Origin of the sequence: Parvibaculum sp., from assembly GCF_039680535.1 — a bacterium.
GTDB lineage: Bacteria > Pseudomonadota > Alphaproteobacteria > Parvibaculales > Parvibaculaceae > Parvibaculum.
Genome location: NZ_JBDKSS010000005.1, coordinates 1 through 445770 on the forward strand (window position 1 = coordinate 1; position 445770 = coordinate 445770).

Genomic DNA, 445770 nt, shown 5'->3' on the forward strand with positions numbered 1-445770 from the left:
AACCGTCATCATCACGGGTGGTAAATATCAAGAAGTCCTGCAAGCGGATCGTCTGCGTGTATTGGCCATTGGAGTACTCGACGGCTACGGATTCCAAAAGGACATTAAGCTATCAGGCCTAAAGGAAGTGCTTGCTCTATGGGGACAAAAAGGCTGCCCCACGGATTAACGGTGAGCCATAATCCCATGGCGTGAGGACAGCGCGATACAATTGCTCACTTGGAAAGTGAGCAAAGATGGCTGAAGCAGTTTTAAGAGTAATCATCGACGGGTCCGGGGCACAGTCCGGATCGGTTCAAGTCGTCCGCAGCCTTGAAGAGATACGAGCAAAGGCAAAGCAGACTATCGATGACCTTGGCAAGGCCATGGGCTGCTGCCGGTTTCACGGACACGAAGATTAGGTGTCATGATGGAACCGGAGGTGGACTATGGGACGAAGGGTATTCAACCGCGAGTTCAAGCTTGAGGCGGTGAAGCTGGTGCAGGAACGGGGCGTGACAATTGCCCAGGCGGCCCGTGACCTTGATGTGCATGAGAACGTGCTTCGCAAATGGATCAGGGACGTGGCGGTCGATCCGGCGCATGCCTTTCCCGGCCGTGGCAGATGAAGCCCGAACAGCTGGAGATCGAGCGGCTTCGCCGCGAGGTCACGAAGCTCAAGGCGGAGCGCGACATCCTTGCCATAAAACTCACCGTCCAGGCTGCTTCCGGCATCATGAACGCATGGGCTTTTCTCCATTGCGGTATCACGGCACGCCGCAGATGACGGGCGCGTCCAACGCGAGACCCGGCGAGCACAATCGCGAAATTTACGGCGGCGTGCTGGGGCTCAGCGACAGCGAAATCGACGACCTGATGGCCGGCGGCATCATCTGACGTCGAGGCAAGCTGATCTTTCGCATCAACGCACCGGAGATTTCGCGGCTGCTTTCAGACCATCGACAGTATCCCACAAAAACATTATAATGTTTTAAAAGCTATGCGGATGATTAAACCATCCGAAGTCGGCCTCTCGTGTCGACAACCGGGGAAGAGCGTTTCAAGGAGAAACCATGACAGCTGCGTCAAGCCTGTCGTTCGAGGACGCCGCATCGAAGGGAATGATCGTCGCCTGGCACGCAGCCCAGACGCCGGATCGGCTCGCGATTTCATCCGAAAAAGGCAATCGCAGTTTTTCAGAGCTGAATGCGCAGGCCAACCGGCTGGTCAGGGTGTTGCGGGGCGCCGGCCTCCAATCCGGCGACGGTGTGGCGCTTCTTTGCATCAACCGTCCCGAATTCGTCGAGACTGTCATGGCCTGTCAACGTGCCGGCTTCCGGATGACCCCCGTCAACTGGCATCTCACGCCCGCGGAAGTCGCCTATATCGTGGACGATTGTGAGGCGAAGGCTTTGATCGCGGATATACGGCTTGCATCCTCCGCGACGCCGGCCGCCGCCACGGGCTCCGGTCTGCGCATCAAGCTCGCCGTGGGCGGACCGATCGAGGGTTTTACCTCCTACGACACGCTGGTCGCGCGCGAGTCCGGCGCGAATATCGACGATCCCGTCATCGGCAGCCAGATGCTCTATACATCGGGCACGACCGGTCATCCGAAGGGCGTCTACCGGGGCAGCGCGCCAGCGGCCTCATCGCTTTTCAGCAAGATGGTCGAGACGGCGCGGTTCAACAACGCCACGGACCTGGCGGTGGTGACGGGGCCGCTCTATCACGCTGCGCCGCTGTCCCTCAATCTCCTGCTTCCGCTCTCGGCCGGCGTCGGCACGATACTGATGGACAAGTGGGACGCGGAGGAAATGCTTCGGCTGGTCGATAGGCATCGCATCACGCATACACATGTCGTGCCGACCATGCTTCACCGCATTCTCCTTCTTCCGCCAGAGGTCCGGGCCAAATACGACATCTCGACGCTGAGGTGGATCCTCCACGGGGCGGCCCCCTGCCCCGTGCATGTGAAGCGGGAGACGATCGAGTGGCTCGGTCCGGTCGTCTTTGAATATTACGGCGCGACGGAAGGCGGCGGAGTCTTTGTCCATCCGGACGAATGGCTGGAAAAACCCGGTTCGGTGGGCAGGCCGACGGAGGGTGTCGTTCTGCAGATTCAGGACGAGAACGGCAAGGAGTTGCCGCGGGGCGAGATCGGCACCGTCTATTTCAAGGCGCCGGAAACCGGCCGGTTTGAGTATTTCAAGGCGCCGGAAAAAACCGCGAGCGTCTACCGGGGCGATTTCTTCACCATGGGCGACATGGGCTATGTCGACGAGGACGGATTCCTGTTCCTCACTGGCCGCAGCGCCGAGGTCATTATTTCCGGCGGCGTCAACATCTATCCCGCCGAGATCGACCAGGAGATCCTTCAGCACCCCTCGGTCAAGGACGTGGCCACGGTCGGCGTCCCCAACAAGGAATGGGGCGAAGAAGTGAAGGCGGTCGTTCAGCTCAATGAAGGTTACGAGCCGGGCGAGGCGCTGGCCAAGGACATACTCGATTTCGTGGCGACGCGGCTGGCGGCCTATAAACGCCCCCGATCCGTCGATTTCGCGGATGACCTGCCGCGGCTGACGACGGGCAAGATCGTGCGGCGGACGGTTCGCGACAGATACTGGCAAGGCGAAAAGAAAATATAATGGGACGGGGAGAAAGCTGATGGCTGGATTGTGCAAGGGCCGCGTCGTCATCGTGACGGGCGGTGCCAGAGGTATCGGGCGGGAACATTGCCTGGAATTCGCGCGTCAGGGTGCCAAGGTGGTGGTGAACGATCTCGGTGGAGAGCGGACAGGCGAAGGCCGGTCGAGCGAACCCGCCGAGGCGCTGGCGAAGGAAATCAGGGCCATGGGGGGCGAGGCGGTCGCCAATGGCGATGACGTGTCCGACTGGGACGGCGCCAAACGGATGATCGATCAGGCGATCTCGACCTTTGGCGGCCTCGACGTGCTCGTCAGCAATGCCGGCATTTTGCGCGACCGCATGCTGACCAACATGACGATCGACGAATGGGATGCGGTCATCAAGGTTCATCTGAGAGGCACGTTTTGCCCGGCCCACCATGCCGCGAACTACTGGCGGGCGCAGGTAAAGGCGGGCAAGACGGTCGACGCCCGCATCATCAACACAACCTCCGTTTCGGGCCTGCTGGGCAATCAGGGGCAATGCAACTATGGCGCGGCCAAAGCGGGCATTGCCGCTTTCACGATCACGTCGGCGATGGAGCTTGCGCGCTACGGCATCACCGTGAATGCGATCTCGCCGGGCGCGCTTACCCGGATGACGGAAGACCTCGGCTATGCCGTGGCGGTGCCCGAGGGTGAGTGGAACCCGCGCGATCCGGCCAACATTGCGCCTATCGTCGTCTGGCTCGGAAGCAGCGAGTCGAAAGACGTGACCGGCCAAGTCTTCGAATCCACGAGCGGGCGGCTGACAGTCTTCGAGCGCTGGCAGCGCGGGCCGGCCATTAACCCGAAGCGCCGTTTCGATCCGGCCGAGCTTGGTCCGATTGTCAAGGACCTCCTCAGCAAGACGAGACCGCCGGACGCGATCGGCGGCTGACGGGGATACCAGCGACCATATCGAACCGGGCCGCCAGGCCGAAGACAAACACCAGACAAGGATGAATGCCGACAATGGATTTTTCGTTCAGCGAGGAGCAGACGCTGCTGCGCAATTCGGTGCAGAGCCTGCTCGCCGACAAATATGACTTCGATACGCGCCGCAAGATCGTGAAGTCGGCTGAAGGCTGGTCGCCGGCCATGTGGAAGCAGTTCGCCGAACTCGGCCTTCTCGCCGCGCCGTTCGCCGAAGAGCTGGGCGGCCTTGGCGGCGGCCCCATCGAAACGATGATCCTGATGGAAGAGTTCGGCCGGCACCTCGTCGTCGAACCCTTCGTCGAAACGGTCGTGCTCGCCGGCGGCTTCCTCCGCGAAGGCGGCTCGAAGGCGCAACAGGATGCGCTTATCCCCGGCATCGTCGACGGTTCGACCGTCTGGGCCTTCGCCTATGCCGAGCCGCAGGGCCGCTACAACCTCGCCGACCTCGTCACCACGGCGAAGAAGGACGGCGCGGGCTACACGCTGAACGGCTACAAGGCCGTCGTACTCGGCGCGCCCTGGGCCTCGAAGCTCGTCGTCACCGCCCGCACGTCCGGCGGTCAGCGCGACCGCGACGGCGTCTCGGTCTTCACCGTCGACAAGTCGGCGGCGGGCGTCTCGACCCGCGACTACCCGACCGTCGACGGCCGCCGCGCCTCCGAAATCACCTTCGAGAACGTCAAGCTCGGCGCCGACGCACTGATCGGCGTGGAAGGCAAGGGGCTGCCGCTGGTCGAGAAGATCACCGATCAGGCGATTGCCGCGCTGTCGGCCGAAGCCGTCGGCTGCATGGGCGAGCTCAACAAGGCGACCGTGGAATACTGCAAGACGCGCAAGCAGTTCGGCGTGCCGATCGGCAAGTTCCAGGTGCTCCAGCACCGCATGGTCGACATGTTCATGGCTTACGAACAATCGGTCTCCATGACCTACATGGTCAACCTGAAGCTCTCCGAAAGCGACGCCGAGCGCGTCAAGGCCGCGGCCGGCGCCAAGGTGCAGATCGGCAAGGCGGGCCGCTTCGTCGGCCAGCAGTCCGTGCAGCTTCACGGCGGCATGGGCATGACCGACGAACTCAATGTCGGCCACTACTTCAAGCGGCTGACCATGATCGACACCCAGTTCGGCAACGTCGATCACCAGCTCAAACGCTATTCCCAGGCCGCCTGAGCCTGAAGGACGGCAGACTGACACAAAAAGGGCCGCATCCCGGATGCGGCCCTTCGCACGTCCGGATGATCCGTCAAAGTCCCAGAACGGCCTTTGCAATAACATTGCGCTGGATTTCGTTCGAACCGCCGTAAATCGAAGCGGCGCGACCGAAATTATAGGCACTTGTCACGCTCACCGCATAGCCGGGCCCGACGGGCGCTTCATTGGCGATTCCAATCAAATGTTCCCTCTGGAACGGCATGGCGTAGAAGGCGGCTGCTTCGACGGCAAGCTCCGACAACGCCTGCTGAACTTCGGTCCCGACAATCTTCAAGGTCGAGGAAGAGGGGCCCGCAGGGCGGCCCGCCACCTCCTCCGCGACGATCCTCAGATTGGTATATTCGAGACCCGTAAGCTTCACCTCGATTTCGGAGAGCCTCGTCATGAATGCCGGTTCGTCCGCCAGCGCCGCGCCATCGCCAAGCCTTTCCTGTCTCGCGATCTTTCTGAGTTGCGCGATCTTGCGCTTGGACTCAGGAACACCTGCAATGCCGGTGCGCTCATTGACGAGCAGGAACTTGGCGTAGGTCCAGCCCTTGTTTTCATCGCCGATGCGGTTCGTCACCGGCACCTTGACGTCAGTGAAAAAAACTTCGTTCAAGTGATGCAGGCCATCGATGGAAATGATGGGCTTCACCTCGATGCCGGGCGTCTTCATGTCGATCAGCAGGAACGAGATGCCTTCCTGCGGTTTAGCGGTCTCATCCGTTCGCACGAGACAGAATATCCAATCGGCTTCGTGGGCATAGGACGTCCAGATTTTCTGGCCGTTGACGATGTAATGGTCGCCCTGACGCACGGCCCTGGTCTTCAGCGAGGCGAGGTCCGATCCGGATCCCGGCTCCGAATAGCCCTGACACCACCAGACATCGCCGGTAAGAATGCCCGCCAGATGCTGCTTTTTCTGCGCTTCGTTGCCGAAGGTGTAGATCACCGGGCCGACCATCGACAGACCGAAAGGCGACAGACGCGGCGCGTTAGCGGCGGCCATCTCCTCGTTGAAAATATGCTTCTGCATCGGCGTCCATCCAGTGCCGCCATACTGCCTGGGCCAATTGACCGCTACCCAGCCTTTCTCGTGGAGGTCCTTCTGCCAGCGCCTGAGCGCACCGCGCTCGCCAGACGCGCCCACTGTGTCTCTCTCCGCGAGCTCCCTGGGCAGTTTTTCCGAAATGAACCGACGGACTTCCGCGCGGAAGGCTTCGTCCTCTTTCGTAAGCTCGATATCCATCTACTGACCTTTCGCGGCAACGATCCGGGTGTTTGTATTTTTCATTATAATGAATTTATCCGAGCGGGCAAAAGACCGAATTGTCCGCCGCTTTCAAAGACTCAGAATCGCCTTGGCGATGACGTCGTGTTGAATCTCATTCGATCCACCATAGATGCTCGCGGCGCGGCCATAGCCGTAATCCGCCCACACGTTCCGCGTATGGGCAGGGCCTATATCCCGCGCGTTGACGCCGCTAGGCAGGGCTCCTTGCCCGAATGGTTCGATATAATAGCCGACGGCTTCGACAGCGAGTTCGCCCAAAGCCTGCTGAACCTCGCTGCCGACGATCTTCAGCAGGGACGATTGCGGTCCAACCGCCTTTCCCGCCGCCGCATCGGCGAGAATCCGCAGATTCATGTATTCGAGACTGGTGAGCTTAACTTCTATCTCCGCGAGTTTGCGCTGGAACGCGGGATCGTCCATCAACGCCCCCCCATCCGCGTTCCGCTCCGCTCGTGCTATCGCCTTGATATGCGCAGCCTTCTTCTTGGACTCGGGGACGCCGCCGATACTCGTTCTCTCATGGACAAGCAGGTACTTGGCGTAGGTCCAACCCTTGTTTTCCTCGCCTATGAGATTTTGCACCGGCACCTTGACGTCGGTAAAAAACACTTCGTTGAGATGGTGCAGACCGGCGATCGAGATGATCGGACGCACTTCGATACCGGGTGTCCTCATGTCGATGAGCAGGAAGGAAATCCCTTCCTGCCGCTTGGCGCTCTGTTCGGTGCGCACCAGGCAGAAAATCCAGTCAGCCTCATGCGCATAGGACGTCCATATTTTCTGGCCGTTGACGACGTAATGATCGCCGTCGCGCACCGCCATCGTTTTAAGCGAGGCGAGATCGGAACCGGCGCCCGGTTCGGAATAGCCCTGGCACCACCAGACGTCTCCGGAAAGTATGCCCTGCAAGTGGCGGCTCTTCTGTTCGGCGTTGCCGAAGGTGTAGATCACCGGGCCGACCATGGTCAGCCCGAAGGGCATCAGACGCGGTGCATTGGCTCTGGCGATTTCCTCGTTGAAGATAAACCGCTGCGTCGCGTTCCATCCCGTGCCGCCATACTCCTCGGGCCAGGCAGGCGCCGCCCAGCCTTTCTCGTAAAGCGTCTTGTGCCAGCGCTTGACCACACTTTTGTCGGTCATCACACCCAGGGCCGGCGAATCCGCACATTCCGGCGGAAGATTCGCCGCGATAAATCCGCGAACCTCGTCGCGAAATGCCTCATCCTCCGGCGTGAAGTCAATATTCATGCATATCTTCCCATTGCCGGGCCGGTGGAAATATTCCCGCGCCGCTGTGAGTCGCGGCAACACTCATCGACAGCTGGATCCATGCTTCCCAATATCCAGGTCGCGATCTAGGCAGCCCAGCCCTGCAAGCGCGCGGCTTCAAGACGAACCAACTCCGGCCCGCCCAGCAACTGCCGGTCGAGCCCAATCCGCTTGAACCAGTAATGCAGGCCGAGCAGATCGGTGAAGCCCATGCCACCATGAACCTCGGTCGCGGTGCGTGCGACGAAGCGGCCCACTTCCGACAGGTGGCTCTTGGCATGACATGCCATGAGGCGCGCGTCGCCGGGCACTTCGTCCAGCGCATGGGCCGCATACCACACCAGCGAACGCGATGGTTCGAGAGCGGCCGCCATCTCGGCGCAGAGGTGCTTCACGGCCTGAAACGACCCGATCACGCGGCCGAACTGCTTGCGCTCTCCCGCATAAGCTACCGCCTTCTCGAGCATCATCTGACCCGCGCCGAGGGTGTCGGCGGCAAGCATGACCCTGCCGGCATCTATCATCCGCGCTACCGCGTCGGCGCTGGATCGGGGCAAGGGCTCGGCCGCAACCTGATCGAAGACAAGTTCGCCAACCGATCGGGTCCTGTCGATGGTGTTGAGCGCCCGCCGCGACAACCCCTTCGCGTCGGGCAAAACGAGATGAAGTCCATGGTCGCTGTCGGCCACGATGTAGAAATCGGCCTCAGCCCAGTCGATCACGAAGAGGGACTTGCCCGTGAGCGTTCCCTTCCGGGCTTTCACGCCGGCATCTTCACGGATGCCGATTTTTTCCGTGACGGCCACGCCTGCGACAATCTCGCCCGCGGCGATCTTCGGAAGCCACTTTTCCTGCTGGGCCTCGCTGCCCGCGAGCATCAGCGCGAGCGGCGCCATGACGGCGGTCCCGAGGAAGGGCAGCGGCGCCACATGCCGCCCGATCATCTCGTAAACGATCGCCGCGTCGAGAAATCCCAGACCCATGCCGCCAAAATCTTCCGGGATCAGCATTCCGGGGATGCCCAGCTCGCTGGCGCCCGCCCACAGGGACCGCTGAACGGTATGCGTGTCCCCGGCGGCAAGGCGCACCTTGTCGAGCGGCGCATTCTGTTCGAGAAAACGGCGGACGCTGTCCTGCAACAGGCGCTGCTCTTCCGACAATGCAAATTCCATCGGATGAATTCCTATTTTGCCAGCTTCGGTTCGCGCGGCATACCAAGCCCACGTTCCGAAATAATGTTTTTCTGAATCTGCGCCGTGCCGCCGCCGATGATGAGCCCAAGCTGAAACATGTACCCCCACTGCCACGAGCCATGACTGCGCAGATAGGGGCTGTCGTCGTAGAGAACGCCAAACTCTCCCATGACGTCGATCGCGAGCGCCGATATTTGATGGGTAAGTTCGCAGGATTGAAGCTTCACGATCAGGCGCGCCAAGCCGGGGTCCTCACCCCTGCTCGCGCAGGTCAACTGCCGGAGCCCATTGAACTTCATGGCGGCAAGTTCCGCCTGAAGCCGTACCAGGCGGTCCCGGAAAATCGGATTGTCGATGGCCCGCTGCCCGTCGACGGTCTCCTCGCGCATCAGATCGACAAGGGCCTGGAACCTTGTTTCCATGGCGGCCGGATCGCCCAGCATTCCGCGCTCGTATTTCAGTGTTGCGTTGGCGACGAGCCATCCCTGCCCGCGCTGGCCGACGATCTGCGTCTTCGGTACGCGCACATCCGTGAAGAAGACTTCATTGAATTCGGCATGGCCCGTCATGGTAGTGAGCGGACGGACTTCGATGCCCGGCGTCTTCATCGAGAAGATCAGATAGGAAATGCCTTCATGCTTCGGCTTGTCGGGCTCGGTGCGCACCAGACAGAAAATCATGTCCGCCTCGTGCGCGGTGCTGGTCCATATCTTCTGGCCGTTGATGACGAAATCGTCGCCATCTTCAGTCGCCTTGGTCTGAAGGCTGGCGAGGTCTGAACCTGAACCCGGCTCGGAATATCCCTGGCACCAGACCACCTCGCCGCGAAGCGTCGGCTTCACCCATTTTTTCTTTTGCTCCTCGGTGCCAAGTTCCAGAAGCGTCGGCACCAGCATGGAGATACCCTGGTTCTGCAACGCCGCAGGCACACGAGCGGCGGAAAATTCCTCCGCGATGATGCGCGATTCCAGAATGTCCGGCATGGCGCCATAGCCGCCGTAGTCTTTCGGAATCGTCCGCGCCGCATAGCCGTGCTGGATCAGCAGTTGCTGCCAGGAACAGGCTTCGGGAGACGGACGCCCGGCAGCGCCGAGACCCTTAGGTGCCTGATCCTTGTGTTTTGTCAGGAACGCCCTGACCTCTTCCCGGAAAGCCTCGTATTTGGGGCCGTATGCCAGATCCATTCCAGATCTCCGATGCGTCGATGGCGATTGGTTCTATTTTTATTTCACGGCAGGCTTGAAACACGGAAGCTTGAATCCGTCGCCGATGTCCTTGAAGACAAGGGCCACGGGCATGTCGAGTTTCACCGCCTCCGGGTCGCAGTCGAGCAAGCGCGTCGCCATGCGGACGCCTTCTTCCAATTCCACGACCGCGGCTATATAGGGCACGTCGCGCGCGAAAGCCGGATGAAAAGGCTGGTAGGTCACCGTCCAGGAAAAAATGCGACCGCGACCGCCGCTCGGCTTCCACTCGTAATTCGGCGAGCCACATTTTGCGCACATGTAACGCGGCAGAAACCGCCAGGTATCGCAATAGCTGCACTGCTGAAAACGCAGGACGCCGTCCTGGCAAAGCTTCCAGAATTCCGCGTCGACCGGATCGACGGTCGCGGGCTGAGGATATTTCGGTTGCTGAATTTCCATTTTTACCTCCTCAAAATCGCGAGGCTGCCGTCGCCCAGATCGCCCCATCCGGTCACGAGTCCGATTTCAGCGTCAGGAATTTGCCGCTTGCCTGCATCTCCGCGCAATTGGCGTGTCGCCTCAAGTACATGGTTGAGGCCCCACACATGCGCCTCGCTCAAAAGACCGCCATGCGTATTGAGCGGAAACTTGCCGCCGAGTTCGATCTGTCCATCCTTGACGAAATCGAGTGCGCCGCCCGGCTCAAAATAGCCCAGGGCTTCGAGCTGCAGTAGCACGACATAGGTGAAGCAGTCGTAAACCTGCAGAAAGTCCATGTCCTTCGGCGTCACACCGGCCATGGCGAAAGCGCGCGGCGCGGCATAGCTCAAACCGATCTTGAAGGGGTCCGGCCGCGACGGAATATCGTCGGCAGGATAAGGATGGCCCTCGGCCGCGCCGGAGATATAGACCGGCCTGTGAGGCAAGTCCTTCGCCCGCTCGGCGCTCGTCACCACGACGGCGCAGGCTCCATCCGTTTCGAGACAGCAATCGAATAAACGGAACGGGGAGGACACCATGCGCGACCGCATGTAGTCATCCATCGTCATCGGTTGGCCGCAGGTCAGGGCGCGGTCGTTGAGTTGGGCATGCTTGCGGCACGCCATTGCAATCCAACCCGTCGCCTCGGGGCCGACGTTGTAAAGTTTCGAGTGTCGCGTTGCGAGCCAGGCATACATCTGCACCGGCAACAGAACGCCATAGGGGAGATAGTAACCCCGGATGGTCGAGGTCAGCGTGTTCATATTCATCGGTCGGCTTGGTGGCACCCCCGCCTTGGGACGCAGCGCCGAGTAGCCGTTCCAGCCGAGCGTGACCAGCACGTTGTCGCAGACGCCGGAGGCCACGGCCATGGCGGCATTCTGCAACGCCGTGGTCGGGCTCGCGCCTCCCATATTGACCGTCGAGGCATATCGCAGCACATCGACGCCGAGGTTGGCGGCCAATTCCTCCGAGGTTGTATAGACGGGCGGCGGCACCATGCCGTCAATGTCCTTCGGCTTCAGCCCCGCATCCGCGATGGCCTGCCTCGCGGCATCGAGCATCATGGCCACGGCCGTCTGGTCCGATCCCTTTACATAACTGGTCTCGCCGATCCCGACGATCGCGGCCTTGTCGCTGAAATTCTTCACGAATCTGCCCTCATAACCTCTGTTCCCCGCACGCGGCTTTTTCGATGAGCGGCCGCCAGGCTTCCGTTAAAAAAACATTCTGTTGACAGATCAAGTCACCGGAATGAGACATGAATGGACGGATTCCTGTCCCTCGATCTGGCGCGCCAGCGTCTTGATCGCCAGTTCAGCTTCCTCAAGCTCGAAATTATGAGTATGCATGAGTTCAAGAGGATATTTGCGGCGCTCGATCATCTCGATCGCCTTCTTGTATCCCGACGACGTAACGCCGATTGCGCCTTTGATGGTGATTTCCTTCATGACGATAAGGTCGGAAACGAAGTCGGGGACAGGCTTAAATCCCTTGACGCCGGCAAGGACGACCGTTCCGCCCATACGGATACAATCCAGCGCATCACGGACCGGCTGAGTCGCGTAGGACGTGACCTCAACGATGACATCCGCGCCCTTTCCGTTTGTTAGCGCCCGCACGCGATCGACAACATTTTCGTTCTGCACATCGATGATGTGATCGGCACCAAGAGCGAGCGCCATCTGGAGCTTGTTTGAATCGGCCGCAAGTCCTGTAACTATGATCTTTCCCGCGCCGGCTTCACGCGCGGCAACGACGCTCGCAAGCCCGCGCTGTCCGGGCCCAAAAATCAAAACCGTATCGCCAACCTGCGTCTGCGGAATCTCCACCGCCCAGCGGAAGCCTGCGCCCAGCGGATTGAACATGACCGCCAGCTCCGCCGGAAGGTTCTTGTCCATCTTGTGAAGGATCGTGTTGGGCGCGAGATACATATATTGCGAATAGGCGCCCCAGAGACCCGGCGCCTCCGTGAGCGGAATATACGAGTAGATCTGGCGGCGGTCGCAGAGATGATAATGCCCGCCGACACAGGTGTCGCAGCAATGGCATGACAGCATCGTCTCGATGGCGACCCGGTCGCCGACATCGACACCCCAGCGCCTGGCAGCCTTGTCGCCGATCGCCTCGATGATTCCGAGAGGTTCGTGCCCCGGAATCACCGGCATCGGAGTCCGCAAGGCCCCTTCGTATTGTTCGTAATCGCTGCCGCAAATGCCGCAGGCTTCGATACGGAGGATGGCGCTGTCGTCGGCGATCTGGGGGATCGGCAAATCGCGGGCTTCGAGTTTACGCGGAGCCGTCTGCACCATCGCCATCGATTTTTTCGGCAGCATTTTCCACTCCCCGTTTCGTGTCGGCACCGACGATGTGTCGATAACACATATATATTTTTTTAATGCTTGTATGTGTTATACAGGCTCAAAAGCAAGATGCGAAGACCTAAACTTCCGGCTTCGCCAAATTTGGGGAGGATTAGAAATAATGGCCGACGAAACACCCAGGGTTCCCCTGCTGTCCGTGGCAGAAGCTGCAGCCGCGGCAGCGAAAGCCGGCATATCGGAACAAATGGCGCCACTCAGCGTCTTCCGGGTTTTGCTCCGACATCCCGATGTGGCGCACGAGCTTGCTTCGACGCTGACCACCCTGCTTTTCCAGGGCAACAAGCTCGATGCAAGACTGCGCGAACTCATCATCATGCGCATCGGCTGGAAAACGAAATCGCTCTATGAATGGACGCAGCATTGGCGGGTCGCCCGTATGCTGGACATTCCGGAAGCGGATCTGGTCGCGACGCGGGACTGGAAAAATGCCTCCTGCCTGTCCGACGCCGACCGCGCCATCCTCGCCGCGACCGACGAGACGCTCGACGGCGGCATGATTTCGGACGCCACTTGGGCCGCATGTGCGGCGCACCTGAAAACGGCCGAAGAACGTATCGAACTGGTTGTCGCCATCGGCAACTGGACGCTTTTCTCGCAACTGCTCAGGAGCCTAAAAATCCCGCTTGAGGATGGCGTCGTCGCCTGGCCACCGGATGGCAAGAAGCCTTGAGCAGACGAGAAATAACAATTCAAGAACAGGATCGAGACAATGAGCGGAAAAAAGACGATTTCAAAGGACCTAGTCGGCATGACGTTTCCGGCCGTCGACGTGGAGTGGTCTGACAAGGACACGATGCTCTATGCACTTGGCGTCGGTGCTCGTCCCGCCGACGGGCTTGATTTCATTTACGAAGGCCGGGGACCGAAAGTTTTGCCGACTTACGCCGTCATCCCCGGCGGGCGAGGGCTCGCCGGGCTGATGAGCGGCGTCGAGATGAAGTTGGAAATGCTGCTGCATGGCGAGCAATCCGTCGAGTTGCTGCGTCCCCTGCCCTCATCGGCCAAGATCAAGGTAACGGGACGCGTTTCCGAGGTTTGGGACAAAGGCAAGGCGGCCGTCATCGGGGTTGAGAGCACAGGCTCCGACGAGAAAGGACCACTCTTCAAAACTCATGCGACTCTATTTGTGCGCGGCGCCGGCGGATTCGGCGGAGAGCGCGGGCCGTCAGGCGTCGACGCGACGCCGCCGGCCCGGACGCCTGACGCCGTCGTCGAGGACGTGACGCGCCCCGAGCAAGGGGCGATCTACCGCCTCTCGGGTGACCGCAATCCGATCCACATCGATCCGGATTTCGCCAAGTTGGGCGGCTTTGAAAAGCCCTTTGTTCACGGGCTTTGCACATATGGCTTCGTCGGCCGCGCGGTCCTGAGCGAGCTTTGCGGCAACGATCCCGCCCGCTTCAAATCTCTCAGCGGGCGCTTTGCCGCTCAGGTCCATTTCGGCGACACCATAATAACGAAGATGTGGAAAGCGGGCGACGGCATCGCTATCGTGCAGGCCGAAACCCAAAACGGCAACGTCGTCCTGTCTCAGGCCAGGGCAACATACAAGTCCTGACGGACGGAAATTGGTCAAAGTGAAAAAAATATCAAACCACTTTGCTCATCTGCTTCAACCGCTCGATCTGGGGTTTACGACACTCAGAAATCGCGTGTTGATGGGATCGATGCACACCGGCCTCGAAGAGATGCCGGACGGCTTCGCGCGGCAGGCCAGGTTCTTCGCAACACGCGCCAAGGGTGGTGTCGGAATTCTTGTCACCGGCGGCATTTCACCGAACAGGGCGGGAAGGCTCGCAGAGCGCGCGTCGGTCATGACCGAAGACCTCGTTGAGGGTCATCGTGTGATTACACGCGCCGTCCACGACGAAGGTGGAAAGATCGTTCTCCAGCTCCTGCATGCTGGCCGCTACGGTCGGCACGCAGAACTGGTGGCGCCCTCCGCAGTCAGATCCCGCATCAACCCGCTTACGCCCCGCGCCCTGAGCGATGAGGAAATCCTTCAGACTATCGAGGATTTCGGCACCGCCGCGGCGCTCGCCCGCGAAGCCGGATACGACGGCGTTGAAATCATGGGTTCGGAGGGCTATTTTCTCAATCAGTTCACTGCGGCGCGTACAAATCAGCGCACAGACGAGTGGGGCGGCTCGGCTGAAAACCGGCGACGCTTGCCGGTTGAGGTCGTGAGGCATGTCCGCAAGCATTGCGGCTTGGACTTCATTGTCGTCTACCGGATATCCGTCCTCGATCTCGTCGAGGGGGGAAATTCTTGGCCGGACGTCGCCGCCCTTGCAAAAGATGTCGAGGGGGCCGGAGCGAACATCCTCAACACCGGCATAGGCTGGCATGAATCGCGTGTGCCGACGATCGCTCATATGGTGCCCCGCGGAGCTTTCACCTGGGCGATCAAGCGGCTCAAGGCGGAAGTCGCGATACCTGTGGTCGCTTCCAACCGGATCAATACGCCAGAGCAGGCGGAGCAACTGATTGCGGACGGACAGGCCGACATGGTTTCGCTCGCGCGTCCGCTATTGGCCGATCCCGATTTTGTCACGAAAACGGCATCAGGCGCATCGTCGAACATCAATACTTGCATCGGCTGCAATCAGGCCTGCCTCGACAATGCCTTCACCGGACGGCTGACAACCTGCATGGTCAATCCTGCGGCATGCCGGGAAGTCGAATTCAAGATCGTGCCAGCAGCCAGGGGAAAGCACATCGCGGTCCTTGGCGGCGGCCCGGCGGGTCTTGCCTGCGCTGTGACCGCAGCCAAACGCGGCCACAAGGTGGCGCTATTCGAAGCCGACATCGAAATCGGCGGTCAGTTCAATCTGGCGCGACGGATTCCCGGCAAGGAGGACTATGCCGAAACCATCCGCTATTTCAGGAACCGGCTCGACGAACTGGGCGTCGAGGTTCGGTGCGGCCGGCCGGCTTCGCTCGCCGATCTGGAGAGCGGAGGATTTGACGAAATCGTCGTCGCAACCGGCGTTCGCCCACGCCGTCTCGACATTCCGGGTGCGGATCACCCGTCTGTCCTGACCTATGTAGAGGCAATCACAAATCCCGCACACGTCGGCGCCGAGGTTGCCATTATCGGTGCCGGCGGCATCGGCTTCGACGTGGCGGCGCTCCTCTCGCACCCGCATGGCGCGCACGATCCGTCACAGCCCGACATCGAGAGATTTTCCTCCGAGTGGGGAATTGATTTGAGTTATACGCAACCGGGCGCATTGCTGGCCGCCAATCATCAATGGCCGTCTGTCCGCAAGGTTCATCTTCTCCAACGCAAGGCGCGCGACAGTTTCGGCGCTGGCCTGAGCAAGACGCGGGGATGGGCAAACTTCCTGGAGGTGATGTTCCGCGGCGTTACGATGACCGGCAATGTAACCTATCTGAAAATCGACGACGCCGGGCTCCACATCGAAGCAGGCGGCAAACCGCAGACGTTGAAAGTCGACACGATTGTCGTCTGTGCCGGGCAGGAATCGGCGGACGACGCGTTGTCGTTCGCACGATCCCTGGGCAAACCCGTTCATGCAATCGGCGGCGTCGACAAGCCGCAGCAACTTGATGCGGTCAGGGCGATCGAGGACGGCACGCGCCTCGCGCTCTCTCTTTGAGGAAACAAATGAAAAAACGAGGGCGTGGCAAGAGACCATATGAAATCAGAGTTGTCGCATGAACACTAACATCCTCAAATCCGAACTACCCTCGGCGACAACGGTAAAATCCGCGACCCGCGTTCTGGAGATTTTCGAGTATTTCGACGAAGTCAGACGCCCGGTGACGATTCAAGACGTGGCGCAGGCGCTGAGTTATCCTCATTCCAGCACCGCAGCTCTTTTGAAGAGCCTTGTCAGCCTCGGTTATCTGGAGCACGACGACCAGGGCAGGACTTTTTTTCCGAGCATCCGGATATCTCTGCTGGGCAACTGGGTGGAGGCCGAGGCGTTACCTATCCGGAATGTTCGGCGCCTTATGAGACGGCTTTCGGCCGATACGGGGTGCACGATCATCCTCGCCGCGCGTCTGGGAGACCATGCTCAATATATAAAGGTGATTCAAGGCACGTCGCCCATCCGCTTTCATGTCAAGCCAAGCACCAGGCGAATGCTCGCTTTTTCGACGATTGGCCGCGTTCTGCTCAGCGAACTTCCCTTACCCGAAGCGAGACGTTTGATTCAGGACGCCCTTGCCGCCATGCCGGAGCGACGAGCATCGACGCAGGAGATCGAAGACGAACTTCAAAGAATCAGAAAACGCGGCTTCGCGCTTTACAGCGATCTCGTGACTCCGGGGGCCACCATGCTGGCGATGCCCATTCCAACGGGCCCGTCCGGACGTCCGGTCGCCATCGGAATAGCCGCTCCCAAAGAGTATTTTCGCAGTCGCAAACAAACATTCACAGAGTTATTGAAAAACGCCATCGCCGAGCACATTTCACAAAACGGTCAAAGCCTTAAGGAGACCCTCGGCGACGTGGACCAGCTCGAAGGCGACGATGATATAGCGCCGTAATCATCCGAGCTTTGTATTCAGGAAGCCGGCCATCTCGTCGATCGCCGCCCGGCCTTCGCTCAAGACCGGCGCAAACCAGTGCCAGACATGAATCATGTTCGGCCAGACATGAAGATCGGCGGATACGCCGGCTTCTTTCAATCTATCGGCCAATAAATGGCTATCCGAGAGCAAAACCTCCGAACTGCCGACCTGAATCAGGAATGGCGGCAATCCCTTGAGATCGGCGTATACTGGCGATGCTAGAGGCATCCTGCGCGGGGTTGAAGTACCCAGATAGGCCGCCGTCCACAGCTCAAGATCGGCATGGCGCACCATCGGGTCCACATTCGCCTTCGCGCCGTAGGATGCGCCTTTATTTTCAAGATTGGCCCAAGGCGAAATACAAACGGCTGCGGCCGGAAGTCTGAGACCAGCATCGCGCGCCGCAAGAAGCGTAGCGACCGTCAGACCGCCACCAGCCGAATCTCCTGCCACGGCGAGCTTCGCCGGATCGACACCCGTCTCGATTAACCAGCGATAAGAAGCAAGTGCATCATCGACCGCAGCCGGAAATGGATGCTCTGGCGACCGCCTGTAGTCGATCAGCAGAACCCGGCCATTCAGGGCAAGAGCTATATGCGCCGCAAGATGGCGATGCGAGTCGAGAGAACCAAGCGCATAGCCCCCTCCATGCAGATAGAGCAAAACCCGCTTGCCGACGCCGACAGCCGGCGCCAGCCATTCGCCGGGAACCCCGCCGGCGGAAACCGGCGTGACCGTCACGCCTTCGGGAAGACCAAACGCTTTTCCGGCCTCGTCATACGAGGTACGAAAATCCTCAAGAGAACGAGCCTCCTCGGTCACAAGGCCCGTAAGCAGCTGACGAACGACAGCAAGTTCCTCAAGACTCATTTTTGCACGCCCTCCTCAGGCCGCCGCGCCATGTCGCAACAGACGGCCCGGCAAACGACCTTCGGCGCCCAACACATCGACGCCATTGCGCCGGACCAATGTCCCGTTGACGACGACGGCTGAAATGCCCGAAGCATCGGAAATCAGTCGGTCTTCGCCAGCAGGCAGGTCGTAGACTCTGCGAAGGGGACTTGCGCCAACCGTTTCGGCGTCGAAGATCAGGACATCGGCGGGCATTCCCACAGCGAGACGACCGCGATCCTTGATGCCGAACACCTCGGCGGGCCGCGATGTCAGCATCCGGACCGCCTCCTCCAGCGTCAAAACGCGCTTTTCACGGACCCATCTCCCGAGAAGATGCGTGGAAAAACAAGCATCGCAGAGTTGGCTCGCATGCGCGCCTGCGTCCGAGAGGCCGAGCACCGTGCAGGAATCGCGCAGCAACGTTGCCACTTCATCTTCGTCCGCGTTCGCGACCGGCAGGCGGAACCGCGTTTGCAGATCGCTTTGAATCGAGAGGTCCAACGCAAGATCAATCGAGTTGCATCCGAGTTCCGCTGCTACATCGCGCACCAGCCGTTCCCCGAACTCCGGCCGATCCGGACAATGAGCGATGACCGCCTTGTCCCACGCATTGAGCATCGGACCGCGCATCGCGTCCCGGAATCCCGCTCGGAAAGAGTTGTCGGCGTAAAGCCGCAGTTTTTCCGCGCGGTCGGCTTTGTTCACCGGCGCGAAGACCGGCATGCTCTGGAACAGAAACGGCTGATCGAATCGAAATTCAAAATTGAGCGGCCTGCAGGTGACCTGCGGAAATACCGCGTAACCAGCCGACTGAAGTTCGTTTGAACGCGCCAACTGCTCGGCCGCGGAGCCTACATTCAGCACCCCGCCGCCGCCCAGCAACGCCGTCCAACTGACATGGCGGCCGGAAACGCGGTTCAATTCCGCGAATTCGTCGAATGACAGTTCCTTGCCGACAGTCGCCTGTATCACGCCTTCGCCCGCGTCGCCCAGCGCCGATGCGATCTCCCGTATCTCGCTGAACTCCGCCAGCCGGCTTGGAACCGGTCTGCCCTCGTAGCCTACATGCGTCGGCGATTTCGAGGTCGCATAACCGAGTGCGCCCGCTTCGAGGCCCTCGCGCATCAGGTTTTTCATTTGCCTGACCTCCTCCGGCCGCGCCGCCCGTTCGGTGGATTCAGGCCCGAGGGCATAGAGGCGAAGCGGCGTATGCCCCAGAAGAACGGCCACGTTGATCAACGTACCCTTCTTTTCCACGACGTCGAGATATTCGGGAAACGTCTCGAACCCCCATTCATCGCCGAGACCGGCCTCAAGCGCCTTGACGCTCATGCCCTCGACATTCTCGAGCGTCCGCAGAATAAGGCTGCGGTGCTCCTTGCGCGTCGGTGCGATGCCGAAGCCGCAATTGCCCACCACGACCGTCGTCACACCGTGCCACGGCGAGATCGACAGCTTCCTGTCCCAAAGAAGTTGCGCATCGTAATGCGTATGGATGTCGACGATGCCGGGAGCAACCACCTGCCCCCGGGCGTCGATCGTCGTTCTCGCACCGGCGGGGGCGTGTCCCATAGCCACAACTTTGCCATCGCAAATACCGATGTCTCCGGCATAACCCGGGGAGCCGGTGCCGTCCACGATGAATCCGCCCACGATCTTCAGGTCGTAGTCCATGAAAACGCCCTTTCTATGAATCGCAAAACATCAAGCCAGTATGTCCGTATACGGAGCGTCAAACGGCAAGCTTGTAGAGTTCCGCGACGTTGTCGTGGCATATCCAGTTGCGTTCCTGCTCGCTCAGATTTTTCGTGTGCTCTTCGAGCATCGCTTGCGACCAGGGCCAGGTCGAATCCGAATGTGGGAAGTCGTTCGCCCACATCAGGCGGCGAACGTTGCACATATCCTTCATTCTGAAGGCAACCCAGTCGTCCTGGAACGTCACATAGATGTTGTCGTTGAAATATTCGCTCGGCATGCGCTTGAGCGGCGGTGCCTTCATCCAGTAGCGATGACGCTTGTAGGCATGGTCCATGCGATACATGTAGTGCGGAACCCAGCCCGCGTCGGCCTCGACGCAGACAACCTTGAGGTTGGGGAAGCGATCGAAGACACCGCCGAATATGAAGGTGCCCATCACGTCCTGGCAGCCACGAATGATCGACAGGAAGCCGTTTATACGCGGTCCCCGGACCTGACCCGAAAGACTGTCCGATTTACCGGTCAGGATGTGGAACGAGAGCGGCATGTCGCACTCGACAGCGGTCGCCCAGACCTTGTCGTATACAGTTGAATCATAATCCTCGACGGCGGGGTTTCCGGGCATCATCACGCCCTTGAACCCCATCTCCTTCGCATGCCTGATTTCCGCAACGCCATCTTCCGGCGATCGCATGGAAACCTGCGCAAGACCGTAAAGACGGTCAGGTGCCTCCGCGCAGTATTCCCGCAACCAGCGATTATAAGCGTCGAAGCAGGCCTTCTTGTAGTCGAAGTCGGGATGGTTGCAGATCACCATTCCGACCGTCGGATAGATGAACTCGGCCGCAACGCCGTCCTTCTCCTGGTCCGCGACGCGGAACTTGGCGTCCCAGCCGCTCTTCCACAGGTCTTCGAAGGCGACACCCTCTGTCGTGATCTCCGCCGGATCCTTACCGGCGGCGGCCACCAGCCCCATCGGAACTGGAGACCCCATACCATCGACGATGAAAGCGTCGCCGACCTTGTCGATCCGCTGGATGCGCGGCGCGCGATCGCGGAATTTGGGATCAATGTAATCAACATAGCAATGCGGAGGTTCGGTGATGTGCGAGTCCGCGGATATGGGCTTCTTGATCATCGGCTTTCTCCCAGCGTCGCATTTGGTTTCAAGGCTGCGACTTTTAATTTGATAATCCCTGATCAGAAATATTCGCTGGCCGCGCAACCCGAGTCTAGATAAATTTACATCCATGCGATCAAAAACACATATCTGTTATTCGGAGGAGACGCGAACATGACGATGGAACCGGCCCTGCTCAAAAAAATGGGCCATATCGCCCTTGTCACGCTCAACCGCCCAGAAGCGCGCAACTCGTTCAGTCCGGAGATGTTGGTCCGGCTTGCCGGTCATTGGGAAGAGGTGCGCGACGATGCGAATATCCGCGTCGCCATCGTCACCGGCGCCGGAGACAAGGCGTTTTGTTCGGGCGCGGATCTCGGGCAACTCATCCCGCTCATAAATGGCGCCCGTAAACCGCAAAACGAATGGGACCAGAAAATTCTGGACGATCCGAATATCCTGGCCAAAGGCTTGTTGCGCACATTCGACGTGACAAAGCCGGTCATCGCCGCGATCAACGGCTTTGCCGTCGCAGGCGGGATGGAGCTGGCACAAGGAACTGACATGCGTATCGCCGCGGATACCGCAAAGCTCGGTGTGCAGGAAGTCAAATGGGCGATTTTTCCGGGCGGCGGCTCAACGGTGCGCCTTCCGCGCCAGATACCTTATGCAAGGGCGATGGAACTGCTGCTCACCGGCGATCTGATCAGCGCGCAGGAAGCCTACGATCTGGGATTCCTGAATCGTGTCGTTCCCCAGAAGCAGGTGCTCGACGCGGCATTCGAACTCGCGGAGAAGATTGCCGCGAATGGGCCGATCGCCGTTCAGGCGATTCGCAAATCCGCCCGCGAATGTCTGGGACGCCCCGAGAGCGAGGCGATGGGTATGGAGTCGCGCTTCGCGGCACCCGTGTTCAAGACCGAGGATGCCCGCGAGGGGCCCAAGGCATTCATGGAGAAGCGCAAGCCGAACTATAAGGGCCGCTGAAACAAGAAACCGAAATCATTACGACAGGGAGACGTTCCGATGCAGTTCGGCATTCAGATGGTTTTTCAGAATTTCGACAGAGCCAACTCCGGCGTAACCGACGGCCAGGTCTATGACGAGGAGATCCGTCTCGGGCTTTTGGCGGAAGAACTCGGCTTCGACGCATTGTGGCCCGTCGAGCATCATTTCGCGGACTATTCGTTTTGTCCCGACAACACCCAGTTCCTGAGCTACATGGCGGCGCGCACCAAACGCATCAAGCTGGGCACCGGCGCCGTCATCCTTCCCTGGAATGTGCCCGTTCGGATCGCGGAAAAGGTCGTCCTGCTGGATCACCTTTGCCAGGGACGAACACTCTTCGGCATGGGTCGCGGCCTGGCGCGCAAGGAATATGCCGGCATGGGCGTGAACATGGACGAAGCGCGCCAACGCTTCGATGAAGCAAGCCCGATGATCATCGACGCTCTCGAGACCGGCTTCATCGAAGGAAGCGGCCCCTTCTATCCGCAGAAGCGGACCGAAATCCGTCCCAATCCGCGCGGCTCCTTCAAGGGGCGCATCTATCAGGTCGCCATGTCGCCGGAATCTGTTCTTCAGTGCGCGAAGGCTGGCGCGCGGATGGTGATCTTCGCTCAAAAGCCGTGGGAGGCCCAGGCCGAGGCCGTCAAGGAATACAGGGCAGCATACAAGACGCAGCATGGCGACGACGCACCGCCGATCATGATATGCGACTTCACCTATTGCGACACCGATCCTGCTCGCGCGAAGGAGTTGGGACAGAAATATGTGACCAACTATCTGCTTTCGGTACTCGATCACTATGAACTGGCCGGCGAGCATTTTAAAAACGCTAAGGGCTACGAGTCCTACGCCCAGGCCGTCGATGCCATTCGCGCGCTCGGCAAGGGTGGAATGGCCAAGACCTATCTTGATGTCACGGCCTGGGGGACGCCCCAGGAAATCGTCGAGAAGTTCGAATATCGCAAATCGCTTCTGGGCGAATTCGACATCAATCCCTGCTTCCTTTTCGGCGGCATGAGCTACGAGGAGGCAGCCGAAAGCATGCGTTCCTTCGCCAGACACGTCATACCGGTCCTAAGAAAAAGCAGCAAACGTAAGGTGGCTTGACGCAATTGTTTCCGGAAGTCGTCGCGCCGGGCGGTGGGTTGGTCCATGAATTCTGCGACGACCCGGCTTGTCGCCGATGCGCCGATGCATCGCTCCAGATCGAACGGGTGGCCCGCAAGACCGACCACACAAGAGACCAGGCCAAGGTAGACGTGTTCGAGATATCGAACACGTCTACGATCTCCTGCGCCGGCACTCGACGCTCGGGTACTTGAGCCCTATGGAATTCGAAAAGAAGATGCTGTCAGCTTAACTCGACGTCCACGAGACGGGCAGCAGGCCACACGGCCACCTTCAGGAGGCCGCCCTCCGGGAACTGGCGGGCCGACAATTTCCAGGTCAAACACACCTAAAACGTCAGATGCGTCCCGCTCCTTTCATGGCGGAAATGTAACCGAATGTCATGGCCGGGCCGATGGTCGCGCCGGGTCCGGGGTAGGAATTCCCCATGATGGACGCCGTGCTGTTTCCCGCCGCCCAAAGGCCCTCGATAACCTCACCCGACTGCGAGACCACCTGTCCGAACTTGTTGATAACAAGCCCGCCGCGCGTGCCGATGTCGCCGGGATAGAGCCGGATGGCGAAGAAGGGAGCTTTCGTCAACGGCGCCAGGTTCGGATTTTTGAAATAGGGATCGCCGTACATGCGGTCATGCGCACTGTCGCCCCTATGATAGTCCTCATCGACGCCGGTCTCGGCAAGCTTGTTGAATCGCTCCATCGACTTCGCGAGACGATCCGCCGGAACACCTATCTTCTCCGCAAGTTCCGCAAGGCCTGGCGCCGAGACCACGTCGCCGCTTTCGTTCCACCGCTTCGGCATGGGCTGGCGCGGCATGTTCGAGGCAATCATATAGTAATCCTTGTACGCCTTATCCAGGATAAGCCATACCGGCACGCAGGACGTGCCTGTCCCGTTATGCACCTCGTAAATCCTGGTGACCACGTCGCAATAGGGCGCCGCTTCGTTTACAAAGCGATCGCCCGAGGAATTCACGATCATCGATCCCGGCAGCGAGCGTTCGAGAACGCAAAAATGCGGGTTCTCGTTGGCGTTTACGTGACTCACCGGACCCCACCAGGCGTCGTCCATCAGATCGAGCCGGGCACCAATGCTCTCCCCGGCACGAATGGCGTCGCCCGTATCGCTTTCGGCGGCAAGCGACCATTTCGAGCTTGTGGGATGCGGCAGATAACGATCGCGCATTTCCTGATTGTGGGCGAAACCGCCGGCGGTCAGCGCCACGCCGCGCCGCGCCTTGTACCGAAGCGTCCTGCCGCCCTTCGACACCTCGGCGCCCACGACGCGACCGTTCTCCGTCACCAGCGACGTCAGGGCCGTATTCACTTCGAACGGAATGTTGGCACGCAATATGGAGTAAAAGAGCCGACCAGCGGTGCCCTGCCCCGCCGTCATTACTTTTCTTCCAAGCAGCCTGTTTGTGATCGTGTTGAAAGCCGCCTTCATGAACTTGCGTTTTCCGTCCCAATGACGGCGCATCCGGGCGACCGAAAACAACTCGAACAGCAGGAGGCCGGCGTAATGAGTGCCCGACAGAACCGGCGGGCGGAAATATTTCTGATTGGCGCCAAGCAAAGTTCCGTTGAAGGGAACGGCTTCCAGGGCGCGGCCTTCAGGGAAGCCGCCAGTCGCTTCAGGGTAATAGTCCGAATATCCCTTGCTCCAAACGAAGCGCGTTTCAGTGTGATCGCGCAGGAACTCGATCATCTGCGGACCGTACTTCACAAACGATTCCTGAACTTCCGAGGGCACGCGGTTGCCGACCGTGCTGGCCATGTAGCTCCTGGCCCGTTCCTCCGAGTCAGGTAACCCGCCTTCGCGCACCAGGTAATTGTTGGGAATCCAGACCACGCCACCCGATCGAGCCGTGCTGCCGCCCATATAAGGCGCTTTTTCGATCACCAGCGTGTCGAGGCCCAGATGATTGGCCGTCAGAGCCGACACCATTCCGGCGCCGCCGCCGCCCACGACCAGCCAGTCCACTTCCTTGTCCCAGCGAATGCCGGTTCCCGCTCCGTTGTCAGCCATATGCGTGCTCCCTAAATTTGTCCGACGCCCCGAAACCCTATGCCGCCCGCTGTTCGTTCACGCGGCGCTGCAAGCGGGCGACCCGCCACCTCCCGCTCTCCGGGGTGCATGTCTCAATCGTGCGCCTGCTCGTAAACCTGATACTCGATGCCGCCGGGGTAAACGCGTCCTTCGCCGACGCCCAGAACCCTGTTCAACCATTTGTATTTTTCGGCGCCCGTCTCGAAACGCAGCTGGCTCAAAAAATACGAGTCGCCGATTTTCGTTTCTCCGCCGCTGAGCGCCGCAGTAACGAACTTGTCGTTATATTCGAGAAAGCCCGTATAATGAACATAGATGTGTGCGCCGTCGTTCGTCTGCAGAACGATCCGCACGTCGATATGCCCCAAATTCTCGGAATCGATGACGATCCAGTCGGCGCCACTACTGCAAACGGTGCCCGTGAGGCGCTTGCCCTCGAACGCGCCCCCCGTAATGTTGGCGACAAGCCGCTTGCCATGCGTCGTGTCGCCGATGTCCAATGGCGAGGCGACAAGAACGTGAATTTTCATCAAAGGAACCAGCTTCATGTGCTTTTAATCCTTATACAGAATGATACAACCTATATTAGCGAGAAATTGCGCGACACTTTTCCTATCTGGCGCAGTCACCGGCCGTCCACGACTCAGGTAAAACTCATCGACAGATCGCCCAATCCCTGGTCGAAGCGGCACAAAACGTCGTCGCCGGCCTTAACGGGGATTGCCCGCACAAAGGACCCGGTAAGCACGACCTGCCCCGGCTCGAAAACAACGCCGAATTGGCCGAGCTTGTTCGCAAGCCAGGCGACGGACGTGACGGGATTGCCCAGAACCGCCGAGGCTTCGCCCTCGACTTCCAACTTGCCGTTCAACCTCAATTCGCCATGCACGCGCCGCACGTCGATCGCGTCGAGCCGTCTTGGATTGGCGCCCAGCACGACAGCGCCGCAGGCAGCCAGATCGGCCACGGTGTCGATTATGCCGAAACCGGGCTCCGGCATTACGCGGAAATCGACAATCTCAATCGCAGGGACAACAAAATCGGTCGCCCTGATGACGTCGACGGGCAGCACGCCCGGCCCCTTGAGCGCGTGCTTCATGACGAATGCGATTTCGATTTCGATCATCGGGCGGAAAAACCGGGAAGCATCGATCGGCGTCGCTTCAGGCAGGAACATGTCGTCGGTTATGGCGCTGAAATCCGGCTCCGAAGATCCGGCCATTTCCTGCATCGGTTTCGACGTGAGCCCTACCTTGTAGCCCTTCACCTTCGCGCCCGCGTCAACCTTGCGGCGGACGAACTCTTCCTGAACCAGATAGGAATCCTCGACGGTCAAGCCAGGATAGGTTCCGGTCAGCCGCCGGAGCGGCCTGCGTGTCTCGTAGACGTCGAAAAGCTCGTCAACGATTTTTGACCTTGTCGCACTATCCAGCATTTTTTGTTCCAGTTTTTTCTTTCACAGCCGTGAGGCTCGCCAAGCTCGCCGAAGAGAGCGCCGCAATGTCTGTCGTAACCGAGACCATCTGAAACCCCTGCGCGACGCGCAGCGGCGCGACGATTGCGTTCGACAGGACGGCTACCGCCTTGCCGTGCCGCCGGCAGGCAGCGACAATGGTTTTTATGGCATCGTCGAAAACAGGCTTTCCGTCATTGTCTCCCGGCGGCAGGCCAAGCGCGACCGAAAGGTCGAACGGCCCCACCAGGGCGGCATCGACCCCCGGCAAGCCGACGATTTCATCGACCTGATCGAGCGCGGAGCGCGTCTCGATCATCGGAATGACGGCAACACGGTCATTGGCCGTGAAGGCATAGCCCGCGCCGTCGCGCGTTCCGACACGCACAGGCCCGAAGCTGCGGCGCCCAACCGGCGGATAGCGGCAGGAGTCGACCAGACTCCTCGCATCGTCGGCCGTCTGAATCATCGGAGCGACGACGCCAAGGGCGCCCGCGTCCAGAACGCGGCCGATGATTCCCGGCTCGTTCCAGGGCACACGTACAATTGCTGGAAGTCCGCGAATGTCGGCGGCGCGGATCATATCAAGCGCCTGTCCGTAGTCCATGCAGCCATGCTGCATATCGACGAGTATCCAGTCGAAGCCAAGCGACGAAACGGCCTCGACTCCGAGCGCGCCGGGCATCATGCACCAGGCGCCGAATGTCACCTCTCCAGCCGCCCAACGCGATTTCAGAGACACGGCTTCCGCCATTTTCATATCCCTCAGAATTGCCCGAGAGCAACGCGACGAACTATCTCGGTATCCGTGGGCTCATGGCCGACCTTGTGAGCGGGTGCCGGGACCTCCTGCACCGTGTTGGTGACCTTGCCAACGCCCGTCACCTCGACCTCGACGACGTCGCCCGGGTTCATCGGCCGCGAATTCGCCGGCGTGCCGGTCAGCACGATGTCGCCCGGCAGGAAGGTGATGTGGCGGGAGAGATCGGCGAAGATGTAGTCGATCGGGAAGGTCATCTCGCTGACCGGCCCATCCTGCACCATCTTGCCGTTGATATAGGTGCGCACACGCTCTTTGCGGATGTCGACGCCCCTGACAATGCCGGGGCCGACCGGGCAGAAGCCGTCCTGCCCCTTCACGCGCAGCATGGAGCCCGCATCGGTGTCGCGGAAATCCTGCGCACCGACGTCGTTCGCCGGTGCGAAGCCCGCGAGATAGTCCCAGACATCTTCGCGCGCGACATTGCGCATCGGCTTGCCAACGATCGCCGCGATCTCGCCTTCATAATTGAGGTACTTGCAGTTCGCCGGCCGGTTGAGAAAGCCGCGATGGGAATTGAGCGTCGTCAGTGGCTTCTGGAAGTAGGTTGGCGTGACGAGCGGCGGCGCCTTGAACTCGACACGGCGGGAGTCGTAGTTCAGATGAATGCAGATGATCTTGGTCGGATCGCAAGGCGGCAGATAAATCGCCTCGGCATCTGGCACCAGACGCCCGTCGCCAAGCCGCAGCCTGTCGCCTTCCGGCCGCACCCATTTCGGCGTTCCCTCATGCAGGATGCGCCGCCACTCATCGCGCGGGCCATTCAACACAGACATTCATCCCTCCCACTCTTTTTTAAATTGAAATAGCCGGGGAGCCGATCCGACAGGCTCCCCGGCAATATCCGCCGCCCGTATATCGGGGGAAGCGGCGGACAATTATTCGGCGGCGACTTCCATGACGCCTTTCATGACACCCGCCACCGGCTGATGTCCGTAGGTGTCGCGCTGGTAATATTCGGACTGATGCGTGGCCGGCCGCGCGCCCCAGCCGATCTCGCACATCCAGCCCGACGGATTCAGGAAGTAGAAGGAATACATGTGATCGTTGGCATGGCGCCCGGGCGCAATCGTCACCGGAATGTCGTTTTGCTGTACGATTTCATAGGCGAGCCCGACGTCGTCGAAATTCTCGACCTCGAACATCATGTGGTTGATGCGCTTCTCGCCGGGCGGTCCGAAGGCGACCGTGTGGTCGCGGCTGTTGCAGTGAAGGAACATGAGGTCGAAAGGCCGCGGCAGACCCGGGAAGGGAATGCGGTATTCGATGCCGCCGCGCATGCCGAGGAGCTTGTAGAACTCATAGGTCTTTTCGAGGCCGACCGTCTCGCGCTGGATGAGATGGCCGAGCCCGCCGTCGCCCGTCTTGAAGCGGCCATGCATGCGCCGCCCGGGGTGGAAAGGCTTGTCGGCCTGGATTTGCGGCCCGTGGAATATCTCGATCGGAAAACCGCTCGCATCGTCGAGCTTCATGATCTCGAGCACACGCCGATCGTCGGCCTCGGCGGGCGTGCCGACCCGGACCTTCACGCCGGCGGCTTCGAGCTGCTTCTTCATCTCGCGGAACTCCTCGACGCCCGCGACGCGGAAGCCGAGGTAGTTGAGATCGTCCTTTCCGTCTTCCTCGAGGATCAGACGATGATGCCAGTAGTCCATGCGCAGGTAGCAGCGTCCCGCCTCGCCTTCGTCGGCGACCTCGAAGCCCAGAATGTCCGAAGCATATTTCTTCCACTGCTCGAGGCTTTTGACGCCGAGCCCCGCATAGCCGAGTTCCGTGATCTGAACCATAGCCGTTCCTCCCTCAGGCAAACGATCCTTTGCGGACCGATATGTTCTTTATGTCGGTATAGAAGTCGAAGCTCCAGGTTCCGCCTTCGCGGCCGATGCCTGAATCGCGGCTTCCGCCGAAGGGCGCCGCGAGATCGCGAACGAAGAAGCAGTTGACCCAGACGGTGCCCGCCACAACCCGCGAGGCGATCGCGGTCGCGCGCGCCTCGTTGCCGCTGAAAAGCGTCGCCGCCAGGCCGTATTTCGTGTTGTTGGCAAGTTCGATCACTTCGTCATCGTCGGAAAAACTCTGCCAGGTGAGCACCGGGCCGAAGACCTCGCGCTGGGCGATTTCGAGCGACGGATTGACGTTGGCGAATAGCGTCGGCTGGAAGTAAAGCTCGCCGAAATTCGCGCGGCTGCCGCCCCAGAGCGGCACGGCGCCGTCCGCCTTCGCCCGCTCGACGAAGCCGGCGACGCGTTCGAAATGCTCCTTGGTGATCAGCGGTCCGACGCGCGTGTCCTTGTCGCGCGGATCGCCGACGACCATGTGGCTCGCAGCCGTGCGCACCTTTTCCAGAAAGCCCGGCTCGATCGACTTTTCGACCATGATGCGCGTGCCGGCGAGGCAGACCTGACCCGCATTCATGTATTGCGCGGCGACTGTCTGAGCGGCGGCGTCGAGATCGGCATCGGCGCAAACGATGAAGGGCGACTTGCCGCCGAGCTCGGCGCTCATCGGCGTGATCGAGCGCGCCGCGGCCTGGCCGATGATTTTCGCCGTGTCGGTCGACCCGGTGAAGCTGATGCGGTCGACATCGGGATGATTGACGAGCGCATCGCCCGCCTCCTCGCCGATGCCCTGCACGACATTGAGAACGCCTGCCGGTACGCCCGCCGCATGGGCAATGTCGGCCATCAGCGAGCAGGTGAGCGGCGCCCATTCCGGCGGCTTGACGACGACGGTGTTGCCGGCGGCGAGCGCCGGGCCGACCTTCCAGGTCGTCAGCATCAAGGGTGCGTTCCAGGGCGTGATCAAGGCCGCGACGCCGGCCGGATCGTAACGCACATGATTGACGACTTCGGGCGAGTCGATCGAATGGCCCCGGAGCGTCAGCGCCCATTCGGCAAAGAATTCGATGTTCTGCGCGGCGCGGGGCACGACACGATGAACATTGCCGATGAGCAGCGAGCCATTGTCCATCGTCTCGACGGCGGCAAGCTCGTTCGCCCGTGCTCTGATACCTTCCGCAAAGCGCTTCAGGATCGGCAAACGGCCCTTCGGCCCGAGGGCCGCCCAGGCCGGAAACGCCTTGCGTGCGGCGGCGACCGCCTGATCGACTTCCACCTTGCCGCCCGCCGCGACGTCGGCGAGATGCGAGCCGTCGATCGGCGAGAGGTCCGCGAATTTTCGTGACGAGGTGACGCGCCGCCCGCCGATCCAGTGATCGGTCGAGATTTCGACGCCGGCGACCTTCGCAATATTTCCTGCCATCACACAGCCTCCGTGACGCGACTTCCGGCTTTTTTCCCGACTTCGATGTCTTCCGTCAGGAAGCGGTCCACCAACTCGTTGGCGCGCGTGCGGTCCCCAAACAGATGGGCCATCTGATAGTTGCGTGCCGAAGAACCGAGATAGAAGCGTTCGTACTGAAGATTCCGGCCGGCAAGGCCCGTGCCGACGAAATCCCAGGCGAGCCGGAAGACGCGGGCGCGCTGCTCGGCGCCCACGTCGCCGGCACCGCGCAGATAATGATCGATGAGCGGACGGAGACCGGCATCGTCGAGTTGAGCGCGGCTCGGCGCGGCGAAGACATTATGCGACCCGATGAGCTGGATGATTTCGCTGACCCGCGCCATCCATCGCGGCATCGACGCGCGAAGGGCGGAGAAGGGCTGGGCATCCGGCAGCCAGACGCCATTGCCATAGTCGGTAGCCCCGTCCTCGGCGGCCTTCAGGCAGGCGCGCGTCAATTCGGCATAGCTCCAGATTTCGCCGAGCATCTCCCATGTCTGCGGCTTGACGTCGTTGATCACCTCGGTCATCCGCGAGGCGAGACCCCAGGCGAATTCAAGTTTCGTCAGTGCCCGGACCGTCGTCTGCTGCATGACGTTCGGCCACCAGCTGCGCATCATGACCGAGTTGTAGACGGCAGTGTTGCAGTTGACGTGCAGACGGTCCCGGGGCACTTCGACATTGTCGAAGATCACGAAGGCATCCTGCTCGTCGAACCGGGTCGAGATCGGATGATCGAAAATATTTCTGCTTTCGGAAAATGAATCCCGACAGATGAATTTGAGACCGGGGGTGGACATCGGAATGCAGAAGGAGATCGCATACTCGTCGCAATCGGGCGGCAAGGGATGAGACGGATAAACCGCAATCTCGTCGGCGAAGGGGGCAAGCGTCGCGAGGATGCGCGCGCCGCGCACGACGATACCGTGCTCGGTTTCGCCGACCTTGCGAAGCGCCACATCGTTGCCGGGTTGCGGCGCGTCGCCCTGCGCCTTGTCGATGGTCGGATTGACGATCGTGTGGGTCAGCGAAATGTCGTTGCGGCGCAGATATTTCTGATAATTGACGAGGTTCTCCGCGCCTTCCTCGTTGCCGTTGACGGCCCATTCCTCGGAGCGGCCCGCGAAGCCCGCATAGGTCACGTTCATGTAGTCCGGCGTACGGCCCATCAGGCCCACCGAATAGGCGGCGATTTTCTCCAGCCCCGCGCGACGGCGCGCCAGATCCTGCCTCGAGCGGGGAATCATATGGCTGACATTGATCTTCTCGCCCGTCTCGGGATCCGGCATCAGGCAGGCCTCGGCCTCCTTGTGCTGGAGATCGTAGACAGCTGCGACACCGCGCGCCGCGCCCGCGAATGCGGGATCGCCGGCGACGTTCTCGATCTTGCGGTCGTCGACCCAAATCTCCCGGGGTTGCCTGAGGCCTTCCAAAAACTGCGCGCCCGTACGTGCCGGCATGGCTTCCTCCCTTTATACTTGTATTGACATCCGGCCGGATGTGGCATGGCCGGCACATCCGCCAGCAACCAGCCATATTTTATATACACTCATTTATGAGTAGCGTCATATGTTCCATGCGTTGTACAAACCTGTCAACCGGCAAAGTTTGCCGACGAATGGCGCATGAATGGTCAAGATACTTGCCGCGCCGCCGAATACTCTGGCAGAAAGGGCCCGGCAGCAGTTTGGCGCAGCCTTGCTACAATGAGGACATGCGATGGACACATCTTCGAAAATTGGCAAGCAAGCCGGTGCCAAATCCGCAAAGAGGGAACATCCGCAGACGGAGGGGCGAAGAGACCGCAACAAGCGGGAAAAGGTCGCGCGCATCACGGCGGCGGCCCGCACTCTGTTTCACGCCAAGGGTTATACGAAAACGACCACGCAGGAAGTGGCGGAAGCTGCCGATATCGGAGCTGGCACACTGTTTCTCTATGCGAAATCAAAGGAAGACCTCCTCATCCTGGTTTTCAAGGATGAAATGAGCCAGCTGATAGAGGAAGTGTATGGAACAATTCGGAAGAAGGCCCCGTTGCTCGAGCAAGCGGAGTCATTGTTCGATGGGTTTATTGAATATCACAGGCGCGATGTTGTCATTGCCCGCGCGCTAATTCGCGAACTCAGCTTCTCCGGCAACCCTGGGCGCCGGAAAGACGTGCTCACCATTCCAGAAGCGATTATCGAAAAGCTTGTCCATTTCGTCTCAGCGGCTCGGGCGCGCGGCGAAATTCGCGCCGATATCGATCCGGTCGAAGCAGCGCGATGCCTGTTTGCTATCTACTATCAGCAGTTGCAAACTTGGCTGGGGACGTATGTCAGCCACAGCGCCTTCAAGCAAAACATGCATGTACTTCTCAAATTCGTGATCGACGGAATGTCCGTAGGCGGCATACGCAAAATAGAACCCTCGCGAAATAAACGAGCGTCGCGGACCGGGAAAAGATGAGAACAGGCTCGTCGCACCGGACGCCGTTTACCCAGGAAAACCAGCACCGCCGAAGGCGAATGAGTTTAGCGGATTCAGCGTTCCAATTCGGAGGACCTCTCTCGACCCAAGGTGCAGTCGACGCCCGTCTTTCAAGGGGGGAGGATCGGGGGAGAAACCTCGAAACCCGCGCGCCGACTGCGACTAGTGCTGACCGTCAGGTATTCTCAACGTGAGACCGTCGAGATCGTCGGTCATAGTAATCTGACAAGCAAGGCGGCTATTTTCCGTCGAACCTTCGGCAAACTGCAACAGGTTGGCTTCCATGCCGCCGGGCTCGGCCATGCCGGTCCGGGCGATCCAAGCGGCATCGACATGCACATGGCAGGTCGCGCAGGCGCACTCGCCCCCGCAATCGCCGTCGATTCCCGGCACGCCGTTGTTGACCGCGGCATCCCTCGCGGTCGTGCCGTTCTTGACCGCGATGGGATATTCGGCGCCGTCCGGCTCGATGAAAATGACTGTGGGCATTTTTTTACTCTTGTCGATCATGCTGGATGAAACAGCGGCTGGAGCATTTCCGTGACGAAACGGGGGGCAACGCTTCATCGCGAAATAACGCGCCAGACCGGGCCCGGTCTAATGCGCGTGCAGCTTTACCGGTAAATGGGTGAACCCGTGAATGAAGTTGGACAGCGTCCTCTCGGGCGCGCCGACGACCTCCACCTTGCTGAAGCGCTTCAGGATTTCTTCCCAGATGATCCGCAGTTGCAGTTCCGCCACGCGGTTCCCCATGCAGCGATGCACGCCGAAACCGAAGGAAAGATGGTGACGGGAATTCGGGCGATCAATGATGAACTCGTCCGGACGGTCGATCACCTCTTCGTCCCGGTTTCCCGACATGTACCACATGACGACCTTGTCGCCCTTTCTGATCTTCTTGCCGCCGATTTCGGCGTCCATGAGCGCCGTCCGACGCATATGCGTCAGCGGCGTCTGCCAGCGGATGATCTCGGGGATCATTTTCGGGATGAGGCCCGGATCGGCCATGAGCTTGCGATATTCCGCCGGGTTCTGATTGAGTGCGAGCACCCCGCCGCTAATCGAATTGCGCGTGGTGTCGTTGCCGCCGACGATCAGGAGCATCAAGTTCCCGAGAAACTCAAGGAATGGCATGTCCCGCGTCGCCGGCGAGTGCGCCATCATCGAGATCAGATCGGACTTCGGAGACTCGTTGATGCGTTTGTCCCACAGATCCTTGAAATAGTACGCGCATTCGAGAAGTTCCTCGCGGCGCTGTTCCCAAGACGAGACCACACCTGTTTCGGGCGTGGCCGTTGCCACGTCCGACCAGCGGGTGAGCCTGCGCCGCTCCTCCCAGGGGAAATCGAACAACGTCGCCAGCGTCATCGTCGTCAGCTCGACGGACACCCTGTCGACCCAATCGATCTCTTCGCCGATGGGAAGCGAGTCAAGAATAAGCCCCGCGCGCTCGCGGATGATGGGCTCCAGCAGAACAAGATTGGACGGTGCAACCGCCGGACTGACCGCCTTGCGCTGCGCATCGTGCTTGGGCGGATCCATCGCAATGAACATCTCGAGTTCAAGTGCGCCCTCACCTGTTTGCATGTCCTGAATGGCGATGCCGCCTATCTTGGCTTCGGAGGAGAACGTCTGGTGGTTCACCTCGACCTGCATGATGTCGTTGAATTTTGTTACCGACCAGTAGGGGCCGTAGGCGCTCTCGGGGCAATAGTGGACGGGGTCTTCCCGCCGCAGCCGTGCGAAGTAGCTCCCGATCGTGTCGTTTTGAAAGAGCTTCGGATCGCTGACATCCATCCGAGACAGCGGGACCGTCGAAGCCGGATCGCGCACCAATGTGTCAGTCGTCATCTCTCTGTCCTCCCGGTCGGCGTCTGTGCGGCATCCACCCGTCACGGCGCATGCAATACCTTTATATTAATTCATTATAATAGATCATGGACAATTCGATGTCAAACGCTCTCCATCGCCGCTGCGGTTCCGTTAATCCAGGACGAATCCCTCATACCCCCTGGCCGCAGCGGTATTGCACTGGTCCATATAAATGGGCACGCCGGGGAAATTCAGAAGCTGCCGCGGCTTTCCCGGAATGTTGGCGCCCATGTACCAGGAATCGGCACGGGGAAAGAGCGTCATGTCGGCTATGGAGTTCAGGAGCTGTGTCCATCCCTCCTCGGCCTGAGTGGTCGCTTCCATCCGCCACCTGTCATTCTTGCGCATATGCTTGAGGCAATCGACAACCCATTCGCCCTGCAATTCGGCGCATGTCGGGCCGTTGCAGAATCCAGAGGGACTCTGTGGACCATAAAGAAAAAGCAAGTTCGGGAATCCCGACGTCGCGAAACCGAGATAAGTGCGCGCGCCTTCGGTCCATTTTTCCTTGAGCGTCACGCCGCCCGTCCCGCGTATATCGATCTGGGTCAACCCGCCGGTCACGGCATCGAACCCCGTCGCCAGGACAAGCATATCGAGCTCAACCAGCCCATCCGCCGTGCGCACGCCTTCGGGAACTATTTCCGCGATCGGCGTCTCGCGCACATCGACCAGGCTAACGTTGTCCTGATTGAACACTTCGTAATACCACTGCTCCAGCGAGGGGCGCTTGACGCCGAAGGGATGCGGCGGCTCCATCGGCGCGAGTTTGTCGGCCAATGCCGGATCCTTGATCCGGGCGCGGGTCTTGTCGCGCCAGAAATCGTACATGGTACGGTTTGCTTCCTCATTCGTCAGGATGTCGGCAAATCCACCGATCCAGTAGTGGAAGCCGCCTTTTTGCCAGAGCTTTTCATAAAGCGCGCGGCGCTCTTCCGGCGGCACTTCCAGCGCGGACCTTTCGTCCCTGAGAATGTCGAATCCGCCGAACGTCTCGCGCCGCATGCGGAATATCGCCGGATAATCGGCCTTCATCCGCTGTTGCGTCTCGACGTCGAGCTTGCGCTGCTGCATCGGCAGGGCGAGGATCGGCGTACGCTGGAACACCGTCAGATGCGCCGCGTCCTTGCTGGCTTCCTGCACCACCTGAACGCCGCTCGCTCCGGTTCCCACGACGCCAACCCGCTTGCCCGCGAAGCTAGCGCCTTCCTGCGGCCACAGCGCCGTGTGATGGCACTCACCGGCAAAGCTTTCAAGACCCTTGTAGTTCGGGATATAGGGTTTGGACGCAAAACCGGCGCAAAGGATGAAGAACCGGGCGCGCACGGTAGCGCCGTCGGTCGTGCTGATAACCCATTCATCGCGCGCCTCGTCGAATTCCGCCGCGCTGACGCGCGTGCTGAACCTTATGTCCCGGCTCAGGTCGAGTTTTTTGTCAACGTAATGGAAATAGCGGCGCAGCTCATCCCAGGCCGGAAATCTTTCGGTCCAGTTCCAGTCGCGCCATAATTCCTCGATCGAGAACTCGTAAATCGGGACATGGGAATCGACTCGCGCGCCGGGATAGCAGTTCCAATACCAGCAACCGCCCAGATCGGCACCAGCCTCGAACAGGCGAACCTTGAAGCCTTCCTGGCGCAAGCGGTGAAGCTGATAGATGCCGTTGAATCCCGCTCCAACAATGAGTGCATCCAATACTTCAGCGTCGTCACTTTCTTGCGTCTGGCCGGATTGTACCCAACTCATCGAGATCGCTTCCCTTCATATCCACAGCATGCCGCCTTGACCGGCTACATTCCCCCCGCCACAATGAGGCGAGGGTCGCTCCAGAATTCACCTTGTCGAAACCATAGTTCAGTCGCCGAGCAATCTTCCTCGCAGCGCCGGGACCAGAGCTGCGTTGCCTATGCGGGCCTTGGATCGCGAATGAGAACAGTCCCCTGCGCCGCACAACAGGCGCGGCCCTCGTTCGTCACATCGATGCGAACCACCGCAGTCGATTTTGTCATCGCGATCAGCTCGGCCACCGCTATCACCTTGCCCGAGGATACCGGCGCCAGCAGATTGAGCTTGAATTCCATCGTCGCCGCCCACTGTCCTTTCCGCATATGCGGATAGCAAACGCAGCCGAGAACATGGTCGCACATCGCAGCCAGCACCCCGCCATGCATATTTCCGATCGGCGTCAACAGCCGGTCTGAGACTTCCATCTCGGCAGTGAGCTTGCCCGGCTCGACATGTGTGATGCGAACCCCCAGAAACTCGGGCAACCCTTTCATTGAATTGCTGGCGTTTATGAAACCCTGTGCGATTTCCTGGTTGAACTCCGGCAGCTTTGCAACAATTGTCATCTCGTTTTCTCCGAAACCTTCAATGGTACCCAAGGCGCGCGCAGCCGAGCCTTACAGATAGATATTTGCCCTGCCCAGCGAGCTTTCGGCGCTTTTCACGAGATCGGCCATGACTTCCGCAGCCGGCCTCACCTTGTGAACGAGACCCATGCCCTGCCCCGCGAAACCGGGAGCAATATCTTTCCGCTTTACCGCCGCCGCCGCCGCCAGCACCGGCATCGCAACCATGGGCTGGAAGGGCATGGGCAGAGGCTCCAGACCTGCCTCGGCAAAAGCCTCGGACCATTTGTTGCGAATGATGCGGGCCGGCTTTCCGGTGACGGTCCGGGAAACAAGCGTATCGCCGTCACCCGACTCGACAATCGCTTCCTTCTGGAAATCCTCGATGCCGGCCTCATCGGTCGCGAGAAACGCCGTACCGATCCAGGCGCCTTCGGCGCCGAGCATCATTGCAGCTGCGATGCCGCGCCCGTCGGAAATGCCGCCCGCGCCGAGTACGGGAATGCGACCCGCAATCGCATCGACAACCTGCGGGATGAGCGCCATCGTTCCGATGGGTGAATTGTGCCCGCCCCCGTCATGGCCCTGCGCGACGATCAGATCGATGCCGGAATTGACCACCTGCAGGGCATGCTTCACCGCGCCGACGACCGCCATCACCTTGGTGCCGTTGGCGTGGAGCCGATCAAGCCAAGGCCCCGGATTGCCCAGACCCGCCGCATAGACAGGAACCCGCTCCTCAACCACAACTTCCATTTGCGCTTCGAAGAATTCTTTCGAAAACAGCGGTGCGGTCGATTTGGACGAACGGTGAGCTTCCTCGGATTCCCGCGCCCTGGATTTCAGCGGCGGTATGTTTTCCTTCTTCATGAAATCTTGCGCGAATTTCTGGTACTCAGGCAGCAAATCCATCGGAGACGGACCAGCCTTGCCCTTGTAGGCTTCCCTGCGCACCGAGGCTGGCAGCAGGGTGTCCACACCAAACGGCTTGTCCGTCAACGATCGTGTTTCACGAATCCATTCGCGCAACTGATCGGGAGAACAAGCAGCCGCGCCAAGCACACCGAGGCCACCCGCATTCGATACCGCCGCCGCAAGCCGTGGAACGCTCGCGCCACCCATACCGGCCAGCAAGATCGGGTATTTAATACCCAGAATATCACATACTCGGCTATGCAGAGTCATAGCTAACCTCCCATCAGGCGGCTTCATTGGCCGCGTTATTTATGATCATAAATTATCGATGTCCGGGGAGCGGCGCAAGTGTCGCAAAAACGACGTTGGCATCGCGAACACTCGCCTAGGATTTCCGTCGGGGAACCCGCGGCATGCTCAGGTCGTCAGCATCCTGCCAACGCACGATTTTGGACATGATTTCGGGATGACGAGCTTCCAGATACTTGTCGGATCGGCTTAGGAACCGGGACATTTCGGTGAAAGCGAGGTCTGGATTGCGATCTTCAATCGCCTTGAGAAGCCGCCCGTACGCCTTTATCTGATAGTCGCGCTCACCCTCCGTATAAGTTATGCCAACTTCCGATGCATTCGTGATGTTGTGAAGCGAACCGATCAAGAATCCGATCAAGGGATTGCCGGACGCCCAGGCAAGCAGGTCGTGAAAACGCCTGTTCTCCTCCGCATAGGAGTCACAAGAAACAGACAACGTCTTCAGTTTGGCCAATGACGTATTCAGCTTGTCGATATCCTCATCGGACGCGCGCTCTGCCGCAAGCGACGCCATGGTCGGGCCCATCGCTTGCCTCACTTCAATCAGCGAACGGAACGTTGTGCCGAGAAACTGGAGCAGCAACGCCATCGTGCTGGCAAAATCTTTCGGCCGCGGCTCCTGAACGATCGGCCCGCCGCCAGGACCGGGCCGCAGGAAAATGATGCCCTGCAATTCGAGAAACCTGAGCGCCTCTCGCAAGGTCGCGCGGGCCACTCCATACCGCACGAGCATTTCCTGTTCGGGCAGCAAGCGATCTCCGATCTCGGCGCCTTGCTGCTCGATGTCTTCGACGATCCGCCGCGCAACTGTGAGGGCACGCTTGCCGGACCCTTTCGGAAACCGGTTGGTTCGTGAAATGGACACGGGCGCTTTCATTTCAGATACCCACAATCTTCGTTTTCAAGGCCAATCGCCTCCAATCGAGGAACGGCTGGGAGAACCCGCCTACAACACCATCGTCCGCGTTTGCAACACGCCGTCAATTCATCATAATGGATCCTAACTTTAGTACACATACGAAACTATTGGAATAAAGCATATGACGTCCGCAAACCGGACCTTGTTCACCCTTGTCCAGAATCTCAAAATCGCGGCGGAGGCATTCGGTCCCGACCAGGGGCGTCCGGTTCTGCTCGCCCATGGCGGCGGGCAGACACGCCATGCATGGCAAGCCTGCGGTAAAATGTTGGGGGAAAACGGTTATTACGCCCTCGCCGTCGATTTGCGCGGGCACGGCGAAAGCGACTGGTCTCCGGACGGAGACTACAGAATGGAGCGTTTCGCGGAAGATCTCCTCGACATCGCGGACGGCTTCCGCGTGCCTCCCGTCCTGGTCGGCGCGTCTCTCGGCGGCATCGCGGGCATGATCGCGCAGGGAGAATATGCGAAGGCCGGACGGCGCGGATTTGCGGCGCTGATCCTCGTCGACATCACCCCTCAGATGAACATGGAGGGGGTTCAAAAAATTCTCGGATTCATGTCGGCGAATCTGGAAGAAGGCTTCGCCTCGCTTGAGGAAGCAGCCGATACGATCTCGCGCTACATGCCCGGCCGGACTCGCCCCAAAGACCTGAGCGGACTGGCGAAGAACCTTCGCCTCAAGGAAAACGGCCGCTACTACTGGCATTGGGACCCGCGTTTCATCACCGGCACGCAAAAGCCACAAGGCAGCCGCGAACCCGAGCGCCTCGAAATAGCGGCGCGTTCCCTGAAAATACCTACGCTCCTCGTCCGGGGCCGCGACAGCGACCTCGTGACGGTCGAAGCGGCGCGGCAATTCGCCGAAATTGTCCCTCATTCCGAGTTTGTCGATGTCGCAAATGCGGGCCATATGGTAGCGGGCGACAAGAACGACATATTTACAAGCGCCGTTCTGGATTTTCTGACGCGAATGGCACCCGCCGCGAGCACATCGTAGCCAGCCCAGGCGGGTTCATTCACGCTTGTGCGTCTTCGACAGATGAAGACGCATAAAAAAAAGATCGAGAAGAGGAAGGGAGAAAGCCTATGTCGAATCTGGTTCTTCGCAAGGACAGCGGGCGCATTTGCACGCTGACACTCAACCGTCCGGAAACCTTGAACGCACTCAATGTCCCTCTGTTCGAAGAATTGCGCGGGCATGTCGATACGCTTCGCGGACAGGTTCACGAGGTGGCATGCGTCATCATCACGGGCGCGGGCAAGGCTTTTTCAGCCGGCCACGATCTGAAGGACATCCAGAAAGGCGAGCGCCCGCCGGAGCCGCATTTCCAGGCGAAGACCATTCAGGCGCTAGCCGAACTGCCGCAACCGGTCGTCGCCTGCGTCCGCGGGCATTGCTACACCGGCGGACTCGAGCTTGCGCTCGCGGCCGACATCATCATCGCCGCGCGCTCCGCCAAGTTCGGCGACACGCACAGCAAGTGGGGGCTGAGCCCGCTCTGGGGCATGACGCAAAGACTGCCGCGTCGCGTCGGGCTGTCGAAGGCCAAGCAGATGATGTTTACTTCCGATATTTTCGCGGCGGAGGCGGCCGAGCGCATGGGACTGGTCGACATTTGTGTCGACGATGCCGAACTGGAACAGGCGACAAACGACCTTGCTCAGCGTATCGCCGCCAATTCGACCTACAGCAATCAGGTCAACAAAGGCCTGCTGGGCGCGACCGACGGCATGACCGTCCAGGCAGGGCTAGCCTACGAACTCGCGCACAGCCCCGGCGCCTGTTTTGACGCGCGCGAACGGGTCGCCTCATTCGGAAAAAAATGACGGTGGGCCACCCGCCGCGCCGCCAATGACCTTGTCGACGGGTGGAAGTTTTCATCCGTCTCCAGGTTCAGCCCGGGATTCTTACCGGCAAGGCCTCATAGCCCTTGATGAAGTTGGAAAAGACCCGCCTTGGTTCGCCAACCACTTCGATCGGCCTGTCGGGCCAGCGCTTCAGGATTTCTTCCCAGACGATGCGGAGTTGCATTTCCGCCAGCCGGTTGCCGACGCAGCGATGGATGCCGAAGCCGAAGGAGAGATGTTGACGCGGCCTTGGACGATCGATGATGAAGCGGTTCGGCTCGTCGATCGCCTCCTCGTCCCGGTTGCCGGAGACGTACCACATGACAACCCTGTCGCCCTTCTTGATCTGCTTGCCGGCCAACTCCGTATCTTGGAGCGCGGTGCGGCGCATATGGGTGAGCGGCGTCTGCCAACGGATGATTTCCGGGATCATGGTTTCGACGAGCGCCGGATTTTCGCGCAGCTTCCTGTATTGATCCGGGTTCTCGTGGAGCGCGAGCAGGCCGCCGGTGAGCGAATTGCGGGTCGTGTCGTTGCCGCCGACGATCAGCAGAATGACATTTCCCAAATACTCCATCGGACTCATATTCTTGGTGGACTCACCCTGGGCCAACATGGTGATGAGATCGCCGCCCGGTTCGGTTGCGTTGACACGCAGGTTCCACAACTCGGTGAAATAGGCGGCGCATTCGAGAAGCTCCGCTTCGCGGGCCGCCTCGCCTTCCGGTGTCTTGAAGGCTTCCTCCGAGGTTGCGACGTCAGACCAGCGGGTGAGTTTCCGGCGTTCTTCCCAAGGGAAGTCGAACAGGGTGGCGAGCATCTGCGTGGTCAGCTCGATCGACACGCGATCGACCCAGTTAAACGTCTCGTTGACCGGAAGCGAATCGAGAATCTTGCCGGCGCGCTCGCGGATCGTGCCTTCGAGTTTTGCTAGATTTCCGGGCGCGACAATCGGGCTCACCACCTTGCGCTGCGCGTCGTGCTTCGGGGGGTCCATTGCGATGAACATCGGAAGCTTCAGACCTGCGTTATTGTCACGAATCGTAATGCCGCCCTGCTCGACGTCGGACGAATAGATGCCATGGTTGGTCTCCACTTGCATGATGTCCTTGTACTTCGTCACGGACCAGAAAGGTCCATAGGCGCTTTCCGCACAATAATGCACGGGATCCTCGCGACGCAGCCGTTCGAAATACGGCCACATCCGATCGGACCTGAAGAGCTCCGGATCGCTGACATTGATTTTGTCGAGCGGAATGGCATATGGATCGTCCAGGGACCGGACGCGCTCGGCTACGTTCATGCTGCTCATGGTCTTATCCTCGTTTGTGGACGAATATTCACCGATGCAACCACTCCTATTCGGCGGCGATCGTCACGCGACCCCGCATGCCGCCGACACTTCCATTGACTTCCTGACGCTTCAAACGCGGTAAAACCTTTTCCGCGAAAAGTTTCATGTTTTCCGTGGCAAGTTCCTGCGGCATGCCGCCGTAGCTGAAAATGGAAATCAACCCGGCCGCATCGACGCGCTTCTGGTTCTCCATGATCTTCTCGTAGACCTGATCCGGTGTGCCCCAGATTTGAAGCTTCGCCAGAAAATCGACAAACTCGTCGACACCGTGCTTCTCGATGTTGTTGGCAAGAGCACCGTAGTACTCATAGCCCTTGATGTCCGCGAGCCCCTTGTTGTGAAATTCGTAATGGTTCAGGGCCGAACGGCTATATCCCCTGATGTATTTTTCGTACATCTCCTGAGCGATCGATGCATCCTCATGACAGGCGATGAAACTGGCGATGATCGGCTTGGGCGCCTCGGCCCCGTTTATCTCCCTGTAGATTTCCCGATAGTTGTTGAGTTCGGCGACCGTCGTTTCCCAAGGCTTCTGAGCGATGATCAGAATGCCAATGCCGAGCCGCGCCATGATGCGCGCCGACTCCGGGGAAACCGCCGCCGCATAGGTACGGCCCCGGAAACTCTGGAACGGAAACGGCCTGATGGCCGTTCGCGGTTGTTTATAGAACTGCCCGTTCGCCTCGATATAACCCGTTTCGAAAGCGTTCAAAATGGCCTCCGCATATTCGACGAAACGTTCTCGGGATTCGCCCATGTTGATGCGGAATCCCTCGAACTCGATCCGACCGAGGCCGCGGCCGACGCCCAGAATGGCGCGGCCTTTCGAAACATGGTCGAGCACCAGCACTTCTTCCGCGAGGCGGACGGGATCGTGCCAGGGCAGTACCATCACCATCGAGCCGAGACCGACTCTGTTGGTGCGACCAGCCATATAGGTGAGGAACTGCGCCACATTCGGGCACATGGTGTATTCGTCGAAATGGTGCTCGGCCGCCCATATGGAGTCGAAGCCGAGCGGTTCGGCCATGTCGGCCATCGCGATTTCATGGGCGTAGACCTCCTGGTCGGTATAACCGCCAGCGAGGTTCTGAAAGAACGTGCTCATGCCGACATGCATGGGAATCTCCTTTTTGTTCAATTCCGCTTCACGCGGCGTCGATCCCAAGCGTTTTCTTGATCGACCTGTGGAAATATGCAAGAGCCGGTTCGTTGGCGCCGAAAGTCACAAAATCTTGTGCGCCCGAGTGAAAATCGCGCTGGATATTTTCCGCCAGCGGAAAATCCTCCTGCTGCACCGTCGCCATCAGCAAGTCCATGTTTTTGGTCCAGTACTTTCTGGCCTTGTCGGTGACGGCGGGTTCGGGCGTATAGAGGGAGACGTGCATTTTCGATTCATCCACGCTGTCGCCCGGATAAACCCTCCACGTCTCCAGATGATCGCCCTGCATGATGAAGACCGTATTCGGAAAGAGCACGTATACGAGGGCGGAGTGGCGAATCAGATCCCACTCGCTTTCCGGTCTCTGGCGCAACGCATCGATCGTCTTGCGGGCGCCAATCATGCGCAGATTTCGCGCCATGCCGTCGAACGTGCCGAGGTTCGAGTGCAGGATCGGCGCGATCGTGTTCTTGTGCAGCGTGCTCAGATGGTAAGTTTCGAGAAACGTGTCGATCACGAGCTTCCAGTTGAGGCGGGCCCGGAGCACGCGCGTCTCGTAGTGGCTGTAGCACGCAAGACCGAACGCGGCGAGATCGTCCGCCATGCCCGCAAGGTGGCTGTCGATGTCGATCGACCCGCCGGGCGTCGGCATGACCCAGATCATGCCGTATTTCTCCACCACCGGCAGAGACCGCAAGCCGTTGCTCGTTTTGTCGACGCTCTCGAAGCCCTGCTCGAACGGTATCGACCTCAGCCTGCCGCTCCGGTCGTAGGTCCATGCGTGATAGGGACAACTGAACACGGCCCTGCCGCTGCCGCAGCCCGACGCGACGCGCGCGCCTCGGTGGCGGCAGACATTGATGAAAGCATTGACCTGCCCCGCTTCATCCCGCACCGCCAGGATCGGCACGCCTGAAAAATCGTCGGTTACATAGTCGCCGGGATTGGGCAATTCGCAACTCAACCCGATCAGAAGCGGCTCATCCCGGAACAGCACCTCCCGTTCTCGACTAGCCTGGTCCGGACTAGTGTAATCGCTGACATGATGATGATACACGGCTTCGCCCATCGCGGTCTCACCCGCGTCGAGATAGCCGAAAATCTTCTGCAGCTGTTCGACCTGGGCTTCGTGTTTCATGATCGCGCGTCTCCCGACGATGTCCACTTGATTATCCGTTAGCGGAATAATGGTTCCCGGCGCTCCCGGAACGCCGCCAGACCCTCCGAAACATTTTCGCTCATTAGCGCGTCCACGACCACGCTCCGTTCCATATCCAGACCTTCCTGGAGTGATCCATCGAGCCCGTTCCTGCAAAGCTGCTTCATGGCCGCAAGGCCTTCCGGGTTCTTTTTGGCGAGATCAGCGCAATAGGCTTCCGCGTCTCCGACAAGTGCGCCGTCGTCAACGACGTTGTTCACAAGCCCCCAAGCCAGCGCCTCATCCGCCTTGAGCCATCGACCGCTGAACATCAGATCAAGGGCACGCCGCGAACCGACGATGCGCGCGAGACGCTGCGTGCCCCCCCAACCCGGCACGAGACCGTAGCGAGCATGCTGGCATCCCACCTGCGCTGACTGACCAGCAAAAACCACGTCACATGCCATCATCAATTCAAGCCCGCCCGCAAGACACAGACCGTTCACCGCGGCAACAATCGGCAAAGGCGAGACTTCAAGACGGCGCAGGAGGAGATGACCGCCCGTGATAAAAGCGCCCAGCCGACCCCGCTCCTTGCGGGCGTCGAGCACCTCGTCGAGATCGGCGCCAGTGCAGAAATGCTTTCCACGCGCGAGCAACAGAACGGCACGAACCTTCCTGTCGCACTCGAACCGTGCGAGAGCCTCGTCGAGACCGGCCATGACGGCCGACGAGAGACAATTGAACTTGTCAGGCCTGTTGAGCGCCACGATTCCGATGCCGTCTCGTATCTCGGTCTGAACCGCGGCTTCCGTGGCGCTGGTCATGTAGCCTCCCTCACGCATAAGGCACGGCCACTCGACCGACTTTCTCGCGCGAAATGATCATCTTCTGGATTTGCTCGGTACCGTCGCCGATCTGCAGCCCCATCACATCGCGTAATCTCTGCTGATGGGGCAGATCAGTGCTGTAACCGCCATGTCCGTGCGTGAGCAGGCAACGGTGGATGACCTGGAAAGCCGTTTTGGGCGCCCACCATTTGCACATCGCGGCTTCGGCGGTGTGCGGCAAATCATTGTCGCGAAGCCAAAGCGTCTTGTAGCAAAGCAGACGAGCTGCCTCGAGCAACGTCTGAGCTTCGGCCAACGGTTCCGTGACGCCCTGATATTTAGCCAGCGGATTGCCGAAGGCTACGCGCTCGGTCACATATTTCCAGGTCTCTTCCAGCGACGCGAAGGCGGGAGCCAGACATTGCAGGCCGATCAGCGCACGGGAATAGTCGAACCCCTGCATCACCTGCCGGAAGCCCTCCCCCTTCGTGCCGACCATATGCCGCGCCGGCACCTTCACATTATCGAAGAATACCGAGCCGCGGCCAACAGCCTTCGAACCCACATCGTCGAAACTCGAACAGGTGATGCCCGGCGCGTCGAGCGGCGCCAGAAAGGCCGACACGCCGCCGGCGCCGGGATTGTTTTCATCCGTGCGCGCGAGCACAAGAATGTGATCGGCCTGTTCGGCCATCGAGATCGAGGTTTTCTCGCCCGACAGGACGTAGCCGTCGCCGTCGGCGCGCGCCTTCGTCTGCAGATGCGCCGCGTCGGAGCCGCCTCGCGGCTCCGTCAGACCGAGCGCGACGATCGCCTCGCCCGAGCAAATCCGCGGAACGATTTCATCGGCGACTTCAGGTCTTGCATGCGTGGCGACGATCGATCCCATCAAGGAGCCGAGGAGCTGCACATAACCGACGCTGATGTCACCGCGTGATATTTCCTCGATGATGATGCCGGTCGTGACGCTATCGAGTCCGGGAGCACCGAATTTTTCGGGCAAATCGGCGCCGATCAGGCCAAGCTCGCCCATATCCCGGACGAGCTGCCTGTCGATCGCCCCGGCGGTCTCGCGCGCCTTGTAGGCGGGCGCGAGCCGCTCGCGGGCAAACCGCCTTGCAGTGTCTCGAATGGCCTCCTGATCAGATGTATAAGAAAAGTCCAAGACGCCACCTATTTCATATGCTTGCGGAATTCCGGTTTGCGCTTTTCGTTGAGCGCATTGACGCCCTCTTTCGACTCCGCCGAGTTGTAATAGAGACGGAGTGCCTGCATACCAAGACCACCGATTCCTCGAATATGGTCGGTGTCGGCATTAAACGATTTCTTGGCGATTGCGATCGCCGTCGGACTGCGCTCGACGAGCTCGGCGCACCAGGCATCCACTTCCTCGTCCAGCTTGTCGTCGGGAACGACAGCATTGGCGAGACCCATCGCCAGCGCCTCGCGCGCCGGGTAACGTCGACACATGTACCAGATCTCGCGCGCTTTCTTCTCCCCGACCACGCGGGCGAGATAGGCGGTACCAAAGCCCGGATCGACGGATCCCATCTTGGGGCCCACTTGTCCGAAGACTGCGCTCTCGCCCGCAATCGTCATGTCACACAATGTCGCCAGCACATTGCCGCCGCCGATGGCATAACCACGCACCTTGGCGATCACTGGTTTCGGCACGTCGCGTATGATCGTGTGCAGTTCCTCGACCGGCATGCCGATGGTTCCGCGCGTCTCGCCGTCGCCATAGGCGCCATCGTGATCCGATTGATCGCCGCCAGTGCAAAAGGCCTTGTTGCCCGCCCCGGTCAATACAATCGCGCCGATTTCCTCATTCCAGCCCGCTCTCTGGAAAGCATCTATCAGTTCGACACAGGTGCGGGGGCGGAACGCGTTATAGACCTTCGGACGGTTGATCGTAATGGTCGCGACGCCTTTTTTTTCTTCGTAAAGAATGTCTTCGTAGTCCATGGAAATCCCCGTTAGCCGTGCATGGAGAGACCGCCCGAGACGCTGATCGTCTGGCCAGTGATGAAACTCGCATCGTCGCTCAGAAAAAACGCGACCATGCCCGGGTAATCGTCCGGTTGCGCCAACCGGCGCATCGGGATCGCCTTGGTGAGCGCCTCGGTCAGACGCCCGCCGCCAGACGCGTCCACGGATGCGAGCAGCGGCGTGTCCGTCGGACCCGGACAGATCGTGTTGAACGTGATGCCCTTCTTGGCAAATTCTCGCGCCATCGTTTTCATGAAGGCGATGACGCCGCCTTTGGCCGCGGAATAAACAGCCTCGCCAGACGAGCCGACACGGCCCGCATCCGATGAGATGCTGACAATCCGGCCGACACCTTGTTCCGCAAGCTTGCGTGCAACGACATGAGTGAGGTTAAGCGGCCCGTACAGATTGATGTCGATCACTTTTTTCCAGAAATCGGGTTCTGTCTGGATAAAGGGTCTTGCCTCGTCCCATCCGGCATTGTTCACCAGCCCATAGACCGGACCAGCAGCTTCTTCAAAGGCGTCGACTGCCCTCGCCACGGTCGCATAGTCGATGATATCGACCTTATAAGCCCAGGCTGCGCCGCCCTTTTTACGAATTGCTTCAGCGGTGGCCTCGGCGCCCTTCTCGTTCATGTCGAAGATGGCAACTTTGGCGCCCTCCTCGCCAAGCCTGAGCGCAATTGCTTTTCCGATACCGCTCGCGCCGCCGGTGACGATGACCGGTTTCAGATCGAGTCCTCGCATGTTTCCCTCCTCCGTCACCGCGACGCGTCAGACATAAGTTTATTATGTCATGGCAATGGCAGTGCATTTTTTCCAACACTAGTTCGTTCTCAAATGGGGTGCAATATGTTTCGAACGCATGTTAGATTTTAGACCATTGCCACCAAACAAGCCTTGATGGAGCATTCGTGACGACCGAGCAAAGTAAATCCGAAATAAGCCGCGCGAGAATACTGGACGCCGCCGCAAAGACGTTTCGTCAAAAAGGCTATGCGGCGACGACCTTGATCGAAATCGCCAGAGCCGCCGATATGCAGGCGGGAAGCCTCTACTACCATTTCGGTTCGAAGGACGAGCTCCTTGAAGAAGTTCTAGACATTGGCATGAGGCGGGTTCACGAAGCTGTCGAGGAAAGCCAAGAACACCTACCCCCAGGCTCATCGCACCGCGACCGAATTCGCGCTGCCGTCGAAGCGCATCTCACCACGCTGCTGAAACTTGACGACTATACATCCGCGAATATTCGCATCTTCGGACAGATCCCCGAAGACGTGCGGCGACGCCACATCAGACTGCGTGACGCCTACGCCGAACTCTGGCGGCGCATACTTGTCAAAGCTCAGAAGTCGAGGGCGCTACGCAGCGACATCGACCTTGGTCTCGTGCGCATGCTGCTCATGGGGGCGCTCAACTGGTCGGTCGAATGGTACCAGCCGGGCAGGACGTCCATACAGACGATGGCAGACCATATGTGTCTAATGCTGTTCAGCGGAATCGGAATAGACGAACCCGCGCGAAGCAGTGAAGACGAAACTGTTGCGTGACAGGAATTTTCGAGGAGCGACGCACATGGAAGTCCAAAACACCCATTTCGGTTTTTCCGATGATGAACTGAAGGCTCTGCCCTCGGTCTATCGCGCAGATCTCTTCTCCGGAAAAACGGTAGTGGTTTCCGGCGGCGGAAGCGGCTTCGGCAAGGCCATAGCCTGCCTCTTTGCGCGGCTGGGCGCAAACGTCGCTATATGTGGACGCAACGAAGAAAAGCTTGCCGCGACGGTCGCGCTTCTGGAAAGCATGGGTGCCCGCGTTTTCAGCGCCTCGCTAACCATACGGGATCCTGATCAGGTCAACCGCTTCATCGATGATGTCTGGAACAAGTTCGGCGCGCTCGACGTTCTCGTAAACAATGCCGGCGGCCAGTTTCCGCAAATGGCTCTCGACTTCAAGGTCAAGGGATGGAATGCCGTCATCGACACGAACCTCAACGGTTCCTGGTACATGATGCAAAGCGCCGCGCGGCAATGGGTCGAAAGAAAAAGCCCCGGTTCGATCGTGAATATCGTCGCCGACATCTGGCGCGGAATGCCCGGCATCGCGCACACCTGCGCGGCGCGCGCGGGCGTTATCTACCTCTCCAAATCGGTCGCGGTCGAATGGGCTCCCTATCGCATCCGCGTCAACTGCGTCGCGCCTGGCGTCTGTGAGACGAGCGGCTTCGTGCAATATCCTCCCGAAGGCCTGAAGACATATCCGGAATCGAACCCCATGCTGCGCGTTGGGGACGCTCATGATATAGCGGAGGCGGTCGCTTACCTCGCAGCGCCCAGCGGTAAATTCATCACCGGTGAAGTGCTTACAGTCGATGGCGGCGAACAGCTTTGGGGCGATCCGTGGCCTCCCGGACGACCGGATTATTTCCAGCCGAAGAGCACTTAAAGATTCCCAACAGGCTTGCCCAAGGGGGGGACGACGATGTTCAATCCAATTCTGCCCGACGAACGCGTGAAGGCAATGAATATCGGCGGTTTTTGGCCGGGCAAGCTCACCACCGACTATCTGGACCGCGGCATCGCTGAAGCGCCGGACAAGACAGCGATCGCCGATTTTAATTCAACGACAAACAAGGAAACCCGCCTCAACTATCGCGACTTCGGAAAGATCGTCGATCGCATCGGCATCGGCCTCGCGGAGCTCGGTGTGGGAAAAGGCGATGTCGTATCCTGCCAGCTGCCGAACTGGTGGCAGTTCACCGCGCTACATCTGGCTTGCGTGCGGATCGGCGCCGTGACCAATCCATTAATGCCGATTTTTCGCGAACGCGAACTGTCCTTCATGCTGGGCCTTGCGGAAAGCAAGGTGCTCGTCGTCCCGCGCGCTTTTCGCGGCTGCGATTACCCTGCCATGGTGGACAACATCCGGGCCAGCCTGCCGTGGCTAAAGCATGTGCTCGTCATCGGCGGCGATGGTGAAACCGGCTTTGAGAAAGTCCTTCTCGATACGCCATGGGAGCAGCGGCGCGACGCCGGCCGTCTCTTCGCGGCGCGACGGCCAGATCCCGACGACGTAACGCAATTGATGTATACGTCCGGTACGACCGGCGAGCCGAAAGGCGTCATGCATACGTCGAATACACTGCTCTCCAATATCCTCATCTGCGCCGAGCGCCTCGGGCTTGGCAGGGACGATGTGATGTTCATGGCATCGCCGATGGCGCACCAGACAGGCTTCATGTACGGATTGGTAATGCCCATTCTGGTCGGAGCGACCGCCATTCTGCAGGATGTGTGGGAGCCGAAGCGCGCCTCCGCGTCGATCGCCCGGGAAGGCATCACCTTCACCATGGCGTCCACGCCATTCCTGTCCGATTTGACCGAAACGGTAGCGGCGGACAAGAGCGACGTATCCCGTTTGCGCATCTTTCTGGTGGCTGGCGCTCCCATCCCCCGCGCGCTTGTCGAGCGGGCGCGACAAATCCTCGGGACGAATATCGTGTCGGCCTGGGGTATGACCGAGAATGGTCTGGTAACAACGACCTGCCTCGACGATCCGGACGACAAGGCGATCAATACCGACGGACGCGCGCTGCCCGGTATGGAAGTCCGGGTGGTCGACAGCAATAACAGGCCCCTGCCCGCCGGCGAAGAAGGCATGCTCATGGCGCGCAGCTGTTCGACTTTTGTCGGTTATCTCAAACGGCCGGACTGGTACAATCACGACGCGGAGGGCTGGTTCGATACAGGCGACCTCGCGCGCATCGACGGCGAGAGCTATATCCGGCTGACCGGACGCTCCAAGGACGTCATCATCCGCGGCGGTGAGAATATTCCCGTGGTCGAGATCGAGGGCCTGCTATTCCGTCACCCCGACATTCAGGATGTGGCGATTGTCGGCGTACCGGATGAACGGCTGGGCGAACGGGCATGTGCGTTCATCGTACCAAAACCCGGCCGCGATGTTGGCTTGCGCGACGTGGTCGCCTTCCTCGAAGGGCACAGGATGGCGAGACAGTATCTGCCGGAACGGGTGGAAATCGTCGGGGAACTGCCTCGAACACCGAGCGGCAAGGTGCAGAAGTTCAAACTGCGCGAGATCGCCGTCGTCTTGCCGGCCTGACATTCCACAGGCAGTCGATGGCGGACGGCCGGCAACAAGCGTGTGACGGACTGTTCGGAAAATTCCTGCCGACCCCACATCGCCGCCCGAAGAATGCAACCTGTTAAGCTGCGGGAATATGCTTATAATAAATCAACAGGGGGAGGTCGGCCAACCGGCATCCCATATGTTACGCATTCGCAGGCTTCTGGAAACACAATGGAGACACCATCATGAGTGAAATCTTGGTTGCCGCGCGAGACAAGGCGATTACAGATGCCTACGCGATCCCGCTTGAAGAGATCGACGTCAGCAATCCTGAACTCTTCAGGGCGAATGCGATCTGGCCGTATTTCGAGCGGCTGCGCCGCGAAGATCCGGTCCATTACTGCAAGGACAGCGAATACGGCCCGTTCTGGTCGGTGACAAAATACAAAGACATCATGCATGTCGACACCAACCACGGCATCTATTCGTCCGAAGCAACCCTGGGCGGCGTCGCCCTTCGCAATCAGGAAGAAGGTTTCTTCCTGCCCATGTTCATCATGATGGACCCACCGAAGCATGACGCGCAGCGCAAGGTCGTAAGCCCCATCGTCGCACCCGGCAATCTGGCAAAACTTGAAAGCACGATCCGAGAGCGCGCCGGCACGATTCTCGATTCGCTGCCGATCAACGAAACGTTTAACTGGGTGGACCGCGTGTCGATCGAGCTGACGACGCAGATGCTCGCCACTCTTTTCGATTTCCCTTGGGAAGAGCGCCGGAAGCTCACCCGCTGGTCGGATGTCGCCACCGCCGGCACCGCCTTCGGCGACGAGGAGACCGAGAAGGCCCGCAGGAATGAATTGCGCGATTGCGCCGCCTACTTCACAGAGTTGTGGAATCAGCGCGTCAACGCGACCGAGCCAGGCAACGATCTCATCACCATGCTGGCCCAGGGCGAAGCGACGAAAAACATGGGGCCGATGGAGTATCTGGGGAATATTCTTCTCCTGATCGTCGGCGGTAACGATACGACCCGCAACTCGATCACCGGCGGCTTGCTGGCACTGAACCGGAACCCGGATCAATACAAGAAGCTGCGGGACAACCCGGCGCTCGTCGAATCCATGGTCCCAGAAATCATCCGTTGGCAGACACCCTTGTCGCATATGCGTCGTACCGCGATTCAGGATACAGAGTTGGCCGGCAAGCAGATCAAGAAGGGCGACAAGGTCGTCATGTGGTACATATCTGGCAACCGGGACGAAGAGGCAATCGAAAGCGCCGACAGCTTCATCATCGACCGCAAGCGTCCCCGCCAGCACCTGTCCTTCGGCTTCGGCATCCATCGCTGCGTCGGTAACCGGCTGGCAGAAATGCAACTCCGCGTCGTCTGGGAGGAAATACTGAAACGGTGGCCGGACAAGCCGATTGAGGTTGTCGGCGAGCCCGAGAGGGTTTTTTCAAATCTGATCAATGGCTACTCGAGCATGCCGGTCAGAATTTCAGGCTGAAGCAAAACATCGGAACGCGTTTTCCGGCATCAGTCACAGGATTTCCCGGATGGGACCGTATCATCCCCGCGACCTGCAAGGAGAGGGCATGCGAAAGATAGGCCTCGGCATATGCTGGAACGACCTCACGGTCGGCGAGGAATTCCGCACCATCGGCCGGACGATCACCGAAACCGACCTGGTCAATTTCATCAACACGACGGGCATGGTGGAAGTACTCTTCACCGATGTCGAATATCTCAAGGCCCACGGCCCCATGAACGGCCGCGTGGTGCCCGGCGCGCTGGTCTATTGCATGGCCGAAGGTCTACTCGTCCAGTCGATGATGCAGGAGACGGGCCTCGCCTTTCTGCACATGGAGTTCAACGTCAAGGGACCTACCTTTGTCGGCGACACAATTCACGTAGAATGCGAAGTGCTTCAGGCGCGACCGACATCCAAGGGGCGCGGTCTGGTGCGCACGCGCAACCGGATCGTGACCCAGCGGAACGAAACGGTGATCGAATATACGCCATTGCGAATGATGGCCGGCCGTTCCGACGCCTCCCGAACATAAATTCCGGCGTCCGGCCCGTCAGCGTTCCTCGGGAAATCCCCGGCCTGCGGCGAGAGAGGCCGCCGTGCGCATGGCGCTCAGCATCATCGCCGGATCTGCGGTGCCCTTGCCGGCAATGTCATAGGCCGTTCCATGCGCGACCGTCACATGCAGGTAGGACGGCCCGAGGATGATGGCACAATTGCCGGAAAAGCCCCATGTCTTGACCGCGATGTGTCCCTGATCGTGATACATGGCGAGGACTATGTCGTAGCGGCCTTCGACGCATTGCCGGAACACGGAGTCGGGACTTACGGGCCCTTCGGCATCGATACCTTCAGCCCTCGCCCGCTCAACGCCGGGCGCGATGGCTTCGCGGTCTTCTTCTCCCATCGCGTGAGGGTTGAGGCCCGCGACGACAATCCGCGGGCGGGCGATCCCCCAGTTCCGCATCGCGCCGTCTATCTGGCGCAAGGCAAGCGCCACGAGATCGGGGCTGATGATTTCGCAAACCCGCCGGAGCGGAATATGGTCGGTCAGATGCGCGACGCGGAGCGGTCCCGTCAACAGGACAAGATAGCTTTCGCCCGGCGTCGGGCTGACGATGCCCGGCACCTTGCGGGCAAGTTTGAGGGAGCCGGAGCTGATGGGCCCCATGACGCCGGCCGCAATGGACCCGCCGGATGCGAGGGCGCTCATTTCGTCGAGCCACAGCGCCGATGCCTCCCCGCCGCGCACCGTATCCTCCGCGAGCGGCAGTTCGGACGCTTTCAAGGCGCCTGAATCGATAATGTCGACGATGGCAGGGTCATCGCTCAGGTCGTCGATCGATCGGACTATTCGCACGCTGCACGGCACGCGGGTGATTTCGATCGCGCGCTCCATTGCCGCCGCGCTGCCGATCAGGACGGGAATGGACAGTTCATGCACCTGGCCGGTCGCGAGGGCGCGGGCAATCACCTCGGGGCCGACGCCCGCCGGATCTCCGATCATCGTGCCGATAACGGGCCGCGCTTGCTTGCTGTTCATGTCCTGCCGTCCTCAGACGTTGTAGACATCGATCATCGTGTCGGCGAGGTCGTTCAGAACGACGGTCTTCTTCCGGGCGATGAGCCAGGTATCGCCGTGCTCCGCCAGATCGTAGTCCGCCCATCCGTAGTAGGCGAGGGTCCGATCCTCGCGCACCGACTGAACCGTCCAGGAGGTCCGCGCATGGACACCGCCTTCCCGCTCCTCGACGGATAGCAGCGTAAACATGTGGCAGGTCCGCATGAGCGGCATCGTCGCGGACGACCGCCGCGACCGGATTCGGTAGATGCGATCCTCCAGACCGGCTCGGCTTGGATAGTAGATCAGCGAGATTTCGCTTTGCGGATCGACCGTAAGTTCTCCGTCATCGTCCCATGCCGGCAACCAGTATTCGGCGTCCTCGCGATAAAGCGCCAGCCATTCATCCCATTTCCGCTCATCGAGGCAAAGCGCTTCCCCGCCAAGAAATCGCTGCACCGAAATCCAGCGCCGCTCGCCGCTCGTCATTCGGCGGCCTCCGAACGATCGCTTTCGCGCGTGAGGAGGGCTTCCACCCGCTCCTGCGCGGTCGCGCGTTTCATTCGCTCGATCCATTCCTTGTGCATGGTCACGAAAAGTCCTTCATCGGCGACATTGACGCTGCTCATGGTCGCGTCGATGTTGAGCCCCTTGCCAAATTTCCCCGACCCTTGAACGCCTCTCGTAGCCCCGCGCGACAAGTCGTTATAGCGACCACCATCGCGGCCATACGCGATCTGGCAATTGTTGAACTCCGTCAAATCGTCCGGCGTGGCCATGCCGCTGGCATTGAAGAAATCCTCATACTGGCGAATGCGCATCGCCCGCGCCCGCGCGCTTTCGCCGACCGGCGCGATGCAATATGTCGTGATTTCCGTTTCATCGACCGAGATCGGACGCACGATGCGGACTTGCGTGCTGACCTGATCCATCAGGAATACATTCGGAAACAAAAGAAGATTTCGCGTGGTTTCGGTCATCCAGCGGGAGCGCTCCTCGCCGAATTTCCGCTTGTACTGGTCGACAAACTCAAAATTGGGCCGGGAGGCAGAACTGGCCGACGCGTTCCAGATCAAAGCGTGTCCGTAATCGAATGAGAAAAAACCTCCCTGATCCGTCTTCATCCACGCGGATACGTTTGCGCTCTTGGTAGGGTTCGCGGAACCGCCCGTCATCCGGTTTGCGACGGTCAACAGGTAGTTGGAATGCACGGTCGGCACATGATATCCATCGAGACCGTTCTCGGTCTGCATCTTCCAGTTGCCGCGATAGGTATACCGCCCGACCCCTCGCACAATTTCGAGCTTCCCTTCCGGCGACTGGTCCACCATAAGGTCGATGAAGGTCTTCGCACCCGCAAGGTAATCGTCCAGCGGAGGCACGTCCGCCGAAAGGCTGGCGAAAATGAATCCCTTGTAGGATTCCAGGCGTCCGACTTCGTGGAGGCCCAGATCGCTCCGGTCGAAATGTTCCGGATACGCCCCATTTTCCTCGTCCGTGACATTTAGCAGCGCGCCATCGTTGCTGAATGTCCAGCCGTGAAACGGGCATGTGAATGTCGTTCGCCTGCCCCGTTTTTCCCGGCACAGCCGCGCGCCGCGATGCGTGCACGCATTTACGAAGCATTTCAATTCACGCGACCGGTTCCGGGTCAGAAGCACGGGTTGACGACCGATTGTCAGGGTCAGAAAGGCGCTTTCGTTGGCGAGCTGGCTTTCATGGGCGAGAAACACCCAGTTGCGTTCGAAGATGTGCTTCATCTCGAGATCGAACAATTCAGGATCGGTGAATATGGCGCGGTCGAGCATGAAGCGCCCGCTCGACGTGTCCTCGACAAGCCACGAATCGAGACCGTGGCGAATGCGATCGAATGAGTTGCTCACACCGGATGTACTCATAGCGCTTCCTTCCTCGCCGTTTGGCCGGCCACAAGACCGGCACGCGATTGTTTTCTCCGCTCCAGCGACAAACTTGCTTCGACCTTCAACGAACCCGGAGTCCGTCGCATCGCAATGCGTCACATGGTCGTGTAGCCTCCGTCGACGACAACCTCGGAGCCGGTCATGTAGGACGACTCGTCGGAGGCCAAAAACAGGACCGCATAGGAAACCTCGACGGGTTCGGCCGGCCGACCAATAAGCGTAGCGCTCAAGACCTGTTTGGCGACATCCGCATCGCCGAGAAGATCCTTTGTCATATTCGTGCGGATGATTCCGGGGTGTACGGAATTCACGCGAATCTTGAAAGGCGCATAATCCACAGCCGTCGATTTCGTCAGCAGGCGAACGGCGCCCTTCGATGCCTGATACGCCGCCGTGGCGGGCGCGCCGATCAGTCCGTAGATCGAGGAAATATTGACGATCGAACCGCCGCCGGCCGCCTTCATCGCGGGCAATATATATTTTGTGCCATAGAATACGCTTTTTACATTGACGTCGAGAACGCGCGCGAAGTCTTCATTCGAGGTGTCTTGCACAGCGGAAAAAACGAGAATACCGGCATTATTCACGAGGATGTCGACGCGTCCGAAAGTGGACATCGCCTCCTGTGAAATCCGTTCCCAATCCGAGACGCTCGACACGTCATGTTTGAAAAATCGCGCCTGCCCACCTTGATCGTTAATCTCCTCGACCACGGCGTTGCCGCCCTTCTCGTCCATGTCGGTCACGATCAGCGTTGCGCCTTCGCGCGCAAGCAGCAAGGCGTGGGAACGCCCCATGCCGTTGGCGCCGCCCGTCACAAAGGCGATTTTCCCGTCTACCCGTCCCATGCAGTCCTCCCGTTGCGGGTGCCGCGCCGACTCCGGCGCTGTCACTCAAATCGTCGTCTAGGCAATCCCAAGCTCGCGTTTCGCGAAATCGGTAACGCCCTTGTAGTCGGCCTTGCCGTTCGGCGCGCGAAGAGGCACGGCGCCAACCAGAATGCGCTTGGGCGTTTTGTAGCCGGCGAGGTGCGAGCGGACGTGCTTGCGCAAATCCTCTTCGTCAAACTTCGCGCCGGTCGCCAGCATGACGATGCCGGTGACCGCCTGACCCCATTTCTGATCGGGTACGCCGACGACAAGCGCATCCTCGACGGCGGGATGCGTCTTCAGAACTTCCTCGATCTCCTCCGGGTAGACCTTCTCGCCCGCCGTGTTGATGCAGACGCTGCCGCGTCCCAGCAATGTCAGGCTGCCGTCCTTTTCCACAACGCACCAATCGCCGGGAACGGAATAGCGGGCCCCGGCGATGGTCTTGAAGGTCTTGGCGGTCTTTTCCGTATCCTTGTAGTAGCCAACGGGAATCGGCCCCCCCAGGGCGATGATGCCCGGCTTGCCGCTGCCGGGTTCGACCGGCTGATCGTTTTCATCGAACACGCGGCACCGGCCGCCGATCTGGAACCTGGCGGTCTTGACCTCGCCGGCGCTCGTCATGATCGAACTGCCGAAACCGAGCCCCTCCGAAGCGCCGAAGGAATCCATCAGGATGACATTGGGTAAATGCCTGAGCAGGCCGCGCTTCACTTCCGTGCTCCACATAACGCCGGAAGAAACGATCGAGACGACGCTGGTCAGGTTGTATTTGTCGGGCGCCTCGTCGAGCGCCGCCAGCATCGGTCGGGCAAAAGCGTCGCCGACGATTGCCAGCGAATTGACACCACGGCGCGAAACCGCCGACCAGAGTTCATGCGCGTCGAGGGTCGGGCTCTCCAGCGTGACGATGCAGCCGCCGCTCATCATATTGCCTATAGCCGTAATGAAGCCGGTGCCGTGCATCAGCGGGCAGGCAGGCATCGTCTTGGGTCCCGGACCGGAAGTCTTGATAAATTCGACCAACGCGGGAAGTGTCTCCGGGATCGGACCCAGCGCTCGAAGCGTCGTAAGCTGAGCTTCGCGCATGTCGTCGTGGCGCCACATGACGCCTTTGGGCATGCCCGTCGTGCCACCTGTATAGATGAACAGTAAATCGTCCGGAGACCGCTCGATGCCGAGAGGCGCGCCATCTCCGCCGGTGACGATCTTTTCGTAATTTTCCGCGAAGGGCGCGGCGGATCCGTCTTCGTTCACCTCAATGAACGTGGCGACTTTCGTCAGCCGATCTTTCAGTTCGACGATGATGTCCCGGAACTCGGAACCGTAAACGACCGTTTGCGCGTCGGAATCATTAAAGATGTAGAAAACTTCGTCCGCCTTGTAGCGGTAGTTGATGTTGACGTGGACAAGACGGCTCTTGAAGCAGGCCGCCATGGTCTCGACATATTCGGGCCGGTTTCGCATATAGAACGCGACCTTGTCGCCGGGCCTGGCGCCGCGCGCGATCAGCGCGCGCCCGAGATTGTTGGACCTCCGTGTCGTTTCTTCCCATGTGATCACCCGATCGCCATGAATAAGGGCGGGCGCATCCTGCGGCAAAACCGCCGAGATACTGTCGAGGATGTCACCGAAATTCCACGCCATGTAATCCTCCCTGAAAAATCCGGTCCTTGGGGGTCGGCTTTCTTGCGATCAAGCCGTTCCGTCCTTAACCGTCGTTGTCTCAACCGAGCCGTCGCCGGACGTTCCGGCAGGAAGTCAACCCCCCGGAATGCCGGTCAACGAAGATTCCGCATCATGCGCACGTGAACACCGGCAACGCGTATCCATCGCCGGCCTCGGAGAATTTGACCCTGACTTTCTGTCCGATGCGAATCTTGTCGATTTCGCAATCGACGATATTCGTGAGCATCGAAACCCCTTCATCAAGCTTAACATAGGCGATGACATAAGGCGGCTTGGCTTGCCTCGTGACCGAATAGCTGTAGATCACGCCATTGCCTGATGCCTCGACGAACGCCGTGTCATCCGAGAAGCAATGCGGGCAAATAGTCCGCGGATAATGGTGCACCTTGCCGCAGGCGTCGCAAGCCCGGATCAGGAGTTGCCCCTTGGCAGCACCTTCCCAGTAGGGTTTGCTCTCGGAATTGACTACAAGGTTGATCTTGCTTTTCTGGTCGGTGCTCATGCGTCTTCACTCCCGAGGATAACGGTTGCGCTGCCCATACGCGATCCCAGAAGCCCGCCGGTTCCATGCGCCAGTGCAATATCGCAATTGCGAACCTGAACCTTCGGATGAGCCTCACCGCGAAGCTGGCGGACTGCTTCAAGAACTTTGGTCATGCCACCGCGATTGCCCGGGTGATTGTTGCACAATCCCCCGCCATCCGTGTTGAAGGGCAACTTGCCGACGCCGGAAATCAGATTGCCGTCCGAGACGAACTTCCCGCCCTCACCTTTTTTGCAAAAACCCAGATCTTCGAGCGTTTCCAGCACTGTAATGGTGAAGGAATCGTAGATAGAGGCGTATTTAATGTCGGTGGGCGTGACGCCGGCTTCAGCGAAAGCTTTGGGCCCGCTCCAACGCGCGCCGGAATAGGTTAGATCGACCTGGCCCGCCGCGAGATGCTTGGGCGCCTCACCGGCGCCGAGAACCTTGACGCGAGTACGCTTCAGCGACTTCGCCACTTCCGGGCTCACCATCACAACGCCGCCGCCGCCATCGGTGATGACGCAACAGTCGAGCCTGTGCAACGGATCGGCAATCATCGGTGAATTGACAACATCCTCCACGGTCACAACGTCGCGGAGCCTGGCATGTTCATTGTGCTGGGCGTGGTGGGATGCGGCGACCTTGATCCATGCGAGCTGCTCGCTGGTGGTGCCGTATTCGTACATATGCCGCATCGCACACATGGCGTACATATTTGTGACGTTGGGGCCATAAGGCATTTCGAACGGAAAGTCCGGCGCTTGCTGGTTGTAGTAACGGACGGGCTTGCCTTCTTTCGCATCGGCAACCGGCCGGCCTGCCAGCGTGATCAGCGCCACATTGCAATGCCCCGCGGCGATGGCCTGCGCGGCGTGACTGACATGGACGATGTAGGAAGACCCGCCGGTCTCCGTGCTGTCCATATGACGCACATTATTGAGGCCCATATATTCGATCATGTTGATCGGGCCCAACCCGGGCGCGTCGCCGGCGCAGAAATATGCGTCAACATCGTCCTTTGAAAGACCTGCGTCCGCCAGCGCGCCCTTCGCGATCTCGGCGTGAAGTTGCGGCAGCGTCTTGTCCAGCGCCGCGCGGCACGGATGCTCGTAAATGCCGACTATGTAGGATTTTCCGTTGATACCCATCCCTATTCCCTTATCATGATTTCCTTATTGCTTAGCGCATTCATGGGGGAAACGTCCAGCCCGTCCACGAAAGGCGGAAGCGGCGGTTACGACCGATCGGAAGAACAGATCGAGCGAGGGAGAAACGGATTGGGGACGGTGAAGATTGAAAACGCGGGCGGCGTCAGGACCGTCACGCTTGCACGCGCTGAAAAGCGCAATGCCCTTGACGGAGGAATGCTCGATGGCCTGACCGCCGCTTTTCGGCAGACACCGCCCGAGGAAGAACGCGTCACCGTTATTCGCGCCGAAGGCTCTGTGTTCTGTTCTGGCCTCGATTTGCGCGTGCGAGACGCAGGAACGCTCGGGGCGGTGTCCATCGAAACGATGCTGCACGCGATCGAGACCTATCCCTTGCCGGTGGTCGCGGTCGTTCAGGGCGATGCGATCGCCGGCGGCAATGAACTTGCGCTGCACTGCGATTTTGTCATCGCCAGCACGGACGCGCGATTTGGCATGTCGCTCGCCAAAATCGGCCTCGCTCCCACATGGTTCCTAGCGAAGAAAATTCTCGAAGTCGCCGGGCCGGTCGGTGCACGGGAAATGCTGTTGCTGGGCGACCTCCTGACCGCGCACCGGATGCACGAACTCGGGCTGATAGCCCGAATCGCGCCTGCCGCCGGACTGGAGGCGGAGGCCTCGAGGATCGTCTCCCGACTGGCCGCCAACGCGCCGCTGTCCTTACGGGCCATGAAGGCGGTGCTGGTGCGCGCCATGACTTTCCGCGACGGCATACCGCACGAGGATATAGACCGGCTTGTGCGCGCCGCGGGAGACAGTGCCGACGCGCGGGAGGGCATTGCCGCCCTCATCGAGCGCCGGACGGCGGTTTTCAAAGGCCAGTAAAAGGTGACAAAACCAATGTCTGTTCGAATGAAAAAAGCCTGGCAGGAGCTCACGGCCGCCAACGTCGCGGCGCTCGGCGGCGAGCTTGGCATCTACCAGATCGCCGACGAAAAAGAACATGTCCTCCGCATCGGTTTCGCTGGCGGGCGTTCCCTTTTCGGGTTGCGGGGTGAACTCCTCAAGGCGCTGGAAGAATATCGCGGCGGCCGCACCCTCTTCCGCGTCGAAATAAATTGCCAATACATGAGCCGTTACGAAGAACTTCTGATGGTTCATATGGCCGATCACGGATCGCTCCCGGCGGGAAACGCCTTCGAAGGCAACCGCAAAATCGGCCGGCTGAGCATCGGCTGAGATATCCGAAACGACGCGAGAAAGTACAAGGCCGCGAAGGCCGTACGACAGCAAGGGAAGGAAGATCATGGATTTTGCCATGACGGACGAGCAGCGGCTCATCGTCGAACAGGTACGGCGCTTCGTGCGCGAGGAAGTCGCTCCCCTTGAAGACAAGCTCGATCCCGACGAGAGCCGGCTCGGCCCCGACGATTACGCGCGCCTCGTCTCGAAGGTGAAGGACATGGGCCTGCACGGCCTCGGCGTTCCGCCCGAATATGGCGGCCCAGACATCGATACCGTCACCATGACGCTGATCGCGATCGAGATTTCGCAGCATCGCGCAGGCCTATATTCGCCCTGCTACGGAAGTTTCGGCGGCGCCGGGCTCGCCCACCTTTACGAGGCGAGCGAGGATCTGAAAAAGCGTTATCTCTATCCGACGCTGAATGGCGAGAAACACGGCTTTTTCGGACTGACCGAACCGTCCGGCGGCTCCGATCCGGCGCGCGCCATACAAACCCGGGCTGTCAAGGACGGCGATGACTGGGTCATCAACGGCGCGAAGATTTTCATCTCCGGCGCGGACAAGGCGGAATACGGCATCGTTTTCGCGCGGACCGATGCGGGCAAGGGCCGCAACGGCATTACCTGCTTCATCGTCGATACGGACACGCCCGGGTTTCACGTCCGCCGCGTCGTCCACACGCTTCGATCCGCCTATTATGCGACGGAGCTTCAGTTCGAGAACATGCGCGTGCCATCAGCGAATGTGCTGGGCGAGGTGAACAAGGGATTCGCAATCGCCAACGACCGGCTGAGCCGACAGCGCATTCCTTATGCGGCCAGTTGCATAGGCATCGCCATCAAGGCGCAAGCAATGTGCGTCGAGTACGCCAAACTGCGCGAGACTTTCGGGGCGCCTCTCGCCACACGGCAGGCCGTGCAATGGATGGTGGTGGATAACGAAATCGATATCCGCACCGCCAGGTGGGCAACGCTGGACGCCGCCTGCAAGGCGGATCGCGGCGAGCCCTTCCGCACCGAAGCCGCGATGGCAAAACTTCTCTCCACGGAAGGCGCCAGCCGCGTCGTCGATCGCGCCATCCAGATTCACGGCGGCTACGGCGTCACCAAGGATCTGCCGCTGGAGCGCTGGTACCGCGAGATGCGGATCCGGCGCATCGGCGAGGGGCCGAGCGAGGTGCAGCGCCTGGTCATGGCTCGCGATCTTTTCGGCGCATCGCTATGACGACGGCGGGTCTGGCCATGGACGACGATGAAGCGAGACCGCAGCCGCTGCAAGGAGTGAAGGTGATCGATCTGGGTCAGGTATATCAGGGTCCCTACGCCGCCTTCCTGATGGCGAAAGCCGGAGCCGATGTCATAAAGGTCGAGCCGCTCTGCGGCGAGCCGGTGCGAATACGCGAGGCGCTGGGCGGCGGAGCGTCGCTGCCGATGGCCATGCTCAATTCCAACAAGCGCGCCATCACGCTTAATCTGAAGAACCCGCGGGGATGTGAACTTCTCAAGGTTCTCGTCAGCCGCAGCGACGTCCTGATCGAAAATTACGCTCCGGGTGTCATGGACCGCCTGGGCGTGGGCGCGAAAACGCTGTTCGAGGTCAATCCGCGCCTCGTATACGCCTCGGCGACGGGCTACGGCCTGTCAGGGCCGGAGCAGGACAGCCTCGCCATGGACCTTACCATTCAGGCCGCATCAGGCATCATGAGCGTGACGGGCTTTCCGGACGGACCGCCTCTGAAAGCCGGCCCTGCGGTCGCCGATTTCATTTCCGGCACCCATCTTTACGGTGCGATCGTGACGGCGCTGTTCGAGCGCGAACGGACGGGACTCGGCCGTATGGTAGAGGTGGCGATGATCGAAACCATCTATCCGACGCTTGCCTCCAACCTCGGCATGATCCAGTCCGATCCAGGGCCGCCGCCGCCGCGCACCGGCAACCGGCATGGCGGCCTCGCGATCTCGCCCTACAACGTCTATCCCTGCAGGGACGGACACGTCGCGATCATTTGCCTGGTCGAAGCCCACTGGACGAACCTGCTCAAGGCCATGGGGCGCGGGGAACTGAAGGACGATCCGCGCTTCATCGACAACGCCGCTCGCGTCACGCACATGGATCAGACGGACGCCGTCGTCGAGGAATGGACGAAAAATCTAACGCGCGCCGAGATTTTCGAGGCGTCGCGGGCGTATCGCCTGCCCACCGCGCCGGTGCGCAATCTCGTCGAAGTGGCGAACAGCCCGCATATGCACGAGCGCGGCATGCTGCAATGGATCGACCACTACAGTCTGGGACGCATCGTGGTGCCGAACAGCCCCTTGCGGTATCACGGCACGCCGCAGATGATGGGCGCGTCCAACGCGAGGCTCGGCGAGCACAATCGCGAAATTTACGGCGGCGTGCTGGGGCTCAGCGACAGCGAAATCGACGCCCTGATGGCCGACGGCGTCATCTGACGTCGAGGCTGGGCCGATCTTCCCTGCTACTTGTCGAATATGGTTCGGACAAGGATCTTACAAGCTGGTCTGCTAGCCCAACCGCGCGGGTTGAGTCCGGCGTTGGTCGGCGACCTGATTCGTGCGACGGCACCAGACATAAGTTCGTTTCGCTTTCCCTCACGTGACACTGGAAACGTCCGCGGCTGGGACGGTCACCTTGTCAGCGAAGCTGGTGGGCTTAACGTCCCGGACGGTGAGTCCTATTGGGAAATCAAAACGAGTAAAGATGCCTGGGGAGAGGGGCTTTCGGACTTTCGTAAACGCTCGTCAAAGCCAAGCGAAGAAGAGCGGGCGGCGGCGACTTTTATCTTCGTATCGTCCAGGACGTGGGACACTTTCAACACCGATCGGAAAATCGAAGATTGGGTTAAGCTGTGCCGAGGTGAATATGCTTGGAAGAATGTGCTGTGCTTAGATGCCATCGCTCTCGATGGTTGGCTCGATAAGTGTCCCGCTGTTGCCGCGAATTTCGCCAGCTACACCCTTGGTCTCCAACCACAACGAGGCGCCCGGAGCACGGATGAATTTTGGGACGAGTTCAGGCACATGTTCAAACCACTTCTCATTGAAGAGGTCTTGCTCTGCGATCGGGAAAGGGAAGTCGCTCAACTTATCGAGGCGTTGCTGCGCCCGGACGGGTCCACCGCATTTATTTCGGACTCAGCGGAAGAGGTAATAGCGTTCGGTGTTGCCGCAATCCGAACCGCGAAGCCTGAAATACGAGCCTTCCTGGATGCCCGTACCATTATCGTCGACGACATGGATGCCGCACGGGCGCTAGGTGACGTGGACAAATTTGAGCCAGTAGCGCGCAGAAGCCAAGAACAACATGCCGAGGAAGGTCTCGGTATGAGTTCATCGTTCGCCTTGGCAATCAGATCCGTGTCGGTCCATCAAGCGACCAGGCGCTGTTCGTCGCTAACTTCCGGATTTGCGTTGCCCGCCGCTTTGCGGAGAAAGCGTGCGAGCGCCGCTTTCCGGGAAGCGCGGTCGAGCGCGTAGGCTGTCTGCTTGAATTCCTTCCCGTCCAGCAGGCCCTCGATGTAACCGGCGATCGTGTCCGCCGCCATGATGAGGGCGGTGTCGAGCGCGTGGATGTATTTGCTGGTGACGGACCCCTTGGCATGGCCGACCAAGGCCGCGATCGTCACCTCTGTGAAGCCGAGATCGTTGCCGACGCTCGCGAAGCTGTGCCGCAAAACGTGAGAGGTGACGTCTGAGAGCGGCGAGTCCTTGAAGATTTGCTCCCAGTGGTTGGGGAAACTGCCGAACGCGTTGTCGTCGCCGTAGCCAGGGAAGACATATGTGCCGGAGGCAGTTTTCCGACGCGCTTCGAGGAATTCGACGACGGGCAGTCCGATAGGCCGGACCGAGGTGCCCTCCTTGCTGTCGATCAGCCGCAGGCAGCTCCCATCGGTATCTGCTTCAGTCCACATGAGACCGATCATCTCGCTCCGGCGGCAGCCAGTCAGCGCGATCTGGCGAATGATCTCCACCGTCGTCGCGTACTTCTCGTCTTTCTCCGCTGCGCGCAGCATCTCGCCCAGCGTCCGGTACTCCGCTTCCGTGAGCCGGCGGGTGCGGACATTGTCCTTCGGCTTCCGCAGGCCGTGGGCCGGATTGGTGGTGATGATGCCAGCTTCGACCGCATAGGTGAGGATGCCGCCGAGGAGCCCGACGGTTCGCGTGGCCGTTCCGGCGCCGCCGCGGACGATCGCCTTGCCGCGCAACTTCTTCGTCTTGACGGCGACTCGCGTCTTGCCGGCCATGATGTCCTTCAGGACCTTGTTGATGTCGGCCTTGGTTAGGCCCTTCACGCGGCGCGTCCCGAGGAGCGGGATGATGTGCCGCTCGATGCGGCCGGTGTCCGTCCCCACGGTCGTCGGTTTCTTAGGCCGCCCGCCCTTTCCCAAGATGAGGCCTGCGTTCAGGTCATTGACGTAGAGCGTGCAGAGCTCCTTGACCGTGATGGCCTTGTGATCGAGCTGGCGCTCCTCGGCGGGGTTGTCGCCCTGGGCAACGCGGCCCAACTGGACCTTCGCCTCCTGTCGAGCGCTTTCGGCCGTCCAGACGCCATGCAAGCCGATGGTGTAGCGGCGTGAGCGGCCCAAGGCGCGGTATTGAAGGACGTAGCTGCGCTTGCCAGAAGCGAAGACGCGCAGGCCGAAACCTGGTAGCTCGTCATCCCAGATGACGTAGTCTTTCTCGCGGGACTCGGCAGCGTCGACGAGGCGCTTTGTGAGCTTAGCCATGGGAATTCTCCCGTCCAAACCCCCCATTCTCGCGTAAGCATCACGTAAGCAGCCGGACGCAAGTCGGAGCGTGTTCGAGGGTACGCCAGGCGAGCTAGAATTTCAAATTCTTTAGCAATTACAGTGGTATAGCGCATCGGAGCGAAACCCATCGAAAAGCGTCGAAGGGCAGGTTAAATTGCTCCGAAGGCAGAGGTCACAAGTTCGAATCTTGTCGGGTGCACCAACTCCCTCAAAACTCCCTCCTCCTTGCCAGACCGGCGATCCGGTCGGGCGCATTCGCTTGCGACGGTCCCGCGTTCTGGAGACGTCCGCGCTCCGGCTTCGGTCCTTCCGAAAATAGACCCAAAATCGGTGTCCATTTTCCGGCGGCTGCCTAAGGTTGGCAGACAGAGATCCGGCGTTCGAGCGATCGTCCGGCGCATGGCCCGAGAACAACAGGAAGCCTCGCCCGCAATGAAACTGCTTCTGCACATCGGTACCGCCAAGACGGGAACGACGACCACGCAGGAATGGCTCTCGAGAAACAGGCCAGCGCTGAAGAAGGCCGGCATCTGGTATCCGGAAACCGGCGGCGTCAACCATCAATGGCTCGCTATTCTGGCGATGGACCCGGACAAGCCGGATGACGGCTTCTATCGGCTCGGACTCACCGATCCCGGAAAGCACAAGTCGTTCGTCGAAAGGGTTTCCGAAGCCTTCGCACAGGAATACGCGGCAGCCTCAAGCGCAAATTTCGACACGGCCATCATCTCCAGCGAGCACCTCCAGCTCCGCCTCCCGAGCGACGAAATGGTCGAGCGGGTGGTACGCTTCCTCACCAGATTCTTCACATCCATCGAAGTCATCATCCATCTGCGTCCGCAGACCGACTACACGGTTTCCATCGCATCGACCGCTTCATTACTGGGAACAAAGGTTGATACGGCGTGGTTCGACGACGAAACGAAGGCCGAATCTCCCCTCGATTACAATCAGCTCGTCCGTCGTTGGGAAAGGGCATTCGGCGAAGGGAGCGTCCGGCTCGTTTCATACAAGCGCACGCCGTCCCTAGTGGAGATGCTGAGCGGGCGATTTGGAATCGACCGGACAGGCACGGCCAATATTCCAAACCTCAACACGGCCCTGAGCGTGGAACAGATCGCGCTGAACAACGCAATTCAGCTTCCGCAATTCAACGACGACCATGCGACCAACCAGAACAGAAACATTCCTTTCCTTCTGCTGCCCAAGGGCAACAGACTTTCCATCGGCCTGCCCCTCGCGCGAAAGATTCAGGATCGCTTCGATGCGTCGAACCGGCTGCTCGCCGAGCGGCGGGACGATATTGAAATGGACGACCTGACGCCGGACTGGTCCAAATACGACCGGCCCAGCAATCTGCATCTTCTCGATCAGGACTGCCTCTTCGGTGCAGAACTCGCTACGCTTGTACAGAGCTTCAACGGATATCTGCATCTGGAGCGCGCCATGGGCGCGATTTCCAAGACTCAGCTTGCAGCGACGCAGGGCAATGTCGAGCTGGCGCGCAGGCAGCTGACGACGGCGATCAAGGAAAGCGATGCCGCGATGCAGATAGAGAGTCTGCGATCTGACGCGGAGCGGATCAAATCGGCGGCTATCCAGACCGCGCAGTCGCTCCGGCTGTAGCGAATAACCAAACGGCTCGCATCAGAGTGAAGATAAGGCACGATGATCGCAGACAAGATTTATGAATGGGCCCGCGTTCAACCGGAAAAGACCGCCGTCATTCATAACGACGCGCCGTTCAGCTATGCTGCCTTCGCGCGATCCATCGAAACAACCCGGCTCTTTCTGGAGGGGCAAGACCTGCCCGCCGGCAGAACGGCTATCGTGCTTGTGCAAAGCCTGATCGATGCCTGGGTCAATGTCCTCGCCCTGCGCGCTCTGGGGCTCAACACAATCTGCGTCTCGTCGCTCGCGGTCGCCTCGATTCTGAATGTCAAGGACATCGCTTGCGTGGTGATCACACAGGCCGAACGCGCACGGCACAATCCGGATCGAAGCGCGACAAGAGGGGCGAAAGTCATCGTCGTTCCGGCACATCTTTATCGCGACGTCAATCAAGGCGCCATTCCCATACCGCGCTCTGCCGGCGCGCGGCCCGGAAATCACATTCTCTATACGTCGGGAACGACCGGCCTATACAAGAAGCTCGTGAGGCCCGGCTTCAATGAAGACGACCGGAATGCGCTGCGAGCGGAAGTCTATGCCTGCGGCAGGGACTCGGTTTTCTTTGCCGCCAATTTTCCGCTCTGGACGTCTGCGGGCTTCGACGTGCCCCTGTCTTCGTGGCATGCCGGCGGAACCGTGGTTCTCGCGCAGGGCGCCAGCCCCTCCCTGTCGTGGCTCAAGCATGACATCACCTGGACCATTCTGGTTCCGCAGATGCTGAAGGAATTCCTTCAGGCGGCTGACTCTGCCGGACAGCAAGCCCGACAATTCGACCTCGGCGTTGCGGGCGGCTTCCTTTCACTCGATCTGGCAGAAAGGGCCTCCCGCCTCATTTCCCCAAACATCTCCATCAGATACGGCGCTACCGAATATTCCTGGCTGATGCAGTCGCAATTCAACGACGAGGGCGACTTGTACTGGCTCGCGCCAATCCGTCCGGGGATGTTCCAGATCGTCAATTCGGATGGAACCGAATGCCCCATGGGGCAGGAAGGCGAGCTTCGCGTTCGGCTGGCGAATGTCGACGTTTCGTCATATCTCGACGATGACGAAACGACCGCAGCGGCCTTCCGCGATGGCTATTTCTATCCCGGCGACCTGGCCACGCGGCGCGAAGACGGGCGCATACGCATCCTCGGGCGTACGGCGGACGTGTTGAACGTCCTCGGCATAAAGGTCGCAGTCGCTCCGCTTGAAGCAAATGTGCAGAAGGTGCTCGGGGTCAATTCAGCCTGTCTCTTTTCCGGGCTGAACAACCGGGGGCAGGAAGAGCTCGTTATTGCGCTTGAAGCCGAAAGTGCGCCCTCCAGTGCCGAAATGGAGCAGGTTGCCCGAAGCTTTCCACAGTTCGAACATATCCGCTTTGAAGTTCTTGAGAAGTTTCCACGCACCGAAGCGGGTATGCAGAAGATCAAGCGGAGCGAATTGAGGAAACTCCTGTTCGGCGGCCCCGATCATTCCCGGTGAGCTCCCTGCCGCATCGATAGTTCGGCCTTGATTTCGGCATTGATGCCATTGCGACACCGGACCCCTTCAAAAACGGAACAGTTCAGCATTGTCTTCCCCGATGCCCGGGCGGACCGTGTCTGCAAGATCGTGCGATCCGTTCCGGGAACATTTCGGCTTGCCGCCGCTTGCCCGGGGTGCGTGGAAGGGCGCGTTCATGGTGAACATCGACGGGCGTTTATCTCGCAAGCGACCGGCCGACGGCAGGGCGATCACTCCGGCATTGCTCTCCGACGGACTGATGATTCTCGATGGCTTCTGGATCGTTCTGTCGGCACTTGCGACGAAGTTCGTTCTTTATTTTGAGTTGGCCACTAGCGACGCTCCCTCCACACGTCATCTCGCGGTAGCGCTGATTACGAGCGCCCTGACGCTGATTATTTTCCGTAGACGACGGCTCTATGAGATCGACGAGATCGTCGAGCCAACGGGACGCATCCGCGAGGTGCTTCAGGGATTCATTTCCGCCGTTGCTCTCACGCTGGCCCTGGGCTTTCTCCTCAAGGTGTCGGACAGTTTCTCCCGCATCTGGCTGGTCACCTGGGTGAGCATCTGCGGCCTTGGCCTGCTTCTTATCCATTCACTCTCAGCGGGGCTGCTCAACCGGATAGATTCGCGCGGCATGTTGGCCCGGCGGATCGTTATCTACGGCGTGAGCGGGCGAACCGTGGAATTGCTGAGGCGCCTGTCGCTCGCGCCCAGCAAATATTCGGTCCTCGGCATCTTTGACGATGTCTCGCCCGGGAATGCCCCATGCGCCGTAAATGGAGGCCTTGAGGATCTGGTCAGGCTCTGCCGGTCGCAGCCGGTCGACGAGATCATTCTGTCGCTATCGACCCTGGAGGAGGAGAGGTTTAAAGCGGTACTGGAAAGGCTCAGCGAGCTACCAATAGCCGTGCGCTTCTGTCCACCGTTTTCCAATATTGCCGAATATGCAAAAGGCTTCGTCAGACATCAGGGCATTACGTTGATCGAGGTCTTCGACCCGCCCCTCCGGGCTTGGGATCTGGTCATCAAGCGGACCGAGGATATCGTCATAGGTGCCTTGGCGCTCATTCTGTTTTCCATCCCCCTGTCGCTGGCCGCGATCGCCATCAAGCTCGAAAGCAGGGGGCCGGCCTTCTTCCGGCAGGAGCGTCAGGGATTTAACGGCCAGCGGATTCGAGTCTGGAAACTTCGGACCATGAAGGTCGTGGAGACGGGAGCATCCATCGTCCAGGCCACCAAGTACGATCCACGCATAACGCGGGTCGGAAAATTTCTGCGCAAGACCAGCCTCGATGAACTGCCTCAGCTTCTGAACGTCCTCCGGGGGGAAATGTCGCTGGTCGGCCCCCGGCCCTATGCGATCAACCATGATGAGGCCTTCAAGGATCACCTTCCGTCCTTCATCAAACGCTACAAGATCAAGCCGGGCATGACCGGCTGGGCACAGGTCAACGGATTGCGCGGCGAGATTTCCTCCGAAGGGGACCTGCGGACCCGGCTCGAATACGACCTCTTCTATCTGGAGCACTGGTCCATCTGGTTCGACCTGAAGGTCCTCGGGCTCACTCCCCTCTATGGCTTCGTCAACCGCAACGCCTATTGAAGCCACCCGTTCCGGCCCCATGCGCGCCGGTCCCGGCCCCGCGGAAGCGCAATATCCAATAATGTGAAGATGATGACGGCGGCGACTTCCGCCGGCCCGCGAGCCCTGCCCGGATGCGATGCAGACGGGCCACACCAGGGCCGCGTCATCTGGCTGTCACATAACTTGAACCCAACCGTCACACCGGCCTGTTACTCCCGTCCGCAGGGGGCGTTCGTGGGCACCGCTCGCGGCTCGCAATCCTGCACAGAACTCACTCAACAACACGGAGACGTCGAATGACGTTGAGAAACATTCTGCTCGCAGGCACCGCGCTTGGTGCTGCAGCATTGCTCGCGGGCCCGGCCATGGCAGGTTCGGCCGCCGCGACGCAAAACGACATCAACACCATGAAGCAGCAGATCATGGATCTGCAGCAGCGTCTCGACGATCTCCAGATCCAGTCGGGTAACGAGATCAAAGAGATCAAAGAGAAGCAGGACGCCGTTCAGATCGATTTCAAGGATGGCAAGCCGACCTTCCGCACAGGCGACGGCCTCTTCACCATGTCGATCCGCGGTCGCGCGCATCTCGACACCGCTGTCTACGACCAGTCCGACAGCCAATCGCCGCAGCTGAGCTCGGGCGCCAACTTCCGCCGCGCTGAACTCGGCGTCGAAGGCACCTTCATGCGCGACTGGGGCTACAAGCTCAACATGCAGTGGGGCGATTCGGGCAAGGAACGCGCCTCGACGATCAAAGACGCCTACCTCACCTATGGCGGCATCGACGGCATCACGCTCATGGCCGGTGCCATCCAGACGCCGATGTCCCTCGACGACGTGACTTCCTCGAACGACATCACTTTCATCGAGCGCGCCACGGCTTCGAATCTTGCCACCTCGCTCGGCGCAGGCGACGGCCGCATCTCCTTCGGCGGCCGCGGCAACACCGAGAACTTCCAGGCTTCGCTCTTCTATACGATGGATTCGGTCGGCACGAGCGCCAACACGTCCAACGAAGGTTCGGCCGTCGTCGGCCGCGCGGCCTTCCGCTTCAAGCCGATGGACAAGACGAACGTGCATATCGGCGCCTCGGGCACCTACAAGTTCGATCCGAACGGCTCGGTGACGTTCTCCGATCGTCCGGAACTTCGTGTTGATCCGACGTCGATCATTTCGACCGGCTCGCTCGGCAGCTCGATCAGTGGCCAGGGCGCCCAGTCCGCCTATGCCGTCGGCCCGGAATTCGCGGCGAGCTACGGCCCGGTCCGCGCGCAGGCCGAATACTACAAATATAAGGTGGATCGCGGCGGCACGCAGAGCGACCCGGACTTCGATGCCTGGTATGTGCAGGCGTCCTGGGTGCTCACCGGCGAAGAGTACAAGTACTCGATGGAAGAAGCGGCCTACAAGGGCGTGAAGCCGGCGAGCCCCTTCACCTTCGGCGGCGGCATCGGCGCCTGGGAAGTCGCGGCCCGCTACAGCGTCGCCGACCTCAACTACAATGTCGGCTCCGGCACTGCCACCTCGGCCAATATCCGCGGCGGCGAGCAGAAGATCCTGACGCTCGGCCTCAACTGGTACCCCATCAACAACGTCCGCATGATGTTCGAGTATCTGGACGTGAATATCGACAAGATGGCGTCGAACGGCGGCAACGCGGACGAATCGCATAACGCTTTCGCGTCGCGCATCCAGTTCGCTTTCTGATCGATCCTCGCAGATCTTCAGAGCAGGAACCCCGGAGCTTCGGCTCCGGGGTTTTTCTTTTGCGCGCCGCCGGGCGCCGGGAGCTTCGGCTCCGGGTTTTTCCTCTTGCGGGTACGGGCCTTCATCCATCGGGAGGCTATGGTCATGAAGCTGCCGGACTATCCGCAACAAACCCCATCACCCCTGACCTGATCCGGGGTCCATCCGTGCCGTGCCGCAGAAAGGATGGATGTCGGATCAGGTCCGGCATGACGATTGTGGGGATGCGGGATGTCAGCTTGCCAGAGCCGCAGGGGCTCGCGCAAAAAAGGCCCCGCCGTTTCCGGCGAGGCCAAGTACGCTGCTGTTTCTGCGAGGAGTAATGCAGCGGGGGTACAGGAGTGGAGGGAACTAGCCGAAGCGGCCGGTCACATATTCCTCGGTGCGCTTGGAGCGCGGATTGGTGAAGACCTCTTTCGTCGCGCCATATTCAATCAGGCGTCCGAGATACATGAAGGCGGTATTGTCGGAGACGCGGGCCGCCTGCTGCATGTTGTGCGTCACGATCACGATCGTGTAGGTCGACTTCAGTTCCTCGATGAGCTGTTCGATGCGCATCGTCGCGATCGGGTCGAGCGCCGAGCAGGGCTCGTCCATCAGCAGCACATCCGGATTGCCGGCGATGGCGCGGGCAATGCAGAGACGCTGCTGTTGGCCGCCGGAGAGGCCCAGAGCGCTGTCGTTCAGGCGGTTCTTCACCTCGTCCCAGAGCGCCGCGCCCTTGAGCGCCGACTCGCAGGCCTCGGCGAGAAGCTTCTTGTTTGTCACACCGTCCACCTTCAGCGGATAGGTGACATTCTCGGCGATCGACATCGGGAAGGGATTGGGCTTCTGGAAGACCATGCCCATACGCTTGCGAAGCGCGATGACGTCGACCTGCGGCCCGAAAAGCGGCTCATCGGTGAGGCGCACGTCGCCCTGAACCCGCAGATGGTCGATCAGGTCGTTCATGCGGTTGAGCGAACGCAGCAGCGTGGACTTGCCGCAGCCGGACGGCCCGATCAGCGCCGTCACCATGCCCTTCTGAATCTCCATTGAGATGTTGTGAAGGGCCTGCGACTGGCCGTACCAGAGATTGAAATTGCGGATCGAAATCTCGACGCCGCCCGGGCTTTCGACCGGATGATAGACCGTCGGATCGTAACCATCGGCGGACGCGGCGGACGGGTCCTGGATTGCCGTTGCAACTGACATGGGCTGTCCTCTGTTCAGAACTTGTCGCCGGCGAACTTGCGCTTCAGCCGATTGCGAACGTTGATCGAGAAAGTATTGAGCGCGAGCACCAGCGCCATCAGCACAAGCGCGGTCACGAAGACCATGGAGCGGCCAGCTTCGGAATTGCGCGACTGGAAGCCCACGTCATAGATGTGGAAGCCCAGATGCATGAAGCTGCGCTCGAGATGGATGAAGGGGAACGCGCCATCGAGCGGTAGCTCCGGCGCCAGCTTCACCACACCGACGATCATCAGCGGCGCCACCTCGCCCGCGCCGCGCGCCATGGCGAGGATAAGGCCCGTCATGATGCCTGGCATTGCGCGGGGCAGGACGATCCATTTGATCGTCTGCCACTTCGAGGCGCCGCAAGCGAGCGAACCCTCGCGCATCGAGCGCGGCACGGCAGCAAGCGCCTCCTCCGTCGAAACGATGACGACGGGAACGGTGAGAAGCGCCATGGTGAGTGAGGCCCAGAGCAGGCCTCCGGTGCCGAAGGTCGGGCTCGGCAGGCGCTCGGGGAAAAACAGATGGTCGATCGAGCCACCCAGCACATAGGCGAAGAAGCCGAGGCCGAAAACGCCGTAGACGATCGAGGGAACGCCGGCGAGGTTGTTCACGCAGATGCGCACCAGCGCGACGATGCGGCCCTGCTTTGCATATTCGCGCAGATAAAGAGCCGCGATGACACCGAAGGGCGCGACGAGAACGCTCATCACCACCGTCATGACGAAGGTGCCGAAGATCGCCGGCCAGACGCCGCCTTCGGTATTCGCCTCGCGCGGCTCGGTCGAGAGAAATTCCCACCAGCGGGAGATATAGACGCCGACCTTCTGCGCCAGCGAAAGGTCGTTCGGCGCGTAGTAGCGCACGAAATTGCCGAGGGGGAAATCCTTCGTCTGACCGCCGATTTCGGCGCCCGTCACCGTGATCGCCTCTTCCTTCTCGCGGACGGCGAGCACCTTCGCGCTCAGCGTCTCGAACTGTCCGTTGAGACGCTGTGTTTCCTCGGCGGCATGGACTTCGGCGGCCTTCATTTCGGGCGAACCGGTGCCGTAGTCGATTTCGGCGCGGCGCACGGACAGACGCAGATCGTTGATTTCGCGATTGACTTCGCCGAGCTCGTCTTTCTCGATCGCGATGCGCTCGGCGCGAAGAGTGCGGGCCTTCCGATGCGCGGCGTCGATCGCGGCGAGATCCGGATTGGAGTGCGCTTTGCCGTCGATGGTGAGCGAGGTCAAGCGGCCGATCAGAACGCCCCATTCCTGGCGCTCGACCAGCATGATGTCCTTCGGCGCGGCGACCGACTTCACGTCGAAGGCCGAGACCCAGTCGAAATCATTGGCGTAATAGTCATAATTGCCGATGCGATAGAGTGTGCGGCTGGCGAGTCCGCCATGCTCGCGAATTTCGGCCTGAACCGCAGCGGGTAGCTTTTGCAGCGCCTCCTGCGTCGGCCGGTAGCTCTCGGCGCGCATCGGCTCACCGGCGATGACACGGCCGTCGTTGAGGGTCACGACGTCGACCGGCTTGGGCCAGAAGGCCGTGAAGCCGTTCCAGAAGATCAGGGCCAGAAAGCCCATGACCATCATCAGGCCGAAGGCGAGCGAGCCGCCCATGGCCCAGACCATCGGCTCTCCGCGAGCCGTCAGGTCGCTTGCCTTCTTGCGGGTCACCACGGCGATACTCGACGCTTTGCTGTTCATGTAGCTCTCATCACTCGGACGGGACATGTCGACCATGGCGTTTCCTTCAGAGCTGCGCCGCACGCTTGCGGAAGCGCTGACGCACGATTTCCGCGAAGGTGTTGAGGATGAAGGTCATCACGAAGAGCACCAGGCCGCAGAGGAAGAGCGTACGGTAGAGGCTCGAATCCTTCACCGCCTCGGGCAGCTCGACGTTGATGTTGGCCGACAGGGCGCGCAGGCCGTTGAAAAGGCTCCAGTCGAGGATCGGCGTGTTGCCCGTCGCCATCACGACGATCATGGTTTCGCCGACCGCGCGGCCGAGGCCGATCATGATCGCGGAGAAAATGCCGGAGCCGGCCGTCGGCAGGATCACCCAGGCGGCCGTCTGCCACTTGGTCGCGCCGCAGCCCAGCGAGGCCGACCGCAGATGCTCGGGCACCGCGCCCAGCGCGTCTTCGGCGATCGAATAGATGATCGGAATGACGGCGAAGGCCATGCCGAAGGAGGCGATCAGCGTGTTGCGCTGGATGTAGGTGTCGACGATTCCGCCGCGCGCGTCGAAATCGGCGGCGCTCAGCAAGCTCGCGACGAGCGCCGCGACGGCAAAGGCGACGACGGTCAGCACCAGCCAGCGGCCAAGCTCCCAGGCACCGGCGACGTGATATTCCTTGTCGCGCAGGCGGTCGCGCCAGACATTGCCGAGAAGACGGCTGCCGGCACTGAAGACCAGTATGAAGGAAAGCGGCAGCATCAGCAGGAAGAGGAAGGGCGTTGCCGAACCGACGCCGGTCGTCCAGGCCTTGAAGTCGCCGCCGAAGAAAAGGCGCTCCAGAGCCGGCGCAGCGGTCATGGTGAGCCAGATCGCGACGATCAGCGCCACGAAGAAGGCGACGAGCTTCGGGAAGCCATCGAAACGCAAGGCCAGCGGCTGCGGCAGCAACTGCCAGAGGAACGACGAGGCGATGAGCGTCAGCGGCACGAGCGCGAAGGCGATGACCACGGCGCCGATCCAGTTCTCCACGATGGGCGAGAGGACGAGAGCGACGACGAAGCCGATCACCACCGAGGGCAGCGACGCCATCAGCTCCATGACGGGCTTCACCACGGCGCGCACGCGGAAATGCATGAACTCCGAAGTGTAGATGGCGGCGAGCAGCGCGATCGGCACGGCGAAGATCAGCGAGTAGAGCGCACCCTTGACGGTGCCGAAGATCAGCGGCACGAGCGAGAGTTTCGGTTCCGCGCTGTCAGTGCCCGAGGTCGACTGCCAGGTATAGCCGGGCTCGGGATAGCCTTCGTACCAGACCTTGCCGAAGAGCGAGCGGATCGTCGTTTCGGGATGCGGCACGTCGAAAGACCAGATGCGAACCGCGCCATCCTTGCCGATGGCGAGCGCGCCGTTGTCGCGGGGCGCCAGAATGAGCGTTTCAACCGGCGCGAGCTTTCCGTCGGAGGGGAAGGTGAGGACGCGGCGTTCGGTGGTCGCGTGATAGAGCGCGACCTCGCCTTTCGCATCGGCGCCGACGAAGAGGCGCGTGCGCTGGCTGACCGCGAGATGCTCGATCGGCGCCGGCTGCTCGCCGAGATCGTGGATCTTCGTCAACACACCGCCATCAGACGTCGCGGTCGATTTACGATCGATCAGAGACCAGATCGAAAGCGAGGCGTCCGCGCCGCCGACGATGAGTGAGTTTTCACCGTTCAGATAGACGAGGCTGGTCGGCTTCACGCCTTCGGGAAGGATGCGCACCGTTTCCGCCAGCTTCGCATGCGCCGGATCGCGCGTGTCGAAGCGGCGGACCATGCCGCCATTCGTCGCGACGAGCAGTCGGTCGCCCGGCGTGTTGAGGAGAACCGAAGCGATGTCGGCGACGCTGAGGCCCGTCGGCACTTCGGAATTCGAAAAGGTGGTCGAGGTTTCGCCGGTCATCATGTTGACTTGGCTGTAGGCGGCAGTAAGACGCGCCGTGCCGTGCTCGTCGACCGAGGCAAAGGTCTTGACCGGGCGTTCCTCGGTGCCGCCAACGCGATAGTCGAGGAAGCGAATGGCGGTACCCGCCGGCGCCACCTGCGCCGAGGCTTCGAGCGCGATCTGGGGCGCGAGGCGACGCACCTGCTTGCCGGCCACCTCGATATAGATCGCCGTCCCGTCGCTGCGGTCGCCGCCCGGAAGGGTGCGGGCCGTCGCCGGAACGGCGCTTTCGGGAACGATGGCCGTATTGATTTCAAGATGACCGAGACGGACCGTGCCGTCTGGAAAGCCGAAAGCGACATCGTCGCCCTGCAGCGTGCGCGCAAAGGCCGAAGGTTCTGCACCGCCGAAATCGAAAGCCAGGCCATTCAGCCGCTCGCCCGTCGGCACGTGGAAGACCGTGAGCTTCCCGTCACGCCCGAGTTCGAGGCCGAGCGTGCGATATTCGTCGATGGATGTCGAAATGACGTGACCGTCGGCCGCATTGAGCATGTAGCGTCTGGCATCGCTCACCGTGCCGCCGCCGAAGAGAGGCATCGCCACCAGGATGAGAAAGGCCATGATCGCGAAGACGGAGAGGATGACGAGGAGACCGCCGATGGCGATTCCGTGGCTGGCGATCTTGTCCGCCCATATGACCGAAGCCTTGGTCTTCTTGTTCCGCGTGTAGACAACTGACTTGCGATGGTTCGCGGGGCCGGTGTGGTTGTCTGGAGCGTTGGGCAAGGCGGCGTCGGTCATGCGCGTGTTTCACACGAAGCGCCGCGCCGCAGAATGAACGACATTCCGAAGCCGCGGCGAACAAGAGGAAACGGGCCAGCGGAGAAATCCGCCGGCCCGCCGGTTCAACTTACTTCAGGCCGAGCTTCGCGAGTTCCTGCTGCGCGAAGATGTAGGGCATCGGATAGTAGCCGTCCTTGGACGTATCCTTCTGCCCGTCGAGCGAAAGCACGAAGCGGAAGAACTCGCCGCGCAGCGGATCGAGCGCCGTCGAGGGGTTCTTGTTGACGTAGACATAGAGGAAGCGCGTGATCGGATAGGCACCCGTGTAGGCGTTCTTCTGATTGGCTTCCTGGCACTGGCCGTCGCGGCCGGCGACCGGCACGGCCTTGACGTCGGCCGTCTTGTAGCCGATGCCCGAGTAGCCCATCGCGAACTTGTCGGCGGCAACGCCCTGCACGACGGCGGACGAACCCGGCTGTTCCTTCACCGAGTCCTTGTAGTCGCCGTTCACCAGCGTCACTTCCTTGAAGTAGCCATAGGTGCCCGAGGCCGAGTTGCGGCCGAAGAGCGAGATCGGCTTCGAGGCCCATTCGCCCGTGAGACCGAGCTGGCCCCAGGTCGTGATGTCCGGCGAGCCGGAGAGGCGGCTCTTGGAGAACACGCCGTCGATCTGCGTCAGCGAGATGCAGGTCAGCGGATTGTCCTTGTTGACGTAGACGGCGAGCGTGTCGACCGCGACGCGCACCTGGGTCGGCTTGTAGCCGTACTTCTGCTCGAAGGCGTCGATCTCGGCGGCCTTCATCGGGCGGGACATCGGGCCGAACTGCGAGGTGCCGGCGATCAGCGCGGGCGGAGCAGTCGACGAACCCTTGCCTTCGATCTCGATCTTCACGGCAGGATACTGCGCCTTGTAACCTTCGGCCCAAAGCGTCATGAGATTGTTCAGCGTGTCGGAGCCGATGGACTTCAGGCTTCCGGACACACCGGTGGTGGGCTGGTACGGCTGGTACCGGCTGTCGATATCCATTGCGAACGCGCTGGTGGCGGTGAGCGTAACCGCGAGCGCGCCCAGGAGAGCTTTTATGCGCTTCATTAGGGGTGACCTTCTTCAAGAAAGCTTTGGCGTGCGGCGGTAGTGCCCCGCCCCGTCTGCGTTCTTAAGTGGACCCAATGAAGGCCGTGCAACGGTTTTATGACGTAATAGTGACAGCGCCCTGCCTGACCGCGGAAACCGGGCACATGCGGACGATTGCGGCACAACGACGCCGATTCATGTCGACAGATTGTGGCCCCGTTGTCACACAGGGCTGAGGTAACCGTCAGGAGGCTGAAGGGGACCGCGCGTCGACGGCGGCGGGATTGAAGAACATGCCCATGCGCAGACTGTCGGCGATGCGCATGGCCCGCTCCATGTAGGCGTCGGCCGTGGCGCGCGGGCAAACATCATCGAGCGTCGAACGGAAAAGCGCGAGCCAATGGTCGAAATGCTCCGGCCGAACCGTCTTCAGACGCATATGGACCAGCATGGGCTGCCCCTTGTAGCGGCCGGAGGTCAGCATGACCGAGGACCAGAAATCGAACATCTTGTGAAGATGCGGTTCCCAATCGGCGCCGATGGCACGCTCGAAGATCGGACCGAGGATCGCGTCTTCGCGTATCCGCCCGTAAAAGGTGCGGACAACCAGCTCGATCTCTCGCTCATCGGTCAGCGCGGGCGGCAAAGTCCGCCGTCCTGCGCCATCTGCGCGCTCGTCCATCCGGCAATCTCCGGTCAGGCCCATTGGCTACATGGCTGACATAGGCGTGTTGACCGCCCGGCGCAATGCCGCCGCATGCGGCAAAAGGACGGCCTAGCCCAGCCCGTGAAGCCGCGCCCGCTCGATGTCGGCCTTAAGCGTTTTGGCCGCGAGTACGTAATGAACTGCCGCCCATAACCACACAATGGAAATGGTCAACAGCGCATAGCGCAGCGACTCCTTTCCGTAGGTCGCGCCGTAGAGATCGCTGAGAAGCCCGGCGAGCTGCGGTCCCATTCCCATGCCGATGAGATTGAGGACGAGCAGGAGCACGGCCGAAGCGGCTGCGCGCATACGCACCGTGACGAGCGCCTGCGTCATGGCGAGAGACGGCGCGATATAGGCCGCCCCGCCGAAGGCGGGAATGATGAAGATCGCCAGCGCCGCCACCTTGCCCGCCGACAGATAGAGAGCGATGGAAAAGGGAAAGCAGATGCCGACCACAATGGCGACCGTCCAGACGTTCCACCGCGCATCGCGCTTGGCCAGCCGGTCAGCGAAATAGCCCGTGAAATATGTGCCCGCACCGCCGGAGATGCCGATGATGAGGGCGAGCGCGGTGCCGATCTCGCCCGGCGTCATGGCAAAGGAACGCGAGAGGAAAGCCGGCAGCCAGGTTACGCCCGCATATCCGCCCATGGCGGCAAGGGCCGAGCCGAAGGCGATATGACGGAAGGAACGCTGCGACCAGAGCAGGCGGAAGACCTCACCGATGCGGGGCGCGGCGCCTTCGCCTTGCGCGGTCAGGCCGTCGGCATGGCCGCGCACCGGCTCCTTCAGCGTGAAACGGACGAGAAGCGCGATAAGCAGGCCCGGCACGCCCACGACATAGAATGCCGCTCGCCAGCCATACCACTGGCTTATCCAGCCGCCGACCAGAAAGCCGATAAGGATGCCGATATTGATGCCGAGCGAGTAGACGCCCATGGCGCTGGCGCGTTTCTCGGGCGGGAACATGTCGGAGATCATGGAGTGAGCGGGCGGGCTCGACCCGGCCTCGCCGACGCCAACGCCAATGCGGGCCAGCGCAAGCTGCGCGAAGCTCGTCACCGAACCGCAAACCACCGTCATGCCGGAAAAGATCGTCAGCGCCAGCGAGATGATGTTGCGGCGGTTGCCGCGATCGGCCCAGACGGCGATCGGAATGCCGAGGGTCGCATAAAAGAGTGCGAAGGTGATGCCCGAGAGAAAGCCGAGCTGCGTGTCGCTGAGCCCCAACTCCATCTTGATCGGCTGCAAGAGGATCGAGAGGATCTGGCGATCGACGTAGTTCGCCGTATAAGCCAGCATCAAAAGCCCGAGCGCGTAATTGCGATAGGCGGGCGAAAAGGCCACGGATGCCAATGATGCGTCTTTGGAAACGCTTCGCGCGGACGCAACTATGGCTGCGCTTGCCTCGTCAGTCATGCAGATCCTCCCAGATCGCGGCCTCTTCGCGGATTGCTCCGTCTCTCCCCGGCCTGGGCCAAGCGTAACAGGGGGCGACGCTTTGACAACCCGCTGAATGCGCCAACATTCCTGTCAGGAGGACGGCAATGGAGATGTCCGTTTTTGGCGAGTGCAGGCTGAGCGCCCGGAGTAGACTTCTCTTATGACCGCCGAAACCCTCGATCCCGATTTCTGCTACCGCGTGATCAGCGCGAAGGACGCCCGCTTCGACGGGCGCATCTTCACCTGCGTCACCTCGACAGGAATCTATTGCCGGCCGATCTGCCCGGCGCGAACGCCGAAGCGGGAGAATTGCCGCTTCGTTGCGAGCGCGGCGGCGGCCGAGGCGCTCGGTTTCCGCTCTTGCCTCCGCTGCCGCCCGGAAACGGCACCGGGCACCCCCGCCTGGGCAGGCACACAGGCCTCGGTCGCGCGCGCGCTCAGGCTCATAGAGGATGGCGCGCTGGACGAGGATGGCGTCGAGGCGCTGGCCGCCCGCGTCGGTCTTGGTGCGCGGCAGCTTCGGCGTCTCTTCCTCGCGCATGTCGGCGCAACGCCGCAGACAGTCGCTGCAAACCGGCGCCTGCTGACGGCGAAGCAGCTCATCACCGAAACGAATATGAGCTTTGCCGACATCGCCTTCGCCTCGGGCTATCGAAGCCTTCGCCGTTTCAACGACGCCGTTCTGGCAAGCTATGGCGTCGCGCCGACGGCGCTGCGCCGCGACAAGTCCGCGGAGCTCGCGCCCGCGACAGGAAGCGCGATCAGGCTGCGCCTCGGCTATCGCCCGCCCTTCGACTGGGAGCTGCTTCTTTCCTATCTCTCGATCCGCGCCATTCCCGGCATCGAGGAAATCGGCACGGCTGAATATCGCCGCAGCTTCCGCCTAGCCGACGCCTCGGGTGTCATTACGGTCGCCGCCTCTGCCAGACCGAACGCGCTCGACATCGATGTCCGGGGCGAAGGCCGCCTTCCCATCCGCCAGATATCCACGCGCATCAGGCGGCTCTTCGATCTCGACGCGGACCCGTTGGCGATTGCCGCATGTCTGCGCGACGATGCGCTGCTCGGCCCACGCCTCGCGCAGGCGGCAGGCATGCGCGTGCCGGGCACCTTCGACGGCTTCGAGCTTGGGGTACGCGCAATCCTCGGCCAGCAGGTCTCGGTAAAGGGCGCGACGACATTGGCAGGCCGCGTCGTCGCGCGCGCCGGCGAGCCGCTCCCGCGCGGAGATGGGAGGCTCACGCATTATTTCCCGACACCGGAATCGCTCGCCCGCGCCGATCTTTCCGGCCTCGGCCTCACGGGCGCACGCATTGCCGCGCTCAAGGCTTTCGCAAAGGCCGTCGCGCATGGCGATGTGAGTTTCGATCCCGCGCAGACGCTCGAGGAAAAGATCGCGGAGCTTTGCGCGGTGCCCGGCATCGGCGAATGGACGGCGCAATACATCGCGCTGCGCGCCGTCGGCGAGCCCGACGCCTTCCCCGCGTCCGACCTCGGGCTTCGTAAGGCGGCGGGCAATGTTTCGACACACGCGCTCGAAGACATGGCGGAACGCTGGCGGCCCTGGCGCGGCTATGCGGCACTTCTCTTGTGGATGGTGCCCGAGGTCGAGGCACGGGCGCTCGCAGCAGAATGATGGAGGAAGAGATGACACGATCCGTGCAGGGCGAACTCGCGGTGACGAGCCTCAAGACACCCATCGGGATTCTCCGGCTCGCAGCCAGCGAAGACGGCCTCGTCGCGGTCGTCTTTCCGCAAGAAAAAAAGAAACGTGAATTCGCAGACACGCGCGGAAGCGACGCGGCGCAGACGCATCTCGGCGCAGCGGTGAAGGCGCTTGAGGAATATTTTGCGGGCAAGCGAAAGGATTTCAGCGATCTGAAGCTCGCCCCGAAAGGGACCGAGTTCCAGCTCGGCGTGTGGAAGGCGCTTCGCAAGATTCCCTTCGGCGCGACGAAGACCTATGCCGACATCGCGCGAACGATCGGCAATCCGAAGGCCATGCGCGCCGTAGGCCTCGCCAACGGGAAGAACCCGATCCCGATCATCGTGCCCTGCCACCGCGTCATCGGCGCGAATGGAACCCTGACCGGTTTCGGCGGCGGCCTGCCAACCAAGAAATGGCTGCTCGGCCATGAAGGCGTGGAGACGCCTGCCCTTCTCTAGGCCTTACACTTCGCCGCCGAAGATATTAAATAGAACGCAGCTTCACCTTCTGCGGAGAGTCGCGAATGATCGCGCATGGCTATTTCGGGTTTGGCTGGCTCATCGTGGCCGTGCTCGACATTTACGCGATCATCAAGATCGCCCAGAGCAACGCTTCGGCTCTTGCCAAGGCTATCTGGATCGTCGTCGTGCTCGCGCTGCCGGTGCTCGGCCTTATTCTGTGGTTCCTGTTCGGCCCCAAGGGGTAAGACGCCCCTACTCGAACAATCGCGCCAGATCATGCTCGCCATTGCGCGGCAACGCGATGGTTTCGATACCGGCAAAGCGACGGATTGTTTCCACCGTTTCTTCCAGTGGCACGGGCGCGGAAAGCGACTCGCTCACCACGATGGCGCGGGGTTCGAGATCGTTGCGGCGCATGACGTCGAGCGTCGTCAGCGTATGGCTGATCGTGCCGAGATAGGAACCGACGACAAGCAGCGGCACGATGGAAGCGGGTTTCAGCGCGATCATCCAGTCGAGCACCGTCCGGCTGTCGTCGATGGGCACCATGAGGCCGCCCACGCCCTCGATGACCAGCGGGTCATGGATCGCCGCGCGGGCGAGGCAATGATGGACGAGTTCGCCGAAGTCGATCTCCGCGCCTTCGCGCCGTGCCGCCATGTCGGGCGAAAGCGCCGCCGTGAACCGCCAGCGCGAAACGATATCCGCATTGTCGAACTCGACGAGTTCACCCAGCGCCGCAAGAAGCGCCGCCGGATCGCTGGCCGCGAAACTCTCTTCATCGAGCCCGCTGACAATGGGCTTCAAGGCGCGGACCGGAAGGCCCTTCGCCAGAAGCTGGCGGACAAGCAAGGCGGAAACATAGGTCTTGCCGATATCGGTGCCGGAAGACGTGACGAAGATGGTGCTCATATTACTCGGCGGCTTGTTTCGGCAGGATGCTCTCGCGGACAAGGCCTGCGAGGCGCAGGATATCCTCGTCCTTGTGTTCGGCCGTGAAGGTGAAGCGCAGGCGCGCCGTGCCCGCGGGCACGGTTGGCGGGCGGATGCCCGTGACGAGATAGCCTTCCGCTTCGAGCAGCGCCGATGCCTTCAGCGTTGCTTCGGCCTCGCCGATGACGAGCGGCACGATGGGGCTTTCCGGCGCAGGCAGATTGAGTTCGCGGGCGAAGAGAGCCGCCTTCTTCACCGGCAGCGCCGCATAGTCCGGATTCTCCTCGATGACGTCGAGCGCCGCGATGGCTGCGGCGACGGAGGCAGGCGGAAGGCCGGTCGAATAGATGAGCGTGCGGGCGCGGGTGCGGATGAGATCGACCACCGCTTTCGACGCGCAGAGATAGCCGCCGTAAGAACCGATGGCCTTGGAAAGCGTGCCCATCTGCAAGGGCACATCGGCCTTCACGCCGGTGACGAAGCTGGAGCCGCGCCCCTCGCCTACGACACCGATGCCATGCGCGTCGTCGGTCATCAGCCAGGCGTCATGCGATTTTGCCAGCGCCGCCATTTCATGCACGGGCGCGAGATCGCCATCCATGCTAAAAACGCCGTCGGTCAGGATCAGGCAATGACGCGCCTTTCCGCGATGCGCGGCCAGAAGCTCCGCCAGATGCGCGAGATCATTATGGCGGAAGATATGCGCTTCCGCGCCCGAGAGCTTCGTGCCCATGAGAAGACAGGAATGCGAAAGCTCATCGGCGATGATGACATCGCCGGGACCGACAAGCGCGGGCACAATGCCGAGATTGGCGAGATAGCCCGAGCCGAAGATCACACAGTCTTCCGCCTGCTTCAGCTTCGTGAGCCGCGCTTCGAGCACCGCGAACAACGGATGATTGCCGGTGACGAGGCGCGAGGCGCCAGAGCCCGTGCCATAGGTTTCGATCGCCTCGATCGCCGCCTTCTTCACACGCGGATGCTGCGACAGATTGAGATAGTCGTTGCAGCAGAAGGAAATGAGCTCACGCCCGTTTCGCGTCGCGCGCACATTTTCGCGCCGGTCGGTCACCACCAGCCTGCGGCGCAGATTGCGTGCTTCCAGCTCGGCGAGCTTGGCGGCTGCGAAGGCGTCGAGCGAAGACATCACGCATTCACCTGGATGACCGGCTTGCCGATGCTCTTGCGCTCCAGCAGGCCTTGCAACACGTTGCCCGCCTGTTCGAGCGGGAAGGTCGCCGTCGGTTCGGGATGAATCTTCCCTTCAACGACCCATTGGGTGAGCTTCTTCATCAACGGAATATTCGCCTTCGGATTGGCGCGGATTTCCCCACCCCAATCGACGCCGACGAGAGAGGCGCGCTTCAGCAGCGCCAGATTGAGCGGCAGTTTCGGAATCTCGCCATTGGCAAAGCCGACGACGAGATGGCGGCCGCCGGGCGCGAGGCAGCGGAACGCCGTTTCCGAATAGGCGCCGCCGACCGGATCGTAGACCACATTGACGCCGCGCTTTCCGGTCAGCGCATCGAGCGCTTTTCGCCATTCGGGGTCGGAATAGTCGAGCACTTCATCCGCGCCATGCGCCTTGGCGGCGGCGCGCTTTTCCGCAGAGGATGCCGCCGCGATGACGCGCGCGCCCATGGCCTTCGCCACGTCGATCGCCGCCATGCCGACGCCGCCCGCCGCGCCCAGCACCAGAACCGTCTCGCCGGGCTGGAGCTTGCCGCAATTCTCGAAGCCGTAAAGCGCGGTGCAATAGGAGACGAGAAAGCCCGCCGCCGCTTCCGCGCTCATCTCGTCGGGGATCGTGGAGCACATGGCTGCGGGCAGCACCAGCTTTTCGGCGAGCGCGCCACGGCTCAACAATGCCATCACGCGGTTGCCGATGAGCTCGCCCGGCAGCCCCTCGCCGACCGCCTCAATGGTGCCCGCGACCTCGCTGCCCGGCACAAAGGGAAGCGGCAGCTTCACCTGATAGGTGCCGCGCACGAAGAGCGCGTCGACATAGCCGAGCCCCGCCGCCTCAACCGCGAGCAGAACCTCACCAGGGCCGGGAACAGGTTCCGGCGCTTCCTCGACGGCGAGGGTCCTGGGTTCACCATAATTGACGCAGCGTATGACGCGCATGGGAGGTAACTTTCGGATGTCATTGGGCTTTCGGAGCAGACCCTAGATCGCGACAGGCAAAAGTGTAAGCGGTTTTTGCGCGCGGGCCCCGACCTGTCCGGGCCCCGCCCTGCGCCTTGCAATGCGGGGAAAGCTGCCTATGCTGCGCTCCGACAATTATATTTCCACAAGGGAAAGCGCCTCCCATGACCATCCAGACACGCATCGACGAAGCCCAGCCGACGATCGCCGCCCGGACCGATCCGGACACGCTGCGTCACGACTGGACGCGCGAAGAAGTGCAGGCGCTTTACGACCTTCCCTTCAATGACCTCCTCTTCGAGGCGCAGATCGTTCATCGCCGCTGGTTCAACCCGAACCAGGTGCAGAAGTCGACGCTGCTTTCGATCAAGACAGGCGGCTGCCCGGAGGATTGCGGCTATTGCGCGCAAAGCTCCAAGTTCGACACGGGCCTCAAGGCGACGAAGCTGATGGAAGTGCGGCGCGTGCTCGACGAAGCGAAGAAGGCGAAGGACGCGGGCGCCTCGCGTTATTGCATGGGCGCTGCCTGGCGCAGCCCGAAGGACCGCGATATGGACTCCATCGTCGCCATGGTCGAAGGCGTGAAAGCCATGGGCATGGAAACCTGCATGACGCTCGGTATGCTCTCGGTCGAGCAGACGATGCGCCTCAAGGATGCCGGCCTCGACTATTACAACCACAATATCGACACGTCGGAAGAGTACTACAAAGAGATCGTCACGACACGGACCTTTGCCGATCGCCTCGAAACACTGGAGCGCGTGCGCGAAGCCGGCATCAATGTCTGCTCCGGCGGCATTGTCGGCATGGGTGAAGGCAAGGATGACCGCGTCGGCATGCTGACGGCGCTGGCGAACCTGCCCGAACATCCGCAGAGCGTGCCCATCAACACGCTGATGCAGATCGAAGGCACGATGCTCGGCAAGTCCGAATCCATCGACCCGATCGACTTCGTGCGCACCATTGCCGTTGCGCGCGTCATCATGCCGAAATCGGTCGTGCGCCTTGCGGCGGGCCGCGAGAACATGACCGAAGAGGCGCAGGCGCTCTGCTTCCTCGCGGGCGCGAACTCGATCTTCATCGGCGAGAAGCTGCTCACCACGAAGAACCCGGAAGCGGACAAGGACGAGCGCCTGTTCAAGAAGCTCGGCCTCGAACCGATGCCCGCCCATAGCTGCCCCTCGGAGAGGTAATTCATCGCCTGCCCGCGTCATGACCGGAAACACCCGGCCATGACGCCTGTGAAACAGCTACCCCACCGCCAGACCAGCGCCGAGCGTTGCGCGCCAGTGCCGCAGGCGCTCCTTCAGCGCAGTGTCGAGCAGATAGCCCGTCAAATCCTCGTCCTCGATGCGCTCGACGATCTCATAGGCGAAGGCGGCCTCGCCTTGCGCGTTCCAGACCGCTTGCAGCGCCTTGTTCGGGTGCGAGCCGAGGCGCAGCGAGAACCGGATACCGTTCTGTTGCGCGTCGAGATTGCGGCTCGGCGCAACCCATACCTCGCCCGTCGCCACACAGCGCAGCGCATAGATGCCGGGCGAGGACTTTCTTTCCTTATAGGCCTTGATCAACTCTTTCCTGCGTTCGCCCTTCATGGCTGAACCTCTCTCGCGTGTGACAATTGCCGCGCGACGCTTGCCGAAAGACGGTCGCGCGCGGCCACGTCGCGCGGGTGCACCCAGTCGCGGCCGATCAGCTCCCAGTCGGGATCGGCAGTGTCGATCCCCTGATTGGCCAGAAGCTCCGCGTCGCAGATGACAAACTGGCTTCTGAAGGGAAAGAGAAAGCGCCGCGGACGCGCTGCGAGCACGGCCTCGGCTTCCTCATAAGTCGTGAACCAGAGATTGATGAAGAAGGAGGCGTGCAGGCCGAAGAGCTGCTCGGGGTTGAAGGCGGCGCGGAGGCGCGCGTCGGCTTCGGCCTTCATGTGCCGCCAGTCGTCGAATCCGGCCTCGACCGCGATCGCGTCGAGCGCGTGCTTGTGCTGCACACGCTCGCGTTCTGCCAGGATTTCCTCCGGCGATTTCGCAGCCCAGTAGGACGCGCGGCGGATACGGGCGGCGGCGCGAAGGGCGAGCGTCTCGTCGCCACCGCAAAGCCGCTTGAGAAGCAGGCTCGCCTTGCGTTTCGATATTTCGATGTCGTGGAAGCGTGTGTCACTGCGCACGGAATTCTCCTGTTTTCACGATTGCCATCGGCCCGAAGCAACGGCAAGCAAACTGGAGCAGCGTCAGTGGTCGGCGATCTCGGGCCGCGGTCGCGGCCGGTACGCAAGCGAGGGTGAGAAACTCTTTGTCGGGCGGCGGCGCCCCTCGCGGCACCGACTGGTAATATAGGCGGGCGGGCGCCGCTTGCCAACCTGCCCCCTGTCGTCTTCTTGCCACCTTCGGCAGAAATCCGGCTATGTTGCGCTCAAATAATCGCCCGAAAGCGAAGACACATGCCCTTTCCGCCCCGCAATCCCCTGCTGAACGACGTGCCGCGCTGGCTTGAAGAAGGCGCGGCCCATCTCTGGCTGCCTTACACGCAGATGCAGACCGTGCCGATGCCCCTGCCCGTGGTGAAGACCGATGGCGTGCGCCTGACGCTGGCCGACGGGCGCGAACTCATCGACGGCACGTCCTCCTGGTGGACGGCGGCGCATGGCTATAACCACCCGCATATCCGGCAGGCGGTGACGGCGCAGCTCGAACGCATGCCGCATGTGATGCTGGGCGGGCTGGCGCATGAGCCCGCCATGACGCTTGCGACGCGGCTCGCGAAGCTTCTGCCCGGCGACCTCAACCATACGTTCTTTTCGGAATCGGGCTCGGTCTCGGTCGAGATCGCGATGAAGATCGCGGTGCAGTTCTGGATCAATTCGGGCGTCAGGGGAAAGAAGCGCTTCGTCTCCTTCCGCGGCGGCTATCACGGCGACACGCTGGCGGCCATGTCGGTCTGCGATCCCGACGAAGGCATGCATACGCTCTTCAAGGGCGCGATTGCCGAGCAGTTCATCACCGATCTGCCGGTCGACGCGGAAAAGGAAGCGGCTCTCGATGCCTTCCTCGCCGCCCATGCGCATGAAGTCGCCGCCGTCATGACGGAGCCGCTGGTGCAGGGCGCGGGCGGCATGATCTTCCATGACGTCGAAACGCTGCGGCGCCTCCGCCGCCTTTGCGACAAGCATGATGTGCTGCTCATCCTCGACGAGATATTCGTGGGCTTCGGCCGCACGGGCTCCATGTTCGCCTGCGAGGCAGCCGGCATCGTTCCCGACATCGTGACGCTGTCGAAGGCGCTGACCGGCGGGACCATGGCATTGGCCGCCACCGTCGCACGGACGAAGGTCTTCGAAGCCTTCCTCAGCGACGATCCCTCGAAGGCGCTGATGCATGGGCCGACCTATAGCGGCAACCCGCTCGCCTGCGCGGCGGCCAATGCCTCGCTCGACCTTTTCGAGCGCGAACCGCGCCTCCGGCAGGTGGCGGCCATCGAGGCCCAGCTTCGCCGCGACCTCGAACCGGCCCGCGCCATCAAGGGCGTCCGCGATGTGCGGGTCAAAGGCGCGATCGGCGTCATCGAGCTGGAGGCGATGTCGAACCTCGACGGGCTGAAACGCCGCTTCGTGGAGGAAGGCGTCTTCATCCGGCCCTTCGGAAAGATCGTCTATACGACCCCGCCACTCGTCATCGGCGAGGAGGATTTGGCCCGATTGACCGCCGCAATGGTCATGATCACGGCGGAAGCGGCCGGGCACTGAACCTTCAGTGTGCCCCATCGGCCACTGTTGGTTGTAGGAGAGGCGCGGCCATTAGCTAAATATTGAGCCAAATTGGACCAGACTCTAATCTCGGGCAAAGGACTGATTCGGTCCTGTCTGCCGTCCGAGACAATCGGTGGGCCGTGGTGGCGCGAGGGGCGAGCGCTTCCGGGGTGACGGCGGATTCTGCTTTGTGACCAGCGTCTGCCCGCTATCCGACATGAGGAAGCCTGAATCCATGCACGTCATAGCGTTTGCGTCTCAGAAGGGCGGCTCCGGCAAGACCACGCTCGCCGGCCATATCGCAGTGGAGGCCGAGCGGCGGAACGAGGGACCGGTCGCGCTCATCGACACCGACCCTCAGGGCAGCCTTTCGCAGTGGTGGAACGCGCGCGACGCGGAACGGCCCTTTTTCGTGCGCTCCTCGCATGAGGGGCTGGAACACGACCTGAAGCGCCTGAAAGACGGCGGCGTCGGCCTCGTCGTCATCGATACGCCGCCCGCGATCACGGCGACCATCGCCCATGTGATCGGTCTTTCGGACCTCGTGGTCATTCCCACAAGGCCCAGCCCCCATGACCTCAGGGCTGCGGGCGCGACGGTCCGCATCTGCGACGAGATTTCGAAGCCGCTCGTCTTCGCCGTCAATGGCGCCGCCCCCCGGGCCCGCATCACCACGGAAGCCGTGATCGCGCTATCCCATCACGGTCCGGTAGCTCCCTCTATCATCCACCAGCGAATCGATTTCGCGTCGAGCATGATCGACGGACGAACGGTCATGGAGATCGCCTCCCAGACCAAATCGGCCGAGGAAATCAGGGACTTGTGGTCGTTTTTGAGCGATCGCCTGCATGGACGCGAGACATCTCCCTTCGTGTCGGGTAATTTCGCAGGCAATACGCTCAGAGGTGCCGCCTAAGATGTCCAAGAAGCCTGCTTCGCTCACCAGCGACCTGCTCGCGCGCAAGGGAGAGGCCGAGCCCCTCTCCATAGATCCGAGTGCGCGCATGTCGCTGTTCGCGGAGCCCGGCTATACGCAGGGCGGCGGGACGGAGAGGCAGGAAGAGCCCGAGCGTCCGCAGCCGCCCGAGCCTGAAATCATCTATACCGCAGAAGAAACCTCGTCGGGCCTCGGCAGCTCGCGGCTCGTGATCGGCGCGGTGCTGGGCGCCATCGTCGTTGGCGGGGTCCTCCTCGTCATGTCGAACAAGAACGAGCGCGGCGTCGCGCCCGTCTCTCCGGACATGACCGCCGAAAATGCGCCCGCCACCTCAGCGCCGGAAACCGCGCCCGCACCCGAGGCTCCGGCTCCAGTGACGCCCGCGCCGCAGGCCATGGCCCCCGAAGCGACCGTCCCGACAGCGACGGCACCGCAGGCGGCCCTCGTCCCGACGGCTCCCGCAGAACAACCCCAGGCCGAACAGCCCGTGGCGCCGGCCCAGACGCCAGCAGCGGCGCCCGAAAGCCCGGCCCCTGCCGCGGCCGAAACGCCTGCCGCAACCGCTCCGCAAGCCGCCGAACCCGCCACCACAGCGCCCGCCGCGCCGGTTGAAGAAGCGGCGCCGGCAGCCGCCGCGCCCAAGCCTGCGAAGATCGCCTCGGGCGGCGCGTGGGTCGTACAGATTTCCGCGCTTCGTGACGAAAAGAGCGCTCGCGCCGCCTGGTCCAAGCTGACCAGGCGCTTCCCCGCCGTGCTCGGCGGCCACGCGCTGAATGTCGAAAAGGCAGAGCTTGGCGCCAAAGGCACCTATTACCGCGTCCGCGCGGCGGGCTTCGCGAGCAAATCCGCTGCACAGAGCGCCTGCGCCAAGCTCAAGGCCGGCGGTCAGGACTGCATGGTGAAGAAGCGCTGAGGCGCTTCGGGCCGCGCCCGGCCGTCATGGCCTAGGCTTCGTCCTCGTCGTCTTCCTCATCGACCCTGCCGAAGGGATCGGCGCCGTAACGGTGCAACCCCGGCCCATGCACTTCGAGCCACTTCTTCGCGGCTTCGTAATTGGGCATGGCCTCCTCGACCAGTCGCCAGAAGCGCGGCCCGTGATTCATGTGCCGGAGATGAGCCACCTCATGGACGGCGACATAATCGAGGACATGAGACGGCGCCATGATGAGGCGCCACGAGAAGGAAAGCGCGCGCGAGGGCGAACAGGACCCCCAGCGGCTCGTCTGATCGCGCAGCGTGATGCGTGAGGGCCGCACGTCAAAGGCGGCGGCAAAGGCCAGCACCTTCTCGTTGAGCTCGGTCCGCGCCTGCAGCTTCAGCCAATCCGTGACGCGCCGCTGCACGAAGTCGGAATGGCCTTTGACGCAGATCTCGGGCACCCCGCCCGTATCGGCTGAACGGACCCTCCATACGGGGCCGACGCCCGCCGCTTCCCGGCGGCGCGGAACCACATGATGGATCAGATGTTCGCGCCCCCGGAACGGCACCATCGAGCCGTCCTCGAAGGGCACGGGTGGCGGCACGCGCTCAAGTCGCTCGGCGATCCATTCGCGCTGCTCCTGGGCGAATTGCAGCGCATTGAGCATGCCCCGCCGCGAGGGCGAGGTGACCTGGACGGAGCCCGCGGCGAGATCGACGCGGACGATGATCCGCCGGGCGCGGGGATTATGTGTCGCGGTGACGGGCACCGTTCGCCCGTCGATATCGAGATAGTCGATATGAAGCGGAATGGGCTTGGTACGTTTCGTCATGGTGTGGCGAATTCTTTCACCGGCAGCAGGGGCGGCGCCGACTGCGCCGCAAGCGATCGTCTCTCGACGCATTCACCCCCTAGAGACGAACTGCACCGAGCATGACACGAGTCGCCGTCGGCTTCGCAAGAGCAATCCGCTGCGTCCTCGAAAATCTTTGCAAAATTAATTCGTGTCCAACGTGTTTCGTGGCTGTCATCAGCTGCGGACGGCATGTCTCGCCATAAAGTCGCGAACACGCGGAGCGATCTCCGTCTTCCACCGCGAACCGTTGAAGACGCCGTAATGGCCGACGCCGGGCTGCTCCCAATGGTCGCGCATCGAGGCGGGAAGCGCCGAGGCAAGCTTGTGGGCGGCCTTTGTCTGACCGACGCCGGAGATGTCGTCCTTCTCGCCTTCCACGGTCATGAGCGCGGTGCGTGTGATCGCCTGCGGACGCACCAGCCTGTCGCGGTGGTAGAGCTCGCCCTTGGGGAGCAGGTGCTGGACGAACACCCGGTCGACCGTTTCGAGATAGAACTCGGCGGTCATGTCCATGACCGCCAGATATTCGTCATAGAACTCGCGGTGCTTCTGGGCGCTGTCGCCGTCGCCCTCGACCATGTGGTCGAAATAATTCCAGTGCGCGTCCATGTGGCGGTCGAGATTCATCGCCATGAAGCCCGAAAGCTGGACGAAGCCCGGATAGACGCGGCGCATGAAGCCGGGATGGGGCATCGGAACGGTGGTGATGACATTGCGCTCGTACCATTCAGTGCCGCGCTCGGTGGCGAGCCGGTTCACTTCGGTCGGGCTTTCACGCGTGTCGATGGGTCCGCCCATCAGCGTCATGGTGAGGGGCGCGTGCGGGTCCTTGTCCTCGTTCATCGCTGCGACGGCTGCGAAGACCGGAACGGAGGGCTGACAGACCGCCAGCACATGCACATCGGGGCCGAGCGCCTGGATCATCTCGATGACGTAATCGACATAATCGTCGAGGTGGAAATTCCCCGCCGAGAGCGGCACGGCGCGAGCGTCGATCCAGTCGGTGATATAGACGTCGCAATGGGGCAGCATCGCCTCGACCGTGCCCCGGAGCAGCGTCGCGTAGTGGCCCGACATGGGGGCGACGATCAGCAGCTTCGGCTGAGCGGCAAGCCCCTTCGCCGCCGACGCCTCGCGCTCGAAATGGATGAGTTTGCAGAAAGGCTTTTCCCAGACGACGCGCTCGACCACCGGCACGGGCTTTCCCGCGATCTCCGTCTCGTCGAGGCCGAATTTCGGCTTGCCGTAGCGCCGCGTCACACTCTCGAAGAGGTCGAGGGCGGCGGCCATGTTCTTGGCGCCGATCGTTTCGCCGAAGGGATTGAGCGGATGGCGCAGGGCCCAGAGGCCGAGTTCAGCTGCCGCGCGGAAAGGCGTGACCGCTGCGTGATTGATCTCGTAGAGGTGATAGAGAACCATCGCCCGGGCCCTTCTGACATCTAATGCTGCGATGCAGCACAATACAGAAAAACCGGTCCGTGTGACCAAAAAAACGTCACACAACACTCAAGTCATTGAAAAACAATGGTTTTTTAGAAGGCATCGGGGAGGCCGCGACCGGCCTCCCCTGCAATCGCCTTATTTCGCCGGGGCATAGGCGCCGCCGAAGCGCGCCTTCTGCTCGGTGGCCGAATAGCGCTTCGCCACCCGGTTCGCGCCGCCGATCACCGCCTTGAACGATGCCGTGATGATGTTCGGGTCGATGCCGACGCCGAAGATATCGCCGGGCACGCCGTCCTCGGCGACCTCGACATAGGCGACCGCCTTGGCGTCCGCGCCGTGGCCGAGCGAATGCTCGTCGTAATTGCGCACCAGCACCGGCACGTTGAGCGCATGCATCAGCGCGTCGATCGGCCCGTTGCCGAGGCCGGTCAGCGTTTCCTCGACGCCGAAGCGGCGGATACGGAGCTTCACGCCCTGCTTGCCGTGTTCGTCGAAGAGCGTGTGGCTCAGATATTCGAGCGGCTGGGTCAGCGTCAGATATTCACGCTCGAAAATGCCGTAAATATCGGCGGCGCTGACTTCCTTGCCAGTGTCGTCCGTAACCTTCTGGACGGCGGCCGAGAACTCGACCTGCAAGCGGCGCGGCAGGGCGAGGCCATACTCGGCCTCCAGCAGGTAGGAAATGCCGCCCTTGCCGGACTGGCTGTTCACGCGAATGATCGATTCATAGGTGCGGCCGACATCCGCCGGGTCGATCGGCAGATAGGGCACTTCCCAGATTTCGCCTTCCTTGCGCGCCGCGAGTCCCTTCTTGATCGCGTCCTGATGCGAGCCCGAAAAGGCCGTGAAGACGAGATCGCCCACGTAAGGGTGGCGCGGATGGATGGGGAGCTGCGTGCAATATTCGACGGTGCGCGCAACCTCGTTGATCTGCGAGAAGTCGAGCCCCGGATCGACGCCCTGGCTGTAGAGGTTCAGGGCCAGCGTGACGAGATCGACATTGCCCGTGCGCTCGCCATGGCCGAAGAGACAGCCTTCGACGCGGTCCGCGCCCGCCATGACGCCGAGCTCGGCGGCGGCGACCGCCGTGCCGCGGTCATTATGCGGATGGAGCGAAATGATGATGCCGTCGCGGCGCTTCAGGTTGCGATGCATCCATTCGATCTGGTCGGCATAGACGTTGGGCGTCGCCATCTCCACCGTCGCCGGCAGATTGATGATGACCTTGCGTTCCGGGTTCGCGTCCCAGACTTCCGTCACCGCATCGACGACTTCCTTGGCAAAATCGAGTTCGGTGCCGGAGAAGACCTCGGGGCTGTATTGGAAGGTCCAGTTCGTTTCCGGCTGCTTCTCGGCCAGTTCCCTGATCTGGCGCGCGCTTTCGGTCGCAATCGCCTTCACGCCCTGCTTGCCCTGATTGAAGACGATCTCGCGGAAGTTCGGCGCGGTGGCGTTATAGAAGTGCAGAATGGCGTTCTTCGCGCCCCTCAGCGACTCCATGGTGCGCGTGATGAGCTCGGGCCGCGCCTGGGTCAGCACCTCGATATGGACGTCGTCGCCCGCCTTGTTCTCCTCGATCAACTGGCGGATGAAACCGAAATCGGTTTCGGAGGCGGCGGGGAAACCCGCTTCGATGTGCTTGAAGCCGATGCGGACCAGCATTTCGAACATGCGCATCTTGCGATCGGCGTTCATGGGTTCGAACAGCGCCTGATTGCCATCGCGCAGGTCGGTGCTCATCCAGATCGGCGGCTTCGAAATGACGTTATTCGGCCAGCGGCGATCCGGCAGGTTGATCGGCGGAAAGGGGCGATATTTTTCGGCAGGGTTCTTCAACATGATCCTTGTCTCCTGGAATTGACGAAATGCGTGGCGGAGACGTGCTCAAGAAACACGGGACTGCCGGACTGCCACGGGCGCAAGGTCCGGCAGCCGGAGATAAGTCGCAAGGCAAAAATGCTGTTCATGTCGGGCCACTGGCTTAGCGCCAAGCGGGTCTGTTCGCTGGCGCGTCGGACGGAAGATCGGAAACTGTGGGTGAGGTCGTTCTATGTTCTGCGCTTAGGCGCAGAGCAGCCCACGCTCCAGAAGGAGCGCGCGAAGAAGCGCGGAGCTGGCGGGCCGTTTCCTGTCCATGGGGGCAAAATAGGACCCCCTCCCCCTTCCGTCAAGCCGGTGAGGCCCGATGGCGCGGGGCCGGCCGGACGCTCAGAGATAGGAGCCGATCTTCTTTGCCATATCTTCCGGGCTGACGCCGGGCGGGAAAAAGGTCAGGAATTCGCCGTTCGGCCCCATCAGATAGGCGACCGAGGAATGGTCGACCGAATAGTCGCCATCGTCGGACTTGGCGCCCCCGGCGGGTTCGTCCTTCACCTTCTCGTAGTAGACCCGATAGGCCTTGGCCACGGCGGCGATCTGTTCCGCCGAACCGGTGAGGCCGACGAGGCGCGGATCGAACTGCTTCACATATTTGGCCAGAACCTGAGGCGTGTCGCGGTCGGGATCGACGCTGATGAAGATCGGCTGCACCTTCGCGGCCTTGTCACCCAATTGCTCCAGCGCGCCGGATATGACCTGAAGCTCGGTCGGACAGACGTCGGGGCAGAAGGTGAAGCCGAAATAGATCAGCATGTATTTGCCCTGGAAGTCCTTGTCGGTGACCGTCTTGCCGGTCTGATCGACAAGGGTGAAGGGACCGCCGACGCGCGGCTTTCCGACCGACTGGACATTGGCGCCGGCTTCCCCGTCGGGCCCGGTATTCTCGACCACCCGATCGACCCTGGACGCAAGCGACAGGCCGACAATGACGGCCACGGCAAGAGCCGCGAGGAGGATGATGAGGCGCTGACGTGTCATGCGGGCGATCTCCCTTGAAGCTTCCTGTTTTACCGGCGCACCGCCGTGGTTCGGCAGCTTGAACTCGGATGCCGAGCGAGCCTATAGAAGAAAGAGGCCGCCATCCGGCAGGCCAGGCCCGGCAAGGCGCGACGGGTTTCGCACCCTGGAGGGGTTTAAGCACACTCCAGCACCTTAGGAAATCCGAGGACGAAGCGATGCGCGACGAAATGACACCCAGGACCCGCCTTTTCCGACCGGCCGGGCTCATGCTCGCGGCCACCCTACTCGTCCCCGGGCTGCTGGCAGCTACGCAGCTTCGCGCGGAAGACCCGCCCGGCATGAACATGCAGCTCGCCAATAACGATCTCATCGATGCGGCCCGGGATGGAGACCTCAACGGTATCCATCTGGCGATCATGCACGGGCTCTCGCCCGACGACACCGGCTCCGGCAATGTCCCGGCCATCGTGATCGGCGCGGACAAGGGCAATCTCGATGTCGTGAACTACCTGCTCTCGCAGGGCGCGCATCCCGACAACAAGGACGGCGAGGGTCGCACCGCCCTTTCCGTCAGCGCCCAGTCCGGCCGCGCCGACATCGCCGCCGCCCTGCTCGACAAGGGCGCAAACCCCAACCTGACCGCCGAAAACAAGGACACGCCGCTGATGATCGCTGTTCGCGCCCATCGGACCACTGTCGTGAAAGTGCTCGTGGACCATGGCGCCGAGCTCGAAGATACGGATGTGACGGGCCGGACACCGCTCGATATGGCGCAGGAACGCCACTACGACGACATCGTCAACATCCTGCGGCAGGCCGGCGGCTAGGCTTCAATTTTCCATCTTTTCCGGTGGGGCCTTTGCGAATACCACCGGCCACCCTATCTTTTGGCCAAGATGGACATTTCCACCAAATCGCCCCGTGCCGCACGGATCGCCGCCAAGGTCCGCCGCCGACGCGCGCCCAAGGAAGGCGCGCCGACGGAAAGCGAGGCTACGCCACGCCCCTTTCATCATCTGCCCGACGGCACCTTTCGGAACCCAAAGGGCGCACCGAAGCGCAGCCTCGGCCGGCTGAAACATGCCGGCCCCTTCTTTCTCGAAATGCTGAAGATGGGCGTGCGGAAGGTCGAGGTTCCCGAAGGCCATGTGCTGCCCCGTGAAACGGCGGTGCGCGCCCTCGGCGAGCATGTCGACGCACCGGGCGATTTCCTCACCTGGCTCGGCCATGCCGCCTTTCTCATCCGCATCGGCGGGCTCAACGTGCTCACCGATCCCTATCTCACCACCTATGCGGGCCCGGCGGGCCTCGGCCCCCGCCGCTTCGTCAAATGCGGCGTGCCCATGTCGGCGCTGCCGCGCATCGACCTGCTCATCGTCAGCCACAATCATTACGACCATCTCGACGAGCGCGCGCTGGCGCGGCTGCCGAACAAGTCGCATATGACGGTGGTCGTGCCGCTGAAGCTCGCGCCCTTCTTCCATGAGCGCGGCTTTCCCAACGTCGTCGAACTCGACTGGCATGAGAGCCACAGGATCAAGGGCGTGAAGGTGACGGCGCTTCCCGTCGTACACTGGTCGCGCCGCACGGGGCTCGACACCAACAGGACGCTCTGGGCAGGCTTCGCGCTTGAAAGCGACGATCACAAGCTCTTCTTCGGCGGCGACTCGGGCTACGCGTCGGTCTTCAAGGAAATTGGCGAGCAATACGGCCCCTTCGACACAGCCCTTCTCGGCATCGGCGCTTACGAACCTCGCGCCATGATGAAGGCCTCGCACGCGAACCCCGAAGAGGCGGTGCAGATGGGCCTCGACCTCAAGGCGCGGCGCGTCGTCGGCATGCATTGGGGCACCGTGCTTCTCACCGTCGAGCCGCCTTTCGAGCCGCCGGTGCGCTTCCTCAAGGCGGGCGCGGAAAAGGGCTTCGCGCCAAACGATGTCTGGATCATGTCCATCGGTGAGACGCGCCGGCTGAAGGGCTGGCCCTCGAACGAGTGAACGCCGCGTCGCCGCGCACTGCGTAACTTTGCGTAGATGAGGCGGCGCGCGCGGCGCGCTAAACTCCCGGCCGAACGAGACGGGAAATCATCATGGCTATTGTCGAAGACCGCGGAAGCATGGACTGGCTGAGGCGGCGTTTCCTCGCCAGCGGTAGCGCGGACGTTACCTCCGAGGCGGGCCGCGTGCGGCTTCAGACGCTGGTGCTGCTCAGGTGGCTGGCGCTTGGCGGTCAGCTCGCGGCCATCCTCATTGTCCATTTCGGCCTGGGGTTCCCGCTTCCGCTCGGGCTTTGCCTGACGGCGATTGCCGCCTCCGCCTGGCTCAATGTCTTTCTCACCCATCGCTACCGCACGACGGTGCGCCTGCCCGACTGGCAGGCGGCGGTCTATTTCGCCATCGACCTGATGGAACTTGCGGTGCTGCTCTTCCTCACGGGCGGATTGCAGAATCCATTCGCGCTTCTCTTCATGGCGCCGGTGACGATCTCGGCGACGACGCTTTCGCTGCGCAGCACGATCGCGCTGCTGTCGCTTTCTCTCGCCTATGTCACGGTGCTCTCCTTCGTCCATATGCCTCTGCCCTGGCGGCCGGGCGAACCGATCGCCCTGCCCTCGCTCTATATCGTCGGGCACTGGACGGCGATTTCGCTCGGACTCGGCTTCATGGCGGCCTATGCGTGGCGGATATCGCAGGAATCGCGGCGCATGTCGGCGGCGCTGTCGGCGACGCAATTCGTGCTGGCGCGCGCGCAGCGCCTTTCCGCGCTCGACGGTCTTGCGGCGGCCGCCGCGCACGAACTTGGCACGCCCCTCGGCACGATCTCGCTCGTCGCCAAGGAGCTGCAGCGCGGCGGATTGAGCCCTGAGGAGATGAAGGAAGATCTCGAACTCCTTCACAGTCAGGCGGAACGCTGCAAGGACATCCTGTCGAAGCTTTCGCGCGAGCCGAAGGGCGAGGATGCGCTGTATTCGCGCCTGCCGCTCCATGTGCTGCTCGACGAGATCGTCAAACCGCATCGCGACATGGATGTGGCGTTCCGGATTTCCGTCGAGGCAGGCGAGCCGGATGTGCCCGAGCCCGAAATCTGGCGCCGGCCGGAGATCCTCTACGGTCTCGGCAATTTCATCGAGAACGCCGCCGACTTTGCGCATGCCGAAGTCGCGGTCACGGTGATCTATGACAGGCACAACATTGCGATCTCGATCATGGACGACGGACCGGGCTTCGCTCCCGATGTCATCGAAAAGATCGGCGAGCCCTATGTCACGACGCGCCCCCGCGCCGCGCGGTCGCACGAGCCCGGCAACGAGCATGAAGGCATGGGCCTCGGCTTCTTCATCGCAAAGACGCTACTTGAACGCTCACGCGCCAAGGTCGAGATATCCAATCGCACAGACGGCAAACAGGGCGCGCTGGTCAAGGTGGTATGGCCGCGCCACACCATCGAGGCGGATTCGGCCTTTCCGCTGCCGGCCTGAACAGGGCCCGAAACGGCCGGAATCCAAGGCTGACATAGGGATTTTCCCTGAGTTGGCCTATTGCCGCAGGAAGGCCTAAAATCCGGTCAATCGAGACAGGCAGGCGAGCGTCTGCCATTTCGGCATGGAAGGAAGAGAGCGTGCAGCACATGGCGGAGAAAATCGAGGATCAAGGCGCGACGCCTTTCATTCCCGAAGACAAGACACTCCTTCTCGTCGATGACGACGTGCCGTTTCTGACACGCCTCGCCCGCGCCATGGAAGCGCGCGGCTATGAAGTCACGACCGCAAACACGATCAAGGAAGGCCGCGAGCAGGCCCGCGCGAAGAAGCCGGGCTTCGCCGTTGTCGACCTGCGCCTCGAAGATGGCAACGGCCTCGACGTCGTTGCCGCCATGCAGGAAGCACGTCCCGAAGCGCGCATCGTCGTGCTGACCGGCTACGGCAATATCGCGACGGCGGTGGCCGCCGTGAAGCTCGGCGCGGTGGACTATCTCGCCAAGCCGTCGGATGCCGACGCCATCGAGGCCGCGCTGCTCGCCAAGACCGGCGACAAGGCGCCGCCGCCCGAAAATCCGATGTCAGCGGATCGCGTGCGCTGGGAGCACATTCAGCGTGTCTACGAACTCTGCGACCGCAACGTTTCGGAAACCGCGCGCCGCCTCAACATGCATCGCCGCACGCTGCAGCGCATTCTCGCCAAGCGCGCGCCGAAGTAAGGACGCCGCCTATTTCTTGACGGTCTGCTTGTAGTTCTGGGCGGGGTTGGATTTCATCGCCCTGTCGGACACGAACTTGCCCGTCTTGGCGCTCTTGTTCACGGTCTTTGCACCACCGGAACCTGCTTTCTTGCCTGCCATTTTCTCCTCCTCTTAAGCGGTGAAAACGAGACTCGACGCGGGAGAAGAGTGCAGGAACAACCCTGCTCGCGTCAACAACGCCGACGCATCACTCCGAATCCAGAATCCGGAACACGCGCCTTGCGGCGACGCGGGCATATTGCAGCGTCAGCGCCTTGCGCCGCGCGGCGGGCAGCGACACGTCGTGTTCGCCTTCACGCAGGATTTCCGCATCGTATTTGTCGGCGATGATAAGGCCCACATCGAGCGGGATGACCTCGCGGGGAAAATCCGGCGGCACGGCGAAGAAAAAGCGGTCGCAGAATTCGAGATACTCCTCCCACTTTCCATCCGTCAGATAGTCGGTCAGGCTCGACTTGATTTCGATGATGATGATCTCGCCCTTGGGGCCCAGCGCGATGATGTCGGCGCGGCGTCCGGTCGCCAGCGTGAGTTCGGTCAAGGCGGCATAGTTCATCTGCGCGAGCAGCCGCCCGCAGCCGCGTTGCACCGCTGCGGCCGTTGCCGATTGCCGTCCGTCGAAGAGACGGAACGAGTCTTCGGTTTCATCGCTGAGATTGGCCATGGCCCAAGCTACGCCCCGCGCGGCGGAGTCTTCAAGGCGTCAATCTATCCCGGCCTGCGTCAGCGCTTCGTCGAGCCACTGGCGGCGGCGAAGACCCTCGCGGGGATGCCCGCTCTCGCCACCAATCGCCAGCGATATGGCCGCGTTGACCGCGACGCCGAGCCGATAGCGCGAAAGATTTGGAGCGGCGCCGGACGCTGCGGCATAGCCACGGAACACCGCGTCGCGCAACGGTCCTGCATTCTCGAAGTGCCTGAGATCGGCCTCCGGCGCACCGATCCCCGCTTCCGCGAAATCGAGGAAGGAGATTCCACTTCGGCGATCTTCGAGCACATTGGAGAGATTGAGATCGCCATGAAGAAAGACCGGCTCGGGCGCTTCGCGGTGCCATGCCTCCTTCAGCGCCTCCAGCCTGCGGCGCTGCTCCGCGGAGCTGATCCGCGACATGGCCTCGCCGAGACTGCGCATCAGGCTATCGCCGAGCTTCGCGGCCTCCGGCACCAACGGAGCCGTCAGGCGATGAAAATCCGCAATCGCCGCGCCGAGGTCCTCGCCGAACCGCTCACGCTCGCCGGAGGCGCGCCCAAAGAAACCCGCCTCCTCCATGTGCCTGCCCGGCATCGTCTCGCATCGGAGCCAGCCTGCGAGCGGCGGGCCGGAATAGGAACTGCCGAAACCCCAGGGATCGTCCCAGAGTCCGCTGCCCACGAGCTTCGGCACGCGAAGCCTCGGCCCCGAGAAACCATCGAGCAGACGCAAGGCCGCGGCTTCGCGGATGATCTTGCTCTCGCCCGTCCCGAGCCCGCCATGCCGCCGCGCCAGCTTCAGCACCGTGCCGTCGCCGAGATCGTAGACGCTCCCCCACAGGCCTTCACTCATGAGGCGCCATGGCGGCGATGGCAGGTTTTCGAGTTTTTCGGCGATCTTTGCCTGAAAGGCATCGCCCGTGGACTGGTCGAACATGGGCGCGACTGTAGCAGCCCCTCCATCCGCGTGAGACAAAAAAGGGCGGCCCCGAAGGACCGCCCTCGCCTTGCCTTGGCGTCTCCGCGTTCTTATTCGGCAGCGACTGTCTGCGCAGTCTTCTTCGCACCGAAGTTGACGGTCTTGAGGAAGGCGATGCCCTGCTCTGCGATATCGTCGCCGACCATGCGGTCGTCTTCGTTCTTCAGCTCATCCATGTCGACATAGATCGCATAGAAGGCCTTGGTGCGGTCCGTGATGATGCCCGCCTTGAGGAGCGTCTTCACCAGCACGCGGAAGACGTTCGCCGCATCCTTCATGCCTTCGCGGCGATCCGCGTCGGTGACGGCTTCAAGCATTTCTGCCTGAACGATCCGCCAGTCGAGGCCGAAGTCCGCATAGATGACCTTCTTCTGCTCGGGATTGACGAGGTTGAAGAGCAAGGTCTGGAAGACGTTGGCAGCCCAGTCCTCGATGATGTCGCGCTCGTCCTGGGTCAGTTTCGGAATCGTGCGGTCGGCCCAGATCTTTCCGAACTTGTGGTGGAAGGCTTCGTCCGTCATGGCGAGCTGGCAGAGCTTCACCAGAAGCGGATCGCGCGCCGTGTTGAAGAAGGTTGCGAAGGTGCCCATCGCCAGACCTTCGACGAGAAGCTGCATGCCGACGATCTTTTTGTAGACCTCCTTGGCGTTGACCATCTCGGAAAGGAGGCTGCCGAGCGTCTCGCCAACCGGGAGCGGCTTGCCCCAGCGCGACTTCACATAGGCGGCAAAAGCGGTCACGTGGCGCGCCTCTTCGCGGGCCTGGTTCGCGGCATATTCCTGCGCACCCGGATCGAGAAGGATGTGGCAGAGCGAAGCCGACAGGTTCAGCGCGCCCTGCTCGCCATGAAGGATCGCCGACATCATCCAGCGCGCCGTCTCATTGGTGAAGCGGATCTTCTCCTTCTCGGAGAGGGCCGCGAAACAGGGCAGCGTCAGTTCCGGCACCAGATCCGGCGAGATCATCATCTCGTTTTCCTGATCGAAGGGCTCGGTGAAGTCGATGTAGCGGGGGTCGACCGGGTCCCAGAAATGGTCGTGGGTCGCCGAAATGATCTTGTCGAAGGCGCCCGAACGGCGGTTGTAGCGCTCGACATTCATCATCGCCTCGAAATCGTCGGGCGAAACAGCTTCGTAGGCGTTGTCCTTCGTGATCTGACGGGCTTCGGTCATGCCTTTTTCTCCCTGATGGCTGGGCGGTCCGCCAAGGCGCCGCCTTAAGTCACATTTAGAGTAGGGATTAGTCGCCGGATTTTGCTATAGGGAAAATGACGGATGCGTCAACTTTACGCGGCCCCTCGAAATATGAAAATGACGCATATGTCATCTTTTTTTCTGGCGTCCGCCTTCCCAAGGGTTATGCTCGTTTCAACAACACAAAAATGCGGAGGAGAGATACATGGGAATTGCCGTCAAGACGTCCGGCCTCAGCTCGGCAGAGGCTGTTGAAGAGGCCTATTCGGTTCCGCTTTCGGAATTCGACGTCGCCAAACCCGAACTGTTCCGTTCGAACAAGATGTGGCCGTACTTCGAGCGTCTCCGCAAGGAAGACCCGGTTCACTATTGTCCGCACAATGAGGAAGTCGGCGCCTACTGGTCGGTGACCAAGTACAACGACATCGTTTCGGTGGACACGAACCACCAGGTCTTCTCGTCGGAGGGCGGCATCACGCTGCGCGACGCGGAAGAAGACTTCAAGCTGCCTATGTTCATCGCGATGGATCCGCCGAAGCATGACGACCAGCGCAAGACGGTGAGCCCCATCGTTGCGCCGGCGAACCTTGCCAAGCTCGAAGGCCTCATCCGCGAACGCGCCGGCAAGATTCTCGACTCGCTGCCCGAGAACGAGCCTTTCAACTGGGTCGATCGCGTTTCGATCGAGCTGACGACGCAGATGCTGGCTACTCTGTTCGACTTCCCCTTCGAGGAGCGCCGCAAGCTGACGCGCTGGTCGGACGTGGCGACCGCGACGGTCGAATCCGGCGTCATCGAGTCGGAAGAACAGCGCCGCGCCGAGCTTCTGGAATGCGCCGAATATTTCATGGGTCTCTGGAACGAACGCGTCAACGCGCGCGAGCCGGGCAATGACCTGATCTCCATGCTGGCGCATGGCGAGGCGACCCGGAACATGGACAAGATGGAATATCTTGGAAACCTGATCCTGCTGATCGTCGGCGGCAACGACACGACGCGCAACTCGATCTCGGGCGGCCTCTACGGCCTCAACCTGTTCCCCGACCAGTACAAGAAGCTGCTCGCGACGGGTCCAGACATCGTTCCGAACATGGTGTCGGAAATCATCCGCTGGCAGACGCCGCTCGCCTATATGCGCCGCACCGCGCTGCAGGATTTCGAGCTCAGCGGCCAGAAGATTCGCAAGGGCGACAAGGTCGCCATGTGGTACGTCTCGGGCAACCGCGACGACGAGGTGATCGAGAATCCGAACCAGCTGGTCATCGACCGTCCGCGGGCGCGTCAGCATATTTCCTTCGGCTTCGGCATTCATCGCTGCGTCGGCAACCGCCTCGCCGAGATGCAGCTCCGCATCATCTGGGAAGAAATCCTGAAGCGTTGGCCGAACCAGCCGATCGAGGTTCTTGCCGAACCCCGCCGCGTACATTCGAGCTTCGTGAAGGGCTATGAAGAGCTGATGGTTCAGCTTCCGAAGCGGCAGTAACGACATTTAGCGCCGGGGCGGAAACGTCCCCGGCGTTTGTCGACATCGCAGGCAAACAAAAAGGGCGGCTCCGCGGAGCCGCCCTTTCTTATTCATGCCTGCCGGATTATTCGGCGGCGGAGATCGTGACGTTACGCAGCGCGTCCAAATTGGCGCCGAAGTTGATCTTCTGGAGGAAGCGGATGCCGTCCTCGGCGATATCGTCGCCGACCATGCGGTCGCCTTCGCCCTTCAGCTCGTCCATGTCGACATAGACCGCATAGAAGGCCTTGGTGCGCTCGGTGATGATGCCGGCCTTCAGCAGCGTCTTGATGAGGACGCGGAAGATGTTGGTCGACTGCTTCATGTCCTCGCGGCGCTTCTCGTCCGAGATCGCTTCGATCATCTCGTTCTGGACCTGCTGCCACTCGAGACCGAACTCGCCGTAGAGAATCTTCTTCTGCTCGGGGTTCACGAGGTTGAAGAGGAGCGTCTGGAAGCAGGACGCCGCCCAGTCCTCGATGATCTCCTGCTCTTCCTTGCTGAGCTTCGGAATGGTGCGGTCAGCCCAGATCTTGCCGAACTTGTGGTGAAAGGCTTCGTCCGTCATGACAAGCTGCGTCAGCTTCACGAGAAGCGGATCGCGCGCGGTCGAGTAGAGCATCGCGAAGGCGCCCATGGCGAGGCCTTCGACCAGCATCTGCATGCCGACGATCTTCTTGTAGACTTCCGGCGCGCCGACGATGTCGGTGAGGAGGTCGCCGAGCGTCTGGCCGACGGGCAGGGGCTTGCCCCAGCGCGCCTGCACGTACTTCGCGAAAGCGGTGACGTGGCGGGCCTCTTCGCGGGTCTGGTTCGCGGCATATTCCTGCGCGCCCGGATCGCGGAGAATGTGGCAGAGCGAGGCCGAGAGGTTCAGCGCGCCCTGTTCGCCATGAAGAATAGCAGAGAGAATCCAGCGGGCCGATTCATTGGCGAAGCGCACACGCTGCTTCTGCGTCAGAGCCTGGAAGCTCGGGAGCGTCAGTTCGAGAACCAGTTCCTCGGGGAGGATCATCTCGTTCTCGATGTCGAAGCCTTCCGAGAAGTCGATGTACTTCGTGTCCAGCGGATCCCAGAAATGGTCGTGGGTCGCGGAGATGATCTTGTCGAACGCGGTCGAACGGGCGCCGTAACGGTCCACATCCATCATCGACGGGAAATCGTCGGGAGCGACGGCGTCGTAGGCATTGTCTTTAGTGATCTGGCGCACTTCGCTCATGAAATCCTCCATTCGAGCGCCGGTCGGCAGGGCCGCCGGACACATTTAAGGGCGCGCGCGGCATTCTGCGGACCGCGCGATCTTGATGCCAAAGATAAGCAGTCTCATTTTCAGGTCAAGAGAAAATGACGGGGGCGTCAGGTTTGTGAAGGATTCCTTAGTTTCACAATTGTAAATTGTTCAATTTGCACAGCCCGTGCTATCGATAATGCAGAGGGAGAGACCATCCCGGTCGGAACGCGGTGGGGGCCACGTGATGACCAGAAACGGGATGGCGCAGAGGGAGGGGTAGTCCTGCCGGATTACAATAAGAGCGCTGCGGCAAACGCTGGCGCCCATGCCTGTCGGCAATCCCCGACGCGAACCGGATGATTGCGCCGGTCGGCTTCACGCGCCCTTGAGGGCGCGAGGGCCGCACCGGATGCGCGTTGATTTTGGCTTCGTAACCGGACCTGTCATCCGCTCAAGGAAGGCAGGATAGAGACAGGTATGCTCCCATGATCAAGTTTCTCGAGAATCTGGTCTTCAGCCTTCGCGTCGTCATTCTGGCAACGCTCGCCATCATCACCGTGATCGGCCTCTATTTCGCCTTTCAGCTTCGAATGACGGCGGGCTTCGACAAGCAATTGCCGATCGGGCACGAATACATCCAGACCTTCCAGCAATATCGCGACCAGCTCTTCGGCTCGAACCGCATCATCGTGGTTCTGGAGCCGAAACAGGGCACGATCTGGAATAAGGACTTCTTCAAGGTCTACAAGAACCTCACCGATGAAATCTTCTTCCTGCCCGGCGTGTCGCGTCCGACCGTCACCTCGCTCTGGACGCCCAATACGCGCTACCGGGAAATCACCGAAGACGGCATCAGCGCCGAGGACGTGATCTCCGGCAAGGTCACCGCCGACACGATGACGCCGAAGGCATTGACCAAGATCGAAAGCAACGTCATTCGCGGCGGCTTTGTCGGCCGGCTCGTCTCGAACGATTTCACCGCTGCAATGGTCTCGGCGGAACTTCAGGATTACGACCCCTCGACCGGCCAGAAGCTCGACTACTTCGATCTGGCCGACAAGCTCGAAAAGCAGCTCCGTCAGAAATACGAGAACGATCGGTATACGGTCCGTATCATCGGCTTCGCGAAGTCGGTGGGCGATATCGCCGCGGGCGCCAATGGCGTTCTCGTCTTCTTCCTGATCGCCTTCCTGCTCACCGCGCTGTCGGTCTATCTCTATTCGCGCTCGGTGCTGCTCACCTTCGCCACGCTCTTTTCCTCGCTCACGTCGGTCGTCTGGCAATTCGCGCTGCTGAACCTGCTCGGCTATGGCCTCGATCCGCTGGCGATCCTCGTTCCCTTCCTCGTCTTCGCCATCGGCGTCAGCCATGGCGTGCAGCAGATCAACCTCATCACGGCGGAACTCAGCAACGGCGCAACGAGCGAAGAGGCGGCGAGGGCGAGCTTTTCCGGCCTTCTGGTGCCCGGAACCATGGCGCTCACTACGGCGCTGGTGGGCTTCGCCACGCTTTATCTGATCCCCGTGGGCATGATCCGCGAGCTTGCCATCACGGCTTCGATCGGTGTCGCGCTCAAGATCGTCACCAACCTCATCATGCTGCCGCTCGTCGTGAGCTACATGACCTTCGACAAGGGCTTCACGGCGCGCGTCACACGCTCGCGCGAATTCCGCCTGAAGATCATGCGCCATCTGGGCAAGGTGGCGGAGCCGCGCAACGCGGTCGTTGTCCTCGTCGTTTCGTTCGTGCTCTTCGGCTATGCCGCCTGGGAGAGCCGCAACCGGCATGTCGGCGCGCTTCACGCAGGTGCGCCGGAGCTCCGGGAGGACTCGCGCTACAATGTTGACTCGCGCGACATCGCGTCGAAATTCTCGCTCGGGCTCAATCAGCTCACGGTGGTGGTCGAGACGCAGCCCGACGCCTGTGTCGATTACGCCGCGCTCAATTTCCTCGACCAGTTCTCCTGGTACATGGAGAACACGCCCGGCGTGAGCCTTGTCGTATCGCTGCCTTTTGCGGTCAAGTCATCGGCGGCCGGCTGGAACGAGGGCAATCTCAAATGGCAGGCCATTCCGCGCAACAAGGATGCGCTGGCCCAGGCCGTCGCTTCCGTTCCCGGACAAAGTGCGATGATGAATCAGGAGTGTACGATTCTCCCGCAGCTCATCTATCTCAAGGACGCGAAGGCGACGACGATTGCGACGGTGGTCGCGGCGGTCAAGGAGTTCCGCTCCACTCACGCGATGAAGGGCATCAATATCCGGCTCGCTTCGGGCAACATGGGCGTGCAGGCGGCTGTGAACGAGGAAATCTCGCAGTCTGAACTGCCGATGATGCTCTGGGTCTATGTCGTCATCATCGCGCTCGTCACGCTGACCTATCGCGACTGGCGGGCCGTCATCGCCTGTTGTCTGCCGCTGACCTTCGCCACCTTCTTCGGCTACTGGTTCATGGAGGTGCTGCAGATCGGCCTCACGGTCGCGACCCTGCCGGTCATGGTGCTGGCCGTCGGCATCGGCGTCGACTACGCCTTCTATATCTACAACCGCATCCAGTTCCATCTGGCGGAAGGCCGGAACATCACCGAATGCTTCCAGCTGGCGCTTATGGAAACCGGCATGGCGACCTTCTTTACCGCCATCACGCTGGCCATCGGCGTCTCGACCTGGGCCTTCTCGGCGCTCAAGTTCCAGGCCGATATGGGCCTGCTGCTGACCTTCATGTTCCTGGTCAACATGATCATGGCGATCACCGTGCTGCCTGCGCTCGCGGTCGTTCTCGACATGATTTTCCCGCGGCGCGCTCCGGTCAGGCACCGCAAGAGCCTGATGGCGCATTAGGCGGGATCAGAGCCACCCCGGGGCGGGTCGCCGGGCCCGCCCCGGAACCTCTGTCGCAAAAGCGCTTACACTTTTCCCTATCGCGCTTTAGACTGCGGGCCAAGAACAACAGGGGGGCCGTCCCGAGGGGGCCGCTTCACGATTGGAGCTGAGAAAAGAATGCTGGAGAGGATTATTGAAGCCCTGAAAAAGGGCGTGGCCAAGAATGCGGCACCGGCCGCTGGCGCTGAAGTCAAACGTCTGGCTGCCGCCGCGCTGATGATCGAAGCCGCCCGTCGCGACAATGATTTCGCCGAAGACGAGCGCGCAGCAATCACGCGTATCGTCGGCGAGCACTTCGATCTCTCTGCGGACGACGCGAAGGCCCTGGTTGACCTTGCGGAACAGCGCCAGAAGGTTCCCTTTGGCGAGACGATCTTCACCCGCACGGTTCGCGACTCGTTCACGCCGGAAGAGCGCAAGGACGTGCTGCGCATGATGTGGCAAGTGGCGAACGCCGACGGCCAGCTGCACCGCCTCGAAGGCGTGATGATCGAGCGCCTCGCGGTCGAAATCGGCCTCACCAAGGCCGACAGCGAAAGCGCCCGCGCCGAAGTGACGGCCAAGGGCTAAGCTTCAGCCGGTTTCATGCATGAAGGCCGCGCCCGGCATACGGGCGCGGCCTTTGTCATGTCCGGTCAGACGCTATAGCGCACCGGCATTTCCTTGATGCCGGAGATGAAATTCGAGCGCAGGCGGCGCACCGGCCCCGAGACATGAATGTCCGGGTACCGCTTCAGCAGTTCCTCGAAAAGGATCGTCAGCTGCAATTCGGCAAGGCGCGAGCCGAGGCAGAAATGCTGCCCCGCACCGAAGCCGAGCTGCGTCGGCGCGTCGGCCGACCTGTAGCGCGTCACGTCGAAGCGATAGGGGTCCGCCCATTGCGCCTCGTCGCGATTGGCGGATGCGTACCACATAACGACCTTGTCGCCCCTGGCGATCTTCTGCCCACGAATTTCAGTGTCGTCCGTCGCCGTGCGGCGCATATGGAGGACGGGGCTCACCCAGCGCACGATTTCCTGAACCGCAGACGGGATGAGCGACGGATCGTCGAGAAGCTTCTGCCGCTCCTCCGGATGCTCGGAAAGCGCAAGAAGGCCGCCCGAGATCGAATTGCGCGTCGTCTCATTTCCCGCAACGACAAGCAGAATGAAGGTGCCTATATAGGCCGGGAAGGTGAGGGGCTCCCCGTCGATCTTGGAATGGACGAGCATCGAGATCAGGTCTTCGCCCGGCTTTTCCAGACGCTGCTGCCACAGGCCCGCGGCATAACCCGCCATCTCGCCCACGCATTTGCGCATATATTCGTCGGACACCCGAAGCTCCGGATCGTCTTCGCCGACGGTCGCATTCGACCATTCGAAGAGCTTCGGCCCGTCGCTTTCCGGCACGCCGAAGAGTTCCGCCAGAACCTCGATCGGCAGGGCGGCGGCGACGGCGGAGACGAATTCGGCCTCGCCCGTCTTCGGCAGATTGTCGAGCAACCGCGTCACGCGGGCGCGAATGCGCTCCTCCATGTTCGAGATGCGCTTCGGCACGAAGCCCGGCGTGATCATCCGGCGATAGGCCGCGTGCTCCGGCGGGTCCATGGAGATCATGGTCGCGTCAGTCTGGTTCTCCTCGATCTCGTTCTCATTGAAGATGCGATGCCCGCCCATCCGCTTGGCGGAGGAAAAGAGCTTCGGGTTCTTCGAAATCGCTTCAATGTCGTCGTAGCGCGTGATCGCCCAGAAGCCTGTACTGTCGGCTTCCGGGTTCCAGTAGACCGGCTCCTGCGCCCGTAACGACCGGAAAATCTCGTGATGATCGCCGCGCAGATAGAGATCCGGGTCCTTCATATCCGGCCTTCCGTCAAGCTCGAGCCTCTCGGCCTTGGGCCTCAGCATGTTTTCCTCCCCCATTCGTCTTTATTTTATCAGGAAGGATATGCCTGAATCCGGGATCATCTCAACAACGCTCCGCGCCTCGAGCCAAATCCGATTTCCCTTTCCCAACGGATTCTTCCACAGGAAAACGCCGGAATCCGGATGCCTCGCCCGTGTATCGAATGCCTGGTCCGCCGGATTTAAACCATTGTATAAAACAGGGTTTATACTCCTTATGATTATTCCGTGCACTGTTCTTCAGAAGAAGAAGCTTCGATCGGCGGTGCTCTCTCCCTTTTCGAGAAGCTACCGCGACAGGCATGAAATCAATAATCTCGCACCCGAGATTGCCATTGCCTATGCGCATGGCGTGACGACGCCCGATGGCCGCATCTTCTATCTTAAGAATGCCAAGTGCGGTTGCACGACGATCAGCCAGATGCTGCATACCTACATCTTCGGCGCGCCTTTCCCCGGCAATATCCATCAGTCCGATGCACTCCCGCTCGGACTCCGGCATTTTCGCCTCCACCGGGCCGCAATCGCCAATTCCGAGGCCGTAAAATTCTCCTTTGTCCGGCATCCGTTCAGCCGCCTGAAATCGGCCTTCTGCGACTTCTTCGTCGACGATCGGAGGAATCCTCAGGCCTTGCGTCACTGGGACAACATGCTTGCGCTCGGCTTCAAACCAGGCGGCGACATCAATTATAACTTTGATGTCTTTCTCCACTATGTCGGACTCAATCTCGAAAGAGCGGAACTGCATTGCGACGAACATTGGCGGCCGCAATTCATCTCACTGGGCAGCGGGAAAATCGCCTACGACAAGATCGGGCGCTTCGAAAATTTTTCGGCGGATCTGAAGGAGATCTTTTCCAATGCGGGGCTTCCACTACTTGTCGCATTGGTGGAACGCAAAATGACCTTCAATCAAAGCAGCAATGAGACGCGCGACGATCTCACCATCAGCCGCGCACAGGCGTCGAAGATCCGCTCGCTTTATGCGATGGATTTCGAAGCCTATGGCTATGAATGAAGACGCGCGGCATGCAGCCTAGCGCAGCGGAAAGCCGACCGCCTCTTCGAGTTCACGCAGCGCCTGTTCGGCGTTCACCACCTTGATGGTGCGCATGCCGAGCTGCGCGGCCGGCTTCAGATTGATGCCGAGATCGTCGAGATAGACCGAACCGGCGGGAGAAACGCCCAGCGCCTCGCAGGCCATGCCATAGATGCGCGGATCGGGCTTCCGGATGCCGACCTTGGAACTTTCGATCACATGGTCGAACAGCGACATGACCTCGGCGACGAGCGCCGCCTTTTCCGTCGAGCGCGCCATCCCCGCGCCGGAACCGGCGGCCACATTGTTGGTGATGCAGCCCACGCGAGCCCGCTCCTTGCAGCGCTTCAGCGCCTCGACCATCTCCGGGCGGATGTCGCCGGAAAGAAGCTCGACCACGTCGCGCCCCCGCACCAGAGCACCTTTCGCTTCAGCCTCCCTGGCGAAAAGCTCGTCGAATTCGTCGAGCGTGCATTCGTTGCGCTCGAACAGCGCCCAGGCATTGGTGTCGGGATTGGTGGCGTTGATGCCGCGAATGAAGTCCTTCGGAAGGCCGCGCTCGGCTTCGTAACGGCTGAAGGCCTCGAAGGGGCTCGACGTCAGAACGCCGCCGAAGTCCCAGATGACAGCTTCGATCATGATGTTCCTGCAGATCAAATTTCGGTTGGCGCGACCCTACACCGGGGGCGCAAAAAGCGGAATAGCCAGGCAAGGATCGTTCAATCGCCGGGATGGCCGGGCGCAAGCGCCGAGGGCGCGCTGCTGCGCGAAGCGCCAAAGAGGCGCTCGAAGAAGCCCGGCTCCTCCCAGTCGCGCTTCCGGTTGGGGTCGGCATCGCCCTCATTCGTCGTCGCGGGCAGCGGCTCCCGGGCCGCGTCCGAACCCGCCAGTTGCGGCGTGTAGGTTCCGGGCAGATCGACGACGGGCAGGCCGCTCTGTGTACGGACCATGAAGTCGTGCCAGATCTCTCCGGGCAGGCCGCCGCCGGTCACCTTCTTCATCGGTGCGCGATTGTCGTTGCCGATCCAGACGCCGACAACCAGATCATGCGTGAAGCCGATGAACCACGCATCGCGGTAGTCCTGACTTGTGCCCGTCTTGCCCGCGGCGGGCCGGTCGTCGAGCGCCGCCTTGCGGCCCGTGCCCTCCTGCAGAACGGCCTTCATCATGTTGTTCATTTCGGACAAGGCCAGCTCGCTCATCACATTGCCGAGGCCGGTGCCCGAGCGGCGATAGAGCTGGTCGCCGTCGCGGGTCAGCACCTCATCGATGCCATGCGGAATGACGCCATTGCCTCCATTGGCGAAGGCGGCATAGGCCGCCGTCAGTTCGAGGAGATTGACGTCGCAGGTGCCGAGGGCGAGCGAAAGATTGGCGGGCAGCGTCTCTTGAATGCCGAGGCGATGCGCGGTGCTGATGACATTCTGGACGCCGACTTCCTGCGCAACCTGCACCGCAACCGTGTTGACCGATTCCGCCAAGGCCCGGCGCAGCGTCATTTCGCCGTCGAAGCGGCCCGAATAGTTGGACGGCGACCAGCCGCCATAGTTCACCGGGCGGTCGACGCGGATCGTCTCCGGCGTCAGGCCGCGCTCCATCGCCGTGAGATAGATGAAGGGCTTGAAGGCCGAGCCGGGCTGACGCCGCGCCTGCACCGCGCGATTGAACTGGCTTTGCGCGTAGGAGCGCCCGCCGACCATTGCGCGCACGGCGCCGTCCGGCGTCATCGCCACCAGCGCGACCTGCGAGGCGCGGACTTTCGAGCCCTCCGCCGCCATGACCTTCTCGACCACCTCCTCGGCCGCACGCTGCATGTTCGGATCGATGGTCGTGCGCACGACGAGATCGGTGTTGGACTCTCCCGCAAATCCGGGCAGCACATCGGCCACCCAGTCGACGAAATAGTTGATCGAGCCCGAGGCGGAATAGCCTTCCAGCGATGCGGGATGGGCATTGGCGGCAGCCGCCTGCGCGGGCGTGATGTAGCCGACGCGCACCATGTTATCGAGGACGATGCCGGCGCGGCTCCGCGCCAGGGCGATGTCATTGGTCGGCGAATAATGCGAGGGCGCCTTCAGAAGCCCCGCCAGCATGGCGGCTTCCGACAGCGTGAGCTCGCGGGCGCTCTTCTTGAAGTAGCGTTCCGACGCGCCTTCGACGCCATAGGCGCCGCCGCCGAAATAGACGCGATTGAGGTAGAGCGTGAGGATCTGTTCTTTCGAGTAGCGGGCCTCAAGCCAGATCGCGAGCAGCATCTCCTTGATCTTGCGCTGGATGGTGCGGTCCGGCTTCAGAAAGACGTTCTTCGCCAGCTGCTGCGTAATGGTCGATCCGCCCTGGACCACGGTGCCGGCGCGATAGTTCTGGTAAAAAGCGCGGGCAAGGCCGATCGGATCGATGCCGAAATGCCAATAGAAGCGCTCATCCTCCGTCGCGATGACGGCTTCCGGCAGATAGCTCGGCAGGTCCGACAACGCGACGCGCCCGCCCAGCAGATCGCCGCGATGACTGAGGGTCTCGCCATCCGCCGCGAGGATCGATAGCGAAGGCGTATGCGCGACATCGTAAAGGCCCGATGTGTCGGGCAAGGTCATGGCGAAATAGAAGAGCAGGCCGCCAATGCCGATGGCGACCCAGAGACCGAGAACGAGCGTCCAGTAGAAAAGGCTGCCGATGATACTGCCGCCAGACGAGCGCTGCCGCTTTTCGGCGCGCGGCGCGCGGCTCCGGCGGGGCGGCGGCGCCTCATCGCGATGCGAGGACAGCCCCGGCACCGAACGCATATGCGGATCGGCGCGCAGGACCATGCCTTTGACCGCCGACTTCTTCTTCGGGGGCTTGTTCTGAGCCGGCTTCGGTCCGGCGGATTTCCTTGTCGGGCCGGAGCTTCTTCCAGGACCGCCATGCGGCGCCCGGCGCAGATTGGCATCGACGCCGATACGAACCGAGCCGAGCCCGGGCACACGGCGCGTCATCCAACTGCCGTCATCATCGTCCCGATCGTCGGGCGGGCCGCCTCTGCCTTTTCGCGATGACATCTGTGCCTTGCGGATCAGTTCACTGGCCGGTCTGGCCGCCGGAAACCGCCCCCGGAAACCACCGTTGATTTGCGATTTCAAATTAGCAGCCGTTCGCCGCGGCGCCAAACGGGGGCCGCGGGGCGGGGCTTCATAGGACCCAATCAGGGTCAAAATAGGGCAAGGCCTTCAGGACTGCGGGATAGGGCAGGATATGCCGTCATTCCCGCCCCCTTCATAACGAAATCCGTCGCTCGGAAAAGCGACGGATTTACGGCACCGCGCCGTTAACCCCGTGTGCGGATGCGATCCGCGCACAGTCATTTTTCAAACATCCGTTCGAGGGCATGGAGCGCGTGGGGCGACAGACTACGAAAGAGCGCTTGCTGGAAGCGGCACGCGGACTATTTGCCGAGCGCGGATTTCACAACGCGACGGTGCGCGATATCGCGGCGCGAGCAAACACGAACCTCGCTTCGATCAATTATTATTTTCGGAGCAAGGACGATCTGTATCGTGAGGTGCTCAGCCATTCCTTCCGCAAGGCCGTTGATGCGGACGAGTTCGACGACGCCCCCCACGACATCGGCAGCAGGGAAGATCGCCTGAAAGTCTTCATTCGCGGGCTCATCCCGCGCTCCGTCGAGGATGGCGAGAGCGACCAGCATATGCGCCTGCTCGCCTGGGAGATGCTGTCGCCGACAGGCGCTCTCGACCATATCGAGGAAACGGAAATCAAGCCGCATCTCGAACGCGCGAAGGAAATTGTGCGCCCCTTCCTCGCGTCCGACGCATCACCCATGGATCTTGCCGCCGCTGCGCTCTGGCTTGTCGGCCAGTGCCTGATCTTTCGCGGACTGGCCGAGCGGGTCAGGCTGGGCTTCATGCCCGTCCAGACCGATGCCGATCACGCCGAGCGCCTTGTCGCGCTCGTCACCGATCTCTCTCTCCGGGGCCTCGTCTCGAAGTCGCTCTGAACCTCAGATATCGAGGTTCGCGACGTTCAGCGCGTTTTCGCGGATGAAGTCGCGGCGCGGTTCGACCACATCGCCCATCAGCTTCACGAAAAGATCGTCGGCTTCATCGAGTTCGCGGATCTTCACCTGAAGAAGCGAGCGCGCTTCCTTGTCGAGCGTCGTTTCCCAGAGCTGCTCGGGGTTCATTTCGCCGAGGCCCTTGTAGCGCTGCATCGCAATGCCCTTGGAGCCCGCCGCGAAAACGGCATCGAGGAGCTGCGAAGGTGAGCGGATTTCGTGCACGTCATCCTTACGGCGCAGCGTCGCCGCCCTCACATAGACTTCCTGCAAGTGGCTCGTATAGGCATCGAGGCGTCGCGCATCGGCACTGTCGATCAGCGGCGCGTCGATCAACACTTCCTCGCGCACGCCACGCACGTCGCGATGGAACGAAAGGCCGCCATCCCCCGTCACCTCGCCGACCCAGCCGCGCTCTGTCTCGTCGGAGAGAAGATCGAGACGCCGCGCTACATAGGCGGCTGCCTCCTTCGCATGCTCCGGCTCTTCGAGGGCCTTGGGCGTGAGGGCGCCCGCAATCGCCGCCTGCTCGACGACGAAATGCGGATATTTGGGCGGCAGGCCCTTGAGAATCTTTCGGATGCCGCGCGCCTTTTCGACAATCTCACGCAGATCCTCTCGCGAGCGCTGCGTGCCGTCATGCAGCGTCAGCACCATGTCTTCGAGACCCGTCTCAACGAGATAGTCTTCGAGAGCGCTTTCGTTCTTGAGATAGGTCTCGGACGAGCCGCGGCGCACCTTGTAGAGCGGCGGCTGAGCGATATAGAGATGGCCGCGCTCGATGACCTCCGGCATCTGCCGGTAGAAGAAGGTGAGCAGCAGCGTTCGGATATGGGCGCCGTCCACGTCGGCGTCGGTCATGATGATGATCTTGTGGTAGCGCAGCTTGTCCACGTTGAAATCGTCGCGGCCGATGCCCGTGCCGAGCGCGGTGATCAGCGTGCCGATTTCATTCGACGACAGCATCTTGTCGAAGCGCGCGCGCTCCACGTTGAGAATCTTGCCGCGCAGCGGAAGCACCGCCTGATTGGCGCGGGCGCGCGCCTGCTTCGCAGAGCCGCCGGCCGAGTCACCCTCGACGATGAAGAGCTCGGATTTTGCCGGATCGCGCTCCTGGCAATCCGCCAGCTTACCGGGCAGGCTCGAAATATCGAGGGCGCCCTTGCGCCGCGTGAGTTCGCGCGCCTTGCGCGCCGCCTCGCGTGCCGCTGCCGCCTCGACGACCTTGCTCACGACGGTCTTCGCGTCGCCGGGATGTTCTTCGAGCCAGGTCGTCAGCGCTTCGTTGACGAGACTTTCGACGACAGGACGCACTTCGGACGAGACGAGCTTGTCCTTCGTCTGCGAGGAGAACTTGGGATCGGGAACCTTCACCGAAAGAACGCAGGTGAGGCCTTCGCGCGCGTCGTCGCCGGTGAGCGAAACCTTCTCGCGCTTCGCAATGCCGCTCTCATTCGCGTAATTGTTGATGACGCGCGTGAGCGCACCGCGGAAGCCCGCGAGATGCGTGCCGCCATCGCGCTGCGGAATGTTGTTCGTGAAGCAGAGCATGTTCTCGTGGTAGCTGTCGTTCCACCACATGGCGAGCTCCACCGTGATGCCGTCGCGTTCCGCCTTCAGATAGATCGGCGCGGTGATCAGCGGCGTCTTGGTCCGGTCGAGGAAGCGCACGAATTCCGCGAGGCCGCCCTCATACATCAGATGCAGCACCTTCGGCTCGACGCCGCGCACATCGGAGAGGTCGATCTTCACGCCGGAGTTGAGGAAAGCGAGTTCGCGCAGGCGATGCTCAAGCGTTCCGTAGTCGAATTCAGTCTTGGTGAATGTTTCCGCAGACGGATGAAAGGTGATTTCCGTGCCAGTACGCGGCTTGCCTTTCTCGTCGACCCCCCCATCACCCACGACCGCGAGCGGCGCGACGGGCACGCCATGCTCGAAGCGCATCCGGTGTTCCTTGCCCTGACGCCAGATGCGCATTTCAAGCCAGTCCGACAGCGCGTTGACGACGGAGATGCCGACGCCGTGAAGGCCGCCGGAAACCTTGTAGGAATTCTGGTCGAACTTACCGCCCGCATGGAGCTGGGTCATGATGACCTCGGCGGCAGAAACGCCTTCGCCCTTGTGGATCTCGGTCGGAATGCCGCGCCCGTTATCGGCAACGGTGACTGAGCCGTCGGCATTGAGGCGCACGAAAACCGTGTCGCAATGTCCCGCCAGCGCCTCGTCGATCGAGTTGTCGACGACTTCGTAGACCATGTGATGAAGGCCCGAGCCGTCATCGGTGTCGCCGATATACATGCCGGGGCGTTTGCGCACCGCATCGAGGCCCTTCAGAACCTTGATCGATTCCGCGCCGTATTCTTCCGGGCTGCTATTGGGAGACATGCATATTCCTCAGATCTTTGTTCCGGCGTTCACCGGTCTCAGTTCAATTGCGTGACGGCGCCGCGCTTCACGTCGAAACATTGCGCAGCCGACCCAAGCGCCGCGAAGAGCATGGGGTCTGTCCCCGTCATGAAGGCCTGAAGGCCCAGCGCGACAATCTCGTCGAAAAGCGCGCGGCGGCGCTCCTCGTCGAGATGCGCCGCGATTTCGTCGAGCAGCAGCAGCGGCGCGCGGCCCTGCGCGGCAAGGAGCCGGGCATTGGCGAGCACGATGCCGATGAGCAGCGCCTTCTGCTCGCCGGTCGAGCAGAGCCGCGCTTCGCGATCCTTCGCCCTGTGACGCACCAGAAGATCCGAACGATGCGGACCTTCGAGAGTGCGGCCCGCGCCCGCATCACGCGCGCGAGAGGCGGCGAGACGGCGAATGAAATCATCCTCAACATCCACGGCGGGCTTTTCCGCCAAAGCCTCTTCGAGCGTGCCTTCGAGCGCGATATCGGCGCGCGGGAAATGCGCTTCGCTTGCCGCATCGATCGCGCCGCGCAAGCGAGCCAGCGTCTCGACGCGGGCAGCGGCGATGGCGACGCCATGCTCGGCCATCTGTTCTTCGAGGCCGCCAAGCCAGGACTCGTCCATCACGCCATCGGCGAGCAGCCTGTTGCGCTCGCGCAGGCTCCGCTCATAGGCGTTGACCCGTGTGCCATGCGCCGGATCGAAGCCCATCACCAGCCGGTCGAGGAAGCGGCGACGCTCGCCCGCGCCTTCGACGAAGAGCCGGTCCATGGCGGGCGTGAGCCAGACGACGCGGAGATGCGCGCCTAGCGCACCCGCGCCGGATGCATTTGCGCCATCGATCCTGACCGCGCGTGAGCGCGCGGCTTCCGCGCCCGGTGCAATGCCGGTGCCGATACGGACCGGGCCTTCGGGCGTCTCGATGGTGGCGGCCACCGCCCATCCGCCCGCGCCGCCATCGCGCGCGATCTCGGCATAGGCGGCACCGCGCAGGCCCCGGCCCGGCGAGAGAAGCGAAACCGCTTCGAGAAGATTGGTCTTGCCCGCGCCGTTCTCGCCCGTCAGCACAACGGGACGGTCGTCGAGCGCGATCTCCGCACGCGCATAGGAACGGAAATCCGTGACGACGAGACGGCTCAGCCAGTTGGCGCGGTCCGCACGCGGCGATGCCTTCGTTCCAAAGGAGCTTGGAGCGCCGGTGTCGCCACTGATCGCAAACCTCTCACCCGTACGGGCCAACAATTCGTTCCGTTCCTTACACGCGCCCTGTCGCGTCCTACACGCGCATCGGCATCAGCACGTAGATCGCCTTTTCGTCGTCGCTGTCGCGCACGAGCGTCGGCGAACCGGAATCCGCCAGCGCGAAGGTCGCTTCGTCGCCGTCGAGCTGCCCGGTGATGTCGAGCAGGTAGCGGGCATTGAAGCCGATTTCGAGCGGCGTGCTCGAATAGGAGACCGAGAGTTCCTCGGTCGCGCTGCCCGAGTCCGGGTTCGTCACCGAGAGCGTGAGCTTGCCCTCGTCGAGATTGAGCTTCACCGCGCGCGACTTCTCGGTCGAGATGGTCGAGACGCGGTCCACGGCCTCGGCAAAGCGCTTGCCGTCGACCTGCATGACCTTGTCGTTGTCCGCCGGAATGACACGCCCGTAATCGGGGAAGGTGCCGTCGATGAGCTTCGAAGTGAGCACCACGCCGCCGAATTCGAAGCGGATCTTGGTTTCCGAGACGCCAACCGAGATCGTGCCCGCATTGCCTTCCAGAAGCTTCTGGAGTTCGAGCACGGTCTTGCGCGGCACGATGACGCCCGGCATGCCGGACGCGCCCGCAGGCAGGTCGTGATCGACCTGGGCGAGGCGATGGCCGTCCGTCGCGACGGCGCGAAGCGCGCTTGCCTTGCCGCTCTCGACGGCATGGAGATAGATGCCGTTGAGGTAGTAGCGGGTCTCTTCGGTCGAGATCGCAAAACGGGTCTTGTCGATCAGGCGGCGCATGGCTTCGGCCGGCAGATCGAAATGATGCGGCAGCTGGCCCGCGGCCATGGCAGGGAAATCTTCCTGCGGCAGCGCCTGAAGGGCGAAGCGCGAGCGGCCGGCGGTGAGCTGGAGGCGTCCTTCGTCGGCGCCGGTCGAAAGCTCGACCTGAGCCCCGTCAGGCAGCTTCCTGACGATGTCGTAAAGCGTGTGAGCCGGCGCCGTGGTCGCGCCCTTCTGCGCCACATCGGCGTCGATCGACTCCACCACCTCGATGTCGAGATCGGTCGCCGTGAGGCTCAACTGCCCGCCATCCGCCTTCAGGAGGACGTTGGACAGGATTGGAATGGTGTTCCGCCTCTCGACAACCGATTGCACGTGGTTGAGAGACTTGAGGAGTGCGCCCCGCTCGATCGTGATCTTCATGGTCTCTCTTCGGTCCCCCGTTTGGGCACTCAGCCCTTGCCCTGATGGCCGCTAAGGTTCATCTGCAGCAGACCCCACCCCTGCCGGCAGCGTACCCTGAGGTGGCGCGCCTTGGCCTCAAGCATGGCCGGAGCGCCTGTCCTGGTCGGGAACCCGCTAAACCGGGGGTCGGAAGAGGCATCGGGAGGGCCCTTCGGCCCCCGCCTGCATGCCTCCCGGCGAGTGCCGGAAATCCGCAGAAAATCGTTCGCCGAAGTATAGCAGATCGTCCGCGCGATGCACGTTTTTCAGCACGGGAATCCCCACGCCAAAAATGGCTGAATCGCCTGATTCCGCAGGGGGTTAGCGGGGAGGGGGCTGACGCCGCTCAGCTGGCCCCGTTGCCACCCTCGAGCATCCGCCGCAGCAGGTCGACATCCTCGTCCATGCCGCTGTCGGCTGCACGCAGCTCGTCGATCTTGCGGACCGCGTGGATGACCGTCGTATGGTCGCGGCCGCCGAATTTACGGCCGATCTCGGGCAGCGACCGGGTGGTGAGCTGCTTGGAGAGATACATGGCGACCTGACGGGGGCGCGCGACCGCGCGGGCCCGGCGCGCCGAAAGCATGTCGGCGAGGCGGACGTTGTAATATTCGGCCACGCGGCGCTGGATTTCCTCGATGGTAATCTTGCGGTCGTTGCAGCGCAGAAGATCGCGCAGCACGTCCTGAGACATGTCGAGCGTGATCGGACGGCCGACCAGCGAGGCATAGGCCACGACACGCTTCAACGCGCCTTCGAGTTCGCGGACATTCGAGACGATGCGATGCGCGAGGAATTCAAGCACACCGTCAGGGATCGTCACCGGCCCGTTGCGGCTCGCCATTTCCTCGGCCTTGGCCTGGAGAATGCCGAGGCGAAGCTCGTAATCGGTCGGATGGATGTCGGCAGCGAGGCCCCAGCCGAGGCGCGAGCGGATGCGCTCCTCGATCCCTTCGAGATCGGAAGGCGACCGGTCGGCCGAAATGATGACCTGACGATTGTGATCGATCAGCGCATTGAAGGTGTGGAAGAACTCTTCCTGCGTGGAATCCTTGCCCGAAATGAACTGCACGTCGTCGATCATCAGCACGTCGACGGTGCGGAACTGCTGCTTGAAGGCCATCGTGTCCTTGAAGCGCAGCGCACGCACGAACTGGTACATGAACTTCTCGGCCGAGAGGTACAGCACCTTGCGTTCCGGCTGACGGCGGCGGATTTCCCAGGCGATGGCGTGCATGAGATGCGTCTTGCCGAGGCCGACGCCGCCATAAAGGAACAGCGGATTGAAAGTGACGTCCGTGGCCTCCGCGACGCGGCGAGCCGCCGCATGGGCAAGCTCGTTCGACTTGCCGACGACGAAAGCCTCGAAGGTGAGGCGCGGATCGAGCGGTGCGCCAACGCCGGCATCTTCGAAACCGTTCGGAATCTGCGAGGCGGGAGCCGGCTGCGGGGCGATGAACTTCGGCGCCGCCTGAGAGACATGGCGCGGCGCAGCGGCGTGGCCGTCGATCTGCGTCGTCGGAGCGGCGGCGGGCGCAGCCGCCGATACCGCGGCAAAAGGCGCGGCGGAGGCGCCGTCAGCGGCGCGCGTGCGCACCAGCACCTCGATGCGCGAAAGCGCCGGATCTTCCTCGCTCCAGAGCGTCGACAGACGCTCGGCATAGTGCGAAAGCAGCCAGTTGCGGATGAAGCGCGTCGGCACGGCAAGCATGACACGGCCATCGCCCACGCCCAGCAGCTCGATCTGCTTGAACCAGCTATTGAACGTCGCCTCGCCAAGCTCCGCATGAAGGCGCGCGCGCACGCGGCGCCACTGCTCGCCAAGACCTGCATCGACCGATGACGCCCCTGCATCCGTCGCGGCGCCGAAGGCACGGGACGAGCGCGCTTCCGCTCGCTCCTGCTCAATGCCATGCGTTTCGCCTGCGGGACGGAAAGCCGATTTAGCCGCCGAAACCAGCTTGTCTTCGTTCACGACCTCTACCCCTCGTCCTTGTCCCGGCCCCCGATCCGCCAGGACTTTCATGAACCGACACCGCCCCCAGTGCCGGATCCTTGCCCGTACCCCCGACAGAGGACATATCCACCCGCCGGTTATTTTCTCAATTCAGTGCCGCCCGCCGATCAACCCTGCGCCCAGGGAAGACCGGACGCCTTCCAGCCATTGCGGTGCCCACGATGACGATCTTCATCAAGATCACCCTCGAAGCCACCGGCCACGTTGTAGCAATGCGCGAAGCCCTGCGCCGTCATCGACACCGCCGCCGCGCGCGAACGAGCGCCCGAACGGCAGAGGAACAGAACCGGCACATCCTTGCGCCCACCGCCCAGCGCAGCCGCGACGTCGCCGGAGAAGGCTTCGTTCACGGTCATGGAAGGGAACACCTGCCATTCCGCAAGCAGCGGCTCCTTGCCGATGGACGACAGGTCGGGCAGTCCCACATAGGACCACTCCGCACGTGTCCGCACATCGATCAGGACAGCATCCGGATTTTCAGCAAGAACGCGCCAAGCCTCTTCGGCCGACACATCGCCCGCGTAATTCGCGGGGCGGTCGCCGAGGATCCGAGGCTCTATTCCCGTGCTTGCGTTACCCGACATCAGCCCCTTCTCCAACAGACACCCAGCCCTACGCAGGCACAGCTCTCTTCACGGCGGCAATCCCTATAGGAATTCCTCCGCTTCGTCACGCACAACTGTGTGGATACTTCATGCAGGTCGAAGCTGCTTAATCAAATACTGTATTCAGTCAATTTTTATTGAAAAACACCAGTATTCGTTCGCCTCTTCGAGGTTAACAACCATACCTTCGAGACCCCGGAGTGGCAAGCGAGAAGAGTCGTCCGCTGACAAAAAAAGTTCTTACAGGACGCGCGAAATGTACATGTGCGCCAGTGAAAATTGCATCGCAAATGAGCACCGTCGCAACGCACACATGAAGATGTGAATGAATCCAATTCGATGCGCAGATGTAGCGTGCAGAGTCTTCGCGCGCGCGAAAAAAGCATTGCGACAACGTATTCATTTTCACTGCAACAAAAGCATCACACTTGGCTGCTCGCGAAAAGAAAAAGCCCGCGTCGTTCGCGGGCTTCGTTCTCGACAGCGCAGCGCATCTTCGATGCGCGTCGCGAGCGTCTTTTCGTCTCAGGCGAGCGCCTTCACGCGGGCCGCGAGGCGCGACACCTTGCGCGACGCGGTGTTCTTGTGAACGACGCCCTTCTGCGCCGAACGCATGATCTCCGGCTGCGCTTCCTTCAGCGCGGCGGCAGCGGCTTCCTTGTTGCCGCTGGCGATCGCTTCCTCAACCTTGCGGATGAAGGTGCGCATGCGCGAGCGACGGTCCTTGTTGACCTCGGTGCGCGCGGCGATCTTGCGGATGGCCTTCTTTGCGGAGGGAGTATTCGCCATTGGTATCTGACCTTTGCCTCGCCGGACATCCCGCGATGCCGACGCAAAATTTCATGCCGATCGCGAGACACCGAATGTTCCGGTGACAAAGTTCTGGCCAAAGGGGCCTCGCGCCTTTTTTGAAGAACCGCCTCACACCCGTCGGGCAGGGCAGTTCTTTCCGAGGCGCGCGTTATACGCGGGCGGGCTCCCTCCGTCAACCGCGCCGAAAATCGCTCAGAAGTGTGGCCAGGGGCCGCAAATTGGCGACTTGCCAGCTCCCGACGCCCTCATTCCGGCTCGATCGAGAAGCGCACTTCCGTTGCGCCGCCTGCCTCGGGAACGGTCTGAATTTCCAGGCGCTCGCCCTCACGGCGGAAAACGAGGAGATCCCTGATGAGTTCGAGCTTCTTCTGCCGCTTCCAGCCGAGCTGGGGCAGCGTATCGGTATAGAAGCGCCGGACCGAGGCGGGGGTAACTTTTCCGGTCGCCACGGAGCGGATGATCCGGCCGTTCGGCTTGTCGAAGACAACGCCGCCATCCCCGGTTTCGTGCAGGCCCTCCATCAGCGGCATGTCCTCGACGGCATCGAGATAGCCCGAAGCCCGTTCTTCGGCCGAAAGACCGCCTGAAAGCACGGCGACGCCCAGACAGAGGACGAGAGCCGCAAAGCGCATCATCATCGAATTCGAGCCCCCCTCGTGCCGGCCCCGATCATTTCTGACAGCGCGGGCAATAGAAGGTCGAGCGCCCGGACTGCACGATCCGCTTCACCGTACCGCCGCAGCCCGGCTTTGAACAGGCTTGCCCCTCGCGGTCATAGACCGCAAAGGAATGCTGGAAATAGCCGAGCTCGCCATCCGTATGCGCATAGTCGCGCAAGGTGGAGCCGCCCGCGGCGATCGCCTCGTTCAGCACGTCCCTGATGGCGCGGGCGAGACGCTCGGAACGCTGCGGGCCGACGACGCTTGCGGCCGTGCGGTTGGGCGAAAGCCCCGCGCGGAAAAGCGCCTCGCACACATAGATATTTCCAAGTCCCGCAACGGTACGCTGATCGAGCAGCGCCGCCTTGATCGGTGCGCGGCGGCCCTTCAGCCTTTCCGAAAGTGTGGCGGCAGAAAATTCATTGCCGAGCGGTTCCGGCCCAAGCGCCGCCAGATGCGGATTTTTGTCGAGATCGTCAGCGGCGATGAGATCCATGAAGCCGAAGCGCCGGTGGTCTGAATAGACGATGCGGGTGCCATCCTCCATGTCGAGGATGATGTGATCGTGCTTCTCGGCCCCCGCTCCACTCTCCGGCATGGCGTGGTGAAACGCGCCGGGCGACGACCTGTCACCCGAGGGCGGATGAATGGTGAAGCGGCCGGACATGCCGAGATGGATGAGCAGCACCTCGCCGCCTTCGAGCCGGGCGAGGATATATTTCGCGCGGCGGTCCAGCCTCTCGACCAGCCTTCCAGTCAGCCGCTCGGCGAAATGTTCGGGCAGGGGATAGCGCAGATTGGCGCGGCGCTGGGTCGCGAGCCTGATCCGGCGCCCCTCCAGGGCCGGCGCGAGCCCCCGGCGGACGGTTTCGACTTCAGGTAGTTCAGGCATGCTCTATTTGTGACTTTGGCCTTGCGACGATGAGGCGGGCGAAACCGCGCCCGCGAAAGTAGCGCCGTTGAAGCCGCTAGGCTATGGTCCGCCCGATGAGCACGACACTTCACACCACCGAGGACGACGCCGCGCCGGAAGGCGAGGCGACGACGCATTTCGGCTTCAAGACCGTCGCCGAGGATGAAAAGGCCAAACTCGTTCACGACGTGTTCGAGCATGTCGCTTCGCGCTACGACCTGATGAACGATCTGATGTCCGGCGGGCTTCACCGCGCCTGGAAACAGTCGATGATCGACTGGCTCAATCCGCCGCGCGGCGACCGGGCCCTCAATCATATCGACGTCGCGGGCGGCACGGGCGACATCGCCTTCCGCATCCTCGACCGCGCGGGCCCGAATACGCATGTCACGGTCTGCGACATCAACCGCCACATGCTCGGCGTCGGGCAGGACCGCGCCGAAGCGCAGGCGCATAGCGGGCATGTCGAATTCGTCTGTGGCGATGCGGAGCGTCTTCCTTTTCCCGACCGCAGCTTCGACGCCTATACGATCGCCTTCGGCATTCGCAACGTCACTCATATAGAGAAGGCACTTGCCGACGCCTATCGCGTGCTGAAGCCGGGCGGACATTTCCTCTGTCTCGAATTCAGCCAGGTCGCGGTGCCGGGTCTCGATGCGATCTATGACGCCTATTCCTTCCGCGCGATCCCGCAGATGGGGAAATGGGTGACGGGCGACGGCGAGCCCTATCAATATCTCGTCGAAAGCATCCGCCGCTTTCCACCGCAGGAAAAATTCAAATCCATGATCGAGGCCGCCGGCTTCGCGCGCGTCCAGTACCGGAACCTCACCGGCGGCATCGCTGCGATCCATTCCGGCTGGCGGCTCTAGGAGCGGAAAACTTCATGTTCCGCGCTTTCCGCAATCTTTCGCGCCTCGTTCGCGCCGGCCGCGTGCTGGCGCGGCACGACGCACTATTCCCTGTGGAACTGCGCGGCGAAATGCCCGCAACGCTGCTCTTCATGCTCGGCGTGGCGAAAATTCGTCTCCCCTGGGAACAGTCGTCGCTCGAAGAGGAAGGCGGCGAGCCCGCTTCGCGCCTCGCCTCCGCGCTTGAACAGCTCGGCCCCTCTTACATAAAGCTCGGACAGTTTCTCGCGACGCGGCCAGACATCATCGGCGCCGAACTCGCCACCGATCTGACGCGGCTGCAGGACAAGCTGCCGCCTTTCCCGATGTCGGAGGCGCAGACGATCATCGAGGATGAATTCGGTCGCCCGGTCGATGAGATTTTCTCGTCGCTGAGCGAGCCCCTCGCCGCAGCCTCCATCGCGCAGGTGCACAAGGCGCGAACGCATCCCGACGAGACACACGCAGAAGGCCGGGATGTGGCGGTAAAGGTGCTGCGGCCCGATGTCGAGGCGAGCTTCGCCCGCGATCTCGACAGCTTCTTCTGGATCGCGGAAACGGTCGATCGCGTCTATCCGCCCGCGCGGCGGTTGCGTCCTGTCGAAACAGTGCAGACGCTCGCGGACAGCGTGAAGCTCGAAATGGATTTCCGCCTCGAAGCGGCGGCCATGTCCGAGATGGCGGAGAATGTCGCGAAGGACAAGGGTTTTCGCGTTCCCGCCGTCGATTGGGAACATACCTCGCGCCGTGTGCTGACGCTCGAATGGGTGGGCGGCATTCCCGCTTCCGATGTGCCTGCGCTCATTGCGGCGGGACACGACATGAAGAAGCTCGCCACGCAGGCGATCCAGTCCTTCCTCACCCATGCGCTGCGCGACGGCTTCTTCCATGCCGACATGCATCAGGGAAATCTCTTCGTCGATGCGGACGGAACGCTGGTCGCCGTCGATTTCGGCATCATGGGCCGCCTCGACCAAGGCCAGCGACGGCTGATGGCGGAAATTCTCTACGGCTTCGTGCAGCGCGATTACCGCCGCGTCGCCGAGCTGCATTTCGTGGCGGGCTACGTGCCGCACACAAAGAGCGTCGACGCATTTGCCCAGGCGCTGCGGGCGGTGGGTGAGCCGGTCTTCGGCCGTTCCGCCCGCGATGTCTCGATGGGCCGGCTTCTCGCGCAGCTCTTCCAGGTCACCGAACAATTCGCCATGAAGACGCGGCCGGAACTCATCCTGCTGCAAAAGACCATGGTGGTGATCGAAGGCGTGGCGCGGAACTTCGACCCCGACCACAACATCTGGGACAGCGCCGAGCCGATCCTGAAGTCCTGGATGATCGAGCGGCTCGCGCCCGAAACGCGGCTCGAGGAAGCCGCAGCCGGTGCGCGCGAACTCGGGCGGCTCGTCACCAACCTGCCCGAGCTTCTCGACCGGGCGGAGCGCACCGCTCGGCTCTTCGCCGAAAGCATCGACGAGGAGGGGATCAGGCTCCATCCCGCCTCGACGGAGGCGCTCGCCCGCGCCCAGAACCGGCCGTGGCTAGGCGGCCCGCTTCTCTGGGCGGTTGTCGGTGCGGCGGTCGCCGTCCTCCTGCTCAGGCTTTTCTGAAGTCGCCAAACCGCAGGCCGTCACCCCGGACCTGATCCGGGGTCCATCTTTGCAGAACTGCGTCGGGGAAGCCGGATGCCGGGTCAGGTCCGGCACGACGATGCGGACAGAAGAAATATTTTTACTATCCTATCAAGGGGAAATAATTTATCTCCACATTTGCCGCGTAAAACCTTATATTCCCCTCCGCCGACAGGCATCGTCAGGCAACCCTGCCAAAGCCGGAGTTTTCATTCCGTGAGTGACAGCGCGCTTCAGAACCGCCGCATCCTCCTCATTATCGGGGGCGGGATCGCCGCCTATAAGTGCCTCGAACTGATCCGCCGGTTGCGGGACAAGGGAGCGCGGGTGCGCACCATCCTGACCGAGGCCGGGGCCCAGTTCGTGACGCCGCTCTCGGTGGCCACGCTGACGGGCGAGCCAGTCTTCCAGTCGCTTTTCGACCTGACGCGCGAGGCCGAGATCGGCCATATCGAGCTGTCGCGCGACGCGGACCTGCTGGTCGTCGCACCCGCCACCGCCGACCTCATGGCCAAGATGGCGAACGGGCTTGCGGGCGACCTCGCCACCACGACGCTGCTTGCCACCGACAAGCCGGTGCTGATCGCCCCCGCCATGAATGTGCGGATGTGGGCCCACCGTGCGACACAGCGCAATCTCGAACAGCTCATGGCCGATGGCATCGAGATCGTCGGACCGAATGAAGGCCCGATGGCCTGCAATGAATATGGGCCGGGCCGCATGGCGGAACCCGCGGAAATCCTCGCCGCCATCGAGCAGCATTTCTCGGAAAACGCCTTCAAGGGCGAGTTGCCGCTCAAGGGCGTCAAGGCGCTGGTGACTTCCGGCCCGACGCATGAGCCCATCGATCCCGTGCGCTATCTCGCCAATCGTTCGTCGGGCAAGCAGGGCTATGCCATCGCAACGGCGCTCGCGCGTCTCGGCGCGGAAACCGTTCTCGTTTCGGGCCCGACCAATCTGCCACCGCCGCCCGGTGTCACCGTGAAGAATGTCGAGACGGCGCGCGAGATGCTGGCGGCCTGCGAAGCTTCGCTGCCGGTCGATGTCGCGGTCTGCGCGGCCGCCGTCGCCGACTGGCGCGTCGACGTCGATGCGACGCAGAAGATCAAGAAGGAGCCGGGCGCCGGCGCGCCGGAACTCAGGCTCGTCGAAAACCCGGACATTCTCGCCACGATTTCAAAGCTCACCGCAAACCGGCCGCCGCTCGTCGTCGGCTTCGCGGCGGAGACGGAAAAGGTCATCGAGCACGCGGTGGCCAAGCGCGCCCGCAAGGGCTGCGACTGGATCGTCGCCAACGACGTCTCGCCGGAGACCGGCGTGATGGGCGGCGAACTCAACACGGTTCATCTCATTACGCGCGACGGCCAGGAAGACTGGCCGCTGCTGCCGAAGCAGGCCGTCGCTGAGCGGCTCGCGCGGCGGATTCTCGCGCATTTCACGGACAAGGGTAAAAAGGCATGACGGGTTCGATCCGCGTCGCGGTGCAAAGACTGCCGCATAGCAACGGCCTCGCATTGCCGCGCTACGAGACGGAAGGCGCGGCGGGCATGGACCTTCTGGCGGCCGTGGATGAAGCGGAGCCGCTGACGCTTGCCCCCGGCGCGCGCGCGCTGGTGCCGACCGGCCTTGCCATCGCGCTGCCGACCGGCTTCGAGGCGCAGGTGCGTCCGCGCTCGGGCCTTGCCGCCAAGAACGGCGTCACCGTTCTCAATTCGCCCGGCACGATCGACTGCGACTATCGCGGCGAGGTGAAGGTCATTCTGGTCAATCTCGGTGCCGAGCCCTTCGTCATCACGCGCGGAACGCGCATCGCGCAGATGGTCGTGGCGCCGGTGACGCAAGCGGTCCTTGCCGAGGTCGAAAGCCTCGACGAAACGGTGCGCGGCGCGGGCGGCTTCGGCTCGACCGGCACGGCCGCCAGAGGCAATTGAGGGGGAGCCATCATGCTACGCTTGTCCAAGAAGACGTGGCTCGCGCTTGAAGCGGTGGTCGATGTCGCGATCAATGCGCGGCCCGACCCGGTGCAGTCGAAGGAAATCACCAAGCGGCAGGGTATTCCGCAGCGCTATCTCGAACAGGTGATGCAGCAGCTCGTCCATGCCGGCATCCTCAAAGGCGTGCGCGGTCCGCGCGGCGGCTACCGGCTTGCCCGCGAGCGGCGCCGCATCACGGTGGGCGAGGTCGTGCGCGTCGTCGGCGCCATGGAGTCCGCCGACGATCCGGTGACGACAGGCCCTTCCGAGCTTGGCGAGCGCGTCATTGCGCCGCTCTGGGAGGAAGTGCAGAGGGATTTGATGGAGCGCCTGGAGAAGATCACAATTGACGATCTTTGCCGCAGGGCCGAAAGCGCGACCGCCGCAAGCGAAGCGCCAGCCGCCGATTTCACGATCTGAACGCAGACCAAGCAGGAGCCCAACATGAGCGAAGCGAAGAAAGTGCCCGGCCGTGGCCGGACTTACGACAACATCATCGAGACCATTGGCGATACGCCGCTCGTCCGGCTCAATCGCCTGGCGAAAGAGGCTGGTGCCGTTGCCGACATCTTCCTCAAGCTCGAATTCTTCAACCCGCTGGCCAGCGTCAAGGACCGCATTGGCGCCGCGATGATCGAGGCGCTGGAGGCCCAGGGCAAGATCAGGCAGGACACCGTCATCATTGAGCCGACCTCCGGCAATACCGGCATCGCGCTCGCCTTCGTCTGCGCGGCCAAGGGCTACAAGCTGATCCTCTGCATGCCGGAAAGCATGTCGATTGAGCGCCGCAAGATGCTCGCCCTGCTCGGCGCGCAGATCGAGCTGACGCCCGCCGAAAAGGGCATGAAGGGCGCCATCGCCCGCGCCGAGGAGCTGATGCGCGAACACCCGAATTCGGTCAGCCCCCAGCAGTTCGACAACCCGGCCAATCCCGAAATCCACCGCCGCACCACGGCCGAGGAAATCTGGAACGACACGCATGGCAAGGTCGATGCGGTGATCTCGGGCGTCGGCACTGGCGGCACCTTCACCGGCATCGGTTCTGTGCTGAAGCCGCGCAAGCCCGGCTTCCGCATGATCGCGGTCGAGCCGGAAGACAGCCCCGTGCTTTCCGGCGGCCAGCCCGGCCCGCACAAGATTCAGGGCATCGGCGCCGGCTTTGTCCCGGGCAACCTCGACCGCACGCTGATCGACGAAGTCATCACGATCGGCAATGAAACCGCCTTCGAAACGGCCCGCAAGGCCGCGAAGCTCGAGGGTATTCCTTGCGGCATTTCCTCGGGCGCGGCCATTGCGGCGGCCCTTGAGGTCGGAACGCGACCGGACATGAAGGGCAAGACCATCGTCGCCATCATTCCGTCTTTTGCGGAACGTTATCTCTCGACAGCGCTTTTCGACGGGCTATAAAAACCCGGTTTCAAGTTTCAGTACTCGGGCGCGCGGAAGAATGTTGCAAAAGTTCGGTCTCGATTGGTTTCTGCTCGCCCTCGTTTTCGTCGTCGCCGCCGCTGCCTTGTGGTCGGCGCCGGGTGTTACGGGCGGCCCACTCCACGTGGAGTGGGTCGCGAAGTACGGCCTCGTGGTCGTCTTCTTTCTCTACGGATTGACGCTGTCGCCGGAGAAAATGCGGGCGGGCCTCACCCGCTGGAAGGTGCATGTCACAGTCCAGCTCGGGACCTTCGTGCTCTTCCCGATCGTCGTCCTGATCGCCGGCTATTTCCTCAAGGACGCCTTCCCGCCTGAAGTCTGGCTCGGCTTTTTCTACATCGCCGCGCTTCCAAGCACCGTTTCCTCTTCCGTCGCCATGACCTCGCTGGCGCGCGGTAATGTGCCGGTCGCCATCTTCAATGCGACGCTCTCGGCTTTTCTCGGCGTATTCATCACGCCGCTGCTCATGGCCTGGTACATGCACTCGACCGGTCAGTCGCTGCCGCTGGAAAGCGTCATCACCAAGGTCGTGCTGCTCGTTCTGGTGCCCACGGCAGTCGGCCAGATCGCCCATCGCTGGCTTTCCGAATGGGCCAAGCGCAACGGCTCATGGCTGAAGATCTGCGACCGCGCGGTCATTCTCGCGATCGTCTACAACTCCTTCTGCGACTCCATCAGCGCAGGCATCTGGAGCAGTCATGACGCTTCGCTTCTCGTCGGCATGATTGCCGGCGTGATCGTTCTGTTCTTCATCATCTACGAGCTGCTGAAGATTCCATCGAAGCTGATCGGCCTCGACCGGGAAGACACGATCGCCTGCCTCTTCTGCGGCTCGAAAAAGTCGCTGGCGACGGGCGTTCCGCTGTCGAAGGTCATGTTCGGCGCCACACCGGCGCTCGGCCTCATCATCGCGCCGCTGATGCTCTTTCACTTCTTCCAGCTGCTGATCGTGAGCGTGATCGCAAGCCGCTATTCGCGCGATCCGATCACCGAGCCCGCCAAGGCCTGACGCCTCAGCCGGCGCGGACGGGCCTCGGCAGCGTCTCGTCGCCGGCGCCAGGCCCCGCCTCGACGCGAATATCGCGCGCCTGCACCGGCTCGCCGCATTCCGAGCAGACGACCACACCGTCCATCACCTTGCCGCATGTCTTGTGCACGCGGACGAGGGGCGCGCCTTCAGCGCCTGCCATGTAGCGGTCGCCCCATTGCACCAGTCCAAGGATCGCGGGGTAGAGATCGAGGCCCTTTTCCGTGAGGCGGTATTCCTCGCGGCGGGGACGTTCCTGATAGGCGTGCTTGGCGAGGACGCCCGCCTCGGCAAGCTTCTTCAGCCGGTCGGCCAGCACATGCCTGGCGATGCCAAGGCGCGCCTCGAATTCCTCGAAGCGGCGCATTCCCAGAAAACATTCGCGCAAGACCATCAGCGTCCAGCGGTCGCCGACCACCGAAAGCGTGCGGGCGAGCGAGCAATGCTCGCGGTCCAGATCTTCCCAGCGCATGACCCGTTCTCCTTTGAACAGGAGATTACCTTGACAGGTTCTCTTTTGGAACCCACTTTCGGCCGGTATTCTTGTCCTGGGGAGTGTGCGCCATGAACGTCATCGACACAAAACTGGAGCCGGTTTTCACGCGCGACGGCACCTTTTGGCAGCCGCATGTGGAGGCGGCAGGGGCCTTCCGCGGCCTTCATGGCGGCGCGGTCTCCGGCCTTCTCGTGGCGGCGATGGAAGAGCGCGCCCGCGAAGAGGATTGGGGCCAGGCCATGACCGCCTCCGTGCTGATCCTGCGCCCAGCGCCGCTCGAAAAGCTCGAAACGAAGATCGAGGTGCTGCGCTCCGGCGGGCGCGTCGCCATGCTCGAAGCGACGCTCCGGGCAGACGGCAAGCTCATCGCAAAGGCCTCCGCCGCATTCGTGAAGCCGATCTCGCTGCCGGAACTCAACCGCGTCGCGGCGGCACCCGCGCCGTTCGATCCCTCCGCGCTTCCCATCTGGGGTGCGCGCGGCCCGCAATCGCGCACGACCTTTTTCGACGCGCTCGACGTCCGCGACGATGGCAATGGCACGAAGTGGGGCCGGATGAAGCGGCCCATGGTGCCTTTCGAGGCGCCGCTCGCAAACGTCTTCGCCTTTGCCGACAATGGCACGCCCTACTGGCTTTCAGGCACCGAGTTCTGGCCGCCGCGCTGGGGCTTTCCCAATATCGATGTCGTGGTTCATATCTCTCGTCCGCCTGTCGGCCGCTGGATCGGCGTGACGCCGGAATCCGACTGGCGGGACAACGGGCTCGGCCTCACGGACTCGAAGCTTTATGATGAGAGAGGCCCGATCGGCCGCGCCTGCCAGACGGTGGTGCTGACGCCGCACTGATCGCGGGCGGCATTGACAGCGCGCCCTCCGCATGGCGCAAAGGGGGCGGAGAACAGAAATGCCGCTATCAGATGCCCAGCTCGAACGCTATGCCCGCCACATCGTCCTCAAGGAGATCGGCGGGCCCGGCCAGCAGAAACTTCTCAACGCCCGCGTGCTCGTCATCGGCGCGGGCGGGCTCGGCGCGCCATGCCTCATGTATCTGGCGGCGGCGGGCGTCGGCACGCTCGGTATCGTCGATCACGACACGGTGTCGCTGTCCAATCTGCAACGCCAGATCATTCACGACACCGGCAATGTCGGGCGGCCCAAGGTCGAGAGCGCGAGCGAAAGCCTCGCCCGCATCAATCCCGATGTGAAGGTCGAAGCGCATCAACTCAAGCTCAACGCCGCCAACGCGCTCGACATCATCTCGCGCTACGACATCGTGGCCGATGGCTGCGACAATTTCCCGACACGCTTTCTCGTCAACGATGCCTGCCATCTGGCGAAGGTGCCGCTCGTTTCCGGCGCCGTCGGCCCCTTCGAGGGACAGATTGCAACCTTCAGGTCCTATGAGCGCGACGCAGAGGGAAAGCCCCTTGCCAATTATCGCGATCTCGTCGGCGAAGCGCCGCCGCCCGGCAGCATTCCGGCCTGCGAGGAAACAGGCGTGCTGGGCGCGCTTACGGGCGTCATCGGCTCGATGATGGCGCTCGAAGTCATCAAGGAAATCACCGGCGCCGGAACGAGCCTTGCCGGACGGCTGCTCATCTATGACGCGCTCGATACGCGCTTCCGCACCGTGCGCCTTCCGCACGATCCCAGGAACCCGCTTTCGGGCGACAATCCCTCGATCAGGGATTTGAGCGCACACGCCTGAAGCCCTGCAGCCAGCCCGAAAGATCGCGCTTTCGCGCGAGGCAGGGATGGATTGCGAAAATTACATGATTGCCGGGATCACCCGGTCGGGCGGACGGTGACCGTCCATGAAGGTCTTGATGTTGACGATGACCTTGCCGCCCATCTCGACGCGGCCTTCGATGGTGGCCGAACTCATGTGCGGAAGCAGGACCACATTGTCGAGGCCGAGGAGACGCGGATTGACCTTGGGCTCCTGCTCGAACACGTCGAGGCCGGCGCCTGCGATTTCTCCGGCCTCCAGCGCCCGGGCGAGCGCATTCTCGTCGATCACCTCGCCGCGTGCGGTGTTGACGATATAGCTGTCGGGCCGCATCAGCTTCAGACGCCGGGCATTCACAAGGTGATAGGTCGCTGGCGTATGCGGACAGTTGACCGAGACGATATCGACCTTGGAAAGCATCAGGTCGAGGCTTTCCCAATAGGTCGCTTCGAGTTCCTTCTCGATCACGGCATTGGCGGGCTTGCGGTTGTGGTAATGGATCTCGAGACCGAAGGCGCGGGCGCGACGCGCCACCGCCTGCCCGATCCGGCCCATGCCGATGATGCCGAGACGCTTGCCGAAGATGCGGCGGCCGAGCATCCATGTCGGCGACCAGCCCGGCCATTCTCCATTGTGGTCGCGCAGATAACGCGCACCGTCCGCGAGGCGGCGCGGCACGGCGAGGATCAGCGCCATGGTCATGTCGGCGGTATCTTCGGTGAGCACGCCGGGCGTATTCGTGACCGTAATGCCGCGGCGGCGCGCCGTCTCGACGTCGATATTGTCGACGCCGGTGCCGAACTGCGCGATGAGGCGGAGCTGCGGGCCGACCTGCGCCAGCACCTTCGCGTCGATCCGGTCGGTGACGGTGGGGACGAGCACATCGGCCTCGCGCACGGCGGCGACGAGTTCCGCCGTCGTCATCGGATGGTCGTCGCTGTTCAGTCGGACATTGAAGAGCTCGTCCATGCGCGCCTCGATGACTTCGGGGAGCTTTCTGGTGACGATGACGAGCGGCTTCTTCTGGGTCATGCGCGGAACGCCTGGTCGCTACGAAACATGTTGCTAGAGCCTGCGCCGGCGCAAGCTCTGCCTGCCTCTTGTCTAGCAGAGGGCGAGGGCGCGGACAAAGCTGTTCTCGCGCCTTTCCACAATGCTCCCATCCCGCCTTGACCCGGTCGCTGCGCCCTTGTCATAAAGGTGCAAGGTCACGCAAGGGGAAGCAGCCATCATCGCCACTCACCGGCCTCATCGACATGACGTCGGCTCCGTCCTTCGCAAGGCCGGAGGCGTGGCCCTGTGCCTGTTGCTGGGCGCCGCTCTCTCTCCCGCAGAGGCCAAGACTGCAAAGACGGAAAAACCCGCCGCCGCGCAGCAGATCCTGCCGCCCGAGTCCGCAGCCGCGACGCCGCCGAAGCGCATGACCGGCCCGACCTCGGGTCTGCCGGTGCCGCGCTTCGTCAGCCTCAAATCCGGCCGCATCAACGTCCGGCGCGGGCCCGGCGACGATTATCCGATCGAATGGGTCTTCGAAAAAAAGGGCCTGCCCGTCGAGATCACGGCGGAGTCCGATCGCTGGCGCCGCATTCGTGACCGCGAGGGCGATGTCGGCTGGGTCTGGCATTCGATGCTCGACGGACGCCGTACCGCCATCGTCGAAAACAGGACGGGCAAGGGCGAGCCCGTCGCGCTGCTCACCGAACCCAATCCGAACGCAGGCATCGTCGCCTATGCGGAGCCGGGCGTCATCGCGCAGATCAAGGCCTGCAAGGCCGCCTGGTGTGAGCTGAAGGCCAGCGGCTATGAAGGCTGGGTTGAACGCGGGTCGATCTGGGGCACCTATTCCGGCGAAGACTTCGAATAGCGCGTTACGCGAAATCCGCCGCCAGAGCCGCGCGGGTGTCGGGCGACAGAAGCGCCATGTGTCCGTAATTCGGATGTGCGATGGCGATGATCACCTGCGTTGCCGGATCGCGGAACTTCTCGATCTCCTGCAGCTTGAACGGGAAATGCAGGAAGTGAACCGATGACGTCTTGCCGTCCGACTTGGTGCGCTCGACATCGCCTTCCGGCACTGCCGTCACCCGCAAGCCGCCGACATCGATATAGATGTGATCCTCGACGCCGGTGAGGCGGCGGAGTTCCTTGTCGCGGCGCACCTCGTCGTCGATCTCAAACATCAGCGTCGCGACGAGTTCGTCCCCCTTGGGGATCAGCGGATTATAAGCGGCCAGCTCGTCGGCAATCTGCTCCTCGCCGCCCTTCTCGATGTAGAGCATCTCGTGGGTCTGCTGGAACATCGTGTCGTAGTTCTCGAAGTAGAAGGTCGCGTAAGGCCCAACAGCAACGCGGCGGTTCTTCTTCAGCGCGGTGATCGCGGCGCGCCGTTCCTTGCGCTCGCGCGCATAGGTCTCGGGAGCGAGAATGTCGCTGCGTTCAATGATGCGTCTGGATGCAGGCATTTGTTCGCTCCACTTCTTGTTCTTATTCGAGGAGGCCCCAGGCGCGGGCCATGATCTCGATCGGATGCTGGACTTTCGGCACCTGCGCCTCGCCCAGTGTCTCGATTTCCTGCGCAAGGTGCTTTCCGGCAAGCGGGCAATCGGAAGTGACGTATTTGTTGCCTGTCTTGGCAACGCTGCGCGCGGCGGGCTTGCCGACCTTCATCGCCAGATCGAAGGTTCCCTTCATCACGCCGAACGTTCCTCCGTGGCCGGAGCACCGCTCCACCACATCGACTTTCGTTTCCGGAATGAGCCTCATCATCTCGGCGGATTTTGGGCCCATGTTCTGCGCGCGGGCATGGCAGGCGAGATGCGCGGTGACACCGCCAGCGACCGGCTTGAGGCCAGGCGCCAAGCCCTCTTTCTTCGCGATGTCGACGACATATTCGTCGATGTCATAGGTCGCCCGCGCAAGCTTCCGAACGTCGGCATTGTCGGGAAGAATGAGCGGCCATTCGAACTTGAACATCAGCCCGCAGGACGCCGTCAGCGTGACGATGTCGTAGCCCTTGTCGATCAGCTCGCACATTTCGCGCGAAACCTTTTCGGCCTGCTCCGCCACCTTGGCGAGATTGCCCTGCTCGAGATAGGGCATGCCGCAGCAGCCCGGATAGGCGACGATGGTTTCAACGCCATTATGCGCCAGCACCTTTCGCGCCGCTTCGCCCACTTGCGGATTGTTGTAATTGACGAAGCAGGTGGCAAAGAGCGCCGCCTTGCGGCCTTTCGCGGGCGCATCCTTCGGTGCGGCCTCGCCGTTCCTGTCCTGCGCCTTCGCGCGCATGGCGAACGTCTTGCCGTAGAACTTCGGCAGCTCGACGCGGGCGTCGATGCCGGCCAGCTTTTCGAGCACGGGCCGCGTCAGCTTGTTGCCGCGCGCCGAGCCCCAGTTCGCCAGCGGCGCCACGGGCGCGGCAAGCGTGCCGTTGCGATCGGTCTGTCCGAGCTGCCCCGGCACGAAGGGATAATGTCCCTCGTGCTTCGCCTCGGCGGCGCGATAGCGCAGCATCAGATGCGGGAAGTCGAGATTGAATTCATGCGGAGGCACGTAGGGGCACTTTGTCATGAAGCACATGTCGCAAAGCGTGCAGGCTTCGATGACGGGCGCGAAGTCCTCCGACTTCACCTCATCGAGTTCGCCGGTCGGCGAGGCGTCGACCAGATCGAAGAGACGCGGAAAACTGTCGCAGAGATTGAAGCAGCGGCGGCAGCCGTGACAAATGTCGAAGACCCGGCGCAACTCCACATCGAGCTTGTCGAGATCATAGAAGTCCGGGTTCTGCCAATCGATCGGATGGCGTGTCGGCGCTTCGGTGCTGCCTTCTTTCATTCAATCCCTCCCGAGTTTCTTCCGGCCGCGAATGGGAGGCGGGCTCACGCCCGTCTCCCTCGCGATTTTTTTCAGCGCTCAGGCGAGGCTGTCGAGTGCCTTCTGGAAACGGCCGGCATGGCTCTTCTCAGCCTTGGCCAGCGTTTCGAACCAGTCGGCGATCTCGTCGAAGCCTTCCTCACGCGCCGTGCGCGCCATGCCCGGATACATGTCGGTGTATTCGTGCGTCTCGCCGACGATGGCGGCCTTGAGGTTGAGATTGGTCGGTCCGATGGGCTCACCCGTGGCCGGGTCGCCAACCGACTCCATGAATTCCAGATGGCCGTGCGCATGGCCCGTCTCGCCTTCCGCGGTCGAACGGAACACGGCGGCGACGTCGTTGTAGCCTTCGACATCGGCCTTCTGGGCGAAATAGAGATAGCGACGGTTCGCCTGGCTCTCGCCGGCGAAGGCCGCCTTCAGATTGTCGAGCGTTTTGGATTTTGCGAGCGACGACATGGGTTCCTCACCTTTCCTTGCCGTCCGGGACAGGTTGAGCGCCTGTCCGACGGCCTGCCTGTTGGAGTTCTGGCCGGTTTTCGGAGCGGGAAGCCCCGTCCGGCCACCGCCCGGGGAGGCGGTTGAGGAAAAGCATAATGCCGCTGGCCGCGAGCGGTCAACAGCTTAGAATAATTCTAAATATGAGAAAGGTTCGCAGCTACCGAATGTCTTATTCGGCGGCGCGGGGCGTTCCCTGGAGACGCACGATGACGTCGACGCGGGCGACATCCGTGCCGTCCGGCGCCTGGGGCAGGCCCGTAATGGCAATCTTGTTGCCGTCGATATCCATCAGCGAGCCCGAATTCTCGAGGAAGAAATGGTGGTGATCGCTGACATTGGTGTCGAAATAGGTGCGCGCGCTATCCACCACGACTTCGCGCAGCAGATGGGCTTCCGTGAACTGGTGAAGCGTGTTGTAGACCGTGGCCAGCGAAACGCTGACGCCAGCCGCCTGTGCTTCCTCGTGAAGGGCTTCAGCCGTGACGTGACGGTCGCCGCCATCGAACAGAAGGCGGCCCAGCGCGAGGCGCTGGCGGGTCGGGCGCAGGCCTGCTTCCCGCAAGCGGGTGAGCGTCTGGCTATAGGGCCGATCCTGGGTCACGGGCTTCATCCTTTTGCTCGTTCATGCCGAACGGGCGCCAGTTTGTAATGATTACAATGTCCAAAATGTAGTCACGGTCACGCTTTTGTCAAGACAGGGCTTTCTGGCGCATATCGCGTGGGTTTCCGCCAGCCTCCCTATATGTTAGGAAGCGCGTCGAGGAAACCGGGGTAGGGAAAGAGCCTTGCCCTTAAGCCGGGGATAGCCCCTTCGCTCGCATGAGAGCCGAAGAGAAGGGCATAGTTGAGCGGACGGGGTATGGCTGAGCAAAAGTCGAGTTACACCTACGAAGATCTTCTCGAATGCAGCCATGGTCGCATGTTCGGCCCCGGAAATGCGCAACTTCCCCTGCCTCCGATGCTGATGATCTCGCGGATCACGCATATCTCGGACAAGGGCGGCGACCACGACAAGGGCCTCATCAAGGCCGAGTTCGACATCCACCCGGATCTCTGGTTCTTCCCCTGCCATTTCGAGGGCGACCCGATCATGCCGGGCTGCCTCGGCCTCGACGGCGCATGGCAGCTGCTCGGCTTCTTCCTTGGCTGGATCGGCGGCAAGGGCAAGGGCCGCGCGCTCGGCGTCGGCGAAGTGAAATTCTCCGCCATGGTCACGCCCGCCGTGAAGAAGATCGAATACATCATTCAGTTGAAGCGTGTGATCAATCGCCGCCTCGTGCTCGGCGTTGCCGATTGCACCATCCTTGCGGATGGCGAGCTTGCCTATACGATCAGTGACATGAGGGTTGGGCTCTCCGCGGAAGATCAGCCGGCCTGACGGAGGCGGCAAGTCCATTCACACGAAGCCATTCATACGAACCCATTAACACCAACAATGAGGCTGCCATGAGACGAGTGGTCGTCACCGGCATGGGGATCGTCTCCTCGATCGGCAACAATACGCAGGAAGTTCTCGCCAGCCTGCGTGAAGGCCGTTCCGGCATCGTCAAATCCGACACCTATGCCGAGATGGGCTTTCGCAGCCAGGTTCATGGCAGCCTGAAGATCGATCTCGACGCCGCCGTCGACAGGCGCGCACGCCGCTTCATGGGCGATGGCGCGGCCTATGCCTCGATCGCCATGGAACAGGCGATCCGCGATGCCGGCCTCGAACCCTCCGACGTCAGCAATGAGCGCACCGGCCTGATCGTCGGCTCGGGCGGTCCTTCGACGAGGGCCATCGTCGCCGCGGCGGATGTCACGCGCGATCCGGCCAAGGGCCCCAAGAAGGTTGGCCCCTTCGCCGTGCCCAAGGCCATGTCGTCCACCTGTTCGGCCAATCTTTCGACCTGGTACAAGACCAAGGGCGTGAACTACTCCATCAGCTCCGCCTGCTCGACCTCCGCGAATTGCATCGGCAATGCGGCCGAAATGATCCAGTGGGGCAAGCAGGACATCATGTTCGCCGGCGGCGGCGAGGAACTCGACTGGACGCTCTCCGTTCTTTTCGACGCCATGGGCGCAATGTCCTCCAAGCGCAACGACACGCCGGAAAGGGCGAGCCGCGCCTATGACAAGGATCGCGACGGCTTCGTGATCTCGGGCGGCGGTGGCATTCTGGTTCTCGAAGAACTTGAGCATGCAAAGGCGCGCGGCGCGAAGATCTATGCCGAACTCGTCGGCTATGGCGCGACGGCGGACGGCGCCGACATGGTCGCCCCCTCTGGCGAAGGTGCGGTGCGCTGCATGCGCATGGCGATCAAGGATCTGAAGGCGCCGGTGGATTACATCAATCCGCATGCGACCTCGACGCCGGTCGGCGACATTCCCGAGATCAAGGCGATCCTCGAAGTCTTCGGCGACAAGACGCCACCGATCAGCGCCACGAAGTCTCTCACCGGCCATGCCCAGGGCGCGGCCGGCGTGCATGAAGCCATCTACACGCTGCTGATGATGCAGAACGGTTTCATCGCGGCGAGCGCCAATATCGACGAAATCGACCCCGAGGTTGCCGCCGCGAACATCGTGCGCGAGCGCATCGACGGGGCGGATATCAACCTCGCGATCTCCAACAGCTTCGGCTTCGGCGGTACCAACGCGACGCTGGCCTTCCAGCGCTATAACGGCTGACACAAAAGCCGGCCAAAACAACCTGGAAACAGACGGGTCGAAAACGAATATGCACGGTTCGGATCAAAAGACAGGTGGCGAAGGCTTGGTGATGAGCGGTCCCTTGATGAAGGGTCGCCGCGGCCTCGTGATGGGCGTGGCGAACGACCACTCCATCGCCTGGGGCATCGCGCAGGCGCTGGCGCTGCATGGCGCGGAAATGGCCTTCACCTTTCAGGGCGAGGCCTTCGGCCGCCGCGTGAAGCCGCTGGCGGAATCGGTCGGATCGAAGATTCTTCTCCCTTGCGACGTGACCGACAGCCAGAGCCTCGACAGCGTGTTCCGTACGCTCAAGGCGGAATGGGGCACGATGGATTTCGTCGTTCACGCCATCGCCTATTCCGACAAGAGCGAGCTCAAGGGCCGCTACGCCGACACGACGCGCGAAAACTTCCTGCGCTCGATGGATATTTCCTGCTTCTCTTTCACCGATGTCGCGCGACGCGCCGCCGAGATGATGCCGAATGGCGGCTCGATGGTGACGCTGACCTATGAGGGCGCGCAGCGCGTAATGCCCAACTACAACGTCATGGGTGTCGCCAAGGCCGCGCTCGAAGCAAGCGTCCGCTACCTCGCCGCCGATTTCGGCCGCGACGGCATCCGCGTCAACGCGATCTCTGCGGGCCCGATGCGGACGCTGGCGGGCTCTGCCATCGGCGACGCGCGCTTCGTTCACAAGTGGAACAAGACCCATTCCGCGCTGAAGGAAACGATCGAGCTCGAGCATGTCGGCGGCGCGGGCCTTTACCTGCTTTCCGACCTGTCCGCTCGCGTCACCGGCGAAATCCATTATGTCGATGGCGGCTACAACATCATCGGCCTGCCGCGCGCCGAGGAAATGACGAACGACCAGGACAACGGCAACTGAGCACGCGTAACCGGAGGTTCGATGCTTACCGGTATAGACCACGTTCAGATTGCGATCCCCGCCCTTGGCGAGGAAGAGGCCCGGCGCTTCTATGTCGATGTGCTGGGCTTCAGCGAAGTTCCCAAGCCGGCGGAGCTTGCCGCCCGCGGCGGCGGCTGGTTCGAACTCGGCTCACTCAGGCTGCACCTCGGGGTCGACAAGGATTTCCATCCGGCGGCCAAGGCTCATATCGCCTTTCTGACCAGCGATCTCGCAACGCTCATCGCCCGTGCGCGCGCGGGCGGCTATCGGCTGGTCGAAGACGCGCCGATCGATGGCTATGACCGCATCTTCGTCTTCGATCCCTTCGGGAACCGCATCGAGCTGATGCAGCCCAAATAAAAAGGGCGCCGGAAGAACCGGCGCCCTTGATGCTTGAAACAGCCGAAGCTCAGTCGCGATCGCGACGCTTGCGATCGCCGCCCTTGCCGCCTTCGCGCTTTTCGCGCGGCTGCTCGGCAGGCTCGTTCTCGTAGACGATCTCTTCGCCCGTCTCCTGGTTCACATGCTTCATCGAGAGGCGAACCTTGCCGCGCTCGTCGAAGCCGAGGAGCTTCACCTTGACCTTCTGGCCTTCGGCGACGACGTCGGCAACCTTCTCGACGCGGGTCGGCGCCATCTGCGAGATGTGCACGAGGCCGTCACGCGGACCGAAGAAGTTCACGAAAGCGCCGAAATCAACGACCTTCACGACCGTGCCTTCGTAGATGTGGCCGACTTCCGGCTCCGCGACGATGCCGCGAATCCAGTCGATCGCCTTCTTGATCGAAGCGCCGTCGGACGAGGCAACCTTGATCGTGCCGTCGTCGGAGATGTCGATCTTCGCGCCCGTCTTTTCGACGATCTCGCGAACGACCTTACCGCCCGTACCGATGACTTCACGGATCTTGTCGGTCGGCACCGTGATCACTTCGATGCGCGGCGCATGTTCGCCGAGCTCGCTGCGGGCCGTCGTGAGCGCCTTGGCCATCTCGCCCAGGATATGGACGCGACCGCCCTTCGCCTGCTCGAGGGCCTGCTTCATGATGCCTTCGGTGATGCCGGTGATCTTGATGTCCATCTGGAGAGAGGTCACGCCCTCTTCCGTACCGGCCACCTTGAAGTCCATATCGCCGAGGTGATCTTCGTCGCCGAGAATGTCGGAGAGAACTGCGAAGCGCTCACCTTCGAGGATGAGGCCCATCGCGATACCCGCGACAGGACGCTTCAGCGGAACGCCAGCATCCATGAGCGAGAGCGAGGAGCCGCAAACCGTCGCCATGGAGGACGAACCGTTCGACTCGGTGATTTCCGACACGACGCGGAGCGTGTAGGGGAACTCGTTCTTGGGCGGCAGAACGGCGCGCAGCGCACGCCAGGCAAGCTTGCCGTGACCGACTTCGCGGCGGCCGGTGAAGCCGACGCGGCCCGTCTCGCCCACCGAGTAGGGCGGGAAGTTGTAATGCAGCAGGAAGTGTTCCTTGTAGGTGCCTTCCAGCGCGTCGATGAACTGCTCATCCTCGCCCGTGCCGAGCGTCGAGACGACAAGCGCCTGCGTCTCGCCGCGCGTGAAGAGCGCCGAGCCGTGGGTACGCGGCAGAACGCCGACTTCCGAAACGATCGGACGAACCGTCTTCACGTCGCGGCCGTCGATGCGGATGCCCGTGTCGAGGATCGAGTTGCGAACGACATCGGCTTCGAGCGCCTTGAAGACGCCGCCGACTGCCGTTTCGGCAACCGCATTGGGATCTTCCGGATTGCAGAGCGCGGCCTTGACCTTGTCCTTCGCCTTGGCGAGGGCTTCGTGGCGTTCGCCCTTGTCCTTGAGACCGTATGCGGCGCGAACATCGGCCTCGGCCAGCGCGCGAATCTTGCCTTCAAGTTCCGACTCGTCCTTGGCTTCGAAAGCGCGCGGTTCCTTGGCGCACTTCTCGGCCATGCGGATGATCATGTCGATCACCGGCTGGAACTCGCGGTGGCCGAACATGACGGCGCCGAGCATGGTTTCTTCCGAAAGCTCTTTCGCTTCCGATTCAACCATCAGCACCGCGTCCGCCGTACCGGCGACGACGAGATCGAGATCGCTTTCCGACATGTCGTCGATCAGCGGGTTGAGCTTGTACTCGCCATTGATGTAGCCGACGCGCGCGCCGCCGATCGGGCCGAGGAAGGGCAGGCCCGAAAGCGTGAGAGCGGCGGAAACCGCGATCATGGCGACGATGTCGGGATCGTTCTCCATGTCGTGGCTGACGACGGTGGCGATCACCTGCGTCTCGTTCTTGAAGCCTTTGGCAAAGAGCGGGCGGATCGGGCGGTCGATGAGGCGGGAGACCAGCGTCTCCTTCTCGCTCGGACGGCCTTCACGCTTGAAGAAGCCGCCGGGGATCTTGCCGGCGGCGTAGGTCTTTTCCTGGTAGTTCACAGTCAGCGGAAAGAAGTCGAGGCCGGGCTTCGGCTTGCGCTCGCCGACGACCGTCGCGAGAACGGAGGTCTCGCCATAGGTCGCGAGCACGGCGCCGTCCGCCTGACGGGCGATCTTGCCGGTCTCGAGGACGAGCTTGCGGCCGCCCCATTCAATTTCTTCGCGTGTGATATCAAACATATCTATTTCCTGTTCCGCGCCGCCGCGTTATTCGCGTTCTTGCCACCATCAGGCGGACGGCGCCCATTTCTGCCGCTGACGTCGCGGCCGGACATAAACGGTTTCAGGCTCGCGAGGGCGCGTGAAGGGCGCCGCGCACAGCCGTGAGGGACCTCAAGCCGTGAGACGACGGCAGAGAGGACCACACGCGAGCTTTATTCCGTTGACGGACGATTGTCTCTTCGGACCCGGACGCGCCCATGGCCGGCGGGGTCGAAACCACGCCGGCGCATGTCGCGCGAAAACCAAGGTCATGGGGAGAAGTGATCACCCCGTTTTTACCTCCGGATTCCCAGGCGGGAAATCAGGGACTCGTAACGCTTCTGATCGTTCTTCTTGACGTAGTCGAGAAGCGAACGACGCAGGCTCACCATCTTCAGAAGGCCGCGACGCGAATGGTTGTCCTTCGCATGGCCCTTGAAATGCTCGGTGAGGTTCGTGATGCGCTCGGTGAGGATCGCGACCTGCACTTCGGGCGAACCGGTGTCGCCTTCCTTGCCGCCGAATTCCTTGATCAGCTGAGCTTTGCGCTCTGGCGTAATCGACATCGGTATCTCCTATGAATCGAGATTGAAAACACGCACGGGTTTGAGTTCGCCCTGGCTGTACTCGGTCAGAGCCACCGGGTGTCCCCGATGTGTCGCCAGAACCAGCCCCGAAAGGATCGGAGCGTCGCGTCCGCGCAATAAAACTCCCTGGCCCTGTCGTAAACGTGAGGCGTCTTCGCTGCTTATGGCCAGGGCCGGGATGTCGTCCAGCGCGGTCTCAAGCGGCAGCAGATGCCTCGAAAAGGCTTCGGAAGCGGGCGCAATATGGCCGAACGCCATGAGTTTATCCAGCGGAATCGCGGATTCTTCCCGGAAGGGCCCATGGGCCACCCGCCGGAGCGCCGAGACATGGCCGACCGTGCCGAGCGCGAGCGACAGGTCGCGGGCCAGCGAGCGGACGTAAGTCCCCTTGCTGCAAAGGATTTCGATCTCGGCATGGTCGGCGTCCGGGCAGCCGAGAAGCCGGGCCTCATGAATGGTCACACGCCGGGCCTTGAGCTCCACCGCTTCGCCCGCGCGGGCCAGATCATAGGCGCGCTCGCCATCGACCTTAATGGCCGAGTAAATTGGTGGGACTTGATCGATCTCACCGACAAAGCGGGCTAGCGCGGCTTCGACTTCCCCCGGCGACGGCCGGACGGGGCTCGTCGCCGTCACCACGCCCTCGGCATCGTCCGTGGCGGTCGCCTCACCGAAACGAACCGTGAAGCGGTAGCGCTTCGAGGCATCGAGCATGAAGGGCACGGTCTTGGTCGCCTCGCCGAGCGCCACGGGCAGGACGCCGCTCGCCAGCGGATCGAGGGTGCCGGCATGGCCGGCCTTCTGGGCATTGAAGAGGCGGCGCACACGCGAGACGACATCGGTCGAGGTGAGGCCCAAAGGCTTGTCGACGACGACCCAGCCGGAGATCGCCTCACCCTTCTTGCGCCGGGACATGGAGATCAGTCCCCGTTGTCTTCGTCGGATTTGCCGTCTTCGTCGTGATCATCCGCATCAAGGTCGCGGGCAACTTTCGGAGAATGCAGCAGCCGGTCGACCGCCTCGGCGCGGTCGAAAGATACATCCGCCTCGAAGGAAAGGTCGGGCATGAACTTGAAGGTCACTTCATGCGATAGCTGGCCGCGCAGGTAACCGCGAACGCGGGTCAGCGCATCGGCCAGCGCCACCGCATCGCCGCCGCCCAGAGGCGCGACGAAACAGACGGCGTGACGCAGATCGGGGCTCATCCGCACTTCCGAGATGGTGATCGGACGACTGCTCAGCTCCGGATCCTGAATATCGCCGCGAGCGACGATCTCGGCCAATGCACGGCGCACGAGTTCGCCCGCGCGCAGCTGGCGCTGGCTCGGGCCCCGCGCGTCGCGGTGTCCTGGCTTGGAATGAGTTTTCTTGCGCATGGCGAATGGTTCGTCCGGAAAAAACAGCAGTCGCTCAAAAACATCTCGCCACCCCGAGGCAAGCCCGGGATGACGAGATTGATTGAACGCGCCTCACATCAAGCGAGGCTGCGCTTGACCACCTCGACCTCGAAGCACTCGATGACGTCGCCGGCGCGCATGTCCTGATAGTTCTCGAAGGCCATGCCGCATTCCTGGCCGGACTGCACTTCCTTCACTTCGTCCTTGAAGCGCTTCAGCGTCGAGAGCTTGCCTTCGTGGACAACGACGTCGTCGCGGATCAGGCGAACGCTCGCACCACGGCGGACCACGCCTTCGGTGACGCGGCAACCGGCGATCTTGCCGACCTTCGAGATATTGAAGATCTCGAGGATCTGCGCGTTGCCGAGGAAGGTTTCGCGCAGTTCCGGCGAAAGCATGCCGGACATGGCGGCCTTGATGTCGTCCACGAGGTCGTAAATGACCGCGTAGTAACGGATTTCGATGCCGGCCTGACGCGCCGCATCGCGCGCCTGCGCATTGGCGCGGACGTTGAAGCCGATGACCGGGGCGCCCGACGCCGTCGCCAGCGTGATGTCGCTTTCGGTCACGCCGCCGACACCCGCATGAAGAACGCGCGCGGTGACTTCGTCGGTGCCGAGCTTTTCGAGCGCCTGCACGATCGCTTCGGCAGAGCCCTGCACGTCGGCTTTGACGATGATGGGCAATTCCTTGACGTTCTTCGCCTTGAGCTGCGAGAGCATCTGGTCGAGCGAGGTGCGCCCGCCGGTGCCGACACGCTTGTCGCGCTGCACGCGCTGGCGATAGTCGGTGACTTCACGCGCACGCGCTTCGCTGTCGACCACCGAGAGCGTGTCGCCCGCTTCCGGCGCGCCGCCAAGGCCGAGAACCTCGACAGGAACCGAAGGACCGGCGCTTTCGACATTCTCGCCACGATCGTTGATCAGCGCGCGGACACGACCCCATTCAGCGCCCGCGACGATGATGTCGCCGACGCGGAGCGTACCGCGTTCGATGAGAACCGTACCGACCGGGCCGCGGCCGCGATCGAGCTTCGCCTCGACGATGATGCCTTCGGCAGCGCGGTCGGGATTGGCGCGCAGGTCGAGAATTTCGGACTGCAGAAGAATGGCTTCCTCGAGCTTGTCGAGGCCCATGCCGGTCTTCGCCGAAATGGGAACGGCAAGCACGTCGCCGCCGAAATCTTCGACCACAACTTCATGCTGAAGAAGCTCGTTCTTCACGCGGGTCGGGTCGGCGTCCGGCTTGTCCATCTTGTTGATGGCGATGATCATCGGCACGCCGGCAGCCTTGGCGTGATTGATCGCCTCGATGGTCTGCGGCATGACGCCGTCATCCGCCGCGACGACGAGAATGACGATATCCGTCACGCGCGCGCCGCGCGCACGCATCGCCGTGAAGGCGGCGTGACCGGGCGTGTCGAGGAAGGTGATCTTGGCGCCCGAACCCATATCGACCTGATAGGCGCCGATATGCTGGGTGATGCCGCCCGCTTCGCCTGCCGCGACCGTTGTCTTGCGGAGCGCGTCGAGAAGCGAGGTCTTGCCGTGGTCGACGTGACCCATGACGGTGACGACCGGCGCACGGGGAACGCGGTGCTCGTCCTCGTCGGCGGCGCCCACCAGTCCTTCTTCAACGTCGGACTCGGCAACGCGCTTCACCGTGTGACCAAGTTCTTCGGCAACGAGCTGGGCCGTGTCGCTGTCGATCACATCGGTGATCTTCAGCATGATGCCCTGCTTCATCAGGATCTTCATCACGTCCACGGCGCGTTCCGCCATGCGGTTCGCAAGTTCCTGAATGGTGATGACTTCGGGAATGACGACTTCGCGCACGACCTTCTGCGGCGCTTCGTGGACGCCGGCGAGCTTCTTCTTCTCGCGCTCCACGCGGCGGCGCATCGAGGCGAGCGAGCGCTGACGCTCGCTCTCGTCGTCGAAAGCCTTGGTGATGGTGAGCTTGCCGGTGCGGCGCTTGGGCTCGTTGCGGCGCGCGGGCGGAACCTTGCTCGGCGCAGCGCCCGGTGCGCCATGGGCGCGCTTCGGCTTGTCTTCGTCGTCGGCAACTTCTTCCTTGAGAAGAGCCGCACCGCGCGGGGCGGAACCCGTGCGCGCTTCCTCGTCGAGGCGGCGCTTGGCGTCGTCGGCAGCACGCTTGCGGGCGAGGTCTTCCGTCTCGCGGCGCGCGGCTTCTTCAGCCTCGCGCGCGGCGGCTTCTTCGCGCTCTCTCTTGCGACGCGCATCTTCCTCAGCGCGGCGCTTCGTATCTTCCTCGGCGCGCTTGCGGTCCTCGCTTTCGCGCGACCGCGCGAGATCGAGCGCCAGGGCGCGGGCATTCTTTTCTTCTTCCGTCAGCGTGCGCAGCACGACGCCGGACCGCATGGTCGGGCGCGGAGCGGGGCGGCCGCCGCGAGCGGGCGCCGCAGGCGCAGCCGGACGACCGGCCGGGGCGGCAGCGCGGGCCGGAGCGGCAGGCGCAGGCTGGGGTGCCGCAGGCTTCGGCGCAGCGGCCTGCACGATTTCGGGCTGAGGCGCGGGCGCCGCAGGCTCGGGCGCTGCCGGCGCGGGCGCTGCCGGCGCGGGAGCGGCCACGACCGGCGCTTCCACGACCGGTTCCGGCGCCTTGGCGACGACTGGTTCAGCAGCCGGTTGGGGCGCAGGCACTGTGGCTTGCGGAGCAGCAGGCGTCGGCGCGGGAGCGGGTGCCGCCGCGGCGGGAGCCACAGGCTCAGGCGCGGGCTGGGGCGCAGCCGCACCACCGGGATTGATGGTGCGCTTCTTCTTCTTCTCGACCACAACCGATTTCGAACGGCCATGGGAAAAATTCTGGCGCACATGGCCAGACTCGACCGTCCGGTTCAGGCTCAGCGTCTTGCCGCCCGAAGCCTTCAGTTTGCGATCACTCGAATCCGCCGAGTCGTTCATGCCAGTCCTTCGTGTACGGGGCGCTCTTTGCGCCCATAGCTTTCAAGTCTCGCGAGGTCGCCGAAGACTTTTTCTCTCATGCTGCCTTTTGTCAGGGCTGCATGTACCACATTTGCGCGACCCAATGCCAAACCCATTTCAGCCGCCCAAAGCGGCCTCAGGATCGGTGTCTGGGCCCTTTCGGAGCCGGAATTATGGGCCCTGAGAGCGGCCGCGACCTTGCGGCTGCCATCCTCGGACCCGTCCCGGGCCTCGACCAGAAAGGCGACCTCGCCTTTGCCGATCGCCGACAGAACCTTCTCGAAGCCGAGGACCAGGGCGCCTGCCTTGCGGGCAAGACCCAAGGCGTCAGCCGCCCGTTTCGCCAGAAGCCGCTCGACATCGTCGGCAAGCGTTTCCGGCACCTCGACTTTTTGCCGCGCGGCCTTTGAAAAAAGACCTTTGCGGATCGCGGTTTCCAGCGCCTCGCGGCGTGCGGAAACCCAAATTCCTCGTCCCGGCAGCTTCTCGCCGAGATCTGCGACGGGAGCGTCGTCGGGACCGATGACGAAGCGGATGAGACCCTCCTTGGGTCCGACCTCGCCCGTCACGACGCAGCGGCGCTCTTCCGCCTTTTTCGCCACCGTCAGGCCTGCGAATCCTGCTCGAACTCGTCGGCAGGGACCGGATTGTCCACGTCATGATCGGCGGAAAGGCCGATCTTGCTCATGTCCTCGTCCGTGATCCAGCCGGCCTTGACGCGGGCACGCATGATGAGCGTGTTGGCCTCGTCGGCGCCGATGTCGAAGCCTTCCAGAATACCCGTCTGGTGCTTGCGCTCGCCGTTCACCGTCTCGTTCCAGCCGATCAGATCGTCGGTGGCGCAGCCGGCGAGGTCCTCGATCGTCTTCACGTCGTTCTCGCCGAGAGCGACGAGCATGCGCGGCGTCACGCCTTCGATGTCGCCCACCGCATCCTCGACGCCCAGTTCGCGGCGCTTTTCATCATATTCGGCGTTCTGCCGGTCGATGAAATCGAGCGCGCGGCTCTGGATTTCCTGAGCCGTATCCTCGTCAAAGCCTTCGATTTCGGCGATTTCATCGAGCGGCACGTAAGCCACTTCCTCGATCGAGGAGAAACCTTCGGAGGCGAGAAGCTGGGCGATGACTTCATCCACGTCGAGCGCATCGGCGAAAGTCGCGCTGCGGCTGGCGAACTCGGCCTGACGGCGCTCGCTTTCCTCGGCTTCCGTCAGAATATCGATATCCCAATGGGTGAGCTGCGAGGCGAGGCGCACGTTCTGGCCGCGACGACCGATCGCAAGGGATAGTTGGTCATCCGGAACCACAACTTCAATACGCTTGGTGTCTTCGTCGAGCACGACCTTGACGACCTCGGCGGGCGCCAGCGCGTTGACGATGAAGGTGGCGCTGTCGGGCGACCACTGGATGATGTCGATCTTTTCGCCCTGAAGCTCGTTCACCACGGCCTGGACGCGCGAACCCCTCATGCCGACGCAGGCGCCGACGGGGTCGATCGAGCTGTCGTTCGAGAGCACAGCAATCTTGGCGCGGCTGCCCGGATCGCGGGCGACTTCCTTGATCTCGATGATGCCGTCGTAGATTTCCGGCACTTCCTGCGCGAAGAGCTTCGCCATGAACTGCGGATGGGTGCGCGACAGGAAAATCTGCGGGCCGCGCTGTTCGCGGCGCGCGTCGTAGATGTAGGCGCGTACACGGTCGCCATTGCGGAAGGTTTCGCGCGGCAGCAGCTCGTCGCGGCGCACGATCGCTTCGCCACGGCCGAGATCGACGATGACGTTGCCATATTCAACGCGCTTCACGATGCCGTGGACGATCTCGCCGATACGGTCCTTGTATTCATCGTACTGACGCTCGCGCTCGGCGTCGCGCACCTTCTGCACGATGACCTGCTTGGCGGTCTGTGCGGCGATACGGCCGAAATCGACGGGCGGCAGCTCGTCCTCGATGAGATCGCCGAGCTGGGCGGCCGGATTGCGGCGCTGCGCATCGCGCAGATCGATCTGCACGGCGTCGTTCTCGACTTCGTCGACCACTTCGAGCAGGCGCACCAGACGAATTTCGCCGGTGCTCGGATTGATGCGCGCGCGGATTTCGTTTTCCGCGCCGTAGCGCGAACGCGCGGCTTTCTGGATCGCTTCGGCCATGGCCTCGAGGACGACTTCGCGGTCGATCGATTTCTCGCGCGCGACCGCGTCCGCGATCTGCAACAGTTCGAGCCGGTTGGCGCTAACAGCCATTGTTTATTCTCCGTCGGATGGGGCCGGTGTTTCCCGGTCCCTTCGCTTCAAGCTTTCCCTGATGAGGTCGTCGCTCATGGTGAGCTTCGCCTCGCTCAACTGGCGGAAGGGCAGGCCGATGACCTGCTTCTCCGCGAAACCTTCAACCTCGTGCTCGATCAGGATTTCGCCGTCCTGATAGCCATGCAGAATGCCGCGAAAGCGCTTTCTTCCGTCGATGGCGTCCCGCAGTTCGATCTTCGCCTCGAAGCCCGACCAGCGGTCGAAATCCTTCGGTCGCGTCAGCGGACGATCGATGCCCGGCGAGGAAATCTCGAGATTGTATTCCCCCGAAATCGGGTCCTCGACATCGAGGATTGCCGACAGAATCTTCGACAAATCCTCGCAATCGGCGACGATCATGGTGCCGTCCGGACGCTCGGCCATGATCTGCAGCGTATGTCCATCATGGAGGCCATAGCGCACACGGACGATCTCGAATCCGGCCGCCTCGGAAGCGCCGCGGATCAGTTCGAAAATCCGTCTCGGCTGACCGGCAGCAGCGACAAGATGCGTATCGAGCGCCTCGGCTTCATCCGCCGGCGCTGCGTCGCTCACCTGTCGATCGAGTTCGATATCTGCCAATAGAACCTCTGCGATGAAACGCCCCTCCAGAAACAAAAAAAGCGGGCCCCCGTTTCCGGAGACAACCCACTCGCTTAATCGAAGATCGAACCTGACCTTCGCTATGAGAGAAGCGTCTTAGCTAACTTGGCGCCTATATAGCGCCATTGAGGGGTTTTTCGCAAGGGGCCCCGGACAAGGTCCGGACAAGGGGGGGCCGATCAGCCCGAAACCCTGTGCCGGAAACGCAGATAGGCGGGAGTGCGACCCTCGCGGATGGCCTTTGCCTCATAGCGGGTGCGGGGCTGGTCCTCGGGCCGGATGCGCCAGTCGCCGGGGCGCTCAGCCAGCCATTCGAAGCGGCTCTTTCCCCCGAGGTTGTGGCGGCGGATATGGGCCAGCGTCCAGGCGACATAATGGGGGATATCGCTTGAGAAACGCAGCTCACCCCCGTCATTCATGACCCTGGAAATAAGCGCGAGCGTCTCGTCATTCACGAAGCGGCGCTTGTGGTGGCGCGATTTCGGCCAGGGGTCAGGATAATTGATGGTCACACGGGAAAGCGTGCCGGGTTTCAGCTTTTCGAGCAGGAAGCGCGCGTCGTCGGCATGAATGCGGACATTCTGGAGCCCGCGCTCATCGATCTCGGAAACGAGCTTCGCCACCCCATTGATGAAGGGCTCGCAACCCATGAAGCCGACCTGGCGATAGTGCCCGGCCTGCCAGGCAAGGTGCTCACCGCCGCCAAAGCCGATCTCGAGCCAAGCCTCTTCGGTCCCGGCCGGAAAGAGCGCCAGGGGGTCGATCACCTCCGCCTCAAGCGAAATGGAGACCTTGGGGAACAAGGTCTCCATCAAATTCGCCTGTCTGGGCTTCAGCGTCTTGCCATGCGTCCGGCCATAGACATGGCGGCGCCGGGCATTTTCCTTCTGATCTACGGTTCGCGCAGTCACGCTTCAGCGGATCTCCGCCTTGAGCTTCTCGGCGAGGTCCGTCTTCTCCCAGGAGAAACCGCCATCCGCTTCCGGGATACGGCCGAAATGGCCGTAGGACGAGGTGCGGGTGTAGATCGGGCGGTTGAGCTGCAGATGCTCGCGGATGCCGCGGGGCGAAAGGTCGATGACGCGCGGAATCGCGAGTTCGATCGCCGCCTCGTCCACCTTGCCCGTGCCGTGCAGATCGACATAGATCGACAGCGGCTTCGAAACGCCGATGGCGTAGGAAAGCTGAAGCGTGCAGCGGTCGGCAAGGCCTGCGGCGACGACGTTTTTCGCCACATAGCGCGCGGCATAGGCCGCAGAACGGTCCACCTTCGTCGGGTCCTTGCCGGAGAAGGCGCCGCCGCCATGAGGCGCCGCGCCGCCGTAAGTGTCGACGATGATCTTGCGGCCGGTGAGGCCCGCATCGCCGTCCGGTCCGCCGATGACGAACTTGCCGGTGGGGTTCACGTAGAATTCTTCTTCGGAGGGGAACCAGCCCGCCGGAAGCACTTCCTTCACGTAGGCGCGCACGAGTTCGCGCAGTTCGGCCTGCGAGACGTTTTCCTTGTGCTGCGTCGAGACGACGACCGAGGTGACGCCGACCGGCTTGCCGCCTTCATAACGCAGCGTGACTTGGCTCTTCGCATCCGGCTCGAATTCCGGGCGCTTGCCCGAATGGCGATCTTCGGCCATGCGCTTCAGGATGCGATGGGCATAGATGATGGGTGCCGGCATGAGCACGTCGGTTTCGGTGCAGGCATAGCCGAACATGATGCCCTGGTCGCCCGCGCCTTCGTCCTTGTTGCCTGCGGCGTCGACGCCCTGGGCGATATCCGCCGACTGGGCGTGGAGCAGGACTTCGACATCGGCATGCTTCCAATGGAAGCCGGCCTGTTCGTAGCCGATCTCGCGCACCGCATTGCGCGCCGTTTCCTCGATCTTTTCCTTGGTGATCGAGGCGGGGCCGCGAACTTCGCCGGCGAGCACGATCTTGTTCGTCGTCGTCAGCGTTTCGCAGGCGACGCGCGCAAAGGGATCGGCCGACAGGTAAAGGTCGAGCACAGCATCGGAAATCCGGTCGCAGACCTTGTCAGGATGGCCTTCGGAAACGGATTCGCTGGTGAAGAGATAATTGGACCGGGCCAATGTCATGCTCCCGTCAGAGGAAGTTCGGTGTTGATGTCATATCGACGAAACGCGGCGAAACCGTGCCGTCGAACGTCAAAGGTTTTTGCAAGGAAAGGCCATTGGGTCAACTCCCGTGACCCTTTTTCACAGTAATGTCGCGGTCTTAGATCTCGTCGACGAGTTCGCCATCCAAAGCCGAGCCGTCCGCCCCCTCGGAATGTCCGCCGCTTTCCGTTTCACCCAGCGCCTTGACGAGTTCGAGCACCCGTTTTCTCACTTTCGGGTCGCGAATGGCGAAAAAGGCACTGTTGAGCTGGATGCCCTCGGATGTCGAGAGCATGTCGAAGTCGAAATTGGCGGGCTCCGCCTCTGCCATCCCCTGGCCTTCGACGGCCTCTTCGATCTGAATGCCCTCATAGAAGAATTCCACCGGAACGCTGAGCACGCGGGCGATCTGGTAAAGGCGGCTCGCCCCGATGCGGTTGGCGCCCTTCTCGTATTTCTGCACCTGCTGAAAGGTGAGCCCCAGGCTTTCGCCGAGCTTTTCCTGGCTCATGCCGACGAGCATGCGCCGCATGCGAACCCGGCCGCCGACATGGATATCGATTGGATTGGGCGATTTCCTTGGCAAGGCGCACCTCTTAACCGCGACCGGCGCAAACCGGCGAAACCAGCAGGCCGGGAAACGGAAGTCCACGCCGACCTATGCAACCGATGCCGTCTTTCGGCAAGAAATACAACCTTCACGCGACGTTGCCCGCAACAAAAGTTTCATTCAGCCGGAACCAACCTGCGGCAAGAACGCCCTCAGCGCGGCCTGAATGCGTAAATGCAGCCGGCGCCCGCCAGAAGCAGCAGCCCGAAAAGCCAATCGCCGAACCGCGCATAGGGCGTCGGCGCGAGCGCATGGGGGAGCGGATAGTCGATGACGCCGGGTGTATTGAGGGCCCTCTCGGCAAGGACCCGGCCGTAGGGGTCGATAACGGCCGAAATGCCGGTATTGGCCGCGCGCGCGACGGGCAGGCCTTGTTCGACTGCCCTGAGCCCCACTTGCGACAGATGCTGATAGGGGCCGCTCGACGAGCCGAACCAGGCGTCATTGGTGACGTTGACGATCCAGCCCGGCCTTTTCGTCGAATTAACCACCGCGTCCGGGAAGATGATCTCGTAGCAGATGAGCGGGCTCGCCGCGGGCGCGCCGGGAAGCGGCATCGTTATCGGGCCGGGGCCGACATCGAAGCTCCCCTGAAGCTTGGCCAGCTTGTGCAGGCCGATCTTTTCGAGCCAGCGATGATAGGGCAGGTATTCGCCAAATGGGACAAGGTGGAACTTGTCATAGGTGGCGATGATCCTGCCGTCGGAATCGACCGTATAAAGACTATTGTAGAAACGCGTGAGCTGGTCCGGCGGACCGTCGGGATCGGGCTCGCCGCGCACGCTTCCGGTAATCAAGAGCGCACCCTTGGGCAGCATGCGCGAGATGGCCGAGAGCACATAGGGCTCGCGCGCCAGAAGGATCGCGAGCGCCGACTCCGGCCATACCACGATGGAATGCGGCCCGAGGCCCTGCGGCGCTTCCGGCGTCGGCTCGGAACTCATGCGGAGGAACTGGCCGAGAATGGCGAGACGGCTTTCCGGCCGCCATTTCTGCGTCTGCGGAATATTGGGCTGCACGATCCTCAGCATGACGTCGTCCGGCCCCGGCGCCTGAGGCGCCGCCGCGGCGAGACGCAACGCACCGCCCGCCCAGAGAAGGCCGAGCGCCACAAGGGCGGCGACGGGCACGACCAGCACTTCGCGGAACGACAGCCGCACGGAATGTATGTCGGCGGCGCGCGCATGAGGATCGAAAGAGGCCGGCGCGGCAACGATCAGAATGGCGATGAAGGAAAGCCCATAGGCGCCCGTGAGCGCGGCCCATTGCATCAACGCCTCTGACGCGGTGAAGGCTTCGCCAATCAGGTTCCAGGGAAACCCTGTCAGCACATGACCGCGCAGCCATTCGAATATGCACCAGCTCACGGCGAGCGCGACAATGCGCAGGTAGCCCGGAAACCAGAAGGCGCGGGCGAGCGCCGCCGCGGCGGCGGTGAAGATCGCGAGGCCCGCCGGCAGCAGCGTGACGGCGAAGGGCATGAAGACCGCGAACTTCTCCGCCTCGACCATGAAGGCATAGCCGATCCAGTGCAGGCCGAAGAGGAAATAGCCGAAGCCGAACCACCAGCCGATGGCCGCGCCGCCGCGCAACATGCGCCGCCGGGTCGCCGCGGTATCCTCGCCGAGAACAACGGAGGCCGGACCACCGAGCCCGTCCAGCAGCCAAACGAACACGGGAAAGGTGACAAAGAGAACGGGGAGGAAATGGATGGGCGGCAGGGCCAGCACACTGAGAGAACCGGCGAAGAATGCAGCCAGCAGGCGCCGCCAGCTTCGCAGCAGCGCAATCTCACGCGCGATCCGTTCGGTGGCGGAAAAGAAGGCGGTCAGCCCGCGATCGGCATTCATGCGTCAGCTTGCCGTCCGCTTGTCATCGTCCGCGCCGACACTGTCCGATGAGATGGCGGCTTCGACCTTGTGAATACGGAGCTTCTTGATACGGCGCGGGTCTGCATCCTTCACTTCGAATTCGAGGCCGAGCGGATGCTTGATGAGTTCGCCGCGCACCGGCACGCGACCGACCAGCGAGAAGACGAGTCCTCCCAGCGTCTCGATATCGTCGTCGCCTTCCTCATCGACGAGCTTCAGGCCGGTCATTTCCTCAAGCTCCTCAATGGACGCGCGGGCATCGGCGTCGACAGTGCCGTCCTCGCGCTTCACAAGGAGCGGCCCCTGATGCGTATCGTGCTCATCCTCGATGTCGCCGACAATTTCCTCGACGAGATTTTCAATCGTGACGAGGCCGTCCGTGCCGCCATACTCGTCGATGACGAGAGCAAGGTGGATGCGCGTCGCCTGCATCTTCAACAGCAGGTCGAGCGCGGGCATCGAAGGCGGAACGAAGAGCACGTCGCGGCGAATGGCCTTCAGCGAGAAGGGCTCGCGCGCAGCCGGGCTTTCGTCGGTTGCCAGATAATTGACGATATCCTTGATGTGCACCATGCCCAGAGGATCGTCCAGCGTCTCACGATAGATCGGCATGCGCGAATGAGTCGACTCCCGATAGAGGCGCAAGACGTCATCGAGCGTGTCGCCTTCCTCCACCGCGACGACGTCCGCGCGCGGCACCATGACGTCATCGACCCTGAGCTCGCCGAAACTCAGAATGTTCGCCAGCATATGGCGTTCTTCGGGCGCGAGCGCGCGGCCTTCCTCGTCGCGTCCTTCGAGCGCCTCCTCAAGGCTTTCGAGCAGGGTCGGATCGCTTGCCGAGGGGGCGCCAAGAACATTGCGCCAAAGGTTCTGCAACCGCTGCGCAAAGCTCGCGCGCGGTTTCGGCTCGTCAGTGAGTGAGGCTGTGTCGGTGCGGTCGGTCATGTTTGCGTGTCAGACATCGGGACTGCGGGGAAGACGCCTGCCCGGCTCGTCGGAGCCTTCGACGGGCGCGTAGGGGTCCGCTATGTCGAGATCCTCGAGAATGTCGCGCTCGAGCGCTTCCATCTCTTCGGCCTCTGCATCGACCTCATGGTCATGCCCGAGGAGATGCAGAACGCCATGCACGACAAGGTGCGAAAGATGGTCGGCAAAGCTCTTGCGCTGCTCCTGCGCCTCGCGCTGGATGGTCTCGAGCGCGAGCACGACGTCGCCCAGAAGCGTCGTCTGAACGGGCTCGGCCTGCGGCATGTCGCCGGTCGGGAAAGACAGCACATTGGTGGGCTTGTCCTTCCCGCGCCATGTCTTGTTCAGGGCCTGCACGAAGGGATCGTCGGCGAGAACGACGCAAAGCTCCGCCTCCTCGGAGGGGCCGGCCACCACATAGGCATGCTCGGCGGCGCGACGCACCAGCTCCTCGGCGTCGGGAGCCCAGTCTCCGGCCTCGCGCAATATGTCGATCTCAAGCCCGGAAACGGGGCTTTGATCGTCCAGTGTTCTGGATGGCCGGCTCGGGCTCATGCCTTGTCCTCAGCGCGGGCGTCGAGAAGACCCCGATCACGGGCATTATAGGCCTTAACGACCCGCGTCACGAGGGGATGACGCACCACATCGGCATCGGTGAAATGCACCACGCCGATGCCCTCGATGCTGCCCAGCGTTTCCAGCGCGTCCTTGAGGCCCGATTTCGCACCCAAGGGCAAGTCGACCTGCGACGGATCGCCCGTGATCGCCATGCGGCTGTTCTCGCCGAGGCGGGTCAGGAACATTTTCATCTGCACGGGCGTGGTGTTCTGCGCCTCGTCCAGAATGACGAAGGAATTGGCGAGCGTGCGGCCGCGCATGAAGGCGAGCGGCGCCACCTCGATCTCGCCCGACTCGATCTCGCGCACCACCTGTTCGCCCGGCAGCGTGTCGTAGAGAGCGTCGTAAAGCGGGCGGAGATAGGGGTCGATCTTTTCCTTGAGGTCGCCGGGAAGGAAGCCCAGACGCTCACCCGCCTCGACGGCAGGGCGCGACAGGATGATGCGGTCGACACGCTTCTGGAGAAGCATCTGCACGGCGACGGCGACGGCGAGGTAGGTCTTGCCCGTGCCCGCCGGGCCGATGCCGAAGACGAGCTCATGCTTCATCAGCGCATCGATATAGGTCGCCTGCGTTGGCGAACGCGGGCCGATGACGCGACGCTTGGTCTGGATCTGGCGGGCACCTGCTGAGGCCCGGCCTGCTTCCTCTTCCGGCGCTTTCGACATGCGGATGGCTCCATCGACCTCGCCGGCATTCACCTCGAGGCCGGATTTCAGTCGCTGATAAAGATCGCGGAGAACGCGGTCGGCCTGCGCGCGGGCTTCCGGCTTTCCTGTGATGACGAGTTTGTTGCCGCGGGAACTGGCCAGAACGCCCAAGCCTTCCTCGATCCGGGCGAGGTTTCGATCATGCTCGCCGAAAAGCTCGGTAAGAAGCCGGTTGTCGTCAAAGGCAATGACGAGGCTCTCGCTATCGCCCGGCGCTGCCCCGCCGCCGCCTGCACCGCCATTCCGTCCGAAGGTCTTCATCCCTCCCGATGCGCCCAACTGCTCCCTGTCCTTTCAAATACTGGTCATGGAAATACCGGCATCCGGCTCGTCACTCATCAGGCAATCACCTTCTCGCTTTCCGCGAGTCGTCCACGAAGACTATTCGCAAAACCCTGCTCGATGATGACAGGGGCGATACGGCCGAGAAGTTCTTCCGGCCCGGCATCGATATGAACGGGCTGGAGATAGGGGCTGCGGCCGAGAAGCTGACCGGGGCCGCGGCCCTTGCGGTCGAAAAGGACCGGCAGAACCTTGCCCGCGCAGGCGGCGTTGAAGGCCTCGGACTGCTCGGAAAGCAATGCCTGCAAACGATGAAGACGATCGGTCTTCACCTCTTCGGGGAGCTGTTCGGCGCGCGTCGAGGCGGGGGTGCCGGGCCGGGGGCTGTATTTGAACGAATAGGCCTGCACGAACTTCACCTTGCGGATGAGATCGAGCGTCGCCTCGAAGTCCTCTTCCGACTCGCCGGGGAAACCGACGATGAAGTCCGAAGACAGGGCGATGTCGGGACGCGCGGCACGAATGCGCGCGATGATTTCGAGATAGGTCGCCGCCGTATGCTGACGGTTCATCTGGTCGAGGATGCGGTCCGAGCCCGACTGCACGGGAAGATGCAGATAGGGCATCAGCTTTTCGACTTCCCCATGGGCGGAAATCAATTCCTCGTCCATGTCGCGCGGATGGCTCGTCGTGTAACGCAGGCGTTCGACGCCGTCGATCTCGGCCAGCGCGCGCACCAGCGCGCCGAGCGTCGCCGGACGGCCCTTCGCATCCTCTCCGTGATAGGCATTCACGTTCTGCCCGAGCAGCGTGATTTCCCGCACACCCGCATCGGCAAGACCGCGCGCTTCATCGAGAATGCGCGACATGGGCCGCGAGAATTCGGCGCCGCGTGTATAGGGCACGACGCAGAAGGTGCAGAACTTGTCGCAGCCTTCCTGAATGGTGAGGAAGGCCGTGGGGCCGCGCGCCAGCGTCTTGCGCCGGTCGGGCGCGGGCAGGCTTTCGAACTTGTCTTCGGTCGGAAACTCCGTCTCGACGATGGCAGGGCCGCCATTGCCGCTGCGGGCCACGAGATCGGGGAGATGGTGATAATTCTGCGGGCCCACGATGACGTCGACAACCGGCGCACGGCGGCGCATTTCCTCGCCTTCGGCCTGGGCGACGCAGCCCGCGACGCCGACCACGAGCTTCTCGCCACGCGCGGCCTTTTCGGCCTTCAGCTCACGCAACCGGCCGAGCTCCGAATAGACCTTCTCCGCCGCCTTTTCGCGAATATGACAGGTGTTCAGAACGACGATGTCGGCTTCCTCAGCCGAAGCGGCCTCGACATAGCCTTCGGGGGCCATGACGTCGATCATGCGCTCGCTGTCATAGACGTTCATCTGACAGCCATAGGTCTTTACGAAAATCTTCTTCTGCGGCACGGGGGAACTCAAAGCAGGGCCAAATGTGGCGACAAACGCCATATCGTCATACTAGCAGGCAGACGGGCCTTTCTGCATCCACCAATGCGAGGCACCCTCAAAGCGCGGCAGCGAGGCGAGGCGGCATCTCGACCGTCCCCGCCGCAATCGCCTCGGGCTCTTCGTCGAAGCGACCGTTGATCGCGCGGATCAGGCCGGCGCGGCACGATTCCTCGCAATACATGGCCAGAGCCTTGCGGTTGCCGATTTCGCGGATCGTGACGGGCTTGTGATATTCGACCATCACGTCGATCGGCCCGAGCGAGAACGCCTCCCAGAGATGGGGGAAGAGCTCCATGTCGCCATACCAGGCGAAAAAGGGCCGGAACTGTCGCCCCATGGGCAGGCCGTGAAGCTTCACATAGGCGACGGAGACGGGCTGAACCACCAGGTCGTCCTCGCGGTCCTCCTCGCCATTCACGATGGTAAGCTGGGCGACGCTCATCAGCGCCGACTTGAAGTTCAGCACCCGGTTGCCGTCGCTCGACGTGCCTTCGGGGAAAAGGATGAGCCGGTCGCCGCCAGCGATGCGGGCATGGATCTCGTTGCGCGACTCCGCCGTGCGGGTGCGCCGTTCGCGCTCCACGAAGACCGTCTGCTGGAGGCGCGCCAGCGTTCCGAAGAAGGGCCAGCCCGCCACCTCGCTCTTCGCCACGAAGGACGAGGGCTGCAACGACGCCATGATCGGAATGTCGAGCCAGGATGTGTGGTTCGCCGCGATGAGACAGGCGCCGCCCTTGTGGGGCTCGCCACGCGTCACGACGCGAATGCCGACCAGCTTGCAGAGGAAGCGGTGATAGATATTCGGCAGGCGCTTGGCGAGCGGCCAGTTCATCTTCAGCGCAAGCGCCTGAACCGGCATCAGCACCATGGCCGACGAGATGAAGCCGGCGAGAAGGAAACCCGCGCGCAAGCGACCCATCAGCGTCTCCCTTGTCCCGTTTTCCATGCCCAGTCGCGCGAGGCTTGCGCCCCGTGCCTTCATTCTTTCTTGCGAGAGTCGGCAGCTTTCTTGTCCCGGCCGAGCGGAACGCCGTAAAGCTCGAGCCGGTGATCGACCAGATCGAAGCCGAGTTCCCGCGCGATGATATGCTGCAACCGCTCGATGTCGTCGCTATGGAACTCGATCACCTTGCCCGTCGACAGATCGATCAGATGATCGTGATGCTCGTCCGGCACCTGTTCGTAGCGCGAGCGGCCATCGCGAAAATCATGACGTTCGAGAATGCCAGCCTCTTCGAAAAGGCGAACGGTGCGGTAGACCGTCGCGATCGAGATCTTGTTATCGATCTTCGAGGCGCGGTGGTACACTTCCTCGACATCCGGGTGGTCATGGGCGTCGGACAGCACGCGCGCGATGACGCGCCGCTGCTCTGTCATGCGCATGCCTTTTTCGACGCAAAGATTCTCGATGCGGTGAACATCGTTCGCGTCGGTCTGGGTATGGCCGTTGGCAGAAGGGTTTGTCGTCATCGTTGTCATATTAGCTCTAGAGAGGCCCTATTGTCACGGACGAGCAGAACATCCGCGTCACCCTTCATAACACACTAAGCACCTGAATTATAACCGTTTTGCGACGATGTAGCGCAGCTGACGCAATGCTTATCGCGATTGTTCGGCGAGATCGAGGCGCATGGTCAGGGCCGCAACCGGGGTGCCGCCGCGTCGCGGATAATAGCCCGGACGGCGGCCGACGGTCTCGAAACCGAGGCTCCGATAGAGGGCGATGGCCACCGGATTGTCCTCGGCGACTTCGAGAAACAGGACATTCGCGCCCCCGGCGATCGCGGCGGCGGCAGCCGCTTCGATCAGACGCCGTCCAAGACCCCGGCGGCGGTGGCTTTCCGCCACGGCGATGGTGAGGATTTCGGCCTCGTCGCCAGCAACGCGCGCCAGCACGAAGCCGGGAATATCGTCGCCGCTCATCGCCATCAGCCCGAATGTACCGGGCATGGCGATGATGTCCCTGATCGCGTCGGCGCCCCATGGGTCCTCGAAGCCGGCCGCGTGGACATGGGCGAGGCGTGGCGCGGCGCCGCTCGTGACCGGGCGAATGTCGAAATCGGGCCCGGTCATGCCGCGAAGGGATCGATGCCGCCCGGCAGCTTGGCGTCGGGCGCACGCAGATAAAGCGGGGCGGGAGCGGTGCGAAACGCGGCGACGCCGTCCGCAGCGAGGCGGGCGGCGGCAATGCGCGCAACCGATCGCGCGTCGGGCTGGGCGGGCGCATCGGAAAGACGGGCCTGCACGCCTCTCGCGGCAAGGGCCGCCGCAAGCAGGCCCGCGCCGGTGCCGACGCAAACGACCGGCCCGGCCTGAAGATGATCGGCAGCCTCTTCGACCGAGACCAGCATGGGTTCGCTCAGCGCCGCATGACGCGCGTTGAAAATCTGGAAATAGATTTCGCCGCGCTTGGCATCGAAGGCCGCCGCAATCCTTTCGACGGGCTCCGCGCCGACAGGCTCCGCCAAAGCCTCGAGCGTCGTCACGCCGACAAGCGGCAAGGTCCGCGCAAGCGCGAGGCCGCGCGCGGCGGCAAGCCCGACGCGCAGCCCCGTGAAAGTGCCGGGACCCACGGTAACGGCGAGGGCGTCGAGATCGGCAAAGGTCACGCCCGCCTCCGCCATCACGGCCTCCAGCACCGGCATCAGATTTTCGGCGTGGCCTCGCGTTCGCAATTCGAAACGATGCGCAAGGACGCCCTCGTCGCCAATAATGGCGGCGGAGAGGGCGCCTTGCGCCGTATCGAATGCGAGAAGGGTCAGGACAGATGCTCCGTCGTCAGACGATCTGGCAGACGTCGGCAAAGGCCAGGCGCGGGCTGCGGCCGAAAAGCCCGTCCGGATTGCCATAGCCGAGATTGCAGAGGAAGTTGACCTTGACGCTTGTGCCGGCGAAGAACGCTTCGTCGACCTTCTTCATGTCGAAGCCCGACATGGGTCCGCAATCGAGGCCAAGGGCACGCGCGGCGAGAATGAAATAACCGCCCTGCAGCGAACCGTTGCGGAAGGCCGTCTGCTCGGCCCATTCCTTCGACCAGTTGAACCAGGTCTTGGCTTCCGGCGCATGCGGGAAGAGCTCCGGCAGGCGCTCATAGAACTCGACGTCATAGCCGATGATGGCGGTCACAGGCGCCGCCACGGTCTTGGCGAGATTGCCCTGCGAAAGGGCAGGGGCGAGCTTTTCCTTCGCTTCCTTCGACTTCACGAAAACGATGCGAGCGGCGGAGCAATTGGCGCTGGTAGGACCCCACTTCATGAGATCGTAGAGCTTGTAGAGGGTCTCGTCGGAGACCGGCTTGTCCTGCCAGGCGTTATGCGTGCGCGCATGGCGGAAAAGCGTGTCGAGCGCGTCTTCGCTCAGGATACCACTCATGAAACCGTCTCCTCGGGAGGTACGAAAGGAATATTGAAGGGCGCACAGGATAGCGCCGCCTCGCGCGGGCGCCAGCCCCGAAGGTGGAACAATATGACGCGCAGATGAAACAATCAGATGGCGCGGACTTCCCTGACCTCGGGGACGTAATGCTTCAGCGTGTTCTCGACGCCGCGCTTCAACGTCAGGGTCGAGGAGGGGCAGCCCGAGCAGGCCCCCTGCATGGCGAGGAAGACGACGCCGTCCTCGAAGCCCTGGAAGGTGATGTCGCCACCATCCTGCGCAACGGCAGGACGGATGCGCGTATCGAGGACTTCCTTGATTTCGCGCACGATCTCGGCGTCCTCGCCCTCATGCGCGGCATGGGCGTCGCCCGCCGCGAGGTCGCCGAACAGGATCGGCGCGCCGCCGGTGAAATGCTCCATGATGGCGCCGAGAAGGGCGGGCTTCAGATGCTGCCACTCGCCTTCGCTCTTCGTCACCGTGATGAAGTCCGAACCGAAAAAGACGCCCGAAACGCCCTCCACCGCGAAAAGCCGCATGGCCAGAGGCGAACGCCGCGCAGCCTCTTCATCCGGGAAATCGGCCGCTCGCCCCTCGCCCAGAACCTCGCGGCCGGGCAGAAACTTCAGGGTCGCCGGGTTCGGCGTGGCTTCGGTCTGGATGAACATGGACGCGGTCCTTGAACGCGGCTTTCGGAAAAACCCTTGTAACCGCGTGGTTTTGCGACGGATTGACGCTTTATAGATGGACCGCGAGACGAAGGGAATCAAGTCACGAGAACGGTCAGCCGCCCAGGACCTGAGGCAGCTTGCCGCAGGCCACGGCCTTTATCTGCGCGAAACGCGTTCAGAGGCTCATACGCCAACGCTCGAAATAGACCTCGACGATTTCATCGAGGCGCTTCTTGTCGAAGCTCGGATCATGGCCCGCATGAACCGTTCTCACCGGCAGTTCCATCAGCCTGCGGAGCGATTTCGCGTAGACATTCACATCCATGCCGGGGCCCTCGAAGAGAAGGGGGCCGTCGTAAATCACATCGCCGGTAAAGAGGAGGCCCGTCGACGCCTCCCAGAGCGCGATCGAGCCCGGCGAGTGGCCGGGAACATGGATCACCTCGAACTGGCGGTCACCGAGATCGACAATGTCGCCGTCTTCGAGAATTCGCGTCGGCACGCCGCCTTTCAGACGATAGGAATGCGGGTCGTAGCCTTCATGCGGCAGCGCATGGATCAGATATTCGCCAAGCGGGTCGTAGCCTGCCTCGACGAAAAGCGCCTTTATCGTCGGGTCGAAATCCGCGCAGACGAGCGTGGTGAAGCCCCCGGTCGGGTTGGCCATTTCGCCGGCCTCCGCACCATGCACCCAGCGCTCCTCGAATTCATGCACAGCGCCGATATGGTCGAGATGCGTATGCGTCGCCAGTGCGATGATCGGACGCGCATCGTCAAAGAGATCGGGGAAGCTGGCGCGCAGCGGCACGATGCCCATTCCGCTGTCGATCAGCAAATCGCGGTCGCGGCCCTTGATGTGAAAGAAATTCGCCTGTTCGAGGCGGTCGACATGCGGCTCCAGCAGGAGCGTGACGCCATCGCCCATATCCGTGCGCGTGTACCAGTTTTCTGCAACGGGATAAGGCATTGGCGGCTCCTGCGGGGGTATTTCCTGCGTTGCCGGAAAGGCAGCAAGAAATATGCCCACGGCCTTACGCCAGCGCCCGGATCGCCTCTTCGGTCAGCGTGCCGGGAACGACAGTGACGGGGATCGGGAAGCCCTTGCCGCCGACCGTCGAGACGAGGGGACCGGGGCCATCTTTGCCGGTGCCTGCCGCGAGAACGAGGATCGCCACGTCCTTGTCCTGCGCGATGAACTTGTGCAGCTCGTCGGCCAGCAGCCCTTCGCGGATCACGAGTTCGGGCATGATCCCGGCATAATCGTTCACATGGGCGGCGAGCTTGTGGAGCGTGGCCTCGGCCTCGGCGCGCGCTTCCTCGCGCATGAGGTTCTGAACGCCGAGCCATTGGCCTGCGCTGTCCGCAGGCGGAATGACGGCAAGCAGCGTCACCACGCCGTCGGTGTGCTGCGCGCGCAGGCTCGCAAAATGAATGGCGACTTCCGACTCCGGCGTGCCGTCGGCCACAACGAGGAATTTGCGGCGCTTGGATATGGCCCGTTCTGGCTTTCGAGGCTCGGTCATGGGGCGCATGCTGCCACCGCTGCGAACGGGCGGCAAGGCCGGCTATTTGAGCAGGACGTTGGTGATTTCGCGCAGCTGGGTGCGGGCACGCAGGAGGTAGAAGCCCTGTGCGGCAAGATGGCTCGGCTCGAACTGGGCGTCGGGCGCCCCATTGACCACGACCCAGGGCGAAAGCGCGGCGGCCTCGCGGAACGTGTCGAGGAGCTGCGCCCAGTTCTTCTGCAGGCCCTTCTCCTTGATGACCGGCGCGAAATCCTCGCCAAGTCCCTTGGTCAGCAGGTAGTAGCCGTAGAGCTTGCCCTTGGTGTTGTAGAAGACGTCGTCGGCGTTGGAGTCGATGAAATAGCTCGAATGCTCGCGCACTTCCGTGTCGAGCACAGCCGATTGCGAGCCGAGATCGCTGGCAAAACGATCAAGCGTTGCCATGAGATTGTCGGCGCGGCGCTCGAAGGTCGCCTCGCCCTTGGCAAGCCGTTGGTTGTAGCGGATGAGCGCCAGGCGCGCCGCGCGGTACTGGGATTCAGAGCTTGCCTTGATCGCGAGCGAAACGGTCGGATTCCAGATCCAGACGTCGCCGGGATACTGGAGAAGCCCGGCAGCTTTCTGCAGGTCGGGGTCCGCTTCGCTGCTCCCGCGAGAACGCCCGACCTGATCGGTCATCTCGAAGGAAAAGCGGGCCAGCGCGCTGACGATGCCGGTTTGAAAGTTCGGCATGTTGTCGAGCATCGCGCCGGGCTGGAAGAAGGGATCGTTCGCCGTCCAGCTGTTCTGGTTGACCTCGCGGTCGATCAGCGCCGTCATCATGGCCACGGCCTGGCTGCCGCCTTCGCCGATGGCATTCGCGCCCGCAGGCTTGAAATCCGGATCGTCGTCGATCCGGTTCACCATCAGCATGCCGATCGGATAGTAGAGCAGGATGACGACGACAAGCGCGACAAGCGCGCGCCAGACGATGCCGCCCCAGCCGGGCTCGTCGAGCTTCGAGAAAAGCGTACCGTTGCCGGTGTCCCCGGACGATCCGCCCTTGCGGTACATCCAGCGGTGACGAAGCCCGTCCGCAGCGCTCTCGAACCTGTCCCTCCACCAGTCACGCAACCGCGCAACATTTTCACGAAAGGACATTTTCTCCGGCTCCTGTCGATTGTCGTCCTAACTAGATGGGAAGTGCTCCCCCTCGGTCAAGACGCGCTTCATACCGCCTTCAGATGAAACCGACGATCTCGCGGACGCGGCGGTAGATCGGCTCCGCGATGGCGTTGGCGCGTTCGGCGCCGCTTACGAGCACATCGTCGATATAGGTGCGGTCCTGATCCAGCATGCGCTTCATTTCGCCGGTGATGGGCGAAAGTTTTTCGACCGCGAGGTCGGCGAGCGCCGGCTTGAAGGCCGAGAAGGGCTGGCCGCCGAATTTCGCGATCACTTCGGCCTTCGAAAGGCCGGACAGAGCCGCATAGATACCGACGAGATTATCCGCGCCCGCGCGGCCTTCGAGCCCTTCGACGCTCTCCGGCAGGGGCTCGGGATCGGTCTGCGCCTTGCGGATCTTCAGCGCGATGGCGTCGGCATCGTCCTTGAGCGTAATGCGCGAATAGTCGGACGGGTCCGACTTCGACATCTTTTTGGTGCCGTCGCGCAGGCTCATGACGCGCGTTGCCTCGCCCATGATGAGAGGCTCAGGCAGCGGAAAGAAGTCCGTGCCGCCCGTCTCCGCGAAGTCGTTGTTGAACTTCTGCGCCACGTCGCGGGCAAGCTCCAGATGCTGCTTCTGGTCCTCGCCGACCGGCACATGGGTCGCGCGATAGGCGAGAATGTCGGCGGCCATCAGCACCGGATAGGTGTAAAGGCCCACGGAGGCCTTTTCGCGGTCCTTGCCTGCCTTTTCCTTGAACTGGGTCATGCGGTTCATCCAGCCGATGCGGGCGACGCAGTTCAGGACCCAGGCAAGCTCGGCATGGGCCGGGACCTTGGACTGGTTGAAAATGATGTGCGTCTTCGGGTCGATGCCGGCGGCGATATAGGCGGCCGCGACCTCGCGCGTGTTCGCGGCGAGTTCTTTCGGGTCCTGCCAGACCGTGATCGCATGCATGTCGACCACGCAATAGATGCATTCATGCGTGTCCTGGAGCCCGACGAAATTGCGGATCGCCCCCAGATAATTGCCCAGATGCAGGTTGCCCGTGGGCTGCACGCCCGAGAAAACGCGGTTGGTCGGCTTTTCCATTCAAATCGTCCGTCACGCGAGGCCCGACAGTGGGCCGTTCCGGCGAGGTTTATGCTGCGTAGGGCACCCGCTTGGCAATGGCGGCCACGGCTTTTCCGCAGGGATCGCGCAAATCTATGTTTCTTTTTGAGAATTATTCTAAACTATATTGACCTCGGCCACCCCGATCCATAAGTTAGAGACGTTCTAATTTAGGAGGACGCCATGAGCGACCAGACCGGCAAACCGAACCGCCTGACCACTGCCGCAGGCATCCCCGTTTCCGACAACCAGAATGCGCTGACCGCCGGCCCGCGCGGGCCGCTGCTGGTTCAGGACTGGCAGCTCTTCGAGAAGCACGCGCATTTCAACCGCGAACGCATCCCCGAGCGCGTGGTGCACGCCAAAGGCTCGGCGGCCTTCGGCGTCTTCCGCGTCAACAACGACATCACGAAATACACCAAGGCGAAGCTCTTCGAGCACAACGGCAAGGAGACGCCGGTCTTCCTGCGCTTCTCCACCGTCGCGGGCGAACGCGGCGCGGCCGATGCCGAGCGCGACGTGCGCGGCTTCGCGGTGAAGTTCTATACGGAAGAGGGCAACTGGGATCTCGTCGGCAACAACACGCCGGTCTTCTTCGTGCGCGATCCCTACAAGTTCTCGGACTTCATCCACACGCAGAAGCGCGACCCGCGCACCAACATGCGCAACCCGACCGCAATGTGGGATTTCTGGTCGCTCTCGCCGGAAAGCCTGCACCAGGTCACGATCCTCTTCTCGGATCGAGGCATCCCGAAAACGCTGCGCCACATGCACGGCTTCGGCTCGCACACCTACAGCTTCATCAATGCGAAGAACGAACGCTACTGGGTCAAATTCCACTTCAAGTCGATGCAGGGAATCGAGAACCTCACCGATGCGGAATCGACGAAGCTCATCGGCGAGGATCGCGAAAGCCATCAGCGCGATCTCTATGAAGCGATCGAGCGCGGCGACTTCCCGAAGTGGCGCGTCATGGTGCAGGTGATGACGGAAGAGCAGGCCGGGAAGACGCCCTACAATCCCTTCGACCTGACGAAAGTCTGGCCGCACAAGGATTTTCCGCTGATCGAGGCGGGCGTGCTGACGCTGAACAGGAACCCGGAGAACTATCACGCGGAGGTCGAGCAATCGACCTTCTCCCCGGCGAACGTCGTGCCCGGCATCAGCCATAGCCCTGACAAGATGCTTCAATTCCGCATCTTCTCCTACGCGGACGCGCATCGCCATCGCGTCGGCACCAATGCGGATGCGCTGCCCGTGAACCGTCCGCGCTGCCCGGTCCACACCTACCACCGCGACGGCGCGATGCGCTTCGACGGCAATGGCGGCGGATCGGTGAATTACGAACCGAACTCCTTCGGCGGACCGAAGGAAGATCCGAGCGTCAAGGAGCCGCCGCTGAAGATCACGGGCGATGCCGACCGCTATAATCACCGCGAAGGGAATGACGACTACACACAGGCGGGCGACCTCTTCCGCCTGATGTCGGACAAGCAGAAGGCAGCGCTGATGGATGCAATCGCCGGCGCGATGAAGACGGTGCCGGAAGAAATCCAGCGCCGCCAGATCGGCCACTTCTCCAAGGCCGATCCCGCCTATGGCGCAGGCGTCGCGGCACGGCTCGGCCTGAAACTCTGAGATCGCAAGGCCGCTGAGCCAGTCTCCTTCCTCAGCGATCACCTTGCGAAATGCGGCCCCGGCGAGGGAAAAGCCGGGGCCGTTGCCATTTTGGGGGACGCTTCAGCGCCTTCGCAGCAGGCGCATGATGTCCGAATAGCGTGCGGCGCCTGTGAACTGGCAGAAGATCGCATAGGCGACCATGCCGCCCGCGACGAGGCCGGTCAGCACCGAGACGCTCCAGATGAAGCGAAGGCCGAACCAGGGCGCGAGGACATGCGCGCCCACATAGAGAACCGCACCCATGCCGATCGAAGCGAGAAGGGTAAGCGGCAGGCGCTTCATCAGCTGCGCGTCCGGAACGAAATGACCATGCCTCCAGAGGCGCAAGCCAAGCTGGCCCGTATTCACCCAGGCGGCGATCGACGTTCCCGCCGCAATGCCCGCATAGCCGAAGAACTGGAAGAGCGTGATGCTCGACGCGATGTTGACCGCGATGGAGACGGCGGCGAATTGCAGCGGCGTCCTCGTATCCTCGCGCGCATAGAAGGCAGGCGAAAAAACCTTGTTGAGCACAAAGGCGGGCAGGCCCACCGCATAGATCAGCAGCGCGAGCGCGGTCGCATGCGTGTCAATCTCGTGGAAGCGCCCACGCTCGAACAGCACCTTGATGATCTCATAAGGAATGATCGCCAGCGCGACGGCGGCAGGCACCGTCAGAAGCATCGAAAATTCGATGGCGCGGTTCTGGCTCCAATGCGCGCCATCGCCATCGCCCGCACGCAAGCGCCGCGACAGATCGGGCAACAGCACCACACCGATGGCGATGCCGATGACGCCCAGCGGAAACTGATAGATGCGGTCGGCATAATAGAGCCAGGAGACTGCACCTTCCTGCCACGATGCCATGATCGTGCCGATGGTGAGATTGAGCTGGCCGATGCCGCCCGAGATGAGCCCCGGCACGGCGAGCAGCAGGAGATGCTTCACTTCGGGCGTGAGTTTCGGCAGGCGCAGGCTCAGCGACATGTTCGCGCGGTGGCAGGAGATCGCGAGCCAGACGAACTGGATGATGCCCGCCGCCATGACGCCCCATGAAAGCGCGAGGCCCGGATTGGTGGCGAGCGGGACGACGAACCAGAGCGCGACGATCATGGTGATGTTGAGCATCACCGGCGCGGCGGCGCCCGCGAAGAACTTGCCCAATGAATTCAGGATCGCAGACTGAACGGCGGTGAGAGAAATAAAGAGCAGATAAGGAAAGTTCACGCGGGTGAACTGCACGGCCCATTCATGCTTCTGCGGATCGTCGCCGAAGCCCGGCGCGAAGAGCCACATCAGCCAGGGCATGAATATCTCGACCAGGATCGTGAAGACGAGAAGCCCCGTCAGCAGCACCGAGGTCGCGTCTTCCGCAAAGCGGCGCGCCGACGCCTCGCCTTCACCTTCGAGCCTCTTGGCAAAGAGGGGCACGAAGGCCGAATTGAAGGCCCCTTCCGCGAAGATCGCGCGGAACATGTTGGGAAAGCGGAAGGCGACGAAGAAGGCATCGGCGATAGGACCGGTGCCCAGCGCCGAGGCCACCATCATGTCTCGCAGGAAGCCGAGGACGCGGCTCAGGAAAGTGGTGCCGCCGACGGTCGCGGCTGAACGCAGGAGATTCATCGGATCAAGCGCCCGCCATTCATTCCGCAGCCGCCGTTTCCTCACGGCGGCGCGCCTTCGCGGGCCGCGCCTTCGCCATCGGATCGGCCAGCGCCTCAAGCAGATGCCGCTCGACGGCCTTCTTCTTGTTGGCGTTGGTGACCTTGTGACCGATCACGTCCTTCACATAGAAGACGTCGACGGCACGCTCGCCATAGGTGGCGACATGGGCGGAGCCGATGGTCAGCCCCAGATGGAACAGCGCCTTGGTGAGCGCGTGGAGAAGACCCGGCCGGTCGAGACCGTTCACCTCGATGACCGTGAAGGCATCCGAGGCCTCATTGTCGATGAAGACCTGCGGCGCGACGCTGAAGGCCTCCGTGCGGTTTTCGCCCTTGAAGCGCTGCTCGATCGCGTCGGGCGGCAGCACCTCGCCCGAGAGCACCTTGCGCATGGTTTCTTCGAGACGCTTCACGCGGCGCTCTTCGCCGATGGCGCCGCCATGCTGGTCCTGCACCCAGAGCGTGTCGAGCGCCATGCCGTCGCGCGTGGTGAAGATCTTGGCGTCGACAATGTTCATGCCGAGAATGGCGCAGGCGCCGGCAAAGCGCGAGAAGAGGCCCGGATGGTCCTGCGCATATAGCGTGACTTCCGTGACATCGCGCGTCGGCTCCGACTGCGCCGAGACGGTCAGCGCCTCCTTCGCGGCGGATATCAGCCGCGCCTGACGTTCCAGCACATTGGTGTCGAAGGAGAGCCAATAGGCCTCGGTATGACGCGCGACATAGGCACCCCAATCTTCGGCAGGCCAATCCGACAGGCGCTCGCGAAGCGCGGCCTTCGCCGTCGCGATACGGTTCGCGCGATTGAGTAGCGCGTCGCCGCCCTGAAGAACGGCAAGCGTCTCGTAATAAAGCTCGCGCAGGAGCTGACCCTTCCAGCCGTTCCACACGCCGGGGCCGACCGCCTTGATGTCGACCACGGTGAGGATGAAGAGCATCTTCAAACGCTCGGGACTCTGCACGAGGCTTGCGAAATCGCGGATGGTGCGCAGATCGGAAATGTCGCGCTTCTGCGCCACATCGCTCATCACGAGATGGTTCTTGACGAGCCAGGCGACCGATTCCGTTTCGCCGTCGCTCATGCCGAGGCGCGGGCAGAGTTGCTTCGCGATGCGTTCGCCCGCATCCGAATGATCCTCTTCGCGGCCCTTGGCGATGTCGTGCAGAAAGACGGACATGTACATCGCCGCGCGGCTCTGCACCTTCTGCATCAATTCATTGGCGAGCGGATGGTCGTCCTCCTCCTTCCGCTTCTCCACCTCGGACAGAATGCCGATGGCGCGCAGCAGATGTTCGTCCGCCGTATAGTGGTGATACATGTTGAACTGCATCAGCGCGACGATGCGGCCGAAATCGGGAACGAAGCGGCCGAGCACGCCTGCCTCGTTCATCATGCGCAGCGTATGCTCGGGATCTTTTTCCGAGGTCAGGATTTCGAGGAAGAGGCGGTTCGCCTCCGGATCGGCACGGAGATCGGCGCCGATATATTTCAGCGAGCGCGTGACGAGCTTCAGCGCATCGGGATGAAGTTCGAGAGAATGCGCATCCGCCAGGTGGAAGATGCGGATGATGCTGATCGGGTCCTGCTCGATCATCTTGTCGCTCTGGAATGCGAGACGGCCGCCTTCGAGCTTGAAACCCTTCATCATCTTCCGCTTGCGGCGGAGCACCTGCATGAAGCGCCCGATGCCGGGCTTCTTCTTCTTTTCCTGCTCCTCGAGCGCCGCGCAGAAGATGCGCGTGAGATCGCCCACTTCCTTTGCAACAAGGAAGTAGTGCTTCATGAAGCGCTCGACGGCCTTCAAACCGCCATGCCCCTGATAGCCGAGGCGGTTCGCCATTTCTGTCTGGAGGTCGAAGGTGATGCGCTCCTCCGCTCGACCGGTGAGGAAGTGCAGCTCGCAGCGCACCGCCCAGAGAAAATCCTCCGCCTTGCGGAAGGTCGCATATTCCGAACGCGTGAAAACGCCGACGCCGACCAGATCGGAAGGCTGCTTCACGCGGTAGATATATTTTGCAATCCAGAAAAGCGTGTTGAGATCGCGGAGGCCGCCCTTGCCCTCCTTCACATTCGGCTCGACGAGATAGCGGCTCTCGCCAGCGCGGGCGTGACGCCCGTCGCGCTCGGCAAGCTTCGCCTCGACGAATTCGTTGCCGGTGCCTTTCACGACCTCGGCGTCGAAACGCTTCTCGAATTCGTCGAAGAGGGCTTCATCGCCATGAAGGTAGCGAGATTCGAGGAGCGCGGTGCGGATCGTGAAATCCTCGCGCGCGAGCCGGACGCAATCGGCAACCGAGCGCGTCGAGTGTCCGACCTTGAGCCCCAGATCCCACAGGACATAGAGCATGTATTCTACGACGCTCTCGCCCCAGGGGGTCTGCTTGTAGGGACGCAGAAAGAGGAGGTCGATGTCGGAACCCGGCGCCAGCGCGCCGCGTCCATAGCCGCCGACGGCCGCGATGCAGATCTTTTCCGCCTCGCTCGGATTGCCGACCGGAAAGACGCGCGTAATCGTCACATCGTGCAGCGCCCGGATGATCGTGTCCTGCAGGTAGCAAAGGCTCTCGGCGCAGACGCGGCCGCGATGGGCGCCCTGTTCCAGCCTTTCGCGCGCCTTGGCCCGCCCGGCAGCGAGTGTCCGCTTCAAAACCGAGACAAGTTCGCGCTTCAGCGCGATTTCGTCGCCCTGATGGCGAACGGCAACCTCGTCGAGGTCGGCGGCGAGGCGCGACGGATCGACGATTTCGAGAAGGCTCGGCAACATGCGGGCCATGAAAGGGCCACTCCTTCGGAGCCGGAAGTCCGGCAATTCAACGCATCATATAGCAAGGCAGCGTCGCAAATATGGTGCCGTTCGCAACGCAGCGCACCGGTTTTTTGGCCTCCGGCGAGGCCAGGTAGCCATCTTTAGAGCATGACACGAGCATGAACGCAGCATTGCCGAGGTTTAAGGCAGTGTTCTCTTTTCGTCGCGGCCACAAGGCCTATGTCCATGGCGGTGGGGGGCAAGAAAGCAGAAAGGAGAACGCCATGAACCGGCTTCTGTTTTCGGCCGCATTCGTTGCCCTTCTCGCGAGTTCGGTCGCTTCCGCCCTTGCCGCATCCAGTGACGAACTGGGTGCCGGCGACGCCCGGAATCTCTGCACGAAGCTCGAAAGCCAGTATCAGTTCCTGAAGCCTTTCAAGGAAGGTCTTCCCTATTGGAAGACGGCGAGCGCGGAAGCGCAGAAGGGCGAGCAAGCCTGCAAGAGCGGCAACGCGATCGATGGCGCGCATGACCTGCAGTCCGCTATTTCGGACATGTATGTGAAGCCCGATAGTCTCTAGGCGCCAGTCGGAGGCAGAAGGGTCTTCAGCCGATAGAGAAGATCGAGCGCCTCGCGCGGCGTCAGCTCGTCGGGGCTGATGTCGCGCAGCGCTTCCTCGACCGCGCTCTTTTGAGGGACCGCGGGGGCTGGCTTCGCCGATGCCGAAAAAAGCGGCAGATCGTCGATCAGCACATGGGCGCGATCGCTCGACCCATCCTTTTCGAGGGCGGTCAACACCTCGCGGGCACGATGGATGACGGCGGCGGGAAGCCCTGCGAGCTTCGCCACCTGAATGCCATAGGAGCGGTCGGCGGCACCGGGTCCGACCTCATGCAGAAAGACGACGTCGCCTTCCCATTCCTTGACCTTCATCGTCGCATTGGCGAGATGCGGCAGCTTTTCGGCGAGCGCCGTCAGCTCGTGGTAATGGGTGGCGAAGAGGGCACGCGAACGGTTCACTTCGTGCAGATGCTCGACCGCCGCCCAGGCGATAGACAAGCCGTCGAAGGTCGCCGTGCCGCGCCCGATCTCGTCGAGGATGACCAGAGCGCGAGGACCCGCCTGATTGAGGATCGCTGCCGTCTCGACCATTTCGACCATGAAGGTCGAGCGGCCGCGCGCGAGATCGTCCGCTGCGCCGACTCGGGAAAAGAGGCGGTCTACCGTGCCGATATGCGCGTCCTCGGCAGGCACGAAACTTCCCATCTGAGCGAGAATGGCGATCAGTGCATTCTGCCGGAGGAAGGTCGATTTACCCGCCATGTTCGGACCGGTGAGAAGCCAGAGCCGATGTGCCTCCTCGCCTTCGCCGGTCAGGTCGCAATCATTCGGCACGAAAGGCGATGCGCTCGTTTCGCGCTCGAGCGCGGCTTCGACCACCGGATGACGACCGCCCTTGATGCGAAAGGCGAGGCTGTCGTCGACGCGAGGCCGCGCATAGCGCCGCTCGACCGCGAGTTCGGCCAGCGCCAGCGTGGCGTCGAGAGAGCCGAGCGCAGAGGCGGCGCGCGATATGGCGTCCGCCTTTTCCAGCGTCGCGGCGACGAGTTCGTCGAACAGGCCAAGCTCGATTTCGAGAACGCGGCCCGCGGCCTCCGCGATACGGCTTGCGAGATCTGCAAGTTCGCCGGTGGTGAAGCGCACTGCGTTCGCCAGGGTCTGGCGGTGGATGTAATTCTGCGACAGCGGTGGCGCCATCATGCGCTCGGCATGTTTCGGCCCGACTTCGATGTAATAGCCCAACACATTGTTGTGCCGGACCTTAAGCACGGAAACCTCCGTCTCATCGGCATATTTCGACTGAAGCCCCGCAATGAGTCGGCGGCTTTCGTCGCGCAGCATGCGCAGCTCGTCGAGTGGCGCGGAAGCGCCCGCCGCGATGAAGCCACCGTCCCGCGCGATGAGCGGCAGGTCCTGCGCAAGCATATGGGCAAGCCGGTCGCGCAGCGCCGCGGCAACGCTCCTGAGCGCGTCCGCCGTATCGGAGATTTCCTTCGGCAGCGGCAGGAGGGAAGGGTGGGCCTGGTCGAGAAGCCGCGCCAACGCGTGAGCAGCGCCGAGGCCGTCGCGGATTGCGGCGAGATCGCGCGGGCCGCCGCGGCCGAGCGAGAGGCGCGTCAGGGCGCGCGCCATGTCGGGCGCGGCGCGAAGCTCCGCACGAAGCCGGGCGCGAAGATCGCGGCCCTCGACGAAGCATTCGACCGCATCGAGCCGTTGATTGATCGCATGTGGATCGGTGAGCGGCGCTGCAAGCCGCGCACCGAGTTCACGCGCACCCGCGCCCGTCACGGTCCGGTCGATCGTTGAAAAAAGCGACCCCTTGCTCTCGCCCTTCAGCGTCTTCATGAGTTCGAGATTGGCACGCGTGGCCGCATCGATCGCCATGGCGGCGCCGGTCGCGACGCGGCGCGGCGTCTGGAGGGCGGGCATGCGGCCCACCTGCGTCAGCTCCACATAATCGAGCAGAGCGCCCATGGCCGCGATCTCGGGCCGTGAAAAGCTGCCGAAGCCGTCCAGCGCGCCGACGCCGAGATGCGCCTTGAGGCGCCTTTCGCCAGCGCCCGAGTCGAAGCGCGCGCCGGGAAGCGCCGTCACCGAGCCCACATGCTGAGCGATGAGCCCCGAAAGCGCCTCGTCGCGGAAAAAGCTGTCGGCGACCAGAAGCTCGCCCGGATCGAGGCGGGCAAGCTCCGCGCCAAGCGCCCCTTCCAAAACGCTCGTCACCTCGAATTCACCCGTCGAGACATCCGCCCAGGCAAGGCCGAAGGTCTGATCGGCGCCGGTGCGGGCGAGGGCGGCGAGGTAATTATGGGCGCGCGCGTCGAGCAGCGTGTCCTCGGTCAGCGTGCCCGGCGTCACCAGCCGGACGACCTCGCGGCGGACGACGGATTTCGAGCCGCGCTTCTTGGCCTCCGCGGGGTCCTCGGTCTGCTCGCAGACGGCGACCTTGAAACCCGCCCGGATCAGGCGCTCGAGATAGCTCTCATGGGAATGGACCGGAACGCCGCACATGCGGATATCCTCGCCCAGATGCTTGCCCCGCTTGGTCAGCGCGATGTCCAGCGCCTCGGCAGCCTTCACCGCGTCGTCGAAGAACAATTCGTAGAAATCGCCCATGCGGTAGAAGAGCAACGCATCCGGATAGGCGTGCTTGATCTCCAGATATTGCGCCATCATGGGGGTGGCATCGGCCGGAATGGCGGGCGCCGCCCCGGCTTCGGGGGCGTCTTCCTCGATTTCGGCGGGAGTGCCGGCGAACGGAGCGGACATGGGGCTGGATGCAGGTTCGGACATGGGGCGGAGCCTAACAGATCGGCCCCGTCCGAAAAGAGGGAGCCAAAAAAGAGCGCCCTTAAATCGGATCTTCGGCTTAAATCAACCAACTTCGCTTGTTATTGGACCTTCAGGGGCCTAAAAAGCGGGCCTGCCAGCACCCCTGTGGACAACTTCACGCCCGCGTCCGGATCGAAGCCATCATGAGCAAAAAACGCAACCAGTTTACCGACGAGGAAGCGCTCCTCTTCCACTCCCAAGGGAAGCCCGGGAAGATCGAGATCAACGCGACGAAGCCGATGGCGACGCAGCGCGACCTCTCGCTCGCCTATTCCCCGGGCGTCGCGGTGCCGGTTCGCGCCATCGCGGAGAACCCGGACGCGGCCTATGACTACACGGCCAAGGGCAATCTGGTCGCGGTCATCTCGAACGGCACGGCGATCCTCGGTCTCGGCGATCTCGGCGCGCTGGCCTCGAAGCCGGTCATGGAAGGCAAGGCCGTCCTCTTCAAGCGCTTCGCCGATGTCGACTCGATCGATCTCGAAATCGACGTGAAGGCGAAGGACCCGGACACCTTCATCAACGCGGTGCGCTATCTCGGGCCCTCCTTCGGCGGCATCAACCTCGAAGACATTTCGGCCCCCGACTGCTTCATCATCGAAAGCCGCCTGCGCGAGCTCATGAACATCCCGGTGTTCCATGACGATCAGCATGGCACGGCGATCATCACGGCGGCCGGCCTCATCAATGCGCTCTATCTCACCGGCCGGGATATCAAGGACGTAAAGATGGTCGTCAACGGCGCAGGCTCGGCAGGCATCGCCTGCCTCGAGCTCGTCAAGGCGATGGGTCTGCCGCATAACAATGCGATCCTTTGCGACACCAAGGGCGTCATCTATCAGGGCCGCACCGAAGGCATGAACCAGTGGAAGTCGGCCCATGCCGTCGCCACCAAGGCGCGCACGCTCGAAGAAGCCATGGAAGGCGCGGACATCGTGCTCGGCCTCTCGGCCAAGGGCGCCCTCACACCCGCCATGATCAAGTCGATGGCGCCGAAGCCCATCATCTTCGCCTGCGCCAATCCCGATCCGGAAATCACGCCGGAGGAAGTGGCCGCCGTCCGCGACGACGCCATCGTCGCCACGGGCCGCTCGGACTATCCCAACCAGGTCAACAACGTCCTCGGCTTCCCCTACATCTTCCGCGGCGCGCTCGACGTGCGCGCAACCTCGATCAACGAGGAGATGAAGATCGCCTGCGCCCGCGCCATCGCCAAGCTTGCCCGCGAGGACGTGCCGGACGAAGTCGCCGCCGCCTATCACGGCGAGCGTCCGCGCTTCGGCCGCAACTACATCATCCCCGTGCCCTTCGATCCGCGCCTGATCCGCGAAATCCCGCCGGCGGTTGCCAAGGCCGCGATGGATTCCGGCGTCGCGCGCCATCCGATCGTCGACATGGATGCCTACAGGAACCAGCTTTCGGCGCGTCTCTCGCCGACGGCCGGCATGCTCCAGGTCATCACCGACAAGGTGCGCCGCGATCCCAAGCGCGTCGTCTTCGCCGAGGGCGAGGAAGAGCGCGTGATCCGCGCCGCGATCACCTTCCGCGACACCGGCCTCGGCCATCCGATCCTGATCGGCCGCGAGGAGCTGGTGCGCGAAACGCTGCGCAATATCGGCCTCGACCCCAATACCGATCTCGACATCCGCAACGCGCGGCTTTCGGAGAGCAACCCGGCCTATACCGAGTTCCTTTACAAGCGCCTGCAGCGCAAGGGCTATCTGCTCCGCGACTGCGCGCGCCTCGTGAACAACGATCGCAACATCTTCTCCTCGATCATGGTCGAGCTCGGAGACGCGGACGCGATGGTGACGGGCGTAACCCGCAACTATGCCGTCGCGCTCGAGGACGTGCTGCGCGTCATCGATCCGGTCGAAGGCCGCCGCGCCATCGGCGTGACGCTCGCCGTCGCAAAGGGTCAGACGGTTCTCGTCGCCGACACCAATGTGCATGAAATGCCGACGGCGGAAGAACTCGCCGACATCGCGGAACAGGCGGCGGATGTCGCGCGCCGTCTCGGCTATGAGCCGCGCGTCGCCATGCTCGCCTATTCGACCTTCGGCAACCCGATGGCCGAACGTTCGGAACGCATCCGCGAGGCGATCCAGATCCTCGACCGTCGCGGCGTCGATTTCGAGTATGACGGCGAAATGGCCCCCGATGTCGCGCTCAACCGCGAAGCCATGGCGCTCTATCCCTTCTGCCGTCTTTCGGACACGGCGAACGTGCTCGTCATGCCGGCGATCCACGCCGCCTCGATCTCGACCAAGATGCTGAAGTCGCTCGGTCAGGCGACGCTGATCGGCCCGCTGCTCGTCGGGTTGAAGCGTTCGGTGCAGATCGCTCCGATCGGGGCCAATGTGTCGGAGCTCGTCAACATCGCGGCGCTCGCGGCCTACAATCTCGGCCGCTGAGAAGATACCGGCGCGGAGCTTTCCGCACCGGCAACAGGGCTTGCGCTCCCCTCATTTGCGACTGATTATCAGCATTCCGCAAATGAGGGAGCCCATCATGTCTTCAATCAGAACCGCAACGCTTGCCGCCGCGCTCATGCTGGCAGGCGCGTCCTTCGCACCCCTGCATGCGGAAGAAGCCGCGGCACCGGCAGCCCAATGGCCCGCCGATGCCAAGGCCTACATCATCTCGCCGAAGGACGGAGCAAAGGTGAAAGGCCCCGTCACGGTGGTCTTCGGATTGAAGGGTCTCGGCGTCGCGCCTGCGGGCGTGGAAAAGGCCAAGACCGGCCATCATCACCTGCTGATCGATGCCGACTTGCCCAAGGGCGACGAGCTCAATGATCCTCTGCCGAAGGATGAGCATCACATGCATTTCGGCGGCGGCCAGACGGAGACCACGATCGAACTCGCGCCGGGCAAGCACACGCTTCAGCTCGTCATGGGCGACGCGAACCACGTTCCGCACAATCCGCCTGTCGTGTCCCAGAAGGTCACGATCACGGTTGTGAAGTAACTCGGCGTGAAGGGACGAGCGAGCCGGCGATCAGGCCGGCTTGCTCGAACCGAATTTGGTGAGATAGCGCTGGGCGATCTGCGTCACAGGGAAGAGGATCAGCACATCGGTGGTGCCGAATTGCTGATCCACCACTGCGCCGTCGCCGATATAGCAGCCCGCGCGGAGATAGCCCTTGATCATGGGCGGAAGCATGCGCCACGCCTCGCGCGGGTTGACGTCTTCCTTCGCCATGAGATTCATCTCGACATAGCGATCCGGCAGCGCACGGACATGCCATTCCGGCGGCGTGAGATGGAAATGATAGAGATATGAGAGCGGCAGGATGAGCTTCGCCGGGTCCGTTCCCTCGAAGCTCGCGCAGCCGAACATCACATCGAGATTATGCAGCGCCACATATTGCGCGATGCCGTGCCAGAGAAGCTCGACAGTCGGCCTGTTGCGATAGGGCGCGAGCACACATGAGCGGCCGAGCTCCAGGAAGCGCAGATCCTTGCCCATGCGCTCAAGAAGCGGCGCGATGTCATATTCGCTTGCCGTGTAGAAGCCGCCATGACGCTCCGCGACATCCTGACGAAGCAGCCGGTAGCAACCGACCACCGCGTCGAGCGGCAGGTCATCGCCCTCCGCGCCATTCGCGAGCGCGTGATCGAAGACGAGAAGGTGATCGCAGATGGCGTCAAAACGATCGACGTCGCGCTTGCTCGCACGCGTCTGCGCATCGGCCTGCGCCGACATTTCCTCGTAGAAGACACGGTAGCGCAGCGCCTGCGCCGCATCGATCTCGCGCGGAGTCCGTGCAAGGCGCACCTCGAGCGTGCCCTTGCGCGCAAAGCTCAAGGGGCTCGCCGCCGCGTTTGCGCGGGCCGTGGCCTCGGGCAATTGGGTGACGGTCGCATCCGAATGCGGCAACGTCATATGTTCGAACCCCGTTATCATTCGTGCACTGGCGCTTGCGCGCGTCGCACCACCCGGCAGCCCGGCCCTGAGCCGGTCCGCCTCAACCTTGGCCATCAACGTGTGGCTGGCCATCTTAGCCATCCTTTCATTATCACGCCCGGAAGCCAAGAAAAGGGCGAGGGTTCTGTCACTTTGTGACGCCATAATGCGTCACGCATATGACAGACCTAAGCCTTTGAAATGAATTGTTTAATCGAAACGTTAAAAAGCGGTCACGATGCCGCCTCAAGCGATTCAGCTTTCCTGGGCGCGGTGCTTTCCCGCCGCAGGAGGTAGAGGATCAACAGAACGGCCGGCAGCCCGAGGAGCCCGGTCGTGGCGAAGAAGGGCACGTAGCCTGCCGTCCTGGCCGTCAGATCCGGAGCATAGCCGATGAGAAGGTCGCGCAAGGGAGCCTGTGCGCCATACCAGTCCACCATGATGCCCGACATGCCCCCGAGCAGCTTTCCCGGCAGGGCATAGGCGGAGCTGAACAATGCATATTGCGTGGCCGTGAATTCGTGATTGGTCAGGCTCGACATATAGGCGATGAGGCAGGTGGCCGCGAAGCCGCCCGAGAAATTCTCCGCGCCGATGGCGATGGTGAGCGCCGAAACGTCGCCGCCTCGCGTCGCGAGCCATGAAAACAGGAAATTGGTCAACGCGACCGCGGTCGCGCCCAAGAGCATCGAACGCAAGACGCCGAGACGCGCGACGGAGACACCGCCGACGATGGCGCCCGCAATGGTCATCCAGACGCCGAACACCTTCACCACCGTGGCGATCGTGGCAAGCGAAAAGCCGAGATCGATATAGAGCGGGTTCGCCATGACGCCCATGACGAAATCCGGCAGCCGATAAAGACCGATCAACGCCAGAATGATGAACGCCTGCCAGCCGCGCTGGCCGAAGAAATCGACAAAGGGCGCCACGGCGGCACGATAGAGCCAGGTGACGCCGCGCTTCAGCGGCCCATGAAGGGCAAACCGGCCGGCGAGTGCTTCCACGGCCGCCTCGCCGATAACGGCGAGCGGCGCATCGGCAAGCCGGGGCGCCGCCAGCGCCGCACCCATGCCGATGCACATCAGCACCGCCATGGCGAGATAGGCCGCATGCCACGAGACATATTGCGCGACATAAAGCGCGCCCGCACCCGACGCGATGATCGCGAGGCGATAGCCGAGCTGGTAAGCCGCCGCCATCGCGCCCTGCTTTTCGTCGGACGCCGCCTCGATGCGCCATGCATCGACCGAAATGTCCTGCGTCGCGGACGAAAAAGCGAGCATCACCGCGAAAAGGGCGATCGGCGTCAGCGCCACATGCGGATCGCAGAAGGAAATGCCGACCAGAGCCAGGGCAATCAGCGCCTGCGCCACGATCATCCATGCGCGGCGCTTGCCCAGCCGCTCGGCAAGCCACGGCAACCGGATCTGATCGATGAGCGGCGCCCAGAGAAACTTGATCGTGTAGGCCAGGCCCACATAGCTCATCAGCCCGATCTCGGTCCGGCTGACGCCCGCCTCGCGCAGCCACGCCGACATGGTGCCGAAGACCAGCATGAAGGGAAGGCCCGAGGAAAAGCCGAGCAGCAGCATGATGAAGATCTGCCGGTCGCCATAGACGGAGACGGCATTCGCGAAGCGCCTCGCGAAACTTTCATTCTTCGAATTTTCCGCCACGCTCTCGCCCCCGGGCCGATCCACCAACGTGGCTGCGAGTTTAGGCGAGATTTGTTCTTTCGCCAGCCGCCTCTTGCGGGACATGACCCAGCGCGCTGCGGCGGGAGGCCCAGAAGCCGAGGGCACGCGCCAATGCGTCCGGCATGATCGGCTTGGAGAGATAGTCGTCCATGCCGGCCGCCAGACAGGTCTGGCGGTCCTCCGCCATGGCGTTGGCGGTGAGGGCGATGATGGGAAGGCTGGAGCGCTCGTCGGCGAGGGCGCGAATCCGGCGCGTAGCTTCAAAGCCGTCCATGCCCGGCATATGGAGATCCATCAACACAAGATCGAGCGCCTCGCGCCTGTCGAGGCAGGCAAGCGCCTCCTCGCCATTGCGCGCGAGGACGACGCGGTGGCCGTCGCGCTCGAGAAGCGTGCGGGCAAGCAGCGCGTTGATGTCGTTGTCCTCGACGACGAGGATGCTGAGCGACCGGCGGAAAGGCGCAACGACCTCGGCGATACGCTCATCGGCATCGATCTCGTTGATTGCGCCGCCGCCCTCCAGCCTTTCCGACCGGGCGAGCACTTCGAGCCGCGTCAACAGCGAAGAGGTCCGGACAGGCCGCACGAGATAGGCGTCGAACATGCTTGGAAAGACCGACGGCGCGTCGTCCTGCGCGATGAGGCCGGGCAGGCGATCGCGATCCTGCGGACGCAGCATGACGATGGCGCCGAGATCGGGCGCAAGCGCCCGCGCCCTGGCCACCAGTTCCGCGCCGGGGCCTTCGGCCGTGTCGATGGGACAAATCAGAATATCTGCGGGCCGCTCGCGCAGCGCGACAGAGAGCGCTTCCGCATCGGGAACGAGGCGCACCTCGGCGCCGGCATGGCCTGCGCTGCGGGCGAGAGAGGCGCCAAGGATCGGACGATCGTCGAGGATCAGGATGCCGATACCCTTGAGCGGATCGCGGATCGCCGGTGCGAGCTCAACGACGCCGACTCCGAGCGACACGCGGAAGAGCGAGCCCTGGCCCGGCTTGCTTTCAACATCGATCGCACCATTCATCGCGGTGACGAGACGGCGGCTGATGGCAAGACCGAGGCCCGTCCCTTCAAAACGCCGCGCATGACTCTGATCGCCCTGCTGGAATTCCTCGAAGATGAGATCGAGGACGCTTTCGTCCATGCCGATGCCGGTATCTTCGACCTCGATAACGATCCGCGCCTTCCTGTCCGCGGCGGATTCGGCCTCCACTCGCGCGCGAAGAAGAACGCCACCCCTGTCCGTGAACTTGATCGCGTTGCCGACGAGATTGATGAGGACCTGCCGGATACGGGTTTCGTCGCCCTGGAGACGCAGCGGGACCGAGGGCTCGACTTCGGAGACGATTTCGAGGCCCTTTTCGAAGGCGCGCGGGCTCAACAATTCGCAGACGCCTTCGAGCGTCCCGCGGAGATCGAAGGGTGCCTCCTCCAGCTCGACCTTGCCCGCCTCGATCTTCGAATAATCGAGGATGTCGTTGATGATCGAAAGCAGCGCGTCGCCGGAGCGCTTGACCGCCTCTGCATAGGAACGCTGGGCGGGCGTCAGCTTGGTGTCGAGCAACAGGTTCGTCATGCCGAGCACGCCATTCATGGGCGTGCGGATTTCGTGGCTCATGGCCGCGAGGAACTGGCTCTTGGCACGGCTCGCGGCCTGCGCCTCGTCCAGCGCCTCGGCGAGCCGTTCCTCCGCCGCCTTGCGCTCGGTGATGTCGCGGCCGACCGTCTGAATTTCGCGGAGCTTGCCATCGTCGTCGCGAAGCGCGAATTCCTCCCAGACGAACCAGCGCGGCCCGTGGACCGTCACGACGCGCTGATCGAACTGGATGCGATAGGGCGGCAGGTGGAGTCCTGCGAATGATGCCAGCCGCGGACGCTCGCCCTCCGGCAATGCGGGCGCGAAGGCAGCGCCCAGCACCTCGCCGGGCTCCTTGGCGAATGTCTGGCAGAAAACCTCGTTCACATAGGTGATGCGGCCCAGAAGATCGCGGCGCAGCACGACATCGCCCTGCGTGCGGACGAGATCGCGGAAATGCTCCTCGCGCTCCGCAAGCTGCCAGTTTTCATCGCGAAGGGTTTCGACAACCGTATGCGCGCGATCGGCTTCGCGTGCGAGAACGCGGGCGCGGGCAGCAGCGCGCCGCCAGGCCTCAAGGCCAAGCAGCAGGGCGGCGGCACCCCCTAGAAGGACCGCAAACGCTTGATGATCGAATGCCGCGAACATGGTTCCCGCAGTAAAGGCCAGACCGGCGCCTAAACTGCGATGAACATGCTTTCCATCCGGTTACCGGCTCCCCCGAAGGGGAGGCGGTGTCTCCGGTTCGGATTATTTTTCGCCGGCCGGCGTGAAGAGGGTAACCTTCGCGTCGATGGGCGGGACAGTCCGCAGATAGGCGTAGATCGCGCCGAGATCGGCATCGGTCATGCCGGCATAGCTGCTCCACGGCATTTCGGTATCGAAATCATGGCCGTTGGGCGTGATCTTTGCTCCGGCCTCGGCATTGCGGGAACGGAAGCGGGCGATGAATTCCTCGCGCGTCCAGGCACCGATGCCGGTTTCCTTGTGCGGCGTGATATTGGCTGAAGTGGCAACGGCTCCACCGGGCAGCGAGAAGGGATTTCCGCCTGCGAAGGGCGTGCCGGTCGGCTCGCCGCGCTCATTCCGCTTGGTATGGCATTCGAAGCAGGATGAGCTGAAAGCCAGATACTTGCCGAGCGCGACCTCGTCCGTGCCATCCGGACGCTTCTGCGGCGCCGCATCGGCGGGCACCAGACGCATGAAGATCGGCAGCGGCATGGGGAGCTTGGTGCGCGGCATCGTGACCGGCTGCGGCGGCAGCGAGCGGATATAGGCGATGACGGCCTTCACATCCTCGGGATCGAGGCTCTTGTAGAAGGGATAGGGCATTACCGGGAAGAGCGGCTTGCCGTTCCGATCGACGCCGGAAACGATCGCGCGATAGATCTCGCCATCCGTCCAGTCGCCCAGCACTGTCGGCGTCAGGTTCGGCGCATAGATATCGGTGGGGAAATCCGGAGCGCCGCCCATATGACGGCCTGCGCCGACGCGCGACTTGTCCGAGACACGCGAGAAACGGTGCGGCTCCATCTCCGGCGTATGGCAGGCGCCGCAGGCGAACTGGCTGTCGAAGAGATATTCGCCGCGGGCAACCAGTTCGGGCGTCGCCTCGACCTTGAGGTCGGGCGCAGCCGAGACACGCGGAAAGGTCAGGAAGAATCCGGCGACTGCGAGCACGACCAGCGCCACGACGGCGCCGCCTGCCCAGAGAGCAATACGCTTCAACGACATGAGATGTTCCCCTTCAAGGCCGGATGGTTCCGACGGCGATTTCGGGGGGCATCCTTATTTGATTTTCACTATCAATCAAGACAGTGGACGGACAATTTGTTGTCACCCACACATTTTGTAGCCCGACAATTTTCCAGTGTACCCGGACAATCGGCGCGCCGGCGTTTCTTCAAGCATGTGCCCCGAGACGCCCGGCCACCGGCTCGCGATAGGCCAGCGCCTCGGCGACATGGATACGGCGCACGCCCTCGGACCGGTCGAGATCGGCGAGCGTGCGGGCAACGCGAAGCACGCGGTGATATCCGCGCGCGGTGAGGCGCATGCGCTCCGCCGCTTCGGTCAGAAGCCGGACGCCAGCCTCGTCGGGCGCCGCCACCTTGTCGAGCAATTCGCCCTCGACCTGCGAATTGAGGCTCGGGCCCCCATGGGCGGAATGTTCCGCATAGCGCGCTTCCTGCAGGTCGCGGGCGGCGGCCACGCGGGCGGCGACTTCCGCCGATCCCTCGGCAGCGGGTGGCAGGGCGAGATCGGCCGGCGTGACGGGTGGCACCTCGACATGGATGTCGATGCGGTCAAACAGCGGGCCTGAGAGCTTCGATTGATAATCGGACACACAGCGCGGCACACGGGGACAGGCGCGGGCGGCGTCGCCCGCATGGCCGCAACGGCAGGGGTTCATGGCGGCGACAAGCTGGAACCGCGCAGGGTAGGTCACATGGGCGTTCGCCCGCGCGACCACCGCCTCGCCTGTCTCGATGGGCTGGCGAAGACTGTCGAGGACCTGGCGCGGAAATTCCGGCAATTCGTCGAGGAACAGAACGCCGCGATGGGCCAGCGAGACCTCGCCGGGCTTTGCGCGCAATCCGCCGCCCACCAGCGCCGCCATCGACGCCGAGTGATGGGGCGCGCGAAAGGCCCGGGCGCGGCCGAGGCCGGTCGCCGTCAACTCGCCTGCGATGGAGGCAATCATCGAGACTTCGAGCATTTCACGCGGATTGAGCGGCGGCAGGATGCCGGGCAGGCGCGAGGCGAGCATGGACTTGCCGGAACCGGGAGGCCCCACCATCAACATGTTATGGCCACCCGCAGCCGCCACTTCGAGGGCGCGCTTGGCGCTCTCCTGTCCCTTGATGTCGCGAAGGTCGGGCAACGCCCGGCCCTCGACCGCCCGCATCGGCGCGGGTTCGGCCAGAACCTGCGTTCCCTTGAAATGATTGACGAGCTGGATGATCGACCGCGGCGCGAGGACGCCACCGGGATTGTCCGCCCCCATGCCTGCCCATGCGGCTTCCGGCCCGCAAGCCTCGGGACAGATGAGTCCTTTGGATTTGGCGTTGGCCGCAATCGCGGCGGGCAGGGCGCCGGCGACCGCGTTGATCGCGCCATCGAGCGAAAGCTCGCCGATGACGACGAACCGCTCCAGCTCCTGCGCAGGCAGAACGCCCATGGCGACCAGAAGGCCAATGGCAATCGGAAGATCGTAATGGCTGCCTTCCTTGGGCAGGTCGGCGGGCGCGAGATTGACGGTGATGCGCTTCGGCGGCAGGCCGAGGCCGATGGCGGACAGTGCCGCGCGGACGCGCTCGCGGCTCTCGCCCACCGCCTTGTCCGCAAGCCCGACGACCGAAAAGGCAGGTGCGCCCCCGGCAATCTGAACCTGAACGTCGACAGGCCGCGCATCCACACCCAGAAAGGCGACCGTCTCGATATGCGCAACCATGCCCCGTGCCCCCGCACTCACTCAGCTCACAGACGGAACCTAGCGAAGCGGCAGGAATGAGGCAAGAACGAAATAGGAACTCAGCCCGATAAGCTGACGCCGACCAGGGCGCCGACGCCATAGGTCACGCCTGCCGCGGCAAACCCGATCAGCAATTGCCGCATGGCGGAAAAGAGCGCGCTGCGTCCGGTGAAAAGCGAGGTGCCGAGACCGATGCCAGCGAGGGCGAGGCCGCTGAGAGCGAGGCTGACGATGAGTGCCGACCAGCCGGAGAGGAAAAAATAGGGCGCCACCGGAAAGATCGCGCCGAAGGCAAACAGCAGGAAAGAGGTTCCCGCCGCCCCCCAGGCGGAACCGCCGAGTTCGGCCGGATCGATGCCGAGTTCCTCGCGCACCAGCGTATCGAGGGCGGTGTTCTTGTCGGAAAGAAGCTTGTCGGCCAGCGCCCTTGCTTCGGCCTCGCTGAGGCCCTTGGCCTGATAGATGAGGACGAGTTCTTCCTTTTCTTCCTCGGGCACTTCTTCCAGCTCCATCGCCTCGGTCGCGATCTGCTTTTGATAAAGCTCGCGCGAGGAATTGACGGAGAGCCATTCGCCCATGGCCATGGAGCAGGCGCCCGCGACGAGACCGGCAAGACCCGTCAGCAGGATCGTGCTGTTCGAGACCTCCGCGCCGGCAACGCCCATGACGAGCGACATGTTCGAGACGAGACCGTCATTGGCGCCCAGCACCGCCGCGCGAAGCGCGTTGCCGCCCATGGCGCGATGACGCCCTTCGAGCCGCGCGATGGTGCCGCCTTCGAGACCGGATTTGGGGCTGGCGATGGCCGAGAGAATACGGGCGTGCGAGCGCTCGGCCTGCGGCAATCCACCGGCAACGGCTTCAGGCTGCTTGTCATAGACGCCGCTATCGTCCTGTTCGAGCGTGTTGATGACGGGAAGGACGAAAGCGGGCCCGAAACGGCGAGCCAGAAATGCGAGCGAGCGCGTACGAAATCCGGGCTTCAATGCGGGGACTCGCGCTCCCACCTTGCCGAGCTGCTTCTTCCAGTATTCGGCATGGCCTTCTTCCACGGCGGCAAGACGGCGATAGACATCGGCGAGCTTCGGGTCCGGCTCGACATCCGCCAGCGATCGATAAAGCGACGCGCCGTCGACCTCGCCTTGCAGGTTTTCCTTGTAGCGATCCGTCTTGCTGCTATCGGCCATCGCTTCTCTCTGCCTGCCGCCCCAATCAGTAGATCTGCATACGCAACTGTTGATTGGCGCGCGCCTTCTTGTGTTCATACATCTCCTTGTCGGCCACCTTGATGGCGTCCAGAAGATCGATCTCCGTGAGGCTGAAGCATATGCCTATGCTGGCCGTGCTGCCCGTAAAATTCTGCGCGGACGGGACACGAATTGCCGCAATCATATCGCCGACTTTCCGGCCAAGCGCCTTTACTTCGGCCTCGTTGCGGCATGAGGCAATGATGAGGAATTCATCTCCGCCGAGCCGCCCCGCAATCAGATCGTCGTTCTCAAGCTTGCGCAGTCCGTCAGCGACGGAACGAAGATAGTCATCGCCGGTCGCATGTCCGTAGAGATCGTTGATCGATTTGAAATCGTCGAGGTCGACAAGGACGACAGAATTGAATCGCCTCTCCGCCGCGTCGAAAAGCTCAGTGAGGACACTGCGATTCCGCAAACCGGTCAGGTAATCCATGCCGGCGACATTCTTGTAGTAGTCCCGGTTACGTTCGACAAAGACAAGCTTCTGGTTCATTTGCTTGTGCACGTAGTCGAGGTAGTAAACGACCATGCCTGCCGCGGCGACGGCCAGAAGGAACTTGAACTCCATCGAATAAAAATCATAGGGCGCCCTTGTCAGGCTCCACTCATAAACATTGAGGCCGGTCGCCAGCAGGAAATAAGATCCGAGAAAGGCGACAATCCAGCTCTTGTCCGAATGCCAGTAGAGCGTCATGCAGGTGAGCGGCATGAAAGCGCCGGCTATCAGCTCTTGCCTCTGGCCAAAGAATGACGCGACGAGATTGACGAGCGTCAGGAGGATCAGGAAGACAAGAAAGACCCTTTGCCTCGCAAAATTGTTCACGGCAAAGAGAAGCGCGACCGTAAGGGCCTGAACAACGGGAGCGGCAAGGTCCACCGGATAGAGCCGGTAGGCATTCAACGGCACAAGAAAAATCAACAAGGCCAGAAATCGGTTCTGAAAGTTCCGAATGGTCCTTTCGTCGACCTTGTCGAACACGATCTGGTTCATAGAAGAAGCCTCCCACCCCTTCAGACGGAATTATCGCGGCGCGCCCCTCGCCACAATTCCCGTCGCTATCTTCGCCCCTCGATCGCATCCCAGACAAGGGCGGCGATGTTGGTCTGGTCGAAGCGGTCGATCTCCTGAATGCCGGTCGGCGAGGTGACATTGATCTCGGTGAGATAGTCGCCGATGACGTCGATGCCGACGAAGATGAGTCCGCGCTTCTTCAGGTCCGGGCCGATGATCTCACAGATTTCCTGCTCGCGCTTCGTGAGCTTCGACTGTTCGGGACGTCCGCCGACATGCATGTTGGATCGCGCCTCGCCTTCTGCGGGCACGCGGTTGATCGCACCCACGGGCTTGCCGTCGACGAGGATGATGCGCTTGTCGCCCTTGCGCACATCGGCGAGATATTTCTGCACGATGACCGGCTCGCGGTTCATCTGCCCGAACATCTCAAGCAGCGAGTTCAGGTTCTCGTCGCCCTCGCGGATGCGGAAAACGCCCATGCCGCCATTGCCGAACAGCGGTTTCACGATGATGTCGCCGAATTCGCGGCGAAAGGCGCGGATCTCTTCCGGATCGCGACTGATGAGCGTCGGCGGGAGAAGGCCATCGAAACGTGTCGCGAAAAGTTTCTCCGGCGCGTTGCGGACTTCCGCCGGATCGTTCACGACAAGGGTCCGGGGATGGACCATCTCCAGCATGTGGGTCGCGGTGATGTAGCTCATGTCGAAAGGCGGGTCCTGACGCATCAGCACAACGTCGACCTCGTGAAGGTCGATCTTTTCGAGGCTGCCCAGCGTCGAGTGATTGCCGACCTCGCGGCGAAGCGTCATGGAGCGGCCCCGCGCATAGACGCGGCCATCGCGCATCGAAAGCTCTTTCGGCTCGTAATAGAAAAGCGAGTGCCCGCGCGCCTGCGCTTCCAGACCGAGTGCGAAGGTCGAATCCGCATTGATGTTGATCGTGTGGATCGGGTCCATCTGGATCGCGACTTTGAGGCTCATGGGGGCTCCGGTCTTGAGGCGGGTTTCTTCTGGTATGGAATGTGGCGTCTCGCATCCCGCTTTTGAAGCGGGTCAGATGTTTTAGCCCATTTTGACCTCGACATGGGAAGGGGCGGGCGCGCGAGAGGCGAAGCAAGCACGGATTTTTTGCAGATTCAGGGCCGGAGAGCGATCCCCGCCCGTCGTGCCCTAGTTCAGGCGCGCCTTCAGCCGACGCAGGGCTTCTTCGGCCATTCCCGCAATGCGCATTTCGCCTTCGCCCGATGCCATGCTGCGGCAGGTCTCGAAAGCTTCCGCGGCCGCGCCCATATGGCCCGCGTGAACCTCGATGCGACCGAGTTCGAAATGCAGTCCGGCGCGGCGCGGCGCAAGCCAGATCATGCGCGAGACAACGCCGCGCGCGCGGTCGAGGTCATTTGCGCGAATGGCGCGGCTCAGGATATTGTTCTGTAGGCGGAGCAGAATGTCGCGTGGGCCTACCGGGGCATGAACGTCGGGCGTCAGCTTCGCCTCTTCGCCTTCGATGCTGCGCAGGAGGCGAAGAAGGTCGGCGCTCGACAGAATGTCGCCCCGATTGAACGGATCGACGATCGCGGCGCTTTGCCCGACGCGAAGCCTCAGCACGAAATGGCCCGGAAAGTTGAGACCGTGAATATCGAGGCCGAGCGCCTGGCCGACATGGAGATAAAGAATGCCGAGCGTGACCGGCAGACCCTTTCGCCGGTCGATCACATGCATCAGGTTCGCATTCTGCGGATCGTCGTAAGTTGCGCTGTCGCCGCGATAGAGATAACGGCCCGCGACCATGCCGGCGAGCGCCCCGGCGATGACCTCCGCGCTCTCGCCGCCTCGCGCAAGGTCGGAGCCGAGGCTCGTTCGAAGACTGCGAACAAGCTCCTTCAGATGCTCCTCATAGGGCGCCAGAGAAACGCCGGGGCGATCGAGCGCCGCGAAGGCAAGCGCGAGATGCGCGATATCGAGCGCGTCGTCGGGCGTCTCGCCCGCGGCGCGCAACACGGCTTCGATGTCGGCATCAGCCTTGCCCATGCCCGATCATGGCGCGGGAGATGCGCTGACGGCAAGTCGACTCTCGCCGTCATTCCGGAAGAAATGCGGCGATGGCTCGCGAACCGGATTATTGCCACGTTATGGAGGATTTGACCTCGACATTCGAAATGACGTTGCGGACGCCGGACACGCCGCGCGCATGGGCGATCACGCGATCGAGCTCGGACTGGTTCTGGGCGATGCCCATGAGGTAGACCGTGCCGCGCACCGTATCGATCGAGTAGTTGATGCTCGCGATTTTCGTATCGGCGGTGATCTCGGCGCGAAGCTTCGTCGTGATCATCGTATCGTCGGCGTTTTCGGAGAAGCTCAGAGCCTGGCCGACCTGAAGCTCATCGATGACCGCCTTCACGCCGTCGACGGTCCGCACGATCTTGGCGGCGGTCAAACGGTCCTCGGGCTTGGCGACCGTGCCGATAAGGACGACGCGCCCCTTGTTCACCTGCGTCGAGACGCGGCGGAAAAGCTCGCCATTCTTGTCGGCGAGCCTCCGGTTGATCTCGAAGGCGATCTCGTTGTCGTTGACGCCCTGTTCGAGGCCGCGATCCTGCGCGGCACCGACAGCGCCGGTCGCGCCCGCACCGACGACCAAGGGAATACAGCCCGCGAGCGAGAGTGCCGAGATGAGGAGCGCCGGAAGAAGCCGCGCCGTCGCGAGATGTCGCATAATTCCCTGCCTTTCGAGCGTCGAAACGAAACCGCTGCGGAATAAAGACCCCGGCGATGCGGCGATATTATGACGATAGTTGGGCGTCAGGGACGCCAGGCGTCGGGCAGGTGACGCGGCCAGCGCCGGGGCGCGACCAGAACGAGGTCGAAACGGACATCGAAATCCATGAGCGCCGGTCGGGCGCCAATGAAAAGCTCGGCGGCGCGGACGAGGCGGGCGCGTTGACGCATCTGCAAGGCCTCGGCCGCCGCTTCCATGTCTCTCCGCGCCTTGACCTCGACGAAGACGAGGCTGCGGCCGCGCCGGACCACGAGATCGATCTCGCCGGCGCGCGTCTTCATCCGCCGGGCGAGGATGCGATAGCCCTTGAGTTGAAGGAAAAGAGCGGCCAGTGCCTCCGCCCGAAGACCGGAGGTGTGAGCGGCGCGGCCCCGCGCGGCGTCGCCCCTCATTCGCCGTCATCACCGGAGAGCACAAGCGCGCGGGCATAGACCTCGCGCCGTGGAAGGCCGGTCATGGCCGTGACTTCGGCAACCGCATCCTTGAGGCTCGTCCGCTTCAAGGCATTTTCGAGCATGGCGTCGACCTCGCCCTGACAAAGCGGCGCACGAGCCGCAGGCGGACCGACCACCACCACGATCTCGCCCTTGGGCGCGCCGGCTTCGGCATAATGCGCGGCGAGTTCGGAAAGGCGGCCGCGGCGGACTTCCTCGAAGCGTTTTGTCAGTTCGCGGGTGACCGCGGCCTCGCGCTCGCCCAATGCTGCCGCCATGTCGGCAAGCGAGGCATCAAGCCGATTGGCGCTTTCGAGGAAGACGAGAGTGGCCGGAATGGCCGCAAGCTCGGACAACTCCTTGCGCCGCGCCTCCTGTTTTGCGGAGAGGAACCCCGCAAAGAGGAAGCGATCCGTGGGCAGGCCGGCCAATGTCAGCGCGGCCATGACGGAGGAAGCGCCCGGCAGCGTCGTCACATGATGGCCGGCTTCAACCGCCTCGCGCACGAGCTTGTAACCGGGATCGGAAATGAGCGGCGTGCCCGCGTCGGACACGAGCGCGATGCGCTCGCCCGCTTCCAGACGCCGCAGCACCCTGGGCCGCATCTCGGCCGCATTGTGATCGTGGTAGGGCGCCATTTTCGTGTCGATGCCGTGAATGGCGAAAAGCTTCGCCGTCACCCGCGTATCCTCGCAAAGGACGAGATCGACGCCGCGCAACACTTCAAGCGCGCGCAGGCTGATGTCCGAGGCATTGCCGATGGGCGTCGCCGTCACATAAAGGCCGGACGCGAGAGCGTTCAGCGAGCGATCTGGATGAGGTTTCGACATGAATCTTCCGTTCCGGGGTGTGGCGACCTTGCGCCGGACCGCCATATTTGGCAATGCCGGGCCGCCCGAAGGGGCGCGAAGCGTTTACTTGGGCCGGGAGCGAGATTAGGCTCCAGCCTTCATTTTCAGAACATATGGTTCGCATGCAGCGCCTCGCCTCGCACCTTCCTTCCGGCCTCCGCATGTTTATGGGGGCGCTTGTCTTTGCCGGTGTGGGGTTGAGCCTTTCGGGCTGCGCCGGATTTGGCGGAGCCGAGGAAGCCCCGCCGCCGCGCCCGGTCGTCCAGCAACCGCCCATCGCCGTGCAACCGCCGCCGAAAAAGACGACTGCCGAGCCGACGGCGAGGGAGAGCGGCGGCTTCTACATGCCGAAGCAGATGGAGGGGCGCTCCCTTGTGCGTGTGGCCCTGCTGCTGCCTTTCAATTCCTCGCGCGCGGATGTGCGGGCCCTGTCGAACTCTCTCTACAATGCCGCTCAGCTCGCGCTGTTCGAGTTCAACAACCCGAACATCCTGCTCATGCCCAAGGCGACCGGCGGCAGCGCCATCGGCGCGCAGACAGCGGCCACCGAGGCCGTGAAGGAAGGGGCCGATCTCATTATCGGGCCGCTCTTTGCCGAAGAAGTCAGCGCGGTCGCGCCCGTCGCCCATGGCGCCAATGTGCCCGTCGTCGCCTTTTCGACCGACATGACGGTTGCCGGCAACGGGGTCTATCTCCTGTCCTTCCTCCCCAGCGCGGATGTGAGCCGCATCGTCGACTTTGCGTCGCTCAAGGGGATCAACAATTTCGCCGCCCTCTTCCCCGAGAACGATTACGGCGCCCGCGTCCGCGCCGCTTTCGAAAAGGCCGTTGCAGACCATGGCGCCCATATCGCGACCGTCGCGACCTATCCGGCAAACGGCCTGGGCATGAACGGACCGGTGCAGCAGCTCGCCAATTACGGCGCGCGCCACGGCGCGCTCCTCGCCAAGCGCAGTGAACTGAAAAAGACCAATGACGCGCAGGGGCTGAAGGAAATCGAAAAGCAGGATACGATCGGCGACGTCAGCTTCCAGGCCGTGTTCCTGCCGGAAGGCGGCGCCCGCCTTCGTGCGCTCGCACCGCTCCTGCCTTATTACGATGTCGATCCGCGCAAGGTGAAGTTCCTCGGCACCGGCCTCTGGGACGATCCCTCGCTGCAGACGGAGCCCTCGCTCGAAGGCGGCTGGTATCCCGCGCCGCCGCCCGAGGCACATGCGCAGTTCGTCGCCCGCTACGCCCGCGTCTATGGTTCGACGCCGCCGCGCATCGTGAGCCTTGCCTATGACGCCGTGAGCCTCGCGGTCGCGCTGTCCTCAAAGCCCGAGGGTGAGCGCTTCACCGCCCAGTCGCTCACCGAGCCCGATGGCTTCGCGGGCGTCGACGGCATCTTCCGCTTCCTGCCCGACGGGCGGACCGAGCGCGGCCTGGCCATTCTCGAAATGCATGGCTCGGGACCCGTCGTCGTCGATCCCGCGCCGGCGAGCTTCAGCGTGCCGCCATCCCTCTGAGTTCCCACCCCTCCGAATTCAGCGAGTTCCCTGTCCATGCGTCTCTACAATTTCTTCCGCAATTCGGCGGGCTATCGCGTCCGCGCGGTGCTCAATCTCAAGGGTATTCCCTATGAGCATGTCTCGATCGACATTCGTCCGCCGGTAGAGGCGCAATTCTCGGAAGAGTTCCGCAAGGTCAATCCGCTATCGCTGATCCCTGCGCTCGAACATGACGGCAGGATCATCACGCAGTCCTCCGCGATCATCGAATATCTCGAGGAACTGTTTCCGGAGCCGTCCGTGTTCCCGAAGGATGCGGCGCTCAGGGCGCAATCGCGCGCTTTTGCGGCCTCGGTCGCCGCAGAGACCCATGCGCTGCTCAGCATGCGCGTCATGAAATTCCTCGACAAGGATCTGGGGCTGCCGCAGGCCGACCGCGACAAGTGGCAGGCGCAGTGGGCGCATAAGGGCTTCGCGGCGCTCGAAGCGATGCTGAAGCACGGACCGGATACGCAATTCGCCTATGCCGATTATCCGACGGTGGCCGATATTTTCCTGGTGCCGCAATATTACAATCTGCGCCACGCCAAGATGGATCTGAGCGCCTATCCACGCCTCGGCGAAATCGTCGCCCGCTGCGAGGCGCTGCCCGCCTTCCAGAAGGCGTCGCCGGAAGCGCAGCCGGATTACGACGACCGCTGATCCTCAGGCCAGCAACCTGCCAAGGAGCGCGTCGAGGACGAGGCGGCCGCGCTGGGTGGTGGCGATGCGATCGCCGTCGCGCAGCAAAAGCTCCTCGCGCACGAGGGCCTCGATGCGCGCATCGTCGAGTGCGTTGCCGGTGAGCCGGGCATGGCGCGAAAGCGAAACGCCTTCCTCGAGCCGCAGTCCCATCAGCATCATCTCGTCGCCCTGTTCGGCGGGGCTCACCTCATCGAGCACGGTAATGCCGTGGCCTTCGGCGCTCACGGCAGCAAGCCATTCGCCGGGCATCTTCAGCGTCTGGGTGGCGAGCTTCCTTCCATCGGCGGAGATGCGGCCATGCGCACCGGGCCCGACGCCGGCATAATCGCCATAGCGCCAATAGACAAGATTGTGCCGCGCCTCGGCGCCGGCTTTCGCGTAGTTCGACACCTCATAGGCGGACATGCCCGCCTCGGCGGCAATCTCGCCGGTCAGCCGATAGAGTTCCGCCGCATCCTCTTCCTCGGGCAGACGGAACGCGCCGCGCTCATAAAGGCGCGCGAAGGCCGTGCCTTCCTCGATGGTCAGCTGATAGAGCGAGAGATGGTCGGCGGCATGCGACAAAGCGAGACGCAATTCGCGCGCCCAGCCTTCGGACGTCTGGCCGGGCCGCGCATAGATGAGATCGAAGGAGAGGCGAGGAAAAATCTCGCGCGCGAGACCGATGGCTTTCAATGCTTCTTCGGCGCTGTGAAGACGGCCCAGAAACTTCAGCTCGCGGTCGTCAAGCGATTGCACGCCGAGGGAGAGGCGATTGACGCCCGCCGCGCGATAGCCGCGAAAGCGCTCCGCTTCGACGCTGGTAGGATTTGCCTCAAGCGTCACCTCGACGCCCTGGTGGATGCCCCAGAGCCGATCGATGGCCGAGAGCACGGCGTCAACGGTGGAGACCTCCATCAGCGAGGGTGTGCCGCCGCCGAAGAAGATCGAACGCAATTCGCGCGGGCCGGTGAGGCCGCGCATGTGCTCAAGCTCGCGCGTCAGTGCGGTTGCCCATTGGCGCTGATCGACATTGGCGACGACGTGGGAGTTGAAGTCGCAATAGGGGCATTTGGACAGACAGAAAGGCCAGTGGACATAGACGCCGAAACCGGCCTCGTCCTCCGCCTTCACGGGATTTTTATTATCCGTATCCAGACTATTTCTGTCCAAAGCAGTTATCGACCAGTTGCCTGAAGGCATCGGCGCGGTGCGACATCGCGTGTTTGCGCTCGGGCTCCATCTCGCCGAATGTTTCCTCATGGCCATTTGGCACGAACATCGGATCGTAGCCGAAGCCTTTGGTCCCGCGCGGCGGCCAGACGAGTTCGCCGTCGACCCGACCTTCGAAATATTCGATGTGGCCATCGGGCCAGGCAAGCGCAAGGCCGCAGATGAAATGGGCGCGCGTGTCGAGCGTGCCTTCCTCGACGAGACCGAGGCGGACGCGCTCCATCGCGAAGTCGAAATCCTTCTGCGGGCCTGCCCAGCGCGCCGAATAGATGCCCGGCGCGCCGCCAAGCGCCTCGACGCAAAGGCCGGAATCGTCGGCAAGCGAGGGCTTGCCACTGGCCTTCGCGGCGGCGAGCGCCTTCAGCTCTGCATTGGCGCGGAACGTGTCGCCGGTTTCTTCCGGCTCATCGAGGCCGAGATCGCCTGCCGAAAGCGTTTCAATGCCGAAGGGCGCGAGCAATTCCCGGATTTCCCGGACCTTGCCCGCATTGTGGCTGGCGACTACCAGCGTCTTTTCCGCAAACTTGCGGCTCATAGGCCGACAGCCTTCTTCTGAAGCTCTACGAGATCGGCGATGGAGGTACGGGCGAGGCCGAGAAGCGACATCAGCTCCTCCTGGCTGAAGGGCTCGGCTTCCGCCGTGCCCTGGATTTCGCAGATGCCGCCCTTGCCGGTCATGACGAAATTCGCATCCGTCTCGGCCTCGGAATCTTCCGGATAGTCGAGATCGGCCACGGGGACGCCGCGATAGATGCCGCAGGAGATCGCCGCCACGTGATCCTTGATCGGCGAGATCGAGATCATGCTGCGGTTCATCATCCACTGCACACAGTCGTAAAGCGCGATCCAGGCGCCGGTGATCGAGGCCGTGCGGGTGCCGCCATCGGCCTGAATGACGTCGCAGTCGATCGAGATCTGGCGTTCGCCGAGAAGCTTCATGTCGACGACCGAGCGAAGCGAACGGCCGATCAGACGCTGGATTTCCTGCGTGCGGCCGGACTGCTTGCCCTGCGAGGCCTCGCGGCGCATGCGCTCATGCGTCGAGCGCGGCAGCATTCCATATTCCGCCGTCACCCAGCCTGCGCCCTTGCCCTTGAGGAAGGGCGGCACGCGCTCCTCGAGGCTCGCCGTGCAAAGCACATGGGTGTCGCCAAATCTGACGAGGCAGGAGCCCTCGGCATGTTTGGTGACGCCGCGCTCGAAGCTGACAGCCCTCATTTCGTGGGGCGCACGGCCGGATGGACGCATGGAAACCTTCTCTTCCGTCGAAATTGGTGTTGGCGTTCGGAAATTCGCTTGTTCCCGGCGCCCGGGAACCGCAGGTTTAGTAGCGCGGGCGGGGCGCAAAGGCAAAGCCTGTGCGGTGGCCGGAAGAGGCAGGCACCCGCGGCAATTGACGCGGAGGGCCCCGCTTCCTAGATTTACCTCCAATTTCAGGCAGATAGCGGAGACACAGGAACCCATGGTTGCCGTCAAGGATCTCAACGATCGCTCGCGCGAGATATTGCGCCGTGTCGTGGAGAGCTATCTTGAAACCGGCGATCCGGTCGGCTCCCGCTTCCTGTCGCGCCATCTCCCCATGTCGCTGTCGGCCGCCTCGATCCGCAATGTGATGTCGGATCTGGAGGCGCTGGGCCTGCTTTTCTCGCCGCATACGAGCGCGGGCCGCATTCCGACCGAGGCGGGCCTGCGCATGTTCGTGGACGGGCTCCTCGAGATCGGCGACCTCTCGGAAGAGGAACGGCGCTCGATCGAGCGGCAGGTTTCGGGGCAGCACAAGAGCGTCGAGGACGTGCTCGACGAGGCCTCGAAAATGCTCTCCGGCCTCAGCCATGCGGCGGGCTTCGTGCTTGCGCCGAAATATGAAGCGGCGCTGAAGCACATCGAATTCGTGCCCATCGATCCGGGTAGGGCGCTTGTCGTCATCGTCACCGAGGGTGGCGAGGTGGAAAACCGCGTCATCGAAATTCCGATGGGCCTGCCGCCTTCGACGCTTGTCGAGGCGACGAATTATCTGAATGCGCGGCTGCGCGGAAAGACCTTCGAGGAAGCGAAGACCATTCTCGCCCGCGAGATGGAGACGCAGCGGGCGGAGCTCAACGAACTCACCTCCCGCGTCATCGCATCGGGCCTTGCGACCTGGTCGGGCTCGAAGGTCGCGCAGTCGGACGATCCGCTGTCCAAGTCGCTGATCGTGCGCGGCCGTGCGCGGCTCCTCGAAGATGTCCATGCGATGGAGGATCTGGAACGGGTCCGGCTTCTTTTCGACGAGATCGAGAACAAGCGCGAGCTGGTGCAGCTTCTGGGCCTTGCCGAACAGGCGGACGGCGTGCGCATCTTCATCGGCTCGGAGAACAAGCTCTTTTCGCTGTCGGGCTCGTCGCTGATCATCAGCCCCTATATGGACCAGCAGCAGCGCGTGGTCGGCGTTCTGGGCGTGATCGGACCCAAGCGGCTCAATTACGCCCGCGTGATCCCGATGGTCGATTACACGGCCAAGCTCGTCGGGCGCCTCATCAACTGAGGCAGGCCCCGATCGAGCAAAGTGGCAATTCGAAGCACACAGGTTGACAGACGGGGCCCGAACGCGCACATGCGGGGCTCAAATCGAGTGGATATGACGATGAGCGATCAGAACAACGAAGACGAAGCGGCAGCCATGGGCGTCGCGCCGCAGCCGCTGCCCGACGCCGCCGAACAGCCCGCCGGCGAGGCTGAGCCCGATCCCTTTGTCGTATTGCAGGCGCTTCAGGCCGAAAATGCCGATCTGAAGGACAAGCTCCTTCGCGCCGTCGCCGAAGCCGAGAATGTCCGCCGCCGCGCCGAGCGCGACAGGCAGGACGCGGCCCGCTACGGCGCCGCCAATTTCGCCCGCGACATGGTGCAGGTGTCGGACAATCTGCGCCGCGCCATCGCCACGCTGAACCCGGAAGAGCGCGAAGCCGCCTCGGCGACGGTGAAGGCGCTGATCGAGGGCGTGGAGGTGACCGAGCGCCAGCTCCTCGCGACCTTCGAGCGCCACGGCATCAAGGAAATCACGCCCGCTCCCGGCGACCGTTTCGACGCCAATCTGCATGAAGCCATGTTCGAAGTGCCCGGCACCGGCCAGCCGGCGGGCACCGTCGTCCATGTCGTCGAGGCCGGTTACACGATCGGCGACCGGCTGCTTCGCGCCGCGCGCGTCGGCGTCGCCAAGGCGGATGAGGGCAACGGGGCCCATGTCGACACGAAGGTCTGACGCCTTCGCGAGACCTCAGGTCGGGATCGCAAACATGACGATCCCGGCCTTTTCGACATAGTCATCCCACAGGGTGAGAAGTTCGGCGAGGCGCGCGGGCTCTGCCTGCGCGCGGTCGTCGGTCTCGCCGGGATCGGTGGCGACGTCATAGAGCTGCCAGTCGCCCGTGCCTTCGGGCGCGGGAATCCAGATCGCCTTCCAGTCGCCCTTGCGTATGCCGCGCCGGCCGAAGAATTCCCAGCCGGTGACGGCGTCCTTCGGATGGACCTCCGGCGCCTTGCCTTCGAGCCAAGGCAGGAGAGAGCGGCCCATCGGCTCGACCACCTTTCGGCCCTTGTAGTCCGGCGCGGGATGCGTCGCACCCGCGAGATCGAGCAGCGTCGGCATCACATCCATCACGGTCGAGAAGGCATTGCCGATGGCGGGCGAAGGGAGAAGCTCCGGCCAATGGGCGAAGGCGACGACGCGGATGCCGCCTTCCGACGTATAGGTCTTGTAGAGGCGCGACGGCGCGGTGGCGGCCTGTGCCCAGCGGGGCCCATACCACACATAGGAATTCGGACGGCCGATATTGTCGAGGCTGTTGTCGTAATACTTGTCGATGAAATCCATGAGATAGGGGCCAAAGACCGGCACCGCCTCGATCAGCGCGCCTTCGGCGCCATTGTCCGACATGAAGAGAACGAGCGTGTTGTCGAGTTCACCCGTCGCCTTGAGATACTCGACGACGCGGCCGACATTCCAGTCGAGACGCTCGACCATGGCCGCGTAGACTTCCATGGCGCGGGCGGAGCGGGCGCGCTCCTCATCGTTCATCTCGTCCCAGGGCTTGTTCTTCGCGACGATCGGATGGGCCTTGATGTCCTTCGCGCAAAGGCCCAGCGCCTTCAGCCTTTCAAGACGCTCCTCGCGCAGCGCCTCGGGGCCCTTGTCGTATCGGCCCTTGTATTTCGCGATGAGATCGTCCGGCGCCTGGAGCGGCCAATGCGGCGCGGAGAAGGCGAGATAGGCGAAGAATGGCCGGTCGTCCTTCCGCTCGCCGAGATACTGAAGAAGCTTCGTCGTGAAGCCGTCCGAGGAATAGAAATCTTCCGGCAGATCGACGAAGCGGTCATCCTCCGTATAGAGAGTATCCTGCTTCGGAAAACCGGTGCCGGCCTTGGGCGAGGAGGCGTAGTGGTTCGCCGCGCCCGGCAGGAGCGCGAAGGAGCGCTCGAAGCCTCGCGCATGGGGGCAGGTCTCGAGCGTGTCGCCGAGATGCCATTTGCCCGACATGAGGGTGAGATAGCCTGCGTCGCGGAGAAGCTGCGGCAGGGTGGCGACGCGGTCGTTGAGATAGCCCTCATAGCCCGGCTTGCCGCGCTGGGTCGGGTGGAGCACCTCGACATGAGTGCCGAGGCCCGCGATATGGGCATCGGTGCCAGTGAGCAGCATCGCCCGGGTCGGCGCGCAGGCGGGCGCGGAATGGAAATTGGTGAGGCGAAGCCCCTTCAGCGCCAGCGCGTCGAGATTCGGCGTCGAAATCTCGCCGCCGAAAGCGCCGATGTCTGAAAACCCCATATCGTCGGCGACGATCACCAGAAAATTCGGTCGCTTGCCCAACTTGTCCCCGCTCCTTCGCGCGTTCCCATATTCGCGGGTGAGCTTGCCGAAGGATGGGCGGAGACGAAAGAGAAAAATGGACCGTGGTATATTTTTGATGTTTCCGCGAATTGAGGCATGCTTGCAAAAGCCCTTGTACGGGAGGGGGCAAGAACGATTTTCAATAGCATTTGGTACGAGTCAGGGGAGTTTCATGGCGAATCTGTGGGCGGCGGCAGCCTTCTTTCTGGTAATTCACATCGGCGTTTCGGGGACGCGGTTGCGCGATGCGATCGTCGGCGCGGTCGGCGAATGGCCCTATCTCGGCGCTTTCGCGCTCGCCTCTGTGGGCGGGCTCGTCTGGCTCATCATCGGCTACAATGAGGCCGTGATGGAGCCCGACCGGCTCTATTGGGTCGCGCCCGTGGGGCTCAAGCACATGGCCCCGCCGGTCATGCTGATCGCTTTCCTTTTCGCGGTGGTGGGCCTGACCACGCCGAACCCGACCGCCTTCCGCTCGGAACGCGTGCTCGACACCGAGGGCGACGACGCGCTGGGCATCGTCCACATCACGCGTCATCCGTTCCTCTGGGGCGTCATGATCTGGTCGACGCTTCACATCGCCATGAAGGGCGACAAGGCCTCGATCCTTTTCTTCGGAACCTTCCTGCTGGTCGCGGCGCTGGGCACGCTCTCCATCGACGAAAAGCGCCGCCGCAAGCTCGGCGCCAAGTGGACCGCCTTCGCCGCCCGCACCTCGAACCTGCCCTTTGCCGCAATCTTCTCGAAGCGGACGAAGTTCCGTTTCACGAGGCACGGCTGGTGGCGCATCCTCGCGAGCCTTATCGCCTTCGCGCTGATGCTCTACGCCCACCTCTGGCTGTTCGACGTTTCGCCGATCCCGGGCTGGAAGCCTTATTAATCGGGGCCCGTTAATTGCCTAAAATCCATCCGCCGTCAGACAAAAGGTCCGACGGCGGATGGTTATGGATTCGCATGATAAGTATTCGGTGAAGTCCGATCCAAGACTGGACCCCGTATGGTTGGGAGCAGCGTCGAACGTCCCCCAACTCCTACGTTTTCGGGGCTAACTAAAGTGGAATGAAACCTATCCACATAGTTTAGCACTCCACCGGGGCGCTGATTCACCCAAGCCAAATCATTGATAAAGCTTGTCTTTCGGTCACGACGCTCAGACCGACCACGTGATGTTAACCACTTTTTTGTCGTCACTCCGACACAAGTCATTGATGAGAATCAAAGCTCAGCTACTATGTCTGGGTGCGTCGGTACATGGCGCAACTAAAAAGGCCCCGCTTAAGGGCGGGGCCTAAATAGGTCGGACCGGTAGCTGAACTGGAAGCCTGCCACGGCGCACAGCACCCGATTTGTAATCGGGGGAATGTGGGTTCGAGTCCCACCCGGTTCGCCACTAACAGATCGGCTGTCCACAAGTCGATCTGCCTCTCGAGCGGCCCCTTCCAAAAGGGCCATTCAACCTAATCAACCTTGGGCGGCTCCGAAAGGGGTCGCCCTTTCTTTTTGAACGTATATATATTGCGCCACCCGAAAGATTTCCGTCAATAGCTAGTGAATAGCTAATTAGCTATAAATCAGCTAAATTTCCTCTCGGACGAGGAAGTTCACATGGCGGACGAACGCAAAGCACCGGCAATCAACCTCAATCTATCGCGCCAGACAGTGCGCTATTTGCACACGTTAAAGCGTAGCGGCTTGCACGGTAACAAGATCGGCGTAGTCGCCCGAACTCTAGTTCAAGATCAGATCAAGTCGCTCATCCAACAGGGGGTACTCCGTATGGAGTTCGACCCCGGCGATGACGGCGACGACGATGACGACGGCACGCCTGCTTAGGCAGGACGCGGCTATGCGACTGGTTTACTCACCCGCCTCAGCGTCAAGTTCAGCCTCCCTCCGCCTTCCACCAGTTGTGACGAGCCGGGGATGATCCGGTCGACGCCGTGGAAGCGCATTCTGGAGGGGCCACCCAAGATCAACACGTCGCCGCTCGACAGGCGGAAGCTTTTCGACTTGTCGCGGCGCTCGTAGCCGCCGACGCGGAAGACGCAAGTGTCGCCCAGAGAGACCGAGAGGACGGGGGCGTCCAGTGCCGCTTCGTCGCGGTCCTGATGGAGGCCCATCTTCGCCTTCTCGCCCCGATAGATATTGACGAGGCAGGCCTCGGGCGGGGCGGGGTAATGGCCAAGCTCCGTCCAGAGGTCGAGAAGGATCTCAGGGATCGGGGGCCAGGGCTCGCCGGTTTCGGGGTGGCGGGGCTCGTAGCGATAGCCCCTCTCGTCGGAGAACCAGCCGAGCGGGCCGAAATTGGTCTGGGTGATCGACCAGGGCTGGCCGGTGCGCGGCATGCGGGGGCGATAGGGCGGGGCGGCCTTCGCGCCCTCGCGCAGCGCCTCGATCAGGGCGCGCTGCTCCGCCGGGCCGAGCAGCCCCGGATAGAGGGCGAGGCCCTCGAAACCCGTTTCGACCGGCGTCGGCTTCGCCAAATCAGTCGCCCTTTCGGTTAACGCCTGCGCGGCCCGGCGAAGGGCGATGCAGAACAATCCCACAAATCGAATCCCTGTGGCCCAAATGCCGCATCCCCGCTTGCGGGGCCCACAAGCGAAACCTATATACAGCCCAGTCATTCCACCCCCCAAGCCATTCGGGGGACCCCTTAGGGGGCCGGAGCCGGACTCGCCGAAGGCGCAGCTTGCGCAAGTCGTGCGGGAATGGCATTGGGCGCCGTCCAGACGGGCTCGCCCGGCCTGCCGCAAAATAAAGAGGACCTTTGAGATGGGAAAAGTAATCGGCATCGACCTCGGCACCACGAACTCGTGCGTCGCGGTGATGGATGGTTCCACTCCGAAAGTGATCGAGAATTCCGAAGGCCTGCGCACGACGCCGTCGATCGTGGCCTTCTCGCCGGATGGCGAGCGCCTTGTCGGACAATCGGCGAAGCGCCAGGCCGTCACCAACCCGACCAACACCTTCTTCGCGATCAAGCGCCTTATCGGCCGCTCCTATGACGATCCGACGACGCAGAAGGACAAGGGCATGGTGCCCTATTCGATCGTGCGCGCGCCGAACGGCGACGCCTGGGTCGAGGCCAATGCCGAGAAATATTCCCCCTCGCAGATTTCCGCCTTCATTCTCCAGAAGATGAAGGAAACGGCCGAGAACTATCTCGGCGAGACGGTGACGCAGGCCGTCATCACGGTGCCCGCCTATTTCAACGACGCCCAGCGCCAGGCGACCAAGGACGCGGGCAAGATCGCCGGCCTTGAAGTGCTGCGCATCATCAACGAGCCGACGGCTGCCGCTCTCGCCTATGGCCTTGAGAAGAAGAATGGCGAAATCATCGCCGTTTACGACCTCGGCGGCGGCACGTTCGACATCTCCATTCTCGAAATCGGCGACGGCGTCTTCGAAGTGAAGGCGACGAACGGCGACACGTTCCTCGGCGGCGAAGACTTCGACATGCGTCTCGTCAACTACCTCGCCGACGAGTTCAAGAAAGAGAACGGCATCGACCTCAGGGGCGACAAGCTCGCGCTGCAGCGTCTGAAGGAAGCCGCCGAAAAGGCGAAGATCGAGCTTTCCTCGGCGCAGCAGACCGAAGTGAACCTGCCCTTCATCACGGCGGATGCCTCGGGTCCGAAGCATCTGACGATGAAGCTCACGCGCGCCAAGCTCGAAGCGCTCGTCGAAGACCTGATCCAGCGCACCATCGAGCCCTGCAAGAAGGCGCTCAAGGATGCGGGCGTGACGGCGGCCCAGATCGACGAGATCGTTCTCGTCGGCGGCCAGATCCGCATGCCGAAGATTCAGGAAGTCGTGAAGCAGTTCTTCGGCAAGGAGCCGAACAAGTCGGTGAACCCGGATGAAGTCGTCGCCATGGGCGCGGCCATTCAGGCGGGCGTGCTGCAGGGCGACGTCAAGGACGTGCTGCTGCTCGACGTGACGCCGCTTTCGCTCGGCATCGAAACGCTGGGTGGCGTGTTCACGCGCCTCATCGACCGCAACACCACGATCCCGACCAAGAAGTCGCAGACCTTCTCGACGGCGGACGACAACCAGAACGCCGTGACGATCCGCGTCTTCCAGGGCGAGCGCGAAATGGCCGCCGACAACAAGATCCTCGGCCAGTTTGACCTGCTCGGCATTCCGCCGGCGCCGCGCGGCGTGCCGCAGATCGAAGTCACCTTCGACATCGACGCCAACGGCATCGTCAACGTGTCGGCCAAGGACAAGGCGACGAACAAGGAACAGTCGATCCGCATTCAGGCCTCGGGCGGCCTGTCGGAAAGCGACATCGAGCAGATGGTGAAGGACGCCGAAGCTCACGCCGAGGAAGACAAGCGCAAGCGCGAGGAAGTGGAGGCGCGCAATCACGCCGAAGCTCTCGTCAACTCGACCGAGAAGACGCTCGCCGAAAATGCCGACAAGGTTTCGGCTGAAGTGAAGGGCGAGATCGAAGCCGCCGTCGAAGCGCTGAAGGCCGCGCTCAAGGATGGCTCGATCGACGACGTGAAGGCGAAGACGCAGGAACTGACCCAGACCGCCATGAAGCTCGGCGAGGCCATCTACAAGGCCGCGCAGGAAGAAGGCGCGGCTGGCGAAGGCGGTTCCTCGGCCAATGCCGGCGACGATGTGGTGGATGCCGACTTCGAGGAAGTCGACGAAACCAAGCGGGACGACAAGCACTGATCCGAACCCGCCGGGCTTGCCCCATGTCGTTCACCCCTAACACGCATGAGAACGCCCCGGTGAGTTTCGGCTCGCCGGGGCGTCGCTCTGTGAGACCTTAATTCCATGTCCAAACGCGATTTCTATGAAGTGCTGGGCGCCGCGCGAAATGCGACGGCGGACGAGTTGAAGAAGGCCTATCGCGCCAAGGCGAAGGAGCTTCACCCAGACCGCAATCCCGGCGACGCAGAGGCCGAAGCGAAGTTCAAGGAATTGAACGAGGCCTATGACGTGCTGAAGGATGAGCAGTCGCGCGCGGCCTATGACCAGTTCGGCCATGCGGCCTTCGAAGGCGGCGGACCGGGACGCGGCGGGCCGGGCGGCGGCTTCAGCGGCGATTTCGGCGCCTCCATGTCCGACATTTTCGACGATCTCTTCGGCGAATTCATGGGTGGCCGTCGCGGACGGCGCGGCGGCGACGGCGGCCGCACGCGCGGTCAGGATCTCCGCTACAACATGGAGATCAGCCTCGAGGAAGCCTTCGAGGGCAAGAAGGCGCAGATCCGCGTGCCGTCTTCCGTCGCTTGCGACACCTGCAACGGATCGGGCGCGGAGCCGGGCTCAAGCCCCGTCACCTGCACGACCTGCCAGGGCGCGGGCAAGGTGCGGGCGACTCAAGGCTTCTTCACGGTGGAGCGCACCTGCCCGACCTGCCACGGCCGCGGCCAGACCATCGAGAAGCCTTGCAAGAGCTGCCACGGCGCGGGCCGCTTGGAGCGCGAGCGCACGCTGTCGGTCAACATCCCGGCAGGCGTCGAGGACGGCACGCGCATTCGCCTGACGGGCGAGGGCGAGGCAGGAATGCGCGGCGGACCTGCGGGCGACCTCTACATCTTCCTCTCGACCAAGCCGCATCCGATCTTCCAGCGCGACGGCGCCGACCTTTTCTGCCGCGTGCCCATTTCGATGGCCACGGCGGCGCTCGGCGGCGAAATCGAAGTGCCGACGCTCAACGGCAAGCGCGTGAAGGTGAAGATTCCGGAAGGCAGCCAGACGGGCCGCCAGTTCCGGCTGAAGGACAAGGGCATGCCCGTCCTGCATTCGCGCGAGATCGGCGACCTCTATATCCAGACCACCGTCGAGACGCCGGTGCACCTCTCGAAGAAGCAGAAGGAATTGCTGCGCGAATTCGAGAAGGCATCGAGCAAGGAAACGAACCCGGAAAGCTCCGGCTTCTTCGCGAAGGTGAAGGAGTTCTGGGACGGGTTTCAGAGCTGAGGCCGATTTCGGCTAGGATGAAAGGGCTCCGCGAGCGACATCGCGGGGCCCTTTTTCATGCGGGTTCCCATGCAAGCCTATCTGCTGCCTATCGGCCTTCTGACGCTCTCCAACCTCTTCATGACCACCGCCTGGTACTGGCACCTGAAGCACAAGGGCATGGCCCTCTTCACGGTCATCCTGATCAGCTGGGGGCTGGCCTTTTTCGAATATTGCCTCGCCGTGCCCGCCAACCGGTTCGGCTCGTCGGTCTATTCGGCGGCGCAGCTCAAGACGATCCAGGAGGTCATCACCCTCATCGTCTTCGCGGGCTTCTCGGCCTTCTATCTCGGCCAGCCCATCAGCTCGAACACGGCCATAGGCTTCGCGCTGATCGCGGCGGGCGCCTGGTTCATTTTCCGCGGCTGAAGGGCCGATTTACCTCGCCGGACGGGCCTGATATACCCGCCGCCTATAGTTTTTCCGCTTCCGGACCCCGGACGAAACCATGGCGCAAGACGTGAAGATCGCGGTAACGGGCTGCGCGGGCCGCATGGGCCGCACGCTGCTGAAGCTCATCCATGAGACGGAGGGGGCTCTGCTCGCGGGCGGCATCGAGGCCAAGGGAAGCCCCAATGTCGGCGCCGATCTCGGCACGCTGGCGGGGCTCGGCTCGCCGCTCGGCATCAAGGCGTCTGACGACGCGCTCGGCGTCATCAAGGACGCTGACGCGCTGATCGACTTTTCGGTGCCCCGCGCCAGCGTCGAATTCGCCGGCCTCGCCGCGCAGGCGCGCATCGTCCATGTCATCGGCACGACCGGCTTCGAGGCGGAAGACGAAGCGCAGATCGCGGCCGCGGCCCGACATGCGACCATCATCAAGGCCGGGAACATGAGCCTCGGCGTCAACCTGCTTGCCGCGCTGGTGCGGCAGGCGGCGAAGGCGCTCGATCCCTCGTGGGACATCGAGATCGTCGAGATGCATCACCGCCACAAGGTCGATGCGCCTTCGGGCACGGCGCTGCTTCTGGGCGAAGCGGCAGCCGAAGGGCGGGGCATCACGCTCAGCAATCATTCCGAGCGCGGACGCGACGGCCTGACGGGCGCGCGCGAAGAAGGCGCGATCGGCTTTGCGAGTCTGCGCGGCGGCAGCGTCGTCGGCGACCATGACGTGATCTTCGCCGGACCGTCCGAACGCATCGTGCTCGGCCATATCGCCGAGGACCGCGCGATCTTCGCCCGCGGCGCCATCAAGGCCGCGCTCTGGGGACAGGGCAAGGGCCCCGGCCTCTTCAACATGGCCGATGTTTTGGGCCTGAAGTAAGTCAGTCTACGGATAAAGGAATAGAAAAGTGTCGAACCTGCTTGTTCTCGTCCGTCATGGACAAAGCGAATGGAACGAGAAAAACCTCTTCACCGGCTGGCGCGATCCGGGCCTGACCGAGCAGGGCAAGCGCGAAGCGCATGAGTCCGGCCACGCGCTCAAGGAAGCAGGGTACCAGTTCGACGTCGCCTACACCTCGGCGCTCAGCCGCGCGCAGGAGACGAACCGCATCATCCTCGAGGAACTCGGCCAGCCGAACCTGCCCGTGGTGAAGGATCAGGCGCTCAACGAGCGCGACTATGGCGATCTCTCCGGCCTCAACAAGGACGACGCCCGCGAGAAGTGGGGCGAGGAGCAGGTGCATATCTGGCGCCGCTCCTATGACGTGCCGCCGCCCGGCGGCGAAAGCCTGAAGGATACGGCGGCGCGCGTGCTGCCCTATTTCGAAAAGGAAATCCTGCCCCGCGTGCTCAAGGGCGAGCGCGTGCTCGTCGCCGCGCATGGCAATTCGCTTCGCGCCCTCGTCATGGTGCTCGACAAGCTGACGCAGGATGAGGTCATTGCGCTCAATATCGGCACCGGCGCGCCGCTCGTCTATGAGCTCGACGACAAGGGCAATGTTCTCTCGAAGAAGAGCCTGATCGAACGCGAGGCACACTGACACAAGCCTGCCGTCATGCCCCGCCGGGAGCGTGACGGCAAACGCCTAAGCGTTCTTCCGGAACATGCCGTTCCGCAAATCCCTCAACGCGCCATTGAGCGCGCGGGCAAAATCGATGCGCTCGGCGGGCGAGAGCTGATGGGCGATTTCCAGCGCCTTGCCATGCGAGACGAGATAGACGTCCTTCGTCTCGTCGGGATGTTCGATGAGTTCGAGCCGCACCCAATAGGGCTGGAAGCTCCAGGCGCGGGCGCGGCCTTTCTGGTCGACGCGGCGGACACGCAATTCATCATCGGAAAGCTGGATCGTCTCATGCGCCCGGGCGGCGCGGTAATTCGCCCTGAAGGCCCAATAGACGAGCGCCACATCGAGGCCGCAAAAGCCGAAAACCGGCCAGGCGCCTTTCAGCAGGAAGACGAGGCCCCCGGCGAAATTCACGACGATGACCACGCCCATGAGGATGATGAAGCCCTTCCGGCTCAGCGAGCGATGCGGCGTCAGCAACGCATCGAAGTGAAGCGGCGGCTCCAGCATTTCGGACGTGGTCGGGCGGGGGGTCATCGCTAAAAGATATGATCGAATATGGGGTCCGTCCATGGCTTGCGGATTGTTCAGCCGCCGCGCATTTTAACGCAGACCCTGCCGCTCCGCTCCGAAAGCCAGCGCCCATGCCGATGAAAAAAGCCGAGATTGAGGAATTCTTCGCGCGCCTTTCCAAGGCGCTGCCGGAGCCGAAGACCGAACTCGAATATCACAATCCCTATACGCTGCTCGTCGCCGTGGTGCTCTCGGCGCAATCGACCGACAAGGGCGTCAACAAGGCGACGGAAAAACTCTTCAAGCTCGCCGACACGCCGCAGAAGATGGTGAAGCTCGGCGAGACGAAACTCACCGATCACATCAAGACCATCGGCCTCTACAAGACCAAGGCGAAGAACGTGATCGCGCTCTCGCATCTGCTGGTCGAGAAGCATGATGGCGAGGTGCCGCATGATCGCGAGGCGCTGGAAGCGCTGCCCGGCGTCGGGCGCAAGACCGCCAATGTCGTGCTCAACATCGCTTTTGGCGAGCCGACCATCGCGGTCGACACGCATATCTTCCGCATCGGCAACCGAACGGGAATGGCGCCGGGCAAGACGCCGCTCGAAGTGGAGCAGAAGCTGCTGAAGGTGGTGCCGGCGAAATACATGATGCATGCGCATCACTGGCTCATCCTGCATGGGCGCTACACCTGCGTGGCGCGCAAGCCCAAATGCCCGGACTGCATCGTCGGGGATCTCTGCAAGTTCAAGGCGAAGACGACGGCGGAGTGAGGAGCGGATCGGAGTCCGGCATGACGAAAAGGTCTAGGACACTCGCGGAGACTTCTTCGTTTCGACCTCTCCGAGACAGGCCGCCGGATCGGCGGGTCCGCCCAGCGTCTTGCGCGCATCGACATAGGACGAGGCGAGGGCGCCGCTGTTAGTCTTGTAGAAATAGATGAAGAGGCTGCAGGCAGCGCCCGCATATTGCCAGACTTCGGCTTGCGGCTCCGTACGCTTGAAGGCGGGCTCGCCGAGACGGGCCGAGAGCGCGGAAGGCGCAACGCCGAGGAGACTTTGCGGCGTCAGCGGACCGCTGCCGATTTCCTTCAATGGTTCGGCGGAAGCGAGCTCCCGGTTCGACATGCCGACGCCGGAGGATGTGCCATCGGTCGCGCAGGCGGCGAGCAGAAGCGTAGCCATGAGAGGAGCGGCCCGAAGAAAACGCATCATGCGAGGCCGATCCTTTTCGAGGTGTGAACCATGAAGGCGGTGGCAAAAAGCGGCGCGAGCAGATTGAGCAGCGGCACCGTGCCGAAAGCCGCGACGATGACGCCAGCGCCGAAGATGCGGAAGCGATGACGAGAGCGAAGCTCGGCCATCTTCGCGACCGGCACATGGCGAAGCGCGACCAGCTCGAAATATTCGCGGCCGAAGAGATAGCCGTTCACGATCCAGAAGAGCGCGAGATTGATGCCCGGCACGAGATAGAAGGGCAGTGCTATGATGTTGACGACGATCAGCACCGCCGTGAAGCGGATGGCAACCCAGAGCGATTGCAGCACCGGCTGATCGCGGCCCGGCGCGTCGGCGGGATAATCCTGCGCCTCAACCTTCGCGGCGATGCTTTCGAGAAAAAGGCTCGCGACGAGCGAGATGACGGGGTGAACCAGCGGCACCAGCACGACAAGGGCGAAAAGACGCGCGATCCATTCGAGCGTCGTGTCGAGCCAGGGCGTACCGAATTGCGGCACGGCGCCCAGCGCCCATTGAAGCCCGACGCCGAACAGAGCCAGAACGATGATTGTCGCAGCCAGCGACAGCCAGAGAACCCGGCGAAAGGGCGGAGAAAAGGTTTCGTGGAAGGCGCGAAGCGCGTCGGAAAACATGAATTGCGGCCCTCGGGTTGATGAGCGGAGCTTAATGGCTCGGATCGCTTTGTCCAACGGGGGCGGCCTCGCCTATACTGCGCTCCGCTTCCAATTTCTCCTTATGCGTGACGAGGACCATGACCGAACTGAAATATGACGTGGCCGGGATCGGCAATGCGCTGGTTGATGTGATTGCCGATGCCGACGACCATTTCCTCGACACGAACAACATCCAGAAGGGGTCGATGACGCTCATCGACACGGGCCGCGCCGACGAACTCTATGGCCGCATGGGGCAGGCGATCGAAATGTCGGGCGGCTCCTGCGCCAATACGATCGCAGGCCTTGCCTCGCTCGGCGGCAAGGGCGCCTTCTTCGGCAAGGTGAAGAACGACCAGCTCGGCAAGATCTTCGCCCATGACATCAAGTCGCTCGGCGTTCATTTCTCGACGCCGCTGGCCGAGGACGGCCCGCCCACCGGACGCTGCCTCATTCTGGTGACGCCCGACGCGCAGCGCAGCATGAACACCTATCTCGGCGCGGCGCAGAACCTGACACCGGACGACATCGACGATGAAGTCATCAAGTCATCCTACGCGACCTACATGGAGGGCTATCTCTGGGACCAGCCCGGCGCGAAGCAGGCTTTCCTCAAGGCCGCGAAGGTCGCGCGCGATGCGGGCCGCATCGTCTCGCTGACGCTTTCGGATTCATTCTGCGTTGCCCGCTATCGCGACGAATTCCGCCAGCTTGTGAAGGATGAGGTCGATCTTCTCTTCGCCAATGAGGCGGAAATCCTGTCGCTCTATGAAGTCGATATCTTCGACGAGGCTCTGGCGCGCGTGAAGGAAGACTGCAAGTTCGCGGCGCTGACGCGCTCCGAAGCGGGCGCTGTCATCGTCGCCGATGGCGAGGTGCATGTGGTCGATGCCGACAAGGTGGCTAAAGTCGTCGACACGACAGGCGCGGGCGATCTCTTCGCCTCGGGCTTCCTTTATGGCCTGTCGCATGGCTATTCGCCGGTCCACTCCGCGCGCCTCGGCGCCATGGCGGCGGCCGAAGTCATCTCGCATTACGGACCGCGGCCGCAGGTATCGTTGGCGGAGCTTGCGAAAAAGAAGGGGCTCTGACGCGATTTTCGCCGGGTCATCAAGATGGACCCCGGATCAAGTCCGGGGTGACGATCTTTGTTGGGGCGATGGCAATATAATGATCGTCATGCCGGACTTGATCCGGCATCCATCTTCAACAGGCGAAAGCCCTAGAGCTTCCTCAACGCCACATCGCGGATGCGGTGATCGTCGCCCTTGCGGAGGATGAGCTGCGCGCGCTGGCGCGTCGGCAGGATGTTCTTGCGCAGATTGGCGAGGTTGATCGAGGTCCAGATCGAATCCGCCGTCTGCACCGCTTCCTCATCGGTCAGATGCGCATAGCGGTGGAAATAGGCCTTGGGATCGCGGAACGAGGTCTGCCGCAGGCTGAGGAAGCGCTCGATATACCAGCGGCGGATCGCCTCTTCATCGGCGTCGAGATAGATCGAGAAATCGAAGAAGTCGGAGACGAAGGGCAAGGGCTCCTCGCCCTCGGCGGGCTTCCAGGGCTGAAGCACGTTCAGGCCTTCGACGACGAGAATGTCGGGCTGATCGACGACGATGCTTTCGCCGGCGCGAATGTCATAGGTGAAGTGCGAATAGACCGGCGCCTCGACATTGCGGGAGCCTGCCTTCACATCCGAAAGGAACTGGATGAGGCGGCGCACGTCGAAGCTCTCGGGGAAACCCTTGCGGCCCATAAGGTCGCGCTCTTCAAGCACCTTGTTGGGATAGAGAAAGCCGTCGGTCGTGATGAGGTCGACCTTGGGGTGGTTCGGCCAGCGGGCGAGCAGCGTGGAGAGAATACGCGCGGTCGTGCTCTTGCCGACAGCGACCGAACCTGCGACGCCGATGATGTAAGGCACCTTGGCTTGCGTGCGGCCGAGAAAGTCGGAGGTGACGCGGTAAAGCTCCTGCGTCTCCAGCACATAAAGATTGAGCAGGCGCGAGAGCGGCAGATAGATCTCGGACACTTCGTCGAGCGAGATGCGCTCGCCGAAACCCTTCAGCTCTTCAAGCTCGGTTTCGGAAAGGGGAAGCGGCGTGTCCTTGCGCAGCTCGCCCCATTCCGCCGCCGTGAAGTGGCGGTAGGGCGAGAGCGCCGTGCGCTCGATCGTTTCGGTCATTGTCCAGCTCCGCGCGACGCCTTCTCCTCGATGCCGGAGCGGCCTTCGCGGCGCGCAAGTTCGGCATAGACGGCGGCGGGCTCGATGCCCCGCTCCGCGAGAAGAACGAGCCAGTGGAAAAGCAGATCGGCGGATTCGGAGACGATCGCCTTCTCGTCGCCCGAGAGCGCCGCCACGACGGTTTCCACCGCCTCTTCACCGAGCTTGCGCGCGCAGAGCGGAGCGCCGCCCGCGACGAGCTTCGCAGTATAGGACGACGCAGGGTCACCGGCCTTTCGGGATTGGATCGTCTCGAAAAGCGCATCGAGCTGGCGGGCATCGGCTGCCATGTGGCACCCCCTGCAAGAAAAAAAGGGGCCGCGCCGGGAGGTTTGAACCCGGATACGGCGGCCCTCCCTAGCAGATTTGGCCGTCGGATGCCAGCGGGTGAGGCCGATGCGGAAATGAGGCGCGATCAGGTGCGGGTGGCGAGCTTCACACCCTGCATTTCACCCATGCGAGTCCCGGTCTGGATCGAGTCCTTGAGGTTCGCCCCGCGAAGGTCCGCGCCCCGGAGGTCGGCGCGGGTCAGGTCGGCACGGATCAGGATGGCATCGCGGAAATCGGCGGCGGCAAGGATCGCGCCCTGAAACGACACGTCGGCCAGGATCGCCCCCTTGAAGACGGCACTGGCAAGCACCGACCGGGAAAAATCGGTCCGCGACAGGTCCATGTTCGAGAAGTCCGCCCGCTCGCCCTGACGCTGGCTGGTCTGAATCCAGACAAGGTGGCTTTCGAGCATGCGCTTCAGCCGGTCGGGGCCGGGCGCACGGCGCGCCTTGGTCGCCCGCATCATGTCGCCATGCGCGGAGGTGACCTCATCCATGATGGCGCGGCGGAAATCGGCGTCCGAAAGGTTCGCGCCGGCGAGATTGACGTCGCTGAGTTCGGCGCCGGCGAAATTCGCGCCCCGGAGATCGGCGCCCTTCAGATTGACGCCGGTGAGCGAGGCGCCTTCGAAGTCGGCGTCCAGGAGCTTGCAGTCGGTGAGCCGGGTTCCGCGCATGATCGCATTGCGGAAGGTCGAGTGCTCACGATTGGTCTTGATCTGATTGCCCGCGCGAATGACCACGCCGCGACGCAGATCCGCCCCTTCGAGGCGGGCATCCGTCATCTCGGCATTCTCGAAACAGGCGCCACGCAGATCGGCCTGCCCGAAATCGGCGCGCGTCAGGTTCGCGCCGTCGAAATTGGCGCTGAAGAGATTGGCGCCCTGAAAGCGCGCATCCTCGAGATTGGCGTTTTCGAAACTGCAGGCGATGAAATGGGCATGCGAGAAGTTCAGGCCGCGCAGGTCGAGCCCGGACAGGTCGCAGTCTTTCATGACCACGCACCAGCCGTTGGGAATGCCCTTGAGATAGCGCAGGTTGAGCTCGGCGAGCTTCTTTACCGCCTCGATCGTAATGCGGCGGCCGACAATTGCCTGAGGATCGCGGCCGACATCAACCTGCATCCGGGCCTCGCCTGCACGGCGGGGCGGCGTTTCTTCTGACATTTACGCAGCACTCCGAACACGGACTCGGGCCGCAACCGACCATCTCGCGGAATGCTATCTGACAATTGTTTCAAAATTCATTAAGGACGCGCTAAAGGGCCGCACCCCGCCGCATATCAGCGCTTCAGCGCCAGAAGGGCTCAATGTCGCGAAAATCCCGCCACAGCCCGACCGCCGACTGCCATTGCTTGCGGGCGCGCCGTTCGTGATAGGCGATGAGACGGGCGCCCGGAGCGGAGAGGGAAGGCCGCAGGCCCGTCAACTCTTCGGTGAGCTTGCGGGCGGACTCAAAGTCGTTCAGGGCGCCGAACACATCCTGCAATTCCGACAGCGCATGAAGATAGCTGCGCGTATCGGGCCGGCGATATAGCGAGGCGAAGAAGCTCAGCGTGTAGCGCAGCTTCTTCAAGCGCTTGCGGAGGTCGTGACGCTCATCGACGCTGAGCTCGTCGATGCGCCGGCCAAGCCTGCTCGCGTCCTTCAGATATTTGTCGAGCGCCTTCGGAGCGAATTCGAAGAGCGGCGCCTCGAACCGCGAGGCATCGCCGCCATCCTCGCGCCAGCCGCGCTCATCCACGTAAAGGGCAAGGCGCAGCACAAAGGAACTCATGCGCGCCGAACGCAGCGCGGCGCGAGCGCCGGACCAGGCGCGCTTGCGCTGCTTCTCTGCCGCCTCACGCAAGGCCGCGATCTGCTTGTCGCCGGGCTCTTCCTTTTCGAGCGGCGCGAGAATGGTCGTGATGAAGACGTCGAAATCGCGGGCACGGCCGATGGCGGTCGCAAGCCATTTCGCATCGCGCGAAAGCTGCTGCGCGGTCTCGTCCTTCATCACCTTGCGGAAGGCGGCGAAGGCCGAGCGCATGCGGCGGAGCGCGACGCGCATCTGATGCAGCGCCTCGGTCGAGGCATGTTCAATTGCGACGGCCTCGTTCAGAAGAAGATGCGTGAGGCATTGGCCCAGGATCGTCGCATAGGCATCTTCGACATCGATGGTGCGATCGAAGGAAACCGTCTCCGCACGGATCGCGCCGGGCTTTTCATTGCCCGCAAGAGTGACGCCCCGCTCGGCCTTGCTCCGCAATCCCACGCGAAGCGGCACCATGTCGGCGAGTTCGAGCGCCAGACGATAGAGGCTCGACGGATCGCCGCGCTTCAGTTCGAGCTCGACTTCGCTGACCCGCGCCTCGCGCCCATTCGCGCGCAACACGCCGCGGTCGATCGCGAACTCGATCTCGTCGCCATCCGGCGTCATGAGCTGGCGAGCGGTGCGATGAATATCCGACATCAGACGGGGCGCAATCGGCGCGCCGTTGGCCGCCGCGCGGATACGTGCCTTCATGTCCGCAGGCAGGCGATTGAGGTCCGGGCCTTCCTCGTCGCTTCCGAGCTGCACTTCCCATTCGCCGCGATCGCTCGCCAGACCGTTACCGTCGCTTTCGGTCTTGAGCGTCTGGATGCGCTTGCCGCCCGCCTCGCGCACGCGAAGCGCAAGGCCGCTCTTCATCAGCGCGAAATCTTCCGTATCGAAATAGGTGGAGCGCAGCGTCTTTTCGCTGGCGCGCCCACGCTTCAGGCGGGCGAGGATCGGCGCGCGGGAGACACGATCGAGGGCTTCCGGCTCACATTCGAGCTTGAGCTCAATCTCGCGATTCATTCTGAGGCCTCACGGACAGGGTGCGTGTCGACGGACCCTCGAAGGGTCTGTCGCTTGGTCGATCGGGCATACGGCATCGCGCATTCTCGCTGAACCAGGGCACTCGGGCTAATTATTCTGCTTGGAATCCGCAAGACTCGCAAATGGCACATGCTGCGCCCCAACGCCGCTGTGTCACAGCCGCACAGGCGCCGGGATCGCGAGCCCCCGGAGCGCGAACCCCCAGAGCACATACCATTGTCACATCTGGATCAGAGGCGCATCGGGATGCCGGCCGCCGCCATATGAGCCTTGGCCTCGCCGATCGTGTACTCGCCGAAATGGAAGATCGAGGCGGCCAGCACGGCGCTCGCATGGCCTTCGCGGATACCGGCGACCAGATGGTCGAGATTTCCGACGCCGCCCGAGGCGATCACGGGAATTGTGACAGCGTCCGAAACCGAGCGTGTGAGCGGGATATCGAAGCCCGCCTTCGATCCGTCGCGGTCCATCGAGGTCAGAAGGATCTCGCCCGCGCCGAGGCTTGCAACCCTCTGCGCGTATTCGATGGCATCGATGCCGGTGCGGTTGCGGCCGCCATGGGTGAAGATTTCCCACTTGCCGGGCGCGACCTGCTTGGCGTCGATGGCGACGACAATACACTGGTTGCCGAATTTTTCGGCGGCGGCGCGGACGAATTCAGGATCGTTCACCGCCGCTGTGTTGATCGAAACCTTGTCGGCGCCTGCGAGGAGGAGCTTTCGCACATCCTCGATGGTACGCACCCCGCCGCCGACCGTGAGCGGCATGAAGCACTGCTCGGCAGTGCGGGCAACGACGTCGAAAATGATCGCGCGTTCTTCGTGGCTCGCCGTGATGTCGAGGAAGCAGAGTTCATCCGCACCCGCCGCATCGTAAGCGCGCGCCGCTTCCACCGGGTCGCCCGCGTCGCGCAGATCGACGAAGTTCACGCCCTTGACGACGCGGCCGTCCTTGACGTCGAGACAGGGGATTACGCGCGCCTTGAGCGTCATGCGGCACCCTTGAGCAATGCGATCGCCTCTTTCGGATCGAGGCGGCCGTCATAAAGGGCGCGGCCCGAAATCGCGCCTTCGAGGCCCTTGCAGTTCGCCGCGATGAGGGCGCGGATATCCTCGATGGAGGAAAGACCGCCCGAAGCGATGACCGGGATCGAGATCGCATTCGCCAGCGCGACCGTCGCTTCGATGTTCAATCCGCCCAGGACGCCGTCGCGGTCGATGTCCGTGTAGATGATGGCGGCAACGCCCGCATCCTCGAAGCGCCGCGCCATGTCGAGCACGGTGAGATCGGAGACTTCCGCCCAGCCTTCGGTGGCGACGCGACCGCCCTTGGCGTCGAGACCGACGGCAATGCGGCCCGGAAACTTGCGGCAGGCTTCGATGACGAGGCCGGGGTTCTTCACCGCCGCCGTGCCGATGATGACGCGGCGGATGCCCTTATCGAGCCACATCTCGATGGTGGCGAGATCGCGGATGCCGCCGCCGAGCTGTGCCGGAATGCTGATCGCCTTGAGGATCGCCTCGACCGCGCCGGCATTGACCGGATGGCCCGCAAAGGCGCCGTTGAGATCGACGAGATGGATATATTCGAAGCCCGCCTGCTCGAAGGCGCGGGCCTGCGCGGCCGGATCGTCGTTGAAGACGGTGGCCTCTTCCATCAGGCCGCGCACGAGGCGCACGCATTGCCCGTCTTTGAGGTCGATGGCGGGAAAGAGGATCATGGACGCCACTTCAAAAAATTGCCGATGAGAGCGAGACCGAGCGCCTGGCTCTTCTCGGGATGGAATTGCGTGCCCGCCATATTCTCCTTCGCGACCATGGCCGTGACCGGCCCGCCGTAGTCGGCGCGCGCGACCACATCTTCCTCATGCGCGGCGACGAGGGAATATGAGTGGACGAAATAGGCATGCAGCCCATTGTCGCCGGTCGGTATGCCGTCGAGCAGGGCGTGGGGACGGAGCGCCGTGATGGTGTTCCAGCCCATATGCGGGATCTTGAGTTCGGGATCGAGCGGCTTCATCAGCGTCACATCGCCTTCGATCCAGCCGAAGCCGTTGTGGATGCCATGTTCGAGGCCGCGCGTCGCCATGAGCTGCATGCCGACGCAGATGCCGAGGAAGGGGCGCGCATCGCGGCGCACGACGTCTTCCAGCGTCTCGATCATGCCGGGGATGGCGTCGAGGCCGGCGCGGCAATCGCCGAAGGCGCCGACGCCGGGCAGCACGACGCGGTCGGCGCTTCGCACATCGCCCGGATTGCCGCTGACGAGAATGCGCGCATTGGTGCCCGTTTCGAGCGCGGCGCGCTCAAAGGCCTTGGCGGCGGAGCGCAGATTGCCTGAACCGTAGTCGATGATCGTGACGAGCATGGTCAGCCCCCCGCCTTTGGAAAGAGACCGAGTACGCCGTGATCGTCGCCTGCGGGGCGGCGCGGCCAGACTGCGCCGGGCATAAGCGGCGGCAGCGTCGCGACATGGTCGGCGGTCCTCACGGGCGTGGAGGTCGAAACGATGGAAGGCCCGGACCAGCGGCGGAAGAAATCGCGCTCGGCCTCGATCAGATTGCGGCCGCTGGCGACGGCAATTTCGCGCGCGCCCCGGCGCGAGAGCGACCAGCGGCGGATCTCGTTCGCTTCCCCGGCATAGAGGAACTGGAAGGCGAGGAAGCAAACGGAACCGCTCTCGGGACCGAGCCCCGCCAGCCAGGTGACGACCAGCAGCGCAAGTGCGGCCACGAGATAAATCGCCACCGCCAGCCAGGACCGGTAATAGGCAAGCCAGAGCGGCCCGAGCAGGAGGGCCGTCCAGGAGAAGCCTTCATGCACGAATTCAAGGCCATCGCCATTCGCGGTGGCGCCGCTCATTTCGTGCACGGTGTAGAGACGCATGGGGCCATGTCCTTCGGCCCGAACCGGCCTTGGGCCAGGGCGGGGGCCAAGTCGGGCGTTTCGGGCTCTATCTAGGCCAGACGGCGGGAAATTGCCAGCCTTTGAGGGCGGATGCCCGGCAGCATCAGCTGCCGAGCTTGCCCTTGGTCGAGGGGATGCGGTTGGCGGCGCGGGGATCGATCTCGATCGCGTCGCGCAGCGCACGGGCCAGGCCCTTGAAGCAGGATTCCACGATGTGGTGGTTGTTCTCGCCGTACATGTTCTCGATGTGCAGCGTGATGCCCGCATTCTGGGCGAAGGCCTGGAACCACTCCTTGAAGAGTTCCGTATCCATTTCGCCAAGCTTCGGCTTCGAGAAATTGACCTTCCAGACGAGATAGGGCCGCTGCGACACGTCGATGGAGACGCGCGTGCAGGTCTCGTCCATCGGGATGATGGCCGTTGCATAGCGGCGGATTCCCTTGAAATCGCCCAGCGCCTGACGAACGGCCTCGCCGATGACGATGCCTGTGTCTTCCGTCGTGTGGTGGAAGTCGATGTGCAGGTCGCCCGTGGCGCGCACCTTCAGGTCGATCAGCGAATGGCGCGACAGCTGTTCCAGCATGTGATCGAGGAAGCCGATCCCCGTATCGACGTCATATTCGCCCGAGCCGTCGAGATCGAGAGAGACGAAAATTTCCGTCTCCTTCGTCTTGCGCTCGATCGTGGCCACGCGGCCTTCGCTATCGTCCATCATGGGTATTCGCCCGGTTTCGCCAGAGGCTCCCGGAGTCGCGAGGCCCGGAAGACCGAAAACTGTTATAGGCCAGACTTTTACCAGCCGCGGGGCGGCTGAGCCAGCGTTAAGCCCAAATGACAGGAAATCAAGGACTTAGGCCGATTTCACAAGTATTGCGCAGGTAAAGGCCGGAATCTGCAAAGCAGATATAAGGATTGAAGCCTAAAAGACCAATTAGACAAGCCATTCATGCCTGAAGAGGCCCAGATAGCCGGGATCGCGACTATTCGATCTGGGCACACCAGGCTGAGCCCCGCCGTAAGTCGCAGACGGGCTTCGGCCGGCCCGCTTGACCCGGGCAGTCAAAATCTCCACATCTGGCTCTTCGGAAGCGCCGCCCTACGAGGGTTTGCGCGCAGTCACTTCATCGACGAGCCATTCATGACCGATACGCATTCCTCGCCCTACGCCACCTGGCACGGCACGACGATCCTGACCGTCCGCAAGGGGGGCAAGGTGGTGATCGCCGGCGACGGGCAGGTCTCGATGGGCGACACGATCATGAAGGGCAATGCGCGGAAAGTCCGACCGCTGGGGTCAGGTAAGGTGATCGCGGGCTTCGCCGGCGCGACCGCTGACGCGATGACGCTTTTCGAGCGGCTCGAAGGGAAGCTCGAACAATATCCGGGGCAGCTCACGCGCGCCTGCGTGGAGCTGGCCAAGGACTGGCGCACCGACCGCTTCCTCCGCCGCCTCGAAGCCCTGATGATCGTGGCCGACGCGCAGGCAAGCCTCGTGCTGACCGGCAATGGCGACGTGCTAGAGCCCGAGGGCGGCATCGTGGGCATCGGTTCGGGAGGAAACTACGCGCTTGCCGCCGCCCGGGCGCTCGCCGACACGGAGCTCAGCGCTGAGGAAATCGCCCGCAAGGCGCTGAGGATCGCCTCCGAGATCTGCGTCTACACCAACAACAACCTCACCGTGGAAATTCTCGACGCCGTCTGAGGCGCCTTTCGATCTGGAGCGCTACCCTGTCCATGACCAGTTTCTCGCCGCGCGAAATCGTCTCCGAACTCGACCGCTATATTGTCGGCCAGAAGGATGCCAAGCGCGCCGTCGCCATTGCCCTTCGCAACCGCTGGCGCCGTCAGCAGCTTCCCGAAGACCTGCGCGAAGAAGTGCTGCCGAAGAACATCCTGATGATCGGGCCGACCGGCGTCGGCAAGACGGAGATCTCGCGCCGCCTCGCCAAGCTCGCCGAAGCACCCTTCATCAAGATCGAGGCGACGAAATTCACCGAGGTCGGCTATGTCGGCCGCGACGTGGAGCAGATCATCCGCGACCTCGTCGAAATCGGCATCGCAATGGTGCGCGAGAAAAAGCGCAAGGATGTGCAGGCGAAAGCCCATCTCGCCGCCGAAACCCGCGTTCTCGACGCACTGGTCGGCAAGGGCGCGAGCGAGGCAACGCGCGAGAGCTTCCGCCGCAAGCTGCGCACGGGCGAACTCGACGACAAGGAAATCGAGGTCGAGGTTGCCGATCAGGGCGGCGGAATGCCGAGCCTCGACATTCCGGGCATGCCGGGCGGTCAGGTCGGCATGATCAATCTCGGCGACCTCATGGGCAAAGCCTTCGGCAACCGGACCAGGCCCCGCAAGATGAGTATCCGCGACAGCTACGAAGTGCTGATCGCCGAGGAGTCGGACAAGCTGCTCGATCAGGACCAGCTGACGCAGGAAGCGATCCGCTCGGTCGAGCAGAACGGCATCGTGTTCCTCGACGAGGTGGACAAGATCTGCGCCCGCTCCGAACGGCAGGGCGCGGATGTGAGCCGCGAAGGTGTGCAGCGCGATCTGCTGCCGCTGATCGAAGGCACGACCGTCTCGACCAAACATGGCGCGGTGAAGACCGATCACATCCTCTTTATCGCCTCAGGCGCCTTCCACATCGCCAAGCCCTCGGACCTGCTGCCGGAGCTTCAGGGCCGGTTGCCGATCCGCGTCGAGCTCCAGGCACTGACCCGCGACGACTTCAAGCGCATCCTCACCGAGCCCGAAGCGAGCCTCATCAAGCAATATGTGGCGCTGATGCTGACGGAGAATGTCACGCTCGACTTCACCGAGGACGGGATCGACGCCATTGCGACGGTCGCGGCGGAGGTGAATGCCTCGGTCGAGAATATCGGCGCGCGCCGTCTTCACACGGTAATGGAGCGGGTGCTCGACGAGATTTCATTCGCGGCGACCGATCGCGGCGGGCAGACGGTGACGGTGGATGCCGCTTACGTCCATGAGCATATCGGCGACCTGTCGAAGAACACCGACCTGTCCAAGTTCATCCTCTGATTTCGCCATCAGCGAATGACCGGCGACAAATCTGGTCGCGAGTGGCGTTTTCAGGACGATTTCGGCGCGTTGCGGCGGGGGCGCGGCGGCAGCGCCGCCATCAGCCGCTCGATCTCGGCGGGCGTCAGATGGGCGATCTGCTCCGACAGGCGGTTGGCCAGTTCGGTCGCCGGGGGCGTCAGGCCTGCCGTGTCGATGACGATGCGCGGGTGGGAAAGCCGGGCAAGTCGCTCGATTTCCTCCGCTTCATCCCAGATCACGTTGAAATAGCCGATGATCGACTGAACAAGCCGCCAGCTCGGACGTCCGCGACGGCCATGTTCCAGCGCCGAGAGATAGGCGGGCGTGACACGAAGCGCCGCAGCCATGTCCTTCAGCGTCACCCCGCGAGCGGCGCGCAAATCGCGAAGCTTCTGGCCGAAGGGCGTCATTTCCGCTTCCTCAGCCAGAGATAGAAGGCGCCGCCGCCGCCATGCCTGGGATGGGCGGGCTGAAAGCTTGCAACCTCGGCGCGGAAGGCCGCTTCTTCCAGCCATACTGGTAGGGCCGAGCGCAAAATCCCTGAGTGTTCCGCGGCTTCGTGGTAGCGCGCGCTGTGAAGTATGTGGCGGGAGAAGGGGCTTTCTCCTTTACCAGTGATAACCAGCACGCAGCGAAGACCGCTCGCACGGCAGCTCGAGACGAAACGCAGAAGCGCGATCCGCGCCTCTTCACGGCCATGGCCATGCAGATCGAGCCGCGCCTCTGCCTCGACCTGACCGCGAGCCAACTTCTGGCTGGTGCGACGGTCGAGCCCGGCAAGCGGCGGCGGCCCCGCGGGTTTCACCGGCTTTACTGTTACGGGTACGGAATGAATAGGCTTTTTCTGTTTCGGTTTCGAAACAACAGGACCAGCCGTGGCTGAATCCGCAGGCTTTTCGGCCTCGGGCGGGTGATGCTTGCCGGGCAGGGGCGTGGCGTCCTTCGTGACCACGCGCCAGAGCTTCAGCTCTTCCTCGCTCAGAGCGCGGACCCGGCGACGGCGAGGCGGCGCATCCTGTTTCTGGTCCTTCGCCATGTCGCACCCGTCCCCGGCCCTAGCGCGCGGCGAGGGATTTGGGCAGAAGGGCGATCAATTCGCCCGGCTCCTTCATGCGGCCCGCGATCTCGGCGGCATCCGCCGTTGCGCCCCAGAAGACGTCGCCGCGCTGCTCGCCGCGAATGGCGGAGCCCGTATCCTGCGCCACCATCAGCCTGCGGAGCGGCCTGTAGCCGCTGCCATCCGGCGCGGGATAACGGCTGTCGAGCCAGAGCAGCGAGCCCAGCGGGTGAAAGCTTCTGTCGACCGCGAGGCTGCGGCCGGGCGTCAGGCTCACCTTTTCCGCGCCGGGGGGACCGGCATCCGGCCCCGCGCCTTCGAGGCGCTTGAAGAAGATGTAGCTGTCGTTCCGGCTCAGCAACGGTTTCACTTCGGCCGGATGGGCCTCCAGCCAGGCGCGGATGGTCTGCATCGAGATCTCGTCCTTCGAAATCTCGCCGCGCTCGATCAATACCTTGCCGATGGCGAGGTATGGCCGGTTGTTCTTGGCCGAGAAGGCAAGGCGCATCACGCCGCCATTGTCGAGATGAATCCGGCCCGAACCCTGGATGTGCAGGAAGAAGGCGTCGACCGGATCGGCCAGCCATACCAGCGCGAGGCGCTTCGCATCGAGCCTGCCATCGGCCAGTGACGCCTCGATCTGGGAACGGGTAGGCAGTTCCTTGCCGGCAGCGCGGGCGGCGGCATATTCGGGCGGGAAGGTGATGATCGGCGTCTGATAGGGGCCGTGCCGGGTGAGGCTGCCCTTCATTACGGGTTCGAAATAACCGGTGAAGAGCGGGCTCACCTCCGAGGCATTGCCGATGCGCACGGGCTGGAACCAGGTTTCGAAATAGCGCCGCGCCGCTTCCTTGCCGGAACCGACCTTATTTGCCGCCGCGCAGGCCTCCTGCCAGTCGGCAGCGGTGCCATAGCGGCGGGCTTCGGACGCCTTCGGATCGAGGGGAGCGGCGCCGTCGAGTTCAAGGATGCGCGCGCAGGAGCGGCGGAAGGCGGCAAGCGCCGCCGCGTGATCATCCTCCTGCCAGCCATGAAGCGCGCTGAAACTCACGGGGCCCGATGCAGCTTCGGCACTTTCCCGCGTCTCCATCATCGATGCCTCTCCGCTGCTACAGGCCGAAACGGCGAGCAGGACGAGGCCGGCAAGCCCCGCGGTTGCGTATTTCATGGCCCCCTCCGGCTCTGGCTCTCAGTCTGCCGCGCCCGTGGCGACAAGGCGCCAATTGGGATCGGAGGCCTTCAGATCGCGCTCGAAGGTCCAGACATCGTTCACCTGCCGGATGGTCACCGGATCGCCATCGATGACGATACCGTCCTTGTTCTTGGTGCAGGCGGTCAACTCGCTGGTGAAATTGATCGTGATGCGGGCGCGCTTGCCTTCGAGTGCCGCATCGGAAATCGCCGCCTTGGTGATGCCGATGAAATTCTGCTCGACCTGCTCGCCACGTGCCTCCCGGCCCGCGATCACGCCCTCGAAATTCTTGAAGACATGCTCGTCGAGAAGAGGCTGCAGGGCCTTTCGATCGCCCTTGGCGAATCCGGTGACGATCATCTCATAGGCGATGCGGGCGCCGGAGAGGAACGCCTCGGCATCGAACCGGCGGTCGGCCAGCGCAATTTCGGTGAGCGTCTGGGCAAGGGGCGAGCCTTCGGGGGCGATCCCCGCCCAGCGGTTCTTCACGACATAGGGCTCGCGCTGCGGATAGGCGTCGATGCCGGACTCGTCGGCCTCAGCGCGCTCGCGCTGGGGAAGCGTCACAACCTTGCCGTCGTCCGGCTTTGCGGCCTTCTCGGGCGCGGAATAGGGATCGAATGGCGGACGCTCATGGCCGGTCCGCCGCCCCAGAACGCTCCGGAGCTTCAGAAATACGCCAACTGCGATGGCAAGCAGGATAAGGTTGATCAGGGTCGAACTCTCGCCCATCGAGGGCCACCTTTCAGTCTGTCGGACGGCGCTACCCCATCCCGCCGCGATGACGGACGAGGGCTTCCGGTCCAAGGTCCCGCAACATCGGGTCTTTGCACTAAGGTAGGTCAACCGACCCCGGTTTACCACCTGTCGAACCATTCCAGGCCAGACAGGGCCACGTTTCTTGCGCAGCGGAGGTTTCTTGGCACCTGTCGTCCTTCTTCTCCTCATCCTTGTGCCGCTGGCCGAGATCGCGACCTTCATCGAGGTCGGCGGATGGATCGGAACCCTGCCGACCGTGGCGCTCGTCATCGGCCTTGCCGGGCTCGGGTTCTGGATTCTCCGCCATCAGGGGCTCGGCACACTTCGCAAGGCCCAGGCGGCGATGGACAGGGGAGAGATGCCGGTCGACGAGGTGACCGACGGGGCCTTCATCGTTCTCGCCGGACTTCTGCTGGTGCTACCTGGCCTGCTGACCGACGCGGTCGGCCTGCTGCTTCTGGTTCCCGCCATTCGCCGGGTGATCGGCGGCGCGGTCACGCGCTGGATCAGGGCCAATATGCGCGTCAGCGGCATGAGCGCCTCCTACAGAAGCTACTCGGGACCCGTCATCGAGGGCGAGGCCGAAGCGGTCGAACCGGAGCCGGACGAGACCAGCGGCAGGAAGGGCGACCGGCCCTCGCCCTGGATCGGCGGCGGCCCATCAAACTGAACCTGATGTCATCAGCCCGTGCCTTGTCCCGGGCAATATTCCGTGTTAGCCAGCGGGCTCAACATTCAGGCGTCCGCACCACCGGCGAGGGATCATGTCCGACGAGAATTTTCAGGGCCTTGAGGGCGAAACGGGTGCGCAGCTGCGCGTGCTGACGCAGTACATCAAGGACCTGTCCTTCGAAAACCCGAATGCGCCCCGCACCGTCGGACCGCTCCCCGAGCAGCCGCAGATCGCCGTGCGCGTCGACGTGGGCGCCCAGCGTCTCGGCGAAACGGAATTCGAAGTCACGATCTCGCTCGGCGCCGAAGCCAAGATTCAGGACGAACTAATGTTCCTGATCGAGCTGGACTATTGCGGCCTCTTCCGCCTCGTGAACATTCCGGGCGAACAGATCGAGCCCGTGCTTCTCGTCGAATGCCCGCGCATGCTTTTCCCCTTCGCCCGCCGTATCATTGCCGATGCGACACGCGACGGCGGCTTCCCGCCGCTGCTGATCGACCCCGTCGATTTCGTGGGGCTCTACCAGCAGCGCCGCACCGAAGGCCAAACACCGAACTGATTTGGCGCCGAACTGATCTCCTGAAGGCGAGCGGATCTAACCGCCGAGCTTGACCCAGAGCGGCTCCGGCCCGAGGGTCGAAACAAAGGCTTCATGCGCCGCGCGCTCTTCCTCGCTCAAACGCGGAGGAAGCGGCGCAGGGCGCTTGCGCGTCTCGCGGGCCGCCACCGTCGTTGCAGCCGCAGCCGCGGCTGCGGCGTCGAGCACCAGACCCGGCTGACGCCCGCCCATCAATTCCAGATAGACTTCCGCCAAGAGCTCGGCGTCGAGAAGCGCGCCATGCTTCACACGGCCCGAATTGTCGATATTGAAGCGTCGGCAGAGCGCGTCGAGGCTGTTCTGCGCGCCGGGGAAGCGCTTGCGCGCGATCATGAGCGTATCGACGGCACGGGACGAGGCGATGGGCGGACGGCCGACCCATTTCAGTTCCGCGTTCAGGAACGTCATGTCGAAGCCCGCATTGTGAATGACGAGTTCGGCATCGCCGATGAATTCAAGGAACTCGTCCACAACCTCGGCGAATTTCGGCTTGTCGCTCAGGAACTCCGCCGACAGCCCGTGAACGCGGAACGCGCCTTCGGGCATGTCGCGCTCGGGATTGATGTAGCGGTGAAAGAGGTTCCCCGTCGGCACGTGATTGAAGACTTCGAGGCAACCGACTTCGACCAGCCTGTGTCCCTCGTCGGGAGAAAGGCCGGTGGTTTCGGTGTCGAGAACGATCTGGCGCATGGGACGAGCCTAACAGGAATGGGCGAGGCGGGGAATCCTCAGAGGCCGAGAAGACGCTCCTTCAGCACCTTGCCCTCGCGCGTCTTCAGCGTCTCGACGATCTTCTTCACTTCCTCGAAGGCATGGTCGAGGCCCTTGTCGGTCTCGACGATGAAATCGGCGCGGCGGCGCTTTTCCACATCCGGCACCTGCTTGGCGTGAATGGCGGCGAATTTGGCGGCGTCCATTCCAGGGCGCGCGAGAACGCGTTGCTCCTGAATGTGATAGGGCGCACTCACCACCACCACGACGTCGACGCGTTTTTCGCCGCCCGTTTCATAGAGGAGCGGAATGTCGAGCAGCACGGCGTGATGACCTTCGGCCGCCGCCTTCTTCAAGAACTCGATCTGCGCCTGGCCGACCAGCGGATGCACAATCGCCTCGAGTTGCTTCATGGCTTCGGGATTGCCGAGCACGCAGCGCGAAAGCTCGGTGCGGTCGACGGCATCGTCAATGACCGAAGTAGGGAAGACCTCGCGCAAGGGCGCAACCGCCGCGCCGCCTTTTGCATAAAGCGCATGAACAGCCACGTCCGCGTCATAAACAGGCACACCGAGACGCGCGAACATTTTCGCCGTCTCCGATTTTCCCATGCCGATCGAACCAGTGAGACCGATGAGCAGCATGCATTCCTCCCCCGAAGGTTATTTTTCGACGATGCCCATATCGGCAAGCACCAGCGCGCGAAGCTCAGCCGTGACTTCAGGCCTGATGCCGAACCAGGCCTCAAATCCCGGCACCGCCTGATGAAGCAGCATGCCGAGCCCATCCACCGTCGCAAGGCCCTGCAGGCGGGCGCGCGCGAGAAGTCCCGTTTCGAGCGGCGTGTAGACGATGTCGGTCACGAGAGCGCTGCGCGGCAGCATTTCGAGCGAAAATTCGATTTCGCCTTCGCCATTCATGCCGAGCGTCGTCGTGTTGACGAGGAGGTTCGCGCCGCTCAATGCCGAGTTGGCTTCCTCCCATTCATAGACACGTGCATTCCGAAGCTCGAGTTCGGTGACGAGCGCTTCGGCGCGGGCCTTCGTCCGGTTGATGATGCGAAGCTCCGGCGCGCCTTCCGCTTCAAGCGCCGCAGCAATTGCGCGGGTAGCGCCGCCAGCACCAATGAGCACCGCCGGTCCCGCCGCCGGCGACCAGCCGGGCGCACGCTCACGCAGATTGGCAATGAAACCGTAGCCGTCGGTATTGCGCCCCTCAAAACCCTTCGGCGTCATCACCAGAGTGTTGACGGCCTTGAGACGCCTGGCCGTCGCATCGTGAAGTTCGAGCGCGGCGAAGGCCGCCTCCTTGTGCGGCACGGTGATGTTGGCGCCGATATAGCCGAGCTTCGGCAGGTCGCGCAGCGTCGCCGCGAAGTCCTCAGGCCGAACGGCAAAGCGCTCATAAAGCGCGTCCTCGACGCCATATTTCCCGATCCAGAAATTATGGATGAGCGGCGAGCGCGAATGCGTGATGGGCCAGCCGATGACACAAACCTTGCGCGTCATGTGCGGGTCACCCCATGACGGCGCAGCTCCGCGAGAAGCGGCAGAAGCGGAAGACCGAGAATGGTGAAGTAGTCGCCATCGATCTTTTCGAAGAGCTGAATGCCCGGCCCCTCGAGCTGATAGCAGCCGACGCTCGTCCGCACTTTTTCACCGAGCGTTTCAAGATACCAGTCCAGAAACGCGTCGGAGAAGTCACGCATGGTGAGCAGTGCGCGGTCCGAGAAAGACCATAGCACTTCGCCCGATCTCGCCACGACGATACCGCTGTGAAGGATGTGCGTGCGGCCGCGAAACTTCTTCAGATTATCGCGGGCCTCATTCATGTCGCGCGGCTTGTCGAAGCGCGCCACGTCGCAGGAAAGGATCTGATCGGCGCCGATGACGAAGGCCTGTGGCGCGGCCTTGCTGACGGCAAGGGCCTTTGCGGCGGCAAGTTCGAGCGCAAGCGCATCGGTGCCGGCTTCGTCGTTGCCGCCCGTGAAGCCGCGTTTCACCGCATCTTCGTCGACACCGGAATCCTGAACGGAAAATTCGAGCCCGGCATGGGTCAGCAGCATGGCGCGGACCTTGCTGCCGGAGGCGAGAATGAGGGAGGGCGCGGACATGCTTTCAGCCGACTTCCTTCTGGCGCTCATTATAGAGATTGAGCACGGCCGCCGCCGTCTCCTCGATGGAGCGGCGCGTCACATCGATCACCGGCCAGCCGTTGCGCGCGCAGAGGCGGCGGGCGAAGGCGACTTCTTCTCCGACCGCATCGTGATTGACGTAGCTCGTGTCCGTATCCTCATGAAGAGAGAGGAGGCGGTTCTTGCGGATCTGGATCAGCCGGTCGGGGCTCGTGGTCAGACCGACGATCAAGGGATGCGTCGCCGTTTCGAGATCGGGCGGAAGGGCGACATTGGGCACCACCGGTACATTCGCGGCCTTGATGCCGCGGTTCGCCAGATAGATGCAGGTCGGCGTCTTCGAGGTGCGGCTTACGCCCACCAGGATGATATCTGCAAGGTCGAGGTCGCCCGCCGACTGCCCGTCATCATGCGCCATGGTGTAGTTCAGCGCCTCGATGCGGCCGAAATATTCGGCGTTCATCGTGTGCTGCGAGCCGGGCTTGTGGGAGGACTCGCGGCCCAGATAAGTGCCGAGCGCGCCCATGACCGGATCGAGCACCGAGATGCAGGGCGTCTGGAGTTCGGCGCAGCGCGCTTCGAGCCGCTGCCGCAGCTCGTCATTCACCATCGTGAACATGACGATGCCGGGCGCACCCTCGATTTCACCAAGCACACGCTCGAGCTGCTTCGGGCCGCGGACCAGCGCGTAGACATGCTCGATCGGGTGGGCGTCCTCATATTGCGCGCAGGCCGCGCGAGCGACCGCGTTCAGCGTCTCGCCGGTCGCGTCCGAAACCAGATGAAGATGAAAGACCCGCCGCGACGCCATGCAATCCGCCAGTTGTTGCGCGGGCGGAAAGAGCCCGGGCGCGGCCAAGTTAACGACGCTCCCCTTGCGGTGCCAGAGTTTTTGCGGCAATAGGGTTAACGAAGAACATATCATCGGGCCTGTGGATATCTGTGTTTAACGGGGGTATGTCGGGTTTTCCCGCAGACACCTGAAAATTCCTCCCCGCTTTGCCTTTTCGCTCCCCGCTCCCATTCGCCTCTGAGTGAAAAAGCGGGCACGTCAGACCGATCGGTGGATGAATGGAGGAGGATGGACCCGCGGCTTTCTGTCCCCATTGTTCACAAGGGAGACGGGCATAGGATCCACAGCCCAAGTTCTTGCGTAAGCTCACCTGTCAGGCCGAGCGGCGAAAGAACACACAGGGGATTGTTGAAATCTGGAGGAGCGCGAGGCGGCCACGCCGGGAACGGGATCTGTGGACAGGCGGTCGAATAAATCGCCGGAGCTTTTGATCCCCGACTTCCACAGCTATCCTTCACTACCCCCACCTAGAATCTAAGATTCTTAGATAGAGAGCGATACCTGTGAGTCACGAGTCCGGAACCCAAGCCAAGAGATTGATTCGTGCGCTCAAGGGCGAAGCTGTCGATCGCACGCCGATATGGCTGATGCGTCAGGCGGGACGCTATTTGCCCGAATACCGGAAGACGCGGGCCGAGGCCGGAAGCTTTCTCGACCTCTGCTACAATCCGGAGCTTGCCGAGGAAGTGACCTTGCAGCCGATCAGGCGCTATGGCTTCGATGCGGCGATCCTTTTTTCTGACATTCTCGTCGTGCCTGACGCGCTCGGGCAGGAAGTGGCTTTCAAGGAAGGCGAAGGCCCGGTGCTCGATCCGATCACGCGGGTAGAGCAACTGGACGAGCTGGAACTCGGTGGCCTCGTGGAGCGGCTACAGCCGGTCTATGAGACGGTTCGCAGGCTGAAGCGCAGTCTCCCCGCCGAAACGGCGCTGATCGGCTTTGCGGGCGCTCCCTGGACCGTGGCGACCTATATGGTGGGCGGTCGTGGCTCGCCGGATCAGGCGGCGGCAAAGCTCTGGGCCTATCGGGCGCCGGATGCTTTCCAGAAACTGATCGACCTCCTTACCGAGGCGACGATCCTTCACCTCTCAGCGCAGGTCGAGGCTGGAGCCGAACTCGTCCAGATCTTCGATACCTGGGCGGGCAGTCTTCCCGAGACGCAGTTCCGCGCCTATTCGCTTGCTCCCACCGCGAAAATCGTGAAAGCGCTGCGAGCGAAGTTCCCCGGCCTGCCGGTCATCGGTTTTCCGCGCGGCAGCGGCGCGCTGGCGATCGATTATGCCCGCGATACGCAGATTTCCGGCGTGAGCCTCGACACGGGCGTGTCTCCGGGCTGGGCCGCGGAGAACCTGCAGCGTATCGCCTGCGTTCAGGGCAATCTCGATCCGCTCCTGCTCGTCGCGGGCGGCGCGTGCATGCGCTCGGCGGCGAAGCATATTCTCGACACGCTGGCCGACGGCCCGTTCATCTTCAATCTCGGCCATGGCATCGTGCCGCAGACGCCGCCCGAGCATGTGGCGGAACTCGTCGAATTCGTTCGGTCTGCGAAACGATGAGCGTAAAGAAAAAGCTCGCCATCGTTCTTTTCAATCTCGGTGGACCCGATGGGCCCGAGGCGGTCGAGCCTTTTCTTTTCAATCTCTTCAACGATCCGCTGATCATCCGCGTGCCGCAGCCGCTGCGCTGGCTGATCGCAAAGATCATTTCGAGCCGTCGTGCGCCGGTTGCGAAGGAGATCTATGCGAAGATCGGTGGCCGCTCGCCCATTCTGCCTCTGACCGAGAAGCAGGCCCGGGCACTGGAGCAGGAGCTTGCCGGCGACCATGACGCGCGCTGCTTCATCGCCATGCGCTACTGGAAGCCTTTCGCGAAGGAGACCGCCGCTGCGGTCAAGGCCTGGGCACCGGACGAAGTGATCCTGCTGCCGCTCTATCCGCAATATTCGACGACGACCAACAAGTCCTCGCTCGGCGATTGGGACAAGGCGGTCAGGGCGGTCGGCCTTGATGCTCCGACGCGCACCATCTGCTGCTATCCGATTGAGCCGGGCTTCATCGCCGCCTATGCGGAGCTGCTGCGCGAAGCGCTGGCAAAATTCGCTTCAGGCGAAAAGCCGCGCATTCTCTTTTCCGCGCACGGCCTGCCCAAGAATGTCGTCGATGCGGGCGACCCCTATCAGAAGCAGGTCGAGGCAAGCTGCCAGGCGATTGTCGACGCGCTGGGCGTCGAGGGCCTGGACTGGGTGACCTGTTATCAGAGCCGTGTCGGACCGCTCGAATGGATCGGGCCCGCAACGGATAAGGAAATTGAACGGGCAGGCCATGAGGGCAAGAGCCTGATCGTCCTTCCCATTGCCTTCGTCTCGGAACATTCCGAAACGCTGGTCGAACTCGATATCGAATATGGTCATCTCGCGAAAGAGGCGGGTGTGCCGCGTTACGAGCGGGTGCCGGCGGTCGGAACCCATCCGCGCTTCATCGCCGGGCTCGGCAATCTGGTCAGGACGGCGATGAACTCGTCCGACAGGCTCCTTTGCCCCGAGGAAGCGGCGGGACGGCCCTGCGGAGAAGAGGCGAGATGAGCGCGACACTGACATCGGCCTATATGTGGATCAAGGCGCTCCACATGATCTCGGTCATCTTCTGGATGGCGGGCATGGCCTATCTGCCCCGGCTCTTCGTCTATCATGCCGAGGCCGAGGTGGGGTCCGAGAAGTCGGAGACCTTCAAGCTCATGGAGCGCCGTCTGCTCCGGGGCATCATCAACCCGGCCATGATCGCGAGTTTCCTCTTCGGCGGGCTGATGCTCTGGTCGAACCCGGCGCTTCTGTCCGAGCACTGGCTCCACGCCAAGCTCTTCCTCGTCATCGTCATGACGGCCGCTCACGGCTTTTTCGCCAGATGGCGGAAGGACTTCGAAGCGGACCGGAACCGGCACAGTTCGCGCTTCTACCGCATCGTGAACGAGGTCCCGCCGACGCTCGTCATCTTCATCGTCATTCTGGTAATTGTTCGGCCCTTTTAGGGTAGCCGGAAAATCCATTTGAAATCCGGGGGCTCTGGCCTTATATGCTTTGGAAGGCCGGAGTTCTTCCGGTGGTCTTCCTGATGTCCGTGCCGTTCCCGTGAGAGCCTGAACCAAGGGCCTAGAGTAACGGAACGATGCGACGAAACCCGATGCGCCGAGGGCACATCGCGGCAGGCAAGGCAAAGGGCCTCCCCAGACTTCCTTCTCGTTTCGAATTTTCCTTCCAGCTTCCCGCATTCAGCCGAGTTTTTGCCGATAGCCGGGCCGGATTCTCCCAAGAAAGCATCCTATGCCGCAGATCAAACTGCAGGACCTCAAGGCCAAAGGGCCGACCGAACTTCTGAAGATCGCCGAGGAGCTCGAAGTCGAGAACGCCTCGACGCTCCGGACGCAGGACATGATGTTCGCGATCCTGAAGCAATATGCCGAGCAGGGCATCGACATCATCGGCGAAGGCGTGGTTGAGGTGTTGCCAGACGGCTTCGGCTTCCTGCGCTCGCCGGAAGCGAACTACCTGCCGGGTCCCGACGACATCTATGTCTCCCCCTCGCAGATCCGCCGCTTCTCGCTTCGCACCGGCGACACGGTGGAAGGCGAGATCCGCAGCCCGAAGGACGGCGAACGCTATTTTGCGCTCCTCAAGGTCAACACCATCAATTTCGAGAGCCCGGACAAGGCGCGCCACAAGGTTCATTTCGACAATCTGACGCCGCTCTATCCGGACGAGAAGCTCGAGATGGAGGTCGACGATCCGACGCTGAAGGACAAGTCGTCCCGCGTCATCGACATCGTCGCCCCGCTCGGCAAGGGCCAGCGCGGCCTCATCGTCGCTCCGCCGCGTACCGGCAAGACGGTTCTTCTCCAGAACATCGCCCATTCGATCACGACCAATCATCCGGAATGCTATCTGATCGTTCTGCTGATCGACGAGCGTCCGGAAGAAGTCACCGACATGCAGCGTTCGGTGAAGGGCGAGGTCATCTCCTCGACATTCGACGAGCCGGCGGTACGCCACGTTCAGGTCGCCGAAATGGTGATCGAGAAGGCCAAGCGCCTGGTCGAACATGGCCGCGACGTGGTCATCCTTCTCGACTCGATCACGCGCCTCGGCCGCGCCTACAACACGGTCGTTCCTTCCTCCGGCAAGGTGCTGACCGGCGGTGTCGACGCCAACGCGCTGCAGCGCCCGAAGCGCTTCTTCGGCGCGGCGCGTAACATCGAGGAAGGCGGCTCGCTCACCATCATCGCCACGGCGCTCATCGACACCGGCTCGCGCATGGACGAAGTCATCTTCGAAGAGTTCAAGGGCACGGGTAACTCGGAAATCATTCTCGACCGCAAGGTCGCCGACAAGCGCGTCTTCCCCGCCATCGACATCATCAAGTCGGGTACGCGCAAGGAAGAGCTTCTCGTCGAGAAGGGCACGCTGTCGAAGATGTATGTGCTCCGCCGCATCCTCAATCCGATGGGCACGGTCGACGCGATCGAGTTCCTGCTCGACAAGCTCAAGCAGACGAAGAACAACGGCGAGTTCTTCGACTCGATGAATACGTAAGACGCGAAGCGTTTCGGAAATACGGAAAGGGCGGTTCTCGGAACCGCCCTTTTTTTGTGGCGTCATGCCGGACTTGATCCGGCATCCATCTTCTCTTCCCGGCCACACATCAAAGATGGACCCCGGATCAAGTCCGGGGTGACGGAAAGGAAGAGGCAGGCATGACGGCCTGGTGTTACGGCACCAGCACCGTCGCGCCGGTCGTCTTCCTCGCTTCGAGGTCGCGATGCGCTTGCGCCGCATCGGCAAGCTTGTAGCGCTGGTTGATCTCGATCTTTACCGCGCCTTTGGCGACGACATCGAAAACCTCCGCGCCGATTTCCGCATAGTCCTTGGGCGATGCGGCATAGGTGGCGAGCGTCGGGCGCGTCACATAGAGCGAGCCCTTGGCGGCGAGGATACCGAGATCGACGCCGGTGACGGGGCCTGAGGCGTTGCCGAAGGAAACGAGAAGGCCGCGGGGGCTGAGGCAGTCGAGCGAGGTCATGAACGTATCCTTGCCGACGCCGTCATAGACGACGGGCACCTTCTTGCCGCCGGTGATTTCCTTCACGCGCTCCACGGTATTTTCGGTGCGGTAATTGATGACGTGGTCGCAGCCATGCGCTTTGGCAATCGCGATCTTGTCGTCGGAACCGACCGTGCCGATGACGGTGCAGCCCAGATGCTTTGCCCATTGCGTGGCGATGAGGCCGACGCCGCCGGCCGCCGCGTGCCAGAGGATCGTCTGCCCCGCTTCGACGCGGAAGGTGCGGCGCAGGAGATATTCGGCGGTGGCGCCTTTCAGAAGAAGGCAGGCTGCCGCCTCGTCGCTGACGCCGGCGGAAAGCGGAAGCGCGCGGGCGGCGGGAACGTTCGTCAGCTCCGCATAGGCGCCGCCGCTGTTATAGGCGACGCGATCGCCGACCTTCACATTGGTCACGCCTTCGCCCACGGCATCCACGACGCCCGCCGCCTCGCTGCCGAGCGTGAAGGGCAGCGGCACGGGATAGAGGCCGGAGCGGAAATAGGTCTCGATGAAGTTGAGACCCACCGCCTTGTTGCGCACGCGGATCTCGCCCGGGCGCAGATCGGCCAGGTCGATCTCCTCGAATTTCAGAACCTCGGGCCCGCCTGTCTGGTGAATGCGGATGGCTTTGGTCTTCATCTGAAATCTCCTAGGAGCGGGTGAATGCGAGGGTGAGCCCTGTGACGGCAAAGACGATGCCGGTGACACGGTTGCGGATGAGCTGTGCGCGCGGACTCTTGAGGTAGGGAGCGAGATGGCCCGACGCAATCGCATAGGTGCCGTCGGAGAGCGCGCTGAGGGTGATGAAGGTGAAGGCGAGCATCACCAGCTGCGGCAGTGTGGGACGATCCGGCGCGATGAATTGCGGAAAGAAAGCCGCGTAGAAGATGAGCGTCTTCGGATTGGTGATGGAGACGAGAAGGCCGCGACGATAGAGGACTGCGGGCTTGAGGCGCGGCGTTTCGGCCATGTCGGTGCCTTCGGCGACGATCGGCGTGCGCCAGGCGGAGATGCCGAGCCAGACGATATAGGCGGCGCCGATGAGTTGCAGAGTCTCCGTCCATGGTCCGAGCACGAGGAGGAGCGTGTCGAGGCCGGCGACGACAAGCACCATATGGATCGCGATGGCGGTCGAGCATCCGGAGAGCCCGATCAGCGCATCGCGCCAGCCCTGGCGGATGCCGATCGCGACCAGATAGGTCACGACCGGCCCCGGTATCACGCAGAGCAGGAGCGTCGCGCCGATAAAGGCGAGGTATAGCTCGAACGGGACCATAAAGGTCAGGCGAGGTGCTTCTTCAGGAAGGCGAGCGACCGGGCATTCGCCTCGTCTGCCGCCGCCTTGTCGTAATGCGCGCCGCCCGGACGGGCGAAGGCGTGATCCTGCTCGGCATATTGATGAATGGTGACGAACTGATTGTCGCGCAGATTGTCGATGATCTCGGCCTGTGCGCCTTCATTGACGAACTCGTCCTTGCTGGCGATGTGAAGCATCAGCGGCTTCTTCATGAATTCGGCATCGGCGAGGCGGTTCTGGATGTTGACGCCGTAATAACCGATCGAGGCATCGCTATCGGTGTGGCAGGCGGTGAGATAGGCGAGCTGGCCGCCGAGGCAATAGCCGATGGCGCCGACCTTGCCCGTGGTGAGCGGGCGGAGCGTCCTGATCGTGGCGCCGATATCGGCGACGCCGTGATCGACATTGAAGGCGCCGAAAAGATCGAAGGCCTTCTTCCACTCGGCTTCGGTCTTGTCGGTGATGTCGATGCCGGGCTCGATGCGCGAGAAGAGGTCGGGAGCGAGGGCAACGAAGCCCTCCGAAGCAAGCCAGTCGCAGCGGTCGCGGATCACTTCGTTGACACCGAAGATCTCCTGGATGACGACAACGCCGGGGCCCGTGCTGGATTTGGGTTTCGCCAGATAGCCCGTGAAGCTGTGATCCGGACCTTTGATGGAAATGGTTTCGCCGCTCATGGGCTTGGTCTCCTCGGCTCGATGGGAATTCGATGGGAGGGGACTTTAGCCGTCCTGACGCGGTTGCGGCCATGAAAAAGGGCGCGTGAAAACGCGCCCTTCGCATTCAGGACTGGAAGCCAATTACCAGCGGGCGTCGAGCGCCTCGCGGGCGGCTTTGATTTTCTTCGCGGCGAGAGAGGCAGCGGCCGTCGTGGGGCGACGGGCTTCGGCCCATGCATTGCGGGCTACGGGCGTCTCTGCCGAGAAAGGCCCCGTGGCGACGCTGAAGGCGTCGACATAAGAGCGGGCAAAGAGACTAGCGATGTTCATTTAATTCACCATTGGCTTTCTGTTATCGGGAAGATGGTGCTTCCCTCAGGCCAAATCAAACGATGACTTTTCACAGCAGATGTAAGAATATCTAACACTATGAGCATTCGCCGCCTGCCACCGCTGAACGCGCTCCGGGCCTTCGAGGCCGCCGCGAGGCATTTGAGCTTCTCCCGCGCGGCTGAGGAGCTGCATGTCACCCATGCGGCGATCAGCCATCAGGTGCGCGCGCTGGAGGAAGAGGCGGGGGTCGCGCTTTTCCACCGGACCGGCCGCGCCGTAAAACTCACCGATGCGGGCCGGGCGCTGCTGCCGGTTCTCTCTCAGGCTTTGGACCAGATCGCGGATGGATGGGCGCAGGCGCTGGGCGAAGAGGGCGGGCCGCTCACCGTTTCGGTGGAGCCTTCATTCGCCGCGCGCTGGCTGGTGCTGCGCCTCGGCAAGTTCTATCGCGCTCATCCGGAGATCGAGCTTCGCCTTCTGCCTTCGCCCGAGATCATCGATTTCGAACGTCAGAATGTCGATGTTGGCATCCGCTACGGGCTTGGCGGCTGGACGGATGTGATCGCGGAAAAACTTTTCGAGGCGACGGTCTATCCCGTTTGCAGCCCGCTTCTGATCGATTCCAAAAAGCCGATCCGGACGCCCGAGGACCTGCGCCAGTATCCGCTTCTCCATGAAGAGACCATGAGCCATTGGCTCCAATGGCTGGAAGCCGCCGGCGTGAAGAATCCGAAATGGGCGGCGAGGGGTCCGCTCTTCATCGAGGCGTCGCTCGCGCTGCAGGCGGCTGCCGCGGGACAGGGCGTCGCGCTCGCCAATGACGCGCTCGCCATGACGGACCTTGCGGAGGGACGTCTTGTGCGCCTGTTCGATCTCGAAGTGCCGGACGAGGAAGCCTATTGGCTCGTCTATCCCAAACGCAGCGCGCGCAAGCCCAAGGTGCAGGCCTTCCGCGCCTGGATTCGCGAGGAGGCGGGACTGCTGCCCGCCGAGATCGCCGGGCTCAAGGAGCGGGTTCGTTCGAAGGCGAGAAAGCACACGCCGCGCGGCGAGGCATGAACCTCGCCACGCTCATCTTTGCCGCAGAACGGCGACAAGGTATCTGCAAGGGCTCGCATCCGGATTTCGGAACGTACAATCCGCAGGCGGACCAAATTCAAGCCGATCGCCCTTCCGGAGTGTCGTCGCCACATCGCCTTCGACGATGACGACATTTCCCTCGATGACCCAGAGTACTTGGCGGATGAAAGCGTAGGACGAGGCAGGGACCGAGACCGATGCGCCGGCAGGGAGAACGACTTCGACAAGTTCCATGGGCAGGCGCGGGCTCAGATAGAGCTGGCGGCGGTGATAGCCGGTCGCTGGATCCGTCCAGACGGGCTGGTCGGCGGCGCGCTGGTAGCGTTCATCATCCCGCGTGTCGGTGAGGAGTTCGGCGAGTGTGATGTCGAAGGCGGTCGCGATGCGGAGGAGGACGGGCGCGGTCGGACTGGCTTCGCGGCGTTCGATCTTGCTCAGCATGGCCTTGGAAACGCCGGACCGGGCTGCGAGGTCGGCCAGCGACCAATTGCGGCCTTTGCGTTCCGACAAAATGCGGAGCGCCAGTCGATCGCTAATTGTATCCTCTATATTTGACATGTTGTCTTAGATGATGGATCTTTGAAAGATCGTCAATGGAAAAACGCGTTCCGGGTCTGATAGCTAAACCGGCGGTGGAACTGAGGTGTTTGAGATAAGAGAAGACGATCTCTCGAGTGCGCAGACGCGGGCTCTGTTGTCGCTCCATCTTGCGGGCATGCGCGCGAGTTCGCCGCCCGAGCATGTCTTCGCGCTTGATCTTGCGGGATTGCAATGTCCGGAGGTCACGGTCTGGACGGCCTGGTCCGGCGACCGGGTTGCGAGTGTAGGCGCCCTGAAGATGCTCGGTGCTGGCCAAGCGGAGGTCAAGTCGATGCGCACACATCCAGACTTTCTACGAATGGGAGCCGGCGCGGCGATCCTTGAGCGAATAATCGTCGAGGCCAAAGCTCGTGGCGTGCGGCGTCTCAGCCTTGAAACTGGCAGCGGACCGTCCTTCGCCGCAGCCCACGCGCTGTACCGGCGACGGGGCTTCAGGAACGGAGAGAGGTTTTCGGACTACGGACCCGGGCCCTTCAGCCAATTCTTTCATCTTGAACTCCAGTAGGTGCCGATCCGCGGGGTCGTGTCGCGCGGTGCATTGGGCGAGTCCCTGCCCGTCACGCTGTTCCTTCTCGATGAGGCGAAACGGATCGCGGCGGCTTAACCCGCAAGTTCCGGCGCGCGAGCGCGCAAAAGAACCGAAGCGAGGGCCCGAGGCTCGGTGATCGGCAGCGAGCAGGTGGGGCCGAGGCAGACATAGGCGGTGGGCTTTCCGTCGAGCGCGCGCTTGCCCGCGGCGGGATGCCCTTCCGGCAACGGAGCGCCATCCGCGATCACCGAGAGAATGCGGTTTGGAAGGGCGTGACCGAAGACCGCGCGGCGCAGTTCCGCCGTCGTCTCGTATGACCCGATCAGGACGATCTGGATCGGCCAGAGCCGCGCTTCGAGGCCTGCGAGATATGAACCCAGCGGGAATATGTTGCGATTGAGTTCGCCGGCAAACGCCCGGACGAGTTCGTCTGCGCGGGCGAGATAGTCCGTCTTGCCGGTGAGGAGCGAGAGTTTCGTCAGCACACTGATGAGAACGCCATTGGCTGCCGGGGTTGCATTGTCGGCCACGCTGCGCGTGCGCGTGATGAGGGCGCCCGCATCGTCGGCGGTGAAGAAATAGCCGCCGTTCTTGTGATCGCGGTAATGCGTGTCGAGTTCGGCGATGAAGCTTTCGGCCTGGGCCACGAAGGAGGGGTTCGACGTTGCCTCGGCCAGCGCCAGCGCGGCGTCGGCCATATTGGCGAGATCGTCGGCCATGGCGCGGTGCTGGAGCTTCCCCTCGCGCCAGGTGTGGTGGAGGCGGCCATTCTCGATCATGCGCGTCGTCACGAAGGAGAAGGCGCGGGCGGCGGCATCGATCCAGAGCGGATCGTCGAAGGCGGCGCCCGCTTCGGCCAGCGCCGCGATCGCAAGGCCGTTCCAGTCCGCCAGTACCTTGTCGTCGAAGCCGGGGCGGACGCGCTTCGCGCGGGCGGCGAGAAGCCTTTCGCGCATCGGGGCGAGGGCTTCTTCTTCCTCTTCCGCGAAGTCTTCATCCGCATGGGCGAGGCGATTGAGGATGTTCTTTTCTTCCCAATTGCCGTGGCGGCTGACGTCATAGACGGATTTGAAGTGTGGAGCATCGGCGCCGAGAGCCGCGTCGATCTCGGTCTCGCTCCAGACATAGAAGCGGCCTTCCTCGCCTTCGCTGTCGGCATCGAGGGAGGCGGCGAAGCCCGCGCCGTCGACCAGCATTTCGCGCAACAGCCAATCGATGGTCTCGCGGATGCGCCGGGCGTAAAGCGGCTTCGTCGTCTCTACCCATGCGGAGGTCAGGAGACGAAGGAGCTGTGCATTGTCGTAGAGCATCTTTTCGAAATGCGGCGCGAGCCAGCGTTCATCCACCGAGTAGCGGGCGAAGCCGCCGCCGAGGTGATCGTAGATCCCGCCTTCGCAGAGATGGTCGAGGGCCTTCAGCGCCGCCTCGCCGAGATCGGCGCGGCCGGTGCGGAGATAGGTTCGCCAGACGAAGGTGAGGAGGGGCGTCTGCGGAAATTTCGGCGCGCCGCGAATGCCGCCATGGACCGGGTCCATCAGCGAGAGAAACTTGTCGGCCACGATGTCGAGAACCTGCGGCGTCGGCTCGCCGGGATAGGCGGTGGCGGACTGCTCGTGAAGCGCCTTCACCAGCGCGGCCCGGTTCTGTTCGATCTTGCCGGGTTCCTCGCGGAAGAGGCGGGCGACTTCCTCGAGTACGGCGATGAAGCCCGGACGTCCGTAAGATGGCGTTTTCGGAAAATAGGTGCCGCCCCAGAAGGGCTCGCCATCCGGCGTCAGGAACATGGTGAGCGGCCAGCCGCCCTGTTCGCCGAGAAGGTGGAGGGCGGACATGTAGATCGTGTCGATATCGGGCCGCTCTTCGCGGTCGACCTTGATCGGAATGAAGAGGCGGTTCATCACCGCAGCGACTTCCTCATCCTCGAAACTTTCATGAGCCATGACATGGCACCAGTGGCAGGCGGCATAACCGATCGAAAGGAGGATCGGTTTTCCTTCCGCGCGGGCGGCTTCCAGCGCCGCTTCGCCCCATGGACGCCAATGGACGGGGTTGTCCTTGTGCTGGAGGAGATAGGGGCTCGTTTCCGAGCCGAGGAAATTGCGTGACATGGGGCCGTCCGGGCGGTTCACTCTGAAAGTCGTTTCTCGCCATTAGACATGAAAGAGAAGAGATCAGCCCATGAAAGTGACAATCGATGTCGATCTTTCACCGGAGGAAGCGCGGCGGCTGATGGGCCTGCCCGATCTCGAACCGATGCAGCAGCGGCTTCTGGCCCAGCTCGAAAAGCAGATGGCGCAGAACATGTCCTATATGGACCCGGAAACGCTGGTGAAGACCATCATGCCGGTGGGCGCGCAAGGCCTCGAGCAGTTCCAGAACCTGCTCTGGAGCATGGCGAAGACGGCGACCGGAACCGGCAACGGCAAGAAGACGAACACGCGCAAACCCGAGTAGAAGGGGTGCGGGTTTAATCGAAGACTTCCGGGCGCCAGGACGCCCGGCGCATTTTCAGGATCGACTCGGATTGGAAACGATTTACGCCTTGTCGAGCGCCGCGGGCCGCGCCGGGGTGGCGGTCATACGCGTCTCCGGACCCGCCTCGGCGGATGCCGTCCGGGCGCTGACGGGCGAAGGGCCGGGGCGTCCGCGCGAGGCGGTTCTGCGGACGCTTCGCGATCCCCATGACGCGAGCATTCTCGATCGGGCGCTGATCCTCTGGTTCGAGGGACCGGCGAGTTTCACCGGCGAGGATGTCGTCGAGTTCCACGTTCATGGCGGCCGCGCGGTTGTCGACGGGGTGCTGGCCGCGCTGGGGCGTTTGTCGGCGCTTCGGGTGGCGACGGCGGGGGAGTTCACGCGTCGCGCCTTCGAGAATGGCAAGCTTGATCTCACCGAGGTCGAAGGCCTCGCTGATCTCATCGAGGCGGAGACGGCGGCTCAACGCGTCCAGGCGCTTCGCCAGATGGATGGCGCGCTTGGCCAGATCTACGAGGGGTGGCGCGGGCGGCTGATGCGCGTTCTCGCCCATGCCGAGGCCGAGATCGATTTCCCCGAGGAGGAAATCCCCGGCGACCTGACCAGAAAACTCGCCCCCGAAATCACGCGGCTGGCCGACGAGATCCGGGCCCATCTCGATGACGGGCGGCGGGGCGAGAGGCTTCGCGACGGCGTCGAGGTGGCGATCATCGGTCCGCCCAATGTCGGCAAATCGAGCCTTCTCAATCGTCTGGCCCGGCGCGATGCGGCCATCGTCTCCGACGAGGCGGGGACGACGCGCGATATTCTGGAAGTCCGGCTCGATCTCGGCGGGGTGCCGGTGACGCTGGCCGATACGGCCGGTCTTCGCGACGCGGTCAACGCCGTCGAGCAGGAGGGGGTGAGGCGGGCGCTCGCCCGGGCGGAAGCGGCGGACCTGCGGATCGTCGTCGCCGCGCTTCGCCCCGATGGCGGGATCGAAGGCGGCTTTGATCTCGCGCGGGAGGGGGACCTTCGCGTCCTCAACAAGGCCGATCTCGGCCCGGCACATTTACCCGAAGCCATCCCGGTTTCGGCGGCGACGGGCGAGGGGCTCGACGCGCTGGAAGAGGCGGTGACGAAACTCGTCGCGGCAAAGGCCGGGATTGCCGAGACGCCGGCAATTACGAGGGCCCGTCACCGCGAGGGACTTCTGGCCTGCCTCGAGGGACTGGAACGGGCGTTGGCGGCGCTTCGGTCGGAACGCGCGACGGAACTGGTGGCCGAAGATCTGCGTTTGGCGGCGCGGTCGCTGGGCCGGATCACCGGACGGGTCGATGTCGAGGATTTGCTAGATATTGTGTTCAGGGATTTTTGCATCGGCAAATAATGTTTCACGTGAAACAGAATCCTGGGACTAACCCGACCAAGTTTCCGAAAAGTCCTCAAATCCTTTGACCGCGAAGCAGGGCCGGGGATAAAGCTTCCCGCAGTCTGAGAGGCGCGGAATGAATTCTCCTGAATTCGATGTGATCGTGATTGGCGGCGGCCATGCTGGCTGCGAGGCGGCGTCCGCTGCCGCGCGCGCGGGTGCGCGCACGCTTCTCCTCACCCACAAGATTTCGACCATCGGCGAAATGTCCTGCAATCCGGCCATCGGCGGATTGGGCAAGGGTCATCTGGTCCGGGAAATCGACGCGTTGGACGGGCTGATGGGCCGGGTGGCCGACGCCGCGGGCATCCAGTTCCGCCTTCTCAATCGACGCAAAGGCCCGGCCGTTCGCGGGCCCCGGGCCCAGGCCGATCGCAAGCTTTACCGCGAGGCGATGCAGGCTGCCATTCTGGGCCACCGGAATCTTCAGACTGAAGAAGGCGGGGTCAACGATCTCATCGTCGACGCGGAAGGCGTGGCCGGGGTCGTCACCGAGGATGGGCGGCATTTCCACGCCCGCCGCGTGGTGCTCACGACCGGCACTTTTCTTCGGGGCATGATCCATATCGGCGAAAAGCGCATCCCGGCGGGCCGGGTGGGCGAGGCGCCGGCGCTCGGCCTTTCGGACCGGCTCTATGCGCTGGGCTTCCAGCTCGGCCGCCTCAAGACCGGGACGCCGCCGCGCCTCGACGGGAGTTCCATCGCCTGGGACCGTCTCGAAGTTCAACCGGGCGACACGCCGCCGGTGCCATTTTCTTTCCTCACCCGCGAAATCACGACGCCGCAGGTCAATTGCCACATCACGCGGACGACCGAGGAAGGTCACCGGATCATCGAGGCGAACCTCAAATATTCACCCGTCTATGCCGGTCATATCGAAGGCGTGGGGCCGCGTTATTGCCCCTCGATCGAGGACAAGGTGGTCCGCTTCCGCGAGCGCGACAGCCATCAGATATTCCTTGAGCCGGAAGGGCTCGACGACGACACGATCTATCCGAACGGCATTTCGACGGGGCTTCCCGAAGAAATCCAGCTCGCCTTCCTCAAGACCATTCCGGGTCTGGAGGAGGTCGTGATGCGGCGCCCCGGCTACGCCATCGAATATGACTATATCGATCCGCGCGAATTGCGGCCGACGCTCGAAACGAAGAAGCTTTCCGGCCTTTATCTGGCCGGCCAGATCAATGGCACAACGGGATATGAAGAAGCGGCGGCTCAAGGGCTGATCGCGGGGGCGAACGCCGCCTTGGCCGCCAAGGGCAAGGACCCGGTTATTTTCGACCGTGCCGAGGCTTATCTGGGTGTCCTGGTCGACGATCTGATTACAAGGGGTGTGAGCGAGCCCTATCGGATGTTCACCTCCCGGGCTGAATACCGTCTGACGCTCCGCGCCGACAATGCCGACCAGCGGTTGACGGGGAGGGGCATCGAAACCGGGCTTGTGGGGGCGGAACGGGCAGAGGCCTTTGCGGCGAAGCTTTCGGCGCTTGAGGCGGCCCGGGCGCTGGCCAGGGATCTGCGTCTCACGCCCAACGAGCTCGTGAAGCGTGGGCTCCGGGTCAATCAGGACGGCGTGGCGCGGAGCGCCCTCGATCTGCTGGCCTATCCCGATATTGGTTTGGGCGATATCGCCGCGGTGTGGCCGGAACTCGGCGAATTGCCGGGCGAAATCGCCGAACAGCTCGAAATCGACGCCCAATATTCCGGTTATCTTGACCGGCAGGAGAGCGATATTCGCGCTTTCCGCAAAGACGAGGGGCTCAGCCTTCCCGCCGATCTCGATTATGCCGCCATTCCGGGCCTCTCTAACGAAGTCCGCCTGAAACTCAGCCGTGCGCGTCCCGCCACCTTGGGTCAGGCGGCGAGGGTGGATGGCGTCACTCCGGCAGCCATCACAACTCTCCTGATTTACGTCAAGCAGCAGCCCCGTCATATAGCTTGAGGGCTGAAACTCGGTATGACCCAACATCTAGTAGTTGATGCCGAGAGCTTTGCAGCGGCGGCCCATGTTTCACGTGAAACAATGGAGCGGCTTAAGACTTACGAGGCTTTGCTCCGCAAATGGCAGGCCTCGATCAATCTCGTCGCGCCTTCGACCCTCCCCGATCTCTGGAATCGTCACTTCTGGGACTCTGCCCAGCTCGTCCATCTGGTGCCTGACGCCACGCGCTGGCTCGATCTGGGGAGCGGGGCGGGATTTCCGGGGCTCGTCGTCGCCATTCTCCTCGCGGATCGCCCCGGATTCTCGATGCGGCTGGTGGAAAGCGACCAGAGAAAGTCGATTTTCCTCCGCGAAGTGATCCGCGCGACCGGCGCTCCGGTCAGTGTCCATACAGTGCGGATCGAGGAATTTTCCTGGCCGGAAGGGGAGCCCCTGCCGGACATCATCAGCGCGCGGGCACTGGCCGGTTTGCCGAAACTACTCGGCTGGGCATCAAGTTTCTGGGGAAAAGCCACGATCGGGCTCTTCCTGAAGGGTCAGGGGGCCAGTGCCGAATTGACGGAGTCGGCGAAAGATTGGATATTTGAAAGCGAAGCCATTGCCAGCCAATCCGATCCATCCGGAACGGTGCTGAAGCTTTGGGGGCTCCGACATGCAAATCCCGGACTCGAGCGCTGATCTGACGGCCACTGGGGCGATTTCGCAAGGTGGCGAGACGCGTCCCCGCATTCTGGTTCTTGCCAATCAGAAGGGCGGCGTCGGCAAAACGACCACGGCCATCAATCTGGGCACGGCGCTGGCGGCGGTTGGCGAACGTGTACTGATCGTCGATCTCGACCCCCAGGGTAACGCCAGCACCGGCCTCGGTATCGGAAGGTCGGAGCGTAAGGTCTCGGCCTATGACGTCCTGATCGGCGCGGCGCTGATCGAGGACGCGGTGGTGCCGACCAAGGTTCCGGGCCTCGACATCGTTCCTTCGACCATGGATCTTCTCGGCGCCGAGCTGGAGCTTGCCAGCGTTCCGCGGCGCTCGCATCGGTTGCGCGACGCCCTGGCGCGGATGCCGCGCGCGGGCAAGCCGCGCAATGGCAGCGAAAAGGAAGCGGCGCTCACTGCGCGCCCTTACACATATCTTCTGATCGATTGCCCGCCGTCGCTCAATCTGCTGACGATCAATGCCATGACCGCGGCGGACGCGATCCTGGTGCCGCTGCAATGCGAATTCTTCGCACTGGAAGGTTTGAGCCAGCTTTTGCGGACGGTTGAGCGTGTGCGGACCAGTCTTAACCCGCGGCTTGAGATTCAGGGCGTGGTGCTGACCATGTTCGATCAGCGCAACAAGCTCTCCGATCAGGTCGCCTCCGACGTGCGCCAGCATCTCGGCGACAAGGTCTATCGTACCGTGATCCCGCGCAATGTCCGTATCTCGGAAGCGCCTTCCTACGGAAAGCCCGCGCTGGTCTATGATCACCGTTGCGCAGGCAGCAAAGCCTATATGAAGCTTGCGTCCGAGCTCATTCAGCGCGAGCGCGCCTTGCGCCGGCCGGCTGCGTGACCAGACCTTAATAGAGACGGTAAACGCCAGGTAATAATTTCAGGCTCGGTCATACAAGGTAGTGCCATGAGGCTTCGACAGCCTCAGCCGCACAAGGGTTTCGTGGGGCGAGCCTGATCCTGGCGGGCATACCGCCGGGGGTAGATGCGATGAAAGAGGATATGATGATGGCAGAGGAAAGCCCGAGCCGGCTTGGACGCGGTCTTGCGGCGCTGATCGGCGACGATGCGGCCTATGCCCTTGGCGACACCGCCGCGCCCGCGCCTCGCGGTGTGCGCGAAGTGCCGATCGAATTCCTTCGCGCCAATCCCTTCCAGCCGCGTCATCTTTTCCGTGAGGAGGATCTCGCGGACCTCTCGAACTCGATCCGCGAAAAGGGCATCCTCCAGCCAATCGTGGTGCGTCCGGTTCAGGGGCAGGCCGACTCCTATGAAATCGTGGCGGGCGAACGCCGCTGGCGCGCCGCGCAGAAGGCGCAGCTCCATCAGGTTCCGATCATCATCAAGGAACTGACGGACGCTGAATCACTCGAAATCGCGATCATCGAGAACGTGCAGCGCGCCGATCTCAACGCGATCGAAGAAGCGGCGGGCTATGACCGTTTGATGGCGCAGTTCGAATATACGCAGGAGCAGGTTTCGAAGCTGATCGGCAAGAGCCGCAGCCATGTTGCCAATACGCTCCGTCTACTGACGTTACCGGATGGCGTCCGTTCGTTGATCGAGCAGGGGAAACTCACGGCCGGTCATGCGCGTCCGCTGATCGGTATTCCCAATGCCGATGCGCTGGCGAAGGAGATTGTCGACAAGGGGTTGAGCGTCCGCGAGGCCGAAGCCCTGTCGCGCAAGGCGACGACCGGATCGGAAGCATCGCGCCGCGCCGCCGCCGCCCGCCAGGAGAAAGACACCGACACGCTGGCGCTGGAGCGGAATATCTCCGACCAGCTCGGCCTCAAGGTCGAGATCAGTTTTTCCGGCGACAAGGGTGGCGAGGTCCGTATCCATTACTCGACGCTGGAACAGCTCGACGAAGTTTGCCGCCGGCTTGCCGGCCGGGGCAATCCGCGCATCGGCAGCGTCAACTAATTCGCTGATTTATAAATTTTGTCACGAAATTCGTTCGCTTTTGGCTAACGACGCCGTGTGCCGGCTGCCTGAGCGATACGCATCAGCGTTTGCCCGCAGATGGAATCTTCCGGCAGGCCAGTCGTCTTGCACTGGATTTCCGCTTCGAGCAGAAGGCTCAGCGCCTTGTCGAGCCGCTTGCGGGTCCAAAGCGAAACCTGGCGGCGCAGCAGCGCCGACCGGCTGAAGTGAACCGGCGGCCTGATGGCCCGGATCGCCGTCTCGGCGGGCGTGCCGCTTTCAATCTCGGCGAGCACCAGATGCAATTGTTGCAGATGCCGCGTCAGCGCATTGATGAGCGCGATCGGATGGGTGTCGGCGCTGCGCGCCCGGCTGAGCGCAAGGTCGAGGGCGGGCAGGTCGCCGCCCGCCGCCGCATCGACCACCTCATCGAGACTCGAGCCTGAATTGTCGCCGATGCAGGCTCGCGCGTCCGCGAGCGTCACGGTGCGTTTCTCATTCGCCTTCGACGGACCCATATAGAGCGCGAGCTTTTCAAGCTCATTCGAGGTCACGCCCCGATCGCTGCCGAGATTGGCCATCAAATAATCGAGCGCCGCAGGCTCCGGCGAAAGCCCGTCCTTGCCGAGACGCTGGCGGATCACGTCCTCGAGCGCGGCCGCATCATCGGCGTAGCAGGGAAGGGCGGCGGCGTTTGCCGCGTCCTCGAAAAGCTTGCGCAGGCTCGAGCGCGGTCCGAGATCGCCGCCTTCGACGATCACCAGCGCGTCGCCGGCGGGATCCGTCAGAAAGCCGTCGAATATCTTGGAGACGCTGTCGCCAGCTCCGCGCACACGGACGATCCGCCGACCGCCAAGCATAGCGATGGCCGCCGCCTCGTCGGCAAGGCGGGCCGGGTCCTGCCGCAGGTCGCCATCGGAAATATCGGAAACGCGGAACGGGTCCGCGAGATCGTCAACGACACTCTTCGCCAGCGCATTCATCCGTTCACGGACGAGTCCGGCATCCGGCCCATAGACCAGCACGGCCCGGACCTTGGCATCCGGTTTCCGGGCGAAACGGTCTGCGTCGGAAGCCTTGATCTTCAGGGTACGTTCCTATTGGGCCGAGGCGGTCGAGGTCTGGCGATCGAAATAGACGCTCAGCTGCAGCTTTATATCGTCCGCGACCGCTTCGGCGGTGCGCTTGTGTGCATCCTTCGCCGCGGTCAGGTTGGCGAATTCGGACTCGACGCGGTTATAGGAGGAACGCGACCGGGCAACCGACCGGAAAAGAGTCTTGCCATCGGTGCCGACCAGCGTGAACGGCACGACAAGCACGAAGTTCGCGCGGGTAACGGCGGCGTTCTGCTGCACGGCCACGTCTTCCGTATAGGCCGTCGGCGAGAGCACGAGCTTGTAAGCCGCGCTTGCCGGCGCATAGCCCGTCTCCGTGATGCGGTCGAGCAGGCTGTATTTGAGCAGACGGCCGATCTCGTTTTCCGGCGCCGACACGTCGACATCCGCGAGCTTGTTGACCGTGCTTTCCGTTCCCCGGTCGGCATAGAGCGGACGGAAGCCGCAGCCGCCGAGCGGAAGGGCGGAGGCGACGATCAACAGAAGAAAGGCCGTGCGCAGAAACTGCATTCGTTCAGACCACAATATTGACGATCTTGCCCGGCACCACGATGACCTTGCGGACCGCTTTCCCATCGATCGCCTTCTCCACTTTTTCGAGGGCCAGCGCCGCGCGCTCGACCGTCGCATTATCCGCGTCGCGGGCGATGGTGAGTTCGTCACGGCGCTTGCCGTTCACCTGGACCGCAATCGTAACGGAGTCTTCCACGAGGAGGGCCGCCTCGGCAACCGGCCATGCAGCATCCACGATCAATCCGTCATGGCCGAGCAGCTGCCAGGCCTCTTCGGCGAGGTGCGGCATCATGGGCGCGACCGACAGGATCAGCCGCTCCACAGCCTCCCGGATCGCCCAGCCGAGGGAGGCGTCGAAGCCTTCGGCCTTCCAGTTCTGGCCGTTCACGACGGTCGCGAGCGCATTCACCAGCTCGTAGACATTGGCGACGGCCACGTTGAAACGCAGCGCCTCGATATTTTCTTCGATGGCGGCATTGGCCTGATGGACGGTCCGGCGCAGCGCGGCGGCCGTGTCGGAGAAGGCGCCGGGTGCAGGCGTGCCCGCGGCGGGGATCAGGTCGCCGTGATCCTCGACCTCGCCGACAAGACGCCAGATGCGCTGCACCAGGCGCCAGGCACCCTCGACGCCACCTTGCGTCCATTCGCTGTCGCGCTCGGGCGGGGTGTCGGAAAGCATGAACCAGCGCGCGCAATCGACGCCGTAGCTGTCGGCGACGATCTCCGGCGGCACCACGTTCTTCTTGGACTTCGACATCTTTTCGGGCGCGCCGACGGTTACCGGGGTGCCGTCCGCGATCTTCACGGCCTTGCCCTCGGCATTGCGCTCGACCTCTTCGGGATAAAGCCACTGGCCGGCTTCGTCCTTGTAGGTCTCGTGAATGATCATGCCTTGCGTGAAAAGACCTCCGAAGGGCTCCTTCACCGAGAGGCGGCCGCATTTCTCCAGGCCGCGCGTGAAGAAGCGCGCATAAAGGAGATGCAGGATCGCGTGTTCGATGCCGCCGATATACTGGTCCACCGGCAGCCAGTGGTTGGCGCCTTCCTTGGTGAGCGGCGCCGAACCCGGCTCGCTGGCGAAGCGCGCGAAGTACCAGGACGAGTCGACGAAGGTATCCATCGTGTCCGTCTCGCGCCGCGCATGCTTGTCGCAGGACGGGCAGTTCACGTTCTTCCAGGTCGGATGGCGGTCGAGCGGATTGCCAGGCACGTCGAAGGTGACGTCCTCGGGCAGCTTCACCGGCAGCTCGGCTTCGGGAACCGGCACGGGCCCACAATCGTCGCAATGGACGATCGGGATCGGGCAGCCCCAATAGCGCTGGCGCGACACGCCCCAGTCGCGCAGGCGATAATTGACGGTGCCTTCGCCCGCCTTGAGCGATTTGAGCTTCCCGATCGCGGCGCCTTTCGCGGCCTCGACATCGAGCCCGTCGAGGAAGCCGGAATTGATGGCGATGCCGTCGCCCGTATAGGCGTCCTTGCCGGCGATGAGTTCGGCGCACCAAGCGGCCAGCGCTTCCTTGTCGGCGGCGATGTCCTTCGGCGCGACGACCGGCAGGATCGGCATTCCGTATTTCTTTGCGAAGTCGAAGTCGCGCTGGTCATGGGCCGGGCAGGCGAAGATCGCGCCCGTGCCGTAATCCATCAGCACGAAATTGGCGACATAGACGGGCACCGTCGCGCCTTCGATGAAGGGATGGCGCGCGGTGAGCGTCGTCTTGTAGCCCTTCTTCTCGGCGGTCTCGATGGCTTCGGCGCTGGTGCCGATGCGCTTGCAGTCGGCGATGAAGGCCTGAAGCTCTTCATTGTCTTCGGCGAGTTTCGCCGTCAGCGGATGATCGGGCGACAGCGCGCAGAAGGAGGCGCCATAAAGCGTGTCGGGCCGCGTCGTATAGATTTCGAGCCGGTAGTCGGGCTCGCCCGGAACGCCGTCGATCGGCCAGAAGACGCGCGCGCCTTCCGAACGGCCGATCCAGTTCTTCTGCATGGTGCGGACCTTTTCCGGCCAGCGCGGCAGGTCGTCCAGCGCAGCGAGAAGCTCGTCGGCAAAGGCGGTGATGCGGAAGAACCATTGCGACAGGCGGCGGCGCTCGACCAGTGCGCCGGAGCGCCAGCCGCGGCCGTCGATCACCTGTTCGTTGGCGAGCACGGTATTGTCCACCGGGTCCCAGTTGACTTCGCTCTCCTTGCGGTAGACGAGGCCGTTCTTCAGGAACTCGATGAATATCTTCTGCTGTTCGGCGTAGTAGGAGGGATCGCAGGTCGCGATCTCGCGGCTCCAGTCGTGCGAAAGGCCGAGCAGCTTCAGCTGCACCTTCATCGCCTCGATATTGTCGTAGGTCCAGGCCTTCGGATGGGTCTTGCGTTCCATCGCAGCGTTTTCGGCGGGAAGGCCGAAAGCATCCCAGCCCATCGGATGCAGGACGTTGAAGCCCTTCATGCGCTTGAAGCGCGCCACCACGTCGCCCATCACGTAGTTGCGCCCGTGTCCGATATGGATGCGGCCGGACGGGTAGGGGAACATCTCAAGCACGTAGTATTTCGGGCGCGGATCGTTATTCCGTGCACGGAAGCTCTGACGCTCTTCCCAGACCTTCTGCCATTTCGGTTCGCTCGTGCGGGCGTTGTAACGTGTCGACATCTTGAAAACGCTGTCTCAGAAATGGATGCGGGTCACCCTTGGCGAAAATGCCAGCGGCGACCCGCGCTCGAATTGGAGGCTTTGACGCCTGAATTACTTGGTCTCGCCGGCTTCCGTGCTGCTGATGCGAAGCTGGCGTGCGCGGACGAGGATCGCGTCCTCGATCTTGATGCCGGTCTTCGGATCGGTCGCGGCGTCAACCCATTCGTTGCCGTTCCGGGCCTGACGGAACACCGCCACCTTCACGCCGTCGGCGCGCAGGCGCTTGTCCATGATGTAGACGGTGATCTTGAAGCGCTCGTTCGGCGTCTTCGGGTCCTGATACCAGTCCGTGATGATGACGCCGCCGAAGGGATCGGCCGAAGCGAGCGGCATGAAGGAAACCGTGTCCAGCGAGGCGCGCCACAGGAAGCTGTTGACGCCGATGCCCGCGCCCTGTTCGCCGCCCTTGCTGTCGCCGCCGAAAAGCGTGATGCCGTCTTCGCCGAAGATCGTCTTGCGGGGCTGGCCGCTCGGATTCGGGGTGGTCGGGCCGGAGCCCTCCTGGGTCGGATATTGCGAGGAACCGCCGCCGAACATGCCGCAGCCGCCAAGGCCGATCAGGCTCGCCAAAGCGATCGCCGTTGCGATCCGAGCGCCCCGGCTGGTCACATTCCTGCCGGCTTCATTTCTGAACGTCACGCTGAAATCCCCATCCTTGCGCGCCAATCGCGCATTGCTTTTACCACGCGCCAAATTCCATCACGGAGCATGGGCGCGCCTGTCGGCTGATGCTCCAAACGGAGGTACACGGGGAACACCGTCCCTCGTTTCCCCTTTTGGCACCTGCTGGTTCTTGCTCAACTGCCAGCCAGGAGCAAGCAAATTCCAGCATTTGGCGCATTAAATCGAGGGCAAAAAGGGCTATCGCAGATACCGTTGGCGCCGGCGTCCCGGAGCACCCCGAGCCGCGTGGTCCTGATGGTACATCGCGCGGCGAAGGCTGTTTCAACGGGCTACAGGCCATCGGTTCGATCGATATTGTGGCCGGCGGAGCACATAGGCTCGAATTCCCAAGCATTCCGGCCATTTCTTGTTCCGGCCGGCTTCCGCTACTTCCTACGGGGCTTTTGCTTCGGCCGCTAAGCTCTTGTCTCAAAATGGATTACCGATTTGTGCCCTTTGGGCAACAGATGCCGACTTTCGGCCTCGGAAGATGTCCCCGTTCTTGACGCTCCGCCTTCATGCGGGATTAATCATCACATCCGCTCGGGGGGCAGAGATTTGTTTCGTCGGCCCGGCGATTAAATACGACCGCGGGCGTTCAGTTTTCCGCAAGGTCGTAGAAACTGAACAGCTATTGCTGACACTGCGAGGAACACATGAAAAAGACACTCCTTGGGACGACCGCTCTGGTCACTGCTGGCCTTCTCGCCGGCCCGGCGCTTGCGAGCGACCCGCTGAAGGTTACGGTCGGCGGCAACGTCGTCACGGGCTTCTATTTCGTCGATGCGGATAACGTTAACGGTTACAGCTTCCAGGATACGAAGGTCGCCGTCGTCGCCCGCAACATCGACGTCAAGGCCGAAGGCACACTGGACAACGGCCTCGTCGCCGGCGTCGACGCGAAGCTCATGCTGAGCAACGACTGGAACTCGACCAACGAGTCCTGGGCCTCGTTCCGTCAGCTCTTCGCCTACCTCGAAGGCGGCTTCGGCAAGTTCGAGATCGGTGGCACTGACGGCGCCGCCTACAAGATGCACTACACCTCGCCCTGGTTCGTGCCGGGCAACGGCGTCGACTCGCCCAACATCTACAACGGCGTGTCGGACAAGTATTGGAACGAGCCCTACGCGACCAGCCCGGAAGTCCGCCTGTCGACCTTCTCGCTCATGGCGACCGACGCGAACAAGATCAGCTACTTCACGCCGCGTCTCGCCGGCTTCCAGCTCGGCGTTTCCTACACGCCGGATGCCTCCAACAACAACCCGAAGGCCAATGGCCTGTGGTTGCAGCCGTCGCTCACCGGCTGGGACCGCAACATCCAGGACGTGTTTGAAATCGCGGCGAACTATGCCGGCACGTTCGGCGGCGTTGATGTCGGCGTCGACGGCTTCTACACGGGCGGCGACTCCTCGCGTCCGGACGTCTCGCCGGAAGAGTATGGCTTCGGTGCGAACCTCGGCTATGCCGGCTTCACGCTGGGCGGCGCCTGGTACCAGTCGAACGATCTGGACTACAAGCGTGGCGTTTCGTCGGCCCGCGCCGACGTCGGTGCGCAGGTCTGGACGATCGGCCTGAAGTATGCGACCGGTCCGTGGACCGTCGGTGCGGCGTATATCGACGCGCAGGACGACTCGGCTTCCTATCGTGGCCGCGACGGCCGCGAGTCGCAGACCGTTCAGGTCGGCGGCGGCTACAACCTCGGCTCGGGTGTCGATATCGGCCTCGATCTGCAGTGGGCCTCGAACCAGCACAACGACACCTGGAACAGCACCAGCTACGACACGACGTCGGGCGGTCTGGTTCTCGCGATCGCCTTCTGATCGCCATCGTCTGAGAATGACGGGAGAGCGGGCTTCGGCCCGCTCTCTTTTTTTATGCGTTTGGCGCATCGTCCGCGTCTGCTAGAAATCGGCCGTATCGCATTTCGCAGAAGGTCATCCATGGGCGCTCTGATCTGGCTTGCCTCCTACCCGAAATCCGGCAACACCTGGATGCGCTCCTTCCTGCACAATCTGCTGCGCAATCCGACGCGGCCTGTTCCGCTCGATGAACTCGACAAGTTCTGTCTCGGCGAGTCCCACTCGGCCTGGTACCGGCATCGCAGCCAGAAACCCCTCGAAGAACTGACGCCCGAAGAGCTTGCCGCGCTCCGCCCGCTGGTCCATCGCGACTTCACGACGGTTTTTCCCGACTCCGTCTTCGTCAAGACGCACAACTTCCTTGGCGATTGGCACGGCTATCCGCTGCACAACATGGAAGTGACGGCGGGCGCGATCTACATCGTCCGCAACCCGCTCGATGTCGCGCTCTCGATGGCGCCGCATTACGGCCTCACCATCGATGAAGCAATCGACGCTCTGGCCAACGAGCTTGCAGGCACAGCTATGGTCGAGGGGCATGTTCCCGAGATGCACGCATCATGGTCGACGCATGTCCGGAGCTGGACCCGGCATCCGAACCCCCAGCTTCTCGTGCTGCGCTATGAAGATCTGCTCGACAAGCCGCGCAAGAGCTTCAAGCGCGTGGCCGAATTTCTCGGCCTCAAGCCAACCAGTGAAAGGCTTGAGCGCGCGATCAAATTTTCTTCTTTCAAGATGCTGAAGGCGCAGGAGCAGCGCGAAGGCTTCAAGGAGCGATCGTCCAAGGCGGCCGCATTCTTTCGTGAGGGGCGTAAAGATCAGTGGCGAGAAAAGCTCACGCCCGCGCAGATCCGCCGCATCATCGCCGACCACCACGAACAGATGGCTAGGTTCGGTTACATTCCCGCGGATTACGCGGATGCCGTTCCCGCCAGCGTGCACTCCGCATCTTCGGACGACTAGGGTCAATCGCCCTCACGCGCGAGTGCATGGGCATTCCTCCGTCCACGGCGGTCTAGCTCGGCCTGAGAGTTGCCTCAGAGTCACAATAGCGTTCTTTTTGCACAACTATCGCCGCTCGCCGTTGACCCGTCGGTGAGCGAAGCCATAGTCACCGATGGACACAGGCGCTCAGTGATTTGCCGGGCGACCCCGCGGGGCCTCAGGAACCGGCGCCGGACAGAAATGACAAAGAGGGTACGATGAAAAAGACACTGCTTGCCACGACTGCACTGGTTACGACCGGCCTTCTCGCCGGCCCGGCGCTTGCGAGCGATCCGTTGAAGGTGACCGTCGGCGGCAATGTCGTCACCGGCTTCTACTTCGTCGATGCGGACAATGTCTCCAGCACGTCCTATCAGGACACGAAGGTGGCCGTGGTCGCCCGCAACATCGACATCAAGGCCGAAGGCACGCTGGACAACGGCCTCGTCGCCGGCGTCGATGCGAAGCTTCAGCTGAGCAACGACTGGAACTCGAGCAATCATTCTTCGGCGGCTTCGTTCCGCCAGCTCTTCGCCTATCTCGAAGGCAGCTTCGGCAAGTTCGAAATCGGCGGCACCGACGGCGCCGCCTACAAGATGCACTACACCTCGCCCTGGTTCGTTCCGGGCAACGGCGTCGACTCGCCCAACATCCTGAACATCGTTCCCTATTATGGCGAGCGTCATTCGACTTTCTCGCTGCTCGCCACCGATGCGAACAAGGTCAGCTATTTCACGCCGCGTTTCGCCGGCTTCCAGCTCGGCGTCTCCTACACGCCGGATGCGAACAACAAGAACCCGAAGGCCAACGGCCTTTCGCTCGCCGCCAAGACGGACGCCTATATGCGTGATGTCTTCGAAATCGCGGGCAATTACGCCGGTACGCTCGGTGGCGTCGACCTCGGTGTCGATGGCTTCTACACGACCGGCAAGGGCGACCATGACAACGTCGATCCGGAGGAATATGGCTTCGGTGCGAATGTCGGCTATGCCGGCTTCACGCTGGGTGGCGCGTGGTATCGCAGCGAAGATATTTGGGCAGTCTTCGATCCGGATCCGAGCTATTACAACAACGAAAACACGACCTGGACCCTTGGCCTGAAATACGCGACCGGCCCGTGGACGGTCGGTACGGCCTATCTCGACGGCGATCAGGATTGGGATGGCTACAGCTACAAGGTCAAGACGCTGCAGGTTGGTGGCGGTTACAACCTTGGTTCGGGAGTCGATCTCGGTCTCGACATTCAGTTCTCGAACTACAAGAACAACGACAACGACCTCGACTACGACAGCAAGTCGGCCGGTCTGGTTCTCGCGATCGCCTTCTGATCCCGAACCCGGGTTTCAAGCGACCATTTGAAGAGCGGGCTTCGGCCCGCTCTTTTTCTTTGCAAAGGCTTTGGATCCATGGCGCGAAATCGGTCGCATCCCATCGCCACATGCCACGCGATGGTTGCGCCCGAGCCACATCTGCGTTCTTTCTATCTGAATCACACTGGATGGAATTGACCCAAGGGGGAACAACGCATTAGTCATTTTACCCTAGGGGTTTTTGGAAGAAGTTCCGAATGATCCTGCCGGCGCGACGGTCAGGTCGCGCCGCAGCTAGCGCCGTTCAGCGGGGGATTCTCCGGGGTCGGCGCCTAAATGAAATGACAATGAGGGTACGATGAAAAAGACACTTCTTGGCACGACTGCGCTGGTCACCGCTGGCCTTCTCGCCGGCCCGGCGCTTGCGAGCGACCCGCTGAAGGTTACGGTTGGCGGCAATGTCGTCACGGGCTTCTATTTCGTCGATGCGGACAATGTTGGCGGCACGTCCTTCCAGGACACGAAGGTCGCCGTTGTCGCCCGCAACATCGACATCAAGGCTGAAGGCACGCTGGACAACGGCCTCGTCGCCGGCGTCGACGCGAAGCTTCAGTTGAGCAACGACTGGAACTCGACCAACGAGTCCTGGGCCTCGTTCCGTCAGCTCTTCGCCTACCTCGAAGGCGGCTTCGGCAAGTTCGAAATCGGTGGCACCGATGGCGCCGCCTACAAGATGCACTACACCTCGCCCTGGTTCGTCCCGGGCAACGGCGTCGACTCGCCCAACATCTACAATGCGTCTTCGTACAGCGGCAGCCCGGAAGTCCGCCTGTCGACCTTCTCGCTGATGGCGACCGACTCGAACAAGATCAGCTACTTCACGCCGCGCCTCGCCGGCTTCCAGCTCGGCCTGTCCTACACGCCGGACGCGCAGAACCACGGCCCGTCGGAAAACGGCCTCGTGCTGGCGCCGAAGGACTACATCATGAGCAACAACAACATCAACCAGGTGTTCGAGATCGCGCTCAACTACGCGGGCACCTTCGGTGGTGTTGATGTCGGCGTTGACGGATTCTACACCGGCGGCAACGCGATGAACAATATCAATGCCGATCCGGAAGAATACGGTTTCGGTGCGAACCTCGGCTATGCCGGCTTCACGCTGGGCGGCGCTTATTATGAGTCGAACGACCTCGATTATGCGAACGGCGTTTCCTCCGCTGACAAGGACTACGGTGCCCAGGTCTGGACGCTCGGTCTGAAGTACGCGACGGGCCCGTGGACGGTCGGTGTTGCCTACCTCGACTCGCAGGACGACTCGTCGAACCATGCCTGGCGCGTTGGTCGTGAAAGCCAGACGGTGCAGCTCGGTGGCGGCTACAATCTGGGTTCGGGCGTCGATGTTGGCCTCGACCTGCAGTGGGCGCAGAACACGCGCGGCGATATTGGTTCGCCGGCTCGCAGGGAGACCTACGACACGAAGTCGGCCGGTCTGGTCCTCGCGATCGCCTTCTAAATCGGTCGCAAGATCAAAGTTCGAGAGAGCGGGCCAAAAGCCCGCTCTCTTTTTTTGTGCACAAGGACGTCGACTGAATAAACGGTACGTAGTCGGACTACGCGCTATATGCAGGCCATGCCGGACTTTCCAGCATGCCCCGCGATAGCAACAAGATCGGTGGCGCTAAGGCAACATCTGCCTATTTTCTGTGCCGTATCGGTTCTATCCGTTAGCGGAAATTCTGAAGAATGGTTTAAAGTCCCCTTAACGCGGGGGATCAGGAACAAGCTCATACGCTGAGCGACGATGCGCATCTCACAATCGAGGTGCCATCCGGTTTGCCGCATAAACCGAACCGGTTATCTGGGGGATAAGATGAAAAAGACACTTCTTGGAACGACGGCGCTGGTCGCTGCCGGCCTTCTCGCTTCTCCGGCGCTCGCGAGCGATCCGCTGAGGGTCACGATCGGCGGTAATGTCGTCACGGGCTTCTACTTCGTCGATGCCGACGATCTCGACCTCATGGGCAGCGCGTCCTTCCAGAACACGAAGGTTGCCCTCGTCGCCCGCAACATCGACATTAAGGCGGAAGGCACGCTGGACAACGGCCTCGTCGCCGGTGTCGATGCGAAGCTTCAGCTGAACAACGACTACAGCCTGGGCAGCGCCATGCTGAGCGAGAGCAACACCTCGCCCTATTCGTCCTGGGCGTCGTTCCGCCAGCTCTTCGCCTATCTCCAGGGCGATTTCGGCAAGTTCGAAATCGGCGGCACCGACGGCGCCGCCTACAAGATGCACTACACCTCGCCCTGGTTCGTGCCGGGCAATGGTGTGGACTCGCCCAACATCCTGAACATGCCGCTGATGCTCGTCCGCCACTCGACCTTCTCGCTGCTGGCGACGGACTCGAACAAGATCAGCTATTTCACGCCGCGCTTCTCGGGCTTCCAGCTCGGTTTCTCCTTCACGCCGAACGTGACGCTCTCGCCGAGCGAAAACGGTCTGACGCTGGCGCCGAAGGATCAGGGCGTCCAGAACGTCTATGAAGCCGCGATCAACTATGCCGGCACTGTCGGCGCCGTCGATATCGGCGCGGATGCCTTCTATGTCAGCGGCACGGGCGATTACGTCATCGGCGATCAGGGCGAGCCGGAAGAGTGGGGTCTCGGCCTCAACCTCGGCTATTCGGGCTTCACGCTCGGCGGCGCCTATTACAAGAGCCAGGATATGTTCGGTAACTGGGCTGCCGTTCCGAAGCAGGCTGGCCTCGACAACACGACCTGGACTGCGGGTCTGAAGTATGCGACGGGTCCGTGGACGGTTGGCGTTGCCTATCTCGACACCAAGCAGAGCCTTGGCGACATCGTTCCGCTGGATCTGAAGTCCAAGAACTGGCAGATCGGCGGCGGCTACAATCTCGGCTCCGGTGTCGATATCGGCATCGACCTCCAGTCGACGCAGTTCGAGGTCTACAATTTCGACTACGACTCGAAGTCGGTCGGTCTGGTTCTCGCGATCGCCTTCTGATTTCAGTTCGGCAGACGACTATCGAAAGAGCGGGCTCAGGCCCGCTCTTTTTGTTTTGCGCCGAGGCCGATACCGGCGATGCCCGCAATGCCGGTGCCCGAAAGTCTTTGCTCTGCGGCTTTGCCTGTGATGCCGCCGAGCGCATAAACGGCAAGACCGCGTGCGCGAGCCTTTGCTGCGAGTTGCGCGAAGCGCACGACGCCGAGCGGTCTGGCGCCCGGATGGCTCTGCGTTGCGAAGACCGGCGATATGAAAACAGCGTCGGCTCCTGCCCGCGCTGCTGCAATGACGGCGCTTTCGGAGTGCGCCGCCGCCGTGATGAGGAATTCGGGCCTCGGTCTCCGCCTGAAACATCGATCCGTAGACTGACGAACGACATGTTCCGGCAGGTGCAGGCCACCGATGCCGGGCGAGGCGCCAGCCAGAAGATCGCCCGCGATGAGCAGGTGAACACCTTTTCGTCGCGCCAGCTTCCCCAGCCGCGCCAGTTCCGTGCGCCTCGGCCGAATGTTGTAGGCGCGGTAGATCACGGCGGCGCCCCGCGGCGCGCGGTTCAGTGCCTCAATGGGATCCGGCGCGCGGGCGGCGTCAGTCATCACGACAATGCGCGGCAGCTTGCGCTTGCCAGCCTTCCGATGCGGCACTAGCTTCTGGTCCGATTTCATGAGTGAGGCGCATCCATGGTCGGGCCAAGCCTACAACAGAGCGCGGAGCCGGGCGAGACGCCGGCGGGCCGTCTTGCCGCCATAAAGGCGCGGATCGTCAAGGCTGCGCGCGACGCGGGCCGTTCGCCCGACGAAGTGACGCTGGTGGCGGTGTCCAAGACTTTCGGCGCCGCCGAGATCGAGCCGCTCATCGCGGCGGGCCAGCGCGTCTTCGGCGAGAACCGGGTGCAGGAAGCGGCCGCCAAATGGCCGGCGCTCAAGGCTGCAACGCCGGGGCTCGAACTCCACCTGATCGGTCCCCTGCAGACCAACAAGCTCAAGGAAGCGCTCGCGCTCTTTGACGTCTTCCACACGCTCGACCGCGATCGTCTCGCCGAAGCCCTGGTGAAGGAGCGCGAAAGGGGCGCCGCCATGCCGCGTCTCTTCATTCAGGTGAATACAGGCGAGGAACCGCAAAAGGCAGGCATTCTTCCCCTGGAGGTCGACGGCTTCGTCTCGCGGTGCCGCGATGTCTACGGCCTCGCGATCGAAGGCCTCATGTGCATTCCGCCGGTCGACGAGGAGCCCGCGCTTCATTTCGCGCTGCTCGACAAGATGGCGCGGCGCAACGGGCTCGCGAAGCTCTCCATGGGCATGAGCGCCGATTTCGAAACGGCCATCGCCTTCGGCGCGACGCATGTCAGGGTTGGCAGCGCGCTTTTCGGCTCACGCGGCTGAGGCGAGTTCCACGATCATGCGCGTTTCCGGCGTGACGCGCGCAAGGATATGCAACATGTCCGGGAGACGCAGGGCCACGCAGCCCTCCGTCGCGGCAAGACCGCTTCCGTCTTCCTTGGCGAGGTGAAAGAAGATGGCGCTGCCTGCGCCGTGTCTCACCGGATCGTCGTTGTAGCCGAGCGGCACGACGAGATCGTAGAGATGGTCTTCGCGCCACAGCGTTTCGGCGCTTGCCTTGTAGGGAAGTTTGACGGGCCGGTTATAGGCCTTGTCCGAAGGCGCGTCGCACCAACCGTCATCAGGCGCGATCGGTTTTGCGGAGAGCGCGGTGAGGGGCTTCGCCGCCCGATCCGGCCGGAACAGAAGCTCGCGCAACGCGAAACTGCCGACGGGCGTTCCGCCATCGCCTTCGCGCTTGTCGGTCACGATGCCGGAGCGGCCGAGCGCGCACGGAAAGCTCTCGGCGTCGAAACGCAGAATGCCCTGTCGATGTCCGGGAAGAGCAGAGACGCGAATATCCATGCGCCGGAGTTTACTGCGCCTCTAGGCGGTTCGCCAATCGGTGCGCTCTCTCAGAGCCCGCTTGCTTCGGGTCCGGCAAACGAGGTCGCCAGCGGAATGTCGGGCTGTGTCCGCTTCAGGTTGTCCAGCTGATCGAGGCCGCTTGCGATGGTGGCCGAAAGATCGGCGGGCCTGTGAGAGGCATCCGCTGCCTTCGTCTTTTCTTTTTGCGCGTCAGGTGGGGTTGCGGCGGCAAGCTCCGGGTTTGCCGCCCTCGCAGCCTTGGGATCGGCAAAGGAGTTGAGCAGTGCGTTGAATGCGTCGGGGCTCAGTTGCGGGATCGGCTTGGGAACGGCGGAGGTCGGAGCGGTCGGGCTCGCGGCGGCGAGCTTGACCGGTTGCGCCGATGCTGGTTCGGCTTTGGCCACTGCCGCAGTTTCAAGCGCCGCAGGGGCCGCAGAGGCGACGGCCTCGGGTTCCTTTTTCTCGTCGCCAGTAAGCGTTGCGATCACATGCCCGCCGAAATCGGAGCCGGTAACCGCCTCGAGCGCCGCGTCGAAGACGGATGCGACGAGGCTGATCGGGCCGCCGTATAGCGCGCCGCCGGCGACCCTCGCGCCGGGGCCGATCGTGTCGCCCGTCAACTCGCGATAGAGGCTCGAGACGACGGGAATATGTTGAAGCGGATTAATGGTGTCCAACAGATCGCCGAAGCTGAGTTCGCTCGCCTTCGGCGTCCCGGTCTGGGTGCGGGCCGTCTTCAACGCCTCGAAAGCGTCCGAGGCCATGTTGTGCTTGCCCTGCACGGGATGCGTCGCGATCGCTGTGAAATCCGTCATCCGACCCCAAGGCCTTTCCAAACCGGCGTTGCTGCGCCGCCTTTGTGAGAGCAAGCGCCGGGCCAGATGAAAATTGTTGGAAAACAACAGTTTAAGGATGCGCCCGATTTGCCCCTCCATGCCGGTGGGCAGAGCTTGCCGGGCTGGTTTGGCCTGCTCATGCCGCGTTTGGTCGGCGCAGCGCACTATGGCAAACTCCCGGCGCCGCATTTCGAAGGATCAGGAGTCACATGAGCAAGCGCCCCTCGAAGCCGGGCAATAATTCCGGCTTCATGCCCCCGCGGCCCGGTTTTGCCGCCCGTCCGACCGTCGGCCTGCCGCCCTCGGCCTATGGCGCGGGCGCCACGGTGCAGGTGCCAGGCGTGGGGCAGGGCGCAGGGTTCCGGATGAAGCCGCCCGCTCCCTCGCCGGCCGAAATCCTTGCAGCGCTGCAGGCCGCCGCCGGCCATTATTCGGCGCGGCGCTTCCGCGAGGCATCGCAGATCCTCGAAAAGATACTCAGCTTGCAGCCGAACAATCCCGATGCGCTGCATCTGACGGGGCTGCTCGCGCAGGACACCGGAAAGCTGGCACAGGCGGAAGAACTTATTGCTCTCGCGGTCAAGGCGGCGCGTGCACCCTCGCCGAACATGCTTGTCAATCTCGGCAATGCCCAGCGCGAACAGGGCAAGCTGGATGAATGCATGGCTGCCTACGACAAGGCGCTCGCCATCGATCCGACCTATGTGGATGGCTATATCAATCGTGGCACCGCCTGGCGCTACAAAGAGGATTACAAGGCGGCGGTCGCGGATTTCGAAAAAGCCATCGAGCTGCGCCCGGATCTTCCGGTCCCCTATCTCAGGGCCGCACATGGATTGACCGAGATCGGGCTTTATCGCGAGGCGCTTTCTTATTGCGACAAGGCACTCGAAAAATTGCCCTCGCCGCCATCGAGCATCTATTCGCTCATGGCCGACCTTCATGAGCGGCTTACGGAGCTCGATGAGGCGGTCGCCTGTGCGGACAGGGCGCTCGCCATCGATCCGAACGACGGGGAGGCGGTGCGGCTGAGGGCCAGGGCGATGCGGCGCCTGCATCCGAAGGATCGCAGTGTCCTCGTGGATGCGCGCAATCGTCTTGCTGCGGTCGACCTGACCAATCGTCCTTTCGAGCACAAGCGCGGCCTTGAACAGGAACTGGCGGAAACCTGCGACAGGCTCGACGATGTCGACGCGGCCTTTCATCACTATGGCCGCATGAATGAATTCGCCGCCGAAGAGGCCGATATAATTGGCGTCGACAGGAAGGCCTACTTCCTGCAGGTCGAGCGACTGCTCGAATTTGCAACCCCGGAAAAGATCGCGTCATGGACGGCTCTGCCTGCATTGGGAGTCGAGGCCGGGCACCGGGGACCGCCGGTCTTTCTTGTCGGGTTCCCCCGCTCGGGCACGACGCTGCTCGATCAGATTTGCGATGCCCATCCCGATATTCAGGTGCTTGAGGAAAAGATCCTCATTCGAAAGTCCGTCGATGCGGCCAGCAAGCTTGAGGGTGGCTATCCCGCGTGCCTTCCGTCGCTGACCGGGTCGCAGAGGCAGGGCCTGCGTTCCGTCTACTGGCAGGCGCTTGCAAGTGAAGGCGGCGATGTCGCTTCGAAATTCGTCATCGACAAGATGCCGCTCAGCCTCATCCATTCGGGCCTTATCGCGCGGGCGTTTCCGGAGGCGAAGATCATCCTCGCACTGCGTCACCCGGCCGACTGCGTCCTGTCGTGTTTCATGCAGAACTTCCGCCTGAACGGTTCGATGGTGAATTTTCTTACCCTTGAGGGCGCCGCTCATCTCTACGACCGCGTCATGACGCTGTGGCAGCAATATCGTGCCTTGTTGCCGCTCAATGTCGTCGAGGTGCGCTACGAGAATCTCATCCGCGACCTGCGCGGCGAGGTCGAGCCCGTGCTCGATTTCCTCGGCCTTCCCTGGAACGAGGCGCAGGCCGATCCTGCCGCGCACGCGCTGGCGCGCGGTACGATCCGCACGCCTTCCTATGCGCAGGTGACGCAGCCCATCTATTCCAGTGCGGCTGATCGCTGGCGCCGTTATCAGAAGCATCTCGAACCCGTGCTTCCGATCCTTGAAAAGCACATCAAATATTTCGGCTACACGCTCTGAACCGATGAGTGTCAAGAAACTCCTGATTGTCGATGACGACGAGGCGCTGCGCGGTTCGCTGGTGGAGCAGTTGCAGCTCCATGAGGAATTCGATGTGGCGGTCGCGGCGACGGCCTCCGCCGGGCTCGACCATGTGCGCCATGCCCATGTCGATCTCGTGCTGCTCGACGTCGGACTGCCCGACATGGACGGGCGCGAGGCATGCCGCCTGATGCGGCGCGACGGGATCAAGGCGCCGATCATCATGCTCACCGGCGCCGATACGGATGCCGACGCCATTCTCGGCCTCGATGCGGGCGCCAATGACTATGTGACGAAGCCATTCCGTTTCGGCGTCCTGCTCGCGCGCATTCGGGCCCATCTGCGAAGCCATGAGCAGAGCGAGGATGCGGTTTTCAACATCGGGCCTTATTCCTTCCGGCCGAGCGCAAAGCTGCTTATCGATCCGGCGGACAGAAAGATCCGTCTCACCGAAAAGGAGACGAGCATCCTCAAATATCTCTATCGTGCGGGACAGAAGGTCGTGGGTCGCGATGTTCTGCTTACGGAGGTTTGGGGCTACAATTCAGGCGTGACGACGCATACGCTCGAAACGCATATCTATCGGCTCCGGCAGAAGATCGAAAAGGATCCGTCGAACGCCGAGATCCTCGTGACGGAAGCGGGGGGTTATCGTCTCGTGCCCTGAAGCATGAGGCAAAAAGGGGAGGGAGGAAAATGGCCGATACGGAAGCTGACGTTCTCGCGCTGGCGGAGCGCTTCGTCGCCGCGATCGAGGCGGGCGACATCGAAACTCTGAAGGCCGCGTGCTATGCGCCCGACGCCGAGATCTGGCACAACTTCGATCAGGTCAATCAGACGGTCGAGCAGAACCTGAAAGTGCTTGGCTGGATGGCGAAGGTGCTGCCGCAGCGCAGATATGACATTCTGCGCCGCGTCGTCATTCCCGGCGGTTATCTGCAGCAGCATGTGCTGCGCGGCAAGCGGCCGAATGGCGAGGATTTCGCCATGCCGGCATGTCTTGTCGTTATGGTGAAGGACGGACGCATCACGCGGCTGGAGGAATATCTCGATCCCGCGCAGGCGGCCGTGCTCGCGAGCTGAGTGGCCTCAGGCTTTTGCCGTCATCGAAATGCGAACGATCGTGCCGAGCATGATCGGCACGCCGACCAGCGCCGCCATGAGAAGCGCTGTCGCGCCCCAGATCACGGTGGCGACCGCCACGGCGAGGAGGAGGTTGGCGAAGAAGAGGGTGGCGGCGTCGATGCGGTCGATCATGGTGCCTTCGATACACAAGAGGACTGGACGGCCCTCCTGTGCCGCACGGACGGCTTTACCGAAAGGGGGCATTTCGACGCAGCGTCGATCCTCTCAATTGTCTCCCTCGACGGAAGCGGTGAGCCTGTAGGTTTTGGCGAATTCGTCGGGCATGCGCGTCGCGCGGCCGGTCTCGATATTGATGCAGACGAAGTCGGAAAGGCCGCGCAGCAGCGTCGTGCCGGTCGCCGCATTCACCATCTGAAAGCGGCGGCGGAGCCGCAATCTTCCGTCATTGCCCGTAATCCAGGTTGCCACCAGGACACGTTCTCCGGCATGGCTGGGCGCCAGATATTCGAGTTCATGCCGCCGGACCACCATGCCGCGATTGAGCCTCGCATAGGCCGCGAAGTCGAGGCCGAGCGCCTTCGAATGTTCCCACGCGGTCTTTGCCATCCAGGTCAGATAGACGACATTGTTCGTATGCTGAAAATCGTCGATATGCTGCGGCTCGACCGTCACCTCATGGATGAAGGGTTCGGGATAGTCCCATGCGATCGCGCCTGTTTCGGTCATGGCCGGGCTCCTTTGTCCGTTCTTCTTAGCGGCGGGGCGGGCAGGGGGCAATCGTTCCCGCGGTTCCGTGACGCGCCGGCTTTCGTTATGGTCTCTCCATGAGCCTCAAGACGATCATTGCGCTTCTGCAGCGGCACGACCTTTTCGCGGACCTCGACCCGGTGCGCCTCGAGGTGCTGGCCTTCACGGCCGAACAGCCGGAGTTCGAACCCGGCCAGACGCTGTTCGAAGCGGGCGATCCGGCAGAGGACGCCTATCTCATCGTCGAGGGCGAGGCGGTGATGCTGGCCCATGTCGGCGCGGAGGCGCGGGGCGGGGAGAAGCGGGCGCTCCGGCTTGACAGGGGCGACCTCATCGGCGAAACCGCCCTCTTTCAGGGAGGGGTGCGGCGCTCGACCGTGAAGGCGGCGACACATCTTCAGACGCTGAAGGTCAGCCGGGCGGTCTTCGACCGGCTGATGGACGAATTTCCCGAGATGGCGGGTTCCGTGGTGCGGGCCTTGAGCCGCCGCCTCGAAGCGGTGGGCCGGGACATCGCCGAGCTGGGCCTCGACATGAACAAGAAGAACCGAACCTAGGGAGCGTGGGATGAGCGGCACGGCAGACCAGACGGCGGAGGACAAGGCGTCGAAGAATTGGCCGCCCAACATTCAGGCCGTGTTCAAGCGCATGGCGCCCGCCAGCCGCTATCTCGGCCTCGAGATCATCGACGCCGATCAGGCCGCGCGGACCGTCGAGGTCGCATTCAATGCGGGGCCCGAGCTCTGCAACATGTGGGGCGGCATTCAGGGCGGCATGGTCGCCGCCATGCTCGACGACGTGATGAGCCTCGCCGTCGGCCTCGATCTCGAATGGGGTCAGATCAGCCCGACGCTGGAGCTAAAGGTCTCGATGCTCAATGCCGCGCGTCCGGGCCGCATCATCGGCCGGGGCCGCGTCATCAAGCGCGGCAAGTCGGTTGGCTTCATCGAGGGCGAATTGCTGGCCGAGGACGGAACGCTGCTCGCGACGGGCAGCTCCACGGCGACCTTCGTGACGCTGAAGCGCAAGGAAAAGCCCGCCGAATAAGGGCTTCCCGCGTCAGTTATAGGCGTGGGCGTCCAGATAGGCGCGCGCCTTCGCCGTCAGATGCGTTTCGAACAGCGCGAAGTGGTGCCGGATTCCGGCATTGAGCGATTGCTTGTCGAGTTTCACCACATGGCGCGTCTCGCGCAGGAAGCTCGGCCAGTAGCGGATCACCATCCACACATTGTCGGCCAGCGCGCCCAGTTCTTCCTCGGGCATCGAGAGATGGCCTGCCTCGATCATGTGCCGGAACATCTTTTCCAGCATGGCCGTCGTCAGCTCATAGACACGGCTAACCTTGCCTTCCAGCTCCGACGAGGTGCGGCCATATTCGGCATGGTCGCGGTAGAGGAACTGGTATTCCCAGACCTCCTCGAAGACCATCCGGTTGAAGAGCACATAGGCGTCGAGCACGGTTTCGGGCGTCGACTGAATGGCCAGCCTCGTATCGATGCGGCGGATCAGCGAATGCTGATGGGCCCGGACGAGGTCCTTCTTGGTGCGGAAGTGGTACCAGAGATTGCCCTCGGAAATGCCGACGTCTTCCGCGATCCGTGCCGTCGTCACCGTGTCATAGCCGTTCTCGTTGAACAGGCGGAGGCTCGCGGTGAGGATGCGGTCCTTGGTCTTGGGTGCCGGGGTCTTGGATGCCATGTCGGCGGATTCTCGCGCTTTTTCGTTCCGCCTGGCCCGGCGTTGTCCGATTCCTGGAAGAAGGATCGCAAATTTGCAAAGGCCGGAGCAATGGTGGGCTCTTGCGCTCCTAGGGTCAACACCCTAGAGTAGGGTGGCTACCCTAATCAAGAACAGTCGGACGATCCGTCGAACCGCTGCATTAGGAGGAGCCCCAGGAGCGGGCATGGCTGCCCGAAAGCTTTACCCCCGAGCTGGCCCCCCAGCTAAAGCTTCATGGTCGCGATCACGGGCACGTGGTCGGATGCCCGCTCCCACCCCCTCGCTTCGCGCAAGACCTGCATCAATTGCGGCGCGTCCTTGAGCGCGGGCGTCACCCAGATGTGGTCGAGCCTGCGGCCGCGATCGGCGGCGTCCCAGTCCTTGGCGCGGTAGCTCCACCAGGAATAGAGCTTCTCGGTTTCCGGCACGAAGCGCCGCATCACGTCCACCCAGTCGTGCGAGGCGATGATCTCCTTCATCAACTCGACCTCGACAGGCGTATGGCTGACGACCTTGAGCAGCTGCTTGTGCGACCAGACATCGTGTTCGAGCGGCGCGACGTTGAGATCGCCGACGAGAACCATGCGGTTCTCGCTCTTCTTCTTCATGCCGCCATACCACTCCGTCATCTCGCGCATGAAGGCGAGCTTGTGGGCGAACTTCTCGTTGATTTCCGGATCCGGCTCGTCGCCGCCGGCTGGCACGTAGAAATTGTGGAGCGTCATTCCGCCGGGCACGTCGAGATCGACGGAGACGTGGCGCGCGTCGCCCTTGCCGCAGAATTCCTTCGTCTCGATCTTCCTGAAGGGAATGCGGCTGACGATGGCGACGCCGTGATAGCCCTTCTGGCCATTGATCGCGACATGCTCATAGCCCGCCTTGCGGAAATCCTTCAGCGGAAAGGCGTCGTTGATGCACTTGATTTCCTGAAGGCAGAGAACATCCGGCTGATGCTCGGCAAGGAGCTTTTCGGCGAGATTGATCCGAAGGCGGACGGAATTGATGTTCCAGGTTGCAAGCTTCAGCTTCACGTTCGGATCTTCTTTCAGAAAATATTGAGTGTGAGACCGGCAACGCCGATGGGCCAGCGGCCGCGGGCGAAGAGGGCGAACTTGGTACGGAACGGATGATCTTCTTCCGCGCCTGCAATGAGCGCCAGCGCCGCATTGTGCGCGGCCTGCACGGCGGCGCCCGCTGCGGCATCCAGCAGCGCCTCGTCATCGATCTCGGCCAACGCGGCCGCTTCGCGCACCGAGGCTCCGAGCAGGCCGCCCAGAATGGCGGCCACATGCGTCAGGGCAATGGAGAGGCCTTCCTCGGAGATATATTCCAGCGCATCGCTCGCAAGCCCGGCGCGGAGTTGCTCCTCGGCCTCCCATTGCGCCGTGTCGAAATCCATGTTGGCGGCGGCATCCGCCGCGTCCTCCCAGCTCGCGACGCGGGCGGGCTCCACATCCGGAAAGCCGAGCGCGTCGAGATAATCGCGGGCGAGCCGCTTCACTTCCCGGTCGAGCGGTTCGCCAAGCGCCGTGAACCAGGGAAGCTGGGCCGCTTCCTCCGCGAAGAGGCGAACGCCGCGAAGCAGCGGGATTTCCTCTACAAGCGCGTCGAGATCCTCGTCGCTCAGCGTGATATGCGGCTCGTCGTCGTCATCCTGCATGGAAGGTCCCGGCGGGTCAGCGCTGATCGCGCATTCATTCGATGAATTGAGAAGGTCTTATACAGCACCCGGCGGGAAATTTGCGCTCTGTATGAGGTGCTGAAAATAGTTGCGCCCCGTCAAAGTTGGAATTGGACGGGCTCGCAAAATAGTTGCGCCCCGTCAGGGGGGATGACGGGGCGCAACCGCGCTTCTTCTGCGCTTGGCGCCGGGAGGGGAATAATCCGGCGCCCTGGGGCCAGAGCACCTCACCAGACGAGCGGGGGGCAGGTCGTCCGGCAGGGCTTGTCGCTCCGCCCTCATGTCCAAATACATAGGACTCAGGTCCGGGGAGTTCAATGGCGGACCCCGTCGACCGCCGGGACAAGCGAAACCCAACCGTAACCGGGCAAATGATCAAGGATTTCAGTGCCTTGCGGCAACAAGACGCCGGGATGCGCCAAATTGCCGCAAGGGAAATCCCGCCCTGACCGTGCTCAGAGGACGCCGAGATCCTTGGCGATGAGGTCGATGCATTTGCGGGCAAGGCCGAAAAGTTCGTCGATCTCGCTTTCCGAAATGACCAGCGGCGGGCTCAGAACCATGGTGTCGCCGATGGCGCGCATGACGAGCCCATTGTCGAAGCAATGGACGCGGCAGCGGTAGCCGACATCGAGTTCCGAGGGATATTTCTCCCGCGTCGCCTTGTTCTTCACCAGTTCGATCGCGCCGAGCAGGCCCACGCCGCGCGTCTCGCCGACCAGCGGATGATCGCCGAGTTCGGCGAGCTTCTTCTGGAAATAGGCGCCGATGGCACCTCCCGCCTTTTCGACGAGATGCTCCTTCTGCATCACTTCGAGATTGGCCAGCGCCACGGCGCAGGCGACGGGGTGGCCGGAGTAAGTGAAGCCGTGCGACCACTCCTCATCGGAGTTGAAGATCGCGTCGCCGACGCGGCCGCCAAGGCCCACGGCGGCAATCGGCTGATAGCCGGACGAGAGGCCCTTGGCCATGTTGATCATGTCGGGCTCGATGCCATAGGTCTGCGAGCCGAACCAGTTGCCCGTGCGCCCGAAGCCGCAGATCACTTCATCGACATGAAGCAGGATGTCGTACTTCTTGCAGATGCGATTGATCTCGCCCCAATAGGTCGCGGGCGGAATGATGAGGCCGCCGGCGCCCTGCACGGGTTCGGCGACGAAGGCCGCGACATTCTCCGCGCCGAGTTCGAGGATCTTCTCTTCCAGCGCGCGGGCCGTCTTGAGACCGAATTCCTCCGGGCTCATGTCTCCGCCCTCGCCATACCAATAGGGGCAGTCGATATGGACGAAGCCCGGCATCGGCAGGTCGGCCTGCGGATGCATGGAGGTGAGGCCCGAGAGCGAGGCCGCGGCGATGGTCACGCCGTGATAGGCCTTCTTGCGGGCGATGAAGATCTTCTTCTTCGGCTTCTTCTGGAGGTTCCAGAAATAGCGGATGATCTTCACCGCGCTGTCGTTACCTTCGGAACCCGAATTGGCGAAGAAGAAACGGTCGATGCCCTTGGGCGTCACTTCCGACAGTTTCTGCGAAAGCTCGGCCGTGTAGGGATTCGTCGTCTGGAAGAAGGCGTTGTAATAGGGCAGCTCCTTCAGCGCCTTGTAGCCGGCTTCCGCCAGCTCCTCGCGGCCATAGCCGACCTGCACGCACCAGAGGCCCGCCATGCCGTCGATGAGCTTGTGGCCTTCGCTATCGTAGAGATAGACGCCCTTGGCGTGCGTGATGACGCGCGCGCCGGTCTTGGCGAGCTGGTGATGCGTCGTGAAGGGATGGAGATGATGCGCGGCATCCATCTCCTGCCAGCGCTTGGTCTGATTTGATTTCGCAATTGTCTGCGACATGGGAATGCTCCGTCGTTCCGTTTTTTCGATTTTCGGAAAGGGACGCGAAGGATTTTCCTCCGCGCCGGAGCGCTTCTAAGGATTGTAGCCGATGCGCGCGCAAAGGATCAGAAGATCGCGCTTCTGCCGGCGGCTGCTATGTGAGCCCGTGTGGTACATGGTCTGCATTCTACAGAAATCACGTGGAGATGCGAGTCGGGTTCTGCTCACTCGTCGTCATGCCCCGCGTTCTGCGGGGCATGACGAGAAGGAAATCTCTCACACGTTCAGCAGCAGATGCTCGCGCTCCCAGGCGGAGATCACCTGCTGATAGGCCTCATGCTCGGTGTATTTGACGTCGAGATAGACCGTCACGAAATCATGGCCGAGGATTTCCTTGAGGTCGGATGACGAGCGCAGATTGTCGAGCGCGTCGAGAAGATGGCGCGGCAGGGCGTAGCGCTTCGACTCGTAGGCGTTGCCCTTCATCTCCTTGGTCGGCACCAGTCCATTGGCCATTCCGATATAGCCGCAGGCGAGTGAGGCGGCGATGGCGAGATAGGGATTGCAGTCGGCGCCCGGCACGCGGTTCTCGACGCGGCGGGCGGCGCGCTTCGCCTCCGGTACGCGCAGGCCGACCGTGCGGTTCTCGTGGCCCCAATGCGTGTTGATGGGGGCCGCGAGGTCGCGGACGATGCGGCGGTAGGAATTGACGTTGGGCGCGATCAGCGCCATCGCGTTCGGCAGATGCTTCTGCAATCCGGCGATGTAGGACAGGAAAAGCTTCGTGTCGCGGCCCTGCCTGGTCGAGAAGAGGTTCTCGCCCGTTCCCACGTCGACGATCGACTGGTGGATATGCATGGCGCTCCCGGGCTCGCCCTCATAGGGCTTGGCCATGAAGGTCGCATAGACGCCGTGCTTCATCGCCGCCTGGCGCATCGTGCGCTTGAAGAGGAAAGCCTGGTCGGCGATTTCGAGCGGATCGCCGTGGTCGAAATTGATCTCGACCTGGGCCGCGCCCGATTCATGGATCAGCGTGTCGATGTCGAGGTCCTGCGCTTCGCAGAAATCATACATGTCCTCGAAGATCGGATCGAACTCGTTGACCGCGTCGATGCCATAGGATTGGCGTGCCGTCTCCTTGCGGCCGTTCGTGCCGACCGGCGGCTCCAGCGGATAGTCGGGGTCGATGTTCTTGGCCGCGAGGAAGAATTCGATCTCCGGCGCGACGACCGGCTGCCAGCCCTTCGCCTCGTAAAGCGCGAGCACGCGTTTCAGCACGTTGCGCGGCGCGATGGGGACATGGGCACCGTCGCGGTAATTCGCGTCGCAGATGATCTGCGCAGTCGGTTCCTCGTACCAGGGCACGACGCGGACGGTCTGCGGATCGGGGTCGAGGATGATGTCCGGCTCGGTGTCGGAAAGCGCGTCGCTGTCGATGAAGTCGCCGGTCACCGTCTGGCCGAAGATCGACTCCGGCAGGCGCAGCGTGCGCTCGGTGAGACCTGAGATGAATTTCTTCGTCGGAAGGATCTTGCCGCGCGCGATGCCGGCCATATCCGACACCATCACTTCGACTTCGGTGATGCGGTGGTCTTTCAACCACTTCACCAGATCGTCCTTGCTCTTCACCGTCTCATTGCCCGTCGCCATGGGGCACCATTCACTTTCCTGTTGAAGCTTACGCTTGTTGCCGCTCCTTGACGGACGGCGCCATTGCCGACCGCACCGCCTCGCCAAAAGCTCCAAGAAGCTTCTGCGAAACCGGATTTTCCCAATATTTCCATTCGGGATGCCACTGCACGCCAAGCGCGAAGCCCTTCGCATCCCTGACGCTCATCGCCTCGACGGTGCCGTCGGGCGCGCGGCCCTCGGCGACGAGGTGCGGGCTCAGCTGCGCGACCCCTTGCCCGTGAAGCGAGTTCACCTCGATCTTCCGTGTGCCCAGTATCCTCTCGAACGCGCCGCCCTCGATGAGGTTCACCTCATGCGACGGGCCATATTGCTTGTCGAGCGGGTCTTCCTTGTTCTCGCGATGGTCGAAGCGGGGTGCGAAGCCCGGCTCGCCCGGCATTTCATGAATGTGCTGATGCAGGGTACCGCCGAACGCGACATTCATTTCCTGAAAGCCGCGGCAGACACAGAACAGCGGTACGCCGCGTTCCACGCAGGCGCGGATGAGGCCGAGCGTCAGCGCGTCGCGCTGCTCGTCGAGTAGCACGCCTTCGCGCGGCGCGGTGCCGCCGTAATTCTTCGGGTGGACATTGGAATGCGAGCCGGTGAGGAAGATGCCGTCGCAGAGATCGAAGATTTCCTCAATCTCGCTCTCGAGATCGAAGGTGCCTTCGGAAAGGCGCGGCACGGGCAGCAGGATCGGCTTCGCGCCTGCGCCGCCTTCGACAGCGGCAATGTATTTCTCGCCCACCGCGTGAAAGGGGTGAACCCCCAGCAACTTGACGTCGCAGGGTATACCGACGATCGGTCGTCTCGAATGGTTTCGGGTCATGCTTTCAAGAGCTAACACGGGCCACGGGGGGAAGGTCAAGGCGGCGCGGAAAAAGAGCCGCGAGGAATGCAGGCCTATTTCGGCTTGCCTGCTCCGGGGCGCTGCTCGTCCTGAAGGACGAAAAGCGCATTGTCCGCGCGGATGCCCGAGCGCGTATTGCGGAGCGCAACCGTGGTCTGCAGGCCTTGCGCGTCCGTCACCATCCACTGGCGAAGCTGAAGCTTGGGCTGGTCGAAGACGAGAGTGAGCGTGCCGGGGGCGTCGCCGCTCTTGTCCTGCAGCGTCATGCGCAGAACGCCGGGCTGGCGCTCGACGGAGAGAACGCGGACCTCGTCATTGAGGTCGATCTGGTCCGCCAGAATGATGCTGAGCGGCGTCGAGCCGATGGGATAGCGCTGGGCGGCGGAAAAGCCGTCCTTGACCGCGACCCATGTGCCGTCCGCGACGACGAGGGTCTTTTGCGGCGGCGTATATTCGAAGCGCAGCCTGCCGGGACGGCGGAGATAGAACTTGCCTTCCGCCAGCGAACCGTCGGGCCCCACCTGCAGGAAATTGCCCTGAAGGTCGGTGAGGCCATTCAGATAGGTGTTCACCTGTGCGATATCGGCCTTGTCCTCGGCGGTCAGAACCTGCGCCCTGGCGTGATCCGGCGTCGCCGCGTGAGCCACGCTGACAGGCGTCGTGGCGAGGGCAAGAACCAGCGCGCCAATACCGATCAGCGCTGCTGTCACCAGCATCGCCTGACGAATGCGCCGACTTTGGTCGAGATCTCTCATGAAAAAAAGCATGTTGGCCTTTTGTGGCGAAATGAAGAAACCTGAGCGGCGGTCCTGGGGTCTTTTGCCGGAGAAAGGGGGGCGACCTTCTTTTCATCCGGCCTGTGGCAACAAAGCCTCAGCCTGCGCGGCGGCCTTTCAATGGTCGCCGACCAGAACCTCGCGCTTTCCCTGATGGTTCGGCGCGCTGACGACGCCCTGTTCTTCCATGAGTTCGATCAGGCGCGCGGCACGATTGTAGCCGATCTGAAGGCGGCGCTGGATATAGCTCGTGGAGGCGCGCTTGTCCCGGGCGACGATGGCGACCGCCTTGTCATAGAGGTCGTCGCCCGAGCCTTCGCCATCGAGGCCGAACATCTCGCCATTCTCTTCGGGTTCCGCCGTGATCGCCTCGAGATATTCGGGCACGCCCTGGTTCTTGAGGAATTTCACGACCTTCTCGACTTCTTCGTCCGAAACGAAGGGGCCGTGGACGCGGCGGATGCGGCCGCCGCCCGCCATGTAGAGCATGTCGCCCTGGCCGAGCAGCTGCTCCGCGCCCTGTTCGCCGAGAATGGTGCGGCTGTCGATCTTCGACGTCACCTGGAAGGAAATGCGCGTCGGGAAGTTCGCCTTGATCGTGCCGGTGATGACGTCGACCGAGGGGCGCTGCGTCGCGGTGATGATGTGGATGCCCGCCGCGCGCGCCATCTGGGCGAGACGCTGGATCGCGCCTTCGATTTCCTTGCCCGCGACCATCATCAGATCGGCCATTTCGTCGACGATGACGACGATGAAGGGCATGGGCGAGAGGTCCATTTCCTCCTCTTCGTAAATCGCCTTGCCGGTCTCCTTGTCGAAGCCCGTCTGCACGGTACGCACGAGGACCTCGCCCTTGGCATCGGCGTCGATCACGCGCGTGTTGTAGCCGTCGATGTTCCGCACACCGACTTTCGACATCTTGCGGTAGCGGTCTTCCATCTCCTTCACGACCCATTTCAGCGCGACGACGGCCTTCTTGGGGTCGGTCACGACCGGGGCGAGGAGATGCGGAATGCCGTCATAGACGGAGAGTTCGAGCATCTTCGGGTCGATCATGATGAGCTTGCACTGCTCGGGCGAGAGCCGATAGAGCAGCGACAGGATCATTGTGTTGATGCCGACCGACTTGCCCGAGCCCGTGGTGCCGGCGATCAGGAGATGCGGCATGCGGGCGAGATCGGAGACGACGGCTTCGCCGCCGATATTCTTGCCCAGCGCAAGCGTCAGCTTCGAATTCGAATTCTCGAAGTCCGGCGTTTCGAGCAGTTCGCGCAGGAACACCATCTCGCGCTTGTGGTTCGGAAGCTCGATGCCGATGGCGTTGCGGCCGGGCACGACGGCGACGCGGGCTGAAACGGCGCTCATCGAACGCGCGATGTCGTCCGCCAGCGCGATGACGCGCGAGGACTTGATGCCGGGTGCGGGTTCGAGTTCGTAGAGCGTGACGACGGGGCCCGGATGGACGTTGATGATCTCGCCGCGAATGCCGAAATCGTCGAGCACGGATTCGAGAAGCCGCGCATTCTGCTGCAGCGCCTCGTCGGTCATGAGGGTCGTGTTGCCGGTGGATTTGGGCCTGGCGAGAAGGCTCAGCGGCGGAAGCTGGTAATTGCTCACCGGTTCGAGCGGCAGCGCGGGCTGGGCCTCGCGCACCGCGCGCTTCGACTGTTTCGGCTTCGGCGCGGAGCGGCTGACGGGCGGCGCGTTCTTGCCGCCCAGCGTCGGCTCGACCCGGCCGCGCTTGAGGATCGACGGCACGTCGTCCTCAATCTCGCCATCCTCGAACTCGACGTCGATCTCGTCCTCGTCCTCGAATTCGTCTTCGGGCTCAGCCTTGCGCGCGCCACGGTTCTTGAAGCCTGCGGCGCGGGCCTTGGCGATCTCATCGTCGGAAAGCGGCGCATACTCGCCTTCGCGCATCAGCCGGTCGCGGAGATCGGTGAACCTGTCGCCGATCGCCCAGGCCATCACGCGCAGACGGCTCGGCTCGACATCGGGGCGATGGGGGCGCCTGCCGCGGGCTCGCGGCGCGGCCGGCTCGACATCGCCGCCGCGCGGACGGCGGCGGACGGGATAGGCGAGCTGGTCTTCTTCCTCGTCTTCCTCTTCCGCGCGGCGCCAGAGGGCGGGGCGGTTCGTCAGGGCGACGATCTGGCCCCATTCAACGTCGGCAGCATAGAGTGCAAGGAAGCCGGCGATGGGCGCGGTGAGGAGCGCCGTCAGCGCATAGGACAGGCCGTTGCCGATGAAGGGCGCGAGGACCTGAAGGCCAAGCGTCGAGAGCGCGTCGCCAAGCACGCCGCCGAAGCCGAGGCCCGGCGCAAGCGCCCAGATGGCGAGAAGCGGCAATGTGCCGAGAAATGCCGCGGCGAAAAGCGTGGCGAGAAGCCAGGCGGCGACGCGCAGCACGAGGCGCTGCGGCATGTTGTGGCGCGCGAGGCGAATGCCCCATGCGACGGGCGGCATGAGAAGCACCAGCGCGCCGAGGCCGAGCGTCTGCAACAGAATGTCGGAAATATAGGCGCCCGGCATGCCCATCCAGTTTCGCGGAGCAAGACCGGTGGCATTGTTGAGGCTCGGGTCGTGGCGCGACCAGCTCACCAGGGCAAGGAATCCGACGAGGCCGAGCATGACGAGGGCGGCGCCCGCCAGCTCCTCGAAGCGGCGGGCCAGAAACACGCGTACGCCCATCGGCAGAAAGGCGAGCGGGTTCAGACTCCTCACACGCATCCTCCAACTTTCGCGAGGCGCCGAATTGGCCTGCCTGCGCGATCCCTTACCACCTGCACGTCCCCGCGGCGCAGCACCGATCACAGAATTTCTGCCATTCGGGCAAGCGCTTCTTCGGTGGCGGCCTGGCTTTCGACAAGCGCGACGCGAATATAGGCCGCGCCGGGATTGCCGCCGCCGTCTATGGAATCTTCGCGCGAGAGATACTTGCCGGGCAAGACCTTCACGCCACCCTTGGCCCAGAGTTCGCGCGCGGCCGCCTCGCCGTCGCCGACATCGAGCCAGAGAAAGAAGCCGCCGGCCGGGCGATAGAAGCCGAAGCGATTGCCGAGAATGCGCTCCGCAGCATCGATCTTGGCGCGGTAGCGGGCCCGGTTCTCCTCGACATGGGCCTCGTCGTTCCAGGCGGCAGCGGACGCAGCCATGATCGGCATAGGCACTTGCGGCGCGGCGATGTTGCGGAAATTGCGGAAGCGGACGAGGAAGTCGCGGTCGCCCGCGATGAAGCCGGAGCGCAGGCCGGGCAGGCTCGAGCGCTTCGAGAGAGAATGGAACACGACCACATTGTCGAGCGTGCCGGAGAGTTCGATCGCCGCCTGGAGCGCGCCAGCCGGTTTCTCACGGTCATAGATTTCGGCATAGCACTCGTCGATGGCGAGCAGGATGCCGTGCCGCCGCGCGAGGCGGATCAGGTCCTTCAGCTGCTCGAGGCTCGCCACCGCGCCCTGCGGGTTGGCTGGCGAGCAGAAATAGATCATCGAGGTCCGGGCGAGCAGTTCTTCGGGCAGGCTCGCAAAATCCGGCATGAAGCCGTTTTCGCGCGTCGCGGCCACATAGACAGGCTCCGCCCCGGCGGCGAGGGCCGCCGCCGCATAGCACTGATAGAAGGGGTTCGGCATCAGGATCGCCGGGCGCTGGCCCTTTTTCGACAGGGGCGTGGCGACGAAGGCGATGTTGAACAGCGCCTCGCGCGTTCCGTTCACCGGCAGGACCTGAAGCTCGGGATCGAGCGGCTTCTTCGGCCCGATCACGTCCGGGCCGAGGCCGTAGCGCCGCCCGAGCCAGGCGGCCACGGCGGCGCGGAAGTCGGGTGTGCCCGAAATCGGCGGATATTTGCCGAATTCCTTCGCATGGGCCGTGATGGTCTCCATCACGAAGCCCGGGAAGGGGTGCTGCGGCTCGCCCAGGGACATGACGATAGGCGCCTTGCCCGGCTCGATCCCCTCGATCAGCGCGTTGAGGCGCGGAAAGGGGCCGTCGGGAAGCGTATCGAAGCGGTTATGCGTCAGGTCCGGCGCGGTCATATAGGAGCAGCTTCTCCAGCAATGCGCCGTGATGGCGCGGAAAGTTCGGCCGCGAAGCGGAATTCCGCTTCGCGGCGCGATCTTACCGGGCTCGCCGGAGTCGGTCTATATGCGACGATCGGTGGAAAAACCTGTGGAGTCTTCGGTCTTTATCCACACGACTGGAAGTATTTCCTTAATCCCTTCTCTGGCCTGCAGGTCGACTCACTCAGCGCTGCATCATCTCGGCTTCCGGCGTGGAGCCGATCTTGTGAATTGCGAGGTCCGCGCCCTGCATTTCGTCGCTTTTGGTGAGGCGAATGCCGGCGGTCTTCTGCAGCGCGCCATAGATGACGAAACCTGCCGCAAGCGCATAGAGGGCGCCTCCGACGGAGCCCACGAGCTGGCTCGCGAAGGTGACGCCGCCCAGCCCGCCCAGGGACGTCAGGCCGAAAATGCCGCAGGCGATGCCGCCCCAGAGGCCGCACAGGCCATGCAGCGCCCAGACGCCGAGCACGTCGTCGAGTTTCAGGCGCGACTGGCTCCATTCGAACATGTAGACGAAAAGCGCGCCCGCGACGCCGCCGGTCGCCAGTGCGCCCAGCGGATGCATGAGGTCCGACCCCGCGCAGACGGCGACGAGGCCAGCCAGCGCACCGTTGTGAACGAAGCCGGGGTCATTCCGCCCCGCGATCAGCGCCGCGAGGATGCCGCCGACCATCGCCATCAGCGAATTCATGGCAACGAGGCCCGAAACGCTGGCAAGCGAGCCGCCGGACATCACGTTGAAGCCGAACCAGCCGACGCAGAGAAGCCACGATCCGAGCGAAAGCCAGGGGATCGAGGAGGGCGGAAAGCCGACAAGGCGGCCATCCTTGGTGTAGCGGCCGACCCGGTGCCCGAGCAGGGTCACGGCGCCGAAGGCGAGCCACCCGCCCATCGCGTGAACGACGATGGAGCCTGCGAAATCGTGGAAATGGGCGCCGAAGGTGGCGGCAAACCAGTCCTGAACACCGTGATTGCCGTGCCAGACCAGACCTTCGAAGAACGGATAGACAAGGGCGGTGATGACGGCGGTGGCTGCCAGTTGCGGCCAGAACTTCGCCCGTTCCGCGATGCCGCCGGAAATGATCGCCGGAATGGCTGCCGCGAAGGTGAGCAGGAAGAAGAATTTGACGAGATCGCGGCCCTGCGGCGCAAAGCCGGCGCCTTCATTGCCGTTCAGCACGGCCGCGCTCTGGAAGAAATGAACGCCATAGGCGACGCCGTAGCCGATGAGGAAATAGGCCAGCGTCGAGACGGCGAAGTCGACCAGGATCTTCACCAGCGCATTGACCTGGTTCTTGTGCCGGACCGTGCCGACCTCAAGAAAGGCGAAGCCCGAATGCATCGCAAAGACGAGGATGGCGCCCATCAGAATAAAAAAGACGTCCGCGCCGTTGGCGACGCCGGGTCCGGTCGGATTCATGGAGATGTCTTCCCTGCCAATGCCCGTGGCGCTCGCGAGGAGGAGGTTTCGGGCTCTTCTTTTTTCCGGATTGCCTCAGTGGCGATCTGTTGCCGTCCTTTTGGACAGGCGCATTGCCCAATCAAGGGGCATGCCATTGGGCTGCCGGATTTTTCAGCAGGGAAAATCAACGACTTGGCGCAATCGACGCCGGAACGGAAATAAGCGTCTCCCAAAAAGCGCCCAGATATCGGTCACGCTTTCTGTGCAGTCCGCAAAAATAATAGGCAGAAGAGAACCCGGAAGAGGGACTTCCGGGTTCTCTGGAGGGACGCCTTGCCGGCGGGGAGGGCGCCGGGGTGGCGTGTCGAACACCGCCGGAAGGTCTGGATCAGATCGCGTCCGAGTCGGTTTCGCCGGTGCGGATGCGGAGAGCCGATTCCACGGGCACGACGAAGATCTTGCCGTCGCCGATCTGGCCGGTCTTTGCCGCGCCGCTGATCGCCGTCACGGTCTTGGCGACGAGATCGGAAGGCACGACCACTTCGATCTTGATCTTGGGCAGGAAGTTCACGGCGTATTCGGCGCCGCGATAGATTTCGGTCTGGCCCTTCTGCCGTCCGTAGCCTTTGACTTCGGAAATGGTCAGGCCTTCGATGCCGAGCGAGGTCAGAGCCTCGCGGACTTCGTCGAGTTTGAAGGGCTTCACGATCGCCACAACGAGCTTCATCTTGGTTTCCTCTTTTGCTTGCCGCCGTCCGGCCTCTCCGGCCTTCCGGGAAATCTGATCACTCGGCACGGAGAGCCACAAAGGCGCCGGCCGCCGCTATTCACCATTAATCAAGAACCGTGCCGCCGGTGAGAAACGCAATAAGTCCTTGTTTTCACCGCTGCTTCCATTTGAAGGCATGGAAGCGACAAAGTTCTGTACACGGCCGATGAAGGCCAGATCGCGTATTCAGATGCAGGTGCCGATTTCTTGTGCAGGTTGCGTTGCGGCAATTCTGCGTATTCGGAAAATCGATACCCCGGGAAAAAAAGGGCGCCCAACCAGTGTCTCTGGAGGGGCGCCCCTGTCCGCAACAGGCCCAGAAGGGCAGTGCTTACTGAACCACCTCACCATGCAGGTTGATGTCGAGGCCTTCGACTTCTTCCTGCGGCGAGACGCGGAGACCGAAGAAGATCTTCACGACCATGAGGAGGATGAAGGTGCCGATGCCCGAGTAGACCAGGGTGTAGAGGATGCCCTTGATCTGCGTCGCGACCTGGCCCCAGTTGCCGTCGATACCGCCGACCGGCGCGGTTGCGCCCGTGACAGCCATGGTGGCGAAGACACCCGTGAGGACAGCGCCGACGATGCCGCCGACGCAGTGCACGCCGAAGACGTCGAGCGCGTCGTCATAGCCGAGCGCACGCTTCACGGTCGTCGAGGCGATGAAGCAGATGATGCCCGCGGCGAGACCGATCCAGAGCGCGCCGACGGGGTCGACGAAGCCCGAGGCCGGCGTGATGGCGACGAGGCCGGCAACGGCGCCCGAGCACATGCCGAGAAGCGTCGGCTTCTTGTGGACGAGCCACTCAGCAAACATCCAGCTGATGGCGGCCATGCCGGTCGCGATCTGCGTGACGATGAAGGCGAAGCCGGCGCGGCCATCGGCGGCGAGTTCCGAACCCGCGTTGAAGCCGAACCAGCCGACCCACAGCAGCGAGGCACCGATCATGGTGAGCACGACGTTGTGCGGCGCCATGTTTTCGTGGCCGTAGCCCTTGCGCGGGCCGAGGACGAGGCAGGTCACGAGACCGGCAATGCCGGCATTGATGTGAACGACCGTGCCGCCGGCGAAGTCAAGCACGCCAGCCGAACCGAGGAAGCCGCCGCCCCAGACCCAGTGGCAGACCGGCGCATAGATGAAGATCAGCCACAGGCCCATGAAGGCGAGCAGCGAGGAGAACTTCATGCGATCGGCGAAGGCGCCCGTGATGAGCGCCGGCGTGATGATCGCGAAGGTCATCTGGAAGACCATGAAGACGCTTTCGGGAATGACGCCCGAAACGTTGCCGACCGCCAGGCCCTTCAGGAAAACGCGGTCGAAGCCGCCGATATAGGCCTGAAGCGCGCCGCCGTCACGGAAGGCGAGCGAGTAGCCGATGACCGTCCACAGGACGGTGGCGAGAGCCGTAATCGCGAAGTTCTGCGCGGTGATCGCCACCACATTCTTCTTGCGGACCATGCCGCCGTAAAAGAGGGCGAGGCCGGGGATCGTCATCAGAAGCACGAGGGCCGTGGATGTGAGCATCCACGCCGTCGAACCGCTGTCGATCTTCGGGGCTTCGTCTGCGAAGGCGCTGCCTACCGAACCGAGGAGCGCCAGCGCCGTGGCTGCCACTCCAAGGGGTATGTGTCGCAACAGCCCCTTTTCCTTTCCTGTCTCAGTCATCCGTCTCTCCATTGACTGCCGGGTCACTGCCCCCCGGCTTTGAATGCTCGGCGCCCATTTGTTGGTGCTGGCGAAGCACGCAGCGGCGCTTGGGCGAAAAGTGTTCTCAAGAACCGTGCCGAACGATCAGGAGTCAGGTAGCTCATTGATTCGGCCCGCTTTTTCGGCACATAGGATTGATAGCCCCTGCTTGCGGACCATGAAAATGATTAAAAATAGTGCAGAATGAGATAAACGCACATATTTTGTGCATGGTTCACGCGCGGCTCGGTTCGTTCGTGAAAATAGCGTGCGAGAAATACTCGCCTCGGCTTTCGCGCCATTCACTCCTCCTCTAAAGTTCCGGCGTCAAAGGGCCGCAGCAGAGCCCGGACAGGGGATGCGGACGGGCAGTCCGCATTCCACAGGGAAACGAACAGGGATGGGGAGGTCATGGCTCAGACATCGGGCAGGACTTGGCCCGCGGCGCTAAGCGTCGCGGTTTGTGTGGCGCTCGCCGCGGCGGTCGGCTGGCAGTTCATCAGGGCAAAGGGCGACAGCACCCCCGGACAGTCGATCGCAGTCGGCGAAAAAGCTCCGGGTAAGGAATATAAGGGACCGGCCGATGTGGACGGCGCCCGCGTCGCCGCTGCGGACAGCGAGCCCGGCAACTGGCTCGCCTATGGCCGCACATATGACGAGCAGCGCTTCTCGCCGCTCAATCAGGTCAACGACAAGAATATCGGCAAGCTCGGCCTTGCCTGGTCCTACGAAACCGACACGGTGCGCGGCCTCGAGGCTTCGCCCATCGTCGTCGATGGCGTCATCTACACGACGCTCTCCTGGGGCATCACGGCTGCGCTCGATGCGAAGACCGGCAAGGAACTCTGGCGCTTCGATCCGGAAGTGCCGGGCGAGTGGGGCCGCTACGGCTGCTGCGACGTCGTCAATCGCGGCGCGGCTGTCTGGAAGGGCAAGGTCTATGTGGCGAGCTTCGACGGGCGTCTCTTCGCGCTCGATGCGAAGGACGGCCATGTGATCTGGAAGGTCAACACCGTTCCCGGCTCGCCCTACACCTCGACCGGCGCTCCGCGCGTTATCAATGGCAAGGTGCTGATCGGCAATGGCGGCGGCGAATATGGCGTGCGCGGCTATCTCACCGCCTATGACGCCGAAACCGGCAAGCAGGTCTGGCGCTTCTACACGGTGCCCGGCGATCCCTCGAAGCCGATCGAAAATCCCGAACTCGAAAAAGCCATTCCGACATGGAAGGGCGGCGAGTGGTGGAAGGTCGGTGGCGGCGGCACGGCCTGGGATTCGATGGTCTTCGATCCGAAGCTCAACACCGTCTATATCGGCACCGGCAATGGTTCGCCCTGGACGCGCTACATTCGCTCTCCGGGTGGCGGCGACAATCTCTATCTCTCGTCCATCGTCGCGCTCGATCCCGAGACCGGCAGGATGAAGTGGTATTACCAAGAGACGCCGGGCGACAACTGGGACTACACCTCGACGCAGCCGCTGATGCTTGTCGACCTTCCCTGGGAAGGAAAGCAGCGCAAGCTCATCATGCATGCGCCGAAGAACGGCTTCTTCTATGTGCTCGACCGCGAGACGGGCGAGCTTCTCTCGGCAAAGCCCTTCGTGTCCGTCACCTGGGCGAGCCATGTCGACATGAAGACGGGACGTCCCGTCGAATTGCCGGTCAGCGACTATCAGAAGCAGACGCAGTTCGTTCTGCCGTCGGCCAATGGCGGCCATAACTGGCACCCGATGGCCTACAATCCGCAGACGGGCCTCGTCTATCTGCCCACGCAGGATATCGCGGGCATCTACTCGCTCTCCGAGGAGTGGAAGAAGGACCACAAGTTCACCGTCAAGAAGAACTGGTGGAATCCGGGCCTCGACTGGGAAGCCTATATCGACGCGATCAACGCACTTCCCGAAATGCCTCCGAGCCACGGCTATCTGAAGGCGTGGGACCCGATCAAGGGTGAGGTGAAGTGGCAGGTCGAATATCCCGCGCCGCTCAATGGCGGTGTGCTGACGACCGCGGGCAATCTCGTCTTCCAGGGCACGGCGCTCGGTCATCTGATCGCCTACAAGGCCGATACGGGCGAGAAGGTCTGGGATCAGGACGTGCAGACCGGCATCGTTGCGCCGCCCATCACCTATGAGGTCGATGGCGAGCAATATGTCGCCGTTCTCGCGGGCTGGGGTGGCGTCAACATCACCTCCGGCGACGCGCGTGTGTCGGCGGCGGCGAAGTATGGCAACGAAGGCAAGCTGCTCGTCTACAAGATCGGCGGCACCAAGGAACTGCCGAAGCTTGCCGAACGCGACCAGTCGATCCCGGCATGGCCGGCGCTCACCGCGTCGAAGGAGACGATCCGCAAGGGTGAAGTCGCCTATGCCGGCACCTGCATGCTTTGCCACGGCGCGCTCGCCGTCTCGCCCGGCGTCACGCCGGACCTGCGGCGCATGAGCGAAGTCACGCGCGAGAACTTCCAGGAAATCGTGCGCGGCGGCATGCTGAAGGATCGCGGCATGGCGAGCTTCGCCGATCTTCTCTCGAAGGAAGATGTCGACGCGATCTACTCCTACGTCCAGAAGCGTGCGCTTGAAGACCGCGCCCGCATGGCACCGGTGCGCTGAAGCGCATCGCACGAAAACGAAAGCCCCGGAGGAAACTCCGGGGCTTTTTGTTTGGGTGATGTTGCTGTTGTTGTGGCGACGATTCAAATCAAGCCGTCATGCCGGACTTGATCCGGCATCCATCTTCAATCGTGCCGCGTGGCAAAGATGGACCCCGGATCAGGTCCGGGGTGACGAAGAATTATTTCAGCGCCTTCTCCACGGCCCGCGCGATGCGCAGCAGCCTTTCTTCGCCGTCAGGTGCGGCCTGCAACATCAGCCCTACGGGAATGCCCGCCGCGTCGTAACCTGCGGGCAGCGTCACCGCGCAAAGGCCGAGCTGATTGCCGATGGTGGTGTTGCGCAGCGCCATGCGGTTCGCCTTGAAGTAATCCGGCCCGCCCGCTTCAAGCGCGGCGATGGGCGGCGGCGTGATGGCGACAGTGGGAAGCAGCACGGCGTCGACGCCCGCTGTTGCGGCAAGGTAGCGGCGCGCGATTTCGTTCCGCGCCGCATCCGATTTCAGCAAATCGGCGGCACTGATCGAAACGCCCGCCATCATGCGCTCGAAGACAGGGCGATAGACGACAGCCTCATTCGCGGCGAGCGTTTCATGCCAGATCGCATAGGCTTCGGCGACGAGACGGCTTGCACCGCCGCCCCATGCCAGCGCGTCGATCTCGTCGAGTTCCGGCAATTTGTGTTCGACGATGCGCGCGCCCGCATGAACGAGCCGACGTATCGCAAGGTCGAGCGCCGCCGCCACACCCTCATCGAGATCGCTCCAGCCGATGCCGCCCGGAAGCCAGAGCGTGACATTGTTGAGATCGACGCCTTCGAGCTCGAACGACTTCGAAGCGTTGAGCAGCGTAAAGAGCGCCGCCGCATCGGCAACGTCATGCGCGAGCGGGCCGATCGTGTCAAAGGTCGGCGAGAGCGGCACCGTGCCGTCGAGCGGAATGCGTCCAGCCGTCGTCTTCAAGCCGACGAGCCCGTTCCATGCGGAAGGAATGCGCACCGATCCGCCCGTGTCCGAGCCGATGGCGCCCACGGCAAGGCCACGCGCGACGGAGACGGCGGCGCCCGAAGACGAGCCGCCCGGCACGCGCTCGATCGCATCGTCGAAGGCATTGGCGGGCGTGCCCATTTTCGGATTGATGCCCAACCCTGAAAACGCGATCTCCGTCATGTTGGTCTTGCCGAGGCAGACGGCACCGGCCCGCGTCGCCCGCGCCAGCACTTCCGCGTCGCGTGCCGGAACGCGCGATTTGAGCGCGAGCGAGCCGGCGGGCGTCACATCGCCCGCGCTGTCGAAAAGGTCTTTCCAGGAGAGAGGCACGCCGTCCAGCGCATGGCGCCGAAGCCCGCGCTTCGCGCGATCCGCGGCGGCCTCTGCTTCGGCGCGCGCGCGTCGCTCGGTGAGGAGGTGATAGACGCGATGATCGGGGTCCGCCTCTTTCGCGCGGTCGAGAAAGAATTCCGTCACCTCGCGCGGATCTGCCGCGCCTTCCTCGAACAGGCGGGAAAAGCCCAGCGCGCTCGTCGTCTCGTTCCAGTTTGCCGTCACGGTGTCACGACCATTCGTTCGAAGCCCCGGAAGGCGGGCAGGTGCCGCCGTACTGCCTGTTCCCGACCAAGCGCAATATTGGGAAAACGTGCCAGCAGCATATTGATCGCGACCTGCGCTTCAAGCCGCGCAAGTGGCGCGCCGAGGCAGATATGCATGCCGCCGCCGAAAGACTGGTTATGAGTGTCGGCGCGGGTGACATCGAACCTGTGCGGATCGGGATAAACGGAAGGATCGTGATTGGCCGCCGCAAGCGAGGTCGTGACCGTGCGGCCCCTTTCGATGGGGCAGCCGCCGATCACCATTTCGCGGTCGGCATGGCGGCCTGAATCCGTCACTGGCCCGTCATAGCGCAGCATTTCTTCCACCGCGTTGACGATGAGCGACGGGTCGGCCTTGAGCTTGGCGAGTTCGGCCGGATGCGTGAGCAGCGCATGGATGCCGTTGCCGATGAGGTCCGTCGTCGTCACATTGCCGGCGGTGAGCAGCAGCGTGCACATGCTCAGCACTTCGCGGTTGTTGAGCTTCGCGCCATCTTCCTCGGCGCGGATCAGATCGCTGATGAGATCGTTGCCGGGATTCGCGCGGCGCTCGGCAATGGTCGTTGTGAAGTAGTCGCGCATCGCCTGCTGCGAGGCGTTCATGCGTGCGGTCGTCTCCGGGCCACGCAGCGGATCGAAGGCCTGCACGATGTCGTCCGACCAGCGCTTGAAGTCGGCGCGGCGCTCGCGCTCGACGCCCAGCATGTCGGCGATGACGATGGTCGGCAGCGGCGCGGCGTAGGCCGTGATGAAATCGACCTCGGCCTTTCCCTCCATCTCGTCGAGCAGTTCCTTCGCAATCGTCTCGATGCGCGGCCGCATCGCCTCGATGGAGCGCGGGTTGAAGGCTTGCGTGACGATGCCGCGCAGCCGCCGGTGATCGGGATCGTCGAGAAAGAGCATGCTCGGCTCGTAGGTCTCGCTTTCTGCATCCGGCGTGAAGAGGCGCACATAGTCGTCAGGCAGCGTCGTGCGCGGATCGACCAGCAGGTCGCGGTCGCGCAGGACGGCTTTCACGTCGTCATGCCGCGTCACGAAAACATGGTTGAGCTCGCTGTCGCGATGGACCGGTGCCCGCTGGCGCAGATCGTCCAGCACCTGATAGAGGTTCTCGCGATAGTCCTCGTCGAGCGCCGTGAGCCCGGCCCCCATCGGAAGACTGGATTTTCCGTCCTTCGCCAGCGTTTCCGCCATGACCTTCTCCCCGCTTTTCTTTTCTGTTTGGCCAAATTCTAAGGCCCTATTCCGGGGGAGGGCAAATCGCCGCGTGGGCTGGACTTTATCGCCTTTCCGTTAGAGTCTCTCGCCCATGACAAAAGCGGATTACGAAAGCGACGTTCTGATCGTCGGCGGCGGGCTTGCGGGCCTCCCGCTGGCGCTGGCGCTCGCGCAGGGCGGCCTCACCGTCACGGTCATCGACGCGCAGGACCCGGCAAAGACCCATGACGCCGCTTTCGACGGCCGCGTCTCGGCCATAGCCCTTGCCTCCTGCCGCATGTTCGACCGGCTCGGCGTGACGAAGCATCTCGCAGGCCAGATGCAGCCCATCAATGACATCATCGTGTCGGATGGCCGCGTCCGCGAAGGCGCCTCGCCGCTTTTCCTCCATTTCGATCACACCGAGATCGGCGACGAGCCGCTGGGCCATCTGATCGAGAACCGCCATACGCGCATCGCGCTGGGCAAGGCGATTGCCGAGCAGCCGCTTGTCACGCTCATAGCCCCCAATGCGGTGAAGTCGGTCGCCTATGATGCGGCGCACGCGACGGCGACGCTCGCCGATGGAACCATGGTCCGCGCGAAGCTCTGCTTTGCGGCGGATGGACGCCCCTCGCCGACGCGCGAAGCGGCGGGCATCAAAACCATCGGCTGGGATTACGGCCAGACAGGCATCGTCACGACCGTCGAGCATGAGCGTCCGCATGAAGGCGTGGCGCAGGAATATTTTCTCCCCAACGGGCCTTTCGCGATCCTGCCCATGGTCGGCAACCGCGCCTCGCTCGTCTGGACCGAGAAGACCGCGGCGGCGAAGGCCATCCTTGCGCTCAACGAGGCGGATTTCGCCGACGAGATGCGCGCCCGCTTCGGCGACTATCTGGGCGAATGCCGCCCCGTCGGTCCGCGCTGGTCCTATCCGCTGAATCTTCAGCTTGCGCGCGAATATATCCGCCCGCGCCTCGCGCTCATCGCCGATGCCGCGCATGGCGTGCATCCGATTGCGGGGCAGGGGCTCAATCTCGGATTGCGCGATGTGGCGGCCGCCGCCGAAGTCGTCGTCGATGCGGCGCGTCTCGGCCTCGACATCGGTTCGCTGACCGTGCTCGAGCGCTATCAGCGCTGGCGCCGTTTCGACAATGTCGCCCTGTCATTGATGATGGACGGCCTCAACCGTCTCTTCTCGAACGATATCGGCCCCGTCCGCCTCGCGCGCGATCTGGGCCTCGGCCTCGTCAACCAGATCGGCCCCATGCGCCGCCTCTTCATGCGCCACGCAGGTGGCGTGGTCGGCGATCTGCCGCGGCTCCTGAAGGGCGAGGCGGTTTAAGTTGACTGCGGACTTAAAATTTGACTCCGATTACGCGCCAATCATGACTTGCTGAAGTATTGGAGTAATTTTCGATGAGTATTGCTTTAGCACTCTGTTTACCGCCTCGAAGCTTTTTGACCTAACCTGCGGATTTTTTTCCTGATATTTTGTTACCAATTCTTCCGCAACATTTATTACAAATTCGATTTCTTTGTTCTTGTCGCCGACTAGGAGCGGCAGAAAATTTGCGACATTGATGTCTAAGCCATAAAGCCGTTCACTATTTTTTCCCACAAGAAGCGAGATGCCCCGATCGCTAAATCGCTCGACTGTAGGTTCGTCACCGCCAATGTAGTCAAAGACGAGATGAATAATTCTTCTCGCTTTATCAAATTCAGCTGACGCAGACTGAGGCACATCAAAAGGCGACAGCATCACCTTAACGGTGACACCGCGCACCTTCTCGTCGACGGCTTGGTTGACCTCATCCGCTTGAATGTCTAGGCGATTGGGAGCGGTCATTTTGCCTTCTCCAAAAATTGGCCAATAGCATGCACGGTCAGCGTAAAATTGTTTACGAGCTCGATTGTCACGCCGTTTTCCTCTCGGCTATCGAGTACTAGGACACCCCATTGCTCGTGGTTTACTTCTATAGGGATGGCTCCAATTGATCGTGGTAGGGGCCTCTTTTGTTGTACGTATTCCCGCACGATAGCGGTCGGACAAAAGGTTCGTTGCGCATAGGTGTTGATTCGCGCGTCCGAGGACGTCGCAACGAGGGCTGGTAAGCCATCGGCGACCGTCACAGTGTTGCTTGCCCACGCGTAGCCGGCGACACCTTCCGCTTTGTCGCCATCGTCCGGCGCAAGGAAAATTGCCCGAGTCTTCTTTGATGTCTTGCCTGAGCGCATGACTGGCACGAGCCACCCACTCCAAGGCCACCGCCCTGGACGCCATGGCCACCAGCCATCGGTCATTGGTGTTCGGAACTGCCAGTGCCATTTCCTGTACCGGAACAAGGTCACCCTATGGTGGTCCTTAATGTGGTTAGGAAAGTCTTTGTAGGCAACCTCTTGAAATTTATCGAGCAGGACTTGGATTTTTTCCCATACCCAAGGATCGCCCCGTCGCCGCAGGAACCATCCAACGATGCCGATTGTCCCGAGGATTATCCATATCTCGAGTGAGTTAGAGTGCACCCAAGTCATGATGACAGACGCGAACTTAGGCCATTTCTCGTAGGTCGTAGATTCTACGTCCATAATAGAGCCGAAGCCAAGGACGCTAAATCCTCCGACCAAACCTAATTGGTCTGCGACCCAATAGGTCCAGAGTCGGATTCTACTTTTGCGAATCATTTCCGAAGGCCACCGTTGCGCCGAGAGCACAGTGACGCTCTTATTGCTGAATTTCAGCAATCAAATCAACTAGGCGCGCCCCTCTAGCTCCACTCACACAGTAGGGCTTGGCTGGAGTGAAGTCACCCTCTCCTTGCGAGGTGGGTGTGTCGCCGCTGTTGAGCGCTCCGGGTGCATACACAATTGCCCAGATAGTGGGACAAATGGTTTGTCCGTGACGGTCGTCAAGGGGTAATTTCGTTCGTACTATGATTAATAATTTGGTCCTAATCCCGCTTCAGCCCCTTCGCTTCCAGCGCGGCGAGATATTCCGCCCAGATGGCGTCGTGTTCGCGGCCCAGCCGATAGAGCGTTTCCCACGTATAGAGACCGCTGTCGTGGCCGTCGCTGAAGATGAGCCGCACGGCGTAATTACCGACGGGTTCGAGGCCGATGATCCCGACATTGCGCTTGCCGGGTACGGTCTGCTTCTGGCCGGCGCCGTGGCCCTGCACCTCGGCGCTGGGGCTTTCGACGCGGAGATATTCAGCAGGCAGACTAAATCTTTCGCCACCCTCGAAGGCGACTTCGAGGGTGCGCTCGGCCTTGCGGAGTTTGATATCGGACGGCCAGGGGCGTTCGTCGGCGTTGGCGTTGTCACTCATCGTCGAGCGAACGCGCTTCGTCGGCAAGCATGATCGGAATGCCATCGCGGATCGGGAAGGCGAGGCGCGCCTTGTCGGAAATGAGTTCCTGACGCTCGCGGTCGTAGCGTAGCGTCGTCTTCGTCACCGGGCAGACGAGGATTTCGAGGAGTTTCGGATCGACCTCGGGGGCGCGGGCGTCGGCCATAATGTTTCTTCCTACTGTACGGTTGTGTCTGTGGTGGGCGAGGCCTGCTGGAGCGCGATCTCGGTCAGCGCGATCAGCATCTGGTTGCGGTCCTCGAGTGTCTGTGCTTCGAGCAGCGCCTGCTTTTCGCGCGGCCCATAGGGGCTGATGACAGAGAGCGAATTCACCAGCGCTTCGTTGGACGACTGCTTGATGGTGCGCCAGTCGGCCTGAAGCCCATGTGTTTCGAGATAGGTCTTCAGCACGGCGAGCAGCGCATCGCGGCTCACACCCTCTGCGCCGAAATCGGAGGTGAGGTCGTTTTCATATTCCGACCAGTCGACGGCACAGATGCGATAGGGCGTCGTGGCATCGAGTTCCGAGGTGATGCGGAAACGCGCGACTCCGGTGAGCGTGATGAGCACGCGGCCGTCATGCGTTTCGGTCCAGGAGGTGAGGCGCCCGGCGCAGCCGACGCTGCAAAGTTTCGGCTTCGCATCCGGGTCTTGCGAGGCGGCGATGGCTGCGTCGCCATCCGGCTGCACCATGCCGATGATGCGTTCGCCGCGCATGGCGTCGTCCACCATCTTCAGATAGCGCGGCTCGAAGATGTTGAGCGGCAATTGCGTGCGCGGCAGCAGCAGCACGCCCGCCAGCGGAAAGACCGGAATCGAGGCGGGCAGATCCGCGATGCTCTGATAACGGTCGCTGGTCATGCGTTCGGCCTAGCTGAACATGATGGAGGAAAGGCGGCGGCGCCCGGAAAGCGTCACCTCGTCTTTTGGACCATAGGCGTCGAAGAATTCGACAAGCTGCTTTCTCGCCGCCTGCTCGTTCCAGTTGCGGTCATATTCGAAGCTGATGAGAAGCTGGTCGACCGCGCCTTCCTTGTCGCCCTTCGCATTGAGCGCCAGCGCAAGGTTGAAGCGAGCCTCGTGATCCTTGGGGTTCTTCTCGATCCGGGCGAGGAGTTCGCCGACATCGCCTGCATCCGCCGATTTCTCGGCGAGCGAAAGCGCGGCCTGCGTCGCCGTGATTTCGGGATCGTTCTTCGCGTCGGGACGGACGAGGCCGAGCGTCTGGCGCGCGCGCTCGAAATCGCCGCTCTCGATATAGCAGCGCGCGAGGCCCGCGACTGCGGCGGGAAGGCCGGGCTCGTGCTGGATCGCGCTGGCAAAGGCCTGCGCCGCGGAGGAAAGGTCGTTCGCCTCGAAGGCGGCGTGTCCGGCTTCCACCAGTTCCTCGGCAGGCGAGGGGCCGACGCCGCCCGCCAGCTTTTCGATGAAGGCGCGGACCTGGCTTTCGGGCAGGGCGCCCATGAAGCCGTCGACCGGCTGGCCGTTCTTGAAGGCGAAGACGGCGGGAATTGACTGGATGCGGAGCTGCTGGGCGACGGCGGGATGATCGTCGATGTTCATCTTGACGAGGCGAACCGCGCCGCGAGCGGCCAGCACCAGCTTTTCGAGGACGGGCGTAAGCTGCTTGCAGGGGCCGCACCAGGGCGCCCAGAAGTCGACGATGACGGGCACCTGCATCGAGGCGTCGAGCACGTCGGCGGCGAAGGTCTGCGTCGTCGTGTCCTTGATCAGCTCGCCGGCGGGCGCGGCGCTCGTTCCAAATGTCGGTTCCATCTCGGGCCTTCCTCTGGCGCCGCAGCTCGGCGGCAGCCGCATTTCACTCAGGCCAATGTGGGGCCTGCGCTATTTGAAAACAATGGTTTAGCGGCTCCGGCCCTCATCGGGCAAGGGTCACTCGTCGCCCTCGGCGCCTTGCGCGGCGACGAGGTCGATGATGAGCGGCTCATGGCCGGTGAGGCGCAGGAAGCGCAGGAGATCCTCACGCGAAATGGCGGTCGTCGCCGTGTTCTCGAGCGGGTGATAATGGAGCCGCTCATGCGCCAGCATCGGCTCGTCGAGGACGATTGTGATTTCGTGCTTTCCGTCATTGACCACGGCGAAAGGCGTGACCGAACCGGGCCTGACGCCCAGCTTCTCCCACATGAGATCGGCATTGCCGAAGGAGAGCCGCGCCGAGCCGATGGGCTTCGACAGGCGGTTGAGTTTCAGCTCACGTTCCTCGAGCGTCACGATGAGGAAAAGCGCGCCCTTCTTGTCCTTGAGGAAGAGGTTCTTGCAATGGCCGCCGCCGGCCCAGTCCGGACCCCAGGCCGCGCGCACGGCCTGCGCCTCCTCGACGGTGTGAAGGGGCTCGTGATGGCGCGTCTCATGGGGGATTCCCTCGCGGTCGAGCCAGGCGAGGAAGTCTTCCTTGGTGTGAATGGGGGCCATTGCGGGCTGGGTGTCAGGCATAGGTTTTTCCTCGCATGGCGGCCCGTCGCCCCGCAAGCCCGGCGGGTACAAAATTCCCGGCTTTTCCCGCCCGATACCCCCATTGCCCCCTTGCAATGCGCGAAACGATGGGTCATAAGACGGGCCTCACGAACGGCGGCCTGGCCGCACGTTCCATGGATGCGGGTGTAGCTCAGGGGTAGAGCACAACCTTGCCAAGGTTGGGGTCGAGGGTTCGAATCCCTTCGCCCGCTCCAGTTTTTAATTAAAAATCATCAAGAAACCAGAAGGCTCATCGGCGCGCAGCGCCGTGGAGACGGCGGTTTTTTGCGAGCCCTTGTCTCCAGAGAAGGCCGATCGACCGGCAGGCCTTGGCTCCATCGAGCGTGAGGATTCTGGTGTCTTGCGCTGGACACGCCGCGAAGGCGTCGACAAGCTGCCGGTGCAGGCAGCCAGTTGGCGCGCTACGGTCGAGACGGGATCCGGGCCTACCACTATGAAGAATGTCGAGATCTTTGCCGTCGAGAGCGGATTCCCTTCCAGCATCGTGCTGACAATCGACATTCTCGCGGCCGCAAACCGGCTGCGTGTCGCCGAAGATCGGCCACCGCCGTTCGACTACTGGTTAGCGGGTCCGGCGGCGGATCGCTTCGCGGGGCTCGCCCCGGCGCGTCGCGACGGGGCCCAATCCAGCCCCGACATCGTGATCGTGCCGGGCATTGGACTCTTCAATCCCAAAGCCGTTGAGGAAGGGCTGGAGAGGTCGTCCGCCAGCGATGCGCGCCGCCGCCTTTTGCTCGCGCATGAAGAGGGCAAGGAAATAGCCGCTTCCTGCACGGGCGTGTTTCTGCTGGCGTCCGCAGGCATCCTCGATGGCCGGCGAGCGACGACCGCGTGGTGGCTGGCAGCGTACTTCAGCAAGCTGTTTCCAAACGTCGTCCTCGATCGGGAGGCGATGGTCGTTACCGACGGGCATCTGACGACTGCCGGTGCGGCCATGGCCCAGGTCGATCTCGTTCTGACGCTGGTCGCGAGGCATGCCAGCCCAATGCTGGCGGACGCCTGCTCGCGCTATCTGCTCATGGATGCGAGACGGTCCCAGACATCCTTTATCTCGCTCGATTTCCTGACGGCAGGCGATGAGCGCCTTCGCCGGGCAAGGGCCTGGGCCGAAGCGAGACTGGGAGAAGAATTTACGGTGGACGAATTGGCAGGCATCGCCGGCATGAGCCCTCGGACATTCGCGCGGCGTCTTGCCGCGACGACTGGTCTGTCGCCGGTTCGTTTCCTGCAACGCCTGCGAGCTGAACGGGCGATCGCCTTGCTGGAAACCACCCGCCTGCCGGTCGACGAGATCGCCCACCGCGTGGGCTATGCGGATGCCTCAACGCTTCGCCGCGTCCTGCGGCGTCATGGCGGTGACAGCCCGAGGGCCTTCAGGGATGCAGCCATGGCCGCGTTCGAGCGGGTTGACTAGCGGTTCGGCATGCGCCGCGCCGATATGTTGATCGCCAGGCCGGAGACGACGGTCAAGGCCGCGAGGATCTTCCATGCTGGCAGCCCTTCTCCGAGATAGAGCGACGAAGCGCCCAGGCCAAAGAACGGCACCAGCAGGCCCAACGGCGCGATCCGCGATGCGGGATGGCGCGCCAGCAGCCAGTTCCATGCTCCATAACCGATCAGCGCGTTGCCGAACGATTGCCAAAGCGCAGCGCACCATCCGCCCGCATCGGCAGTAACAAGGCTTTGAACGATCTTGTGCGGACCGTCGATAGCGAGGGCAGCAATCGCCAGCGGCGGAACTGCGAAGAGATTGCTCCAGGCGACAAGGCCAAGCGGATTTACAGATCCGAGGCGTCGAGCGACGACGTTGCCTGTGCCCCATGCGAGTGCGGCACCCAGGACAAGCAAGATGCCCAGGAGATCGGCGTCGCCTCCGGCAAAGAGGCTGATCGCAATGATTCCTGCGCTGCAGAGAAAAAGGCCAAGCACGTTCGTCGTGGCCAGCCGCTCACCGTTGACGAGTACGGCAATTGCGACCGTGAAAAATGCCTGAGCCTGTATGATGACCGACGCGATGCCGGGCGAAATATGGCCCTGCATTGCGGTCAACATCAATCCGAACTGCCCAACGCCTATAAGCAGACCATAGAGCGCAATCATTCGCGCGGGAGCTTTCGGCCAGCGCAGGAATGGGAGCAGTGGAATTGAGGCGAAAGCAAACCTCAGCGTCGCCAGGGTGAATGCGGAAAACTGGGCAAGCCCCTCGTGCATGATGACGAAATTGGTTCCCCAGATCGCAACGATGCCGAGCGCCAGCAACAGATGGAGCGCAGGCAAGGTTCCTGGTACGGCAAGGCTTTTTTCGCTCACAGGACGATACTGCCTGTGAAAGCCGCATGCGCAGGATTGCCCGGTGGCGGAACGAAGGTCGTTTCGCTGGAATTGATCTCGGCGGCTATCGCCTGTATCGCGGCCGTGTCCAACCTGCGGGCATCGGAAAAGACCGCGTGTGGATTGCCGCCAAAGCGCCTGTTCGTGACGAGATCGACCGTGTGGAAAGCCAATTCAACCATGGATTGGAATGCGCCTCCTATTGAAGAAGCGCGCGCCATTCGTCCGGTGTGGCAGGCTGTGTGTCGAAGTGAGGACGATCATCGGGCAATACGATCCACGGCTGGCGGCTTCGGACCCAGAGGTGAACGGCTGGAATGATCTCGTTGCTGCGCGCGAGCGTGCCTGCGCGCAGGACCACGAGGCCCTTCCACCGAGGGTTCTGCGTAAATAGTCGGGTAAGGCATTTGGGACAAGCGTGCAGCGTTACCGCGACACCATGTGCCTCCATTTGTGGAACGGCCAGTGTTTCTCCCGCAACAGTGAACCCTGCTTCCGGCACGGGCAGCATGATGGCAAATGCACTCCCGCTCCGGATCTGGCAATCGGTACAATGGCACGCATAGCTGCGATCGAGTCTGCCGACTGCGGTATAGCGCACTTCGCCGCACAGGCATCTGCCGGACAAGGGTTTGTGGTTGTTCACGGGGCCTCTCCTGAAAGTGCATCGCCGAGAAACGCGATGATCTCGTCGCGGGCCGCCAGCGTCGGCTGTCCCGTCTCGTCGATAAGATGAACCGTCGTGACGCTGTGGGGCGTTGGCACATGCCGATCAAAGAATGGCGGCACATCGGTATTCGCTGCCGAGTCCGGCAGCTCTCGCGCGACAAAGTTTTCGCCAAGGGCCGCGCGATAGGCAGCAAAGCGCTCGGCGCGGCAGAATGCGTCGCCCGAAAAGCGATAGGCCAGGACTTTGCGGTTCTCGCGCTCCAGCCGGCCCCGCACTCTGGCGAGTTCCTCGTCGGAGATTTCGAGACCGCCGGGAACGTCGAGCGGCAGGGAAGGCTGGCACAGGACCGGCGCCACCACTGCCGGCTCGAGCATCATGGTCAGGGCGAAGTTGCCGGTGAAGCACATGCCCACAGCGCCGACGCCGGGGCCGCCACATTCTCCGTGCGCGTGGCGTGCCAGGGCGCGGAGCCAGACGGTGACCGGGCTCGACACGCCGGCGCCCAAGGCCCGGAACTCCGCGCTGATACAGGCCCGTCGGAACACGTCCGCGCCCTCTTCGGCAGAGCCGATTGCGCCATCCCGGCCAAACAGGGAAGGCATCCAGACCGTGAAACCCCCGTCGCGAATCCATCTGGCAAACCGCGCAACATGCGGACTGATGCCCGGCATCTCGTGCATCACGATCACGGCCGGACCATGGCCGGACCGCCAGACACGCTTTTTCGTCCCTTCGAGTTCGAGGTCGATAGGTGTGAAGTCGTCCAGCCTGTCGTCCTGCGAAACAGTGTGTGTCGTCATGAAAAATTCCTCCTCGCCACAAGCTGCTGCGGGAAGGAGTCATCGCCAAGTGTCAGAAGTGACTACTATCGGGCAAAATTGGCCATATCGGACGGCGTGGCCGGCCGCCTCGTCAACCGCAGCTCTGCGCGGCGACGAATTCCGCCCGTTTCCTGGCCGTTTCGACACTAGCCCTGCCGCCGGCACAAAGTGCAATTTCACCCCTGGAGAAAATTGTGCAGCCTCATCCCGAAGGATGACCGCTGGACGCGGGCGCAATGGTGAATGCAATGCCGGACTCGATGCGGAGGACGCGATGATCTCGCATATCCATCTTGGAACGAACGATCTCCCCGCTGCCAAGCAGTTCTATAGCCCCTTGATGGCCGAACTCGGCTGGCGTCTTCGATTCTACGAACCCGACAAAGGCTGGGCCGGCTGGCAACCGGAACAGGCGGACAGGCCGCTTCTGCTCGTCGGCGTGCCGTTCGATGGCCATCATGCCTCGCCCGGCAATGGCAACATGGTCGCATTGCTCGCAAGAGACCGGGCGACCGTCGACAGATGCCATCGGCTGGCGATCGAAAATGGCGGTGCAAACGAGGGCGATCCGGGCCTTCGTCCGCATTATCACGCCAATTTTTACGGCGCCTATTTCAGGGATCTCGAGGGCAACAAGATCTGCATTTGCTGTCATTCGGAGGGCTGACCCTCGCCCCGGCGGCGGACCCGCGTCTGGGTTCGCTTTCCATCGCCATGCTTAGCGTATTCAATGGGCGGGCCATCGCCCCATGGCGCTCTTGGATGGCCGATGGCGCTGGAAGGGGAGGAGGTTATGACTCACATCGGAAAATGCTTTTGCGGCGCGGTGGAGGTCGAGGTTACCGGCGAGCCGGAGGCGATGGGCTATTGCCATTGCAGATCCTGCCGTTCATGGTCCGGCGGACCGGTAAATGCGTTCAGCCTCTGGAAGCCGGAAGCGGTGCGGATCACCGCGGGCGCCGAGCACGTCGCCACGTTCCAGAAGACGGCGCTCAGCCAGCGCAAATATTGCGCGAAATGCGGCGGACACCTGATGAACAATCATCCGCCTCTCGGTCTCGTCGACGTGTACGCGGCCACGATCCCGACGCTGAAGTTCACGCCGGGCGTTCACGTGAATTATGCCGAGACCGTGCTGCCGATGCGCGACGGGCTGCCCAAGCTGAAGGATTTCCCGGCGGCGTTCGGCGGTTCTGGCGAAGAAATTCCGGAATAGAGCCATTGCGCCGGAAGGCGAACAGTCACAGCACGAATGAGGAGCAGGAAATGGCTACAAGTCTCAAGCAACTGATGGAAGCTGCCAACGCGGCGGTGCCGCGCATTACGCCGGCGGATGCGCGGCAGATGATCGGCAAGGACAACGTGCTTGTCATTGACGTGCGCGATGCGCCGGAAGTGGAGCAGAACGGCAAGGTTGCAGGCGCCCTGCATGTCTCGCGCGGCATGCTGGAATTCCGCGCCGATCCGGACTCTCCCTATCACGACAAGAATTTCGCCAGGGACAAGACGCTGATCCTTTACTGCGCCTCCGGCGGCCGTTCCGCGCTCAGCGCCAAGACGCTCAAGGATCTGGGTTACGAGCACGTCTACAATCTGGGTGCGTTCAAGGATTGGGTCGAGAGCGGCGGCGCTGTCGACAAGCCGATCGAATCCGGTATGCCGCGATAGGACAGGGCGGCGCGCCTGCGCGAACGGGCGCGTCGCTTTTCTCGATTACAGGGGATCGAGCGATGCGTGCGTGTCGTACCAGTCCGCCGCGGGCAATTGTGGATTCTGATTCTTGACGATGCCGAAGTCGCCATTCAGAAAGTAGCCGCGGAAAATTCCCTTGTAGACTTCGATACATTCGAAGATATCCATCCATCGCCCCGGCGCTTCTTCGCCGAAGGGGCCGGAGCTGCCGGCGGCGAATGTGTGCTGGATGGCGTTACCGTGTCGGCCCAGCATCTCGCCATTGTGCAAGCCGATCAGATTCTGGTTCACCACCTTGAACTTCCGGTAGCCGAGCTGCTTCATCGTGAGGAGCTCGTTGAGAAGCCGTGGCCAGTTCAGCTTTTCCGACTCGATGGAAATATACCGTGGCATCGACGGCGCGTTCGCGAAGGAGCGCAAAGCCAGAAAGTCGTTGCCCTCGATATCGATCTTGCAATAGAGCGGCACGCCGAATTTCGCGACGATATTGGCGAGCTTCTCGGCGTTCACCCGGATCTCGCGGATCTTCTGGCCCGGCCTCAATGCGTTGTTGCGCTCAACCCAGCTCTTGTTGGCCGTGCTCCATACCGACACGTCGTCGTTGACGTAAAAGCTGATCGGTTCGCTCGAGTCGGATATTGCGCAGTTCAATATGCGCAGCCTGTTCCCGGCGACATAGGAGGAGAGTTTTTCTCCGATCAGTCTGCAGTTGTCCGGGACCGCGTCGATCGCGACGACGTCGAATCCCTTCTTCAGATAGAATTCCGTGTCCTCGCCGTGATGCGCGCCGACATCGTAAACCAGCCTGTCATTGATATTCTGCACGAGGTGTCCATCCGAGCTGAGCCGGAAAGATCATATGCCACTCGTCACGGCCTTCGCGCCATTCGACCTATCCGGATTTGAACCCATCGAGGCGGTAATTCTTCGCCGTCGGTCTCACGGCATCCATGCGCTCATGAAGAAGCGCCGCCTGTCCCGGCGGAACTGGGTTTCGAACGGTTCGCCGCTGAGCCTCACGGCCCGCTTTCCCGCAGGGCTGTCCAGCGCCTTTATCGCGGCGGTCAGCGCGTCGCGGACATAACGCGAATTGGCGAGGCGTTGTTGCGACCAATGTTCGGTTGCTTCGCCGATCATCGGGTTCGTGTTGATCTCGTAAATCTGCGGACGGCCATTCACGAGGCCGAAATCCGCACGGCCATAATCGATGCCAGCCGCCTCGAAAGCCGACATCAGATGCTGCCCGTGCGGATTCCGGTGCAGCATCGCCCATTCCTCTTCGTATTGCTGCTCGTCGGCCACGGGCGCCCCATATTTGGCGATCCAGTCGAGGCTGTGCACCGACAATGCGGGAATGATGGCGTCGCCAACGCGATGTGCGGCGAGCTTGCGGAAGATGCCGTTGCCTGTCGGCTCGGCGGCATATTCGACGAAATGAAGATCGCTCAGCGGATGCCCCGCGGTCAGCGCTTCGGTCAATGCCTGATCTGCATCCTCGGCCGTGTGCAGGAGCCCCGCCAGCACGCCCCGATGCGCGGCCTGCGTACGCAGGAAAACGGGAAAGCGATCGGGCATCTCGTCGAGTTCGGGGCTCCAGCTGCGGAAATCGTTGATACCCTTCCTGTGCATCAACTGAAGGAAAGCATGGCGGCGGCGAAACCTTCCGGGATCGTTGAACACCCGGCAGCCCGCCGTTGCGAGCGCGCGCCATGCCTTGGCGGCCAGCTCCAGCTCCCAGGGGCTCAGCCGGTCGAAATCAGTGAAGATGTAGGTGGCGTGTGGAAGAAGGCGCTTTCTGAACAGTTTCCAATATGAGAAGCGCTGAATGATGCTCGGGCTGCACCATCCCGCGAGGGCGGCGTGAGTGTATTTATGCGGTTTCGTCGTGACGATTACGATCAAGAAAGTGGTCCCCATGGCGCGGATGCGACGCCAAAGCATTGCTCAATCATGGAGTCGATGTTAACAATTTTCAGGATCTGGATTTGTGGAGGAAGAAATGAAGGTCAAACTTCAGCTTACGAAGCTTCTCGGCTTTCGCATTCTGGTCGCCGCGGGCCAATCTGTCACCAGTGCCAAGATCGGCGAAAAGATCGGTGGCAAGCCGGGCTTCAAGGTCGGCATGAAGCCGAACATGTGATATAAAGTCATAACGCCCTTTCGTCGGTCTCCGCCAATCTTCATCCGTTTCGCTTTTTCGGGATAGTCGGATGAAAGCGTTTCACGCGTTCGAGCCGGACGCCGGTCGGGCGGTTGCGCTCGACCGCAGAATGCATCTGGGGCTGGCCGACAGCCTGCAGCATATTTCAGAACAGCTTGCCGGTATCCCCGGTTTCGATATCGCCGCGCTCGGGGCGGTAATTTCGAAGCTGAGAAGCGGCGTCCGGTTTTCACCGGCTATCTTCGGCTGGTATTACGAACTGGTTCTCGCGCTGCTCGACGAGCAGGAAGAGAAAGCCTCCCACGCCTTCGGAAATATCCTGACCGCGAAGCCCGCCGGAGCAGGCTTCGTCGTTCGTGCAATGGCGGCGCCGGCGGTGGATGCGGAATGCGATCTTTATCGCCGGCGCATCGGCTCCGAGATGACGGATCTCTTTCAACCACCAGCCGCGGAGGCGGTCGGGAATTTCGGGGAGCGGTTCGACGCAGGCTATGCGCTTCTCAACGACGCGCTTCCCGAGCTTGCGGGAGAGATCCGGGCGCTGGTTCGCGAGGTCGTTCTCGCGACGAGCCCGGATGCCGCGCCATTCCAGTTCGACGGCGCGTCGGCCTATCAGCTCTGGGGGCTTCTCTTTCTCAATCCGAAGTTTCATCCGACGCCGGTCGCGGTTGCGGAGGTGCTGGCGCATGAATCGGCGCATTCGTTGCTTTTCGGGTTCACCTTCGACGAGCCGCTGGTGTTCAACGATGACGACGAACTCTATTCCTCGCCGTTGCGCCTCGACCCCCGTCCGATGGACGGCATCTACCACGCGACCTATGTGTCGGCGCGCATGCATTGGGCCATGACGCGGCTGGCCGCCAGTCCGCTGCTGGACGGGGAAATGCGCGCCGCCGCCATCGCGGCTGCCGAGACCGACATGGAGAACTTCGGGAAGGGCTATGAGACCGTCGCCCGCTACGGTCGTCTTTCCGCCACTGGCGAGGCCCTTATGAAGGAAGCGCGAGCCTATATGTCGGGCCAGCCTGCGGCCTGAGCAGGGGCGAGGCGGTCATTTTCTTATTGAACATACAATCTGCTGCATTCGCCGGTTCCCGCATTTAACATCTGCTCACTCGCAAGAGCCGACTGGCCCGATGGCGCCTGTGGCGTATGCTTGCGGGAACCTGGTGCAAACCTGAAAGCGCGGCGAACCGGAAATGTCCATTGAACTCATAGTCACTGCGGCGGCCTTTCTGGGAGCGGGGGCGGTCGCGGGCCTTTCGCTTCTGCGTGCGGGGCGTCCCGCCGATCCGTTCAAGGTGCGGCTCGTCGACTACAATTACGTCGCGATCTTCGCCGTCGCGATCATGCTGGTGGTCGGGGCCCATCTGGTGACCCTCATCGCCGGACACCCGGTCACGGGCCGGCGCTTCGGCTGAAAGGGCGGGCAGGGAAGCCCCGGGCCAGCCCGGCGCTGCATCTTGCGGCTTGTCATTCGGCCGGAAGCGATGCATAGAGCCACCGCATCGCGTTTCAATCCGAGTGGAGCGGAGTTCCCGCCATGAGCCAAGCCTGTTACTGCCGGTCCGGCAAGGACTTTGCCGAATGCTGCGGCCCCTATCTTTCCGGCGCAGCCCTGCCGCCTACGGCCGAGGCCCTGATGCGATCGCGCTACTCGGCCTTTGCGACCGCCAATGTCGACTATCTCGAAGAAACGCTGATGCCCGGGACGCGCGAGGATTTCGACCGCGAGGCCGCGCTGCGCTGGGCGACGTCCAGCGAATGGCCGGGCCTCGAGATCCGTTCTGTCGAGGCGGGCGGCGCGGGCGATACCGATGGCCATGTCGAATTCGTGGCTCTCTTCCGCCAGAACGGCCAGGACCAGGTGCATCACGAGACCGGCCATTTCGGTAAGAAGGATGGCCGCTGGTACTATATCGACGGGATCGGCGGCACCCGGCCGCGCCGCGTCGAAAAGATCGGCCGCAACGATCCCTGCAGCTGCGGATCGGGCAAGAAGTACAAGAAGTGCTGCGGGCTGGCCGCCTGATCCTGCCTCGGTAAAGAATTTGGAAAGAGGCGGTCTCTAGTCTCGTTCCCGTGCCGCGCCTTGTGCGGCGACACGGGAGACTGCCTTGAGCGCCATTCCGATAGAACCCCTGTTCGATGAAGAGCGGATGCGCGTCTACCCGCGCCTTTCGCTGCTCGTCTATCTGCTTGCCGCCATGGGCGTCGTGGCAAGCTCGACCGCGCTCATCGACATTTTCGGCAAGCCGCTCGGCTACGACTTCATTACCTTCTGGAGCGCCTCGCTTCTGACGCTTCAGGGCCACGCGGTCGACGCCTTCGACTTCCACAAGATATTTGTGGCGCAGCGTATCGCGGTGCCCGCCGGGCAGAGCATCTTCCTCTGGCATTATCCGCCGACTTTCCAGCTTCTCGCCGCGCCGCTCGCGCTTCTGCCTTATCTCGTTTCCTATCTCGTCTTCACCCTCGGCACGCTGGCGCTTTATGTGTTCACATGCGGGCGTCTGTTGAAGCTGAAGGAAGCGGCGATCCTTCTCGTCGCCTTTCCCGGCGTCTTCATCTGCGCCTTTCACGGCCAGAACTCATTTCTGTCCGCGGCGCTTTTTGCGGGCGCCGTGCTCGCGATCGAGCGCCGACCGGCGCTTGCGGGCGTGCTTCTCGGCCTTCTCGCCTTCAAGCCGCAGCTCGGCCTGCTCATTCCCGTTGCGCTCATCGCATCGCGGCAGTGGCGCCTATTCCTCATTACCGGCGCCACCGCGCTCGGCTTTGCGCTCGTCGCCACGCTCATCCTTGGAGTTGACCTCTGGGTTGCCTTCTTCAAGAACACGCCGGTCGTGCGCCAGATCATGGAAGCGGGCTTCCTGCCATGGGGCAAGATGCCGAGCGCCTTCATTTTCTTCCGGATGCTGGGCGTGCCGGCGACGTTCGCCTATGCCGCACAGATTCTGACGGCGCTCGGCGCTGCCGCCGCCGTGGCGTGGGTCTGGTACAAGAAAGGCCCGACGCGGCTCGCCTTCGCGGTTCTCGTGTCGGCGACGCTGCTGCTCACGCCCTATATCTTCGATTACGAATTCGCGATCCTCGCCGTGCCATTGTCCATTCTGGCGAGCGACATGGTGGATCGCGGCGCGACGCGAAACGAGAAGATCGCGCTGGTCGCGCTTTACGGCATGCCTGCGATTGCCGCGCCGCTTGCGGGCGCAACCCATTTCCAGATCGGTTTTCCGCTGCTTCTGCTCGCGCTCGGCTTCTCTGTGCGCCGCGCGCTCAGTCTCCAGCCGGAGGCGGTGTCGTCGAAGTAAAGGCGACGCCATGCTTCTCGACGCCGAGCGTGGCGAGGAGCGCGAGCACGACCGCAACGCCAGCGGCGACGGAGGCCAGCGCAAAGCTGTAATCGCCGCCTCGTCCCTCCGCCAGCGCCGCCTGGAGCGGCGCGGCCAGCGACACGATCAGATTTCCAAGCTGATAGGCAAAGCCCGGAAAGGTGCCGCGCACTTCGTTCGGCGACAGCTCGTTCAGATGCGCGGGCACGATGCCCCATGCGCCCTGCACGGCGATCTGAATGAGGAAGGCGCCGATCGCAAGGAACATGGGCGTCGTCGAATAGGCCCAGAGCGGAATGACCGGCAGCGCCAGCAGCGCCATGGTGGCGATCATGCGCCTGCGACCGAAGCGCTCCGACAGCGTGCCGGAGGTGAGGCCGCCGATGATCGCGCCGATATTGCCGATGACGACGATGATGCCGACGGAATGCGCGTCGAAGCTGTGCTGTTCGCGCAGGAAGGTTGGATAGAGATCCTGCGTGCCATGGCTGAAAGCGTTGAAGGCCGCCATGAGCAGGATGGAATAGAGAAAGAGCCAGATGTGCTTGCGGCCAATGCGGACCATGTCCTTGGCATGGGCGAGGAGGCCTTCGGCGCGCTTCTCCGCATGCGCCAGGAAGACCGGCGACTCCTCGACGCCCCGGCGGATATAGAGCACGAGAAGCGCAGGGGCGGCACCCAGGATGAACATGCCGCGCCAGCCGATATGTTCGAAGAACAACGCGAAGACAACTGAAGCGATGAGATAGCCCGTGGGGTAGCCGGTCTGCAGCAGACCCGAGACGGGGCCGCGAAGGCGTGGCGGAATCGACTCCATCGCAAGCGACGCGCCGATGCCCCATTCACCGCCCATGGCGATGCCGAACAGCGCGCGCATAATGAGAAGTGCCGTAATTGAGGGTGCGAAACCCGACAGCAGTTCCATGAGCGAATAGAAAAGGACGTTCGCCATCAGGACGGGGCGGCGCCCGAAGCGATCGGCCGCCAGGCCGAAGACCAGCGCGCCGACCGGCCGCATCATCAGCGTGAGCGCAATGGCATAGCTCACCGCCTTGACGCTGGTCGAGAATTCCGCCGCCACATCCTTCAGCACGAAAACGAGAATGAAGAAGTCGAAGGCGTCGAGCGTCCAGCCGAGATAGCTCGCAAGGACTGTGTTTCTCTGTTTCGGCGTCAGCGTCCGAAGTTCCGACAGGATCGACATGCTCCCCCTCATGCAGGTCTGTCCGGCGATCTTGCAAAGATTAAAGACTTCGCCGTCTCGCGCAATGGCTCCCGCCTTTCCCGCGCGGCAGCTTTATGCTCCAATTGACAATGCGACGCAGGAAAGGGCCGCAGTTCTCGGACTGTCAGAAGCGCCTTCGCGTTCGCGGCGAGCGAGGAGGACGTTCCAGTGGAAGTGATCGAGAAGCTGGCGGAAGTACGTGAGTCGTTTGAAAACGATCCGCATCCGCCTCATGGCTATTCCGCAACCGGCGAGGCGGCGGCGGACGGCAAGGGTCAATGGAGCTGGGCGCTTTTCGAATGGGCCCGCAACCCTTACGTGATCCTCATCACCATCTATATCTTCTCGCCCTATTTCTCGAATGTCGTGGTTGGCGATCCTGTGAAGGGTCAGGCGATATGGGGTCATATCAACGGCATTGCGGGGTTCTTCATCGCGGCGCTCGGCCCCGTGCTTGGCGCGATCGCGGATACGGGCGGAAAGCGCAAGCCGTGGATCGCCTTCTTCGTTGCGCTGATGGTGCCTGCGACCTTCGCGCTCTGGTGGGCGCTGCCGGGGGGCCAAGGGCTTTCCATTCTCGCCATTGCGGCGCTTGTCGTCGTCGTCTCCGTCGCCTTTGAATTTTCCGCGGTGTTTCACAATTCGATGCTGCCCGCCGTCGCGCCGCATGACCGCATCGGATTTCTTTCGGGCCTCGGCCTCGCGCTCGGCAATGCGGGCGCGCTCCTCATCCTCTGCTTCATGCTCTGGGCCTTCATGCTGCCGGGCATGGTCGACTGGAGCTTCATTCCGCCGAAGGCGCTGTTCGGCATCGACGTGAGCGCTTTCGAGAACAGCCGCATCGCGGGGCCCATCTGCGCGGTGTGGATGGCGCTCTTCACCTTGCCGCTTCTCTTCTGGACGCCGGATGTGAAAGGCGAGGGCGTGCCGGTCGCCATGGCCGTCAGGCGCGGGCTTCGCACGGTCGTCAAGACGGTGCTGAAGCTCCGGCAGTATCGGAATGTGGCCGCCTATCTCATTGCGCGCATGTTCTACAATGACGGCAAGACGGCAGTGCTGGTTTTCGGCGGCGTCTATGCGGCGGGCGTTTTCCACTGGAACGCGCTGACGCTTACCATCTATGGCATCGTCCTTTCGATCTTTGCGGTGGGTGGCGGCATTTTCGGCGGCTGGCTCGACGACAGGTTCGGATCGAAGCGCGCCATCATGATCTCCATCGGCGGCACCGCGCTGGGCGTCGTCCTCGCGGTTTCGATCACGCCGACCGAGCTCTTCTTTTTCTGGCCGCACGATCCCGCGACGCCGCCGCTCTGGAGCCTGCCGTTTTTCCGCACGCTGCCGGAGCTTCTCTATCTCACGGTCGTACTTCTCGTCGCCATCTGCATCACGGCGGCCTATGCGAACAGCCGCACGATGCTCGCCCGCATCGCACCCGTCACCAAGATGTCGGAATTCTTCGGCATCTATGCGCTGTCCGGAACGGCAACGGCCTTTATTGGACCGATGCTGGTGGGCTTCGCGACGGAATTCTTCCAGAGCCAGCGTGCAGGTTTTGCTTCCGTGCTTGTTCTTCTTGTCATCGGGCTTGCGGGCATGTTCTTTGTACGGGAGGAACGCGCGGAGGCGATCGATTGACCACACGTAAAGAAGGCGAGCCTGCGTCCACGCTCGCGCAGGCCGCATGGGTTTGCTACGAATGGGCGAACCAGCCCTATTTTTCTCTCGTCACGATCTTTCTCTTCGCGCCCTATCTCACCGCCACGGTGGTCGGCGATCCGGTGAAGGGGCAGGCGATCTGGGGCTATACCCAGGCGATTGCGGGCATCATCATCGCGCTGTCGAGCCCGCTTCTCGGCGCGATGGCCGATGCGGCGGGGCCGCGCAAACCCTGGATCACCTTCTTCACGATCTTCTGCACGCTGGGCTGCTTCGGTCTCTGGATCGCGGTGCCGGGCTCGCCTGTTCTGCCGATCATGTTCTCGCTCATCGTCGCTTCGGTCGGCATGGAATTCGCGATCATCTTCGCGAATGCGATGCTGCCCACCATCGCCTCGGAGCGGCGCATCGGCCTCTTGTCGGGCATCGGCATCGGCGTCGGGCAGCTTGCCGCCATCGTCGCGCTTGTGATCGTGCTCATCTATCTGCAGTTGCCGGGCGTGGTACATGCCTCCTTCATTCCCGATGCGCCGCCTTTCGGGTTGTCGAAGGAGGCGCATGAGACGGATCGGATCGTCGGACCGATTTCCGGCGCATGGTTCATCGTCTTCATGCTGCCGCTTCTGCTCATCGTGCCGGATCAGAAGCATCGCGGTCTTTCACGCTTGGAGGCAGCGAAAGCGGGGATCGTTCGTCTCGGCCATACGATCAACAAGGCATGGCATTTCCGCAATGTGGCGCTCTATCTGATTTCGCGCATGGCCTTCTATGACGGCATGAATGCGATCTTCGTCTTCGGCGGCATTCTCGCGGCCTCGATCTTTCACTGGGGCGCCATGGAGATGGCGGTCTATGGCGTCTGGGCGACTCTCTTCGCCGCGCTCGGCGCCTTTGTCGGTGGCTGGACGGATCAGCGCTTCGGCTCGAAGAAGACGCTAATGGTGTCGCTGGCGCTGGCGCTTCTCGCTTTTCTGGTGCTGATGTCCTTCGACCGCGACCGGGTGTTCTTCTTCGTTCATGTCGATGTCGCGCCGGACGCGAAGGCGTTCACGACGCTGCCGCAGCAGGGCTTCCTCGCGACTATCGCCTTCTTTGCGCTGATGGCTGGCCCGACCATCGCGTCGAGCCGCACCATGCTCGCGCGCATCGCGCCGATCGAAATGATGACGGAGTTCTTCGGGCTCTATTCGCTGGCCGGCAAGGCGACGACTTTCGTCGCGCCGCTGCTCATCGGCCTCGTCACGAGCCTGAGCGGCAGCCAGCGCCTTGGTCTGATGGTCGTCGTGCCGCTGATCATACTCGGCATCGTGATGCTCAGCTTCGTTCGCGAGGAACGCGCGACGGCGATCGAGTGAGGCGGCTTCAAGGCGGGTCGTCACCCCGGGCTTGACCCGGGGTCCATCTTCCTTCGTGCGCTGGGCAAAGATGGATGCCGGATCAAGTCCGGCATGACCGCTGTTATTAGTGCCGGAAGTGGCGCATGCCCGTCATGACCATGGCGAGGCCCTTTTCGTCGGCCGCCGCGATCACTTCCTCGTCGCGCATGGAGCCGCCGGGCTGGATCACCGCCGTCGCGCCTGCTTCCGCCGCCGAGAGAAGACCGTCGGCGAAGGGGAAGAAGGCGTCCGACGCCACGACCGAGCCGATGGTCGCGGGCTGCGAGGCGCCTGCGGCCTCCGCCGCATCGAGCGCCTTGCGTGCGGCGATGCGCGCCGAGTCCACACGGCTCATCTGGCCGGCGCCCACGCCCACCGTCGCGCCGTTCTTCACATAGACGATGGCGTTCGACTTCACATGCTTGCAGACGCGGAAGGCGAATTTGAGGTCGGCGAGTTCCTGCGCCGTCGGCTGGCGCTTCGTCACGACCTTGAGGTCGAGCAGATCGACGCGGCCATTGTCGCGCGACTGGACGAGAAGGCCACCCGCGACCGACTTCACCGTCAGGCCCGGTGCGCCCGCGTCGGGCAAGCCACCGGTGATGAGCAGGCGCAGGTTCTTTTTCGCGCCGATGATGCGGCGCGCATCCTCGTCGGCGTCCGGCGCGATAATGACTTCGGTGAAGATCCTGGCGATCTCTTCCGCCGTCTCGCCATCGAGCGGGAGGTTCGAGGCGATGATGCCGCCGAATGCCGAGACGGGATCGCAGGCCAGCGCCTTGCGGTAAGCGTCGGCGAGCGAGGAGCCCACAGCGACGCCGCAGGGGTTCGCATGCTTGATGATGGAGATGGCGGGCGCGATCCTGGGATCGAACTCGCCGACGAGTTCAAAAGCGGCGTCCGTGTCGTTGATGTTGTTGTAGGAAAGTTCCTTGCCCTGAAGCTGCGTCGCCGTCGAAACGCCGGGGCGGTTTTCGCCCGTGGTGTAGAAGCTCGCGATCTGGTGCGGGTTCTCGCCGTAGCGAAGCGTCTGGCGGAGATGGCCGCCGAAGGCGCGATAGTCCGGCGCGGTATCCTTCAATTCTTCGGCGAACCAGTTCGAGATCGCGGCGTCATAGGTCGCCGTGCGCGAATAGGCCTTGTGGGCGAGGTGCTTGCGGAGCGCGAGCGACGTGCCGCCCTTCGCCTTGATCTCTTCGATCACGGAGGCATAGTCCGAACCTTCGACGATCACGGCCACATAGGCGTGGTTCTTCGCCGCCGCGCGGATCATGGCCGGGCCGCCAATGTCGATATTCTCGATGCACTCGTCATAGGCCGCGCCCTTCGCCACCGTTGCCTCGAAGGGGTAGAGGTTGACGCAGAGAAGGTCGATCGCGCCGATGCCGTGCTCTTCCATCGCCGCCCTGTGCTCGGCGTCGTCGCGCACGGCGAGAAGTCCGCCATGGACCTTCGGATGCAGCGTCTTCACGCGGCCATCCATCATTTCGGGGAAACCCGTGAGGTCGGACACGTCCTTCACCGGCAGGCCCGCCGCCGCGATGGCCTTGGAGGTGCCGCCGGTCGAGACGAGCTCGACGCCCGCCTCATGCAGCGCCTTCGCGAAGTCGATCAGCCCCGTCTTGTCGGAGACGGAAAGAAGGGCGCGGCGCACCGGCTGGATGTCGGCGGCCTTGGGGGCGGGTTTTGCGGAGACGGACATTGGCTGCCCTTTCGAGGCTTGAAGGGGGATGATGCCGGGGCGGATAGCACAAAACGGCCTCATCCGCCATCGAAGCGGCTAGAGATCGGGCAATTCGGGAAGTTCGGGCGCTTCCCGCTTCACCGGGGCCCCGGAAACCCGCTTCCAGGCCCAGTTCACCTTGGCGTCGCCCCGGAAGACCTTGGAGGCGATGACGATCTGCTCGGTGCGGCGCGTGGTGTCGCCGCCGCCCAGATAGACGCTTTCCTCGATGGTCAGCGGCGCTTCGACGCCCTCGATCCGGGCGTGAAGCTGCCAGCCCTCGCCATTGGGCAGGCGGACAAGCGCGCTCAGCCCTTCCTGTGACAGGGAGAGCTTGGCGTCCGGATGGAGGTGGAAGCGGACCGCGAAGGCAGGGTCCTCGGGGGGCTTGTACCAGTAGCGGCGCTGCCACGGGAAAGCCTTGCGCGGCTCGTTGGCGACAAGCAGATCCTCGCCCCGCAATTCGTCGCCGGCCGCCGAGAAGAAGAGGCGGCGGCGATGGACGAGGCCGAAGCGCTTTTCGTAGCCGTTATGGCTCGCCTCGAGCCAGATGCCGCTGTCGTTCTCGTGGCGGCGGCTCTCGACGCGGGTCGGGCCTTCCATGGTGCGGGCGCCGAGCAGCGCGCGGGTGAAGCTGCCGCGCAGGATGCGGGCCGACGATGTGTCGGCGAGAACCAGCGTCGAATGGGCGGCGGTGGCGCGGCTCGCGGCTTCCCAGTCGGGGCCGAGCACCCGCGTCGTGCCGCAATTGACGATGAGGCGCGATTTGCCCGAGCTGATCTCGAAGGAAAGGCAGCCCGCATGGGCGTCGTGGCTGTAGCGGCCGGGCGGCGGCGGGCCGGTGTCGGCGATGAGCCGCGCATGGCCGGCGGCCATGCGCTGATAGCCTGAATGCGGCGCAAAGCCGAAGGGCTTGCCGCGCGTATCGTCATAGGCGAGCACGGCGTCGATGGCGCCGTCGAGGCCCTCATTCGCGCCGTTGAAAAGCGCCAGCCGTCCGTCGCCATGCCGGAAGAAGCGCAGCATGGGCATCATGCGGTCGACGGCGTCGCGAATGGGCTTGGGGATTTCCATTCGCCGCGCGGCCATGGCGTCGCGCAGCGAAATGAGGTCCAGCATGATCGAGAGGATCGCCGCCGGGTTGCGGCTCACATGCCCGCCATCGGCAAGCACCTGTCGGTCGAGTTCGCGGCAGACGAGGCGCAGGCCCTTTTCGAGGCGCTTTTCGCCTTCGGACAGGCACAGGCCGGAAAAGGTGAGGCCCAGTGCCGCCGTGAGCCGCTTCTCGCCTGCGGGCGCAAGGGCCGCGGTCCGCGCGAGGTGGCGGGCCTGCCGGGCCATGTTGCGCAGCAGCGTCGAGCGGTAGATGAGGTCCGAGCCGTCGATGATGAGCGCGCCGTTCGCCACCCATGAGGTGAGGCGGCGGCCGATCACATGCGGCGCCCAGGCGATGCGGTCCCAGTGGGCGGATTGCTGCGTCATCCAGCCGGCGACCAGCGTTTGCGCATAGGTCCGCGCGGCGTCGCCGCCCGCGGCGGTGAAATGGCGCAGCCATGAGAAGCCGTGAAGCTCTTCCGCCCAGCCGTCGGTGGGCGGCGTGACCGCGAAGGGCGAGCCGCCATCCGTCTTCACCTGTCCGCCGGGCAGCGACCAGCGCCCCTGAAAAAGCGCTTCGGCCTTGTCCGCGAGACCCGGTCTCAGGTCGCGCGGATAGAGCATCATGTGGTCGGGCATGGGCCCGCGCAGCGTCAGGCCATAGGCCCATGTCGCATAGGTGCGGGCCAGCGCCTCGTCGCGCATGCGCACCAGCGATGCGCCGACGAGATCGACCACGCGATTGCCGGGCGGCATCGAGTAATAGGTGGGCGAGGACTGCGCCTCCACGACGGGCGATCCCGGATGAGGCGGATCGATCTCGACTTCCGTCATATGCGCCATGCCGCTTGCCTGCGGCCTCCCGCTATCGGCGCGCGCTTCTTCAAGCGGCTCCGCGAAGGGTCGCGATGTTTCTTGCATAGGCGGCCTCTCCGCCCTTGAACGTCGCCGTGCCGGCGACAAGCACGTTGGCCCCGGCCGCAATGGCGCGGGGCGCCGTCTCGAAATTGATGCCGCCATCGACTTCGAGGTCGATGCCGGGATTCTCCTGATCGATCCGCTTGCGGATGATCTCGATCTTTCTGAGCTGGCTCTCGATGAAGCTCTGCCCGCCGAAGCCCGGATTGACGCTCATCACGAGGACGAGGTCGATGTCGCCGAGGAGCGGCCAGAGCGTTTCGACCGGCGTGCCGGGATTGAGCACGAGGCCCGGCTTCGCACCTGCCGCGCGGATCGCCTGAATGGTGCGGTGGGGGTGCGGCCCGGCTTCCGGGTGGAACGAGATGATGTCCGCGCCCGCCTTGGCGAAGGCCTCGATATAGAGGTCGACCGGCGAGATCATCAGATGAACGTCGAACGTCTTTTCCGAGTGCGGCCGCAGCGCCTTCACGACATCGGGGCCGATGGTGATGTTCGGAACGAAGTGGCCGTCCATCACGTCGACATGGATGTAGTCGGCGCCGGCATCTGAAATCGCGCGTACTTCTGCGCCAAGCTTCGCGAAGTCTGAGGCGAGGATCGACGGTGCGATCTTGATGGGAGATTTGCCGCTCATATGCCGCTCTCGAGACCCGAACCGGGCAGCGGAAAAACTGCCCAAAACACTAAATCTTGGCTGTTTCCCTGCTTAACAGCTTGAATCTTGTGGCGCAAGGCTGGCCCGAGGGTCAGGCGCGCCGGATGAGCCTCGATGCGTAGAAGCCGTCCATGCCGCCTTCGTCGCCAAGATGGCAGGGCAGGGTGCGCAGGTCGCCTTCGGGGGTCACGAGTTCGGCGAGGCCGCCGACCTCCGCCGCCTCGATTGGCCGGCGCGCGAAATTGCCATGGCGAAAGAGGAAGCGCTCGATCTGGTCGGGGCCTTCCTGGCGTTCGAGCGAACAGGTGCAATAGACGAGCGTGCCGCCGGGCGCGAGAAGCTTCGCCGTATTGTCGAGAATGCGGGTCTGAAGCGCCGAAAGCCTGTCGCGGTCCGGATGTGTCTTGAGGCGCAGCACATCGGGGTGGCGGCGCGCCGTGCCGGTGGCGGTGCAGGGCGCGTCGAGCAGGATGAAGTCCCATGTGCGGCCGGGCGCACAGCGGGCCGCGTCGTCGATGACGATGCGCGCTTCGAGGCCGGTGCGTTCGAGATTGCGGCTCAACCTTTCGAGGCGCTGGGCCGAGCGGTCGACCGCCGTCACCTTCGCACCCATGCTGGCGAGTTGCAGCGTCTTGCCGCCGGGCGCGGCGCAGAGGTCGAGCACCTCGCGGCCTTTCACGTCGCCGAGCAGCCGGGCGGGCAGGGCGGCGGCGAGATCCTGCACCCACCAGGCGCCTTCATCGAAGCCGGGCAGGGCCTCGACGCGGCCTGTATTTTCGAGACGCAGCGAGCCTGTGGGCATGAGTTTCGCGCCGAGCTTCTCCGCCCAGTGGGCGCGTTCGGCTTCCACCTTCACCGAGAGGTCGAGTGGCGCTTCATGCCATTGCGCACGGACGATCGCGCGGGTGTTCTCCTCGCCATAGGATTTGGTCCAGCTCTTCCAGAGCCAGTCCGGCAGGGAGGCGCGTTCGGCGTCGATGCCTTCGCGGAGCGCATCGCCCTCGCGCGTGAGGCGGCGGAGCGCCGCGTTGACCAGCGCCTTGAAGTGGCGGGCGTCCCGGTCGGTGGCGGCGGCCTCGACCGCGAGATCGACGGCGGCATGGGGCGCGACGCCGAGGAAGAGGATTTCGGCGATGGCCGTGCGCAGGATGATCTGCGTCGGCCCCGCGCGCTTGGGTAGCGGCTTCTCGACGAGGCGCGAGAGGATGGTGTCGATCTCACCCAGATGGCGAAGCGTCGTCGCCGCTATGGCGCGGGCGAAGCCCTTGTCGGCCGCCGCCGCGTCGCGAAGGGCACCCTGCGCCGTTTCCTCGGCGAAAGCCTCGTCCAGCGCCCGGCCCTTGCCGAGAACGCTCGTCACCAGCCGCTGCGCTGCGAGCCGCGCGGGAAGGCCCGGTTCATTGTTCGTTTCATTCATGCGGCAGGCTTATCGCATGAGCGCTGCGAGGGCCAGCGGCGGATTGGCAGGTTCGCTCGCCGGCGGTCAGCCCCAGGGGCGGCCATTCGCGCGGGCATCGGCGGCGGCGAGTTCCCGGAGCTTCGCGACGCGGTTCGCGGTCGAGGGATGCGTCGAGAAAAGGCTGTCGCGGCCCTTTCCCGAAAGCGGATTGATGATGAACATATGCGCGGTGGCGGGATGCGCTTCCGCCGCCATGTTCACGCGCTCATGCGCCGCGCGGTCGATCTTTTCCAGCGCCGAAGCGAGCCAGAGCGGACGGCCGGAAATCTCCGCGCCCGCGGCGTCGGCATCGTATTCGCGCGTGCGGCTGATCGCCATCTGCACGAGGCCCGCCGCGATGGGCGCGAGGATCGCAAGCGCCAGCGTGCCGATGAAGCCGCCATTGTTCTCGCGATTGCCGCCGAAGAAGAAGGCGAAATTCGCAAGCATCGAGATCGCGCCCGCGATCGTCGCCGTGATCGTCATGATGAGCGTGTCGCGGTTGCGGATATGGCTCAGCTCATGCGCCATCACGCCCGCGAGTTCTTCCGGCGTCAGCATCCGGAGAAGGCCGGTCGTAGCGGCGACGGCGGCGTGTTCCGGGTTGCGGCCCGTGGCGAAGGCGTTGGGCTGGTCGTTCTCGATGATATAGGTCGCCGGCATCGGCATGTTCGCATTCTCGGCGAGCTGGGCGACGAGGCGCACATATTGCGGCGCCGTCGCTTCGTCCACGCGCCGGGCGCCATACATGGACAGAACCATCTTGTCCGAATTCCAGTAGGCGAAAAGGTTCATGGCCAGGGCGACGAAAAAGGCGATCGTCGCGCCGCCCGTGCCGCCGATCAGATAGCCGAGCCCCATGAAGAGCGCGGTGAGGGCGGCGAGGAGAATGCCTGTCTTGACAGTATTCATTGGACCTTCGGTTCCTGTTCCTCGGGGGCGGTTCCTGTTGCTCCCTGCGCCACAGCCGCAAAGGGGGCGGTCACTGGCGCGGCGGGGATCAAGGTCTTATATGTAGCCGCGCAATCTCCCCTTCAAGCGAGCGATCGGATGAGCGGCAAAACGGAAAATCAGGTGCAGGAAGCCGGGCAGGACGCGGAAGCAACACCGCCCAAGGTGTTGAGCCCTGCCGCGCAGCGCGCCCTTGCCGAGGCCGAGGAACGCCGCCGCGCCGCCGATGCCGCCCGCGCCGCGGCCCCCGCCCCCCGCGAGATCAACGGCCCCAAGGGCCTCGAAATCGGTGCCGAGCCGACGCGTTATGGCGACTGGGAAGTCAAAGGCATCGTCAGCGACTTCTGAGGCCGGTGTTTTCGGTCCGTTCCGGTTCGCTTCGCTGGCGAATCGCTTGAATTTCCCGGATATGTGAATGTAGTCCTATGCAGGAACCGGTCAGGGGGCCGGGGGCTTTCACATTCGCGTCCGGGTGCAGGCGCATTCGTTCGATCGGACCTCATGCGCGGCCGCATTCTCGCTCCTGTTCTCGCAAGCCTCGTTCTTTTCGGATCGACGTCCATCGTTCGGGCGAAGGATGAGATTCGCGGACCCGTCGAGGCGCAGGTCATCCGCGTCGTTGACGGCGATACGCTGAAGGTGAAAGCGGAAATCTGGCTCGGCCAGACGGTCGAGGTCGAGGTGCGGCTTGCGGGCGTCGATGCACCGGAGCTCAAGGGCAAATGCCGCGAGGAGCGCGAAGGCGCCATCCGCGCCCGCGACTATCTTGCGCGGCTCTCTGCGGCCGGCCATGTCCGCCTCACGGATATCAAGCGCGACAAGTTCGGCGGCCGCGTCATCGCCAATGTCTCGAACGACGAGACGCCCGACTTCAGCGCCGCGCTCCGCGCCCGCGGCCTCGCCCGCGCCTATGGCGGGGCGAAGCGCGGGAGCTGGTGCTAGCCAGCGGGGCCGAGGGTGGCTCAGGCGACCGCCTGCAGCCCTTTCTTTTCGACCAACGTCAGCAGCTTGAGGGACGGTCCTTTCGGGTGCTTTTCGCCACGTTCCCACTGACTGACGATACCGACCGTGACATTCAGATAACGCGCAAAGACTGCCTGGCTGGCCTTTTCGCGCAGCCGGATTTTTTTGATCTGAACAGGCGTAAGGGGTTTGACCGGCGTGAGACACAGCGCGTCAAACGTCTTCATTGTCTGCTTGTCGATGGCTCCAGCATCGAGAAGACCGGCGGCTGTTTCATGGATAGCCGCCATCGCATCGCTCTTGTATTGCCGCTTACCCATCGCACTTTACCTCTGTAATCGTCTGGTTCTTTATCGCCGCTTTCAATGCGCTGTCGTTCATCGCCAACATTTGCTGGGCGAGTTTTCGGAAGGCCGCGAGTTCGTCCTTCGTGATGTTGTCCCGGTCCTTCTTCGCAAAGCCGTAGACAAAGAATGCCCTGTCCGCTTTCTGGAAGAGAATGATCGTGCGGAAGCCGCCCGATTTGCCCTCTCCGTCCCGGGCGATCCGCTGCTTGATGACGCCGCCGCCCAAGTCAGCGTCGATATGTCCATCGTCGGCGCGCCCGATAGCCTCACACAAATCGGCGTCCGATACGCCTTCCTTGCGGGCAAAGCGGAGGAACGGCTTGTTCTTGAATATCCGCATCGCCACTTCCTGCCCACACATATAACACTAAGTACTATAGCACTCAGTATCACGATATCAAGATGCAGACACGCCAAAGCAATCCAGTTCCTCACGGCACTGGATTGCCTCGCTTTGTTCGCACGGCAGATTTGAGCGACTGGGCTCAGCCCTTGTTCTGACGGTTTTCGACGAGGTCGCTGACGACGGTCGGATCGGCAAGCGTCGAGGTGTCGCCTAGATTGGAGAAATCGTCCTCGGCGATCTTGCGCAGGATGCGGCGCATGATCTTGCCGGAGCGCGTTTTCGGCAGGCCGGGCGCGAACTGGATGAGGTCTGGCGCGGCGATGGGGCTGATCTCCTTGCGGACCCACTGCACGAGCTCCTTGCGAAGTTCCTCCGTCGGCTGCTCGCCCGCATTGAGCGTCACATAGGCATAGATGCCCTGGCCCTTGATGTCGTGCGGATAGCCGACGACGGCAGCTTCCGCCACTTTCGTATGGGCAACGAGAGCGCTTTCGACTTCCGCCGTACCCAGACGATGTCCCGACACGTTGAGCACGTCATCGACGCGGCCCGTGATCCAGTAATAGCCGTCCGCATCGCGGCGGCAACCGTCGCCGGTGAAATACTTGCCGGGATACTGGATGAAATAGGTGTCGATGAAGCGCTGGTGATCGCCATAGACGGTGCGCATCTGGCCCGGCCATGAATCGGCGATGCAGAGATTGCCGGTGGTTTCGCCTTCGAGCTCCTTGCCCTCGGTATCGACCACGACGGGCTTCACGCCGAAGAAGGGCAGCGTCGCCGAGCCCGGCTTCTGCGCGATGGCGCCGGGAAGCGGCGAGATGAGAATGCCGCCCGTCTCCGTCTGCCACCATGTATCGACGATGGGGCAGCGCCCGTCGCCCACGACGCGATGATACCAGAGCCAGGCTTCCGGATTGATCGGTTCGCCGACCGAGCCGAGAAGGCGGAGCGACTTGCGGCTCGTCTTCTTCACCGGGCCGTCGCCTTCGCGCATCAGCGAGCGCAGAGCGGTGGGCGCCGTGTAGAAGATGTTGACCTTATGCTTGTCGATGACTTCCCAGAAGCGCGAGCTGTCGGGATAGTTCGGCACGCCTTCGAACATCAGCGTCGTCGCGCCGTTCGAGAGCGGCCCGTAGACGATATAGCTGTGGCCCGTGACCCAGCCCACATCCGCCGTGCACCAGTAGATGTCGCCGTCCTGATAGTCGAAGACATATTGGTGCGTCATCGACGCATAGACGAGATAGCCGCCGCTGGTGTGCAGCACGCCTTTGGGCTTTCCGGTCGAGCCGGAGGTGTAGAGGATGAAAAGCGGGTCTTCCGCGTTCATCACTTCAGGCTGGCAATCGGCGGGAACCTTCGCCGCTTCCTCGTGATACCAGACATCGCGGCCCGCCTGCATGGCGACGTCGCCGCCCGTGTGGCGCACGGTGATGACGCTGGTAACGCCGGGGCACTTCTTCAGCGCTTCGTCGGTATTCGCCTTCAGCGGAATCCTGCGTCCGCCACGCAGGCCTTCATCGGCGGTGACGACGACGGTCGAGTCGCAATCGACGACGCGGCCAGCGATGCTGTCTGGCGAGAAGCCGGCGAAGACAACGGAATGCACGGCGCCGATGCGCGCGCAGGCGAGCATGGCATAGGCCGCTTCCGGGATCATCGGCAGGTAGATGGTGACGCGGTCGCCCTTCTTCACGCCGCGCGCCTTCAGCACATTGGCGAAGCGGCAGACTTCGGCGTGAAGCTCCTTGTAGGTAATCTTCCTGTCGTTCTTCGGATCGTCGCCTTCCCAGATGATGGCGACCTGATCCGGGCGATCCTTCAAATGGCGGTCGACGCAATTGACGCTGACATTGAGCGCGCCGTCCTCGAACCATTTGATGTGGAGGTTCTTCGGATCGAAAGAGACGTTCTTCACCTTGGTGAAGGGCTTGAGCCAGTCGATGCGGGCGGCCTCTTCGCGCCAGAACGTATCAGGGTCGCTGAGGCTCGCTTCGTAGAGCGCCTTGTAGCGCGCCTCGTCGATAATGGCGCGGGCCGACCATTCCGGTGAAACGGGAAACACTTCATTCGACATGATGGGACGTCTCCTTGGCAGCGTGTCTTTTTAGTCTTGTAAATTGATCGGATTATGCGCGAGCGCATTGCTTTCGGCAATCATAGCGCAGAGCTATGTGCATTAATCCCACTTTGCGATCCCGATGGAGGTCACTAGCTTGCTGACATAAAAAATTCGTAATGGAGTACCCGCGACCAATGGCAAGCCCCCTCGACGGCAAGACCTTCATCCTCGGCATTGGCGCACAAAAAGCGGGCACGACCTGGCTGGCGGAGTATCTGGATAGCCGTCCCGAAGTCTTCATGGCGCCGCTCATGGAGATGCATTACTTCGACGCTCAATATGTGCCCGGCCTCCGTGCGGACGTTGATGCTCTCTTCAAGAGAAAGGAGAGCATTCTTGTCCGGCAGCAGATATGGCCGAGCGCGAGGCGGAAAAAGCGTCTTGAGCATCTGAGGGCGAGGATGCGGATGAACGATGACGCGGCCTATGTGTCGTATTTCGAACGGTACGTTCCAGCCGAGTGCACACATTTCGGTGAGATAACGCCGGAATACGCGTTGCTTCCCCGAGAGGTCTTCGAAAATATCCGGCGATATTTTCCGCGGATCAAGGTTGTCTATCTGATGCGAGATCCTGTCGACAGGTTCTACTCGCAACTGCGCATGAACATGCGCGCGGGGCGCGTGCAAGATGGACGCGAGGAAGAGCTTTTCATCTCGTTCCTGAACGAACCGCGCTATTTCGACAAGACCTACTATCACGAGACGCTGTCAATCGTGCGTTCGGTTTTTGATAGCGATGAAATCCACATTGCCTTTTACGAAGAACTTTTCGGCGATGCGGAAATGAGCCGTCTCTGCGATTTTCTCGGTCTGGCCTTCGTACCCGGCGCATATGACAAGAAGGCCAACGCCGCACCGAAGCCAGCGAATCTCGATCCAAAGCTCGCCGCACTCGCGCGGGAACGCTTCGCGCCGGTTTATGACTACTGCCGCGCCGAATTCGGCGAGCGTGTGCCCGCCTCCTGGCGCGCCTGAGGCTTATTCGCCCGCAGTCAGAGCGGCGATATCGTCCTCGTCGAGGCCCACTTCGCGCAGCACTTCCGCCGTCTGTTCGCCGAGCTTCGGCGGGTGGCGGCGGATGTTTGCAGGCGTCTCGCTGAAGCGCACGGGCGGCTTCAGGGCGAAATAGGGCCCGGCATGCGGGTGATCGAAGCGCTGGAAGAAATCGACCGCCTTCAGATGCGGATCGTTCTGAAGATCGTCGAGGCGGTTCATCTTCACGGCGGGAATGCTGTGCGGCAGAAGAAGCTCGAGCCATTCCTCGGTCGTCTTGGTTTCCGTCAGTTCCTCGATCATCGCGTAAAGCTCGCGGATGTTCTGCGTGCGCTTCTTGTAGGTCGAGAAGCGCGGGTCTTCATAGACGCCGGGGCGGCCCGCCAGTTCGAAGAAGATTTCCCACTGCTTGTCGGAATAGGGCATCAGGCCGATGTGACCGTTCTTCGTCTTGTAGGGGCGGCGATCGGGATTGGTGATGCGCGGATAGGTCCACTGGCCCGTCGGCGGATCGTAGACATGATCGTAGAAATGCTCGGCCAGAACGAAGGAGGTGACGGCCTCGAGCATCGGCACTTCGACGAACTGCCCTTCGCCGGTCTTCGCCTTGTGATAGAGCGCGGCGGTGACGGCCGAGACGAAGAAGAGGCCCGAAACCTTGTCGGCCATGATGGTCGGCAGGTAGCGCGGCTGCGGGTTGCCGTCCATATAGGTCAGGATTTCGGCTGCGCCCGAGCCCGCCTGAATGAGATCGTCGTAAGCGGGAAGGCCCGCATAGGGGCCGTCCGAGCCATAGCCCGCGGCATGGACGAAGATGATGTCGGGCTTCACCGCCTTGATGTCTTCATAGGCGAGGCCGAGCTTCTTCATCGCGGCGTAGCGGATATTCGAGGTCATCACATCGGCGGTGGAGATGATCTTCAGCAGCGCCTTGCGGCCCGAGGGCTTGGCGAGGTCGATCAGCACCGAACGCTTGTTGCGGTTGATGGTGAGGAAGATCGGGCCGAGATCGGGCGAGGCGCCTTCGGGCAGGTGGCCCGGCCAGCGCATGATGTCGCCGCCAAAGCCGCCGCCGCCGGTAGGCGAGGGTGCCTCGACCTTGATCACGTCCGCGCCGTAATCGCCGAGGATCTGCGTCGCGTAGGCGCCGAAGACGACGCTGGTGAGATCGACAATGCGGACGCCCTTGAGCGGTCCCGTGACTTCGGTTTCGAGTTTCTTCGTCTCGCTCACTTCGTCCTCCACCGTAACGCCATCTGCTTATTCTTGATGTCCGCGCCAGACGTAAAGCGCGTCAGGTAGCTTTTCCTCGTTGTCGCGGCCTTCCGTCAAGCGCTCGCAGACGAGACCGTGGTCTTCATAAAAGCGACGCGCGCCTGCATTCGCCTGAAAGGTCCAGAGGGAGAAGCCCTGCGGACGCTGCGTTTTCGTGGCGGCGAGCAGCGCGGCGCCGACCCCTTGGCCTTGCGCGGAAGGATGCACATAAAGATGGTCGAGCCAGGCGGCTCCGGCGCCGTCGCGAATGGCGGCAAAGCCGGCGATGCTCCGATGCGGTCGCTCGACGACCCAGATTTCCAGCGTTCGGGCGACATGGGCGATGAAGGCCCGGGTTTTGCCATCCGTATGGAGCTTGGGCAGGTATGGCATGCCGGCGCGGGCGACAATGAAGACATCTGCGAGTTCCGGCCACTCTTCCGGCCTTGCGCGGCGCGGGACGGTTTTCATTTGGGAGTCTTTCTCGCTCGCACCATATTGAAGGCGGAGACTAACCCGGGCGATAGGACACGTCATGCTGCTTCACCTGTCGAGCTGGCCAGAGATCGAGGATTATCTCACGCGCTCGCGCGGCGTCGTCATTCCCATCGGCTCGACCGAGCAGCATGGGCCCACCGGCCTCATCGGGACGGATGCGATCTGCCCCGAAGTGATCGCGAAGCGTGCGGGCGACGGGGCAGGCTTTCTCGTCGGGCCAACCTTCAATGTCGGCATTGCCCAGCATCACCTCGGCTTTCCCGGCACGATCACGCTGCGCCCCTCGACCATGATCGCGGCGATCCACGACTGGGTTTCGTCACTGGCGCGGCACGGCTTCGAGCGCGTCTATTTCTTCAACGGCCATGGCGGCAATGTTTCGACGATCAACGCCGCCTTCTCCGAGATCTATGCGGACCGTTCTCTCGGCGCCGATGGCTCCAACCGCGGGCCGGTGAAATGCAAGCTTGCCAACTGGTGGGACTATGCGCCGGTGATGGATTTCTGCCGGGCGAAATATGGTGCCTCGCATGGCAGCCATGCGACGCCGTCCGAAATTGCCATTACATGGTCGGCATATCCCGACGCGATCAAGCGGGCGACGATGAGCCCGACGGTTGCTCCGTCCGGACGCTTCACAGATGCCGAGGACTACCGTGCGAAGTTTCCCGATGGCCGCATCGGCTCCGACCCGACATTGGCAAAGGCCGAAGACGGGGCCGAACTGATCGCGCTCGCCGCCAAGGGGCTCATTGAGGACTACCGAAGGTTTCTCGCGAGCTGATCCTCCGGCGCGATGGAGATCATTCCATCCACGATCTCGACAGGCACCGGCGTCAGACTTTTTCCCGCGCAAGGACCGGAGACGCAGAAGCCGTCCTCGATGCGGAAGAGCGCGGCATGGACGCCGCAGATGATGCGCGTTTCATCGAGCGTCAGGAACTTGTCCGGCCAATTGTCGAGCCGCGCATGGGCATGGGGGCATTCGTTGAGCCAGGCGCGCGCCTCGCCATTCTTCCTTACAAGGAACATATCGAAGCGCGTCTGGCCCTTGCCGAAGCTGAAGCCCTTCGCGCCGGGATCGTCCAGCGCGTCGAGCGGGCAGAGCGGCGTGCCGGGCGGTGGCTTCATGCTTCAGTCACGGCGCTTTCGCCAGCCCGCCCATCTTGCAGATGAGCTTCCATTCATTGTCGCGCACGGGCTGCACGGAAAGGCGCGACTGTTTCAGGATCGCCATTTCCGCGAGCTTCGGTTCGGCCTTGATGTCGGCAAGCGTGATCGGATTGGGCACATCGCACACCGCCTCGATATCGACGAGGCCGAAGCGGCCCGTCTCGTCGGTCGGGTCCGCGTGATGCTCGCCGATGACGCGGACGATGCCGACGATCCGCTTCTCATCCACCGAATGGTAGAAGAAGCCAAGGTCGCCCTTCCGCATCGCCTTCATGTTGTTGTTTGCCTGATAGTTGCGAACGCCGTTCCAGGGCTCGCCCTTGGCGCCCTTCTTCTTCTGGTCGTCCCATGACCAGGTCGAAGGTTCCGATTTGAAAAGCCAGTACGCCATTGTCTCTTGCCCTTATCGCGGATTGAGAACCCATTTCCACGCGCGGATCTCGACCGTCGCGAAGAGCCCCGCCTTCGTATACGGATCCTCGGCGACAAGTGCTTCGACCTCGGCGCGGTCGGCCGCCTCGATGGCGAGAAGGCTGCCCGTCATCGTCGCTCCGTCGTCGCTGGTGAAGGGACCGCCGGCGGCGATGCGGCCGCTCTCCTTCCAGTATTTTACATGCGCCTCGCGATTGGCGAGACGGACATCGAGGGCGTTCGGCTTGTCGGTGCCGATGAGGCAGAAGAGCATTTTGGTCTCCGGGATCAGCTTTCGCTTTTGAAGGGGCGGGTGAGAAGGGTGAGGATCGCCTCGTCGACATTGAGACGGCCGGTGACGATGCCAGCGACGGCTTCCGAGATCGGCATTTCGATTCCGTGTTTCGCGGCGAGTTCGACGACGGCGGTGGCGGAGAACACGCCTTCGCTCACCGAATGGCGGCTCCCGAGAATTTCATCGAGCGACTTGCCCTGTCCGAGCGCCATGCCGAGCGACATGTTGCGCGACTGCGGCGAGTTGCAGGTGAGGATGAGATCGCCGAGGCCGGAAAGCCCGGCCAGCGTTTCGGGCCGCGCGCCGAGCGCGAGGCCGAGCCGCGTCATCTCGGCAAAGCCGCGCGTCGTCAGCGCAGCCCGCGCGCTGGCGCCGAAGCCCTTGCCCTCGACGATGCCGCAGGCGATGGCGAGCACGTTCTTCACCGCGCCGCCGATTTCCGCGCCGATGAGGTCGGAGGCGTAATAGGGCCGGAATGTGGGAAGGCCGATCGCATGGACGAGCGCCTTGCCGGTTTCCTCGTCGGCGCAGGCCAGCGTGATCGCCGTCGGGAGGCCGCGCGCGACTTCCGCCGCGAAGCTCGGGCCGGACAGGACGGCGGGTAGCGCCTGAGGCAGCGCTTCCTCCAGCACTTCGGTGAGGAGCTTCAGCGTGCCCTGCTCGACGCCCTTGGCGCAGAGAAGGACGGGTGTCCCCGGCTTCAACAGCGGCGCGAGCCCGGCGCAGACGCCCCGCATGTGCTGGGCGGGCGTCACCATCAGCAGCGCGTCGGCGCTCGCGGCTTCCTCGATGGAGGAGGTGGCGCGCACGTTCTCGTCAAGCGCGATGCCCGGAAGAAAAAGCGCGTTCTCGTGCCGCGTGTTGACCGCCTCGACGACCTCCGCCTCGCGGGCCCAGAGCGTCACCTTTCGCGAGAGGCCCAGGTCGCGCCCGGCCCGTGCCGCCACTTGGGCGAGAGCCGTACCCCAGGCCCCGCCCCCGATGACGCCGATATGTCCGAATTCCTTCATGGCCTGCCGCGTTGTCCCGCCTGTTCCGTTTCTGCCGCCCAACGCCATCGCTTCTAACGATTGAACGATTCGTTGAATATTTACTGCGGCAGTTTACAATCACTCTATGAACGCTCCCGACAATACACGCCAGAAGATCATCGACGCAGCCCGGAAACGTTTTGCCCATTACGGTTATGGGAAAACGACGATGGCAGACCTTGCGGTCGACTGCGCCATGTCGGCCGGCAATCTCTACCGCTATTTCGCCAGCAAGCTCGATATCGCCGAAGAAATCGCGCGGGCGGCGTCCATGCGGACGACCGGACAGCTCTCCCGCATCCTGACGCAGCCCGGACGCAGCGCCTCGGAGCGGCTGCGCGATTTCCTCTTCGAGGACCTCCGCGAGACGTTCCAAACGCTGGAACGCGACCCGAAACTGGTCGAAATGGGTCTGATCATCACAACCGAGCGGCCCGCATTCCATAATGAGGGGCTCAAGCGCGAGCGCGAGGTGCTCAGGCGGATCATCGAATATGGCAATGCTTCGGGTGAGTTTTCGGTGGCGGACCCCGAATTCATCTCCGAGATGATCCAGTCGGCGACCCTGAAATTCAGCTATCCGCAGCTTTTCACCCGGCTGTCGCTGGAAAAGCTCGAGCGCGAGCTCGAAGGCGTTTACCAGCTTATCGTCGGCAGCCTCAGGGCTGGTGTGTCGATGACCGACCCCCAACGAGATGTGGTAGAAGCCTGATTTTGCTGCAAAGCAGCAATTTCATTCAACATCGCAAAATTGTAACAACACATTGATTTCTATAGGTCAAAGACCTTGGGAACGCTGTTATGTGTTGCGATGCAGCAACATCTTCCATGAATGGTGAATATTTTTCGTTTCATTCATTGTTTTCCGTTCAGGCTCGTCCTAGATAGGAGGCGTTGAAGGAGTTCCCTCCTCCCTCAAACGCACCGAAGGAGAAGCCGCCATGACGCTCGCAGCCCTCAAGTCCCGCTTCGAAAGCCCCGTCGCCGCAGAGGCCGCTCTGCGCTCCGATGCCCAGATTTTCTCGTGGACGGACTATGCGAACCGGAAAGCTCCGGCGGTGCGCGAGACGCTGGGCGGCCATCTCGGAACCGCCGCGATCGCGACCTACGCGCTCTTCAGCCTCGCCTACCTGTATGTGCAGTACGCGTTCTGAACGAAACCATTTCCCGGGCGCGGTCCTGAACCTGCTGCCCTGACCGAATTCGAAGGAAACATGCCATGAAGCTCACTGAAACCCTCGCGACCCGCTTTATCGTTTTGGTCCTCACCGCCTATTCCCTCGCGCTCATCGCGCAGACGGCGGGCGTCGTCCACTTCGCCTGATTTCTATTCTCCCGCCGGGCTCTAATCCTCCCTCCCCGGAGCCCGGCATACTCAAGGCCTGCTAACTCGGGTCTCTTGCCCCAGCGTCTCCTCACGCTGGGGCTTTTTTTATCAGCAGCGCGGCGTTGGGCGATCGCTGGCGCAGGAACTTCTTAACCATGATGTGGTCAGCTTCGGGTGAGCATTCACGTCAGCGTGGCATCGCCCCATGAACATGACCGACCACAAGAGCCATCCCTTCTCGATCGACGTGCCGGTCTGCGAGCGTCGTGCCGGCGCCATCGATATCGAGCCGATGATGATGTGGTGTTCGAGCGTCTTCCGGCGCGAGGACTGGCGGCCCCGCAATCGCCGCGAGGTGGTGCGCTTCTGCTTCCGCTCGGAGGATCAGGCGGCGCAATTCGCCGAAGCCTGGCGGCCCCGGCTCTAGCCTTTCAGGTCGTTGTCAGGCCTTGACGCCGGCGCCGGGCTTTGCCTGCGCCGTGGGGTCGAGCGGCCAGCGCGCCAGAGGGCTGATTTCGAGCCCGTCCTCAAGTCCCATTGCAAAACGTTCGGCGCCTGCCCAGGCGATCATCGCGCCATTGTCCGTGCAGAGTTTCGCGGGCGGGACGATGAACTCGTAGCCACGCTCCGTTGCCGTCGTTTCGAGCCGCGCGCGCAAAGTCTGGTTCGAGGCGACGCCGCCCGCGACCACGAAGCGGCGCGATCCTTCGGGAAGCTTCGCCATGGCCATTGCGTGCGATACGCGGTCGGCGAGCACATCCGCGACGGTCGCCTGAAAGCTCGCCGCAATGTCGGCGCGCAGCCGGTCGGTCATTTCCTCCTGCGCCTCGATGACCTGGCGCACGGCGGTCTTTAGGCCGGAGAAAGAGAAGTCGCAGCCGGGCTTGCCCATGAGCGGGCGGGGCAGGTGAAAGCGGCTTGCGTCGCCTGCCTTCGCCGCGCGTTCGACCGCCGGTCCGCCCGGAAAGCCGAGATGCATCATCTTCGCCACCTTGTCGAAGGCTTCACCCACGGCGTCGTCGATGGTGGTGCCGAGGCGGCGATAGCGCCCCACGCCCTCGACCACGAGAAGCTGGCTATGGCCACCCGAAACAAGAAGCAGCAGATAGGGGAAGGCGATCCCGTCGGTGAGCCGGGCCGTCAGCGCGTGGCCTTCGAGGTGGTTGACCGCGACGAGCGGCAGGCCACAGGCGAGCGCGATGCCCTTTGCCGTCATCAGCCCGACAATGACGCCGCCGATGAGACCGGGACCGGCCGTCGCCGCTATGGCGTCGAGGTCTTCCCAGCCTACTTTCGCGTCTTCCAAAGCCCTCGTAATCAGCCCGTCCAGATGCTCGATATGGGCGCGGGCGGCGATTTCCGGCACCACGCCGCCATAGGGCGCGTGTTCCTTGATCTGGGAAAAGACGGCATTGGAGAGGATTTCGCCCCGGAATCCGCCAGAATCCGCGCCACTTTCCCCGGTATGACGGCGCACGACGGCCGCCGCCGTCTCGTCGCAGCTCGTCTCAAGCCCGAGAATGGTGAGCACGCCCTTGCGCGTCATGTTGTCCGTCGCTCTTCCGGTGGAAAGGGGTCTTCCATGCCGCTTCGATCGTCTATAAGAGCGGCAGGCCCTTGTCGGGCTTGGCATAACACCCGGAAGAAGGCTCATGCAACGTCGGCTCCGTATCGGCACGCGCGGCTCCAAGCTCGCGCTCATTCAGGCAAATGACGTCGCAAGGCGGATCGGCCTCGCGCTCGGCCTTCCCGCCGAGGAGGCGGCCGAGATCGTCGTCATCAAGACGACCGGCGACCGTGTGCAGGACCGCAATCTGTCGGAACTGGGCGGCAAGGGGCTCTTCACCAAGGAAATCGAGGACGCGCTGCTCGATGGCGGCATCGACCTCGCGGTCCATTCGATGAAGGACATGCCGACCGTTCTGCCGGACGGGCTCATCATCGACTGCATTCTCGAACGCGTCGATCCGCGTGACGCCTTCCTGTCGCCCAAGGCCACCTCCATCGCGACGCTGCCCCAGGGCGCTATCGTCGGCACCTCGTCGCTTCGGCGCGGCGCGCAGGTGAAGGCGCGCAGGCCAGATGTGACCGTCGTTCCCTTTCGCGGCAATGTCGATACGCGGCTCCAGAAGCTCGCCGATGGCGTGGCCGACGCGACCCTGCTCGCCATGGCTGGCCTCACCCGCATGGGCCTTCTCGACAAGGTGACGGCGCCGCTCTCGACCGATGAAATCCTTCCCGCCGTTGCGCAGGGCGCGGTCGGCGTCGAACGCCGCATCAATGATGCGGAAGTCGCGGAACTGCTGCAGCAGCTCCATCATGTGGAATCGGGACTTCGCGTCGCCGCCGAGCGCGCGACGCTTGCCGTGCTCGACGGTTCCTGCCGCACGCCCATCGCGGCGCTCGCCATTATCGAGGGCAAGAAGCTTGCGATGCGCGCCATGATCCTCGCGCCGGACGGTTCGGAAGTGATCGAGACGTCGCGCGAAGGCCTTGCCTCGGATGCTCTGGCGCTGGGCGCCGATGCGGGCGAGGAGCTGAAGGGGCGCGCGGGTCCACATTTCTTCGACGCGATCTGAACGCCCATGCGCCTTCTCGTCACGCGGCCCGACGAGGATGCAGGCCCGCTTGTCGAGGCGCTGGCGGGGCTCGGCCATGAGGCCATTTCCGCGCCGCTGCTGACGATCCGGCTCGCGGAGAATGCCATCATTCCGGACATGGTCTGGCAGGCCATCCTCATCACCAGCGCCAATGGCGCGCGGGCCATCGCCATGCGCCGCGAGATGGCCAGGCTCGCTCAGGTGCCGGTGCTTGCGGTCGGCGAGGCGAGCGCCGCGGCGGCCCGTGTCGCGGGCTTTACGAATGTCACGACGGCTGGCGGCGATGTGCATGCGCTGGCGGGGCTCGTGCTCGGCCGTCTTTCACCCGGCGGCGGTCCGATCCTTCATGTGGCAGGCGCGGTCACCGCGGGCGATCTCAAGGGCATGCTCGAAGCCAGGGGCTTCAGCGTCGAACGCGCGGTTCTCTACGAGGCCGTCGCGGCGGATGAACTTCCGCAGGCGGCAGCGGCGGCGCTCCGCGCGGGCCGGGTCGACGGCGCGCTTTTCTATTCGCCGCGCACTGCCCGCCAATTTGCTGATCTGGTTCGGAGGGCGGGGCTCGAACAAGAACTCGTCACGCTGACGGCCTATTGTCTCTCGGCCGCCGTGGCGGATGCGCTGGCCGGGCTTCCCTTCCGGGCGGTGACGGTCGCTGCCGAGCCGAGCCAGACTTCTCTGCTCGAATGTCTTGCGTGATCCGTGTGAGCGCCCGCGTCATTTAGCGACAATGGGCGGTGCGGGACCTGAAAAGGCGGAAATCCGCCAATCCTGCCTTTCCGGTGCCATGATCCCCTCTATAGTAGGGGTCCGACTCTTCGAAGAGGCCGCATCTGCCCATGACCGACGCGAACGGAAACAAAGAGACGCCCGCCTCTCCCGAGGCCGAGGTGCTTGGACCCGAGAAAGCCCAGCCGGGCCCCCGTCCGCGCAAGGAGCCGCCCGTCATCGATGGCGAGGCGGAGGTGCTTTCGAGCAAGACCGGCGCCGCCCGTCCCGAAGCCGACCCGCAGCCGGCGTCACCCGGGGCTGAGGTTCCCTTGGCGAAACAGGCTCGATCTGTCGGGCTTGGCACGGTGATCGTCATCGCGCTTGCCGCCGCAGTCGCAGTGGGCGCCGCGGGCTATGTCGTCATCGGCCAGATGGGCGATGCGTCGGGACAGGCGCTCGCCGGTCTCGGCACGCGCTTGGATGCAATCGAACAGAAGAGCGAGGCGAGCGGGCAGTCGCTGGCAGCGGCGACCGAAAAGCTCGATACGCGCATTGCCGCCGCAGAGCAGACGCTTGCACAGCAATCGCCCGAAAGCATCGCCGCCGCCAATGCGCGGCTCGACAAGCTCGCCGCTGAAACGGACGCGCTTAAGCAGTCGCTTGCCGAAGCGCAATCGGCTTCGCAGGGAACCCAGCAGAAGCTCGACGAACTCGGCAAGTCACTCCCGCCTGCGGGCATCGCCGATCAGGTGGCGAAGGTGGAGGCGATGCTGCGCCTTCTCAATGGCGCGCTTGATCAGCTGACGCCGAAAGTGGATGCGATGGAAGCCCGCCTCGCGGCGCTCGAAGCGAAGAAGGAAGATCCGGATGCGGCGGCCCGCGCCGCGCTGGGCCTCGCGCTCGCCAATCTTGCCCGCGTCGCCGAAGGCTCCGGTTCATTCAAGGCGGAACTCGACGCCGTCGCCGCCTTCCTTCCGAACGAGCCGGAGCTTTCCGGTCTCGCGCAGGTTGCGGCACAAGGCGCGGTGACGAGGGCGCGGCTCAAGGAAGAATTCCCCGATGTTGCGCAAAAGGTCTTCGATGCGGAACGCCGCGCAACGAGCGATGGCTTCTGGGCCCGCTTCGTTGCCAATGCCCGTTCGCTCGTCACCGTGCGTCGGACCGGCGAGCTGACGGGTGACAGCACAGAGGCCGTGATTGCGCGGATGGAAGAGCGACTGAAGCTCGACGACCTAGCGGGTGCGGCGGATGAAGCGGTGAAGCTCAAGGGTCCGGCGATGGAAGCCATGAAACCATGGCTCGACCGGGCTCAGGCGCGTATCGCGACCGACAGGCTTGTTCGCGATCTTTCCGCGCATGTCGCGGCGCGGCTCACCACAGCGGCAGGTGGGAACAAGGGCTGATGCTGCGCGCGCTTTACACCTTCCTCATCATCGCAGCGCTGTCGGCGCTCGCCATCTGGCTCGCCGACAATCCCGGCGATCTCGTCATGCATTGGCGCGGCTACGAGGTGCGCACCAGTTTCGTCGTCGGGCTCGGCCTTCTCGTCGTCATCGCCTTTCTCGTGCTCTTTGCCTATCGCCTCGCGATGGGTGCGCTTCGTGCGCCCGCAGGCCTTTCCTCCTATCTCGTTCAGAGCCGCCGCCGTCGGGGCTTTCTCGCACTGACGCGGGGCATGGTCGCCGTGGCCGCGGGCGATGCCTCGGAAGCGCGTCGCTATGCGGGCCGGGCGAAGCGTTTTCTCGACGAGACGCCGCTGACGCTTCTTCTTGCCGCGCAGGCTGCACAGCTTGAAGGCAGGGAAGACGCGGCAAAGACCTATTTCCAGGCGATGCTTGCTGCGCCTGAAACGGAATTCCTCGGCCTTCGCGGTCTCTTCGTGCAGGCGCGCCGCGCTGGCGACAAGACGCGCGCGCTCGAACTCGCTCGCCGCGCCTTCTCGCTCCGTCCGAAAACGCCATGGGCCGCGCAGGCCGTCTTCGAGATCGAGACATCGGAAGAAGACTGGGAAGCCTCGCTCGCCACTCTAGACCGCATGCTCTCGGCGAAGCTCCTGACGCGCGACGTTGCGCGGCATCGTCGCGCCGTGCTGCTGACGGCGCTGGCGCAGACGGCGGAAGAGGCGGCGGCCGCACAGGTCGGCGAGGCGAAGCGCGCGCCGCGCGAGCGCGCATTGTCGCTTGCACTCGACGCTGCCTCGCTTGAGCCCGATTTCGTGCCCGCCGTGGCGCTTGCCGCAAAGCTTTGCGGCGAGACGGGCCGTGTTCGCAAGGGCGCGAAACTGGTCGAACATCTTTGGGCTCGCGCGCCTCATCCCGATCTTGCCGACGCCTATATGAACCTCATCGAGGGCGAAAGCGCTTACGACCGCTTCAAGCGCGTGCGCCTTCTTGTCGGCCACAATCGCGATCACATCGAAAGCCGCGTCGCGCTGGCGCGTGCGGCCGTGGCGGCGCGCGACTGGCTGGCGGCGCGTGGTGCGCTCGAACCTTTCGTCGGCGTCAACGCCACCGAGCGGCCTTCGCAGCGTATCTGCGAACTCATGGCGGCGATCGAGGAAGGCGAGCATGGCGATCGCGGCAGCGCCCGCGAATGGCTCGCCCGCGCGCTTCATGCGCCGGAGGACGCGGCATGGGCGGGCGAGGGCTACCGCTCGCATCGCTGGTCGCCGATCAACCCGGTGACGGGCGAATTCGACGCGCTGACGTGGCGCGCGCCCGGCCTGCGTCTTGCGCCTGTGGTCGTGCCGCCTGCGGCAGCGCCCGTTCCGGCGCCTGTCGTTCCGGCCACGGAAGAAAGGCCGGCGCCGCCTGTGGAACACCATGTTCGGCCCCAGGTCGAGGAGGACGAGGCTCTTGCCTTCACGCCGCCTCTGCCGGACGATCCAGGCCCGGCCGGCACCGACGAGTTCGACGGCGATGCTGGCGCCAATGAAGGACAAAAGTGGTGAAGCGCATCATTCAGGGTGTCGGCGTTCTGATCCTGCTGGCGTTGATCGTCGTTGCAGGCTCGGTCGTCCGCTTCGACAAGAGCAAGGAAGATCTTCTTCCCAAATACGCCAATGAGGCCTCGCAGTTCATCGCGCTGCCCGATGGCGCGGTCGCGCATGTGCGCGATCAGGGCAACAAGGCGGGGCCGGCGCTTGTTCTGATCCACGGCTCCAATGCCTCGCTTCATACATGGGAGCCATGGGTTCAGAACCTCGGCACGACCTATCATGTGATCACCATGGACATGCCGGGCCACGGGCTCACCGGCGCCGTGCCCAATGACGATTACAGCCGGACCGGCATGGTCAATTTCGTCCATGAGGTGACGCAGAAGCTCGACCTCAAGCGCTACGCCATCGGCGGCAATTCCATGGGCGGCGGCGTCGCGGCCCAATATGCCGAGACCTTTCCCGATGAGGTGGCGGCCCTCGTTCTGGTCGATGCGGCCGGTATTCCGCGCAAACCCCAGCCGGACGGCAAGATTCCGCTCGCCTTCCGCCTCGCGCAAATGCCCGTCCTCAACAAGATCCTGCTTTATGTGACGCCGCGCTCGATGGTCGCCGAAGGCCTGCACAAGGTTTTTGTCGACCAGTCCAAGGTCACGGACGAGATGGTGACGCGCTACTACGACCTGACCCTTTATGACGGCAACCGCCGGGCGACGGGCATCCGCTTCCGCCTGCCGCCGGACGACGGCGCGGTGGCCGAGCAGCTTGGCGCGATCAAGGCGCCGACCCTCATTCTCTGGGGCGACAAGGACGGGCTTATCCCGGTTGAATATGCCGGCGAGTTCGCCAAGCGCATTCCGGGCTCGAAAGTCGTGATCTACCCCAATGTCGGCCATATCCCCATGGAGGAGGTGCCCGAAAAGAGCGCCGCCGACGTGGCCGGTTTCCTGGGAGCCGCCTTCGGGATGGAGGCCGCCGGGGTAACGCCCCAGCCGGTCGAAACGGCCCCCGTCCACCATGATGGCAAGGTCGAGGTCATGCCGCTCAGCCCCGAATAGGCTTTTCGCACCCGCCTCCTCACAAAAACCCCGCAAGCCTGTTGCCAAAAGGGGTGGGGCCGGGGTATCTCAAGGCCCGTCGGCGGGTTCCCGTGGGGGCCCAGACGCCGGAGCCGCTTTAGCTCAGTTGGTAGAGCACCTCATTCGTAATGAGGGGGTCAGGTGTTCGAGTCACCTAAGCGGCACCATTTAAATCAATATCTTACGGCTATGGCGCTTGGGCGCGTTGTCCTCCTAGCTACCGTGTAGCTACTCTCGCCGCCGTTTATGCCCCCCCTCAGAGCTCGCTCGCTGTTCCTGCCCCCTTCGTCCATCGCTACTCCGCATTCCAGAAGAGAATGAGAGGCGGCTTGCCGATTTTGGCGCCGAATGAAGATCGCACCCCGGCTTATCCACTAGAATCTAGGTTTCTAGGACTCGACTCCCAACGAACAATGTTCTTATTTTGTTCTTATGGTCCGTGCTAATAGGGTCGCCTCTCCTGTTCAAACGCTGCAAGACGCCGTCAAAGCTCACTTCATGCTTTGGGCGCTTTGCCGTCATTGCGGGAACACCAAGCGGCTAGACCCAAGGAGCCTGGCGTTCAGGTTCGGCAATCAGGAGCTATGGCAGATAGCCCAGAAACTCCGGTGCCGACGGTGTGGATCTCGAGAAGCTGGGGCAGTGTGCCCCGACTACAGGATTTGGCCGGGAAGGGACTAGGAATGTCGTGGAGTGAAGACGACGAACTGCGATTTTCGATTAAGGACGCCATGCGTGGCGTGAAGCTCCCAATGCTCAAGGTCCGATTGGCGGAAGAGGACCGCACCAAGCTCGCTCAGGCCGTTCTGGAGCGCTTCAAGCTCAGTGGATTTTACAGTCATTCGGCCCAACCCGAAGCCGTTCTCGACGCACGGCAGCTAGGCTTCATCCAAGGAGCGCCATTTGCGTTGTAGATCTCCGATGATAATTTTGGCGAGGCATACTCTAAGGCGTAGCTGTTTTCTGCTTCGGGCTGCAATACGACGCCAGATGCTGCTCAAAAGCATAGGAGATTGAAATGCACCACAAACGTGGGCGCGCTCGGAACCGCCGCGCCGGATGCAAACTCTGCAAGCCGTGGAAAGTGAATGGTCACCGGACGGAGCGAAAAGACGGCGAACGCTTCAGTGACCATCGTCGCCGTATCGCCCTTGGCTAACGCCCCCCCCCATCGGTCCCCAGCTCCCGTAAAGTTTTGATACCTTCGTGCCCATGTGCACCCGAACCGCCGCACAACTGGATCACACTGCGTTCAGTATTGCCTCAAGGAACGTGCGCCACGAAACGGAGCCGTCCATATTCGGTGCAAATCGGTTGGGATACTAAGGCTCTGGCAGGAAGCAGTGCTCTGATGTTTCATATGCCATGACCTAATCCCTCTCGGTGTCCCGGTGTGGGCAAGAAGATGGCAGGAGGACCTATGCGGACCATCGTAATTTGTGCACTGACAGTTGCTCTATCGGCGTGCGTACGCACGTCCACTATGCCATTGGCGGCCGACACTGTGCAGATAACTGCCAGGGCTGCTCCGGCGTGCGGCGCGGACAGCGCTGAGAAAGTAGCAATCAAGCAAGCCGCCATCGAAACGCTTAAGGCCGGTTATGACCGTTTCATGGTCATCGGCGGCGCGGCGCAAAACAACGTAGCTGTTGTTGGAACAACGCCTGTCGTCGCCAACACCTATGGCTCCGCTACTGCATATGGGTATGGCAATACCGCAACCGCTTACGGCCAATCAACCACGACCTATTCGGGGGGAACGCCGATTTTTGCGGGTTCGCGCGACCAGAGCCTTGTGGTGAAAATGTTCCACGCATCGGATCCACAGAGCGCTAACGCGTTAGACGCTAAGACGTTGCTTGGTCCAGACTGGCAGGCCGCGATGAATGACAAGAACAACAATTGCCTCGGTGACTAGCGGTTGCGGAGAGCATGGCAATGCAGGCCATAGACGGGCCTCACAACGCCGTGGGGGAAGATGACTAGATATCGGAAGCGGCCTGAGCCCGAGCGACTGCTTCTGAAGGGGCTGGTTGCATTGGTTGGGATCCTAGGAGGCGCCCTCATGTGGCAGGCGGCTGGCTATCCCAGCCTTAGCCACATTGGGAGCAACAGCGTCATCCCGACTGGCGAGCGCATCCACGTAACATCGGTTCACGACGGCGATACGTTCCGCCTGGGTGCCGAACGGGTGCGGATCATTGGCATGGATGCCCCTGAAATTGGCGAAGGCGCGAATTGTACCACTGAACAGATCATGGCCATGAGAGCGCGAGACTACCTAAGCGCAGCCCTCACTTCGAACAACGTCCGGATTGTGCGCCACGGTCACGATGTCTATGGGCGCACTCTTGCCTACGTCTATGTCGACGGGCACGACGTAGCGGAAGCGATGCTCGATGCTGGACTTGCCAAGCCTTACGTGCGCGGGGTTCACGGTGAGTGGTGCGACTGAGTAGGTACATGCCCGAGGGCCCCCTCCTATTAGCAAAGGGTGCCCCAAACGTCCGACAGCCCCATGGATTTTGGACTAAATTGAATGGGCGGCAGCACATGGAGTTCTGCCATCTGAGGCTCCATGCTACGGCCCGCCAATCGGGGAGAAATCGAATGTCTATGACACAGACAATTTGCGATGCTATCACGCGCAAACGGTGCCTTACCCTCCGCTACGACGGCTTCTCGAGGCTGGTAGAGGCCCACGCTTGCGGCGCATCTACGGCTGGTCATCTAGTCGTTCGTGTCTGGCAAGTCTCCGGCGGAAGCGTTCATAATGAGCGTACCGGATGGAAGCTCCTGAGACTTGATGAGATCAGGTCGCTAGCTATCGCCGATGAGCCTTCCCATGCTCCTCGTTCCGGTTATAGGCGCGGGGATAAGGACATGACTCGCATCGTCTGCCAAATCTAGGCCCCCAAAGCCGAGGCGGTGCCCCGCCGATATTATTTGTAGCGCCGCCAAGATCATGAGGATCGTGACGGGCAAGATTGACGGCGCTCCGGACGCGAAACCCAGCAAGAATGCTACGGCCGCGCCTCTCCGTGGCGCCTATAAACACCCCAATTCACAATTTATTTGTGGGCAATTGCCTCGCGCTGCCGCGCGGTACCCGCTGTCCCGGACCCCCTTGGAAGAACCTAAGGCCCCCCCCGGGGGGTATGCACCTAGTCTCCGCGTTCCCACCGTGCAGTGTATGAAGTGTAGGATTCGAGGCCAGTTTTAGGTTTTTCTCCTAGTCTCTCTTCACGCGAGACTTTCTAGAAAACAGATAGAATCCTACACCTACCTACACTAATGGCGATAATCTGGTTACCTTGCTCAGTGTAGAAATGTAGGATTTCCGCCCATTTCCGCTGCTTTGATTATCCCGGTACGGATAAGAGGTTGTTTCGCAACGCTCTACACTCCTACACTTTCCATGAGGCGATAAAATCGTTTCTGGGGGGAATATGGCTTTCCGATTTTACCGGCGAATTAAAATCGCACCCGGCATATCCCTGAACCTGAGCAAGCGCGGGGCGAGTATGTCGGCTGGGGTGAAGGGAGCGCGCGTGACGACCGGCACATCTGGTACACGGGTTTCCGCCAGCGTGCCTGGCACTGGCCTCGGCGTCACTCACAAGGTTGGTGCTGGGCGTAAACGGAAGACGCAAGCGGCGGCCGCGCCCGAAGCGCCGCTGTGGCTCAAGATCACCGTCTATATCATCATCATATTTGGTCTGTGGCTTTGGTTCAGATAATGAAACCCGCCTGTCGTTGATGGAAACGAAACCGTCGACGTCGGCTTTTGACTGGGGGTGTCATGCTCGAGGGTATCCTAAGCCAGTTCACAATGCGCCAAGCGCCGGTTATCCCAACCTCTCTACCGATCGCCGTGGACGCGCCAGACGACCAAGACACGCTCAGTGCGGCCGATAAAGTCGGCCTACTCGACGAATGCCTGCTCGGCCATACAATGATGATCGAATATGTCGACGCGAAACACGATGCGAGCCGTCGACGCGTCACAGTTCTAGGGTTCGACGCCGGCCCACCGGTCACGATGCGAGCTCGCTGCCACGAGCGGAACGCATTTCGTTGCTTCCGCATGGATCGCATCACGGCGATTATCGATGCGCGCACGGGGGAGGTCTTCGACCGGCCCCAGACCTATTTCGAGGAACGTTTCAACTCGACATTTGATGAGCTATTCACGGCATCGCTGAAAGGCGAGAAGCGCGAGGGCGCCCTATTGCGCCTAGTAAGTCCGGGATTGACCTTGCTTGGGGGGCTCGCGGCCTCCGACGGCCTTCTGCATGACGACGAAGTCGAGGCCATCCTGAGATACTGCGACGTTGAAATGTCGGATGCTGGCATTCAGGCAAATGCTCGTGAAATGCGCGGTATTGACGAACACGCGCGGCGTTTCCTGGTTCCTGGCGAGGCGGAATTCACGCGCGCATGTAGGACTCTTGGCGGTCGCGGGAATTTGCGCCCATTGCTGCGGGCATTGCGCGAAGTGATGGATGCTGACGGTTCAATTTCGGCTGATGAGATAGCGTTTTATCAGCAGGTCGAGGAAGGACTGCGCGGAATGGCGCGCTGAGCCCTGACGGGGGATGACGGGACATTGGTGCCCGCTTCACAATGTTGCCGCACCGACGCAGAGCCGCGCCCTATTGCCCCGTCATCAACAACCGCAGTCCGCGGTAGAAAATCCCCGCGCCGCGCCGAAACTTTGCAGTCCCGCGCTCGGTTAGCTGGCGACCGAAGGCGGGCTTTGAAACAGGCCTCATGCCGGAATTGTTCGACCACACTGTGTAGCTTCCATAGGCTTCGCTAGCGGAAATCACGGCGTCCGCATCTTGCTCACATTGCTCATTCACCCACTGACCGATGATGTCCATTTCCGATCGATATTCGTCGGTGGCCTCCCTAACTTGTCTTGGAACGTCAGCAAGCCCCTTCTGCTGCCACGCCATTGCGCCATCAATCGCCCACGCGGCGATATCGGGAAGCTCACGAAGCAATTTTCCGGTCAATCCATCGTCACGACTCTGGCCGTCAAACCTTGCGCGAAAGAATACGATGCGCATACGCCGCCAAATGCCGTTGTCGGTTCCGCGGATAATCGGCTTGGCGTTGCCCACCATCACAATCTTGAAATTCGGGACGAACTCGAACGGATCTGAGTGAAGAGCACGCGCAGTCAGCCGGTCGCCGCCGCTCATCTGTTTGATCAGCGATTCAGAAAGATGAGCACCTCCCTCGGTTTCGTTGGCAACGACCAGGCGCGCGCCCGGCAGGACCGCCAAATCGGGCGACGGCCCGCCGGCATTGCGCTGCTGAGCCATAAATGTCTCTGGCTGCACGGTGCGGCAATAGTCGCCGAACAATGCCGTGAGCACGCTCAGTAGGACCGACTTCCCGTTGGCGCCACCGCCGTAAAAGAAAGCGACAATCTGCGCCGCGGTGGAACCCGTGAGGCAATAGCCGATAAAGCGCTGCAGCCAATCTTGGAGTTCACGATCTGTGGCGCCATCGGCCCCGATTATCACCTGATCCAAAAATCGTCTCCACGCGACGGCATTTTCAGCGTGCCCGATGTGAGTGATGCCGAGAGCCTTGGTGACAAGGTCGCCGTGGTCTGCCGGCCGTTGTTTCCCGGTCCTGAGGTCGACGACGCGCCGCCCACCATCGAAGCCAACGAGTAGGGGGTTTGCGTCTATCTCTTCGATGCCGACGCGGATACTCGGTACCAGTGAGAGTAGAGCGGCCGAATTCTCGATGGTTCGTTTATCCTGGGACTTGCGCGCCCACTTGATGACGCTCTCAACCTGGGCGTATTCCTGAATGTTTCTGGACTCGGCATAGATGTCTCTATGCAAAGCGGCAGCAAACCCCTTAACTCTGGCGCCGCCCTTATCCCAGATCCAGCGCCCGTTGTCCCAGACGAGCCAGCAATCCTTGCCCGCGTCGGAAACAAAGCGCAGGTCGCGTCCATGCTTCTGATTGAGCCTCAGCGAGTTCCCTAGTTCGGTCATCGGGGCCGCTGCGCCGAGGCCTCCGTCGCGGACATCGGAGCTCATTGCCACAACGGCTTGTCGGTCGCGATCGGGCTGTCCAGTCCGTATGTAGCGAGAGCGCGGTGGTGTTGTGTCGGACGAAACAGACGACGCAGCGGCCACGCGCTGGGCCGCCTCGCGCGTTTCGCCATCGCGTTTTTTGTGAGCCTCACCCGCGCGACTTTGGCTTGGATTTAGGCTGGGGCTAGAGATAGGGGCTACTGGTTCGTTCTCGTCAAATCCGAAATCGACGTCAGACATCGCGTTCACCGCGGTGCTTTCTTATCATCGCGTCGACAAAATCCTCGATTTGATGAACTCTCTGACTTTCCTGCCACCAGAAAGTTCCGTCCATTTCCGCGCCAGGCGGCATTGGCTCGCCTCGCTTGTAAGGTGGGCAACAGGTTCCGGTAATTCTGCTCCCTTCAAGCATGCGATATTGCACCAGCAAGTCGGCCCGCTCATATTGGTCAATTGTCGGAAGCCGCTCGTAAGCAAGATCAAACTTGCGAGCAATCTCTTCCAACGCGGGGTTGCGCATCGGTATGCGCCATTCACCGCCACCTACTGTGGCCGGGAAGCGCGGCCCGTAGTTGCGCTTGGATCTGCCCTCGCTCATGCCACTGCACCTGTGTCTGAGGTCGACGTGCGGGTGTTGGCATCCAGCCAAGAGTCGATGTCGGATTGGCGATAGCCGACGCGCCGGCCCATGCGGGTGTAGCGCGGCCCCTCGCCGGTTTGCCGCCACCTTTCCAGGGTGCGGACATGGACGCGGAGAAACTCAGCGGCATCATTGACGGTAAGTAGCGGGTTCATCGCTTGCCCTCTTGAAGCGCCGCGCTTGGGGCGGCGGTATGGGCCACATTGTCGGCGCGCGCCGTCTTTCCGCTATTTTTCGGTGTTCGCTATTTTCCGCTATTTTCGGCGTTCTTGGGCGCAAGCTCTGCAAGCACAGTGTTGCGCGCCTTAGTGCATATGTCCCCGGATGCATCGTATTTGCTTTTCATTTCCTCGATCTTCATCGAGTTTAAGTCGACACCGTTCTCCACATCTGCCCGCATCGCTTGACGCACCCTTGGAAACACCACCGGCTTCTTGCCGGTCTTTCTTTTGATTCCCGCTTTTTTTGAAGGTGAGAGCGGCGCGTCGACCACCGATTGCGGCGGTTCTTCCGTGGGAATGGGCGGACTCAGCCATTGCTCGAATTCCGCCTTGTCGACGAAGAATTCGCTATCGATATATGGGGCAATGGCGTCGAGTAGGATCGGTTTACCACGCACCCGCGGCACACGGCCGGTATTGAATAGAGAGCTAAGGAAGGACGCCGGTACGTTGAAAGCGCGGGGGTTGCCTACCGCCACAGGTCGAGAATCGCCATCCCGCAATGCAAATCCTTGAAGCGCCCCCAAACAGAGCGCCTCTCTTAGTCGTTTCTGCGCCGCCAATTCCTCGCTGGGTGACAAAGGACTCCTACAATCACGTTGGACTAGGAGCATATAGGCATGGGCGAGGCCGATGTGGTCGCGCATTTAAACACCCTCCGCGAGTGCATTCCGCCAATGGTTGACGCGGCAGCCCGTGCGGAACCGGGTTTTCGGGGATCAGCCTAGCCGCGCCAATTCGTAACTATGCGCCTCAGGCGCCGCGCGCTTCCATCTCTTGCAGCTTTCTGACCGCTTCCGCGGCCACAACGATGAAATGGCGCATTGTGGGCAGCGGATTCTCAAACGCACCGCTGGCGCCGGCGGTTTCCGCAAGCGCGTCGACTTCACGCTCGGCGTCTTCGCCAATCGTGTGCAGCGCCTTCATCGTATGGGCGAGATCCGCGAGGGTATTTTCTTTCTCGAATGCGATCGTCATTTCCGTTGTTCCTCTAGGTTGATGATTTCGGCCGCAGGCTTCGCGTCCATATCTGCGGAGATCTGATTTGCGACGGAAGCAGCCGCTGCCTTAACGGGATCATCCTGCAAATGGGCATATCGCTGCGTCGTCGCCGGCTGCGTATGCCCCAGCATCTTGCCGATGATGGGCAGGGCCATGCCCGACGACGCCGCTACTGATGCGAAGGCGTGGCGCAAGTCGTGGATTCGCAGATCGGGTAGCTTCGCCTGCTTGCGAATTTCCCGCCAAGGCTTTTGCAGGTTGACCAGGTGCGCCTCGGGTTTCGCGCCGACGATGACATAGGGGTTGCCCTTGACCCTCGGCAGGCTTTCCAGGACGGCAAGGGCGGGCGGGGGAAGCTGCAAGTTTTTAGCCCCCGTCTTCGAATCCGGCAGGCGAGCCTCGCCCTTTTTCGTATTCACCCAGGCCCATTCGAGCGTCAGGATTTCCGAAAGTCGGGCGCCCGTGAAAACGAGAAGGCGAACGGCCGCGATCGCCGAGGGCGTCACCGTGCGCCCAATGTTCTTGAGCTCAAGTCTGAGTGCAGATATCCGCTCTTTGTCGCCCAGCGCCTTGGCTTCTGTGAGATCGGATTCGATCCTTTCCGCTTCCGCCCAGCGCCGTTCAAAGTCGTGGAGCGCGGCACCCAGCGCGCTGAGCTCTTTTGCTGACAGCATCCGCTCGCGCCGTGCTTCGCGGAATTTCTCGACGTGCCGGCAGGGATTGGAGCCGTCCGGCCGTTCGCCCCACGCCTCAGCCATGTTGAACATCTTGGAAAGCACCGCCAAAACCTTGTTGGCTTGATAGGGCGTCTCCCGCAAGTCGTTGTGCAGCTTCCGAACGTCCGCTCGGGTGATGTCCTTGGCGCGCCGGGTGCCGATCGCCGGAAATACCAGCCGCTCGAGCAAGTCCCGGTAATCGTCCGCGGTCCGGGTCTTTCGCTTGGCCTCGGCGTGTTCCTCAAGGAATTTCTCGCCTAGTTGCTTGACGGTCCGCGCTTCGCGCCCCGCGGCTTTGTCTTCGGCGGGGTCTTTGCCCGCAGCCACCAAGCCCAGAAGCCTGAGCGCCTCGGTCCGCGCTTTCTCAGGCGTCCAGGGCGCGCCGTGCCGGCCGATCGTGTACCACCGTTGCCTGCCGCCGATGCGATATTTCAGGCAGTAGGTCTTGGCTTCCCGCTGGCAGCGGACTGCAAAGCCCATGACATCGGCGTCCCAAATGGTCTGACCGGGCGTCAGCCGCTTGACCACTTCAAGGGAGATTTTCCGCTTCCCGCCCATGCTTTGACCTGGTTGCTGGGGTCTGTAGCTATTCCATAGCAACCAAGCTACTGCGGTTTGGTGTCGGCGGACAATGGCTAATAATGAAAGAAAATCCTTATTTATATGGACTATATCGGCATGTGTCGGGACGGTTCATCTCGGACATTCTCATTCGTAATGAGGGGGTCAGGTGTTCGAGTCACCTAAGCGGCACCACTTTTCAGCCCTTTTTCCCAAAACTTGCCATTCCGGCCACCGGTATATCCGCGTGCCGATATTCGGCGTCGGCTATCCCTTCTCCGCAGGCGCCACCGCGCGGCGATAGATGTGCCATGAGGCATGTCCGAGCAGCGGGAAGAAGAAGATCAGCCCGACAAAGAGCGACAGGAAGGACAGCGCGACCAGAAATCCGATGATCGCGAACCAGACGAGCATGGCGCGCGGATTGGCGAGCACGGTGCGGACGCTGGTGATCATGGCGGTCACGAAGTCGACATCCCGGTCGAAGAGCATCGGGAAGGAAATGACGCTGAGCGAAAAGACCGCGAGCGCGATCGCCGCGCCGACCGTGTTGCCGACGATGAGGAAGGCGAACCCCTCGGGCGTCGAGAAGATCATCGAGACAAAGGCCGTGAAGCTCGTCGCCGAAAGGCCGAGAAAGCCGAAGGTGAGGAGCGCGGCGATATCCATCCAGATGACGAATGTGAAGGAAGTGACGAGCGCCATCCACCCCATGTCGCGGCCCGAGGCGGCTCGGATCGAGGATGCGATATTCGGCCAGGTCACCGCCTCGCCCGTCTCCAGCCTGCGGCTGATTTCATAAAGTCCTGTGGCGATGAAGGGCGCGATCAGCGCGAAGGCCATGGCAAGCGGATAGACGAGATAGGGCAGGTGCGCCTTGACGAGCAGCAGGGCGAGGGTCCATCCGCCCAGGGCGAGGAAGATGCCGAAGGTGATACTGTGGCGGAAGCCTGCGCGCAGATCGCGCATCCCGGCGGCCAGCGCCTCCAGCACATTGTTGACTGTTACGGTGCGGATTTCGATCGGGGCCCTTTGCGGGGCCTCGACATTGTCGATGCTCATGCGTTCCCTCCCTCGCGCGACATCTTGCGAAGCACCTCCCCGTGCGCCGCTATCCATGAATAGTGCCGGATTCCGCACATTTTGCCAGCGTCGCCTTGCCGGGCGCGGCCGCGCGGGCACCAGGATTGCGCGTTTTGCCGCGTTGACCCCCGGCGCAGGCCAGTGGGACTTTCATCGCCAACACAGGGAAGGCGGCCTTTCATGAGCGATGCGGACATGCAGACGGCGGATGCGCCGGAGAGCGGCGAGGCGAAGCCGCTGACGCCCTATGATCTCATTGGCGGCGCAGAGGCAGTGAGCCGCCTGGCGGACCGGTTCTACGACATCATGGATGAGGAGCATGCGGCGGCGGGCATTCGCGGCATGCACGCGCAGGATCTCGGGCAGATAAAGAAGCGGCTGTTCGAGTTCATGAGCGGCTGGCTCGGCGGGCCGCAGGATTATTTCCAGCGCGCCGACCGGCCCTGCATCCGTTCGGCCCATCGGCCCTATGCCATTGGCGAGGGCGAGCGCGACCAGTGGCTCATGTGCATGCGCCGCGCGATGGTCGAAACGGACGTGCCGGAACCCGTGCGCAAGCTTCTCGATCAGGCGTTTCTCCGCATGGCCGACATGCTGCGCTCGCGCTGAGCGTCTTCAGGACCAGCGCGTCGTCGGGAAGAATTCGAGCGCGTCGTCTCGGCGATAGAGATAGGCCACGCAGCGCTCGGCGGGAACGCCGCCCGCGAAGAGATGTGCCGCCGTTTCCACGTCGCCGATAGGGAAGGGCAGGAAGCCGATATAGGCGGCCTGAAACGAGACGCTTTCATCGACATGACGCCCAAGGCTCGCGAGCCAGGCTTCGAGGTCTCTGCGCCAGTGCGGATCGAGGCCGCCCGCAGGGGTCATGTCGGCGACGAGGCTGCAGGCCTTTTCAAGCGCGGGCATGGGCAGCGCGAAAATCAGATAGTCCGTCTGCCCTTGCTGATCGCGCATCGTTTCGGTGAAGGCGAGCGCAGGAACCAGTGCGCCGTCCGGCAGGCGCGCCTTGCCGCGGCGGCGCAGCGTGCCCGCTTTCGCCTCGACGGGCGCGAGATCGGTATGGGTCCAGAGAGCATCGAATGCCGCAAGCAGGCGATCGCGCGAATGTGAGCCCAGTTCGATGACGATCTCGTAATAGCCGCCATGTCCGACTTCATCGGCTTCGAGCAGCTCGCCGGCATTCGCGGTTACGCCAGCTGCGCGTGATGCCGCGCGGTCCGGCTGCCTGCCATTCACCTGTTCTCTCATCGTCTGCCCCATCTCACTCCCCGGCCTTGTTGCCCATCGGCTTTCCGCATTGCGTCTGTTGCGCCTCGCCCGTGCAGCTTCCTGCCACGTCGAGGCAGCGGCATCCGGCAAGCTCGGTCTCGGCCAGCATTGCGACGTGAGCGTCGAGCGCATCGGTCAGGAATTCCTGCGTCGTCATATGTGTCCGCGCGGCGGCGATGCCGAGGCGGCGGAACTGATCGTCGGTAAGGCGCAGCGCGATCCTGTGCCGCGCGGCGGTGTCGGCGGAGGGGTGCGATTTCGGTTTGGCGATGATCGGCGCCGCGGGCTCCGGCTTCGCAACCAGGGGCGAGATGCGTGGCGGCGCGACATCGGGCGCGCTCGGCGTGGCCTGCGGCCCGCGCTCGTAGCGGCTCTCCTGCGGTCGCGGCTCCTGCTGTCTCAGCGCGTGCTGGGGCAGAGGATCGCGCAACTGCATACCCGACGAGGGGCCCGCTTCGCCTTTCCGCATGAGAAGACTTCCCGTGATGCTGGCGAATTTGCGGCTCATCTGCGCTTCTCCGCGAAGTCCGGCAGCGGCGCGCGGTCGGCATTGCGGCGTCCGAACACGGCAACGCGTCGCTCCGGCATTCCGGCAGGCGGACGGCCTTCGGGATTCTTGCGGCGCTCCTCGCCATTGCGGCGCTCGAAGCCGATCGGCGCGACCGAATCCATGGCGCCCGCCTGCGGCATGGGTGGCGGCGTGGCGGCAAAATGGCGATCGTCGTCGGCAGCCGCGAAGACCGGCTCCTCCTCCTCGATCTCGACTTCCGGCGCGGTGTTGCCAAGCGGCGAAAGGGGGCGCACGCCGAGTTCGGCGGCGCGGGCCTTCTGCTCGATGTCCATGGCGCCGTTCATGCGGACGAGGCGATTGGCGATATAGGCCCAGAGTTCGGAGATTTCCTGCGCCGATTTGCTCTTGGGGTCGACCTCGCCGATGGTCCGGCCGTCGACCATGCTCGCGGCATAATCGACGCGATGGTGAAGTGTGATCGGCGCGACGGTGCCGTGCTGCGAAAGCGCGACGGCGGCCTCGCCCGTGATCCGTGCACGAACCGTCGCGGCATTCATCACGAAGATGAGCGGCTTCCTGTGCGCCTCGGCAATGTCGATGGTCGCTCCCACGGCGCGAAGGTCGTGCGGGCTTGGCCGCGCCGGAATGACGACGAGGTCGGCGAAGGAGACGACGCGGGAAATCGAATGCGTGATCGCAGGCGGCGTGTCGATGATGGCGAGGCGGAAGCCCGACTGCCTCAGGTGGTCGAGACCTTCTTCAAGCTCGTCGATCGGGATCCGGGCGAAGGCCGGGGCCGATGCGCCGCGCGCGTTCCACCAATGCGAGAGGCTTGCCTGGGGATCGGTGTCGATCAGCGCCACAGGGCCGGCGCCGGTCTTTTCGGCTTCCACGGCCAGATGCCCTGACAGGGTGGTCTTTCCGGAGCCCCCCTTCTGGGAGGCAAGAACGATGATCTGCATGTCGGCGTCGCTCCAAGCGCGGCTGGAATTGCGTCGCCTCAATCAAATAACGGGCCCTTTTAAGCTTCAGATAAGAAAAATGTTCAAATATCTAACGAATTCGAACTATCCGCCCTCAGGCAGCGCACTTGTTGCCTTTGTCGTTCTGTCGCAATCTTGATCGATGTTGCGGCAGCGATGGGGTCTTGAGCGTGAACGGGGGCGTGAGCGTGGATCGGGTCGGCGAGGCAAGGCGTCTGGCGCAGGGGCTCGACTGCTGGTCGGGGCCGGTCGAGCCGGAGCAGCTGACGGGTGGCATCACCAATCTCAACTTCCGCGTCACCGACGCTGGCCGGAACTTCGTCGTGCGTATCGGCGAGGACATTCCCGTCCATCAGGTGATGCGCTTCAACGAGGTCAATGCGGCGAAGGCCGCTTTCAAGGCCGGCATCTCGCCGGAGATCGTTTATGCGCGGCCCGGCGTCATCGTGGCGCGCTTCATCGAGGGCGGCGGGGCGCTGTCGGCAGACGGGGTGCGTGCGCCGGGCTTCGTCGCGCGGTTCATGCCCGTCCTGAAAGCCTGCCACCGCGAGGTGCCGAAACATCTGCGCGGTCCCGTGCTCGCCTTCTGGGTCTTTCATGTGTTGCGCGATTACGCGGCGCGGCTGCGCGAAGAAGGTAGCCCGCATGGACCGAAGCTAGACGGGCTCGTCGCCCGCGCCGAAGAGCTCGAAAGGGCGGTCGGCAAGATCGACCTTGTCTTCGGTCACAACGATCTCCTGCCCGGCAACATCATCGATGACGGCAAGCGGCTCTGGCTCATCGACTGGGAATATTCCGGTTTCAACAGCCCGCTTTTCGATCTGGCCAATCTTGCATCGAACAGCGAATTCGACGAGGCGGAGGAGCGGCATATGCTGTCGCTCTATTTCGACGGCGCGCCGGATGCGGATCTCTGGCGGCGCTACTCAGCCATGAAGGCCGCCTCGTTGCTGCGCGAAGCGATGTGGAGCATGGTTTCCGAACTCCATTCGAAGATCGCCTTCGACTATGCTGCCTATACGGTCGACTATCTCGCGCGTTTCGACCGTGCCTATCAGACCTTCCGCCAGCTCTAGAGTGCATCCATGACAGCTATTCCCACACAGGCTCGCGCCGTCGTCATCGGCGGCGGCATCGTCGGTTGCTCCACCGCCTATCATCTGGCGAAGCTCGGCTGGAAGGACGTCGTTCTGCTCGAACGGGCGAAGCTCACCAGCGGCAGCACGTTTCACGCGGCAGGCCTTGTCGGCCAGCTCAGAAGCTCGGCCAACATCACGCAGCTTCTCGGTCATTCGGTGGCGCTTTATGCGGCGCTCGAAGCCGAGACGGGGCTTGCGACCGGCTGGCGCATGACGGGCGGATTGCGGCTCGCCTGTTCCGAGGCTCGTATGATCGAACTCAAGCGTCAGGTCACGACGGCGCGGAGCTTCGGCCTCGAGATGCATGTGCTGTCGCCGAAAGAGGCGCAGGACCTCTGGCCGGTGATGGATCTGAAGGGCGTTCTCGGCGCGGTCTTTCTGCCATCGGACGGGCAGGCCAATCCCTCCGACATCACGCAGGCGCTGGCGCGCGGCGCACGGATGAACGGCGCGAAGATCATCGAGGATTGCCCGGTCACCTCCATCGAGCGCGACGCAAAGGGCATCACCGGCGTCGTCACGCCTTTCGGCCGCATCGCCTGCGAGAATGTGGTGATCTGCGGCGGCCAGTGGACGCGGGCCGTGGCGTCCGAGCTTGGCGTCAATGTGCCGCTCGTCTCCGTCGAGCATCAATATCTCATCACGGAGCCGATCGAGGGCGTGACGCGCGATCTGCCCACCATGCGCGATCCGGACAATCTCATCTATTTCCGCGAGGAAGTTGGCGGCCTCACCATGGGCGGCTACGAGCCCAACCCCAAGCCATGGGCGATCGACGGCATTCCCGAAGGATTCCATTTCTCGCTTCTCAACAATGATGTCGAGCATTTCGAGCAGATCATGGAACGCGCGATCATGCGCGTGCCTGCGCTCGAAAAAGTCGGCATCAAGGATTTCATCAACGGCCCGGAGAGCTTCACGCCGGACGGGAATTTCATTCTGGGCGAAGCGCCGGAATGTCCGCGTTGCTTCATCGGCGCGGGTTTCAATGCTTTTGGCATCGCGTCCGCGGGCGGCGCGGGCAAGGCGCTGGCCGAATGGGTCGTCGCGGGCGAGCAGCCTTACGATCTCTGGCCCGTCGATATCCGCCGCTTCGGGCGTCCGCATCGCGATGTGGACTGGGTGCGGGCGCGCACGCTCGAACTCTATGGCAAGCATTATTCGATTGCATGGCCGGGCGAGGAACATGCGAGCGGGCGGCCGCTGCGCCGTTCGCCGCTCTACGACCGACTGCGCGAGAACAGTGCCGTTTTCGGCGAGAAGCTTGGCTGGGAGCGGCCCAACTGGTTTGCGCGCGATGATGACGAGCGCGTCGAACGCTACAGCTTCGCGCGGCCGAACTGGTTTGATGCGGTGGGGCATGAGCACAAGGCGACGCGCGAACAGGCGGCGCTTTTCGACCAGAGCTCTTTTGCGAAATTCATGCTGGTGGGCAAAGGCGCCGGCGCGGCGCTCGACTGGATCTGCTCCAACCATGTCACCAAGGCGCCGGGTACGCTGACCTATACGCAGATGCTGAATGCGAAGGGCGGCATCGAATGCGATCTCACCATAGCGCGGCTTTCCGAGGACCGTTTCTACATCGTCACCGGCACCGGCTTTGCGACGCATGATTTCGACTGGATCGCGCGAAACATTCCCGAAGGTTGCGATGCGGAACTCGTCGATGTGACGTCCGGCTACGCGACGCTGTCGCTGATGGGTCCGCGTGCGCGCGACGTGCTTTCGCGCGTGACGCGAGACGATATTTCGAACGAGGCATTTCCCTTCGGCCATGTGCGCGGCATCGTCATCGCGGGCGCGCCGTCGCTCGCGCTGCGCGTGACCTATGAGGGCGAGCTCGGGTGGGAGCTTCATATTCCCACGGAATTTGCACTCACGGTTTACGATGCGCTGAAGCGCGAGGGCGAGGCTTTCGGGCTTGTCGATGCGGGTTACCGCGCCATCGAATCTCTGCGCCTCGAGAAGTTCTATCGCGCCTGGGGCTCCGATATCGGGCCCGACCATACGCCGCTCGAAGCGGGTCTCGGCTGGGCGGTGAAGCTCAAGAAGGACATTCCCTTCCTCGGGCGCGAGGCGCTTGTCGCGCAGAGCGCGGCGCCGCTTTCAAAGCTGCTTGCCTGCTTCACGGTCGACGATCCTGACGTGACGCTGTGGGGCCGCGAAACCATCCTGCGCAATGGCGAGCGCGTCGGCTGGCTGTCGAGCGGCGGCTATGGCTATACGGTCGAGCGGAATATCGGCATCGGCTATGTGCGTCGCGTCGAGGGCGTCGGCGCCGATTGGCTGCGCGAAGGGCGCTACGAACTGGAGGTCGCGACGGCGCGGGTGCCTTGCGAGATCCATCTCGAGCCGCTTTACGATCCGAAATCGGCGCGGGTGCGGATGTAGCTCAGCGAAACTCTGCGCGAAGCTCCGCGCCGTCTATCTCGACGATCCGGCCAAATCCCGCGACGAGGTGGCCGCTTTCGATCGTCATGGCGTAGAAGGCGAAATCCGAAAAATTGGCATAATCCGACGCCTCGGGATGGGTGTTCAGATATCGCTCCCGGGCCTCGGCCGAATCCATGCGGGCGATCCTGCCGACAAGGGTGAGGCGCGAGCCGGTCAGGGGGTCGTTGCCTTCCTCCGGCGCTTCGCTGTCCCGCAACAGGAGCGAGACGCGGGGGTCGCCCTTTATGTTGCGGGTATGAAGCGCCAGGTCGGAGAGAAGGAAGAGCGGCTCGCCTGCCCCGGTCGCCGCGACGCTGACAAAGGTCACGCAAGGCTGCCCGCCGGGCAGAAGGGTGCCGAGAGCACCGGTTTTTGCCTCCCGGATGTGGCGGGCGGCGGTGGAAATGGCTGAGTTGTCGGCCGTCATTCGAGACTCCGGGATGGTTCGCAGGCCCTTGGCGGCCCTTCGCCGCGCCGTGCCCTATTTTCCGCACGGCCGCGAATGATAGTATGATGACACTTCAATAACCGGAGTAAGCCGTTCCGATGAATAGAAAACTCGCTGCCATCCTGATGTTGCTCATGGCTGTTGCCGTGACCGCCTGTGGCACGGTCGAAGGCGCCGGCCAGGATATTTCCGACACGTCGCGCTGGGTCAGGAAACAGCTCTGACCCTCTTTTCGGGCTGCCATTACAATCGTTCACATTTCGTTAGCCGGCGCTTTACCCGCTGGCGCTAGACTCGCCTGACGGATTGATTCCGAACGGGGGTGATCGTGACGTTGCGTGCAGGCTTTATCGGATTGCTCATGGCGCTTGCCGGCGCCGGAACCGCATCGGCGGCCACCCTTTCCAAAAACGAATATACGAACTCCTCCCATCTTGCGCTGATCGGCGTCACGCCGTCGCTGCAGGCCAGCGCGAATTACGGGCAGGGCATCGTCTTCGGCGTCATCGATACGGGCGGCCTCGCCACCCAGGCGGATCTCGCCGGCGGCATCAACACAGCCAGCAGCGCCTGCACGATCACCGCTTCGACCTGTCCAAACTCCTATGCGATCACCGATAACAATGGCCACGGCACGTTCGTCACCTCGGAGATGATCGCCCGCGCCAATGGTTCTGGCGTGGTCGGCGTCGCGCCGTTGGCGAGCGCGATCGAGATGAAGGTTCTCAACGCGAACGGGTCGGGCACGTCGACCAGCGTGGCTGCGGGCATCAGGCTTGCCGTCGATCGCGGCGCCCAGATCCTCAATCTGAGCCTGACCTTCCTGCCGACATCGGACATTCTCTCGGCCATCAATTATGCCGCTTCCAGGAATGTCATCATCGTCTTTGCCGGCGGCAATTCCGCGCAGCCTTTCCAGAACAGCGCCATGATCAGTGGGCTGACGGACAAGGCAATCGCCCAGCTCTTCTTCATGGGTTCGACCAACGCCAGCAAGGTGCTGAGCACCTTCAGCAACACGGCGGGCACGGGCGGGTTCGTCTCCACCACCGGCAAGGTTTCCTATTTCAAGGACCATTGGCTGATGGCCGATGGTGAAAATCTCTGGGGCGCATCGAATTATTGTTCGGCGCAATATGGCTGCACCTACTACACGCAGATGTCGGGCACTTCGATGGCGGCACCGCAGGGCGCGGCGGCCGCCGGTCTGCTCGCGGCGCGCTGGCCGTTTCTCCTCAACACCAATCCGGGCGGCATCGTCAGCATCATGATGCAGACCGCCCAGGATCTCGGCGTGGCGGGACACGACAAGACATATGGCTCGGGGTTCCTCCGCGTCGATCTCGCTTTCCAGCCGATCGGCCAGCTTGCCCTCGCAACTTCCGGTGGCGTGACTTCAACCTCGACGGCGACCTCCACTCTTTCCAGCGGCAAGACGGTCGCTCTCAGCGGCACGGCCATCGGCGCGGGCGGGCCGGTCGGAAATCTGTCCGGCATTACCAGGGCGCTTTCGGGCATCGTCGCCTTCGACAGCTATCACCGCGACTTCAATGTCGATCTCGGCTCGACCGTGTTGGCGCGGCGCACGGGAAGCGTCGTCGTGCCGTTCCAGGCCCTGTCGACGGACGCCGTGCAGCGTAGCGTCGAGTTCAGCGACGGCTCGCGCCTGTCCTATGCAGGCGAGATGGCGCGGCCCCTGTTCGATCCGGCTGAGGGCGCGCATCGCGCGGGCTTCGGCGACTCGCCGCTGCGCCGCTCTTCGCCGCGCCAGTGGTCGATGTCCATGACCAGCGACGGCGCCTATACCGGCGCGGGCGAGGGATCGGGCGCGGCCATGTCCTTCAGCGAGGCGCGCTGGATCGGCGCGAGCGCCTTCATGGGCACCGATGCGGAGGCTTCGACCTCGCTGCTCGGTCTGGTGGCGGACACGCATTACGCCACTGCCGCGTTCAATCTCGGTCGCGGCGAACGCTTCTCCTTCGCGTCGCTGCGAGGCGAGGATGCGTCCGTCACGCCGCTCGGCAACGTGCCCGACGCCTATGGCTTCGCCGCCGCCTATACTTTCCTACCGCAGGGCGATCCGGCCTGGCAGGTCTCGCTTACCGCGGCGCTGCTTGGCGAAAGCCAGATGTTGCTCGGCTCGCCTTCGGCCGGCGGGTTGAGCTTCGGGCGCAACGGCAGCACCTCGGTCGGTGTCGCCACCAATTTCAACCTCGGATCGGGATACCAGCTCGGCTTAGATGCGGTAACCGCGGTGACGAGGACGGGCACATCCTCGACAAGCATCATCTCGGACATGTCCGACCTGACGAGTGTGGGCTTCGGCGCCGTGCTCTCGAAGACGGGCGTCGCCTCGGACGATGACTCGCTCTCCTTCACGCTCAGAAAGCCGCTGCGCGTCATTTCCGGCACCGCATCTCTGAATGTCGCGACGGGCAACGACCTCTGGGGCAATGCCGTCATGGAGCGCCGCAGCGCGAGCCTCGTGCCCACGGGCAACGAGACCGATTTCGGGGCGACCTACGGAATGATGGTCTCTGACGGCGTGAGCGCCAGCCTTCACGCGGGCGCGCGGCTCGATGCCGAGCAGGTTGCGGGCGCGCTCGATCTCGGCTCCATGCTGCAACTGCGAATGGCCTTCTAGCCTTCCGGGGCGGCATGGGGGCGCAGTCGCGCATCTCCCTGCCTTGGTTTAGGATCGGGGGCTCAACCACCAAAGGCACCCCATCATGCAGTCACTTCCTGCCCATTTCGCCCGGCTCGGGCGAGCACTTGCCGTTCTCATGTGCCTGGGCGTCTTCGCAGCGCCGGCGGCCTTTGCCCATGCCTACAAGGCCGGCGCGCTCGACATTCATCATCCCTGGGCGCGCCCCACGACCGGCCAGACCGGCGCTGTCTACTTCGTCCTGAAGAATGGCGGCACGACGGATGACGCGCTTCTCCGCGTCGAAACCGATGTCGCGGACAAGGCGCAGATTCACACCATGACAATGGACGGAACCGTGATGCGCATGCGCGAGCTGGACAAGCTCGACATTCCCGCCGGCAAGACGGTCGCGGTCGCTCCGGGCGGCATCCATGTCATGCTGATCGGCCTCAAGGCCCCGCTGAAAAGCGGCGACAAGTTCCCGATGAAGCTCGTGTTCGAGAAGGCGGGATCGGTCGAAGTGTCCGTCTATGTTCAGACGCCGGAAGAAATGCGCAAGGGCGAGGAGAACGCCTCGGGCGGCGCGGGCATGTCCGATATGCCGGGCATGGAAGGCATGCACTAGGGCGATATATTCTCCGTCAACTGAGCGAATGCGCCCGGCCTTTTCGAAGGCCGGGCGCATTTGTTTTTGCAGTGCGATATGAATTGTTGTTGCGCCGCAGTAATCGGATGCGCGCCGTCGAATTATCTAGGTGAGACTGAGTTAGGTTTTTTATTCCTATACGTGTCAAAATTGCAATAGAGGGTGGCAATGTGCCGATGTAATGCGCAGCGGCCGCCATCTCCGCCTTGACTTGGATGCACTTTGCAGGTGGGCTAGTCGCTGAGGGATGCTGACTGGCTGGGGGGGCAGTCGACAACCGATTCAACCTCCCGATCCAGCTGCAAAGTTAGTGAAAGCCATCGACGATCGAGGAGGATCGCTCAATGATAAAAGGAAGCTTGCGATCGCTGCTGCTCGGCTCTGCCGTGACAGCAGGATTGATAGCGGCCGCGGGGACGGCAAACGCCATCGAATATAATTTCGGTGAGCTCAATATCCATCTGGACACGACGATCAGTGCCGGTGCGTCGATCAGGACGTCGGGCCGCGACAACTCGCTGCTGCCGACCTCCAATGGCGGTCCGCTTCAGGCGACAAATGTTGTTTGTACGCCTTCATGCGCTGACGTTCATTTCCCGGCCGTGCCGATAAACGACCAATTGGTGGGCAATGAATTTGGCGGCCCGCCGGCTAATCCGCCGGTTTTCAAGCCGCTCAACATCATCAACGCACCCACGTCGCTGCAGGGCTCCATCAATACCGATGACGGCCGTCTGAACTTCGACAAGTGGGATATGACGAGCGGCGTCGTCAAGATGACGAACGACCTCTCCGCGACCTACCAGAACTACCATTTCTTCGGTCGCCTCGCGTCCTACTATGACTTCGTGCTCGCGAATAACGGCAGCTATGCCCGTTCGGATCTCGTCGACGGCAAGGCCGATGCGGCGCGCGACATCAAGGTCCTCGATCTCTATGGCAGCGCCGACTACGACGTTGGCGGCATGCCGCTGAACATCCGCGCCGGTAAGCAGGTCATCAGCTGGGGTGAAAGCACGTTCATCCAGAACGGCATCAACTCCTTCAACCCGATCGACGTCAGCGCGGTTCGCCGCCCCGGCGCCGAGCTGAAGGAATTCTTCATCCCGGTCTGGGCTGTCGATGCGTCGATCGGCCTGCCCTACAACCTTTCGCTCGAAGCCTTCTATCAGCTGAAGTGGGACACCTTCGCTCTCGACCGGCCGGGCACGCCCTTCGCGTCGTCCGACGTTGTGGCGACGGGCAGCGGCATTGGCGGCAACTACGGCGCCACGTCGTTCCTGACCGGCAGCCCCGGCGGCAACATCATGACCAACTGTTCGAATCCGAACCCGGTCAACGCGATGTTCAACGCGCTCTATGCCTCCAACCCCTACAAGGGTTGCGGCAATCTCGGCGGCTCGCTTTACGACTACACGAACTATAACAACACGGTCGCCGGTCTCGGCGGCTGGCCTGTCGGCGACACGGAGCGCATCCGTCTCGCGGCTGGCGACTCGAGCGTTGTGAAGCGCGACTCGGATCGCTATGCGAAGAACTCCGGCCAGTGGGGCCTTGCCGCGCGCTGGTACTCGGAAGACCTGAACAATACCGAGTTCGGCGTCTATTTCTCCAACACGCATTCGCGTCTGCCGATCGCGAGCGAACGCGTGCGCGTGGATCCGTCGAAGTCGCTCTGGCAGTCCTATCTGGCGACCAGCGGCACCTCGAGCTCCACGACGAGTGGTCTCGGTTATGCCGGTTGTAATGCGCTCAATGGCATTTCGGGCACAGCGGGGGCCAATGGTCAGCCGGGGCAGCTCTACGGTGTGCCGGTCGGTCTGACCCCGGATATGGTTGCCCAGATGAACCAGGGCGGTCTGCTTGACACCGATGGCGTCTTTGCTGCCGCTGAGACCATGGCGAACTCCTATTACGCCTCGACCGGTGTAGGCGCCGGCAAGTATCTGGTGGTGAACGCGCCTGCGGCCACGAGTCCCTTCGCCGCCGGCATCGCCGGCGTCAGCCTCGCTTCGCTGGGTCTTTCGACCTCGTCTGGTCCGACGACCATCCAGCATGGTTCGATCCTCGAAGCCACCATCATCAACTGCGCGCTCATCGCTATGCAGTCGGTGATCGTCCCCACTGCCACTGGTTATGCGGGCGTTCTCACCGACGGTGCGCAGACGCTGCTCGCTTCCGATCCGAACGATCCGGCGCTCGGCCTGTTCCTAGAATATCCCGAAAACATCAAGATGTATGGTGCGAGCTTCAACACCACCATCGGGACCTGGGGTGTTCAGGGTGAATTCAGCTTCCGTCCGAATGCGCCCATGCAGCTCGACACGGACCAGCTGACCCTCGCCAGCCTGAACACCGCCTGTACCTTCCAGATGCTTCTGGGGGCGACGAGCTACAACTACCTGATCCCCCTTTTGACGCAAATTCCCAACCCCGAGACCTATGGCAGCAAATGCGGCGATCTCGGAACCGGCGCGTCGCAGAGGGACATCCACGGCTATATCCGCAGCAAGATGTGGACGGCGCAGGTGGGTACGACGGCGACCTACTCCAACTCGAACTCCATCATCGAAGCGACGGGCGCCGATCTCGGCATCCTGGTGACGGAAGTCGGCATGGTGTACACGCCGGACGCGCCGGATGAGTCGCATGCTGGTGGCCTTCGCTGGGGCAATGTCTGCACCACCGGCACGGACCTTCCGCTCGGCAGCTTCCTCTCGCTCGCCAGCCGTAACGGTTGCCGTCCGACAACCACGTCCTGGGGTTATGTCCTTCTCGGTCAGCTCCAGTACAACAACGCCTTCGGTACGGCTGTGACGTTGTCGCCGTCGATCGCCTTCAGCCACGACGTTTCGGGTAATACGGCGGCGCCGTACTCGAACTACCGTCAGGGCCGCAAGTCGATCAACCTCGAGGTCAACGCCACCTATCAGAGCGCCTGGAAAGCGGGTGTGTCGTATACGAACTTCTTCGGCAACGACAAGTACAATGACTCGGTCGACCGCGACTATGCGGCCGTGAACATCTCGTACACATTCTGACGAATAGTCGGGGGCGGCATTCTCGCCGCCCCCGGTCCTTTTTGCGGTTCGCCGCCTCGTTTCATGATTGGCCCACGGAGTGAAGATGACTGCATCTTGCGGTGCAGCAAAAAATCCCGGCCCTCAAATACGATACGCGAACTATAGAAGGCGGAATCTCACGCAGCTCTGTTTGCGCAGGAATGCCGTTTTGCTATGATTGAAAAGAGTTAGCGGAAAACGCAGCCTCGGTGAAAAAACACCAGGTGTCAGACAAGAATGAAGTGGAGGGAAGTTATATGAAAAGGACGACCTTGTTGGTCTCCGCCCTGGTGTTCGGCGCGCTCGGTACGAGCGCGCTGGCCGCAGTGCCGGATGCCCAAGTCAACCGCCTAGGGAACGATCTCACCCCGATCGGTGCCGAAAAGGCGGGCGAAGGCGATATTCCGGCCTGGACCGGCGGTCTTTCGACCGTTCCGAGCAATGTCACCTACAAGCCCGGCGACCGTCTGCCCGATCCGTTTGCCAGCGATCCGATCAAATACACGATCACCAGCGCCAACGCGGCTCAGTACGCCAATGTTCTGACCGATGGCCACAAGGCCCTCATGAAGGCCTATCCGGATTACAAGCTGAACGTCTATCCGTCGCGTCGCAGCTGCGCCTATCCGGACCGCGTCTATGCCGCGACCAAGACCAACGCCCAGATCGGTGAGCTCACCGGCGGTGGTTCGGGCGTCAGCAAGGCGATCATGGGTTTCCCGTTCCCGATCCCGAACAATGCCTACGAGATCATGTGGAACCACACGCTGCGTTATCGCTCGTTCAAGCTGACGCGTCAGTTCGCGGCGGCCCCTGTGACGCGCGGTGGCGACTACACGCTCAACATCGTTCAGGACGAAGCCATTCTGCAGTGGTCGGACCCGTCTAAGAAGGCGGCCGAAGACCTGAACAACATCTCGCTCTACTACATCGCCAACACGATCGCCCCGGCCCGCGAAGCCGGCAACGTGATCCTGGTGTACGAGGCCCTGAACGCCACGCTCAATGGCGGTCGTCAGGCCTGGCAGTACAGCCCCGGCACGCGTCGCGTTCGCCGCGCTCCGAACATCTCCTACGACAATCCGGGCACGAACTCGGATGGTCTGTCGACGTCGGACGCCTTCGACGGCTATAACGGCGCCCTCGACCGCTATGACTGGAGCGTCATCGACAAGAAGCCGATGATCATCCCGGTCAACAACTACAAGGCGGAATCGACGAAGTACAAGGACTACGTGAAGCCGCTCCACCTCAACCAGGATGCGATCCGCTACGAACTGCAGCGCACCTGGAACTTCGAGGCGAAGCTCCGTCCGAATACTCGCCACGTTTACGCCCGCCGCGTCTATCACAACCATGAAGACGCATGGGAAGTCTCGGTGGCCGAGCTTTATGACGGCCGTGGTCAGCTCTGGCGCGTCCAGGAAGTCCAGGAACTCCAGCGCTATCAGGTTCCGCTCTGCGGCACGGCTACGGAAGCCGTCTACGATCTGCAGTCTGGCCGTTATCTGGCTCTGGGCATGCAGAACGAAGAGCCGCCGGTCAACTATGCGGCCGACGAGCTCGATCCGAGCCGCTATACGCCGAACGCCATTCGTCAGCTTGGCGTCCGCTAAAAAAGAGCCTAATCTAGGTGGGCCGGGCCTCGGGGAACCGAGGTCCGGCCTTCTTTCTGTCTGAACCCCTGTGCCGGCCGAAATGCGGCGCGGGCGGATTTCAGGCTTGCCGACCTGTAAAGTACCAGCCAAACCGGTCATCAAGAGCCGGACATCAATAGAGTGCGCCGCGACCTCCGAACGGACGGTTCCGCGACGCTGACGCAGCGGAAACGCCCGAGTTAGGAGCCCTAGTCACATGAAATTCAATCAGTTCTTCCGGACCGTCCTCGAACGTCCGGTCATGGCCGCTGCCCTCGCGCTGGTTCTCGCGGCGGCGCCGTTCGGCGCGCAGCGCGCTCATGCGGAAGAGGCTGCCGCGGATGCCGTCGAATATTCGACGCCCTCGAACCTCGCCACCAAGGATCTCCTGCTTGCGGCAACGAAGGTCGGCAACCGCCTCGTTGCGGTTGGCGAATTCGGTCACGTCGTCTATTCCGACGATCTGGGCGCAACCTGGGTGCAGGCCGCCAAGGTGCCGACCCAGGTGACGCTCACCAGCGTCTACTTCGTCAACGACAAGGTCGGTTTTGCCGGCGGTCACGACAGCACGGTGCTCCGCACCGACGATGGCGGCGTCAACTGGACGCTCGCCTATCATGACGTCAAGGCGCAGTCGCCGATCATGTCGGTCTATTTCGAGGACGAGAACCACGGCTTCGCCATGGGCGCCTTCGCCTTCGTCATCGAGACGACGGATGGCGGCAAGACCTGGAACCAGCGTCAGCTGATCGAGGGCAACCAGCTCGACTCGCATCTGAACATGGTGTTCGGCGAGAAGAGCGGCACGGTCCTCGTCGCCGCGGAGTTCGGCTCGGTCTTCCGCTCGACCGACAAGGGCAAGACCTTCCAGGAAATCAAGACGGGCTACGAAGGCTCGTTCTGGGGCGGTCTCGCCCTTTCGGACGGCTCGGCGCTGATCTTCGGCATGCGTGGCAATGTCTATCGCAGCACGGATGACGGCCTTACCTGGACCAAGATCAACAGCGGCACCGACAAGTCGGTCAGCGGCGGCGTGGAACTGGCCAACGGTACGGTCGTTCTCGTTGGCCTGCAGGGCTATGTCGGCTACAGCTCGGACAAGGGCGCGAACTTCACCGAAGTCGTGCGCGCCGATCGTCTCGGCTATGCCGCCGTCACGCAGGGCCCGGCCGGTCAGATCGTGGTCTATGGCGAACCCGGCGTGAAGGTTCAGCCCGATACGCCCGCCGAAGCGGAAAAGGCCGTCGGCTTCCACTTCACCTCGGGCAGCTGACCTACAGCCGCCCGGCTATCGACCTGAGGATGAAACCCCGGCCCGCGCGGCCGGGGTTTTTCTTTGTCCTCGCCACGCGACGCTTTCCATTGAGGAAGCCGCGCGTCAAAATCGTCGCAACAAATAAAAATGGGGAGGGAAGAATGTCGGGAACCGGCACCGCGGATTTTGCGCGCTACACACGCATCAAGGCGAGCCGCCAGGGCCGCGTGCTGACGCTCGCGCTTTCAAATCCGGCGCTGATGAACGCAGTCGACGGCGAAATGCATCGTGAGCTGTCGCAGGTCTTTCTCGATGCGGCCGACGATCCACATTCCGATGTCATCGTGCTGACGGGCGAGGGCAAGGCCTTTTCCGCCGGCGGCGATCTGAACTGGATGAAGCGTTCCTTCGAGGCCGGTGAAATCGGTCCCGACGCGGCAGAAGCGAAGCGCATCGTCTTCTCGCTCCTCGACCTCGAAAAGCCGATCATAGCCAAGGTGCGTGGTCCCGCCGTGGGCCTCGGCGCGACGCTCGCCCTGATGTGCGACGTGATCTTTGCAAGCGACAATGCCCGCTTCGCCGATCCTCATGTACGGGCGGGGATCGTCGCGGGCGACGGCGGCGCGATCATCTGGCCGCAACTTGTCGGCTATGCACGGGCCAAGGAATATCTGATGACCGGCGATCCGGTGCCTGCCGTCGAGGCGGAACGCATCGGCCTGATCAACCATGTCGTCCCCGATGCCGAACTCGACGCGAAGGTGGACGCGTTCGCGGCGCGGCTCGCCGGCGGCGCGACGAAGGCCATCAAATATTCCAAGGTCGCCGTCAATATCGGCCTGAAGCAACTCGCCCATTCGATCCTCGATGCCTCCATCGCCTATGAGATGCAGACATTCGCGACCGATGATCATCGCGAGGCGGTGCATTCATTTCTCGAAAAACGCGCGCCGCATTTCAAGGGGCGCTGAGCATGGATGCTGTCACGGAAGATCAGCCTCTCAATTTCGATGAGCCGCAACATGTCCGCATGTTGCGCGATAGCATGCGCCGTTTCGTCGATGCGGAAATGCCGCGCGAGAAAGCGCGGGAATGGGATCGCGGCAATATCTATCCGCGCGAGGTGATGGCGAAGCTCGGCGCCATGGGGATGATGGGCCTCACCACCGAGGAGCGCTACGGCGGCGCGGGCATCGACATCTATGCGACCATGGCCGTGATCGAGGAGCTTGCGAAGCGATCCGTCGCGGTTGCCTGTCCCTACATCATGGCGGTCTGCTACGCGGGCATGAATCTCGGCGAGCGCGGCAGCGAAGCGCAGAAGCAGGCGCTTCTGCCCAAGGTCGCATCGGGCAATCTTCTCTTCGCCTATGGTCTCTCCGAGCCCAATGTCGGCGGCGATCTCGCATCCGTTGAGACGCATGCGCGGCGCGAGGGCGACGAGATTGTCATCAACGGCTCCAAGCGCTGGTGCACCGGCGCGCATATCGCCGATTATATTTTTTGTCTTCTGCGTTCGGGGCCGAAAGAGGCGCGCTACAAGAACCTCTCCATCGTGCTCGTGCCGCCGACGCTGCCGGGCATCACCATCACGCCGCTCGGCCATCTCGGCATTCGCGGCGTCGAGACGAAGGATGTTTCCTTCGACGAGGTGCGCGTGCCGGCGGCGAATATTCTCGGCGGCGAGGAAATGTGGAACCGCGGCTGGGAGCAGCTTGCGGGCCGCGCCCTCGAAGTCGAGAAGCTGGAACTCTCCGCCTGCGCGCTTGGTCTTGCGGAGGCAGCCGTCGCCGATGCCTGGACTTACGCCGGGCAGCGCATCCAGTTCGGCCGCGCCATCGCCGATCATCAGGCCATCCGCCACACGCTCGCCGATGCGCGGACGAAAGTTCGCGCCATGCGGCTGATGCTCTATAGCGCGGCATGGCTCGCCGATAAGGGGCGGCCCTGCTCGGTCGAGACATCCATGGCCAAACTTTTCTGCTGTGAGGCCGCCGCCGAAGTCACGCAGATGTGCCAGCGCGTCACCGGCGCTTACGGGCTTTCAGACTCCATGGACATGGAGCGCTATGTCCGCGACGCGGTGAGCCTGCCCATCGTCGGCGGCTCGTCCAACATGCAGAAGAACAACATCGCGAACCGTCTGAAGCTCGGCGCATGAAGGAAACGGCATGAGCAAGCCATCGACTCTTCCCGATCCGCGCGACGCGGCGGAGACCTATGCCGCAGCATTGGAGGGGCGCTCCATCGAAATCGAGCGCAATCGCTTCCTGCCGCAGGATCTTGCCGACCTCTCGGCGCGGCTCGGCCTCCATCGGCTCTGCATCCCCGCCGTTTATGGTGGGCATGAAGCGCATCCGCTGGTGCTCGTCGATGTGGTCGAGCGGCTTGCTCGCGTCGACGGGTCTGCGGCCTGGTGCGTCTTCATTGGTGCGACCTCGGGGATGACCTCGGGCTTTCTCGCCGCCGATGAAGCGCGGACGATCTTCGGCGATCCCATGGCGATCATCGCTGGCGTCTTCGCGCCGCGCGGGCAGGCGGTCAGGGCAGAGGAAAAGGGCGTCGCGGGCTATCGCGTCAACGGGCGCTGGCAATGGGGCTCCGGCTCGCGCAATGCGTGCTGGATCATGGGCGGCGCGCTCATTCTGGGCGATGACGGCAAGCCGGAAATGGCGCCGGAAGGTATTCCCCAGAACCGCATGATGATCTTCCCGGCGGATGATGTGATCATGCACGATACATGGGACGTGTCGGGCCTTGCCGGCACGGGCAGCACCGATTTCGAGGTGAAGGACGTTTTCGTGCCCGTGTCCCGCGCGGTCAGCCTCATCAGCGACAAGCCGCTGCCTTTGCCGCTTTATTGCTTTCCCACATTCGGCCTTCTCGGCATTGGCATTGCGGGCGTCGCGCTCGGCCTTGCGCGGGGCGCGATCGACGAACTCGTGACGCTGGCGGGCGGCAAGACGCCGCAAGGTTCGTCGAAGCCTCTTGCGACGCGGGCCAAGGCGCAGATCGACGTTTCGGAGGCCGAGGCACTGGTTCGCTCGGCTCGCGCCTTTCTTGATGTGGCGGTCAATGCCGCATGGGATGCCGCCTCGCGCGACGGCGCAATCACGGTCGAGCATCGCCGCGACATCAGACTTGCAACGACGCATGCGGTGCGCTCCGCTGCGCGCGCTGTCGATCTCATGTATACGCTGGCGGGCGGCAGCTCGGTCTATCGCAGCTCCGCGCTGCAACGGCATTTCCGCGACGTTCATGTCGCTACCCAACACATGATGGTGAGCGAGGCGACCTACGAGCTGACAGGTCGTCTCTTTCTCGGCGTGCCGTCCAATACGGCGATGCTCTAGGCGAGGGAAACATGGGCGACTTCACACGCATCGAGCGCGAGGGACGCGTGGCGATTGTGCATTTCGATCGCGGCGACAGCCTCAACGCGCTGTCCGCAGCGGCGATGCGCGAGCTTACCGCCGTTGCCCGCGGCTTCGAGGACGATCTCGAAACGACGGCTATCGTGCTTACGGGAACGAAGCGCTGCTTTTCGGCGGGCGCCGATCTCACCGATCCCGAGACCGCCTCTCGCAAGGAGAAGGGCCTGCTCGCCCGGCGTCACGCCATGAAGATCGGGCCCGACATGTGCGACGCATGGGAGCGGCTGGAACAGGTTACGATCGTTGCGGTGGAGGGCTTCTGCATCGGCGGCGGCGCGGCGCTGGCGGCGGCATGCGACATCCGCGTTGCGGCGAAGAGCGCCTATTTCCGCCTGCCGGAAATTCCGCTCGGCATGAACATGAGCTGGCACAGCAATCCGCGGCTGGTGAACCTGATGGGCCCGGCGCGGACCAAACTCTTCACCATCCTCGGCGAGAAACTCCATGCGCCGCAGGCGCTCGAATGGGGCCTTGTCGAGGAGGTGGCGGAAGACGGAGCCGCGCTCGAGGCGGCGCTCGCGCTGGCGCGGAAATTTGCAGGCCTGCCGCCGGTCGCCGTGCGCATGTCCAAACAGTCGATCGACATGGCGGCCAAGGCGCTCAACGCCGCCGTCACCTATATGGACCGCGATCAGTTCGCGCTGACCGCGACCTCGAAGGATCAGCAGGAGGCGCTCAGCGCCTTCCTCGAAAAACGCAAACCAAACTTCACAGGAGAGTGAGATGGCGGAACGCAAAGGACGCGTCGAAGGCAAGATGGCCTTCATCACGGGCGGCGCGCAAGGATTGGGAAAGGCGTCGGCGCTGATGCTGGCAAAGGAAGGCGCGAAGGTCACCGTCGCCGACATCAATGCGAAGGGCGTTGCCGCAGTGGCCGAAGAGATCAACGCGCTTTATCCGGGCAAGGCTTTCGCCGTTTCTCTCGACGTCACGCGCGAGGATGAGTGGAAGGCGGCGCTCGCCGAGGCGGACAAGGCCATGGGCGGCATCAACGTGCTCTTCAACAATGCCGGCATCGGCGGCGGCACGACGGTCGAGGACACGGATTTCGAGACCTTCAAGAGAGTGCAGGCGGTCGACGTGGATTCGGTGTTCCTCGGCTGCAAATATGCGATCCCCTACATGGTGCCGCATGCGCCGGGCTCGATCATCAATACCTCGTCCATCGCGGGTCTGATCGCCGGTCACAACATGGCCGCCTATAACGCCGCCAAGGCGGGCGTCTGGCTGCTGTCGAAGTCGGTGGCGCTCCACTGCGCCAAGCGCGGCTACCGCATCCGGTCGAACTCGATCCATCCGACCTTCATCGACACGCCGATCCTCGACGGCATGGCGCGCGGCATGTCCAGGGAAGAGCTGACCCGCAAGCTCGCCAAGCAGGTGCCGCTCGGCATCATCGGCGAGCCGGACGACATCGCCTATGCGGTCGTTTATCTCGCCTCCGACGAGTCGAAATTCATGACCGGCGCCGAGCTCAAGCTCGATGGCGGCATCAGCGCCATGTGATCGAGGCTCGGGCCGGACTGTGACCAAAATGTCCCTCGCCATCGCTTAAGGCGGCGGGGGACATAATTTCGCCTTCAGGCCGCCTTGAAACCGCGCGGCGCGAAGGCAAAATTATTTGAAGCATGACCCGCCGCGTACTCATCATCCTCCATCAGGAGCGTTCCAATCCGGGCCGAGTGGCCCAGGAGCTGCGCGCGCGGGGTTGCGAACTCGATATTCGCCGTCCTTCGCTCGGCGATCCCTTGCCCCCGACCATGGATGAGCATTCGGCCGCCGTGATCTTCGGCGGGCCGATGAGCGCCAATGACAATCTCCCCTTCATCCGTGCCGAGACGGACTGGATCTCCGTTCCGTTGAAAGAGGAGAAGCCCTATCTCGGCATCTGCCTCGGCGCGCAGCTCATGGCGAAAAATCTCGGCGCCCGCGTCTATGGCCGCGAGGATCAGCGCTGCGAAGTCGGTTATTTTCCGATCCGCCCGACCGAGCATGGCGAGCATCTCTTCGACAATCCGCAATATGTCTATCAATGGCATGGCGAAGGCTTCGACCTCCCGCGCGGCGCGGTGCAGCTTGCGGAGGGCGACGACTTTCCCGTGCAGGCCATGCGTTATGGCAAGTCGGCCTATGGCATTCAGTTTCATCCCGAACTGACGTCGTTGATGATGAATGCCTGGCTGATTATGGCGCGTCATCGCCTCGGCCAGCCGGGCGCGCAGCCCGACGAGCATCATCGTATCGGCCGCATGCAATACGACGCCTCGCTCAAGGCATGGCTGTCGAACTTTCTCGATCACTGGCTTGGCGAGGCGCAGCCGGTCTGATTTGCGCGGGCAAGGCGGTGGCGTTATCGTTGCGGCGAGTTCAGCCATGAAAAGCCATATCGCGTTATCATCGACGACATCCGCGTTGCAGCGACTTGCTTTCCTTGCCGCTCTCGTCGTCGCGCCGGTTGCGCAAGCTGCCGATGTCGGCTTCGTCGGCCAGCGTTTCGAAGTGCGCCTTTCGGATCTTCCCGCGCCCTATCAGTCGCTCGCGCAGTCGGATGCTGCGCCCGAGCCCGCGCATATTCCGGTTCAGCAGATACCCCGCGCGGAGGCGACGCTTCCGAAAGTGCCGCCTGGATTCGAGGTTGGGATCTTTGCCGAGGGACTATCGGGGCCGCGCGAGATGGCGTCCGCGCGCGGTGGCGTCGTGTTCGTCTCGCAGATGCATGAGGGCAATATCGTCGCCTTGCGCGATGCAGACGGCGATGGCGTTGCCGAAACGACGTCCGTCTTTTCGTCGGGCTTCAGCGATCCTTCCGGAATCGCCTATGCGAACGGCGCGCTTTATGTCGCCGATCGCCGCGCGGTCTGGCGCATCGATTTCGATCCCGAGACGCTGAAGGCGAGCCCGCGCATCATGGTGACGCGGCCCGGGGCGCTCGGCAAGGGTGGCGGCCACATCACCCGCGAGCTTCTTTTTGCGCCCGACGGAAGCCATTTCTTCGTCTCCATCGGCAGCGAGACGAATGTCGGCGAAGATCCCGCCCCGCGTGCCTCGATACAGCTTTTCCGCGCCGACGGTCAGATGCAGTCAAGTGTCGCCACGGGACTTCGAAATCCGGTGGGCCTCGCATTCTATCCGGGAACGGACGATCTCTACACCGTTGTCGACGAGCGTGAAGGATTGGGCGCCGGGCTCGTGCCCGATTATCTCACCCGTGTGAAGCCCGGCGCATTTTACGGCTTCCCCTATGCCTATCTGGGGCCGCATCCCGATCCGCAATATGGCGATCTGCGACCCGATCTCGTGCAGACGACCGAGGTGCCGGACATGCTTTTCCTGCCGCGCTCCGGGCCCTTCGGCCTTTTCTTCTGCAAGGGTGAGGGGTTCCCGCCCGACTATCAGGGCGATGCGCTGGTGGTGCTGCACGGGACGTCGCAGGAGGACGGAAATCCCCCCGCGCATGGAATAGCGAGGGTGCGCTTCCATGACGGCAAGGCGGAGCCGGGCTATGAGATGTTCATGGCCGGGTTCGAGGGCGAGGAGCATACCGAGGCCGGCGTGGCGCCGAGCATCTGGGGGCGGCCCGTGTGGCTCGCCGAGACGGAGGACGGCGCTTTGCTCGTTTCCGACGATGTGGCGAATGTGATCTGGCGGGTGCGGTGGACGGGGAAGGGCGCGGACGTTGCGTCATATCCGGCCCCGACGCCGCCCGAACGCATGCCTGTTCCGCCGGTCCTCTTCGAGGGTCCGGCAGCGGCGGCATTTGCAGAGCCTCAAACGGCTCAATTTCCGGGAATGGTGGAGCCGAGCGGGATCGAACCGCTGACCTCCTCATTGCGAACGAGGCGCTCTCCCAACTGAGCTACGGCCCCGGAATTGAGCCGGTTCTTTAGGCGGAGCCGCGCCGGGTGTCAAGAGACTGTCGGCATTCAGTTTGAAGCTGCAGCTTGAACCGGGGAGTGCCGCCCTTTACATCTGGTCCGAACCCGCCGAACCCCGGGCAGAAAGCCGCGAGGCGCGCCCGTCCAGCGTCGAAAAGCAGAGGTCCATGCAATCCCTTATCATCCTGATCACGCAGGTCATCCAGCTCTATACATGGGTCATCATCATCGGCGCCGTGCTGAGCTGGCTCATCGCCTTCGGCGTGGTCAACACGCATAACCGCTTTGTCTATTCCGTCGTCGACATCATCTACCGGGTGACCGAGCCCGCGCTCAGGCCCATCAGGCGCATCCTGCCCGATCTGGGCGGCATCGACATTTCGCCGGTCGTGCTTCTGCTCCTCCTTTATTTCCTCCAGAACCTGATCTGGGAGATCTACGGCTCCTACATGGCGAGCTTCTGAGCCTCCCATGGCCTCCCTGCCGCTCCGAAAACTTGCCGACGGCGTCGCCGTGACCGTCAGGGTGACGCCCAAGGGCGGGGCGGACCGAATCGACGGGCTGGGCGCCGATGCCGAGGGGCGGAGCTTCCTGAAGCTCCGGGTGAAGGATGTGCCCGAAAAGGGCAAGGCCAATGCCGCCGTCATCAAGCTCCTTGCCAAGGCATGGAAGCTGCCCCCAAGCGCCGTCGAGATCGCCTCCGGCGATACGGGCCGGGTCAAGACCGTGGTCCTGCGCGGAGAGGGGCATTACGAGCGGCTGGAAGCCTGGTTCGGCGCATTGCCGGAATAGGACCACTCCGGCGATTGCATGGGGCTGATCGGGCGCCTGTAATTTTGAGCATGACTGGCCCGAAAACCGGTTCCCACTTTTCGGGATCATGCTTATTATCCGCCCCGTTCTGCGTGACTGGCGAGGCGAGGTGGGCATGACCACCGGGAAGCGCAGGAAGATACCGCCGCTCGCCTGGGCACCCCCGTCTCAACCATGAGGTGCCCCCATGTCTGCATCCCCGACCAACATCATCGACGGCAAGACCATCGCCACCGCCCTGAAGGCGCGCGTCGCGGCCGAAGTCGCCCGGCTGAAGGCCGAGCATGGGCTGACGCCCGGCCTCGCGGTCGTTCTCGTCGGCAACGATCCGGCGAGCGAGGTTTATGTCCGCAACAAGGGCATTGCGACCGTCGAGGCGGGCATGAACTCCTTCGAATACCGTTTGCCCGGCACGGCCACGCAGGACGAGGTTCTCGCCAAGGTGCGCGAGTTGAACGCCGATCCCGCCGTCCACGGCTTTCTCGTGCAGTTCCCCGTGCCCGACCAGATCAGCCAGCAGGCCGTGATCGACGCGATCGATCCCGACAAGGATGCGGACGGGCTTCATCCGCTCAATGCGGGCCGGCTTGCGAGCGGCCTTCCGGCCATGGTGCCTGCGACGCCCGAAGGCTGCGTCATCATGGCGAAGCTCGCGGGCGGCGATCTCTCGGGCAAGCATGCCGTTGTGATCGGCCGCTCCAACCTCGTCGGCAAGCCCGTGGCGCAATTGCTGCTGAAGGAGAACTGCACCGTCACCATCGCGCATAGCCGCTCGCACGACCTGCCTGCACTGGCGCGTCAGGCCGACATTCTGGTCGCAGCGGTCGGCCGGCCCAACATGGTGCGCGGCGACTGGGTGAAGTCCGGCGCCATCGTTATCGATGTCGGCATCAACCGTGTGCCCGCGCCGGAAAAGGGCGAGGGCAAGACGCGGCTCGTCGGCGACGTCGCCTTCGACGAGGCGGTGAAGGTCGCAGGCGCCATCACGCCCGTGCCGGGCGGCGTGGGCCTGATGACGGTCGCTTGCCTCATGCGCAACACGGTCATTGCCGCCTGCCGCCAGAACGGCATCGCGCTGCCGAAGGACTTCTGAGGAGCAGGGGATGGAGACGCGCAGGCTCGGTAATCTGTGGCCGGTCAGCGCATTGACGCTGGGCGGCGGCGGCCTCGGACAGATCTGGGGCAGGACCGATCGCGATGAAGCGGTGGCGACGGTTCGTCTCGCCGTCGAGCGCGGCATCACGCTTCTCGATCTCGCACCCTCCTATGGGCGCGGCGAGGCGGAAATGGTGGCAGGCGCCGCCTTCGAGGGCGCGTGGCCCGAGGGGCTTCGCGTCACAACGAAGTGCATTCTCGCCAATCTGCCCGCATCCGAGGTGCATGAGCGTCTCGAGCGATCGCTGCGCCGCAGCCTCGAAACACTCAAGCGCGAGCAGGTCGATCTCTTCTTCCTGCATTCGAACATCCATCCCGTCGGCTATACCTTTTTGAAGAATGCCGAGACGCAGGGCCGCTGGGCGCTGCCATGGCCGCTCTATGTCGAAGCCGTCGTGCCAGCCTTCGAGCGGTTGAAGGCGCAAGGGCTCATCGGCGATTGGGGCATTACCGGCGTCGGTCTGCCGCGCACCATCATGGATGCGCTACGCGATGAGGCAAGGCCCGCCGTCGTGCAAGCGGTCGCGAACCTCCTCGATTCCGCCGGCGACATGCGCCGCTATGAGGAACCGGCGGAGCCGCGCAACATCATCCGCACGGCGAAGAACAATGGCGTCGGCGTCATGGGCATTCGCGCCGTGCAGGCGGGCGCATTGACGGCGCAGATCGACAGGGAACTTCCCGCCGAAAGTGCCGAGACGAAGGATTACGCCAAGGCCGCGCCTTACCGCGCGCTTGCGGCGGAACTCGGCGAAGACCCCGCGATCCTCGCTCATCGCTATGCGCTGGCGATGGAGGGCATCGACACGGTGGTGCTCGGCGTCAAGAACCGCCGTGAGCTCACCGACATTCTCGACGCCGAGGCGAAGGGGCCGCTCGATGCGGAAATCGTCCGGCGTATCGATGCGCTTGGCCTCCGGCGGCAGGTGCCGCGTCTTCCGCTCGATGCGCCCCTATGAAGCGCGGCCTTCTTTTCCTTCTCTGGTCGGCGATGCTGGTGGGGCTCTTTACGGGCCAGCCGGCGCATGCCGCCGACCAGCGGGCTGCCGGCGGCATGATCGCGTGGCCGCATGACGAGATGGTGCGCGCGCTCGGCATCTTCATTCCCGAGCGCATGGCGTCGCTCGATGTTCCCGGCGCGAGCGTTGCCATCGTCTCAAACGGCCAGATCATCTATTCGGCAAATTTCGGAGTGGCCGACAGGCGAAAGGAAACGCCTGTCACGGCGCAAACACTGTTCGAGGCAGGCGAACTCGGCGAGACGCTCGCCGCCTACGGTGCGCTCACGCTCACCCGTGACAAGCTGCTCTTTCTCGATGCGCCGCTGTCGCGCGATCTGCCGTCGCCATGGCTCTCGCGCGAGTCCGACGACCGGCTGGTGACGCTCCGCCAGGTGCTGACCCACACATCGGGATTGACCGACAATGTGGTTCACGTCTCGCGCCGCACGAGCTTCACGCCGGGCGAGGGCTTCTCGCAATCCGGCGTCGGCTTCCTCTATCTCCAGCATGTGATGGAGACGATCGAAAGGAAACCGTTCGAGGCCGTGATGAAGGCCCGCGTCTTTGCGCCGCTCGGCATGAACGCCTCGACTTATGAAGAGCGCCCGCAAGCCGGCGCCGAGGCGCGGGGCTATGTGCCGTTGCGCTTTCCGGTGGCGGTCTTCTATCTGCCGTTTCTTGCGGCCTTCCTTGGGGTTCTCGGCATCGTCTGGGCGGTGATGCGCTTCACCATGAGGACAGGCCGTATCGACGCGCCCGATCTGCTCTGGCCGCTCATGCTCGCGCTGGTCTTTGCGATCGGCCTCGTCTGGTATGGGCTTGGTTTTGCGAATACCGCATTCATGATCGGCGTCGCGGTGGCCTATGCGCTCTGCCTCGGCGCGCTGGGCGGTTTCATCTTCTATCTCATCTATGTCGTTGGCTTCGTGCGCTCGCGCGAAGGCGTCATTGCCCGGGGACGAAGCCGCTCGCCGGAAATGGCGCTCGCCTTCGCCTTCCTCTCGGCCTTCGTCGTCAGTCTGGCTTTCTTCGATTGGCCGCTCGGCGTTCCTCGCTTAGCGCTTTTCGACGACCGGACGCCGAGTGCCGCGAGCTCCTTCCACACCAATGCGGAGGACATGGCGCGCTTCATGATCGAGCTCGAGGACGGCAAGGAGATCGGCGAGCGTCTGCATGATCGCATGCTCAGCGAACGCGTCGCCATCGACCCGACATTCTCATGGGGTCTCGGCGTTGGTATTCGCAAGGATCAGGCGGGAGAAACACTCTGGGCGCGCGGATCGAGCCTCGGCTTCGAGAGCCTGATGGTCATCGACCCGGCGCAGAGAACGGGTGTCGTCGTGCTGACGAACAGCCGGAGCGGCAGCGAGCTCGCGCAGCAGATCGTCCGCAACGTGCTCGGCCGCGATGGCGTGTGGGCACTGCCCTGAAGGCAGCGCCCGACGCTTCTGGTGTCAGGCCTTCTTTGCCTGCTTCGCGGCTTCGATGGCGGCGAGAATGATCCTCTCGGCCTCTTCCGGCCCGTGCCAGCCCTGGATCTTCACCCACTTACCTTCCTCGAGATCCTTGTAGTGCTCGAAGAAGTGGGCGATGCGGCGGATGAGGATTTCCGGAAGGTCGGTGTAGCTCCGCACGTTCTTGTAATACGGGTTGAGCTTCTCGACCGGCACGGCGAGGATCTTTTCGTCCTGGCCCGCTTCGTCCGTCATCATCAGCACACCGATGGGGCGCACGCGCACGACGGCGCCGGGAACGACCGGGATGCGGCTCACAACGAGCACGTCGACCGGATCGCCGTCATCGGACAGCGTGTGCGGGATGAAGCCGTAATTCGCCGGATACTGCATCGCCGTATGGATGAAGCGATCGACGAAGAGCGTGCCCGACTCCTTGTCCATCTCATACTTCACCGGATGGCCGCCATGCGGCACCTCGACGATGACGTTGACGTCGTGGGGCGGGTTCTTGCCGATGGGGATGGCTTCGATACGCATTAACCTTTAATCCGCTTGTTGCGCGCGGCCAGAAGACGAAGCCGGAGCGCGTTCAGTTTGATAAATCCTTCGGCGTCTTTCTGGTCGTAGGCGCCGGCGTCTTCCTCGAAAGTCACATGGGCCATCGAGTAGAGCGAATAGGGGGAGGTGCGGCCGACGACCGCCACATTGCCCTTGTAGAGCTTGAGGCGGACGGTGCCGGTGACCATTTCCTGGCTCTTGTCGATCAGGGCCTGAAGCATTTCGCGCTCAGGCGACCACCAGAAGCCGAAATAGATGAGTTCCGCGTAGCGCGGCATCAATTCGTCCTTCAGATGCATGGCGCCACGGTCGAGCGTGATCGACTCGATGCCGCGATGGGCGGCAAGCAGGATCGTGCCGCCCGGCGTCTCATAGATGCCGCGAGACTTCATGCCGACGAAACGGTTCTCGACGAGATCGAGGCGGCCGATGCCGTTCTTGCCGCCAAGCTCGTTGAGTTTGGTGAGCAGCGTGGCGGGCGAGAGACGTTCGCCGTCGATGGAGACGGCATCGCCCTTTTCGAAGCCGACTTCGATATAGGTCGGCTTGTCGGGGGCATCTTCCGGCGAAACGGTGCGCTGATAGACGAATTCGGGCGCTTCCTGTGACGGATCTTCGAGCGCCTTGCCCTCCGACGAGGTGTGCAGCAGGTTCGCGTCGACCGAGAAGGGCGCTTCGCCGCGCTTGTCCTTGGCGATCGGAATCTGGTTCTTTTCGGCGAATTCGATGAGCTTCGTACGCGAGGTCAGGTCCCATTCGCGCCAGGGGGCAATGACCTTGATGTCCGGGTTGAGCGAGTAATAGGAAAGCTCGAAGCGGACCTGGTCGTTGCCCTTGCCGGTCGCGCCATGGCAGACGGCGTCGGCGCCGGTGGCCTTCGCGATTTCGATCTGGCGTCTGGCGATCAGCGGGCGGGCGATGGACGTGCCGAGGAGGTAGATGCCCTCGTAAAGCGCGTTGGCGCGGAACATGGGGAACACGTAGTCGCGGACAAAGGTCTCGCGCAGGTCCTCGATGTAGATTTCCTTGATGCCGAGCATTTCGGCCTTCTTGCGGGCCGGCTCAAGCTCCTCGCCCTGGCCGAGATCGGCCGTGAAGGTCACGACCTCGCAGCCATAGGTCGTCTGGAGCCATTTCAGGATGATCGAAGTATCGAGGCCGCCCGAATAGGCAAGCACCACCTTCTTCACGTTCTTCGTCGCGCCGCTCATTGATTCACCTTCGGGGCACCGTCATGGTCGATTTTGCGGCGCATCATAGGGAAATCCGGTCGAGCGGCAAGGGCTGCAGGAGCAGTTGCGTGGTTCAAGTGAAACACCCAATTTGTAAAAGAGCTTAATGATGGGAAATTCGGGGATGACGGTCGATTTCTGGTACGAATTCGCCAGCACATATTCCTATCCGGCCGCGATGCGCGTCGAGGCGGCGGCGGAGAAGGCAGGCGTGCAATTGCGCTGGCGGCCCTTTCTGCTGGGGCCGATCTTCGGGGCGCAGGGCTGGAACGACAGCCCTTTCAACATCTATCCCGCCAAGGGCCGCTACATGTGGCGCGACATGGCTCGCATCTGCGCGGCGCAGGGCCTTGCGCTGAAGGAGCCCGTCCGCTTCCCCCAGAATGGACTGAACGCGGCGCGGCTGGCGCTTCTGGGCGCCGAGGAGGGCTGGGCGCCGGGCTTCACCCGCGCCGTCTATCTCGCCAATTTTGCCGGGCAGAAGGATATTTCGGATGAGCTGGTGCTGGCTGAAATCCTGACCCGTCTCGGTCTCGATGCGGCGGACGCCATCGCCCGGTCGCGGGCGCCCGAGAACAAGGACCGGCTCAAGACGCAGACCGAGGAGGCGATCGCGAAGGGCGTATTCGGCTCGCCGAGTTTTACAGTCGGCGATGAGCTTTTCTGGGGCAATGACAGGCTTGATGACGCGCTGGCCTGGGCGGCGGCGCGCCGCTGATCGACGGAGCCAATCCAAAAGCTCAAACAGGGCCATTCCCGACGCGTCTTGTGGAGAGGCATCGCAATGCCGATGTTCCTTTCGCGCGTTCTAGAGGAAGGGAGCCTTCAATGAGCACGATCATTTTTCATTCGCAGCCGATGAGCGTCTATCTCTGGACGGCAAGCCTCGTTGCGGCGGAAAAGCATGTCCCCTGGACGGTCCGGGTGATCGAGCCGGGGTCGGACGAGCACAGACGGTTCAATCCCTTCGCCAAATCGCCGGTGCTGGAGCATGGGGCGATCCTTCTCTACGAAACGCTGGCCATCGCGCATTACATCGACCGCGCTTTCGACGGGCCGGAGCTTCAGCCGGAAAGCGCCCTCGATCAGGCGGAGATGCTGCGCTGGGTGAGCCTCGTCAACGCCTACATGTTCCCGACGATGACCAATGGTCTTGCCAAGGAGCGGCTGCTCGTGCCTTCGCAGGGAGGTGTGCCCGATGAGGCGCTGATCGAACGATCCGCCGGGGAGTTTCGTCATCAGCTCGGCGTGATCGACAGGGCGCTGGCCTCGAATCCGTTTCTTGCGGGCGAGGAAATCAGCATCGCCGATTGCTTTCTCTTCCCGCATCTCCATCTGGCAAGCCTGACGCCCGAAGGGGCCGACGCTCTGGCTCATGCGCGCATGGCAAGCGCCTGGCTCGCGCGCATGCGGGCGCGGCCGAGTTATGCGGCGACGGATCAACTGCGCCAGAAGGCGGCTTGAGATTCAGCGAAATGCGGGCGGAAGGTCGGCTTCGGGGATCAGCAGATCGTCGGTGATCCTGAGCCAGGTTTCTTCGATGAGCACCGCCATGCCTTCGCGCTGTGGCGTCGCGGTCGTCTTCCTCGACAATTCAGCGAAGGCGCGGTCGCGATGGTCCTTCGAGGGCCAGCGTGCATAGGCAACCAAGTCGCCATTCTCGGCGCGGTGAAGGCGTGACCCTCCGCCGCCGTGATGCGTCATGATTTCAATGGTGATCTCATGCCAGCGGCGCCGGAATTCCTCTGCGTCTTTTTCCTCGACACGCCAACGGTAGATGACGGCGAACATGCCTGTCCTCCACGATCCGGGTTGAAAGCTCGTCGCTGTTTCAGGCGGTCGGCTGGGCCGCCGCCTTTTCTTCCTTGAAACGCTCGCTGGCGCGCTTCTTCACCGTTTCGCTCTTGAGCTGTCCGCAGGCCGCCATGATGTCGCGTCCGCGCGGCGTGCGCACGGGGCTGGCGTAACCGGCGCGATTGACGACATCGGCGAATTTCTCGATCTGCGCCCAGTCCGAGCATTCGTAAGGGCTGCCGGGCCACGGATTGAAGGGGATCAGGTTGATCTTCGCCGGAATACCCTTCAGCAGGCGGACGAGTTCCTTCGCGTCGGCGAGGCTGTCGTTCACGCCTTTCAGCATCACATATTCGAAGGTGATGCGGCGCGCATTCGAGAGGCCAGGATAGTTGCGGCAGGCGTCGAGCAATTCGTCGATCGGATATTTCTTGTTGAGCGGCACGAGCTTGTCGCGCGTCTCGTTGTTCACCGCATGGAGCGAGATGGCGAGGCCGCAGCCGATTTCCGCGCCCGCGCGTTCGATCATCGGCACGACGCCGGAGGTCGAAAGCGTGATGCGGCGCTTGGAGAGCGAAAGACCCTCGCCGTCCGACACGATGTCGAGCGCGTCGCGAACATTCTCGAAATTGTAGAGGGGCTCGCCCATGCCCATCATGACGATGTTGGTGACCATGCGGTCGTCGGAATTGCGGCCCGAATCCGGCCACTCGCCGAGAGCGTCGCGGGCGACGAGCAACTGCCCCACGATTTCGCCCGCCGTCAGATTGCGGACGAGCTTTTGCGTGCCGGTATGGCAGAAGGTGCAGGTCAGGGTGCAGCCGACCTGGCTCGAAATGCAGAGCGTGCCGCGGCCTTCCTCGGGGATATAGACGGTCTCGATTTCCGGGCCGGGGACGCCGGGCTTGTCGGAGCGGAGCCGCATCAGCCATTTGCGCGTGCCGTCCACGGACTTCTGCTCGACCACGACTTCCGGCCGCTCGACCACGAAGGCTTCGGCGAGCTGGGCGCGCATGTCCTTGGAGAGCGTCGTCATGTCGGCGAAATCGGACAGACCGCGATTATAGATCGCGTTCCAGAGCTGGCCGACGCGCATCTTGATCTGCTTCTCAGGCAGGCCGAAGGCACGCAGCGCCTCGGCAAGCCCGTCGCGGGTCAGGCCGAGAAGGTTCGTCTTGGCCGCGCGCAGGGGAGCGGCGTCTGCCGCTTCGTCCCGCTTATGCGCAATGTCGAGTGTCGTGGCCATAGCTTTATCCTGCCGGGGCCCGGAAGGGGGCCTCGTTTCGCCGGGGGTCATAGCATAGATGGGGCCGCGCCCGCGACTCTGCCAGATGAGGCCGGATCAGGGCCTTGGAAGCCTATTTGCAGGCTTCGTCGATCTTCTTCAGGGCCGTGCCGGCGCCCTTCAGGGCATAGGTGTCGGTCGTCGTCGTCTTGCGGGCCGAAGTACCCTTGATGACCATGGTCGAGCCCGAGCGGATGGCCTTCACCATCGCCGGTTCGTCGCTCGTCTTGTCGAGCCAGGCCCAGTACTGGTGTTCGCCGCCTTCCGAGAAGCCGGTGAACATCTGGAACTTCGCCTTGCCGATCGTGGCGAAGGGCTTGGACGTGGGGCTGTAGGTATAGCCGGCGCGCAGGCTCACCTCGTTGCGGATGTTCCGGCCCGGGCGATGGGTAATCATGAAATAGACATCGCCGCGCTTTGCGCCCTTGGGCTCCTGCGTCCTGGGCTCGGCGACCACGTAGCAGATCCGGTCCGCGTCGGAGCCATAGGTATAGGCCGCCCAGTCGTCGAACTTGCCCAGAAGCTTCGGGGCCTCGGCGGCCTCGGCCCTTCCTCCCGGTGCGAATCCGCCGAACATGGGCGCCAGCAGCGCGGCAAATGCGACGGCGGAAGCCAGAAAGCGTGTGCGTGTCGGCATTTTATGAAGACTCATCTCTGCTTGGGGCCTGCGTCGGGCATGCTCAACTGACAGGTGAGGACCATACCGGGCGCAGCGGCCAATTTCCAGACAGCTCGGCCAGAAACCGGGCAGCGCGGATGTCCGGCTCATCTGGCAGGTGCGGCCCCCCCTGTGGTAATGAGGAACACCGAAATTGAAACAGGCCCTTGTGGCCGCAAAAAGGCAGGGAGCGACTCATGAAAGCGATTTTGTGCAAGGAATACGGACCGCCGGAAAAGCTCGTCATTGAAGAGGTGCCGACGCCGGAACCCAAAAAGGGTCAGGTCCTGATCGAGGTTCATTCGGCTGCCGTCAATTTCCCCGACGTGCTCATCATCGAGAACAAGTACCAGTTCAAGCCGCCGCTGCCCTTCTCTCCGGGCGGCGAAGTCTCGGGTCTCGTCACCAGGGTCGGCGAGGGCGTCACCAAGGTGAAGGTCGGCGACCGCGTGATCGGCTCTTCCGGCTGGGGCGGCTTTGCCGAGGAACTCGTGCTCGACGAGGCGCGCGTCACGCCCATTCCCGGCGAGATGGATTACGTCACCGCGTCTGCCTTCCTGATGACCTATGGCACGTCGCATCACGCGCTGAAGGACCGCGCGCATCTGAAGCCCGGTGAAAATCTGCTCGTGCTGGGCGCGGCCGGCGGCGTCGGCCTTGCCGCCGTCGAACTCGGCAAGGCGATGGGCGCGCGCGTCATCGCGGCGGCTTCCTCGGAAGACAAGCTGCAGGTCTGCCGCGAGCATGGTGCGGACGAGACGATCCTCTATCCCACGGGTTCGCTCGACAAGGATCAGCAGAAGGCGTTGACGGACCGCATCAAGGAACTCACAGGCGGACAGGGTGCCGATGTCGTCTATGACCCGGTGGGTGGCGACTATTCCGAAGCGGCGCTCCGTGCGACGAACTGGGAAGGCCGGTTCCTCGTCGTCGGCTTTGCCGCGGGCCCGATCCCCAAGGTTCCGCTCAACCTCGCGCTGCTCAAGGGCTGCCAGATCGTCGGCGTCTTCTGGGGCGCTTTCACTGGCCGCGAGCCCGCCCGTCATCAGGAAAATCTCAAGGAACTGATGACATGGTTCAAGGAGGGCAAGCTGCGCCCGCATGTCTCGCGCACCTACAAGTTCGAGGAAGTGGCGCAGGCTCTGAACGACATGGCGGCGCGCAAGGTAAAGGGCAAGATCGTTCTGGTGCCGTCTCGCTGACGGCCATCTGGCGATTTGAGTGAAGGGGGACGCCCGATGGGCCGACTGCTCGTGATGATCGGCGCCGGCATCGGGCTGGCGATCGTCGTCCTGTTCAGCTTCCTCCTTTACGTCCTGCTTGCTTCCGGCAATCCGGATTATTGGGCTGGAGAGATCGCGGCCTTCGAGCGCCGCGATGTCTCCAACCCGCCACCGCGCGATGCCGTACTCTTTGCTGGTGCGGACGATGTGCGGCAATGGGAGGCGCTGCCCTATGATCTCGCGCCGGTTCCCGTGATCCAGCGCGGCTTCGGCGGCGCGCAGATCGCGCATATCACGCATTTCGCGCCGCGCATCGTGTTTCCCTATCGTCCCCGCGCCATCGTGATGATTGCGGGCGAGGCGGATCTCTCCGATGTTCGCGGACGCAGGCCTGAAGACGTGCTCAACGATTTCAAGGGCTTTGTCGCAACGCTGCGCGGCCACGGCGTTTCGGCGCCGATCTATTTCGTTTCCATCCGCCCGTCGCCGATGCGCAGCTCGCGCTGGCTGGGCGCGCTGCGCGCCAACGCGCTTATTCAGGATTACGAGAAGACGGCGCCGGGGCTTTACTACATCGATGTCGCCTCTTCCTTTTTCGACGGAGGCGGCAATTTGCGTCGGGAGCTTTTCCGTTGGGACGGGCTTTCGCTCAATGAAAAGGGCTATGCGCTGCTGACGCAGATCATCAAGCCCGCGCTCCTCAAGGCCGGCTACGGCACGGGCAGCGAACTGCAATAACGGCGAAAACGCCGACAACAGAACAAACGGACGGGAGAGCGAAATGGCGTTGCAGAAGATCTCGAAGGAAACGAGGGCGGGTCTCGTCGAAGGCGAATACGATCCGAAGTTTCAGGGCGTGGTCGACGCCTTCATCGAGAATTTCGAAACGCGCGAGGAAGTCGGCGCGAGCCATTCGATCACGCTCGAAGGCAAGACCGTTCTCGACATCTGGGGCGGCCGCAAGAAGCCGGGCGGCGACGCCTGGACGCGCGACACCGTGTCGATCGTTTTCTCCTGCACCAAGGGCGCGACGGCAATCTGCGCCCATATGCTTGCCGATCGCGGCCTTCTCGACCTCGATGCGCCGGTCGCGAAATACTGGCCGGAATTCGCCGTCAACGGGAAGGAAGAGGCCATCGTCTCGATGATGCTCGATCATTCCGTCGGCGTGCCGCATGTGCGCGAGAAGGTGAAGGAAGGCGGCTATTACGACTACGATTACATGATCGATCTGGTCGCAAAGGAAAAGCCCTTCTGGCAGCCCGGAACGCGCAACGGCTATCACGGCGTAACCTTCGCCTGGACGGTGGGCGAGATCGTGCATCGCGCCGCGAAGAAGCGCCTCGGTCAGTTCTTCCGCGACGAGGTGGCAAAGCCTCTCGGCATCGATTTCCAGATCGGCGGCTTGCCGGAAGCGGACGAAGCCCGCGTTGCGCCCATGATTTATGCCGTGCCCGATGAGGCGACGCTGAAGTCGAAATTCACGCAGGCGATCCTCGCCGATCCGCAATCGCCCTCGGCGCTCTTCCTCGGCAATAACGGCAACGCCAACTTCAATTCGCGCGAATGCCACGCCTCTGAAATCGGCTCGGCCAACGGCATCTCGAACGGGCGCGGCCTTGCGGGGCTCTATGCGCCGCTCGCCAATGGCGGCGGCAAGCTCGTCTCGAAGGACACGCTGGACCGCATGGGCCGCGTCGCCATGTCGACGCATGAGGATGCGACGCTGATGATCCCGTCGCGCTTCGCGCTCGGTTTCATGAAGTCGATGGACAACCGCAAGGTGCCGAATGCGAGTAACATGAGCTGCATCATGTCGGACGCCGCTTTCGGTCACGTCGGCATGGGCGGCTCGATCGGCTTTGCCGATCCCGAAGCGCGCATGAGCTTCGGCTACAACATGAACAAGATGGGTAACGGCATTCTCGTCAATGATCGCGCGCAGTCGCTGATCGACGCTGCCTATCTCGCGCTCGGCTATCGCTCCAATCAGAGCGGCGTCTGGGCCTTGTAAGCCGCAAGCTCCGCTTCGAGCGCGTCGATCTTCGCCTGCAGATGCGCCAGCGCGCCCGCCACATCGGGCGCGTCGAGCTTCTGCGGGATGTGCTGCGAGCAATTGGTGTCGAGCGCCGTGACGCGGAAGATGATCGCCTGAAGCGGCCGCGCGCGATAGTCCTCGGGCATAAGTTGCCGGATGATTTCCTTGTCGGCGATGACTTCGGCGCGTCCCCAGATTTTCACGCGGGCGCGGTTGGCGTAATCCATGAGGAAGATATAGGCGCGGTCGTTTTCGGCGAGATTGCCGAGAGTGATATATTGGTGATTGCCCGCGTAATCCGCGAAGGCGAGTGTGCGCTCGTCGAGCACACGCAGAAAACCCTTCGGCCCGCCGCGATGCTGGATATAGGGCTGGCCGTCGGCGCTCGCGGTGGCGAGGTAGAAGGAGTCCCGCTCGGCGATGAAGGCGGCGATATCCGGCGCGATATGGTCGCGGAAATCCTTCTCCGCATAGAACTCGCGGCTGCCGCGCTTTTCCTGCATCGCCTTGACCGACGGGGTGAAGGCGACATCGCTGACGTGCTTGTTCATGGGCGCTCTCCCGGGCCAGAGGCCCCAAAGGGTTAGGGCTTGGGCTCTTTCTTCGGTGGCAGGCCGAGCGCCTTGCGCGCCGCCTCGCGATGTTCCAGCTTCAGATGGCTCGAGACGAGACCGACTGCGGCCATGAGCACGGTCGCGTCGTCGGTGAAGCCGAAACCGGCGATGAAATCGGGAATGATGTCCGTCGGCAGGACGAAATAGGCCAGTGCCGCGAGCAGCGTCGCCTTGACGCGAAGCGGCGTTTCCGGGTCGCGCGTGCAGAACCAGGCCGCCGCCGCGTCCTCCGCGAAGGGGATCTTGCCCGCGACGCGGACCATTTTCTTCCAGAAGCCTTCCTCGACCGTCTTCTCATTTTTGGCGATGACGGCGGGCAGGCTCAGGGCCGGGCTTTCAAGTTCAGTCTCTATGTCTTGCTGCGACATGGGCGTCCGCGGTCCGGGGCATGTTTGTTCAGTCCCGGGGCTAACCGGGCTTCAAGGCGAAAGATGGGGCGCTGATGCCCCCGCCGCAAGCCAAGGCGGACGCTGCGTCAAAGGGTTGCGACGCTAATTCCTTTTGTTTTCAGCATTTTTGGCTCGCGTTGGGCTCCGCGAATTTGTTAAATCGGCGCCAATCCGGTGCCGGACGATAAGGCGCCAAACGGGAGATGACCGGTTTTCCGGTCCGCCACAGAAGGGACTAGACCATGAAACTCGATTCCAGCATCAGCGCCATCGTTACCGGCGGCGCTTCGGGCCTCGGCGCCGCCACGGCGCGCGCGCTTGCGGCGAAGGGCGTGAAGGTCGGCATTTTCGACCTTCAGGAAGACAAGGGCGAAGCCCTTGCGAAGGAAATCGGCGGCTGCTTCGCGAAGGTCAACGTGACCGACGAAGCCAGCGTCGACGCCGGCTTCGCGAAGGTTCGCGCCGCCAACGGCCAGGAGCGCATCCTCATCAACTGCGCCGGCACGGGCAACGCGATCAAGACCGCGTCGAAGAACAAGGAGACGGGCGCGCCTGAGCACTTCCCGCTCGACAAGTTCAACCTCATCATCCAGATCAACCTCGTCGGCACGTTCCGCTGCATCGCCAAGTCGGCGGCCGGCATGCTGACGCTCGACCCGCTGCCGGATGGCGATCGCGGCGCGATCGTCAACACGGGTTCGGTCGCGGCGGTCGACGGCCAGATCGGCCAGGCGGCTTACTCCGCCTCGAAGGCCGGCGTTGTCGGCATGACGCTCCCGATCGCGCGCGACCTGTCGCGTGAAGCGATCCGTATCAACACGATCCTCCCGGGCATCTTCGACACGCCGCTCCTCGCCGGCGCGCCGGAAAAGGTCCGTCAGGCGCTCGGCGCGCAGGTGCCGTTCCCGTCGCGTCTCGGCAACCCGGTCGAATATGCTTCGCTCGCCATCCAGATGGTCGAGAACGGCTATTTCAACGGCGAGACGGTTCGTCTCGACGGCGCAATTCGTATGGCGCCGCGCTAATATTTTCCGACCTCGGAAATGCGAAAGCCCCGGAGGAAACTCCGGGGCTTTTTGTTTGCGCGAGGCGGTGTGGCCTATTTCGGCTTTCCAGCCTTGCCCGCGATCTTGTCCATGAACCTGGCGAGCTTCACATCCCGCTCCGAGACCCCCTTGGCGTCATGCGTCGTCAGCACCACATGGACCCTGTTGTAGACATTGAACCATTCGGGGTGATGGTCGGCCTTCTCCGCCGCGAGCGCGACGCGGGACATGAAGCCGAAGGCCTCGTTGAAATCCTTGAAGAGATAGGTCTTTTCGATGGCGTCGCGGCCCCTCACCTTGGACCAGCCCTTGAGTTCCGAAAGGGCCTTTTCGCGCGCCGCGCCGCTCAGTCTCTCGATCATATCCGTCTCCTTCGATTGCGGGCCGAGCCTTGCCCACCTAATCTTCTAGCGCAAGGAGGATGTGATGGATTGGAGAACGGTCAAGGCCCCGAGCCTCGCGGAGTTCGAGAAACTCGCCGCGGACGCCTTTGCACGCCTGCCTGCGGAGTTCCGCGCGCGATGCGACGGGCTGGTGATCCGGGTCGAGGATTTTCCGAGCGAGGAAATTCTCGACGAGATGGAACTTGAAAGCCCCTTCGATCTTCTCGGCCTCTATCACGGAACGGGGGAGCCTTATGAGATGTCGCATCAGATGACCAAGCTCCCCGACATGGTCTTCCTCTATCGCCGTCCCATGCTCGACTACTGGGCCGACTACGACGAGACGCTGGGCGATCTCATCACCCATGTGCTGATTCATGAGATTGGACATCATTTCGGCCTGTCCGATGCCGCAATGCATGCGATCGAGGCGAAGGCCGGCCGCTAGTCTTCTTCTTCGCCGGGCAGCTCATCCGGATAGATGCGTTCGACCACATAAGGTCCGCCGCCCGTGCTGGCCCGCGCCGAGAAGAGCACGGCGCGCGTGATTGCGAAGCGGGGCGTCGCAAAGAGGTTGTTCGCCTCGATGAAGCGATAGACCTCGTCCGTCTCCCGGCCCTTGAGCCGGGCCAGCGTGACATGCGGTGTGTAGTTGCGTGTTTCGGGCGGCAGGCCGACGCGACGCATCGCGCTTTCGTGCCGCTGCTGCAAGAGCTTCAGCTGTTCCGTCATTTTCACGCCCGCCCACACGGCATGAGGCTTCGTGCCGCCGAAGGCACCCACGCCTTCAAGCTCCAGCTCGAAAGGCGCGAAGGGAATTTCCGCCAGCGCCGCATCGACATCATCGGCGACATTCTCAGGGATATCGCCGATGAAGCGCAGCGTGATGTGAAAATCATCGCGCTCGATCCAGCGCACGCCCTCGATGCCGCGCTGAAGTCTCGCCAGCCGTTCGGCGATTTCGTCTGGAATTTCCAGCGCGGTGAAAAGGCGGATCATGTCTTTACGGTGCGGGGTTCGGCTGGTTGGCATGGGCGGCGTTCACATCCGCCTCCAGCTCGTCGGTCCAGGGAATCTCGCGCGAGGTGACGGCGAGCTTCAGCTGTTCCATCGTCGTCGCGCCGATAATGTTCGAAGTTACGAACGGGCGCGTGGTCACGAACTGGTTGGCGAGCTGCGACGGATCGAGCCCATGCTTTTTGGCGACGGCGAGATAGGCGTCGACGGCGCGCGCGGTCTGCGGCGACTCATAGCGCTGGAGCCGGTTGAAGAGCTGCTTGCGCGAACCGACGGGCAGGGCGCCGTTCTGATATTTGCCGGTGAGATAGCCCTGCGCCAGCGGCGAATAGGCGAGAAGGCCGACGCCTTCGCGATGCGCGATTTCCGCGCCGCCGAGTTCGAAGACGCGGTTGACGAGGCTATAGGCGTTCTGGATCGACTGCACGCGGGGCAGGCTCTTCGTGTCGGCATGGTGCAGGAATTTCATCGTGCCCCACGGCGTCTCGTTGGAGAGGCCGATATGACGCACCTTGCCCGATTTCACCACGTCCTTCAGCGCATCGAGGATCTCGTCGATCTGGATGATCTCTTCGGTATGCTTGTAGGTGAGGCCGCCGGAGCCGAAGAGGCTGATCGGACGGTCGGGCCAATGGAGCTGATAAAGGTCGATATAATCCGTCTGCAGACGTTTAAGGCTTTTGTCCACCGCTTCGAAAATCTGCTTGCGGCTCTGCTCGGTGCCGGATTTGTCGTCGCGCAGCCAGTTCATTGGCCCACGCCCAGCGATCTTCGTCGCGAGGATCACCTTGTCGCGCTTGCCGCGCGCCTTGAACCATGAGCCGACGATCTTTTCGGTCGAGCCCTGCGTCTCGGCCTTCGGGGGCACGGAATACATTTCCGCTGTGTCGAAGAAGTTGATGCCCTGGTCGAGCGCGTAATCCATCTGCTCGTGGCCTTCGGCCTCGGTATTCTGCTGGCCCCAGGTCATGGTGCCGAGGCAGATCGAGCTGACCTTGACTCCGGTCCGGCCGAGTTCGCGATACTCCATTTGATCCCCCATTTTCATGATTATTTCTGCGCCCGCTTCTCGCGCGCTTTCTGCGCTTCGGCGATCAGCGTTTCAACTTTCGGCAGGATGCGCGCGACCATGATCGCAACACCCGCCGCATTCGGATGCATGCCGTCGGCAAGCGTGAGATCGGCCGCGAGGGGTTTGCCGCTCAGCTCCCCCGCCACCCCGTCGAGGAAGAATGGATAGAACACGAGGTGGTTCTCGGCGGCAAGCCTCGGATAGATCGCGTTGAAGGTCTTGCCATACTCTGCGCCCATATTGGGCGGCGCCATCATGCCTGCAAGCAGCACGGGCAGGTGGCGGCCCGAGAGGCGCTTCAGTATTTCTTCGAGGTTTCTGCGCGTGAGCTTCGGATCGATGCCCCGCAGCGCGTCATTGGCGCCGAGTTCCACGATCACGGCATCGGCCTCCGGTCCCACCGTCCAGTCGAGCCGCGAAAGACCGCCCGAACTCGTATCGCCCGAGACGCCGCCATTGACGATAACGATATTGTGATGGCCCCTGGCTCTCAGCGCCTTTTCGAGTTGCGGCGCAAAGCCGTCATCCGGCCCGAGCAGATAGCCCGCCGTGAGGCTGTCGCCGAGGGCAACGATGGTCAGCGGCTTTTCCGCCGCGAAGGCGGGAAAGGCAAGCAGGAGACAGAGCATCGCCGCTGGCGCTTGCTTGTAAATCACTGCAAACATGCCATATGGCCCGAAGATGCGGGCGAAGACGGGCAGGGAAAAGCGGGCGGTCAATTGAGCGATACCATCATCGAGCTTGAAGGTCTGAAGCTGAGCCTGCCGAGTGCGGCCGGATTGGTCAACATATTGCGCGGGATCGATCTCAAGGTCGCGCGTGGCAGCACGGCCAGTCTCGTCGGTCCATCAGGCTCGGGAAAATCGACGCTTCTCATGGTGCTGGCGGGCCTCGAGCGGCCGAGCGCTGGCCGGGTGACTGTGGCGGGCGAGGATCTTTCGCGGCAGAACGAGGACGGGCTCGCGCGGTTCCGCCGCGAGCATATAGGCATCGTCTTCCAGTCTTTCCACCTCATCCCGACGATGACAGCACTCGAAAATGTTGCCGTGCCGCTTGAATTCGCTGGACGCGGCGATGCCTTCGCGCGGGCGGAGGCAGAACTTCGCGCAGTGGGCCTTGGCTCGCGCCTCGCGCATTATCCGGGCCAGCTTTCCGGCGGCGAGCAGCAGCGCGTGGCGCTGGCCCGCGCGGTGGTCGGCGATCCCGAAATCCTGCTTGCCGACGAACCGACCGGCAATCTCGACCAGGCGACGGGTGCTGAAATCATCGAGCTCATGTTCGAGCTTCACGCGCGAAAGGGGACGACGCTCGTCCTGATCACGCATGACGAAGCGCTGGCCGGACGCTGTGAGCAGGTGGTCCGGCTCCGCGACGGGCTCGTCGAAAAAGTGGAGGCGGGTGGCAAGTGATGAGAACGCTGCCCCTCGCATTTCGTCTGGCGCGGCGTGAACTTCGCGCCAATCTCGCGCAAGGCTTCGCGGGTTTCCGCATCTTTCTTGCCTGTCTCGCGCTCGGGGTCGCGGCCATTGCGGGCGTCGGATCCGTCTCGACGGCGCTGACGCGCGGGCTTGCCGAGCGCGGACAGGAAATTCTCGGCGGCGATGTCGATGTGCGGCTCATTCATCGCGAGACGAGCGCGGCCGAGCTTGCCTTCCTTTCAAAGGACAATGTGGTTTCGCGTTCGGCGGAATTGCGCGCGATGGCGCGGACCGTCTCCAACGACAAGCAAAGTCTTGTCGAGTTGAAGGCCGTCGACGGGCTCTATCCGCTCTACGGCGCGATGAAGCTCGCGCCCGAAATGTCCCTTTCCGATGCGCTGGCTCTTCGCAACGGCCGTTACGGGCTCGTCGCGGAGCCCAATCTCGTTTCCCGGCTCGGGCTGAAGCCCGGCGATATGTTGCGCGTCGGTGAAAATCTTTTCGAGCTTCGCGCGGAAATAAGACACGAGCCCGATCGCGTCGGCGACGGCTTCGCGCTCGGCCCCCGCGTGATGATCGCGGAAGCTGCGTTGTCTGCGACCGCGCTGGTCCAGCCGGGAAGCCTCGTCAATTATCACTATCGCCTGCGGTTTCCCGAAGCCATGCGCGACGTGCCGTCGATCAAGGCATGGGTGAAATCTCTTGATGCCGCCTTTCCGGATGCAGGCTGGCGCGTGCAGGACCGCACCGACAGCGCGCCCTCCATGCGACGCTTTGTCGAGCGGGTCGCATTGTTCCTCACCTTTGTCGGATTGACGGCGCTGACCGTGGGTGGCGTCGGCATTGCCAATGCGGTGAAATCCTATCTCGACGGCAAGCGCGAGGTGATCGCCACCTTCAAATGCCTCGGCGCGCCGGGCAGGCTGATCTTCGCGGTCTATCTCGTTCAGGTCATGGCGCTTGCCATTGCCGGCGTCGCGTTCGGGCTCGCGGCAGGCGCCGCCGTTCCCTTCGTCACGGATCGTGTGGCGGGCGATCTCATCCCTGTGCCCGCAGCTCTCGGGCTCTATCCGGGGCCGCTTTTGCTCGCCGCGGCTTATGGGCTTCTGACGGCGCTTGCCTTCGCAATCTGGCCGCTTGCCCGCGCGCGCGAAGTGCCTGCGGCAAGTCTCTTCCGTGCGATCGTTGCGCCGGAACGGCGACTGCCGAAGCCGCTCTATATTGTGGCCACAGCGGCAACACTTCTCGCGCTCGGTGTCCTTGCCGTCGCTACCGCAGAGCAGCCGCTTTTTGCGCTCTGGTTCATTCTCGGTGCGGCGGGCGTCTTTGTCTTGTTGCGTCTCGCGGCCTCCGGCGTCATGGCGCTGGCCGCACGGCTTCGCGGGCGCTCGCCCGAAATGCGGCTGGCGCTTGCGAACCTCACGCGGCCCGGTTCGCCAACCCCTGCCGTCATGCTTTCGCTCGGGCTTGGGTTGACGCTTCTCGTCACCGTCTCGCTCATCAACGGCAATCTGTCGAGCGAGATCATGAAGGACATTCCCGGCCGCGCGCCCTCCTTCTTCTTCGTCGATATTCAGCCCGATCAGACGGATGCCTTCGAGAGCTTCGTGCGCGGGGCGCCGGGCGTCACGAAATTCGACCGCGCGCCGATGCTCCGTGGGCGCATCGTTTCGTTGAACGGCATCGCCGCCGACAGGATCAAGCCTGCGTCCAACGCCGAATGGGCGCTCAAGGGCGACCGGGGCATCACTTACTCAGCCACGCCGCCTGCGAACGGCAAGCTCCTCAGCGGCAAGTGGTGGCCTGCCGATTACAAGGGGCCGCTTCTCGTTTCCTTCGCCGACGAACTCGCCAAAGGTCTTGGCCTCAAGCTCGGCGACAAGATCACCGTCAATGTCCTTGGCCGCGAAATCGAGGCGACGCTCGCCAATACGCGCGAGGTGGACTGGCAAAGCCTCGGCATCAATTTCGTCATGATTTTCTCGCCCGGCCCGCTGGAGGCCGCGCCGCACACCGAGCTGGCGACCGTCACCATGGACGAGGCGGGCGAGGTGGCGCTTGAGCGCGAGGCTGTGGCGCGGTTCCCGAATGTGACCTCGGTGCGGGTGAAAGAGGCACTCGATGCGGTCAACACGCTGCTCGGCCAGTTCTCGCTCGCGGTGCGTGTCACGGGGCTCGTGACACTCGCGGCGGGCATTCTCGTTCTCGCGGGCGCCATGGCTGCCGGGTTCCGTGGACGGGCCCGGGATGCCGTCATCCTCAAGGTGCTGGGCGCGACACGGGCCCGGGTGCTCGGCGTCTATCTGCGGGAATATGCGGCGCTCGGGTTCTCGACGGCGCTCGTCGCGGCGACAGCGGGCAGCATCGCGGCATGGGCGGTCATTCGGCTGATTATGGAAATGCCATGGCAACCGCTCTGGGGAACGCTTGCGCTAACCGTCATCGGGGCGACGGCGGTGACGGTATGCCTCGGCCTGCTGGGCACATGGCGCGTTCTTTCCGTGCCCGCCGCCGGCATGTTGCGGGCTGAGTAATAGCTAACGCCCTGAAACGGTTACGCAATATTCACCGGATCGCCATGCGGACGGGGCCATTTCCCTTGAATTCGAGGGGTGAACCGCCAATATTAGGTTCGCACTGCCAGGAGGGTGCAGAGATATGGCCAATTTCGACCAGGACAGGCTGCGGAGCAGCGTTGGCGTAGAGAGCCCGGCAATCGACCAGGGCCTGCGCAGCTATATGCTTCGCGTCTACAACTATATGGCGGCGGGTCTCGCCATCACCGGCGTTGTTGCGTGGCTTGCCTTCCAGGCGGCTGTGCAGGATACGGGCGCCGGTCTTACGCTTTCGCCTTTCGGCGTGGCGCTCTTCACCAGCCCGCTGAAGTGGCTCGTCATCTTCGCGCCGCTCGGGCTCGTCTTCTTCCTCAGCGCGCGTATTCACAGCCTCAGCGTTTCGGCGGCCCAGACGACGTTCTGGATTTTCGCCGGCCTGATGGGCCTTTCGCTGTCGAGCGTTTTCCTCGTCTATACGGGCGCGAGCATCACCCAGACGTTCTTCACCACGGCGATCGCCTTCGGCTCGCTCAGCCTTTACGGCTATGTGACGAAGCGCGACCTGTCGGCGATGGGTTCGTTCCTCTTCATGGGCCTGATCGGCATTCTCATTGCCTCGCTCGTGAACATCTTCCTGCAGAGCTCCGCCCTGCAGTTCGCCGTGTCGGTCATCGGTGTGCTCGTCTTCGCGGGCCTCACCGCCTATGACACGCAGACGATCAAGTCGATGTATTACGAGGCCGACAGCGAAGTGACTGCCGGCAAGAAGGCGATCATGGGCGCGCTGTCGCTCTATCTCGACTTCATCAATATGTTCATGTTCCTGCTGCAGTTCCTCGGCAATCGCCGCTAAGCGAGGCGCAGGACACGAAAAGACGAAGCCCCGGTGGAAACACCGGGGCTTTTCATTTGGAAAACTTTCATGCGCCGACGACGCGGAGCTTGCGCTTTTCGAAGACTTTCAGGACCTGTTTGAGGTCATGGCCGCGCTTCAGCACGAGGCCTGTCGCGGCCACCACGCTATAGGCCCCCTGACGGCGGGCCAGCTTCGGGCGCTTTTCGATGCGGTAGAGCGGCATTTCGCTCGTGCGGCGGTGGATGGCGAAGACTGCGACATCCCTTGTCGAGCCGATGGCGTAATCGCGCCATTCGCCTTCGACCACCATGCGCCCATAGACGGAAAGGATCGCTTCGAGCTCGGCGCGGTTGAAAAAGACGTCCGGCTCCTGAAGGGGTTTTGACGGCGGGGCGTTCGATGAGATGACGAGGCTGAACGGCCCGGACTGGGCCCGCGACGCCTTATCCCCTCCCTCGAATCCATCCGCCATGCCGTCACAACCCTCCGACTTCCCCGGCCTTCGCGGCTCGGGCCGGGCCTGCCGCCACGACCACGGGCCGACCGGCTAAGGTCTTCATTCTGCTAGCTTTCGTGAAGTTAATCCAGAATCACAATCTTGCCTTTTTTCAGCCCTTGCAGGGACACACTGGGCCGTCAGTCTAGCATCGTTGCCTCACTGGCCCGGTTCCTTCTCGTTCCGGTTTCATCAGCCCCCCAGCCCCACCGGGATGAATTGGGGGACCGGGCCACCCCTTTCAAAGGGGGCAACGCCAAGAGACAAGACGCGCCGCGAATGCCCCCCTCGCCGGCGCGTTTTTCTTTGTCCGGACGCCGCCATTCTTCCCGCAAAACGCCCCAGCTTTACGATGTCTCATTCTTCACTTGAGGGTGAGGGGGGCTTTGTCTACACATTCAAGCCGGTTGCCGGGGGCAAGCCGGTCTTCGGGGGAACGAGGCAAAACAATAGAGCCCGTCCGGACCTTGAGGGAGTTCACGTCATCACGCGAGCGAGTATGCAAACGGCGAACGGCAATAACCCGGCCGCAGGCGACGCCATGATCGCAATCGAAGGGCTCACCAAGCATTTCGGGCCCTTCACGGCAGTCGACGGCATCAGCTTCAGCGTCTCGCGCGGCGAGGTGCTTGGCTTCCTCGGGCCCAATGGCGCGGGCAAATCGACGACCATGAAGATGATCACGGGCTTCCTCTCGCCAAGCGCGGGAAGGGCCTCGGTCTGCGGGCATGACGTCATCACCGATCAGCTCGCCGCGCAGCGCATGCTCGGCTATCTGCCGGAAGGCGCGCCCGCCTATGGCGACATGACGCCTTTGGCCTTTCTCAATTTCATCGCCCGTGTGCGCGCGCTGAAGGGCGCTGCCGCCGACAAGGCGATTGCCGACGCGGTTGCCGCGACCGAGCTTCAGGGCGTGCTCGAACAGCCCATCGATACGCTTTCCAAGGGCTTCCGCCGGCGTGTGGGTCTTGCCCAGGCGATCCTGCACAATCCGCCCGTGCTCATCATGGACGAGCCGACCGACGGCCTCGATCCGAACCAGAAGCACGAGGTGCGAAAGCTCATCGCCCGTATGGCTGCCGACAAGGCGATCATCATCTCGACGCATATTCTCGAAGAGGTCGATGCGATCTGCACCCGCGCGCTCATCATCGACCGTGGCCGCGTCGTCGCCGACGGCACGCCTGCCGAACTCATCGCGCGCTCGCGCTATCACAATGCGGTGTCGCTGACCGTCGGCGGTCAGGTGACGATTGCGGCGGCGGAAGCGCTGAAGGCGCTGCCGGGCATTTCTTCCATCGAGATCAATCCGCGCGGCACGGAAACGACCTTCACGCTCTTCCCCGTGCAGCAGAACGCAATCTCGGCGGAAGTGAAGCTCATCGACGCGGTCGCCGATCTCGCCCGCGAGAAGGACTGGACCGTGCGTTCGCTTTACGGCGAGCCGGGCCGCCTCGACGAGGTCTTCCGCAAACTCACGCGCTCCGACACGGCAGACGCACCGGGAAAGAACGCCGCATGAGAGAGCTTCTTGCCGTTTTCCGCCGCGAGCTTGCCGGCTATTTTGCCACGCCGCTCGCCTTCATCTTCATCGTGATCTTCCTGTTCACGATGGGCGCCTTCACTTTCTACATGGGCGGCTATTTCGAGAGCGGCCAGGCCGATCTCCAGATCTTCTTCAACTTCCATCCCTGGCTCTATCTCTTCCTCATTCCGGCGATCTCCATGCGCCTCTGGGCGGAAGAGCGCCGCTCGGGTTCGATTGAATTGCTGCTGTCGCTGCCGATCCCGCTCTGGGCGGCGGTGCTGGGCAAGTTCCTCGCGGCCTGGGTGTTCTCGGGCATCGCGCTCGCGCTCACCTTTCCGATGTGGATCACGGTCAATTATCTCGGCCATCCGGACAATGGCGTGATCCTCGCCGGCTATATCGGCAGCTTCTTCATGGCGGGCGGCTATCTCGCCATCGGCTCCTGCCTTTCCGCCACGACGCGCAATCAGGTCATCGCCTTTGTCGTCAGCGTCGTCGTTTGCTTCCTCTTCACCGTGTCGGGCCTGCCGCTGGTGACGGACTTTTTCGCGTCATGGGCGCCGCAGCAGGTTTTGAACACGATTGCGTCGTTCTCCTTCCTGACGCATTTCACCGCGATCACGCAGGGCGTCATCGACATTCGCGACATCATCTATTTCTTCACGCTGATCGCGAGCTGGCTCATCGCCTGCGGCGTCGTCGTCGACATGAAGAAGGCGGGTTAGGTCCATGCAGAACAATGTCAGCCGCTCTGCTTATGGCACCTTGACGCTCGTGCTGCTCGCGGCGCTGTTCCTGTCGGTCAATCTCTTCTCGAACATCGTCTTCCGTTCGGCGCAGGTCGACCTGACGCAGGCGCGGCTCTTCACGCTTTCGAAGGGCACGGAAAACGTGCTCGCCAAGATCGACGAGCCGATCACGCTGAAGTTCTTCTATTCGGAGTCTCTTGCGACCGATTTTCCGCAGGTCCGCTCCTATGCCAACCGCGTGCGCGATCTTCTGGAAGAAATCCGCGACCGTTCGCATGGCAAGATCGTTCTCGAAGTGGTCGATCCCGAGCCTTTTTCCGAGCAGGAAGACACCGCCATGTCGCTCGGCCTCAAGGGCGCGCGGACGACGGAAGGCGAGGTCATCTATTTCGGTCTCGTCGGCACCAATCTCGTCGACGGCATCGAGGCGATCCCCTATTTCACCGACGAGCGCCAGCAATATCTCGAATATGACGTGACGCGGCTCATCCAGAATCTGAGCCGTCCGAAGAAGCCGGTGCTCGGCATCGTCACCAACATTCCGATGGATACGGGCGCGGGCGGTCTCGTCGCGGCGATGCGCGGCCAGTCACAGCCTTTCGCGATCTATCAGGAATTGCAGAACCGCTTCGAAATCAATTTCATCGAGCAGAAATTCGTCAAGGTGCCGGACAATGTCGATGTGCTGATGATCGCGCATCCCAAGCCGCTGGACGAGCAGACGCTCTACGCCATCGACCAGTTCGTGATGCGCGGCGGGCGCGTTCTCGCTTTCGTCGATCCGCATTCGGAGGTGAGCCTTACCGCCGGGCCGAATGGCCAACCGGTGCAGGGCTATACGGAAGCATCCGATCTGCCGCAGCTCTTCAGGAGCTGGGGCATCGACTTCGAGCCGAAGCGCATTATCGGCGATCGCGATCTCGCCATGCGGGTGCAGACGAATCTCGATGCGCGGCGCCAGACCAGCGATTATGTGCTGTGGCTCGGTGTGCCGAAGGCGAATTTCGACCATAACGACATCGTCACCTCGTCGATCGATCAGATCAACATGGGCACGGTGGGCTACCTGAAGCAGGCCAGGGATGCGACGACCAAGTTCACGTCGCTCTTCTGGTCGTCCAAGGATGCCGAAGCTTACGACGTCGACTATGTGAAGCAAGGCCATACGCCGGACGAGCTGCTCGGCAACTTCAAGCCGACAGGCGAGAACTATGTCATTGCCGCGCGTGTGTCCGGGCCGCTGAAGAGCGCTTTCGCCGCCGCCCCGCCGCCTTCCGCCGAGGACGAGATGAAGCGTTCAGATGCGATGGAAAAGCCGCTCGACTATGTGGGTCAAACCAAGGCGGACGCGAACATCATCGTCGTTGCCGACAGTGACATTCTGGACGACCGGTTCTGGGTACAAAGCTCGGGCTATGGCAGCGATCGCACGCTTGAACCGATTGCCGACAATGCGAAGTTCATTCTCTCGGCCATCGACAATCTGATGGGGTCGGACGACCTGATCTCGCTGCGCGCGCGCGAGCGCGCCGACCGACCCTTTGCGGTGGTCGACAATCTGCGCCGCGAGGCCGAGCGCAAGTTCCTCGCGGAGCAGGAGCGGCTGAAGGCGAAGATCACGGAAACGGAACAGCGTCTCGTCGCACTGCAGACAACCGGCGCCGCCGAAGCCCAGAGCGGCCAGGCCGCCGATCCGCATGAGCAGGAGGAAGTCGCGAAGTTCCGCGCCGAACTCCTGCAGAGCCGCAAGGCCCTGCGCGATGTGCAGCGCAATCTTCGCCGCGACATCGACAGGCTCGCGACCGAAATTCGCTTCGTAAACGTCGCGCTGATGCCGATCCTCGTCGCCATCGTGGCGCTTGTCATAGCGATCCTCCGTCATCGCCGCCGCAAGGCGCGTGCGGTCAAGGGGGCATGAGATGAACTTCGCCACACTCAAGACCAACAAGCCCCTCCGTAACGTCGTGATCCTGGCGCTGGCAACAGCCGTCGCCGTCACCGGCGCGACCGTCGCCGTGGTGACGCAGGAGCGGGGCGTTCGCGTCAAGTTCCAGCCGGAGCCGCTTTATCAGGGGCTCGAGACGAAACTCGATCAGGTCGGCCGGATCACCTACACGCTCGGCCGCGGATTGCGCGGTGTCGAGAAGATCACGCTCAACCGCAGGCCCGACGGGCGCTGGACGGTGGCCGAACGCCAGAATTATCCCGCCAAGCAGGATCTGGTGCAGAAGGCGCTGATCGGCATTTCCGAACTGGTGCTTTATGAGCCGCGCACCGCGCGCCCTGAATGGCACCGCAATCTCGGACTGCTTTCGCCGGAGGATCTCGGCTCCTCGGCGCGTGTCGAGCTTTTCGACAAATCGGGCAAGCGCATGGTCGCCTTCCTCGCCGGCAAGGTCCCGGATCAGACGGGCGATGCTCGCGGACAGGGCATGATCTATCTCCGCCGCGATGGCGAGAACCAGAGCTGGCTCGCGCGCGGCCGGTTTCCGCTCTTCCAGTCGGCGCAGGACTGGCTCGATACGAGCTTCATCGACATCAAGCGCGAGGAGATCAAGCGTGTCACCCTCTGGGCGGGCACGGATCATCCGGTGGTGATGAGCCGCCCCTCGAAGGATGTCGAAGACTTCGCGCTGGAGAATGTTCCGGCCGGCCGTGTGACGCGTGGCGCGCCTGTCGTCAACGGCACCGCGACGAGCGCCGTCGATCTCATGTTCGACGATGCGGCGCCGGTGGAATCGCTGCTATTCCCCGACACATCGCCGAGCGCCGTGATCGAGACCTTCGACGGCCTGCGCATTTCGCTGACCATGACGGGCGGCGGCGGCGCACTCTGGGCGAAGATTACCGCGACTGCCGATCCCTCGATTGCGGCGCCGGGCAGCGACATGAAGCCGGTCGAGGCGCGGGCGAAGATGCTCAATGAGCGGCTCGGACACTGGACCTACAAGCTGCCGCAGCAGACAGGCAACCAGCTCACGCAGTCCATGGATCTGCTGACGCACGACGCGGGCGACAAGCAGTAAGAGGCTTGCTCGCCGCCGCCCCACCCGGATTTCCGGTTCATGAAGGCAAACAAAAAGGGCGCTCCCTCGGGAGCGCCCTTTCCGCATTCAGTGGCCTGATGCGTTACGCCGCGAGGTGGCGCAGCACATATTGCAGGATGCCGCCATTGGCGTAGTAGTCGAGCTCGTCCTGCGTGTCGATGCGGCAGAGCAGGTCGATGACCTTCTTCGTGCCGTCGGCATAGGTGATGACGGCCTTGACCTTCGCGCGGGGCTTTACGCCCTTCAGGCCTTCGATCGTCACCGTCTCCGAGCCGTCGAGGCCGAGCGACTGCCAGCTATCGTCTCCGATGAACTGCAGCGGCGCGACGCCCATGCCCACGAGGTTCGAGCGGTGGATACGCTCGAAGCTCTGCGCGACGACAGCCTTGACGCCGAGGAGCATGGTGCCCTTCGCCGCCCAGTCACGCGACGAGCCGGTGCCATATTCCTTGCCGGCGAAGATCACCAGCGGCGTGCCGCGGCGCTTGTACTCCATCGCCGCGTCATAGATCGGCATCTGGGTGCCTTCCGGCTCGAGCTTCGTCAACCCGCCTTCGATACCCTTCAGCATCTGGTTCTTGATGCGGATGTTGGCGAAGGTGCCGCGCATCATGACTTCATGATTGCCGCGGCGGGCGCCGTAGGAGTTGAAGTCCTGCGCGCCGACCTGCTTCGAGTTCAGGTAGGAACCGGCGGGGCTCTGCACCTTGATGTTACCGGCCGGAGAAATGTGGTCGGTGGTGATCGAGTCCGCGAAGAGGCCGAGGATGCGGGCATCCTTGACGTTGGTGATCGGCGTCAGATCCTTCGAGAGGTTCTCGAAGTAGGGCGGGTTCTGCACATAGGTCGAGTCCGCATCCCAATCATAGGTGAGGCCGCCCGTGAGCTTGACCGCCTGCCAATGCGCGTCGCCGTCGAAGACATTGGCGTAGCGCTTGCGGAACATTTCCGGCGTCACGCAGGAGCGAACCGTGTCGGCGACTTCCTGCGTCGTCGGCCAGATGTCCTTGAGGTAGACCGGCTGTCCGTCGGAACCCGTACCGAGCGGCTCCGTCGTCAGGTCGATCTGCGTCGAACCGGCCAGCGCATAGGCGACGACCAGCGGCGGGGAGGCGAGGTAGTTCGCCTTCACGTCGGGCGAGACGCGGCCTTCGAAGTTGCGGTTACCGGAGAGAACGGCCGAGGCGACGAGATCGTTCTTGTTGATCGCCTGGCTGATCTCGGTCGGGAGCGGACCGGAGTTGCCGATGCAGGTCGTGCAGCCATAACCGACGAGGTTGAAGCCCATGGCGTCGAGATCGTCCTGGAGCCCTGACTGCGTCAGATAGTCGGTCACGACCTGGGAGCCCGGCGCGAGCGAGGTCTTGACCCAGGGCTTCACCTTGAGGCCGAGCTTGCGCGCATTGCGGGCGACGAGGCCTGCAGCGACGAGCACGTTCGGGTTCGAGGTGTTGGTGCAGGAGGTGATCGCGGCGATCACGACGTCGCCATGACCGAGGTCGAAGTCCTTGCCTTCGACGGCGACGCGGGTCTTGGCTTGGCCGGGCTTGCCGAAATCCTTCTCAAGCGCGGCGAGGTAGTTTTCCTTCACATTGGTGAGGGAAACGCGATCCTGCGGACGCTTCGGACCGGCGAGCGAGGGCACGACGGTCGAGAGATCGAGTTCCAGCGTGTCGGTGAAGACGGGGTCGGGCGTGTTCGTCTCGCGGAACATGCCCTGCGCCTTCGCATAGGCTTCGACCAGCGCCACGCGCTCGTCGGAACGGCCCGTCGCGCGGAGGAAGCGGATCGTTTCGCCGTCGATCGGGAAGAAGCCGCAGGTCGCGCCATATTCCGGCGCCATGTTGGCGATCGTTGCGCGATCTTCGAGCGTGAGGTGGTCGAGGCCGTTGCCGAAATATTCGACGAACTTGCCGACGACGCCCTTTTTGCGAAGCATCTCGGTGACGGTGAGCACCATGTCGGTGGCGGTCACGCCTTCAGCGAGCTTGCCCGTGAGCTTGAAGCCGATGACTTCCGGGATGAGCATGGAGACCGGCTGGCCAAGCATGGCCGCTTCCGCCTCGATGCCGCCGACGCCCCAGCCGAGAACGGCGAGGCCGTTGACCATGGTCGTGTGGCTGTCCGTGCCGACGCAGGTGTCGGGATAGGCGATCTCTTCCTTGCCCTCGGTCTTCGTCCAGACGGTCTGGGCGAGATATTCGAGGTTCACCTGGTGGCAGATGCCGGTTCCCGGCGGGACCACGCGGAAGTTGTTGAAGGCCTTGGAGCCCCAGCGCAGGAACTCGTAGCGCTCGATGTTGCGCTCATATTCGATGTCGACATTTTCCTTGAAGGCCGACGAGGTGCCGAACTTGTCCACCATGACCGAGTGGTCGATGACGAGGTCGACGGGGACGAGCGGGTTGATCTTCTTCGGGTCGCCGCCGAGGTTCGTCACGGCGTCGCGCATGGCCGCGAGGTCGACAACGGCGGGAACGCCGGTGAAGTCCTGCATCAGCACGCGGGCCGGGCGATAGGCGATCTCGCGGTCCGAGGTGCGGTCCTTGAGCCACTTCTTCACGGCGCGGATGTCATCGGCGGTGACGGTGCGGCCGTCCTCGAAGCGGAGCAGGTTCTCGAGCAGCACCTTCAGCGAGAAGGGGAGACGAGCGATGCCGGAAAGGCCGTTCTTTTCGGCGACCTTCAGGTTGTAATATGTGTAGCTGCGCTTGCCGACCTTCAGAACCTGCTTGGCGCCGAAGCTGTTGCCGACGGCAGACTTCTTCGCGGCGGGCTTTTTCGCCGCAGGCTTCTTTGCAGCGGGCTTCGCGGCGGGAGCAGCCTTTTTCGGAGCGGCTTTGGGAGCGGTCTTCGCGGCTACCTTCTTCGCAACCGGCTTCTTCGCAACCGGCTTCTTCGCGGGCGCGGCCTTTTTTGCAGCGGCCTTCTTCGGCGCGGCTTTGGGCGCAGCCTTCGGAGCCGCCTTCCTGGCGACAGGCTTCTTCGCAGCCTTCGGCGCGGCTTTCTTCGGCGCTGCCTTCTTCGCGGCGGGCTTTTTGGCGGGCGCGGCCTTCTTCGGCGCGGCCTTCACGGCCTTCTTGGGGGCGGCCTTCTTTGCAGCCTTTTTGGCGACAGTCTTCTTCGCGGCCTTCGGCGCTGCCTTCTTGGCAACCGGCTTCTTCACGGCGGCCTTCTTCGCCTTGGCTGTCGGCTTCGCCTTGGCGACAGTCTTCGCCTTTTTGGCTACGGGCTTTGCCTTCTTGGCTACGGGCTTCGCCGCCGCCTTTGTCTTCGCGGGCTTAGCCGCCTTCTTCTTCTCAGGCGATTTTTTCGCCTTCGCTTTCGCCGCCGCCTTCTTCGCCATTCGATCGTTCCTTGATGCTGCCGGCCCGGAGGGTGAGGGAGAAACGAGGTGGCATCGTGCGTGCCTCCCGCGCGGTGAAAACGCGCTGGGGCCCCGACATGATCGCCGCCGTTTCCCGCCTATGGGCCTATCTGCTTAACGCGCGCGACTATAATGTCTTTCGTTCGTGAAGGCTATGCTTCGCCCTGCCAGTACAGGGATGATATTGAAGGGCGAGAGAAAAATCGGGGAAGCGCCATGAACGCCGTTCGCGTCGAGAAAAATGGGCCTGTGACAACGGTGATTTTGAACCGGCCCGAGGTGAAGAACGCCGTCGACAGGCCGACCGCCTCAGCGCTGGCAGAGGCCTTTCTTGCCTTCGAGCGCGATGAAGAGGCGCTCGTCGGCGTTTTCGTCGGCGATCATGGAACATTCTGCGCCGGGGCCGATCTCAAGGCCGTTTCGGAAGGCCCTGCCTATGTGCCCGGCGGCCCATTGCCGCGGAGCAACCGGACAACACCGCCCGCGACGGGGCTCGATTTCGACCGGCTCTCGGGCGAGGGGCCCATGGGGCCATCGCGCATGGTGCTTTCAAAGCCCGTCATTGGTGCGATTTCCGGCTTCGCCGTGGCGGGCGGGCTCGAACTCGCGCTCTGGTGCGACATGCGCGTCGTCGAGGAAGATGCCGTTATGGGCGTATTCTGCCGCCGCTGGGGCGTGCCGCTGATCGACGGCGGAACGGTGCGGCTGCCGCGCCTTATCGGCCACTCGCGAGCGATGGATCTGATCCTCACCGGCCGCCCGGTCGAGGCGCAGGAGGCGCTTTCCATGGGGCTTGCGAACCGTGTCGTGCCCAAGGGCGAAGCGCGGGCCGAGGCCGAGCGGCTCGCCGCCGAGATCGCGCGCTTTCCGCAGACATGCCTCAGGCACGATCGCATGTCGGCCTATGAGCAATGGGATCTCGCCTATGATCAGGCCATCGCCAATGAATTCGAACATGGCCGCAAGGTGATGGCGACCGGCGAGACGGTGAAGGGGGCCGCCCGTTTCGCGGCGGGCAAGGGGCGCGGCGGACGTTTCGATGAAATCTGAATCTCTTCGCCTCAGCGCATCCGGCCTCGCCTGCGAACGCGGCGGCCGCGTCGTCTTTCGCGGTCTCGATTTTGAGGTCGGCGGCGGTCAGGCGCTGATCGTCACGGGGCGTAATGGCGCAGGCAAATCGAGCCTGCTGCGTCAGATCGCGGGGCTCGTGGATATTGCGGGCGGGCGGATCGCGCTCGACGGCGGCGATGCGGAACTCACGCTGCCGGAACAAACGCATTATGTCGGCCATCTCGACGCGCTGAAACCCGCGATGAGCGTGCGCGAAACGGCGCTGTTCTGGGCGGCCTATCTCGGCGGCGCGGATATTGACGCGGCGCTGGCTGAGCTCGATCTCGACGATCTCGTCGAACTGCCGGTCGCCTATCTTTCGGCGGGGCAGAGGCGGCGGCTCGCGCTGTCGCGGCTGCTGCTCGCGCCGCGTCCGATCTGGCTTCTCGATGAGCCGACGGTGGCGCTGGACAAGGCGAGCATTGCGCGGCTCGTTGCGCTGATGGAGGCGCATCTGGCGCGGGGCGGCATCATCGTCGCGGCCACGCATCAGGATATGGGCCTCGGTTCCGCCCGCTCGCTGGCGCTCGGCGCGCCGCAGGCTGCGGGCGAAGAGGTGTCCGCATGATCCGCGCCTTCAAGACGCTCGTGCTTCGCGATACGAAGCTCGCCATCCGCGTCGGCGGCGGGGCGGGGATGGCGGTCTTCTTCTTTCTGACCGTCATTGCCATCGTGCCGCTCGGCATCGGGCCGAACCTCAAGCTTCTGGGCAGCATCGCGCCGGGTATGCTCTGGGTGGCGCTTCTTCTGTCCGCGCTGCTGACGCTCGACCGGCTCTTTCAGGCCGATTTCGAGGATGGTTCGCTCGACTTGCTGATGACCGGGGCCTTGCCGCTCGAATTCGTGGCGGCGGCGAAAGCATTGAGCCATTGGCTCACCACCGGGCTTCCGCTCGTCGTCGCTGCGCCGCTTCTCGGCCTTCTTCTCAATCTCGAAACGAGCGCCTTCGGGCCGCTCATCCTTGCCATGCTGATCGGCACGCCGGCCCTGAGCTTTCTCGGGGCCATCGGCGCGGCGCTCACCGTCAGCGTCCGCCGGGGCGGGCTTCTCGCTTCGCTTCTGGTGATCCCCTTTTATATCCCGGTGCTCATTTTCGGCGTCGGGGCGGCGGGCGGCGGAGGGGTTTCGGCCGTTCCGGGGGCAGGCGGGCAAAGCCTGGCCCTGCTGGGCGCGGTGGCGCTGGTAAGCCTCGTGCTCGGGCCGGTGGCTGCGGCGGCGGCGCTCCGCGCCAATCTGAGATGAGGGCGCTCATGGAAAAGGCGTGGCAAAATGACCCGCTCTCTCCCTTGCCCTTCAGGCCGGAGGACAGCTAAATGGCGGGCATGTCAGAACTGACCGCATCCCAAAGGTTCCAGGCCTTCGCCAATCCGGCGCGCTTCATGGCGCTGTCGGACCGGCTTTTGCCATTGTCCGCCGTTGTGACGGCGCTGCTGCTCGCCGCGGGGCTCTATCTTTCGCTCTTTGCCTCTCCTGCCGACTATCAGCAGGGCGAGACGGTGCGGATCATGTACATCCATGTGCCGTCGGCCTGGCTCGCCATGTTCGGTTACATGGTCATGGCGGGCGCTTCGGTGGTCGCGCTCGTCTTCCGTCATCCGCTGGCCGACATTGCCGCGAAGTCGGCGGCACCCATCGGCGCGGCCTTCACCTTCCTCGCGCTGGTCACGGGCTCGCTCTGGGGTCGTCCCATGTGGGGCACATGGTGGGTCTGGGACGCGCGGCTCACGTCGATGCTGATCCTCTTCTTCCTCTATCTCGGCTACATGGCGCTCTGGGCGACGATCGAGGAGCCTGTCCGCGCGGGTCGCGCCGCCGCCGTGTTGGCGCTGGTCGGATCGATCAACGTGCCGATCATTCATTATTCGGTGGTGTGGTGGAACACGCTGCACCAGCCGGCGAGCGTCTTCCGCATCGACGGACCGGCCATCGCGACGTCGATGCTCATGCCGCTTCTGATCATGGCGCTGGGCTTCACGCTCTTTTTCGTGACGCTGCTTCTGTTGCGCATGCGTGCGGAAATTTTGCGGCGCCGCGTGCGCGTGTTGCGACTTGCGCGGACGGAGCGCTGAGCATGGCAGCCTTTTTCGATATGGGCGGCTATGCCGCGTTCGTCTGGCCGGCATATGGGCTTGCCGTCATCGTGATGATCGGCCTCGCGCTGCAGAGCGTCGCCGATTTCCGTATGCAGCGAAAGCTCGCGCGCGAACTCGAAGCGGGAAGATCTGCGCGCCCGCGCGCGCCGATGCGCAATCCGGATTCTGAAGCATGAGGCTTACCGCGCTGATCCCGGCGGGCATCTTTGCCGTGCTCGCCGCGTTCTTTCTTGTCGCGATCTTTCGTGGCGATCCGGCGCGTCTGCCTTCGGCGCTGATCGGGCGGCCCGTTCCCGAGTTCTCCCTCGGCCCCGTTGATGGACTCGACCGGCCGGGCCTCGCCACGGCGGATTTCGGCCATGGCAAACCCGTCATCGTCAATGTCTTCGCGTCATGGTGTGTTCCGTGCCGCGAGGAGCATCCGGTTCTGGTCGCGCTGAAGGCGGAGGCGGGAGTGCCGGTCTACGGCATCAACTACAAGGATGGCGCCGAGCCTGCGCGCCGTTTTCTTGGCGAGCTGGGCAATCCTTTCGATCGCATAGGTGCGGACAGGGCCGGGCGCGTGTCGATCGACTGGGGCGTCTACGGCGTGCCGGAGACCTATATCGTCGATGGCAAGGGGCGCATCGCCTACAAGCAGGTAGGCCCGCTGACGCCCGAAATTGTCGAACAGAAAATCCTCCCGGCGCTCAGGGCCGCTGAATAACAGCGTCCCCAAGCGTCGGAAAGATTTGTCAGGAAGCCTTGCGCTTCGCAGGAGCGCGCTTGGCGGCCGGACGCTTCGTCGCGGCGGCGCGGCGCGGCGCCTTGGCGCGTTCAGGCTCGGCGGCCTTCAATTCGCCGACAGCGCTGGCGAGATGGCCGAGGCCCTTCAGCAGATCGGCCTGAACCGTCTTCGGAAGAAGATCGAGCAGCGCCTTTTCTGCGGCGAGCGCGCGCGGCAGGGTCGTGGTGAGAGCGCGACGGCCGGCGGCGGTGAGGCGGACGGCATTGGCACGAGCGTCTTCCGCGGTGCGCTTGCGGGCGAGAAGGCCGTTTTTAATCATACGGCTGATCATGTCCGCCAGAGTCGAGCGATCGATGCCCGTACGGTTGACGAGATCGGTCTGGCTCAGACCTTCTTCCTCATTGACCGCAAAGAGCACGATGAACTGGCGCGGCGTTATAGCACCGTTACCCATCTGCTGAACGAACTGATCGTAGGCGAACTGTTGAGCGCGCCGCAGCAGATGACTAAGAGAGCTTTCGAGATCGTAACCCCCCGCCGACTTTCTGGCTGCCATTTCTAGAACCTCCGATTTGTGCGCTGAACCATTACTGTACCGTGTTCCAGTCGCATTTAGAGTGACCACGCGCCTTTTTGATCTTGTTGGAACGCAAGGAGAGCGAGCGAATTTTGCTCGATCACGGACGCGGAATATCATCATATGCACCTTACGAGGCCACTAGTGCAAGAGGTTGCGCGCACGAGAAATGGCGAGTGTGCCGTCCGGCGGCGGAATAAATGCATGAATTCCCTAATTCTGCATAAGGCGCGTTTATAACAGTGATTTCGATAGCTCATACGGCTTAGTTCCGTAAGCGGATCAACGAGATGATGAAATGACCAGTTCTGAAAATACGGGTGGTCCGATGGATAGACCACGGTCTCAAAGGCCGGGTGCAATGAAGCACAGAGAGCCGGGGACGGAGCATGAACTTCTCTTCACGAACCGTGTGCCGACCGGAGACAGCATGTCGCGCGACATTTGCGACCGCTGCGGCTTCATTCATTACGACAATCCGAAGATCGTCGTCGGTTCGGTTGTCACCCATGGCGACCGGTTTCTGCTGTGCCGTCGTGCGATCGAACCGCGCAAGGGCTATTGGACCTTGCCTGCAGGCTTCATGGAGCATGGTGAGACGACGGAGGAGGGCGCGCGGCGCGAGGCGTTGGAGGAGGCTAACGCCGATATCCGCATTCGCGACCTTCTGGCGATCTACAATATTCCCCGTATCGCGCAGGTGCAGATGATGTACCGCGCCGAACTTGTCTCGCCCGTGTTCTCGGCCGGGGCCGAAAGTCTCGAGGTCGCGCTCTTCGCCTGGGACGAGATTCCGTGGGACCAGCTCGCCTTTCCAAGCGCCTATTGGGCGCTGAAGCAATTCCATTCGGTGATGGATCAGGCGGTCATCGCGCCCTTCTCCAATCCCGAGGGCGAACTGGCCAATTCGTTCCCGTTTCGTTGAGGTGGGAAACGGGTTCTTTGGCCACTGGTGCAATTGCTCCGTTCGCGGCATTCTGCGGGGCATGTTGGAGGCTTGATGGGGACCGTGCCTGTCGCAGCGGCAGGTATTGGAGGGGGAAAGAACGGTGGCAACTGAAGCAAAGGCGCGCCGCCCGCGTGCGCAGGGGATGACGACTGAAGAGCGCAAGGTGATTTTCGCCTCGTCGCTCGGCACGATGTTCGAGTGGTACGACTTCTTCGTCTATGGCGCGCTCGCCGCCATCTTCTCGAAGCAGTTTTTCGCAGGCGTCAACGATACGGCCGCGTTCATCTTCGCGCTTCTCGTCTTTGCCGCGGGTTTCGCGGTGCGCCCCTTCGGTGCGCTTGTCTTCGGGCGGCTGGGCGATCTGGTCGGCCGCAAGCATACGTTCCTGGTCACGATCATCGTCATGGGCGCCGCGACCTTCCTGGTCGGCCTGCTACCCACCTATTCCTCGGTCGGCATACTTGCGCCCGCGCTTCTCGTCCTCCTGCGGATGCTGCAGGGACTTGCGATCGGCGGCGAATATGGCGGCGCGGCAACCTATGTCGCCGAGCATGTTCCTTCCGAACGTCGGGGCGCCTATACGTCGTGGATTCAGATGACGGCGACGGCGGGGCTTTTCCTGTCGCTCCTCGTCATCATGACCTGCCGCTCGCTGATGCCGGTGGAAGCCTTCGATTCATGGGGCTGGCGCCTGCCATTCCTGATTTCGGCCCTTCTCCTCGGCGTATCGGTCTGGATCCGCCTGCAGCTCGACGAGTCCCCGGTTTTCAAACGCATGCAAGAGGAGGGCAAAGGTTCGAAGGCGCCGCTGCGTGACAGCTTTGCCAAATGGTCGAACCTCAAGATCGTGCTCCTGGCGCTTTTCGGCCTCTCCATGGGCGAGGCAGTGGTCTGGTATACGGGCCAGTTCTATGCGCTGATCTTTCTCACGCAGGTTATCAAGGTCGAGCCGCAGACGGCGAACCTGCTTGTCGCGGGCGGCCTCGTCATCGGGACGCCCTTCTTTGTGATTTATGGCTGGTTCTCGGACAGGATCGGCCGCAAGCCGATCATCATGGCTGGTTGTCTGCTCGCCGCGCTGACCTATATGCCGATCTTCCACGCCATCACGCATTTCGCCAATCCGGCGCTCGAACGCGCCCAGGAGACGGCGCCGGTGACGGTCAGCGCCGATCCGGCGGAATGTTCGCTTCAGTTCAATCCTGTCGGAACCTCCGCCTTCACCTCGTCCTGCGACGTGGCAAAGACCGCGCTGGTGAAGCGCGGCGTGCCCTATTCCAACATCGCCCTGCCCGCAGGGGCCGCTGCCCAGATCCATGTCGGCGGCGCGCTGGTCCCTTCCTATGAAGCGACCGCGGCAGGTGCCAAGGAAAAGGCTGTCGCCTTCGAGGCGGCGCTGACGGCGGCACTCGCTCAGGCTCGTTATCCGGCCAAGGCCGATCCGACCGAAATCAACGCGCCGATGGTGGTGCTTCTGATCGGCCTGCTCGTCATCTTCGCGGCGCTGACCTATGGGCCGATCGCGGCGATGCTGGTGGAGCTCTTTCCGGCGCGCATCCGCTATTCGTCGCTCTCGCTGCCCTATCACATCGGCAATGGCTGGTTCGGCGGCTTCATGCCGCCCATCGCCTTTGCGGTGATCGCGGCCACGGGCAATATCTATAGCGGGCTATGGTATCCGATCGTGATCGCGGGAATCTGCTTCGTTGTCGGCGTGCTGTTCCTGCCGGAAACGAAGGATCGCGAGATTCATCACGGCGTCTGACGCCTCAATCGGCGGATGGCGCGTCCGACGCTTCTTTCGTGGCATATTTCGTCAGCACCGGCATTTGCGCCATGCCGAAGACGATGGTGAGCGGCATGATGCCGAAAAGCTTGAAGCTCACCCAGAAATCGGTGTCGAAGCTGCGCCAGACCGCTTCATTGAGAAGGGCGAGGAACAGGAAAAAATAACCCCAGCGGCGGGTGAGGATCATCCAACCTTCATCGGAGAGGTCGAAGGCGGCATCGAAAAGCTGCTTCATCAGCGGCCTTCCGGTGAAGGCGGCGCCGAGCAGGGCGGCGGCGAAGAGCATGTTCACCAGCGTCGGCTTCAGCTTGATGAAGACATCGTCGTGAAGCACCAGCGTCAGCGTGCCGAAGACGACGACGAACACACCGGTGACGAGCGGCATGGTCGGAATCCTGCGGAACTTCCAATAGGAGACGGCCAGCGAGGCGATGGTTGCGATCATGAAGACAGCGGTCGCGAAGAAGATGCTCGGGCCGGGCGCGCCGCCAACGAGAAGGTGGCCCTTGGAATTGGCGAGGAAAAAGATGACCAGCGGGCCCAGTTCGAGCCCCATGCGGAGCCATTGCGTGGCCGTCGGTCCCTGGCTGTCCGGCGCTTCGCTCATGCTCAGTTCGCTCCCGTGATTGCACGGGCAAATGTGTCCGCGTCGAAAGGCTGAAGGTCGTCGATGCCCTCGCCGATGCCGATGAGATGCACCGGCATGCCGAAGCGCTTCGCGATGGCGATGAGAATGCCGCCCCGCGCCGTACCGTCGAGCTTGGTCATCACGAGGCCGGTCACATTGGCGATCTTGCCGAAGATCTCGACCTGGTTGACGGCGTTCTGACCCGTCGTCGCGTCGAGCACGAGCAGCGTCGCATGAGGCGCTTCCGGATCGAGCTTCTTCAACACGCGCACGATCTTCTCGAGTTCGGCCATGAGGTCGGCCTTGTTCTGAAGCCGGCCCGCCGTGTCGATGAGAAGGAGGTCGGTCTTTTCCTCTTTCGCGCGGGCGAGCGCCTCATAGGCAAGGCCCGCCGCATCGCCGCCGACTTTCGTCGTCACGACCGGCGCGCCGATGCGTTCGCCCCAGACTTTCAACTGTTCGACCGCCGCCGCGCGGAACGTGTCGCCAGCCGCAAGCATCACGCTCTTGCCCTCGCGCTTGGCCTTGGCCGCGATCTTTGCTGCCGTCGTCGTCTTGCCCGCGCCATTGACGCCGACCATCAGCACGACGAAGGGCTTCTTCTCTGCGTCGATGGTGAAGGGCCTGGCGACGGGCGCGAGCACCTTGGAGATTTCGCCGGCGACGATGGCGCGGATCTCCTCCGGCGTCACTTCCTTGTCGTAGCGGTCCTTGCCGACGGCCTCCGCCACGCTCGCTGCCGTGTCGATGCCGAGATCAGCGGCGATCAGAAGCTCTTCCAGCTCGTCGAGCGTTGCCCGGTCGAGCTTCTTCTTGGTGAAGATGCCCGTGATGCCTTCGGAGATGGTGCGGGTCGAGCGCGAAAGCCCTTCCTTCATCCGCTGGAAGAAGGATTTCTTTTTCTGCTGTTCCTCGGGGACGTCGGTCTCGCTCATGCCGCCCTGAGACCCTGGAAGGAGGCGCCGTCATGAGAGGCGAGGCGGACGTCGAGAATTTCGCCGGGGCGAACGCTCGCGTCGATGAGATGAACCGGCGTGAACTGATGGGTGCGGCCGACGGTTTCGCTCTCCATCAGAACGGACCGCGTCTGGCCGAGGCCCGCTTCGAGGTGAAGGCGAATGCGTTCCGCGCCCTTCAGGCGCAGGCGTTCGGCGCGGGCCTTGATGAGGCCGCGGTCGAGCTGCGGCATGCGCGCGGCGGGCGTGCCGGGACGCGGGGAGAAGGGGAAGACATGGAGCCAGGTGAGGCCGCATTCATCGACGAGGCGCAGCGTGTTCTCGAACATTTCGTCCGTTTCGGTCGGGAAGCCCGCGATGAAGTCCGCACCGAAAACGATATCCGGGCGCAGACGGCGCGCTTCCTCGCAGAAGCGGATCGAATCCGCGCGGAGATGGCGGCGCTTCATGCGCTTCAGGATCATGTCGTCGCCCGCCTGCAGCGAGAGATGGAGATGCGGCATCAGCCGCTCTTCCTCGGCGATGAGGCGCATGAGCTCGTCATCGGCTTCGATGGAGTCGATGGAAGACAGGCGCAGGCGTTCGAGTTCGGGCACGAGCTTGAGGATGCGCCGGGAGAGATTGCCGAGGCTAGGGGTGCCGGGAAGATCGGCGCCGTAGGATGTGATGTCGACGCCGGTGAGCACGACTTCGCGGTAGCCGCTTTCGACGAGGGCGCGAACCTGCGCCACGACTTCGCCGGCGGGAACGCTGCGAGAGTTTCCCCGGCCATAGGGGATGATGCAGAAAGTGCAGCGATGGTCGCAGCCATTCTGCACCTGAACGAAGGCGCGGGCACGGCCCTCGAAACCCTGCACGAGATGACCGGCGGTCTCCTTCACCGACATGATGTCGTTGACGCGGACGCGTTCATTCGCATGAAGCGCGCGAGCGGGCTGCCAGCTCTCGGCCTGCATCTTCTCGTCATTGCCGAGAACGAAGTCGACTTCGGCCATGGCCGCGAATTCGTCCGGGTTTACCTGCGCCGCGCAGCCCGTGACGATGATGCGGGCATCGGGGCTTTCGCGCCGCGCCTTGCGGATCGCCTGACGCGCCTGACGCACGGCTTCATTCGTTACAGCGCAGGTGTTGAAGATGATCGCGCCTTCGAGACCGGCCTTTTCGGCATGGCCCTTCATCACCTCGGATTCATAGGTGTTGAGGCGGCAGCCGAAGGTGACGATTTCGGGCGTCTTCTTGTCAGGTGCGGGCTTCATGCGACCACGCCTCCGGCAAGCAGGCGTTGATCGAGGTCGCCCTCGAATTCGAATTCGATGGGGCCCGTCATATAGACGTGGTTGTCGGCCTCGCGCCATTCGATGTCGAGATCGCCGCCCGGCAGCGTGATCGTCACCTTGCGCTCGGCGAGGTGGCGGCGCACGGCGGCAACGCCTGTCGCGCAGGCGGCGGTGCCGCAGGCGCGGGTGAGCCCCGCCCCGCGCTCCCAGACCTTGAGCTTGATATGCGTCGGCGAAAGCACTTGCGCGACCGAGATATTGGCGCGCTCGGGAAAGAGCGGGTGATGCTCGAGCATCGAACCGATCCTGCCGAGGTCGATGGCGTCGGCGTCCTTCACGAAGAAGATCACATGCGGATTGCCCATGCTGACAGCGGAGGGCGAATGCATGACCGGATTGCCGAGCGGGCCGACCTCAAGCTCGATGGTGCGCGTGTCGGCGAATTCTTCGGAAAGCGGAATCTCGTTCCACTTCAGGCGCGGTTCGCCCATGTCGACGGTGATGCGTCCGTCGCCTGCGTCGGAACAGACGATGACGCCGGAGGGCGTCTCGAGGCGGACTTCGCTCTTGCCCGTCTCGTTGAGGATCAGGCGTCCGATGCAGCGGCTCGCATTGCCGCAGGCGCCGACCGTCGAGCCGTCCGCATTGCGGATGCCCATATAGGCGTCGCCGCCGGCGCGGGGATTTTCGATGGTGATGAGCTGGTCGCAGCCAATGCCCTTGTCGCGGTCGGCAATGGCGCGGGTGGCGTCATCGGAGAGCGCAAGCGGGTGCGAGCGGACATCCAGCACGACGAAGTCGTTGCCGAGCCCGTTCATCTTCCGGAAATGCACGCCCGATGTGACCATGATGGGCCGTATATGGCGCTTTTCCGGTGGAAATACCAGTCGTTTGCGCCGCTACGGGCGCAGCAGGGGGCGCTCCGTTTCGCTGAAGCTGGTACGATGGCGCCCGTTTTGGGGGGGCGGCAATGCGAAAAACGGCGCTATGGGTTCTGGCGGGGCTAGTCGCGGCCGCATGCCTGGTCGGGCTGGGCTTCTATCTCTGGGCGAGCGCCCTCTTTGCCGAGCCCTCGGCGCGCGAAGTCCCATCGGTCGCCGGTGCGCTTGGCGCGACGCGGGTTTTGGCCGTTTTCGCCCATCCCGACGATGAACTGCGGGTAGCGGGCCTTCTTGAGACTGCGAAAGGCCGGGACCATGCCTTTACCGCTCTGGTCACGGCGACCCGCGGCGAGAAGGGGACGCAGGTGCCCAAGGTCGCCAGACAGCGCGAGCTAGCGCTGATACGGACCGCCGAGGTGCTCAAAAGCGGCTATGCGCTGGGAATCGACGAGCAGGAGGTCTGGGATTTTCCGGATTCCGGGCTCGCCAATGTCGATCTCGACACGCTCGCCGGTCGCATCGAGCGCGCGATGGAGCGCTACCGGCCCGATCTCGTCGTCACCTTCTGGCCTGCGAGCGGCGAATCGGGCCACCCCGACCATATGCGGATCGGCCTCGCGACACAGGCTGCCGCCTTGCGGCTCAACGAGGCACCTGCCGTCGATGGCTATCGGGGACCGAAATGGATCGCTTACGTGGTGGCGCCGCGCCGTGGCATCCGCGCCATTGGCGGGGCGGCGGGGGCTTTCGTCGCCGCCAATGAACCCGATCCCGACCTTGCGATGGCGGCGAAGCTCTCTATCCGCATGAGGGGTTGGAAAATCCACGCCTCGCAGGAATATTCGATTCCGACGACCTATCACCTGTCGGCGCGCCTCTATTACCTTCTCTGGGGCGATGAATTCTACAAGGTGACTGAACTCAAGGAGCGGCCCTAGACGTGCAGGATCTTCTTCCCATAGCCGAACGGATCGGCGCGCTGCTGAAATCGCGCGGCGAGACGGTGGCCGTTTCGGAATCCTCGACCGGCGGCCTCATGTCGGCGGCACTGCTCTCGGTGCCAGGCGCGTCCGCCTATTACCTCGGCGGGGCGGTCGTCTACACGCAGAAGGCGCGTCGGGTGCTGATCGACCTCTCCGATGAGGCGATCGTCGAGGCCAGGGCTCAGAAGCCTTTGAGCGAGCCTTTCGTTCGCCTGCTGGGCCGCTCGCTTCGGGAGCAGTTTTCATGCACCTGGGCGCTGGCCGAGATTGGCGCGACCGGCCCGGCGGGCAGCCGCTATGGCGATCCGGCGGGCACAAGCTGCATAGCCCTTGTCGGCCCGGCGGAACACAGCTTCACGGTTCAGACCGGCAACGACGACCGGGTCTCGAACATGCGCGCCTTCGCCAAGGCCGGGTTGGAGTATTTTCTTCAAAATCTCCAATGAAATCAGGTGTTTGCTGATTTCCTGATATCGAATTCTCCGCGCCCCTTCGTTAATTCGCCGCAATGCGCCGGATCGATTTGTCGCCGGGCGCATTGTTTCCATAGGGGTTCCCCAAGGGCGAGCCCGGTGGAGTGCATTTCCGATATCGGATTTCCGTCCTGACATCGCCCCTGGTTGTCCCGTCGCACCTCGTCGCGGAGAAGTCCGCTTCATGGATGAGGGCGTCCCGAACAGGGAGATTTAAATGACCGACACAAAGAAACCGCTCGATTCCGATGCACCGAAGTCCGATGCCCAGAGGGCCGACGACCTGAAGCAACTCGACCAGAGGATTTCGGAATTCAAGCAGGAAGAGGACCCCGGAATGCCCCGCTGGGTGGAGTCGATGGCGACCGTTACCCACGAGGACAGGGAGCAGAACAGGTCGCCGAAGGCGGACAAGGGCTCGAAGTGACACGGCCCTGATGACGGCAGCGGCCTTGAGGGCGGCCTGCCGCCGCCTTGCTTCGTTACGATATGATGCGTTTCGACGGGTGTGCAGCCGAACGGGGTGGCACCCCCGGATTGACTCTTCAGGCCTGCGGCCCTAGTTTCCGCCCCAACTTTCGGGACATTGTTGCGCCCCGATCCGCCCGAGGCATTGAGCCCGGGTCAACATCCGCCGGCGATATTCGCTCGCGGGTGCGTTTTTGCTTTGTGTGAACGGCCCATTCATCTGAGCGGGCCATTGATCTGAACGGTATGGCGAGAGCCTCATGTTCGAAAATCTGACAGGTCGCCTCGGCGACGTCTTTACGAAACTCAGAGGGCGCGGCGCGCTCTCGGAGAAGGACGTCGACGAAGCCATGCGCGAAGTCCGCCGGGCGCTGCTCGAAGCGGATGTGGCGCTGCCTGTGGTCAAGGATTTCATCGACAAGGTGAAAGAGCGCTCGGTCGGCGTCGAGGTGCTGAAGTCGATCACGCCGGGCCAGCAGGTCATCAAGATCGTCCATGACGAGCTGGTGGGGATGCTGGGCGGGGCGGGCGACACGTCGATCTCGCTCCATGCCGCGCCGCCTGTCGCCATCATGATGGTCGGCCTTCAGGGCTCGGGCAAAACGACCTCGACCGCCAAGATCGCCAAGCGCTTCGAGAACCGCGACAAGCGCCGCGTTCTCATGGCCTCGCTCGATACGCGCCGTCCGGCCGCGCAGGAGCAGCTGAAGATTCTCGGCGAGCAGACGGGCGTTGCCACGCTGCCGATCATCGCGGGCCAGCAGCCCGTGCAGATCGCTCGCCGCGCCATCGAGGCCGCAAGGCTCGGCGGCTACGACATCGTCATGCTCGATACGGCGGGCCGTATCCATATCGACGAAGCGTTGATGCAGGAAGTCGCGGAAGTGCGCGACGTCGCGCAGCCGCATGAGACGCTTCTCGTTGCCGACAGCCTGACCGGTCAGGACGCTGTCAATGTCGCGCAGCAGTTCAAGGATCGCATCGGCGTCACCGGCATCGTCCTGACGCGGACGGATGGCGACGGACGCGGCGGCGCGGCGCTTTCGATGCGTGCCGTCACCGGCGTTCCGATCAAGCTTCTCGGCACGGGCGAAAAGCTCGACGCGCTGGAAGATTTCAAGGCCGATCGCGTCGCGGGCCGCATCCTCGGCATGGGCGACGTCGTCAGCCTCGTCGAGAAGGCGGCGGAAACGATCGACGCCGAAAAGGCGCAGAAGATCGCCGCCAAGATGAAGAAGGGTCAGTTCGACCTCGACGATCTGGCCGAGCAGCTCGCGCAGATGAAGCGCATGGGCGGCATGAAGGGCGTTCTCGGCATGTTGCCCGGCGTCGCGAAAGCGCAGGCGCAGATGGCCAATGCGCATATGGACGACAGCGTGGTGAAGCGTCAGGCGGCCATCATCTCCTCGATGACCAAGGCCGAGCGCCGCAATCCGGCGCTCCTCAATGCGAGCCGCAAGCGCCGTGTCGCGGCGGGCTCCGGCACCGAAGTGCAGGAGATCAATCGCCTCCTCAAGCTTCATCGCCAGATGGCCGACATGATGAAGATGATGGCGCGGCAGAAGGGCGGCGGCCTTCTCGGCAAGCTCTTCGGCGGCGGCATGCCCGAACTTCCGCCTGAATTGGCAAGCAATCCCGATGCGCTGAAAGACATGCTGCCCCCAGGTGGATTGGGGGGCGGAATGCCCGGCGGTCTTCCCGGCCTCGGCGCCGGTGGTCTGCCGAAGCTTCCCGGTCTTCCGGGGCTTCCCGGGCGCGGCGGTTTCCCCGGTGGCGGCCTTCCCGGCCTGCCGGGCGGCAAAAAGAAGAAGTGAGTTTCGCGCCGGGTCTGGCGCATGAGTTCAGAAGTTTCGAGTTTCACTGAAAGGCAAAAAACATGGCTCTCAAGATCAGGCTCGCCCGTGGCGGTGCCAAGAAGCGTCCGTTCTACCGCATCGTGATCGCGGACACGCGTTCGCCCCGCGACGGCCGCTTCATCGAAAAGATCGGCACGTTCAATCCGCTCCTGGCGAAGGACAGCAAGGATCGCATCGTGCTCGACCTCGAGCGTGCGAAGCATTGGCTCTCCGTTGGCGCGCTGCCGACCGACCGCGTCGAGCGTTTCCTCGATGCCGCCGGCCTTCTGAAGCGCGATGCGAAGGCGAACCCGGTCAAGGCGAAGCCCAAGGCGAAGGCGCAGGAGCGTCTGGCCGCTGCCGCCGCTGCTGCTGAAGAAGCAAAGGCCGCTGCCGAGGCCCCGGCCGAGGCGTAAGCACTCGCCGGAACCATGGCTGACAGCCCGCAGAAGAGAGTCTGTCTCGGCGTCGTCGTGGGCGCGCATGGCGTGCGCGGTCTCGTCAAGGTGAAGCCCTTCACGGAAGAGCCGGAGGCGGTCGCCGCCTACGGCCCGGTCGAAACGAAGGACGGACACCGCCGCTTCAGGATCGAGGCGATGGGCAGGGCCAAGGGCGTCGTGATCTGCCGCCTCGAAGGCATTGGCGACCGCGACAAGGCGGAAGCCCTGCGCGGGACCGAGCTCTATGTCGAGCGGGCGCGCCTGCCGGAGACCGACGAGGAGGAAGGCTGGTACTACAGCGACCTCATCGGGCTTTCGGCCGAGGGTGCCGACGGGCGGGTCTACGGGCAGGTTGTGGCGGTCGAGAATTTCGGCGCGGGCGATCTCCTTGAGATCAAGCGCCCCGAAGGCGGGCCGACGGTCTATCTCCCCTTCACGGAGGAGAATGTGCCGGAGGTCGAGATCGGGGCGGGGCGGATCGTGATCGACCCGCCGCTCGGAATTTTCGATGCGGGTCTCTTCGACGGAGGCCCGGAGGCCGAAGCGGGGGAGGGCGACGATGACTGAGCCCTTCTCGAAGCCGGAGCCGTGGGTAGCGACGGTCCTGACGCTCTTCCCGGAAATGTTTCCGGGGCCGCTGGGCATATCGCTGGCGGGGCGGGCGCTCGAGGCCGGAACGTGGCGGCTCGATGCGGTGGATATCCGTGGCTTTGCGACGGACAGGCACCGCTCGGTGGACGATACGCCTTCGGGCGGTGGGCCCGGCATGGTGATGCGGGCCGATGTGGTTGCGGCGGCGATCGATGCGGTCCACGAGACCGGATCGGCCAAGCCGTTGATTTATTTGAGTCCCCGGGGCAAGCCGCTCGATCAGGCGCGGGTCCGGGAACTGGCGACGGGTCCCGGCGTGACGCTTCTTTGCGGGCGTTTCGAGGGGCTCGACGAGCGGGTGATCGAGGCCCGCGGGCTGGAAGAGGTGAGCCTTGGCGATTTCGTCCTTTCGGGCGGGGAGCCTGCGGCTTTGGCGCTTCTGGACGCGGTGGTCCGGCTTCTGCCCGGTGTGATGGGCAAGGAAGCCTCGGGCGAGGATGAGAGTTTCGAGAGCGGGTTGCTTGAATACCCGCAGTACACGCGCCCTCAGGTGTTCGAGGGGCGCGAAATCCCGGCGGTTCTGACCTCCGGGGACCATGCGAAGGTCAAGGCCTGGCGACGGGCCATGGCCGAGGCTTTGACGAAGGAGCGGCGACCCGACCTCTGGGAGAAATTTCTCGCGAGTCGGTCCAAAGACAGTCGCCAGTGACATTGAAGTGTGATAGTGAAGCGCGCTTCCGGACGGGGTTTACCCGTAAAGAGCCCCGAAAGGGCCCGGCTCCGGCGCCTTCAATACCTGAGGTTTAAACCGATGAATATCATTGAGCTGATCGAGCAGGAGCAGATGGGAAGCCTCTCCGGCGGTAAGGAGATTCCCGATTTCGCGCCCGGCGATACAGTGATCGTCAATGTGAAGGTCGTTGAAGGCGAGCGTTCGCGCGTACAGGCCTATGAAGGCGTGTGCATCGCGCGGTCGGGCGGCGGGATCAACGAGAACTTCACTGTTCGCAAGATTTCTTACGGCGAAGGCGTCGAGCGCGTATTCCCGCTCTACAGCCCGCTGGTCGACTCGATCAAGGTCGTCCGCCGAGGCCGCGTTCGCCGCGCGAAGCTCTACTACCTGCGTGGCCGTCGCGGGAAGTCGGCTCGAATTACCGAGAAGAAGCAGGACAACAAAGCCCGCTCGCAAGAGAACGGCGCCGCCTGATTTCGTCGGTAGACGATTGGACGAGACGCAAAAAGCGGGCTGGGGCCTCGGGCCCCACGCCCGCTTTTCGTTTTTGGCTGCCTCTCTTATCTGATTTGACGTTGAACGGTGCGCGCGACCGCAATCCGAAGCGCCCGTAAAAGGAGAAAGAAAATGGCTGCACCCCGCACCATGTACGACAAAATCTGGGATGCCCATCTCGTCGACATGCAGGAGGACGGCACCGGCCTCCTCTATATCGACCGCCATCTCGTGCATGAGGTGACGAGCCCGCAGGCCTTCGAGGGTCTGCGCATGTCGGGCCGCAAGGTTCACGCGCCGGCCAAAACCCTTGCCGTCGCCGACCACAACGTGCCGACGACCGACCGTTCGAAAGGCATCGCCGACGAGGAGAGCCGCATCCAGGTGCAGACGCTCGACGACAATGCGAAAGCCTTCGGCGTCCAGTATCTCGAGATGAGCGACAAGCGTCAGGGCATCGTCCACATCGTCGGACCGGAGCAGGGCTTCACGCTGCCGGGCACGACGATCGTCTGCGGCGACAGCCACACCTCGACGCATGGCGCTTTCGGCGCGCTGGCGCATGGCATCGGCACGTCTGAAGTCGAGCACGTGCTCGCGACCCAGACGCTGATCCAGGCCAAGGCCAAGAACATGCGCATCAATGTCATCGGCAAGGCGCCGGCGGGCTTCACCGCGAAGGACATCGCGCTTGCCATCATCGGCCATATCGGCACGGCGGGCGGCACGGGCTATGTCGTCGAATATGCGGGCGAGGCGATCCGCGACCTTTCCATGGAAGGCCGCATGACCGTCTGCAACCTGACGATCGAAGCTGGCGCGCGCGCCGGCATGATCGCGCCGGACGAAAAGACCTTCGAATATTTCAAGGGTCGCCCCATGGCCCCGAAGGGCGAGAACTGGGAGAAGGCGGTCGCCTACTGGAAGACGCTGCCGTCGGACGAAGGCGCGCATTTCGACAAGGAAGTGAATCTCGACATCGCGAATCTGCCGCCGATGATCACTTGGGGCACGAGCCCGGAAAACGTCATCCGCATCACGGATCGCATCCCCGATCCGGCCAACGCGGCTGACGAGGGCAAGCGCCACGCGATGGAACGCGCGCTCGAATATATGGGCCTCAAGGCCGGCACGCCGATCACCGAAGTGAAGATCGACCGCGTCTTCATCGGCTCCTGCACCAATGGCCGCATCGAGGACCTGCGTGCGGCGGCCGCCATCGCCAAGGGTCGCCATGTCGCGCCGACGGTCAACGCCATGGTCGTTCCGGGCTCCGGCCTTGTGAAGGAACAGGCGGAGGCCGAAGGCCTCGACAAGATCTTCATCGAGGCGGGCTTCGAGTGGCGCGAACCGGGCTGCTCGATGTGCCTGGCGATGAATGCCGACAAGCTCAGCCCCGGCGAGCGTTGCGCCTCGACGTCCAACCGCAATTTCGAAGGCCGTCAGGGCCGCGGTGGACGCACGCATCTCGTCTCCCCCGCCATGGCGGCGGCGGCGGCGATCGCGGGGCACTTCGTCGATGTGAGGACGTTCGATTAATTTTTGACCGTCATGCCCGGGCTTGACCCGGGCATCCAGGCGGCCGGCATGGAGCATGCGGCTCTGGATTGCCGGGTCGAGCCCGGCAATGACGAGAAAGGAAGAACAATGGATAAGTTCAACAAGCTGACCGGCGTTGCGGCGCCCATGCCGCTGATCAATATCGACACCGATATGATCATCCCGAAGCAGTTCCTGAAGACGATCAAGCGCACCGGTCTCGGCAAGAACCTCTTCGACGAGATGCGTTTTGACGAAAAGGGCAACGAGAAGCCGGACTTCGTGCTGAACAAGCCGGCCTATCGCCACGCGCAAATCCTCGTCACGGGCGAGAATTTCGGCTGCGGTTCGTCGCGCGAGCACGCGCCTTGGGCACTCGCCGATTTCGGCATCCGCTGCGTGATCGCGCCGAGCTTCGCCGACATTTTCTACAACAACTGCTTCCAGAACGGCATTCTGCCGATCGTTCTGCCGCAGGCCGATGTCGACAAGCTGATGGATGACGCTGAGCGCGGCTCGAACGCGGTCGTCACCGTCGATCTCGAAGCGCAGGAAATCCACGGCCCCGACGGCGGCGTGATCAAGTTCGACATCGATCCCTTCCGCAAGCATTGCATGCTCGAAGGTCTCGATGGCGTAGGACTCACGCTGAAGAAGGTCGACACCATCGCGAGTTATGAGAAGCGCCACGCTGCCGAGCAGCCCTGGTTGTAACCCTTTTTGTCATGCCCGGGCTTGACCCGGGCATCCAGCGCGGCGCAAGTGGCTCTGGATTGCCGGGTCAAGCCCGGCAATGACGATGAGAAAGAAAGCGAAATGACGAAGAAGATTCTGATCGTGGCCGGCGACGGCATCGGCCCGGAAGTGATGGGCGAAGTCGAGCGCGTGCTTGGCTGGTACAAGCAGAAGCGCGGCTTCGACGTTGCCGTCGAGCGTGAGCTGGTTGGCGGCTGCTGCTACGACAAGCACGGCGTCGCTGTGACAGATGCGACCATCGAGAAGGCGAAGGCGGCGGATGCCGTTTTCCTCGGCGCGGTGGGCGGACCCAAGTGGGACAACGTGCCTTATGAAGGCCGTCCCGAGGCGGGCCTTCTGCGTCTGCGCAAGGATCTCGAACTCTTCGCCAATCTGCGCCCCGCGCTCTGCTTCGCGGCGCTTGCCGACGCGTCGTCGCTGAAGCGCGAGATCGTCGAAGGCCTCGACATCATGATCGTGCGCGAGCTGACCGGCGGCGTCTATTTCGGCGAGCCGAAAGAGATCACCGATCTCGGCAATGGCGAGCGTCGTGGCGTCGACACGCAGGTCTATACGACGCATGAAATCCGCCGCATCGCGGAAGTGGCCTTCGATCTCGCCCGCAAGCGCGGCAACCGCGTCATGTCGGTCGAGAAGCGCAACGTCATGAAGACGGGCGTGCTCTGGTACGAGGAGGTCTCGAAGCTCCACAAGGAGAAGTTCGCGGACGTGAAGCTCGACCACATGCTGGCCGACAATTGCGCCATGCAGCTCGTGCGCAATCCGAAGCAGTTCGACGTCATCGTCACCGACAATCTTTTCGGCGACGTGCTGTCCGACATCGCCTCGATGCTGACCGGCTCGCTCGGCATGCTGCCCTCGGCCTCGCTCGGCGCGAAGGATGCGAACGGCAAGGCCAACGCCATGTATGAGCCCGTGCACGGCTCGGCGCCCGACATCGCGGGCACGGGTGCAGCCAATCCGATCGCCTCGATCCTCTCGCTCGCGATGGCGCTGCGCTACACCTTCGATCGCGGCGCCTGCGCCGACCTGCTCGAAAAGGCGGTCGACGCGGTACTTGCCAACGGTCTTCGCACCGGCGACATCATGCAGCCGGGCATGACCAAGATTGGAACGGTCGCCATGGGCGATGCGATCCTCAAGGAACTCGACCGGCTGAACGCGTAAAGAGCCGTCAGGAGAAAGACCATGGGTTACAAAGTTGCCGTCGTCGGCGCCACGGGCAATGTGGGCCGCGAGATGCTGAACATCCTCGCCGAACGGGAATTCCCGGCGGATGAGGTGGTCGCGCTTGCCTCGCGTCGCAGCCAGGGGACGGAAGTTTCCTATGGCGACAGAATTCTGAAGGTGAAGGCGCTCGAGAATTACGATTTCGCGGGCACCGACATCTGCCTCATGTCGGCGGGCTCGACGGTTGCCGCCGAATGGGCGCCGCGTATCGGCGCCGCCGGCTGCGTCATGATCGACAATTCGTCGAAGTTCCGCATGGACCCCGACGTGCCGCTCATCGTGCCGGAAGTGAATGCCGACGCGATTGCCGGCTATACGAAGAAGATGATCATCGCCAACCCCAACTGCTCCACGGCGCAGATGGTCGTGGCGCTGAAGCCGCTGCACGATGTCGCGAAGATCAAGCGCGTCGTCGTCTCGACCTATCAGTCGACGAGCGGCGCGGGCAAGGACGGCATGGACGAGCTCTTCGAGCAGACCCGTGCGATCTATGTCAACGACCCGGTCGAGAAGCACAAGTTCACCAAGCAGATCGCCTTCAATGTCATCCCCCATATCGATGTCTTCATGGAGGATGGCTATACGAAGGAAGAGTGGAAGATGGTGGTCGAGACGAAGAAGATTCTCGATCCGAAGATCAAGCTCACCGCGACCTGCGTGCGTGTGCCGGTCTTCGTCGGCCATTCGGAAGCGATCAACATCGAGTTCGAAAATCCGATCTCCGATGAAGAGGCGCGTGAAATCCTGCGCGAGGCGCCGGGCTGCCTTGTCGTCGACAAGCGCGAGGATGGCGGCTATGTGACGCCGCTCGAATGCGTCGGCGACTACGCGACCTATATCAGCCGCATCCGCACGGACCCCACCGTTGATAACGGTCTCGCGATCTGGGTGGTCTCGGACAATCTGCGCAAGGGCGCGGCGCTCAACGCCGTGCAGATCGCGGAAATCCTCGGCTCGCGTTTCCTGAAGAAGGCGGCCTGATCCGGTTCCGGAGGCCGTTTGCCGAACCTATTGAAGTCCCGGCAAGAGGGTTGGGCACCGGAGGAAAATCGGCGCTGTTGCGTTGTCGAGGCCCGGTACATTCTTTGTGACCGAGCGGTCGGCGCGTATGGCATTTTCAGACGCGAGATGCACGATGCCAACCGGTGCGTTTGGTAGATAATATTCGACGAGTTTGCTGCTTATGCTGTCGTGTCTCCATGGCCCCATGTAATTGCATGTTTCCGGCATAAGCTCTACGGGAAGCCCGTCTTCATACACAGCAAGAGCGAGCGCAAGCTGCGTCGACGTGAAGACGCGGCCACGCCTCGCGCCTATCTCCTGCCATTTGCGCAGGCGAGCCCAATGGGGCGCGTCGGCGCGTAGCGCGAAGACACCAGCATTGAGCGTCGGCTTTGAGGCTAGTGTCTGGCATACGGATGACGGCAGACCGCAGCGGGCGGCGCTCTTGTAGAGCATACTGCGCACACGGGCTATTCCACCGAAGAACCAATCAAGGCGTATCTCTGTGGAATAATAGCGGCCAATTTGCGGAACTATGGCCAACTTGCCTTGCGATGCCCCTTTGATTAGCAACTCGACAGCACTGAAATCCTGCACCCAGGCGTCGGCATCGATCCAGACCAGGACATCGTGGTCGGGAAAATATTTTGGCATGAAAGCCTTGCCAATTTCCGCCTTGAGGTGAGTGCGACCGCCACTCCTTGCGGCCAGAAAATCATACTCCCAATCCGGTGTTACGACGTTGCAGCCCACGCCGCGAAGTTTTGCGACCTGATCGTCTGTAAGCCCCGCATCAATAATGCCGATCGGATAGGCTGAGCCAGCTGGATGTGTACGGATTGATGAAACAAGCTCGGCAATTAACGGAAAATATTTTCCGTCGCCGCCAGTCACCAGAATAGGCGATAATGCCATCTTTAAGCGGACTTTCTCTTGTCACATTCTTGACAAGAAAGTGGAAAATTTCCTGTTATATTTATATGGTATATATTGCGTCCGTGTCTCGGCGCTATCGGTTTCTAGTTGAAAATCTCGATATTCGGCAATAGTCCGGGCTCGGAGAGCATGGCCTGGTCATGCGCGAGCGCCAGTTCGGCGCGGCCCGTCTCGACGCTCGACTTGACGAGAGCGGCGGTGGACGCGGCGGCGCGGGCGAGCGCTTGTGGCGTGTTGAGGCCGTTGAGAAGCCGGGCAAGGAAGACGGCGGCGAAGAGGTCGCCGGTTCCCTTGGGCGTGGCTTCGCCCCCCGCTTCTCCATGGAAGGCGGTCTCGGCGCGATAGGCGCGTTTCGCCTCGACGGCGAGGCTGGAAACGCGGCCTTCCGGCGCGGGCGCGGAGGTGATGACGACGAGCTTTGGCCCAAGCTTCCGCGCGAGCGGGAGCGCGGCGCGAATATCGGCGGGCGTCTCGCCCGCGAGGCGGCAGAATTCAAACCAGTTCGGCGTGATGATGTCCGCGCTCTTCGCGAGGGCGGCCTGTGCCGCCTCGACCTCGGGGCTCACATAAGCCACGCTGCCGTCGCCTGCGATGGGGTCGCAGAGATAAAGCGCATTGGGATTGGCGCTCTTTACCCGCTCCACCGCTTCCGCCACGGCATCGGCCTGATCGGCTTCGGCGAGGTAACCCGAAAAGACCGCGTCGCAGCGCGCGAGCCAGCCACGCTCATCCAGCGAGCGGATGAGACCTGAGATCAGGTCCGGCGCGAGCTTCACGCCTTCGGGTTTGCCATAGCCGGGATGGTGAGCGAGGAGGGTGGTGGGCACCTCCCAGACCTCATGGCCGAGGCGCTCCATGGCGAAGGCAGAGGCCGTGTTTCCGACCGCCCCATAGACGACCTGGCTCGAGATGGAAAGGATCGTCGCCATTCCTGCTCCTCATGGCCCCACCCCGGAAACCGCTTCACAGTGCCGCCCAAGGTTTATAGTGTCCGCTTCGCTCTTGCGAGAAAAGCGCCGACTTTGGAGAAATCATATGGCCGATGTGACCGCCCGCCCCCGCCGCAGTGTCCTCTACATGCCCGGTTCCAACGCCCGTGCGATGGAGAAGGCGCGCGAGATTCCCGCCGACGCGCTGATCCTCGACCTTGAAGACGCGGTGGCGCCCGACGCGAAGGAAGAGGCGCGGGCCCAGGTGGTGGCGGCCGTCAAACAGGGCGGTTATGGCAAGCGTGAGATCGTCATCCGCGTGAACGGCCTCGACACGCCCTGGGGCATCGAGGACATCAAGGCCGCGGTCGCCGCAAAGCCCGACGCCATTCTGGTGCCGAAGGTCAATTCGGCCGAGGATGTCGCCCGCGCCGAAACGGCGCTGACGCAGGCGGGCGCCGCCGAGGGGCTCCAGCTCTGGTGCATGATCGAGACGCCGCTCGCGATCCTCAACATCCAGTCCATCGGCGCCAAGGCCGCCGAGCCGCGCTCGCGCATGACCGCCTGGGTCATGGGCACCAACGACATCGCCAAGGAACTTCGCGCGGCGCATACGGCCGATCGTGTGCCCATGCTCGCCTCGCTCGGCCTTTCGATCATCGCGGCGCGCGCCTATGGCATCGTCGCGCTGGACGGCGTCTATAACGACATCAAGAACGAGGAAGGCTTCGCCGCCATCTGCGAACAGGGCCGCGACATGGGCTTCGACGGCAAGACGCTGATCCATCCGAGTCAGGTCGCGCCCTGCAACACCATCTTCTCGCCCGATCCGGAAACGGTCGCCTTCGCGCGCAAGACGATCGATGCTTTCGAGCTGCCCGAGAACAAGGGCAAGGGCGTGCTCAAGGTCGAGGGACGCATGGTGGAAATCCTTCATGCCGAAATCGCCAAGCGCACCGTCGCCATCGCCGACGCCATCGCGGAGCTTGAGGCATGACCAAGACCAACGCCGGAAATTTCTTCGAGGACTTCCAGATAGGTCAGGTTCTGCGCCATGCGACGCCGCGCACGGTGACCGAGGGCGACCGCGCGCTTTATCAGGCGCTTTTCGGCTCGCGCTTTTCGCTCCAGTCCTCCGACGAGGTGGCGCGCAAGGCCGGCTACAAACAGTCGCCCATGGACGATCTCCTTGCTTTCCATGTCATCTTCGGCAAGACGGTGCCGGATGTCTCGCTCAACGCGGTTGCCAATCTCGGCTATGCCGAGTGCCGCTTCCATCGCCCTGTCTTTCCGGGAGATACGCTCTCGACCGTCTCCGAGGTGATCGGCCTCAAGGAAAATTCCGACGGCGCGACCGGCGTCGTCTATGTGCGCTCCACGGGCCGCAACCAGCGCGACGAGATCGTTATCGACTATGTGCGCTGGGTGATGGTCAGGAAGCGCGACAAGGCATCGCCCGCGCCCGAGACGAAGGTGCCGGCGCTTGCCTCCGCCGTCGAGGCATCGAGCCTCTTCGCGCCGCAGGGCGTGAGCTTCAAGGGCTTCGATGTCGAGGCGTCCGGTTCGCCCCATCTCTGGGACGATTACGAGGTCGGTGAGAAGATCGACCATGTGGACGGCGTGACCATCGAGGAGGCCGAGCACATGATGGCGACGCGCCTCTATCAGAACACGGCGAAAGTGCACTTCAACCAGTTCACCGAGGGTCAGGGCCGCTTCGGCCGCCGTCTGATCTATGGCGGCCACGTCATCTCGCTCGCCCGCGCGCTTTCCTTCAATGGGCTCGGCAATGCCGTGCTGGTCGCCGCGATCAATGGCGGGCGCCATGTCGCGCCCTGCTTTGCGGGCAATACGGTCTTTGCATGGTCGGAAGTACTGGCGAAAGCGCCGCTCGAAGGGCGCGATGACATTGGCGCGCTCCGTCTTCGCACCATCGCGACGAAGGATCTGCCCTGCGGCGCTTTCCCCGGTCCGCTCGAAAAGGGCTATGCGGAAGGCGTCATTCTCGATCTGGACTACTGGGTTCTCATTTCCCGCCGATAAGGCTCCCGGGGCGGGGGTGCGAATCTTTCTTTGCCGTTTTGGAACACCCGGCTAGATTATGGGCGATACAGACGGGCGGGCACATGTTTTCCTCGCGTTCCAAAGAAGGCTTACCATCCGCACAGGCACCTCTGATGCGGTCTGCGCAGAGCCTTGCCTTCGAGGACGCGTGGAGAGCGGCGAAGGGGGATGCCCCCTTTCCTGACCGCAGCGCCATTGATCTCAAGCGTTTCGCCAAATTCGCCCGCTGGTTCGCCATCATCGAACCCGACCAGAACAAGGCGTCTCTGCCGTTCAGGCTCGTCGGCTCGGGCTTTTTCGATCTCTTCAATACGGATCTGACCGGCCTCGACTATCTCGCGCTGGTCGACCCGACGATCAAGACGCTCGCCTATGAGAGCGTGATGGCTTGCCTCAGGCAACCCTGCGGACTCTGGCAGATCACGCCCGCACAGGTCGCCGATGGCGGCGCGATGCCCTACGAGTACACCATCCTGCCGATCTCGCGCGGGACGCAGGTCGCAGACCACATCGTCATCTATGTGAATTTCGAGCTTCGCCCGCTCGCTCCGCGGCCAAACGTTGATCTCATCGAGCACTCGACGGTCTGGCACTGGCTCGACATCGGCATGGGCGTTCCGGGCGGTTCCTTCGACCTGGACCCGGCCTGAACGCCGGGCGTAGCCGCCCCCGAGTCGCCGCGCCTCGGAGTCTCATCGAAGCGAGGGCGTTCGTGTGAGCGGCGTGAGACGCCGCAGTGTCGCTCTGGAACATTGCGACAGCGAAAAGCGGAATGCCTCCGACCGCAAACCATGACGCAGCGTTTCCGGCACATCGGCTACGCCACGAGAATTGCGAGTGATTCTCAGGGGTTAATCGGTGGAAAATCGTCATTCGCCACCTGCATCGGCATTTGCGTTCGGGGAAAGCAGGGGATAAACAACAGACAACAACCCCACCCGCTGACCCATTTCGGGGACCTTCGAATGGCAGAGACGCGACAGGCCGAGCGGCCGCTTTCGCCGCACCTTCAGATTTACCGCTTCACCATCACCATGGCGATGTCGATCATCCATCGCATCACCGGTGCCGGCCTTTATGTCGGCACGCTGCTGCTGGCGGCATGGCTTCTCTCCGTGGCGATGGGCCCGGACGCCTACGCGTCCTTCCAGTCGGTCGCCGGCTCCTGGATCGGCCAGCTCATCCTTTTCGGCTTCACCTGGGCGCTCATCCACCATCTCTTCAGCGGTATCCGCTATCTGATGTGGGACAATATCCGCGCCTTCGACAATCGCACGGCGGACATCATCAGCTGGATTGCCGCTGTCGCAGCTTTCGCCGCAGCGATCATCGTCTGGATCGTCGCATTCAAGCTTCGCGGGGTGCTCTGATGTCTTTCTCCGCTTCCAACGCGCCGGTGAAGTCCGCGACGCGTGCCTTCAGCATCCAGCGCAAGTCGGCGCTGGCGCTCGTTCCGCTCGCGCTCTTCCTGATCGCGCTGATCCTTGCGCTTTCGGGTTCCGATTATGAAACGGCGCGCCACTATCTCGGCAATCCGATCGTTTCGATCCTTGTCATCCTTACGATCCTCGCGACCGTCGCGCATATGCGTATCGGCATGAACGAGATCATCGATGACTACGTGCAAGGCAACTTCCTGCACGTGCTGGCCAAGGCGGCCAACTTCCTTTTCAGCGTTGCGGTCGGTCTCGGCAGCATCTATGCGGCGCTGAAGATTCTCATCGGCTTCTGACACGTTCGAAGGCAAGTCCCATGACGGCGAGTTACAGCTTCAACGATCACACCTTCGATGTGGTGGTGGTGGGCGCCGGCGGCGCCGGTCTCCGTGCGACGCTCGGCTGCGTCGAGCGCGGCCTCAAGACTGCGAACATCACCAAGGTGTTCCCGACGCGCAGCCACACGGTTGCGGCGCAGGGCGGCGTGGCCGCCTCGCTCGGCAACATGGGCCCGGACGACTGGCGCTGGCACATGTACGACACGGTCAAGGGCTCCGACTGGCTCGGCGACCAGGACGCGATCGAATATCTCTGCCGCCACGCGCCCGACGCGGTTTATGAGCTCGAGCATTTCGGCGTGCCCTTCAGCCGCACCGAAGACGGCAAGATCTATCAGCGTCCTTTCGGCGGCATGACCACGAATTTCGGCGAAGGCATCGCGCAGCGCACCTGCGCCGCCGCCGACCGTACCGGCCATGCCATGCTGCATACGCTTTATGGCCAGTCCGTCCGCCACAACGCCGAATTCTTCATCGAATATTTCGCCATCGACCTGATTATGGACAATGGCAAGTGCGTCGGCGTCGTTGCCCTCGACATGGCGACCGGCGAGCTTCACCGCTTCCGTTCCAGCATCGTCATCCTCGCCACCGGCGGTTATGGCCGCGCCTTCTTCTCGGCGACCTCGGCTCATACCTGCACGGGCGATGGCAACGCGATGGTGCTGCGCGCCGGCCTTCCGCTCCAGGACATGGAGTTCGTGCAGTTCCATCCGACCGGCATCTACGGCGCTGGCTGCCTCATCACCGAAGGCGCGCGCGGCGAAGGCGGCTATGTCGTCAACTCGGCTGGCGAGCGCTTCATGGAGCGTTATGCGCCGTCGGCGAAGGACCTCGCCTCGCGCGACGTCGTTTCCCGCGCCATGACGATCGAAATTCGCGAAGGCCGCGGCGTGGGCCCGAACAAGGACCACATCTACCTTCACCTCGACCATCTCGATCCGAAGATCCTGCATGAGCGCCTGCCCGGCATTTCGGAATCGGCGCGCATCTTCGCGGGCGTCGACGTCACGAAGGAGCCGATCCCGGTTCTGCCGACCGTGCACTACAACATGGGCGGCATCCCGACCAATTATCACGGCGAAGTGCTGACGCTGAAGGACGGCAATCCGGATACGGTTGTGCCGGGCCTGATGGCGATCGGCGAAGCGGCCTGCGTGTCGGTCCATGGCGCGAACCGCCTTGGCTCCAACTCGCTCATCGACCTCGTCGTCTTCGGCCGCGCCGCCGGCATCCGCGCCGCCGAGCTGCTGAAGGACAAGGCGAAGCCCGAACTGCCGAAGGGCGCGGGCGACGAAGCCGTCGCGCGTCTCGATCACTTCCGCAACGCCAAGGGCAAGACGCCGACCGCCGCGCTCCGCCTCAAGATGCAGCGCGCCATGCAGGAAGACGTCGCCGTTTTCCGCACCGGTGAGACGCTTCGCCAGGGCAAGAAGCGCGTCGCCGACGTGTTTGCCGAGATGCCGGATATCCGCGTTTCCGACCGTTCGCTCATCTGGAACTCCGATCTCATCGAGACGCTGGAGTTCGACAATCTCATCGTTCAGGCGATTGCGACCGTCGAGGGCGCTGTCGGCCGCGAGGAAAGCCGTGGCGCGCATGCCCGCGAGGACTTCCCGAACCGCGACGACGAGAAATGGATGAAGCATACGCTGTGCTGGGTCGACACCAAGACGGGCGCTCCTTCCGTCGACTATCGCCCCGTCCACGCCTACACGCTCTCGGATGAAATCGAGTACATCAAGCCGAAGGCGCGTGTGTACTGACGCGCGAAGGGTTCGATCATGGTCCAATTGTCACTGCCGAAAAATTCCGTTCCCACCGAAGGCAAGACCTTCAAGGCGGAAGGTGCCAAGCGCGTAAAGCGTTTCCGCATCTATCGCTGGTCGCCGGACGACAACCAGAACCCGCGCATCGACACCTATGAGGTCGATCTCGACAAGTGCGGGCCGATGGTTCTCGACGCGCTGATCAAGATCAAGAACGAGATCGACCAGACGCTGACGTTCCGTCGCTCCTGCCGCGAAGGCATCTGCGGTTCCTGCGCGATGAACATCGACGGCGCGAACACGCTGGCCTGCACCAAGGGCATCGACGAGATTGGCGGCGACGTGAAGATCTACCCGCTGCCGCACATGCCGGTGGTGAAGGATCTCGTCCCCGATCTCACCAACTTCTACGCGCAGCACGCCTATGTGCAGCCCTGGCTGCAGACCAAGGGCGAAGAGCCGAAGAAGGAATGGTCGCAGTCGCCCGCCGATCGCGAAAAGCTCGACGGCCTCTATGAGTGCATTCTCTGCGCCTGCTGCTCGACCTCCTGCCCGTCCTATTGGTGGAACGGCGACCGCTATCTCGGCCCGGCCGCGCTGCTTCAGGCCTATCGCTGGCTCGCCGATAGCCGCGACCAGCTGACGAATGAGCGCCTCGACCGCCTCGAGGACCCGTTCAAGCTCTATCGCTGCCACACGATCATGAACTGCGCCAAGGCCTGCCCGAAGGGTCTGAATCCGGCCAAGGCGATTGCCGAGATCAAGCAGATGATGGTCGATCGGGCGTAAGCTCACATCGCATCGAATTGAAAAGGCCGCCTCACCAGGCGGCTTTTTTGTTTTCCCGATCGATTTTTACCTGTCACCCCGGGCTCGTCCCGGGGTCCAGGGGCGACATATTCCGGGTAAGCGGCCCCTGGATCCCGGCACAGGGCCGGGATGACATTCCGAGTGTGCAAGGCTTCTTGTGCCTACGCGTTGCGCAGGCATAATCTCCGCATGAGCGAAAGACATTGGCATAAGGGCGCCTGCCACTGCGGCGCCGTCACATTCGAGGTCGAGACGCCGGACAACGTTGTGATCGACGATTGCAACTGTTCGATCTGCGCGAAGACGGGCTTTCTGCATCTCATCGTGCCGGCCTCCCGCTTCCGCATCCTCTCCGGTGAGGACAAGCTCACCACCTACACATTCAATACCGGCACGGCGAAGCACCTCTTCTGCTCCGTCTGCGGCGTAAAGCCCTTCTATGTGCCGCGCTCAAATCCCGACGGCTGGAGCGTCAATTTCCGCTGCCTCGACCGCACGGAGTTCGGCAATGTCGAGATCAGGCCCTTCGACGGTGAGAACTGGGAAGCGAACGCCGGAGCACTTGCCGATCTGAGCAAGGATTAGCAGCGCTCACTCCTTCACATATTCATTGTCCGGTGCGGAATATTCGATCAGCGCCGCCATCGCGCGTTTGAGATCGGCATAGGTCGAGAAGGCGCAATCGTTGCCGCTTTGCGTGATGTTGAAGGTCTCGCGGCTCTGGCCGTGCTGGGCGGCAACGCGGGCGAAGTCGCTGCAATTGGGCGAGTAGCGCAGCCAGCCATCGCCCTTTTTGCGGAAGAGGCCGTACATCACCGCATCGTCGGGTTTCTCGCCGCGGCCCAGGGCGATGAAGTCGCCATTGCCGATGTCATCCATGAGGCCCGCAACGGGCTCGTCGCCATCCAGCGTGTAGAGATAGTCCGCGCCTTTGCGCGTGATGGTGACGTGGCGCGGCGCATCGTCCATGCGCTTGCCATTGCCGTCGAGCTTGTAGACGGCGAAGCGCGCGCCATCCGCAATCGGATAGTCGGCCTCGGCAGGGCCGAAGAGTGGCGTCTTGCTGATGAAGCAGGCGGTGAGCAGCAGGCAGGCGGCAAGGGCGGCGGCAAGGCGGAGCATGTGAAATCCTCCCGAATGTCCGCGTCCATGCTGCACCCGGATGACGCTTTTCGCAAAGGTGGCCCGGACATGAAACGGCCCGCGCCAAGGGGGGAGGACGCGGGCCGCACATTCTGTGGCTGGAGATAGGCCGGGGCGACAAGCGCAGCCGGGGCTCAGCCGGGGTGTCAACTTCAATGCCGACGATTGAAGGATTGCATGGCGAAGCTGAACCGCTGGTGAACGGATGGGGCTTGACTCGATTTCATATTTCCACAATATTAGAAATATGAAATCAGAAGCCGCCATAGCCGCCCTGTCGGCGCTCGCCCAGGAAACCCGTCTCGCGATCTACCGCGCGCTGGTCCGCGCCCATTCCCCGAAGGAGGGGGAGGGCGGGCTTGCGGCGGGTGACATCGCCGAGGCGCTCGACGTTCCCCCCGCGACGCTTTCCTTCCATCTGAAGGAACTCGCGCATGCGGGGCTCGTGACCTCGCAGCGCGACGGGCGCTCGATCGTCTACAAGGCCGATCTTTTGGCCATGCGGAGTCTCACGGAATTCCTGCTCGAGGATTGTTGCCAGGGTGCCTGCGGCACGGTTGGCAACCGGGCGGGCCAACGCAAAAAGGAGTGCGCATAATGAAGAGATTGCATGTGAGTTTCGGCGTCGCCGATCTCGAAAAGTCCGTCGCGTTCTATTCGACCCTGTTCGGCGCGGAGCCGACTGTGCGTCGTCCCGGCTATGCGAAATGGATGCTTGAAGACCCGCGCGTCAATTTCGTCGTCGAGACGCTTTCCGGCGACAAGGGCTTCGGCCATGCCGGCATTCAGGTCGAGAGCGCGGACGAGCTCGATCCGATTTTCGAGCGTCTCAAGCAGGCGGAGGCTCCCTATCTTCCGGAAGGCATGACGACCTGCTGCTACGCGAAATCGGAAAAGAGCTGGACCGCCGATCCCGATGGCATCCGCTGGGAAGCTTTCTATACGCATCATGTGATGGATGAATTCGGTACCGGCCCGGTACTCGAAAAGATCGATACGGGCGAGGAGGGCTCAGTCTGCGGCTGCTCCGCCCCGAAGGTCGAAGCGAAGGTCGAGGCGCCTGCCGCGCCTGCCTGCTGCGGCTGATCGAACATGCCGGCCATCACGACGGCTGATGCCTGGCTCGGCTCGGAGATCCAGTCCTCCACGGACTGGATCTACCGGCTGACGCCCGGCGACGTCGACGAGCTTCGCGCGGCCCTCGGCGAGGCGCGCAGCCGCGAGGCTGATTTCTATCGCTGGAGACGCGAGGATTTTCCGCTTCCGGGGCTCGCACCCCGCATCGCGGATTGGCTGCATGAACTCGATCGAGGCCGCGGCTTCATTCTCATCAAGGGTTTTCCGGTCGCCGAGCACGCGAAAGAGGAATGCGCCGCGATCTATTGGGGCATTGGGCTTCATATGGGCCGCGCGGCTTCGCAGAACACCGATGGCGATCTCCTCGGCGATATTCGCGACACCGGCGCCGACCCCAAAGCCTATGGCGTACGGCTCTACAAGACGCGGGCCGAGCAGGATTTTCATACCGATGGCGCCGACGTCATCGGGCTTTTCTGCCTGAGGCCAGCCAGGTCGGGCGGCGTCAGCCGCATCGTCAGTTCGGTCGCGATCTTCAATGAAGTGCAGCGCGTGCATCCCGAGCTCGCCTCGACGCTCTTCAAATCCTTTCCCTTCGATACGCAGGGCCAGCACAAGCCCGGCCAGAAGCCCTGGTTCGATTTTCCGCTCTGCCAGTTCGTCGACGAACGTCTCAGGACCTTCTTCATTCCCTGGTACATTCGCGAGAGCCAGCAGCATGAGGAAACGCCGAGACTGACGAGAGAGCAGGAGGACGTCATCGCCTTCATCGAAAAGACGGCGAACGACCCCCGCTTCTATCTCGACATGAATTTCGAGCCCGGCGACATGCAGTTCCTCAAGAATGCCTCGGTGCTGCACAAGCGCACCGAATATGAAGACTGGGACGAGCCCGACCGGAAACGCCATCTGCTGCGGCTCTGGATCGTCGAGCCCAATTTCACGGCGGGCGACGCGATGCTGCGTTCGGGCATCGCGCAGACCTCCGACACTGTTGCCTCTCTTGTCCATGCGAAAGACGCCCATGAGCGATGAACAGAAGATCTACAACGTCCTCTTTCTCTGCACCGGCAATTCGGCGCGCAGCGTGCTTGCCGAGACATATCTCAATGCGCGCGGCGGCGGTCGTTTCCGCGCCTTCAGTGCCGGCAGTCATCCGACGGGAAAGGTGAACCCCTACGCAATCGAGGTGTTGCGCTCGGCGCAGCTCCCGGTCGAGGGATTGCGTTCCAAATCCTGGGGTGAGTTCGCAGAACCCGGCGCGCCGCAGATGGATTTCATCATCACCGTCTGCGACAACGCGGCGGGCGAAGTTTGTCCCATATGGCCCGGCCATCCGACGAGCGCACATTGGCCCTTCGAGGACCCGGCGGCGATGACCGGGTCGGAAGAAGTGATCAGGCGTAAATTCGTCGAGGTTTTCATGCAGGTTCGTCGCCGCATCGATCTCTTCGTGAGCTTGCCGCTCCGCAGCCTTGAGGGCATGGCGCTGAAGCGCAAGCTCAACGAGCTCGGCGGAAACAATCTGGCCGGTGCGGATTGATGGCACTTCCTCAGGAAAAGGCGCCGTCGCGCCTCGGCTTTCTCGACCGCTATCTGACCTTCTGGATTTTCGCCGCCATGGCGGCAGGCATCGGCATCGGAACGGTCTTCACCGGCGTCCCGGCGATGCTCGACGGGCTTTCCATCGGATCGACCAATGTTCCCATCGCCGTCGGCCTCGTGCTGATGATGTATCCGCCGCTGGCGCGGGTGAAATATGAGGAACTGCCGCGCATTTTCGAGGATCGAAAGGTTCTCGCACTGTCGCTGATACAGAACTGGCTCATCGGGCCGGTACTCATGTTCGCACTGGCCGTGATCTTCCTGCGCGATCAGCCTGCCTATATGACCGGCCTCATTCTCATCGGCATCGCGCGTTGCATCGCCATGGTGATCGTCTGGAACCAGCTCGCGCGCGGCAGCGCGGAATATGTGGCGGCGCTCGTCGCCTTCAACAGCATATTCCAGCTCCTCTTCTTCAGTCTCTATGCGTGGTTTTTCCTGAACGTGCTGCCGCCGCTCTTCGGTCTCGAGGGGCAGGTGATCGCCGTGTCCTTCTGGCTGATCGCGGGCGCGGTGCTCATTTATCTCGGACTGCCATTCGCGGCCGGATATGTGACGCGGCGCGTTCTTCGTCCGCGTCTTGGTGCTGATTGGTATGACGGGGTTTTCGTGCCTCGCATCGCGCCGCTCACCCTTGTCGCGCTTCTCTTCACCATTCTCGTGATGTTCGCGCTGAAGGGCGACACGGTGCTGGCTCTACCACTCGATGCGATTCGCATTGCTGTGCCGCTGACGCTCTATTTCGTCATCATGTTCTGCATCAGCTTCGCGATGGGCAAGATGCTCGGTGCGGATTACGCCCGCACGACCTCGCTTTCCTTCACAGCGGCCAGCAATAATTTCGAGCTGGCGATAGCGGTGGCCATCGCAACCTTCGGCATCGCCTCGCCGGTCGCCTTTGCAACCGTGATCGGCCCGTTGGTCGAAGTGCCGGTGCTGATCCTGCTGGTGCGGGTTGCGCTGCGATTGCGCAAAGGTTTTTCGACGCAGGAAAACCCGCGCGCCTAGTGGCGCGCGGGTCGTCCCGATCGATGAGAGTTACTGGGCCTGGGCAGGCGCTTCGGTGGCCGGGGCCGCCGGAGCAGCCGGCGTCGTGGCCGGAGCGGTTTCGGCGGCGGGCGCTGCCTGTTCGGCCGCCGGAGCGGTCGTGCTGGTGCTCTCTTCCTTCTTGACCGCCTTCTTGTGCTTCTTCTTGAGGTGCTTCACCGGGGCGGCCTTTTCCTGAGCGGCTTTCTCGGTGGTGGCGGCAGGAGCCGCGGCTTCAGGCGCCGCAGGCGCTGCGGTTTCAGGTGCAGCCGGCGTCGCCGGCGCGGCCGCGGCAGGCGCCTCGGTCGTGGCGGGGGCTGCGGTGTCGGCCGCGAAAGCGAGCGTCGGTGCGACGGCGATCAGCGTGGCGGCGAGAATGGCATTACGAATCCTGGACATGGATCAATCCTCTTGTCAGTCCATCCCGGCGGGGTTTGGGGGGTGCCGGGATTTGATGGACAGAGCTTCGCAGGATGCGCCTGAACCCTGCATGAATGGATTTTCGGAATACCGTTCATCTTTGTGATCTTATTGCGGCAGGTCGTGAAGGGTATGAGACGTATACGGAGTAGTTCTGCGGGCAAAGAAAAACCCGCGCGCCGTGAGGCGCGCGGGTTGCGACGGGCCAGAGGCCGTCGTTCTTACTGGGCCGGGGCGGCCGGCGTCGCCGGGGCCTGTTCGGCCGGCGCGGCCGGAGCGGTCGACTCAGCCGGAGCGGCGGGAGCCGTGGACTCAGCCGGAGCCGAGGATTCGGCCGGGGCGGCGGGCGTCTCGGCCGGCGCCGTTTCGGTGGTCGCGGGGGCCGTCGTCTCCGTCGGCGCGGGCTTGTTCGTCAGCTTGTAGCCGACGATCACCACCAGGGCGATGACGATAACTGCGATGATGACTTTCACGGTGTTGGACATTCTAAATTCCTCTGACCTGTTTTCCTCGGTCGGATTGGCAAAGCGGTCCGGACAAAAGCGCCGGTTCCCGCCAGATCGCCCGGAACGAATCCCCGGCTGATCCAAGCGAATGCTAGTCCAAACGCTGCCAAGCGCTACAGTGAAACGACTTATGGAACGCCATTTATTTTTTGCAGCGCCACAAGAAATACATGTTTTTGTCGGAAAAACGAACGGAGTCAGTGGATTGGCGGCCGCCTCGCCTTGCCCGGCGTGCGTCTTGCAAGGTAAGTAGGGCGAGTTGACGGCGCGGTGCGGGCCAGGCGCATTTCCCGCGGACGATCGAGTGTGAATGGATCATGACGGCTAGCGCAGGCGATCTCCAGGCTCTTTTCCTCAAGGCGAAGCCGACGCGTGGATCGTGGGCGTCATGAAAAAGGGGCCTCTGGTCGTCTACCGCCAAAGAGTAGAGAAGGGCGAAATCGCCGCCGACGCCGCACAGGAGCGTGCGGCTCAACGCCTTCAGCATCTGGCCGACGAGCTCTCTGACTGGAAGCCTGGGAAGAAGGTCGGTCCTCTCGCAAGGCTGGGCCTCGGCAAGCCGGTGACGCCGCCCGAAGGCGTCTATATCTGGGGCGGCGTCGGGCGCGGCAAATCCATGCTCATGGATCTCTTCTTCGAGCAGGTGCGCGTGCGCCACAAGCGGCGCGTGCACTTCCACGCCTTCATGCTCGAAACGCATGAGCGCATCTTCCAGTGGCGCCAGCGTGAGAAAGCCGGTGTGGTGAAAGGGGGAGATCCCATTCCACCCGTAGCGGAGGAAATTGCGCGGGAAGCGGCGCTGCTCTGTTTCGACGAATTCCAGGTGCAGGACATTGCCGACGCCTCCATTCTGGGCCGGCTTTTCACGCAGCTCTTCGATCTCGGCGTCGTCGTGGTTGCGACCTCGAACATCGCGCCGGACGATCTTTATGCGGGCGGCCTCAACCGGCAGCGCTTCCTTCCCTTCATCGATCTGGTGAAGGAGCGCATGGACGTCGTCTATCTCGACAGCGACACCGATTACCGTCTTGATCGCATGATGGGCCTGCCGGTCTATTACGCGCCGCTCGGTGCAGACGCGCGCGCGGCCATGGATCGCGCCTTCCAGCAACTTTCGGATGTGCCGCATGGCCATCCGACAACGCTCGCCCTCAAGGGTCGGGCCGTCGAGGTGCCCGAAGCCGCGCATGGCGTCGCGCGTTTCAATTTCGAGGATCTTTGTGCGAAGCCGCTGGGTGCCGCGGACTACATCAAGATCGCGCAGAGCTTTCACGCCGTGCTCGTCGACGACGTTCCGGCCATGAGCCCGGAGCGCCGCAACGAGGCCAAGCGTTTCGTGACGCTGGTCGATGCTCTTTATGAGGCGAAGACCAGGCTCATCATCTCGGCGGCAGCCGAACCCTCGGCGCTTTATCCCAAGGGCGACGGCGCTTTCGCCTTTGAGCGCACGGTTTCGCGGCTCATGGAAATGCAGAGCGCCGACTATCTGAACCTGCGCGCCGCGGATTGATCGTCATTTCTTGCGGGCAAGCATGACGCCGTCGCCGATGGTGACGAGCGAGGCATCGACGCGGGCGTCGTTCGCGATCTTCGCGTTGAGAGCGCGGATCGCGAGGGTGTCCTTGTCATTGGCTTGCGGGTCGATGACGGCGCCGCCCCAGAGCATGTTGTCCAGCGCGATCACGCCTCCCGGACGCAGCAGCTTGAGACATGCTTCGTAGTAGGCGTCATAGCCGGTCTTGTCGGCGTCGATGAAGGCGAAGTCGAAATCGCCCTCGCGGCCCTTGCAGATCAGCGTTTCGAGCGTTTCGAGCGCAGGCGCGAGCTTCAGCTCAATGCGCCTTTCAAGACCCGCCTCTTTCCAGTAACGCCGCGCGATGGCGGTCCATTCCTCGCTGACGTCGCAACAGAGTAGCTGGCCGTTCTTCGGCAGCGCGCGAGCGATCGCTATCGCGCTGTAGCCGGTGAAGGTGCCGATCTCGATTGCTTGCTTCGCGCCGATGGCGCCGACGAGAAAGGTCAGGAAGGCGCCCTGGTCGACGCCGATCTGCATCATCGCCATCGGCAGTCTGGCGGTTTCCGCGCGCAGCCGTCTCTGCGCCTCGGTTTCGGTCGCGACGAGGGAGGCGGCGTAGGCCGAGATTGCTTCGGGAACGAGGGAGCGAGACATGGATTATTCGTCCTTCTTCAGCTGCGTTCGATCTTCGCGGCGGCGACATCAATGACTTCGGCGATGGCTGCGATCTCGTCCTGCGCGAGCGTTCCCCGGTCGAGGCGCAACCTGAGCGCCGTGTGGAAGTTCTCGACAGCGCGGATGATTTCGGGCGCCGGTCCGCCACGGAAGCGGCGGCTTACCTCATCCATGCGCTTGAAGATTGCGTCGACGGTTGCCTTGTTGTCGTCGAGAAAGGCGCGGCCCTCGGCGGTGAGCGTGTAGAGCTTTTTCGATCCTTCGCCGGGTGTCACGGTCGCGAAGCCCTGATCCTCGAGCATCGTCAGCGTCGGATAGACGACGCCGGGGCTCGGGGAGTAATTGCCGCCGAAGGTGTCCTCGATCGCCTTGATGATGTCATAGCCGTGGCGCGGTTCGTCCGCGATCAGCTTCAGGATGACGAAGCGCAGATCGCCCTGCTCGAAGGCGCGTACGCGCCGCCCACTCCGGCCTCGGTCAAAGCCGTGGTGATCCCCGAGGCGCCAACTGCCGCGGCCGTGCTCATGCCGGTGACCCTTCATGAAGCGCTTGAACATTTTCACCTCGATCTATTTCGATATATCTTACTTTCATGGAAAAGATATATCGAAATAGATCGGAGTCAAGGGGCGGGTTCAGGCGCGAGATTTCAAAAAGCGGTGGGGGCGGATGGCGTCAGCCGGTGTCAGATCGACGAATTTTGGTCGATGCAGAGCCGCTTTCGTTGCGAAAGCGGCGGATTCAGGCTACTAGGCTTGCCCGATATCCCAACCTCGCGGCGCGCGATCCGGCCGGGAACGGCCGCCGATCCACCTGCAAAGACACCCGGAGGCTTTTCATATGGCTCGGAAGAAAATCGCACTTATCGGCGGCGGTCAGATCGGTGGCACGCTTGCTCTGCTCGCGGGGCTCAAGGAGCTCGGCGACGTCGTCATTTTCGACATCGCGGAAGGCCTGCCTCAGGGCAAGGCGCTCGACCTCGCCGAAGCCTCGCCGGTCGAAGGCTACAATGTCGCGCTGGCTGGCGCGAACGACTACAAGGGCATCAAGGGCGCCGATGTCGTCATCGTGACCGCCGGTGTGCCGCGCAAGCCGGGCATGAGCCGCGACGATCTTCTCGGCATCAACCTCAAGGTCATGGCGCAGGTCGGCGAAGGTATCGCGAAGTACGCGCCGAACGCCTTCGTCATCTGCATCACCAACCCGCTCGACGCGATGGTCTGGGCGCTGCGCCAGTTCTCGGGCCTGCCGCACAACAAGGTCGTCGGCATGGCCGGCGTTCTCGACTCGGCGCGCTTCCGCTATTTCCTCGCCGAAGAGTTCAAGGTTTCGGTCGAAGACGTGACGGCCTTCGTGCTCGGCGGCCATGGCGACACGATGGTTCCGCTGCCTCGCTACTCGACGGTTGCGGGCATTCCGCTTCCCGACCTCATCAAGATGGGCTGGACCACGAAGGAAAAGCTCGACCAGATCATTCAGCGCACGCGTG

At 62.7% G+C, this 445770-nt stretch carries 438 protein-coding genes, 4 tRNA genes, 2 pseudogenes and 1 riboswitch (1 of these 445 only partly in view); of the genes and pseudogenes, 204 read left to right on the forward strand and 240 right to left on the reverse strand.

Annotated elements, in window-relative coordinates:
- Nucleotides 1-428: 428 nt before the first annotated feature.
- From ABFC66_RS01155 to ABFC66_RS01170, 4 genes and pseudogenes are all read left to right on the forward strand, one after another.
- Nucleotides 429-679 (forward strand): annotated as a pseudogene (locus ABFC66_RS01155) (transposase); the annotation flags it as partial.
- A gap of 373 nt (nucleotides 680-1052) precedes the next feature.
- A complete protein-coding gene (locus ABFC66_RS01160) occupies nucleotides 1053-2627 on the forward strand; it encodes an AMP-binding protein (protein WP_346739120.1) in 1575 nt (524 codons plus the stop codon).
- Between the two features lie 19 nt (nucleotides 2628-2646).
- Nucleotides 2647-3546, forward strand: coding sequence for an SDR family oxidoreductase (locus ABFC66_RS01165; RefSeq protein WP_346739121.1), 900 nt, complete (start codon nucleotides 2647-2649; stop codon nucleotides 3544-3546).
- A 74-nt stretch (nucleotides 3547-3620) separates the two neighbouring features.
- Nucleotides 3621-4751, forward strand: coding sequence for an acyl-CoA dehydrogenase family protein (locus ABFC66_RS01170; RefSeq protein WP_346739122.1), 1131 nt, complete (start codon nucleotides 3621-3623; stop codon nucleotides 4749-4751).
- A gap of 73 nt (nucleotides 4752-4824) precedes the next feature.
- Here the strand turns inward: ABFC66_RS01170 and ABFC66_RS01175 are convergent, their stop codons facing one another.
- The 7 genes from ABFC66_RS01175 to ABFC66_RS01205 form a co-directional block, all read right to left on the reverse strand.
- Nucleotides 4825-6024 (reverse strand): acyl-CoA dehydrogenase family protein, encoded by a 1200-nt coding sequence (locus ABFC66_RS01175; protein ID WP_346739123.1) that lies wholly within the window; start codon nucleotides 6022-6024, stop codon nucleotides 4825-4827.
- A 93-nt stretch (nucleotides 6025-6117) separates the two neighbouring features.
- Complete coding sequence (locus tag ABFC66_RS01180; protein ID WP_346739124.1) at nucleotides 6118-7317, reverse strand: acyl-CoA dehydrogenase family protein; 1200 nt, start codon at nucleotides 7315-7317, stop codon at nucleotides 6118-6120.
- 107 nt (nucleotides 7318-7424) lie between these two features.
- On the reverse strand, nucleotides 7425-8510 hold the full coding sequence (locus ABFC66_RS01185) for an acyl-CoA dehydrogenase family protein (RefSeq protein ID WP_346739125.1): 1086 nt from the start codon (nucleotides 8508-8510) through the stop codon (nucleotides 7425-7427).
- A gap of 11 nt (nucleotides 8511-8521) precedes the next feature.
- The gene (locus ABFC66_RS01190; protein WP_346739126.1) at nucleotides 8522-9715 is read right to left on the reverse strand and encodes an acyl-CoA dehydrogenase family protein; all 1194 of its coding nucleotides are present in this window, start codon (nucleotides 9713-9715) and stop codon (nucleotides 8522-8524) included.
- Nucleotides 9716-9754: 39 nt separating this feature from the next.
- Nucleotides 9755-10177 (reverse strand): Zn-ribbon domain-containing OB-fold protein, encoded by a 423-nt coding sequence (locus ABFC66_RS01195; protein WP_346739127.1) that lies wholly within the window; start codon nucleotides 10175-10177, stop codon nucleotides 9755-9757.
- Nucleotides 10178-10179: 2 nt separating this feature from the next.
- On the reverse strand, nucleotides 10180-11349 hold the full coding sequence (locus ABFC66_RS01200) for a transporter (protein ID WP_346739128.1): 1170 nt from the start codon (nucleotides 11347-11349) through the stop codon (nucleotides 10180-10182).
- A gap of 90 nt (nucleotides 11350-11439) precedes the next feature.
- A complete protein-coding gene (locus ABFC66_RS01205) occupies nucleotides 11440-12534 on the reverse strand; it encodes a zinc-binding dehydrogenase (protein WP_346739129.1) in 1095 nt (364 codons plus the stop codon).
- A gap of 148 nt (nucleotides 12535-12682) precedes the next feature.
- Here ABFC66_RS01205 and ABFC66_RS01210 point away from each other — a divergent pair, with 148 nt between their 5' ends.
- Genes ABFC66_RS01210 through ABFC66_RS01225 form a run of 4 tightly spaced genes read left to right on the forward strand, consistent with a single transcriptional unit; the run spans nucleotide 12683 to nucleotide 17103 of the window.
- Nucleotides 12683-13252, forward strand: coding sequence for a carboxymuconolactone decarboxylase family protein (locus ABFC66_RS01210; protein ID WP_346739130.1), 570 nt, complete (start codon nucleotides 12683-12685; stop codon nucleotides 13250-13252).
- Nucleotides 13253-13291: 39 nt separating this feature from the next.
- The gene (locus ABFC66_RS01215; protein ID WP_346739131.1) at nucleotides 13292-14140 is read left to right on the forward strand and encodes a MaoC/PaaZ C-terminal domain-containing protein; all 849 of its coding nucleotides are present in this window, start codon (nucleotides 13292-13294) and stop codon (nucleotides 14138-14140) included.
- A gap of 19 nt (nucleotides 14141-14159) precedes the next feature.
- Entirely contained in the window at nucleotides 14160-16205 is a 2046-nt protein-coding gene (locus ABFC66_RS01220) for an NADPH-dependent 2,4-dienoyl-CoA reductase (protein ID WP_346739132.1), read from the forward strand.
- Nucleotides 16206-16263: 58 nt separating this feature from the next.
- Entirely contained in the window at nucleotides 16264-17103 is an 840-nt protein-coding gene (locus ABFC66_RS01225) for an IclR family transcriptional regulator (RefSeq protein ID WP_346739133.1), read from the forward strand.
- Here ABFC66_RS01225 and ABFC66_RS01230 read toward each other — a convergent pair whose 3' ends face one another.
- The 3 genes from ABFC66_RS01230 to ABFC66_RS01240 are packed head-to-tail and all read right to left on the reverse strand — an operon-like array spanning nucleotide 17104 to nucleotide 20857.
- A complete protein-coding gene (locus ABFC66_RS01230; protein ID WP_346739134.1) occupies nucleotides 17104-17997 on the reverse strand; it encodes an alpha/beta hydrolase in 894 nt (297 codons plus the stop codon).
- Between the two features lie 15 nt (nucleotides 17998-18012).
- On the reverse strand, nucleotides 18013-19695 hold the full coding sequence (locus ABFC66_RS01235; RefSeq protein ID WP_346739135.1) for an amidohydrolase family protein: 1683 nt from the start codon (nucleotides 19693-19695) through the stop codon (nucleotides 18013-18015).
- A gap of 58 nt (nucleotides 19696-19753) precedes the next feature.
- The gene (locus ABFC66_RS01240) at nucleotides 19754-20857 is read right to left on the reverse strand and encodes an amidohydrolase family protein (protein WP_346739136.1); all 1104 of its coding nucleotides are present in this window, start codon (nucleotides 20855-20857) and stop codon (nucleotides 19754-19756) included.
- A 156-nt stretch (nucleotides 20858-21013) separates the two neighbouring features.
- Between ABFC66_RS01240 and ABFC66_RS01245 the strand changes: the two genes are divergently transcribed.
- The 3 genes and pseudogenes from ABFC66_RS01245 to ABFC66_RS01255 all read left to right on the forward strand — a co-directional run.
- A complete protein-coding gene (locus tag ABFC66_RS01245) occupies nucleotides 21014-21826 on the forward strand; it encodes an enoyl-CoA hydratase-related protein (protein WP_346739137.1) in 813 nt (270 codons plus the stop codon).
- A gap of 39 nt (nucleotides 21827-21865) precedes the next feature.
- Nucleotides 21866-22954, forward strand: coding sequence for an LLM class flavin-dependent oxidoreductase (locus tag ABFC66_RS01250; protein WP_346739138.1), 1089 nt, complete (start codon nucleotides 21866-21868; stop codon nucleotides 22952-22954).
- Nucleotides 22955-23040: 86 nt separating this feature from the next.
- Nucleotides 23041-23207: pseudogene (locus ABFC66_RS01255) on the forward strand (IS3 family transposase); the annotation flags it as partial.
- A 104-nt stretch (nucleotides 23208-23311) separates the two neighbouring features.
- On the opposite strand, the gene ABFC66_RS01260 reads toward ABFC66_RS01255, so the two are convergent.
- The 8 genes from ABFC66_RS01260 to ABFC66_RS01295 all read right to left on the reverse strand — a co-directional run bounded on the left by ABFC66_RS01260 (nucleotide 23312) and on the right by ABFC66_RS01295 (nucleotide 32039).
- Complete coding sequence (locus ABFC66_RS01260; RefSeq protein ID WP_346739139.1) at nucleotides 23312-25003, reverse strand: FAD-dependent oxidoreductase; 1692 nt, start codon at nucleotides 25001-25003, stop codon at nucleotides 23312-23314.
- 113 nt (nucleotides 25004-25116) lie between these two features.
- Nucleotides 25117-25572: a DUF3237 domain-containing protein gene (locus tag ABFC66_RS01265; protein WP_346739140.1), complete on the reverse strand. Its 456-nt coding sequence runs from the start codon at nucleotides 25570-25572 to the stop codon at nucleotides 25117-25119.
- A gap of 95 nt (nucleotides 25573-25667) precedes the next feature.
- A complete protein-coding gene (locus ABFC66_RS01270; RefSeq protein ID WP_346739141.1) occupies nucleotides 25668-26459 on the reverse strand; it encodes a 4-oxalocrotonate decarboxylase in 792 nt (263 codons plus the stop codon).
- On the reverse strand, nucleotides 26449-27231 hold the full coding sequence (locus tag ABFC66_RS01275; RefSeq protein ID WP_346739142.1) for an aldolase/citrate lyase family protein: 783 nt from the start codon (nucleotides 27229-27231) through the stop codon (nucleotides 26449-26451). Before ABFC66_RS01275 ends, ABFC66_RS01270 begins: the two co-directional genes overlap by 11 nt.
- Before the next feature lie 11 nt (nucleotides 27232-27242).
- Entirely contained in the window at nucleotides 27243-28073 is an 831-nt protein-coding gene (locus tag ABFC66_RS01280) for a fumarylacetoacetate hydrolase family protein (RefSeq protein ID WP_346739143.1), read from the reverse strand.
- A gap of 102 nt (nucleotides 28074-28175) precedes the next feature.
- A complete protein-coding gene (locus ABFC66_RS01285; RefSeq protein ID WP_346739144.1) occupies nucleotides 28176-29084 on the reverse strand; it encodes a VOC family protein in 909 nt (302 codons plus the stop codon).
- Between the two features lie 13 nt (nucleotides 29085-29097).
- Entirely contained in the window at nucleotides 29098-30558 is a 1461-nt protein-coding gene (locus ABFC66_RS01290; protein ID WP_346739145.1) for an aldehyde dehydrogenase, read from the reverse strand.
- Nucleotides 30558-32039, reverse strand: a complete 1482-nt coding sequence (locus ABFC66_RS01295; RefSeq protein ID WP_346739146.1) for a 4-hydroxyphenylacetate 3-hydroxylase N-terminal domain-containing protein — start codon at nucleotides 32037-32039, stop codon at nucleotides 30558-30560. The genes ABFC66_RS01290 and ABFC66_RS01295 overlap by 1 nt, the downstream gene beginning before the upstream one ends.
- 259 nt (nucleotides 32040-32298) lie before the next feature.
- On the opposite strand from ABFC66_RS01295, the gene ABFC66_RS01300 reads away from it, so the two are divergent.
- On the forward strand, nucleotides 32299-33027 hold the full coding sequence (locus ABFC66_RS01300; protein WP_346739147.1) for a TetR/AcrR family transcriptional regulator: 729 nt from the start codon (nucleotides 32299-32301) through the stop codon (nucleotides 33025-33027).
- 183 nt (nucleotides 33028-33210) lie between these two features.
- Here the strand turns inward: ABFC66_RS01300 and ABFC66_RS01305 are convergent, their stop codons facing one another.
- The 6 genes from ABFC66_RS01305 to ABFC66_RS01330 form a co-directional block, all read right to left on the reverse strand.
- Nucleotides 33211-33558, reverse strand: a complete 348-nt coding sequence (locus ABFC66_RS01305; RefSeq protein WP_346739148.1) for a 2Fe-2S iron-sulfur cluster-binding protein — start codon at nucleotides 33556-33558, stop codon at nucleotides 33211-33213.
- Between the two features lie 87 nt (nucleotides 33559-33645).
- Nucleotides 33646-34899 (reverse strand): cytochrome P450, encoded by a 1254-nt coding sequence (locus ABFC66_RS01310; RefSeq protein WP_346739149.1) that lies wholly within the window; start codon nucleotides 34897-34899, stop codon nucleotides 33646-33648.
- Between the two features lie 132 nt (nucleotides 34900-35031).
- On the reverse strand, nucleotides 35032-36666 hold the full coding sequence (locus ABFC66_RS01315) for an NAD(P)/FAD-dependent oxidoreductase (protein WP_346739150.1): 1635 nt from the start codon (nucleotides 36664-36666) through the stop codon (nucleotides 35032-35034).
- Between the two features lie 158 nt (nucleotides 36667-36824).
- Complete coding sequence (locus tag ABFC66_RS01320) at nucleotides 36825-37304, reverse strand: PaaI family thioesterase (RefSeq protein WP_346739151.1); 480 nt, start codon at nucleotides 37302-37304, stop codon at nucleotides 36825-36827.
- A gap of 18 nt (nucleotides 37305-37322) precedes the next feature.
- Complete coding sequence (locus tag ABFC66_RS01325; protein ID WP_346739152.1) at nucleotides 37323-38483, reverse strand: nitronate monooxygenase; 1161 nt, start codon at nucleotides 38481-38483, stop codon at nucleotides 37323-37325.
- An 88-nt stretch (nucleotides 38484-38571) separates the two neighbouring features.
- Nucleotides 38572-39375, reverse strand: coding sequence for an FCD domain-containing protein (locus tag ABFC66_RS01330; RefSeq protein ID WP_346739153.1), 804 nt, complete (start codon nucleotides 39373-39375; stop codon nucleotides 38572-38574).
- A gap of 163 nt (nucleotides 39376-39538) precedes the next feature.
- Here ABFC66_RS01330 and ABFC66_RS01335 point away from each other — a divergent pair, with 163 nt between their 5' ends.
- Both ABFC66_RS01335 and ABFC66_RS01340 read left to right on the forward strand, forming a co-directional pair.
- Nucleotides 39539-40417, forward strand: coding sequence for an alpha/beta hydrolase (locus ABFC66_RS01335; protein ID WP_346739154.1), 879 nt, complete (start codon nucleotides 39539-39541; stop codon nucleotides 40415-40417).
- An 89-nt stretch (nucleotides 40418-40506) separates the two neighbouring features.
- Nucleotides 40507-41247: an enoyl-CoA hydratase/isomerase family protein gene (locus ABFC66_RS01340; protein ID WP_346739155.1), complete on the forward strand. Its 741-nt coding sequence runs from the start codon at nucleotides 40507-40509 to the stop codon at nucleotides 41245-41247.
- Nucleotides 41248-41314: 67 nt separating this feature from the next.
- On the opposite strand, the gene ABFC66_RS01345 is transcribed toward ABFC66_RS01340, so the two are convergent.
- The 7 genes from ABFC66_RS01345 to ABFC66_RS01375 are packed head-to-tail and all read right to left on the reverse strand — an operon-like array spanning nucleotide 41315 to nucleotide 48490.
- Nucleotides 41315-42580, reverse strand: a complete 1266-nt coding sequence (locus ABFC66_RS01345; protein WP_346739156.1) for a cytochrome P450 — start codon at nucleotides 42578-42580, stop codon at nucleotides 41315-41317.
- Between the two features lie 46 nt (nucleotides 42581-42626).
- A complete protein-coding gene (locus ABFC66_RS01350) occupies nucleotides 42627-43742 on the reverse strand; it encodes an LLM class flavin-dependent oxidoreductase (RefSeq protein ID WP_346739157.1) in 1116 nt (371 codons plus the stop codon).
- Between the two features lie 28 nt (nucleotides 43743-43770).
- Entirely contained in the window at nucleotides 43771-44922 is a 1152-nt protein-coding gene (locus ABFC66_RS01355) for an SRPBCC family protein (RefSeq protein WP_346739158.1), read from the reverse strand.
- A 38-nt stretch (nucleotides 44923-44960) separates the two neighbouring features.
- A complete protein-coding gene (locus ABFC66_RS01360) occupies nucleotides 44961-45749 on the reverse strand; it encodes an enoyl-CoA hydratase/isomerase family protein (protein WP_346739159.1) in 789 nt (262 codons plus the stop codon).
- A 10-nt stretch (nucleotides 45750-45759) separates the two neighbouring features.
- Nucleotides 45760-46917 (reverse strand): acyl-CoA dehydrogenase family protein, encoded by a 1158-nt coding sequence (locus tag ABFC66_RS01365; RefSeq protein WP_346739160.1) that lies wholly within the window; start codon nucleotides 46915-46917, stop codon nucleotides 45760-45762.
- 8 nt (nucleotides 46918-46925) lie between these two features.
- Nucleotides 46926-47717 carry an enoyl-CoA hydratase-related protein gene (locus ABFC66_RS01370; RefSeq protein WP_346739161.1) on the reverse strand — a complete coding sequence of 264 codons (792 nt, stop codon included), beginning with the start codon at nucleotides 47715-47717 and terminating at the stop codon, nucleotides 46926-46928.
- Between the two features lie 11 nt (nucleotides 47718-47728).
- Nucleotides 47729-48490, reverse strand: coding sequence for an SDR family NAD(P)-dependent oxidoreductase (locus ABFC66_RS01375; protein ID WP_346739162.1), 762 nt, complete (start codon nucleotides 48488-48490; stop codon nucleotides 47729-47731).
- A gap of 167 nt (nucleotides 48491-48657) precedes the next feature.
- Here ABFC66_RS01375 and ABFC66_RS01380 point away from each other — a divergent pair, with 167 nt between their 5' ends.
- The 5 genes from ABFC66_RS01380 to ABFC66_RS01400 all read left to right on the forward strand — a co-directional run bounded on the left by ABFC66_RS01380 (nucleotide 48658) and on the right by ABFC66_RS01400 (nucleotide 53896).
- On the forward strand, nucleotides 48658-49293 hold the full coding sequence (locus ABFC66_RS01380) for a TetR/AcrR family transcriptional regulator (RefSeq protein ID WP_346739163.1): 636 nt from the start codon (nucleotides 48658-48660) through the stop codon (nucleotides 49291-49293).
- Between the two features lie 25 nt (nucleotides 49294-49318).
- Nucleotides 49319-50185: an SDR family oxidoreductase gene (locus ABFC66_RS01385; protein ID WP_346739164.1), complete on the forward strand. Its 867-nt coding sequence runs from the start codon at nucleotides 49319-49321 to the stop codon at nucleotides 50183-50185.
- 36 nt (nucleotides 50186-50221) lie between these two features.
- Nucleotides 50222-51862, forward strand: coding sequence for a cyclohexanecarboxylate-CoA ligase (locus ABFC66_RS01390; RefSeq protein WP_346739165.1), 1641 nt, complete (start codon nucleotides 50222-50224; stop codon nucleotides 51860-51862).
- 212 nt (nucleotides 51863-52074) lie between these two features.
- Nucleotides 52075-53340 carry a cytochrome P450 gene (locus ABFC66_RS01395; protein WP_346739166.1) on the forward strand — a complete coding sequence of 422 codons (1266 nt, stop codon included), beginning with the start codon at nucleotides 52075-52077 and terminating at the stop codon, nucleotides 53338-53340.
- Nucleotides 53341-53428: 88 nt separating this feature from the next.
- On the forward strand, nucleotides 53429-53896 hold the full coding sequence (locus ABFC66_RS01400; protein WP_346739167.1) for a MaoC family dehydratase N-terminal domain-containing protein: 468 nt from the start codon (nucleotides 53429-53431) through the stop codon (nucleotides 53894-53896).
- Nucleotides 53897-53914: 18 nt separating this feature from the next.
- Here ABFC66_RS01400 and ABFC66_RS01405 read toward each other — a convergent pair whose 3' ends face one another.
- The 7 genes from ABFC66_RS01405 to ABFC66_RS01435 form a co-directional block, all read right to left on the reverse strand.
- Nucleotides 53915-54904, reverse strand: coding sequence for a 4-hydroxythreonine-4-phosphate dehydrogenase PdxA (locus ABFC66_RS01405; RefSeq protein ID WP_346739168.1), 990 nt, complete (start codon nucleotides 54902-54904; stop codon nucleotides 53915-53917).
- A gap of 12 nt (nucleotides 54905-54916) precedes the next feature.
- On the reverse strand, nucleotides 54917-55411 hold the full coding sequence (locus ABFC66_RS01410; protein ID WP_346739169.1) for an aromatic-ring-hydroxylating dioxygenase subunit beta: 495 nt from the start codon (nucleotides 55409-55411) through the stop codon (nucleotides 54917-54919).
- Nucleotides 55408-56820: a Rieske 2Fe-2S domain-containing protein gene (locus ABFC66_RS01415; protein WP_346739170.1), complete on the reverse strand. Its 1413-nt coding sequence runs from the start codon at nucleotides 56818-56820 to the stop codon at nucleotides 55408-55410. Before ABFC66_RS01415 ends, ABFC66_RS01410 begins: the two co-directional genes overlap by 4 nt.
- Before the next feature lie 119 nt (nucleotides 56821-56939).
- Complete coding sequence (locus ABFC66_RS01420; protein WP_346739171.1) at nucleotides 56940-57692, reverse strand: glucose 1-dehydrogenase; 753 nt, start codon at nucleotides 57690-57692, stop codon at nucleotides 56940-56942.
- 57 nt (nucleotides 57693-57749) lie between these two features.
- Nucleotides 57750-59360 (reverse strand): acyl-CoA synthetase, encoded by a 1611-nt coding sequence (locus ABFC66_RS01425; protein ID WP_346739172.1) that lies wholly within the window; start codon nucleotides 59358-59360, stop codon nucleotides 57750-57752.
- Between the two features lie 151 nt (nucleotides 59361-59511).
- Nucleotides 59512-59904, reverse strand: coding sequence for a Zn-ribbon domain-containing OB-fold protein (locus ABFC66_RS01430; RefSeq protein WP_346739173.1), 393 nt, complete (start codon nucleotides 59902-59904; stop codon nucleotides 59512-59514).
- Nucleotides 59901-61076: a thiolase domain-containing protein gene (locus tag ABFC66_RS01435; protein ID WP_346739174.1), complete on the reverse strand. Its 1176-nt coding sequence runs from the start codon at nucleotides 61074-61076 to the stop codon at nucleotides 59901-59903. The genes ABFC66_RS01430 and ABFC66_RS01435 overlap by 4 nt, the downstream gene beginning before the upstream one ends.
- Before the next feature lie 138 nt (nucleotides 61077-61214).
- Here ABFC66_RS01435 and ABFC66_RS01440 point away from each other — a divergent pair, with 138 nt between their 5' ends.
- The 5 genes from ABFC66_RS01440 (at nucleotide 61215) to ABFC66_RS01460 (ending at nucleotide 65819) form a co-directional block, all read left to right on the forward strand.
- Nucleotides 61215-61961 (forward strand): enoyl-CoA hydratase-related protein, encoded by a 747-nt coding sequence (locus tag ABFC66_RS01440; protein WP_346739603.1) that lies wholly within the window; start codon nucleotides 61215-61217, stop codon nucleotides 61959-61961.
- A 15-nt stretch (nucleotides 61962-61976) separates the two neighbouring features.
- A complete protein-coding gene (locus ABFC66_RS01445; RefSeq protein WP_346739175.1) occupies nucleotides 61977-62315 on the forward strand; it encodes a hypothetical protein in 339 nt (112 codons plus the stop codon).
- Nucleotides 62316-62382: 67 nt separating this feature from the next.
- On the forward strand, nucleotides 62383-63546 hold the full coding sequence (locus ABFC66_RS01450) for an acyl-CoA dehydrogenase family protein (RefSeq protein ID WP_346739176.1): 1164 nt from the start codon (nucleotides 62383-62385) through the stop codon (nucleotides 63544-63546).
- A 17-nt stretch (nucleotides 63547-63563) separates the two neighbouring features.
- A complete protein-coding gene (locus ABFC66_RS01455; RefSeq protein WP_346739177.1) occupies nucleotides 63564-64775 on the forward strand; it encodes a CoA transferase in 1212 nt (403 codons plus the stop codon).
- Nucleotides 64776-64877: 102 nt separating this feature from the next.
- Entirely contained in the window at nucleotides 64878-65819 is a 942-nt protein-coding gene (locus tag ABFC66_RS01460; RefSeq protein WP_346739178.1) for a hypothetical protein, read from the forward strand.
- Here ABFC66_RS01460 and ABFC66_RS01465 read toward each other — a convergent pair.
- Nucleotides 65711-67069, reverse strand: a complete 1359-nt coding sequence (locus tag ABFC66_RS01465; RefSeq protein WP_346739179.1) for an integrase family protein — start codon at nucleotides 67067-67069, stop codon at nucleotides 65711-65713. The genes ABFC66_RS01460 and ABFC66_RS01465 overlap by 109 nt on opposite strands.
- Before the next feature lie 456 nt (nucleotides 67070-67525).
- Between ABFC66_RS01465 and ABFC66_RS01470 the strand changes: the two genes are divergently transcribed.
- The 4 genes from ABFC66_RS01470 to ABFC66_RS01485 all read left to right on the forward strand — a co-directional run bounded on the left by ABFC66_RS01470 (nucleotide 67526) and on the right by ABFC66_RS01485 (nucleotide 73552).
- Nucleotides 67526-68719, forward strand: a complete 1194-nt coding sequence (locus ABFC66_RS01470; RefSeq protein WP_346739180.1) for a hypothetical protein — start codon at nucleotides 67526-67528, stop codon at nucleotides 68717-68719.
- 42 nt (nucleotides 68720-68761) lie between these two features.
- On the forward strand, nucleotides 68762-70231 hold the full coding sequence (locus ABFC66_RS01475; RefSeq protein ID WP_346739181.1) for a class I adenylate-forming enzyme family protein: 1470 nt from the start codon (nucleotides 68762-68764) through the stop codon (nucleotides 70229-70231).
- 196 nt (nucleotides 70232-70427) lie between these two features.
- Nucleotides 70428-71861: an undecaprenyl-phosphate glucose phosphotransferase gene (locus tag ABFC66_RS01480; protein ID WP_346739182.1), complete on the forward strand. Its 1434-nt coding sequence runs from the start codon at nucleotides 70428-70430 to the stop codon at nucleotides 71859-71861.
- A 278-nt stretch (nucleotides 71862-72139) separates the two neighbouring features.
- Nucleotides 72140-73552: a porin gene (locus tag ABFC66_RS01485; protein ID WP_346739183.1), complete on the forward strand. Its 1413-nt coding sequence runs from the start codon at nucleotides 72140-72142 to the stop codon at nucleotides 73550-73552.
- A gap of 390 nt (nucleotides 73553-73942) precedes the next feature.
- On the opposite strand, the gene pstB is transcribed toward ABFC66_RS01485, so the two are convergent.
- The 6 genes from pstB to ABFC66_RS01515 form a co-directional block, all read right to left on the reverse strand.
- Nucleotides 73943-74785 carry a phosphate ABC transporter ATP-binding protein PstB gene (pstB, locus tag ABFC66_RS01490; protein ID WP_346739184.1) on the reverse strand — a complete coding sequence of 281 codons (843 nt, stop codon included), beginning with the start codon at nucleotides 74783-74785 and terminating at the stop codon, nucleotides 73943-73945.
- Between the two features lie 14 nt (nucleotides 74786-74799).
- Complete coding sequence (pstA, locus tag ABFC66_RS01495; protein WP_346739185.1) at nucleotides 74800-76509, reverse strand: phosphate ABC transporter permease PstA; 1710 nt, start codon at nucleotides 76507-76509, stop codon at nucleotides 74800-74802.
- Nucleotides 76510-76555: 46 nt separating this feature from the next.
- Nucleotides 76556-79204, reverse strand: a complete 2649-nt coding sequence (locus ABFC66_RS01500) for an ABC transporter permease subunit (RefSeq protein ID WP_346739186.1) — start codon at nucleotides 79202-79204, stop codon at nucleotides 76556-76558.
- Between the two features lie 109 nt (nucleotides 79205-79313).
- Entirely contained in the window at nucleotides 79314-80279 is a 966-nt protein-coding gene (locus ABFC66_RS01505; protein WP_346739187.1) for a phosphate ABC transporter substrate-binding protein PstS family protein, read from the reverse strand.
- Between the two features lie 226 nt (nucleotides 80280-80505).
- Nucleotides 80506-80943 (reverse strand): group III truncated hemoglobin, encoded by a 438-nt coding sequence (locus tag ABFC66_RS01510; protein ID WP_346739188.1) that lies wholly within the window; start codon nucleotides 80941-80943, stop codon nucleotides 80506-80508.
- Between the two features lie 93 nt (nucleotides 80944-81036).
- Nucleotides 81037-82389 carry an MFS transporter gene (locus tag ABFC66_RS01515; protein ID WP_346739189.1) on the reverse strand — a complete coding sequence of 451 codons (1353 nt, stop codon included), beginning with the start codon at nucleotides 82387-82389 and terminating at the stop codon, nucleotides 81037-81039.
- A gap of 184 nt (nucleotides 82390-82573) precedes the next feature.
- On the opposite strand from ABFC66_RS01515, the gene ABFC66_RS01520 reads away from it, so the two are divergent.
- The 3 genes from ABFC66_RS01520 to ABFC66_RS01530 all read left to right on the forward strand — a co-directional run bounded on the left by ABFC66_RS01520 (nucleotide 82574) and on the right by ABFC66_RS01530 (nucleotide 84827).
- Nucleotides 82574-84049 (forward strand): AlkA N-terminal domain-containing protein, encoded by a 1476-nt coding sequence (locus ABFC66_RS01520; protein WP_346739190.1) that lies wholly within the window; start codon nucleotides 82574-82576, stop codon nucleotides 84047-84049.
- Nucleotides 84050-84060: 11 nt separating this feature from the next.
- Nucleotides 84061-84579: a methylated-DNA--[protein]-cysteine S-methyltransferase gene (locus tag ABFC66_RS01525; protein WP_346739191.1), complete on the forward strand. Its 519-nt coding sequence runs from the start codon at nucleotides 84061-84063 to the stop codon at nucleotides 84577-84579.
- A 65-nt stretch (nucleotides 84580-84644) separates the two neighbouring features.
- Nucleotides 84645-84827: a PLDc N-terminal domain-containing protein gene (locus ABFC66_RS01530; RefSeq protein WP_346739192.1), complete on the forward strand. Its 183-nt coding sequence runs from the start codon at nucleotides 84645-84647 to the stop codon at nucleotides 84825-84827.
- Between the two features lie 7 nt (nucleotides 84828-84834).
- Here the strand turns inward: ABFC66_RS01530 and bioD are convergent, their stop codons facing one another.
- From bioD to ABFC66_RS01545, 3 genes are read right to left on the reverse strand one after another with little or no spacing between them, the layout of a single operon-like run.
- Nucleotides 84835-85494: a dethiobiotin synthase gene (bioD, locus tag ABFC66_RS01535; protein WP_346739193.1), complete on the reverse strand. Its 660-nt coding sequence runs from the start codon at nucleotides 85492-85494 to the stop codon at nucleotides 84835-84837.
- Between the two features lies 1 nt (nucleotide 85495).
- Nucleotides 85496-86662 carry an 8-amino-7-oxononanoate synthase gene (gene bioF / locus ABFC66_RS01540; protein WP_346739194.1) on the reverse strand — a complete coding sequence of 389 codons (1167 nt, stop codon included), beginning with the start codon at nucleotides 86660-86662 and terminating at the stop codon, nucleotides 85496-85498.
- On the reverse strand, nucleotides 86662-87642 hold the full coding sequence (locus ABFC66_RS01545) for an NADPH:quinone oxidoreductase family protein (RefSeq protein WP_346739195.1): 981 nt from the start codon (nucleotides 87640-87642) through the stop codon (nucleotides 86662-86664). The genes bioF and ABFC66_RS01545 overlap by 1 nt, the downstream gene beginning before the upstream one ends.
- Nucleotides 87643-87827: 185 nt before the next feature.
- On the opposite strand from ABFC66_RS01545, the gene bioB reads away from it, so the two are divergent.
- Nucleotides 87828-88856 (forward strand): biotin synthase BioB, encoded by a 1029-nt coding sequence (gene bioB, locus ABFC66_RS01550; RefSeq protein WP_346739196.1) that lies wholly within the window; start codon nucleotides 87828-87830, stop codon nucleotides 88854-88856.
- 57 nt (nucleotides 88857-88913) lie between these two features.
- On the opposite strand, the gene ABFC66_RS01555 is transcribed toward bioB, so the two are convergent.
- Both ABFC66_RS01555 and ABFC66_RS01560 read right to left on the reverse strand, forming a co-directional pair.
- Nucleotides 88914-89258 (reverse strand): GIY-YIG nuclease family protein, encoded by a 345-nt coding sequence (locus tag ABFC66_RS01555; RefSeq protein ID WP_346739197.1) that lies wholly within the window; start codon nucleotides 89256-89258, stop codon nucleotides 88914-88916.
- Nucleotides 89255-89830 carry a hypothetical protein gene (locus ABFC66_RS01560; protein WP_346739198.1) on the reverse strand — a complete coding sequence of 192 codons (576 nt, stop codon included), beginning with the start codon at nucleotides 89828-89830 and terminating at the stop codon, nucleotides 89255-89257. Before ABFC66_RS01560 ends, ABFC66_RS01555 begins: the two co-directional genes overlap by 4 nt.
- Before the next feature lie 273 nt (nucleotides 89831-90103).
- On the opposite strand from ABFC66_RS01560, the gene ABFC66_RS01565 reads away from it, so the two are divergent.
- The 3 genes from ABFC66_RS01565 (at nucleotide 90104) to ABFC66_RS01575 (ending at nucleotide 93258) form a co-directional block, all read left to right on the forward strand.
- Complete coding sequence (locus tag ABFC66_RS01565; protein WP_346739199.1) at nucleotides 90104-91405, forward strand: adenosylmethionine--8-amino-7-oxononanoate transaminase; 1302 nt, start codon at nucleotides 90104-90106, stop codon at nucleotides 91403-91405.
- 238 nt (nucleotides 91406-91643) lie between these two features.
- The gene (locus ABFC66_RS01570; protein ID WP_346739200.1) at nucleotides 91644-92324 is read left to right on the forward strand and encodes a ParA family protein; all 681 of its coding nucleotides are present in this window, start codon (nucleotides 91644-91646) and stop codon (nucleotides 92322-92324) included.
- A 1-nt stretch (nucleotide 92325) separates the two neighbouring features.
- Nucleotides 92326-93258, forward strand: a complete 933-nt coding sequence (locus tag ABFC66_RS01575) for an SPOR domain-containing protein (RefSeq protein ID WP_346739201.1) — start codon at nucleotides 92326-92328, stop codon at nucleotides 93256-93258.
- A gap of 31 nt (nucleotides 93259-93289) precedes the next feature.
- Here the strand turns inward: ABFC66_RS01575 and ABFC66_RS01580 are convergent, their stop codons facing one another.
- The 4 genes from ABFC66_RS01580 to ABFC66_RS01595 form a co-directional block, all read right to left on the reverse strand.
- A complete protein-coding gene (locus ABFC66_RS01580; RefSeq protein WP_346739202.1) occupies nucleotides 93290-94096 on the reverse strand; it encodes a SprT family zinc-dependent metalloprotease in 807 nt (268 codons plus the stop codon).
- A gap of 198 nt (nucleotides 94097-94294) precedes the next feature.
- A complete protein-coding gene (gene phaZ / locus ABFC66_RS01585) occupies nucleotides 94295-95539 on the reverse strand; it encodes a polyhydroxyalkanoate depolymerase (protein ID WP_346739203.1) in 1245 nt (414 codons plus the stop codon).
- Nucleotides 95540-95698: 159 nt separating this feature from the next.
- Complete coding sequence (leuA, locus tag ABFC66_RS01590) at nucleotides 95699-97405, reverse strand: 2-isopropylmalate synthase (protein ID WP_346739604.1); 1707 nt, start codon at nucleotides 97403-97405, stop codon at nucleotides 95699-95701.
- A 366-nt stretch (nucleotides 97406-97771) separates the two neighbouring features.
- Nucleotides 97772-98419: an SCO family protein gene (locus ABFC66_RS01595; protein WP_346739204.1), complete on the reverse strand. Its 648-nt coding sequence runs from the start codon at nucleotides 98417-98419 to the stop codon at nucleotides 97772-97774.
- A 197-nt stretch (nucleotides 98420-98616) separates the two neighbouring features.
- Here ABFC66_RS01595 and ABFC66_RS01600 point away from each other — a divergent pair, with 197 nt between their 5' ends.
- The 4 genes from ABFC66_RS01600 (at nucleotide 98617) to ABFC66_RS01615 (ending at nucleotide 102598) form a co-directional block, all read left to right on the forward strand.
- Nucleotides 98617-99228: an ankyrin repeat domain-containing protein gene (locus ABFC66_RS01600; protein WP_346739205.1), complete on the forward strand. Its 612-nt coding sequence runs from the start codon at nucleotides 98617-98619 to the stop codon at nucleotides 99226-99228.
- Between the two features lie 69 nt (nucleotides 99229-99297).
- Complete coding sequence (locus ABFC66_RS01605; RefSeq protein WP_346739206.1) at nucleotides 99298-100398, forward strand: MBL fold metallo-hydrolase; 1101 nt, start codon at nucleotides 99298-99300, stop codon at nucleotides 100396-100398.
- 92 nt (nucleotides 100399-100490) lie between these two features.
- The gene (locus ABFC66_RS01610) at nucleotides 100491-101879 is read left to right on the forward strand and encodes an ActS/PrrB/RegB family redox-sensitive histidine kinase (RefSeq protein ID WP_346739207.1); all 1389 of its coding nucleotides are present in this window, start codon (nucleotides 100491-100493) and stop codon (nucleotides 101877-101879) included.
- A gap of 149 nt (nucleotides 101880-102028) precedes the next feature.
- Nucleotides 102029-102598, forward strand: coding sequence for an ActR/PrrA/RegA family redox response regulator transcription factor (locus tag ABFC66_RS01615; RefSeq protein ID WP_346739605.1), 570 nt, complete (start codon nucleotides 102029-102031; stop codon nucleotides 102596-102598).
- A 9-nt stretch (nucleotides 102599-102607) separates the two neighbouring features.
- On the opposite strand, the gene ABFC66_RS01620 is transcribed toward ABFC66_RS01615, so the two are convergent.
- The 4 genes from ABFC66_RS01620 to ABFC66_RS01635 all read right to left on the reverse strand — a co-directional run bounded on the left by ABFC66_RS01620 (nucleotide 102608) and on the right by ABFC66_RS01635 (nucleotide 105481).
- A complete protein-coding gene (locus tag ABFC66_RS01620) occupies nucleotides 102608-102739 on the reverse strand; it encodes a hypothetical protein (RefSeq protein WP_346739208.1) in 132 nt (43 codons plus the stop codon).
- A gap of 88 nt (nucleotides 102740-102827) precedes the next feature.
- On the reverse strand, nucleotides 102828-103304 hold the full coding sequence (locus tag ABFC66_RS01625) for an MmcB family DNA repair protein (RefSeq protein WP_346739209.1): 477 nt from the start codon (nucleotides 103302-103304) through the stop codon (nucleotides 102828-102830).
- A gap of 39 nt (nucleotides 103305-103343) precedes the next feature.
- The gene (locus ABFC66_RS01630) at nucleotides 103344-104267 is read right to left on the reverse strand and encodes an aminoglycoside phosphotransferase family protein (protein WP_346739210.1); all 924 of its coding nucleotides are present in this window, start codon (nucleotides 104265-104267) and stop codon (nucleotides 103344-103346) included.
- A 92-nt stretch (nucleotides 104268-104359) separates the two neighbouring features.
- The gene (locus ABFC66_RS01635; protein ID WP_346739211.1) at nucleotides 104360-105481 is read right to left on the reverse strand and encodes a ferritin-like domain-containing protein; all 1122 of its coding nucleotides are present in this window, start codon (nucleotides 105479-105481) and stop codon (nucleotides 104360-104362) included.
- Between the two features lie 226 nt (nucleotides 105482-105707).
- Between ABFC66_RS01635 and ABFC66_RS01640 the strand changes: the two genes are divergently transcribed.
- Entirely contained in the window at nucleotides 105708-106985 is a 1278-nt protein-coding gene (locus ABFC66_RS01640) for a cytochrome P450 (protein ID WP_346739212.1), read from the forward strand.
- A 106-nt stretch (nucleotides 106986-107091) separates the two neighbouring features.
- Here the strand turns inward: ABFC66_RS01640 and ABFC66_RS01645 are convergent, their stop codons facing one another.
- Nucleotides 107092-108225 (reverse strand): ferritin-like domain-containing protein, encoded by a 1134-nt coding sequence (locus ABFC66_RS01645; RefSeq protein WP_346739213.1) that lies wholly within the window; start codon nucleotides 108223-108225, stop codon nucleotides 107092-107094.
- A gap of 497 nt (nucleotides 108226-108722) precedes the next feature.
- On the opposite strand from ABFC66_RS01645, the gene ABFC66_RS01650 reads away from it, so the two are divergent.
- The gene (locus ABFC66_RS01650; protein ID WP_346739214.1) at nucleotides 108723-111077 is read left to right on the forward strand and encodes an MMPL family transporter; all 2355 of its coding nucleotides are present in this window, start codon (nucleotides 108723-108725) and stop codon (nucleotides 111075-111077) included.
- Between the two features lie 159 nt (nucleotides 111078-111236).
- Nucleotides 111237-111689 carry a TerB family tellurite resistance protein gene (locus ABFC66_RS01655; protein ID WP_346739215.1) on the forward strand — a complete coding sequence of 151 codons (453 nt, stop codon included), beginning with the start codon at nucleotides 111237-111239 and terminating at the stop codon, nucleotides 111687-111689.
- Between the two features lie 65 nt (nucleotides 111690-111754).
- Here ABFC66_RS01655 and ABFC66_RS01660 read toward each other — a convergent pair whose 3' ends face one another.
- Entirely contained in the window at nucleotides 111755-113002 is a 1248-nt protein-coding gene (locus ABFC66_RS01660; protein WP_346739216.1) for a cytochrome P450, read from the reverse strand.
- Here ABFC66_RS01660 and ABFC66_RS01665 point away from each other — a divergent pair.
- Nucleotides 113001-114017, forward strand: coding sequence for a sulfotransferase family 2 domain-containing protein (locus tag ABFC66_RS01665; protein ID WP_346739217.1), 1017 nt, complete (start codon nucleotides 113001-113003; stop codon nucleotides 114015-114017). The genes ABFC66_RS01660 and ABFC66_RS01665 overlap by 2 nt on opposite strands.
- Nucleotides 114018-114035: 18 nt before the next feature.
- On the opposite strand, the gene ABFC66_RS01670 is transcribed toward ABFC66_RS01665, so the two are convergent.
- Together ABFC66_RS01670 and ABFC66_RS01675 are read right to left on the reverse strand one after the other, a co-directional pair.
- On the reverse strand, nucleotides 114036-114677 hold the full coding sequence (locus ABFC66_RS01670) for an HAD-IA family hydrolase (protein WP_346739218.1): 642 nt from the start codon (nucleotides 114675-114677) through the stop codon (nucleotides 114036-114038).
- 80 nt (nucleotides 114678-114757) lie between these two features.
- Nucleotides 114758-117013, reverse strand: a complete 2256-nt coding sequence (locus tag ABFC66_RS01675; RefSeq protein ID WP_346739219.1) for a penicillin-binding protein 1A — start codon at nucleotides 117011-117013, stop codon at nucleotides 114758-114760.
- Nucleotides 117014-117438: 425 nt separating this feature from the next.
- Here ABFC66_RS01675 and ABFC66_RS01680 point away from each other — a divergent pair, with 425 nt between their 5' ends.
- Nucleotides 117439-118032 (forward strand): CerR family C-terminal domain-containing protein, encoded by a 594-nt coding sequence (locus tag ABFC66_RS01680; protein ID WP_346739220.1) that lies wholly within the window; start codon nucleotides 117439-117441, stop codon nucleotides 118030-118032.
- A gap of 3 nt (nucleotides 118033-118035) precedes the next feature.
- On the opposite strand, the gene gyrB is transcribed toward ABFC66_RS01680, so the two are convergent.
- The 8 genes from gyrB to mutM form a co-directional block, all read right to left on the reverse strand.
- Entirely contained in the window at nucleotides 118036-120474 is a 2439-nt protein-coding gene (gene gyrB / locus ABFC66_RS01685; protein ID WP_346739221.1) for a DNA topoisomerase (ATP-hydrolyzing) subunit B, read from the reverse strand.
- Nucleotides 120475-120512: 38 nt separating this feature from the next.
- Nucleotides 120513-121625: a DNA replication/repair protein RecF gene (gene recF / locus ABFC66_RS01690; RefSeq protein ID WP_346739606.1), complete on the reverse strand. Its 1113-nt coding sequence runs from the start codon at nucleotides 121623-121625 to the stop codon at nucleotides 120513-120515.
- Nucleotides 121626-121761: 136 nt separating this feature from the next.
- Nucleotides 121762-122880 carry a DNA polymerase III subunit beta gene (gene dnaN, locus ABFC66_RS01695; RefSeq protein ID WP_346739222.1) on the reverse strand — a complete coding sequence of 373 codons (1119 nt, stop codon included), beginning with the start codon at nucleotides 122878-122880 and terminating at the stop codon, nucleotides 121762-121764.
- 367 nt (nucleotides 122881-123247) lie between these two features.
- Nucleotides 123248-124876, reverse strand: coding sequence for a chromosomal replication initiator protein DnaA (dnaA, locus tag ABFC66_RS01700; protein ID WP_346739223.1), 1629 nt, complete (start codon nucleotides 124874-124876; stop codon nucleotides 123248-123250).
- 149 nt (nucleotides 124877-125025) lie between these two features.
- Nucleotides 125026-125502: a rhodanese-like domain-containing protein gene (locus tag ABFC66_RS01705; protein ID WP_346739224.1), complete on the reverse strand. Its 477-nt coding sequence runs from the start codon at nucleotides 125500-125502 to the stop codon at nucleotides 125026-125028.
- A 546-nt stretch (nucleotides 125503-126048) separates the two neighbouring features.
- Nucleotides 126049-126312, reverse strand: a complete 264-nt coding sequence (rpsT, locus tag ABFC66_RS01710) for a 30S ribosomal protein S20 (protein WP_152214187.1) — start codon at nucleotides 126310-126312, stop codon at nucleotides 126049-126051.
- Between the two features lie 269 nt (nucleotides 126313-126581).
- On the reverse strand, nucleotides 126582-126974 hold the full coding sequence (locus ABFC66_RS01715; RefSeq protein ID WP_346739225.1) for a hypothetical protein: 393 nt from the start codon (nucleotides 126972-126974) through the stop codon (nucleotides 126582-126584).
- 31 nt (nucleotides 126975-127005) lie between these two features.
- On the reverse strand, nucleotides 127006-127887 hold the full coding sequence (gene mutM, locus ABFC66_RS01720; protein WP_346739226.1) for a bifunctional DNA-formamidopyrimidine glycosylase/DNA-(apurinic or apyrimidinic site) lyase: 882 nt from the start codon (nucleotides 127885-127887) through the stop codon (nucleotides 127006-127008).
- Between the two features lie 95 nt (nucleotides 127888-127982).
- Between mutM and ubiE the strand changes: the two genes are divergently transcribed.
- The 7 genes from ubiE to ABFC66_RS01755 all read left to right on the forward strand — a co-directional run bounded on the left by ubiE (nucleotide 127983) and on the right by ABFC66_RS01755 (nucleotide 134833).
- Nucleotides 127983-128780, forward strand: coding sequence for a bifunctional demethylmenaquinone methyltransferase/2-methoxy-6-polyprenyl-1,4-benzoquinol methylase UbiE (gene ubiE / locus ABFC66_RS01725; protein WP_346739227.1), 798 nt, complete (start codon nucleotides 127983-127985; stop codon nucleotides 128778-128780).
- Between the two features lie 14 nt (nucleotides 128781-128794).
- Nucleotides 128795-130402 carry a 2-polyprenylphenol 6-hydroxylase gene (gene ubiB, locus ABFC66_RS01730; RefSeq protein WP_346739228.1) on the forward strand — a complete coding sequence of 536 codons (1608 nt, stop codon included), beginning with the start codon at nucleotides 128795-128797 and terminating at the stop codon, nucleotides 130400-130402.
- A 237-nt stretch (nucleotides 130403-130639) separates the two neighbouring features.
- A complete protein-coding gene (gene coaBC, locus ABFC66_RS01735; RefSeq protein WP_346739229.1) occupies nucleotides 130640-131884 on the forward strand; it encodes a bifunctional phosphopantothenoylcysteine decarboxylase/phosphopantothenate--cysteine ligase CoaBC in 1245 nt (414 codons plus the stop codon).
- Nucleotides 131881-132354: a dUTP diphosphatase gene (gene dut, locus ABFC66_RS01740; protein ID WP_346739230.1), complete on the forward strand. Its 474-nt coding sequence runs from the start codon at nucleotides 131881-131883 to the stop codon at nucleotides 132352-132354. The genes coaBC and dut overlap by 4 nt, the downstream gene beginning before the upstream one ends.
- A gap of 12 nt (nucleotides 132355-132366) precedes the next feature.
- On the forward strand, nucleotides 132367-132816 hold the full coding sequence (locus tag ABFC66_RS01745; RefSeq protein WP_346739231.1) for an Rrf2 family transcriptional regulator: 450 nt from the start codon (nucleotides 132367-132369) through the stop codon (nucleotides 132814-132816).
- Between the two features lie 24 nt (nucleotides 132817-132840).
- Nucleotides 132841-133803 (forward strand): cysteine synthase A, encoded by a 963-nt coding sequence (gene cysK / locus ABFC66_RS01750; protein ID WP_346739232.1) that lies wholly within the window; start codon nucleotides 132841-132843, stop codon nucleotides 133801-133803.
- Nucleotides 133804-133843: 40 nt separating this feature from the next.
- Entirely contained in the window at nucleotides 133844-134833 is a 990-nt protein-coding gene (locus ABFC66_RS01755; protein WP_346739233.1) for a bile acid:sodium symporter family protein, read from the forward strand.
- Nucleotides 134834-134837: 4 nt separating this feature from the next.
- Here ABFC66_RS01755 and ABFC66_RS01760 read toward each other — a convergent pair whose 3' ends face one another.
- Nucleotides 134838-135323 (reverse strand): helix-turn-helix domain-containing protein, encoded by a 486-nt coding sequence (locus ABFC66_RS01760; protein ID WP_346739234.1) that lies wholly within the window; start codon nucleotides 135321-135323, stop codon nucleotides 134838-134840.
- Nucleotides 135324-135415: 92 nt separating this feature from the next.
- Here ABFC66_RS01760 and ABFC66_RS01765 point away from each other — a divergent pair, with 92 nt between their 5' ends.
- Complete coding sequence (locus tag ABFC66_RS01765) at nucleotides 135416-136192, forward strand: thioesterase family protein (protein WP_346739235.1); 777 nt, start codon at nucleotides 135416-135418, stop codon at nucleotides 136190-136192.
- 58 nt (nucleotides 136193-136250) lie between these two features.
- Nucleotides 136251-137054 carry a molybdopterin-synthase adenylyltransferase MoeB gene (gene moeB / locus ABFC66_RS01770; RefSeq protein ID WP_346739236.1) on the forward strand — a complete coding sequence of 268 codons (804 nt, stop codon included), beginning with the start codon at nucleotides 136251-136253 and terminating at the stop codon, nucleotides 137052-137054.
- 60 nt (nucleotides 137055-137114) lie between these two features.
- On the opposite strand, the gene ABFC66_RS01775 is transcribed toward moeB, so the two are convergent.
- A complete protein-coding gene (locus ABFC66_RS01775; protein WP_346739237.1) occupies nucleotides 137115-138107 on the reverse strand; it encodes a D-glycerate dehydrogenase in 993 nt (330 codons plus the stop codon).
- 259 nt (nucleotides 138108-138366) lie between these two features.
- Here ABFC66_RS01775 and ABFC66_RS01780 point away from each other — a divergent pair, with 259 nt between their 5' ends.
- Nucleotides 138367-138939 (forward strand): SH3 domain-containing protein, encoded by a 573-nt coding sequence (locus tag ABFC66_RS01780; RefSeq protein ID WP_346739238.1) that lies wholly within the window; start codon nucleotides 138367-138369, stop codon nucleotides 138937-138939.
- Between the two features lie 4 nt (nucleotides 138940-138943).
- Here the strand turns inward: ABFC66_RS01780 and ABFC66_RS01785 are convergent, their stop codons facing one another.
- The 4 genes from ABFC66_RS01785 to irrA form a co-directional block, all read right to left on the reverse strand.
- Entirely contained in the window at nucleotides 138944-139537 is a 594-nt protein-coding gene (locus tag ABFC66_RS01785) for a DUF3501 family protein (protein WP_346739239.1), read from the reverse strand.
- A 22-nt stretch (nucleotides 139538-139559) separates the two neighbouring features.
- Nucleotides 139560-140909, reverse strand: coding sequence for a heterodisulfide reductase-related iron-sulfur binding cluster (locus tag ABFC66_RS01790; RefSeq protein WP_346739240.1), 1350 nt, complete (start codon nucleotides 140907-140909; stop codon nucleotides 139560-139562).
- Between the two features lie 78 nt (nucleotides 140910-140987).
- Nucleotides 140988-141407 (reverse strand): rubrerythrin family protein, encoded by a 420-nt coding sequence (locus ABFC66_RS01795; RefSeq protein WP_152214169.1) that lies wholly within the window; start codon nucleotides 141405-141407, stop codon nucleotides 140988-140990.
- A gap of 211 nt (nucleotides 141408-141618) precedes the next feature.
- On the reverse strand, nucleotides 141619-142059 hold the full coding sequence (gene irrA, locus ABFC66_RS01800) for an iron response transcriptional regulator IrrA (protein WP_346739241.1): 441 nt from the start codon (nucleotides 142057-142059) through the stop codon (nucleotides 141619-141621).
- Nucleotides 142060-142308: 249 nt separating this feature from the next.
- Here irrA and fabA point away from each other — a divergent pair, with 249 nt between their 5' ends.
- From fabA to ABFC66_RS01820, 4 genes are all read left to right on the forward strand, one after another.
- On the forward strand, nucleotides 142309-142827 hold the full coding sequence (fabA, locus tag ABFC66_RS01805; RefSeq protein WP_346739242.1) for a 3-hydroxyacyl-[acyl-carrier-protein] dehydratase FabA: 519 nt from the start codon (nucleotides 142309-142311) through the stop codon (nucleotides 142825-142827).
- 68 nt (nucleotides 142828-142895) lie between these two features.
- Entirely contained in the window at nucleotides 142896-144119 is a 1224-nt protein-coding gene (gene fabB, locus ABFC66_RS01810; RefSeq protein ID WP_346739243.1) for a beta-ketoacyl-ACP synthase I, read from the forward strand.
- 91 nt (nucleotides 144120-144210) lie between these two features.
- Nucleotides 144211-145026: an enoyl-ACP reductase FabI gene (fabI, locus tag ABFC66_RS01815; RefSeq protein WP_346739244.1), complete on the forward strand. Its 816-nt coding sequence runs from the start codon at nucleotides 144211-144213 to the stop codon at nucleotides 145024-145026.
- A gap of 21 nt (nucleotides 145027-145047) precedes the next feature.
- The gene (locus tag ABFC66_RS01820; protein ID WP_346739245.1) at nucleotides 145048-145407 is read left to right on the forward strand and encodes a VOC family protein; all 360 of its coding nucleotides are present in this window, start codon (nucleotides 145048-145050) and stop codon (nucleotides 145405-145407) included.
- A gap of 49 nt (nucleotides 145408-145456) precedes the next feature.
- Here the strand turns inward: ABFC66_RS01820 and pnp are convergent, their stop codons facing one another.
- From pnp to trpS, 26 genes are all read right to left on the reverse strand, one after another.
- The gene (gene pnp / locus ABFC66_RS01825) at nucleotides 145457-147646 is read right to left on the reverse strand and encodes a polyribonucleotide nucleotidyltransferase (RefSeq protein WP_346739246.1); all 2190 of its coding nucleotides are present in this window, start codon (nucleotides 147644-147646) and stop codon (nucleotides 145457-145459) included.
- Nucleotides 147647-147963: 317 nt separating this feature from the next.
- Complete coding sequence (rpsO, locus tag ABFC66_RS01830) at nucleotides 147964-148233, reverse strand: 30S ribosomal protein S15 (protein WP_152214162.1); 270 nt, start codon at nucleotides 148231-148233, stop codon at nucleotides 147964-147966.
- 9 nt (nucleotides 148234-148242) lie between these two features.
- Nucleotides 148243-149169, reverse strand: a complete 927-nt coding sequence (truB, locus tag ABFC66_RS01835; protein WP_346739247.1) for a tRNA pseudouridine(55) synthase TruB — start codon at nucleotides 149167-149169, stop codon at nucleotides 148243-148245.
- 5 nt (nucleotides 149170-149174) lie between these two features.
- Complete coding sequence (gene rbfA, locus ABFC66_RS01840) at nucleotides 149175-149630, reverse strand: 30S ribosome-binding factor RbfA (RefSeq protein WP_346739248.1); 456 nt, start codon at nucleotides 149628-149630, stop codon at nucleotides 149175-149177.
- Nucleotides 149631-149728: 98 nt separating this feature from the next.
- A complete protein-coding gene (infB, locus tag ABFC66_RS01845; protein WP_346739249.1) occupies nucleotides 149729-152575 on the reverse strand; it encodes a translation initiation factor IF-2 in 2847 nt (948 codons plus the stop codon).
- Nucleotides 152572-153198, reverse strand: coding sequence for an RNA-binding protein (locus ABFC66_RS01850; protein WP_346739250.1), 627 nt, complete (start codon nucleotides 153196-153198; stop codon nucleotides 152572-152574). The genes infB and ABFC66_RS01850 overlap by 4 nt, the downstream gene beginning before the upstream one ends.
- 2 nt (nucleotides 153199-153200) lie before the next feature.
- Entirely contained in the window at nucleotides 153201-154835 is a 1635-nt protein-coding gene (nusA, locus tag ABFC66_RS01855) for a transcription termination factor NusA (RefSeq protein ID WP_346739251.1), read from the reverse strand.
- 3 nt (nucleotides 154836-154838) lie between these two features.
- On the reverse strand, nucleotides 154839-155459 hold the full coding sequence (gene rimP, locus ABFC66_RS01860) for a ribosome maturation factor RimP (RefSeq protein WP_346739252.1): 621 nt from the start codon (nucleotides 155457-155459) through the stop codon (nucleotides 154839-154841).
- Nucleotides 155460-155659: 200 nt separating this feature from the next.
- Nucleotides 155660-156391, reverse strand: a complete 732-nt coding sequence (locus ABFC66_RS01865; protein WP_346739253.1) for a tRNA (guanine(46)-N(7))-methyltransferase TrmB — start codon at nucleotides 156389-156391, stop codon at nucleotides 155660-155662.
- Nucleotides 156392-156394: 3 nt separating this feature from the next.
- On the reverse strand, nucleotides 156395-157564 hold the full coding sequence (metK, locus tag ABFC66_RS01870) for a methionine adenosyltransferase (RefSeq protein WP_346739254.1): 1170 nt from the start codon (nucleotides 157562-157564) through the stop codon (nucleotides 156395-156397).
- A 145-nt stretch (nucleotides 157565-157709) separates the two neighbouring features.
- A complete protein-coding gene (locus ABFC66_RS01875) occupies nucleotides 157710-158123 on the reverse strand; it encodes a helix-turn-helix domain-containing protein (RefSeq protein WP_346739607.1) in 414 nt (137 codons plus the stop codon).
- A gap of 230 nt (nucleotides 158124-158353) precedes the next feature.
- The gene (gene lnt, locus ABFC66_RS01880) at nucleotides 158354-160051 is read right to left on the reverse strand and encodes an apolipoprotein N-acyltransferase (protein ID WP_346739255.1); all 1698 of its coding nucleotides are present in this window, start codon (nucleotides 160049-160051) and stop codon (nucleotides 158354-158356) included.
- Between the two features lie 3 nt (nucleotides 160052-160054).
- Nucleotides 160055-161020 (reverse strand): hemolysin family protein, encoded by a 966-nt coding sequence (locus tag ABFC66_RS01885; RefSeq protein WP_346739256.1) that lies wholly within the window; start codon nucleotides 161018-161020, stop codon nucleotides 160055-160057.
- A 9-nt stretch (nucleotides 161021-161029) separates the two neighbouring features.
- Nucleotides 161030-161596 (reverse strand): rRNA maturation RNase YbeY, encoded by a 567-nt coding sequence (gene ybeY, locus ABFC66_RS01890; RefSeq protein WP_346739257.1) that lies wholly within the window; start codon nucleotides 161594-161596, stop codon nucleotides 161030-161032.
- Entirely contained in the window at nucleotides 161593-162630 is a 1038-nt protein-coding gene (locus ABFC66_RS01895) for a PhoH family protein (RefSeq protein ID WP_346739258.1), read from the reverse strand. Before ABFC66_RS01895 ends, ybeY begins: the two co-directional genes overlap by 4 nt.
- A gap of 77 nt (nucleotides 162631-162707) precedes the next feature.
- Nucleotides 162708-164120: a tRNA (N6-isopentenyl adenosine(37)-C2)-methylthiotransferase MiaB gene (gene miaB / locus ABFC66_RS01900; RefSeq protein ID WP_346739259.1), complete on the reverse strand. Its 1413-nt coding sequence runs from the start codon at nucleotides 164118-164120 to the stop codon at nucleotides 162708-162710.
- A gap of 55 nt (nucleotides 164121-164175) precedes the next feature.
- Complete coding sequence (locus tag ABFC66_RS01905; RefSeq protein ID WP_346739260.1) at nucleotides 164176-165039, reverse strand: lysophospholipid acyltransferase family protein; 864 nt, start codon at nucleotides 165037-165039, stop codon at nucleotides 164176-164178.
- 59 nt (nucleotides 165040-165098) lie between these two features.
- Complete coding sequence (locus ABFC66_RS01910) at nucleotides 165099-165590, reverse strand: Fur family transcriptional regulator (protein ID WP_346739608.1); 492 nt, start codon at nucleotides 165588-165590, stop codon at nucleotides 165099-165101.
- 129 nt (nucleotides 165591-165719) lie between these two features.
- Nucleotides 165720-166193: a ribosomal protein S18-alanine N-acetyltransferase gene (gene rimI / locus ABFC66_RS01915; protein ID WP_346739261.1), complete on the reverse strand. Its 474-nt coding sequence runs from the start codon at nucleotides 166191-166193 to the stop codon at nucleotides 165720-165722.
- A complete protein-coding gene (gene tsaB / locus ABFC66_RS01920; protein ID WP_346739262.1) occupies nucleotides 166190-166969 on the reverse strand; it encodes a tRNA (adenosine(37)-N6)-threonylcarbamoyltransferase complex dimerization subunit type 1 TsaB in 780 nt (259 codons plus the stop codon). The genes rimI and tsaB overlap by 4 nt, the downstream gene beginning before the upstream one ends.
- Nucleotides 166899-167492: a malonic semialdehyde reductase gene (locus ABFC66_RS01925; RefSeq protein WP_346739263.1), complete on the reverse strand. Its 594-nt coding sequence runs from the start codon at nucleotides 167490-167492 to the stop codon at nucleotides 166899-166901. The genes tsaB and ABFC66_RS01925 overlap by 71 nt, the downstream gene beginning before the upstream one ends.
- A 113-nt stretch (nucleotides 167493-167605) precedes the next feature.
- The gene (locus ABFC66_RS01930) at nucleotides 167606-168163 is read right to left on the reverse strand and encodes a NifU family protein (RefSeq protein WP_346739264.1); all 558 of its coding nucleotides are present in this window, start codon (nucleotides 168161-168163) and stop codon (nucleotides 167606-167608) included.
- Between the two features lie 178 nt (nucleotides 168164-168341).
- On the reverse strand, nucleotides 168342-169133 hold the full coding sequence (locus ABFC66_RS01935; RefSeq protein ID WP_346739265.1) for an MBL fold metallo-hydrolase: 792 nt from the start codon (nucleotides 169131-169133) through the stop codon (nucleotides 168342-168344).
- 64 nt (nucleotides 169134-169197) lie between these two features.
- Nucleotides 169198-169689, reverse strand: coding sequence for a universal stress protein (locus tag ABFC66_RS01940; RefSeq protein WP_346739266.1), 492 nt, complete (start codon nucleotides 169687-169689; stop codon nucleotides 169198-169200).
- A gap of 42 nt (nucleotides 169690-169731) precedes the next feature.
- Nucleotides 169732-170811 carry a DUF2333 family protein gene (locus tag ABFC66_RS01945; RefSeq protein ID WP_346739267.1) on the reverse strand — a complete coding sequence of 360 codons (1080 nt, stop codon included), beginning with the start codon at nucleotides 170809-170811 and terminating at the stop codon, nucleotides 169732-169734.
- A 79-nt stretch (nucleotides 170812-170890) separates the two neighbouring features.
- A complete protein-coding gene (gene trpS, locus ABFC66_RS01950; RefSeq protein ID WP_346739268.1) occupies nucleotides 170891-171910 on the reverse strand; it encodes a tryptophan--tRNA ligase in 1020 nt (339 codons plus the stop codon).
- A 204-nt stretch (nucleotides 171911-172114) separates the two neighbouring features.
- Between trpS and ABFC66_RS01955 the strand changes: the two genes are divergently transcribed.
- Nucleotides 172115-173569 (forward strand): catalase, encoded by a 1455-nt coding sequence (locus ABFC66_RS01955; RefSeq protein WP_346739269.1) that lies wholly within the window; start codon nucleotides 172115-172117, stop codon nucleotides 173567-173569.
- Nucleotides 173570-173671: 102 nt separating this feature from the next.
- On the opposite strand, the gene murJ is transcribed toward ABFC66_RS01955, so the two are convergent.
- Nucleotides 173672-175213, reverse strand: coding sequence for a murein biosynthesis integral membrane protein MurJ (gene murJ, locus ABFC66_RS01960; RefSeq protein WP_346739270.1), 1542 nt, complete (start codon nucleotides 175211-175213; stop codon nucleotides 173672-173674).
- Nucleotides 175214-175232: 19 nt separating this feature from the next.
- Nucleotides 175233-178028: a [protein-PII] uridylyltransferase gene (locus ABFC66_RS01965; protein ID WP_346739271.1), complete on the reverse strand. Its 2796-nt coding sequence runs from the start codon at nucleotides 178026-178028 to the stop codon at nucleotides 175233-175235.
- 257 nt (nucleotides 178029-178285) lie between these two features.
- Between ABFC66_RS01965 and ABFC66_RS01970 the strand changes: the two genes are divergently transcribed.
- Nucleotides 178286-178582, forward strand: coding sequence for a hypothetical protein (locus ABFC66_RS01970; protein WP_346739272.1), 297 nt, complete (start codon nucleotides 178286-178288; stop codon nucleotides 178580-178582).
- On the opposite strand, the gene mutS is transcribed toward ABFC66_RS01970, so the two are convergent.
- On the reverse strand, nucleotides 178579-181239 hold the full coding sequence (gene mutS, locus ABFC66_RS01975; protein ID WP_346739609.1) for a DNA mismatch repair protein MutS: 2661 nt from the start codon (nucleotides 181237-181239) through the stop codon (nucleotides 178579-178581). The two genes, ABFC66_RS01970 and mutS, sit on opposite strands and share 4 nt — an antisense overlap.
- Nucleotides 181240-181538: 299 nt before the next feature.
- On the opposite strand from mutS, the gene ABFC66_RS01980 reads away from it, so the two are divergent.
- Together ABFC66_RS01980 and ABFC66_RS01985 are read left to right on the forward strand one after the other, a co-directional pair.
- Nucleotides 181539-183809, forward strand: coding sequence for an NADP-dependent malic enzyme (locus ABFC66_RS01980; protein ID WP_346739273.1), 2271 nt, complete (start codon nucleotides 181539-181541; stop codon nucleotides 183807-183809).
- A 106-nt stretch (nucleotides 183810-183915) separates the two neighbouring features.
- Nucleotides 183916-184365 (forward strand): DUF4399 domain-containing protein, encoded by a 450-nt coding sequence (locus ABFC66_RS01985; protein WP_346739610.1) that lies wholly within the window; start codon nucleotides 183916-183918, stop codon nucleotides 184363-184365.
- A gap of 30 nt (nucleotides 184366-184395) precedes the next feature.
- Here ABFC66_RS01985 and ABFC66_RS01990 read toward each other — a convergent pair whose 3' ends face one another.
- From ABFC66_RS01990 to rsmI, 12 genes are all read right to left on the reverse strand, one after another.
- Nucleotides 184396-185283, reverse strand: coding sequence for a GNAT family N-acyltransferase (locus ABFC66_RS01990; protein WP_346739611.1), 888 nt, complete (start codon nucleotides 185281-185283; stop codon nucleotides 184396-184398).
- 254 nt (nucleotides 185284-185537) lie between these two features.
- Nucleotides 185538-186983, reverse strand: a complete 1446-nt coding sequence (locus ABFC66_RS01995) for an AmpG family muropeptide MFS transporter (protein ID WP_346739274.1) — start codon at nucleotides 186981-186983, stop codon at nucleotides 185538-185540.
- A 40-nt stretch (nucleotides 186984-187023) separates the two neighbouring features.
- On the reverse strand, nucleotides 187024-189228 hold the full coding sequence (locus ABFC66_RS02000; RefSeq protein ID WP_346739275.1) for a response regulator: 2205 nt from the start codon (nucleotides 189226-189228) through the stop codon (nucleotides 187024-187026).
- Nucleotides 189229-189330: 102 nt separating this feature from the next.
- Nucleotides 189331-190314, reverse strand: coding sequence for a c-type cytochrome (locus ABFC66_RS02005; protein ID WP_346739276.1), 984 nt, complete (start codon nucleotides 190312-190314; stop codon nucleotides 189331-189333).
- Between the two features lie 169 nt (nucleotides 190315-190483).
- Nucleotides 190484-192034 (reverse strand): YifB family Mg chelatase-like AAA ATPase, encoded by a 1551-nt coding sequence (locus ABFC66_RS02010; protein WP_346739277.1) that lies wholly within the window; start codon nucleotides 192032-192034, stop codon nucleotides 190484-190486.
- A gap of 80 nt (nucleotides 192035-192114) precedes the next feature.
- The gene (locus tag ABFC66_RS02015; protein WP_346739278.1) at nucleotides 192115-193242 is read right to left on the reverse strand and encodes a VIT1/CCC1 family protein; all 1128 of its coding nucleotides are present in this window, start codon (nucleotides 193240-193242) and stop codon (nucleotides 192115-192117) included.
- Nucleotides 193243-193267: 25 nt separating this feature from the next.
- Complete coding sequence (locus tag ABFC66_RS02020) at nucleotides 193268-194296, reverse strand: GGDEF domain-containing protein (protein ID WP_346739279.1); 1029 nt, start codon at nucleotides 194294-194296, stop codon at nucleotides 193268-193270.
- Between the two features lie 65 nt (nucleotides 194297-194361).
- On the reverse strand, nucleotides 194362-195300 hold the full coding sequence (gene gshB, locus ABFC66_RS02025; RefSeq protein WP_346739280.1) for a glutathione synthase: 939 nt from the start codon (nucleotides 195298-195300) through the stop codon (nucleotides 194362-194364).
- Between the two features lie 189 nt (nucleotides 195301-195489).
- Nucleotides 195490-196347: a transglutaminase-like domain-containing protein gene (locus ABFC66_RS02030; RefSeq protein WP_346739281.1), complete on the reverse strand. Its 858-nt coding sequence runs from the start codon at nucleotides 196345-196347 to the stop codon at nucleotides 195490-195492.
- A gap of 88 nt (nucleotides 196348-196435) precedes the next feature.
- Nucleotides 196436-197035 carry a BON domain-containing protein gene (locus tag ABFC66_RS02035; protein WP_346739282.1) on the reverse strand — a complete coding sequence of 200 codons (600 nt, stop codon included), beginning with the start codon at nucleotides 197033-197035 and terminating at the stop codon, nucleotides 196436-196438.
- An 86-nt stretch (nucleotides 197036-197121) separates the two neighbouring features.
- Nucleotides 197122-197490, reverse strand: coding sequence for a YraN family protein (locus ABFC66_RS02040; RefSeq protein WP_346739283.1), 369 nt, complete (start codon nucleotides 197488-197490; stop codon nucleotides 197122-197124).
- Nucleotides 197487-198362 (reverse strand): 16S rRNA (cytidine(1402)-2'-O)-methyltransferase, encoded by an 876-nt coding sequence (rsmI, locus tag ABFC66_RS02045; RefSeq protein WP_346739284.1) that lies wholly within the window; start codon nucleotides 198360-198362, stop codon nucleotides 197487-197489. The genes ABFC66_RS02040 and rsmI overlap by 4 nt, the downstream gene beginning before the upstream one ends.
- A 143-nt stretch (nucleotides 198363-198505) precedes the next feature.
- On the opposite strand from rsmI, the gene ABFC66_RS02050 reads away from it, so the two are divergent.
- Together ABFC66_RS02050 and maiA are read left to right on the forward strand one after the other, a co-directional pair.
- The gene (locus ABFC66_RS02050; RefSeq protein ID WP_346739285.1) at nucleotides 198506-199891 is read left to right on the forward strand and encodes a penicillin-binding protein activator; all 1386 of its coding nucleotides are present in this window, start codon (nucleotides 198506-198508) and stop codon (nucleotides 199889-199891) included.
- Between the two features lie 36 nt (nucleotides 199892-199927).
- A complete protein-coding gene (maiA, locus tag ABFC66_RS02055) occupies nucleotides 199928-200575 on the forward strand; it encodes a maleylacetoacetate isomerase (RefSeq protein WP_346739286.1) in 648 nt (215 codons plus the stop codon).
- A 3-nt stretch (nucleotides 200576-200578) separates the two neighbouring features.
- On the opposite strand, the gene hemW is transcribed toward maiA, so the two are convergent.
- From hemW to rph, 3 genes are read right to left on the reverse strand one after another with little or no spacing between them, the layout of a single operon-like run.
- Entirely contained in the window at nucleotides 200579-201730 is a 1152-nt protein-coding gene (gene hemW, locus ABFC66_RS02060; protein ID WP_346739287.1) for a radical SAM family heme chaperone HemW, read from the reverse strand.
- Between the two features lie 25 nt (nucleotides 201731-201755).
- Nucleotides 201756-202364, reverse strand: a complete 609-nt coding sequence (gene rdgB / locus ABFC66_RS02065) for an RdgB/HAM1 family non-canonical purine NTP pyrophosphatase (RefSeq protein WP_346739288.1) — start codon at nucleotides 202362-202364, stop codon at nucleotides 201756-201758.
- Nucleotides 202361-203077: a ribonuclease PH gene (gene rph, locus ABFC66_RS02070; protein WP_346739289.1), complete on the reverse strand. Its 717-nt coding sequence runs from the start codon at nucleotides 203075-203077 to the stop codon at nucleotides 202361-202363. The genes rdgB and rph overlap by 4 nt, the downstream gene beginning before the upstream one ends.
- A 214-nt stretch (nucleotides 203078-203291) precedes the next feature.
- Between rph and hrcA the strand changes: the two genes are divergently transcribed.
- Both hrcA and grpE read left to right on the forward strand, forming a co-directional pair.
- Nucleotides 203292-204353, forward strand: a complete 1062-nt coding sequence (gene hrcA, locus ABFC66_RS02075) for a heat-inducible transcriptional repressor HrcA (protein WP_346739290.1) — start codon at nucleotides 203292-203294, stop codon at nucleotides 204351-204353.
- 99 nt (nucleotides 204354-204452) lie between these two features.
- On the forward strand, nucleotides 204453-205067 hold the full coding sequence (gene grpE / locus ABFC66_RS02080) for a nucleotide exchange factor GrpE (RefSeq protein WP_346739291.1): 615 nt from the start codon (nucleotides 204453-204455) through the stop codon (nucleotides 205065-205067).
- A gap of 15 nt (nucleotides 205068-205082) precedes the next feature.
- Here the strand turns inward: grpE and ABFC66_RS02085 are convergent, their stop codons facing one another.
- Nucleotides 205083-206669, reverse strand: coding sequence for an arylsulfatase (locus ABFC66_RS02085; RefSeq protein WP_346739292.1), 1587 nt, complete (start codon nucleotides 206667-206669; stop codon nucleotides 205083-205085).
- Between the two features lie 193 nt (nucleotides 206670-206862).
- On the opposite strand from ABFC66_RS02085, the gene ABFC66_RS02090 reads away from it, so the two are divergent.
- The 3 genes from ABFC66_RS02090 (at nucleotide 206863) to ABFC66_RS02100 (ending at nucleotide 208523) form a co-directional block, all read left to right on the forward strand.
- A complete protein-coding gene (locus ABFC66_RS02090) occupies nucleotides 206863-207570 on the forward strand; it encodes an NnrU family protein (protein ID WP_346739293.1) in 708 nt (235 codons plus the stop codon).
- A 419-nt stretch (nucleotides 207571-207989) separates the two neighbouring features.
- Nucleotides 207990-208080, forward strand: a tRNA-Thr gene (locus ABFC66_RS02095).
- A gap of 215 nt (nucleotides 208081-208295) precedes the next feature.
- Nucleotides 208296-208523, forward strand: a complete 228-nt coding sequence (locus ABFC66_RS02100; protein ID WP_346739294.1) for a hypothetical protein — start codon at nucleotides 208296-208298, stop codon at nucleotides 208521-208523.
- 11 nt (nucleotides 208524-208534) lie between these two features.
- Here the strand turns inward: ABFC66_RS02100 and ABFC66_RS02105 are convergent, their stop codons facing one another.
- Nucleotides 208535-209173 (reverse strand): alpha-ketoglutarate-dependent dioxygenase AlkB, encoded by a 639-nt coding sequence (locus ABFC66_RS02105; protein WP_346739295.1) that lies wholly within the window; start codon nucleotides 209171-209173, stop codon nucleotides 208535-208537.
- Nucleotides 209174-209462: 289 nt separating this feature from the next.
- On the opposite strand from ABFC66_RS02105, the gene dnaK reads away from it, so the two are divergent.
- The 5 genes from dnaK (at nucleotide 209463) to ABFC66_RS02130 (ending at nucleotide 214597) form a co-directional block, all read left to right on the forward strand.
- Nucleotides 209463-211376 (forward strand): molecular chaperone DnaK, encoded by a 1914-nt coding sequence (gene dnaK / locus ABFC66_RS02110; RefSeq protein WP_346739296.1) that lies wholly within the window; start codon nucleotides 209463-209465, stop codon nucleotides 211374-211376.
- A 105-nt stretch (nucleotides 211377-211481) separates the two neighbouring features.
- Nucleotides 211482-212633, forward strand: coding sequence for a molecular chaperone DnaJ (gene dnaJ, locus ABFC66_RS02115; RefSeq protein ID WP_346739297.1), 1152 nt, complete (start codon nucleotides 211482-211484; stop codon nucleotides 212631-212633).
- Between the two features lie 69 nt (nucleotides 212634-212702).
- Nucleotides 212703-213041, forward strand: a complete 339-nt coding sequence (locus tag ABFC66_RS02120; RefSeq protein WP_346739298.1) for a DMT family protein — start codon at nucleotides 212703-212705, stop codon at nucleotides 213039-213041.
- Nucleotides 213042-213120: 79 nt separating this feature from the next.
- Nucleotides 213121-213936, forward strand: a complete 816-nt coding sequence (gene dapB / locus ABFC66_RS02125) for a 4-hydroxy-tetrahydrodipicolinate reductase (protein WP_346739299.1) — start codon at nucleotides 213121-213123, stop codon at nucleotides 213934-213936.
- 28 nt (nucleotides 213937-213964) lie between these two features.
- Complete coding sequence (locus ABFC66_RS02130; RefSeq protein WP_346739300.1) at nucleotides 213965-214597, forward strand: 2,3-bisphosphoglycerate-dependent phosphoglycerate mutase; 633 nt, start codon at nucleotides 213965-213967, stop codon at nucleotides 214595-214597.
- Between the two features lie 45 nt (nucleotides 214598-214642).
- On the opposite strand, the gene ABFC66_RS02135 is transcribed toward ABFC66_RS02130, so the two are convergent.
- Nucleotides 214643-215158 carry a DUF2244 domain-containing protein gene (locus ABFC66_RS02135; protein ID WP_346739301.1) on the reverse strand — a complete coding sequence of 172 codons (516 nt, stop codon included), beginning with the start codon at nucleotides 215156-215158 and terminating at the stop codon, nucleotides 214643-214645.
- Nucleotides 215159-215169: 11 nt separating this feature from the next.
- Between ABFC66_RS02135 and nth the strand changes: the two genes are divergently transcribed.
- Nucleotides 215170-215910 (forward strand): endonuclease III, encoded by a 741-nt coding sequence (gene nth / locus ABFC66_RS02140; RefSeq protein ID WP_346739302.1) that lies wholly within the window; start codon nucleotides 215170-215172, stop codon nucleotides 215908-215910.
- 33 nt (nucleotides 215911-215943) lie between these two features.
- Here the strand turns inward: nth and ABFC66_RS02145 are convergent, their stop codons facing one another.
- On the reverse strand, nucleotides 215944-216351 hold the full coding sequence (locus ABFC66_RS02145; protein WP_346739303.1) for a hypothetical protein: 408 nt from the start codon (nucleotides 216349-216351) through the stop codon (nucleotides 215944-215946).
- Nucleotides 216348-217007, reverse strand: coding sequence for an EI24 domain-containing protein (locus ABFC66_RS02150; RefSeq protein ID WP_346739304.1), 660 nt, complete (start codon nucleotides 217005-217007; stop codon nucleotides 216348-216350). The genes ABFC66_RS02145 and ABFC66_RS02150 overlap by 4 nt, the downstream gene beginning before the upstream one ends.
- A 119-nt stretch (nucleotides 217008-217126) precedes the next feature.
- On the opposite strand from ABFC66_RS02150, the gene ABFC66_RS02155 reads away from it, so the two are divergent.
- Nucleotides 217127-218119, forward strand: a complete 993-nt coding sequence (locus tag ABFC66_RS02155) for an adenosine kinase (RefSeq protein WP_346739305.1) — start codon at nucleotides 217127-217129, stop codon at nucleotides 218117-218119.
- A gap of 131 nt (nucleotides 218120-218250) precedes the next feature.
- Here ABFC66_RS02155 and coaA read toward each other — a convergent pair whose 3' ends face one another.
- From coaA to hisB, 9 genes are all read right to left on the reverse strand, one after another.
- The gene (gene coaA, locus ABFC66_RS02160; protein WP_346739306.1) at nucleotides 218251-219207 is read right to left on the reverse strand and encodes a type I pantothenate kinase; all 957 of its coding nucleotides are present in this window, start codon (nucleotides 219205-219207) and stop codon (nucleotides 218251-218253) included.
- On the reverse strand, nucleotides 219204-219536 hold the full coding sequence (locus ABFC66_RS02165) for a phosphoribosyl-ATP diphosphatase (protein WP_346739307.1): 333 nt from the start codon (nucleotides 219534-219536) through the stop codon (nucleotides 219204-219206). The genes coaA and ABFC66_RS02165 overlap by 4 nt, the downstream gene beginning before the upstream one ends.
- Nucleotides 219537-219661: 125 nt before the next feature.
- A complete protein-coding gene (locus ABFC66_RS02170; RefSeq protein ID WP_346739308.1) occupies nucleotides 219662-220741 on the reverse strand; it encodes a pentapeptide repeat-containing protein in 1080 nt (359 codons plus the stop codon).
- Nucleotides 220742-220865: 124 nt separating this feature from the next.
- Nucleotides 220866-222395, reverse strand: coding sequence for a CHAD domain-containing protein (locus ABFC66_RS02175; RefSeq protein WP_346739309.1), 1530 nt, complete (start codon nucleotides 222393-222395; stop codon nucleotides 220866-220868).
- 251 nt (nucleotides 222396-222646) lie between these two features.
- A complete protein-coding gene (gene hisF / locus ABFC66_RS02180) occupies nucleotides 222647-223408 on the reverse strand; it encodes an imidazole glycerol phosphate synthase subunit HisF (protein WP_346739310.1) in 762 nt (253 codons plus the stop codon).
- Complete coding sequence (hisA, locus tag ABFC66_RS02185) at nucleotides 223405-224145, reverse strand: 1-(5-phosphoribosyl)-5-[(5-phosphoribosylamino)methylideneamino]imidazole-4-carboxamide isomerase (protein WP_346739311.1); 741 nt, start codon at nucleotides 224143-224145, stop codon at nucleotides 223405-223407. Before hisA ends, hisF begins: the two co-directional genes overlap by 4 nt.
- Entirely contained in the window at nucleotides 224133-224783 is a 651-nt protein-coding gene (gene hisH / locus ABFC66_RS02190; protein ID WP_346739312.1) for an imidazole glycerol phosphate synthase subunit HisH, read from the reverse strand. Before hisH ends, hisA begins: the two co-directional genes overlap by 13 nt.
- 2 nt (nucleotides 224784-224785) lie before the next feature.
- On the reverse strand, nucleotides 224786-225301 hold the full coding sequence (locus ABFC66_RS02195; RefSeq protein WP_346739313.1) for a DUF2628 domain-containing protein: 516 nt from the start codon (nucleotides 225299-225301) through the stop codon (nucleotides 224786-224788).
- 124 nt (nucleotides 225302-225425) lie between these two features.
- Nucleotides 225426-226037 carry an imidazoleglycerol-phosphate dehydratase HisB gene (gene hisB, locus ABFC66_RS02200; RefSeq protein WP_346739314.1) on the reverse strand — a complete coding sequence of 204 codons (612 nt, stop codon included), beginning with the start codon at nucleotides 226035-226037 and terminating at the stop codon, nucleotides 225426-225428.
- 423 nt (nucleotides 226038-226460) lie between these two features.
- Here hisB and hslV point away from each other — a divergent pair, with 423 nt between their 5' ends.
- Nucleotides 226461-227024: an ATP-dependent protease subunit HslV gene (gene hslV, locus ABFC66_RS02205; RefSeq protein ID WP_346739315.1), complete on the forward strand. Its 564-nt coding sequence runs from the start codon at nucleotides 226461-226463 to the stop codon at nucleotides 227022-227024.
- A 32-nt stretch (nucleotides 227025-227056) separates the two neighbouring features.
- A complete protein-coding gene (gene hslU / locus ABFC66_RS02210) occupies nucleotides 227057-228364 on the forward strand; it encodes an ATP-dependent protease ATPase subunit HslU (RefSeq protein ID WP_346739316.1) in 1308 nt (435 codons plus the stop codon).
- 50 nt (nucleotides 228365-228414) lie between these two features.
- Here the strand turns inward: hslU and ABFC66_RS02215 are convergent, their stop codons facing one another.
- From ABFC66_RS02215 to ABFC66_RS02230, 4 genes are read right to left on the reverse strand one after another with little or no spacing between them, the layout of a single operon-like run.
- Nucleotides 228415-228795 (reverse strand): helix-turn-helix domain-containing protein, encoded by a 381-nt coding sequence (locus ABFC66_RS02215; protein WP_346739317.1) that lies wholly within the window; start codon nucleotides 228793-228795, stop codon nucleotides 228415-228417.
- The gene (locus ABFC66_RS02220; RefSeq protein ID WP_346739318.1) at nucleotides 228792-229421 is read right to left on the reverse strand and encodes a Smr/MutS family protein; all 630 of its coding nucleotides are present in this window, start codon (nucleotides 229419-229421) and stop codon (nucleotides 228792-228794) included. Before ABFC66_RS02220 ends, ABFC66_RS02215 begins: the two co-directional genes overlap by 4 nt.
- Nucleotides 229422-229440: 19 nt before the next feature.
- Nucleotides 229441-230610 (reverse strand): MltA domain-containing protein, encoded by a 1170-nt coding sequence (locus tag ABFC66_RS02225; protein ID WP_346739319.1) that lies wholly within the window; start codon nucleotides 230608-230610, stop codon nucleotides 229441-229443.
- Between the two features lie 21 nt (nucleotides 230611-230631).
- On the reverse strand, nucleotides 230632-231366 hold the full coding sequence (locus tag ABFC66_RS02230) for a Tim44/TimA family putative adaptor protein (protein ID WP_346739320.1): 735 nt from the start codon (nucleotides 231364-231366) through the stop codon (nucleotides 230632-230634).
- Between the two features lie 187 nt (nucleotides 231367-231553).
- Here ABFC66_RS02230 and ABFC66_RS02235 point away from each other — a divergent pair, with 187 nt between their 5' ends.
- Together ABFC66_RS02235 and secB are read left to right on the forward strand one after the other, a co-directional pair.
- Nucleotides 231554-232063, forward strand: a complete 510-nt coding sequence (locus tag ABFC66_RS02235; RefSeq protein WP_346739321.1) for an FxsA family protein — start codon at nucleotides 231554-231556, stop codon at nucleotides 232061-232063.
- A gap of 94 nt (nucleotides 232064-232157) precedes the next feature.
- Nucleotides 232158-232625, forward strand: a complete 468-nt coding sequence (gene secB, locus ABFC66_RS02240) for a protein-export chaperone SecB (protein WP_346739322.1) — start codon at nucleotides 232158-232160, stop codon at nucleotides 232623-232625.
- A gap of 36 nt (nucleotides 232626-232661) precedes the next feature.
- Here secB and dnaQ read toward each other — a convergent pair whose 3' ends face one another.
- The 5 genes from dnaQ to ABFC66_RS02265 are packed head-to-tail and all read right to left on the reverse strand — an operon-like array spanning nucleotide 232662 to nucleotide 236320.
- The gene (gene dnaQ / locus ABFC66_RS02245) at nucleotides 232662-233354 is read right to left on the reverse strand and encodes a DNA polymerase III subunit epsilon (protein ID WP_346739323.1); all 693 of its coding nucleotides are present in this window, start codon (nucleotides 233352-233354) and stop codon (nucleotides 232662-232664) included.
- A 38-nt stretch (nucleotides 233355-233392) separates the two neighbouring features.
- Nucleotides 233393-234019, reverse strand: a complete 627-nt coding sequence (gene coaE / locus ABFC66_RS02250) for a dephospho-CoA kinase (protein WP_346739324.1) — start codon at nucleotides 234017-234019, stop codon at nucleotides 233393-233395.
- 18 nt (nucleotides 234020-234037) lie between these two features.
- Nucleotides 234038-234883 carry a shikimate dehydrogenase gene (locus tag ABFC66_RS02255; protein ID WP_346739325.1) on the reverse strand — a complete coding sequence of 282 codons (846 nt, stop codon included), beginning with the start codon at nucleotides 234881-234883 and terminating at the stop codon, nucleotides 234038-234040.
- Nucleotides 234880-235488, reverse strand: coding sequence for a Maf family protein (locus ABFC66_RS02260; RefSeq protein ID WP_346739326.1), 609 nt, complete (start codon nucleotides 235486-235488; stop codon nucleotides 234880-234882). The genes ABFC66_RS02255 and ABFC66_RS02260 overlap by 4 nt, the downstream gene beginning before the upstream one ends.
- A 4-nt stretch (nucleotides 235489-235492) precedes the next feature.
- Nucleotides 235493-236320, reverse strand: coding sequence for a pyruvate, water dikinase regulatory protein (locus ABFC66_RS02265; protein ID WP_346739327.1), 828 nt, complete (start codon nucleotides 236318-236320; stop codon nucleotides 235493-235495).
- Between the two features lie 539 nt (nucleotides 236321-236859).
- On the opposite strand from ABFC66_RS02265, the gene hemE reads away from it, so the two are divergent.
- From hemE to rho, 4 genes are all read left to right on the forward strand, one after another.
- A complete protein-coding gene (gene hemE, locus ABFC66_RS02270; protein ID WP_346739612.1) occupies nucleotides 236860-237918 on the forward strand; it encodes a uroporphyrinogen decarboxylase in 1059 nt (352 codons plus the stop codon).
- On the forward strand, nucleotides 237915-238943 hold the full coding sequence (gene hemH / locus ABFC66_RS02275; RefSeq protein WP_346739328.1) for a ferrochelatase: 1029 nt from the start codon (nucleotides 237915-237917) through the stop codon (nucleotides 238941-238943). Before hemE ends, hemH begins: the two co-directional genes overlap by 4 nt.
- Complete coding sequence (gene hemJ, locus ABFC66_RS02280; RefSeq protein WP_346739329.1) at nucleotides 238940-239386, forward strand: protoporphyrinogen oxidase HemJ; 447 nt, start codon at nucleotides 238940-238942, stop codon at nucleotides 239384-239386. Before hemH ends, hemJ begins: the two co-directional genes overlap by 4 nt.
- Nucleotides 239387-239678: 292 nt before the next feature.
- Complete coding sequence (gene rho / locus ABFC66_RS02285; protein ID WP_152217582.1) at nucleotides 239679-240944, forward strand: transcription termination factor Rho; 1266 nt, start codon at nucleotides 239679-239681, stop codon at nucleotides 240942-240944.
- Between the two features lie 175 nt (nucleotides 240945-241119).
- Here rho and ABFC66_RS02290 read toward each other — a convergent pair whose 3' ends face one another.
- The 4 genes from ABFC66_RS02290 to ABFC66_RS02305 form a co-directional block, all read right to left on the reverse strand.
- Nucleotides 241120-242091, reverse strand: coding sequence for a quinone oxidoreductase (locus ABFC66_RS02290; RefSeq protein ID WP_346739330.1), 972 nt, complete (start codon nucleotides 242089-242091; stop codon nucleotides 241120-241122).
- Nucleotides 242092-242101: 10 nt separating this feature from the next.
- Nucleotides 242102-242728, reverse strand: a complete 627-nt coding sequence (locus ABFC66_RS02295) for a LysE family translocator (protein ID WP_346739331.1) — start codon at nucleotides 242726-242728, stop codon at nucleotides 242102-242104.
- A gap of 5 nt (nucleotides 242729-242733) precedes the next feature.
- Entirely contained in the window at nucleotides 242734-243426 is a 693-nt protein-coding gene (locus tag ABFC66_RS02300; protein ID WP_346739332.1) for a dienelactone hydrolase family protein, read from the reverse strand.
- A gap of 123 nt (nucleotides 243427-243549) precedes the next feature.
- Entirely contained in the window at nucleotides 243550-243738 is a 189-nt protein-coding gene (locus ABFC66_RS02305) for a hypothetical protein (protein ID WP_346739333.1), read from the reverse strand.
- A gap of 99 nt (nucleotides 243739-243837) precedes the next feature.
- On the opposite strand from ABFC66_RS02305, the gene gcvA reads away from it, so the two are divergent.
- Nucleotides 243838-244800 (forward strand): transcriptional regulator GcvA, encoded by a 963-nt coding sequence (gcvA, locus tag ABFC66_RS02310; protein ID WP_346739334.1) that lies wholly within the window; start codon nucleotides 243838-243840, stop codon nucleotides 244798-244800.
- Between the two features lie 12 nt (nucleotides 244801-244812).
- Here gcvA and ABFC66_RS02315 read toward each other — a convergent pair whose 3' ends face one another.
- A complete protein-coding gene (locus ABFC66_RS02315) occupies nucleotides 244813-245379 on the reverse strand; it encodes an XRE family transcriptional regulator (RefSeq protein ID WP_346739335.1) in 567 nt (188 codons plus the stop codon).
- 157 nt (nucleotides 245380-245536) lie between these two features.
- On the opposite strand from ABFC66_RS02315, the gene ABFC66_RS02320 reads away from it, so the two are divergent.
- Nucleotides 245537-245926 carry a GNAT family N-acetyltransferase gene (locus tag ABFC66_RS02320; RefSeq protein ID WP_346739613.1) on the forward strand — a complete coding sequence of 130 codons (390 nt, stop codon included), beginning with the start codon at nucleotides 245537-245539 and terminating at the stop codon, nucleotides 245924-245926.
- A 95-nt stretch (nucleotides 245927-246021) separates the two neighbouring features.
- On the opposite strand, the gene ABFC66_RS02325 is transcribed toward ABFC66_RS02320, so the two are convergent.
- Nucleotides 246022-248058: a thioredoxin domain-containing protein gene (locus tag ABFC66_RS02325; RefSeq protein ID WP_346739336.1), complete on the reverse strand. Its 2037-nt coding sequence runs from the start codon at nucleotides 248056-248058 to the stop codon at nucleotides 246022-246024.
- A 70-nt stretch (nucleotides 248059-248128) separates the two neighbouring features.
- On the opposite strand from ABFC66_RS02325, the gene ABFC66_RS02330 reads away from it, so the two are divergent.
- From ABFC66_RS02330 to ABFC66_RS02355, 6 genes are all read left to right on the forward strand, one after another.
- The gene (locus ABFC66_RS02330) at nucleotides 248129-248404 is read left to right on the forward strand and encodes a DUF6489 family protein (protein ID WP_346739337.1); all 276 of its coding nucleotides are present in this window, start codon (nucleotides 248129-248131) and stop codon (nucleotides 248402-248404) included.
- Nucleotides 248405-248474: 70 nt separating this feature from the next.
- Complete coding sequence (gene mnmE, locus ABFC66_RS02335) at nucleotides 248475-249794, forward strand: tRNA uridine-5-carboxymethylaminomethyl(34) synthesis GTPase MnmE (RefSeq protein WP_346739338.1); 1320 nt, start codon at nucleotides 248475-248477, stop codon at nucleotides 249792-249794.
- A 118-nt stretch (nucleotides 249795-249912) separates the two neighbouring features.
- Nucleotides 249913-251778 carry a tRNA uridine-5-carboxymethylaminomethyl(34) synthesis enzyme MnmG gene (gene mnmG, locus ABFC66_RS02340; protein ID WP_346739339.1) on the forward strand — a complete coding sequence of 622 codons (1866 nt, stop codon included), beginning with the start codon at nucleotides 249913-249915 and terminating at the stop codon, nucleotides 251776-251778.
- A 15-nt stretch (nucleotides 251779-251793) separates the two neighbouring features.
- On the forward strand, nucleotides 251794-252456 hold the full coding sequence (rsmG, locus tag ABFC66_RS02345) for a 16S rRNA (guanine(527)-N(7))-methyltransferase RsmG (RefSeq protein ID WP_346739340.1): 663 nt from the start codon (nucleotides 251794-251796) through the stop codon (nucleotides 252454-252456).
- Nucleotides 252431-253333: a ParA family protein gene (locus ABFC66_RS02350; RefSeq protein ID WP_346739341.1), complete on the forward strand. Its 903-nt coding sequence runs from the start codon at nucleotides 252431-252433 to the stop codon at nucleotides 253331-253333. The genes rsmG and ABFC66_RS02350 overlap by 26 nt, the downstream gene beginning before the upstream one ends.
- A 149-nt stretch (nucleotides 253334-253482) precedes the next feature.
- On the forward strand, nucleotides 253483-254418 hold the full coding sequence (locus ABFC66_RS02355; protein ID WP_346739342.1) for a ParB/RepB/Spo0J family partition protein: 936 nt from the start codon (nucleotides 253483-253485) through the stop codon (nucleotides 254416-254418).
- A 44-nt stretch (nucleotides 254419-254462) separates the two neighbouring features.
- Here ABFC66_RS02355 and holA read toward each other — a convergent pair whose 3' ends face one another.
- The 4 genes from holA to ABFC66_RS02375 all read right to left on the reverse strand — a co-directional run bounded on the left by holA (nucleotide 254463) and on the right by ABFC66_RS02375 (nucleotide 259368).
- Complete coding sequence (holA, locus tag ABFC66_RS02360) at nucleotides 254463-255443, reverse strand: DNA polymerase III subunit delta (RefSeq protein WP_346739343.1); 981 nt, start codon at nucleotides 255441-255443, stop codon at nucleotides 254463-254465.
- Nucleotides 255444-255515: 72 nt separating this feature from the next.
- On the reverse strand, nucleotides 255516-256043 hold the full coding sequence (locus tag ABFC66_RS02365; RefSeq protein ID WP_346739344.1) for a hypothetical protein: 528 nt from the start codon (nucleotides 256041-256043) through the stop codon (nucleotides 255516-255518).
- 4 nt (nucleotides 256044-256047) lie between these two features.
- Nucleotides 256048-258687 (reverse strand): leucine--tRNA ligase, encoded by a 2640-nt coding sequence (gene leuS / locus ABFC66_RS02370; protein WP_346739345.1) that lies wholly within the window; start codon nucleotides 258685-258687, stop codon nucleotides 256048-256050.
- Nucleotides 258688-258780: 93 nt separating this feature from the next.
- Nucleotides 258781-259368 carry a DUF3576 domain-containing protein gene (locus ABFC66_RS02375; protein ID WP_346739346.1) on the reverse strand — a complete coding sequence of 196 codons (588 nt, stop codon included), beginning with the start codon at nucleotides 259366-259368 and terminating at the stop codon, nucleotides 258781-258783.
- Between the two features lie 680 nt (nucleotides 259369-260048).
- Between ABFC66_RS02375 and ABFC66_RS02380 the strand changes: the two genes are divergently transcribed.
- From ABFC66_RS02380 to ABFC66_RS02400, 5 genes are all read left to right on the forward strand, one after another.
- The gene (locus ABFC66_RS02380) at nucleotides 260049-261212 is read left to right on the forward strand and encodes a porin (RefSeq protein WP_346739347.1); all 1164 of its coding nucleotides are present in this window, start codon (nucleotides 260049-260051) and stop codon (nucleotides 261210-261212) included.
- A gap of 120 nt (nucleotides 261213-261332) precedes the next feature.
- Nucleotides 261333-262214 carry a sulfotransferase domain-containing protein gene (locus tag ABFC66_RS02385; RefSeq protein WP_346739348.1) on the forward strand — a complete coding sequence of 294 codons (882 nt, stop codon included), beginning with the start codon at nucleotides 261333-261335 and terminating at the stop codon, nucleotides 262212-262214.
- A gap of 239 nt (nucleotides 262215-262453) precedes the next feature.
- Nucleotides 262454-263563 (forward strand): porin, encoded by a 1110-nt coding sequence (locus tag ABFC66_RS02390; RefSeq protein ID WP_346739349.1) that lies wholly within the window; start codon nucleotides 262454-262456, stop codon nucleotides 263561-263563.
- Nucleotides 263564-263903: 340 nt separating this feature from the next.
- Complete coding sequence (locus ABFC66_RS02395) at nucleotides 263904-265061, forward strand: porin (protein ID WP_346739350.1); 1158 nt, start codon at nucleotides 263904-263906, stop codon at nucleotides 265059-265061.
- A 357-nt stretch (nucleotides 265062-265418) separates the two neighbouring features.
- Nucleotides 265419-266570, forward strand: a complete 1152-nt coding sequence (locus ABFC66_RS02400; protein ID WP_346739351.1) for a porin — start codon at nucleotides 265419-265421, stop codon at nucleotides 266568-266570.
- A gap of 35 nt (nucleotides 266571-266605) precedes the next feature.
- Here ABFC66_RS02400 and ABFC66_RS02405 read toward each other — a convergent pair whose 3' ends face one another.
- Nucleotides 266606-267235, reverse strand: coding sequence for a thiamine phosphate synthase (locus ABFC66_RS02405; RefSeq protein WP_346739352.1), 630 nt, complete (start codon nucleotides 267233-267235; stop codon nucleotides 266606-266608).
- Between the two features lie 15 nt (nucleotides 267236-267250).
- Between ABFC66_RS02405 and ABFC66_RS02410 the strand changes: the two genes are divergently transcribed.
- A complete protein-coding gene (locus ABFC66_RS02410) occupies nucleotides 267251-267952 on the forward strand; it encodes a YggS family pyridoxal phosphate-dependent enzyme (protein ID WP_346739353.1) in 702 nt (233 codons plus the stop codon).
- Here ABFC66_RS02410 and ABFC66_RS02415 read toward each other — a convergent pair.
- Entirely contained in the window at nucleotides 267941-268474 is a 534-nt protein-coding gene (locus tag ABFC66_RS02415) for a L,D-transpeptidase family protein (RefSeq protein ID WP_346739354.1), read from the reverse strand. The two genes, ABFC66_RS02410 and ABFC66_RS02415, sit on opposite strands and share 12 nt — an antisense overlap.
- 50 nt (nucleotides 268475-268524) lie before the next feature.
- The gene (locus tag ABFC66_RS02420; RefSeq protein WP_346739355.1) at nucleotides 268525-269292 is read right to left on the reverse strand and encodes a hypothetical protein; all 768 of its coding nucleotides are present in this window, start codon (nucleotides 269290-269292) and stop codon (nucleotides 268525-268527) included.
- Between the two features lie 230 nt (nucleotides 269293-269522).
- Between ABFC66_RS02420 and ABFC66_RS02425 the strand changes: the two genes are divergently transcribed.
- Genes ABFC66_RS02425 through ABFC66_RS02435 form a run of 3 tightly spaced genes read left to right on the forward strand, consistent with a single transcriptional unit; the run spans nucleotide 269523 to nucleotide 272549 of the window.
- The gene (locus ABFC66_RS02425; RefSeq protein WP_346739356.1) at nucleotides 269523-271445 is read left to right on the forward strand and encodes a sulfotransferase; all 1923 of its coding nucleotides are present in this window, start codon (nucleotides 269523-269525) and stop codon (nucleotides 271443-271445) included.
- A 4-nt stretch (nucleotides 271446-271449) separates the two neighbouring features.
- On the forward strand, nucleotides 271450-272133 hold the full coding sequence (locus tag ABFC66_RS02430; protein WP_346739357.1) for a response regulator transcription factor: 684 nt from the start codon (nucleotides 271450-271452) through the stop codon (nucleotides 272131-272133).
- A 29-nt stretch (nucleotides 272134-272162) separates the two neighbouring features.
- Nucleotides 272163-272549 carry a nuclear transport factor 2 family protein gene (locus ABFC66_RS02435; RefSeq protein WP_346739358.1) on the forward strand — a complete coding sequence of 129 codons (387 nt, stop codon included), beginning with the start codon at nucleotides 272163-272165 and terminating at the stop codon, nucleotides 272547-272549.
- A 6-nt stretch (nucleotides 272550-272555) separates the two neighbouring features.
- Here the strand turns inward: ABFC66_RS02435 and ABFC66_RS02440 are convergent, their stop codons facing one another.
- Nucleotides 272556-272723 carry a hypothetical protein gene (locus ABFC66_RS02440; protein WP_346739359.1) on the reverse strand — a complete coding sequence of 56 codons (168 nt, stop codon included), beginning with the start codon at nucleotides 272721-272723 and terminating at the stop codon, nucleotides 272556-272558.
- A 93-nt stretch (nucleotides 272724-272816) separates the two neighbouring features.
- Nucleotides 272817-273278 (reverse strand): thioesterase family protein, encoded by a 462-nt coding sequence (locus tag ABFC66_RS02445; RefSeq protein ID WP_346739360.1) that lies wholly within the window; start codon nucleotides 273276-273278, stop codon nucleotides 272817-272819.
- Nucleotides 273279-273376: 98 nt separating this feature from the next.
- On the opposite strand from ABFC66_RS02445, the gene ABFC66_RS02450 reads away from it, so the two are divergent.
- Both ABFC66_RS02450 and ABFC66_RS02455 read left to right on the forward strand, forming a co-directional pair.
- A complete protein-coding gene (locus tag ABFC66_RS02450) occupies nucleotides 273377-273856 on the forward strand; it encodes a Crp/Fnr family transcriptional regulator (RefSeq protein ID WP_346739361.1) in 480 nt (159 codons plus the stop codon).
- A 10-nt stretch (nucleotides 273857-273866) separates the two neighbouring features.
- On the forward strand, nucleotides 273867-274346 hold the full coding sequence (locus ABFC66_RS02455; RefSeq protein ID WP_346739362.1) for a PaaI family thioesterase: 480 nt from the start codon (nucleotides 273867-273869) through the stop codon (nucleotides 274344-274346).
- A 12-nt stretch (nucleotides 274347-274358) separates the two neighbouring features.
- Here ABFC66_RS02455 and ABFC66_RS02460 read toward each other — a convergent pair whose 3' ends face one another.
- The 12 genes from ABFC66_RS02460 to ABFC66_RS02515 all read right to left on the reverse strand — a co-directional run bounded on the left by ABFC66_RS02460 (nucleotide 274359) and on the right by ABFC66_RS02515 (nucleotide 289576).
- Entirely contained in the window at nucleotides 274359-274997 is a 639-nt protein-coding gene (locus ABFC66_RS02460; RefSeq protein ID WP_346739363.1) for a TetR/AcrR family transcriptional regulator, read from the reverse strand.
- A gap of 245 nt (nucleotides 274998-275242) precedes the next feature.
- Nucleotides 275243-276049 (reverse strand): exodeoxyribonuclease III, encoded by an 807-nt coding sequence (xth, locus tag ABFC66_RS02465; RefSeq protein WP_346739364.1) that lies wholly within the window; start codon nucleotides 276047-276049, stop codon nucleotides 275243-275245.
- Between the two features lie 14 nt (nucleotides 276050-276063).
- Nucleotides 276064-276678, reverse strand: coding sequence for a hypothetical protein (locus tag ABFC66_RS02470; RefSeq protein ID WP_346739365.1), 615 nt, complete (start codon nucleotides 276676-276678; stop codon nucleotides 276064-276066).
- A 476-nt stretch (nucleotides 276679-277154) separates the two neighbouring features.
- On the reverse strand, nucleotides 277155-278537 hold the full coding sequence (locus ABFC66_RS02475) for an aspartate aminotransferase family protein (RefSeq protein ID WP_346739366.1): 1383 nt from the start codon (nucleotides 278535-278537) through the stop codon (nucleotides 277155-277157).
- A gap of 258 nt (nucleotides 278538-278795) precedes the next feature.
- A complete protein-coding gene (locus tag ABFC66_RS02480; protein ID WP_346739367.1) occupies nucleotides 278796-280169 on the reverse strand; it encodes a glutamine synthetase family protein in 1374 nt (457 codons plus the stop codon).
- 28 nt (nucleotides 280170-280197) lie between these two features.
- Nucleotides 280198-281022 (reverse strand): gamma-glutamyl-gamma-aminobutyrate hydrolase family protein, encoded by an 825-nt coding sequence (locus ABFC66_RS02485; protein ID WP_346739368.1) that lies wholly within the window; start codon nucleotides 281020-281022, stop codon nucleotides 280198-280200.
- A 74-nt stretch (nucleotides 281023-281096) separates the two neighbouring features.
- Nucleotides 281097-281810: an outer membrane lipoprotein carrier protein LolA gene (locus tag ABFC66_RS02490; protein ID WP_346739369.1), complete on the reverse strand. Its 714-nt coding sequence runs from the start codon at nucleotides 281808-281810 to the stop codon at nucleotides 281097-281099.
- Between the two features lie 126 nt (nucleotides 281811-281936).
- A complete protein-coding gene (locus ABFC66_RS02495; RefSeq protein WP_346739370.1) occupies nucleotides 281937-284549 on the reverse strand; it encodes a DNA translocase FtsK in 2613 nt (870 codons plus the stop codon).
- An 80-nt stretch (nucleotides 284550-284629) separates the two neighbouring features.
- A complete protein-coding gene (locus ABFC66_RS02500; RefSeq protein ID WP_346739371.1) occupies nucleotides 284630-285853 on the reverse strand; it encodes an aminotransferase class I/II-fold pyridoxal phosphate-dependent enzyme in 1224 nt (407 codons plus the stop codon).
- 208 nt (nucleotides 285854-286061) lie between these two features.
- Entirely contained in the window at nucleotides 286062-287300 is a 1239-nt protein-coding gene (locus ABFC66_RS02505) for an ammonium transporter (RefSeq protein WP_346739372.1), read from the reverse strand.
- Between the two features lie 370 nt (nucleotides 287301-287670).
- Nucleotides 287671-288009 (reverse strand): P-II family nitrogen regulator, encoded by a 339-nt coding sequence (locus tag ABFC66_RS02510; RefSeq protein WP_152214751.1) that lies wholly within the window; start codon nucleotides 288007-288009, stop codon nucleotides 287671-287673.
- 373 nt (nucleotides 288010-288382) lie between these two features.
- The gene (locus tag ABFC66_RS02515) at nucleotides 288383-289576 is read right to left on the reverse strand and encodes an ammonium transporter (RefSeq protein WP_346739614.1); all 1194 of its coding nucleotides are present in this window, start codon (nucleotides 289574-289576) and stop codon (nucleotides 288383-288385) included.
- Nucleotides 289577-290149: 573 nt separating this feature from the next.
- Between ABFC66_RS02515 and ABFC66_RS02520 the strand changes: the two genes are divergently transcribed.
- Nucleotides 290150-292351: a PQQ-dependent dehydrogenase, methanol/ethanol family gene (locus ABFC66_RS02520; RefSeq protein WP_346739373.1), complete on the forward strand. Its 2202-nt coding sequence runs from the start codon at nucleotides 290150-290152 to the stop codon at nucleotides 292349-292351.
- Nucleotides 292352-292532: 181 nt separating this feature from the next.
- On the opposite strand, the gene ABFC66_RS02525 is transcribed toward ABFC66_RS02520, so the two are convergent.
- On the reverse strand, nucleotides 292533-293897 hold the full coding sequence (locus ABFC66_RS02525; RefSeq protein ID WP_346739374.1) for an amidase family protein: 1365 nt from the start codon (nucleotides 293895-293897) through the stop codon (nucleotides 292533-292535).
- Entirely contained in the window at nucleotides 293894-295132 is a 1239-nt protein-coding gene (locus ABFC66_RS02530) for a cytochrome P450 (RefSeq protein WP_346739375.1), read from the reverse strand. Before ABFC66_RS02530 ends, ABFC66_RS02525 begins: the two co-directional genes overlap by 4 nt.
- 115 nt (nucleotides 295133-295247) lie before the next feature.
- On the opposite strand from ABFC66_RS02530, the gene ABFC66_RS02535 reads away from it, so the two are divergent.
- The gene (locus ABFC66_RS02535) at nucleotides 295248-296483 is read left to right on the forward strand and encodes an FAD-dependent oxidoreductase (protein WP_346739376.1); all 1236 of its coding nucleotides are present in this window, start codon (nucleotides 295248-295250) and stop codon (nucleotides 296481-296483) included.
- 30 nt (nucleotides 296484-296513) lie between these two features.
- On the opposite strand, the gene ABFC66_RS02540 is transcribed toward ABFC66_RS02535, so the two are convergent.
- The 7 genes from ABFC66_RS02540 to ABFC66_RS02570 form a co-directional block, all read right to left on the reverse strand.
- Nucleotides 296514-296987, reverse strand: a complete 474-nt coding sequence (locus ABFC66_RS02540; RefSeq protein ID WP_346739377.1) for a hypothetical protein — start codon at nucleotides 296985-296987, stop codon at nucleotides 296514-296516.
- On the reverse strand, nucleotides 296984-297385 hold the full coding sequence (locus ABFC66_RS02545) for a hypothetical protein (RefSeq protein WP_346739378.1): 402 nt from the start codon (nucleotides 297383-297385) through the stop codon (nucleotides 296984-296986). Before ABFC66_RS02545 ends, ABFC66_RS02540 begins: the two co-directional genes overlap by 4 nt.
- Before the next feature lie 704 nt (nucleotides 297386-298089).
- A complete protein-coding gene (locus ABFC66_RS02550; RefSeq protein WP_346739379.1) occupies nucleotides 298090-298467 on the reverse strand; it encodes a DUF971 domain-containing protein in 378 nt (125 codons plus the stop codon).
- Nucleotides 298460-298654: a Trm112 family protein gene (locus ABFC66_RS02555; RefSeq protein WP_346739380.1), complete on the reverse strand. Its 195-nt coding sequence runs from the start codon at nucleotides 298652-298654 to the stop codon at nucleotides 298460-298462. The genes ABFC66_RS02550 and ABFC66_RS02555 overlap by 8 nt, the downstream gene beginning before the upstream one ends.
- A gap of 11 nt (nucleotides 298655-298665) precedes the next feature.
- The gene (locus ABFC66_RS02560) at nucleotides 298666-299349 is read right to left on the reverse strand and encodes an LON peptidase substrate-binding domain-containing protein (protein ID WP_346739381.1); all 684 of its coding nucleotides are present in this window, start codon (nucleotides 299347-299349) and stop codon (nucleotides 298666-298668) included.
- Between the two features lie 9 nt (nucleotides 299350-299358).
- Nucleotides 299359-300264 carry a thioredoxin gene (gene trxA / locus ABFC66_RS02565; RefSeq protein WP_346739382.1) on the reverse strand — a complete coding sequence of 302 codons (906 nt, stop codon included), beginning with the start codon at nucleotides 300262-300264 and terminating at the stop codon, nucleotides 299359-299361.
- 117 nt (nucleotides 300265-300381) lie between these two features.
- Entirely contained in the window at nucleotides 300382-300942 is a 561-nt protein-coding gene (locus ABFC66_RS02570) for a prolyl-tRNA synthetase associated domain-containing protein (RefSeq protein ID WP_346739383.1), read from the reverse strand.
- Nucleotides 300943-301103: 161 nt separating this feature from the next.
- Here ABFC66_RS02570 and ABFC66_RS02575 point away from each other — a divergent pair.
- Nucleotides 301104-301178 (forward strand) — tRNA-Gly (locus ABFC66_RS02575).
- Between the two features lie 146 nt (nucleotides 301179-301324).
- Entirely contained in the window at nucleotides 301325-302398 is a 1074-nt protein-coding gene (locus ABFC66_RS02580; protein ID WP_346739384.1) for a helix-turn-helix domain-containing protein, read from the forward strand.
- Here the strand turns inward: ABFC66_RS02580 and ABFC66_RS02585 are convergent.
- Genes ABFC66_RS02585 through ABFC66_RS02600 form a run of 4 tightly spaced genes read right to left on the reverse strand, consistent with a single transcriptional unit; the run spans nucleotide 302395 to nucleotide 304785 of the window.
- Nucleotides 302395-303294, reverse strand: coding sequence for an EamA family transporter (locus ABFC66_RS02585; RefSeq protein WP_346739385.1), 900 nt, complete (start codon nucleotides 303292-303294; stop codon nucleotides 302395-302397). The two genes, ABFC66_RS02580 and ABFC66_RS02585, sit on opposite strands and share 4 nt — an antisense overlap.
- Nucleotides 303291-303497 (reverse strand): PhzF family phenazine biosynthesis protein, encoded by a 207-nt coding sequence (locus tag ABFC66_RS02590; protein WP_346739386.1) that lies wholly within the window; start codon nucleotides 303495-303497, stop codon nucleotides 303291-303293. The genes ABFC66_RS02585 and ABFC66_RS02590 overlap by 4 nt, the downstream gene beginning before the upstream one ends.
- 17 nt (nucleotides 303498-303514) lie before the next feature.
- A complete protein-coding gene (locus ABFC66_RS02595; RefSeq protein WP_346739387.1) occupies nucleotides 303515-303961 on the reverse strand; it encodes a GFA family protein in 447 nt (148 codons plus the stop codon).
- Complete coding sequence (locus ABFC66_RS02600) at nucleotides 303958-304785, reverse strand: dienelactone hydrolase family protein (protein ID WP_346739388.1); 828 nt, start codon at nucleotides 304783-304785, stop codon at nucleotides 303958-303960. The genes ABFC66_RS02595 and ABFC66_RS02600 overlap by 4 nt, the downstream gene beginning before the upstream one ends.
- Nucleotides 304786-305080: 295 nt before the next feature.
- Between ABFC66_RS02600 and ABFC66_RS02605 the strand changes: the two genes are divergently transcribed.
- The 3 genes from ABFC66_RS02605 to ABFC66_RS02615 all read left to right on the forward strand — a co-directional run bounded on the left by ABFC66_RS02605 (nucleotide 305081) and on the right by ABFC66_RS02615 (nucleotide 306474).
- Nucleotides 305081-305473: a VOC family protein gene (locus tag ABFC66_RS02605; RefSeq protein WP_346739389.1), complete on the forward strand. Its 393-nt coding sequence runs from the start codon at nucleotides 305081-305083 to the stop codon at nucleotides 305471-305473.
- A gap of 126 nt (nucleotides 305474-305599) precedes the next feature.
- Nucleotides 305600-306022 (forward strand): GFA family protein, encoded by a 423-nt coding sequence (locus ABFC66_RS02610; protein ID WP_346739390.1) that lies wholly within the window; start codon nucleotides 305600-305602, stop codon nucleotides 306020-306022.
- A 50-nt stretch (nucleotides 306023-306072) separates the two neighbouring features.
- On the forward strand, nucleotides 306073-306474 hold the full coding sequence (locus ABFC66_RS02615) for a rhodanese-like domain-containing protein (protein WP_346739391.1): 402 nt from the start codon (nucleotides 306073-306075) through the stop codon (nucleotides 306472-306474).
- A 45-nt stretch (nucleotides 306475-306519) separates the two neighbouring features.
- Here the strand turns inward: ABFC66_RS02615 and ABFC66_RS02620 are convergent, their stop codons facing one another.
- Both ABFC66_RS02620 and ABFC66_RS02625 read right to left on the reverse strand, forming a co-directional pair.
- Nucleotides 306520-307323 carry an FkbM family methyltransferase gene (locus tag ABFC66_RS02620; protein ID WP_346739392.1) on the reverse strand — a complete coding sequence of 268 codons (804 nt, stop codon included), beginning with the start codon at nucleotides 307321-307323 and terminating at the stop codon, nucleotides 306520-306522.
- A 114-nt stretch (nucleotides 307324-307437) separates the two neighbouring features.
- Nucleotides 307438-308400: a hypothetical protein gene (locus ABFC66_RS02625; protein WP_346739393.1), complete on the reverse strand. Its 963-nt coding sequence runs from the start codon at nucleotides 308398-308400 to the stop codon at nucleotides 307438-307440.
- Between the two features lie 97 nt (nucleotides 308401-308497).
- On the opposite strand from ABFC66_RS02625, the gene ABFC66_RS02630 reads away from it, so the two are divergent.
- The 5 genes from ABFC66_RS02630 to ABFC66_RS02650 all read left to right on the forward strand — a co-directional run bounded on the left by ABFC66_RS02630 (nucleotide 308498) and on the right by ABFC66_RS02650 (nucleotide 311970).
- Entirely contained in the window at nucleotides 308498-308638 is a 141-nt protein-coding gene (locus ABFC66_RS02630; protein WP_346739394.1) for a hypothetical protein, read from the forward strand.
- Between the two features lie 70 nt (nucleotides 308639-308708).
- Complete coding sequence (locus ABFC66_RS02635; RefSeq protein ID WP_346739395.1) at nucleotides 308709-309695, forward strand: HEXXH motif-containing putative peptide modification protein; 987 nt, start codon at nucleotides 308709-308711, stop codon at nucleotides 309693-309695.
- A 163-nt stretch (nucleotides 309696-309858) separates the two neighbouring features.
- Nucleotides 309859-310080, forward strand: coding sequence for a hypothetical protein (locus ABFC66_RS02640; protein ID WP_346739396.1), 222 nt, complete (start codon nucleotides 309859-309861; stop codon nucleotides 310078-310080).
- 122 nt (nucleotides 310081-310202) lie between these two features.
- Nucleotides 310203-310691, forward strand: coding sequence for a YchJ family protein (locus ABFC66_RS02645; RefSeq protein ID WP_346739397.1), 489 nt, complete (start codon nucleotides 310203-310205; stop codon nucleotides 310689-310691).
- An 85-nt stretch (nucleotides 310692-310776) separates the two neighbouring features.
- Nucleotides 310777-311970 (forward strand): glycosyltransferase family 87 protein, encoded by a 1194-nt coding sequence (locus tag ABFC66_RS02650; RefSeq protein ID WP_346739398.1) that lies wholly within the window; start codon nucleotides 310777-310779, stop codon nucleotides 311968-311970.
- Here the strand turns inward: ABFC66_RS02650 and ABFC66_RS02655 are convergent.
- Nucleotides 311936-313195: an MFS transporter gene (locus ABFC66_RS02655; RefSeq protein ID WP_346739399.1), complete on the reverse strand. Its 1260-nt coding sequence runs from the start codon at nucleotides 313193-313195 to the stop codon at nucleotides 311936-311938. The two genes, ABFC66_RS02650 and ABFC66_RS02655, sit on opposite strands and share 35 nt — an antisense overlap.
- Before the next feature lie 189 nt (nucleotides 313196-313384).
- Between ABFC66_RS02655 and ABFC66_RS02660 the strand changes: the two genes are divergently transcribed.
- Together ABFC66_RS02660 and ABFC66_RS02665 are read left to right on the forward strand one after the other, a co-directional pair.
- A complete protein-coding gene (locus tag ABFC66_RS02660; protein WP_346739400.1) occupies nucleotides 313385-314851 on the forward strand; it encodes an MFS transporter in 1467 nt (488 codons plus the stop codon).
- The gene (locus ABFC66_RS02665; RefSeq protein ID WP_346739401.1) at nucleotides 314848-316227 is read left to right on the forward strand and encodes an MFS transporter; all 1380 of its coding nucleotides are present in this window, start codon (nucleotides 314848-314850) and stop codon (nucleotides 316225-316227) included. The genes ABFC66_RS02660 and ABFC66_RS02665 overlap by 4 nt, the downstream gene beginning before the upstream one ends.
- A 106-nt stretch (nucleotides 316228-316333) precedes the next feature.
- Here the strand turns inward: ABFC66_RS02665 and purH are convergent, their stop codons facing one another.
- From purH to htpX, 5 genes are all read right to left on the reverse strand, one after another.
- On the reverse strand, nucleotides 316334-317950 hold the full coding sequence (gene purH, locus ABFC66_RS02670) for a bifunctional phosphoribosylaminoimidazolecarboxamide formyltransferase/IMP cyclohydrolase (protein ID WP_346739402.1): 1617 nt from the start codon (nucleotides 317948-317950) through the stop codon (nucleotides 316334-316336).
- Nucleotides 317951-318028: 78 nt separating this feature from the next.
- The gene (locus ABFC66_RS02675; protein WP_346739403.1) at nucleotides 318029-319987 is read right to left on the reverse strand and encodes a heparinase II/III family protein; all 1959 of its coding nucleotides are present in this window, start codon (nucleotides 319985-319987) and stop codon (nucleotides 318029-318031) included.
- Nucleotides 319950-320621, reverse strand: coding sequence for a ribulose-phosphate 3-epimerase (gene rpe, locus ABFC66_RS02680; RefSeq protein ID WP_346739404.1), 672 nt, complete (start codon nucleotides 320619-320621; stop codon nucleotides 319950-319952). The genes ABFC66_RS02675 and rpe overlap by 38 nt, the downstream gene beginning before the upstream one ends.
- 112 nt (nucleotides 320622-320733) lie before the next feature.
- The gene (locus tag ABFC66_RS02685; RefSeq protein WP_346739405.1) at nucleotides 320734-322059 is read right to left on the reverse strand and encodes a transcription antitermination factor NusB; all 1326 of its coding nucleotides are present in this window, start codon (nucleotides 322057-322059) and stop codon (nucleotides 320734-320736) included.
- A 66-nt stretch (nucleotides 322060-322125) separates the two neighbouring features.
- Nucleotides 322126-322992, reverse strand: a complete 867-nt coding sequence (gene htpX / locus ABFC66_RS02690) for a zinc metalloprotease HtpX (RefSeq protein WP_346739406.1) — start codon at nucleotides 322990-322992, stop codon at nucleotides 322126-322128.
- A 138-nt stretch (nucleotides 322993-323130) separates the two neighbouring features.
- Here htpX and ABFC66_RS02695 point away from each other — a divergent pair, with 138 nt between their 5' ends.
- Together ABFC66_RS02695 and ABFC66_RS02700 are read left to right on the forward strand one after the other, a co-directional pair.
- Nucleotides 323131-323379 (forward strand): DUF1674 domain-containing protein, encoded by a 249-nt coding sequence (locus ABFC66_RS02695; RefSeq protein ID WP_346739407.1) that lies wholly within the window; start codon nucleotides 323131-323133, stop codon nucleotides 323377-323379.
- Between the two features lie 153 nt (nucleotides 323380-323532).
- Complete coding sequence (locus ABFC66_RS02700) at nucleotides 323533-323973, forward strand: thermonuclease family protein (RefSeq protein ID WP_346739408.1); 441 nt, start codon at nucleotides 323533-323535, stop codon at nucleotides 323971-323973.
- Nucleotides 323974-323993: 20 nt separating this feature from the next.
- Here the strand turns inward: ABFC66_RS02700 and ABFC66_RS02705 are convergent, their stop codons facing one another.
- The 3 genes from ABFC66_RS02705 to acs all read right to left on the reverse strand — a co-directional run bounded on the left by ABFC66_RS02705 (nucleotide 323994) and on the right by acs (nucleotide 326767).
- A complete protein-coding gene (locus ABFC66_RS02705) occupies nucleotides 323994-324314 on the reverse strand; it encodes a DNA-binding transcriptional regulator (protein WP_346739409.1) in 321 nt (106 codons plus the stop codon).
- The gene (locus tag ABFC66_RS02710; RefSeq protein WP_346739410.1) at nucleotides 324307-324681 is read right to left on the reverse strand and encodes a type II toxin-antitoxin system RelE/ParE family toxin; all 375 of its coding nucleotides are present in this window, start codon (nucleotides 324679-324681) and stop codon (nucleotides 324307-324309) included. The genes ABFC66_RS02705 and ABFC66_RS02710 overlap by 8 nt, the downstream gene beginning before the upstream one ends.
- A 145-nt stretch (nucleotides 324682-324826) precedes the next feature.
- Nucleotides 324827-326767 carry an acetate--CoA ligase gene (gene acs, locus ABFC66_RS02715; protein WP_346739411.1) on the reverse strand — a complete coding sequence of 647 codons (1941 nt, stop codon included), beginning with the start codon at nucleotides 326765-326767 and terminating at the stop codon, nucleotides 324827-324829.
- Between the two features lie 179 nt (nucleotides 326768-326946).
- On the opposite strand from acs, the gene ABFC66_RS02720 reads away from it, so the two are divergent.
- The gene (locus tag ABFC66_RS02720; protein WP_346739412.1) at nucleotides 326947-327789 is read left to right on the forward strand and encodes a sulfotransferase; all 843 of its coding nucleotides are present in this window, start codon (nucleotides 326947-326949) and stop codon (nucleotides 327787-327789) included.
- 3 nt (nucleotides 327790-327792) lie between these two features.
- On the opposite strand, the gene ABFC66_RS02725 is transcribed toward ABFC66_RS02720, so the two are convergent.
- Complete coding sequence (locus ABFC66_RS02725; protein ID WP_346739413.1) at nucleotides 327793-329040, reverse strand: CaiB/BaiF CoA-transferase family protein; 1248 nt, start codon at nucleotides 329038-329040, stop codon at nucleotides 327793-327795.
- Nucleotides 329041-329067: 27 nt separating this feature from the next.
- Nucleotides 329068-329532: a GNAT family N-acetyltransferase gene (locus tag ABFC66_RS02730; protein WP_346739414.1), complete on the reverse strand. Its 465-nt coding sequence runs from the start codon at nucleotides 329530-329532 to the stop codon at nucleotides 329068-329070.
- Between the two features lie 64 nt (nucleotides 329533-329596).
- Between ABFC66_RS02730 and ABFC66_RS02735 the strand changes: the two genes are divergently transcribed.
- On the forward strand, nucleotides 329597-330343 hold the full coding sequence (locus ABFC66_RS02735) for a creatininase family protein (protein WP_346739415.1): 747 nt from the start codon (nucleotides 329597-329599) through the stop codon (nucleotides 330341-330343).
- Here the strand turns inward: ABFC66_RS02735 and ABFC66_RS02740 are convergent.
- From ABFC66_RS02740 to ABFC66_RS02755, 4 genes are read right to left on the reverse strand one after another with little or no spacing between them, the layout of a single operon-like run.
- Nucleotides 330319-330690 carry a Rieske (2Fe-2S) protein gene (locus ABFC66_RS02740; protein ID WP_346739416.1) on the reverse strand — a complete coding sequence of 124 codons (372 nt, stop codon included), beginning with the start codon at nucleotides 330688-330690 and terminating at the stop codon, nucleotides 330319-330321. The two genes, ABFC66_RS02735 and ABFC66_RS02740, sit on opposite strands and share 25 nt — an antisense overlap.
- 7 nt (nucleotides 330691-330697) lie before the next feature.
- A complete protein-coding gene (locus ABFC66_RS02745) occupies nucleotides 330698-331123 on the reverse strand; it encodes an EVE domain-containing protein (RefSeq protein WP_346739417.1) in 426 nt (141 codons plus the stop codon).
- 12 nt (nucleotides 331124-331135) lie between these two features.
- Nucleotides 331136-331417: a YciI family protein gene (locus tag ABFC66_RS02750; protein ID WP_346739418.1), complete on the reverse strand. Its 282-nt coding sequence runs from the start codon at nucleotides 331415-331417 to the stop codon at nucleotides 331136-331138.
- A 14-nt stretch (nucleotides 331418-331431) separates the two neighbouring features.
- Nucleotides 331432-332448, reverse strand: a complete 1017-nt coding sequence (locus tag ABFC66_RS02755; protein WP_346739419.1) for an NAD(P)H-dependent glycerol-3-phosphate dehydrogenase — start codon at nucleotides 332446-332448, stop codon at nucleotides 331432-331434.
- Between the two features lie 106 nt (nucleotides 332449-332554).
- Here ABFC66_RS02755 and ABFC66_RS02760 point away from each other — a divergent pair, with 106 nt between their 5' ends.
- From ABFC66_RS02760 to ABFC66_RS02770, 3 genes are all read left to right on the forward strand, one after another.
- Entirely contained in the window at nucleotides 332555-333181 is a 627-nt protein-coding gene (locus ABFC66_RS02760) for a TetR/AcrR family transcriptional regulator (protein ID WP_346739420.1), read from the forward strand.
- A gap of 229 nt (nucleotides 333182-333410) precedes the next feature.
- On the forward strand, nucleotides 333411-333623 hold the full coding sequence (locus ABFC66_RS02765; protein ID WP_346739421.1) for a hypothetical protein: 213 nt from the start codon (nucleotides 333411-333413) through the stop codon (nucleotides 333621-333623).
- 378 nt (nucleotides 333624-334001) lie between these two features.
- Nucleotides 334002-334223, forward strand: coding sequence for a hypothetical protein (locus ABFC66_RS02770; protein WP_346739422.1), 222 nt, complete (start codon nucleotides 334002-334004; stop codon nucleotides 334221-334223).
- Between the two features lie 15 nt (nucleotides 334224-334238).
- On the opposite strand, the gene tsaD is transcribed toward ABFC66_RS02770, so the two are convergent.
- Nucleotides 334239-335342: a tRNA (adenosine(37)-N6)-threonylcarbamoyltransferase complex transferase subunit TsaD gene (gene tsaD, locus ABFC66_RS02775; RefSeq protein WP_346739423.1), complete on the reverse strand. Its 1104-nt coding sequence runs from the start codon at nucleotides 335340-335342 to the stop codon at nucleotides 334239-334241.
- A gap of 106 nt (nucleotides 335343-335448) precedes the next feature.
- Between tsaD and hemC the strand changes: the two genes are divergently transcribed.
- From hemC to ABFC66_RS02830, 11 genes are all read left to right on the forward strand, one after another.
- Nucleotides 335449-336375, forward strand: a complete 927-nt coding sequence (hemC, locus tag ABFC66_RS02780; RefSeq protein ID WP_346739424.1) for a hydroxymethylbilane synthase — start codon at nucleotides 335449-335451, stop codon at nucleotides 336373-336375.
- Between the two features lie 6 nt (nucleotides 336376-336381).
- Nucleotides 336382-337092 (forward strand): uroporphyrinogen-III synthase, encoded by a 711-nt coding sequence (locus tag ABFC66_RS02785; protein WP_346739425.1) that lies wholly within the window; start codon nucleotides 336382-336384, stop codon nucleotides 337090-337092.
- A gap of 140 nt (nucleotides 337093-337232) precedes the next feature.
- On the forward strand, nucleotides 337233-338507 hold the full coding sequence (locus ABFC66_RS02790; protein ID WP_346739426.1) for a hypothetical protein: 1275 nt from the start codon (nucleotides 337233-337235) through the stop codon (nucleotides 338505-338507).
- Entirely contained in the window at nucleotides 338507-340054 is a 1548-nt protein-coding gene (locus ABFC66_RS02795; RefSeq protein WP_346739427.1) for a heme biosynthesis HemY N-terminal domain-containing protein, read from the forward strand. The genes ABFC66_RS02790 and ABFC66_RS02795 overlap by 1 nt, the downstream gene beginning before the upstream one ends.
- The gene (locus tag ABFC66_RS02800; RefSeq protein ID WP_346739428.1) at nucleotides 340051-341100 is read left to right on the forward strand and encodes an alpha/beta hydrolase; all 1050 of its coding nucleotides are present in this window, start codon (nucleotides 340051-340053) and stop codon (nucleotides 341098-341100) included. Before ABFC66_RS02795 ends, ABFC66_RS02800 begins: the two co-directional genes overlap by 4 nt.
- Before the next feature lie 112 nt (nucleotides 341101-341212).
- Nucleotides 341213-341288, forward strand: a tRNA-Thr gene (locus ABFC66_RS02805).
- A gap of 516 nt (nucleotides 341289-341804) precedes the next feature.
- On the forward strand, nucleotides 341805-342035 hold the full coding sequence (locus ABFC66_RS02810; protein WP_346739429.1) for a hypothetical protein: 231 nt from the start codon (nucleotides 341805-341807) through the stop codon (nucleotides 342033-342035).
- A 506-nt stretch (nucleotides 342036-342541) separates the two neighbouring features.
- Nucleotides 342542-343039: a hypothetical protein gene (locus tag ABFC66_RS02815; protein ID WP_346739430.1), complete on the forward strand. Its 498-nt coding sequence runs from the start codon at nucleotides 342542-342544 to the stop codon at nucleotides 343037-343039.
- Nucleotides 343040-343186: 147 nt separating this feature from the next.
- On the forward strand, nucleotides 343187-343576 hold the full coding sequence (locus tag ABFC66_RS02820; protein WP_346739431.1) for a thermonuclease family protein: 390 nt from the start codon (nucleotides 343187-343189) through the stop codon (nucleotides 343574-343576).
- 994 nt (nucleotides 343577-344570) lie between these two features.
- Nucleotides 344571-344861: a DUF4236 domain-containing protein gene (locus ABFC66_RS02825; RefSeq protein WP_346739432.1), complete on the forward strand. Its 291-nt coding sequence runs from the start codon at nucleotides 344571-344573 to the stop codon at nucleotides 344859-344861.
- A 62-nt stretch (nucleotides 344862-344923) separates the two neighbouring features.
- A complete protein-coding gene (locus ABFC66_RS02830; RefSeq protein ID WP_346739433.1) occupies nucleotides 344924-345706 on the forward strand; it encodes a hypothetical protein in 783 nt (260 codons plus the stop codon).
- A gap of 70 nt (nucleotides 345707-345776) precedes the next feature.
- On the opposite strand, the gene ABFC66_RS02835 is transcribed toward ABFC66_RS02830, so the two are convergent.
- From ABFC66_RS02835 to ABFC66_RS02865, 7 genes are all read right to left on the reverse strand, one after another.
- The gene (locus ABFC66_RS02835; RefSeq protein ID WP_346739434.1) at nucleotides 345777-347426 is read right to left on the reverse strand and encodes a phage/plasmid primase, P4 family; all 1650 of its coding nucleotides are present in this window, start codon (nucleotides 347424-347426) and stop codon (nucleotides 345777-345779) included.
- Nucleotides 347419-347784, reverse strand: coding sequence for a hypothetical protein (locus ABFC66_RS02840; protein ID WP_346739435.1), 366 nt, complete (start codon nucleotides 347782-347784; stop codon nucleotides 347419-347421). Before ABFC66_RS02840 ends, ABFC66_RS02835 begins: the two co-directional genes overlap by 8 nt.
- Entirely contained in the window at nucleotides 347781-347981 is a 201-nt protein-coding gene (locus tag ABFC66_RS02845) for a helix-turn-helix domain-containing protein (RefSeq protein ID WP_346739436.1), read from the reverse strand. Before ABFC66_RS02845 ends, ABFC66_RS02840 begins: the two co-directional genes overlap by 4 nt.
- A gap of 89 nt (nucleotides 347982-348070) precedes the next feature.
- Entirely contained in the window at nucleotides 348071-348694 is a 624-nt protein-coding gene (locus ABFC66_RS02850; RefSeq protein WP_346739437.1) for a hypothetical protein, read from the reverse strand.
- Between the two features lie 106 nt (nucleotides 348695-348800).
- Complete coding sequence (locus ABFC66_RS02855; protein ID WP_346739438.1) at nucleotides 348801-349025, reverse strand: hypothetical protein; 225 nt, start codon at nucleotides 349023-349025, stop codon at nucleotides 348801-348803.
- On the reverse strand, nucleotides 349022-350323 hold the full coding sequence (locus ABFC66_RS02860) for a tyrosine-type recombinase/integrase (protein ID WP_346739439.1): 1302 nt from the start codon (nucleotides 350321-350323) through the stop codon (nucleotides 349022-349024). Before ABFC66_RS02860 ends, ABFC66_RS02855 begins: the two co-directional genes overlap by 4 nt.
- A 270-nt stretch (nucleotides 350324-350593) precedes the next feature.
- Nucleotides 350594-351388, reverse strand: coding sequence for a DUF2189 domain-containing protein (locus tag ABFC66_RS02865; protein WP_346739440.1), 795 nt, complete (start codon nucleotides 351386-351388; stop codon nucleotides 350594-350596).
- 201 nt (nucleotides 351389-351589) lie between these two features.
- Here ABFC66_RS02865 and ABFC66_RS02870 point away from each other — a divergent pair, with 201 nt between their 5' ends.
- Nucleotides 351590-352018 carry a group II truncated hemoglobin gene (locus tag ABFC66_RS02870; protein WP_346739441.1) on the forward strand — a complete coding sequence of 143 codons (429 nt, stop codon included), beginning with the start codon at nucleotides 351590-351592 and terminating at the stop codon, nucleotides 352016-352018.
- Nucleotides 352019-352024: 6 nt separating this feature from the next.
- On the opposite strand, the gene ABFC66_RS02875 is transcribed toward ABFC66_RS02870, so the two are convergent.
- Genes ABFC66_RS02875 through ABFC66_RS02885 form a run of 3 tightly spaced genes read right to left on the reverse strand, consistent with a single transcriptional unit; the run spans nucleotide 352025 to nucleotide 354151 of the window.
- Entirely contained in the window at nucleotides 352025-352669 is a 645-nt protein-coding gene (locus ABFC66_RS02875; protein ID WP_346739442.1) for a hypothetical protein, read from the reverse strand.
- Nucleotide 352670: 1 nt separating this feature from the next.
- Entirely contained in the window at nucleotides 352671-353186 is a 516-nt protein-coding gene (locus tag ABFC66_RS02880; protein WP_346739443.1) for a hypothetical protein, read from the reverse strand.
- Complete coding sequence (locus tag ABFC66_RS02885; protein ID WP_346739444.1) at nucleotides 353183-354151, reverse strand: ParA family protein; 969 nt, start codon at nucleotides 354149-354151, stop codon at nucleotides 353183-353185. The genes ABFC66_RS02880 and ABFC66_RS02885 overlap by 4 nt, the downstream gene beginning before the upstream one ends.
- Before the next feature lie 191 nt (nucleotides 354152-354342).
- Here ABFC66_RS02885 and ABFC66_RS02890 point away from each other — a divergent pair, with 191 nt between their 5' ends.
- Nucleotides 354343-355248 carry a choline kinase family protein gene (locus ABFC66_RS02890; protein ID WP_346739615.1) on the forward strand — a complete coding sequence of 302 codons (906 nt, stop codon included), beginning with the start codon at nucleotides 354343-354345 and terminating at the stop codon, nucleotides 355246-355248.
- Nucleotides 355249-355257: 9 nt separating this feature from the next.
- Nucleotides 355258-357702 carry an FAD-dependent oxidoreductase gene (locus tag ABFC66_RS02895; RefSeq protein ID WP_346739445.1) on the forward strand — a complete coding sequence of 815 codons (2445 nt, stop codon included), beginning with the start codon at nucleotides 355258-355260 and terminating at the stop codon, nucleotides 357700-357702.
- 1 nt (nucleotide 357703) lies between these two features.
- Here ABFC66_RS02895 and ABFC66_RS02900 read toward each other — a convergent pair whose 3' ends face one another.
- Complete coding sequence (locus tag ABFC66_RS02900; protein WP_346739446.1) at nucleotides 357704-358171, reverse strand: pyridoxamine 5'-phosphate oxidase family protein; 468 nt, start codon at nucleotides 358169-358171, stop codon at nucleotides 357704-357706.
- A 119-nt stretch (nucleotides 358172-358290) separates the two neighbouring features.
- Between ABFC66_RS02900 and ABFC66_RS02905 the strand changes: the two genes are divergently transcribed.
- The 12 genes from ABFC66_RS02905 (at nucleotide 358291) to ABFC66_RS02960 (ending at nucleotide 373200) form a co-directional block, all read left to right on the forward strand.
- The gene (locus tag ABFC66_RS02905; RefSeq protein ID WP_346739447.1) at nucleotides 358291-358416 is read left to right on the forward strand and encodes an entericidin EcnA/B family protein; all 126 of its coding nucleotides are present in this window, start codon (nucleotides 358291-358293) and stop codon (nucleotides 358414-358416) included.
- A 104-nt stretch (nucleotides 358417-358520) separates the two neighbouring features.
- A complete protein-coding gene (locus ABFC66_RS02910) occupies nucleotides 358521-360836 on the forward strand; it encodes a S8 family serine peptidase (protein WP_346739448.1) in 2316 nt (771 codons plus the stop codon).
- An 85-nt stretch (nucleotides 360837-360921) separates the two neighbouring features.
- Nucleotides 360922-361464, forward strand: coding sequence for a copper chaperone PCu(A)C (locus tag ABFC66_RS02915; RefSeq protein WP_346739449.1), 543 nt, complete (start codon nucleotides 360922-360924; stop codon nucleotides 361462-361464).
- A 365-nt stretch (nucleotides 361465-361829) separates the two neighbouring features.
- Complete coding sequence (locus ABFC66_RS02920) at nucleotides 361830-364526, forward strand: DUF1302 domain-containing protein (RefSeq protein ID WP_346739450.1); 2697 nt, start codon at nucleotides 361830-361832, stop codon at nucleotides 364524-364526.
- A 278-nt stretch (nucleotides 364527-364804) separates the two neighbouring features.
- The gene (locus tag ABFC66_RS02925) at nucleotides 364805-366163 is read left to right on the forward strand and encodes a DUF1329 domain-containing protein (RefSeq protein WP_346739451.1); all 1359 of its coding nucleotides are present in this window, start codon (nucleotides 364805-364807) and stop codon (nucleotides 366161-366163) included.
- A gap of 238 nt (nucleotides 366164-366401) precedes the next feature.
- Nucleotides 366402-367457, forward strand: coding sequence for a YCF48-related protein (locus ABFC66_RS02930; RefSeq protein WP_346739452.1), 1056 nt, complete (start codon nucleotides 366402-366404; stop codon nucleotides 367455-367457).
- Between the two features lie 143 nt (nucleotides 367458-367600).
- A complete protein-coding gene (locus ABFC66_RS02935; RefSeq protein WP_346739453.1) occupies nucleotides 367601-368410 on the forward strand; it encodes an enoyl-CoA hydratase-related protein in 810 nt (269 codons plus the stop codon).
- A 2-nt stretch (nucleotides 368411-368412) separates the two neighbouring features.
- On the forward strand, nucleotides 368413-369600 hold the full coding sequence (locus tag ABFC66_RS02940) for an acyl-CoA dehydrogenase family protein (protein ID WP_346739454.1): 1188 nt from the start codon (nucleotides 368413-368415) through the stop codon (nucleotides 369598-369600).
- Nucleotides 369601-369610: 10 nt separating this feature from the next.
- A complete protein-coding gene (locus ABFC66_RS02945; protein WP_346739455.1) occupies nucleotides 369611-370792 on the forward strand; it encodes an acyl-CoA dehydrogenase family protein in 1182 nt (393 codons plus the stop codon).
- A gap of 11 nt (nucleotides 370793-370803) precedes the next feature.
- Entirely contained in the window at nucleotides 370804-371595 is a 792-nt protein-coding gene (locus ABFC66_RS02950) for an enoyl-CoA hydratase/isomerase family protein (protein ID WP_346739456.1), read from the forward strand.
- A gap of 1 nt (nucleotide 371596) precedes the next feature.
- On the forward strand, nucleotides 371597-372379 hold the full coding sequence (locus ABFC66_RS02955; protein ID WP_346739457.1) for an SDR family oxidoreductase: 783 nt from the start codon (nucleotides 371597-371599) through the stop codon (nucleotides 372377-372379).
- Between the two features lie 122 nt (nucleotides 372380-372501).
- Entirely contained in the window at nucleotides 372502-373200 is a 699-nt protein-coding gene (locus tag ABFC66_RS02960) for a glutamine amidotransferase (RefSeq protein WP_346739458.1), read from the forward strand.
- A 67-nt stretch (nucleotides 373201-373267) separates the two neighbouring features.
- Here ABFC66_RS02960 and ABFC66_RS02965 read toward each other — a convergent pair whose 3' ends face one another.
- From ABFC66_RS02965 to ABFC66_RS02975, 3 genes are all read right to left on the reverse strand, one after another.
- A complete protein-coding gene (locus tag ABFC66_RS02965) occupies nucleotides 373268-373444 on the reverse strand; it encodes a hypothetical protein (RefSeq protein ID WP_346739459.1) in 177 nt (58 codons plus the stop codon).
- 84 nt (nucleotides 373445-373528) lie between these two features.
- The gene (locus ABFC66_RS02970) at nucleotides 373529-373861 is read right to left on the reverse strand and encodes a hypothetical protein (RefSeq protein ID WP_346739460.1); all 333 of its coding nucleotides are present in this window, start codon (nucleotides 373859-373861) and stop codon (nucleotides 373529-373531) included.
- 802 nt (nucleotides 373862-374663) lie between these two features.
- Nucleotides 374664-374739: transfer RNA gene (locus ABFC66_RS02975), tRNA-Ala, on the reverse strand.
- Nucleotides 374740-374915: 176 nt separating this feature from the next.
- Between ABFC66_RS02975 and ABFC66_RS02980 the strand changes: the two genes are divergently transcribed.
- From ABFC66_RS02980 to ABFC66_RS03000, 5 genes are all read left to right on the forward strand, one after another.
- Nucleotides 374916-375212 carry a YggT family protein gene (locus tag ABFC66_RS02980; RefSeq protein ID WP_346739461.1) on the forward strand — a complete coding sequence of 99 codons (297 nt, stop codon included), beginning with the start codon at nucleotides 374916-374918 and terminating at the stop codon, nucleotides 375210-375212.
- Nucleotides 375213-375219: 7 nt separating this feature from the next.
- Complete coding sequence (locus ABFC66_RS02985; RefSeq protein ID WP_346739462.1) at nucleotides 375220-375540, forward strand: DUF167 family protein; 321 nt, start codon at nucleotides 375220-375222, stop codon at nucleotides 375538-375540.
- Between the two features lie 103 nt (nucleotides 375541-375643).
- Nucleotides 375644-375727, forward strand: a riboswitch (ZMP/ZTP riboswitch).
- 21 nt (nucleotides 375728-375748) lie between these two features.
- Nucleotides 375749-376654, forward strand: a complete 906-nt coding sequence (folD, locus tag ABFC66_RS02990) for a bifunctional methylenetetrahydrofolate dehydrogenase/methenyltetrahydrofolate cyclohydrolase FolD (RefSeq protein ID WP_346739463.1) — start codon at nucleotides 375749-375751, stop codon at nucleotides 376652-376654.
- A gap of 10 nt (nucleotides 376655-376664) precedes the next feature.
- Nucleotides 376665-377675 carry an aldo/keto reductase gene (locus ABFC66_RS02995; RefSeq protein ID WP_346739464.1) on the forward strand — a complete coding sequence of 337 codons (1011 nt, stop codon included), beginning with the start codon at nucleotides 376665-376667 and terminating at the stop codon, nucleotides 377673-377675.
- Nucleotides 377672-379147 (forward strand): serine hydrolase domain-containing protein, encoded by a 1476-nt coding sequence (locus ABFC66_RS03000; RefSeq protein ID WP_346739465.1) that lies wholly within the window; start codon nucleotides 377672-377674, stop codon nucleotides 379145-379147. Before ABFC66_RS02995 ends, ABFC66_RS03000 begins: the two co-directional genes overlap by 4 nt.
- A 24-nt stretch (nucleotides 379148-379171) precedes the next feature.
- On the opposite strand, the gene ppa is transcribed toward ABFC66_RS03000, so the two are convergent.
- Nucleotides 379172-379711: an inorganic diphosphatase gene (gene ppa, locus ABFC66_RS03005; protein ID WP_346739466.1), complete on the reverse strand. Its 540-nt coding sequence runs from the start codon at nucleotides 379709-379711 to the stop codon at nucleotides 379172-379174.
- Entirely contained in the window at nucleotides 379711-380943 is a 1233-nt protein-coding gene (locus tag ABFC66_RS03010; RefSeq protein WP_346739467.1) for an argininosuccinate synthase, read from the reverse strand. Before ABFC66_RS03010 ends, ppa begins: the two co-directional genes overlap by 1 nt.
- 145 nt (nucleotides 380944-381088) lie before the next feature.
- Between ABFC66_RS03010 and ABFC66_RS03015 the strand changes: the two genes are divergently transcribed.
- Nucleotides 381089-381682 (forward strand): 2-hydroxychromene-2-carboxylate isomerase, encoded by a 594-nt coding sequence (locus tag ABFC66_RS03015; protein WP_346739468.1) that lies wholly within the window; start codon nucleotides 381089-381091, stop codon nucleotides 381680-381682.
- Nucleotides 381683-381792: 110 nt separating this feature from the next.
- On the forward strand, nucleotides 381793-382428 hold the full coding sequence (locus tag ABFC66_RS03020; RefSeq protein ID WP_346739469.1) for a glutathione S-transferase family protein: 636 nt from the start codon (nucleotides 381793-381795) through the stop codon (nucleotides 382426-382428).
- Nucleotides 382429-382431: 3 nt separating this feature from the next.
- On the opposite strand, the gene ABFC66_RS03025 is transcribed toward ABFC66_RS03020, so the two are convergent.
- From ABFC66_RS03025 to ABFC66_RS03035, 3 genes are all read right to left on the reverse strand, one after another.
- Nucleotides 382432-382755, reverse strand: coding sequence for a hypothetical protein (locus tag ABFC66_RS03025; RefSeq protein ID WP_346739470.1), 324 nt, complete (start codon nucleotides 382753-382755; stop codon nucleotides 382432-382434).
- Nucleotides 382756-382795: 40 nt separating this feature from the next.
- Nucleotides 382796-384004, reverse strand: a complete 1209-nt coding sequence (gene rlmN / locus ABFC66_RS03030; protein WP_346739471.1) for a 23S rRNA (adenine(2503)-C(2))-methyltransferase RlmN — start codon at nucleotides 384002-384004, stop codon at nucleotides 382796-382798.
- Nucleotides 384005-384116: 112 nt separating this feature from the next.
- Nucleotides 384117-384680: a hypothetical protein gene (locus tag ABFC66_RS03035; protein ID WP_346739472.1), complete on the reverse strand. Its 564-nt coding sequence runs from the start codon at nucleotides 384678-384680 to the stop codon at nucleotides 384117-384119.
- A 218-nt stretch (nucleotides 384681-384898) separates the two neighbouring features.
- On the opposite strand from ABFC66_RS03035, the gene ABFC66_RS03040 reads away from it, so the two are divergent.
- From ABFC66_RS03040 to ABFC66_RS03050, 3 genes are read left to right on the forward strand one after another with little or no spacing between them, the layout of a single operon-like run.
- The gene (locus ABFC66_RS03040) at nucleotides 384899-385903 is read left to right on the forward strand and encodes an NADPH:quinone oxidoreductase family protein (protein ID WP_346739473.1); all 1005 of its coding nucleotides are present in this window, start codon (nucleotides 384899-384901) and stop codon (nucleotides 385901-385903) included.
- Between the two features lie 36 nt (nucleotides 385904-385939).
- Nucleotides 385940-386662, forward strand: a complete 723-nt coding sequence (locus ABFC66_RS03045; protein WP_346739474.1) for a hypothetical protein — start codon at nucleotides 385940-385942, stop codon at nucleotides 386660-386662.
- Between the two features lie 43 nt (nucleotides 386663-386705).
- On the forward strand, nucleotides 386706-387938 hold the full coding sequence (locus tag ABFC66_RS03050) for a serine hydrolase domain-containing protein (RefSeq protein WP_346739475.1): 1233 nt from the start codon (nucleotides 386706-386708) through the stop codon (nucleotides 387936-387938).
- Here ABFC66_RS03050 and ABFC66_RS03055 read toward each other — a convergent pair.
- The gene (locus ABFC66_RS03055; RefSeq protein WP_346739476.1) at nucleotides 387914-388513 is read right to left on the reverse strand and encodes a pyridoxamine 5'-phosphate oxidase family protein; all 600 of its coding nucleotides are present in this window, start codon (nucleotides 388511-388513) and stop codon (nucleotides 387914-387916) included. The two genes, ABFC66_RS03050 and ABFC66_RS03055, sit on opposite strands and share 25 nt — an antisense overlap.
- Nucleotides 388514-388545: 32 nt before the next feature.
- Nucleotides 388546-388944 carry a YkvA family protein gene (locus ABFC66_RS03060; protein ID WP_346739477.1) on the reverse strand — a complete coding sequence of 133 codons (399 nt, stop codon included), beginning with the start codon at nucleotides 388942-388944 and terminating at the stop codon, nucleotides 388546-388548.
- 263 nt (nucleotides 388945-389207) lie between these two features.
- Here ABFC66_RS03060 and ABFC66_RS03065 point away from each other — a divergent pair, with 263 nt between their 5' ends.
- The gene (locus ABFC66_RS03065; protein WP_152214677.1) at nucleotides 389208-389990 is read left to right on the forward strand and encodes an SDR family NAD(P)-dependent oxidoreductase; all 783 of its coding nucleotides are present in this window, start codon (nucleotides 389208-389210) and stop codon (nucleotides 389988-389990) included.
- Nucleotides 389991-390064: 74 nt separating this feature from the next.
- Here ABFC66_RS03065 and ABFC66_RS03070 read toward each other — a convergent pair whose 3' ends face one another.
- A complete protein-coding gene (locus ABFC66_RS03070; protein WP_346739616.1) occupies nucleotides 390065-390415 on the reverse strand; it encodes a 4a-hydroxytetrahydrobiopterin dehydratase in 351 nt (116 codons plus the stop codon).
- 22 nt (nucleotides 390416-390437) lie between these two features.
- Between ABFC66_RS03070 and ABFC66_RS03075 the strand changes: the two genes are divergently transcribed.
- Nucleotides 390438-390842: a metallopeptidase family protein gene (locus ABFC66_RS03075; RefSeq protein WP_346739478.1), complete on the forward strand. Its 405-nt coding sequence runs from the start codon at nucleotides 390438-390440 to the stop codon at nucleotides 390840-390842.
- Here ABFC66_RS03075 and thpR read toward each other — a convergent pair.
- From thpR to ABFC66_RS03090, 3 genes are read right to left on the reverse strand one after another with little or no spacing between them, the layout of a single operon-like run.
- Nucleotides 390839-391426: an RNA 2',3'-cyclic phosphodiesterase gene (gene thpR, locus ABFC66_RS03080; RefSeq protein ID WP_346739479.1), complete on the reverse strand. Its 588-nt coding sequence runs from the start codon at nucleotides 391424-391426 to the stop codon at nucleotides 390839-390841. The two genes, ABFC66_RS03075 and thpR, sit on opposite strands and share 4 nt — an antisense overlap.
- Nucleotides 391398-392441 carry an NADP(H)-dependent aldo-keto reductase gene (locus ABFC66_RS03085; protein ID WP_346739480.1) on the reverse strand — a complete coding sequence of 348 codons (1044 nt, stop codon included), beginning with the start codon at nucleotides 392439-392441 and terminating at the stop codon, nucleotides 391398-391400. Before ABFC66_RS03085 ends, thpR begins: the two co-directional genes overlap by 29 nt.
- A gap of 20 nt (nucleotides 392442-392461) precedes the next feature.
- On the reverse strand, nucleotides 392462-393112 hold the full coding sequence (locus ABFC66_RS03090) for an arylesterase (protein ID WP_346739617.1): 651 nt from the start codon (nucleotides 393110-393112) through the stop codon (nucleotides 392462-392464).
- Between the two features lie 90 nt (nucleotides 393113-393202).
- On the opposite strand from ABFC66_RS03090, the gene ABFC66_RS03095 reads away from it, so the two are divergent.
- The 3 genes from ABFC66_RS03095 to ABFC66_RS03105 all read left to right on the forward strand — a co-directional run bounded on the left by ABFC66_RS03095 (nucleotide 393203) and on the right by ABFC66_RS03105 (nucleotide 397309).
- A complete protein-coding gene (locus ABFC66_RS03095; RefSeq protein WP_346739481.1) occupies nucleotides 393203-393892 on the forward strand; it encodes an ABC transporter ATP-binding protein in 690 nt (229 codons plus the stop codon).
- On the forward strand, nucleotides 393892-396435 hold the full coding sequence (locus ABFC66_RS03100) for an FtsX-like permease family protein (protein ID WP_346739482.1): 2544 nt from the start codon (nucleotides 393892-393894) through the stop codon (nucleotides 396433-396435). Before ABFC66_RS03095 ends, ABFC66_RS03100 begins: the two co-directional genes overlap by 1 nt.
- Before the next feature lie 124 nt (nucleotides 396436-396559).
- On the forward strand, nucleotides 396560-397309 hold the full coding sequence (locus tag ABFC66_RS03105; RefSeq protein WP_346739483.1) for a Bax inhibitor-1/YccA family protein: 750 nt from the start codon (nucleotides 396560-396562) through the stop codon (nucleotides 397307-397309).
- Between the two features lie 67 nt (nucleotides 397310-397376).
- Here ABFC66_RS03105 and ABFC66_RS03110 read toward each other — a convergent pair whose 3' ends face one another.
- Nucleotides 397377-397784 carry a DUF2794 domain-containing protein gene (locus tag ABFC66_RS03110; RefSeq protein ID WP_346739484.1) on the reverse strand — a complete coding sequence of 136 codons (408 nt, stop codon included), beginning with the start codon at nucleotides 397782-397784 and terminating at the stop codon, nucleotides 397377-397379.
- Between the two features lie 523 nt (nucleotides 397785-398307).
- Here ABFC66_RS03110 and ABFC66_RS03115 point away from each other — a divergent pair.
- From ABFC66_RS03115 to ABFC66_RS03130, 4 genes are read left to right on the forward strand one after another with little or no spacing between them, the layout of a single operon-like run.
- Nucleotides 398308-399330 (forward strand): ATP-binding cassette domain-containing protein, encoded by a 1023-nt coding sequence (locus tag ABFC66_RS03115; RefSeq protein WP_346739485.1) that lies wholly within the window; start codon nucleotides 398308-398310, stop codon nucleotides 399328-399330.
- The gene (locus ABFC66_RS03120) at nucleotides 399327-400061 is read left to right on the forward strand and encodes an ABC transporter permease subunit (RefSeq protein WP_346739486.1); all 735 of its coding nucleotides are present in this window, start codon (nucleotides 399327-399329) and stop codon (nucleotides 400059-400061) included. The genes ABFC66_RS03115 and ABFC66_RS03120 overlap by 4 nt, the downstream gene beginning before the upstream one ends.
- Nucleotides 400062-400065: 4 nt before the next feature.
- Nucleotides 400066-402003: a Gldg family protein gene (locus ABFC66_RS03125; RefSeq protein WP_346739487.1), complete on the forward strand. Its 1938-nt coding sequence runs from the start codon at nucleotides 400066-400068 to the stop codon at nucleotides 402001-402003.
- Nucleotide 402004: 1 nt separating this feature from the next.
- A complete protein-coding gene (locus ABFC66_RS03130) occupies nucleotides 402005-403111 on the forward strand; it encodes a hypothetical protein (protein WP_346739488.1) in 1107 nt (368 codons plus the stop codon).
- Nucleotides 403112-403214: 103 nt separating this feature from the next.
- On the opposite strand, the gene acnA is transcribed toward ABFC66_RS03130, so the two are convergent.
- The gene (gene acnA / locus ABFC66_RS03135; RefSeq protein WP_346739489.1) at nucleotides 403215-406478 is read right to left on the reverse strand and encodes an aconitate hydratase AcnA; all 3264 of its coding nucleotides are present in this window, start codon (nucleotides 406476-406478) and stop codon (nucleotides 403215-403217) included.
- Between the two features lie 237 nt (nucleotides 406479-406715).
- Here acnA and ABFC66_RS03140 point away from each other — a divergent pair, with 237 nt between their 5' ends.
- The 6 genes from ABFC66_RS03140 (at nucleotide 406716) to ABFC66_RS03165 (ending at nucleotide 410408) form a co-directional block, all read left to right on the forward strand.
- Nucleotides 406716-407549, forward strand: a complete 834-nt coding sequence (locus tag ABFC66_RS03140; RefSeq protein ID WP_346739490.1) for a crotonase/enoyl-CoA hydratase family protein — start codon at nucleotides 406716-406718, stop codon at nucleotides 407547-407549.
- Nucleotides 407539-408177, forward strand: a complete 639-nt coding sequence (ccmA, locus tag ABFC66_RS03145; RefSeq protein WP_346739491.1) for a heme ABC exporter ATP-binding protein CcmA — start codon at nucleotides 407539-407541, stop codon at nucleotides 408175-408177. Before ABFC66_RS03140 ends, ccmA begins: the two co-directional genes overlap by 11 nt.
- Nucleotides 408174-408851 carry a heme exporter protein CcmB gene (ccmB, locus tag ABFC66_RS03150; protein WP_346739492.1) on the forward strand — a complete coding sequence of 226 codons (678 nt, stop codon included), beginning with the start codon at nucleotides 408174-408176 and terminating at the stop codon, nucleotides 408849-408851. Before ccmA ends, ccmB begins: the two co-directional genes overlap by 4 nt.
- A gap of 71 nt (nucleotides 408852-408922) precedes the next feature.
- Nucleotides 408923-409678 (forward strand): heme ABC transporter permease, encoded by a 756-nt coding sequence (locus tag ABFC66_RS03155; protein ID WP_346739493.1) that lies wholly within the window; start codon nucleotides 408923-408925, stop codon nucleotides 409676-409678.
- A gap of 2 nt (nucleotides 409679-409680) precedes the next feature.
- The gene (ccmD, locus tag ABFC66_RS03160; RefSeq protein WP_346739494.1) at nucleotides 409681-409878 is read left to right on the forward strand and encodes a heme exporter protein CcmD; all 198 of its coding nucleotides are present in this window, start codon (nucleotides 409681-409683) and stop codon (nucleotides 409876-409878) included.
- Complete coding sequence (locus ABFC66_RS03165; RefSeq protein ID WP_346739495.1) at nucleotides 409875-410408, forward strand: DsbE family thiol:disulfide interchange protein; 534 nt, start codon at nucleotides 409875-409877, stop codon at nucleotides 410406-410408. The genes ccmD and ABFC66_RS03165 overlap by 4 nt, the downstream gene beginning before the upstream one ends.
- A 28-nt stretch (nucleotides 410409-410436) precedes the next feature.
- Here ABFC66_RS03165 and ABFC66_RS03170 read toward each other — a convergent pair whose 3' ends face one another.
- A complete protein-coding gene (locus tag ABFC66_RS03170; protein ID WP_346739496.1) occupies nucleotides 410437-410985 on the reverse strand; it encodes a MarR family winged helix-turn-helix transcriptional regulator in 549 nt (182 codons plus the stop codon).
- 382 nt (nucleotides 410986-411367) lie between these two features.
- On the opposite strand from ABFC66_RS03170, the gene ABFC66_RS03175 reads away from it, so the two are divergent.
- Both ABFC66_RS03175 and ABFC66_RS03180 read left to right on the forward strand, forming a co-directional pair.
- A complete protein-coding gene (locus ABFC66_RS03175; protein ID WP_346739497.1) occupies nucleotides 411368-411931 on the forward strand; it encodes an NUDIX hydrolase in 564 nt (187 codons plus the stop codon).
- A 166-nt stretch (nucleotides 411932-412097) separates the two neighbouring features.
- Entirely contained in the window at nucleotides 412098-413720 is a 1623-nt protein-coding gene (locus tag ABFC66_RS03180) for an MFS transporter (protein ID WP_346739618.1), read from the forward strand.
- Nucleotides 413721-413724: 4 nt separating this feature from the next.
- Here the strand turns inward: ABFC66_RS03180 and ABFC66_RS03185 are convergent, their stop codons facing one another.
- The 4 genes from ABFC66_RS03185 to dapF are packed head-to-tail and all read right to left on the reverse strand — an operon-like array spanning nucleotide 413725 to nucleotide 417453.
- The gene (locus ABFC66_RS03185; RefSeq protein WP_346739498.1) at nucleotides 413725-414351 is read right to left on the reverse strand and encodes a septation protein A; all 627 of its coding nucleotides are present in this window, start codon (nucleotides 414349-414351) and stop codon (nucleotides 413725-413727) included.
- 2 nt (nucleotides 414352-414353) lie between these two features.
- Nucleotides 414354-415307, reverse strand: a complete 954-nt coding sequence (gene ftsY / locus ABFC66_RS03190; RefSeq protein WP_346739499.1) for a signal recognition particle-docking protein FtsY — start codon at nucleotides 415305-415307, stop codon at nucleotides 414354-414356.
- Entirely contained in the window at nucleotides 415304-416584 is a 1281-nt protein-coding gene (mtaB, locus tag ABFC66_RS03195; protein ID WP_346739500.1) for a tRNA (N(6)-L-threonylcarbamoyladenosine(37)-C(2))-methylthiotransferase MtaB, read from the reverse strand. Before mtaB ends, ftsY begins: the two co-directional genes overlap by 4 nt.
- Nucleotides 416581-417453 carry a diaminopimelate epimerase gene (gene dapF, locus ABFC66_RS03200; RefSeq protein ID WP_346739501.1) on the reverse strand — a complete coding sequence of 291 codons (873 nt, stop codon included), beginning with the start codon at nucleotides 417451-417453 and terminating at the stop codon, nucleotides 416581-416583. Before dapF ends, mtaB begins: the two co-directional genes overlap by 4 nt.
- A gap of 122 nt (nucleotides 417454-417575) precedes the next feature.
- Between dapF and ABFC66_RS03205 the strand changes: the two genes are divergently transcribed.
- From ABFC66_RS03205 to ABFC66_RS03260, 12 genes are all read left to right on the forward strand, one after another.
- Nucleotides 417576-418424 (forward strand): PIG-L family deacetylase, encoded by an 849-nt coding sequence (locus tag ABFC66_RS03205; protein WP_346739502.1) that lies wholly within the window; start codon nucleotides 417576-417578, stop codon nucleotides 418422-418424.
- Between the two features lie 2 nt (nucleotides 418425-418426).
- Nucleotides 418427-418915 (forward strand): CinA family protein, encoded by a 489-nt coding sequence (locus tag ABFC66_RS03210; RefSeq protein WP_346739503.1) that lies wholly within the window; start codon nucleotides 418427-418429, stop codon nucleotides 418913-418915.
- A 244-nt stretch (nucleotides 418916-419159) separates the two neighbouring features.
- A complete protein-coding gene (locus tag ABFC66_RS03215) occupies nucleotides 419160-419369 on the forward strand; it encodes a hypothetical protein (protein ID WP_346739504.1) in 210 nt (69 codons plus the stop codon).
- A 301-nt stretch (nucleotides 419370-419670) separates the two neighbouring features.
- Nucleotides 419671-421224 (forward strand): signal recognition particle protein, encoded by a 1554-nt coding sequence (gene ffh / locus ABFC66_RS03220; RefSeq protein WP_346739505.1) that lies wholly within the window; start codon nucleotides 419671-419673, stop codon nucleotides 421222-421224.
- 62 nt (nucleotides 421225-421286) lie between these two features.
- Nucleotides 421287-421661: a 30S ribosomal protein S16 gene (gene rpsP, locus ABFC66_RS03225; protein WP_346739506.1), complete on the forward strand. Its 375-nt coding sequence runs from the start codon at nucleotides 421287-421289 to the stop codon at nucleotides 421659-421661.
- Nucleotides 421662-421676: 15 nt separating this feature from the next.
- Nucleotides 421677-422252 carry a ribosome maturation factor RimM gene (gene rimM / locus ABFC66_RS03230; RefSeq protein WP_346739507.1) on the forward strand — a complete coding sequence of 192 codons (576 nt, stop codon included), beginning with the start codon at nucleotides 421677-421679 and terminating at the stop codon, nucleotides 422250-422252.
- Entirely contained in the window at nucleotides 422245-422985 is a 741-nt protein-coding gene (gene trmD, locus ABFC66_RS03235) for a tRNA (guanosine(37)-N1)-methyltransferase TrmD (protein ID WP_346739508.1), read from the forward strand. Before rimM ends, trmD begins: the two co-directional genes overlap by 8 nt.
- A 102-nt stretch (nucleotides 422986-423087) precedes the next feature.
- Nucleotides 423088-423483: a 50S ribosomal protein L19 gene (gene rplS, locus ABFC66_RS03240; protein ID WP_346739509.1), complete on the forward strand. Its 396-nt coding sequence runs from the start codon at nucleotides 423088-423090 to the stop codon at nucleotides 423481-423483.
- A 153-nt stretch (nucleotides 423484-423636) separates the two neighbouring features.
- Complete coding sequence (gene leuC / locus ABFC66_RS03245; protein ID WP_346739510.1) at nucleotides 423637-425043, forward strand: 3-isopropylmalate dehydratase large subunit; 1407 nt, start codon at nucleotides 423637-423639, stop codon at nucleotides 425041-425043.
- Between the two features lie 108 nt (nucleotides 425044-425151).
- Complete coding sequence (gene leuD / locus ABFC66_RS03250; protein ID WP_346739511.1) at nucleotides 425152-425757, forward strand: 3-isopropylmalate dehydratase small subunit; 606 nt, start codon at nucleotides 425152-425154, stop codon at nucleotides 425755-425757.
- 102 nt (nucleotides 425758-425859) lie between these two features.
- A complete protein-coding gene (gene leuB / locus ABFC66_RS03255; RefSeq protein WP_346739512.1) occupies nucleotides 425860-426966 on the forward strand; it encodes a 3-isopropylmalate dehydrogenase in 1107 nt (368 codons plus the stop codon).
- 21 nt (nucleotides 426967-426987) lie between these two features.
- Nucleotides 426988-428010, forward strand: coding sequence for an aspartate-semialdehyde dehydrogenase (locus ABFC66_RS03260; RefSeq protein ID WP_346739513.1), 1023 nt, complete (start codon nucleotides 426988-426990; stop codon nucleotides 428008-428010).
- Nucleotides 428011-428037: 27 nt separating this feature from the next.
- Here ABFC66_RS03260 and ABFC66_RS03265 read toward each other — a convergent pair whose 3' ends face one another.
- The gene (locus ABFC66_RS03265) at nucleotides 428038-428946 is read right to left on the reverse strand and encodes a hypothetical protein (protein ID WP_346739514.1); all 909 of its coding nucleotides are present in this window, start codon (nucleotides 428944-428946) and stop codon (nucleotides 428038-428040) included.
- 104 nt (nucleotides 428947-429050) lie between these two features.
- Entirely contained in the window at nucleotides 429051-429896 is an 846-nt protein-coding gene (gene pdxY, locus ABFC66_RS03270; protein WP_346739515.1) for a pyridoxal kinase, read from the reverse strand.
- Nucleotides 429897-430002: 106 nt separating this feature from the next.
- On the opposite strand from pdxY, the gene ABFC66_RS03275 reads away from it, so the two are divergent.
- The 8 genes from ABFC66_RS03275 (at nucleotide 430003) to ABFC66_RS03310 (ending at nucleotide 436898) form a co-directional block, all read left to right on the forward strand.
- On the forward strand, nucleotides 430003-430893 hold the full coding sequence (locus tag ABFC66_RS03275; RefSeq protein ID WP_346739516.1) for a CoA ester lyase: 891 nt from the start codon (nucleotides 430003-430005) through the stop codon (nucleotides 430891-430893).
- Nucleotides 430890-431939 carry a MaoC family dehydratase gene (locus tag ABFC66_RS03280; protein ID WP_346739517.1) on the forward strand — a complete coding sequence of 350 codons (1050 nt, stop codon included), beginning with the start codon at nucleotides 430890-430892 and terminating at the stop codon, nucleotides 431937-431939. Before ABFC66_RS03275 ends, ABFC66_RS03280 begins: the two co-directional genes overlap by 4 nt.
- Before the next feature lie 134 nt (nucleotides 431940-432073).
- On the forward strand, nucleotides 432074-432610 hold the full coding sequence (locus ABFC66_RS03285; RefSeq protein ID WP_346739518.1) for a PAS domain-containing protein: 537 nt from the start codon (nucleotides 432074-432076) through the stop codon (nucleotides 432608-432610).
- A 315-nt stretch (nucleotides 432611-432925) separates the two neighbouring features.
- Nucleotides 432926-433330, forward strand: a complete 405-nt coding sequence (gene sdhC / locus ABFC66_RS03290) for a succinate dehydrogenase, cytochrome b556 subunit (RefSeq protein ID WP_346739519.1) — start codon at nucleotides 432926-432928, stop codon at nucleotides 433328-433330.
- Nucleotides 433330-433692 carry a succinate dehydrogenase, hydrophobic membrane anchor protein gene (gene sdhD, locus ABFC66_RS03295; RefSeq protein ID WP_346739520.1) on the forward strand — a complete coding sequence of 121 codons (363 nt, stop codon included), beginning with the start codon at nucleotides 433330-433332 and terminating at the stop codon, nucleotides 433690-433692. The genes sdhC and sdhD overlap by 1 nt, the downstream gene beginning before the upstream one ends.
- A 20-nt stretch (nucleotides 433693-433712) precedes the next feature.
- Entirely contained in the window at nucleotides 433713-435500 is a 1788-nt protein-coding gene (sdhA, locus tag ABFC66_RS03300; RefSeq protein WP_346739521.1) for a succinate dehydrogenase flavoprotein subunit, read from the forward strand.
- An 18-nt stretch (nucleotides 435501-435518) separates the two neighbouring features.
- Complete coding sequence (locus ABFC66_RS03305; protein WP_346739522.1) at nucleotides 435519-436292, forward strand: succinate dehydrogenase iron-sulfur subunit; 774 nt, start codon at nucleotides 435519-435521, stop codon at nucleotides 436290-436292.
- Between the two features lie 210 nt (nucleotides 436293-436502).
- The gene (locus ABFC66_RS03310) at nucleotides 436503-436898 is read left to right on the forward strand and encodes a GFA family protein (RefSeq protein ID WP_346739523.1); all 396 of its coding nucleotides are present in this window, start codon (nucleotides 436503-436505) and stop codon (nucleotides 436896-436898) included.
- Nucleotides 436899-436904: 6 nt separating this feature from the next.
- Here ABFC66_RS03310 and ABFC66_RS03315 read toward each other — a convergent pair whose 3' ends face one another.
- Nucleotides 436905-437435 (reverse strand): hypothetical protein, encoded by a 531-nt coding sequence (locus tag ABFC66_RS03315; protein ID WP_346739524.1) that lies wholly within the window; start codon nucleotides 437433-437435, stop codon nucleotides 436905-436907.
- Between the two features lie 268 nt (nucleotides 437436-437703).
- Here ABFC66_RS03315 and ABFC66_RS03320 point away from each other — a divergent pair, with 268 nt between their 5' ends.
- Genes ABFC66_RS03320 through arsB form a run of 5 tightly spaced genes read left to right on the forward strand, consistent with a single transcriptional unit; the run spans nucleotide 437704 to nucleotide 441146 of the window.
- A complete protein-coding gene (locus tag ABFC66_RS03320; protein WP_346739525.1) occupies nucleotides 437704-438054 on the forward strand; it encodes a metalloregulator ArsR/SmtB family transcription factor in 351 nt (116 codons plus the stop codon).
- A complete protein-coding gene (locus ABFC66_RS03325) occupies nucleotides 438054-438542 on the forward strand; it encodes an ArsI/CadI family heavy metal resistance metalloenzyme (RefSeq protein ID WP_346739526.1) in 489 nt (162 codons plus the stop codon). Before ABFC66_RS03320 ends, ABFC66_RS03325 begins: the two co-directional genes overlap by 1 nt.
- A gap of 6 nt (nucleotides 438543-438548) precedes the next feature.
- Complete coding sequence (locus ABFC66_RS03330; protein WP_346739527.1) at nucleotides 438549-439568, forward strand: TauD/TfdA family dioxygenase; 1020 nt, start codon at nucleotides 438549-438551, stop codon at nucleotides 439566-439568.
- Nucleotides 439558-440076, forward strand: coding sequence for an arsenate reductase ArsC (locus ABFC66_RS03335; protein WP_346739528.1), 519 nt, complete (start codon nucleotides 439558-439560; stop codon nucleotides 440074-440076). Before ABFC66_RS03330 ends, ABFC66_RS03335 begins: the two co-directional genes overlap by 11 nt.
- Nucleotides 440076-441146, forward strand: coding sequence for an ACR3 family arsenite efflux transporter (gene arsB / locus ABFC66_RS03340; protein ID WP_346739529.1), 1071 nt, complete (start codon nucleotides 440076-440078; stop codon nucleotides 441144-441146). Before ABFC66_RS03335 ends, arsB begins: the two co-directional genes overlap by 1 nt.
- A gap of 30 nt (nucleotides 441147-441176) precedes the next feature.
- On the opposite strand, the gene ABFC66_RS03345 is transcribed toward arsB, so the two are convergent.
- Both ABFC66_RS03345 and ABFC66_RS03350 read right to left on the reverse strand, forming a co-directional pair.
- On the reverse strand, nucleotides 441177-441563 hold the full coding sequence (locus ABFC66_RS03345) for a hypothetical protein (RefSeq protein ID WP_346739530.1): 387 nt from the start codon (nucleotides 441561-441563) through the stop codon (nucleotides 441177-441179).
- 242 nt (nucleotides 441564-441805) lie between these two features.
- Nucleotides 441806-442069 (reverse strand): hypothetical protein, encoded by a 264-nt coding sequence (locus ABFC66_RS03350; protein ID WP_346739531.1) that lies wholly within the window; start codon nucleotides 442067-442069, stop codon nucleotides 441806-441808.
- 409 nt (nucleotides 442070-442478) lie between these two features.
- On the opposite strand from ABFC66_RS03350, the gene zapE reads away from it, so the two are divergent.
- Entirely contained in the window at nucleotides 442479-443600 is a 1122-nt protein-coding gene (gene zapE / locus ABFC66_RS03355; protein ID WP_346739532.1) for a cell division protein ZapE, read from the forward strand.
- Nucleotides 443601-443603: 3 nt separating this feature from the next.
- Here zapE and ABFC66_RS03360 read toward each other — a convergent pair whose 3' ends face one another.
- Both ABFC66_RS03360 and ABFC66_RS03365 read right to left on the reverse strand, forming a co-directional pair.
- Nucleotides 443604-444260, reverse strand: a complete 657-nt coding sequence (locus tag ABFC66_RS03360) for a class I SAM-dependent methyltransferase (protein WP_346739533.1) — start codon at nucleotides 444258-444260, stop codon at nucleotides 443604-443606.
- 17 nt (nucleotides 444261-444277) lie between these two features.
- Complete coding sequence (locus tag ABFC66_RS03365) at nucleotides 444278-444838, reverse strand: PadR family transcriptional regulator (RefSeq protein WP_346739534.1); 561 nt, start codon at nucleotides 444836-444838, stop codon at nucleotides 444278-444280.
- A 283-nt stretch (nucleotides 444839-445121) separates the two neighbouring features.
- On the opposite strand from ABFC66_RS03365, the gene mdh reads away from it, so the two are divergent.
- A protein-coding gene (gene mdh, locus ABFC66_RS03370; protein ID WP_346739535.1) for a malate dehydrogenase crosses the window boundary here: on the forward strand, nucleotides 445122-445770 show its 5' portion. 344 nt of this gene lie beyond the right edge of the window; the window shows 649 of its 993 coding nt (coding positions 1-649); its start codon is at nucleotides 445122-445124; the stop codon falls past the right edge of the window.

What these genes read in the sequence shown, in the direction of transcription:
- ABFC66_RS02530 (WP_346739375.1), bottom strand. Translation starts at nt 295,132, where the DNA reads ATGGCGGAAACGCTGGCGAAGGACGGAAAATCCAGTCTTCCGATGGGG.
- ABFC66_RS02475 (WP_346739366.1), bottom strand. Translation starts at nt 278,537, where the DNA reads ATGTCGCAGACAATTGCGAAATCAAATCAGACCAAGCGCTGGCAGGAG.
- ABFC66_RS03330 (WP_346739527.1), top strand. Translation starts at nt 438,549, where the DNA reads ATGCCGGCCATCACGACGGCTGATGCCTGGCTCGGCTCGGAGATCCAG.
- ABFC66_RS03285 (WP_346739518.1), top strand. Translation starts at nt 432,074, where the DNA reads ATGCGGTCTGCGCAGAGCCTTGCCTTCGAGGACGCGTGGAGAGCGGCG.
- ABFC66_RS01515 (WP_346739189.1), bottom strand. Translation starts at nt 82,389, where the DNA reads ATGACTGACGAGGCAAGCGCAGCCATAGTTGCGTCCGCGCGAAGCGTT.
- maiA (WP_346739286.1), top strand. Translation starts at nt 199,928, where the DNA reads ATGCGTCTCTACAATTTCTTCCGCAATTCGGCGGGCTATCGCGTCCGC.
- rbfA (WP_346739248.1), bottom strand. Translation starts at nt 149,630, where the DNA reads ATGCGCAAGAAAACTCATTCCAAGCCAGGACACCGCGACGCGCGGGGC.
- dnaQ (WP_346739323.1), bottom strand. Translation starts at nt 233,354, where the DNA reads ATGCGCCAGATCGTTCTCGACACCGAAACCACCGGCCTTTCTCCCGAC.
- ABFC66_RS02850 (WP_346739437.1), bottom strand. Translation starts at nt 348,694, where the DNA reads ATGCGCGACCACATCGGCCTCGCCCATGCCTATATGCTCCTAGTCCAA.
- ABFC66_RS03360 (WP_346739533.1), bottom strand. Translation starts at nt 444,260, where the DNA reads ATGTCTCGCTCCCTCGTTCCCGAAGCAATCTCGGCCTACGCCGCCTCC.
- ABFC66_RS01575 (WP_346739201.1), top strand. Translation starts at nt 92,326, where the DNA reads ATGTCCAAGAAGCCTGCTTCGCTCACCAGCGACCTGCTCGCGCGCAAG.
- ABFC66_RS02390 (WP_346739349.1), top strand. Translation starts at nt 262,454, where the DNA reads ATGAAAAAGACACTGCTTGCCACGACTGCACTGGTTACGACCGGCCTT.
- ABFC66_RS03110 (WP_346739484.1), bottom strand. Translation starts at nt 397,784, where the DNA reads ATGGCGGATGGATTCGAGGGAGGGGATAAGGCGTCGCGGGCCCAGTCC.
- ABFC66_RS01625 (WP_346739209.1), bottom strand. Translation starts at nt 103,304, where the DNA reads ATGGCCAATCTCAGCGATGAAACCGAAGACTCGTTCCGTCTCTTCGAC.
- ABFC66_RS01670 (WP_346739218.1), bottom strand. Translation starts at nt 114,677, where the DNA reads ATGATCGAAGCTGTCATCTGGGACTTCGGCGGCGTTCTGACGTCGAGC.
- ABFC66_RS03140 (WP_346739490.1), top strand. Translation starts at nt 406,716, where the DNA reads ATGAACGCCGTTCGCGTCGAGAAAAATGGGCCTGTGACAACGGTGATT.
- ABFC66_RS02260 (WP_346739326.1), bottom strand. Translation starts at nt 235,488, where the DNA reads ATGTCCGCGCCCTCCCTCATTCTCGCCTCCGGCAGCAAGGTCCGCGCC.
- ABFC66_RS02630 (WP_346739394.1), top strand. Translation starts at nt 308,498, where the DNA reads ATGAAGGTCAAACTTCAGCTTACGAAGCTTCTCGGCTTTCGCATTCTG.
- ABFC66_RS03205 (WP_346739502.1), top strand. Translation starts at nt 417,576, where the DNA reads ATGCGAAAAACGGCGCTATGGGTTCTGGCGGGGCTAGTCGCGGCCGCA.
- secB (WP_346739322.1), top strand. Translation starts at nt 232,158, where the DNA reads ATGTCCGACGAGAATTTTCAGGGCCTTGAGGGCGAAACGGGTGCGCAG.
- ABFC66_RS03165 (WP_346739495.1), top strand. Translation starts at nt 409,875, where the DNA reads ATGAGGCTTACCGCGCTGATCCCGGCGGGCATCTTTGCCGTGCTCGCC.
- dnaK (WP_346739296.1), top strand. Translation starts at nt 209,463, where the DNA reads ATGGGAAAAGTAATCGGCATCGACCTCGGCACCACGAACTCGTGCGTC.
- ABFC66_RS02860 (WP_346739439.1), bottom strand. Translation starts at nt 350,323, where the DNA reads ATGGGCGGGAAGCGGAAAATCTCCCTTGAAGTGGTCAAGCGGCTGACG.
- dapB (WP_346739299.1), top strand. Translation starts at nt 213,121, where the DNA reads ATGGCGCAAGACGTGAAGATCGCGGTAACGGGCTGCGCGGGCCGCATG.
- ABFC66_RS02760 (WP_346739420.1), top strand. Translation starts at nt 332,555, where the DNA reads ATGAACGCTCCCGACAATACACGCCAGAAGATCATCGACGCAGCCCGG.
- leuB (WP_346739512.1), top strand. Translation starts at nt 425,860, where the DNA reads ATGACGAAGAAGATTCTGATCGTGGCCGGCGACGGCATCGGCCCGGAA.
- rimI (WP_346739261.1), bottom strand. Translation starts at nt 166,193, where the DNA reads ATGACCGGGCCCGATTTCGACATTCGCCCGGTCACGAGCGGCGCCGCG.
- ABFC66_RS02320 (WP_346739613.1), top strand. Translation starts at nt 245,537, where the DNA reads ATGCGCGCGAGTTCGCCGCCCGAGCATGTCTTCGCGCTTGATCTTGCG.
- ABFC66_RS01395 (WP_346739166.1), top strand. Translation starts at nt 52,075, where the DNA reads ATGAGTGAAATCTTGGTTGCCGCGCGAGACAAGGCGATTACAGATGCC.
- ABFC66_RS02820 (WP_346739431.1), top strand. Translation starts at nt 343,187, where the DNA reads ATGTGGCAGGCGGCTGGCTATCCCAGCCTTAGCCACATTGGGAGCAAC.
- miaB (WP_346739259.1), bottom strand. Translation starts at nt 164,120, where the DNA reads ATGGCGTTTGTCGCCACATTTGGCCCTGCTTTGAGTTCCCCCGTGCCG.
- dapF (WP_346739501.1), bottom strand. Translation starts at nt 417,453, where the DNA reads ATGGTCACATCGGGCGTGCATTTCCGGAAGATGAACGGGCTCGGCAAC.
- ABFC66_RS02675 (WP_346739403.1), bottom strand. Translation starts at nt 319,987, where the DNA reads ATGCAAGAAACATCGCGACCCTTCGCGGAGCCGCTTGAAGAAGCGCGC.
- ABFC66_RS01385 (WP_346739164.1), top strand. Translation starts at nt 49,319, where the DNA reads ATGGAAGTCCAAAACACCCATTTCGGTTTTTCCGATGATGAACTGAAG.
- ABFC66_RS01905 (WP_346739260.1), bottom strand. Translation starts at nt 165,039, where the DNA reads ATGGGTCGCTTGCGCGCGGGTTTCCTTCTCGCCGGCTTCATCTCGTCG.
- ABFC66_RS01455 (WP_346739177.1), top strand. Translation starts at nt 63,564, where the DNA reads ATGGACGACGATGAAGCGAGACCGCAGCCGCTGCAAGGAGTGAAGGTG.
- hemJ (WP_346739329.1), top strand. Translation starts at nt 238,940, where the DNA reads ATGAGCGCGACACTGACATCGGCCTATATGTGGATCAAGGCGCTCCAC.
- leuC (WP_346739510.1), top strand. Translation starts at nt 423,637, where the DNA reads ATGGCTGCACCCCGCACCATGTACGACAAAATCTGGGATGCCCATCTC.
- ABFC66_RS02795 (WP_346739427.1), top strand. Translation starts at nt 338,507, where the DNA reads ATGCTGCGCGCGCTTTACACCTTCCTCATCATCGCAGCGCTGTCGGCG.
- ABFC66_RS01165 (WP_346739121.1), top strand. Translation starts at nt 2,647, where the DNA reads ATGGCTGGATTGTGCAAGGGCCGCGTCGTCATCGTGACGGGCGGTGCC.
- ABFC66_RS01510 (WP_346739188.1), bottom strand. Translation starts at nt 80,943, where the DNA reads ATGGACGAGCGCGCAGATGGCGCAGGACGGCGGACTTTGCCGCCCGCG.
- ABFC66_RS02940 (WP_346739454.1), top strand. Translation starts at nt 368,413, where the DNA reads ATGGATGCTGTCACGGAAGATCAGCCTCTCAATTTCGATGAGCCGCAA.
- ABFC66_RS01555 (WP_346739197.1), bottom strand. Translation starts at nt 89,258, where the DNA reads ATGAAGGGCGAACGCAGGAAAGAGTTGATCAAGGCCTATAAGGAAAGA.
- ABFC66_RS03015 (WP_346739468.1), top strand. Translation starts at nt 381,089, where the DNA reads ATGACGGTCGATTTCTGGTACGAATTCGCCAGCACATATTCCTATCCG.
- ABFC66_RS01620 (WP_346739208.1), bottom strand. Translation starts at nt 102,739, where the DNA reads ATGGCAGGCAAGAAAGCAGGTTCCGGTGGTGCAAAGACCGTGAACAAG.
- leuD (WP_346739511.1), top strand. Translation starts at nt 425,152, where the DNA reads ATGGATAAGTTCAACAAGCTGACCGGCGTTGCGGCGCCCATGCCGCTG.
- tsaB (WP_346739262.1), bottom strand. Translation starts at nt 166,969, where the DNA reads ATGGCAATCCGGACGGGCTTTTCGGCCGCAGCCCGCGCCTGGCCTTTG.
- rpsO (WP_152214162.1), bottom strand. Translation starts at nt 148,233, where the DNA reads ATGTCGATTACGCCAGAGCGCAAAGCTCAGCTGATCAAGGAATTCGGC.
- ABFC66_RS02495 (WP_346739370.1), bottom strand. Translation starts at nt 284,549, where the DNA reads ATGCGTGTGAGGAGTCTGAACCCGCTCGCCTTTCTGCCGATGGGCGTA.
- ABFC66_RS02000 (WP_346739275.1), bottom strand. Translation starts at nt 189,228, where the DNA reads ATGTTCGCGGCATTCGATCATCAAGCGTTTGCGGTCCTTCTAGGGGGT.
- ABFC66_RS02295 (WP_346739331.1), bottom strand. Translation starts at nt 242,728, where the DNA reads ATGGTCCCGTTCGAGCTATACCTCGCCTTTATCGGCGCGACGCTCCTG.
- hisB (WP_346739314.1), bottom strand. Translation starts at nt 226,037, where the DNA reads ATGATGGACGATAGCGAAGGCCGCGTGGCCACGATCGAGCGCAAGACG.
- ABFC66_RS01565 (WP_346739199.1), top strand. Translation starts at nt 90,104, where the DNA reads ATGCCCTTTCCGCCCCGCAATCCCCTGCTGAACGACGTGCCGCGCTGG.
- ABFC66_RS01355 (WP_346739158.1), bottom strand. Translation starts at nt 44,922, where the DNA reads ATGAAACACGAAGCCCAGGTCGAACAGCTGCAGAAGATTTTCGGCTAT.
- nusA (WP_346739251.1), bottom strand. Translation starts at nt 154,835, where the DNA reads ATGGCTGTTAGCGCCAACCGGCTCGAACTGTTGCAGATCGCGGACGCG.
- ABFC66_RS01175 (WP_346739123.1), bottom strand. Translation starts at nt 6,024, where the DNA reads ATGGATATCGAGCTTACGAAAGAGGACGAAGCCTTCCGCGCGGAAGTC.
- ABFC66_RS03010 (WP_346739467.1), bottom strand. Translation starts at nt 380,943, where the DNA reads ATGAGCGGCGCGACGAAGAACGTGAAGAAGGTGGTGCTTGCCTATTCG.
- ABFC66_RS02040 (WP_346739283.1), bottom strand. Translation starts at nt 197,490, where the DNA reads ATGAGGGGCGACGCCGCGCGGGGCCGCGCCGCTCACACCTCCGGTCTT.
- ABFC66_RS02995 (WP_346739464.1), top strand. Translation starts at nt 376,665, where the DNA reads ATGGAGACGCGCAGGCTCGGTAATCTGTGGCCGGTCAGCGCATTGACG.
- ABFC66_RS03085 (WP_346739480.1), bottom strand. Translation starts at nt 392,441, where the DNA reads ATGGAGTATCGCGAACTCGGCCGGACCGGAGTCAAGGTCAGCTCGATC.
- ABFC66_RS03025 (WP_346739470.1), bottom strand. Translation starts at nt 382,755, where the DNA reads ATGTTCGCCGTCATCTACCGTTGGCGTGTCGAGGAAAAAGACGCAGAG.
- ABFC66_RS01530 (WP_346739192.1), top strand. Translation starts at nt 84,645, where the DNA reads ATGATCGCGCATGGCTATTTCGGGTTTGGCTGGCTCATCGTGGCCGTG.
- ABFC66_RS01965 (WP_346739271.1), bottom strand. Translation starts at nt 178,028, where the DNA reads ATGGCCCGCATGTTGCCGAGCCTTCTCGAAATCGTCGATCCGTCGCGC.
- rpsP (WP_346739506.1), top strand. Translation starts at nt 421,287, where the DNA reads ATGGCTCTCAAGATCAGGCTCGCCCGTGGCGGTGCCAAGAAGCGTCCG.
- mtaB (WP_346739500.1), bottom strand. Translation starts at nt 416,584, where the DNA reads ATGAAGCCCGCACCTGACAAGAAGACGCCCGAAATCGTCACCTTCGGC.
- ABFC66_RS01545 (WP_346739195.1), bottom strand. Translation starts at nt 87,642, where the DNA reads ATGCGCGTCATACGCTGCGTCAATTATGGTGAACCCAGGACCCTCGCC.
- ABFC66_RS02840 (WP_346739435.1), bottom strand. Translation starts at nt 347,784, where the DNA reads ATGAGCGAGGGCAGATCCAAGCGCAACTACGGGCCGCGCTTCCCGGCC.
- ABFC66_RS03020 (WP_346739469.1), top strand. Translation starts at nt 381,793, where the DNA reads ATGAGCACGATCATTTTTCATTCGCAGCCGATGAGCGTCTATCTCTGG.
- ABFC66_RS01480 (WP_346739182.1), top strand. Translation starts at nt 70,428, where the DNA reads ATGGTGAACATCGACGGGCGTTTATCTCGCAAGCGACCGGCCGACGGC.
- ABFC66_RS02810 (WP_346739429.1), top strand. Translation starts at nt 341,805, where the DNA reads ATGTCGTGGAGTGAAGACGACGAACTGCGATTTTCGATTAAGGACGCC.
- ABFC66_RS02720 (WP_346739412.1), top strand. Translation starts at nt 326,947, where the DNA reads ATGGCAAGCCCCCTCGACGGCAAGACCTTCATCCTCGGCATTGGCGCA.
- ABFC66_RS02415 (WP_346739354.1), bottom strand. Translation starts at nt 268,474, where the DNA reads ATGGATATTCGCGTCTCTGCTCTTCCCGGACATCGACAGGGCATTCTG.
- ABFC66_RS01315 (WP_346739150.1), bottom strand. Translation starts at nt 36,666, where the DNA reads ATGAGTTGGGTACAATCCGGCCAGACGCAAGAAAGTGACGACGCTGAA.
- ABFC66_RS02145 (WP_346739303.1), bottom strand. Translation starts at nt 216,351, where the DNA reads ATGATGCGTTTTCTTCGGGCCGCTCCTCTCATGGCTACGCTTCTGCTC.
- ABFC66_RS01260 (WP_346739139.1), bottom strand. Translation starts at nt 25,003, where the DNA reads ATGGCTGACAACGGAGCGGGAACCGGCATTCGCTGGGACAAGGAAGTG.
- ABFC66_RS01500 (WP_346739186.1), bottom strand. Translation starts at nt 79,204, where the DNA reads ATGACCGACGCCGCCTTGCCCAACGCTCCAGACAACCACACCGGCCCC.
- ABFC66_RS03325 (WP_346739526.1), top strand. Translation starts at nt 438,054, where the DNA reads ATGAAGAGATTGCATGTGAGTTTCGGCGTCGCCGATCTCGAAAAGTCC.
- ABFC66_RS01275 (WP_346739142.1), bottom strand. Translation starts at nt 27,231, where the DNA reads ATGGCGGAAGCCGTGTCTCTGAAATCGCGTTGGGCGGCTGGAGAGGTG.
- ABFC66_RS01250 (WP_346739138.1), top strand. Translation starts at nt 21,866, where the DNA reads ATGCAGTTCGGCATTCAGATGGTTTTTCAGAATTTCGACAGAGCCAAC.
- coaE (WP_346739324.1), bottom strand. Translation starts at nt 234,019, where the DNA reads ATGCTGCTCATCGGTCTCACTGGTTCGATCGGCATGGGAAAATCGGAG.
- ABFC66_RS02815 (WP_346739430.1), top strand. Translation starts at nt 342,542, where the DNA reads ATGCGGACCATCGTAATTTGTGCACTGACAGTTGCTCTATCGGCGTGC.
- ABFC66_RS03260 (WP_346739513.1), top strand. Translation starts at nt 426,988, where the DNA reads ATGGGTTACAAAGTTGCCGTCGTCGGCGCCACGGGCAATGTGGGCCGC.
- hemC (WP_346739424.1), top strand. Translation starts at nt 335,449, where the DNA reads ATGCAACGTCGGCTCCGTATCGGCACGCGCGGCTCCAAGCTCGCGCTC.
- ABFC66_RS02705 (WP_346739409.1), bottom strand. Translation starts at nt 324,314, where the DNA reads ATGGGTAAGCGGCAATACAAGAGCGATGCGATGGCGGCTATCCATGAA.
- ABFC66_RS01210 (WP_346739130.1), top strand. Translation starts at nt 12,683, where the DNA reads ATGGCCGACGAAACACCCAGGGTTCCCCTGCTGTCCGTGGCAGAAGCT.
- ABFC66_RS02750 (WP_346739418.1), bottom strand. Translation starts at nt 331,417, where the DNA reads ATGCTCTTCTGCCTCATCGGCACCGACAAGCCGAACGCCCTCGATGTC.
- ABFC66_RS02730 (WP_346739414.1), bottom strand. Translation starts at nt 329,532, where the DNA reads ATGAAAACCGTCCCGCGCCGCGCAAGGCCGGAAGAGTGGCCGGAACTC.
- ABFC66_RS02445 (WP_346739360.1), bottom strand. Translation starts at nt 273,278, where the DNA reads ATGACCGAAACAGGCGCGATCGCATGGGACTATCCCGAACCCTTCATC.
- acs (WP_346739411.1), bottom strand. Translation starts at nt 326,767, where the DNA reads ATGTCGAATGAAGTGTTTCCCGTTTCACCGGAATGGTCGGCCCGCGCC.
- gcvA (WP_346739334.1), top strand. Translation starts at nt 243,838, where the DNA reads ATGAGCATTCGCCGCCTGCCACCGCTGAACGCGCTCCGGGCCTTCGAG.
- hemH (WP_346739328.1), top strand. Translation starts at nt 237,915, where the DNA reads ATGAGCGTAAAGAAAAAGCTCGCCATCGTTCTTTTCAATCTCGGTGGA.
- ABFC66_RS02570 (WP_346739383.1), bottom strand. Translation starts at nt 300,942, where the DNA reads ATGCCTGACACCCAGCCCGCAATGGCCCCCATTCACACCAAGGAAGAC.
- ABFC66_RS02970 (WP_346739460.1), bottom strand. Translation starts at nt 373,861, where the DNA reads ATGGCTTCCGTCGGGCGCAAAAAGAAGCTCGCGGGTGATGTGGCCGCC.
- ABFC66_RS02755 (WP_346739419.1), bottom strand. Translation starts at nt 332,448, where the DNA reads ATGAAGGAATTCGGACATATCGGCGTCATCGGGGGCGGGGCCTGGGGT.
- ABFC66_RS01430 (WP_346739173.1), bottom strand. Translation starts at nt 59,904, where the DNA reads ATGAGCACCGACCAGAAAAGCAAGATCAACCTTGTAGTCAATTCCGAG.
- fabB (WP_346739243.1), top strand. Translation starts at nt 142,896, where the DNA reads ATGAGACGAGTGGTCGTCACCGGCATGGGGATCGTCTCCTCGATCGGC.
- ABFC66_RS01335 (WP_346739154.1), top strand. Translation starts at nt 39,539, where the DNA reads ATGACGTCCGCAAACCGGACCTTGTTCACCCTTGTCCAGAATCTCAAA.
- ABFC66_RS01470 (WP_346739180.1), top strand. Translation starts at nt 67,526, where the DNA reads ATGAAACTGCTTCTGCACATCGGTACCGCCAAGACGGGAACGACGACC.
- ABFC66_RS02925 (WP_346739451.1), top strand. Translation starts at nt 364,805, where the DNA reads ATGAAAAGGACGACCTTGTTGGTCTCCGCCCTGGTGTTCGGCGCGCTC.
- ABFC66_RS01705 (WP_346739224.1), bottom strand. Translation starts at nt 125,502, where the DNA reads ATGTCGGGTAACGCAAGCACGGGAATAGAGCCTCGGATCCTCGGCGAC.
- ABFC66_RS02090 (WP_346739293.1), top strand. Translation starts at nt 206,863, where the DNA reads ATGGCGAATCTGTGGGCGGCGGCAGCCTTCTTTCTGGTAATTCACATC.
- ABFC66_RS01305 (WP_346739148.1), bottom strand. Translation starts at nt 33,558, where the DNA reads ATGATCGACAAGAGTAAAAAAATGCCCACAGTCATTTTCATCGAGCCG.
- ABFC66_RS03335 (WP_346739528.1), top strand. Translation starts at nt 439,558, where the DNA reads ATGAGCGATGAACAGAAGATCTACAACGTCCTCTTTCTCTGCACCGGC.
- phaZ (WP_346739203.1), bottom strand. Translation starts at nt 95,539, where the DNA reads ATGGTTCTCTATCACCTCTACGAGATCAATCACGCAGCGGTCACGCCT.
- bioB (WP_346739196.1), top strand. Translation starts at nt 87,828, where the DNA reads ATGACCATCCAGACACGCATCGACGAAGCCCAGCCGACGATCGCCGCC.
- ABFC66_RS03305 (WP_346739522.1), top strand. Translation starts at nt 435,519, where the DNA reads ATGGTCCAATTGTCACTGCCGAAAAATTCCGTTCCCACCGAAGGCAAG.
- sdhD (WP_346739520.1), top strand. Translation starts at nt 433,330, where the DNA reads ATGTCTTTCTCCGCTTCCAACGCGCCGGTGAAGTCCGCGACGCGTGCC.
- ABFC66_RS02885 (WP_346739444.1), bottom strand. Translation starts at nt 354,151, where the DNA reads ATGCAGATCATCGTTCTTGCCTCCCAGAAGGGGGGCTCCGGAAAGACC.
- ABFC66_RS03365 (WP_346739534.1), bottom strand. Translation starts at nt 444,838, where the DNA reads ATGTTCAAGCGCTTCATGAAGGGTCACCGGCATGAGCACGGCCGCGGC.
- arsB (WP_346739529.1), top strand. Translation starts at nt 440,076, where the DNA reads ATGGCACTTCCTCAGGAAAAGGCGCCGTCGCGCCTCGGCTTTCTCGAC.
- ABFC66_RS02430 (WP_346739357.1), top strand. Translation starts at nt 271,450, where the DNA reads ATGAGTGTCAAGAAACTCCTGATTGTCGATGACGACGAGGCGCTGCGC.
- ABFC66_RS01595 (WP_346739204.1), bottom strand. Translation starts at nt 98,419, where the DNA reads ATGACACGTCAGCGCCTCATCATCCTCCTCGCGGCTCTTGCCGTGGCC.
- pstA (WP_346739185.1), bottom strand. Translation starts at nt 76,509, where the DNA reads ATGAACAGCAAAGCGTCGAGTATCGCCGTGGTGACCCGCAAGAAGGCA.
- ABFC66_RS02365 (WP_346739344.1), bottom strand. Translation starts at nt 256,043, where the DNA reads ATGCAGTTTCTGCGCACGGCCTTTCTTCTGTTGATCGTCGCCTCCGCC.
- hisF (WP_346739310.1), bottom strand. Translation starts at nt 223,408, where the DNA reads ATGACGCTCAAGGCGCGCGTAATCCCCTGTCTCGACGTCAAGGACGGC.
- ABFC66_RS02510 (WP_152214751.1), bottom strand. Translation starts at nt 288,009, where the DNA reads ATGAAGCTCGTTGTGGCGATCGTGAAGCCCTTCAAACTCGACGAAGTC.
- ABFC66_RS02960 (WP_346739458.1), top strand. Translation starts at nt 372,502, where the DNA reads ATGACCCGCCGCGTACTCATCATCCTCCATCAGGAGCGTTCCAATCCG.
- ABFC66_RS01640 (WP_346739212.1), top strand. Translation starts at nt 105,708, where the DNA reads ATGGGAATTGCCGTCAAGACGTCCGGCCTCAGCTCGGCAGAGGCTGTT.
- folD (WP_346739463.1), top strand. Translation starts at nt 375,749, where the DNA reads ATGTCTGCATCCCCGACCAACATCATCGACGGCAAGACCATCGCCACC.
- ABFC66_RS01405 (WP_346739168.1), bottom strand. Translation starts at nt 54,904, where the DNA reads ATGAACAGCAAGCAAGCGCGGCCCGTTATCGGCACGATGATCGGAGAT.
- ABFC66_RS02005 (WP_346739276.1), bottom strand. Translation starts at nt 190,314, where the DNA reads ATGTCGTTGAAGCGTATTGCTCTCTGGGCAGGCGGCGCCGTCGTGGCG.
- ABFC66_RS02515 (WP_346739614.1), bottom strand. Translation starts at nt 289,576, where the DNA reads ATGCTCACATCCACGGCCCTCGTGCTTCTGATGACGATCCCCGGCCTC.
- ABFC66_RS02315 (WP_346739335.1), bottom strand. Translation starts at nt 245,379, where the DNA reads ATGTCAAATATAGAGGATACAATTAGCGATCGACTGGCGCTCCGCATT.
- ABFC66_RS02745 (WP_346739417.1), bottom strand. Translation starts at nt 331,123, where the DNA reads ATGGCGTACTGGCTTTTCAAATCGGAACCTTCGACCTGGTCATGGGAC.
- ABFC66_RS02425 (WP_346739356.1), top strand. Translation starts at nt 269,523, where the DNA reads ATGAGCAAGCGCCCCTCGAAGCCGGGCAATAATTCCGGCTTCATGCCC.
- ABFC66_RS01895 (WP_346739258.1), bottom strand. Translation starts at nt 162,630, where the DNA reads ATGAAGACCTTCGGACGGAATGGCGGTGCAGGCGGCGGCGGGGCAGCG.
- pdxY (WP_346739515.1), bottom strand. Translation starts at nt 429,896, where the DNA reads ATGGCGACGATCCTTTCCATCTCGAGCCAGGTCGTCTATGGGGCGGTC.
- ABFC66_RS02155 (WP_346739305.1), top strand. Translation starts at nt 217,127, where the DNA reads ATGACCGAACTGAAATATGACGTGGCCGGGATCGGCAATGCGCTGGTT.
- tsaD (WP_346739423.1), bottom strand. Translation starts at nt 335,342, where the DNA reads ATGACGCGCAAGGGCGTGCTCACCATTCTCGGGCTTGAGACGAGCTGC.
- ABFC66_RS02855 (WP_346739438.1), bottom strand. Translation starts at nt 349,025, where the DNA reads ATGACGATCGCATTCGAGAAAGAAAATACCCTCGCGGATCTCGCCCAT.
- ABFC66_RS02615 (WP_346739391.1), top strand. Translation starts at nt 306,073, where the DNA reads ATGGCTACAAGTCTCAAGCAACTGATGGAAGCTGCCAACGCGGCGGTG.
- ABFC66_RS01485 (WP_346739183.1), top strand. Translation starts at nt 72,140, where the DNA reads ATGACGTTGAGAAACATTCTGCTCGCAGGCACCGCGCTTGGTGCTGCA.
- ABFC66_RS02410 (WP_346739353.1), top strand. Translation starts at nt 267,251, where the DNA reads ATGGTCGGGCCAAGCCTACAACAGAGCGCGGAGCCGGGCGAGACGCCG.
- ABFC66_RS01580 (WP_346739202.1), bottom strand. Translation starts at nt 94,096, where the DNA reads ATGACGAAACGTACCAAGCCCATTCCGCTTCATATCGACTATCTCGAT.
- ABFC66_RS02600 (WP_346739388.1), bottom strand. Translation starts at nt 304,785, where the DNA reads ATGACGACACACACTGTTTCGCAGGACGACAGGCTGGACGACTTCACA.
- ABFC66_RS02610 (WP_346739390.1), top strand. Translation starts at nt 305,600, where the DNA reads ATGACTCACATCGGAAAATGCTTTTGCGGCGCGGTGGAGGTCGAGGTT.
- nth (WP_346739302.1), top strand. Translation starts at nt 215,170, where the DNA reads ATGATCGAATATGGGGTCCGTCCATGGCTTGCGGATTGTTCAGCCGCC.
- ABFC66_RS02905 (WP_346739447.1), top strand. Translation starts at nt 358,291, where the DNA reads ATGAATAGAAAACTCGCTGCCATCCTGATGTTGCTCATGGCTGTTGCC.
- ABFC66_RS02710 (WP_346739410.1), bottom strand. Translation starts at nt 324,681, where the DNA reads ATGCGGATATTCAAGAACAAGCCGTTCCTCCGCTTTGCCCGCAAGGAA.
- ABFC66_RS01925 (WP_346739263.1), bottom strand. Translation starts at nt 167,492, where the DNA reads ATGAGTGGTATCCTGAGCGAAGACGCGCTCGACACGCTTTTCCGCCAT.
- rplS (WP_346739509.1), top strand. Translation starts at nt 423,088, where the DNA reads ATGAATATCATTGAGCTGATCGAGCAGGAGCAGATGGGAAGCCTCTCC.
- rsmI (WP_346739284.1), bottom strand. Translation starts at nt 198,362, where the DNA reads ATGTCGAAACCTCATCCAGATCGCTCGCTGAACGCTCTCGCGTCCGGC.
- lnt (WP_346739255.1), bottom strand. Translation starts at nt 160,051, where the DNA reads ATGAATGCCGATCGCGGGCTGACCGCCTTCTTTTCCGCCACCGAACGG.
- trpS (WP_346739268.1), bottom strand. Translation starts at nt 171,910, where the DNA reads ATGGAAAAGCCGACCAACCGCGTTTTCTCGGGCGTGCAGCCCACGGGC.
- ABFC66_RS02255 (WP_346739325.1), bottom strand. Translation starts at nt 234,883, where the DNA reads ATGACGCGCAAGGTTTGTGTCATCGGCTGGCCCATCACGCATTCGCGC.
- ABFC66_RS03040 (WP_346739473.1), top strand. Translation starts at nt 384,899, where the DNA reads ATGAAAGCGATTTTGTGCAAGGAATACGGACCGCCGGAAAAGCTCGTC.
- purH (WP_346739402.1), bottom strand. Translation starts at nt 317,950, where the DNA reads ATGTCCGTCTCCGCAAAACCCGCCCCCAAGGCCGCCGACATCCAGCCG.
- ABFC66_RS02050 (WP_346739285.1), top strand. Translation starts at nt 198,506, where the DNA reads ATGCAGCGCCTCGCCTCGCACCTTCCTTCCGGCCTCCGCATGTTTATG.
- hisH (WP_346739312.1), bottom strand. Translation starts at nt 224,783, where the DNA reads ATGCTCGTCACGATCATCGACTACGGTTCAGGCAATCTGCGCTCCGCC.
- mutM (WP_346739226.1), bottom strand. Translation starts at nt 127,887, where the DNA reads ATGCCTGAACTACCTGAAGTCGAAACCGTCCGCCGGGGGCTCGCGCCG.
- ABFC66_RS02355 (WP_346739342.1), top strand. Translation starts at nt 253,483, where the DNA reads ATGAAAGAGGATATGATGATGGCAGAGGAAAGCCCGAGCCGGCTTGGA.
- ABFC66_RS02135 (WP_346739301.1), bottom strand. Translation starts at nt 215,158, where the DNA reads ATGACCCCCCGCCCGACCACGTCCGAAATGCTGGAGCCGCCGCTTCAC.
- ABFC66_RS02265 (WP_346739327.1), bottom strand. Translation starts at nt 236,320, where the DNA reads ATGGCGTCGCGGCGGGTCTTTCATCTTCATCTGGTTTCGGACGCGACC.
- ABFC66_RS02395 (WP_346739350.1), top strand. Translation starts at nt 263,904, where the DNA reads ATGAAAAAGACACTTCTTGGCACGACTGCGCTGGTCACCGCTGGCCTT.
- dnaN (WP_346739222.1), bottom strand. Translation starts at nt 122,880, where the DNA reads ATGAAGATCACGATCGAGCGGGGCGCACTCCTCAAGTCTCTCAACCAC.
- ABFC66_RS02555 (WP_346739380.1), bottom strand. Translation starts at nt 298,654, where the DNA reads ATGGCCGACGCCCGCGCCCCCGAGGTCGATCCGAAACTCCTCGAAATC.
- ftsY (WP_346739499.1), bottom strand. Translation starts at nt 415,307, where the DNA reads ATGAGCGAGACCGACGTCCCCGAGGAACAGCAGAAAAAGAAATCCTTC.
- ABFC66_RS03185 (WP_346739498.1), bottom strand. Translation starts at nt 414,351, where the DNA reads ATGAGCGAAGCGCCGGACAGCCAGGGACCGACGGCCACGCAATGGCTC.
- ABFC66_RS02895 (WP_346739445.1), top strand. Translation starts at nt 355,258, where the DNA reads ATGACAGCTATTCCCACACAGGCTCGCGCCGTCGTCATCGGCGGCGGC.
- ABFC66_RS01190 (WP_346739126.1), bottom strand. Translation starts at nt 9,715, where the DNA reads ATGGATCTGGCATACGGCCCCAAATACGAGGCTTTCCGGGAAGAGGTC.
- ABFC66_RS01990 (WP_346739611.1), bottom strand. Translation starts at nt 185,283, where the DNA reads ATGACGTTGCCGCATTCGGATGCGACCGTCACCCAATTGCCCGAGGCC.
- fabA (WP_346739242.1), top strand. Translation starts at nt 142,309, where the DNA reads ATGGCTGAGCAAAAGTCGAGTTACACCTACGAAGATCTTCTCGAATGC.
- ABFC66_RS02120 (WP_346739298.1), top strand. Translation starts at nt 212,703, where the DNA reads ATGCAAGCCTATCTGCTGCCTATCGGCCTTCTGACGCTCTCCAACCTC.
- pstB (WP_346739184.1), bottom strand. Translation starts at nt 74,785, where the DNA reads ATGTCAGTTGCAACGGCAATCCAGGACCCGTCCGCCGCGTCCGCCGAT.
- ABFC66_RS02930 (WP_346739452.1), top strand. Translation starts at nt 366,402, where the DNA reads ATGAAATTCAATCAGTTCTTCCGGACCGTCCTCGAACGTCCGGTCATG.
- ABFC66_RS03320 (WP_346739525.1), top strand. Translation starts at nt 437,704, where the DNA reads ATGAAATCAGAAGCCGCCATAGCCGCCCTGTCGGCGCTCGCCCAGGAA.
- ABFC66_RS01390 (WP_346739165.1), top strand. Translation starts at nt 50,222, where the DNA reads ATGTTCAATCCAATTCTGCCCGACGAACGCGTGAAGGCAATGAATATC.
- sdhA (WP_346739521.1), top strand. Translation starts at nt 433,713, where the DNA reads ATGACGGCGAGTTACAGCTTCAACGATCACACCTTCGATGTGGTGGTG.
- rsmG (WP_346739340.1), top strand. Translation starts at nt 251,794, where the DNA reads ATGACCCAACATCTAGTAGTTGATGCCGAGAGCTTTGCAGCGGCGGCC.
- ABFC66_RS03265 (WP_346739514.1), bottom strand. Translation starts at nt 428,946, where the DNA reads ATGGCATTATCGCCTATTCTGGTGACTGGCGGCGACGGAAAATATTTT.
- ABFC66_RS01745 (WP_346739231.1), top strand. Translation starts at nt 132,367, where the DNA reads ATGCTACGCTTGTCCAAGAAGACGTGGCTCGCGCTTGAAGCGGTGGTC.
- bioD (WP_346739193.1), bottom strand. Translation starts at nt 85,494, where the DNA reads ATGAGCACCATCTTCGTCACGTCTTCCGGCACCGATATCGGCAAGACC.
- ABFC66_RS03310 (WP_346739523.1), top strand. Translation starts at nt 436,503, where the DNA reads ATGAGCGAAAGACATTGGCATAAGGGCGCCTGCCACTGCGGCGCCGTC.
- ABFC66_RS02980 (WP_346739461.1), top strand. Translation starts at nt 374,916, where the DNA reads ATGCAATCCCTTATCATCCTGATCACGCAGGTCATCCAGCTCTATACA.
- rpe (WP_346739404.1), bottom strand. Translation starts at nt 320,621, where the DNA reads ATGAGCGGCAAATCTCCCATCAAGATCGCACCGTCGATCCTCGCCTCA.
- rlmN (WP_346739471.1), bottom strand. Translation starts at nt 384,004, where the DNA reads ATGGCCACGACACTCGACATTGCGCATAAGCGGGACGAAGCGGCAGAC.
- rpsT (WP_152214187.1), bottom strand. Translation starts at nt 126,312, where the DNA reads ATGGCGAATACTCCCTCCGCAAAGAAGGCCATCCGCAAGATCGCCGCG.
- hrcA (WP_346739290.1), top strand. Translation starts at nt 203,292, where the DNA reads ATGGTTGCCGTCAAGGATCTCAACGATCGCTCGCGCGAGATATTGCGC.
- irrA (WP_346739241.1), bottom strand. Translation starts at nt 142,059, where the DNA reads ATGAAGCCCGTGACCCAGGATCGGCCCTATAGCCAGACGCTCACCCGC.
- ABFC66_RS02010 (WP_346739277.1), bottom strand. Translation starts at nt 192,034, where the DNA reads ATGGTTGCGCATATCGAGACGGTCGCCTTTCTGGGTGTGGATGCGCGG.
- ABFC66_RS02100 (WP_346739294.1), top strand. Translation starts at nt 208,296, where the DNA reads ATGGCGGACGAACGCAAAGCACCGGCAATCAACCTCAATCTATCGCGC.
- ABFC66_RS01675 (WP_346739219.1), bottom strand. Translation starts at nt 117,013, where the DNA reads ATGACGCGCCGTGTGCCCGGGCTCGGCTCGGTTCGTATCGGCGTCGAT.
- ABFC66_RS01265 (WP_346739140.1), bottom strand. Translation starts at nt 25,572, where the DNA reads ATGAAGCTGGTTCCTTTGATGAAAATTCACGTTCTTGTCGCCTCGCCA.
- murJ (WP_346739270.1), bottom strand. Translation starts at nt 175,213, where the DNA reads ATGAATCTCCTGCGTTCAGCCGCGACCGTCGGCGGCACCACTTTCCTG.
- ABFC66_RS01410 (WP_346739169.1), bottom strand. Translation starts at nt 55,411, where the DNA reads ATGACGAGCGGCGAGCGGCGCTGGATTTCGGTGCAGCGATTTCTTGGC.
- ccmD (WP_346739494.1), top strand. Translation starts at nt 409,681, where the DNA reads ATGGCAGCCTTTTTCGATATGGGCGGCTATGCCGCGTTCGTCTGGCCG.
- ABFC66_RS02020 (WP_346739279.1), bottom strand. Translation starts at nt 194,296, where the DNA reads ATGAACCAGATCGTGTTCGACAAGGTCGACGAAAGGACCATTCGGAAC.
- ABFC66_RS02880 (WP_346739443.1), bottom strand. Translation starts at nt 353,186, where the DNA reads ATGAGCCGCAAATTCGCCAGCATCACGGGAAGTCTTCTCATGCGGAAA.
- ABFC66_RS01910 (WP_346739608.1), bottom strand. Translation starts at nt 165,590, where the DNA reads ATGACGACAAACCCTTCTGCCAACGGCCATACCCAGACCGACGCGAAC.
- gshB (WP_346739280.1), bottom strand. Translation starts at nt 195,300, where the DNA reads ATGAGCCTCAAAGTCGCGATCCAGATGGACCCGATCCACACGATCAAC.
- ABFC66_RS01885 (WP_346739256.1), bottom strand. Translation starts at nt 161,020, where the DNA reads ATGACCGACCGCACCGACACAGCCTCACTCACTGACGAGCCGAAACCG.
- ABFC66_RS03060 (WP_346739477.1), bottom strand. Translation starts at nt 388,944, where the DNA reads ATGTCGCAGCAAGACATAGAGACTGAACTTGAAAGCCCGGCCCTGAGC.
- ffh (WP_346739505.1), top strand. Translation starts at nt 419,671, where the DNA reads ATGTTCGAAAATCTGACAGGTCGCCTCGGCGACGTCTTTACGAAACTC.
- coaA (WP_346739306.1), bottom strand. Translation starts at nt 219,207, where the DNA reads ATGACCGAAACGATCGAGCGCACGGCGCTCTCGCCCTACCGCCACTTC.
- ABFC66_RS01270 (WP_346739141.1), bottom strand. Translation starts at nt 26,459, where the DNA reads ATGCTGGATAGTGCGACAAGGTCAAAAATCGTTGACGAGCTTTTCGAC.
- moeB (WP_346739236.1), top strand. Translation starts at nt 136,251, where the DNA reads ATGCCGCTATCAGATGCCCAGCTCGAACGCTATGCCCGCCACATCGTC.
- ABFC66_RS03090 (WP_346739617.1), bottom strand. Translation starts at nt 393,112, where the DNA reads ATGCTCTGTCTCCTGCTTGCCTTTCCCGCCTTCGCGGCGGAAAAGCCG.
- ABFC66_RS02735 (WP_346739415.1), top strand. Translation starts at nt 329,597, where the DNA reads ATGCTGCTTCACCTGTCGAGCTGGCCAGAGATCGAGGATTATCTCACG.
- ABFC66_RS01505 (WP_346739187.1), bottom strand. Translation starts at nt 80,279, where the DNA reads ATGAAGCGCATAAAAGCTCTCCTGGGCGCGCTCGCGGTTACGCTCACC.
- ABFC66_RS02435 (WP_346739358.1), top strand. Translation starts at nt 272,163, where the DNA reads ATGGCCGATACGGAAGCTGACGTTCTCGCGCTGGCGGAGCGCTTCGTC.
- thpR (WP_346739479.1), bottom strand. Translation starts at nt 391,426, where the DNA reads ATGCCAACCAGCCGAACCCCGCACCGTAAAGACATGATCCGCCTTTTC.
- ABFC66_RS02915 (WP_346739449.1), top strand. Translation starts at nt 360,922, where the DNA reads ATGCAGTCACTTCCTGCCCATTTCGCCCGGCTCGGGCGAGCACTTGCC.
- ABFC66_RS01610 (WP_346739207.1), top strand. Translation starts at nt 100,491, where the DNA reads ATGGCTATTGTCGAAGACCGCGGAAGCATGGACTGGCTGAGGCGGCGT.
- ABFC66_RS01180 (WP_346739124.1), bottom strand. Translation starts at nt 7,317, where the DNA reads ATGAATATTGACTTCACGCCGGAGGATGAGGCATTTCGCGACGAGGTT.
- ABFC66_RS03065 (WP_152214677.1), top strand. Translation starts at nt 389,208, where the DNA reads ATGAAACTCGATTCCAGCATCAGCGCCATCGTTACCGGCGGCGCTTCG.
- ABFC66_RS02900 (WP_346739446.1), bottom strand. Translation starts at nt 358,171, where the DNA reads ATGACGGCCGACAACTCAGCCATTTCCACCGCCGCCCGCCACATCCGG.
- ABFC66_RS02350 (WP_346739341.1), top strand. Translation starts at nt 252,431, where the DNA reads ATGCAAATCCCGGACTCGAGCGCTGATCTGACGGCCACTGGGGCGATT.
- ubiE (WP_346739227.1), top strand. Translation starts at nt 127,983, where the DNA reads ATGAGCACGACACTTCACACCACCGAGGACGACGCCGCGCCGGAAGGC.
- ABFC66_RS01875 (WP_346739607.1), bottom strand. Translation starts at nt 158,123, where the DNA reads ATGCGGCGCATGCTCGTCGGCATGAGCCAGGAAAAGCTCGGCGAAAGC.
- ABFC66_RS02865 (WP_346739440.1), bottom strand. Translation starts at nt 351,388, where the DNA reads ATGAGCATCGACAATGTCGAGGCCCCGCAAAGGGCCCCGATCGAAATC.
- ABFC66_RS02560 (WP_346739381.1), bottom strand. Translation starts at nt 299,349, where the DNA reads ATGACCAGCGACCGTTATCAGAGCATCGCGGATCTGCCCGCCTCGATT.
- ABFC66_RS02440 (WP_346739359.1), bottom strand. Translation starts at nt 272,723, where the DNA reads ATGATCGACCGCATCGACGCCGCCACCCTCTTCTTCGCCAACCTCCTC.
- ABFC66_RS02220 (WP_346739318.1), bottom strand. Translation starts at nt 229,421, where the DNA reads ATGGCGAAGGACCAGAAACAGGATGCGCCGCCTCGCCGTCGCCGGGTC.
- ABFC66_RS02325 (WP_346739336.1), bottom strand. Translation starts at nt 248,058, where the DNA reads ATGTCACGCAATTTCCTCGGCTCGGAAACGAGCCCCTATCTCCTCCAG.
- ABFC66_RS03125 (WP_346739487.1), top strand. Translation starts at nt 400,066, where the DNA reads ATGCAGAACAATGTCAGCCGCTCTGCTTATGGCACCTTGACGCTCGTG.
- ABFC66_RS02700 (WP_346739408.1), top strand. Translation starts at nt 323,533, where the DNA reads ATGCGCGGCCGCATTCTCGCTCCTGTTCTCGCAAGCCTCGTTCTTTTC.
- ABFC66_RS03075 (WP_346739478.1), top strand. Translation starts at nt 390,438, where the DNA reads ATGGATTGGAGAACGGTCAAGGCCCCGAGCCTCGCGGAGTTCGAGAAA.
- ABFC66_RS01600 (WP_346739205.1), top strand. Translation starts at nt 98,617, where the DNA reads ATGCGCGACGAAATGACACCCAGGACCCGCCTTTTCCGACCGGCCGGG.
- gyrB (WP_346739221.1), bottom strand. Translation starts at nt 120,474, where the DNA reads ATGTCTCCCAATAGCAGCCCGGAAGAATACGGCGCGGAATCGATCAAG.
- ABFC66_RS03050 (WP_346739475.1), top strand. Translation starts at nt 386,706, where the DNA reads ATGGCGTTGCAGAAGATCTCGAAGGAAACGAGGGCGGGTCTCGTCGAA.
- ccmB (WP_346739492.1), top strand. Translation starts at nt 408,174, where the DNA reads ATGATCCGCGCCTTCAAGACGCTCGTGCTTCGCGATACGAAGCTCGCC.
- ABFC66_RS01955 (WP_346739269.1), top strand. Translation starts at nt 172,115, where the DNA reads ATGAGCGACCAGACCGGCAAACCGAACCGCCTGACCACTGCCGCAGGC.
- ABFC66_RS03315 (WP_346739524.1), bottom strand. Translation starts at nt 437,435, where the DNA reads ATGCTCCGCCTTGCCGCCGCCCTTGCCGCCTGCCTGCTGCTCACCGCC.
- grpE (WP_346739291.1), top strand. Translation starts at nt 204,453, where the DNA reads ATGAGCGATCAGAACAACGAAGACGAAGCGGCAGCCATGGGCGTCGCG.
- ABFC66_RS01360 (WP_346739159.1), bottom strand. Translation starts at nt 45,749, where the DNA reads ATGACCAGCGCCACGGAAGCCGCGGTTCAGACCGAGATACGAGACGGC.
- ABFC66_RS02485 (WP_346739368.1), bottom strand. Translation starts at nt 281,022, where the DNA reads ATGACCCGAAACCATTCGAGACGACCGATCGTCGGTATACCCTGCGAC.
- rho (WP_152217582.1), top strand. Translation starts at nt 239,679, where the DNA reads ATGCCGCAGATCAAACTGCAGGACCTCAAGGCCAAAGGGCCGACCGAA.
- ABFC66_RS02195 (WP_346739313.1), bottom strand. Translation starts at nt 225,301, where the DNA reads ATGCGTCTCTACACCGTGCACGAAATGAGCGGCGCCACCGCGAATGGC.
- ABFC66_RS03105 (WP_346739483.1), top strand. Translation starts at nt 396,560, where the DNA reads ATGGCCAATTTCGACCAGGACAGGCTGCGGAGCAGCGTTGGCGTAGAG.
- mnmG (WP_346739339.1), top strand. Translation starts at nt 249,913, where the DNA reads ATGAATTCTCCTGAATTCGATGTGATCGTGATTGGCGGCGGCCATGCT.
- acnA (WP_346739489.1), bottom strand. Translation starts at nt 406,478, where the DNA reads ATGGCGAAGAAGGCGGCGGCGAAAGCGAAGGCGAAAAAATCGCCTGAG.
- ABFC66_RS02170 (WP_346739308.1), bottom strand. Translation starts at nt 220,741, where the DNA reads ATGTCAGAAGAAACGCCGCCCCGCCGTGCAGGCGAGGCCCGGATGCAG.
- ABFC66_RS02870 (WP_346739441.1), top strand. Translation starts at nt 351,590, where the DNA reads ATGAGCGATGCGGACATGCAGACGGCGGATGCGCCGGAGAGCGGCGAG.
- ABFC66_RS02500 (WP_346739371.1), bottom strand. Translation starts at nt 285,853, where the DNA reads ATGACCGCGCCGGACCTGACGCATAACCGCTTCGATACGCTTCCCGAC.
- ABFC66_RS03280 (WP_346739517.1), top strand. Translation starts at nt 430,890, where the DNA reads ATGACCAAGACCAACGCCGGAAATTTCTTCGAGGACTTCCAGATAGGT.
- ABFC66_RS01450 (WP_346739176.1), top strand. Translation starts at nt 62,383, where the DNA reads ATGGATTTTGCCATGACGGACGAGCAGCGGCTCATCGTCGAACAGGTA.
- ABFC66_RS01475 (WP_346739181.1), top strand. Translation starts at nt 68,762, where the DNA reads ATGATCGCAGACAAGATTTATGAATGGGCCCGCGTTCAACCGGAAAAG.
- ABFC66_RS01340 (WP_346739155.1), top strand. Translation starts at nt 40,507, where the DNA reads ATGTCGAATCTGGTTCTTCGCAAGGACAGCGGGCGCATTTGCACGCTG.
- ABFC66_RS01370 (WP_346739161.1), bottom strand. Translation starts at nt 47,717, where the DNA reads ATGGACTACGAAGACATTCTTTACGAAGAAAAAAAAGGCGTCGCGACC.
- ABFC66_RS01205 (WP_346739129.1), bottom strand. Translation starts at nt 12,534, where the DNA reads ATGCTGCCGAAAAAATCGATGGCGATGGTGCAGACGGCTCCGCGTAAA.
- ABFC66_RS01415 (WP_346739170.1), bottom strand. Translation starts at nt 56,820, where the DNA reads ATGAGTACATCCGGTGTGAGCAACTCATTCGATCGCATTCGCCACGGT.
- ABFC66_RS01935 (WP_346739265.1), bottom strand. Translation starts at nt 169,133, where the DNA reads ATGCCTTATCCCGTTGCAGAAAACTGGTACACGCGCACGGATATGGGC.
- ABFC66_RS02830 (WP_346739433.1), top strand. Translation starts at nt 344,924, where the DNA reads ATGCTCGAGGGTATCCTAAGCCAGTTCACAATGCGCCAAGCGCCGGTT.
- ABFC66_RS01230 (WP_346739134.1), bottom strand. Translation starts at nt 17,997, where the DNA reads ATGAGTCTTGAGGAACTTGCTGTCGTTCGTCAGCTGCTTACGGGCCTT.
- rimM (WP_346739507.1), top strand. Translation starts at nt 421,677, where the DNA reads ATGGCTGACAGCCCGCAGAAGAGAGTCTGTCTCGGCGTCGTCGTGGGC.
- ABFC66_RS02590 (WP_346739386.1), bottom strand. Translation starts at nt 303,497, where the DNA reads ATGGTTGAATTGGCTTTCCACACGGTCGATCTCGTCACGAACAGGCGC.
- ABFC66_RS02655 (WP_346739399.1), bottom strand. Translation starts at nt 313,195, where the DNA reads ATGTCGATCCTGTCGGAACTTCGGACGCTGACGCCGAAACAGAGAAAC.
- ABFC66_RS03180 (WP_346739618.1), top strand. Translation starts at nt 412,098, where the DNA reads ATGACGACTGAAGAGCGCAAGGTGATTTTCGCCTCGTCGCTCGGCACG.
- rph (WP_346739289.1), bottom strand. Translation starts at nt 203,077, where the DNA reads ATGCGTCCATCCGGCCGTGCGCCCCACGAAATGAGGGCTGTCAGCTTC.
- ABFC66_RS02550 (WP_346739379.1), bottom strand. Translation starts at nt 298,467, where the DNA reads ATGAGTGACAACGCCAACGCCGACGAACGCCCCTGGCCGTCCGATATC.
- ABFC66_RS01350 (WP_346739157.1), bottom strand. Translation starts at nt 43,742, where the DNA reads ATGCATGTCGGCATGAGCACGTTCTTTCAGAACCTCGCTGGCGGTTAT.
- ABFC66_RS01755 (WP_346739233.1), top strand. Translation starts at nt 133,844, where the DNA reads ATGTTGCAAAAGTTCGGTCTCGATTGGTTTCTGCTCGCCCTCGTTTTC.
- ABFC66_RS02950 (WP_346739456.1), top strand. Translation starts at nt 370,804, where the DNA reads ATGGGCGACTTCACACGCATCGAGCGCGAGGGACGCGTGGCGATTGTG.
- ABFC66_RS02875 (WP_346739442.1), bottom strand. Translation starts at nt 352,669, where the DNA reads ATGGGGCAGACGATGAGAGAACAGGTGAATGGCAGGCAGCCGGACCGC.
- dnaJ (WP_346739297.1), top strand. Translation starts at nt 211,482, where the DNA reads ATGTCCAAACGCGATTTCTATGAAGTGCTGGGCGCCGCGCGAAATGCG.
- ABFC66_RS03035 (WP_346739472.1), bottom strand. Translation starts at nt 384,680, where the DNA reads ATGCCGACACGCACACGCTTTCTGGCTTCCGCCGTCGCATTTGCCGCG.
- ABFC66_RS02935 (WP_346739453.1), top strand. Translation starts at nt 367,601, where the DNA reads ATGTCGGGAACCGGCACCGCGGATTTTGCGCGCTACACACGCATCAAG.
- ABFC66_RS03115 (WP_346739485.1), top strand. Translation starts at nt 398,308, where the DNA reads ATGCAAACGGCGAACGGCAATAACCCGGCCGCAGGCGACGCCATGATC.
- ABFC66_RS02965 (WP_346739459.1), bottom strand. Translation starts at nt 373,444, where the DNA reads ATGCGCGGGCTCGGGCGCAGCATCCGACTGCGCGAGCGACTGATAGGG.
- ABFC66_RS03275 (WP_346739516.1), top strand. Translation starts at nt 430,003, where the DNA reads ATGGCCGATGTGACCGCCCGCCCCCGCCGCAGTGTCCTCTACATGCCC.
- ABFC66_RS01435 (WP_346739174.1), bottom strand. Translation starts at nt 61,076, where the DNA reads ATGGGTATCAACGGAAAATCCTACATAGTCGGCATTTACGAGCATCCG.
- ABFC66_RS01940 (WP_346739266.1), bottom strand. Translation starts at nt 169,689, where the DNA reads ATGACCGAGCCTCGAAAGCCAGAACGGGCCATATCCAAGCGCCGCAAA.
- ABFC66_RS03350 (WP_346739531.1), bottom strand. Translation starts at nt 442,069, where the DNA reads ATGTCCAACACCGTGAAAGTCATCATCGCAGTTATCGTCATCGCCCTG.
- sdhC (WP_346739519.1), top strand. Translation starts at nt 432,926, where the DNA reads ATGGCAGAGACGCGACAGGCCGAGCGGCCGCTTTCGCCGCACCTTCAG.
- ABFC66_RS02035 (WP_346739282.1), bottom strand. Translation starts at nt 197,035, where the DNA reads ATGCGACATCTCGCGACGGCGCGGCTTCTTCCGGCGCTCCTCATCTCG.
- ABFC66_RS01645 (WP_346739213.1), bottom strand. Translation starts at nt 108,225, where the DNA reads ATGAGCGAAGTGCGCCAGATCACTAAAGACAATGCCTACGACGCCGTC.
- ABFC66_RS01970 (WP_346739272.1), top strand. Translation starts at nt 178,286, where the DNA reads ATGAACCGGCTTCTGTTTTCGGCCGCATTCGTTGCCCTTCTCGCGAGT.
- ABFC66_RS03170 (WP_346739496.1), bottom strand. Translation starts at nt 410,985, where the DNA reads ATGGCAGCCAGAAAGTCGGCGGGGGGTTACGATCTCGAAAGCTCTCTT.
- ABFC66_RS02385 (WP_346739348.1), top strand. Translation starts at nt 261,333, where the DNA reads ATGGGCGCTCTGATCTGGCTTGCCTCCTACCCGAAATCCGGCAACACC.
- ABFC66_RS02480 (WP_346739367.1), bottom strand. Translation starts at nt 280,169, where the DNA reads ATGGCGACGGGCAATGAGACGGTGAAGAGCAAGGACGATCTGGTGAAG.
- trxA (WP_346739382.1), bottom strand. Translation starts at nt 300,264, where the DNA reads ATGGAACCGACATTTGGAACGAGCGCCGCGCCCGCCGGCGAGCTGATC.
- ABFC66_RS02490 (WP_346739369.1), bottom strand. Translation starts at nt 281,810, where the DNA reads ATGCTTTTTTTCATGAGAGATCTCGACCAAAGTCGGCGCATTCGTCAG.
- ABFC66_RS03000 (WP_346739465.1), top strand. Translation starts at nt 377,672, where the DNA reads ATGAAGCGCGGCCTTCTTTTCCTTCTCTGGTCGGCGATGCTGGTGGGG.
- ABFC66_RS02770 (WP_346739422.1), top strand. Translation starts at nt 334,002, where the DNA reads ATGAACATGACCGACCACAAGAGCCATCCCTTCTCGATCGACGTGCCG.
- ABFC66_RS01235 (WP_346739135.1), bottom strand. Translation starts at nt 19,695, where the DNA reads ATGGACTACGACCTGAAGATCGTGGGCGGATTCATCGTGGACGGCACC.
- ABFC66_RS02380 (WP_346739347.1), top strand. Translation starts at nt 260,049, where the DNA reads ATGAAAAAGACACTCCTTGGGACGACCGCTCTGGTCACTGCTGGCCTT.
- ABFC66_RS02215 (WP_346739317.1), bottom strand. Translation starts at nt 228,795, where the DNA reads ATGACGCCCTTCGGCCAGAAGCTTCGCGATTTGCGCGCCGCTCGCGGG.
- ABFC66_RS02790 (WP_346739426.1), top strand. Translation starts at nt 337,233, where the DNA reads ATGACCGACGCGAACGGAAACAAAGAGACGCCCGCCTCTCCCGAGGCC.
- ABFC66_RS03345 (WP_346739530.1), bottom strand. Translation starts at nt 441,563, where the DNA reads ATGTCCAGGATTCGTAATGCCATTCTCGCCGCCACGCTGATCGCCGTC.
- pnp (WP_346739246.1), bottom strand. Translation starts at nt 147,646, where the DNA reads ATGTTTGATATCACACGCGAAGAAATTGAATGGGGCGGCCGCAAGCTC.
- ABFC66_RS01945 (WP_346739267.1), bottom strand. Translation starts at nt 170,811, where the DNA reads ATGTCCTTTCGTGAAAATGTTGCGCGGTTGCGTGACTGGTGGAGGGAC.
- ABFC66_RS02825 (WP_346739432.1), top strand. Translation starts at nt 344,571, where the DNA reads ATGGCTTTCCGATTTTACCGGCGAATTAAAATCGCACCCGGCATATCC.
- hslV (WP_346739315.1), top strand. Translation starts at nt 226,461, where the DNA reads ATGACCGATACGCATTCCTCGCCCTACGCCACCTGGCACGGCACGACG.
- ABFC66_RS01310 (WP_346739149.1), bottom strand. Translation starts at nt 34,899, where the DNA reads ATGACGACTGACACATTGGTGCGCGATCCGGCTTCGACGGTCCCGCTG.
- infB (WP_346739249.1), bottom strand. Translation starts at nt 152,575, where the DNA reads ATGAACGACTCGGCGGATTCGAGTGATCGCAAACTGAAGGCTTCGGGC.
- ABFC66_RS02470 (WP_346739365.1), bottom strand. Translation starts at nt 276,678, where the DNA reads ATGCAGGATGACGACGACGAGCCGCATATCACGCTGAGCGACGAGGAT.
- ABFC66_RS03215 (WP_346739504.1), top strand. Translation starts at nt 419,160, where the DNA reads ATGACCGACACAAAGAAACCGCTCGATTCCGATGCACCGAAGTCCGAT.
- trmD (WP_346739508.1), top strand. Translation starts at nt 422,245, where the DNA reads ATGACTGAGCCCTTCTCGAAGCCGGAGCCGTGGGTAGCGACGGTCCTG.
- ABFC66_RS01240 (WP_346739136.1), bottom strand. Translation starts at nt 20,857, where the DNA reads ATGATCAAGAAGCCCATATCCGCGGACTCGCACATCACCGAACCTCCG.
- ABFC66_RS01280 (WP_346739143.1), bottom strand. Translation starts at nt 28,073, where the DNA reads ATGTCTGTGTTGAATGGCCCGCGCGATGAGTGGCGGCGCATCCTGCAT.
- ABFC66_RS02505 (WP_346739372.1), bottom strand. Translation starts at nt 287,300, where the DNA reads ATGAATCCGACCGGACCCGGCGTCGCCAACGGCGCGGACGTCTTTTTT.
- ABFC66_RS02225 (WP_346739319.1), bottom strand. Translation starts at nt 230,610, where the DNA reads ATGAAATACGCAACCGCGGGGCTTGCCGGCCTCGTCCTGCTCGCCGTT.
- ABFC66_RS01760 (WP_346739234.1), bottom strand. Translation starts at nt 135,323, where the DNA reads ATGCGCTGGGAAGATCTGGACCGCGAGCATTGCTCGCTCGCCCGCACG.
- ABFC66_RS03055 (WP_346739476.1), bottom strand. Translation starts at nt 388,513, where the DNA reads ATGAACAAGCACGTCAGCGATGTCGCCTTCACCCCGTCGGTCAAGGCG.
- ABFC66_RS03100 (WP_346739482.1), top strand. Translation starts at nt 393,892, where the DNA reads ATGAGAACGCTGCCCCTCGCATTTCGTCTGGCGCGGCGTGAACTTCGC.
- ABFC66_RS02230 (WP_346739320.1), bottom strand. Translation starts at nt 231,366, where the DNA reads ATGGGCGAGAGTTCGACCCTGATCAACCTTATCCTGCTTGCCATCGCA.
- htpX (WP_346739406.1), bottom strand. Translation starts at nt 322,992, where the DNA reads ATGAATACTGTCAAGACAGGCATTCTCCTCGCCGCCCTCACCGCGCTC.
- ABFC66_RS01295 (WP_346739146.1), bottom strand. Translation starts at nt 32,039, where the DNA reads ATGCCGGCACGTACGGGCGCGCAGTTTTTGGAAGGCCTCAGGCAACCC.
- ABFC66_RS03120 (WP_346739486.1), top strand. Translation starts at nt 399,327, where the DNA reads ATGAGAGAGCTTCTTGCCGTTTTCCGCCGCGAGCTTGCCGGCTATTTT.
- ABFC66_RS01290 (WP_346739145.1), bottom strand. Translation starts at nt 30,558, where the DNA reads ATGGCAGGAAATATTGCGAAGGTCGCCGGCGTCGAAATCTCGACCGAT.
- ABFC66_RS01615 (WP_346739605.1), top strand. Translation starts at nt 102,029, where the DNA reads ATGGCGGAGAAAATCGAGGATCAAGGCGCGACGCCTTTCATTCCCGAA.
- ABFC66_RS02740 (WP_346739416.1), bottom strand. Translation starts at nt 330,690, where the DNA reads ATGAAGCCACCGCCCGGCACGCCGCTCTGCCCGCTCGACGCGCTGGAC.
- ABFC66_RS02920 (WP_346739450.1), top strand. Translation starts at nt 361,830, where the DNA reads ATGATAAAAGGAAGCTTGCGATCGCTGCTGCTCGGCTCTGCCGTGACA.
- ABFC66_RS01400 (WP_346739167.1), top strand. Translation starts at nt 53,429, where the DNA reads ATGCGAAAGATAGGCCTCGGCATATGCTGGAACGACCTCACGGTCGGC.
- leuS (WP_346739345.1), bottom strand. Translation starts at nt 258,687, where the DNA reads ATGTCGACACGTTACAACGCCCGCACGAGCGAACCGAAATGGCAGAAG.
- ABFC66_RS01785 (WP_346739239.1), bottom strand. Translation starts at nt 139,537, where the DNA reads ATGCCTGCATCCAGACGCATCATTGAACGCAGCGACATTCTCGCTCCC.
- ABFC66_RS03130 (WP_346739488.1), top strand. Translation starts at nt 402,005, where the DNA reads ATGAACTTCGCCACACTCAAGACCAACAAGCCCCTCCGTAACGTCGTG.
- ppa (WP_346739466.1), bottom strand. Translation starts at nt 379,711, where the DNA reads ATGCGTATCGAAGCCATCCCCATCGGCAAGAACCCGCCCCACGACGTC.
- ABFC66_RS03175 (WP_346739497.1), top strand. Translation starts at nt 411,368, where the DNA reads ATGAAGCACAGAGAGCCGGGGACGGAGCATGAACTTCTCTTCACGAAC.
- ABFC66_RS01795 (WP_152214169.1), bottom strand. Translation starts at nt 141,407, where the DNA reads ATGTCGTCGCTCGCAAAATCCAAAACGCTCGACAATCTGAAGGCGGCC.
- ABFC66_RS02175 (WP_346739309.1), bottom strand. Translation starts at nt 222,395, where the DNA reads ATGAATCGCGAGATTGAGCTCAAGCTCGAATGTGAGCCGGAAGCCCTC.
- ABFC66_RS02845 (WP_346739436.1), bottom strand. Translation starts at nt 347,981, where the DNA reads ATGAACCCGCTACTTACCGTCAATGATGCCGCTGAGTTTCTCCGCGTC.
- ABFC66_RS02535 (WP_346739376.1), top strand. Translation starts at nt 295,248, where the DNA reads ATGACAAAAGCGGATTACGAAAGCGACGTTCTGATCGTCGGCGGCGGG.
- ccmA (WP_346739491.1), top strand. Translation starts at nt 407,539, where the DNA reads ATGAAATCTGAATCTCTTCGCCTCAGCGCATCCGGCCTCGCCTGCGAA.
- ABFC66_RS01660 (WP_346739216.1), bottom strand. Translation starts at nt 113,002, where the DNA reads ATGCTGAGGCCCAAGGCCGAGAGGCTCGAGCTTGACGGAAGGCCGGAT.
- ubiB (WP_346739228.1), top strand. Translation starts at nt 128,795, where the DNA reads ATGTTCCGCGCTTTCCGCAATCTTTCGCGCCTCGTTCGCGCCGGCCGC.
- ABFC66_RS02955 (WP_346739457.1), top strand. Translation starts at nt 371,597, where the DNA reads ATGGCGGAACGCAAAGGACGCGTCGAAGGCAAGATGGCCTTCATCACG.
- ybeY (WP_346739257.1), bottom strand. Translation starts at nt 161,596, where the DNA reads ATGAGCCCGAGCCGGCCATCCAGAACACTGGACGATCAAAGCCCCGTT.
- ABFC66_RS01245 (WP_346739137.1), top strand. Translation starts at nt 21,014, where the DNA reads ATGACGATGGAACCGGCCCTGCTCAAAAAAATGGGCCATATCGCCCTT.
- ABFC66_RS02030 (WP_346739281.1), bottom strand. Translation starts at nt 196,347, where the DNA reads ATGGGCAAGGCTGATGCCGACATCGAAGCCGTGTTGCGCGCCGCGGGC.
- ABFC66_RS02300 (WP_346739332.1), bottom strand. Translation starts at nt 243,426, where the DNA reads ATGAGCGGCGAAACCATTTCCATCAAAGGTCCGGATCACAGCTTCACG.
- ABFC66_RS01665 (WP_346739217.1), top strand. Translation starts at nt 113,001, where the DNA reads ATGTTTTCCTCCCCCATTCGTCTTTATTTTATCAGGAAGGATATGCCT.
- ABFC66_RS02420 (WP_346739355.1), bottom strand. Translation starts at nt 269,292, where the DNA reads ATGACGGATTTCACAGCGATCGCGACGCATCCCGTGCAGGGCAAGCAC.
- ABFC66_RS01715 (WP_346739225.1), bottom strand. Translation starts at nt 126,974, where the DNA reads ATGATGATGCGCTTTGCGGCTCTCGTCCTCTGTCTGGGCGTCGCCGTG.
- ABFC66_RS01225 (WP_346739133.1), top strand. Translation starts at nt 16,264, where the DNA reads ATGAACACTAACATCCTCAAATCCGAACTACCCTCGGCGACAACGGTA.
- ABFC66_RS02330 (WP_346739337.1), top strand. Translation starts at nt 248,129, where the DNA reads ATGAAAGTGACAATCGATGTCGATCTTTCACCGGAGGAAGCGCGGCGG.
- ABFC66_RS01605 (WP_346739206.1), top strand. Translation starts at nt 99,298, where the DNA reads ATGGACATTTCCACCAAATCGCCCCGTGCCGCACGGATCGCCGCCAAG.
- ABFC66_RS02765 (WP_346739421.1), top strand. Translation starts at nt 333,411, where the DNA reads ATGACGCTCGCAGCCCTCAAGTCCCGCTTCGAAAGCCCCGTCGCCGCA.
- ABFC66_RS02785 (WP_346739425.1), top strand. Translation starts at nt 336,382, where the DNA reads ATGCGCCTTCTCGTCACGCGGCCCGACGAGGATGCAGGCCCGCTTGTC.
- ABFC66_RS01630 (WP_346739210.1), bottom strand. Translation starts at nt 104,267, where the DNA reads ATGTTCGACCAGTCCACGGGCGATGCCTTTCAGGCAAAGATCGCCGAA.
- hslU (WP_346739316.1), top strand. Translation starts at nt 227,057, where the DNA reads ATGACCAGTTTCTCGCCGCGCGAAATCGTCTCCGAACTCGACCGCTAT.
- ABFC66_RS01635 (WP_346739211.1), bottom strand. Translation starts at nt 105,481, where the DNA reads ATGACCGAAGCCCGTCAGATCACGAAGGACAACGCCTACGAAGCTGTT.
- ABFC66_RS02400 (WP_346739351.1), top strand. Translation starts at nt 265,419, where the DNA reads ATGAAAAAGACACTTCTTGGAACGACGGCGCTGGTCGCTGCCGGCCTT.
- dut (WP_346739230.1), top strand. Translation starts at nt 131,881, where the DNA reads ATGACGGGTTCGATCCGCGTCGCGGTGCAAAGACTGCCGCATAGCAAC.
- ABFC66_RS02695 (WP_346739407.1), top strand. Translation starts at nt 323,131, where the DNA reads ATGAGCGGCAAAACGGAAAATCAGGTGCAGGAAGCCGGGCAGGACGCG.
- ABFC66_RS01820 (WP_346739245.1), top strand. Translation starts at nt 145,048, where the DNA reads ATGCTTACCGGTATAGACCACGTTCAGATTGCGATCCCCGCCCTTGGC.
- ABFC66_RS03155 (WP_346739493.1), top strand. Translation starts at nt 408,923, where the DNA reads ATGGCGGGCATGTCAGAACTGACCGCATCCCAAAGGTTCCAGGCCTTC.
- ABFC66_RS01445 (WP_346739175.1), top strand. Translation starts at nt 61,977, where the DNA reads ATGTCTGTTCGAATGAAAAAAGCCTGGCAGGAGCTCACGGCCGCCAAC.
- ABFC66_RS01425 (WP_346739172.1), bottom strand. Translation starts at nt 59,360, where the DNA reads ATGGCGTGGAATTTCGGTGACATCCTCGACAGTATCTCGGCGGTTTTG.
- ABFC66_RS02645 (WP_346739397.1), top strand. Translation starts at nt 310,203, where the DNA reads ATGAGCCAAGCCTGTTACTGCCGGTCCGGCAAGGACTTTGCCGAATGC.
- ABFC66_RS01345 (WP_346739156.1), bottom strand. Translation starts at nt 42,580, where the DNA reads ATGAGCAGCATGAACGTAGCCGAGCGCGTCCGGTCCCTGGACGATCCA.
- ABFC66_RS01170 (WP_346739122.1), top strand. Translation starts at nt 3,621, where the DNA reads ATGGATTTTTCGTTCAGCGAGGAGCAGACGCTGCTGCGCAATTCGGTG.
- ABFC66_RS01330 (WP_346739153.1), bottom strand. Translation starts at nt 39,375, where the DNA reads ATGAAAGCGCCCGTGTCCATTTCACGAACCAACCGGTTTCCGAAAGGG.
- mutS (WP_346739609.1), bottom strand. Translation starts at nt 181,239, where the DNA reads ATGATGGCGCAATATCTGGAGATCAAGCACGCCTATCCGGATGCGTTG.
- ABFC66_RS02835 (WP_346739434.1), bottom strand. Translation starts at nt 347,426, where the DNA reads ATGTCTGACGTCGATTTCGGATTTGACGAGAACGAACCAGTAGCCCCT.
- zapE (WP_346739532.1), top strand. Translation starts at nt 442,479, where the DNA reads ATGAAAAAGGGGCCTCTGGTCGTCTACCGCCAAAGAGTAGAGAAGGGC.
- ABFC66_RS01930 (WP_346739264.1), bottom strand. Translation starts at nt 168,163, where the DNA reads ATGTTCATCCAGACCGAAGCCACGCCGAACCCGGCGACCCTGAAGTTT.
- ABFC66_RS01300 (WP_346739147.1), top strand. Translation starts at nt 32,299, where the DNA reads ATGGACACATCTTCGAAAATTGGCAAGCAAGCCGGTGCCAAATCCGCA.
- fabI (WP_346739244.1), top strand. Translation starts at nt 144,211, where the DNA reads ATGAGCGGTCCCTTGATGAAGGGTCGCCGCGGCCTCGTGATGGGCGTG.
- ABFC66_RS01215 (WP_346739131.1), top strand. Translation starts at nt 13,292, where the DNA reads ATGAGCGGAAAAAAGACGATTTCAAAGGACCTAGTCGGCATGACGTTT.
- ABFC66_RS02685 (WP_346739405.1), bottom strand. Translation starts at nt 322,059, where the DNA reads ATGAATGAAACGAACAATGAACCGGGCCTTCCCGCGCGGCTCGCAGCG.
- ABFC66_RS01160 (WP_346739120.1), top strand. Translation starts at nt 1,053, where the DNA reads ATGACAGCTGCGTCAAGCCTGTCGTTCGAGGACGCCGCATCGAAGGGA.
- ABFC66_RS02460 (WP_346739363.1), bottom strand. Translation starts at nt 274,997, where the DNA reads ATGGCATCCAAGACCCCGGCACCCAAGACCAAGGACCGCATCCTCACC.
- ABFC66_RS01650 (WP_346739214.1), top strand. Translation starts at nt 108,723, where the DNA reads ATGATCAAGTTTCTCGAGAATCTGGTCTTCAGCCTTCGCGTCGTCATT.
- ABFC66_RS01655 (WP_346739215.1), top strand. Translation starts at nt 111,237, where the DNA reads ATGCTGGAGAGGATTATTGAAGCCCTGAAAAAGGGCGTGGCCAAGAAT.
- ABFC66_RS01195 (WP_346739127.1), bottom strand. Translation starts at nt 10,177, where the DNA reads ATGGAAATTCAGCAACCGAAATATCCTCAGCCCGCGACCGTCGATCCG.
- ABFC66_RS02945 (WP_346739455.1), top strand. Translation starts at nt 369,611, where the DNA reads ATGAGCAAGCCATCGACTCTTCCCGATCCGCGCGACGCGGCGGAGACC.
- ABFC66_RS01765 (WP_346739235.1), top strand. Translation starts at nt 135,416, where the DNA reads ATGAACGTCATCGACACAAAACTGGAGCCGGTTTTCACGCGCGACGGC.
- ABFC66_RS02150 (WP_346739304.1), bottom strand. Translation starts at nt 217,007, where the DNA reads ATGTTTTCCGACGCGCTTCGCGCCTTCCACGAAACCTTTTCTCCGCCC.
- ABFC66_RS02520 (WP_346739373.1), top strand. Translation starts at nt 290,150, where the DNA reads ATGGCTCAGACATCGGGCAGGACTTGGCCCGCGGCGCTAAGCGTCGCG.
- rdgB (WP_346739288.1), bottom strand. Translation starts at nt 202,364, where the DNA reads ATGAGCCGCAAGTTTGCGGAAAAGACGCTGGTAGTCGCCAGCCACAAT.
- ABFC66_RS01185 (WP_346739125.1), bottom strand. Translation starts at nt 8,510, where the DNA reads ATGGAATTTGCATTGTCGGAAGAGCAGCGCCTGTTGCAGGACAGCGTC.
- bioF (WP_346739194.1), bottom strand. Translation starts at nt 86,662, where the DNA reads ATGTCTTCGCTCGACGCCTTCGCAGCCGCCAAGCTCGCCGAGCTGGAA.
- ABFC66_RS01790 (WP_346739240.1), bottom strand. Translation starts at nt 140,909, where the DNA reads ATGAAAGAAGGCAGCACCGAAGCGCCGACACGCCATCCGATCGATTGG.
- ABFC66_RS02405 (WP_346739352.1), bottom strand. Translation starts at nt 267,235, where the DNA reads ATGAAATCGGACCAGAAGCTAGTGCCGCATCGGAAGGCTGGCAAGCGC.
- ABFC66_RS02640 (WP_346739396.1), top strand. Translation starts at nt 309,859, where the DNA reads ATGTCCATTGAACTCATAGTCACTGCGGCGGCCTTTCTGGGAGCGGGG.
- ABFC66_RS01325 (WP_346739152.1), bottom strand. Translation starts at nt 38,483, where the DNA reads ATGAAGCCGCCTGATGGGAGGTTAGCTATGACTCTGCATAGCCGAGTA.
- ABFC66_RS01420 (WP_346739171.1), bottom strand. Translation starts at nt 57,692, where the DNA reads ATGGGACGGGTAGACGGGAAAATCGCCTTTGTGACGGGCGGCGCCAAC.
- truB (WP_346739247.1), bottom strand. Translation starts at nt 149,169, where the DNA reads ATGTCCCGGCGCAAGAAGGGTGAGGCGATCTCCGGCTGGGTCGTCGTC.
- ABFC66_RS02290 (WP_346739330.1), bottom strand. Translation starts at nt 242,091, where the DNA reads ATGAAGACCAAAGCCATCCGCATTCACCAGACAGGCGGGCCCGAGGTT.
- ABFC66_RS02455 (WP_346739362.1), top strand. Translation starts at nt 273,867, where the DNA reads ATGAGCGGCACGGCAGACCAGACGGCGGAGGACAAGGCGTCGAAGAAT.
- ABFC66_RS02605 (WP_346739389.1), top strand. Translation starts at nt 305,081, where the DNA reads ATGATCTCGCATATCCATCTTGGAACGAACGATCTCCCCGCTGCCAAG.
- ABFC66_RS02305 (WP_346739333.1), bottom strand. Translation starts at nt 243,738, where the DNA reads ATGAACATCGCTAGTCTCTTTGCCCGCTCTTATGTCGACGCCTTCAGC.
- cysK (WP_346739232.1), top strand. Translation starts at nt 132,841, where the DNA reads ATGAGCGAAGCGAAGAAAGTGCCCGGCCGTGGCCGGACTTACGACAAC.
- ABFC66_RS02985 (WP_346739462.1), top strand. Translation starts at nt 375,220, where the DNA reads ATGGCCTCCCTGCCGCTCCGAAAACTTGCCGACGGCGTCGCCGTGACC.
- ABFC66_RS01980 (WP_346739273.1), top strand. Translation starts at nt 181,539, where the DNA reads ATGAGCAAAAAACGCAACCAGTTTACCGACGAGGAAGCGCTCCTCTTC.
- ABFC66_RS01525 (WP_346739191.1), top strand. Translation starts at nt 84,061, where the DNA reads ATGACACGATCCGTGCAGGGCGAACTCGCGGTGACGAGCCTCAAGACA.
- ABFC66_RS01375 (WP_346739162.1), bottom strand. Translation starts at nt 48,490, where the DNA reads ATGCGAGGACTCGATCTGAAACCGGTCATCGTCACCGGCGGCGCGAGC.
- ABFC66_RS01520 (WP_346739190.1), top strand. Translation starts at nt 82,574, where the DNA reads ATGACCGCCGAAACCCTCGATCCCGATTTCTGCTACCGCGTGATCAGC.
- ABFC66_RS01285 (WP_346739144.1), bottom strand. Translation starts at nt 29,084, where the DNA reads ATGGTTCAGATCACGGAACTCGGCTATGCGGGGCTCGGCGTCAAAAGC.
- ABFC66_RS02540 (WP_346739377.1), bottom strand. Translation starts at nt 296,987, where the DNA reads ATGACCGCTCCCAATCGCCTAGACATTCAAGCGGATGAGGTCAACCAA.
- ABFC66_RS02015 (WP_346739278.1), bottom strand. Translation starts at nt 193,242, where the DNA reads ATGGCCGATAGCAGCAAGACGGATCGCTACAAGGAAAACCTGCAAGGC.
- ABFC66_RS02165 (WP_346739307.1), bottom strand. Translation starts at nt 219,536, where the DNA reads ATGGCAGCCGATGCCCGCCAGCTCGATGCGCTTTTCGAGACGATCCAA.
- ABFC66_RS01465 (WP_346739179.1), bottom strand. Translation starts at nt 67,069, where the DNA reads ATGGCTAAGCTCACAAAGCGCCTCGTCGACGCTGCCGAGTCCCGCGAG.
- ABFC66_RS01570 (WP_346739200.1), top strand. Translation starts at nt 91,644, where the DNA reads ATGCACGTCATAGCGTTTGCGTCTCAGAAGGGCGGCTCCGGCAAGACC.
- ABFC66_RS01775 (WP_346739237.1), bottom strand. Translation starts at nt 138,107, where the DNA reads ATGACCCAGAAGAAGCCGCTCGTCATCGTCACCAGAAAGCTCCCCGAA.
- ABFC66_RS02635 (WP_346739395.1), top strand. Translation starts at nt 308,709, where the DNA reads ATGAAAGCGTTTCACGCGTTCGAGCCGGACGCCGGTCGGGCGGTTGCG.
- ABFC66_RS02450 (WP_346739361.1), top strand. Translation starts at nt 273,377, where the DNA reads ATGAGCCTCAAGACGATCATTGCGCTTCTGCAGCGGCACGACCTTTTC.
- ABFC66_RS03045 (WP_346739474.1), top strand. Translation starts at nt 385,940, where the DNA reads ATGGGCCGACTGCTCGTGATGATCGGCGCCGGCATCGGGCTGGCGATC.